Source organism: Sphingomonas sanguinis (assembly GCF_019297835.1).
In the GTDB taxonomy this organism is placed as follows: Bacteria; Pseudomonadota; Alphaproteobacteria; order Sphingomonadales; family Sphingomonadaceae; genus Sphingomonas; species Sphingomonas sanguinis_D.
This window is the reverse complement of the sequence record NZ_CP079203.1, coordinates 1,088,322-1,532,954: the sequence shown is the minus strand read 5'-3', so window position 1 is coordinate 1,532,954 and position 444,633 is coordinate 1,088,322. Positions and strand designations below refer to the sequence as shown.

Annotated in this window: 454 protein-coding genes, 3 tRNA genes, 2 other RNA genes, 3 pseudogenes and 2 riboswitches (2 of these 464 running past the window's edge); of the genes and pseudogenes, 248 read left to right on the top strand and 214 right to left on the bottom strand. The window is 66.2% G+C overall.

All coding sequences use genetic code 11. From position 1 onward, the window contains the following. Positions 1 to 284 carry the end of a cobyric acid synthase gene (locus KV697_RS07025; protein ID WP_219020685.1) on the top strand. The gene continues 1,171 nt to the left of window position 1, outside the view, so the window shows 284 of its 1,455 coding nt (coding positions 1,172–1,455); the start codon falls outside the window, past its left edge; the stop codon is at positions 282 to 284. Here KV697_RS07025 and cobS read toward each other — a convergent pair. Genes cobS through KV697_RS07005 form a run of 4 tightly spaced genes read right to left on the bottom strand, consistent with a single transcriptional unit; the run spans position 269 to position 2,950 of the window. After that, complete coding sequence (cobS, locus tag KV697_RS07020) at positions 269 to 985, bottom strand: adenosylcobinamide-GDP ribazoletransferase (RefSeq protein WP_219020684.1); 717 nt, start codon at positions 983 to 985, stop codon at positions 269 to 271. The two genes, KV697_RS07025 and cobS, sit on opposite strands and share 16 nt — an antisense overlap. Further along, positions 982 to 1,539 carry a histidine phosphatase family protein gene (locus KV697_RS07015; RefSeq protein ID WP_219020683.1) on the bottom strand — a complete coding sequence of 186 codons (558 nt, stop codon included), beginning with the start codon at positions 1,537 to 1,539 and terminating at the stop codon, positions 982 to 984. The genes cobS and KV697_RS07015 overlap by 4 nt, the downstream gene beginning before the upstream one ends. Continuing rightward, positions 1,536 to 2,546, bottom strand: coding sequence for a nicotinate-nucleotide--dimethylbenzimidazole phosphoribosyltransferase (cobT, locus tag KV697_RS07010; protein WP_219020682.1), 1,011 nt, complete (start codon positions 2,544 to 2,546; stop codon positions 1,536 to 1,538). The genes KV697_RS07015 and cobT overlap by 4 nt, the downstream gene beginning before the upstream one ends. Beyond that, positions 2,543 to 2,950 (bottom strand): DUF1636 domain-containing protein, encoded by a 408-nt coding sequence (locus tag KV697_RS07005; RefSeq protein WP_219020681.1) that lies wholly within the window; start codon positions 2,948 to 2,950, stop codon positions 2,543 to 2,545. The genes cobT and KV697_RS07005 overlap by 4 nt, the downstream gene beginning before the upstream one ends. A 90-nt stretch (positions 2,951 to 3,040) precedes the next feature. Beyond that, a riboswitch (cobalamin riboswitch) is annotated at positions 3,041 to 3,225 on the bottom strand. Positions 3,226 to 3,327: 102 nt separating this feature from the next. Between KV697_RS07005 and fumC the strand changes: the two genes are divergently transcribed. Continuing rightward, positions 3,328 to 4,728 carry a class II fumarate hydratase gene (gene fumC / locus KV697_RS07000; protein ID WP_219020680.1) on the top strand — a complete coding sequence of 467 codons (1,401 nt, stop codon included), beginning with the start codon at positions 3,328 to 3,330 and terminating at the stop codon, positions 4,726 to 4,728. Between the two features lie 103 nt (positions 4,729 to 4,831). Here fumC and KV697_RS06995 read toward each other — a convergent pair whose 3' ends face one another. Continuing rightward, complete coding sequence (locus KV697_RS06995; protein ID WP_257575660.1) at positions 4,832 to 5,470, bottom strand: trimeric intracellular cation channel family protein; 639 nt, start codon at positions 5,468 to 5,470, stop codon at positions 4,832 to 4,834. A 136-nt stretch (positions 5,471 to 5,606) separates the two neighbouring features. On the opposite strand from KV697_RS06995, the gene KV697_RS06990 reads away from it, so the two are divergent. After that, positions 5,607 to 5,915, top strand: coding sequence for a glycine zipper 2TM domain-containing protein (locus KV697_RS06990; protein ID WP_042484532.1), 309 nt, complete (start codon positions 5,607 to 5,609; stop codon positions 5,913 to 5,915). A gap of 176 nt (positions 5,916 to 6,091) precedes the next feature. Next, positions 6,092 to 6,655: a glycine zipper 2TM domain-containing protein gene (locus KV697_RS06985; RefSeq protein WP_219020679.1), complete on the top strand. Its 564-nt coding sequence runs from the start codon at positions 6,092 to 6,094 to the stop codon at positions 6,653 to 6,655. Between the two features lie 57 nt (positions 6,656 to 6,712). Here KV697_RS06985 and KV697_RS06980 read toward each other — a convergent pair whose 3' ends face one another. Beyond that, positions 6,713 to 6,934, bottom strand: coding sequence for a hypothetical protein (locus tag KV697_RS06980; RefSeq protein WP_058746007.1), 222 nt, complete (start codon positions 6,932 to 6,934; stop codon positions 6,713 to 6,715). A 278-nt stretch (positions 6,935 to 7,212) separates the two neighbouring features. Here KV697_RS06980 and KV697_RS06975 point away from each other — a divergent pair, with 278 nt between their 5' ends. The 3 genes from KV697_RS06975 (at position 7,213) to KV697_RS06965 (ending at position 9,474) form a co-directional block, all read left to right on the top strand. Beyond that, positions 7,213 to 7,947: a hypothetical protein gene (locus KV697_RS06975; RefSeq protein WP_219020678.1), complete on the top strand. Its 735-nt coding sequence runs from the start codon at positions 7,213 to 7,215 to the stop codon at positions 7,945 to 7,947. A 61-nt stretch (positions 7,948 to 8,008) separates the two neighbouring features. After that, the gene (crcB, locus tag KV697_RS06970) at positions 8,009 to 8,383 is read left to right on the top strand and encodes a fluoride efflux transporter CrcB (protein ID WP_219020677.1); all 375 of its coding nucleotides are present in this window, start codon (positions 8,009 to 8,011) and stop codon (positions 8,381 to 8,383) included. After that, positions 8,380 to 9,474, top strand: coding sequence for an RluA family pseudouridine synthase (locus KV697_RS06965; protein WP_219020676.1), 1,095 nt, complete (start codon positions 8,380 to 8,382; stop codon positions 9,472 to 9,474). Before crcB ends, KV697_RS06965 begins: the two co-directional genes overlap by 4 nt. 222 nt (positions 9,475 to 9,696) lie before the next feature. Here KV697_RS06965 and KV697_RS06960 read toward each other — a convergent pair whose 3' ends face one another. Further along, positions 9,697 to 10,092 (bottom strand): glycine zipper 2TM domain-containing protein, encoded by a 396-nt coding sequence (locus KV697_RS06960; RefSeq protein WP_042484542.1) that lies wholly within the window; start codon positions 10,090 to 10,092, stop codon positions 9,697 to 9,699. Between the two features lie 166 nt (positions 10,093 to 10,258). On the opposite strand from KV697_RS06960, the gene KV697_RS06955 reads away from it, so the two are divergent. The 3 genes from KV697_RS06955 to KV697_RS06945 are packed head-to-tail and all read left to right on the top strand — an operon-like array spanning position 10,259 to position 11,816. Then, positions 10,259 to 10,924, top strand: a complete 666-nt coding sequence (locus tag KV697_RS06955; RefSeq protein WP_219020675.1) for an HAD-IA family hydrolase — start codon at positions 10,259 to 10,261, stop codon at positions 10,922 to 10,924. Beyond that, entirely contained in the window at positions 10,921 to 11,136 is a 216-nt protein-coding gene (locus KV697_RS06950; protein ID WP_056433321.1) for a hypothetical protein, read from the top strand. Before KV697_RS06955 ends, KV697_RS06950 begins: the two co-directional genes overlap by 4 nt. Beyond that, positions 11,133 to 11,816 (top strand): ATP12 family chaperone protein, encoded by a 684-nt coding sequence (locus tag KV697_RS06945; protein ID WP_219020674.1) that lies wholly within the window; start codon positions 11,133 to 11,135, stop codon positions 11,814 to 11,816. Before KV697_RS06950 ends, KV697_RS06945 begins: the two co-directional genes overlap by 4 nt. 298 nt (positions 11,817 to 12,114) lie before the next feature. On the opposite strand, the gene gmk is transcribed toward KV697_RS06945, so the two are convergent. From gmk to rsmI, 7 genes are all read right to left on the bottom strand, one after another. Further along, positions 12,115 to 12,774, bottom strand: a complete 660-nt coding sequence (gene gmk / locus KV697_RS06940; RefSeq protein WP_219020673.1) for a guanylate kinase — start codon at positions 12,772 to 12,774, stop codon at positions 12,115 to 12,117. Between the two features lie 81 nt (positions 12,775 to 12,855). Next, the gene (locus KV697_RS06935; RefSeq protein ID WP_219020672.1) at positions 12,856 to 13,065 is read right to left on the bottom strand and encodes a hypothetical protein; all 210 of its coding nucleotides are present in this window, start codon (positions 13,063 to 13,065) and stop codon (positions 12,856 to 12,858) included. Next, complete coding sequence (locus KV697_RS06930) at positions 13,062 to 13,271, bottom strand: hypothetical protein (protein ID WP_219020671.1); 210 nt, start codon at positions 13,269 to 13,271, stop codon at positions 13,062 to 13,064. The genes KV697_RS06935 and KV697_RS06930 overlap by 4 nt, the downstream gene beginning before the upstream one ends. A gap of 201 nt (positions 13,272 to 13,472) precedes the next feature. Further along, complete coding sequence (gene gshB / locus KV697_RS06925) at positions 13,473 to 14,435, bottom strand: glutathione synthase (protein WP_219020670.1); 963 nt, start codon at positions 14,433 to 14,435, stop codon at positions 13,473 to 13,475. A gap of 72 nt (positions 14,436 to 14,507) precedes the next feature. Next, the gene (locus KV697_RS06920; protein WP_219020669.1) at positions 14,508 to 14,885 is read right to left on the bottom strand and encodes a YraN family protein; all 378 of its coding nucleotides are present in this window, start codon (positions 14,883 to 14,885) and stop codon (positions 14,508 to 14,510) included. A gap of 28 nt (positions 14,886 to 14,913) precedes the next feature. Next, positions 14,914 to 15,282 carry an STAS/SEC14 domain-containing protein gene (locus tag KV697_RS06915; protein WP_219020668.1) on the bottom strand — a complete coding sequence of 123 codons (369 nt, stop codon included), beginning with the start codon at positions 15,280 to 15,282 and terminating at the stop codon, positions 14,914 to 14,916. A 65-nt stretch (positions 15,283 to 15,347) separates the two neighbouring features. Next, complete coding sequence (gene rsmI / locus KV697_RS06910; RefSeq protein WP_219020667.1) at positions 15,348 to 16,217, bottom strand: 16S rRNA (cytidine(1402)-2'-O)-methyltransferase; 870 nt, start codon at positions 16,215 to 16,217, stop codon at positions 15,348 to 15,350. Here rsmI and KV697_RS06905 point away from each other — a divergent pair. Then, positions 16,216 to 17,463, top strand: coding sequence for a penicillin-binding protein activator (locus tag KV697_RS06905; RefSeq protein WP_219020666.1), 1,248 nt, complete (start codon positions 16,216 to 16,218; stop codon positions 17,461 to 17,463). The genes rsmI and KV697_RS06905 overlap by 2 nt on opposite strands. Positions 17,464 to 17,583: 120 nt before the next feature. On the opposite strand, the gene KV697_RS06900 is transcribed toward KV697_RS06905, so the two are convergent. Together KV697_RS06900 and hemW are read right to left on the bottom strand one after the other, a co-directional pair. Beyond that, entirely contained in the window at positions 17,584 to 20,664 is a 3,081-nt protein-coding gene (locus tag KV697_RS06900; RefSeq protein WP_219020665.1) for a TonB-dependent receptor, read from the bottom strand. Between the two features lie 364 nt (positions 20,665 to 21,028). Further along, the gene (gene hemW / locus KV697_RS06895) at positions 21,029 to 22,183 is read right to left on the bottom strand and encodes a radical SAM family heme chaperone HemW (protein ID WP_219020664.1); all 1,155 of its coding nucleotides are present in this window, start codon (positions 22,181 to 22,183) and stop codon (positions 21,029 to 21,031) included. Here hemW and KV697_RS06890 point away from each other — a divergent pair. Then, on the top strand, positions 22,182 to 22,802 hold the full coding sequence (locus KV697_RS06890; RefSeq protein WP_257575655.1) for a CAP domain-containing protein: 621 nt from the start codon (positions 22,182 to 22,184) through the stop codon (positions 22,800 to 22,802). The two genes, hemW and KV697_RS06890, sit on opposite strands and share 2 nt — an antisense overlap. Positions 22,803 to 22,835: 33 nt before the next feature. Then, positions 22,836 to 23,222 (top strand): hypothetical protein, encoded by a 387-nt coding sequence (locus KV697_RS06885; RefSeq protein ID WP_219020663.1) that lies wholly within the window; start codon positions 22,836 to 22,838, stop codon positions 23,220 to 23,222. A gap of 189 nt (positions 23,223 to 23,411) precedes the next feature. Here the strand turns inward: KV697_RS06885 and rdgB are convergent, their stop codons facing one another. Both rdgB and rph read right to left on the bottom strand, forming a co-directional pair. After that, entirely contained in the window at positions 23,412 to 24,038 is a 627-nt protein-coding gene (gene rdgB / locus KV697_RS06880; RefSeq protein WP_219020662.1) for an RdgB/HAM1 family non-canonical purine NTP pyrophosphatase, read from the bottom strand. Further along, positions 24,035 to 24,751: a ribonuclease PH gene (rph, locus tag KV697_RS06875; RefSeq protein ID WP_219020661.1), complete on the bottom strand. Its 717-nt coding sequence runs from the start codon at positions 24,749 to 24,751 to the stop codon at positions 24,035 to 24,037. The genes rdgB and rph overlap by 4 nt, the downstream gene beginning before the upstream one ends. 292 nt (positions 24,752 to 25,043) lie before the next feature. Here rph and hrcA point away from each other — a divergent pair, with 292 nt between their 5' ends. Both hrcA and grpE read left to right on the top strand, forming a co-directional pair. Then, positions 25,044 to 26,084, top strand: a complete 1,041-nt coding sequence (hrcA, locus tag KV697_RS06870; RefSeq protein WP_219020660.1) for a heat-inducible transcriptional repressor HrcA — start codon at positions 25,044 to 25,046, stop codon at positions 26,082 to 26,084. Positions 26,085 to 26,096: 12 nt separating this feature from the next. After that, entirely contained in the window at positions 26,097 to 26,642 is a 546-nt protein-coding gene (gene grpE / locus KV697_RS06865; RefSeq protein ID WP_219020659.1) for a nucleotide exchange factor GrpE, read from the top strand. 54 nt (positions 26,643 to 26,696) lie between these two features. On the opposite strand, the gene KV697_RS20090 is transcribed toward grpE, so the two are convergent. Beyond that, complete coding sequence (locus KV697_RS20090; RefSeq protein ID WP_257575654.1) at positions 26,697 to 27,818, bottom strand: flagellin N-terminal helical domain-containing protein; 1,122 nt, start codon at positions 27,816 to 27,818, stop codon at positions 26,697 to 26,699. A 281-nt stretch (positions 27,819 to 28,099) separates the two neighbouring features. Then, positions 28,100 to 28,324, bottom strand: a pseudogene (locus KV697_RS06850) (vgr related protein); the annotation flags it as partial. 62 nt (positions 28,325 to 28,386) lie between these two features. Here KV697_RS06850 and KV697_RS06845 point away from each other — a divergent pair. Then, positions 28,387 to 30,246, top strand: a complete 1,860-nt coding sequence (locus tag KV697_RS06845; protein ID WP_219020658.1) for a recombinase family protein — start codon at positions 28,387 to 28,389, stop codon at positions 30,244 to 30,246. Between the two features lie 353 nt (positions 30,247 to 30,599). Here KV697_RS06845 and KV697_RS06840 read toward each other — a convergent pair whose 3' ends face one another. From KV697_RS06840 to KV697_RS06820, 5 genes are all read right to left on the bottom strand, one after another. After that, a complete protein-coding gene (locus tag KV697_RS06840) occupies positions 30,600 to 31,136 on the bottom strand; it encodes a hypothetical protein (RefSeq protein ID WP_219020657.1) in 537 nt (178 codons plus the stop codon). Between the two features lie 52 nt (positions 31,137 to 31,188). Then, positions 31,189 to 31,368 (bottom strand): hypothetical protein, encoded by a 180-nt coding sequence (locus tag KV697_RS06835; protein WP_219020656.1) that lies wholly within the window; start codon positions 31,366 to 31,368, stop codon positions 31,189 to 31,191. After that, positions 31,368 to 31,706: a DUF3768 domain-containing protein gene (locus KV697_RS06830; protein WP_219020655.1), complete on the bottom strand. Its 339-nt coding sequence runs from the start codon at positions 31,704 to 31,706 to the stop codon at positions 31,368 to 31,370. Before KV697_RS06830 ends, KV697_RS06835 begins: the two co-directional genes overlap by 1 nt. Beyond that, on the bottom strand, positions 31,706 to 32,164 hold the full coding sequence (locus KV697_RS06825; RefSeq protein WP_219020654.1) for a hypothetical protein: 459 nt from the start codon (positions 32,162 to 32,164) through the stop codon (positions 31,706 to 31,708). Before KV697_RS06825 ends, KV697_RS06830 begins: the two co-directional genes overlap by 1 nt. Positions 32,165 to 32,503: 339 nt before the next feature. Then, complete coding sequence (locus KV697_RS06820) at positions 32,504 to 32,920, bottom strand: hypothetical protein (RefSeq protein WP_219020653.1); 417 nt, start codon at positions 32,918 to 32,920, stop codon at positions 32,504 to 32,506. A 188-nt stretch (positions 32,921 to 33,108) separates the two neighbouring features. Here KV697_RS06820 and KV697_RS06815 point away from each other — a divergent pair, with 188 nt between their 5' ends. The 7 genes from KV697_RS06815 (at position 33,109) to KV697_RS06785 (ending at position 42,323) form a co-directional block, all read left to right on the top strand. Further along, the gene (locus tag KV697_RS06815) at positions 33,109 to 33,375 is read left to right on the top strand and encodes a DUF6626 family protein (protein ID WP_219020652.1); all 267 of its coding nucleotides are present in this window, start codon (positions 33,109 to 33,111) and stop codon (positions 33,373 to 33,375) included. 102 nt (positions 33,376 to 33,477) lie between these two features. Next, a complete protein-coding gene (locus tag KV697_RS06810) occupies positions 33,478 to 36,012 on the top strand; it encodes a DEAD/DEAH box helicase family protein (RefSeq protein WP_219020651.1) in 2,535 nt (844 codons plus the stop codon). Positions 36,013 to 36,022: 10 nt separating this feature from the next. Next, positions 36,023 to 38,596 (top strand): N-6 DNA methylase, encoded by a 2,574-nt coding sequence (locus KV697_RS06805; protein ID WP_219020650.1) that lies wholly within the window; start codon positions 36,023 to 36,025, stop codon positions 38,594 to 38,596. Beyond that, on the top strand, positions 38,593 to 39,336 hold the full coding sequence (locus tag KV697_RS06800) for a hypothetical protein (RefSeq protein ID WP_219020649.1): 744 nt from the start codon (positions 38,593 to 38,595) through the stop codon (positions 39,334 to 39,336). Before KV697_RS06805 ends, KV697_RS06800 begins: the two co-directional genes overlap by 4 nt. Beyond that, complete coding sequence (locus KV697_RS06795) at positions 39,336 to 40,538, top strand: hypothetical protein (RefSeq protein ID WP_219020648.1); 1,203 nt, start codon at positions 39,336 to 39,338, stop codon at positions 40,536 to 40,538. Before KV697_RS06800 ends, KV697_RS06795 begins: the two co-directional genes overlap by 1 nt. 89 nt (positions 40,539 to 40,627) lie before the next feature. Continuing rightward, positions 40,628 to 41,629, top strand: a complete 1,002-nt coding sequence (locus KV697_RS06790) for a hypothetical protein (protein WP_219020647.1) — start codon at positions 40,628 to 40,630, stop codon at positions 41,627 to 41,629. 139 nt (positions 41,630 to 41,768) lie between these two features. Beyond that, complete coding sequence (locus tag KV697_RS06785) at positions 41,769 to 42,323, top strand: recombinase family protein (protein ID WP_219020646.1); 555 nt, start codon at positions 41,769 to 41,771, stop codon at positions 42,321 to 42,323. Positions 42,324 to 42,326: 3 nt separating this feature from the next. Here KV697_RS06785 and KV697_RS06780 read toward each other — a convergent pair whose 3' ends face one another. Together KV697_RS06780 and KV697_RS06775 are read right to left on the bottom strand one after the other, a co-directional pair. Further along, a complete protein-coding gene (locus KV697_RS06780) occupies positions 42,327 to 43,583 on the bottom strand; it encodes a hypothetical protein (protein ID WP_219020645.1) in 1,257 nt (418 codons plus the stop codon). A 61-nt stretch (positions 43,584 to 43,644) separates the two neighbouring features. Then, positions 43,645 to 45,384: a hypothetical protein gene (locus KV697_RS06775; protein WP_219020644.1), complete on the bottom strand. Its 1,740-nt coding sequence runs from the start codon at positions 45,382 to 45,384 to the stop codon at positions 43,645 to 43,647. A 208-nt stretch (positions 45,385 to 45,592) separates the two neighbouring features. On the opposite strand from KV697_RS06775, the gene KV697_RS06770 reads away from it, so the two are divergent. After that, positions 45,593 to 46,066: a vgr related protein gene (locus tag KV697_RS06770; protein WP_219020643.1), complete on the top strand. Its 474-nt coding sequence runs from the start codon at positions 45,593 to 45,595 to the stop codon at positions 46,064 to 46,066. 30 nt (positions 46,067 to 46,096) lie between these two features. Here the strand turns inward: KV697_RS06770 and KV697_RS06765 are convergent, their stop codons facing one another. From KV697_RS06765 to KV697_RS06755, 3 genes are all read right to left on the bottom strand, one after another. Next, positions 46,097 to 46,345, bottom strand: a complete 249-nt coding sequence (locus KV697_RS06765) for a hypothetical protein (RefSeq protein ID WP_374011395.1) — start codon at positions 46,343 to 46,345, stop codon at positions 46,097 to 46,099. A gap of 69 nt (positions 46,346 to 46,414) precedes the next feature. Further along, a complete protein-coding gene (locus KV697_RS06760; RefSeq protein ID WP_219020642.1) occupies positions 46,415 to 48,508 on the bottom strand; it encodes a LamG-like jellyroll fold domain-containing protein in 2,094 nt (697 codons plus the stop codon). 187 nt (positions 48,509 to 48,695) lie between these two features. After that, positions 48,696 to 49,133: a copper chaperone PCu(A)C gene (locus tag KV697_RS06755; RefSeq protein ID WP_219020641.1), complete on the bottom strand. Its 438-nt coding sequence runs from the start codon at positions 49,131 to 49,133 to the stop codon at positions 48,696 to 48,698. A 179-nt stretch (positions 49,134 to 49,312) separates the two neighbouring features. Between KV697_RS06755 and dnaK the strand changes: the two genes are divergently transcribed. The 4 genes from dnaK (at position 49,313) to KV697_RS06735 (ending at position 54,066) form a co-directional block, all read left to right on the top strand. After that, positions 49,313 to 51,211, top strand: coding sequence for a molecular chaperone DnaK (dnaK, locus tag KV697_RS06750; RefSeq protein WP_058718261.1), 1,899 nt, complete (start codon positions 49,313 to 49,315; stop codon positions 51,209 to 51,211). Positions 51,212 to 51,384: 173 nt separating this feature from the next. Further along, entirely contained in the window at positions 51,385 to 52,515 is a 1,131-nt protein-coding gene (gene dnaJ / locus KV697_RS06745) for a molecular chaperone DnaJ (RefSeq protein ID WP_219020640.1), read from the top strand. A 94-nt stretch (positions 52,516 to 52,609) separates the two neighbouring features. Further along, positions 52,610 to 53,467, top strand: a complete 858-nt coding sequence (locus KV697_RS06740; protein WP_219020639.1) for a hypothetical protein — start codon at positions 52,610 to 52,612, stop codon at positions 53,465 to 53,467. A gap of 86 nt (positions 53,468 to 53,553) precedes the next feature. After that, positions 53,554 to 54,066, top strand: a complete 513-nt coding sequence (locus tag KV697_RS06735) for a thioredoxin family protein (protein ID WP_219020638.1) — start codon at positions 53,554 to 53,556, stop codon at positions 54,064 to 54,066. Positions 54,067 to 54,250: 184 nt separating this feature from the next. Here the strand turns inward: KV697_RS06735 and purB are convergent, their stop codons facing one another. Continuing rightward, positions 54,251 to 55,567 (bottom strand): adenylosuccinate lyase, encoded by a 1,317-nt coding sequence (purB, locus tag KV697_RS06730; protein WP_219020637.1) that lies wholly within the window; start codon positions 55,565 to 55,567, stop codon positions 54,251 to 54,253. A 215-nt stretch (positions 55,568 to 55,782) separates the two neighbouring features. Between purB and KV697_RS06725 the strand changes: the two genes are divergently transcribed. Further along, positions 55,783 to 56,226: an EF-hand domain-containing protein gene (locus KV697_RS06725; protein WP_219020636.1), complete on the top strand. Its 444-nt coding sequence runs from the start codon at positions 55,783 to 55,785 to the stop codon at positions 56,224 to 56,226. A gap of 144 nt (positions 56,227 to 56,370) precedes the next feature. On the opposite strand, the gene KV697_RS20085 is transcribed toward KV697_RS06725, so the two are convergent. From KV697_RS20085 to KV697_RS06690, 7 genes are all read right to left on the bottom strand, one after another. After that, positions 56,371 to 56,691 (bottom strand): HIT family protein, encoded by a 321-nt coding sequence (locus tag KV697_RS20085; protein WP_257575653.1) that lies wholly within the window; start codon positions 56,689 to 56,691, stop codon positions 56,371 to 56,373. Between the two features lie 362 nt (positions 56,692 to 57,053). Beyond that, positions 57,054 to 57,668: a 50S ribosomal protein L25/general stress protein Ctc gene (locus tag KV697_RS06715; protein WP_219020634.1), complete on the bottom strand. Its 615-nt coding sequence runs from the start codon at positions 57,666 to 57,668 to the stop codon at positions 57,054 to 57,056. Between the two features lie 133 nt (positions 57,669 to 57,801). Then, complete coding sequence (locus tag KV697_RS06710) at positions 57,802 to 58,701, bottom strand: TraB/GumN family protein (protein ID WP_219020633.1); 900 nt, start codon at positions 58,699 to 58,701, stop codon at positions 57,802 to 57,804. A 41-nt stretch (positions 58,702 to 58,742) separates the two neighbouring features. Continuing rightward, positions 58,743 to 59,186, bottom strand: coding sequence for a hypothetical protein (locus KV697_RS06705; RefSeq protein WP_219020632.1), 444 nt, complete (start codon positions 59,184 to 59,186; stop codon positions 58,743 to 58,745). Beyond that, positions 59,183 to 59,374, bottom strand: a complete 192-nt coding sequence (locus KV697_RS06700) for a hypothetical protein (RefSeq protein ID WP_219020631.1) — start codon at positions 59,372 to 59,374, stop codon at positions 59,183 to 59,185. Before KV697_RS06700 ends, KV697_RS06705 begins: the two co-directional genes overlap by 4 nt. Continuing rightward, positions 59,371 to 59,817 (bottom strand): hypothetical protein, encoded by a 447-nt coding sequence (locus KV697_RS06695; RefSeq protein ID WP_219020630.1) that lies wholly within the window; start codon positions 59,815 to 59,817, stop codon positions 59,371 to 59,373. Before KV697_RS06695 ends, KV697_RS06700 begins: the two co-directional genes overlap by 4 nt. After that, on the bottom strand, positions 59,795 to 59,998 hold the full coding sequence (locus KV697_RS06690) for a helix-turn-helix transcriptional regulator (RefSeq protein WP_175312786.1): 204 nt from the start codon (positions 59,996 to 59,998) through the stop codon (positions 59,795 to 59,797). Before KV697_RS06690 ends, KV697_RS06695 begins: the two co-directional genes overlap by 23 nt. A 344-nt stretch (positions 59,999 to 60,342) precedes the next feature. Between KV697_RS06690 and KV697_RS06685 the strand changes: the two genes are divergently transcribed. The 3 genes from KV697_RS06685 to ppdK all read left to right on the top strand — a co-directional run bounded on the left by KV697_RS06685 (position 60,343) and on the right by ppdK (position 66,174). Further along, the gene (locus tag KV697_RS06685; RefSeq protein ID WP_056434449.1) at positions 60,343 to 61,182 is read left to right on the top strand and encodes a glycine--tRNA ligase subunit alpha; all 840 of its coding nucleotides are present in this window, start codon (positions 60,343 to 60,345) and stop codon (positions 61,180 to 61,182) included. Beyond that, a complete protein-coding gene (gene glyS / locus KV697_RS06680) occupies positions 61,182 to 63,389 on the top strand; it encodes a glycine--tRNA ligase subunit beta (protein ID WP_219020629.1) in 2,208 nt (735 codons plus the stop codon). Before KV697_RS06685 ends, glyS begins: the two co-directional genes overlap by 1 nt. Before the next feature lie 124 nt (positions 63,390 to 63,513). Beyond that, on the top strand, positions 63,514 to 66,174 hold the full coding sequence (ppdK, locus tag KV697_RS06675; protein WP_219020628.1) for a pyruvate, phosphate dikinase: 2,661 nt from the start codon (positions 63,514 to 63,516) through the stop codon (positions 66,172 to 66,174). 230 nt (positions 66,175 to 66,404) lie between these two features. Here ppdK and KV697_RS06670 read toward each other — a convergent pair whose 3' ends face one another. The 8 genes from KV697_RS06670 to KV697_RS06635 all read right to left on the bottom strand — a co-directional run bounded on the left by KV697_RS06670 (position 66,405) and on the right by KV697_RS06635 (position 73,912). After that, entirely contained in the window at positions 66,405 to 66,779 is a 375-nt protein-coding gene (locus KV697_RS06670) for a hypothetical protein (RefSeq protein ID WP_219020627.1), read from the bottom strand. Positions 66,780 to 66,858: 79 nt separating this feature from the next. Next, on the bottom strand, positions 66,859 to 67,851 hold the full coding sequence (locus KV697_RS06665) for a type II secretion system F family protein (RefSeq protein ID WP_219020626.1): 993 nt from the start codon (positions 67,849 to 67,851) through the stop codon (positions 66,859 to 66,861). Beyond that, on the bottom strand, positions 67,852 to 68,832 hold the full coding sequence (locus tag KV697_RS06660) for a type II secretion system F family protein (RefSeq protein WP_219020625.1): 981 nt from the start codon (positions 68,830 to 68,832) through the stop codon (positions 67,852 to 67,854). Positions 68,833 to 68,837: 5 nt separating this feature from the next. Next, positions 68,838 to 70,100 carry a pilus assembly protein CpaE gene (locus KV697_RS06655; protein ID WP_219020624.1) on the bottom strand — a complete coding sequence of 421 codons (1,263 nt, stop codon included), beginning with the start codon at positions 70,098 to 70,100 and terminating at the stop codon, positions 68,838 to 68,840. After that, entirely contained in the window at positions 70,097 to 70,777 is a 681-nt protein-coding gene (locus KV697_RS06650) for a CpaD family pilus assembly lipoprotein (protein WP_219020623.1), read from the bottom strand. The genes KV697_RS06655 and KV697_RS06650 overlap by 4 nt, the downstream gene beginning before the upstream one ends. Positions 70,778 to 70,803: 26 nt before the next feature. After that, positions 70,804 to 72,294: a type II and III secretion system protein family protein gene (locus tag KV697_RS06645; protein ID WP_374011394.1), complete on the bottom strand. Its 1,491-nt coding sequence runs from the start codon at positions 72,292 to 72,294 to the stop codon at positions 70,804 to 70,806. A gap of 47 nt (positions 72,295 to 72,341) precedes the next feature. After that, positions 72,342 to 73,367 carry a Flp pilus assembly protein CpaB gene (gene cpaB, locus KV697_RS06640; protein ID WP_219020621.1) on the bottom strand — a complete coding sequence of 342 codons (1,026 nt, stop codon included), beginning with the start codon at positions 73,365 to 73,367 and terminating at the stop codon, positions 72,342 to 72,344. A 50-nt stretch (positions 73,368 to 73,417) separates the two neighbouring features. Then, complete coding sequence (locus KV697_RS06635) at positions 73,418 to 73,912, bottom strand: A24 family peptidase (protein WP_257575651.1); 495 nt, start codon at positions 73,910 to 73,912, stop codon at positions 73,418 to 73,420. Positions 73,913 to 73,962: 50 nt separating this feature from the next. On the opposite strand from KV697_RS06635, the gene KV697_RS06630 reads away from it, so the two are divergent. Then, positions 73,963 to 74,901: an alpha/beta fold hydrolase gene (locus KV697_RS06630; protein WP_219020620.1), complete on the top strand. Its 939-nt coding sequence runs from the start codon at positions 73,963 to 73,965 to the stop codon at positions 74,899 to 74,901. 29 nt (positions 74,902 to 74,930) lie between these two features. Continuing rightward, positions 74,931 to 75,986, top strand: coding sequence for an NAD(P)/FAD-dependent oxidoreductase (locus tag KV697_RS06625; RefSeq protein WP_374011409.1), 1,056 nt, complete (start codon positions 74,931 to 74,933; stop codon positions 75,984 to 75,986). Positions 75,987 to 76,064: 78 nt separating this feature from the next. On the opposite strand, the gene KV697_RS06620 is transcribed toward KV697_RS06625, so the two are convergent. From KV697_RS06620 to ispH, 4 genes are all read right to left on the bottom strand, one after another. Further along, the gene (locus tag KV697_RS06620; protein ID WP_219020618.1) at positions 76,065 to 76,565 is read right to left on the bottom strand and encodes a hypothetical protein; all 501 of its coding nucleotides are present in this window, start codon (positions 76,563 to 76,565) and stop codon (positions 76,065 to 76,067) included. A 364-nt stretch (positions 76,566 to 76,929) separates the two neighbouring features. Beyond that, a complete protein-coding gene (gene rnhA / locus KV697_RS06615) occupies positions 76,930 to 77,370 on the bottom strand; it encodes a ribonuclease HI (protein WP_219020617.1) in 441 nt (146 codons plus the stop codon). Further along, positions 77,367 to 78,320, bottom strand: coding sequence for a homoserine kinase (gene thrB, locus KV697_RS06610; protein ID WP_219020616.1), 954 nt, complete (start codon positions 78,318 to 78,320; stop codon positions 77,367 to 77,369). Before thrB ends, rnhA begins: the two co-directional genes overlap by 4 nt. Before the next feature lie 3 nt (positions 78,321 to 78,323). After that, complete coding sequence (gene ispH / locus KV697_RS06605) at positions 78,324 to 79,280, bottom strand: 4-hydroxy-3-methylbut-2-enyl diphosphate reductase (protein ID WP_219020615.1); 957 nt, start codon at positions 79,278 to 79,280, stop codon at positions 78,324 to 78,326. A 102-nt stretch (positions 79,281 to 79,382) separates the two neighbouring features. Here ispH and KV697_RS06600 point away from each other — a divergent pair, with 102 nt between their 5' ends. The 5 genes from KV697_RS06600 (at position 79,383) to gcvPB (ending at position 85,153) form a co-directional block, all read left to right on the top strand. Beyond that, positions 79,383 to 80,021, top strand: a complete 639-nt coding sequence (locus KV697_RS06600; RefSeq protein WP_219020614.1) for a hypothetical protein — start codon at positions 79,383 to 79,385, stop codon at positions 80,019 to 80,021. A 208-nt stretch (positions 80,022 to 80,229) separates the two neighbouring features. Continuing rightward, positions 80,230 to 80,338: riboswitch (glycine riboswitch) on the top strand. A 163-nt stretch (positions 80,339 to 80,501) separates the two neighbouring features. Further along, positions 80,502 to 81,677, top strand: coding sequence for a glycine cleavage system aminomethyltransferase GcvT (gene gcvT, locus KV697_RS06595; RefSeq protein WP_219020613.1), 1,176 nt, complete (start codon positions 80,502 to 80,504; stop codon positions 81,675 to 81,677). Positions 81,678 to 81,679: 2 nt separating this feature from the next. Continuing rightward, a complete protein-coding gene (gene gcvH / locus KV697_RS06590) occupies positions 81,680 to 82,051 on the top strand; it encodes a glycine cleavage system protein GcvH (protein WP_219020612.1) in 372 nt (123 codons plus the stop codon). 190 nt (positions 82,052 to 82,241) lie between these two features. Further along, on the top strand, positions 82,242 to 83,600 hold the full coding sequence (gcvPA, locus tag KV697_RS06585) for an aminomethyl-transferring glycine dehydrogenase subunit GcvPA (RefSeq protein ID WP_219020611.1): 1,359 nt from the start codon (positions 82,242 to 82,244) through the stop codon (positions 83,598 to 83,600). After that, positions 83,597 to 85,153: an aminomethyl-transferring glycine dehydrogenase subunit GcvPB gene (gene gcvPB, locus KV697_RS06580; RefSeq protein WP_219020610.1), complete on the top strand. Its 1,557-nt coding sequence runs from the start codon at positions 83,597 to 83,599 to the stop codon at positions 85,151 to 85,153. The genes gcvPA and gcvPB overlap by 4 nt, the downstream gene beginning before the upstream one ends. Positions 85,154 to 85,264: 111 nt before the next feature. On the opposite strand, the gene KV697_RS06575 is transcribed toward gcvPB, so the two are convergent. Further along, on the bottom strand, positions 85,265 to 85,504 hold the full coding sequence (locus tag KV697_RS06575; protein ID WP_042484722.1) for a SemiSWEET family transporter: 240 nt from the start codon (positions 85,502 to 85,504) through the stop codon (positions 85,265 to 85,267). 110 nt (positions 85,505 to 85,614) lie between these two features. Between KV697_RS06575 and bluB the strand changes: the two genes are divergently transcribed. Next, the gene (gene bluB, locus KV697_RS06570) at positions 85,615 to 86,238 is read left to right on the top strand and encodes a 5,6-dimethylbenzimidazole synthase (RefSeq protein ID WP_219020609.1); all 624 of its coding nucleotides are present in this window, start codon (positions 85,615 to 85,617) and stop codon (positions 86,236 to 86,238) included. A 24-nt stretch (positions 86,239 to 86,262) separates the two neighbouring features. On the opposite strand, the gene KV697_RS06565 is transcribed toward bluB, so the two are convergent. Further along, positions 86,263 to 87,159 carry a DMT family transporter gene (locus tag KV697_RS06565; protein ID WP_219020608.1) on the bottom strand — a complete coding sequence of 299 codons (897 nt, stop codon included), beginning with the start codon at positions 87,157 to 87,159 and terminating at the stop codon, positions 86,263 to 86,265. Between the two features lie 92 nt (positions 87,160 to 87,251). Here KV697_RS06565 and proS point away from each other — a divergent pair, with 92 nt between their 5' ends. Then, a complete protein-coding gene (gene proS, locus KV697_RS06560; protein ID WP_219020607.1) occupies positions 87,252 to 88,784 on the top strand; it encodes a proline--tRNA ligase in 1,533 nt (510 codons plus the stop codon). 122 nt (positions 88,785 to 88,906) lie between these two features. Here the strand turns inward: proS and KV697_RS06555 are convergent, their stop codons facing one another. After that, complete coding sequence (locus tag KV697_RS06555; protein ID WP_219020606.1) at positions 88,907 to 89,875, bottom strand: glutathione S-transferase family protein; 969 nt, start codon at positions 89,873 to 89,875, stop codon at positions 88,907 to 88,909. A gap of 180 nt (positions 89,876 to 90,055) precedes the next feature. After that, positions 90,056 to 92,254 (bottom strand): ribonuclease R, encoded by a 2,199-nt coding sequence (rnr, locus tag KV697_RS06550; RefSeq protein ID WP_219020605.1) that lies wholly within the window; start codon positions 92,252 to 92,254, stop codon positions 90,056 to 90,058. A 239-nt stretch (positions 92,255 to 92,493) separates the two neighbouring features. Here rnr and KV697_RS06545 point away from each other — a divergent pair, with 239 nt between their 5' ends. Beyond that, a complete protein-coding gene (locus tag KV697_RS06545) occupies positions 92,494 to 94,989 on the top strand; it encodes a family 20 glycosylhydrolase (protein WP_219020604.1) in 2,496 nt (831 codons plus the stop codon). On the opposite strand, the gene KV697_RS06540 is transcribed toward KV697_RS06545, so the two are convergent. Beyond that, the gene (locus KV697_RS06540) at positions 94,973 to 96,898 is read right to left on the bottom strand and encodes a beta-N-acetylglucosaminidase domain-containing protein (RefSeq protein ID WP_257575650.1); all 1,926 of its coding nucleotides are present in this window, start codon (positions 96,896 to 96,898) and stop codon (positions 94,973 to 94,975) included. The genes KV697_RS06545 and KV697_RS06540 overlap by 17 nt on opposite strands. Before the next feature lie 246 nt (positions 96,899 to 97,144). Continuing rightward, positions 97,145 to 98,938, bottom strand: coding sequence for an ABC transporter transmembrane domain-containing protein (locus tag KV697_RS06535; RefSeq protein ID WP_219020602.1), 1,794 nt, complete (start codon positions 98,936 to 98,938; stop codon positions 97,145 to 97,147). Between the two features lie 229 nt (positions 98,939 to 99,167). Here KV697_RS06535 and KV697_RS06530 point away from each other — a divergent pair, with 229 nt between their 5' ends. Further along, entirely contained in the window at positions 99,168 to 100,385 is a 1,218-nt protein-coding gene (locus KV697_RS06530; protein ID WP_219020601.1) for a polyhydroxyalkanoate depolymerase, read from the top strand. A 181-nt stretch (positions 100,386 to 100,566) separates the two neighbouring features. Here the strand turns inward: KV697_RS06530 and KV697_RS06525 are convergent, their stop codons facing one another. After that, complete coding sequence (locus tag KV697_RS06525; RefSeq protein WP_058744684.1) at positions 100,567 to 101,046, bottom strand: pyridoxamine 5'-phosphate oxidase family protein; 480 nt, start codon at positions 101,044 to 101,046, stop codon at positions 100,567 to 100,569. 574 nt (positions 101,047 to 101,620) lie between these two features. Between KV697_RS06525 and KV697_RS06520 the strand changes: the two genes are divergently transcribed. Both KV697_RS06520 and KV697_RS06515 read left to right on the top strand, forming a co-directional pair. Then, positions 101,621 to 104,551, top strand: coding sequence for an L-glutamate gamma-semialdehyde dehydrogenase (locus KV697_RS06520; protein WP_374011408.1), 2,931 nt, complete (start codon positions 101,621 to 101,623; stop codon positions 104,549 to 104,551). A gap of 254 nt (positions 104,552 to 104,805) precedes the next feature. Continuing rightward, positions 104,806 to 105,324 (top strand): hypothetical protein, encoded by a 519-nt coding sequence (locus tag KV697_RS06515; protein WP_219020599.1) that lies wholly within the window; start codon positions 104,806 to 104,808, stop codon positions 105,322 to 105,324. Positions 105,325 to 105,361: 37 nt separating this feature from the next. Here KV697_RS06515 and KV697_RS06510 read toward each other — a convergent pair whose 3' ends face one another. Beyond that, on the bottom strand, positions 105,362 to 106,507 hold the full coding sequence (locus KV697_RS06510) for a mechanosensitive ion channel family protein (RefSeq protein WP_219020598.1): 1,146 nt from the start codon (positions 106,505 to 106,507) through the stop codon (positions 105,362 to 105,364). Positions 106,508 to 106,534: 27 nt separating this feature from the next. Beyond that, positions 106,535 to 107,536 (bottom strand): DNA topoisomerase IB, encoded by a 1,002-nt coding sequence (locus KV697_RS06505; RefSeq protein WP_219020597.1) that lies wholly within the window; start codon positions 107,534 to 107,536, stop codon positions 106,535 to 106,537. A gap of 122 nt (positions 107,537 to 107,658) precedes the next feature. On the opposite strand from KV697_RS06505, the gene KV697_RS06500 reads away from it, so the two are divergent. After that, positions 107,659 to 108,231: a type 1 glutamine amidotransferase domain-containing protein gene (locus KV697_RS06500; RefSeq protein ID WP_219020596.1), complete on the top strand. Its 573-nt coding sequence runs from the start codon at positions 107,659 to 107,661 to the stop codon at positions 108,229 to 108,231. Positions 108,232 to 108,477: 246 nt separating this feature from the next. Continuing rightward, the gene (locus tag KV697_RS06495; RefSeq protein WP_219020595.1) at positions 108,478 to 109,404 is read left to right on the top strand and encodes a right-handed parallel beta-helix repeat-containing protein; all 927 of its coding nucleotides are present in this window, start codon (positions 108,478 to 108,480) and stop codon (positions 109,402 to 109,404) included. Here KV697_RS06495 and KV697_RS06490 read toward each other — a convergent pair. Then, positions 109,379 to 110,764, bottom strand: coding sequence for a putative O-glycosylation ligase, exosortase A system-associated (locus KV697_RS06490; protein ID WP_219020594.1), 1,386 nt, complete (start codon positions 110,762 to 110,764; stop codon positions 109,379 to 109,381). The genes KV697_RS06495 and KV697_RS06490 overlap by 26 nt on opposite strands. Next, positions 110,757 to 110,906, bottom strand: a complete 150-nt coding sequence (locus KV697_RS06485; protein WP_219020593.1) for a hypothetical protein — start codon at positions 110,904 to 110,906, stop codon at positions 110,757 to 110,759. The genes KV697_RS06490 and KV697_RS06485 overlap by 8 nt, the downstream gene beginning before the upstream one ends. A 97-nt stretch (positions 110,907 to 111,003) precedes the next feature. Between KV697_RS06485 and KV697_RS06480 the strand changes: the two genes are divergently transcribed. Both KV697_RS06480 and KV697_RS06475 read left to right on the top strand, forming a co-directional pair. Next, positions 111,004 to 112,218, top strand: coding sequence for a TIGR04063 family PEP-CTERM/XrtA system glycosyltransferase (locus KV697_RS06480; RefSeq protein WP_219020592.1), 1,215 nt, complete (start codon positions 111,004 to 111,006; stop codon positions 112,216 to 112,218). A gap of 4 nt (positions 112,219 to 112,222) precedes the next feature. Beyond that, positions 112,223 to 112,900, top strand: a complete 678-nt coding sequence (locus tag KV697_RS06475) for a hypothetical protein (protein WP_219020591.1) — start codon at positions 112,223 to 112,225, stop codon at positions 112,898 to 112,900. A 243-nt stretch (positions 112,901 to 113,143) separates the two neighbouring features. On the opposite strand, the gene acnA is transcribed toward KV697_RS06475, so the two are convergent. After that, a complete protein-coding gene (gene acnA, locus KV697_RS06470; protein WP_219020590.1) occupies positions 113,144 to 115,831 on the bottom strand; it encodes an aconitate hydratase AcnA in 2,688 nt (895 codons plus the stop codon). A 391-nt stretch (positions 115,832 to 116,222) separates the two neighbouring features. On the opposite strand from acnA, the gene KV697_RS06465 reads away from it, so the two are divergent. The 6 genes from KV697_RS06465 (at position 116,223) to phaP (ending at position 118,984) form a co-directional block, all read left to right on the top strand. After that, complete coding sequence (locus KV697_RS06465; protein ID WP_219020589.1) at positions 116,223 to 116,423, top strand: hypothetical protein; 201 nt, start codon at positions 116,223 to 116,225, stop codon at positions 116,421 to 116,423. Positions 116,424 to 116,600: 177 nt separating this feature from the next. After that, the gene (locus KV697_RS06460; RefSeq protein ID WP_219020588.1) at positions 116,601 to 117,161 is read left to right on the top strand and encodes a LuxR C-terminal-related transcriptional regulator; all 561 of its coding nucleotides are present in this window, start codon (positions 116,601 to 116,603) and stop codon (positions 117,159 to 117,161) included. Between the two features lie 52 nt (positions 117,162 to 117,213). Next, entirely contained in the window at positions 117,214 to 117,561 is a 348-nt protein-coding gene (locus KV697_RS06455; RefSeq protein WP_257575649.1) for a hypothetical protein, read from the top strand. A gap of 52 nt (positions 117,562 to 117,613) precedes the next feature. Further along, positions 117,614 to 118,072, top strand: coding sequence for a hypothetical protein (locus KV697_RS06450; protein WP_219020586.1), 459 nt, complete (start codon positions 117,614 to 117,616; stop codon positions 118,070 to 118,072). Then, positions 118,069 to 118,527, top strand: a complete 459-nt coding sequence (locus KV697_RS06445; protein WP_219020585.1) for a hypothetical protein — start codon at positions 118,069 to 118,071, stop codon at positions 118,525 to 118,527. The genes KV697_RS06450 and KV697_RS06445 overlap by 4 nt, the downstream gene beginning before the upstream one ends. Positions 118,528 to 118,615: 88 nt before the next feature. Continuing rightward, a complete protein-coding gene (gene phaP / locus KV697_RS06440; protein ID WP_306822690.1) occupies positions 118,616 to 118,984 on the top strand; it encodes a phasin family protein in 369 nt (122 codons plus the stop codon). Positions 118,985 to 119,163: 179 nt separating this feature from the next. Here phaP and KV697_RS06435 read toward each other — a convergent pair whose 3' ends face one another. Genes KV697_RS06435 through KV697_RS06425 form a run of 3 tightly spaced genes read right to left on the bottom strand, consistent with a single transcriptional unit; the run spans position 119,164 to position 125,199 of the window. Further along, a complete protein-coding gene (locus KV697_RS06435) occupies positions 119,164 to 120,765 on the bottom strand; it encodes an efflux transporter outer membrane subunit (protein WP_219020583.1) in 1,602 nt (533 codons plus the stop codon). After that, positions 120,765 to 123,992 (bottom strand): multidrug efflux RND transporter permease subunit, encoded by a 3,228-nt coding sequence (locus KV697_RS06430; protein WP_219020582.1) that lies wholly within the window; start codon positions 123,990 to 123,992, stop codon positions 120,765 to 120,767. The genes KV697_RS06435 and KV697_RS06430 overlap by 1 nt, the downstream gene beginning before the upstream one ends. 7 nt (positions 123,993 to 123,999) lie before the next feature. Further along, entirely contained in the window at positions 124,000 to 125,199 is a 1,200-nt protein-coding gene (locus tag KV697_RS06425) for an efflux RND transporter periplasmic adaptor subunit (RefSeq protein WP_219021279.1), read from the bottom strand. Between the two features lie 250 nt (positions 125,200 to 125,449). On the opposite strand from KV697_RS06425, the gene rpiA reads away from it, so the two are divergent. The 8 genes from rpiA to KV697_RS06385 all read left to right on the top strand — a co-directional run bounded on the left by rpiA (position 125,450) and on the right by KV697_RS06385 (position 133,826). After that, positions 125,450 to 126,121 carry a ribose-5-phosphate isomerase RpiA gene (gene rpiA / locus KV697_RS06420; RefSeq protein WP_219020581.1) on the top strand — a complete coding sequence of 224 codons (672 nt, stop codon included), beginning with the start codon at positions 125,450 to 125,452 and terminating at the stop codon, positions 126,119 to 126,121. A 74-nt stretch (positions 126,122 to 126,195) separates the two neighbouring features. Further along, positions 126,196 to 128,283: a transketolase gene (gene tkt, locus KV697_RS06415; RefSeq protein WP_219020580.1), complete on the top strand. Its 2,088-nt coding sequence runs from the start codon at positions 126,196 to 126,198 to the stop codon at positions 128,281 to 128,283. Continuing rightward, positions 128,283 to 129,404: a transaldolase gene (gene tal / locus KV697_RS06410; RefSeq protein WP_219020579.1), complete on the top strand. Its 1,122-nt coding sequence runs from the start codon at positions 128,283 to 128,285 to the stop codon at positions 129,402 to 129,404. The genes tkt and tal overlap by 1 nt, the downstream gene beginning before the upstream one ends. A 73-nt stretch (positions 129,405 to 129,477) precedes the next feature. Next, the gene (gnd, locus tag KV697_RS06405) at positions 129,478 to 130,461 is read left to right on the top strand and encodes a phosphogluconate dehydrogenase (NAD(+)-dependent, decarboxylating) (RefSeq protein ID WP_219020578.1); all 984 of its coding nucleotides are present in this window, start codon (positions 129,478 to 129,480) and stop codon (positions 130,459 to 130,461) included. Continuing rightward, a complete protein-coding gene (locus KV697_RS06400; protein ID WP_219020577.1) occupies positions 130,458 to 131,279 on the top strand; it encodes a Cof-type HAD-IIB family hydrolase in 822 nt (273 codons plus the stop codon). Before gnd ends, KV697_RS06400 begins: the two co-directional genes overlap by 4 nt. Continuing rightward, the gene (locus KV697_RS06395; RefSeq protein ID WP_219020576.1) at positions 131,276 to 132,022 is read left to right on the top strand and encodes an HAD-IIB family hydrolase; all 747 of its coding nucleotides are present in this window, start codon (positions 131,276 to 131,278) and stop codon (positions 132,020 to 132,022) included. Before KV697_RS06400 ends, KV697_RS06395 begins: the two co-directional genes overlap by 4 nt. A gap of 53 nt (positions 132,023 to 132,075) precedes the next feature. After that, entirely contained in the window at positions 132,076 to 132,528 is a 453-nt protein-coding gene (locus KV697_RS06390; RefSeq protein WP_257575648.1) for a biliverdin-producing heme oxygenase, read from the top strand. Next, positions 132,465 to 133,826, top strand: a complete 1,362-nt coding sequence (locus tag KV697_RS06385; protein ID WP_219020575.1) for an acyltransferase family protein — start codon at positions 132,465 to 132,467, stop codon at positions 133,824 to 133,826. The genes KV697_RS06390 and KV697_RS06385 overlap by 64 nt, the downstream gene beginning before the upstream one ends. Before the next feature lie 3 nt (positions 133,827 to 133,829). Here KV697_RS06385 and KV697_RS06380 read toward each other — a convergent pair whose 3' ends face one another. Next, positions 133,830 to 135,992, bottom strand: a complete 2,163-nt coding sequence (locus KV697_RS06380) for a histidine kinase dimerization/phosphoacceptor domain -containing protein (RefSeq protein WP_219020574.1) — start codon at positions 135,990 to 135,992, stop codon at positions 133,830 to 133,832. A 179-nt stretch (positions 135,993 to 136,171) separates the two neighbouring features. On the opposite strand from KV697_RS06380, the gene KV697_RS06375 reads away from it, so the two are divergent. From KV697_RS06375 to KV697_RS06355, 5 genes are read left to right on the top strand one after another with little or no spacing between them, the layout of a single operon-like run. Next, complete coding sequence (locus KV697_RS06375; RefSeq protein ID WP_219020573.1) at positions 136,172 to 137,338, top strand: acyl-CoA dehydrogenase family protein; 1,167 nt, start codon at positions 136,172 to 136,174, stop codon at positions 137,336 to 137,338. A gap of 16 nt (positions 137,339 to 137,354) precedes the next feature. Beyond that, the gene (locus KV697_RS06370) at positions 137,355 to 138,953 is read left to right on the top strand and encodes a carboxyl transferase domain-containing protein (protein ID WP_374011393.1); all 1,599 of its coding nucleotides are present in this window, start codon (positions 137,355 to 137,357) and stop codon (positions 138,951 to 138,953) included. 5 nt (positions 138,954 to 138,958) lie between these two features. Next, positions 138,959 to 139,231: a barstar family protein gene (locus KV697_RS06365; protein WP_219020572.1), complete on the top strand. Its 273-nt coding sequence runs from the start codon at positions 138,959 to 138,961 to the stop codon at positions 139,229 to 139,231. Beyond that, positions 139,231 to 141,084 carry an acetyl/propionyl/methylcrotonyl-CoA carboxylase subunit alpha gene (locus KV697_RS06360; protein WP_219020571.1) on the top strand — a complete coding sequence of 618 codons (1,854 nt, stop codon included), beginning with the start codon at positions 139,231 to 139,233 and terminating at the stop codon, positions 141,082 to 141,084. The genes KV697_RS06365 and KV697_RS06360 overlap by 1 nt, the downstream gene beginning before the upstream one ends. After that, a complete protein-coding gene (locus tag KV697_RS06355; protein ID WP_219020570.1) occupies positions 141,081 to 141,530 on the top strand; it encodes a MaoC family dehydratase in 450 nt (149 codons plus the stop codon). The genes KV697_RS06360 and KV697_RS06355 overlap by 4 nt, the downstream gene beginning before the upstream one ends. A gap of 90 nt (positions 141,531 to 141,620) precedes the next feature. On the opposite strand, the gene KV697_RS06350 is transcribed toward KV697_RS06355, so the two are convergent. Beyond that, positions 141,621 to 143,684: a TonB-dependent receptor gene (locus KV697_RS06350; protein WP_219020569.1), complete on the bottom strand. Its 2,064-nt coding sequence runs from the start codon at positions 143,682 to 143,684 to the stop codon at positions 141,621 to 141,623. A 292-nt stretch (positions 143,685 to 143,976) separates the two neighbouring features. On the opposite strand from KV697_RS06350, the gene ccmC reads away from it, so the two are divergent. The 6 genes from ccmC (at position 143,977) to KV697_RS06320 (ending at position 148,689) form a co-directional block, all read left to right on the top strand. After that, entirely contained in the window at positions 143,977 to 144,702 is a 726-nt protein-coding gene (ccmC, locus tag KV697_RS06345) for a heme ABC transporter permease CcmC (protein ID WP_219020568.1), read from the top strand. Positions 144,703 to 144,799: 97 nt separating this feature from the next. After that, complete coding sequence (ccmE, locus tag KV697_RS06340) at positions 144,800 to 145,234, top strand: cytochrome c maturation protein CcmE (RefSeq protein ID WP_219020567.1); 435 nt, start codon at positions 144,800 to 144,802, stop codon at positions 145,232 to 145,234. Next, complete coding sequence (locus KV697_RS06335) at positions 145,231 to 147,165, top strand: heme lyase CcmF/NrfE family subunit (RefSeq protein ID WP_219020566.1); 1,935 nt, start codon at positions 145,231 to 145,233, stop codon at positions 147,163 to 147,165. Before ccmE ends, KV697_RS06335 begins: the two co-directional genes overlap by 4 nt. After that, entirely contained in the window at positions 147,162 to 147,689 is a 528-nt protein-coding gene (locus KV697_RS06330) for a redoxin family protein (RefSeq protein ID WP_219020565.1), read from the top strand. The genes KV697_RS06335 and KV697_RS06330 overlap by 4 nt, the downstream gene beginning before the upstream one ends. Next, positions 147,686 to 148,063, top strand: coding sequence for a cytochrome c-type biogenesis protein (locus tag KV697_RS06325; RefSeq protein ID WP_219020564.1), 378 nt, complete (start codon positions 147,686 to 147,688; stop codon positions 148,061 to 148,063). The genes KV697_RS06330 and KV697_RS06325 overlap by 4 nt, the downstream gene beginning before the upstream one ends. After that, a complete protein-coding gene (locus KV697_RS06320) occupies positions 148,027 to 148,689 on the top strand; it encodes a tetratricopeptide repeat protein (RefSeq protein WP_219020563.1) in 663 nt (220 codons plus the stop codon). The genes KV697_RS06325 and KV697_RS06320 overlap by 37 nt, the downstream gene beginning before the upstream one ends. A 4-nt stretch (positions 148,690 to 148,693) precedes the next feature. On the opposite strand, the gene KV697_RS06315 is transcribed toward KV697_RS06320, so the two are convergent. Next, the gene (locus KV697_RS06315) at positions 148,694 to 148,906 is read right to left on the bottom strand and encodes a DUF3072 domain-containing protein (protein ID WP_219020562.1); all 213 of its coding nucleotides are present in this window, start codon (positions 148,904 to 148,906) and stop codon (positions 148,694 to 148,696) included. A 219-nt stretch (positions 148,907 to 149,125) separates the two neighbouring features. Beyond that, positions 149,126 to 150,232: an alanine dehydrogenase gene (gene ald, locus KV697_RS06310; RefSeq protein WP_219020561.1), complete on the bottom strand. Its 1,107-nt coding sequence runs from the start codon at positions 150,230 to 150,232 to the stop codon at positions 149,126 to 149,128. A 129-nt stretch (positions 150,233 to 150,361) separates the two neighbouring features. Between ald and KV697_RS06305 the strand changes: the two genes are divergently transcribed. Further along, positions 150,362 to 150,805, top strand: coding sequence for an Lrp/AsnC family transcriptional regulator (locus tag KV697_RS06305; RefSeq protein WP_058734030.1), 444 nt, complete (start codon positions 150,362 to 150,364; stop codon positions 150,803 to 150,805). Between the two features lie 118 nt (positions 150,806 to 150,923). On the opposite strand, the gene arfB is transcribed toward KV697_RS06305, so the two are convergent. Both arfB and KV697_RS06295 read right to left on the bottom strand, forming a co-directional pair. Further along, positions 150,924 to 151,349, bottom strand: coding sequence for an alternative ribosome rescue aminoacyl-tRNA hydrolase ArfB (gene arfB / locus KV697_RS06300; RefSeq protein WP_219020560.1), 426 nt, complete (start codon positions 151,347 to 151,349; stop codon positions 150,924 to 150,926). Between the two features lie 11 nt (positions 151,350 to 151,360). Further along, positions 151,361 to 152,002, bottom strand: coding sequence for an RluA family pseudouridine synthase (locus KV697_RS06295; protein WP_219021276.1), 642 nt, complete (start codon positions 152,000 to 152,002; stop codon positions 151,361 to 151,363). 49 nt (positions 152,003 to 152,051) lie between these two features. On the opposite strand from KV697_RS06295, the gene KV697_RS06290 reads away from it, so the two are divergent. Further along, on the top strand, positions 152,052 to 152,834 hold the full coding sequence (locus KV697_RS06290) for a M15 family metallopeptidase (protein WP_219020559.1): 783 nt from the start codon (positions 152,052 to 152,054) through the stop codon (positions 152,832 to 152,834). A gap of 148 nt (positions 152,835 to 152,982) precedes the next feature. Here KV697_RS06290 and wrbA read toward each other — a convergent pair whose 3' ends face one another. Together wrbA and KV697_RS06280 are read right to left on the bottom strand one after the other, a co-directional pair. Further along, entirely contained in the window at positions 152,983 to 153,585 is a 603-nt protein-coding gene (gene wrbA, locus KV697_RS06285) for an NAD(P)H:quinone oxidoreductase (protein ID WP_219020558.1), read from the bottom strand. A 29-nt stretch (positions 153,586 to 153,614) separates the two neighbouring features. After that, positions 153,615 to 154,337 (bottom strand): pirin family protein, encoded by a 723-nt coding sequence (locus KV697_RS06280; protein ID WP_219020557.1) that lies wholly within the window; start codon positions 154,335 to 154,337, stop codon positions 153,615 to 153,617. A gap of 141 nt (positions 154,338 to 154,478) precedes the next feature. On the opposite strand from KV697_RS06280, the gene KV697_RS06275 reads away from it, so the two are divergent. From KV697_RS06275 to ctrA, 3 genes are all read left to right on the top strand, one after another. Then, entirely contained in the window at positions 154,479 to 155,402 is a 924-nt protein-coding gene (locus tag KV697_RS06275) for a LysR family transcriptional regulator (RefSeq protein WP_219020556.1), read from the top strand. Continuing rightward, the gene (locus KV697_RS06270; RefSeq protein WP_219020555.1) at positions 155,399 to 156,493 is read left to right on the top strand and encodes an AI-2E family transporter; all 1,095 of its coding nucleotides are present in this window, start codon (positions 155,399 to 155,401) and stop codon (positions 156,491 to 156,493) included. The genes KV697_RS06275 and KV697_RS06270 overlap by 4 nt, the downstream gene beginning before the upstream one ends. Before the next feature lie 100 nt (positions 156,494 to 156,593). Further along, positions 156,594 to 157,295: a response regulator transcription factor CtrA gene (ctrA, locus tag KV697_RS06265; protein WP_219020554.1), complete on the top strand. Its 702-nt coding sequence runs from the start codon at positions 156,594 to 156,596 to the stop codon at positions 157,293 to 157,295. Positions 157,296 to 157,484: 189 nt separating this feature from the next. Here ctrA and KV697_RS06260 read toward each other — a convergent pair whose 3' ends face one another. The 3 genes from KV697_RS06260 to KV697_RS06250 all read right to left on the bottom strand — a co-directional run bounded on the left by KV697_RS06260 (position 157,485) and on the right by KV697_RS06250 (position 160,842). Beyond that, on the bottom strand, positions 157,485 to 158,558 hold the full coding sequence (locus tag KV697_RS06260) for a choice-of-anchor A family protein (RefSeq protein WP_219020553.1): 1,074 nt from the start codon (positions 158,556 to 158,558) through the stop codon (positions 157,485 to 157,487). A 96-nt stretch (positions 158,559 to 158,654) separates the two neighbouring features. Continuing rightward, a complete protein-coding gene (locus KV697_RS06255; RefSeq protein WP_219020552.1) occupies positions 158,655 to 160,328 on the bottom strand; it encodes an amidohydrolase in 1,674 nt (557 codons plus the stop codon). A gap of 136 nt (positions 160,329 to 160,464) precedes the next feature. Further along, positions 160,465 to 160,842 (bottom strand): hypothetical protein, encoded by a 378-nt coding sequence (locus tag KV697_RS06250; protein ID WP_257575647.1) that lies wholly within the window; start codon positions 160,840 to 160,842, stop codon positions 160,465 to 160,467. A 125-nt stretch (positions 160,843 to 160,967) separates the two neighbouring features. Here KV697_RS06250 and KV697_RS06245 point away from each other — a divergent pair, with 125 nt between their 5' ends. From KV697_RS06245 to KV697_RS06215, 7 genes are all read left to right on the top strand, one after another. Next, on the top strand, positions 160,968 to 161,930 hold the full coding sequence (locus KV697_RS06245) for an ArsR/SmtB family transcription factor (protein WP_219020551.1): 963 nt from the start codon (positions 160,968 to 160,970) through the stop codon (positions 161,928 to 161,930). After that, positions 161,927 to 162,868, top strand: a complete 942-nt coding sequence (metF, locus tag KV697_RS06240) for a methylenetetrahydrofolate reductase (RefSeq protein ID WP_219020550.1) — start codon at positions 161,927 to 161,929, stop codon at positions 162,866 to 162,868. Before KV697_RS06245 ends, metF begins: the two co-directional genes overlap by 4 nt. Before the next feature lie 256 nt (positions 162,869 to 163,124). Beyond that, the gene (locus KV697_RS06235; protein WP_219020549.1) at positions 163,125 to 164,171 is read left to right on the top strand and encodes a homocysteine S-methyltransferase family protein; all 1,047 of its coding nucleotides are present in this window, start codon (positions 163,125 to 163,127) and stop codon (positions 164,169 to 164,171) included. A gap of 144 nt (positions 164,172 to 164,315) precedes the next feature. Continuing rightward, positions 164,316 to 166,916 carry a methionine synthase gene (gene metH / locus KV697_RS06230; protein ID WP_219020548.1) on the top strand — a complete coding sequence of 867 codons (2,601 nt, stop codon included), beginning with the start codon at positions 164,316 to 164,318 and terminating at the stop codon, positions 166,914 to 166,916. Positions 166,917 to 167,103: 187 nt separating this feature from the next. Then, on the top strand, positions 167,104 to 168,261 hold the full coding sequence (locus KV697_RS06225) for an EAL domain-containing protein (protein WP_219020547.1): 1,158 nt from the start codon (positions 167,104 to 167,106) through the stop codon (positions 168,259 to 168,261). 182 nt (positions 168,262 to 168,443) lie between these two features. Beyond that, positions 168,444 to 169,100: a guanitoxin biosynthesis heme-dependent pre-guanitoxin N-hydroxylase GntA gene (gene gntA, locus KV697_RS06220; RefSeq protein ID WP_257575646.1), complete on the top strand. Its 657-nt coding sequence runs from the start codon at positions 168,444 to 168,446 to the stop codon at positions 169,098 to 169,100. Then, positions 169,097 to 169,693 carry a DUF1989 domain-containing protein gene (locus KV697_RS06215; RefSeq protein ID WP_219020545.1) on the top strand — a complete coding sequence of 199 codons (597 nt, stop codon included), beginning with the start codon at positions 169,097 to 169,099 and terminating at the stop codon, positions 169,691 to 169,693. Before gntA ends, KV697_RS06215 begins: the two co-directional genes overlap by 4 nt. Positions 169,694 to 169,828: 135 nt before the next feature. Here KV697_RS06215 and KV697_RS06210 read toward each other — a convergent pair whose 3' ends face one another. Next, entirely contained in the window at positions 169,829 to 171,538 is a 1,710-nt protein-coding gene (locus KV697_RS06210) for an alkaline phosphatase family protein (RefSeq protein ID WP_219020544.1), read from the bottom strand. Between the two features lie 67 nt (positions 171,539 to 171,605). Between KV697_RS06210 and KV697_RS06205 the strand changes: the two genes are divergently transcribed. From KV697_RS06205 to KV697_RS06190, 4 genes are all read left to right on the top strand, one after another. After that, complete coding sequence (locus KV697_RS06205) at positions 171,606 to 173,630, top strand: protein-disulfide reductase DsbD family protein (protein ID WP_219020543.1); 2,025 nt, start codon at positions 171,606 to 171,608, stop codon at positions 173,628 to 173,630. A 204-nt stretch (positions 173,631 to 173,834) separates the two neighbouring features. After that, positions 173,835 to 175,328 (top strand): circularly permuted type 2 ATP-grasp protein, encoded by a 1,494-nt coding sequence (locus tag KV697_RS06200; RefSeq protein WP_219020542.1) that lies wholly within the window; start codon positions 173,835 to 173,837, stop codon positions 175,326 to 175,328. Further along, a complete protein-coding gene (locus KV697_RS06195) occupies positions 175,328 to 176,263 on the top strand; it encodes an alpha-E domain-containing protein (protein ID WP_056434280.1) in 936 nt (311 codons plus the stop codon). The genes KV697_RS06200 and KV697_RS06195 overlap by 1 nt, the downstream gene beginning before the upstream one ends. After that, positions 176,263 to 177,042 (top strand): transglutaminase family protein, encoded by a 780-nt coding sequence (locus KV697_RS06190; protein ID WP_219020541.1) that lies wholly within the window; start codon positions 176,263 to 176,265, stop codon positions 177,040 to 177,042. The genes KV697_RS06195 and KV697_RS06190 overlap by 1 nt, the downstream gene beginning before the upstream one ends. Positions 177,043 to 177,205: 163 nt before the next feature. Here the strand turns inward: KV697_RS06190 and KV697_RS06185 are convergent, their stop codons facing one another. Continuing rightward, positions 177,206 to 178,003 (bottom strand): arginyltransferase, encoded by a 798-nt coding sequence (locus KV697_RS06185; protein WP_219020540.1) that lies wholly within the window; start codon positions 178,001 to 178,003, stop codon positions 177,206 to 177,208. Positions 178,004 to 178,119: 116 nt separating this feature from the next. Next, entirely contained in the window at positions 178,120 to 179,376 is a 1,257-nt protein-coding gene (locus KV697_RS06180) for a threonine ammonia-lyase (RefSeq protein WP_219020539.1), read from the bottom strand. A gap of 485 nt (positions 179,377 to 179,861) precedes the next feature. Between KV697_RS06180 and KV697_RS06175 the strand changes: the two genes are divergently transcribed. The 3 genes from KV697_RS06175 to KV697_RS06165 all read left to right on the top strand — a co-directional run bounded on the left by KV697_RS06175 (position 179,862) and on the right by KV697_RS06165 (position 182,365). Next, on the top strand, positions 179,862 to 181,712 hold the full coding sequence (locus tag KV697_RS06175; RefSeq protein ID WP_374011407.1) for a potassium transporter Kup: 1,851 nt from the start codon (positions 179,862 to 179,864) through the stop codon (positions 181,710 to 181,712). Between the two features lie 17 nt (positions 181,713 to 181,729). Beyond that, complete coding sequence (locus KV697_RS06170; RefSeq protein WP_219021274.1) at positions 181,730 to 182,233, top strand: 2'-5' RNA ligase family protein; 504 nt, start codon at positions 181,730 to 181,732, stop codon at positions 182,231 to 182,233. A gap of 55 nt (positions 182,234 to 182,288) precedes the next feature. Further along, positions 182,289 to 182,365, top strand: a tRNA-Met gene (locus KV697_RS06165). Between the two features lie 115 nt (positions 182,366 to 182,480). Here the strand turns inward: KV697_RS06165 and KV697_RS06160 are convergent. The 16 genes from KV697_RS06160 to KV697_RS06085 form a co-directional block, all read right to left on the bottom strand. Further along, on the bottom strand, positions 182,481 to 183,560 hold the full coding sequence (locus tag KV697_RS06160) for a tyrosine-type recombinase/integrase (RefSeq protein WP_219020537.1): 1,080 nt from the start codon (positions 183,558 to 183,560) through the stop codon (positions 182,481 to 182,483). Then, complete coding sequence (locus tag KV697_RS06155) at positions 183,550 to 183,747, bottom strand: hypothetical protein (protein WP_219020536.1); 198 nt, start codon at positions 183,745 to 183,747, stop codon at positions 183,550 to 183,552. Before KV697_RS06155 ends, KV697_RS06160 begins: the two co-directional genes overlap by 11 nt. Continuing rightward, a complete protein-coding gene (locus tag KV697_RS06150; protein ID WP_257575645.1) occupies positions 183,740 to 183,988 on the bottom strand; it encodes a hypothetical protein in 249 nt (82 codons plus the stop codon). Before KV697_RS06150 ends, KV697_RS06155 begins: the two co-directional genes overlap by 8 nt. An 8-nt stretch (positions 183,989 to 183,996) precedes the next feature. Further along, positions 183,997 to 184,239, bottom strand: a complete 243-nt coding sequence (locus KV697_RS06145) for a hypothetical protein (protein WP_219020535.1) — start codon at positions 184,237 to 184,239, stop codon at positions 183,997 to 183,999. Continuing rightward, a complete protein-coding gene (locus tag KV697_RS06140; protein WP_219020534.1) occupies positions 184,233 to 184,715 on the bottom strand; it encodes a hypothetical protein in 483 nt (160 codons plus the stop codon). Before KV697_RS06140 ends, KV697_RS06145 begins: the two co-directional genes overlap by 7 nt. Continuing rightward, positions 184,712 to 185,338, bottom strand: coding sequence for a hypothetical protein (locus KV697_RS06135; protein ID WP_219020533.1), 627 nt, complete (start codon positions 185,336 to 185,338; stop codon positions 184,712 to 184,714). The genes KV697_RS06140 and KV697_RS06135 overlap by 4 nt, the downstream gene beginning before the upstream one ends. Before the next feature lie 26 nt (positions 185,339 to 185,364). Continuing rightward, positions 185,365 to 185,625, bottom strand: coding sequence for a DUF2312 domain-containing protein (locus tag KV697_RS06130; RefSeq protein ID WP_219020532.1), 261 nt, complete (start codon positions 185,623 to 185,625; stop codon positions 185,365 to 185,367). Between the two features lie 93 nt (positions 185,626 to 185,718). Continuing rightward, positions 185,719 to 185,910: a hypothetical protein gene (locus tag KV697_RS06125; RefSeq protein WP_219020531.1), complete on the bottom strand. Its 192-nt coding sequence runs from the start codon at positions 185,908 to 185,910 to the stop codon at positions 185,719 to 185,721. 123 nt (positions 185,911 to 186,033) lie between these two features. Further along, positions 186,034 to 186,444 carry a hypothetical protein gene (locus tag KV697_RS06120; protein ID WP_219020530.1) on the bottom strand — a complete coding sequence of 137 codons (411 nt, stop codon included), beginning with the start codon at positions 186,442 to 186,444 and terminating at the stop codon, positions 186,034 to 186,036. Positions 186,445 to 186,549: 105 nt separating this feature from the next. Further along, positions 186,550 to 186,882 (bottom strand): ogr/Delta-like zinc finger family protein, encoded by a 333-nt coding sequence (locus KV697_RS06115; protein WP_219020529.1) that lies wholly within the window; start codon positions 186,880 to 186,882, stop codon positions 186,550 to 186,552. Then, positions 186,879 to 187,373 carry a hypothetical protein gene (locus tag KV697_RS06110; protein WP_219020528.1) on the bottom strand — a complete coding sequence of 165 codons (495 nt, stop codon included), beginning with the start codon at positions 187,371 to 187,373 and terminating at the stop codon, positions 186,879 to 186,881. The genes KV697_RS06115 and KV697_RS06110 overlap by 4 nt, the downstream gene beginning before the upstream one ends. Then, positions 187,370 to 187,630, bottom strand: a complete 261-nt coding sequence (locus KV697_RS06105; RefSeq protein ID WP_219020527.1) for a hypothetical protein — start codon at positions 187,628 to 187,630, stop codon at positions 187,370 to 187,372. Before KV697_RS06105 ends, KV697_RS06110 begins: the two co-directional genes overlap by 4 nt. Continuing rightward, positions 187,627 to 187,926, bottom strand: a complete 300-nt coding sequence (locus KV697_RS06100; protein WP_219020526.1) for a hypothetical protein — start codon at positions 187,924 to 187,926, stop codon at positions 187,627 to 187,629. Before KV697_RS06100 ends, KV697_RS06105 begins: the two co-directional genes overlap by 4 nt. 80 nt (positions 187,927 to 188,006) lie before the next feature. Then, positions 188,007 to 188,306 carry a hypothetical protein gene (locus KV697_RS06095; RefSeq protein WP_219020525.1) on the bottom strand — a complete coding sequence of 100 codons (300 nt, stop codon included), beginning with the start codon at positions 188,304 to 188,306 and terminating at the stop codon, positions 188,007 to 188,009. Further along, complete coding sequence (locus KV697_RS06090) at positions 188,303 to 188,542, bottom strand: hypothetical protein (RefSeq protein WP_219020524.1); 240 nt, start codon at positions 188,540 to 188,542, stop codon at positions 188,303 to 188,305. Before KV697_RS06090 ends, KV697_RS06095 begins: the two co-directional genes overlap by 4 nt. Next, positions 188,539 to 189,240: a hypothetical protein gene (locus KV697_RS06085; RefSeq protein ID WP_219020523.1), complete on the bottom strand. Its 702-nt coding sequence runs from the start codon at positions 189,238 to 189,240 to the stop codon at positions 188,539 to 188,541. The genes KV697_RS06090 and KV697_RS06085 overlap by 4 nt, the downstream gene beginning before the upstream one ends. A gap of 415 nt (positions 189,241 to 189,655) precedes the next feature. On the opposite strand from KV697_RS06085, the gene KV697_RS06075 reads away from it, so the two are divergent. From KV697_RS06075 to KV697_RS06040, 8 genes are all read left to right on the top strand, one after another. Continuing rightward, entirely contained in the window at positions 189,656 to 190,147 is a 492-nt protein-coding gene (locus tag KV697_RS06075) for a helix-turn-helix domain-containing protein (RefSeq protein ID WP_219020521.1), read from the top strand. A gap of 100 nt (positions 190,148 to 190,247) precedes the next feature. After that, on the top strand, positions 190,248 to 190,763 hold the full coding sequence (locus KV697_RS06070; protein ID WP_219020520.1) for a helix-turn-helix domain-containing protein: 516 nt from the start codon (positions 190,248 to 190,250) through the stop codon (positions 190,761 to 190,763). A gap of 32 nt (positions 190,764 to 190,795) precedes the next feature. Continuing rightward, the gene (locus KV697_RS06065) at positions 190,796 to 191,179 is read left to right on the top strand and encodes a hypothetical protein (protein WP_219020519.1); all 384 of its coding nucleotides are present in this window, start codon (positions 190,796 to 190,798) and stop codon (positions 191,177 to 191,179) included. Positions 191,180 to 191,223: 44 nt separating this feature from the next. Next, a complete protein-coding gene (locus tag KV697_RS06060; RefSeq protein ID WP_219020518.1) occupies positions 191,224 to 191,688 on the top strand; it encodes a hypothetical protein in 465 nt (154 codons plus the stop codon). Positions 191,689 to 191,725: 37 nt separating this feature from the next. Beyond that, positions 191,726 to 192,058, top strand: a complete 333-nt coding sequence (locus KV697_RS06055) for a hypothetical protein (RefSeq protein ID WP_219020517.1) — start codon at positions 191,726 to 191,728, stop codon at positions 192,056 to 192,058. A gap of 147 nt (positions 192,059 to 192,205) precedes the next feature. Then, positions 192,206 to 192,823, top strand: coding sequence for a hypothetical protein (locus KV697_RS06050; protein ID WP_219020516.1), 618 nt, complete (start codon positions 192,206 to 192,208; stop codon positions 192,821 to 192,823). 14 nt (positions 192,824 to 192,837) lie between these two features. After that, complete coding sequence (locus KV697_RS06045) at positions 192,838 to 193,026, top strand: DUF2158 domain-containing protein (protein ID WP_219020515.1); 189 nt, start codon at positions 192,838 to 192,840, stop codon at positions 193,024 to 193,026. After that, positions 193,023 to 193,286: a DUF6953 family protein gene (locus KV697_RS06040; RefSeq protein WP_219020514.1), complete on the top strand. Its 264-nt coding sequence runs from the start codon at positions 193,023 to 193,025 to the stop codon at positions 193,284 to 193,286. Before KV697_RS06045 ends, KV697_RS06040 begins: the two co-directional genes overlap by 4 nt. Positions 193,287 to 193,297: 11 nt before the next feature. Here KV697_RS06040 and KV697_RS06035 read toward each other — a convergent pair whose 3' ends face one another. The 10 genes from KV697_RS06035 to KV697_RS05990 all read right to left on the bottom strand — a co-directional run bounded on the left by KV697_RS06035 (position 193,298) and on the right by KV697_RS05990 (position 200,851). Then, complete coding sequence (locus KV697_RS06035; protein WP_219020513.1) at positions 193,298 to 193,702, bottom strand: hypothetical protein; 405 nt, start codon at positions 193,700 to 193,702, stop codon at positions 193,298 to 193,300. Between the two features lie 40 nt (positions 193,703 to 193,742). Continuing rightward, a complete protein-coding gene (locus tag KV697_RS06030) occupies positions 193,743 to 194,783 on the bottom strand; it encodes a contractile injection system protein, VgrG/Pvc8 family (protein ID WP_219020512.1) in 1,041 nt (346 codons plus the stop codon). Further along, positions 194,780 to 195,166, bottom strand: a complete 387-nt coding sequence (locus KV697_RS06025; RefSeq protein WP_219020511.1) for a phage tail protein — start codon at positions 195,164 to 195,166, stop codon at positions 194,780 to 194,782. Before KV697_RS06025 ends, KV697_RS06030 begins: the two co-directional genes overlap by 4 nt. A 3-nt stretch (positions 195,167 to 195,169) precedes the next feature. After that, positions 195,170 to 197,731 (bottom strand): phage tail tape measure protein, encoded by a 2,562-nt coding sequence (locus KV697_RS06020; protein WP_219020510.1) that lies wholly within the window; start codon positions 197,729 to 197,731, stop codon positions 195,170 to 195,172. Continuing rightward, on the bottom strand, positions 197,721 to 197,804 hold the full coding sequence (locus KV697_RS06015; protein ID WP_257575835.1) for a GpE family phage tail protein: 84 nt from the start codon (positions 197,802 to 197,804) through the stop codon (positions 197,721 to 197,723). Before KV697_RS06015 ends, KV697_RS06020 begins: the two co-directional genes overlap by 11 nt. Positions 197,805 to 197,854: 50 nt before the next feature. Then, positions 197,855 to 198,175: a phage tail assembly protein gene (locus tag KV697_RS06010; RefSeq protein WP_219020508.1), complete on the bottom strand. Its 321-nt coding sequence runs from the start codon at positions 198,173 to 198,175 to the stop codon at positions 197,855 to 197,857. A 62-nt stretch (positions 198,176 to 198,237) separates the two neighbouring features. Then, positions 198,238 to 198,753 (bottom strand): phage major tail tube protein, encoded by a 516-nt coding sequence (locus tag KV697_RS06005; RefSeq protein ID WP_219020507.1) that lies wholly within the window; start codon positions 198,751 to 198,753, stop codon positions 198,238 to 198,240. A 33-nt stretch (positions 198,754 to 198,786) separates the two neighbouring features. Next, the gene (locus KV697_RS06000) at positions 198,787 to 199,959 is read right to left on the bottom strand and encodes a phage tail sheath subtilisin-like domain-containing protein (RefSeq protein WP_219020506.1); all 1,173 of its coding nucleotides are present in this window, start codon (positions 199,957 to 199,959) and stop codon (positions 198,787 to 198,789) included. Continuing rightward, positions 199,956 to 200,321, bottom strand: coding sequence for an oxidoreductase (locus KV697_RS05995; protein WP_257575644.1), 366 nt, complete (start codon positions 200,319 to 200,321; stop codon positions 199,956 to 199,958). Before KV697_RS05995 ends, KV697_RS06000 begins: the two co-directional genes overlap by 4 nt. 5 nt (positions 200,322 to 200,326) lie before the next feature. Next, positions 200,327 to 200,851: a phage baseplate assembly protein V gene (locus KV697_RS05990; protein ID WP_257575834.1), complete on the bottom strand. Its 525-nt coding sequence runs from the start codon at positions 200,849 to 200,851 to the stop codon at positions 200,327 to 200,329. Here KV697_RS05990 and KV697_RS20080 point away from each other — a divergent pair. Beyond that, positions 200,807 to 200,932, top strand: a complete 126-nt coding sequence (locus KV697_RS20080; protein WP_257575904.1) for a hypothetical protein — start codon at positions 200,807 to 200,809, stop codon at positions 200,930 to 200,932. The genes KV697_RS05990 and KV697_RS20080 overlap by 45 nt on opposite strands. 45 nt (positions 200,933 to 200,977) lie before the next feature. Here the strand turns inward: KV697_RS20080 and KV697_RS05985 are convergent, their stop codons facing one another. From KV697_RS05985 to KV697_RS05890, 20 genes are all read right to left on the bottom strand, one after another. Beyond that, positions 200,978 to 201,913, bottom strand: a complete 936-nt coding sequence (locus KV697_RS05985; protein ID WP_219020504.1) for a hypothetical protein — start codon at positions 201,911 to 201,913, stop codon at positions 200,978 to 200,980. 14 nt (positions 201,914 to 201,927) lie between these two features. After that, positions 201,928 to 203,883 (bottom strand): hypothetical protein, encoded by a 1,956-nt coding sequence (locus tag KV697_RS05980; RefSeq protein ID WP_219020503.1) that lies wholly within the window; start codon positions 203,881 to 203,883, stop codon positions 201,928 to 201,930. Between the two features lie 9 nt (positions 203,884 to 203,892). Next, positions 203,893 to 204,909: a gp53-like domain-containing protein gene (locus KV697_RS05975; RefSeq protein ID WP_219020502.1), complete on the bottom strand. Its 1,017-nt coding sequence runs from the start codon at positions 204,907 to 204,909 to the stop codon at positions 203,893 to 203,895. Then, positions 204,906 to 205,562 carry a phage tail protein I gene (locus KV697_RS05970; RefSeq protein ID WP_257575643.1) on the bottom strand — a complete coding sequence of 219 codons (657 nt, stop codon included), beginning with the start codon at positions 205,560 to 205,562 and terminating at the stop codon, positions 204,906 to 204,908. Before KV697_RS05970 ends, KV697_RS05975 begins: the two co-directional genes overlap by 4 nt. Continuing rightward, a complete protein-coding gene (locus tag KV697_RS05965) occupies positions 205,555 to 206,451 on the bottom strand; it encodes a baseplate assembly protein (protein ID WP_219020500.1) in 897 nt (298 codons plus the stop codon). Before KV697_RS05965 ends, KV697_RS05970 begins: the two co-directional genes overlap by 8 nt. Before the next feature lie 73 nt (positions 206,452 to 206,524). Then, positions 206,525 to 207,190 carry a phage virion morphogenesis protein gene (locus KV697_RS05960; RefSeq protein ID WP_219020499.1) on the bottom strand — a complete coding sequence of 222 codons (666 nt, stop codon included), beginning with the start codon at positions 207,188 to 207,190 and terminating at the stop codon, positions 206,525 to 206,527. Continuing rightward, positions 207,187 to 207,672 carry a phage tail protein gene (locus tag KV697_RS05955; RefSeq protein ID WP_219020498.1) on the bottom strand — a complete coding sequence of 162 codons (486 nt, stop codon included), beginning with the start codon at positions 207,670 to 207,672 and terminating at the stop codon, positions 207,187 to 207,189. The genes KV697_RS05960 and KV697_RS05955 overlap by 4 nt, the downstream gene beginning before the upstream one ends. Beyond that, on the bottom strand, positions 207,669 to 209,021 hold the full coding sequence (locus KV697_RS05950) for an SGNH/GDSL hydrolase family protein (RefSeq protein ID WP_219020497.1): 1,353 nt from the start codon (positions 209,019 to 209,021) through the stop codon (positions 207,669 to 207,671). Before KV697_RS05950 ends, KV697_RS05955 begins: the two co-directional genes overlap by 4 nt. Beyond that, complete coding sequence (locus KV697_RS05945) at positions 209,021 to 209,356, bottom strand: hypothetical protein (RefSeq protein ID WP_219020496.1); 336 nt, start codon at positions 209,354 to 209,356, stop codon at positions 209,021 to 209,023. Before KV697_RS05945 ends, KV697_RS05950 begins: the two co-directional genes overlap by 1 nt. A gap of 2 nt (positions 209,357 to 209,358) precedes the next feature. After that, a complete protein-coding gene (locus KV697_RS05940; protein ID WP_219020495.1) occupies positions 209,359 to 209,625 on the bottom strand; it encodes a hypothetical protein in 267 nt (88 codons plus the stop codon). Next, complete coding sequence (locus KV697_RS05935) at positions 209,597 to 210,070, bottom strand: hypothetical protein (protein ID WP_219020494.1); 474 nt, start codon at positions 210,068 to 210,070, stop codon at positions 209,597 to 209,599. The genes KV697_RS05940 and KV697_RS05935 overlap by 29 nt, the downstream gene beginning before the upstream one ends. Beyond that, positions 210,067 to 210,585 carry a glycoside hydrolase family protein gene (locus tag KV697_RS05930; RefSeq protein ID WP_219020493.1) on the bottom strand — a complete coding sequence of 173 codons (519 nt, stop codon included), beginning with the start codon at positions 210,583 to 210,585 and terminating at the stop codon, positions 210,067 to 210,069. Before KV697_RS05930 ends, KV697_RS05935 begins: the two co-directional genes overlap by 4 nt. Beyond that, entirely contained in the window at positions 210,582 to 210,923 is a 342-nt protein-coding gene (locus tag KV697_RS05925) for a hypothetical protein (RefSeq protein WP_219020492.1), read from the bottom strand. The genes KV697_RS05930 and KV697_RS05925 overlap by 4 nt, the downstream gene beginning before the upstream one ends. A gap of 3 nt (positions 210,924 to 210,926) precedes the next feature. Beyond that, positions 210,927 to 211,136: a tail protein X gene (locus KV697_RS05920; RefSeq protein ID WP_219020491.1), complete on the bottom strand. Its 210-nt coding sequence runs from the start codon at positions 211,134 to 211,136 to the stop codon at positions 210,927 to 210,929. Beyond that, positions 211,136 to 211,627, bottom strand: coding sequence for a head completion/stabilization protein (locus KV697_RS05915; RefSeq protein ID WP_219020490.1), 492 nt, complete (start codon positions 211,625 to 211,627; stop codon positions 211,136 to 211,138). The genes KV697_RS05920 and KV697_RS05915 overlap by 1 nt, the downstream gene beginning before the upstream one ends. Beyond that, on the bottom strand, positions 211,624 to 211,857 hold the full coding sequence (locus KV697_RS05910) for a hypothetical protein (RefSeq protein ID WP_219020489.1): 234 nt from the start codon (positions 211,855 to 211,857) through the stop codon (positions 211,624 to 211,626). The genes KV697_RS05915 and KV697_RS05910 overlap by 4 nt, the downstream gene beginning before the upstream one ends. Positions 211,858 to 211,969: 112 nt before the next feature. After that, on the bottom strand, positions 211,970 to 212,356 hold the full coding sequence (locus tag KV697_RS05905; RefSeq protein ID WP_219020488.1) for a hypothetical protein: 387 nt from the start codon (positions 212,354 to 212,356) through the stop codon (positions 211,970 to 211,972). Between the two features lie 22 nt (positions 212,357 to 212,378). Beyond that, a complete protein-coding gene (gpM, locus tag KV697_RS05900; protein ID WP_219020487.1) occupies positions 212,379 to 213,341 on the bottom strand; it encodes a phage terminase small subunit in 963 nt (320 codons plus the stop codon). Between the two features lie 46 nt (positions 213,342 to 213,387). After that, on the bottom strand, positions 213,388 to 214,485 hold the full coding sequence (locus tag KV697_RS05895; RefSeq protein ID WP_219020486.1) for a phage major capsid protein, P2 family: 1,098 nt from the start codon (positions 214,483 to 214,485) through the stop codon (positions 213,388 to 213,390). Between the two features lie 46 nt (positions 214,486 to 214,531). Beyond that, positions 214,532 to 215,368, bottom strand: a complete 837-nt coding sequence (locus KV697_RS05890) for a GPO family capsid scaffolding protein (protein ID WP_219020485.1) — start codon at positions 215,366 to 215,368, stop codon at positions 214,532 to 214,534. 159 nt (positions 215,369 to 215,527) lie between these two features. On the opposite strand from KV697_RS05890, the gene KV697_RS05885 reads away from it, so the two are divergent. The 4 genes from KV697_RS05885 to KV697_RS05870 all read left to right on the top strand — a co-directional run bounded on the left by KV697_RS05885 (position 215,528) and on the right by KV697_RS05870 (position 219,066). Next, positions 215,528 to 217,657: a terminase large subunit domain-containing protein gene (locus KV697_RS05885; RefSeq protein ID WP_445190558.1), complete on the top strand. Its 2,130-nt coding sequence runs from the start codon at positions 215,528 to 215,530 to the stop codon at positions 217,655 to 217,657. Next, entirely contained in the window at positions 217,578 to 218,447 is an 870-nt protein-coding gene (locus KV697_RS05880) for a phage portal protein (protein WP_306822689.1), read from the top strand. The genes KV697_RS05885 and KV697_RS05880 overlap by 80 nt, the downstream gene beginning before the upstream one ends. 95 nt (positions 218,448 to 218,542) lie before the next feature. Next, a complete protein-coding gene (locus KV697_RS05875; RefSeq protein ID WP_257575641.1) occupies positions 218,543 to 218,782 on the top strand; it encodes a hypothetical protein in 240 nt (79 codons plus the stop codon). Continuing rightward, positions 218,782 to 219,066 carry a hypothetical protein gene (locus KV697_RS05870; RefSeq protein WP_219020483.1) on the top strand — a complete coding sequence of 95 codons (285 nt, stop codon included), beginning with the start codon at positions 218,782 to 218,784 and terminating at the stop codon, positions 219,064 to 219,066. Before KV697_RS05875 ends, KV697_RS05870 begins: the two co-directional genes overlap by 1 nt. A 446-nt stretch (positions 219,067 to 219,512) precedes the next feature. On the opposite strand, the gene KV697_RS05865 is transcribed toward KV697_RS05870, so the two are convergent. Further along, positions 219,513 to 220,253 (bottom strand): helix-turn-helix domain-containing protein, encoded by a 741-nt coding sequence (locus KV697_RS05865; RefSeq protein ID WP_219020482.1) that lies wholly within the window; start codon positions 220,251 to 220,253, stop codon positions 219,513 to 219,515. A 512-nt stretch (positions 220,254 to 220,765) separates the two neighbouring features. On the opposite strand from KV697_RS05865, the gene KV697_RS05860 reads away from it, so the two are divergent. After that, on the top strand, positions 220,766 to 221,944 hold the full coding sequence (locus KV697_RS05860) for a GGDEF domain-containing protein (RefSeq protein ID WP_219020481.1): 1,179 nt from the start codon (positions 220,766 to 220,768) through the stop codon (positions 221,942 to 221,944). 4 nt (positions 221,945 to 221,948) lie between these two features. Here KV697_RS05860 and fdhD read toward each other — a convergent pair whose 3' ends face one another. From fdhD to KV697_RS05845, 3 genes are all read right to left on the bottom strand, one after another. Continuing rightward, positions 221,949 to 222,755, bottom strand: coding sequence for a formate dehydrogenase accessory sulfurtransferase FdhD (fdhD, locus tag KV697_RS05855; protein WP_257575640.1), 807 nt, complete (start codon positions 222,753 to 222,755; stop codon positions 221,949 to 221,951). A gap of 199 nt (positions 222,756 to 222,954) precedes the next feature. After that, a complete protein-coding gene (gene mobA, locus KV697_RS05850) occupies positions 222,955 to 223,461 on the bottom strand; it encodes a molybdenum cofactor guanylyltransferase (RefSeq protein WP_219020479.1) in 507 nt (168 codons plus the stop codon). Beyond that, the gene (locus KV697_RS05845) at positions 223,458 to 225,746 is read right to left on the bottom strand and encodes an FdhF/YdeP family oxidoreductase (protein ID WP_219020478.1); all 2,289 of its coding nucleotides are present in this window, start codon (positions 225,744 to 225,746) and stop codon (positions 223,458 to 223,460) included. Before KV697_RS05845 ends, mobA begins: the two co-directional genes overlap by 4 nt. 119 nt (positions 225,747 to 225,865) lie before the next feature. On the opposite strand from KV697_RS05845, the gene trxB reads away from it, so the two are divergent. Then, positions 225,866 to 226,834 (top strand): thioredoxin-disulfide reductase, encoded by a 969-nt coding sequence (trxB, locus tag KV697_RS05840; protein ID WP_219020477.1) that lies wholly within the window; start codon positions 225,866 to 225,868, stop codon positions 226,832 to 226,834. Between the two features lie 138 nt (positions 226,835 to 226,972). Here the strand turns inward: trxB and KV697_RS05835 are convergent, their stop codons facing one another. After that, positions 226,973 to 227,428 carry a universal stress protein gene (locus tag KV697_RS05835; protein WP_219020476.1) on the bottom strand — a complete coding sequence of 152 codons (456 nt, stop codon included), beginning with the start codon at positions 227,426 to 227,428 and terminating at the stop codon, positions 226,973 to 226,975. Positions 227,429 to 227,557: 129 nt separating this feature from the next. Between KV697_RS05835 and KV697_RS05830 the strand changes: the two genes are divergently transcribed. The 4 genes from KV697_RS05830 to lpdA all read left to right on the top strand — a co-directional run bounded on the left by KV697_RS05830 (position 227,558) and on the right by lpdA (position 230,987). Beyond that, positions 227,558 to 228,889: a pyruvate dehydrogenase complex dihydrolipoamide acetyltransferase gene (locus tag KV697_RS05830; RefSeq protein ID WP_219020475.1), complete on the top strand. Its 1,332-nt coding sequence runs from the start codon at positions 227,558 to 227,560 to the stop codon at positions 228,887 to 228,889. Positions 228,890 to 228,907: 18 nt separating this feature from the next. Continuing rightward, a complete protein-coding gene (locus KV697_RS05825; RefSeq protein ID WP_058743830.1) occupies positions 228,908 to 229,120 on the top strand; it encodes a hypothetical protein in 213 nt (70 codons plus the stop codon). After that, positions 229,117 to 229,512 carry an acyl-CoA thioesterase gene (locus tag KV697_RS05820; protein WP_219020474.1) on the top strand — a complete coding sequence of 132 codons (396 nt, stop codon included), beginning with the start codon at positions 229,117 to 229,119 and terminating at the stop codon, positions 229,510 to 229,512. Before KV697_RS05825 ends, KV697_RS05820 begins: the two co-directional genes overlap by 4 nt. Before the next feature lie 62 nt (positions 229,513 to 229,574). Further along, complete coding sequence (gene lpdA / locus KV697_RS05815) at positions 229,575 to 230,987, top strand: dihydrolipoyl dehydrogenase (protein WP_219020473.1); 1,413 nt, start codon at positions 229,575 to 229,577, stop codon at positions 230,985 to 230,987. A 164-nt stretch (positions 230,988 to 231,151) separates the two neighbouring features. Here lpdA and KV697_RS05810 read toward each other — a convergent pair whose 3' ends face one another. Then, positions 231,152 to 231,700, bottom strand: coding sequence for an isochorismatase family protein (locus tag KV697_RS05810; protein ID WP_219020472.1), 549 nt, complete (start codon positions 231,698 to 231,700; stop codon positions 231,152 to 231,154). Positions 231,701 to 231,846: 146 nt separating this feature from the next. Here KV697_RS05810 and KV697_RS05805 point away from each other — a divergent pair, with 146 nt between their 5' ends. After that, positions 231,847 to 233,229: a hypothetical protein gene (locus tag KV697_RS05805; protein ID WP_219020471.1), complete on the top strand. Its 1,383-nt coding sequence runs from the start codon at positions 231,847 to 231,849 to the stop codon at positions 233,227 to 233,229. Positions 233,230 to 233,276: 47 nt separating this feature from the next. Beyond that, the gene (locus KV697_RS05800) at positions 233,277 to 233,615 is read left to right on the top strand and encodes a DUF3140 domain-containing protein (protein WP_219020470.1); all 339 of its coding nucleotides are present in this window, start codon (positions 233,277 to 233,279) and stop codon (positions 233,613 to 233,615) included. A gap of 18 nt (positions 233,616 to 233,633) precedes the next feature. On the opposite strand, the gene KV697_RS05795 is transcribed toward KV697_RS05800, so the two are convergent. Further along, complete coding sequence (locus tag KV697_RS05795; protein WP_257575639.1) at positions 233,634 to 233,942, bottom strand: hypothetical protein; 309 nt, start codon at positions 233,940 to 233,942, stop codon at positions 233,634 to 233,636. Between the two features lie 107 nt (positions 233,943 to 234,049). Further along, on the bottom strand, positions 234,050 to 235,804 hold the full coding sequence (locus tag KV697_RS05790; protein WP_219020469.1) for a fatty acyl-AMP ligase: 1,755 nt from the start codon (positions 235,802 to 235,804) through the stop codon (positions 234,050 to 234,052). 171 nt (positions 235,805 to 235,975) lie between these two features. Here KV697_RS05790 and KV697_RS05785 point away from each other — a divergent pair, with 171 nt between their 5' ends. The 5 genes and pseudogenes from KV697_RS05785 to KV697_RS05765 all read left to right on the top strand — a co-directional run. Next, positions 235,976 to 236,464, top strand: coding sequence for a regulatory protein RecX (locus KV697_RS05785; protein WP_257575638.1), 489 nt, complete (start codon positions 235,976 to 235,978; stop codon positions 236,462 to 236,464). A gap of 132 nt (positions 236,465 to 236,596) precedes the next feature. Then, complete coding sequence (locus KV697_RS05780) at positions 236,597 to 237,166, top strand: cold-shock protein (RefSeq protein ID WP_219021269.1); 570 nt, start codon at positions 236,597 to 236,599, stop codon at positions 237,164 to 237,166. Further along, positions 237,163 to 237,654: a DUF192 domain-containing protein gene (locus KV697_RS05775; protein ID WP_257575636.1), complete on the top strand. Its 492-nt coding sequence runs from the start codon at positions 237,163 to 237,165 to the stop codon at positions 237,652 to 237,654. Before KV697_RS05780 ends, KV697_RS05775 begins: the two co-directional genes overlap by 4 nt. A 473-nt stretch (positions 237,655 to 238,127) precedes the next feature. Beyond that, entirely contained in the window at positions 238,128 to 238,520 is a 393-nt protein-coding gene (locus KV697_RS05770; protein ID WP_219020467.1) for an NADH:ubiquinone oxidoreductase subunit NDUFA12, read from the top strand. 203 nt (positions 238,521 to 238,723) lie between these two features. Beyond that, a pseudogene (locus tag KV697_RS05765) lies at positions 238,724 to 238,957 on the top strand (DUF2155 domain-containing protein); the annotation flags it as partial. A 35-nt stretch (positions 238,958 to 238,992) separates the two neighbouring features. On the opposite strand, the gene aat reads toward KV697_RS05765, so the two are convergent. From aat to KV697_RS05750, 3 genes are all read right to left on the bottom strand, one after another. Continuing rightward, the gene (gene aat / locus KV697_RS05760) at positions 238,993 to 239,751 is read right to left on the bottom strand and encodes a leucyl/phenylalanyl-tRNA--protein transferase (RefSeq protein ID WP_219020466.1); all 759 of its coding nucleotides are present in this window, start codon (positions 239,749 to 239,751) and stop codon (positions 238,993 to 238,995) included. Further along, positions 239,748 to 240,461: a ParA family protein gene (locus KV697_RS05755; protein WP_219020465.1), complete on the bottom strand. Its 714-nt coding sequence runs from the start codon at positions 240,459 to 240,461 to the stop codon at positions 239,748 to 239,750. The genes aat and KV697_RS05755 overlap by 4 nt, the downstream gene beginning before the upstream one ends. 123 nt (positions 240,462 to 240,584) lie before the next feature. Continuing rightward, complete coding sequence (locus KV697_RS05750) at positions 240,585 to 240,971, bottom strand: hypothetical protein (protein ID WP_219020464.1); 387 nt, start codon at positions 240,969 to 240,971, stop codon at positions 240,585 to 240,587. 173 nt (positions 240,972 to 241,144) lie between these two features. On the opposite strand from KV697_RS05750, the gene KV697_RS05745 reads away from it, so the two are divergent. From KV697_RS05745 to KV697_RS05645, 22 genes are all read left to right on the top strand, one after another. Further along, positions 241,145 to 242,110, top strand: a complete 966-nt coding sequence (locus KV697_RS05745; protein WP_219020463.1) for a cysteine synthase A — start codon at positions 241,145 to 241,147, stop codon at positions 242,108 to 242,110. Between the two features lie 90 nt (positions 242,111 to 242,200). Then, positions 242,201 to 242,452 carry a hypothetical protein gene (locus tag KV697_RS05740; RefSeq protein WP_219020462.1) on the top strand — a complete coding sequence of 84 codons (252 nt, stop codon included), beginning with the start codon at positions 242,201 to 242,203 and terminating at the stop codon, positions 242,450 to 242,452. A gap of 410 nt (positions 242,453 to 242,862) precedes the next feature. Next, a complete protein-coding gene (locus KV697_RS05735; protein ID WP_084787596.1) occupies positions 242,863 to 243,378 on the top strand; it encodes a division/cell wall cluster transcriptional repressor MraZ in 516 nt (171 codons plus the stop codon). Continuing rightward, entirely contained in the window at positions 243,375 to 244,361 is a 987-nt protein-coding gene (gene rsmH, locus KV697_RS05730; protein WP_219020461.1) for a 16S rRNA (cytosine(1402)-N(4))-methyltransferase RsmH, read from the top strand. The genes KV697_RS05735 and rsmH overlap by 4 nt, the downstream gene beginning before the upstream one ends. Continuing rightward, positions 244,358 to 245,023, top strand: a complete 666-nt coding sequence (locus KV697_RS05725; RefSeq protein ID WP_219020460.1) for a hypothetical protein — start codon at positions 244,358 to 244,360, stop codon at positions 245,021 to 245,023. Before rsmH ends, KV697_RS05725 begins: the two co-directional genes overlap by 4 nt. Next, positions 245,020 to 246,738, top strand: coding sequence for a peptidoglycan D,D-transpeptidase FtsI family protein (locus KV697_RS05720; RefSeq protein ID WP_219020459.1), 1,719 nt, complete (start codon positions 245,020 to 245,022; stop codon positions 246,736 to 246,738). Before KV697_RS05725 ends, KV697_RS05720 begins: the two co-directional genes overlap by 4 nt. Positions 246,739 to 246,748: 10 nt before the next feature. Continuing rightward, complete coding sequence (locus KV697_RS05715; RefSeq protein ID WP_219020458.1) at positions 246,749 to 248,179, top strand: UDP-N-acetylmuramoyl-L-alanyl-D-glutamate--2,6-diaminopimelate ligase; 1,431 nt, start codon at positions 246,749 to 246,751, stop codon at positions 248,177 to 248,179. Further along, on the top strand, positions 248,176 to 248,307 hold the full coding sequence (locus KV697_RS20075; protein WP_257575634.1) for a hypothetical protein: 132 nt from the start codon (positions 248,176 to 248,178) through the stop codon (positions 248,305 to 248,307). Before KV697_RS05715 ends, KV697_RS20075 begins: the two co-directional genes overlap by 4 nt. Further along, positions 248,304 to 249,677, top strand: a complete 1,374-nt coding sequence (locus KV697_RS05710) for a UDP-N-acetylmuramoyl-tripeptide--D-alanyl-D-alanine ligase (protein WP_219020457.1) — start codon at positions 248,304 to 248,306, stop codon at positions 249,675 to 249,677. The genes KV697_RS20075 and KV697_RS05710 overlap by 4 nt, the downstream gene beginning before the upstream one ends. Before the next feature lie 5 nt (positions 249,678 to 249,682). Continuing rightward, positions 249,683 to 250,753 (top strand): phospho-N-acetylmuramoyl-pentapeptide-transferase, encoded by a 1,071-nt coding sequence (gene mraY / locus KV697_RS05705; protein ID WP_061780014.1) that lies wholly within the window; start codon positions 249,683 to 249,685, stop codon positions 250,751 to 250,753. Then, positions 250,750 to 252,051 carry a UDP-N-acetylmuramoyl-L-alanine--D-glutamate ligase gene (gene murD, locus KV697_RS05700; RefSeq protein ID WP_219020456.1) on the top strand — a complete coding sequence of 434 codons (1,302 nt, stop codon included), beginning with the start codon at positions 250,750 to 250,752 and terminating at the stop codon, positions 252,049 to 252,051. Before mraY ends, murD begins: the two co-directional genes overlap by 4 nt. Further along, positions 252,048 to 253,280, top strand: a complete 1,233-nt coding sequence (locus KV697_RS05695; protein ID WP_219020455.1) for an FtsW/RodA/SpoVE family cell cycle protein — start codon at positions 252,048 to 252,050, stop codon at positions 253,278 to 253,280. The genes murD and KV697_RS05695 overlap by 4 nt, the downstream gene beginning before the upstream one ends. Beyond that, a complete protein-coding gene (gene murG, locus KV697_RS05690; RefSeq protein WP_219020454.1) occupies positions 253,277 to 254,428 on the top strand; it encodes an undecaprenyldiphospho-muramoylpentapeptide beta-N-acetylglucosaminyltransferase in 1,152 nt (383 codons plus the stop codon). Before KV697_RS05695 ends, murG begins: the two co-directional genes overlap by 4 nt. Continuing rightward, on the top strand, positions 254,425 to 255,840 hold the full coding sequence (gene murC, locus KV697_RS05685) for a UDP-N-acetylmuramate--L-alanine ligase (RefSeq protein WP_219020453.1): 1,416 nt from the start codon (positions 254,425 to 254,427) through the stop codon (positions 255,838 to 255,840). Before murG ends, murC begins: the two co-directional genes overlap by 4 nt. Further along, complete coding sequence (gene murB / locus KV697_RS05680) at positions 255,837 to 256,724, top strand: UDP-N-acetylmuramate dehydrogenase (RefSeq protein ID WP_219020452.1); 888 nt, start codon at positions 255,837 to 255,839, stop codon at positions 256,722 to 256,724. The genes murC and murB overlap by 4 nt, the downstream gene beginning before the upstream one ends. Beyond that, positions 256,721 to 257,665, top strand: a complete 945-nt coding sequence (locus KV697_RS05675; RefSeq protein WP_257575633.1) for a D-alanine--D-alanine ligase — start codon at positions 256,721 to 256,723, stop codon at positions 257,663 to 257,665. The genes murB and KV697_RS05675 overlap by 4 nt, the downstream gene beginning before the upstream one ends. After that, positions 257,662 to 258,645 carry a cell division protein FtsQ/DivIB gene (locus tag KV697_RS05670; protein ID WP_219020450.1) on the top strand — a complete coding sequence of 328 codons (984 nt, stop codon included), beginning with the start codon at positions 257,662 to 257,664 and terminating at the stop codon, positions 258,643 to 258,645. The genes KV697_RS05675 and KV697_RS05670 overlap by 4 nt, the downstream gene beginning before the upstream one ends. A 7-nt stretch (positions 258,646 to 258,652) precedes the next feature. Then, positions 258,653 to 259,912, top strand: a complete 1,260-nt coding sequence (gene ftsA, locus KV697_RS05665; RefSeq protein ID WP_056434587.1) for a cell division protein FtsA — start codon at positions 258,653 to 258,655, stop codon at positions 259,910 to 259,912. 119 nt (positions 259,913 to 260,031) lie between these two features. Further along, positions 260,032 to 261,561: a cell division protein FtsZ gene (gene ftsZ / locus KV697_RS05660; RefSeq protein WP_219020449.1), complete on the top strand. Its 1,530-nt coding sequence runs from the start codon at positions 260,032 to 260,034 to the stop codon at positions 261,559 to 261,561. A gap of 210 nt (positions 261,562 to 261,771) precedes the next feature. After that, positions 261,772 to 262,242, top strand: coding sequence for a hypothetical protein (locus tag KV697_RS05655; RefSeq protein ID WP_219020448.1), 471 nt, complete (start codon positions 261,772 to 261,774; stop codon positions 262,240 to 262,242). A 131-nt stretch (positions 262,243 to 262,373) separates the two neighbouring features. Further along, positions 262,374 to 264,404 (top strand): SPOR domain-containing protein, encoded by a 2,031-nt coding sequence (locus KV697_RS05650; protein WP_219020447.1) that lies wholly within the window; start codon positions 262,374 to 262,376, stop codon positions 264,402 to 264,404. Further along, a complete protein-coding gene (locus tag KV697_RS05645; protein WP_219020446.1) occupies positions 264,401 to 265,567 on the top strand; it encodes a deoxyguanosinetriphosphate triphosphohydrolase in 1,167 nt (388 codons plus the stop codon). Before KV697_RS05650 ends, KV697_RS05645 begins: the two co-directional genes overlap by 4 nt. 8 nt (positions 265,568 to 265,575) lie before the next feature. Here the strand turns inward: KV697_RS05645 and KV697_RS05640 are convergent, their stop codons facing one another. Together KV697_RS05640 and KV697_RS05635 are read right to left on the bottom strand one after the other, a co-directional pair. Beyond that, positions 265,576 to 266,163 (bottom strand): hypothetical protein, encoded by a 588-nt coding sequence (locus tag KV697_RS05640; RefSeq protein WP_257575632.1) that lies wholly within the window; start codon positions 266,161 to 266,163, stop codon positions 265,576 to 265,578. Positions 266,164 to 266,324: 161 nt separating this feature from the next. Next, positions 266,325 to 266,624: a hypothetical protein gene (locus KV697_RS05635; protein ID WP_219020445.1), complete on the bottom strand. Its 300-nt coding sequence runs from the start codon at positions 266,622 to 266,624 to the stop codon at positions 266,325 to 266,327. Between the two features lie 228 nt (positions 266,625 to 266,852). On the opposite strand from KV697_RS05635, the gene argS reads away from it, so the two are divergent. From argS to KV697_RS05590, 9 genes are all read left to right on the top strand, one after another. Continuing rightward, the gene (argS, locus tag KV697_RS05630) at positions 266,853 to 268,577 is read left to right on the top strand and encodes an arginine--tRNA ligase (protein WP_219020444.1); all 1,725 of its coding nucleotides are present in this window, start codon (positions 266,853 to 266,855) and stop codon (positions 268,575 to 268,577) included. Then, complete coding sequence (locus tag KV697_RS05625) at positions 268,577 to 269,317, top strand: SPOR domain-containing protein (RefSeq protein ID WP_219020443.1); 741 nt, start codon at positions 268,577 to 268,579, stop codon at positions 269,315 to 269,317. Before argS ends, KV697_RS05625 begins: the two co-directional genes overlap by 1 nt. Before the next feature lie 10 nt (positions 269,318 to 269,327). Next, positions 269,328 to 270,332, top strand: coding sequence for a glycoside hydrolase family 3 N-terminal domain-containing protein (locus KV697_RS05620; RefSeq protein ID WP_219020442.1), 1,005 nt, complete (start codon positions 269,328 to 269,330; stop codon positions 270,330 to 270,332). A 128-nt stretch (positions 270,333 to 270,460) separates the two neighbouring features. Then, positions 270,461 to 271,186, top strand: coding sequence for a segregation and condensation protein A (locus tag KV697_RS05615; RefSeq protein WP_219020441.1), 726 nt, complete (start codon positions 270,461 to 270,463; stop codon positions 271,184 to 271,186). Next, positions 271,183 to 271,797, top strand: coding sequence for an SMC-Scp complex subunit ScpB (scpB, locus tag KV697_RS05610; RefSeq protein ID WP_219020440.1), 615 nt, complete (start codon positions 271,183 to 271,185; stop codon positions 271,795 to 271,797). Before KV697_RS05615 ends, scpB begins: the two co-directional genes overlap by 4 nt. A 154-nt stretch (positions 271,798 to 271,951) precedes the next feature. Further along, positions 271,952 to 272,188, top strand: a complete 237-nt coding sequence (locus KV697_RS05605; protein WP_219020439.1) for a Sec-independent protein translocase subunit TatA — start codon at positions 271,952 to 271,954, stop codon at positions 272,186 to 272,188. Between the two features lie 32 nt (positions 272,189 to 272,220). Next, complete coding sequence (tatB, locus tag KV697_RS05600) at positions 272,221 to 272,697, top strand: Sec-independent protein translocase protein TatB (RefSeq protein WP_219020438.1); 477 nt, start codon at positions 272,221 to 272,223, stop codon at positions 272,695 to 272,697. Then, positions 272,694 to 273,482 carry a twin-arginine translocase subunit TatC gene (gene tatC, locus KV697_RS05595; RefSeq protein WP_219020437.1) on the top strand — a complete coding sequence of 263 codons (789 nt, stop codon included), beginning with the start codon at positions 272,694 to 272,696 and terminating at the stop codon, positions 273,480 to 273,482. Before tatB ends, tatC begins: the two co-directional genes overlap by 4 nt. A 257-nt stretch (positions 273,483 to 273,739) precedes the next feature. After that, the gene (locus KV697_RS05590) at positions 273,740 to 274,099 is read left to right on the top strand and encodes a hypothetical protein (RefSeq protein ID WP_219020436.1); all 360 of its coding nucleotides are present in this window, start codon (positions 273,740 to 273,742) and stop codon (positions 274,097 to 274,099) included. A 126-nt stretch (positions 274,100 to 274,225) separates the two neighbouring features. Here the strand turns inward: KV697_RS05590 and KV697_RS05585 are convergent, their stop codons facing one another. The 3 genes from KV697_RS05585 to KV697_RS05575 all read right to left on the bottom strand — a co-directional run bounded on the left by KV697_RS05585 (position 274,226) and on the right by KV697_RS05575 (position 276,413). Then, on the bottom strand, positions 274,226 to 274,360 hold the full coding sequence (locus tag KV697_RS05585) for an entericidin A/B family lipoprotein (protein ID WP_058715861.1): 135 nt from the start codon (positions 274,358 to 274,360) through the stop codon (positions 274,226 to 274,228). Positions 274,361 to 274,643: 283 nt separating this feature from the next. After that, complete coding sequence (locus KV697_RS05580; RefSeq protein ID WP_219020435.1) at positions 274,644 to 276,230, bottom strand: sensor histidine kinase; 1,587 nt, start codon at positions 276,228 to 276,230, stop codon at positions 274,644 to 274,646. A gap of 12 nt (positions 276,231 to 276,242) precedes the next feature. After that, complete coding sequence (locus KV697_RS05575) at positions 276,243 to 276,413, bottom strand: NepR family anti-sigma factor (protein WP_257575631.1); 171 nt, start codon at positions 276,411 to 276,413, stop codon at positions 276,243 to 276,245. Between the two features lie 247 nt (positions 276,414 to 276,660). Here KV697_RS05575 and KV697_RS05570 point away from each other — a divergent pair, with 247 nt between their 5' ends. The 4 genes from KV697_RS05570 (at position 276,661) to KV697_RS05555 (ending at position 279,526) form a co-directional block, all read left to right on the top strand. Continuing rightward, positions 276,661 to 277,461, top strand: coding sequence for a response regulator (locus KV697_RS05570; protein WP_219020434.1), 801 nt, complete (start codon positions 276,661 to 276,663; stop codon positions 277,459 to 277,461). A gap of 51 nt (positions 277,462 to 277,512) precedes the next feature. Further along, entirely contained in the window at positions 277,513 to 277,650 is a 138-nt protein-coding gene (locus tag KV697_RS05565) for a hypothetical protein (RefSeq protein WP_042489965.1), read from the top strand. A gap of 106 nt (positions 277,651 to 277,756) precedes the next feature. Next, the gene (locus KV697_RS05560; protein WP_219020433.1) at positions 277,757 to 278,404 is read left to right on the top strand and encodes a sigma-70 family RNA polymerase sigma factor; all 648 of its coding nucleotides are present in this window, start codon (positions 277,757 to 277,759) and stop codon (positions 278,402 to 278,404) included. Between the two features lie 114 nt (positions 278,405 to 278,518). Further along, positions 278,519 to 279,526, top strand: a complete 1,008-nt coding sequence (locus KV697_RS05555) for a DUF6624 domain-containing protein (RefSeq protein WP_219020432.1) — start codon at positions 278,519 to 278,521, stop codon at positions 279,524 to 279,526. 4 nt (positions 279,527 to 279,530) lie between these two features. On the opposite strand, the gene KV697_RS05550 is transcribed toward KV697_RS05555, so the two are convergent. Then, positions 279,531 to 279,689, bottom strand: coding sequence for a hypothetical protein (locus KV697_RS05550; protein WP_219020431.1), 159 nt, complete (start codon positions 279,687 to 279,689; stop codon positions 279,531 to 279,533). Between the two features lie 109 nt (positions 279,690 to 279,798). Between KV697_RS05550 and KV697_RS05545 the strand changes: the two genes are divergently transcribed. The 7 genes from KV697_RS05545 to KV697_RS05515 all read left to right on the top strand — a co-directional run bounded on the left by KV697_RS05545 (position 279,799) and on the right by KV697_RS05515 (position 286,431). Next, positions 279,799 to 282,474: a bifunctional [glutamine synthetase] adenylyltransferase/[glutamine synthetase]-adenylyl-L-tyrosine phosphorylase gene (locus tag KV697_RS05545; protein WP_219020430.1), complete on the top strand. Its 2,676-nt coding sequence runs from the start codon at positions 279,799 to 279,801 to the stop codon at positions 282,472 to 282,474. Then, on the top strand, positions 282,461 to 282,916 hold the full coding sequence (locus tag KV697_RS05540; RefSeq protein ID WP_374011392.1) for a peroxiredoxin: 456 nt from the start codon (positions 282,461 to 282,463) through the stop codon (positions 282,914 to 282,916). The genes KV697_RS05545 and KV697_RS05540 overlap by 14 nt, the downstream gene beginning before the upstream one ends. Next, positions 282,913 to 283,737, top strand: coding sequence for a ferritin-like domain-containing protein (locus tag KV697_RS05535; RefSeq protein WP_219020428.1), 825 nt, complete (start codon positions 282,913 to 282,915; stop codon positions 283,735 to 283,737). Before KV697_RS05540 ends, KV697_RS05535 begins: the two co-directional genes overlap by 4 nt. A gap of 87 nt (positions 283,738 to 283,824) precedes the next feature. Then, positions 283,825 to 284,574 (top strand): M23 family metallopeptidase, encoded by a 750-nt coding sequence (locus tag KV697_RS05530; protein ID WP_219020427.1) that lies wholly within the window; start codon positions 283,825 to 283,827, stop codon positions 284,572 to 284,574. Positions 284,575 to 284,750: 176 nt separating this feature from the next. After that, positions 284,751 to 285,089: an iron-sulfur cluster insertion protein ErpA gene (erpA, locus tag KV697_RS05525; RefSeq protein WP_219020426.1), complete on the top strand. Its 339-nt coding sequence runs from the start codon at positions 284,751 to 284,753 to the stop codon at positions 285,087 to 285,089. A 1-nt stretch (position 285,090) separates the two neighbouring features. Next, positions 285,091 to 285,864, top strand: coding sequence for an exodeoxyribonuclease III (gene xth / locus KV697_RS05520; protein WP_219020425.1), 774 nt, complete (start codon positions 285,091 to 285,093; stop codon positions 285,862 to 285,864). A gap of 150 nt (positions 285,865 to 286,014) precedes the next feature. Continuing rightward, entirely contained in the window at positions 286,015 to 286,431 is a 417-nt protein-coding gene (locus tag KV697_RS05515; protein ID WP_219020424.1) for a hypothetical protein, read from the top strand. Positions 286,432 to 286,489: 58 nt separating this feature from the next. Here KV697_RS05515 and KV697_RS05510 read toward each other — a convergent pair whose 3' ends face one another. Next, a complete protein-coding gene (locus tag KV697_RS05510) occupies positions 286,490 to 286,750 on the bottom strand; it encodes an SWIB/MDM2 domain-containing protein (RefSeq protein ID WP_007405135.1) in 261 nt (86 codons plus the stop codon). 56 nt (positions 286,751 to 286,806) lie between these two features. Then, positions 286,807 to 287,010, bottom strand: coding sequence for a hypervirulence associated TUDOR domain-containing protein (locus KV697_RS05505; RefSeq protein ID WP_219020423.1), 204 nt, complete (start codon positions 287,008 to 287,010; stop codon positions 286,807 to 286,809). Between the two features lie 107 nt (positions 287,011 to 287,117). Here KV697_RS05505 and KV697_RS05500 point away from each other — a divergent pair, with 107 nt between their 5' ends. From KV697_RS05500 to KV697_RS05460, 9 genes are all read left to right on the top strand, one after another. Next, positions 287,118 to 288,230: an S-(hydroxymethyl)glutathione dehydrogenase/class III alcohol dehydrogenase gene (locus KV697_RS05500; RefSeq protein WP_219020422.1), complete on the top strand. Its 1,113-nt coding sequence runs from the start codon at positions 287,118 to 287,120 to the stop codon at positions 288,228 to 288,230. Next, entirely contained in the window at positions 288,230 to 288,616 is a 387-nt protein-coding gene (locus KV697_RS05495) for a VOC family protein (protein WP_219020421.1), read from the top strand. The genes KV697_RS05500 and KV697_RS05495 overlap by 1 nt, the downstream gene beginning before the upstream one ends. Beyond that, positions 288,616 to 289,005 carry a VOC family protein gene (locus KV697_RS05490; RefSeq protein WP_219020420.1) on the top strand — a complete coding sequence of 130 codons (390 nt, stop codon included), beginning with the start codon at positions 288,616 to 288,618 and terminating at the stop codon, positions 289,003 to 289,005. Before KV697_RS05495 ends, KV697_RS05490 begins: the two co-directional genes overlap by 1 nt. Then, complete coding sequence (gene purU, locus KV697_RS05485; RefSeq protein WP_219020419.1) at positions 289,002 to 289,859, top strand: formyltetrahydrofolate deformylase; 858 nt, start codon at positions 289,002 to 289,004, stop codon at positions 289,857 to 289,859. Before KV697_RS05490 ends, purU begins: the two co-directional genes overlap by 4 nt. Continuing rightward, entirely contained in the window at positions 289,856 to 290,698 is an 843-nt protein-coding gene (fghA, locus tag KV697_RS05480) for an S-formylglutathione hydrolase (RefSeq protein WP_219020418.1), read from the top strand. The genes purU and fghA overlap by 4 nt, the downstream gene beginning before the upstream one ends. Before the next feature lie 208 nt (positions 290,699 to 290,906). Further along, entirely contained in the window at positions 290,907 to 291,533 is a 627-nt protein-coding gene (gene folE, locus KV697_RS05475; protein ID WP_219020417.1) for a GTP cyclohydrolase I FolE, read from the top strand. Next, a complete protein-coding gene (locus KV697_RS05470; RefSeq protein ID WP_219020416.1) occupies positions 291,530 to 292,276 on the top strand; it encodes an SDR family oxidoreductase in 747 nt (248 codons plus the stop codon). Before folE ends, KV697_RS05470 begins: the two co-directional genes overlap by 4 nt. After that, positions 292,273 to 292,626, top strand: a complete 354-nt coding sequence (locus KV697_RS05465) for a dihydroneopterin aldolase (protein WP_219020415.1) — start codon at positions 292,273 to 292,275, stop codon at positions 292,624 to 292,626. The genes KV697_RS05470 and KV697_RS05465 overlap by 4 nt, the downstream gene beginning before the upstream one ends. 102 nt (positions 292,627 to 292,728) lie before the next feature. Beyond that, positions 292,729 to 294,171: a porin gene (locus tag KV697_RS05460; protein ID WP_219020414.1), complete on the top strand. Its 1,443-nt coding sequence runs from the start codon at positions 292,729 to 292,731 to the stop codon at positions 294,169 to 294,171. A gap of 3 nt (positions 294,172 to 294,174) precedes the next feature. Here the strand turns inward: KV697_RS05460 and KV697_RS05455 are convergent, their stop codons facing one another. The 7 genes from KV697_RS05455 to miaA form a co-directional block, all read right to left on the bottom strand. Next, on the bottom strand, positions 294,175 to 294,975 hold the full coding sequence (locus tag KV697_RS05455) for a hypothetical protein (RefSeq protein WP_219020413.1): 801 nt from the start codon (positions 294,973 to 294,975) through the stop codon (positions 294,175 to 294,177). A 105-nt stretch (positions 294,976 to 295,080) separates the two neighbouring features. Further along, positions 295,081 to 296,739 (bottom strand): 2-isopropylmalate synthase, encoded by a 1,659-nt coding sequence (gene leuA / locus KV697_RS05450; protein ID WP_219020412.1) that lies wholly within the window; start codon positions 296,737 to 296,739, stop codon positions 295,081 to 295,083. Between the two features lie 315 nt (positions 296,740 to 297,054). After that, positions 297,055 to 297,663 (bottom strand): YceI family protein, encoded by a 609-nt coding sequence (locus tag KV697_RS05445; RefSeq protein WP_219020411.1) that lies wholly within the window; start codon positions 297,661 to 297,663, stop codon positions 297,055 to 297,057. Between the two features lie 296 nt (positions 297,664 to 297,959). After that, positions 297,960 to 298,979 (bottom strand): ketol-acid reductoisomerase, encoded by a 1,020-nt coding sequence (gene ilvC / locus KV697_RS05440; RefSeq protein ID WP_056434154.1) that lies wholly within the window; start codon positions 298,977 to 298,979, stop codon positions 297,960 to 297,962. A gap of 72 nt (positions 298,980 to 299,051) precedes the next feature. Next, positions 299,052 to 299,567: an acetolactate synthase small subunit gene (gene ilvN, locus KV697_RS05435; protein ID WP_056434153.1), complete on the bottom strand. Its 516-nt coding sequence runs from the start codon at positions 299,565 to 299,567 to the stop codon at positions 299,052 to 299,054. A 150-nt stretch (positions 299,568 to 299,717) separates the two neighbouring features. Further along, positions 299,718 to 301,463: an acetolactate synthase 3 large subunit gene (locus KV697_RS05430; protein WP_219020410.1), complete on the bottom strand. Its 1,746-nt coding sequence runs from the start codon at positions 301,461 to 301,463 to the stop codon at positions 299,718 to 299,720. An 85-nt stretch (positions 301,464 to 301,548) separates the two neighbouring features. Next, a complete protein-coding gene (gene miaA, locus KV697_RS05425; RefSeq protein WP_219020409.1) occupies positions 301,549 to 302,478 on the bottom strand; it encodes a tRNA (adenosine(37)-N6)-dimethylallyltransferase MiaA in 930 nt (309 codons plus the stop codon). Between miaA and serB the strand changes: the two genes are divergently transcribed. Beyond that, entirely contained in the window at positions 302,471 to 303,412 is a 942-nt protein-coding gene (serB, locus tag KV697_RS05420; protein ID WP_374011391.1) for a phosphoserine phosphatase SerB, read from the top strand. The genes miaA and serB overlap by 8 nt on opposite strands. Positions 303,413 to 303,555: 143 nt before the next feature. Here serB and KV697_RS05415 read toward each other — a convergent pair whose 3' ends face one another. Continuing rightward, entirely contained in the window at positions 303,556 to 304,665 is a 1,110-nt protein-coding gene (locus KV697_RS05415) for an SPOR domain-containing protein (RefSeq protein ID WP_219021264.1), read from the bottom strand. Positions 304,666 to 304,847: 182 nt separating this feature from the next. On the opposite strand from KV697_RS05415, the gene KV697_RS05410 reads away from it, so the two are divergent. Continuing rightward, entirely contained in the window at positions 304,848 to 306,149 is a 1,302-nt protein-coding gene (locus tag KV697_RS05410; protein WP_219020408.1) for an SPOR domain-containing protein, read from the top strand. Between the two features lie 13 nt (positions 306,150 to 306,162). Here KV697_RS05410 and KV697_RS05405 read toward each other — a convergent pair whose 3' ends face one another. Together KV697_RS05405 and KV697_RS05400 are read right to left on the bottom strand one after the other, a co-directional pair. After that, positions 306,163 to 307,350: an NAD(P)/FAD-dependent oxidoreductase gene (locus KV697_RS05405; RefSeq protein WP_219020407.1), complete on the bottom strand. Its 1,188-nt coding sequence runs from the start codon at positions 307,348 to 307,350 to the stop codon at positions 306,163 to 306,165. Between the two features lie 186 nt (positions 307,351 to 307,536). Continuing rightward, positions 307,537 to 307,992, bottom strand: a complete 456-nt coding sequence (locus KV697_RS05400; protein ID WP_219020406.1) for a GreA/GreB family elongation factor — start codon at positions 307,990 to 307,992, stop codon at positions 307,537 to 307,539. 210 nt (positions 307,993 to 308,202) lie between these two features. On the opposite strand from KV697_RS05400, the gene KV697_RS05395 reads away from it, so the two are divergent. Then, complete coding sequence (locus KV697_RS05395) at positions 308,203 to 309,945, top strand: DEAD/DEAH box helicase (protein WP_219020405.1); 1,743 nt, start codon at positions 308,203 to 308,205, stop codon at positions 309,943 to 309,945. A gap of 203 nt (positions 309,946 to 310,148) precedes the next feature. Here the strand turns inward: KV697_RS05395 and KV697_RS05390 are convergent, their stop codons facing one another. From KV697_RS05390 to KV697_RS05370, 5 genes are all read right to left on the bottom strand, one after another. Next, on the bottom strand, positions 310,149 to 311,366 hold the full coding sequence (locus KV697_RS05390; protein ID WP_219020404.1) for a dihydroorotase: 1,218 nt from the start codon (positions 311,364 to 311,366) through the stop codon (positions 310,149 to 310,151). Beyond that, the gene (locus KV697_RS05385) at positions 311,363 to 312,346 is read right to left on the bottom strand and encodes an aspartate carbamoyltransferase catalytic subunit (protein ID WP_007405051.1); all 984 of its coding nucleotides are present in this window, start codon (positions 312,344 to 312,346) and stop codon (positions 311,363 to 311,365) included. The genes KV697_RS05390 and KV697_RS05385 overlap by 4 nt, the downstream gene beginning before the upstream one ends. Positions 312,347 to 312,401: 55 nt before the next feature. Continuing rightward, positions 312,402 to 313,925 (bottom strand): hypothetical protein, encoded by a 1,524-nt coding sequence (locus KV697_RS05380; protein WP_219020403.1) that lies wholly within the window; start codon positions 313,923 to 313,925, stop codon positions 312,402 to 312,404. Positions 313,926 to 314,030: 105 nt separating this feature from the next. Continuing rightward, the gene (gene ruvX / locus KV697_RS05375) at positions 314,031 to 314,495 is read right to left on the bottom strand and encodes a Holliday junction resolvase RuvX (RefSeq protein ID WP_219020402.1); all 465 of its coding nucleotides are present in this window, start codon (positions 314,493 to 314,495) and stop codon (positions 314,031 to 314,033) included. Next, positions 314,492 to 315,598: a DUF3089 domain-containing protein gene (locus tag KV697_RS05370; RefSeq protein WP_219020401.1), complete on the bottom strand. Its 1,107-nt coding sequence runs from the start codon at positions 315,596 to 315,598 to the stop codon at positions 314,492 to 314,494. The genes ruvX and KV697_RS05370 overlap by 4 nt, the downstream gene beginning before the upstream one ends. A gap of 138 nt (positions 315,599 to 315,736) precedes the next feature. Here KV697_RS05370 and gatC point away from each other — a divergent pair, with 138 nt between their 5' ends. From gatC to gatB, 4 genes are read left to right on the top strand one after another with little or no spacing between them, the layout of a single operon-like run. Continuing rightward, on the top strand, positions 315,737 to 316,024 hold the full coding sequence (gene gatC, locus KV697_RS05365) for an Asp-tRNA(Asn)/Glu-tRNA(Gln) amidotransferase subunit GatC (protein WP_037568622.1): 288 nt from the start codon (positions 315,737 to 315,739) through the stop codon (positions 316,022 to 316,024). Beyond that, entirely contained in the window at positions 316,024 to 317,505 is a 1,482-nt protein-coding gene (gene gatA / locus KV697_RS05360) for an Asp-tRNA(Asn)/Glu-tRNA(Gln) amidotransferase subunit GatA (RefSeq protein ID WP_219020400.1), read from the top strand. Before gatC ends, gatA begins: the two co-directional genes overlap by 1 nt. Continuing rightward, positions 317,499 to 317,915, top strand: coding sequence for a hypothetical protein (locus KV697_RS05355; RefSeq protein WP_219020399.1), 417 nt, complete (start codon positions 317,499 to 317,501; stop codon positions 317,913 to 317,915). Before gatA ends, KV697_RS05355 begins: the two co-directional genes overlap by 7 nt. Further along, positions 317,912 to 319,393, top strand: coding sequence for an Asp-tRNA(Asn)/Glu-tRNA(Gln) amidotransferase subunit GatB (gatB, locus tag KV697_RS05350; RefSeq protein WP_219020398.1), 1,482 nt, complete (start codon positions 317,912 to 317,914; stop codon positions 319,391 to 319,393). The genes KV697_RS05355 and gatB overlap by 4 nt, the downstream gene beginning before the upstream one ends. 280 nt (positions 319,394 to 319,673) lie before the next feature. On the opposite strand, the gene KV697_RS05345 is transcribed toward gatB, so the two are convergent. Further along, positions 319,674 to 319,916 carry a hypothetical protein gene (locus KV697_RS05345; protein WP_219020397.1) on the bottom strand — a complete coding sequence of 81 codons (243 nt, stop codon included), beginning with the start codon at positions 319,914 to 319,916 and terminating at the stop codon, positions 319,674 to 319,676. Positions 319,917 to 319,928: 12 nt separating this feature from the next. Then, on the bottom strand, positions 319,929 to 320,087 hold the full coding sequence (locus tag KV697_RS05340; protein ID WP_168371512.1) for a hypothetical protein: 159 nt from the start codon (positions 320,085 to 320,087) through the stop codon (positions 319,929 to 319,931). A 135-nt stretch (positions 320,088 to 320,222) separates the two neighbouring features. Here KV697_RS05340 and KV697_RS05335 point away from each other — a divergent pair. The 3 genes from KV697_RS05335 to KV697_RS05325 all read left to right on the top strand — a co-directional run bounded on the left by KV697_RS05335 (position 320,223) and on the right by KV697_RS05325 (position 323,137). Next, a tRNA-Leu gene (locus tag KV697_RS05335) sits at positions 320,223 to 320,307 on the top strand. A gap of 59 nt (positions 320,308 to 320,366) precedes the next feature. Further along, the gene (gene tig, locus KV697_RS05330; RefSeq protein WP_219020396.1) at positions 320,367 to 322,019 is read left to right on the top strand and encodes a trigger factor; all 1,653 of its coding nucleotides are present in this window, start codon (positions 320,367 to 320,369) and stop codon (positions 322,017 to 322,019) included. A gap of 185 nt (positions 322,020 to 322,204) precedes the next feature. Then, the gene (locus KV697_RS05325; RefSeq protein ID WP_219020395.1) at positions 322,205 to 323,137 is read left to right on the top strand and encodes a glycosyltransferase family 2 protein; all 933 of its coding nucleotides are present in this window, start codon (positions 322,205 to 322,207) and stop codon (positions 323,135 to 323,137) included. Here the strand turns inward: KV697_RS05325 and KV697_RS05320 are convergent. Next, the gene (locus KV697_RS05320; protein WP_219020394.1) at positions 323,101 to 324,519 is read right to left on the bottom strand and encodes a hypothetical protein; all 1,419 of its coding nucleotides are present in this window, start codon (positions 324,517 to 324,519) and stop codon (positions 323,101 to 323,103) included. The genes KV697_RS05325 and KV697_RS05320 overlap by 37 nt on opposite strands. A gap of 164 nt (positions 324,520 to 324,683) precedes the next feature. Here KV697_RS05320 and clpP point away from each other — a divergent pair, with 164 nt between their 5' ends. From clpP to KV697_RS05295, 5 genes are all read left to right on the top strand, one after another. After that, entirely contained in the window at positions 324,684 to 325,373 is a 690-nt protein-coding gene (gene clpP / locus KV697_RS05315) for an ATP-dependent Clp endopeptidase proteolytic subunit ClpP (protein WP_257575627.1), read from the top strand. Between the two features lie 112 nt (positions 325,374 to 325,485). Beyond that, complete coding sequence (gene clpX / locus KV697_RS05310) at positions 325,486 to 326,757, top strand: ATP-dependent Clp protease ATP-binding subunit ClpX (protein ID WP_219020393.1); 1,272 nt, start codon at positions 325,486 to 325,488, stop codon at positions 326,755 to 326,757. A gap of 91 nt (positions 326,758 to 326,848) precedes the next feature. Beyond that, positions 326,849 to 327,442 (top strand): GNAT family N-acetyltransferase, encoded by a 594-nt coding sequence (locus KV697_RS05305; RefSeq protein WP_219020392.1) that lies wholly within the window; start codon positions 326,849 to 326,851, stop codon positions 327,440 to 327,442. Between the two features lie 72 nt (positions 327,443 to 327,514). Continuing rightward, positions 327,515 to 328,216, top strand: coding sequence for a RibD family protein (locus KV697_RS05300; protein ID WP_219020391.1), 702 nt, complete (start codon positions 327,515 to 327,517; stop codon positions 328,214 to 328,216). 177 nt (positions 328,217 to 328,393) lie between these two features. Continuing rightward, complete coding sequence (locus KV697_RS05295; protein ID WP_257575626.1) at positions 328,394 to 329,521, top strand: calcium:proton antiporter; 1,128 nt, start codon at positions 328,394 to 328,396, stop codon at positions 329,519 to 329,521. A 159-nt stretch (positions 329,522 to 329,680) separates the two neighbouring features. On the opposite strand, the gene KV697_RS05290 is transcribed toward KV697_RS05295, so the two are convergent. Then, positions 329,681 to 331,435, bottom strand: a complete 1,755-nt coding sequence (locus KV697_RS05290; RefSeq protein WP_219020390.1) for a M1 family metallopeptidase — start codon at positions 331,433 to 331,435, stop codon at positions 329,681 to 329,683. Between the two features lie 135 nt (positions 331,436 to 331,570). On the opposite strand from KV697_RS05290, the gene lon reads away from it, so the two are divergent. From lon to KV697_RS05270, 4 genes are all read left to right on the top strand, one after another. Further along, positions 331,571 to 333,997, top strand: coding sequence for an endopeptidase La (lon, locus tag KV697_RS05285; protein ID WP_219020389.1), 2,427 nt, complete (start codon positions 331,571 to 331,573; stop codon positions 333,995 to 333,997). Between the two features lie 209 nt (positions 333,998 to 334,206). Continuing rightward, complete coding sequence (locus KV697_RS05280; protein ID WP_042489856.1) at positions 334,207 to 334,479, top strand: HU family DNA-binding protein; 273 nt, start codon at positions 334,207 to 334,209, stop codon at positions 334,477 to 334,479. A gap of 61 nt (positions 334,480 to 334,540) precedes the next feature. Further along, positions 334,541 to 334,615: transfer RNA gene (locus KV697_RS05275), tRNA-Val, on the top strand. A gap of 149 nt (positions 334,616 to 334,764) precedes the next feature. Then, positions 334,765 to 335,535, top strand: a complete 771-nt coding sequence (locus KV697_RS05270) for an EAL domain-containing protein (protein WP_257575625.1) — start codon at positions 334,765 to 334,767, stop codon at positions 335,533 to 335,535. A gap of 138 nt (positions 335,536 to 335,673) precedes the next feature. On the opposite strand, the gene KV697_RS05265 is transcribed toward KV697_RS05270, so the two are convergent. The 9 genes from KV697_RS05265 to KV697_RS05225 form a co-directional block, all read right to left on the bottom strand. Continuing rightward, positions 335,674 to 336,711: a c-type cytochrome gene (locus tag KV697_RS05265; RefSeq protein ID WP_219020388.1), complete on the bottom strand. Its 1,038-nt coding sequence runs from the start codon at positions 336,709 to 336,711 to the stop codon at positions 335,674 to 335,676. Beyond that, entirely contained in the window at positions 336,708 to 337,286 is a 579-nt protein-coding gene (locus tag KV697_RS05260; RefSeq protein WP_219020387.1) for a cytochrome c oxidase assembly protein, read from the bottom strand. The genes KV697_RS05265 and KV697_RS05260 overlap by 4 nt, the downstream gene beginning before the upstream one ends. Beyond that, positions 337,283 to 337,660, bottom strand: a complete 378-nt coding sequence (locus KV697_RS05255) for a hypothetical protein (RefSeq protein WP_219020386.1) — start codon at positions 337,658 to 337,660, stop codon at positions 337,283 to 337,285. Before KV697_RS05255 ends, KV697_RS05260 begins: the two co-directional genes overlap by 4 nt. Further along, entirely contained in the window at positions 337,657 to 340,167 is a 2,511-nt protein-coding gene (ctaD, locus tag KV697_RS05250; protein ID WP_219020385.1) for a cytochrome c oxidase subunit I, read from the bottom strand. The genes KV697_RS05255 and ctaD overlap by 4 nt, the downstream gene beginning before the upstream one ends. Then, positions 340,164 to 341,132: a cytochrome c oxidase subunit II gene (coxB, locus tag KV697_RS05245; protein ID WP_219020384.1), complete on the bottom strand. Its 969-nt coding sequence runs from the start codon at positions 341,130 to 341,132 to the stop codon at positions 340,164 to 340,166. Before coxB ends, ctaD begins: the two co-directional genes overlap by 4 nt. 72 nt (positions 341,133 to 341,204) lie before the next feature. After that, positions 341,205 to 341,708, bottom strand: coding sequence for a TspO/MBR family protein (locus KV697_RS05240; protein WP_219020383.1), 504 nt, complete (start codon positions 341,706 to 341,708; stop codon positions 341,205 to 341,207). A gap of 44 nt (positions 341,709 to 341,752) precedes the next feature. After that, entirely contained in the window at positions 341,753 to 343,153 is a 1,401-nt protein-coding gene (locus KV697_RS05235) for a PepSY-associated TM helix domain-containing protein (protein WP_257575624.1), read from the bottom strand. An 11-nt stretch (positions 343,154 to 343,164) separates the two neighbouring features. Continuing rightward, a complete protein-coding gene (locus tag KV697_RS05230) occupies positions 343,165 to 345,309 on the bottom strand; it encodes a TonB-dependent receptor (protein WP_219020381.1) in 2,145 nt (714 codons plus the stop codon). Positions 345,310 to 345,416: 107 nt separating this feature from the next. Continuing rightward, complete coding sequence (locus KV697_RS05225; RefSeq protein WP_257575623.1) at positions 345,417 to 345,863, bottom strand: hypothetical protein; 447 nt, start codon at positions 345,861 to 345,863, stop codon at positions 345,417 to 345,419. A 170-nt stretch (positions 345,864 to 346,033) separates the two neighbouring features. Between KV697_RS05225 and KV697_RS05220 the strand changes: the two genes are divergently transcribed. The 3 genes from KV697_RS05220 to KV697_RS05210 all read left to right on the top strand — a co-directional run bounded on the left by KV697_RS05220 (position 346,034) and on the right by KV697_RS05210 (position 350,134). Next, a complete protein-coding gene (locus tag KV697_RS05220) occupies positions 346,034 to 348,634 on the top strand; it encodes a PAS domain-containing protein (RefSeq protein ID WP_219020380.1) in 2,601 nt (866 codons plus the stop codon). 61 nt (positions 348,635 to 348,695) lie between these two features. Further along, positions 348,696 to 349,406, top strand: coding sequence for a hypothetical protein (locus KV697_RS05215; protein ID WP_257575622.1), 711 nt, complete (start codon positions 348,696 to 348,698; stop codon positions 349,404 to 349,406). A 32-nt stretch (positions 349,407 to 349,438) separates the two neighbouring features. Next, positions 349,439 to 350,134, top strand: a complete 696-nt coding sequence (locus tag KV697_RS05210) for an HAD family hydrolase (protein ID WP_219020379.1) — start codon at positions 349,439 to 349,441, stop codon at positions 350,132 to 350,134. 158 nt (positions 350,135 to 350,292) lie between these two features. Here the strand turns inward: KV697_RS05210 and KV697_RS20275 are convergent, their stop codons facing one another. Together KV697_RS20275 and KV697_RS05200 are read right to left on the bottom strand one after the other, a co-directional pair. Further along, a complete protein-coding gene (locus KV697_RS20275) occupies positions 350,293 to 351,231 on the bottom strand; it encodes a cell wall hydrolase (RefSeq protein ID WP_306822687.1) in 939 nt (312 codons plus the stop codon). A gap of 71 nt (positions 351,232 to 351,302) precedes the next feature. After that, positions 351,303 to 353,726 (bottom strand): TonB-dependent receptor, encoded by a 2,424-nt coding sequence (locus KV697_RS05200; protein ID WP_219020378.1) that lies wholly within the window; start codon positions 353,724 to 353,726, stop codon positions 351,303 to 351,305. A 172-nt stretch (positions 353,727 to 353,898) separates the two neighbouring features. Between KV697_RS05200 and KV697_RS05195 the strand changes: the two genes are divergently transcribed. Further along, positions 353,899 to 355,569 (top strand): alkaline phosphatase D family protein, encoded by a 1,671-nt coding sequence (locus tag KV697_RS05195; RefSeq protein ID WP_257575621.1) that lies wholly within the window; start codon positions 353,899 to 353,901, stop codon positions 355,567 to 355,569. Between the two features lie 21 nt (positions 355,570 to 355,590). Here the strand turns inward: KV697_RS05195 and KV697_RS05190 are convergent, their stop codons facing one another. Next, positions 355,591 to 356,334 carry a virulence factor gene (locus tag KV697_RS05190; RefSeq protein WP_219020377.1) on the bottom strand — a complete coding sequence of 248 codons (744 nt, stop codon included), beginning with the start codon at positions 356,332 to 356,334 and terminating at the stop codon, positions 355,591 to 355,593. A gap of 204 nt (positions 356,335 to 356,538) precedes the next feature. On the opposite strand from KV697_RS05190, the gene KV697_RS05185 reads away from it, so the two are divergent. Beyond that, the gene (locus tag KV697_RS05185; protein ID WP_219020376.1) at positions 356,539 to 359,841 is read left to right on the top strand and encodes a glycosyltransferase; all 3,303 of its coding nucleotides are present in this window, start codon (positions 356,539 to 356,541) and stop codon (positions 359,839 to 359,841) included. A 198-nt stretch (positions 359,842 to 360,039) separates the two neighbouring features. On the opposite strand, the gene KV697_RS05180 is transcribed toward KV697_RS05185, so the two are convergent. The 3 genes from KV697_RS05180 to KV697_RS05170 all read right to left on the bottom strand — a co-directional run bounded on the left by KV697_RS05180 (position 360,040) and on the right by KV697_RS05170 (position 362,478). Beyond that, positions 360,040 to 361,305 carry a sensor histidine kinase gene (locus KV697_RS05180; protein WP_257575620.1) on the bottom strand — a complete coding sequence of 422 codons (1,266 nt, stop codon included), beginning with the start codon at positions 361,303 to 361,305 and terminating at the stop codon, positions 360,040 to 360,042. Between the two features lie 86 nt (positions 361,306 to 361,391). Further along, positions 361,392 to 362,081 (bottom strand): winged helix-turn-helix domain-containing protein, encoded by a 690-nt coding sequence (locus KV697_RS05175; RefSeq protein ID WP_056434085.1) that lies wholly within the window; start codon positions 362,079 to 362,081, stop codon positions 361,392 to 361,394. Beyond that, positions 362,050 to 362,478 carry a PDZ domain-containing protein gene (locus KV697_RS05170; RefSeq protein WP_219020374.1) on the bottom strand — a complete coding sequence of 143 codons (429 nt, stop codon included), beginning with the start codon at positions 362,476 to 362,478 and terminating at the stop codon, positions 362,050 to 362,052. The genes KV697_RS05175 and KV697_RS05170 overlap by 32 nt, the downstream gene beginning before the upstream one ends. A gap of 350 nt (positions 362,479 to 362,828) precedes the next feature. Here KV697_RS05170 and mprF point away from each other — a divergent pair, with 350 nt between their 5' ends. Next, positions 362,829 to 365,384 (top strand): bifunctional lysylphosphatidylglycerol flippase/synthetase MprF, encoded by a 2,556-nt coding sequence (gene mprF, locus KV697_RS05165; protein WP_219021256.1) that lies wholly within the window; start codon positions 362,829 to 362,831, stop codon positions 365,382 to 365,384. Between the two features lie 193 nt (positions 365,385 to 365,577). On the opposite strand, the gene KV697_RS05160 is transcribed toward mprF, so the two are convergent. Further along, positions 365,578 to 366,633 (bottom strand): N(4)-(beta-N-acetylglucosaminyl)-L-asparaginase, encoded by a 1,056-nt coding sequence (locus tag KV697_RS05160; protein WP_257575619.1) that lies wholly within the window; start codon positions 366,631 to 366,633, stop codon positions 365,578 to 365,580. Between the two features lie 404 nt (positions 366,634 to 367,037). Here KV697_RS05160 and KV697_RS05155 point away from each other — a divergent pair, with 404 nt between their 5' ends. After that, complete coding sequence (locus tag KV697_RS05155; RefSeq protein ID WP_257575618.1) at positions 367,038 to 370,079, top strand: TonB-dependent receptor plug domain-containing protein; 3,042 nt, start codon at positions 367,038 to 367,040, stop codon at positions 370,077 to 370,079. A 203-nt stretch (positions 370,080 to 370,282) separates the two neighbouring features. On the opposite strand, the gene KV697_RS05150 is transcribed toward KV697_RS05155, so the two are convergent. The 3 genes from KV697_RS05150 to KV697_RS05140 are packed head-to-tail and all read right to left on the bottom strand — an operon-like array spanning position 370,283 to position 372,746. Further along, a complete protein-coding gene (locus KV697_RS05150; RefSeq protein ID WP_219020371.1) occupies positions 370,283 to 371,224 on the bottom strand; it encodes a Gfo/Idh/MocA family protein in 942 nt (313 codons plus the stop codon). Between the two features lie 5 nt (positions 371,225 to 371,229). Beyond that, positions 371,230 to 371,859 (bottom strand): 2-dehydro-3-deoxy-6-phosphogalactonate aldolase, encoded by a 630-nt coding sequence (locus tag KV697_RS05145; RefSeq protein WP_219020370.1) that lies wholly within the window; start codon positions 371,857 to 371,859, stop codon positions 371,230 to 371,232. Continuing rightward, positions 371,856 to 372,746 carry a 2-dehydro-3-deoxygalactonokinase gene (locus KV697_RS05140; protein WP_219021255.1) on the bottom strand — a complete coding sequence of 297 codons (891 nt, stop codon included), beginning with the start codon at positions 372,744 to 372,746 and terminating at the stop codon, positions 371,856 to 371,858. The genes KV697_RS05145 and KV697_RS05140 overlap by 4 nt, the downstream gene beginning before the upstream one ends. 435 nt (positions 372,747 to 373,181) lie before the next feature. Between KV697_RS05140 and mqo the strand changes: the two genes are divergently transcribed. The 3 genes from mqo to KV697_RS05125 all read left to right on the top strand — a co-directional run bounded on the left by mqo (position 373,182) and on the right by KV697_RS05125 (position 376,818). Beyond that, a complete protein-coding gene (gene mqo / locus KV697_RS05135) occupies positions 373,182 to 374,933 on the top strand; it encodes a malate dehydrogenase (quinone) (RefSeq protein ID WP_219020369.1) in 1,752 nt (583 codons plus the stop codon). Between the two features lie 312 nt (positions 374,934 to 375,245). Next, positions 375,246 to 375,740: a GAF domain-containing protein gene (locus tag KV697_RS05130; protein WP_042483616.1), complete on the top strand. Its 495-nt coding sequence runs from the start codon at positions 375,246 to 375,248 to the stop codon at positions 375,738 to 375,740. A 115-nt stretch (positions 375,741 to 375,855) separates the two neighbouring features. After that, complete coding sequence (locus KV697_RS05125) at positions 375,856 to 376,818, top strand: RcnB family protein (protein ID WP_219020368.1); 963 nt, start codon at positions 375,856 to 375,858, stop codon at positions 376,816 to 376,818. A 373-nt stretch (positions 376,819 to 377,191) separates the two neighbouring features. Here the strand turns inward: KV697_RS05125 and KV697_RS05120 are convergent, their stop codons facing one another. Then, on the bottom strand, positions 377,192 to 378,454 hold the full coding sequence (locus KV697_RS05120) for a M20/M25/M40 family metallo-hydrolase (protein ID WP_219020367.1): 1,263 nt from the start codon (positions 378,452 to 378,454) through the stop codon (positions 377,192 to 377,194). A gap of 161 nt (positions 378,455 to 378,615) precedes the next feature. Here KV697_RS05120 and KV697_RS05115 point away from each other — a divergent pair, with 161 nt between their 5' ends. The 19 genes from KV697_RS05115 (at position 378,616) to KV697_RS05025 (ending at position 398,935) form a co-directional block, all read left to right on the top strand. Then, on the top strand, positions 378,616 to 378,993 hold the full coding sequence (locus KV697_RS05115; protein ID WP_219020366.1) for a hypothetical protein: 378 nt from the start codon (positions 378,616 to 378,618) through the stop codon (positions 378,991 to 378,993). A 120-nt stretch (positions 378,994 to 379,113) separates the two neighbouring features. Further along, positions 379,114 to 379,386 carry an acyl carrier protein gene (locus tag KV697_RS05110; protein WP_219020365.1) on the top strand — a complete coding sequence of 91 codons (273 nt, stop codon included), beginning with the start codon at positions 379,114 to 379,116 and terminating at the stop codon, positions 379,384 to 379,386. Beyond that, positions 379,383 to 380,078: a hypothetical protein gene (locus KV697_RS05105; RefSeq protein ID WP_257575617.1), complete on the top strand. Its 696-nt coding sequence runs from the start codon at positions 379,383 to 379,385 to the stop codon at positions 380,076 to 380,078. The genes KV697_RS05110 and KV697_RS05105 overlap by 4 nt, the downstream gene beginning before the upstream one ends. After that, a complete protein-coding gene (locus KV697_RS05100) occupies positions 380,054 to 380,887 on the top strand; it encodes a hydrolase 1, exosortase A system-associated (protein WP_306822685.1) in 834 nt (277 codons plus the stop codon). Before KV697_RS05105 ends, KV697_RS05100 begins: the two co-directional genes overlap by 25 nt. A 75-nt stretch (positions 380,888 to 380,962) precedes the next feature. Then, positions 380,963 to 381,820, top strand: a complete 858-nt coding sequence (locus KV697_RS05095; RefSeq protein WP_219020364.1) for an SDR family oxidoreductase — start codon at positions 380,963 to 380,965, stop codon at positions 381,818 to 381,820. Positions 381,821 to 381,846: 26 nt separating this feature from the next. Then, entirely contained in the window at positions 381,847 to 382,368 is a 522-nt protein-coding gene (locus KV697_RS05090; RefSeq protein WP_219020363.1) for a ferritin-like domain-containing protein, read from the top strand. Positions 382,369 to 382,400: 32 nt separating this feature from the next. Next, the gene (locus tag KV697_RS05085; protein ID WP_219020362.1) at positions 382,401 to 383,267 is read left to right on the top strand and encodes a manganese catalase family protein; all 867 of its coding nucleotides are present in this window, start codon (positions 382,401 to 382,403) and stop codon (positions 383,265 to 383,267) included. A gap of 112 nt (positions 383,268 to 383,379) precedes the next feature. Next, positions 383,380 to 384,870 (top strand): AMP-binding protein, encoded by a 1,491-nt coding sequence (locus KV697_RS05080; RefSeq protein ID WP_219020361.1) that lies wholly within the window; start codon positions 383,380 to 383,382, stop codon positions 384,868 to 384,870. After that, a complete protein-coding gene (locus tag KV697_RS05075) occupies positions 384,867 to 386,087 on the top strand; it encodes a pyridoxal-dependent decarboxylase, exosortase A system-associated (protein WP_219020360.1) in 1,221 nt (406 codons plus the stop codon). The genes KV697_RS05080 and KV697_RS05075 overlap by 4 nt, the downstream gene beginning before the upstream one ends. Positions 386,088 to 386,182: 95 nt before the next feature. Next, positions 386,183 to 386,821 carry an XrtA/PEP-CTERM system exopolysaccharide export protein gene (locus KV697_RS05070; RefSeq protein ID WP_219020359.1) on the top strand — a complete coding sequence of 213 codons (639 nt, stop codon included), beginning with the start codon at positions 386,183 to 386,185 and terminating at the stop codon, positions 386,819 to 386,821. Positions 386,822 to 386,833: 12 nt separating this feature from the next. Then, on the top strand, positions 386,834 to 388,345 hold the full coding sequence (locus KV697_RS05065) for an XrtA system polysaccharide chain length determinant (protein ID WP_219020358.1): 1,512 nt from the start codon (positions 386,834 to 386,836) through the stop codon (positions 388,343 to 388,345). A 62-nt stretch (positions 388,346 to 388,407) separates the two neighbouring features. Further along, positions 388,408 to 389,421, top strand: a complete 1,014-nt coding sequence (locus KV697_RS05060) for an AAA family ATPase (protein ID WP_257575616.1) — start codon at positions 388,408 to 388,410, stop codon at positions 389,419 to 389,421. After that, positions 389,418 to 391,130 carry a hypothetical protein gene (locus tag KV697_RS05055; protein WP_219020356.1) on the top strand — a complete coding sequence of 571 codons (1,713 nt, stop codon included), beginning with the start codon at positions 389,418 to 389,420 and terminating at the stop codon, positions 391,128 to 391,130. Before KV697_RS05060 ends, KV697_RS05055 begins: the two co-directional genes overlap by 4 nt. Positions 391,131 to 391,149: 19 nt before the next feature. Then, positions 391,150 to 392,460 carry an ExeA family protein gene (locus tag KV697_RS05050; protein ID WP_219021252.1) on the top strand — a complete coding sequence of 437 codons (1,311 nt, stop codon included), beginning with the start codon at positions 391,150 to 391,152 and terminating at the stop codon, positions 392,458 to 392,460. Positions 392,461 to 392,503: 43 nt separating this feature from the next. After that, positions 392,504 to 393,331, top strand: a complete 828-nt coding sequence (locus KV697_RS05045; protein ID WP_219020355.1) for an XrtA system polysaccharide deacetylase — start codon at positions 392,504 to 392,506, stop codon at positions 393,329 to 393,331. Continuing rightward, positions 393,328 to 394,365: a FemAB family XrtA/PEP-CTERM system-associated protein gene (locus tag KV697_RS05040; RefSeq protein WP_219020354.1), complete on the top strand. Its 1,038-nt coding sequence runs from the start codon at positions 393,328 to 393,330 to the stop codon at positions 394,363 to 394,365. Before KV697_RS05045 ends, KV697_RS05040 begins: the two co-directional genes overlap by 4 nt. After that, positions 394,362 to 395,522: a TIGR03087 family PEP-CTERM/XrtA system glycosyltransferase gene (locus KV697_RS05035; protein WP_219020353.1), complete on the top strand. Its 1,161-nt coding sequence runs from the start codon at positions 394,362 to 394,364 to the stop codon at positions 395,520 to 395,522. The genes KV697_RS05040 and KV697_RS05035 overlap by 4 nt, the downstream gene beginning before the upstream one ends. A gap of 11 nt (positions 395,523 to 395,533) precedes the next feature. Next, on the top strand, positions 395,534 to 397,042 hold the full coding sequence (xrtA, locus tag KV697_RS05030) for an exosortase A (protein WP_219020352.1): 1,509 nt from the start codon (positions 395,534 to 395,536) through the stop codon (positions 397,040 to 397,042). A gap of 6 nt (positions 397,043 to 397,048) precedes the next feature. Then, entirely contained in the window at positions 397,049 to 398,935 is a 1,887-nt protein-coding gene (locus tag KV697_RS05025) for an XrtA/PEP-CTERM system amidotransferase (RefSeq protein WP_219020351.1), read from the top strand. 135 nt (positions 398,936 to 399,070) lie between these two features. Here KV697_RS05025 and KV697_RS05020 read toward each other — a convergent pair whose 3' ends face one another. Together KV697_RS05020 and KV697_RS05015 are read right to left on the bottom strand one after the other, a co-directional pair. Beyond that, the gene (locus tag KV697_RS05020) at positions 399,071 to 399,235 is read right to left on the bottom strand and encodes a hypothetical protein (RefSeq protein ID WP_219020350.1); all 165 of its coding nucleotides are present in this window, start codon (positions 399,233 to 399,235) and stop codon (positions 399,071 to 399,073) included. Then, positions 399,235 to 400,143, bottom strand: coding sequence for a threonine ammonia-lyase (locus KV697_RS05015; RefSeq protein WP_257575832.1), 909 nt, complete (start codon positions 400,141 to 400,143; stop codon positions 399,235 to 399,237). The genes KV697_RS05020 and KV697_RS05015 overlap by 1 nt, the downstream gene beginning before the upstream one ends. Before the next feature lie 195 nt (positions 400,144 to 400,338). Between KV697_RS05015 and KV697_RS05010 the strand changes: the two genes are divergently transcribed. The 6 genes from KV697_RS05010 to KV697_RS04985 all read left to right on the top strand — a co-directional run bounded on the left by KV697_RS05010 (position 400,339) and on the right by KV697_RS04985 (position 405,465). Next, positions 400,339 to 401,574 (top strand): type III PLP-dependent enzyme, encoded by a 1,236-nt coding sequence (locus KV697_RS05010; RefSeq protein ID WP_219020348.1) that lies wholly within the window; start codon positions 400,339 to 400,341, stop codon positions 401,572 to 401,574. Between the two features lie 186 nt (positions 401,575 to 401,760). After that, entirely contained in the window at positions 401,761 to 402,810 is a 1,050-nt protein-coding gene (locus tag KV697_RS05005; RefSeq protein WP_219020347.1) for a 1,9-bis(guanidino)-5-aza-nonane synthase, read from the top strand. Then, positions 402,810 to 402,956: a hypothetical protein gene (locus KV697_RS05000; RefSeq protein WP_219020346.1), complete on the top strand. Its 147-nt coding sequence runs from the start codon at positions 402,810 to 402,812 to the stop codon at positions 402,954 to 402,956. Before KV697_RS05005 ends, KV697_RS05000 begins: the two co-directional genes overlap by 1 nt. A gap of 129 nt (positions 402,957 to 403,085) precedes the next feature. Further along, positions 403,086 to 404,063, top strand: a complete 978-nt coding sequence (locus tag KV697_RS04995) for an alpha/beta hydrolase (protein ID WP_219020345.1) — start codon at positions 403,086 to 403,088, stop codon at positions 404,061 to 404,063. A 59-nt stretch (positions 404,064 to 404,122) separates the two neighbouring features. Further along, a complete protein-coding gene (gene mtgA, locus KV697_RS04990) occupies positions 404,123 to 404,797 on the top strand; it encodes a monofunctional biosynthetic peptidoglycan transglycosylase (protein ID WP_219020344.1) in 675 nt (224 codons plus the stop codon). Positions 404,798 to 405,060: 263 nt separating this feature from the next. After that, positions 405,061 to 405,465, top strand: coding sequence for a hypothetical protein (locus tag KV697_RS04985; protein ID WP_219020343.1), 405 nt, complete (start codon positions 405,061 to 405,063; stop codon positions 405,463 to 405,465). A gap of 8 nt (positions 405,466 to 405,473) precedes the next feature. On the opposite strand, the gene KV697_RS04980 is transcribed toward KV697_RS04985, so the two are convergent. The 8 genes from KV697_RS04980 to KV697_RS04945 form a co-directional block, all read right to left on the bottom strand. Then, positions 405,474 to 405,728 carry a hypothetical protein gene (locus KV697_RS04980; RefSeq protein WP_219020342.1) on the bottom strand — a complete coding sequence of 85 codons (255 nt, stop codon included), beginning with the start codon at positions 405,726 to 405,728 and terminating at the stop codon, positions 405,474 to 405,476. A gap of 74 nt (positions 405,729 to 405,802) precedes the next feature. Next, entirely contained in the window at positions 405,803 to 406,126 is a 324-nt protein-coding gene (locus tag KV697_RS04975) for a YbaB/EbfC family nucleoid-associated protein (RefSeq protein ID WP_042483574.1), read from the bottom strand. 1 nt (position 406,127) lies between these two features. Continuing rightward, positions 406,128 to 407,819: a DNA polymerase III subunit gamma/tau gene (locus KV697_RS04970; protein WP_219020341.1), complete on the bottom strand. Its 1,692-nt coding sequence runs from the start codon at positions 407,817 to 407,819 to the stop codon at positions 406,128 to 406,130. Between the two features lie 121 nt (positions 407,820 to 407,940). Beyond that, positions 407,941 to 408,038, bottom strand: an RNA gene (gene ffs / locus KV697_RS04965) — signal recognition particle sRNA small type. A 72-nt stretch (positions 408,039 to 408,110) separates the two neighbouring features. Then, positions 408,111 to 408,419 (bottom strand): hypothetical protein, encoded by a 309-nt coding sequence (locus KV697_RS04960; protein WP_219020340.1) that lies wholly within the window; start codon positions 408,417 to 408,419, stop codon positions 408,111 to 408,113. 96 nt (positions 408,420 to 408,515) lie between these two features. Beyond that, complete coding sequence (locus KV697_RS04955) at positions 408,516 to 408,821, bottom strand: 2Fe-2S iron-sulfur cluster-binding protein (protein ID WP_219020339.1); 306 nt, start codon at positions 408,819 to 408,821, stop codon at positions 408,516 to 408,518. Beyond that, the gene (locus KV697_RS04950) at positions 408,818 to 409,879 is read right to left on the bottom strand and encodes a cysteine desulfurase family protein (protein ID WP_219021251.1); all 1,062 of its coding nucleotides are present in this window, start codon (positions 409,877 to 409,879) and stop codon (positions 408,818 to 408,820) included. The genes KV697_RS04955 and KV697_RS04950 overlap by 4 nt, the downstream gene beginning before the upstream one ends. Beyond that, positions 409,876 to 410,922 (bottom strand): cysteine desulfurase family protein, encoded by a 1,047-nt coding sequence (locus tag KV697_RS04945; protein ID WP_219020338.1) that lies wholly within the window; start codon positions 410,920 to 410,922, stop codon positions 409,876 to 409,878. Before KV697_RS04945 ends, KV697_RS04950 begins: the two co-directional genes overlap by 4 nt. Before the next feature lie 122 nt (positions 410,923 to 411,044). Here KV697_RS04945 and KV697_RS04940 point away from each other — a divergent pair, with 122 nt between their 5' ends. Further along, positions 411,045 to 411,701: an alpha/beta hydrolase gene (locus KV697_RS04940; RefSeq protein WP_042483786.1), complete on the top strand. Its 657-nt coding sequence runs from the start codon at positions 411,045 to 411,047 to the stop codon at positions 411,699 to 411,701. A 257-nt stretch (positions 411,702 to 411,958) separates the two neighbouring features. After that, on the top strand, positions 411,959 to 412,669 hold the full coding sequence (locus KV697_RS04935) for a DUF4253 domain-containing protein (RefSeq protein ID WP_219020337.1): 711 nt from the start codon (positions 411,959 to 411,961) through the stop codon (positions 412,667 to 412,669). On the opposite strand, the gene KV697_RS04930 is transcribed toward KV697_RS04935, so the two are convergent. The 3 genes from KV697_RS04930 to KV697_RS04920 form a co-directional block, all read right to left on the bottom strand. Beyond that, positions 412,666 to 413,895: a flavin monoamine oxidase family protein gene (locus tag KV697_RS04930; RefSeq protein ID WP_219020336.1), complete on the bottom strand. Its 1,230-nt coding sequence runs from the start codon at positions 413,893 to 413,895 to the stop codon at positions 412,666 to 412,668. The two genes, KV697_RS04935 and KV697_RS04930, sit on opposite strands and share 4 nt — an antisense overlap. Before the next feature lie 2 nt (positions 413,896 to 413,897). Then, entirely contained in the window at positions 413,898 to 414,803 is a 906-nt protein-coding gene (gene rpoH / locus KV697_RS04925; RefSeq protein ID WP_007404166.1) for an RNA polymerase sigma factor RpoH, read from the bottom strand. A 67-nt stretch (positions 414,804 to 414,870) separates the two neighbouring features. Further along, the gene (locus KV697_RS04920) at positions 414,871 to 415,818 is read right to left on the bottom strand and encodes an RluA family pseudouridine synthase (protein WP_219020335.1); all 948 of its coding nucleotides are present in this window, start codon (positions 415,816 to 415,818) and stop codon (positions 414,871 to 414,873) included. Positions 415,819 to 415,836: 18 nt separating this feature from the next. On the opposite strand from KV697_RS04920, the gene KV697_RS04915 reads away from it, so the two are divergent. From KV697_RS04915 to rnpB, 9 genes are all read left to right on the top strand, one after another. Continuing rightward, the gene (locus KV697_RS04915) at positions 415,837 to 416,289 is read left to right on the top strand and encodes a M67 family metallopeptidase (RefSeq protein WP_219020334.1); all 453 of its coding nucleotides are present in this window, start codon (positions 415,837 to 415,839) and stop codon (positions 416,287 to 416,289) included. Next, positions 416,286 to 416,930, top strand: coding sequence for a histidine phosphotransferase family protein (locus KV697_RS04910; RefSeq protein WP_219020333.1), 645 nt, complete (start codon positions 416,286 to 416,288; stop codon positions 416,928 to 416,930). The genes KV697_RS04915 and KV697_RS04910 overlap by 4 nt, the downstream gene beginning before the upstream one ends. A 59-nt stretch (positions 416,931 to 416,989) precedes the next feature. Further along, complete coding sequence (locus tag KV697_RS04905) at positions 416,990 to 419,314, top strand: chemotaxis protein CheA (protein ID WP_219020332.1); 2,325 nt, start codon at positions 416,990 to 416,992, stop codon at positions 419,312 to 419,314. Next, entirely contained in the window at positions 419,314 to 419,742 is a 429-nt protein-coding gene (locus KV697_RS04900) for a chemotaxis protein CheW (protein ID WP_219020331.1), read from the top strand. The genes KV697_RS04905 and KV697_RS04900 overlap by 1 nt, the downstream gene beginning before the upstream one ends. An 83-nt stretch (positions 419,743 to 419,825) precedes the next feature. Next, positions 419,826 to 420,191, top strand: coding sequence for a response regulator (locus KV697_RS04895; RefSeq protein ID WP_056433970.1), 366 nt, complete (start codon positions 419,826 to 419,828; stop codon positions 420,189 to 420,191). Between the two features lie 31 nt (positions 420,192 to 420,222). Next, positions 420,223 to 421,311 carry a chemotaxis-specific protein-glutamate methyltransferase CheB gene (cheB, locus tag KV697_RS04890; protein ID WP_219020330.1) on the top strand — a complete coding sequence of 363 codons (1,089 nt, stop codon included), beginning with the start codon at positions 420,223 to 420,225 and terminating at the stop codon, positions 421,309 to 421,311. A gap of 56 nt (positions 421,312 to 421,367) precedes the next feature. Beyond that, positions 421,368 to 422,210 carry a CheR family methyltransferase gene (locus tag KV697_RS04885; RefSeq protein WP_306822684.1) on the top strand — a complete coding sequence of 281 codons (843 nt, stop codon included), beginning with the start codon at positions 421,368 to 421,370 and terminating at the stop codon, positions 422,208 to 422,210. Positions 422,211 to 422,277: 67 nt separating this feature from the next. After that, positions 422,278 to 422,967 (top strand): N-acetylmuramoyl-L-alanine amidase, encoded by a 690-nt coding sequence (locus KV697_RS04880; protein ID WP_219020328.1) that lies wholly within the window; start codon positions 422,278 to 422,280, stop codon positions 422,965 to 422,967. A 161-nt stretch (positions 422,968 to 423,128) separates the two neighbouring features. Beyond that, an RNA gene (gene rnpB, locus KV697_RS04875) (RNase P RNA component class A) lies at positions 423,129 to 423,510 on the top strand. A gap of 34 nt (positions 423,511 to 423,544) precedes the next feature. Here rnpB and KV697_RS04870 read toward each other — a convergent pair. The 3 genes from KV697_RS04870 to KV697_RS04860 all read right to left on the bottom strand — a co-directional run bounded on the left by KV697_RS04870 (position 423,545) and on the right by KV697_RS04860 (position 426,863). Continuing rightward, on the bottom strand, positions 423,545 to 424,624 hold the full coding sequence (locus tag KV697_RS04870; protein ID WP_219020327.1) for a hypothetical protein: 1,080 nt from the start codon (positions 424,622 to 424,624) through the stop codon (positions 423,545 to 423,547). A 65-nt stretch (positions 424,625 to 424,689) separates the two neighbouring features. Next, on the bottom strand, positions 424,690 to 425,328 hold the full coding sequence (locus KV697_RS04865) for a carbonic anhydrase (RefSeq protein WP_219020326.1): 639 nt from the start codon (positions 425,326 to 425,328) through the stop codon (positions 424,690 to 424,692). Continuing rightward, on the bottom strand, positions 425,325 to 426,863 hold the full coding sequence (locus tag KV697_RS04860; protein ID WP_257575614.1) for a SulP family inorganic anion transporter: 1,539 nt from the start codon (positions 426,861 to 426,863) through the stop codon (positions 425,325 to 425,327). Before KV697_RS04860 ends, KV697_RS04865 begins: the two co-directional genes overlap by 4 nt. Positions 426,864 to 427,090: 227 nt before the next feature. On the opposite strand from KV697_RS04860, the gene KV697_RS04855 reads away from it, so the two are divergent. Next, positions 427,091 to 427,630, top strand: a complete 540-nt coding sequence (locus KV697_RS04855; protein ID WP_056434533.1) for a J domain-containing protein — start codon at positions 427,091 to 427,093, stop codon at positions 427,628 to 427,630. Then, positions 427,627 to 427,923 carry a (2Fe-2S) ferredoxin domain-containing protein gene (locus KV697_RS04850; protein ID WP_219020324.1) on the top strand — a complete coding sequence of 99 codons (297 nt, stop codon included), beginning with the start codon at positions 427,627 to 427,629 and terminating at the stop codon, positions 427,921 to 427,923. The genes KV697_RS04855 and KV697_RS04850 overlap by 4 nt, the downstream gene beginning before the upstream one ends. A gap of 219 nt (positions 427,924 to 428,142) precedes the next feature. On the opposite strand, the gene KV697_RS04845 is transcribed toward KV697_RS04850, so the two are convergent. The 9 genes from KV697_RS04845 to KV697_RS04805 form a co-directional block, all read right to left on the bottom strand. After that, on the bottom strand, positions 428,143 to 428,544 hold the full coding sequence (locus tag KV697_RS04845; protein ID WP_219020323.1) for a SufE family protein: 402 nt from the start codon (positions 428,542 to 428,544) through the stop codon (positions 428,143 to 428,145). Between the two features lie 99 nt (positions 428,545 to 428,643). Beyond that, the gene (locus tag KV697_RS04840) at positions 428,644 to 428,883 is read right to left on the bottom strand and encodes a hypothetical protein (RefSeq protein ID WP_219020322.1); all 240 of its coding nucleotides are present in this window, start codon (positions 428,881 to 428,883) and stop codon (positions 428,644 to 428,646) included. A 33-nt stretch (positions 428,884 to 428,916) separates the two neighbouring features. Further along, positions 428,917 to 429,156 carry a hypothetical protein gene (locus KV697_RS04835; protein ID WP_056434531.1) on the bottom strand — a complete coding sequence of 80 codons (240 nt, stop codon included), beginning with the start codon at positions 429,154 to 429,156 and terminating at the stop codon, positions 428,917 to 428,919. Positions 429,157 to 429,202: 46 nt separating this feature from the next. Further along, positions 429,203 to 429,490, bottom strand: coding sequence for a hypothetical protein (locus tag KV697_RS04830; protein ID WP_219020321.1), 288 nt, complete (start codon positions 429,488 to 429,490; stop codon positions 429,203 to 429,205). Positions 429,491 to 429,502: 12 nt separating this feature from the next. Then, a complete protein-coding gene (locus KV697_RS04825) occupies positions 429,503 to 429,799 on the bottom strand; it encodes a hypothetical protein (protein ID WP_219020320.1) in 297 nt (98 codons plus the stop codon). A gap of 41 nt (positions 429,800 to 429,840) precedes the next feature. Further along, positions 429,841 to 430,224, bottom strand: coding sequence for an envelope stress response membrane protein PspC (pspC, locus tag KV697_RS04820; RefSeq protein WP_056433939.1), 384 nt, complete (start codon positions 430,222 to 430,224; stop codon positions 429,841 to 429,843). Between the two features lies 1 nt (position 430,225). Then, positions 430,226 to 430,516 carry an envelope stress response membrane protein PspB gene (gene pspB, locus KV697_RS04815; RefSeq protein ID WP_219020319.1) on the bottom strand — a complete coding sequence of 97 codons (291 nt, stop codon included), beginning with the start codon at positions 430,514 to 430,516 and terminating at the stop codon, positions 430,226 to 430,228. A gap of 1 nt (position 430,517) precedes the next feature. Beyond that, a complete protein-coding gene (gene pspA / locus KV697_RS04810) occupies positions 430,518 to 431,186 on the bottom strand; it encodes a phage shock protein PspA (RefSeq protein WP_007404037.1) in 669 nt (222 codons plus the stop codon). Between the two features lie 31 nt (positions 431,187 to 431,217). Next, entirely contained in the window at positions 431,218 to 431,364 is a 147-nt protein-coding gene (locus KV697_RS04805) for a hypothetical protein (protein ID WP_219020318.1), read from the bottom strand. Positions 431,365 to 431,540: 176 nt separating this feature from the next. On the opposite strand from KV697_RS04805, the gene pspF reads away from it, so the two are divergent. Beyond that, on the top strand, positions 431,541 to 432,587 hold the full coding sequence (gene pspF / locus KV697_RS04800) for a phage shock protein operon transcriptional activator (protein WP_219020317.1): 1,047 nt from the start codon (positions 431,541 to 431,543) through the stop codon (positions 432,585 to 432,587). Positions 432,588 to 432,653: 66 nt separating this feature from the next. Next, positions 432,654 to 433,265, top strand: coding sequence for a superoxide dismutase (locus KV697_RS04795; RefSeq protein ID WP_219020316.1), 612 nt, complete (start codon positions 432,654 to 432,656; stop codon positions 433,263 to 433,265). Between the two features lie 191 nt (positions 433,266 to 433,456). On the opposite strand, the gene KV697_RS04790 is transcribed toward KV697_RS04795, so the two are convergent. The 3 genes from KV697_RS04790 to mtaB are packed head-to-tail and all read right to left on the bottom strand — an operon-like array spanning position 433,457 to position 436,247. After that, positions 433,457 to 434,074: a septation protein A gene (locus tag KV697_RS04790; protein WP_219020315.1), complete on the bottom strand. Its 618-nt coding sequence runs from the start codon at positions 434,072 to 434,074 to the stop codon at positions 433,457 to 433,459. Further along, complete coding sequence (gene ftsY, locus KV697_RS04785) at positions 434,071 to 435,006, bottom strand: signal recognition particle-docking protein FtsY (protein ID WP_219020314.1); 936 nt, start codon at positions 435,004 to 435,006, stop codon at positions 434,071 to 434,073. The genes KV697_RS04790 and ftsY overlap by 4 nt, the downstream gene beginning before the upstream one ends. Beyond that, positions 435,003 to 436,247, bottom strand: a complete 1,245-nt coding sequence (gene mtaB, locus KV697_RS04780; protein WP_219020313.1) for a tRNA (N(6)-L-threonylcarbamoyladenosine(37)-C(2))-methylthiotransferase MtaB — start codon at positions 436,245 to 436,247, stop codon at positions 435,003 to 435,005. The genes ftsY and mtaB overlap by 4 nt, the downstream gene beginning before the upstream one ends. Between mtaB and KV697_RS04775 the strand changes: the two genes are divergently transcribed. Beyond that, positions 436,246 to 436,821 carry a DUF924 family protein gene (locus KV697_RS04775; RefSeq protein WP_219020312.1) on the top strand — a complete coding sequence of 192 codons (576 nt, stop codon included), beginning with the start codon at positions 436,246 to 436,248 and terminating at the stop codon, positions 436,819 to 436,821. The genes mtaB and KV697_RS04775 overlap by 2 nt on opposite strands. Here the strand turns inward: KV697_RS04775 and KV697_RS04770 are convergent. Further along, on the bottom strand, positions 436,796 to 438,337 hold the full coding sequence (locus KV697_RS04770; RefSeq protein ID WP_219020311.1) for a putative bifunctional diguanylate cyclase/phosphodiesterase: 1,542 nt from the start codon (positions 438,335 to 438,337) through the stop codon (positions 436,796 to 436,798). The genes KV697_RS04775 and KV697_RS04770 overlap by 26 nt on opposite strands. Before the next feature lie 252 nt (positions 438,338 to 438,589). On the opposite strand from KV697_RS04770, the gene ffh reads away from it, so the two are divergent. The 4 genes from ffh to rimM all read left to right on the top strand — a co-directional run bounded on the left by ffh (position 438,590) and on the right by rimM (position 441,272). Beyond that, a complete protein-coding gene (gene ffh, locus KV697_RS04765) occupies positions 438,590 to 440,113 on the top strand; it encodes a signal recognition particle protein (RefSeq protein ID WP_219020310.1) in 1,524 nt (507 codons plus the stop codon). Positions 440,114 to 440,170: 57 nt separating this feature from the next. Further along, the gene (gene rpsP, locus KV697_RS04760; protein ID WP_007404083.1) at positions 440,171 to 440,557 is read left to right on the top strand and encodes a 30S ribosomal protein S16; all 387 of its coding nucleotides are present in this window, start codon (positions 440,171 to 440,173) and stop codon (positions 440,555 to 440,557) included. Positions 440,558 to 440,665: 108 nt separating this feature from the next. After that, the gene (locus KV697_RS04755) at positions 440,666 to 440,806 is read left to right on the top strand and encodes a hypothetical protein (RefSeq protein ID WP_219020309.1); all 141 of its coding nucleotides are present in this window, start codon (positions 440,666 to 440,668) and stop codon (positions 440,804 to 440,806) included. Further along, positions 440,778 to 441,272 carry a ribosome maturation factor RimM gene (gene rimM, locus KV697_RS04750; protein ID WP_219020308.1) on the top strand — a complete coding sequence of 165 codons (495 nt, stop codon included), beginning with the start codon at positions 440,778 to 440,780 and terminating at the stop codon, positions 441,270 to 441,272. The genes KV697_RS04755 and rimM overlap by 29 nt, the downstream gene beginning before the upstream one ends. On the opposite strand, the gene KV697_RS04745 is transcribed toward rimM, so the two are convergent. Continuing rightward, entirely contained in the window at positions 441,262 to 442,170 is a 909-nt protein-coding gene (locus KV697_RS04745) for an NAD(P)/FAD-dependent oxidoreductase (protein WP_219020307.1), read from the bottom strand. The genes rimM and KV697_RS04745 overlap by 11 nt on opposite strands. Before the next feature lie 86 nt (positions 442,171 to 442,256). Here KV697_RS04745 and KV697_RS04740 point away from each other — a divergent pair, with 86 nt between their 5' ends. From KV697_RS04740 to rplS, 4 genes and pseudogenes are all read left to right on the top strand, one after another. Then, entirely contained in the window at positions 442,257 to 442,523 is a 267-nt protein-coding gene (locus tag KV697_RS04740) for an AbrB/MazE/SpoVT family DNA-binding domain-containing protein (RefSeq protein WP_219020306.1), read from the top strand. Between the two features lie 4 nt (positions 442,524 to 442,527). Continuing rightward, the gene (locus tag KV697_RS04735) at positions 442,528 to 442,902 is read left to right on the top strand and encodes a type II toxin-antitoxin system VapC family toxin (protein ID WP_257575613.1); all 375 of its coding nucleotides are present in this window, start codon (positions 442,528 to 442,530) and stop codon (positions 442,900 to 442,902) included. Next, positions 442,899 to 443,614: pseudogene (gene trmD / locus KV697_RS04730) on the top strand (tRNA (guanosine(37)-N1)-methyltransferase TrmD); the annotation flags it as partial. The gene KV697_RS04735 and the pseudogene trmD, both read left to right, overlap by 4 nt. A gap of 15 nt (positions 443,615 to 443,629) precedes the next feature. After that, positions 443,630 to 444,022 carry a 50S ribosomal protein L19 gene (rplS, locus tag KV697_RS04725; protein ID WP_219020303.1) on the top strand — a complete coding sequence of 131 codons (393 nt, stop codon included), beginning with the start codon at positions 443,630 to 443,632 and terminating at the stop codon, positions 444,020 to 444,022. A 244-nt stretch (positions 444,023 to 444,266) separates the two neighbouring features. On the opposite strand, the gene KV697_RS04720 is transcribed toward rplS, so the two are convergent. Further along, positions 444,267 to 444,633, bottom strand: partial view of a peptidylprolyl isomerase gene (locus KV697_RS04720; RefSeq protein ID WP_219020302.1) — the 3' portion only. 275 nt of this gene lie beyond the right edge of the window; the window shows 367 of its 642 coding nt (coding positions 276–642); its start codon lies beyond the right edge, outside the window — the gene reads right to left on this strand; it ends in the stop codon at positions 444,267 to 444,269.

The window sequence follows — 444,633 nt, the reverse complement described above, 5'->3', positions numbered from 1 at the left end:
TCGGGCGCACCAGTGGCCCCGATACGGTGCGGCCGGTCGGCCATCTCGCCGATGGCCGGGCGGAGGGGGCGATCCGCGCCGATGGGCTGGTCGCGGGCAGCTATGTCCATGGCCTGCTTGGGCAGGCGGAGCAGCGTGCCGCGTGGCTGGCGCGGATCGGCGTGGCGGGACAGGGGCCGGATCACCGCGCCGATGTCGATGCCGCGCTCGACGCCATCGCCGCCGTGCTGGAGGCGCATGTCGATTGCGATGCGCTGCTGCGGATCGCTCAGGGCAGGGCGTAAAGGACGGCGGCGAGGAGCAATGCGGTTTCGGTCAGCTCGATCCCTGCGCCATGCACATCGCCCGTCACCCCGCCCAGCTTGCACCGGAACCAGAGCGACAGCGCCAGGATGATGAGCGGCGCGGTCGCGACCGGCGGATAGAACAGGCCCAGCGCAAGGGCTGCGAGTATCCAGCCGATCATGTCGACCGGCCGCACCGCCCGTGCGACCATCGCGCCCAGCCCTCCGGGACGAAGCGGCGTCAACAGTCGCGCCCAGACCAGCGGCCCGACCCGCGCCGCCGCCGGGATCAGCGCGACGATCGGCCATGCCTTGGGGGGCAAGGCATGGAGCAGCACCAGCTTGGCGATCAACTGCATCGCCAGCGCCGTAACGCCGAAGCTGCCGATATGCGGATCGGCCATTACCGCCAGCAATCGCGAGCAATCGCCATGCGCCGCGCCCAGCCCGTCGGACAGGTCGGCCAGCCCGTCCAGATGCAGCGCCCCCGTCGCCCAGACCCAGGCGACCAGTGCCGCCAGCGCGCCCGTCCACGGATCGATGCGCGCGCCCAGCCAGCCTGCGCCCGCGACGATGATTCCGATGACCAGCCCCGCCACCGGGTAGAGCCGGATGGCCCGTGCGAAATCCCCTTCGTCCGCCTCGACGCGCGGCATGGGCAGGCGGGTCAGGAAGCCCAGCGCGACGATCAGTGCCTTCATGCGGTCGCCAGCCCCGTCACCTGCGCGCTGCGCGGCGTGCCGTCCCACACCTCCAACGTGACCAGCGCGGCATAGGGCAGCGCGAACGACCATGTCGCGCGCAGGTCGAACCCGCACAGGACATGCAGCGCCGCGCGGATCGCGCCGCCATGGGTGACGACCAGGGTCGGCTCGGGCGGCAAAGCGGCGATGGCGCTTCGCACGCGGGCGACCAGATCGGACCAACGCTCGCCACCCGGTGGCGGGGCGGCATCGGGATCGTCCCAGAAGCGGGCCAGCGCTTCCGGCTCGATGTCCCTAGCCGCCAGCCCGTCCCAGTCCCCGAAATCCAGTTCCCGCCAGCGCGAATCGATCTCGGCCTGGCCGATCGCCTCGGCACAGGCGCGCGCGCGCGACAGGTCGGAGGCGATGCGGCGGGTGACGTCCAGCCCATCCGCCCGCGCGACACAGGCCGCGATGCCCCCGGCCGTGGCCGGGCTGTCGGTTCGCCCCAGCATCCGCCCCGACAACTCGGGCTCGCCGTGACGGAGCAGATGCAGGCGAAAGCCGGTCACGCGCCCGCGATGCCCGCCTCGGCAAAGGTCGCCATGCCGTCATGCGCCGCGATCGCGGAACGGATGACCTGCACCGCGACCGCCGCGCCGCTCGCCTCGCCCAGCCGCATGTTCAGCGAGAGGATCGGCTCCAACCCCAGCCGGGCGAGCAGAAGGACATGGCCCGGCTCGGCAGAGCAATGGCCCGACAGGCAATGCGCGCTGATTGCCGGGTTGGCATGGGCCAGCGGCGCGACGGCGGCGGTGCCGATAAAGCCGTCGAGCACCACCGGAATGCGCTTGTGCCGCGCCGCCAGCACCGCGCCCGCCATTGCCGCGATCTCGCGCCCGCCCAGTCGGCGCAGGATCTCGAAGGCGCTGGTCAGATGTTCGCGGTGTAGCGCAAGGCCCTCGGCCACCACCGCCGCCTTGCGCTGAACGCCCTGCGCATCGACCCCCGTGCCCGGCCCGACCCACAGGGCCGGGCCGCCCCCGAAACTGGCGGCGGCGAGCGCGGCGGCGGCGGTGCTGTTGCCGATCCCCATCTCGCCCAGCACGAGCAGGTCGGCATCGCCCACCGCCTCGGCCCCGGCGGACAGCGCGCTCAGGCACTCTTCCTCGGTCATCGCGGGGGCGGCCGTGAAGTCGGCGGTCGGTCGGTCGAGCTCGAGCGGCACCACCGCCAGTTCCAACCCCGCCGCCGCCGCCAGCGCGTTGATCGCGGCCCCTCCGGCGGCGAAATTGGCGACCATCTGGACCGTCACCTCGGCCGGAAAGGCGCTGACCCCGCGCGCGGTGACGCCGTGATTGCCGGCGAAGATGACTGCGCGGCCGCGCTCGATCCGGGGCCGCTCGACGCCCTGCCATCCGGCGAGGAAGATCGCGATATCCTCCAGACGGCCGAGCGAGCCCGGCGGCTTGGTCAACTGGCCTTGTCGCGCGGCGGCGGCGGCGCGGGCCTGGTCGTCGGGCCGGGGCAGGGTGGCGAGCGCCGTCTCGAACGCGGCGATGTCGGGAAAAGCGGTCATTCGACAACATATCCTTCGGGGGGCGTGCGGGTCAGGAAATGGCCTTTCACCCCTTGCGGCCATTGCTTGTAGGGCACCTGTCCCCAGTCGCTGTCGGCATAGGCGCGGGCATAGTCCAATATGGCGCGCGCGGCGTCGTCATCGGGGGCGAACTTGCCCATGACGTATCCGACCTTGCCGGGGCAGCGCAGATGGACGGTGCAGAAGGACTGGCAGGCAAAGAGACAGGGCATCTCTTCGACCGCGACCTCGGCATAAGCGGGGTCGGACGCCTGTACCCGGCGCAACGCCTCGACCAGCAGCGCGCCGCCGCGCTGGCCCTGGTCGTTTTCGCGCGCCTCGTCGGACAGGCGGCAGGTGTTGCAGGCGACCACGGCGGGGCCGTTCGCGGCGGGCTTCAGCATGAAAAGGGCTCGTACATCGGGCAAGTCTCCAAAGGCGCTGTCGCCGCGCGAGGGGAAAGCCCCGTTCCGTCCGGTACACCCTGACCAGCCGAAGGACGACCACGACGGGCAGGTCTCCTGGCTCGCGGGTCGGGGCCTGTCCGCCGCCTTCTCGGGGATTACCCCAATGGCGTCGTGGCGGGCGGCTCGCCGCTTACAGTTGCAGGGGCAGCCGGGGTGTCGCACCCCATTCCCTTTTCATCCTCTTTCGAGGAACCTGTCGTGAGGGCGGCGATAGGCGGGCAGGGGCCGGGTGGCAAGCACTGTGCCCTCGTCCGTCGGCGTCGCGGTGACTATATGGGTGGGAACCCCTGACCCCATCGGTGAGTCCCTGTCGCATGACCCAGAACGCCACCACCCGCACCGAAACCGACTCGATCGGCCCCATCGAAGTCCCCGCCAGCGCCTATTGGGGCGCGCAGACCGAGCGCAGCCTGGAGAATTTCCCCTTCGGCGCGCGCGAGCAGATGCCGATCGGCATCGTCCATGCACTCGCCATCGTGAAGAAGGCGGCAGCGCGGATCAATCGCGCCCATGGCCTGGCAGCGGACAAGGCCGATGCGATCGAGGCGGCGGCGCAGGAGGTGATCGACGGGCGGCACGACGACCAGTTCCCGCTCGTCATCTGGCAGACCGGCTCGGGCACCCAGTCCAACATGAACGCGAACGAGGTGATTGCGGGCCGCGCCAACGAGACGCTGACCGGTACGCGCGGCGGTAAGTCGCCGGTCCATCCCAATGACGATGTGAATCGCGGCCAGTCCTCCAACGACACTTTCCCGACCGCGCTGCATGTCGCCGCCGCGATTGCCGTGACGAAGCAGCTTTTCCCCGCACTCGACCGGCTCCATGCCGCGCTGGAGGCCAAGGCGAAGGACTGGGATTCGATCGTCAAGATCGGCCGCACCCATTTGCAGGACGCGACCCCGCTGACCCTGGGCCAGGAGTTTTCGGGCTATGTGCAGCAACTCGCCAATGCCCGCGACCGGATCGAGGGGACGCTCCACCGCAACATCCTGCCGCTGGCGCAGGGAGGGACGGCGGTCGGCACCGGGCTGAACGCGCCGAACGGCTTTGCCGAGGCGATCGCGGCGGAGATCGCCGAGGCGACCGGTCTCGATTTCGTGACCGCGCCCAACAAGTTCGAGGCGCTGGCCAGCAATGACGGGCTGGTCGACCTGCATGGGACGCTGAATGTCCTGGCGGTGGCGCTGACCAAGATCGCCAACGACATCCGTTTGCTGGGCTCCGGCCCGCGCTCGGGGCTGGGCGAGCTGGAACTGCCGGCCAACGAGCCGGGCAGTTCGATCATGCCGGGCAAGGTCAATCCGACCCAGTGCGAGATGCTGACCATGGTTGCCGCGCAGGTGATCGGCAACAATGCCGCCGTCACGGTCGGCGGGCTTCAGGGGCATCTGGAGCTGAACGTCTTCAAGCCGCTGATCGGGGCGAACGTGCTGCGCTCGATCCACTTGCTGTCGGTCGGCATGGAGAGTTTCGCCGAGCGGACGGTCGAGGGGATGACGGTCAATCGCGACCGGATCACCGAGCTGCTCGACCGTTCGCTGATGCTGGTGACGGCGCTGGCGCCCGAGATCGGTTACGACAACGCCGCCAAGATCGCCAAGCACGCGCACCAGAAGGGACAGACGTTGAAGGAGGCCGGGCTGGAGCTGGGGCTGGTCGACGAGGCGACGTTCGACCGGGTGGTGCGGCCGGAGTTGATGCTGGGGCGGTGAGGGGATTCCCTTGGGCTTCGACTTCGCTCAGCCTGAACGGCGGTTGGGACGGGATACAAACATCCGTTCAGCCTGAGCGAAGTCGAAGGCCACGCCTTAACGCCTACCCCCTATCCCACCCCTTCGCCGGATAGGCGGGCAGCGCGATCCGATACCGGATCGCCGCCCCGCGCAGCACGAACCCGGCCAGCGCCGCGATCGGCCCGGCGCCCGGCACCCCGAGCTGCATCAGGATGACATAGCTGGTCGAGGACAGCGCCGCCGCCGTCACATACAGCTCCGGCCGCATCAGGATCGACGGTTCGCCCGCGATCACGTCGCGGATGATGCCGCCGACACAGGCCGACACCACGCCCAGCATCGCCGCCGGGATGGGGGTGATGCCATAGCCGCTCGCCTTGGCCGCGCCGTACACGGCATAGGCCGCCAGCCCCACCGCGTCGAACCAGTCGAGCGCGCTGCCCCGCCACCAGCGCGCAGGCGTCGCCCATACCGCGACCGCCGCGATCAGGCAGACCAGAGGCACCTGCGAGTCATGCACCCAGAAGACCGGCGCATCGATCAGCAGGTCGCGCAGCGTGCCGCCGCCGACCCCGGTGATGAGTGCGAAGAAGACGAGCGTGACCATCGTCTGGCGATGCTTGGCCGCGACCAGCGCGCCCGACACCGCGAACACGGCCAGCCCCGCCAGATCGAGCCAGGGCATCACGGCGGGCAGCATGGCGGTGGGTTGGGGCAGCATCGCGGGCAACCCTAGAGCGGGGATCAGCCCTCGGAAAGGGCGACGCTTCGATGAACGCGACGTTATCTCCCGTTCATGCAACGGACAGTAGAATTGGGACGTTACGGCGTCAGATCAATTCGAAAGGAAGTTTGTCATGCGGAAATTGATGCTTGCCCTGGGTTGCACCGCGATGGTCGTCCCCACGCTGGTCCTGCCGGTGACCGCCGCCGATGCGCAGCGCCGTTACAAGTATCGCGAATGGCGCGATGACCGTGGCCGCGTCCGCTGCCGCAAGCCGGACGGCACCACGGGCCTGGTCGTCGGTGGCGTCGCGGGTGCGCTGCTGGGCCGCACGATCGATACGCGCGGCGACCGCACGCTGGGCACGCTGGGCGGTGCCGCCGTCGGTGCGCTCGCCGGTCGTGAGATCGAGCGCGGCACGAGCAACCGCCGCTGCCGCTAAGACCGGCTCTCCTCGTCACGCAGGGGCAAGGGGCGTCACCTCCGGGTGGCGCCCCTTTTGTTTGGAAAATCAAACAGATGATTCTGTCTCGATAGTGAACGCCAAGTAGTTTTCGGTTCACGCAACAAGCGGGATAAGCGCGGGTTCTTACTCCCATCATCAACGGGAGTTTGAGTATGCGTATTGCTCTGTTGACGGCGACGATGGCCGCCACCGCCTTTTCCGCCATTCCTGCCGAGGCGCAGCGTAACGGCTATGAAGCCCGCCAGGAATATCGCGAAGACGTTCGCGATGCCCGCCGCGACTATAACCGCGACGTCCGCCGCGCCGATTCGCCGCGCGACATCCGTGAGGCGCGCCGGGAATATCGCGAGGACATCCGCGATGCGCGCAAGGATTATCGCAAGGACATGCGCAACGTCCGCTGGCGCAATTACGACTATAACCGCTTCGAGCCGGGTCAGCGCGGTTACTATCCCGAGCGCTATTATCGCGACGGCCGCTATTACCAGCCGCGCGCGCTCGGTCGGAACGATCGCATCTATCGCGGCATGAACGGCCGTTATTACTGCCGCCGCAATGACGGCACCACCGGACTGGTGATCGGTGGTCTGGCGGGCGGCGCGCTGGGCAATGTGATCGCGGGCGGCGGTTCGCGCCTGCTCGGCACGGTGATCGGGGCTGGCGGCGGCGCGCTGCTCGGCCAGCAGATCGACCGCGGCCAGGTTCGCTGCCGCTAATCGGCGGACGGCGTAAAGGACGGCCCGGCGGGGAGACTCGCCGGGCCGTTCGCCGTTTTAGATGAAGCCGCCACCCAGCATGAGGCGAAGGCCGAAGATCAGGATGAGGATCAGGTTCAGATTGCGCCCTGTATCGCGCGACGACAAGGCACCCACCGCCGCGCCGACGATCGCGATGGGGATCACGAACCAGTAGCCCCAGGCGAAAAAGGGCAGAAACGGCACGATCCCGAGCAGAAGCGCGACCAGGCCGATGACGATCGAGAACAGGTTCAGCATGAATCTCAAGATGGCGAGGGGGCACCCTCTGCACAAGCGTTAGGCCTGTGACTGATCGACATTCTTCCATTCCTCCCCTGCAAGGGGAGGGGAACCAGCGAAGCTGGTGGAGGGGTATCGCCCTCTCGATAGCAGGACACCCCTCCGTCAGGCCTTCGGCCTGCCACCTCCCCTTGCAGGGGAGGAATGGGTGTTCGCCTCCGTTATCCCGCACTGGGCCATGACGAAGGTAAGAACCGTTAAGGATCGTATTGCTTAGCCGTGCTAGACGAAGCCCCATGATGGCGAAGTCGCACTATATCCTGATCCCGCTGGGCTGCCTGTTGCTGGCGGCATGCGGCGGCAAGTCTGATGACGATGCGCAGCTCCATGCGCTCGACAACGAACTGGCATCGATGAACGACGGCAGCCCCGCCCGCGATCCGCAGCTCCGCGAGGCGCTGGCCGGACAGATCATGGTCGATCCCGGCCTGACCCAGACGTCCAACGCCAATGCGGTGCGACCGCCCAACCGGCCCGCCAGCGATCAGCTGCCCTCGATGCCGCCGCCCGCCGATCCGGTCGATGCGCGCACGTTGAAGTCGGCCCCGGTCGCCGCGCGCGACTGCCCCGAATGCCGCGCCTCGGCGGGGGCCTTCACGCTGGCGGCCAAGGCGGGGCAGCAGGCGGGCAATGCCGCTTGCCTGTCGGGCCTGCGCTACTCGGCGACATGGGCGAACCGGATGCCGGGAGCGTTGGCACCCTATCCGGGTTCGCGCGTCGCGGAGGCGGCGGGCAATGACGCGAATGGCTGCGCCTTCCGCATCGTCAGCCTGCGCACCGCCGCACCCGCCGCCAAGGTCATCGACTATTATTATACCCGCGCCAGCGGAGCCGGCTACAGCGCTGAGCACAAGCTGGATGGTGCGCAGCATGTGCTGGGCGGCACGCGGGGGCAGGCGGCCTATATGGTCTATGCGACTGCCCGGCCGGAGGGGGGGACCGACATCGATTTGGTGGTCCGGGGCCGCTGATAATGCCCCGACGCGCTTGTCCTTTGCGCGGGTGACGGGCTTGCGCTAAGGGGAGCGGATCATGTCACCGCTTCTTCTCGTGATGCTGGGCGGCGCATTGGGCTCGGGGGCCCGGTATTTGACCGGCCGCTACATGCTCGATGCGTTCGGCCCGAACTTTCCCTATGGCACGCTGACCGTCAACTGGGTCGGTGGTCTGTTGATGGGATTGCTGGCGGGCGTCCTCGCCCGGACCGGCGGCACGGAGGGGTGGCGGCTGTTCATCGGCGTTGGGATATTGGGGGGCTTCACCACCTTTTCGTCCTTCTCGCTCGATACTATCACCTTGGTCGAACGCGGCCAGATGACGGCCGCGCTCGGTTACATCGCCTTGTCGTTGCTGGGTTCGCTGGCCGCGTTGTGGGCCGGACTTTCGCTTACAAGGATTTTCGCATGACGGACTCTGTCCGCCAATTTACGGTCGGCTATGACGATGACGGCATCCGGCTGGACCGCTGGTTCAAGCGGCATATGCCCGACACCAGCTTCACCACCGTCGCCAAATGGGCACGTACCGGCCAGTTGCGCGTCGATGGCTTGCGCGCGACGCCCGGCGACCGGATCGCGGCGGGCCAAGTGCTGCGCGTCCCCCCGGCTGAGCCCGCGCTCGCCGAAAGCAGCAAGCCGACGATGCGGCCGCGCCACATCCTGTCCGAGGATGAGGAGTCGTTCGCGCGCGAGATGGTGATCCACAAGGATCGCGACGCGCTGGTCCTCAACAAGCCGCCGGGTCTGGCGACGCAGGGCGGGACCAAGACGACCACCCATGTCGATGGCCTGCTCGACGCACTGCAGTTCGAGGCGGAGGGGCGGCCTAAGCTGGTCCACCGGTTGGACAAGGATACGTCGGGCGCGCTGCTGGTCGCGCGCAATGCCCGCGCGGCGGCGTTCTTCGCCAAGGCCTTTTCGGGGCGCACCGCCAAGAAGATCTATTGGGCGCTGGTCGTCGGCGTGCCCTCGATTGACGATGGCACGATCGAGCTGCCCATCGCCAAGCAGCCGGGCACCGGCGGCGAGAAGATGCATGTCGACGAGGAAAACGGCCAGTCGGCGCGCTCGCGCTACCGCGTGATCGAACGCGCGGGCAACAGCTGCTGCTGGGTCGAGTTGCAGCCCTTTACCGGCCGCACGCACCAGCTGCGCGTGCATATGGCGGCGATCGGCCATCCCATCGTCGGCGATGGCAAATATGGCGGCGCGGCGGCGTTCCTGACCGGCGGGATCAGCCGTAAGATGCACCTGCACGCGCGGCGTATCCGGGTCGATCATCCCGATGGCGGCCGCATCGACCAGACCGCCGAGCTGCCGACCCATTTCGCCGAATCGATGAACCAGCTCGGATTCGACGAGATTCGTGGCGACGTCCTGCCCCAGGACGAGGATCGCGGCCCGCCGCCCAAGGAAGTCCTGAAGCAGCGCGCCAAGGCCCATGCCAAGCAGTATCGCAAGGAACGCCGCGGCGAACGGCGGGGCCGGGGGGCGCGCTAATATAATCCTCCCCGGAACGGGGAGGGGGACCATCCGAAGGATGGTGGAGGGGGCGTGCGGCAAAGGATGTGCTGTGTGGCAAGGCCCACTCCGTCAGGGCGGACGCCCTGACACCTCCCCGTGCCGGGGAGGATCAAGCATGGCAAAAAGCCCCGCCGACCTCGGTCGACGGGGCTTTCGTTTATCTTAGGGTGAGGGGGGCATCCCCCTCAGCCCCGAGGATTACCGGCAATAGCCGGGGTTGTTCGACTTCTCGATCGCATGACCGGCCAGCGCACCGGCACCGCCGCCGAGGATCGTGCCGAGGGTACGGTCGCCCCGCGTGTCGATCGTGCGGCCCAGCAGCCCGCCCGCGATCGCGCCGACGATGGTGCCCGTCGTGCCGTTGTTGCAGCGCTGCGGCCCACGATTGTAATAGCCGCGATTGTAGCCGCCACGGTCGTAGTAGCCGCGATCATAACGCGGGCCGCGATTGTAACCGTCCGAATAGGCATCGCCATAGGCGCGGTCGTAGCCGTAGCCGCGATCATAATAACGCTGTGCCGAAGCAGCGGTCGGAACCATGGCCGTGGCGCCGACGGCAAGGGCGGCGGCAGCGAGCGAAAGCTTCTTGAACATCACGATCTCCCTTGATCTTCAAACCGGCGGCGGCGGGGTGATTCCCGTCGTCGTTGAAGCCCTTATGGGTGATTCGCCATGTTCGGATGCTGAATGCGGTTGTTAGCTGTTGTTCATCCGAAACGTCATGCTTCCCCCGCCGCAGCCTTGCCGATAGGAGGGAGCGATGACGCGCCCGCGCCTTGCCCTGTTCGATTGTGACGGCACTCTGGTCGATAGCCAGGCCAATATCTGTCTCGCCGCTGTCGAGGCGTTCACCATGGCGGACCTCACGCCGCCGCCCGCCCCTGCGATTCGTCGGATCGTCGGGTTGAGCCTGGTCGAGGCGATGCGGGTGCTGGCCCCCGACCAGCCGGACGCTCTGCACCACCAGCTGGCCAGCGACTATAAGGCCGCATTCTTCCGCCTGCGCACGGCGGGCGCGATGGAGCCGGAGCCGCTGTTCGACGGCATTCCCGCTTTGCTTGACCATCTGGCGGGGGAGGGCTGGTTGATGGGCGTGGCGACGGGCAAGTCCGATCGCGGTCTGAAGCGGGTGTTGGCGGAACATGGTCTGTCTCATCATTTCGTCACGTTGCAGACCGCCGACCGGCATCCCTCCAAGCCCGATCCGTCGATGGTGCTCGCCGCCATGGCCGAGACCGGCGTCGCGGCGCAGGATGTCGCGATGATCGGCGATACGAGCTTCGACATGGCGATGGGCAAGGCGGCGGGCGCCTTCGCGGTCGGCGTCGCCTGGGGGTATCATGACGTGAAAGAGTTGGTGAACGCGGGCGCCGAGGTCGTGGCGCAAGAGGTCGCGGATCTGCCCGCCCTGCTGGTGCGGCCATGAGCGGCGACACGCGCGCGCGGCGGCACTGGTTCATCATCATGGGGGTGCGCCTGATCGGCGTGGCGGGCGCACTGTTCGGCGTGGTGCTGGCTTCGCGCGGGGTGGCATGGCCGCACAAGGCGCTGGGTGTCGCCATCATCCTGTCGGCGCTGGCGATGATCGCCATCGTGCCCGCCGGTCTGGCGCATCGCTGGCGGAGCGGAGGCGAATGAAGCGGTTCTGGAAAGAGGTCTCGGTCGATGCCGATCGGGTGGTGCGGCTCGACGACCGGCCGGTGCGCACGCCAGGGCGGGTGCCGCTGGCACTGCCGACGACGGCGCTGGCCGAGGCGGTTGCGGACGAGTGGCGCAGTGTCGAGGAAACGGTCGATCCGCGCGCCATGCCGCTGACCGGCCTTGCGAATGCGGCGATCGACCGCATCGGTGCGGACCCGGCGCCCTTCGCGGACGGGCTCGCACGCTATGCCGAGAGCGACCTGCTCTGTTACCGGGCCGACACGCCGCTCGAACTGGTGGCGCGGCAGGATGCAGTGTGGAATCCGCTGTTCGACTGGGCGCGCGACCGTTACGACGTGCATTTCACGCTGGTCGCAGGGATCATGCACCAGCCCCAGCCATCCGCGACCGTCGAGCGCTTGGCGCAGGCGGTGGCGGTGCTCGATCCGTTCCGTCTGGCCGCGCTGTCGCCGGTGGTGACGATCACCGGCTCGCTGGTGCTGGCGCTCGCATTGCTGGAGGGCGCGGCGGACGCCGACACGATCTGGACCGCCGCGCATGTCGACGAGGATTTCCAAGCCGAGATTTGGGGCGAGGATTACCTAGCCGTCGAAGCTCGCGAGGCCAAGCGGAACGAGTTCGACGCGGCGGTGCGGTTCCTGAAGGCGCTGGGGTAAGCGCTTTCGTCCGTGGAGAGGGCGGGGCATGGGCTTCGACCACGCTCAGCCTGAACGGGAGTTGGGAATGGGACAGCCGCCCCGCGCCGGTTGCCGCCTATCCCGCACCCCGTTCACACTGAGCGAAGTCGAAGTGCACGGGATGCGCGTGCGGCGAGGCCTTCCCTTGGGCTTCGACTACACTCAGCCTGAACGGCGGTTGGGAATGTGGACGGCGTCCCGAGCGCCGGTGGCGGCCAACCCCACACCCCGTTCGCACTGAGCGAAGTCGAAGTGCACGCCCCGACCGTCCCCGCGCTTACTTCGTCGTCAGCTTCCGGATGAACCCGATCAACCCCGTCTGGCGCGAGCGCTTCAGCCGCTCGGCCTGAAGGATCGTCTTCACCCCCTGAAAACACTGCTCCACATCGTCATTGACCAAGACATAGTCATAGCCGTCCCAGTGGCTGACCTCGTTGGTCGCGCGGGCCATGCGCGCGTCGATCACCGCGACCGAGTCGGTCGCGCGGCGCTCGAGTCGGTGGCGCAGTTCCTCCATCGAGGGGGGGAAGATGAACACGCGGACCACGTCGCCGCCCGCGATCTGGAACAGCTGCTGCGCGCCCTGCCAGTCGATGTCGAACAGCACGTCCTTGCCCGCGGCCAGCATTGCCTCGACCTGCGCGCGCGGGGTGCCGTAGCGATTGTCGAAGACGTGCGCCCATTCGAGGAACTCGTCATTCGCCACCATGCGGCGAAATTCTTCCAGGTCGACGAAATGATAGTCCTTGCCGTCAACCTCACCCGGCCGCATCCCGCGCGTCGTCGCCGAGACCGACATTTGCAGGCCGTCGTCATCGGCGAGCAGCTTGCGCGCGATCGTCGACTTGCCCGCGCCCGAGGGCGAGGACAGCACGAACAACATGCCGCGGCGCTTCAGCTTGTGGGGATCGTCGGAATGGGCGGGCGAGTTGGGCATGTCTGCCTTTGACGCACGCAGTTGCAGCGCGTCAAGACATGCTTGACGCGCTGCGGTATCGCTTTGTCCGTAAGCGGCGTTTTAGAAGCGGTTGGCTGCGACCTTGCCGGCCTTGTGTCGGTCATAGGCCTTCTTGGCCGCATAGCCGCCACCGAGCAGCAGGCCGAGCGGACCCAAACGGCGCATGCCGCCGACCGCCAACGCGCCAAGTGCCGCGCCCTTGAAGCCGTCGCTGCCTTCGCGACGGCTGATTTCACGCCCGACGAGCGCGCCGATGATACGTCCGATCATACTGCTTCTCCGAAAACCCGGTCCTTGATCTCACCAGCACCGCGCAGCACCGCCCAGCCCACCGCATAGGTGATGGCGAGCGGCAGCACGACTTTCAGGACATTGGCGGTCACCGCACCGATGATCGCGCCGTCCGCGACGCCGTCGTCACCCGACATGCCGTCGATGGCGGCGCCCACCATGGCGCCGATGGTCGTTGCACCCATTGCCTATGCCCTTCGTTGCTCGACGCGAACAAAGCATGGGAGGGGGGATGGGTTCCGTAAGGGTTAGTACGGACCAGTTCTTCCTCCCCTGCAAGGGGAGGGGGACCAGCGAAGCTGGTGGAGGGGTGTCCCGCTATCGAGAGGGCGACACCCCTCCGTCGCGCTATGCGCGCCACCTCCCCTTCCAGGGGAGGAATTTGATTAGCCCTTCGCCGCGACCTTCGCTTCGATCGCGTCCCAGATCAGGCCCGCGACATCGGTCCCGTCGAATTTCTCGATCGCGACGATGCCGGTCGGCGAGGTCACGTTGATCTCGGTCAGCCATTCGCCGCCGATCACGTCGATGCCGACGAACAACAGCCCGCGCCGCTTCAACTCCGGCCCCAGCACCGCGCAAATCTCGCGTTCGCGCTCCGTCAGCTCGGTCTTCTGCGCCGAGCCGCCGACCGCCAGGTTGGAGCGGATCTCGCCCTCGCCCGGCAGGCGGTTGATCGCGCCCGCGACCTCGCCGTCGATCAGGACGATGCGCTTGTCGCCCTGGGCCACGGCCGGAAGGAAGGCTTGCACCATATGCGGTTCGCGGTACGCGGTGTTGAACACCTCGATCAGCGCGGACAGGTTCGCGCCGTCGCGCCCGACCTTGAAGATCGCTTTACCGCCATTGCCGTGCAGCGGCTTGATCACGATCTCGCCATGCTGAGCCAGGAACGCGCGCGCCTCGTCCAGCGAGCGGGTGACGAGCGTCGGCGGCATGAACTGTGGATAGTCGAGGACGAAGACCTTTTCTGGCGCGTTGCGCACGCTGCGCGGATTGTTCACGACCAGTGTCTTCTCGGCGACCCGCTCCAGCAGATGGGTGGCGGTGATATAGCCTAAGTCGAAGGGCGGGTCCTGCCGCATCAGCACGACGTCGGCCTCATCGCCGAGGTCGAGCTTTACCGGCTCGCCAAAGCTGTAATGATCCCCCGCGACCCGCTGCACGGTGACGGGATGCGCGCGGGTCCAGAGATGTCCGTCCGACCAGTTGAGGTCCCCCGCGTCATAGTGGAACAGCGTGTGCCCACGTGCCTGCGCCGAGAGCATCAGCGCGAAGGTCGAGTCCCCGGCGATGTTGATCTGGTCCATCGGGTCCATCTGGACGGCGACGGTCAGCGGCTTGGACATGGAATGTTCCTTCGTTCGGACGGGTCTTTGGCAGGGGAGGTAATCCTTCGTCCTGCCCCTGTCACCCGCGCGTCACCCGCACCAGGCATTTTCGATGTGTCGCGGCCGCATGCCCGGAGCAAGCAGGATGACGTCGACGCGAATGTCGTCGTCCGGTCCCGCATAGGTCGCCATCAGCACCTCCGCCGCCGCCGCCACCCTTGCCAGCCGCCGCTCATCGATCGCGAAGTCGAGTTCGACGACGGTCTTGCGCGTCTTCACCTCGACGAACGCCACCAGCGATCCCCGCCGCGCGATCAGGTCGACCTCCCCCGCAGGTGTGCGGACCCGGCGATCGAGAATGGTCCAGCCCTTCAGCCGCAGCCACCATGCCGCAAGGCGCTCGCCACGTCGGCCCGCCTCTTCGGCGGCACGGCGATCCCGGCGGGGGCGAGGCGGAACGAGCGACATGCACCCCTGCTACCCCATGACCACACCGTCAGGCGAGGGCTTCTTCCGGCGACAAGAGCCATTCCAGCGCAAGCTCGCGCGTATCGAAGATGCGCAGATAGGGTTGCTTCATCAGGCGCAAAATCTGCTGCCGCGCGATCGCGCTATTGGTCACCATGCCGATGCGGCTGGCACGCGGGAAATTGCGCATATTGTTATGCACGACCATGACGGAATCGGACGGCTGGACCCGAATGCCGCTCATGTCTACGCGCAGAAGATAGCCGGGGACAAAGCCGCTGCGCCAGAAGGCGTTGTTCAACTCATGGGCATAGCGCGCGGCGATCTCGGGCGTGAACAGCCCGGTCCAGCGTATGTCCAGCAGGTTGATGTCGTGACGAAAGTCGAAGGCGTACATGAGGGGAGCGGCTCCTATCCTCCAGAATACGTCTTCGATCCTTGCCGAATCGCTAACGCAGGGACTCAATCGCTGGAATCGTTGCCCTTCATCGCAAGCGCGCGGGCATAGAGCGCCTTGCGGTCCATCCCCAGCGCCTTGGCCACCTCACTCGCCGCGCGGCCGACGGGCAGGCGGGTGAGCGCTTCGGCCAGTGCGGCGTCGGCGTCCTGTTCGGTGGCGGGCGGGGCTTCGCCGGGCGGAGCGACGACGATCGCGATTTCGCCCTTTGGGCCGCCCTCCGCATAGCGCGCGGCGAGGGTGGAGAGGGTGCCAGTCACCGCCTCCTCGAACTTCTTGGTGATTTCGCGAGTCACCGCCGCCTCGCGATCGCCGAGGCCTTGCGCCAGCGCGGTCAGCGTCGCGGCCAGGCGCGGGCCCGATTCGTAGAGGACGAGGGTCGCGCGGATCGAGGCGATCTCGGCAATGGCATCGGCCCGCGCCTTTTCCTTGGGCGGCAGGAAGCCCGCGAACAAGAAGCGGTCGGTCGGCAGCCCGGCCAGCGTCAGCGCGGCGATCGCGGCGCAGGGGCCGGGGATCGTCACCACCGCATGGCCCGCCGCGCGGGCATCGCGGACGAGCTTGTAACCGGGATCGGAGATCAGCGGGGTGCCCGCATCGGAGACCAGCGCCACTGCCTGCGTCGCCATGCGCGCGATCAGGCCGGGGCGGACATGCTCGGCATTGTGGTCGTGATAGGGCTGCATGGGCCGCTTCACCCCGATATGGCGGAGCAGCCCGGCCGTCACGCGACTGTCCTCGACCGCGATGATATCGGCGTTTGTCAAAATGTTGGCCGCGCGCGGGGACAGATCGCCGAGATTGCCGATGGGGGTCGCGACGATGTACAGGCCGGGTTCGAGAGTATGTTCGGATTGGGTCACGGGGATCGTCATGACAGAGGCAGGGCTGTTCGTACAACCGGGGGCCGTCGTTCGGGGCCGCTTCCACCACATTGTGCGCGGGCATGGCGCCGGGCGGCTGGGCCGTACCGTCGCGCTGGCGACGACGTTGGCGCTGGCCGCCTGTCAGACGATCGTGCCGCGCGGTCCCGTCGACCAGCCCGAGACGCGGCCGGTGCCGACCACCCCGCGCCCCTCGACCGAGCCGGAAGCCGGGCTGCCCCGCGACACCGCGCGCCACCGCATCGCGTTGCTGGTGCCCCTGTCGGGTAGCAATGCCGGGGTGGGGCAGTCGATCGCCAATGCGACGATGATGGCGCTGCTCGATGCGCAGGCCGACACGATCCGCATCACCAATTACGACACCGCGAACGGCGCGGGCGCAGCGGCGCAAAAGGCGATCGCCGAGGGCGCGCAACTGATCCTGGGGCCGCTCTTGTCCGAGGATGTCCGCGCCGTCGCCCCGGTGGCGCACGCGGCGCGCGTGCCGGTCATCAGCTTTTCCAACGACGTGGGCGTGGCGGGGAACGGCACCTACCTGATGGGCTATACGCCCGCCCAGTCGATCGACCGGGTCGTCACCTATGCCCGTGGGCGCGGCGTCACGACCTTTGCCGGGCTGGTTCCCAACGGCCTGTACGGCGAACGCGCCTCGACCGCCTTCCTGCGCGCGGTCGAAGGGGCGGGGGGGCAGGTCGTCTCGCTCCAGCCCTATGGCCGGGTCGCGGGCGGCATCGGCGCGGCGGCCCAGCGGCTGAACGCCAAGGCCCCTTATGACGCGGTGCTGATCGCCGATGGCGGTGCGACCGCGGCGGTGGCAGCGCCCATCCTCAAGCGCGGATCGGGTGCGACGACACGGCTGCTGGGCACCGAGTTGTGGAATTCCGAATCGGGCATCGCCTCGCGCGCCGCACTAAACGGCGCATGGTTCGCCAGCGTTTCCAACACCCTCTACCGCCAATATGCGACCAAATATCGCGCGCGGTTCAAGGCGGCGCCCTACCGCCTATCGAGCCTGGGTTACGATTCGGTCCTGCTGACCGTGCGCATCGCGCGCGACTGGAAGATGAACGCGCCCTTCCCCGAAGCGCGACTGCGCGCCTCGGATGGTTTCGCGGGGATCGACGGCGCCTTCCGCTTCGGCCGCGACGGGGTCGCCGAACGCGCGCTGGAGGTGCAGGAACTGCGCGATGGAACCGCTGTGACGGTCAGCCCTGCGCCGACCGGGTTCGGGGGGTAACGCTGCCAGACGCTGGCAAAAAGACCATAGAACAAAAATGGGGCCCGGCCGATCGCTCGGCCCGGCCCCAGGTCCAGGGTTGCCCGGACCATCGGTCCGGACAACCCCTGGGGGTAAGGGTCAGAAGGCGTACTGGAACTGGAATCGGGCGTTGCGGCCGCCCTGATATCCCGTGATCGTCCGGTAGAAAATCGACGCCGTACCGGCATTGTTTGTACCGAACTCGTTGAAGTTGCTCGGCGTCTTCAGGTTCAGGAAGTTGAACACGGTCAGACGGATCGTCGCGGTGGACCGGCCGATCGGCAGCTTGGTCGAGATGTCGAGATTGTCGGTGAACAGCCAACGCCCGTCGAACGCGGTGCCGCGACGAACAAGTTGGGTCGGAAAGGCGGTGTTCGGATCCGTGTTGATCGAGCCGTCCGGCTTGACTTGGCAATAGGCACCCGCCGCACCATAAGCCCGCGCATAGGGGTCGACGTTGAGCGGCACGCGACCGATACACCCATATTTGCGCGGTGCGGTCGCCGAGAAGCTGGCGCCGAAGTTGAAGAGACCCAGCTGATAGCTGCCGAACAGCTTGAAGACGTGGCGACGATCGTTCGGCGTATAACCGTACATGCCGCGCGTCAGGCCGGGCTGGTCGAAGTCCTGGGTCAGGCCGGTATCGCTCTGGCCGTTGTCGCTCTTCACGCCGCCTTCGTAATTGCCATAGGTCTTGCCGTAGACATACGACCCTTCGAGGCTCCAGACCCCGTCAAATTCGCGCCAGGCGCGGAAGGTCATCGAGCGGTGGAAACGCTCCGCCTTGGGATAGCCCAGCTGCTCTGCGGTGAAGTTCACGGTCCTTGGCGTTGTCTCGCCGTTGACGGGATCGGAAAGCGTAATCGCGCCGCCACGACCCGGATTGATCAGAACATATTGGTGGAAGCCGTTCCAAACATTACCGCAGCCCGAAATATTCTGCGCCTTGCAATAATTATTGACGGCCAAATCGATCGCCGCATCCTCCAGCACTTCGTTGAGCTGTGTGATGGTCAGGTAAGCATTGAACCGCCAACGATCGACCCGCTTTTCGTAGCCGATGATGATTTCATCGGCAGATTGCGGCTTGAGGCCCTGGGCGACCACGCTGCGCGTATCGGGCGCACGGCCGGTTCCGGTGACGTCGCAGTTGCGGATGCCCGTGTCAGGGCAGGCCGCCGCACCCGCATAGAGCACCGGCGCGCCCAGGATCGGTACGTTGTTGCCATCCAGGCCGTTGAATACGTTGGTACGCCAGTAGAAGGTTTCTCCACCCGCCAGGCGGATGTTGGTGTTGGCAGCGACCGGAATGAACAAGCGGCTGAAGCTACCGTAGATCTTGTCGGTCTGGTTGCCGATCGGGTCGAAGGTTATGCCAAGGCGCGGCCCCCACTGGTTGCCCGACTTGTAGAAGGTGGCACCGTCACCATTCTTGTTCTCGAACCTGTCGAGGCGCATGCCGAGGTTGAGGTTCAGCCGGTTGTCGATCAGCGACCAGCTGTCCTGTGCGTAGAAGGCATCGTTGCGCGAGGCGAAACCGCCGCCAACGGAATAGGTTGACTGACGCACATAGTCGGTGCCGATCGGCAGGCCATATTGGTCGCCCGCACGGGTGCGGAAAATCGTATAGCCGATACCGCCGCCATTGCCGAGCGTCTGAACCTGTGAGGCGAGATCCTCACGGTCATAGCCGAAGCGGATATGGTGCGTGCCCAGCGCCTTAAAATACACGTCGACGTCGGTGCGATAGAATTTGCGGACGTCTTCGGCCGAGTCCAGCGAACCGCCCGGAATCGTCAGGCTGATCGGGGAGTCGGTTCGTGCATCGCTGACCGGGGGCAGGTTGGTGCCGAAGCGGTTGATCGACTGGCCGAACTGAACGTTTTCATTGCGACCATAGGCAGCCGACACCGTCAGCCACTTGCTCATAACACCGGTATAGCGGCCGACATAGTTCTTGCCGCCATAGCGCGAGTAATACTGGCCCTGATAAGGACCATCGACGCCGGTCACGGGGTTCCAGCGATTGGCCACCGAGCTGGTATTGCCATAGGTCCGTGTCGTGCCCTCACCCGAGGTGTCGAAATAGGTGAACTCGAGACGCTGGCCGTTGGTGATGACCGCGTCGATCTTGCCACCGAAGAAAGGCGAAGTCGTACGGTAGAAGCTGCGCGAGGTGCCCAGGAAGGTGTTCGTCGCTGGGAACCACTGGCGACCTGCACTGACCGAGCTGATGTTGCGCGACTGATACAGGCCATAGAAGAACAGATGGTCCTTCCACAGCGGACCCGACAGTTCCGCCGTCATCGACGTCGCGTCGTAGCGGCCGTTCTTGTTGTCCGAATAGAGGGTGTCCTTGGTGGCGCTCATCAATTCGTTCGGGCTGGCGGTGAAGATGATGCCGCCATGGAATTCATTCGAGCCCGACTTGGTCGTGGCGTTGATGAAGCCGCCGGTCGAACGACCGAACTCGGCTGCATAGCCGCCCGTCTTGGTTTCCACCGTCTGATAGAAGTCGAACGGCACCGTTACCGCGCCGAGGCTTTTGCGGAAGTCGGTAATGTTCAAGCCGTTGATGAAGAAGGCGTTCTCGGACACCGCCGCGCCGTTGATCGACGGCAGACCGCCGAATGCGCCGGCGCCTGCATTGGCGCCGGGTGCAAGCAGCACGACCGATTGCAGGTCGCGGCCGACGGGCAGGCGGGTCGCGATGTCCGCTACGTCGATGACTGCGCCGGTGGTGGTGCTGTCGAAATCGGAGGTACGAATGCGCTTGCCCGACACGGTGATTTCACCCGACGTGCTTTCGGCGCCCAGCGCAAAGCGGTTCGACGACGAACCGGCCCGGAGGGACACATTGTCCTCACGGTAGGTGGCATAGCCCGGTGCGGTGATCGTGAAGCTGTAGCTGCCCGGCGGCAATTCCGGGATCTGATAGCTGCCGTCCTTGTCAGTGGTCGCGCTGCGGGTGAAGCCCTGCGCGTCGGACGTCACCGTAACCGTTGCCCCCGCAATCGGCTGGCCCGCAGCATCGGTGACCGAGCCGCCGGCAATGACGTTCACATAGCCTTGGGCGGCTGCCGGCGTCGCAACGACGGTGAGTCCGGAAGCGGCGACGATCGCGGCTGCCGCGGACAAGAGTATGCCTTTGCGGCGACGCCGCATTGTTACCATGCTCATCAATGATATCCCCCTCATATGCCCGCCCGATATCGGACGTGGCATTTGGCAAGGCCCCAAATTTATTGGTGTGGCCTTGGGATCAACTTAGGCAGAGCATCGAAGGGGGGTCAATATAGTATAATATATTGTATTACTGATCTATATCACCGATTAAATGACTGATTTTTTACGAGAAACCTAACCTAGGTGATAAATGTATCAAAAAATACCAAACCTGACCTGAAATTTCATTCATTTCGCGTTCACATGTTGCTTTGCTGCAACAGCGAGGGTCAAGGCTATGCCGATATTGCGCAATTCGACCCGTCCGTGGCGGAAGTGACATTGCCAGCCGCGAAACATGCGCGCCTGAAAAGGCTACCTACATCACTACTTCGCGCAGGATCGCGTCCAGCAACAGCGCGCCAGCATCGGTGACGATCAGCCGCTCTCCGTCCAGGCGGACCAGTCCCTGCTGTGCCAGGGTGGCGACGGCGGCGTGGTTCACCATTTCGCGTCCTTCGGCCAGGGCGGAAACGCGGGGCAGGTCGACGCCTTCGGCCAGGCGCAGGCCCATGACCAGTGCCTCGGTGGCGCGGGTGATCGGAGGGAGGGTTTCCTCCAGCTCGATGCCATGGCCGTTGCGGTCGACGGCGGCCATCCAGTTTTCCGGCTTCTTGCGCCGCGCGGTGGCGACGCCTTCGCGGCGGCCATGGGCGCCGGGGCCGACCCCGGCATAGTCGCCGTAGCGCCAATAGGTCAGGTTGTGGCGGCTCTCCGCGCCGATCCGGGCGTGGTTGGAGGTTTCGTAGGCCGGCAACCCGGCGGCGGCGGTGATCGCGCGGGTCGTCTCGAACAGGTCGGCGGCGGCATCGCCATCGGGGATGACCAGCCGTCCGGCCGCAGCCTCGGTGTGGAAGCGCGTGCCCGGCTCGATAGTCAGCTGATAGAGCGACAGATGCTCGGTGCCGTAGCCGATGGCGCGGGTCAGCTCGGCTTCCCAATCCTCCAGCGGCTGGCCGGGACGGGCGTAGATCAGGTCGAAGCTGACGCGGCCGAACTGCTCTTGCGCAGTCTGGAGCGCGCGCAGCGCCTCGTCCACGCCGTGCGCGCGGCCGAGAAAGAGCAGCGCGTCGTGATCCAGCGCCTGCACGCCCAGCGAGGCGCGATTGACCCCGGCGGCGGCGAGGTCGGCGAAGCGCGCCGCCTCGACCGAGGAGGGGTTGGCCTCCAGCGTGATCTCGATCCCCTCGGCAAAGCCCCAATGGCGCTCGGCGGCGTTCAGGATCGCGGCGACGGTCGCGGGCGGCATCAGCGAGGGCGTGCCGCCGCCGAAGAAGATCGAAGTCAGCCGCCGTCCCGGCAGCATCGCCGCTTCATAAGCCAGATCGGCGAGCAGCGCCTCGGCCCAGGCGGCCTGGTCCACCGACTCGCGGACATGGCTGTTGAAGTCGCAATAGGGGCATTTGGAGACGCAGAAAGGCCAGTGGACATAAAGCGCGAGCGGGGCGGGGGACGGCGATATTGCGGAGGACATGATGCGCCCCGATATGGCGGCGATGCGCACGCTTCGCCATCTCTTATCGTTATCGGCCGCCGCGATCCTGCTGACGGGATGCGGACCGATGATCCCTTCGCAGAACGGCGGGGTGGAGCGGCCGCCGCCCCGCATCGTCGAGCAGCGGACCTCGGACGCGCCTGCGCCGCGTGGGGCGGGGCTGTTGCGCTGGGCGATGCTCGACGGCCACCGGGCGGCGCGGGCGGAGGTTGGTTTGCCGCCATTGGTTTGGGACGATGGGCTGGCGGCGAGCGCGCTGGCCTATGCGCAGGAAATGGCGCGCACTGGCCGTTTCAAACATGCCGAACAGCCGCAGGGGCCGACGCGGCTGGGCGAGAATCTGTGGACCGGCACGCGCGGCGCCTATCGCTATGACGAGATGATGGGGCATTGGGTTGCCGAAAAGCGCGACTTCGTGAATCTGCCCGTGCCGCAGGCCAGCCGGACCGGCCAGTTCGGCGATGTCGCGCATTACACGCAGATCGTCTGGGCGCGTTCCACGGCAGTCGGTTGTGCGATGGCGAGCAATGCGCGCGACGATTTCCTCGTTTGCCGCTATAGCCCGACCGGCAACGTCTTTGGCGAGCGGGCTTTCTGACTCGGCCGAGCATGACGGGAAGGTAGTGACACGATGGCGAATCCTTATGATCCGATGGCGTGGATCACCTTCTGGAGCGCGCCCGCGCGATTCGCGGTGATGGCGGGCGAGGCGATGCTGAGTGCGCAGAGCGTCATCGCCTCGCGCATGGGGGCAATGGCGACGGGCACGTTCTCGATGGCGGAAATGACCCTTATGGTCAGCGAGAAGGTGAAGGCATTCGACCAGTCGGCCAAGGTCTGGAACCGCGATCAGGCGGCTTTGTCGCGGCTGTCGCGGCACAATCCGCACGGTGGCATGTTCGATGCCTGGGAGTCGATGGCGCAGGCCATGCTGATCGGTGCGTCCATGCCGGTCCAGGCTATGGCGCCGGTGCACCGTACGGTGACGGCGAACCAGAAGCGCTTGGCCAAGCGGTAAGCGTATTCCTCCCCTTGCAGGGGAGGTGGCAGCGCGTAGCGCTGACGGAGGGGTGTCCCGCTCTCGATAGGGGGACACCCCTCCACCAGCTTCGTGTTCGAGCGGGATTGTGCCCCCGGCACAATCTTGGTCTGCCGGGGGCAGGCCAAAGCTCGATCACCCCCTCCCCTTACAGGGGAGGAATATGTTTCAGAACACCGCTTTTACCAGCTGGCCGAACGCATCGGCGCGGTGGCTGATGCGGTTCTTCTCGTCCTGGTCCATCTCGGCGAAGGTTTCGGTCTTGCCGATCGGCTGGAAGATCGGGTCATAGCCATGGCCTTTGTCCCCGCGCGGCGGCCAGACGATCGTGCCGTCGACGCGCCCCTCGAACCATTCGACATGACCGTCGGGCCAGCCGACCGCCAGCGCGCAGACGAAGTGTGCCGCGCGCGCCATGTCGGGTTCTTCGTTCAGCCGGTCCTCGACCGCGCGCATCGCCATGGCGAAGTCCTTCTCCGGCCCCGCCCAGCGTGCCGAGAACAGTCCCGGATCGCCGCCCAGCGCCTCGACGCACAGGCCGCTGTCGTCGGCCAGTGCGGGCAGGCCCGACAGGTCGGCGGCGGCGAGTGCCTTAAGCTCGGCATTCGCGACGAAGGTCGTGCCGGTTTCCTCCGGCTCGGGAAGGTCGAGATCGCCCGCTGCGATCACCTCGACGCCGTAAGGCGCGAGCAGTTCGCGGAATTCGACGATCTTGCCCTTGTTGTGGCTGGCGAGGACCAGCTTGCCGGGTTCGAGCTTGCGGATCGCCTGGCGGCCATTGCCTTCGCCGCTCATGCGCGGATCGCCCGGTCCTGCGCCGCGAAGATTTCGGTGCAGCCCATGCGCGCCAGGCGGAGCAGACGCAGCAGCGCCTCTTCGTCATAGGTGGCGTGCTCGGCGGTCGCCTGAACCTCGGCGATGTGGCCGTTCTCGATCAGCACGAAATTGGCGTCGGCATCGGCGTTCGAATCCTCGATATAGTCGAGGTCGAGGACCGGCGTGCCCTGATGGATGCCGCAGGAGACGGCGGCGACCTTGTTGCGGATCGGGTCGCTGGTCAGCTTGCCCTCGGCCATCAGCTTGTTGATCGCCATGCGCAGCGCGACCCACGCGCCCGAAATGGCGGCGGTGCGGGTGCCGCCATCGGCCTGGATCACGTCGCAGTCGATGGTGATCTGCCGCTCGCCCAGCGCCTTCAGGTCGCAGACGGCGCGAAGTGAGCGGCCGATCAGCCGCTGGATTTCCTGGGTGCGGCCCGTCTGCTTGCCCTTGGCGGCCTCACGGCTGCCGCGTGTGTGGGTGGCGCGGGGGAGCATGCCATATTCGGCCGTCACCCAGCCTTCGCCCTTGCCGCGCAGGAAGGGGGGGACGCGCTCTTCGACGCTGGCGGTGACGAGCACCTTGGTATCGCCGAACCCGATCAACACCGAACCTTCGGCGTGGCGGGTGAAATTCGGCTCGATGGTGATGGGACGCATCTGGTCGGGCATCCGGCCGGACGGGCGCATAGTCTTCTCCTTGTTCCTTGGAGACAGCCCTAACGGGCCCCCGCCCAATGCGCCAGAGACCAAGGTAGTGATCGGAAGACACTCTTCTTCTCTGCGTCCTCTGCCCCTCTGCGCGACAAAATGGTTCACGCGAAGCCGCGACGCCGCGAAGAGCGAACTGGAAATCTTCGCGCCTTCGCGGCTTCGCGTGATCAATCTTCCTTTTGCGCGCAGAGGCGCAGAGGACGCAAAGAGGAAGAGGGGTCTTCCGATCGCGGTTGAGTGGCGCGGTGCCAATGCCTACATTTCCGTCATGGTCACCCCACCGATCACCGAGTTGACCGACCGGGCACGCGATATTTTTCGTGTGGTGGTCGACAGCTACCTGACGAGCGGCCAGCCCGTGGGGTCGAAGACCATCGCCCTGTCGGGGATCAACCTGTCGCCCGCCTCCATCCGCAACGTGTTGCAGGAACTGGAGGAGCGCGGATTGCTGGCGGCACCGCATACCAGCGCGGGGCGGATGCCGACCGATATCGGTTTGCGGCTGTTTGTCGACGGCATGATGCATGCCATGGAGCCCAGCATCGAGGAACGCGCCGCGATCGAGGCGCGCGCCGCCCGCTCCGGCCCGGTCGAGGAGGCGCTGGCGGCGACGACGGCGGTGCTGTCGGGGCTGTCGGCCTGTGCGGGACTGGTGATGGTGCCCAAGCGCGAGATGAAGCTGCGCTCGATCGGCTTCGTGCCCTTGTCGATGACCCAGGCGCTGGCGGTGCTGGTCGCCGAGGATGGCGCGGTCGAGAATCGCGTGCTGGAACTGCCGCCGGGCATGACCGGCTCTGCGTTGATCGAGGCGGGCAATTATCTCTCCGCTACGCTCGCCGGCCTCACGCTGGGACAGGCGCGAGAGCGGTTGGAGCGTGAACTGGCGGCGGGGCGCGCGGCGCTGGACGGCGCGGCGCGGGCGCTGGTCGAACAGGGGCTGATCGTCTGGAGCGAGGATGGCGCGCGGCGGCCGATCCTGATCGTGCGCGGGCAGGGGCGGTTGATCGACGCCGCCGCCGCCGCCGATCTGGAGCGGGTCCGCGACCTGCTTGACGATCTGGAGGGCAAGCAGGAAATTGCCAGCCTGCTCGATTCGGCGCGCGCCGGGGATTCGACGCGTATCTTCATCGGCGCGGAGAACAAGTTGTTCGCGCTGTCGGGGTCTTCGGTGATCGCCCGGCCTTTTCGCGGACTGGACGGCCAAGTGGTCGGTGTGGTCGGCGTAATCGGGCCCACGCGGTTGAACTATGCCCGCGTCGTGCCCATGGTGGATTTCACGGCGGCAACGCTCGCCCGGATGATGGGCTGAACAGGGATTATGATGAGCGATAACACGACCAACAAGACCCAGAACGACCTGCGCGAAGAGACGGCCGAGGCCGCGCCCGAAGTGGCCGTGCAGGACCGCGTCGCCGAGCTGGAGAACCAGCTGGCCGAGGCCAAGCAGCAATATCTCTACGCCCAGGCCGAGAACCAGAATGTCCGCCGCCGCGCCGAGAAGGAAGCGGTCGACGCGCGCAACTATGCCGCGACCGCGTTCGCGCGCGACGTCCTGTCGGTCGCGGACAATCTCCAGCGCGCGCTTCAGGCGATTCCGGCCGACCTGCGCACCGACGATAAGTGGAAGGGGCTGGTGACCGGCCTGGACGCCACCGGCCGCGAACTGGACAGCGTGCTCGGCCGTCACGGCATCACCAAGATCGAGGCGATGGGCCAGCCGCTCGACCCCAACAAGCATCAGGCGATGATCGAAATGCCCTCCGACCAGGAGCCGGGCACGATCGTGCAGGAAATGCAGTCGGGCTATATGATCAAGGACCGCCTGCTGCGCCCCGCGCTGGTCGCGGTGGCCAAGAAGCCCGACTGATCGGGCTTTCCGGACGGATGAGGAAAGGGCGGTCCTTCGGGGCCGCCCTTTTCGTTATTGGCCGAGCAGCTTCAGCACGTCCTTCTGGCTCTGATTGGCCTGGGCGAGCATCGCGGTCGAAGCCTGTGCGAGAATCTGGGCGCGGGCGAGCTTGACCGATTCTTCGGAATAATCGGTATCGGCTATCCGCGAGCGGGCCTCGGACAGGTTGGTGGTGCCGCTGGTCAGCGTGCTGACCGCCGATTGCAGCCGGTTGGCCGTGGCGCCGAGTTGTCCCTGTGCGTTCGCCACCGTGCCGAGCAACTCGTCGACGCGTTTCAGCGTGTGGTCTGTCCGGTAGCGGTTGGTGACGTTCAGTTCGTCGGTCAGTGCGAATTGGCGGCGTTGGACATATGTATCGTAATTGAAATCTGGAACCCGAGGTCCGTCGGGATCATACCACTGGTCGCCATTTTGCGGATAGGTGATCCGCCCGATGTCCTCGCGATTGATCGATGCGCCCCCGATCTTTCCCCCGGCCATATAGTCATCGAAAGTTACCAGGTGGGATGAAGGGCCTGTATAGGGAATGGTTATGTTAAGCGGCTCGGTCAGACGCCCGCCATAGTTATACCAGTAATTTACATCGTCCCGGAGAAAGGCCGTCGGGATAGGCGGAATCGATATCGGAATCGTGTCGCTGATGTTTGGTCCAGCCTGTACGTTCAATTTGACATTGGCGTCGACCAAATCTCCATTGCTGTCGTAAACCGGCGGATTGGCGTTGAACAATGCGACGCCATTGAACGACGCGTTACGGATCGTCTGGTCGATCTGCGTCGACAGCGCGGTGACCTCCAGCTGAAGCGCGGCGCGGTCGCTCATGCTGTACGTCCCCGATCCCGCCTGCACCGCCAGTTCGCGGATCCGTTGCAGCATGTTGGATACTTCGGTCAGCGCGCCGTCGGCGGTCTGGACCAGCGAGACGCCGTCCATTGCGTTGCGGATGCCCTGCGTCATGCCGCGAATTTGTGCCGTCATCGAGCTGCTGATCGCCAGCCCGGCGGCGTCGTCCTTGGCCGAATTGATCCGCTGGCCCGAGGACATCCGCGCCATGGATTGCGCCAGATCGGTATTGGCGCGCTGCGTGGCCGCCATCGCTCGAAGCGCGGCGCCATTGGTGTTGATGACCGTCATGGTAACTCCCATCCCCTGACGAGCGCGGGAGGCCCCGCGCGCGAGAAAGATGGTTGACGAAATTAACCATGATCCAACAATCCGGGCTTTTCCCGGATATTAGTTTGCCTGGTGCTGGCTTTGGGTTCGGGATTTTCCCCCCCATCCCCTCCCGCCTGCGGGAGGGGCGTGCTTGTGGTTGCCGCAGGCGCCATCGCATCGTTGGTCTCCGAGGCTGCCGCGCATCGCACCCCTCCGCAGGCGGGAGGGGATGGGGGAGGGCCATTGCCTCAAACGAGACCTCAGCGAGTCCCCCTAAACGGCACCAACGTCTCATACTGCGCCAGCGGCGGCGCCCCCGCGACCACCGCCCCACGCTTTAACAGAAAGGCATGACGGACGATCTCCGCCTGCTGCTCGATTCCATACCGCGTAAAGGACTGCCCCGGCTTCAGCGCATAGGTGTAGCGGCAGAAGGGATGGCGTTTCAGCGGCAGGAAGATACCCCGCTGATGCTGCCAGATATGCACCGTTTAGCCAAAAGTAACACAGAAGGCCGAAACATAGGCGTCATCGCCGGAGGATAGGCTTGCCCGACGCCGTTATCTATATTCGCTTCTCAACCAAGCGGCAGGAAAAGGGCTTCTCGAAAGAGCGGCAGCTTGAGGAGTGCGAGGAATTTTGCCGCCGCAAGGGCTGGAACGTGGTCGAGGTGGTGGAAGACCTTGGACGATCGGCCTGGAAGGGCCATCACCTGAGCGTCGGCAATCTCGGCAAATGGCGCAAGCGTGTCGATGCCGGTGATGTCCCGCCCGGCACCACACTCGTCATTCACAAGCTCGACCGACTGAGCCGTCTCGAGCCGCGGGTGACGCAGCGATGGATGGAGGACCTATGCGACAAGGGCATCAGGATCGCGACCGTCGATGGCGAGCGCATCTTCGATGAGGCCTATCTGAAAGGGCCGACGGCGCTCATGGGGATCATGGAGATCGTCATGAATGCGACGGTCAGCCACAAGGAGAGCGAGAAGAAAAGCGAATTGGTCGCCGACGCTTGGCGCCGAAAGCAGCAACTGACCCGGCAGGGCAAGGTTCTGTCCGCCAAGCCGCCGGCATGGCTGCGGGTGGTGGGCGAGCGGATCGACAAGGATCAGGATTACCGCCGATACGAATTGATCCCCGAGCGCGTGGCGGTGCTGAAGCAGATTTACGAATGGGCGGCCGATGGCATTGGCTATTGGGGCATCGCGAAGCGCCTGAATGAACAAGGCGTGCCAAGCTGGGGCAAGGCGCGTAGCACCACGACCAATAAAGGCTGGGGCTGGAGTTATGTCGGCATCCTGCTGAAGCATCCGGCTATCGACGGCGAATATCATCCCGCCGGCATGACGGAGAGCGGCAAACGCAAGAAAACCGGCGAGCGGATCGAAAATGTTTTCCCGCGCGCCGTCGACGCCGACCTCGTCGCACGGGCCAGAGCCAGCGCGTCGAAACGCTGGCAGACCCGATCGGGCCGCTATGCGGCGTATGCCCGCAACCTGTTTTCGACCCTCGCAAGATGCCGGCATTGCGGCGGACTGATGACGATGCGTGGGCGTGCCGAGGTCGATGCCCGCTATCGCTACCTGCAATGCGACAGCGCCGCCCGGCATACTGGCTGCGATCGTCCCGAGTTTTTCAACTACCGCATTTTCGAGAAAGCCGCGCTTGATGCGATGCTCCACCTCGCGCTCGATGGTCGTTTCTTCCAACGCGATGACCTGTCCGGCCCGTTGGCGATCCGGCTGGCGGAGATCGAACGGGCCATCGAGAACAAGAAGGCTGAGGCCAAGCGGCTTGTTCGGAAAATGGCGCAGTTCGATGACGAAGACCGCGACGAGTTTGACGATGTGCTTCGTGCCGTGAAGCAGGAACAACGCGCGTTGGAAGCAGAATGCGCCAAGGTGGCGGAGGAGCTTCAGGCCGCACGCGGACATCTGCCGCCGAACGTCCACCTTCAGCGTGTTCTAGAAGTCCGCGAGGCGATCAACGACCCGAGTGATCCTGAGGCGATGCGCGACGCTCGGCTGAAGGTGCGCGAGGCGATCCGCAATGTGGTCGATGTCGTGTGGTGCGATCCTGTCGAAATGATCGGCGGCATTCCGACCCGGACCCTGACGTTGCTGATGGCGGGCAATGCCGCCGGCATCAAGTTCGACAATCAGGGTAACACGATCGGGACTTTCAATTTTCTTCCCGAACTGGCGGCCGGCGGCGCATCCTATACTCTGCGGGACGGCACGACAGTCAGCACGAACGCAAATGCGTTGCGAGACGCGCTACTGAACCGACCGGTGCGCCTATCGGCCTCGGAAGAGGAAGTCGCCGCCGCCGCGAGTGAAAAGCGGGACGCGGCTACCCGGCTCGACACCGCGTTGAAGCGAGGGCGCTCCCGTCGCACGGCATAGCCCCTGCGAGGGGTCACGCAGGGTCATTCGCACTGCCGGGCGTCCCATGTGCCCCCGTAGTGCCGTTCGTCCCTCAGCGGGGCGCATTGGCCCTGCAGCCGGGGAGCTTGACCTTTCGCCAGTCTGGCGTTCGATCGGAAAGCCTCGACAGTTGGGAGGCACCATATGCGACAGGAATTACGAGATCGGCTTGGCTACCCGCTGGGCTGGCTGGATAGTCGCGGGGACAGGATTGAAGGTCGCGATCGGCTGGGCCGGCTTGTCGGATGGTATAGCTACCGCGAAGATCAGACCCGCGATCGGCTTGGCCGCATTGTCGGACGGGGCAACCTGTTGTCCGCGTTGATCTTGCCTTAGCCGTTTTCGACAACGACTGGCGCCTGCCCAGCCGGTAGCGGCCCGAACAGCGTCTCCAACATGGCGTCGATAGTGTCGATGCGCCGGAAGTATCGAGCAGGCACCTTTCGATGATTTGCCCGCAGGGGCCGCTCACCTTCCATGTTTCTGCCGATGCGTTTGGGACTGGCGAAATCGGAAAGATCAGGAAGTGGCTCGCCTGGCTCGCCGCCGAACCACCAGAATGGTCCCATGTCCAGTTCGAGCGTCACGGAAATCCAGATCACGCAACCGCTCGGCTTTTCCGCGAGCGCGCTGCCGACTGATACGGGCGACGGCTTGTTCCGCACGCCGGTCTTGAACTGAATATGCCTGACGATCTGGCCCCGACCCATCACCAAGTCGTAGCCGTGAGCATCAAACTCCGACCGCAGGACTTCGACATCGGTGATGCCGCGCCGCCAAAGCGCGCGGAGGGCTTCGCCCACGAAAACATGCTCCACGATCCGCTCGCGTAGCGCGGAATGCGTGGAGTGAATGTCGATGCTCGCCATAGCGTTGACCATAGGCGCTACCGTCAATGCGATCGATCGATCTTCCGGTAGATCAGTTGATCGCGTCGCCAATCGCCGGTTCTTGCCACTGGCGTGGTCGGGTCTGGATCGGGATCGGCCAAGCATAGTTCGTTCTGACGACGATATGCGCTGCCGCACGCTCCATCCGAACCAGCATCCGCAGCCGGCGGAGGTCGTCATCGGTGAGGTCGGCGATGTTGTAGCGCCGCATCAATATTCCTCCGCCAACATGATCGTCATGATCCGCCGCACGCTGCGCGGATCGGCAACATCTAGATCGACGTCCTGGCGCCCACCCTGAGGGTGATAGTCGATCTTCCAGATAATCCGATGCTTCCCGACGGTTAGGGCCGCGCAATCATGTTCGCCGCAAGGATCGTTATCGGGCGTAAAATCGCGAAACAGCCGCACCGCGCGGATGATCGCATCCTTGGTTGAAATCGGAAGGGCGGCGACGCCGGCAGACAGGAAGGTCCATCCGCCCTCTCCAGTGCCGCGAAAGTGATCGTTGAGGCGGGCAATCTCCGCCCGCCTCATGATTGTCGCCATCAGGCAGCGGCCTTCTTCGCGCGTGGCTTGAAGTTTGCCTTCCGATCGCTGATCGCCGCCTGAAGTTGGGTGTCCAGTTCCCCTGCATTCACCGCCTCGATGATCGATCCGATCACGGCCGGCAGTGCCGCGAGGTTCTGGACCTCGACCGCGTTCATGCCCTTCGCCAGTTCGATCGGCTTCGCACCGTAACGAACCTGCATGAACATCTTGCCGGCGATGTCGGTGAACCACCCCTTGCGGACATGGCGCGGCGCTTCGACGCGAACCTTCTCGCCGACATCGTTGGTGCGCGTTACGCGCCGCGTCGCGGTGAAGGGCTCGCCTTTGATTTCCGCCTCCGCCATCGCCTTCTGCTCGGCGAGCCAACCCAACAGCTTGGCGCGAAAGCCATATTCGGTGTTGGAGGGAAGAGCCGGCGCAGCGGCAGCCAGCTTCAAGGACTTGAGGATCGACATGGAGGGCTCCTATCTGGTTTCGGACAGATCGAGCCGTAGTGTCGAGGATCAAAAGAGCGACCGATGATTGGAGGCTAGATACGGGAATTCAATCAAAAATAATTCCGTCACCATCACCACGGTTCTTGAGCCGTTGGGGTTGGTAACGGAATATCTATTGGTGGCTTAATCGTTCTTCTAATCTACCTATATCCAGCGTTATTGGATTTCAATCGTTCCTTGAACTTCTTTATGTTCAATATCATTTGGTGATAGGTATCACTGCGGGTCCGTCGCCGGCACCCGCTTGAACAGGATGGCTTCGTCAGCCGTGGACCTCGCGTTGCGGCAGTCCTCCCGTTAGGCAGCAATCTTTGTCGTCGTCTCCATGTGCGGTGGGGTCAGCAAGCGGTCGCTGGTTTCAGGGCGCAACGCCTTCGTGACATAGCGCGCCGCCCCTTCGGTATGACGGACCGGCTGAATGTCGAGGTTTCCAGCCGCTACCAGTTTCGTCCAGATGCCGGGTGCGACATCTCCAAAACGCGCAGCCTGCTCCGTTGTCATGCGGAATAGCGCGTGGACGTGAATGTTTGTGTCCGGCTTCTCGATGGCGGCAATATAGACGGTGCGGTCGTCTGGACGGTCGAAATATGAACGGCCAAGCAGCTTGCGATCGAGCCGCTGGTGAAATTCCTCGAATGTTCGTTGCGCCTCGTCCATGCTGACCCAGCGATTGATCGCGAAGGTGACGAACATGTTCGGCTCGAAATCAGTCATCCATCGGACGCATTCCGCCCGGTATTTCTCTGCCCTTGTAAGGGCTATTGATGTGGCTTGTGCCATCTTGTTCTCCTTGCGGCCGGGTATGTTAGAGAGCCCGTATTTTTTATTTATCATCTGGCATCTCTGTTCTGATCTAAGCGTCGAAAATAAATACAAAAAAGCTTGTAACGGAGGCCGGGCCCATGATCCTCGATGAAGTCTATCTATTCCTAAAGAATGCTGGCCGCGCGCCTACGCACGCTACCTTTTCAACCGATTATCTTGGACACTCGGCGCGCTATTATGATTATCTGCGCTGCTCGGGCGCAGCGCCCAGTCTTCGTGCTTTGCTGCGTTTGGCGATGCGACTGACGGATATTTCTAACGCGACGGACGATGGCCTGAAAGAAAATGTCGCCGGTCAGCTGGCAAAACGGATTATGGAGAAGGCGCTATCTCAATGTCGGTGATCAAGTTTGGCTTACTCGATCGATTGGACGCCCCCTCTCACTGCTTGTCGCCCGACAAAAGTCGCCGTAGGATATCGTTGTAGATAATACTCTGGGGGCACGGTGAGGGCGAAAGAGGCGACAGCCCGGATCAAAATTAATCGGCTTCTTGAGGAGGCCGGTTGGCGATTTTTTGACGACCTGAGTGGACCTGCAAACATCGTCCTCGAGCCCAATACGAAGATTACCGAAACGGAAATCGATGAGTTTGGGGAAGACTTCGAGGCGACGTCGAAGGGCTATATTGATTTCCTGCTACTCGATCACGACGGTCGTCCGCTGATCGTACTGGAGGCTAAGTCCGAGACCAAGAACCCCCTCGTCGGCAAAGAACAGGCACGGCGCTATGCGCGCGAGCAAAATGCGCGCTTCGTCATCCTGTCGAATGGCAACATCCATTATCTATGGGATCTGAAGCAGGGCAATCCGAGCGTCATCACCAGATTCCCTAGCCCGGGACAAATCAAAGATCACCACGCCTTCAAGCCAGACGCCGATCGTCTGGCGAGCGAGGTCGTGGAGCGCGATTATATTGCTCTGACGCAGATGCCTGCCTACGCAGCAGAAGCAGGGTGGAGGAATGAAGGCGAACGCCCCGCCTTTGTCGAGAAGGCAAAGCTGCGCTTTCTTCGCGATTACCAGAAAAATGCGGTTCACGCTGTTCAACGCGCGGCCAAGCGTGGCGCAGTCCGATTTCTGTTCGAAATGGCGACCGGGACGGGTAAAACGCTTACGTCAGCGGCAATCATCAAGCTTTTCCTGAAGACTGGTAACGCTCGCCGCGTCCTGTTTCTTGTCGACCGCATTGAATTGGAGGTGCAGGCGGAGAAAGCCTTCAAGGGTCTGCTCCGAAACGACTACACCTGCGTCATCTACAAGGATCAGCGTGACGATTGGCGAAAGGCCGACATCGTGGTGACCACTGTCCAGTCGCTGCTCTTCAACGACAACTTTCGCAAGTTTTTTGCACCTACCGATTTTGACCTGGTGATCTCCGATGAGGCTCATAGGTCAATCGGAGGCAACGCTCGTGCCGTTTTCGAATATTTCGTAGGGTATAAGCTAGGCCTGACCGCGACGCCCAAAGATTATCTGAAGCAATCCAGAAGCCCTACCAGTCCACGCGACCCACGTGATACGGAACGGCGCATAATGCTCGACACTTATCGCATTTTTGGGTGTGAGGGCGGCGAGCCAACATTTCGGTATTCGTTGCTGGACGGGGTTCGGGACAAGTTCCTCATCAATCCGTACGTCATTGATGCCAGGAGCGAAATTACTACCCAGTTACTGTCCGACGAGGGATTCGTTGTAGAGACAACCGACGAAAACGGCAATGAAGTGAAGGAGGCGTTTGGCGGACGCGATTTCGAGAAAAATTTCTTCGCCGACGCCACGAACAACGTGTTTTGCGAGACTTTTTTGAAGCACGGTCTCCGCGACCCCGTGACAGGCGAGTTCGGAAAAGCCATCATATTCGCCGTCAGTCAAAATCATGCGGCAAAGATCACGCAGATCCTGAATGATATGGCCGACCCGCTTTGGCCGGGCAAGTATCAGTCCGATTTTGCGCTGCAGGTAACCAGCGAGGTTCCGACCGCCCAGAACATGACGGTTCAGTTCGCCAACAACAATCTTGGCGGACGGAGCACGTTTGACGAGAGCTACGCCACTAGCAAGGCGCGCGTATGCGTAACTGTCGGCATGATGACGACGGGATATGATTGCCCGGACATCCTCAACCTCGCAATGATGCGGCCGATCTTCAGCCCTTCTGACTTCGTACAGATGAAGGGTCGCGGCACCCGCAAACATCGCTTCGCCGATGAAATGCGCGACCAAGGCCGCAAGGCGCAGATGGCCGACCTCGAGAAGAGCGAGTTTCGGCTTTTTGACTTTTTCGCGAATTGCGAATTTTTCGAAGAGAAATTCGACTACAACGAAGAGTTGCCCCTGCCCAAGATCAGCGCTCAGCCTTTCGCGTTTGTCGTTCAGTCGCCAATAATTACCTTCGGCGGCTTCGAGACTTCGCAGCCAGACAGCATCACCAGCCACAAGGAGCAGCAGATCGGGCCGGAAGGCATGCGTGTTGATCGCGAGCTGTTTCAGAAGTTTGAAGATATGGCGCGTGCCGATGCGGCCCTTGCCGCCATGGTTGAGCAGCAAAATTGGGAAGCAGCCACGCGCCGGGTAATCGAGCATCTGTTCGACAAGCCAGACGAGTTTTTCACCCTCGACAAGCTTCGCCGCGCTGCCGGGTTAGACCGCCGCCTCACCGTGCGCGAGATCGTAGAAAAGGCGTTCGGCCACATTCCACGCTTCAAAAATCGGGATGAGCTGATCGACGACGAGTTCCAAAAATTCCTGCTCGACCAGAAGCCGGAGCAGGCGGACCGGATCGCGCAAATGCGCTATTTTTTCGACGCCTACATCAAGGATGCGGGCCTTCGGAAAAGCATTGATGACGGCCGGCTCAGCGACCTGAACGTCAATCCGGTCTTCGGGATGAAGGACCTAAAGGAAGTGCCGGCGGAGTGGCGAAAGGGCATCCCGGAGTACATCAAGGACTATGTGGCCCTGAACCGCTTCCTCCCTTAAGGGCGGCCCCATGTTAGACAGTGACACCAAGCGCCGCATCAACACGTGCCGAGACATTCTGGTGGGCAAAGTGCCCGACCCCAAGAGCCAGGTCGAGCAGATCACCATCGCCCTGATCTACAAGTTCATGGACGACATGGACCTCGAGTCCGAGGAGATGGGCGGCACCCGCAGCTTCTTCGCTGGTGAATACGAGCGGTATGGCTGGGCCAAGCTCGTTGCGCCGGGCGTGGGTGGGCAGGAGATGCTCAACACCTATACCGAGGCGCTCATCAAGATGGTCGAGAACCCCGGCATTCCGGAGCTGTTCCGGTCGATCTTTCGAAACGCCTATCTGCCCTACCGCGACCCCGAAACGCTGCGCAGCTTCCTGCGTGAAATCAATGGCTTCACCTATGATCACAGCGAGCGGCTGGGGGATGCCTTCGAGTATCTGTTGTCGGTGCTGGGCAGCCAGGGGGACGCCGGCCAGTTCCGCACCCCTCGCCACATCATCGATTTTATGGTGGAGATCATCGACCCGAAGAAGGGGGAGGTGATCCTCGATCCCGCCTGCGGCACCGCTGGGTTCCTGATTTCAAGCTACAAGCATATCTTGAAGGCAAACTCGACCGACGCGGGCAGCAATGGCACGGGCGTAGAAGTGGACGCAGCCGAGGCAACGCTCGACAGCCCCCTGCGCTACTCCGGAAACCTGCTGACACCCGACGACCGCCAACGGCTGGCCAGCAACATCAAGGGGTACGACATCTCGCCCGACATGGTGCGACTCAGCCTCGTCAACCTCTACCTGCACGGCTTTGCCGATCCCAGGGTGGAGGAATACGACACGCTGACCAGCGATGACAAATGGGGCGAGACGGCGGACGTGATCCTCGCCAACCCGCCGTTCATGTCGCCAAAGGGCGGGATCAAGCCACACAACCGGTTCGGCGTGCCGTCGAAGCGGAGCGAAGTGCTGTTCGTCGACTATATCGCCGAGCACCTGAACCCGAAGGGCCGAGCCGCCATCGTCGTGCCCGAAGGGATCATCTTCCAGAGCCAGAGCGCCTATTGTGAGCTGCGTCGAATGCTGGTGGACAAGTATCTCGCCGCCGTCGTCTCGCTGCCCGCCGGTGTGTTCAATCCCTATTCGGGTGTGAAGACCTCGATCCTGATCCTCGACCGCGCGGTAGCAAAGGCCAGCGACAGCATCGCCTTTTTCAAGATTGAGAATGACGGCTTTGGCCTTGGTGCGCAGCGTCGTGCAGTGAAGGGCAGCCAGTTACCGCAGGTCAAGGTCGAGCTTCGCGCCTGGCTTGATGCTGCGCGTGGCGCTGGCGCGACTGCACTCGGATCGCTCTTAGGGTTCACCATCGAGAAAGCGCGCATTGCCGAGGGTGGTGAATACAACCTCAGTGTCGAACGTTATCGAGAAACCTCCGAACGCTGTTCAATTTGGCCGTTCGCAAGGGTTGGCGAAGCGTTCAGCAAATCCGCCGAGACCGTCCTCCCGGAAAACCTTCCTGGACCAGTCACCTATGTCGGCTTGGAGAATATCGCGTCCAACCTCGGGACCCTGACTGGAGAAACGGTCATTGCTGATCCATCCGAGATCAAGAGCCTCAAGAATTGCTTCCAACCCGGCGACATTCTTTATGGAAAGCTTCGGCCGAATTTGAACAAGGTGTGGCTCGCTGATCGTGAAGGCATCTGCTCTACAGACATTTTCGTCATTCGCGCGAAGCCAGAAAGCGCCGATGCTCGGCTTTACGCTCACCTTTTCCGGCATGGGCATTTCAACCAAATGGTCTTGACAGGAATAAAGGGAGCGCAATTGCCGCGCGTCGGATGGCAGACGTTCGGTGAAATCGAGATCCCCCTCCCTCCGCTTGAAGTACAGCGAGAGATAGTAGCAGAAATTGAGGGCTATCAGAAGGTCATCGACGGTGCCCGCGCCGTCCTTGAAAAATACCGCCCCCACATCCCCGTCGATCCTGCTTGGCCAACCAAACCTCTTGCTGAAGTGGCGCGGGTAAATCCCAAAAAGAGCGATGTGAAAGATTTACCAGGCGAAACTTTGGTGTCGTTTGTCCCTATGGCGGTGCTCCAAGAGAACCGGGATAGCTTCCATCCGGCTGAGGTTAAACATCTTGGAGACGTGGTTGGTAGCTATACCTACTTCCGAGACGATGACGTTCTTGTCGCCAAGGTAACGCCGTGCTTTGAAAACGGAAAGGCAGGCATTGCGAGAGGTCTAGAAGGTGGCATCGGTTTTGGATCGAGCGAATTTTATGTTGTCCGCGCCGGAGACCAGACAATCCCCCGCTGGCTGTATCACTGGCTTACGACACCAGACTTCAGGGCACGCGCTTCGGCCAAGATGACGGGCACTGGTGGACTACAACGGGTTCCCCGAAGCGTAGTCGAAGAGGAGCCAATTCCTCTTCCTTCCATAGAAATCCAGCAATTCATCATCGCCGAGATCGAAGCCGAGCAGGCGCTAGTCGAGGCTAACCGCGAGCTCATCGTCCGCTTCGAAAAGAAGATCGAAGCCGCCATTGCTCGCATGTGGGGCGGTGCCGGGGAGGCCGCTGAGGCATGATCGAAGAGGCCGGCCAGTTGGAGGACTTTCTGCCCATTTCCTATCGCACGGCGAAGGAGGAGGAATATGTCCGCTTCCTGTGGGAGGCGTTCAACGACAATTGCGCCAGCGGAAAATACCAGTTTGCCTTTCTCGCCTACCACATGCTGACCATGTGCTTCGTCTATTTCAACATCTGGCAGATCAAGCAGATCAGGCCGGACCAGTTCGCCACGGCCCTGATCGGCTTCAACAAGGACATGGAGCGGGACCTGCTGGCAGCGACCAGCCCCTTCACCTTTCACGTCGTGAACGAAAGCAACGTGATGCGCTTCCTGAAGATCATCCAGTGCGACAACGGCAAGATCGGTACCTATACCAAGCTGGTGAAGGAGCGGAACGACACCGCGCACTCAAACGGCAACATCTTTTTCAGCACTGAGGCGGAACTCTCCAGTAAAATTCACGAGACCATCCGTATCGTCAGCGAAATTCAAGATCACAGCGAAACCATCATCGTTGAAGGCTACATCAAATTTTTGTGCGGGTCCGCCGATCCCGAGGAGCGTGAGCATCTGGATGTGAAGGATCAGGTGCGAGAGGTTCTCGTTCATGAAGGCTATATGTCTTTATGCGACCTACGGTTCTGTAGTCGGATCGACATCTCGGCATTCGCCGATCACCAACATTTTGTGGAAATCGAGGCGCTACACGCAGAGGTAAGAGCTTGGGTTGAAAGTGAAGAGGCGCTTGGGGGGTGATGGAAGTCGTACTCACGCAACACCCGGTCGGCCAAGGCGGGATGACGAGCGGCTTGCTTGAGATCCCCGGTGGTCGATTTCACTGGGTCTATGATTGTGGGTCCAACCACACTGAGGCCTTGAACAGGGAAATCGCTATCGTCTCCGCGCGCGGGGAGATTGGTTGCCTGTTCCTGTCGCACCTCGACAGCGATTACGTAAATGGCGTCGATCGGTTGCTGATGGCTGCGCCGGTGAAGGAAGTCGTTCTTCCTTATCTCAACGATCTCGACCGGCTGATCGCCGCCGCGCATGATGATGCGGCAGGCGCGCTTTCCGGCGCATTCCTGACGTTCCTTGGGGACATTGACGGCTGGTTCGCCGCGCGGGGTGTTGAGCGCGTGACCTACATAACGCCCCGCGATGACGATGATGGAGACGAGGGCGGAGGACCTGAATTTCCGACCTCGGATGGCGGCGGCGAGGGGGAGATTCAGGCAAAATGGTGGAGCCGTGTTGAGGTATCCGGTTCGTCGTTTGATCGAGGCGCTACGGGCAAGTCTGGGCCAGCCGTTCAACGGCTCGATCTGATGGCATCGCTGCACTTGCGCGCAGCCACTGGCATGATCGACTGGCTGTTGCTGCCCTATGCTCATCGACCCGCAGACGCGAAACTCTATGCTTTCAAGAGGGCGATGTTCCGTAGATTCGGTCCGAAATACCGTTCACGACTGAAATCGATGCTCAACGATCCACAAACTCGGGCTAAGGTCAAAGAATGCTATGATTTAATCTATTCGGACCACAACTTGGTCTCGATGGCCTTATACGCGGGGCCATCAAATTCTGGTTCATGGGGAGGGGAGTGTCTCCATCCCCCCGGCTGGTGGCGTGACGGGTCCGGTCGAGCAGTCGGCTGGCTAGGAACGGGCGACATGCATCTGAACGGCGTGCGTCGAAGAGAAGCGATGATCCACCACTATCGCAGCGTTCTCGATCAGGTAAACGTGTTCGCATTGCCGCATCACGGATCCCATCATAACTTTCACCCGTCGCTTCCTGCAACGATGCCGAACATGACGCAGTGCGTCGCGGCTGCGGGACCGAATGGCTACGGACATCCTAGTACCGGGGTACGACAAGCAGTCCAGTCATCGGGCCGTGAATTCCTTCAGGTGAGCGATAAGGGACAATCCGTCCTACAGTGGAGGCACAGGCGGTAATGCCCATACGTAATGCGATTTGGACTGTGGGCGCCGACCCCCAGCCGCTTGCTGAAACGCGTCTGCCCAGCGAACGGTCTCTGGAAGACATGATCGTTGCCGCGCCGAGCATCCTCTCTGACGAGTGGATGCTGATTGGCCGGCAAGAACGCACGGGCAACGGCGGAGTCATCGATCTGCTAGCGATCGCTCCCGATGGCGCGCTCGTGCTTATCGAGTTGAAACGCGACCGCACTCCGCGTGAGGTGGTCGCACAGGCGATCGACTATGCCTGCTGGGTCGAAGGCTTGGAAGCGGACGAGATTGCGGCTGTCTATGCGCGCTTCGCACCGGGCCGAAACCTTGCCGCTGATTTCGAAAGCCATTTCGGCCAGCCTCTCGATGAAGATCAGCTCAACCAAAATCACGAAATCGTGATCGTGGCCACGCACCTCGACACCAGCAGCGAACGGATCGTCGAGTATCTGAACGAGCGTGGTATCCCGATCAACGTTCTGTGCTTCCAAGTTTTCGAGCATGGCGCCCAGCAACTGCTTAGCCGGGCTTGGCTGCTCGATCCGGTCGAGACACAGGTTGCCGTCGCCACCCAGGCAAAGCGGGGAACGCGAGAACGCGAACCATGGAATGGGGAATTCTACGCATGCTTCGGCCACGGCAGCACCCGCAATTGGGATGAGGGCCGCCGATACGGCTTCATTTCCGCTGGGGGCGGAGGCTGGTACAGCAACACTCTCAACCTGCTCACCATCGGCGACCGTGTATGGGTAAAGGCGCCGGGATACGGATTTGTCGGAGTTGGCGAAGTAACCGGGCCGCGCGAGCCGATCACGGAGTTCAAGATTGCGGGGGACGGACGAGAACGCCTCGCGATAGATGCCCTGAGCGCGGCCACCTATTATAGGGAAGTCGCAAGCGATGAGGATCGCCGCGAGTATCTCGTACCCGTGCGTTGGCTTCACAGCGTGCCGCTCGAAGCAGCGGTCAACGATATCGGGTTGTTCGGTAATCAAAACACGGTTTGTAGGCCGACGACCCCGAAATGGCGGACTACCGTGGAGCGCCTCAAAGAACGCTGGGGTCTAGATTTTTGATCGAAGCTCCGACTCTCCTTCAGGTTTACCTGCCCGAGACACCGCGGTGAGACGCTGGCGCGCGTCTTGTTTCGGTTGACGCAGTGCTTCCGAGACACTTGGCGATGAGGGTCTGAACCCATCCAAGACAGGAGGTGCCATGATCGTCGGTTACGCGCGCGTCAGTTCCAGCAGCCAAAGCCTTGAGGTCCAGCACGAGCAGCTTGATGCGGCTGGCTGCGAGAAGGTGTTCGCCGAAAAGCGCAGCGGGCGAACAACCGAAGGCCGCGACGCGCTGGCGGACGCGATCGACTTCGTGCGCGAGGGCGACGTTCTGGCTGTGACGCGGCTCGACCGGCTCGCGCGATCTGTTGTGGACCTGCATCGGCTGATCGAGCGCCTCACCGTGAAGGGCTGCGGCTTCCGCGTCCTCCAGCAGTCCGGCATCGACACCACTACCAGCGCCGGCAAGCTCACTCTCTCTATCCTTGGCGCGGTGGCGGAGTTTGAGGCTGATATCCGCCGCGACCGCCAGCGTGACGGGATCGAGCGCGCGAAGGCTAAAGGCGTGTATCGAGGACGCCGCCATAGCATCGACACTGCCCGAATCGAAACGCTGATGGCGACGGGGATGACCCCGGCCGCCATCGCGCGCAACATGGGCATCGGCCGCGCCAGCGTATATCGCCTCATGGGCAAGGCTGGCGCGGCATAGATGTTACTGCTCTTCCTTCGCTTTCGACCTCCTAATTGTCACGAAATGCGCGCTTTGCCGGCGGACATGGGCGAGCGGGTCCGGGTAGTTGAACATCGTCCGCAATGCGCGATGCGCCTTGATGATGTGGTCCGGCGCAAGCGCGCTCGACCATGCGCTTGGCATCTCCACAATCGAATTCGCGTCATCAATGCCGCGCAGCAGGCTTTCGTGATTGTGGTTGACCACAATTTCATGCCCCAGTGCGTCCCAGCCCGATTGGCGTGTGATCGCGGGCACGCATAGGTCGCCGACCAGCAACCGCTCCGCGATCCGGCTGCTTGTCACCGGAAAGGGCGTCAGCCAATCCCGATGGGCCGGATCGGCCGGCGGCTTCAGCATCGACATAGCGAAGGACGTGGGCGTGATGTTTGGATAGCCGAAGATCAGGCCGTTGGTCGCGAGATGCGACGGCGAACTGGTGTCGAACGTGATGAGCAGGTCGTCGTCGCCAATATGCTCGCGCAACGCTTGCTGGATCGCACTCAACATGACGGCATGGGTCAGCGTGCCGACGCCGAGGAAATGGAGCCGATTTCGCTCCGGGGTCAGCAGGCCATCCGCGATCAGACGCAACAGCATCGCGACAACGTGAACGTAATCGACACGAAGGGAGCCGCCGAAGGCCCAGCCCTCGAACGGATGGACCTTCACCGTGTTATACCACGCAACGGCATCAGTGCTTGTCTCCCCCTGCAGTACAGACAGGAACCGCACTCCGCCAGACCGATGGCGAGCGAAATAGCGGTTGTTGTCCACGGTCGTCGCCAGCGCCGTGTCGAAGCTGTCGAAGGGAGGCATGCCCGGCGTAATGACGCGCGTAGGCACGTCGAGCGTGATTGCCTCATCCGCATGGGCTTGAAGGAAGCTCAACGCCCATTCCCGCGACGCATTCCCCTCCCACTTCGTCGCGTCGCGCCCGAATTGAAGGCCGCCGCTGTCGAACAGGACGGTGTTGCCGGCTCGCCGCGAGAAGGTGCCAGTGCCGAGCGGTTTGGCCTGGCCAATATATTGGCCGGCGGAATGAAGCGCCCGGTCATTGAAGAAGAACGGGTTGGCGGCGTCCATGTAGTCGAGATCGGCAGGCCTGTTCAGCCATGCCGGCAAACCAGCCGTCCGCAGCGCGCCCGGGGCGCGATAGGGGGTCCGGTGTGTCGAGGTCTGACCAGCAAAAAGGTAGCGCGCGCGGTTCGTGCCGCGCGACGAGAAGTCACGTGTCATCGAGAATGATCCTCAGCAGGATCACGCCCATGTGATTTACCACATGGGCGTGATTATCATATCAGGCAGCGGCGGCCATGTCGGCGGGCACCGCTTCCATGACGGGCAGGCTCTCTACGCGCTCACGTAGCGCGCGCGATCGCGTTGGCTGCTCGCGGTTCGGTTCAAGCGTCTGAAGGAAGACGCGATAGGTCGCCACGTCCGTTGCCGCCTCGACAAGCAACAGGCCATTCGGATCGAGGTGCCATGTCAGGCCGCCGATGCGGGGCAATGCCATGAGCCCTACCATCGCCCGCCGCAGATCATAAAGCATGACCTGAACCTTGGCGGTGCCCTTCACCGTGGCGGCGAACGGCGCTGCCCGCGCCTTGTCGTTGGCGAAGCTGATGCCGTTGCGCCCGACCGCGATCGTGACCGGCCGGTCCTTCTGCTTTTTCAGCAGCACCGGCATAAACGTCGTGTCCAACGCCTCAACCTCGTTGGCCGTCATCACCGCCGAAGCTGAAGCCGCGAAATCGGCACTGACCCGATAGGTCCAGATTGAGCCGATGCGTCGCTCCTTGATGATGAGGTTGACGGACTTGTCGTCCGCTCCGTCCGTGAACGTCAGCGTCTTGGTGCGGCCGGCAATGCTCAACTGGGCCGCCATGCCGTCTACCGGCGTTTGCCCGAACCGGGCAGCATCCGCCTCGCCGAGCAGCCTTTCACCGACCCGGCGCCGCGTCAGATTGTCGATGAAGCAGTCGCCCTTCATCGAATAGCCGAGGTCGATGCTAGGAGCCACTTCCACAATCAGGCCATCGTCGCGGCGCGCATGTGCGATGCTGAACAGATCGCGCTCCACCAGATACATCGCGGACGCCGGCAGCATGTCATAACTGCCGTTGGCAACATCGCCTTCCGGCACCTGTTCGATAGGAATATTACTCATCTCGTCGGGCACGAAGGCGACGCCGGCGAGCAGCATCTGACGGTAGAAGCGCAGATCGGACGGCATCGCCGCGAACGGACAGGGCGCATGACCCGATAGGCTGATGATGGTGGTCGCGTCCGCTTCGAGCGGGATCAGCCGGATCGTCTGGCCTTCCTGCCGATACGCGAAAAGGCCTTCTTTGCCGGACGTGATCGTAGCCACGGCGCTGATGTCGAACCCGGCCGGGTTGGCGAACATCTCGTCCACCTGTTCGGCCGGTGTCTTCGGGGCCGGGCCGTTGGCCTTACCGCCGTTCACCATGGACGGTTTCTCCACCCGCTTGCTTGCGAGATGCTTTTTAGCCAGCCCGGTGATCCGGCCTTGCTCCCGATACCATGCGACAAACTCGTCGTCGCTCAGCGTGTCGTGCTCCTTTGCCCGGTCATGGAGATCGGCAAGCGCGCGGGCCAGTTGCGACACTTCGTTTTGACAGGCGTCGCGCGCATCGTCGGCGACGTCCTGCATGTTGATGTTGAGCAGCAGTTGTGCCGCAAGGTGATGGACCAGCGACACCGCCGTCAGCACGAAGCCTTGCGTTTCGGCATAGGCGTTGATGGAGGCGGTGCCATATTTGGCGACGAACCGATGCTGGTCCCGCAGGAGCATCGCGCGCCGGTGAACGGCGTTCCCTTCCAGTCGCGTTACACTGCCGTGGCGCGTTTGGAGATGCCGAAGAGCAATCTCGTCCGCCGGCATGAACGGGCGAGGCGTTTCCGGCCCGGACGAAACTCGCACCAGCGCCGAAGACGTCAGATTTTCAGGATTAACGAGCATTCTATCGACCTTTCTTGTCGTCAGGCCGACCCAGCCAAATGTCGCGATACGCATCGAACACAGCTTTCCTGTGTCGTGAGGTGCGTATTCGCGGGGTCGATCTGCCGACGAGCAAGGTGATGCGAAAAACCGCTTCGGCTCGTGGTGGCGCAGCGTTTAGGCGCCTCTCGCTGGCAGCGCAAGCAAAAAATGAGCAGTTCTGAATTGCTGTTAGCCGGTGGCGGTCCGTGCGGTATTCACCCGGATCACCTATCTCCGAGGCATGACCGCAATCGACCCGATCAGCCGCCCGCTAACCCAAGCCGAGATCACGCTGGCTCAGGGCGTTTTCGGCGCCGCCATAGATTATGCGTCGGTGCGGATCGTTCGGCGCAAATGGGCCTTCTTCCAGCCGCGCAACGTGACGATGGCCCCACGCGGCAACATACATTTTCATCCGAAAGGCGACAGCTATCGCGACTGCTTCGCCAGCGGTTCGATCGGGTGGCAGGGGCACCTGATCCACGAGCTGGTTCACGTCTGGCAATATCAGCGCGGGATCAACCTCGTGCTGCGCCGGCACCCATTCTGCCGTTATCACTATACGATTAAACCCGGATGGACGCTTGATCGCTACGGCCTGGAGCAGCAGGCCGAGATCGTCCGGCATACCTTTTTGCTGCGTCACGGCGTCGTCGTGCCCGGTGCACCGCCGCTGCCTACGATGGAAAGCATCCTGCCATTTCACCCCGCATAAAAGTCGCGCCATCGGCGAGGGTGCGTTACTTTATGATAGACGCACCATCTCATGAATGAACAGCCCCTGCTCATGCAGCGGACACGTCCCGAAATCCTCCCGCCACAAATCGCCCTTGGGGTGGAAGTGGATGCACCCCGTCGGCGCCATCACCGTGTCGCGCGGCTGGAAAAACGCCCATTTGGACGCCGACAGCCGCACCTGCGCATAGTCGATCGCATCGCCGAAGACGGATCGGGCCAGCGTTTCTTCCGCCGGGGTGAGGGGGCGCTTGGTCATGGCGCCCAGATGGGGCGCATGGCGTGGGTAGGAAAGGGGCGGGCCGGTCTCACGGCCCGCCCCCATTCATCAGCTCCGCCGGGCGGTCAGCCACTGGGTGTTGGCCAGCGGCTTGGCGACGATACGGACCTCGCCGATATGGCCGAAATAGCCGTCCTTGCGCGCGCCGTCCCACCAGGCGGCGCCCAGCACCCAGGGCATGTCGGCGGCAAGCGTCGCGATGCCGACCTGGCCCGCGCTGTTGCGCAGTACGGGCGCGCCATCGACATAGAGGATGGTCTCGTTCGCCACCGGATCGTTGACGATCGCGATGTGATACCAGGTGTCGACCATCACCTCGCCCGACCAGTTGGCCTGCGGATAGGCGGTGTTGGAGGCGGGCACGACCTCCCACTGGACTTCGCGCAGCGACGAGATCGCGAACAGGATCGGCGGCGCTTCCCTGTCGCCGCCCGCAAAGCCCGGCAGCTTGCCGCGATTGCCGTTGCGGGTCAGGATGTTGCCCCAGCGGTGGTTGGTCACCGTCCAATTCGCGTCGATCTTGATGAACGCCTCGACCGTATAGCCTGCACCGAAGGTCGCCGCATTGATCGGCGCGTTGGTGGCGGTGGCGAAGGCGCTGCTGCGCGCGGTCACCTTGTCGGTGTTGCGGAAGCGGACGCTGCCCGGCGCGGAGGACAGGCGGTGGCGGTCGGTCGACCAGACCACGTCCTCGACCATTGCCGGGCCTGACAGCGGCACGCGCGTCATCGGGTTGCGGCCGGACGCATCGGGCAGCGTCTCGCCGACCTGGACGATCTTGCCGTCGACGATGCCGCTGGCCACGCGCCAGTGCGCGGCGGTCTCGGCGATCTTGGGATAGTCGTCGGCATCGCGCGGCAGCACCTCGGCCGGGGCGGCGGGCTCGGTATAGCCCGACAGCAGCGCGGTACGAACGCGCGGCAGGATCGGAACGCCCGCCGTCATCTCGGTATAGGCGAAGCCCGGCAGGAAGCGAGCGAAGCGCTTCTTGAAGTCGATGCTGATGGTGAAGCGGTTGTTCGCATCCTCCAGCACCGCGCGGTCGAACTGGTTCAGCGTTTCCTTCGGCTTCTGCACGACCCAGGGCGAGAAGCTCATGACGTCGATCTTGTTGGCCGAGAAGTCGATCTCGTACAGCCGCATCAGCGCGTTGCCGCCCTGATAGGCCATCTGGTAATCGACGACCATCTCATGGACCGGATTGCCGAAGTCGTTGGTCTTGGTCAGCAGCGCGGCACCATGGTGATGGCCGTTCAGCGTCATGAAGATCTGGTCGTTGTCGCGGATCAGGGTGTTCCACAACATCAGGCCGTAATCGGTCTCCAGCGGGCTCTTGCCGTCCTTGTCGATGTTGAGCAACTGGTGGTTGGCCAGGATCACCGGCAGCGTCGGGTTACGACGGATCGCGTCCCGCGCCCACAAAATCCCCGCGTCCGAGATGCGCCAGGACAGCGACAGCACCATGAACTTCACGCCGTACATCTCGAAGATGTGATATTCGTGGAAGCCGGTGCGGTCGCGCTCGCGGAAGGTCGACTGGTTCTGCGCACGCGAGGTCGGGAACCAGGTCAGATAGGGCTCGGACGACAAGGTGCGCTGGCTGTCGGTGCCTGCCTGCTGGTCGGCCGGGACGTGGTAATCGACATCGTACAGGACGTCGTGATTGCCCGCCAAAATCGAATAGGGGATGCGCGCCGTCTCCAGTTGCTTCATCGCGGCATCGGCCACCGCCCATTGCGCAGGCTTGCGCACCTGATCCACCACGTCGCCCAGATGAATAACGAAGGGGATCGCATAGGCCTGGGCGTTGTCGACGATCCACTGGGTCTGCGCCGCGAACGGCTCCGAGCCATATTTGCGCTGGAACTGGCGGTTCTCGTCGACAGTCGCGTAGCGCGAATAGAATTGGGTGTCGGGCAGCACCGCGATCGAGAAGCTGGTGGTGCCGACCGGTGTGGCGGCGGCCGTGCTGGCGGCCGTTCCCGTGGCGGTCGTCGGCTTGGCGTTCAGCATCGCATCGTCGTCGCACGCCGCCAGCGCCCCCGTCAGCGGCAGCATCGACAGACCCGCCGCCCCGCGCAGCAACTGCCGCCGGTCGGCGATCCTTCGCAAGGTGAACTGGGTTTCGGTCGTATCGGACATGGTCAAAATTCCCCCACTTTTCGCTCCATCGAGCAAGCGGGATGCGCTGTATGGCGCGACTTTGACACATGAGGGACCAATATATTACCGATTTCGGTCTGACGTGAAAAAAGCGCACGATACCCCGTCATCTATGCGACAGGATCGGTACGTGCGCATCGGCGAGGATCAGTCCGTCTTCAAACGCTTATTGCCCCGGTGCCGGATCGCCCGCCGCGATCACTCGCGCCCCCTGACGCAGGCGGGTGCCGTCCGAAAAGGTCAGGAGCAGCGACAGGATGCGCCCCGGCTTGACGCCCTGGTTCATGTCGTAAAGCATCACATGCCGCCCGCCCGGTTCGAAGGCGATGGTGGCCCCGGCCGGGATGGGCACGGAATCGACCCTCTTCATCGCCATGCCGCCCTCGTGCATCTCGCTGGTGATCGCGACGTCGCTGCTGACGCCGATCAGGTTCAGCGGTTTGGGGCCGCCATGTACGATGAAATAGGCCGCTGCGGGGCGCCCCGGCACGGCGGCCAGGCGGACCCAGCCTTCTTCGGCATAAAGCTCGGGCTTGGTGGAACATCCGCCCAGCGTCGCCGCCCCGGCGAGTGCCCAAAGGCCCAGAAAAGTGGCGCGACGCATGACAAACCCTCCCGTTTCGGCAAATCCTGACGCGACACTAGGTTCCATCCAATCTTGCGGCAACAAAACGCCCACCTATATCCGCCTCGTGAACGGGGTTTTCGGGTTGCCGCTTTCGGGACCGGCGAACCCCGGCATTGGACTTCCAGACTATGTTCTTGAGGGGCATTTAGAGACTTATGGCAAAAGTGATCGGCATCGACCTCGGCACCACCAACAGCTGTGTCGCTGTCATGGAGGGCGGCAAGCCCAAGGTTATCGAAAACGCGGAAGGTGCGCGCACCACGCCGTCGATCGTCGCCTTCGCCAAGGATGGCGAGCGCCTGATCGGCCAGCCTGCCAAGCGCCAGGCGGTGACCAACCCCGACAACACCATCTTCGCGGTGAAGCGCCTGATCGGCCGTCGTTTCGACGATCCCGTCACCAAGAAGGACACCGAGCTGGTTCCGTACGCGATCGCGCGCGGTCCGAACGGCGACGCCTGGGTGAATGCGGGCGGCAAGGATTACAGCCCGTCGCAGATCTCGGCCTTCACGCTGCAGAAGATGAAGGAAACCGCCGAGAGCTATCTCGGCGAGACGGTGACCCAGGCGGTCATCACGGTTCCGGCCTATTTCAACGACGCCCAGCGCCAGGCGACCAAGGACGCCGGCCAGATCGCCGGCCTCGAAGTGCTGCGCATCATCAACGAGCCGACCGCGGCGGCGCTGGCGTACGGCTTGGAGAAGCAGGACGGCAAGACGATCGCGGTCTATGACCTTGGCGGCGGCACCTTCGACATCTCGATCCTCGAAATCGGCGACGGCGTGTTCGAGGTGAAGGCGACCAACGGCGACACCTTCCTGGGCGGCGAGGACTTCGACAACAAGATCGTCGATTTCCTGGCGTCGGGCTTCCAGAAGGAAGAGGGCATCGACCTCACCAAGGACAAGCTGGCGCTCCAGCGTCTGAAGGAAGCGGCCGAAAAGGCGAAGATCGAGCTGTCCTCGGCCCAGTCGACCGAGGTCAACCTGCCCTTCATCACCGCCGACCAGAACGGCCCGAAGCACCTCGTCAAGTCGATCACCCGCGCCGATCTGGAGCGTCTGGTCGAGGACCTGATCCAGCGCACGCTGGAGCCGTGCAAGAAGGCGCTGGCCGATGCGGGCATGAAGGCCGACGAGATCGCCGACGTGGTGCTGGTGGGCGGCATGACCCGCATGCCGCGCGTCCGTGAGGTCGTGAAGAACTTCTTCGGCAAGGAACCGCATACCGGCGTGAACCCCGACGAAGTCGTCGCCATGGGTGCGGCGATCCAGGCGGGCGTGCTGCAGGGCGACGTCAAGGACGTGCTGCTGCTCGACGTGACCCCGCTGTCGCTGGGTATCGAGACGCTGGGCGGCATCATGACCAAGATGATCGACCGCAACACGACGATCCCGACCAAGAAGAGCCAGGTCTATTCGACCGCCGACGACAACCAGAACGCGGTGACGATCCGGGTCTTCCAGGGCGAGCGCGAGATGGCGCAGGACAACAAGCTGCTGGGTCAGTTCGACCTGGTCGGCATCCCGCCTGCACCGCGCGGCGTGCCGCAGATCGAGGTCACGTTCGACATCGACGCCAACGGCATCGTCAACGTCTCGGCCAAGGACAAGGGCACCGGCAAGGAGCAGCAGATCCGCATCCAGGCGTCGGGCGGCCTGTCGGACAACGACATCGACCAGATGGTCCGTGACGCGGAGAAGTTCGCCGAAGAGGACAAGAAGCGTCGTGCCGAGGCCGAGGCCAAGAACAACGCCGAATCGCTGATCCACACCACCGAGCGTCAGCTGGCCGATAATGGCGACAAGGTCGACGCGTCGCTGAAGTCGGAAATCGAGGCGGCGATCGCCGAGACCAAGACGGCGGTCGAGGGTGGCAACCCCGACACCATGAACGAGAAGGCGCAGGCCCTCGCTCAGGTGGCGATGAAGCTGGGCCAGGCCATCTACGAAAAGCAGCAGCAGGCCGAAGCCTCGCCGTCTGCCGACGCGGGTGCGGCCAAGCAGGACGATGTGGTCGACGCCGAATTCTCGGAAGTCGACGACACCAAGTAAGACCATCGGCCCGGCCTGCCACTCGGCGGGCCGGGCCATGGCTTTCGGGTTTTGGAATACCGTCCCGGCGACATGGCCGGGGCTGATGATGAAGCGCTTCGCGGTGTCGCTCCGTCCGGCCTGAGGGCACGGTCGGCCAGCGAGGCGCACGGGCGGACGGGGCGAGACCGGGCATGAGCACGACGATCGACTATTATGAACTGCTCGAATGCGAGCGCACGGCGGACGATGCGACGATCAAGTCGCGTTATCGCAAGCTGGCCATGCAGTACCATCCGGACCGCAATGCGGGCTGCAAGGACTCCGAGGCCAAGTTCAAGGCGATCAGCGAAGCCTATGACTGTCTGAAGGACCCCCAGAAGCGGGCGGCCTATGACCGCTATGGCCATGCCGCGTTCCAGCAGGGCATGGGCGGCGGCGGCGGTGGTGGCGCGCAGGATTTCGGCGCCTTTTCCGACATTTTCGAAAGCGTCTTCGGCGAATTCATGGGCGGTGGACGCGGCGGCGGGCGGCAACAGCCCCGGCGCGGCGCGGACCTGCGCTACGACATGGAAATCTCGCTTGAGGAGGCGTTCCACGGCAAGCAGACCGAGATCACGGTCGATGTCTCGGCGGCGTGCGACACCTGCGACGGCACGGGCGCGAAGGCCGGGACCAGCGCCAAGACCTGCCAGCAGTGCGGCGGCCATGGCAAGGTGCGGGCGCAGCAGGGCTTTTTCGTGGTCGAGCGGACCTGCCCGGTTTGCCAGGGCGCAGGCCAGATCATCGCCGATCCGTGCCCCGATTGTCGCGGCGACGGGCGCGTCGAAAAGACCAAGACGCTGGCCGTCAACATTCCGGCTGGCGTCGACGAAGGCACCCGCATCCGCCTGACCGGCGAAGGCGAGGCGGGCGCGCGCGGGGCACCGGCGGGTGACCTCTACATCTTCCTGCATGTCAAGCGGCACGCCCTTTTCGAGCGTGAGGGCACGACCCTGTTCGCGCGTGCGCCGATCAGCTTCACGACGGCGGCGCTCGGCGGATCGCTGTCCATCCCCGGCCTCGATGGACGTAGCCATGAGATCAAGATTCCGGCGGGCATCCAGTCGGGCAAGCAACTCCGCCAGCGCGGGGCAGGGATGCCCGTGCTGCAAGGACGCGGCACCGGCGATCTGGTCATCCAGATCGAAGTCGAAACCCCGACCAAGCTGTCGACCCGCCAGCGCGAACTGCTCGAACTCTTCCGTGAGACCGAGACGGGCGACGAATGTCCTGAAAGTCAGGGCTTTTTCGCTAAGTTGAAGAGTGTCTTTGCGGGCGAGTAAGCAGGTTTTTCGTCTTTTCCTATTATTGTTCAACACTATAGGCCGGAGGAGGTGTTTCCTCCGGCTTTGTTGACTTGCGACCATCATCGGAGTCATGATCGTATTGCGACTTTTGGGAGAAGGTCTTGCGATGCGTCAGCTATTCGGATGTCTGCTCGCCTTGGGTGCGATCCTTGCCGACCCCCTGTCGGCGCAGGGCACGAAGTCACGCAACGTCGAACAGGGCGCTTTGCCTGACGGCGGCTCCTCCGACGAGATCATCGTTAAGGCGCTGAGCCTTCCGCGTGATAAACTCCCGGTGAATGTCCGTTGGGCACCCGTGGACAATACGCAGATCAACATCGCCTATGAGCGCGCAGACATGTTCCTGGGCTGCGCCTTTGCCAAGGCCAGCCGTAATTGGCTGCGCAAGGCGGTGGAAGGGCCTCCAAACTTCGCCAGCACCCAATATGCACAGGGCATGGTCATCTCGACGAACTGGGGGTGTTATCCGCCGCCAGGTTACAGTCCGCCGTGGAACCCGGCTATGATAGGGACCGATTTTCTAGATCGTGGTATCCTGATCGAGCGAACATTGCGTCAATTTGTGCCGGACGTTGCGCTGGACGCTTCGCAGACCTTCGACCCGGCGGTCCGCGCACGATTTCGCAAAGTGGAAACGCAGCAAAATCGCTATCGGCAGAATCCCGAAATGTCCGGCTTCATAGTGGCGGCGTGCCTGGTCCAGACCCAGCCGGTCCTGACCACGCGGCTGTTCCATGCGCAACAGGGTAGCGATCTCGTTCGCGGACTGGAGCAGGCGATCATTGTCAACTCGCCCGAATGCCTTGAGGGGGTGAAGAAGCTCAGCATTGAGCCAACGACGCTGCGGGTCTATCTGATCGACGCCTTTTATCGCTGGGTGTTGGCGGCGCGCAATGTCTCGACCTTGATCCCGGAGCAGGGGGTATAGCCGACGCGGCACCGGTCCCAAGCAAAGCCATATTGCATTGCGGTGACGGGCACGCTCCAATGGCCGGACGAATGAGGGAGATTGTCATGTCGCCGTGGAAAGCCGCCTTGCCCCTGCTCGCCGCGTGTACGCTGCTCCCGGCCGCCGCGCCGGTCGCCGCCCCGCGCGTCGGGATCGCCAGTTTCGAGGCGCTGCCCAAGCCCTTGCCGCTGCCCTATCATGCGGGCGATGCCAAGGCGGCGATCGCGGCGGCGCGGGCTCGGGCAGTCAAGGCGCATAAGCGGGTGCTGATCGACCTGGGCGGCAACTGGTGTCTCGACTGCCGCCTGCTGGCAGGGGTGATGGAAACGCCGCAGATGCGGCCCTTCGTCGCGAAGCATTTCGAGGTGGTGACGGTCGATGTTGGCCGGTTCGACCAGAATATGGATATTCCGGCCTCCTATGGGATCACGGGGCGGCTTCAGGGCGTGCCCGCGGTGCTGATCGTCGATCCCAAGACCAACAGGCTGGTCAATGCGGGGCGTGAGACGGCGCTGTCCGATGCGCGGGCGATGACGCCGCAGGCGGTAGCGGATTGGCTGGCCGGTTGGGTGATTTGAGACCCATAGGCCGGTCGCTCGGATAACGACTGGCGTTCCCTCCCCCAGCCCCTCCCGCCTGCGGGAGGGGAGTTATTTGGGGAAGCGGCTGCCTCCAGCCTCTCCCCTCCCGCAGGCGGGAGGGGCTGGGGGGAGGGGAGTCCGGTTCGGCAAGCTATGTCGCCGATGGGACTCCCCCCAAACATCACGCCTCGCCGAACACCCGCGCAAAGATCGTGTCGACATTCTTATAGTGATAATCGAGGTCGAACCGCGCCTCGATCTCTTCCGGCGACAGCGCCGCCGTCACATCGGCATCGGCTTTGAGCAGTTCCATCAGCGACAGCTCGCCATCGGACTCCCAGACCTTCATCGCGTTGCGCTGGACGAGGCGGTAGCTGTCCTCGCGGCTCACGCCCGCCTGGGTCAGCGCCAGCAGGACGCGCTGCGAATGGACCAGGCCGCCCATTTTGTTGAGATTCTTCTCCATCCGCGCCGGATAGACGACCAGCTTGTCGATCACGCCGGTCAAACGGGCCAGCGCGAAGTCCAGGGTGATGGTCGCGTCGGGGCCGATATAGCGCTCGACCGACGAATGGCTGATGTCGCGCTCATGCCACAGCGCGACATTTTCCAGCGCAGGCGTCACGTAACCGCGCACCATGCGGGCGAGGCCGGTCAGGTTCTCGGTCAGCACCGGGTTGCGCTTGTGCGGCATCGCCGACGAGCCCTTCTGGCCGGGCGAGAAATATTCCTCGGCTTCCAGAACCTCGGTGCGCTGCAGATGGCGGACTTCGGTCGCGAGACGCTCGATCGAGCTGGCGATGACGCCCAGCGTGGCGAAGAACATCGCGTGACGGTCGCGCGGGATGACCTGGGTCGAGACGGGCTCGACGGTCAGGCCCATCTTCTCGGCGACATGCGCCTCGACGCTGGGGTCGATGTTCGCGAAGGTGCCGACCGCGCCCGAGATGGCGCAGGTGGCGATATCGGCACGCGCCGCGACCAGGCGGGCGCGGTTGCGGTCGAACTCGGCATAGGCTTGCGCGAGCTTCAGGCCGAAGGTCACGGGTTCGGCATGGATGCCGTGGCTGCGACCGATGGTCGGGGTCAGCTTATGTTCCAGCGCGCGGCGCTTGATGACCGCCAGCAGCGCGTCCAGATCCTCGATCAGGATGTCCGAGGCACGCGCCAGCTGCACCGCCAGACAGGTGTCGAGCACGTCGGACGAGGTCATACCCTGGTGCAGGAAGCGCGCCTCCGGCCCGGTCCGCTCGGCGACATGGGTCAGGAAGGCGATGACGTCGTGCTTGGTCTCCGCCTCGATCGAATCGATGCGGTCGATGTCGAAATCCCCGGCCGCCTTGTCGGCTTCCCAGATGCGCGCGGCGGCCTCCTTGGGAACGACGCCCAGTTCGGCGAGCGCGTCGGTGGCATGGGCCTCGATCTCGAACCAGATGCGGAAGCGGGTCTGGGGGTCCCAGATCCGGGACATGGGGGCACGGGAATAGCGCGGAATCATCGGGGCACCTTCAGGTCGTGGAAACGGCACGGCTCACCGTGCACTCCCTCTCGGAATCACGGCGTACCGTGCCGTTAGCAGGGACGAGCCGAGCCTTCAAATCCCAAGGATGGATCCCCATCTGGTATAATGGAGTTTAGGGACGTATCACTAATGATGAAGATGCGTTCTTGATCTTCATAGTCATCGTTCGACCAACGTAAGGGAGAGACGAGATGATGAAATATGCTTTTCTTGGCGCCGCGATGATGGCGTCTGCCCCCGTTCTGGCCCAGGTCACGCCTGCGCCAGCCCAGACCACGCCTGCCGCGCCGCAGGAGACACCCGCAACCACGGCGGACCCGGCTCAGACTGCCCAGCCTACAGCCGATGCATCGGCATCGACCCAGGGTCAGGTGCAGGCGAACGGCAGCCAGATCGCCCAGGTCGTCGACGCGCAGTTCCCGACCTATGACAAGGACGGCGACGGCAAGCTGAACAAGGCCGAATTTGCCCAGTGGATGGTCGCGCTGAAGTCTCAGACCGACCCGTCGACCAAGGCCGATGCGCCCGCCACCAAGAAGTGGGTCGGCAGCGCTTTCGCCCAGGCCGACACCGATAAGGACAAGACGGTGTCCAAGACCGAATTGACCGGCTTTCTGAGCCAGGGTCAGGGCTAAAATCGGAACACCCCCTCCGTTCCGACAATTCCCCGAGCGGGGATGAGCGGGGCCGTCGGACCTTCGGGTTCGGCGGCCCTTTGCATGCGGGACCGGATGGTCGACGCGAGCGACGCTGTTATTCGCCGACCGGTTCGATCCACCTCAGCGCGGTGGAAGGGCGGCGCGCAATCGCTCCGCCATGGCATCCATTTCGCTGCGTGTATGGCGTGTCCGCGGGACGGGAGGCGTATCGGGGATGACATGGACGTGAAAGTGGCAGACGTCCTGTCGACTCGCATTGTTCTGCTGAAGCGAATAGCCGGTGCTGCCCAGGGCGCGCTGTTGCGCTACGGCTATGCGCTTGACCATGTGCAACACCGCAAGGGCATCGCGATCGCTCAGGTCGTCCAGGTTGCGCACGGGGGCTTTGGGAATGACCAGCGCATGGCCCGGATGTTCCCAGTCCAAGGGAATGATCGCCATGACGCGCCTGTCCTGGGCGATGATCGAGGCCGGAATCTCCCCCCGGATGATTCGCGCGAAGGGATTGTCGGTTCGATAGGAGGCTGACAGCGGACAGGGTGGCGTGGCGATTTGCGCGTCCGCGACAGTCGCGCTTCCGCCGGAAAGACCGGTCGCGAGTGCGACGATCAGGGCCGAGAATCGACTGATGCTTGAATGTCTCATGCGACGTTCCCCCCTTCGATCCGCCCGAATGGCCCGGTCGTCGGTCCCGGATACTCGTAACCGATGTCCCCATCGATCCGACACGAAAAAGGGCAGGGGCGTCGCCGCCACCTGCCCTGTTTTTCGTTCGCTGACCCGACAGGGAAAGCGAAGCCGGATCAGGCCTCTTCCGAACCTTCGGCCTGCGCCTCGGCGTCGGCCGCCTCGTCCGCGGCGGTCGGGACCGTCGGCGGGACGATGGTGGCGATCGCGAAGTCGCGGTCGTCGATGGCGGGTTCGGCGCCCTTGGGCAGCTTCACGTCCGAGATGTGGATCGAGTCGCCGATCGCCAGACCCTTCAGCGAGACGCTGACTTCGGTCGGGATGTTGGCGGCGTCGACGACCAGCTCGATCTCGTGGCGGGTGACGTTCAGGACGCCGCCCTGCTTCACGCCGCTCTCGTCTTCGTCGGTGAACACGACGGGCACGGCGACCGTGACGGTCTCATGCTCGCCGATGCGCAGGAAGTCGACGTGCAGCGGGCGGTCGGTGACCGGATGGAACGCGACGTCCTTCGCCAGCGTGCGCTGGCCGTCCACCATGATGACCGAGGTGAAGAAATGACCGGTCATCAGAGCCTTGACGAGGGCCTTCTCTTCGAGATGGATCGACGCGGCGGCCTGGTTGCGGCCATAGATCACGGCGGGGACGCGGCCTTCACGACGCAGCGAACGGGAGGCTCCCTTGCCAACCTGATCGCGCGTCTCGGCGGCGAGCGTAAGGGTGTCGCTCATTCCAGTAACTCCGAAACAAAATGGATATAGGCTTCCGACCACGCCTCCAGGGATGACCATGACCGGAAGTGGCGGCGCATAGCGGCAATGGTGCCAAAAGGCAAGGTCGATGCCGCCGCGCCGCTGCGCCGGATCAATAGGCGATACGCTGCGCCTTGATCCCCTGCTTGGCGAGCTGCGCCTGGACGCTGTCGGGCCCCGCCAGATGGCCTGCGCCCACCGCGATGAAGAGGGTGCCGGGCTTGGCCATGCGCTGCTTGATCCACGTCGCCCAGCGGGCGTTGCGGTCGGTCAGCAGGGTCTTGGCGACCTCGGGCGAGTCCTTCAGGCTGTCGTTCATCGTCTTGGCCAGCGCGTCGGGATCGCCCTTGGCCCATTCGTCGACCATTTCGGCCATTTCCTCACCCGCCTTGGGCAGGTCGTCGACGGTCGAGGTCAGGAAGTCGATTTGCGCCTTTTGCGACAGGCCGTTGAAGAAGCCGATCTGCTGCTCGGCGGTTTCCAGCCCGGCGACCGGCTTGCCCGCCGCCTTGGCCGCGTCGGCCAGCACCTTTTCCGGTCCGTTTTCCGGGTTGTAGCCGAGCTTCTGGATCGGCGCGAGCGACAGGGTGACGCCTGCGAGCCACGGCTTCATCCGGTCGAACGCCTGGGGCGGCAGGCCCATATCGGTTACCGCCTTCAGATAGGCACCGCGCTTGTCGGCGGGCAGTTGCTCGGTCAGCGTCGGGCCGGTGGTGACGATGCCGTTCTTCATCACGATCTGCTGCATCGTCGCCTGATCGGGCTGCACCATTTCGAGGACGAGCTGGTCGGACTTGTCGAAGGCCGTCTTCACCGCCTCGTCGAACCAGGACAGGCCGGGCTTCAGGACATGGATGGTGCCGAACAGATAGATGGTGGTGTCGGCGTCCTTGACCACCCACAAAGCGGGATCGGCGTCATTAGGATTGGGCGCAGGCTTGCTCTGTGCGCAGGCGGGCAGCGCCAGCATCAGGGCGAGCGAGGTGAGGGCGGCTTTCATGATCGTCTTCATGGGATCGGACTTTCGGAAAAGAAAGGGGAAGGGGGGCGGGATCAGGCGTATTTGCGCCACATCCAGACGATGCCGCAGCTCAGGATCAGGGCACCGTAGACCCAATCGACCCGCACGGGCGGCAGCACGCCGCCACGCCACAGGAACCACCATGCCGGTACGCCGAGGCTGACGACATAGAAGGCCACCAGCGCGCCGTCGCGATAGGCGCGGTTCTCGTGCTCGTCGGCCACGCGGTGCCAGCGCCAGGAAATCAGCGGCACAACGACGAGGCAGATCAGCGCCATCAACACCGCGAACCAGGTCGGCAGGGGGATCGTCCACATGTCGATGGCATGGGTCTTCATCCCGGCGGGTGCGGAGCCGATCGCCATCAGCGACATCGCAATCCCCATGATTCCGCCCACCGCTCCCGAAATCGCAAGCAGGCGGTGGTTCGCACGTTCGCTGGGGCCGCGATCGTCACGCTTGGATGAATCGGTCATGGTCGCACCTCGATGGACAGATGGACGGAGAATTTGGGCATCGGCGCGGTCTGCGCGGTCGCAGCGACAATCCGACTATCAGGGCGGAGTGCGGCAAGCGTTACCTCTCCTATCCGTCCTGCACCCCAGCCCAGCAGCGAAAGCGCGATTCCCGTTCCGATGACCGCGCGGGTCAGGCGGCGGCTCATGACCGCACCCGCCGGATGAAGTAGAAGCCCAGGCCGAACGCTGCCGAGATCAGCCATGCGACATAGCCCGGATTGGACAGCGGCACGTACTTCGCCGCGATCGTCACGATGGCCTGTAGTAGAAAACTGCTGAACCCTATCACCGCCCATGTCTGCACCGCCAGCAGCCGCTGAACCTCGTCGGCATCGCGCCAATTGCGCCACGCGACGAGGACCGCCAGCAGCAGGACCGGGGCCAGCATCGCATCAAGGACCCATTCGGGGGTCGGCTGGGGGGCGCCGCCCCGCACGCCATCGATGAAGCCGTCGATAAAGGGAAAGCCCAGCACGACCGCTGTCGTTACGATCGCGAGCGCCGCCCGCCGCCGGTTCGTCCGCGCCCGTTTTTCGGCCACGCGCGCCTCGCCCCATCCGGCGGGCTTATTCACCGTGATGCTCGTCATCGAAAATCTCCTCGATGGGCAGTTCGAACAGCCGTCCGATACGGAAGGCGAGCGGCAGCGAGGGGTCGTACTTCCCCGTCTCGATGGCGTTGACGGCCTGGCGCGACACATCCAGCCGCCCGGCGAGTTCCGCCTGGCTCCAGTTGCGTTCGGCGCGCAGCACCTTGAGGCGATTTTTCATGTCCACCTCCTCTTGCATGGCCAACCTCCCTTTGTCACCCATGCATGACGTAATGTCAGGTGACCATGACAAAGTGACAGTGAGTCGCGACATTGTCAACAAGACATGACAAAATATCACGTTTGGCTGACTTTTGGTTCGATCCGCTCGCGCGGATGCGGCACCGGCCCGCTTCCCCACCCGACCGCCCACAGCGTATTCTGAATGGGCGGTCGGGGGGGGGGCGGGCCGGTGCGGTTACGAAAAGCCCGCTCGCCTTGACCGCACAAGGGCCATCCGCCAAAGCCTGCGCCATTATGCAGACCCGAAACGGCTCCCCGGAAGGACCACTTTCCTTCCAGCGCATGATCCTCACCCTCCATGATTATTGGAGCGAGCGGGGATGCGTGATCCTGCAACCCTATGACATGGAGATGGGGGCGGGCACCTTTCACCCCGCGACCACGCTGCGCGCGCTGGGGCCGGACTCGTGGAACGCCGCCTTTGTCCAGCCCTGCCGCCGTCCGACCGACGGCCGCTATGGCGAGAACCCCAACCGGCTTCAGCATTATTACCAGTATCAGGTGATCCTGAAGCCTTCGCCCGCCGATCTGCAGGACCTGTATCTGGGTAGCCTGGCGGCGATCGGCGTCGACATGACCAAGCACGACATCCGCTTCGTCGAGGATGATTGGGAAAGCCCGACCCTGGGTGCCTGGGGGCTGGGCTGGGAAGTCTGGTGCGACGGGATGGAGGTGACGCAGTTCACCTATTTCCAGCAGATGGGCGGATACGACATGAAGCCGGTCGCGGGCGAGCTGACCTATGGGCTCGAGCGTCTGGCCATGTACATCCAGGACGTCGACAATGTGTACGACCTGCGCTTCAACGATGCGGGCGTGAGTTACGGCGACGTGTTTCTCGAAAACGAGAAGCAGATGTCGACCTGGAACTTCGAGGTCGCCGACACCGACACGCTGTTCGACGCCTTCAAGAAGGCTGCGGCCGAGTGCGAGCGCTGTCTGGAGGCCAAGCTGCCCATCCCCGCCTATGAACAGGCGATCAAGGCCAGCCACACCTTCAACCTGCTGCAGGCGCGCGGCGTGATCTCGGTGGCGGAGCGCCAAGCCTATATGGGCCGGGTCCGCGATCTGGCGAAGGGCGCGTGCGGCGCCTGGATGGATAAGAACGGCTGGGCCGCGTGATGACCGATTTTCTGCTCGAACTCCGCTCCGAAGAAATCCCCGCCCGGATGCAGGCGGGGGCGCGGGAGAATCTGGCCAAGCTCTTCACTGCCGAACTGGCGAAAGCCGGTCTGTCGGCGGGCGAGATCGTCACCTATGCGGGGCCTCGCCGTCTGGCGCTGATCGCTAAGGACCTTCCGTCCGCGACCGAGGCAGTGTCCGAGGAAGTGAAGGGGCCGCGTGCCTCCGCCCCGCCGCAGGCGCTGGAGGGCTTCCTGCGCAAGACCGGGCTGACGCGCGAGCAACTGACCGAGCGCGACGGCGTGCTGTTCGCGATCACCGAAAAGCCCGGTCGCGCGACGGCGGAAGTGCTGGCCGAGGCGATCCCCGCGATCGTTCGTGCCTTCCCCTGGCCCAAGTCGATGCGCTGGGGCGCCGAGTCCGCCTCGACCGAGTCGATGCGCTGGGTTCGTCCGCTGCACGCCATCGTCGCGCTGTTTGGCGGCGAGGTGGTGCCGTTCGCAATCGCCGGGATCACCAGCGGCAATACGACGCGCGGTCACCGTTTCCACGCGCCCGCCGAGATCGTGCTGACCGGCGCGGACACCTATGTCGAGCAACTGCGCGCCGCCAAGGTGCTGGTCGACCAGGACGAGCGCGCCGCGATCATCCGTCAGCGCGCCTCCGCGCTCGCCGCCGAGGCCGGGCTGGAGCTGGTCGAGGACGAAGGGCTGGTCGCCGAGAATGCCGGGCTGACCGAATGGCCGGTGCCGCTGCTCGGCCGCTTCGACCAAGCCTATCTCGACGTGCCGCCGGAGGTCATCCAGCTGACCGCGCGGGTGAACCAGAAGTACTTCGTCTGCCGTTCGGGCGACGGCAAGCTGGCGAACGCGTTCGTCTGCACTGCCAATATCGAGGCGACCGATGGCGGCGCGAAGATCGTCGAGGGCAATGGCAAGGTGCTCGCCGCCCGCCTGTCCGACGCGCGTTTCTTCTACGAGACGGACCTGAAGACCAGGCTCGACGAGCTGCGGCCCAAGCTGGAAAAGATCGTCTTCCACGAAAAGCTCGGCACCGTCGCCGACAAGGTCGAGCGCGTGGCCAAACTGGCCCGTTGGCTGGTCGAAGAGGGTATCGTGACCGAATCCCCCTCCCGCAGGCGGGAGGGGCTAGGGGAGGGCAGTGCCCCAAGCGACGTCGCCAGCGGCACCGTCCCCCCCCCATCCCAGTTTCAGGTGAACGATGCCCCGCATCGTTCAGGTCATGCCGGGGGCATGACCGACCTGAAACTCGCAAGCGGAGGGGGCGAGCTTGCCGATCTGGCAGAGCGCGCCGCGTACCTTGCGAAGGCCGATCTCGTCACCGGCATGGTCGGCGAGTTTCCCGAATTGCAGGGCCTGATGGGTGGCTATTACGCCGCCGCGCAGGGCGAAGACCCGCGCGTCGCCGAGGCGGTTCGCGATCATTACAAGCCGGTCGGGCAGGGGGATGACGTCCCCACCGCGCCGGTGACGGTGGCCGTGGCGCTGGCGGATAAGCTGGATAGCGTCGCACAATTCTTCATGGTCGGTTTGAAGCCCAGCGGTTCGAAAGATCCGTTCGCTTTGCGCCGGGCGGCGTTGGGTATCGCCAGCACAATCCAGCAGAACGGCCTGCGTTTGCCCTTCTACGCGGCTAGCATCCGAGCCATGGGCAATGTCGACCACGGATCGACGGAGATGATGGACTTCATCATCGACCGCCTGAAAGTCCAGCAACGCGAAGCGGGCGTCCGTCACGACCTGATCGACGCGGTGTTCGCGCTCGGCGGCGAGGACGACCTCGTCCGCCTGCTCGCCCGCGTCCGTGCGCTGCAAGCCTTCGTCACCACCGACGACGGCACCAACCTGCTCGCCGGCTATAAGCGCGCCGCGAACATCCTGAAGAAGGAAGGCGTCGAGGGCGACCAGGTCTGGACCGCGCCGACCTACACGCTCGAACCCGCCGAGGCCGATCTGATCGCCGCGCTCGACGCGGCCGAGCCGAAGGCGGCGCAAGCGGTGAAGGCCGAGGATTTCGAGGCCGCGATGGCCGCGCTCGCCTCGCTTCGCGCGCCGATCGACCGGTTCTTCGACGATGTGACCGTCAACGATGCCGATCCGGCCAAGCGGACCGCGCGCCTCGCGCTGCTCGCGCGGGTCCGGGCCGCCGTGCATACGGTCGCGGATTTCTCGCGGATCGAGGGATGAGTTGAGCCGGATCGGGAGACGGGGGCGAACGTTCCTGTCTTCCCCTCCGGCAATATCGCCTTATTAACACCGACGCCTGTGTCCCCAGGGCGTCGGACGTGACGACCAGTAAAGGATCGAACCGATGACCTATGTGTACCGTTTCGGCGGCGGCGTTTCGGACGGCGGTAAGGGGGACAAGAACCTGCTTGGGGGCAAGGGCGCGAACCTGGCCGAGATGGCGTCGATCGGGCTGCCGGTGCCGCCGGGCTTCACCATCTCGACCGCGATGTGCACCCGATATTATGACGATGGCGAACAGTTCCCGCAGGAACTGCGCGATGAGGTGGCCGACGGCATCGCGCATATCGAGGCGGTGACGGAGAAGCGCTTCGGCGATGCGCAAAACCCGCTTCTGGTCTCGGTCCGCTCGGGCGCGCGGGTGTCGATGCCGGGCATGATGGACACGGTGCTGAACCTGGGTCTCAACGACGAAACCGTCGAGGGGCTGGCGAAGAAGGCGGGCGATGAGCGTTTCGCCTGGGACAGCTATCGCCGCTTCATCCAGATGTATGCCGATGTCGTCCTGGAGCTGGATCACGGTGCTTTCGAGGAAGCGCTGGAGATCGCCAAGGAGGACAATGGTTTCACGCTTGATACCGAGCTGACCGCAACCGACCTGAAAAAGTTGGTCGCCGAATATAAGGGCCTCGTCGAAGCGGAATGGGGCAAGCCCTTCCCGCAGGACGTGCACGACCAGCTCTGGGGCGCGGTCGGCGCAGTGTTCGGATCGTGGCAGTCGGAGCGCGCGAAGGTCTATCGCCGCCTGAACGACATTCCCGCCGACTGGGGCACCGCCGTCAATGTGCAGGCGATGGTCTTCGGCAATATGGGCGACACCTCGGCAACGGGCGTGGCCTTCACGCGCGATCCGTCCAAGGGCGACCGCGCCTATTATGGCGAGTTCCTGATCAACGCGCAGGGCGAGGACGTAGTCGCGGGCATCCGCACGCCGCAGTACCTGACCAAGGCCGCGCGCGAGGAGGCGAACGCCAAGCCCGCCTCGATGGAAGAGGCGATGCCCGAGGTCTATGCCGAGCTGGCCGCCGTCTTCGACCAGCTTGAGACGCATTACCGCGACATGCAGGACATCGAGTTCACGGTCGAACAGGCCAAGCTCTGGATGCTCCAGACCCGCTCGGGCAAGCGTACCGCCAAGGCGGCGCTGAAGATCGCGGTCGACATGGCCAATGAGGGCCTCATCACCCGCGAGGAAGCGATCGCGCGGGTCGATCCGGCGGCGCTCGACCAGTTGCTCCACCCGACGCTCGATCCCGATGCCAAGCGCGACGTGCTGACCAAGGGACTTCCCGCCTCGCCGGGTGCGGCCTCGGGCAAGGTGGTGTTCGACGCCGATGCCGCCGAGCGTGCGGCGGCGGCGGGTGAGGCGGTGATCCTCGTCCGTGTCGAAACCTCGCCGGAGGACATTCACGGCATGCACGCGGCCAAGGGCATCCTGACCGCGCGCGGCGGCATGACCAGCCATGCGGCGGTCGTGGCGCGCGGCATGGGGCGTCCCTGCGTCTCGGGCGCGGGTTCGCTGGCCATCGACAACAAAGCCAAGCTGCTGCGCGTCGGTAGCCGTGAGGTGCGCGAGGGCGACATCCTGACGCTCGACGGTTCGACCGGCGAGGTGATGGTCGGCGCGGTCGCGACCGTGCAGCCCGAACTGGCGGGCGACTTCGGCACGCTGATGGAATGGGCCGACCAGGTCCGCCGCCTGAAGGTCCGCGCCAATGCCGAAACCCCGCTCGACTGCCGCACCGCGCGCGAGTTCGGTGCGGAGGGCGTCGGCCTGTGCCGCACCGAGCATATGTTCTTCGACGCCGCGCGGATCACGGCGGTGCGCCAGATGATCCTCGCCTCGGACGAAGCGGGCCGCCGCGCCGCGCTCGCCAAGCTGCTGCCTGAACAGCGCGCCGACTTCACCGCGATCTTCGAGGTGATGGCGGGCCTGCCGGTGACGGTGCGCCTGCTCGACCCGCCGCTGCACGAATTCCTGCCGCAGCAGGAGGCCGAGTTCGCGGAGGTCGCGACGGCGGCGGGCGTCGACGTCGATACGCTGAAGCGCCGGGCGAACGAGCTGCACGAGTTCAACCCGATGCTCGGCCATCGCGGGTGCCGCCTGGGCGTGACCTATCCGGAAATCTACGAGATCCAGGCGCGCGCCATCTTCGAGGCGGCGCTGGACGTGGCGGAGAAGTCGGGCGAGGCGCCGATCCCCGAGGTCATGATCCCGCTGGTCGCCACGCGCCGCGAGTTGGAGCTGATGAAGGCGGTGGTCGACAAGGCGGCGCAGGCGGTCTTCGCCGAACGCGGCAAGACAGTCGAATATCTGGTCGGCACCATGATCGAGCTGCCGCGCGCCGCGCTGAAGGCGGGCGAGATCGCCGAGGTCGGGGAGTTCTTCTCCTTCGGCACCAACGACCTGACCCAGACGACGCTGGGCGTCAGCCGCGACGATGCGGCGCGCTTCCTGAGCGCCTATGTCGAGAAGGGCATCTACGCCAAGGACCCGTTCGTCAGCCTGGATGTAGAGGGTGTGGGCGAACTGGTCAGCCTGGCCGCCGAGCGAGGTCGCGCGACGCGGCCGGGGATCAAGCTCGGCATCTGCGGCGAGCATGGCGGCGATCCGGCGTCGATCGCCTTCTGCGAGTCGGTTGGGTTGGATTATGTCTCGGCCAGCCCGTACCGCGTGCCGATCGCGCGGCTCGCGGCGGCGCAGGCGGCGTTGAAGGCGCGGTGATGTCGGGGTGAGGAGGTTTCGGCGGGTTTATCGCCCGGAAACTTCCCTCCCCCTCCCCCATCCCCTCCCGCTTGCGGGAGGGGGGCGTTTCCGGGCAGCGGTTTCGTGTCTCTCGAAAACGATGGACCGATTGAAGCGCTAGACGTTTCCGCTTCGCACACCCCTCCCGCAAGCGGGAGGGGATGGGGGAGGGCAGGGTGTCTCACCGAGCCCTAACCCCACAAAACCAATCACCCGTGGGTCGTCACCCGGTTGCCGAAGTCGAACCACCCGCGACGCTCACCCGCAGGATAGGCCGGACGCGCCGCGCTCGCCGCGACCGGGCGATAGGTCGACGCCGGGGCGGCCCGCTCCACCACCGGCGCGGCCGCGACCGGCTGGGCACTCGCCAGGCGGCGGTTTTCCTTTTCCAGTTCGGCGATGCGGGCCTGTGCCGCCGACAGCTTGGCTTCGGTATCCTTGACCTGCGCGGCATGGGCGTCGCGCTCGGTGGAGTAGCGGGTGCGCCATTTGCGGCCGCCCGGATGGCTCGCCAGCCCGAAGAACCAACCCGCGATGAGGACCAGCCCCAGCACGGCGAACTGCGTCGTCGAAGTGAACAGCATCGCGTCGATCCCATCCTGTTGAATTAGGTCTGTTACGACCGATCAACGACTGGAACGGATGCTGGTTGCGAAGCCGGGCTTATTGCCCCGCGATCAGCGTATCCTTGATCGAACAGGCGGCGGGGCCGAGGATGACGACGAACAGCACCGGCAGGATGAACAGGATCAGCGGCACCGTCATGATCGCGGGCAGACGGGCGGCCTTTTCCTCGGCGCGCATCATGCGTTCGTGGCGGAACTCGGCCGACAGGACGCGTAGCGCGCTGGCCAGCGGCGTACCGTATTTCTCGGTCTGGATCATCGTGGTGACGACGCCGCGCAGCGAGTCCAGATTGACCCGCATGGCGAGATTCTCCAGCGCCTGCCGCCGGTCGGTCAGGAAGCCCAACTCGACCGAGGTCAGCTGGAACTCGTCGCCCAGCTCGGGATAGGCGCGGCGCAGCTCCCGCGCGACTCGGGCGAAGGCGGCATCGACGGTCAGCCCCGCCTCGGCACAGATGACCATCAGGTCGAGCGCGTCGGGCAATCCCTTGCGGATCGCGGCGGTGCGCTTGTCGATCTGGTTCTTCAGCGCCAGGTCGGGCGCCTTGTAAGACAGGATCAGCGTACCCGCGACCAGCATGTAGCAGCTGAACCCGCTCCAGTCGGCGAAATCCTCGGTGCCATAGACCCAAAGCGCCATCGTGCCGCCCAGCACGATCGGCAGGGCCAGGCGCCCGAAAATGACCGCGACCGCCATGTCCTTCGATCGGATACCCGCCTGCAGCAGCTTGATCTGAACCGCCTTGACCTGTTCGTCCTGCAAGACCTTGAGCATGCTCAGGACCGTGCGCATCCGGTCCAGCAGGGTGGCGCGGTCGATCAGCTGGGCGCGCCGCTTGGGGCCGCTCTCGCCACCGATCTTGAGCGAGTCGCGCCGTTCGTTGAGCGCGCGGACCCGGCGCGTCATCGGGTCGCGGCTGCCGATCAGCATATAGCCCGCGCACAGCAGCGCAAAGACGCAGATGCCCCAGAGCAGCGCGGTCAGCGATGCCGGGTCGAGGCCAAAAAAGGCGGGCGCGGGACGGGTCATTCAGATCTCGAAGCTGATCATGCGGGACATGATGAACGCGCCCAGGCCCATCCAGAGAAAGCCTGCCGCCCCGACCAGCATCAGGCGCGGATCGACGAAGAAGCGCGCCATATAGGGCTGGTTGATCATCCAGATCATGCCGAACACGGCAAAGGGCAGGCAGCCGATGATATAGGCGGACGCCTTGGACTCGGACGACATCGCCTTGATCTTCAGCTTCATCTGCGCACGCTTGCGCAGCACCTCGGCCAGGTTGGACAGCGTCTCGGCCAGGTTGCCGCCGGTCTCGCGCTGGATGGCGATGGCGATGACGAAGAAGCGGAATTCGGGAATGTCGAGCCGATCGGCAGTGTCCTGAAGCGCGGCGTCCATCGTCCGGCCGATCCGCATCCGGTCGGTGACGGCGCGAAACTCCTCGCCCACCGGGCCGGGCAGCTCCAGCGCGACGACCGCCATCGTCTCCGAGATGGGCAGGCCCGAACGCAGGCCACGCACCAACAGCTCGATGGCATCGGGAAAGCGGATGACGAACTTGTTCCGGCGCTTCGTAATCATCCGCCCGATGACCATGTGCGGCACCCATAGCCCGAGCAGCAGCCCGACCAGCAAGGCGGTGAAGAAGGACCAGCCGAGGATCATCAGCAGGATCATCAAGCCGAACGCCAGCCCCGCGCTCGCCATGCCATATTGGCCGACGGTCCAGTCGCGCCCGGTGCGGTCCAGCCGCGTGGCGAGCGTTGCGGAATTGGGGAGCAGACGGCCGAACGCCTTGTCCATCCGTGTGTCGCCCGCCAGCGCGATCCCGCGCGACGCGGCCACCGCCTCCAGCGGCTTGCCGAGGTCGAGCGCGACCCGACCGCGTAATGCGGCCAGCCGCCGGTTCTGGCTGCGCGAGCCAACCGGGGCCGAAAAGGCCGCCATCGCCAGCGCGAGCGTCAGGAAGACGCCCATGGCCAGGATCAGGGTCGCCGACATCGACATGGCCGTCAGTCGGCCCGCGTCCGCTTGTTGAGCAGCGACTTCAGGTCGAACCGGTCGAGCAGCCCGCGTTTCGCGGGCATGTCCGCGTTGCCCTCGGCCGAGGTGCAGAGGCGCTGCGTCAGCTCGACCAGCGGGGCGATGGTGCGCGACGTGCGGCCCAGTTCGGCGATGGGCTTGCCGACTTTGGCGGCCTGGACGATCAGCTTGGGGTCATAGGGCATGACGAAATCGATCGGACGTTCGATCGATCCCTCGAAATCGCTCTGCGCGATCTCGCTCTGCGCGGCGGGCTGCACCCGGTTGGCGATGGTCAGGACGGTGGCCTGCGGGGCGTGCATCTTGGCCCAGGACAACAGGCGGATCGTGTCGCGCGCGGCGGCCAGGGTCAGTTCGGTGACCAGCACGATGGTCTGCGCCGTCGCGACCAGCATCGGCTGCTGGATCATCAACCCGCGCGGCAGGTCGACGATGGTCGATTCGAAATTGAGCCGCATCTCGTCCTGCAGCTGCGCGAAGGCGAGGCCGTCGGTCAGGATAGGCGCGCTGATCGGGGCTTCGGCCGACAGGATCGCCAGCTTTTCCGACGCCTTGACCATGGCGCGTTCCAGGAACAGCCCGTCGATGCGGCTGGGATTGTCGATCGCATCGACCAGCCCGCGCCCCGGCTCCAGGTCCAGCGCCAGCGCGGCGGTGCCGAAATGCACGTCCAGGTCGAGTAGCGCGGTCGTCCGGTCCAGCCGCTCCGCCATCAGCCAGCCGAGCGAGGTGGCGATGGTCGATGCGCCCACGCCGCCGCGAACGCCGACCACCGCGACGCTGCACGGTGCCTTTTCGGGCTCCATGTCGAGGGGGCGGGGCGCATGAAGCTGGCTGCGCGCCTGGCCGATCGTGTCGCGCAAATGGTCGGCGTTGATCGGCTTCAGCAGATAATCGTGCAGGCCGCTCGCCATCAGCGAACGGTATAGCCGCACGTCGTTGACCGGGCCGATCGCGATCACGATCGTACCGGGCTCGCACACCTCGGCCAGATTGTTGATCTCGCTGGCGGGATCGACGGTCTCGGTCAGGTCGACCAGCAGGATTTGGGGGCTGGCCGATACCGACAGCGACTGGATCGCGCCGGACAGGCCACCCTTCATCACCTTGTCGACCGACCATCCCTGTTCGGCGGCCAGCGGCCGGATCGCCTCCGCCGTCCATTCGTCGCTGACAAAGGCCAGGAAGGGATCGCGCGTGGTCAGCATGGCGGGTTTCCAGGGGGCGTTCATTGCGCGCCTCCCGCGCTCGGCGCCGGGAGGCCGCCGCCGCCGCTCTGGATCGTGTTCGGATCGCGCAACGTGGTGCCGCCATTGCCGCTCGGCGGCGCGACACGCAGCGCCCGGACCGCGCGGGTCGCAGTGGCGGGATCGGTGGCCGCGGGGGCGCCCACGCCCTGAACCAGGTCGGTGGGGTTGGCGACCATCGCGGCCAGGTTGCGGTTGATCGCGCAACCATGGTTGGACGAGGTCCGCCCCTCCAGATCGGGTGCGGTGTCGCTCCGCAAGTCGGGACAGCCGGGCACGGTCGCCACGCTGCGCGTCACCACCACGCGAATGGTCGCGGGCGCCACCGGGCTGCGCGTGATCGGCGAGGCCTGGCCGAGCAGCAAGCCATAGCGGCCGATGACGTTCGCGACCTCGCGATAGGCGACGGGACCTTCGCCCGCCGGGTCCTCCACCGCGACGCGGTCGCCATAGCCCAGATGGAGGTTGCGCGCCCAGCCGTCGAGCCGCCGATCCTCGTCCGTCGCCAGCCGTCCGCCGGACAAGGCAAGATCGAGCGCATAGTCGGTCTGCGACACGACCGGCTGATGGGCGGACTCCAGACCCGGCTGACCGGCACCCATGCAGCCGCCGGTCATCAGCGCGAGGCCGAGCGGCGTCAGGAGAAGCGGGAAACGACGCATGGGGCGCTTGATCCTTGGACGGGCGGTCATTCGGAAAAGCCGGGAGTCGGCACGGTCTTGCGAACGGGCAGGGCGGCCGCGGCGGGGGGCGTGGTGGAGATCCCGGCGGCCACCGGGCGACCCTGTACCGGCGGGGCCATGGTCGGCACGGGACGCGGCGTCCGATCGATGCTCCCCATACGCCCCAGCAGCACCCGCTCGGCATCGTTCGGGGAACGCATCCCGTCGGTGGGCAGTGCGATGTCGGAGGGCGCGTTGACCGGCTTCACCAGATAGGGGGTGATGATGATGACCAGTTCGGTCTCGTTACGCTTGAAGGCGTTGGAGCGGAACAGCGAACCGATCAGCGGCAGGTCGCCCAGCCACGGCGTCTTTTCGATCGAATTGTCGCGCGAGTTGGACAGCAGTCCGCCGATCATCATGCTCTGCCCCGACCCCAGCTCCAGGGTCGTCTCGGCCCGCCGGGTGGTCAGCGCGGGGATCGAGGTGCCGCTGATCGTGACCGCGCCCAGCGAGGAAAGCTGCGACACTTCCGGCCGGACGCGCAGGGAGATGCGGCCATCGGACAAAACCGTCGGCGTGTAGGACAGGCTGACGCCATATTGCTTATATTCGACCGACACCGCGCCGAAACCGCTGGAAAGCGGAATGGGGATTTCGCCACCCGCCAGGAAGGTCGCGGTTTCGCCGGACAGCGCGGTCAGATTGGGATTGGCCAGCGTCGACACCTGACCCAGCGTCTCGCCCAGATCGATCGCGCTCAGCAGGTCCATACCCAGCACGCGCCCGCCCAGGCCCAGCGTCGTGCGCTGCGCACCGGGATTGAAGGTATATTGCGTGCCGGTCACCCGACCGGTGGCATCGGTGACGTCGGTGATCGAGCCGGGATTACGCCCTGAGGCGACGCCGAACACGAAGCCGCTGGAATTGGCGTCCCGGTTCAACAGGTTGACGCCGATCTGCTTGACGAAGCTGCGGTTCACCTCGGCGATACGGACTTGAAGATTGACCTGAAGCGGGGTCGCGGTCTTCAGCCGGCTGATGACGCGCGTGTCCTTGCCGACATAGGCCTGGACGAGCCGCTCGGCCTCGGCCGCGTCGTCGGGCGAGGCGATGGTGCCGGTCAGCAGGATCAGGCCGTTCATCGGCGTGGGCACGATCTGCGCCTCGGGCATGGCCAGCTTCAGCATCCGCCCGATCGAATCGAGATTGTTGCCGACCCGGACCGTCGCGGCATAGACGACCGCGCCGCCGCGCGCGGTCGCCGATACCGTCGTCTCGCCGGGTTTCTTGCCGAAGATATAGAGCTGGGTGGGCGAGCGGACCTGGACATCGGCGATGCTGTCGTCGGCGACGAACAGGTCGGTCATTGGCCGGGGCAACGTAATCAGCCGCGCCCGCCCGGTATTGATCTCCAGCGCGCCCGAGCCGTCGCTGGCCGGGGTCGAATCGCCCGGATCGGGCAGGGCGGAGCGGGCAGGGGCGGGCGCAAGGAGCAGCGGGGCCAGTATCAGCACGAAGGCCGATGCGCGGGGTGCGCGCGAAAGCATCGATCGAAGCGACATCAATTTCCACCCCCCATCGGCATGGCGCTCGGCGCTGCCCCGGAGCCGGAGGCGCTGCCCCGTGCGACGCGGACGCCCGCATTGTCGGCCACGCCGCGCATCGCCTGGGCGGCGGTGCCGATCCCGGCGGTCATCCCGGACGCACCGTTCGCCATGGCGATCGTCCCGTGATCGGGGGCATCGCTATTCTGGCGACCCGGCACGGTGCGCCGCTGATAGCGGGACACGTCGGCCCCGGTGACATAGGAGGCGCGGTCGGCCATCGGCTGCGCGACGGCACCCGGATCGCCCTTGGCATTCAGGTCGGCGGGCCGCTCGGCCAGCGCGCGCAGCGACAGCGACAGCGTGCCGACGGTCTGCGCGACCGCGAGCTGTTCGGCCATCTTCGGCGTCGCCTCGACCGTCACGGTGGTAAAGGTCTGGACCGGCGTCTTGCCGTCGCCGGAGGCCTGATTGTCGGTGCGCTGGTCGGTCGCCAACACGCGGATGTTGCGCAGGATCGTCTCCGACACCTTGAGCGGAGGGCCGTCGCCGCCGCCCGCGACATCCTGGGTCAGGACCATGTCGATCCGGTCGCCGGGAAAGACGAAGCCCGCCACCGCCGTCTGCGCCGACACCGGCACGGTCACGGCGCGCATGCCGGGCGTCAGCGCGGCGGCCAGGAATCCGCGATCGCCGGGGCTGACGACCGCGCCCTGGGTCAGCGGCTGGCCCGCGGTGATCGCGTAGCGCAGCACGGTGCCCTGCAATTTGGCGATGTCGGCCTGACCCTTCACATAATAGGCACCGGCCAGCATGTCCTTGGGCCAGGGTTGGAATTTCAGTGCGGTGGGCTCGATGATCGTGCCGACCGGCAGGGTGCGGGTGGCGACCAGAATCTCGGTTCCGGGCGCAGGCGCCGCGATCGCCACGACCGCCTCGGCGGCGGGAACGCTGCTACCCGATGTGACGGTTCGGGCGAATAGGGCCGTGATCCCCGCGATCAGCAGGGCCCCGACCAGCAGTAACACTTTGCGACTGTCCATCCTGCGTTCTTTGGCCTTGGCCGAGCCCGGTGCCCGGTTCATTGGATCGGTTAAATAGACGGAAAGGGGTTAAATAACGGTTCCTGAAGGGTAACGAGCGCGGCGATCGCGATGGCGACGCCGTAGGGAACCTCGATCGCCGGAGCCGCATCGCCCTGTTTTCGGACGCGCAGACGGTGGTCGACCAGCATCGCAATCGTGACCGCCCCGCCCGCGATCGACATGACCAGCACCATGCGGAACAGCGACGACAGCGGCAGCCACAGCGCGATGGCTGCGATCATCTTCACGTCGCCGCCGCCCATCATGCCGATGCGAAACGCCTGGGCGAACAGCAGGAACACGGCCAGCGCGATGCCGATCTGCACGGCCATGTCGGGCCATACCGCCAGGCCGCTTGTCCACCACCAGAGCGGCGCGAGCAGCGCGATGGCGATATTCTTGGCGTCGGCGATCTCGCGGGTGCGCGCATCCTCGATCCCCGCCGACACCAGCAGCAGGACGAGCGCCACCAGCAGCGCGATACGCATTATGGTCCATTCCATGCCATCAAGCCCTAGACGGCAGGGCTTTCAAAACCGTAACCGGGACATGGATGACCGATAGCCTGTCCCTTCGTCGGAGTTTTCCGGCCGCCGCCACGCTGTCGCGCTGGCACGCGCCCGATGGATGGGAGCATCGGCGCTTCGACTGGGTGGCGGAGGCGCCGCGCGGGCGGCTGTTGTTCCAGACCGGCCGGGCCGATGTGATCGAGAAATATCTGGAGGTCTTCGCCCATCTCGTCGCTCGGGGGTGGAGCGTCACCGCCTTCGACTGGCGCGGGCAGGGCGGATCGGGGCGGCTGCTCGCCGATCCCCATGTCGGTCATGGGGTCAATTTTTCGATCCTGGTAGAGGATCTGCGCGCGTTCTGGGCCGGGTGGCGCGCCGAGGATTCGGCGCGCGGCCTGCCCCATATCCTGTCGGGCCATTCGATGGGCGGGCATCTCGCCCTGCGCGCGGTGGTGGAGGGGGCGGTCGACCCGGATGCGCTCCTTCTCGTGGCGCCGATGCTGGGCCTGCGCCTGCCGACCGGCGCGCTGCTGGGGGCGGGGATCATCGGCCTGATGAACGCGCTGGGCCGGGCCGAGCGCGCCATCTGGGAAGCCAAAGACGGGCCGGGTCATCATACCCGCCAGCGCAACCTGACCCATGATGCCGAGCGGTTCGAGGATGAGGGCTATTGGTATGCGCAAGCGCCCGAACTGGCGCTGGGACCGCCGAGCTGGGGCTGGCTCGCCTCCGCGATGCGCTCGATCCGGGCGCTGAGCCGCGATCCCCGGCTGGACCGTGTGAGCGTCCGCTCGCTGATGCTGGTCGCCGAAGCCGACCGCCTGGTCGATCCCAAGGCCGCCACCGCCATCGCGGCCCGGATCGGCGCGCGGGTCGAGCGGTTCGGGCCAGAGGCGGCGCATGAGTTGCTGCGCGAAGTCGATCCGGTGCGGCTGCGCGCCTTGGCGGCGATCGATGCTTTTCTGGACGGGGTGGCGGGGTGATCCACGAGGTCGCGATCGTGGGTGCGGGCATGGCCGGGGCGAGTCTCGCCGCCGCGATCGGCCGGCGCGCGCGCGTTCTGCTGCTGGAGGCGGAGGACATGCCCGGCCGCCATGCGACGGGGCGTTCGGCGGCTTTCTGGTCGGAAACATATGGCGGCCCGGCAGTGCAACCACTGACCACCGCCTCGGGCCCTGCCCTGCGCGAAGGCGGCTATCTAACCCCGCTCGGCTCGCTGCACGTCGGCCGCGAGGAGGACGAGGCGCGGGTCGAGCGACTGCTCACGGATTTCGATGGGAGCGGGGTGGACCTGTCGCGCGTCGATCCGGCGGCGCGTATCCCCGGCCTTCGCCCCGAATGGGTACACGGCGTCTGGGAGCCGAGCTGCGCCTATATCGACGTCGCCGCGCTGCATGCGGATTATCTGGCGGCGGCAAAGGCGTCTGGCACGGAAATCCGGACCCGCGGGGCTTTGCTGGCGGCCGAGCGGCGCGATGGCGTCTGGCATCTGGAAACCCGCGCGGGATCGTTTTCGGCCAAATTACTGGTCAATGCAGCCGGTGCCTGGGCCGATGCCGTGGCAAAGCTCGCGGGTGTCGCGCCGATCGGCATCACCCCCTATCGCCGGACCATGGTGCAACTCCGCACCGATCCGCCCGTGCCGGATGGCCTCCCCCATGTCGTCGACATAGCGGGTCGTTTCTACTTCAAGCCCGAGGCGGGCGGGCGGCTCTGGCTGACCCCGCATGACGAGACGCCGAGCGTGCCCTGCGACATCGCGCCCGAGGAATGGGACGTGGCCGTTGCCATCGACCGGCTGGAAAAGGTCGTCGACTGGCGCGTCGAGGCGGTCGAGCGCCGCTGGGCAGGGCTGCGCAGCTTCGCCCCCGACCGCGCGCCGGTATACGGCTTCGATGCACGCATGCCGGGCTTTTTCTGGTGCGCGGGGCAGGGCGGCTTCGGCATCCAGACCGCGCCTGCCGCGTCGGCCTTGGCGGCGGCGCTGCTGCTGGGCGAGGGGCCGATGCCGGACGGTGTGGACCCGGAATGCTATTGCGTGAGACGTTTTTTAACGAAAAGCAACTGAGTTTGAAGAGGCAGAATTGATGCCGGGCGATGTTTCGATGCCGATTTAGGCGGGCATCGAAACATCGTAATTCTAAAATCAGACCGCAGGTGGTAGTACAGGAAAAACACCTCCTGATCTTACAGGTATATCATGATATTTTCTAAATTTCTCAATCCGAATTTCTGATTCTTTTGATAGTGTTAATGCTGCATCAAGTTCGTAATAGATCGTTGCGGCGCTCATGAGCTGATTTATAGCGTTAGAATTGCCTAGGGCGGCTGGATTGGTTGTAGTGAACTTAAGTGTTGCTGTGCGAAGTGCGTCCCCTGCACGGGTTACAGCAAGGAGGGCCTGTCGAACGGTCATCGCCGCGACTATCGGTCCGTCAGTCAATCCTGGGTGATTCACAAGTAGTGGTAGCGTTTCGGCCAAGCCAGCGGCCTTGGCTGAAGCCTTGTGGAGTGCATTGGCATCCGATTGGCTGCGTGCCTCAACTGCCGAGATTATAACATCCAGGGCATTATATGTAGCTGATGCAATTTCATGCTGTCGGATTCGGAGCGCTTTTTTGGCTTCTTTTTCCGCAGCGTCCTTCATCCTGAAGGGTACATATAGCGCAATGATTGCTGCAATGGCGGCGACGACCGCTGCGCTAAGGGAGCCGACTGCAGACAGCGCTGTCCACTCATTATTCGTGTGTGTGATCCAGAGGACTTTTGTGAAGCTATCCATATCTATACTTACAACGCTGCCGAGGAGATTGTCGCCAAGGTGCTAGTTGTCAAGTATAAAGTAAAGGTTAGGAAATCCTGTAGATAGGTGCGTGTCGAGTGAAAAATTCTGATAATTGCTAACCAGAATGACATATGACTATCAGAACTTATAAATTATTCAGCCTAAAAGATTAAAAATCCAAAAAAATCTTTTTGGGATATTTTTTAAATTTTGTGGATTAAGAAAATTACTTGTCTCGAAACGTCTCCGCAGCATCACTCGCCAGCTTGTCGGCACGTTCGTTATCGGGGTGGCCCGCATGGCCCTTCACCCATTTCCACTCGATCTGGTGGCGCTCGGCGGCGGCGAGCAGGGCCTGCCAGAGTTCGGCGTTCTTGACCGGCTTCTTGTCCGCGGTGCGCCAGCCGTTGCGCTTCCAGCCGTGAATCCACTTGGTCAGGCCGTCCATCACATAGCGGCTGTCGGTCGACAGCGTGACGGCGCAGGGGCGCTTGAGCGCGTTCAGCGCCTCGATCGCGGCCATCAGTTCCATGCGGTTGTTGGTGGTCAGCGCCTCGCCGCCGGACAATTCCTTTTCATGCGTGCCTGCGCGGATCAGCGCGCCCCAGCCGCCTGGACCGGGATTGCCCTTGCATGCGCCGTCGGTGGCGATCTCGACGGGGGTCACAGTCCGGCCTTTCCGTCGCGATAGGCGATATAGCGCCGCCAATAGGCGAGCGGGTCCTTGCGCGTCACCAGCGCGTCGGCGGGGGTGTTGAGCCAGTCCCACGCCCGCGACAGGGCGAAACGCAGGCATGCCCCCATCGCCAGCTTCGCGAATGCCGCGCGCTCCGCCTCGGTCAGCGGGAAGTGGCGCTGATAGCCCTCGACCAGCGCCTCGCCGATCTCGGGCGCGTACACGTCGCCGCTGGCGTCGAAACTCCAGGCGGAGTGCATGACGGCTAGGTCATAGACGCGAAAATCGGTGCAGGCGAAATAGAAGTCGATCAGCCCGGTGACCTTGTCGCCCAGCACCAGGACATTATCGGGGAACAGGTCGGCATGGATGACGCATGTATCGAGGCCCTGCGCCTCCCAGCCGCCCAGCACGGCGTCGAGCGCCTCGCCCATAGCGTCGTGCAGACCCGGCTCGATGCGGTCGAGATCGCGCCCGCATTGCGCGAACAGCGGCCGCCAGCTGGCATGGCCCATCGAATTGGCGCGGTTCTGCGGAAAGTCCTGCACCGCCCGGTGCATCGCCCCCAGCGCATCCGCCGCCGCCAGCGCCTGGGCCGGGGTGGGGTGCGACAGCGACACGCCGGTCAGGAACTGGATCAGGCAGGCGGGGCGGCCAGCCAGCTCCTGTATCTCCACGCCGTCCCGGTCCTTGATCGCGGGTGGCACTGGCAGCCCCTTGGCCGCCAGATGGTCGAGCAGCGCCAGGAAGAAGGGCAGGTCGCCTGCCGCCACGCGCTTTTCGTACAGCGTCAAGATGAACCGGGCGGTCGTGGTGTCGACCAGATAATTGCTGTTCTCGACGCCCTCGGCGATCCCCTTGGCGGAGATCAGCGCACCCACGTCATAGCGTGTCAGAAACGCGGAGAGCGCCTCGGCCGAAACCTGCGTATAGACGGCCATGGTTCAGGCGGCCGCTTCCAGCCCGCGCGGCAGCTTGAAGGCGATCGTCTCGCGGGTCGTCTCTTCCTCGCGCTCGCTGACGGTGAAACGCTCCGACAGGCGATCGACCAGTTCGCGCACCAGCAGTTCGGGCGCGGAGGCCCCGGCGGTCAGGCCCAAAGTCGTCACCCCGTCCAGGAACGCCCAGTCAAGATCGGCGGCGCGCTGGATCAGCATCGCGCGCTTGCCCGCCCGCTCGGCCACTTCGACCAGACGCAGCGAGTTGGAGGAGTTGGGCGCGCCGATCACCAGCACCGCGTCGCACTCGGCGGCGATCGCCTTGACGGCGGCCTGACGGTTGGACGTGGCGTAGCAGATATCCTCGCCGCGCGGCCCCTGGATCGAGGGGAAGCGGCGCTGCAACGCCGCGATGGTCGCGGCGGTGTCGTCGACCGACAAGGTGGTCTGGGTCAGGAATGCGAGATTGTCGGGGTCGGCGGGTGCGAAGGCCTCGACATCCACGACCGTCTCGACCAGCGACATCGAGCCTTGCGGCACCTGGCCGAAGGTGCCGATGACCTCGGGGTGTCCGGCATGGCCGATGAAGACGATGTGGCGGCCCATTTCGACCAGCCGCTCGGCCTGGCGATGGACCTTGGAGACGAGCGGGCAGGTGGCGTCGAAATATTCCAGGCCACGGCTCTCGGCATCGGCGGGAACCGACTTCGGGACGCCATGCGCGGAGAAGACGACGTGCGCGTGGGGCGGCACCTCGTCCAGTTCCTCGACGAAGATCGCGCCCTTGGCCTTCAGGCTGTCCACGACGAACTTGTTGTGGACGATCTCGTGCCGGACATAGACGGGCGCGCCGTGCTTTTCGAGCGCCAACTCGACGATGCGGATGGCGCGGTCGACGCCTGCACAGAAACCGCGCGGGGCGGCGATCAACAGGTCGAGCGGCGGCTTCGGGGCGTCAGTCATGGGAACGGCTCTACGCCATTGCTTGCGCGCGTCCAACCCGGTTCCTATGCTGGCGACCAAACCGGCATCATGCTTCGGCATCCAGAATAGGCGTTTCGACCTGTGAAAGCATCGTTTCTCGCTCCCGTCGCCCTTGCGCTCGTTCTCGGCGGCTGCGCCCGTACGGGTGAGATCGATGCCTCGGGCGGCATCACCGCCGTCCGCTCGGCCTGCCCGGTGGTCGGCGTCGCGGCGGGGACCGGCGACATCACGCTGTTCAAGACGCTGGGCGCGACCGACGAGCGGTCGATCGATCTGGTCGCCAACCTGACCAATGTGCGCGGCAACTGCGCCGATGCGGGGGCCGACATCGTGACGACGGTCAATTTCGACATCGAGGCGCGGCGTACCGACACGGCGGCGGCGCGGGACGTGGTGCTGCCTTACTACATCGCGATCGTGCGCGGCGGGACCAACGTCGTCGCCAAGCGCGTCGGCCGGGTGAACGTGCATTTCGATGCGGGCCAGGCGCGCGGCCAGGTGGCGGGCGAGGCCTCGACCACCATCTCGCGGGCGGCGGCGACCTTGCCCGACGACGTCCGCGAAAAGCTGACCCGTCGCCGCAAGGCCGGGGACGAGGATGCGGCGGTCGATCCGCTGACCAATCCGGAGGTGCGCCAGGCGGTGGCGAGCGCCAGCTTCGAGGCGCTGGTCGGGTTCCAACTGACCGACGCGCAGCTGCGGTACAACGCGACTCGGTAATCCGATCCTGCCCGACACGGGGAGCGGGGCCTGGGGAAACGGTGGTGGTGGCCCTTCTGCCGGGCACCTCCGCCTGCCGGGTTCTCTGGCAGGGAAGAAGATTCGCGACGCTATCCACAATAATCGCGCATGGCCTTCGCCATCCCCGATTGACTTGGAACCACCTGCCCGGCAGAGGGCGCGGCGTCGATGTCGGACATGTCCGACATAGGCGCGCGCGGGAGAGCGCCGGGTTCGCCTTTCAGGTGACGAAAACCCGGCCGCCGAAGGAGCAACCACCCCGGAATCTCTCAGGCAAATGGGACCGCGTGATCGCCATCGACACTCTGGAAAGCGCGCCTCGGCCTTGGGTCGTCGTGCCACCGAAGGGGTAAGCCGGAATTTCCGGCGAAAGCTCTCAGGTTCCGTGACAGAGGGGGATCGGATCGGGTAAGGACATTTGCGTCCCTAGCCGACACCCTTTTGACGGAGACCGGCCCCGTGAGCGACACCGCAGACCTGAACGTAGAAGACGCCCCCGAGGGTCAGGAGATCATCCAGACGCTGCCGCTGGACGCATGGCATCGTGCGCGCGGTGGCCGTATGGTTCCGTTCGCCGGGTATGAAATGCCGGTCCAGTATGAAGGCATCATGGCCGAGCATCTCTGGACCCGTGAGTCGGCGGGCCTGTTCGACGTCAGCCATATGGGCCAGGTGGTCTTCACCGGCGAGAACGGTCTGGGCCCGGTCATCACCGCGCTGGAAAAGGTCCTGCCGGGCGACATTACGGGTCTGGGCGATCGTAAGAATCGCTATTCGCTGCTGCTGAACGAAGAGGGCGGCATCCTCGACGACCTGATGGTGACGAAGCGCACCCTAGATGGTGCCGAGGAACTCTACATGGTCGTCAACGGCGCGACCAAATATGACGACATTGCCTATCTGCTCGACTTCATCCCCGACGATGCGACGCTGAACCTGCTCGACGAGCAGGCACTGCTGGCGCTCCAGGGTCCCAAGGCGGTCGATGCGCTGTCGCGGATCGTGCCGGGCGTCGAGGCTTTGGTGTTCATGACCGCCGCCGACTTCACCTGGAACGACGTGCCGCTGTGGATCAGCCGCTCGGGCTATACCGGCGAGGACGGCTACGAGATTTCGATCCCGGCCGAGCATGCCGCCGCGTTCGCCGACCGCTTGTGCGAACAGGCGGAAGTGAAGCCGATTGGTCTGGGCGCCCGCGACTCGCTGCGTCTGGAGGCGGGACTGCCGCTCTACGGCCATGACCTCGACCCCGAGACGACGCCGGTGATGGCCGATCTGGGCTTCGCGCTCGCCAAGAAGCGTCGCGAGGCGGCCGACTTCCTGGGGGCCGAGCGCATCCTGGCCGAGCGCGAGAACGGCCCCGCCGTCAAGCGCGTCGGCCTGACCGTCGCGGGCCGCCAGCCGGTGCGCGAAGGCGCGTCGGTGGTCGCCGAGGACGGATCGGTCATCGGTCGCGTGACCAGCGGCGGCTTTGCCCCCTCGATGGGCGCGCCGATCGCCATGGCCTATGTTCCGACCGCGCTGGCGACGCCCGGCACGGCCCTCAAACTGCTTCAACGCGGCAAGACCCATGACGCCACCGTCACAGGCATGCCGTTCGTCCCCCATCGTTACGTTCGTTCAGGAGCCAAGTGACCATGAGCCGCTATTTCACCGAAGATCATGAGTGGATCGACGTCGACGGTGATGTCGGCACGGTCGGCATCTCCGATTATGCGCAAGGAGCCCTGGGCGACATCGTGTTCGTCGACGTCCCCGAGGAAGGCCGCGAGCTGTCCAAGGGCGACGAGGCCGCCGTGGTCGAGTCGGTCAAGGCCGCCTCGGACGTCTATGCGCCGGTGTCGGGCACCGTGGTCGAGGGCAATGCCCAGCTGGCCGACGAGCCTGCGTTGGTGAACAGCGATCCGGAAGGCGAGGGCTGGTTCTTCAAGATCACGCTTTCGGACGCGTCTGAGCTGGACGGCCTCATGGACGAAGCCGCCTACGCCGCGTTCGTCGCCAAGCTCTAAACTATTTTCTCCCCTCCCGCAGGCGGGAGGGGCTGGGGGAGGGGACTCGCTCTCCCCCGGACCATCAGGCTTGTTGAAGCCGACTGCCCTCCCCCGACCCCTCCCGCCTGCGGGAGGGGAGAAGAAGGGGATGGGCGATGACCCCTCGATCCGCGAGGTTTTCGGGGTGAGGGGCGGAGAAATGGAACGCATGCGCTACCTGCCCCTTACCTCTTCCGACCGGGCCGAGATGCTCTCGGTCATCGGTGCTGGATCGGTCGACGACCTGTTCGTCGACGTCCCTGAATCCGCCCGCCTGTCCGGCCCCATCGCGGGGTTGCCCAACCACGCGTCCGAACTGGCGGTCGAGCGGCACATGACCGCGCTGGCCCGCAAGAACATGGTCGCGGGCGACGTGCCCTTCTTCCTGGGCTGCGGCGCGTATCGCCATCATGTCCCCGCCAGCGTCGATCATCTAATCCAGCGTGGCGAGTTCCTGACCGCCTACACGCCCTATCAGCCGGAAATCGCGCAGGGCACGCTGCAGATGCTGTTCGAGTTCCAGACGCAGGTCGCGCGTCTGCTCGGCACCGATGTCGCCAACGCCTCCATGTATGACGGCTCGACCGCCTGCTGGGAAGCGATCGGCATGGCGCGGCGCATCACCAAGAAGTCCAAGGCGATCCTGTCGTCGGGCCTGCACCCTCATTATGTCTCGGTCGCCAAGACGATGGCGAAGTACACCGGCGACACGTTGGAGACCGGCACGCCCGTCCTGACCGCCGAGACCGATATCGACCAGATGATCGCGGCGATCGACGCCGACACGTCCTGCGTCGTCGTCCAGTATCCGGACATTCTCGGCCGCATCGCCGACCTGACCCCGCTGGCCGAGGCCTGCCACGCCAAGAAGGCGCTGCTGATCGCCGTCGTGACCGAGCCGGTCGCGCTGGGCGCTGTCCGTTCGCCGGGCGAGATGGACGCCGATATCGTCGTGGGCGAAGGCCAGTCGCTGGGCGTCGGGCTTCAGTTCGGTGGTCCTTACGTGGGCCTGATGGGCTGCAAGGACAAGTATATCCGCCAGATGCCGGGCCGCTTCTGTGGCGAGACGGTGGACGCGGACGGCAAGCGCGGGTTCGTGCTGACGCTGTCGACCCGCGAGCAGCATATCCGCCGCGAAAAGGCGACGTCGAACATCTGCACCAATTCGGGGCTGTGTGCGCTCGCCTTCTCGATCCACATGACGCTGCTGGGCGAGGCGGGTCTGCGTCGCATGGCGGGGATCAACCATGCGAACGCCTGCCGCGCGGCGGACCGTCTGGCCAAGGTGCCCGGCGTCAAGCTGGTCAACGATGTGTTCTTCAACGAGTTCACGCTGGACCTGGGCCGCGAGGCGCGTCCGATCGTGCGGACGCTCGCCGATCGCGGCGTGCTGGCGGGCGTGTCGCTCGGACGGCTCTATCCGGGTGAGGACGCCCTCGCGAACGGATTGGTTGTGGCGGTCACCGAGACGGTGACGGCGGAGGATATCGAGACGCTTGCCAAGGCTCTCGAGGAGGTGCTGGCATGACGATCAACCAGAGCGGCTGGAAGCCCACGAGCCCCCAAGCCAACGAAGCGTCGGTCCCGGCGACCTTCACCGGCAACCGTGCGCTGATGCTGGAAGAAAAGCTGATCTTCGAGATCGGCGACAGCGAGACGACCGGCGTCGACTTCGCCGAGGGCGATGTCGCCGGTTCGCGTCTGGGCGACCTGTCTCGCAAGGACCCGATCGGCCTGCCCGGCCTGTCGGAGCCGGAGACGGTGCGCCACTATACCCGTCTGTCGCGTCAGAATTACGCGATCGACCTGGGCCTGTTCCCGCTGGGTTCGTGCACGATGAAGCACAATCCGCGCCTGAACGAGAAGATGGCGCGTCTGCCGGGGTTCAGCGACGTTCACCCGCTCGCCCCCGTCGACACGGTGCAGGGCGCGCTGGAGGTGATCCACCAACTGGCGCACTGGCTGGTCACGCTGACCGGCATGACCTCGGTCGCGATGAGCCCGAAGGCGGGCGCGCATGGCGAGCTGTGCGGCATCCTGGCGATCAAGGCGGCGTTGGAAAAGCGTGGCGAGGGCCACCGCAAGATCATCCTGGTGCCGGAGTCGGCGCACGGGACCAACCCGGCGACGGCGGCGTTTGCGGGCTTCTCGGTCGAGGACATCCCCGCGACCGCGGACGGCCGTGTCGACACCGATGCGCTGAAGGCGCGGCTGGGACCGGACGTGGCGGGTGTGATGATCACCAACCCGAACACCTGCGGCCTGTTCGAGCGTGACCTGAAGGACATTTCCGACGCGGTCCATGCCGCTGGCGGCTACGTCTATTGCGACGGCGCGAACTTCAACGCCATCGTCGGGCGCGTGCGTCCGGGCGATCTGGGCGTCGATGCGATGCACATCAACCTGCACAAGACCTTCTCGACTCCGCATGGCGGCGGCGGGCCGGGTTCGGGGCCGGTGGTGTTCTCGGAGGCGCTGACGCCGTTCGCACCGCTCCCCTTTGTCGAGAAGACGGGTGAGGGCTTCCGGCTGGTCGAGGAGGAAAATGCCGACGACCATCACGCCGACAGCTTCGGCCGCATGGTCGCCTTCCACGGCCAGATGGGCATGTTCACCCGCGCGCTGACCTATATCCTCAGCCACGGTGCGGACGGCCTGCGGCAGGTCGCCGAGGATGCCGTGCTCAACGCGAACTACGTCCTGCGCTCGCTGGAGAACACGCTCGACGCCCCCTTCGCCAAGAGCGGCCCGTGCATGCACGAAGCCATCTTCTCGGACGAAGGCCTGGCCGAGGGCTTCTCGACGATCGACGTCGCCAAGGCGCTGATCGACGAGGGTTTCCACCCGATGACCATGTATTTCCCGTTGGTCGTCCACGGCGCGATGCTGGTCGAGCCGACCGAAACCGAGTCCAAGGCCGCGCTCGATCAGTTCATCGGCGCGCTGGCATCGGTGGCGGAGCGGGCCAAGGCGGGCGATGCGTCGCTCAAGACTGCGCCGCACTTCGCGCCGCGCGCGCGCCTCGACGAAACGCTCGCCGCGCGCAAGCCCGTGTTGGTGTGGAAGGACAAGGCCGCCTGATCGCATAGTTGCCCTCACCCTTCCGGCGCGCTGCGCCTCCCTCCCTCTCCCAATGGGAGAGGGAAGGGGCCCGCCCGCATCGCGGGTGGGAAGGGTGAGGGTAGATTGCTATTAAAGCGCGGTGAACAAACAAATCCCACCCAGGATCACCCCCGGCGCATTGGCGAAGACGATCGGCCAGTCCCGCTTCTCGCGCAAGAACCCGTACGCGACCCAGAGCGAGCAGTTCACCATCGTCGCCAGCGGTTGAATCACCGAACCCTTCTGTCCCGCCAGATTGAGCTGTATCTGGTCGATATAGGACAGGTACATGGCCACCGCCGTCGCAGTGGCGATCCAGCCGAGCAGCATTAATTTCCGTTCGCTCACAGGTGATTGATCCCCCTTGGTAAATCGATTGAACCTCGTGGAAGCGGACGCGCGAGCGCCGTGGGATGTTCCGAACAGGAAGGGGTTGGGCGATGCGCTTTGACGAAGCCCAGGCCGGGGCGCTGGAGGCGATCCTGCGCTGGCGGCGCGATGTCCGACACTTCCGGCGCGATCCCGTAGACGAAGCGGTGCTGGCCCACCTGGCCGAGACGATGGCGCTGGCCCCCTCGGTCGGCAATGCCCGGCCGTGGCGGGTGATCCGGGTCGAGGACCCCGGTTTGCGCGCCGCCGTCCGCGCCGATTTCCAGCGCTGCGACGAGGCGGCGGCGGCGGACTATGCCGACGAACGGGCCAGCGCCTACCGGGCGCTCAAGCTCGCCGGACTGGACGCCGCGCCGGTGCAGCTGGCAGTCTTCACCCATATCGACCCGGTCGAGGGGTACGGCCTGGGCCGCCGCACCATGCCGGAGACGTTGCGCCAGTCGACCGCGATGGCGATCCATACGCTATGGCTGGCGGCGCGGGCAGCCAATCTGGGGATGGGGATGGTGTCGATCCTGGACCCCGCCGCGATGGAGCTGATCTTCGCGGTGCCGGAGGACTGGGCGTTCACGGCCTATCTTTGCCTTGGCCACGCCGAATGGGACGACGATACGCCGCTGCTCCATCGGGCCGGCTGGCAGGAGAATGCGCCAACGACATGGGAAATGCGCTGAAAATCTTCCCCATATCGGGGAGTATCAATCTTCCGGCGCCGCGGTGATCGTCTGCTGCTTGCCGAGTTGCTGCTCGCGCCAGACGATGAACAACCCGCTGGCGATGATGACCGGCGCACCAGCCCATGTGCCGGTCGTCGGCAGCACGCCGAAGATCAGCCAGCCATAGACGGTCGCCCAGATCAGCCCGGAATAATCCATCGGCACGACGGCCGCGACCGGCGCCAGCCGTGAAGCGCCGGTCAGCGCCAATTGTCCCAGACCGCCGACCAACCCGATCGAGGCGAGTATCGCCCAAGTCAGCGGATCATGCGCCTTGAGGTGGAAGGCATAAGGCACGGCGATGAAGGGCAGGGTCAGGATGGTGAAGTAGAAGACGGTCGTGGTCGCCGGCTCGTCACGCAACTGGCGCAGCACAATGGCGACGATCGCGACGAACATCGCCGCCAACAGCCCGACGCCCGCGCCGAACAGCGACATGTCGTTGGCACCCGGCCGCACGACGATCAGCACGCCGATAAAGCCGACCAGCACCGCACTCCAGCGCTGGAGTCCCGTCTTCTCGCCCAGCACCAGCGCGCCCAGCAGCGTGGCGAAGATCGGCACGGTGAATTGGAACGTCGTCGCCTCGGCCAGCGGGAGGAGCAACACCGCGCCGAAGGTGAAGACCATGCCGACCAGCCCGATCATCGCGCGCGTGGCATGTCCCTTCAACCGCGTGGTGCGCAGTGACGCCAGGCCCGGCCCCGCCATGACGAAGGCCAGCACGACCGGCAGCGCGCAAAGCTGTCGAAAGAACATGGTTTCGGACAAGCTCGCCCCACGCGACTCGGCCAGCTTCACGAACGCCGACATGGTCGACAAAAAGAAAATGGCGATCAGGCGCAGGCCGATGCCTTTCAGCACGCGGTCATCGGACATGAGGGCGGCTCTAGCCCGTGCCGGCCCGTGACGAAAGGCCACAAGCAGCCGCCCTATTGGCGAACCGCCCCCTTTGCCGCTATCGGGCGGGCATGAAGCACGCTCTGTCCGTCACCCGCGACGCGGATTTCTCCGCCTGGTATCAGTCCGTCATCGCCGAGGGCGATCTGGCCGAGGAATCGGGCGTCCGTGGTTGCATGGTCATCCGCCCCTGGGGCTATGGCATCTGGGAGCGCATCCAGCGCCTGCTCGACGATCGCATCAAGGCGACGGGGCATGAGAATTGCTATTTCCCGCTGTTCATCCCGCTCAGCTATTTCGAGAAGGAGGCCGAGCATGTCGACGGCTTCGCCAAGGAAATGGCGGTCGTCACGCATCACCGGCTGATCGCCGATGGCAAGGGTGGGCTGGTGCCCGATCCCGAGGCTAAGCTGGAGGAACCGCTGGTCGTGCGGCCGACGTCGGAAACGGTGATCGGCACCGCCTTTGCCCGCTGGGTCCAGTCGTGGCGCGACCTGCCGGTGCTGATCAACCAATGGGCCAATGTCGTCCGCTGGGAAATGCGCACCCGCATGTTCCTGCGCACCGCCGAATTCCTGTGGCAGGAGGGGCATACCGCCCATGCCACGGTCGACGAAGCACGCGCCGAGACGCTCCAGATGCTCGAAGTCTATCGCAGCTTCGCCGAGGATTGCCTGGGCGTCCACGTCATCGCCGGTGAGAAGCCCGAGAATGAGCGCTTCCCCGGTGCGGTTGCGACCTATTCGATCGAGGCAATGATGCAGGACGGCAAGGCCCTGCAAACGGCAACCAGCCACTTCCTGGGCGACAATTTCGCCAAGGCGCAGAATATCCGCTTCCAGAATGCCGAGGGCGGGCTGGACTTCGCGCAGACGACCAGCTGGGGCATGACCACGCGCACCATCGGCGCGATGATCATGGTGCACGGCGACGATGACGGCATGCGCGTGCCGCCCAAGGTCGCACCGTGGCAGGTGGTGATCGTACCCATGCTGCGCGACCAGCCCGAGGACGAGGCGCTGCTGGCCTATTGCCGCGACCTGCAAAAGGAACTGGTCGGGCAGTCGGCGCTGGGCGAACCGATCCGCGCGATGGTCGATGGCCGCGCGCAAAAGGCCGCCAACAAGCGCTGGGGCTGGGTCAAGAAGGGCGCGCCGGTCATCATCGAGGTCGGCGGTCGCGACATGGCGGGCGGCAACGTCTCGGTCATCCGCCGCGACCGGCTGTACCGCGAGGACGGCAAGCTCGATTCGGTCGTGCAGCCGCGTGGTGATTTCGTAAGCGGCGTCGCCGACCTGCTGGCCGACATCCAGGGCGAGCTCCACCGCCAGTCGGCCGAGCGGTTGAAGGCGCAGATCGTGCCCGTCGACGACTGGGCAGGCGTCGAGGCGCATTTCGCGGACGGCGTGAAGAACCCCGGCTGGGTCGATGTCCGCTGGGCCAAGCCCACGGGGGCGGAACTGGAGCAGGTGGTCGAGAAGCTCAAGGGGCTGAAGCTGACCATCCGCAACGCGCCGATGGGCCAGACGGGTTGCGATGACGGCCCCTGCATCTTCACCGGCCGCGAGGCGGTGGAGCGGGTACTGATCGGCCGGGCTTACTGATCTTGGCACGCCCCTCCCGCAAGCGGGAGGGGATGGGGGAGGGAAAGCCACGAGCGACGGTCTCGGTGAGACCCCATGCCCTCCCCAAACCCCTCCCGCCTGCGGGAGGGGCTTAAGAAGTGCTACGCGTGGACCAAACCCGCCCACGGCAAGGCCGGCCCGGCCGGCACGATCCCGGTCGGGTTCAGCTCCAAATGACTGGCATAATAATGCGTCTTGATGTGATCGAGATGCACCGCCGCCGCGATCTCCGGGATCGCCAGCATCCGTTCCAGCAAGGCTTCCAGCGCCGGATAGTCCTGCACCCGCCGGATATTGCATTTGAAATGCCCGTGATAGACCGCATCGAAGCGGACCAGCGTGGTGAACAGCCGGATATCCGCCTCGGTCATTCGATCACCGACCAGCCATTCCCGGCCCGTCAACCGCTCTTCCAACGAATCCAGCTCGGCGAATAATGGACCGACCGCTTCGTCATAGGCCGCTTGGGTCTTGGCGAAGCCGCATTTGTAGACGCCGTTGTTCACCCGGTCATAGACGGCGGCGTTGACCGCATCGATCTCGGCGCGGAGGTCCGCAGGATAGTAATTCCCCTCCCGCGCGCCCAGCCCGTCGAACGCGGTGTTGAACATGCGGATAATCTCGGCCGACTCGTTGCTGACGATCGTATCGCGCTGTTTGTCCCACAGGACCGGCACCGTGACCTTGCCGCTGTAGCCGTCGCGGGCACGAGCATAGAGTTGCCACAGATAGTCCGCGCCGTGGATCGGGTCGCCGGTGCCGCCGCGCGTCGTCGCGAAGGTCCAGCCATTGTCGCGCATCAGCGGATCAACCACCGACAGGCCAATCATGTCCTCCAGCCCTTTGAGCGCGCGGATGATCATCGTGCGATGCGCCCAGGGGCAGGCATAGGAGACATAGAGGTGATAGCGCCCCGCCTCGGCGCGGTGGCCGGTCTGGCCATCGGGGCCGGGTTCTCCGTCCGCCGTCACCCAATCGCGGAAACCCGAGTCGGGGCGTTTGAAGCTGCCCTTCTCGTCCGATTTGAACAGCCCGTCGGCGTGCCAGACGCCGTCCACCATATTGCCCATGCGTGTGTCTCCTTGGGGGAGGGTACGCATGGGGCGGCAGGGCGATCCCGATCCTCCCCGGCACGGGGAGGGGGACCGCCGCGAAGCGGTGGTGGAGGGGGCGTGCCGCAAGGTGGGGCCTGTGTGGAAGCCCCCATCCGTCAGCGCCGGCGCGCTGCCACCTCCCCGTGCCGGAGAGGATCAGCGTCGTTTGCCGTTGTGGCGGATGTTGGCGGGCCTTCCGCGCCGTTTCAGCACCCGGCGCGGTTCGGGGGCCGCACCCTTGCCGTCGGGCAGCTCGAAGCGAAGCGCCCCCGATACCGGGTTCGCCTCGGCCAGGCGCAGCGGCAGGCGCTGGCCCAGCTTGTAGATTTCGCGGCTCTTCTCGCCGAGCAGTTGCTGCGACGACTCGTCGTAATGGAAATAGTCACCGCCCAGGTCGCGGATCGGCATCAGCCCGTCGCCGCCCACGCCGTCGACGGTGGCGAAGAAGCCGAAATTGGTGACGCCGGTGATCCGCGTCTCGACCACCTGGCCGACATGCTCGGACAGATAGGCCGCGACATAGCGATCGATCGTCTCGCGCTCCGCCTCCATCGCGCGGCGTTCATATTGGCTGATCGAGGTGCCGAGCCGCTCCATCTCCTCGCCCTCGGGCAGCAGGCCTCCGTCACCCAGCTTATACGCCCCCACCAGCGCACGGTGGACGACGAGGTCGGCATAGCGCCGGATCGGCGAGGTGAAGTGCGCGTAGGACCCCAGCGACAGGCCGAAATGCCCCTGATTGACCGGCGCGTAATAGGCCTGGGTCTGCGAGCGGAGGATCTGCTCCATCACCTGCGGCTTGAAGTCCGCGTCGCCGATCTTGTCGATGATCCGGTTGAACGTCGCCGGGCGGATCACCTGTCCCATCGCAAATGGGACGTCGAAGGTTTCCAGATACTCCTTCAGCGCGACCAGCTTGGTGCGGCTGGGCACCTCATGGACGCGGTACATGACGGGGGCTTTCTTGGCCTCCAGCGCCTTGGCGGCGGCGACGTTGGCCGCGATCATGTAATCTTCGATCAGCCGGTGCGCATCCAGCCGCGCCCGCGGCGCGACCGACAGGATGCGGCCATTCTGGTCGAGCACCACCCGCCGTTCGGGCAGGTCGAGGTCGAGCGGCTCGCGATCGTCGCGCGCCTTGGCCAGTGCTGCCCAACAGTCCCAGAGCGGGCGCAGCGCCGTCTCTGTCAGCGGGTGCGACAACTCGCCATCGATCGCGGCCTGCGCATCCTCATAGGCAATATTCGCCGCCAGCCGCACGACCGCGCGGGTGAAGCGGAAGCCCTTGAGCTTGCCGTCCTTCGTCACCTGAAGATGACAGGCGAGCGCGGCGCGGTCCTCACCCTGTTTCAGCGAACAGACATCGGCCGACAGGATTTCGGGCAGCATCGGCACCACCCGGTCGGGGAAATAGACCGAATTGCCCCGCCGCCGCGCATCCTTGTCGATCGCCGAGCCGGGGCGGACATAGAAGCTGACGTCCGCGATGGCGACGATAGCGCGCCAGCCCTCCGGGTTCGCGGGATCGTCGTCGGGCGCAGCCCAGACCGCGTCGTCATGGTCGCGCGCATCGACCGGGTCGATCGCGACGATGGGCAGATCGCGCAGGTCTTCGCGGTCGTCGCCCAGCGGCTGGCGCGCGACCCGCTCCGCTTCCTCCAGCGTCTCGGGCTGGAAGCGGTCGGGGATCTCGAACTTGTGGATCGCGATCAGCGAGAAGCTGCGCGGGGCGAAGGGATCGCCCAGCCGCTCGACCACCTTTGCGGTGATGCGCGGCGGACGGCCCGCCTTTTCGGCCAGCACCAGGTCGCCCGCTTCCGCGCCACCGGTGTCCGACACCATCATCTCGCGCCGGTCCTTCTTGTCGACGCTGGTCAGCCAGAAGCGCCCCGCCTCCTCGCGCAGCACGCCCAGCACCTGTTCGGAGGCGGGCGCGATGGTCTTCATGACATGCGCGATCCAGCCGCCGCCCGCTTCCTCGGTACGCGCCAGCACCCGCTGGCCGATGCCCAGGCTCCCGCGCTTGCGCTCGCGGATGCGCAGGCGAGGGATGGGGACGCCGTCCGCTTCCCAACGCTCGGGCTGGCCCCAGACATTGCCGCCGTCATCGACATCGACGACGCGCAACACCGTCACCTTGGGCAGCCCGCCCATCTTGTGGAACGCGCGGCCCGGCGCGCTGTCGATCAGCCCTTCATCGGCCATATCCTTGAGCAGCGCCTTCAGCCCGATCTTCTCCTGCGCGGAGAGACCGAAAGCACGTGCGATCTCGCGCTTGCCAGCGGGCTGGTCCGACTGTTCGATGAAGGCGAGGATTTGCTCACGGGTCGGCAGACCCGGCTGGGGTTTTTTCATGGGGTGGAGATAGGGGGTAGGGAAGGCGGCGTCACCCCCAGCATTCCAATCCTCCCCTGCAAGGGGAGGGGGACCAGCGAAGCTGGTGGAGGGGTGTCGCCCGTGGGAAGGGTAGGCCAAGCTCGCCGAGCGGAACACCCCTCCGTCAGGCCTTCGGCCTGCCACCTCCCCTTGCAGGGGAGGAATATCATGGTCATGATCCAATGTAATACCAGTATGGCGTAGCGGGACCGACGATTATGATGACATTATGGGCTTCGGCCGCGATCCTGGCAGCGGCTCCGGCGGCGCAGGCCGATCTCGACCGGCTCGCGGCGACGCTCGGCTATCGCTACACCATCCTGACCAACCGTCCCGCATCCTGCCCGACCGGCACGCCGCGCTGTTTCGAGGCGGACATCGCCATCGCCGTGCCGGAGGGCGCGCCGAGCCTGCCGGTCGAAATCCGCTACAGCCTGGTCAACCCGGTGCTGAAGATCGACAGTGACACCTTCGACAACCGCACGATCAATGGCGATCTGAACGTCCTGACGCTGAAGCCCGGCCAGCAGTTGAAGCCGGGTCAGACCTATCATGTGAAGCTGACCGGCCTGGGCGCGTTCTTCTCGCGCAATCACATGATGCCCAACGCGATGCTGGCGGTCGAGGGCCTTACCCCGCGCGTGATCGCCGCGACCCGGACGGGGACCGACGCCGAGACCGGGCTGGAGACCCTGCCCTTCGTCGCACCGATGACCGACGAAGCCGCGCTCGCCCGCAGCGCCCCCGACGACCAGACTGTCTGGCGCACGCCCGAGCGCGCCTTTGCGCTCTATGCCGAGCGGGGGGGCGCGACGCCGGTCGATGTCGCAATCCTGCCCCGACCTGCAAAGGCAGAGCGCCCTGCCGGTGCGCCGGTCGATCTGTCCAAGGGAATGCGCGTCACGACGCAAGGCTTCACCCGCGCCGCCATCGCGCCCGCGCTGGCGGGATTGCCGGTGGGAACGGTGCCGCTGACCATCCGCAAGCAGGCGGGGATCGCACCTGAGGGCTATCGCCTGAGCATCGGGCAGGGTGGCGTAACCGTCGCGGCTGCGGATGCGGCGGGGGCATCCTATGCGCTTCGTTCGCTGGCGCAGCAGATGGCGGCGGAGGGGACGACGCTCCGCCCGCTGATCGTCGAGGATGCGCCGCGCTACGGCTTTCGCGGGCTGCATATCGATCTGGCGCGCAACTTCCACAGCAAGGTCGAGATTCTGAAGCTGATCGAGCAGATGGCGGTGTACAAGCTGAACACGCTGCACCTGCATCTGGGCGATGACGAGGGCTGGCGGTTGCAGATCGCAGGCTTGCCCGAACTCACCGAGATCGGCGCCTATCGCTGCACCGACCTGGCCGAGAAGACGTGCCTGTCGCCACAGCTGGGCGCGGACCCCGCGAGGGACGCCGCCACCAACGGTTATCTGACCGCCGCCGACTATACCGAAATCCTGCGCGCCGCCGCCGCGCGGCAGATCGACGTCATCCCGTCCTTCGACATGCCCGGCCACTCGCGCGCGGCGATCCGGTCGATGGAGGTGCGCTACCAGCGGCTGATGGCCAAGGGCGACCGCGCCGGGGCCGAGCGTTTCCGGCTGGTCGAGCCGGGCGACACCACCCGCTATTCCAGCGTCCAGCATTATGACGACAATACGCTGAACGTCTGTATTCCGAGCACCTATCGCTTCATCGACGCAGTGATCGACGACATCGCCGCCCTGCATAAAGCGGCAGGCGTGCCGCTGACCACCTATCATATCGGCGCGGACGAGACGGCGGGGGCCTGGGTTCAGTCGCCCGCCTGCAAGGTGATGATGGGCCAGACGGGCATGCAGCCCAAGCAACTGGGCGCCTATTTCATCGAGCGCATTTCCGCCGACCTCGCCCAGCGCGGCATCGCGGTCGCCGGGTGGAGCGATGGCCTGGGCCATACCGACCCCGCCAAGATGCCGCCCAAGGTCCAGACCAACATCTGGAGCAACCTGCACGCGGGCGGCGTGGCCGAGGCGCATGGCCAGGCCAATCGCGGGTGGAAGACGGTGCTGTCGATCCCCGATCTCGGCTATTTCGACATGCCCTATGCCGCCGATCCGAACGAGACGGGCTATGATTGGGCATCGCGCGGGGTGGACAGTTTCCAGGTGTTCGGTTTCATGCCGGGCAATCTGGCCGCCAACGCCGCGCTGATCCCCAATATCCTGGCCCAGCCCAAGGCGATTGCTGACACCGTGCCGCTCCAGCCGGGCCGCAGCATCGCCGGGCTCCAGGCGCAGTTGTGGAGCGAGACGGTGCGGCGCGACAGCCAGGTGGATTACATGCTTTTCCCGCGCCTGTTGGCGCTGGCCGAGCGGGCGTGGAGCAAGCCGGATTGGGAGCCCGCTTATGTCGCAGGCACCGGCTATCAGTCGAACGACCCCCGTATCGACCGGACGAAGCTGTTGGCAGGATGGCAGGATTTTGCAGGCCGGATGGGTGCGCAGATGCGACTGCTCGACCGGGCGGGCGTGACCTATCGCCTCGCCCCGCCGGGCGCGCGGATCGCGAACGGCAGGCTGGAGGCGAACACCGAGTTCGCCGGAACGCCGATCGAGTATCGCACCGGCGGCTCGGCCTGGACCCGCTATAACGGGCCGGTGGCGGTGACGGGGGTGGTCGAGCTTCGCACCCGCACCCCCGATGGCCGCCGCGCCAGCCGGACGGTTACGGTTTCGCCGTAACCGCTATCAGGCCGGGCGCATCGGCGATGAAGCGGTCGAGCACGCCGTCGGCGATCTTGATCGGCCCGTCGAAGCGCACCGCGCCCTTGATGCTCTGCACGGCGGCGGCCTGAGCGGCGATCCGCTTGGCATCGGCGAAGTAGCGGGTCGCCGCCGCATTGCCCTGCTCGGCGGCGTCCAGTCCGGCGGCGGTCTGCCCCAGCGCGCGGCCCCAGAGCTGCATCGCCTCCAGCCAGGGGGCGGCCTGTTCGGCAAAGGCCGGATCGACCACGCCCGCGCGGATCGTGTCGGGCGCATCGGACAGCGCATCGGCCTTGGCATGGAGTTCGGCCAGCGCCTCCCGACGCTCGCTCGCGTCATCGTTCGCCAGCGCCTCGCGCACATGGTCGAGCAGCGCCTTCAGCTTGGGTGCCTGTTCCTGCCAGGGCTGGCTGCCGAAGGTGGGGGCGAGATGCTGGGTGTCGAACAGTTCCAGCAGCGCCGCCGTTGCGCGGGCATCTCCCCCGGCCAGATCCCGCGCGGCGTAATGCCAGGTGCGGTCGGCGTCATAGCCCTTGTCGTTCCAGCCGAACGCCAGCACCCCCGTCACTGCCACGCGGCTGGGCGCTTCCTGGTTCATCGGGTTGGACAGGATGCCGGTCAGCTCGGACGACAGCCCCGCCTCGCGCTTGGCATAGGGGGCGAGCAGCAGCCGCCCGGCCGAACTCGCATAGTCGTTGACCGGATAATTGTCCCACAGCAGCGTCTTGCGCCCGAACGCCTTGGTCGCGGCCTTGGCATCGGGGATGGAGATGGCGGGCGGCACGACATCGGTGCCGGTCCATTGCACGACGATGCGCGGGTTCAGATTGGCGCGGAGGGCCGCCTTATAGGGGCTTTCCTTCGCATCATAATATTCGGTCGGCACCATGATGAGCGGACGCGAGGCAGGGTCCTGTTTCAGCAGATCGGCCTGGACCGCGTTCAGCAGCTTGGACTGGGCGACCCCGGCGGCTTGCGCGCCCGACGGGCCGAATGCGGCCTTGTCCGCCTCACAATTCCACTTCTGATATTCGATGTCGTCCAGCGCGACATAGAAGCTGTGTACGCCGATCCCGCGCAACGCCGCGAACTTGCGCAGCAGCGCCTGCTCGTCCGCCGGGTCGGAGAAGCAGATGCTCGGCCCCGGTGAGATGGCATAGACGAAATCGACATGGTTCGCCCTGGCGCGCGCCGCGAGCGTACCCAGAGCGTTCAAAGTCGCGGCGGGATAGGGATCGCGCCACTTGTCGCGCGCGAAGGGATCGTCCTTCGGGCTGTAGACATAGGTGTTGGCCTTCATCTGGCCGAGGAAGTCGAGATGCTTGGTCCGGTCGGTCATCGACCAGGGCTTGCCGTAGAAACCTTCGATCGTGCCCCGGATCGGCATGGCGGGATGATCGCGGATGGTCAGCGCCGGGATGGTCTGACGGGCCAGCAACTGGCGCAGCGTCTGGGCGGCGTGGAACAGTCCGTCCGCGTCATGCCCGGCCAGCGTGATGAGCCCGCTGCGACCGGAGGGGAGGACGGTCAGCGTATAGCCTTCGCGGACATCGTCGGCGCTGGTGTTGCTGCGTGACAGGGCCTCACGCACCGGGGCGGCGCTGTCCGGGCCGATCACGATGGTCGGGCGGTCGGGCGAGGTGGGCAAGCGCGTGGCCGTGGCGATCTCGGTGACACCGGCCTTTGCCAGCAGGTCGCGGACCAGCGCGGCGGTTTCCGGCTCGGTGCCGGGTGCGACGATCAGCAAGACCGTGCGGCCCAGCGTCACCGTGCCGTCGCCCAGTGTCATCGCGGCGGGGGCGGGGAAGATCGCGGGCAGGGTGGCGGGGCTCGCCTGTGCTGCCGGGGTCAGCGTCGCCAGCGCGATCGCCGCCAGGGCCGCACCCATTCCTCTGTTTGCCGCCCGCGTCATCCTCAATCTCCGGTATTGAACTGGTATTGTCGGAGCCTAGGGGAGTGGGGGGCGGGCTGCAAGCGCGATTACGTGTTGGATTTCAATGGGTTGGGGCGTGGCCTTCGACTTCGCTCAGGCTGAACGGAGCGGGGAAGTAGGGTCCTGCCAAACCCCCGTTCAGCCTGAGCGAAGTCGAAGGCCAAGGGCATCCCCTCGCCAAGTGGTATTAGACCGGCCCCATCAATCGTGAAATTGCAGGCTCGCCAATCGTGCGTAGAGCCCGCCGCCCGCGATCAACTCCCCATGCCGCCCCTGTTCGACGATCCGTCCGCCATCCATCACCACGATCCGCTCGGCCGCACGGACCGTCGCCAGCCGGTGCGCGATGACCAGCGTCGTCCGGTTCGCCATCAACCGTTCGAGCGCCTGTTGGACCAGTTGCTCGCTCTCGGCATCCAGCGCGCTCGTCGCCTCGTCCAGCAACAGGATCGGCGCATCGCGGAGCAGCGCGCGCGCGATGGTGATCCGCTGGCGCTGACCGCCCGACAGCCGCGCGCCGCCTTCGCCCAGGAAGGTGTCCAGCCCCTGCGGCAGCGCGCGCAGGAACTCGGCGGCGTTGGCGGCCTCGGCGGCGGCCCAGAGTTCGTCGTCGCTGGCGTCCCATCGGCCGTAGCGGAGGTTGTCGCGCGCCGAGGCGCCGAAGATCACCGTCTCCTGCGGCACCATCGCGATGCGCGCCCGGATCGCCGCCGGATCGGCATCGCGCAAGCTCACGCCGTCGAGCGAGATATTGCCGCCCTGCGGATCGTAGAATCGCTCGGCCAGCTGGAACAGGGTGGATTTGCCCGCGCCCGAGGGGCCGACCACCGCCACCGTCTCGCCCGGCCGGATGTCGAGGGAGAAGTCGTTCAGCGCGGCGACCTCAGGCCGGGTCGGATAGTGGAACTCGACATTCTCGAAACGCAGCGCACCCATCGGGATGACCGGCAGGACGGCGGGGGCGGGGGGCGGCGCGATCTCGGGTTCCTCGGCCAGCAGCTCGGCCAGACGCTGTGCCGCGCCCGATGCGCGCAATATGTCGCCCCATACTTCGGTCAGCGCCTGGAAAGAGCCCGCAACCAGCATGCCCGTCACGACGAACGCGGTCAGCGACCCGCCCGACAGCCGCCCGCTGGCCACATCGGCAACCGCTTCCCACAGCAGCAGCGTCAGCCCGCCGAAGAACAGGCCTATGACCATTGCCGTCATGATGGCGCGGAGCAGGAAGCGTTTGCGCGAGGTGGCGAAGCCGTTGCTGACTGCCAGCTCGAACCGCTCGGCCTCGCGGCGTTCCTGGCCGAACGCCTGGACGACCTTCATCGCGCCCAGCGTCTCCACGGCGGTCGCGCCGATATCGGCCAGCCGGTCCTGGCTGTCGCGCGAATAGCTGCGGACCTTCTTGCCGAGCACGACGATGGGCAGGACGATCAGCGGGATGCACACCAGCAGCGACAGGGTCAGCTTGGGCGACAGCGCGAACAGATAGATGGTGCCTCCGATCCCGATCACCGTGTTGCGCAGCGCGATCGAGACGGTCGAGCCCACCACCTGCTCGATGATCGCGGTGTCGGCGGTCAACCGGCTGGCAATCTCGGACGGGCGGTTCTCTTCGAAATAGCGGGGTGCGAGGCGCAGCAGGTTGGCCTGCACCGCGATGCGGATGTCCGCCACCGTCCGCTCGCCCAGCCAGGACACGAAATAGAAGCGGAACGCCGTCGCGATCGCCAGCACCACGACGACCGCCAGCAGGCCCTGGAAATAGGGCGCGATATCGCCGGTGTCGGCGATGTTGCCGAAACCGTGGTCGATCACCTTCTGAAAGGTGCGCGGGATGAACAGCGTGGCCAGCGCTGCGACCGCCAGCGACACCGCCGCCGCCGCCAGATGCCATGGATAGCGAAGCGTATAGCGCCAGACCATCTTGAGGTTGCTCAAGCGGCGGCTGGCCGGAACGGGGGACTCGGCGGATTTGCGGGACGCGGCGGATCTGGCCATGATGCCTGCGGGCCTAGCAGCGTGGGCGCACCGGCTCAACGGCGGGTGAGGGGCGCGACGCATCGTTTGGGCGCTTTGGTGCGTTCTGTCCGTGTAATGGAGATCATGAACCTGTCATCGGTTCGGCACTATGACCGATCGGCCATATTCTGGTCATCATGCGCAAACGGTTTCGTGATAGATAGATGCCAATCACGGCTCCGTCCGGCGGAGCGCAGGGGAATCGACGATGTTGTACGACGCCTACGAAATGCAGCGCTCGATGCTGGCCGGCGCGAGCGCGCTGGCCAATTTCGGCGCGGGGCTGCTCCAGAATCCGGCCAATCCGTTCGCCTATCTGGGCGGCGGCGCGATCATGGGATCGGCGCTGGAGGTCTTCGCCCATGCCGCCGCCCCGCGCGGCAAGCCCGCTTTCGGCCTGACCAAGACAGAGATCGACGGGCGCGAGGTTGCGGTCCACGAAGAGATCGTGCTCCGCAAGCCGTTCGGCCAACTCAAGCGCTTCCGCCGCGAAGGTGTGGAGGACAGCCCCAAGCTGCTGATCGTGGCGCCCATGTCGGGCCATTACGCCACGCTTCTGCGCGGGACGGTCGAGCGGATGCTGCCGACCTGCGAGGTGTATATCACCGACTGGCGCGATGCGAAGCTGGTGCCGCTGTCGGACGGGCGGTTCGATTTCGACGATTATGTCGATTACATCATCGATTTCCTGACCGAAATCGGGCCGGGCGCGCATGCGCTGGCGGTGTGCCAGCCCTCGGTACCCTGCTATGTCGCGGCCTGTGTGATGAGCGCGGACAAGCATCCCTGCACGCCGCGCACCCTGACTCTGATGGGCGGCCCGGTCGACACGCGCGAAGCCCCGACCGCCGTGAACCTGCTGGCGACCGAGCGGCCGCATGCTTGGTTCGAGCAGAATGTCATCGCCACCGTGCCGATGACCTATCCGGGCGCCGGGCGGCGGGTCTATCCGGGCTTTCTGCAACTCGCCGGGTTCATGTCGATGAATCTCGGCAACCACATGATTTCGCACTGGGAGATGTTCAAGCATCTGGTCCAGGGCGACGGCGAGAGCGCCGATTCCACCAAGCGCTTCTATGACGAATATCGCGCGGTGTGCGACATGACCGCGGAATTCTACCTCCAGACCGTCGAACTGGTGTTCCAGCGTCATGCGCTGCCCAAGGGCGAGATGCTGCACCATGGCAAGCGCGTCGATGCGGGCGCGATCACCGATATCGGCATCCTGGCGATCGAGGGCGAGCGTGACGACATTTCCGGCGTCGGCCAGACGCGCGCCGCGCTGACGCTGGCGACCAATCTGCCGGAGGAGAAGAAGCGCTATTACATGGCCGAGAAGGTCGGTCATTACGGCATCTTCAACGGCTCGAAATGGCGCAACCGCATCGCGCCGGTGGTCGAGGAGTGGATCAAGGCGAACGGGTGAGGGGCCGGTAACCCCCAATCCCACCCTCCGTTCAGCCTTTGCCACGCGCCCCTTTGGCGACCGAATTCCCTTGGCCTTCGACTTCGCTCAGGCTGAACGGGGCGGGGGGTGCTGGGCCCGGACATAGAAAAACGCCCGGAAGCCTTGGCCTCCGGGCGTTTCGCATTTCGGCAATTGCGAATTATGCGACCGAGCCGACCACCGCATGGCTGGACGATTCGTCCGAGCGGATCGTGCCGCCGAACAGCATTTTCACCCGGCCCGACAGCGAGATGTCGGTTTCCCACAGCTCGGCCGAGTTGATGTCGAAGCGCAGCAGCGTCAGGTTCGGGTCCGACTTTCCTTGCGGGAACCAGGCCTCGACCTGATTGCTCCAGAGCTTGTCGATCTGAGCCGGGTCATTGTCCTTCGACACATGGCCCGCCAGGCACGCAAAGAAGTCGTGACCCTTGCCGACGAACTGCGCCATCGCCTCGCCACCGCTCGCGATGCGGTTGTCGCGACCGGCGAAGAAGAACAGCGTGTTCGGCTGATCGTCATCGATCTGCGCGGTCATCGGTTCGGAATGCTGGCCGTCGTTCAGGCCGATCATGACGAACGGGCTGCTCTTCAACTTGTCGAGGAACTTGGCGGCGATTTCCTGGGGGCTGTCGTCGGCCATCATGGCTCTCCTTTCAGGGGTTTGGCGGGAGAACGATGCGGGGGCGGGGATGGTTGCGGCGGAATCCCGCTGTTCTCTTCGACTATCAGACAGGATTCCGCCAACTGATGCTGATATGACGCTCGGGACGGCACTTCCGCCGTCAATCACAGAAAGGACCACGGATGTCCGTTGCCGATCTGTGCCTGATCCTGGGCGTCGTCATCGCTTTCGCGACCTTGGTCGTGAAGATCATCGACGTTCGCAACAGGTAAGGTGCCCGGCGGGGCTCGGGCTGCAACCCGGGCCCCAAAGGATTTGAGCCCCGGTCGCTGCAACGACCGGGGCTCTACAGAAAGGCGGATGTCCTCGCCTGGGATACATATAGCCTGAATATATTGAGACTTCAATTTTGGAGTGAATTGCCTCCGAATTTGATGTCGTATCAAACGATACCCAATCCCCATATTTCCCGCTAAGCGCTGGTCCATCACAGCATAGCCATGCGACCCGCCAAGCGCTTCGATGCGCGCCGGGCCGCCCGACCGGACGAAGACCTATGACCTCTGCCGTTACCGCTGACGCGCGCAAGACCATGAAATCGCTGTATCGTGCGCCCGAACCCGATGTCCTGAAGCCGCTGCTCGACCGCGCCGCCGCGACGCCGGAAATGCGCGAGCGGATCATGGGCCATGCCTCGGGCCTGCTGGCCGACCTACGAGCGGCGCAGAATCGCGGCTGGGTGAACCAGTTCCTCCAGGAATATCGTCTCAACTCGTCCGAGGGCGTCGCGCTGCTCAGTCTCGCCGAGGCCTTCCTGCGCGTGCCCGATCCCGAAACCGCCGATCTCCTGATCGCCGACAAGCTGGGCGAGGCGGACTGGCGCGCGCATACCGGGCGGTCGGCGTCGAAGCTGGTCAACTCGGCCACCTGGGGTCTGGTCGTCGGCCGCGCGCTGGTGGGCGAGGGCGAGGCGGGGCCGCTCAAGCGCCTGCTGTCACGCGCGGGCGAGCCCTTCGTGCGGCAGGCGGTCGGCGCTGCGATGCGGATGATGGGCGAGATCTTCGTGATGGGCCGCACCATCGAGGAAGCGATGCGCCGCATGAAGAAGCCCGAAAACAAGGGCTTCACCGCCAGCTTCGACATGCTGGGCGAGGCCGCCCGCACGCATGAGGATGCCGAGCGCTATTTCCAGGCCTATGTGAAGGCGATCGACGCGGTGGGCTCCGACCCGGCGGCGGGCCATTCGGTGTCGGTCAAGCTGTCGGCGCTCCACCCGCGCTACGAACTGCCGCGCGCCTATGAGTGCGTGCCCGCGCTGACCGACATGCTGGCGCAGCTGGCGCGGCAGGCGGCGGACAAGGGTATCGCGCTGACCGTCGACGCCGAGGAGTCCGAGCGGCTGGAAATGAGCCTCGACATCATCGGCGGCGTCGCGGCGATGCCAGCGTTGAAGGGCTGGGATGGGTTCGGCATGGCGGTGCAGGCTTATGGCAAGCGCGCTCGCGCGGTCATTGCCTGGGCCAATGGCCTCGACCGGATCATGAACGTCCGCCTCGTCAAGGGCGCCTATTGGGACAGCGAAATCAAGCGCACCCAGGTCGAGGGGCTCAACGACTATCCGCTGTTCACCCGCAAGGCGGCGACCGACGTCTCCTATCTGGCGGTCGCCAAGGACATGCTGGCGGCCGAGAATATCCGCCCTGCTTTCGCCAGCCACAATGCGCTGACCGTCGCGACCATCCTGGAATGGGCGGGCAACTCCCACGACTTCGAGTTCCAGCGGCTGCACGGCATGGGCGACGGCCTGTACGAGCGGCTGGTGCGCGAGCATGGCCATAAGTGCCGCATCTATGCGCCGGTCGGCGGGCATCGCGACCTGCTGGCGTATCTGGTCCGGCGTCTGCTAGAGAATGGCGCGAATTCCAGCTTCGTGCATCAGCTCGCCGATGCGCGTCTGACCGAGGCGGAGATTCTCGCCGATCCGGTCGCCAAGATCGCCGCCGTCGGTGGTGCGCGTCACCCGAGCATCCCGCTGCCCATCGACCTGTTCGCGCCGGGCCATCGCAACTCGACCGGCATCGACCTGAGCGATATCGCAACGCTCGACGCGACAGTGAAGGCGGTCAACACGCCCGCCGTGAAGCCGGTCGCCGCAACCGCCGATGTGGCCTCACTGGTCGGACGCGCCCATGCGGCCTTCCCGGCGTGGAACACGACGCCGCTCGATACCCGGGCGGGCGTGCTGGAAAAGCTCGCCGATCTGCTGGAGCAGGACCGCGAGCGGCTGATGGCGATCCTGGTGCAGGAAGCGTTCAAGACCATTCCCGACGCGATTGGCGAGGTTCGTGAGGCCGCCGATTTCTGTCGCTATTATGCGCAGCAGGCGCGCGCGCGGCTCGGTTCGGTCGAACTGCCGGGGCCGACGGGCGAGCGCAACACGCTGCACCTCGAAGGGCGCGGCGTCTGGGCGACGGTCGCGCCGTGGAACTTCCCGCTGGCGATCTTCCTCGGCCAGACGGTCGCGGCGCTCGTCACCGGGAACACCGTGGTCGCCAAGCCCGCGCCGCAGACGCCCGCGATTGCGCAGGCCGCCGTCGAGCTGGCCTATCGCGCAGGCGTGCCGCGCGATGCGCTGCTGCTCGCGGTCGGCGGCCCGGACGTCGGCCAGAAACTGACCGAGGATCACCGGATCGCGGGCGTCGCCTTTACCGGCTCGACCGCCACCGCCAAGCGGATTGCGCGGACGCTGGTGGCGGATGACGACCGCCCGATCGTGCCGCTGATCGCCGAAACCGGCGGCATCAACGCGATGATCGTCGACTCGACCGCGCTACCCGAACAGGTGGTGGCGGACGTCATCACATCGTCCTTCCGCTCGGCGGGGCAGCGTTGCTCGGCACTCCGGCTGCTGCTGGTGCAGGCGGATGTCGCCGACAATGTCATCGCCATGCTGAAGGGCGCGATGGAGACGCTGGTGCTTGGCGCGACCGGCAATCCCGCGACCGATGTCGGCCCGGTGATCGACCGGGCGGCCTATGACAAGCTGATGGCCTATCGCGCCGACATGGTGACGCAGACGATCAAGACGCTCGACGCGCCCGCCGAAGGGCTGTTCGTGCCGCCGACGCTGATCCGGCTCGATCGCGTCGAGGACCTGACCCAGGAATGGTTCGGCCCGATCCTCCATGTCGCCACCTGGGAAGCAGGCACCCTGTCCGAGACGATCGCGAAGGTGAACGCCAAGGGGTACGGCCTGACCATGGGCCTGCACAGCCGCATCGCGCGTGCGGGCGAAGTGATCGAGGCGGAAGCGGCGGTCGGCAACCTCTATATCAACCGCTCGATGATCGGTGCGGTGGTCGGCAGCCAGCCCTTTGGCGGCGAGGGCCTGTCGGGCACGGGGCCGAAGGCGGGGGGGCCGCATTACCTGTACCGCTTCTGCGCGGAGCGGGCGGTGTCGGTCGACACGACCTCGGCGGGCGGCAACGCCACGCTGTTGTCGCTGGACGAAGGGGGGATTTAACGCTGTTGGTACGGGACGATCATCAAATGGTCGTCCCACAAAAGAACTAAGGAGAGGTGGGTCTCCGTTTCTCTGCGCTCATGCCGGTTCTTCGAGCAAAATCTTTCCCTGATATACCAACGGCACACGGTTCGTTGCGTTCACATACGTGACGCTTTCGTATCGGCGGACGCTATTGTTTCTGCAGTTAATCATTTTCGTTTATCGCGTGGTACTAAACATTGGATAATCGGCAACGTCGGTAGCGAGGTTCTATGTCTAAATTTATTGTCTTGCTGGCCTCTGTCGCGGCCACGATATCTTCGAACATTTTAGCAGCCGACCGAGAGGGCGCGGACCCAGAGACCTACATTTCCGCGTTCAACGACGTCTGCCGAACGCACTTCCCCGACTTAGATGCCGTTGCGCGCGACGCAGTTGCCAAAGGTTGGCAGAGTAGCAAGATGCGACTGATTGAGGGCGCGACCGACTTGCCCAAGAACCTGCCCCAAGCTTTCCACAAGGACAGTATGATGCTGTTTCTTACCCGGCCGGAAAGCGGTGATTTCAGTGAAGTCTGCCAGATATCGGGTAGCGAGGCGACCAAGCTGACCGGCGCTGACATTGCGGCCATGATGGCACCCAGCGTTGACGCCGCCGCATCAATGGTCGACAAAGGCGCAGATCACGAAACCACGACGTGGAGGACCGGCCCAGGCATATCGGTGCAGGCTGGCATTTCGATCTACCGCAAGTTCCGGACGATCAGCCTGTCGGCGCGACATACGCGTTGACGATCTCATCAGCCTATTGCTGTAGTCACAGGCTCCCCTATTGAGTCGATACGGCATAGGGCATGACCAACGTCCCGTCCGGCGCGGCGGTATAGGTCGTCTGGGTCGGGTAGGGGATCACGATGCCCTCGGCGGCGAACCGCTTCATCAGCGTCACCAGCACCCGGTTGCGCAGGTCGTGCGCGGTGGCCCAGTCGTCGCCGGGAACGTCAAACTGCAGCGCGAAGTCCAGGCTCGACGCGCCGAAGCTCTCGAACCCGGCGCGTGCGACCGTGCCGCCTTCGCCCTCGACGATCTCGGTCAGCAAGGCGGGGACGCGCGCCAGCGTTTCGGGCGGGGTTTCGTAGGCGACGCCGATCATGAACGACAGGCGGACATGGTCGCGGACCGTCGTATTCTGGATTTCCTTGTCGAGCAGGTTGCGGTTGGAGATGATGCGCAATTCGCCGGTAAAGGCGCGGATACGGGTGGATTTCAGGCCGATCGCCTCGATCACGCCACTGGTATTGTCATAGGCGATCTTGTCCCCGCGCCGGAACGGCCGGTCGAAGATGATGGCGAGCGCGGCGAACAGGTCGCCGAAAATCCCCTGCGCGGCCAGGCCGATGGCGATGCCGCCGACGCCCAGACCCGCCACCAGGCCGGTGACATTGACACCCAGATTGTCGAGCACGACGACCAGCGCCACGGCGAACAGCACCGCCGTCACCAGCAACCGGATCAGCCCCATGGCCGAGAGCAGCGCCTCGCCCGAATAATGTTCGGACTGGGTACGATGCTCGATCGTGCCGAGGACGAGTTCGCGCGCCCAGATCGCCGCCTGGAACGCGCTGGCGATGGTGAAGAAGAAGCCGATCGTCTTGGCGACTTCGCCCGGCGCACCGGCATAGCCGGCCACCAGCTGCGCGGCGAGCGTCACGATGAAGAACATGTTGGTGCGCGCGATCGCGTGGCCCAGGATCACGCCCCATCCGCCCGCGAAACCGGGACGGCTGCATAGTTTGTCGCCGAGCCTGCGAACCCAGAGCAGCGCCAGCACGATGACCGCGCCGAAGCCGATCGCGATCAGTACCTTCAGCCAGTAATGCTGTACCCACCAGGAGGTGGCGTCGATGATGCTACCGACCTGATCGGGGATGCGGGAGCCGTCGAAGATCGGCGCCTTGGGCGAGGATTTCGCCATGGGGACTCCTTGAAAAATCGGGGGCGGTCAGGCCGCCTTGCTGGCCGGGGTTCCGGCCTCCAGAAATGCGATCAGCCCGCACTCGACGCGGGACAGTCCGGCGCGGGCGCGGGGCAGGCGCAGCGTCTTGCGAAACGCCGCCTGGCCCTCCTTGACGAGCGCGATCAGCGAGGGGTGGACATAGGATTTGCGTGCGATGGCGGGGGTGTTGCCCAGCTTTTCGACCACCGGTTCCAGCATCGCCTTCAGGCTCAGATCCGCCTCGGCCAGCGCCAGCGCCTCGAACGCGGCGACGCTGGCGGCCCAGGTGCGGAAATGCTTGGCGGTGAAGTCGTGAGCGGTCGCTTCGCGGATATAGGCGTTCACGTCCGATGAGGTGACGGGATTGGCCTCACCCTCCTCGTCCACCCAGGCGAAGAGATGCTGCTCGTCCAGATCCTGACACCGTTTCACGAAGCTGGCGAGCGATCGGTCGGTCAGCGTCATGTCGCGCATCTTGCCCGACTTGCCCCGATAGCGCAGTCGCAGGGTTGTGCCCTTCACCTGGCCGTGCCGCTTGCGCAGGGTCGTCGCGCCGAAACTCTTGTTGGTCGCGGCATAGGCTTCGTTGCCGACGCGGATATGGCCGTTGTCGAGCAGCCGCACGACGGCGGCAACCGCGCGCTCCTTGCACAGGCCGCGTTTCTTGAGGTCCGCTTCGACCCGCTTGCGCAAGGTGGGGAGCGCATGGCCGAACGCGGCGCAACGTTCATATTTGGCGGCTTCCTGCGCTTCGCGGAAATCGGCATGATAGCGATATTGCTTGCGCCCTTTCTCGTCCCAGCCGACGGCCTGGATATGGCCGTTGGCGCGCGGGCAGAACCAAGCGTTCCTATAAGCGGGGGGCAGGCCGATACGGTTCAGCCGGTCGATTTCATCCGCATCGGTAATCCGCTCGCCCCTGGCGGTCCAATAGGCCCATTTGCCGCGAACCTTGGTCCGGGTGATGCCGGGTTTGCTGTCATCGCAATAGACTAATCGGGTGGCCATCGCTCTCTCTCGGGTCATCTCTGCAAATGCGCCGCCGGTCGCTTCGTTCCGGAACGGCCGATGCGGTCGCGGGTTCTGGTGCTGGCTCCCCCAAGCCATTTCCCCGACAGGAGTTTTTCATCATGGCCGATCTTTCCCAGGCACGCGTCCTGATGCTCGCCGCCGACGGTTTCGAGACCGTCGAGCTGTTCAAGCCCCGCCAGGCGCTGGAGGAAGCGGGCGCGAAGGTGACGCTCGCCTCGCTCAAGTCCGACCCGATCCAGGGCATGGAAGGCGACATCAACAAGGCGGAGACCGCGACGCCGGACCTGACCGTCGATGAGGTCGACACCGACGATTACGATGCGCTGGTCATCCCGGGCGGCACCTGCAACCCAGACAAGCTGCGTCTCAACGAGCGTGCGGTCGAGATCGTCACCGAGTTCATGGAAGACGACAAGATCGTCGCCGCCATCTGCCATGGCCCCTGGCTGCTCGCCGAGGCGGACGTGATCGACGGTCGCCGTCTGACCAGCTACCCCTCGATCCGCACCGACCTGTCCAATGCGGGCGCGGATGTGGTGGACGAAGAGGTCGTGGTCGACGGTAACCTCATCACCAGCCGCAAGCCGGACGATATTCCCGCTTTCAACAAGGCGATCCTGACCGCGCTGGAAGAGGAACTGGCCGACGAGGAAGAGAGCGAAGAGGCGTAAGCGCCCAATCCTCCCCATCGTCAGATGAGGAGGGACCGCGCCCGCAGGGCGTGGTGGAGGGGCATGATCTGTCCGTCTTGCCCCTCCATCGCTGGCGTAATGTTCCCCTCCCCAAGCGAACTCGGGGAGGAATGGGACGGCATCCCGCCACGGGACGATCACGGGCGTCGCATCCTTGCTCCATGCGTGGCAGGATGCGGCGCCCCTTCGGTTTTCTGGCGTTCGCTTTTTTCCTAGGATAACCCCATGCGTCTGGTTCCGCTTCTTCTCCTCGGCATGACGTCGGCCGCCGCCCTTGCGCAGGGAAGCGGGCAGCCCTTCATGGTCGGCGGACGCGGCTTCGGGACGCTTCAGGACGCGGTGAACGCGATCGGTGATGGCGAGGGTACGATCCGCATCGCACCCGGCACCTACCGCGAATGCGCGGTGCAGGCGGCGGGGCGCATCGCCTATGTCGCAACCGAGCCGGGCAAGGTGATCTTCACCCGCATCGCCTGCGAGGGCAAGGCGGCTTTCGTGCTGCGCGGGCGGGGCGCCTCGGTACAGGGTATCGTCTTCAGCCATATCGAGGTCGGCGACGGCAACGGCGCGGGCATCCGCATCGAAAAGGGCCCGCTGGCGGTCAGCAACGCGATGTTCCTCGACAGCCAGTCGGGCATCCTGTCGGCCGAAGACCCCAACGGCACCGTGACCGTCGACCACTCGACCTTTTCCGGCCTGGGCCATGACCCGACCGGCAATGGCGCGCATGGCATCTATATGGGCCGCTACAAGTCCTTACGCGTCACCGCCTGCCGTTTCGAGCGGGGGCAGGGCGGCCATTACGTCAAGACGCGGGCTCCTCAAGTCGAAATCCTCGACAGCAGCTTCGACGACAGCCACGGCCATATGAGCAATTATATGATCGACCTGTCCAACGGCGCGAAGGGGCGGATCGCGGGCAACGAATTCGTCTTCGGCCGCGACAAGGACAATCACTCGACGCTCATCACCGTCGCGCCGGAGGGAGCGAAGAACGATTCCTCGGGTCTGGTGGTCGAGAACAACCGCGCCCGTCTGGCGCCCGGCGTCGATTTCAAGCCGGTCTTCGTCGGCAACTGGTCGGGCGAGCCTCTGGTGATCCGGGGAAATATCCTGGGCACCGGGATCACGCCGACGGCGCGGAAGTTCTGACGCTGCCGGATATGGGCGGCGGCTGACGACCCGCCACCGGTTTCAGCCGCGCCTCGCGGGACTTGCGCGACAGATAGGTATCCAGACCGATCTGCGCGGCGATCAGCTGGTAAAGGAAGGGGTTGTAGGCGATCCCGACAAAGGCCCCGCCGAGTAGATAGATCAGATGGGCGTGCTGAAGCGCGCCCGCCAGCTGGCCGCCCCAGTGCAGCGGGTCGTCGGCGTTGCGATAGCGTCGCCGGAGCGCCTCCATCCGCAACAGTCCCGAGATGTTGATGCCGAGCCAAAGGAACAGCCCCGGCCAGCCCTGCTCCCCCAGCATCTCGAAATAGCTGGAGTGATAGGCGCGTGCGCGGTCGGTCGTCACCTTTTGCTGGATCGTCTTGTCCTGGGCCGACCCCTCCACCATGGTCAGGTCGTAGCGGAAGCTGTTCTGGAGATAGGCGTTGAACCCGCCGCCGAACGGGTTGGAGGCGACATAGCCCAGCGTCCATTTCCACACCGCCAGCCGGGTCGAGGCGGACTCGTCGCCCTGATAGCCGCGGATCGTATTCATCCGCTGGGTATAGGAAGAGGGGAGCAGCGGCACGACCGCCATGCCCGCCGCCGCCAGCAGCCCAATATAAAGCAGCCGCCGCTTCACGTCGCGTAGCATCAGCACCGCAAGCAATACGACGCACAGCAACCCCGTCCGCGCCGAGGTGCCGACCGGGATCAGCAGGCAGGCGAAGATCAGTCCCGCCCCGAACGCCCGCACCCGCCAGTCGGGCGGATAGATCGTGCCCCGGCGCATGAACCACAGGATGATCGGCACCACCGCGACCGCGACGGTGGAGATGATGCTGCCCTCGTACAGGCCGGTATTGTTGCTGACGATCAGGTTCAGCTCGCCATAGCCGCCACCCGAGAACAGGGTCTTGATCCCGCCGATGATGACGATCGAGGAGATCGACAATATCATGAACAGCAGCAGCGCTTCGATCCGCAATCGCGTGCGCAGCGTCAGCGGCAGGAATACGGCAAATGCCAGCGCTTTCCATACCCAGTCCCATTTGTCCTTGGCCTGGGCGGGGAAGTCCGCGCCGAAAAAGGTGGTGAGCGCGCAATAGGCCAGCAGCAGCAGGATCGCGCCCTGCCGCACCGTGAACCGGCTGTCTCGCTTGTCGTCGACCAGCGCCCAGCCACCGACCGCGGCGATCACTGCGATCAGCGAGATCGGCACCGTGTTGAGCAGATAATAGGTCAGCCGCTGCGGCGCGACGATGTCGATATAGATATAGACAAGCACCATCAGAAATGGCCGCCGCAGCCCCATCGCGAACAGGCTGAACAGAAAGCCGATCAGGAAAAGGTCACGCATCGTCGACGCGCCGCCTGGTGCCGGGTTTGATGGGGAAGGGGCGGCCATCCCCCTCGTCGTCCAGCTCGCGCCGGCCCAGCAGGCGCCATGCCGCGATCAGCATCAGGCCATGGCTGAGGAGCAGGGTAAAGCTGTCGATCATCGCCCTTTTCCTCAAACCCTTAACGCCAACGCCGTGCCCTGCTTATAAACCGGCGGTTGACGCGGCGTTAAGGGCTGGCATGACAGGTGCTTAACCGATGCGTATCCTGCATATCCTCGATCACGGGCTGCCCCTGCAAAGCGGCTATACCTTCCGCACCCGCGCCATCATGAAGGCGCAAGGCGCGCAGGGGCATGACGTCGCGGCGGTGACCGGCCCCCGGCAGGGTGTCGGGGAGGCCGATGTCGAGACGGTCGACGGCCTGACCTTCTATCGCACGCCCGTCTCGGCGCGGATGCCGGTGCGGCAGGGGCTGGTCGGCGAGGCCGCCGGACTCGTCGCGCAGATCCGGGCGGTCGACCGGGCGGTGAGGGCCTTCCGGCCCGACATTCTGCACGCCCACTCCCCGGTGCTCGACGCGCTGGCGGGCCTCGCCATCGCGCGGCGGCGGCAATTGCCGCTGGTCTATGAGATTCGTGCCTTTTGGGAGGATGCGGCGGTCGGCAACGGCACCGGCACGGTGGGGAGCGCCCGCTACCGCGCAACGCGGGCGGTGGAAAGCTGGGCGTGTCGGCGCGCCGATGCGATCGCGGTCATCTGCGAAGGCTTGCGCGGCGACCTGATCGCGCGGGGCCTGCCGCAGGACAAGATCATCGTCTCGCCCAACGGCGTCGACCTGGGGCTGTTCGGCCAGCCGCTCGCCCGCGATGCAGCGCTGGCCGAGGAACTGGGGCTGACGGAGGCCGAGGTGATCGGCTTTATCGGCAGCTTCTATGATTATGAAGGGCTGGACGACCTGATCGCCGCGATGCCGCAGCTCGTTGCTGCCCAGCCCAAGGCGCGGTTGCTGATGGTCGGCGGTGGCCCGATGGAGGCCGCGCTCCGCGCACAGGCGGAAAGCTCGCCCGTGGCGGCGGCGATCCGCTTCGTGGGGCGGGTGCCGCATCAGCAGGTCGAGCGTTATTACAGCATGGTCGATATCCTGGCCTATCCGCGCAAGAAGATGCGGCTGACCGATCTGGTCACGCCGCTGAAACCTTTGGAGGCGATGGCGCAGGGCAAGCTGGTCGCCGCGTCCGATGTCGGCGGGCACCGCGAACTGATCGAGGACGGGCGGACCGGCACGCTGTTCGCGCCCGACGATCCGGCCGCGATCTCCGATGCGCTGGCCGGTTTGCTGGCCGATCGCGGCGGCTGGGAGGCGCGGCGGGCGGCGGGACGAGATTTCGTTGAAAAAGAACGCAATTGGGCGTCGAACATCCGACGTTACGAACCTGTTTACCACCGATTGCTAGATCGGGCCCAGACATAGAGCCATGACCTTCACCGCCACGCCCTCCCATCGACGTTTCGGACCCGCCTGGATCGGCGGGGCTGCCGGGCTGTTCCTGGCGTTTCTGGTCATCATCGTGCCCGACTGGCGGCTGGAGTCGCTGGTCGCCAGTTTGAGCCTGGGGGATATCCTGTCCGCCGCCCGCCCGCCGCTGGGACTGAAGGCGCGGTTTTTGCTCGCGCTAGTCGCGGGGCTGGGGGCCGGGGCCGTGACTTGGGCGACCGTCTATCTGCTCTGGGGGCCGGGTGGCCTGCTTCGCCGCCGTGCCAAATCGGTGCCCAAGGACGACGAGGATTATGTGCCGGTGGTCCGTCGGTCCGACCGCCACCCCGATGCGCCGCCACGTCGACCGCTGAACGCCGCCGAGCTGGGCGCTCCGCCGCCGCCGGTGGAGGAGGATGTCGTCGAGCGGACGCTGCCCGCCGATCTCGATCAGCCGCTATCGGCTTACGATCCCGACGCGATCCTGTCGGTGCCGCGCGAGCCGGTGCGTCCGACGCCGCCGCAACCCATGCCGATCCCGCCGATGCGCGAACCCGCGCCCGAGGAACTGGGGGCGGCGCTGCCGCTTCCCGATCGACAGGATGAATCGATCGAGATGCTGCTCGACCGGCTGGAGCGTGAGACCGCCCTGCGCAAGGCTCAGCAGCGCAAGATTTGACGGGAAGGGGACTTGCCCCTCCACCACCGCTTCGCGGCGGTGCCCCCCCAAGCAAGCTTGGGGAGGATTTGGCGCATCTCGTTCCTCCCAGTGCGGAGCACGGGGAGGGGGACCGCTAGCGATAGCGATTCGGGGAGGAGCAAGGCGCCGCCGTGCAAATAAAAAGGCCCGTCCGGATCGCTCCGGACGGGCCTTTTTGCGTAACCGCAAGGGCGGACCTTGCGGCCCGCCCCCATGGGCGACTTACGCCGCCAGGTTGCGCAGCACGTACTGCAGGATGCCGCCGTTCAGGAAATATTCCAGCTCGTTGACGGTATCGATGCGGCACTTCGTCAGGAAGGTCTCGGTCGTGCCGTCCTTGCGGGCCAGGATCACTTCGACATCCTGACGCGGACGCAGGCCCGCGACGTTCTGGATGGTGAAGCTCTCGGAGCCGTCCAGCTTCAGCGTCTCGCGGGTCACGCCCTCGGCGAACTGCAGCGGCAGGACGCCCATGCCGACCAGGTTCGAACGGTGGATACGCTCGAAGCTCTCGGTGATGACCGCACGCACGCCGAGCAGGTTGGTGCCCTTCGCCGCCCAGTCGCGCGACGAGCCGGTGCCATATTCCTTGCCCGCGACGATGACGAGCGGCGTGCCGTCGGCCTTGTGACGCATGGCGGCGTCATAGATCGGCATCACTTCGCCTTCGTAACGGGTCATGCCGCCTTCGACGCCGGGCACCATCTCGTTCTTGATGCGGATATTGGCGAAGGTGCCGCGCATCATCACGTCATGGTTGCCGCGACGCGCGCCGTAGGAGTTGAAGTCCTTCTTGGCGACCTGATGCTCCTGCAGGAAGGTGCCTGCGGGGCTGTCGGCCTTGATCGAACCGGCCGGGCTGATGTGGTCGGTGGTGATCGAGTCGCCCAGGATGGCGAGCGGCTTGGCCTCGATGATGTCGGTGACGGGCTTCGGCGTCATCTCCATGCCCTCGAAATAGGGCGGGTTGGCGACATAGGTCGAAGCGGCGGGCCAGGCATAGGTGTCCGAACCGGTCACCTCGATCGCCGACCACTTGGCGTCGCCCGCATAGACGTTGCCGTAGCGCGAGCGGAACATCTCGTCGTCGATGTTCGCATCCATCAGGCTGCGGACTTCGTCGTTCGAGGGCCAGATGTCCTTGAGGTAGACGTCCTGGCCATCCTTGCCCTGGCCGATCGGCGTCTCACGCATGTCCTGCGTGACCGTGCCCTTCAACGCGTACGCGACGACGAGCGGCGGCGAGGCGAGGAAGTTGGCGCGCACGTCGGGCGACACGCGGCCCTCGAAGTTGCGGTTGCCCGACAGGACCGAGGCCGCGACGATGTCGTTGCCGTTGATCGCCTTCGAGATCGGCTCGGCGAGCGGACCCGAATTGCCGATGCAGGTGGTGCAGCCATAGCCGACCAGGTTGAAGCCGATCGCGTCGAGATCGGCGGTCAGGCCCGCCTTGTCGAGGTAATCGGTGACGACCTGCGAACCGGGGGCGAGCGAGGTCTTGACCCAGGGCTTGGGCTTCAGGCCCAGCGCGTTCGCCTTGCGGGCGACCAGGCCGGCGGCGACCAGCACCGACGGGTTCGAGGTGTTGGTGCAGCTGGTGATCGCGGCGATCACGACGTCGCCGTCGCCGATGTCATGGCCACGATCGTCGACCGAGACGCGCGCGGGGGCGTCCTTCTTGTACACCTTGGCGAGGTCGGCATTGAACACGTCGTCGACTTCGGTGAGGACGACCTTGTCCTGCGGACGCTTCGGACCCGCCAGCGACGGCACGACCGTCGACATGTCGAGTTCCAGCGTGTCGGTGAAGACGGGGTCGGCGGCATCGTCATGACGCCAGAAACCGTTCGCCTTGGCATAGGCCTCGACCAGAGCGACATTATCGTCCGAACGCGCGGTCAGGCGCATATAGTCGAGCGTCTTGTCGTCGATCGGGAAGAAGCCGCAGGTCGCGCCGTATTCGGGCGCCATGTTGGCGATCGTCGCACGGTCGGCGAGCGTCATCGACGACAGGCCGGGGCCGTAGAACTCGACGAAGCGGCCGACCACGCCCTTGGCGCGCAGCATCTGGGTGATGGTCAGCACCAGATCGGTGGCGGTGATGCCTTCCTGCAGCTTGCCGGTCAGCTTGAAGCCGACGACTTCGGGGATCAGCATCGACACGGGCTGGCCCAGCATCGCGGCTTCCGCCTCGATCCCGCCGACGCCCCAGCCGAGCACGCCCAGGCCGTTGATCATCGTGGTGTGGCTGTCGGTGCCGACCAGCGTGTCCGGGTAGGCGATGGTCGCGCCGCCCTTGGCGTGCTCGCCGCTTTCGGTCGAGGACCAGATGGCCTGGCCGATATATTCCAGGTTCACCTGGTGGCAGATGCCGGTGCCCGGCGGAACCACCGAGAAATTGTCGAGCGCCTTGGAGCCCCACTTCAGGAACTCGTAGCGTTCCATGTTGCGCTGATATTCGAGGTCGACGTTATCCTCGAACGCCTGCGGCGTGCCGAACTCGTCGACCATGACCGAGTGGTCGATGACGAGGTGGACGGGCACCTGCGGATTGATCTTGGCCGCATCGCCGCCCAGCTTGGTGATCGCGTCGCGCATCGCGGCGAGGTCGACCACGCAAGGCACGCCGGTAAAGTCCTGCATCAGCACGCGGGCCGGGCGATACTGGATCTCGCGGTCCGAACGCTGGGTCTTCTGCCAGTCGACGATCGCCTGGATATCCTCGCGCGTGACGGTCTTGCCGTCTTCGAAACGCAGCAGGTTCTCCAGCAGCACCTTCATCGAGAAGGGCAGGCGGCTGATATCGCCGAGCTGCTCGGAAGCCTTGGCGAGGCTGTAATAATCATAGCTCTTGCCGTCGACGTCGAGGGTCGAGCGGGTGTTCAGGCTGTCCTGGCCTATCGCAGTCATGGGCGTCCCTTCATGGTCGAGCCGGGCACGCCCAGTGGGACACGGCAGCATGCAGCCGCGAGCAGGCGCGCCGGGGAAATCTCCGGTTGACGCCAGCGGCCTTAGCAAGGGGTTGGCCGACAGGGAAGGGTGTCGCGCAGTGAAAGCCATTCGCAACTTCGGGCCGCGCCGATCCATGACCGTCCGGCCAGAGCGACGGCAGGCGGCTGGTCGCAAGCGTGGAAAAAGCGTGGAACAGCCATGGTCGATAGCGGGTTCAGATGGACATGAATGGAGTTCGGACCATGCGTGCCCTGAAGAATGATCGGTCGGCCCCCCAATATGCCTGTTCGGGGCGGGCGGGATCGGCTGCCGGGCGTGGTTTCGCCGTGCCGCGCCGGCGGTGGCGGCGATGACCGGGACTCCGCCGCGCAAGGACGGCCGCCGTCCCGATGCGATCGTCGCGGTCGGCCTGTTGACCCAGCGCGACCTGGACGTACTGGGGTCCGGCTTCCGGCGCTCCTTTCCGGTCCATGAGGATACGGCGTTCGACGATCTGCTTCAGGCCCTTGATTCGATCGAGGCGATTCATGTGCCGCAGCGCCGGGATTAACCGGGTGCCGCAGCGGCCCGATTAACCGGGCGGAAATTATCGCCAGGATCGATTAACCTTGATTATTAATGCCTCATCGCCCCCGCATTGGAGACGGAACGTCTTGGCGAGGCCCCACCGACCCGGCTAGGGCAGGGGGCATGGCTGGACCGATCTCCGGCGCGACCGGAAAATGAGATGACGCCCGAACGCTTCGCCCTGCTCACCCGCCGTCATCGCGAATGTCTTCGCGGCGTCAAGGCACTCAAGGGCTCGAAGGAAATCGCCACCGAACTCGGCTTGGGAAAGTCGACCGTCGACAGCTATCTGGCCGAGGCGGTGCGGCTGCTCGGTGCGCGCAATCGGCGCGAGGCCGCGATGGCGCTGGACGAGTATGAGGCCCAAACAGGCACCCAGTCAAATGACCAAGTCGTTGAAGAACAAGAAGAAGCTACCCCGCATAAAATCATACCCGATTTTACGGGGCTAGCTCCCGAACCATCGCCCATGCCACTTCCGATGGCACCGGATGGGAGTACGGTCGGCGGGGCGGTGCAGGACGGCCATGTCCAGGCATCGCCCCGCTTGTCTCTCCCGGTCCGGCGGCAAGGGCAGACCCGCAACGATATGAGCATGGCCGAGAGGCTGCTCTGGGTTCCCACGATCGCTGTCGCACTGGCCATCGGCTTCGGCATGCTGGCAACGGGACTCGACGTGATGACCCGCGTGATCGGACGATTGTCGCACCTTGCCGGTTGACCAACCTCCATGCCGCCGGGCGCGCATGGATCGAAATCAGGGGGCACAGGCGATGACGACGGAACATGAAGCGGCTCTTCAGGTGACTCAGCTCCTGTGGAAGCTCGAGAACGAACTCGACACGGCCTTCGCCACGGCAGGCGAGCTGGCGATGGCGCTGCCCCGTGCACGGGCCGAGGCGCGACTGTCGGCGGTGGTCGGCCAGCACGCCTTCGAGATGCTGGGGCAGGCGATGATGGCGATCGGCCAGGCGCGCGGCCATGCGGTGCAGAGCCACCGTATCCTGGAAAAGGTCGGCCAGACGATCGGCTTCGACGCGGACGGCTATGGCGACAACCATCCGAAGCCGCCTGAAGTGACCGGTGCGATCACGGCGACGCCGCTGCGCGTGGCGGCCTGATCGAGAGCGGGCGCGGCGTGTCTTACCGGATTTCCATGCTGCGAGGCACGCCGTGACGCATATCTATGTCTTCAACATCGTCCAGGGGCTGATCTGCCTCTACGCCCTGACGATGGGCGGTTGGCCGGAACGGTGCGGGGCGATGTTGCTGCTGGCGGCCACGGGGGCGACGCTGTTCCTGGCGTTCGAGCCGTCGACCCATTTCCGGACGACGGATATCCGGGAAGTGGCGATCGACATCGCGCTGATGGGTGGCCTCATCACCATCGCCATGTTGGCGAACCGGTTCTGGCCGCTCTGGCTCGCGGCGTTGCATCTTCTGGGCATCGGTATTCACGGCGTCCGGGGATTCGATGCGAATTTGATGCCGTGGATGTACGGTATGGCGGAAGGCAAGATCGCCTACCCGATGCTCACCATCTTGGGAATCGGCGTCCTGCGACACCAGTTGCGGGTCGCACGCTATGGCCGCGATCCCGACTGGACCTTCTCCTGGCGGGACATACGATGAGCTCCGACTTGCGACTGCTGCACTGGCCAGCGGCGGACCATGCCAGTTTCGTGCGCTTCACCAGCGTCATGGCGGATGTGCAGGCGCGCATCCATGCGATCTCTGGCGAGGCGGGGGGTGTTCCCGTGCCGCGTCCACCGCGCGTGCCGACGCCCCGCGAATGCGCGGCGATGATCCTGCGGCACCGCCGCGACGTGCGCGCGCTGGCCGGGAGCGATGGCGACATGTTCGGCGACCCCGCCTGGGAAATCGCGCTCGCCGTCTTCCAGGCCGAGGGGCCGCAGAGCGACGCCGCGCTGCTCGAAACGGCGGGCCTGTCGCCGACCGGCGTAGTCGGCGAGCGCTGGATCAAGCTGTTGCTGGCCCGCGACTGGGTCGAGCGGTGCGAGGAGGGCCATCTGCGCGCGACTGACAAGATGGTCACGATCCTGAACGGCTATTTTACCCGGCTGTGACCTTTGATGTCACGGCGGGAACGCCGTGCAACTCCTGAAGCCGCCGGGGGTTCAATCGAAACGGGCATAACCACAGGAGATGACGGACATGGCCGAGGATATCGGAACGGGCGGCGGCGCGGGTGCGATCGGTGGCGACATGGGCGCGGGCGCCTTCGCCGACCGCGTGAAGGGCGCGGGCGAGGCGATGCAGGCATCGGGCCAGAAGATCGCCGAGGGCGGCTCTCAGGTCACGCTAAAGATGCTCGAACAGGCCGAGACCAACACGCGTGAGGCCTTCGCCGCGATGCGCTCTGCCGCGTCGGCCAAGGATCTGGGCGACGTGATGCGTATCCAGACCGAGTTCCTGCGCGAACAGGGCAACCGATCGATGTCGCAGGCGCGCGAGATCGGCGAGATGATCGTCCAGTTCGGCCGCGACGCGGTCGGCGCGGCGCGTGGTCCGAAGCAGGACTGACGAGTCTTTCTTTCTTAAGCTACCCTCACCCTCCCGGCGCTACGCGCCTCCCTCCCTCTCCCAATGGGAGAGGAGTGATGGGTCGTCCATGCCCCCGGCATGGACTGAACAGCGCGGGGCGCTGTTCACCCGGCACTGGGCCCGCCCGCTGCAGGCGGGTGGGAAGGGTGAGGGCAGGCTTATTGCCCCGGTCTGACCGCCACTGGACCGTTGGGCGTCGCCTCCAGCAGCGAGTCGCCACCCAGCACGCGGTAGAGCGTCACCCGGTTGGTCGCGGCGGTCAGCTGCGTCGCGATCACGGTCCGCTGCGCCGAATAGAGCGAGCGCTGTGCATCCAGCGTGTTCAGGAACGGCGTGACCCCACCGCGATAGCTGGCCTCGGTCAGGCGATAGGTATCGGTGGCGGCGTTCAGGAAGCGGCGATTGGCGCCGAGCTGATCGGCGATCGTGCCCTGCCGCGCCAGCGCATCGGCGGTTTCCTGGAACGCGGTCTGGATCGTCTTTTCATAGGTCGCGAGCGCCGCGTCGCGCTGGGCCTTGGAATATTCGACGTTCGCCACGCCCGCCCCCGCCTGGAAGATCGGATAGCTGACCGACGGCGCGACCGAATAGTTGAAGCTGCCGCCCGAGAAGAGCGAGGACAGCGCGGTGCTGGCGAAACCGACCAGCCCGGTCAGCGAGATGCGCGGGAACAAAGCCGCCCGTGCTGCGCCGATCTGGCCATTGGCGGCGCGGAGCAGATATTCAGCCTGCACCACGTCCGGGCGACGCAGCAGGATGCCCGAGTCTAGCCCGGCGGGCAGCGTCGCGACGGTAGGCGCGGCTTCCTCGATCGAGCGTGGGAGCAGCGCCGTGTCGATGGGTGCACCGACCAGCAGTTGCAGCGCGTTGACGTCCTGCGCGACCGCCGTCTTCTGTTGCGCGAGATCGGCCTGCGCGGTGGCCAGCACCTGTTCGGCCTGACGCAGATCGGTACGCGGCGAAATCCCGCCCTGTAGCCGGGCACGGGTCAGGGTGACGCTGCGCTCGGCATTGGCGGCGGTCTGCTGCGCGATGGCGAGCAGGCTCTGGTCCGCGCCGTAGGTAAGCCAGGCCTCGGCAATGTCGCCGACCAGCGTCAGCCGCGTGGCACGCGCCGCCGCCTCGGTGGCGAAATAACGGTCGAGCGCCGAGCCGGTCAGCGAGCGGATGCGCCCGAACAGGTCCAGCTCGAACGCGTTGACGCCCAGATTGACCGACCAGGCGCTGCCGCTGCCATTGGCGCCCGTAACGATGCCGCCGCCGGTATCGACGCCGCCATTGCCCACGCCCGTACCCGTGCCGCCACCAACGGTGCCGGTGCCGGTGCCGGTGCCGGTGCCCGTGCCGCCATTGTTGCCGGTATTGGTGCCCGTTCCACCGCCGCCGACCGCGCTAGATCCAGCACCGCCCGATCCGCGATCGGTATAGCTGTACCGGCCGGTCGCGCTGACATTGGGGAGCAGGTTGGCGCGCTGGATGCGATATTGCGCGCGGGTGGAGGCGATGTTCGCCGCCGCCACACGCAGGTCGCGGTTATTGGCCAGCGCCTGCACGATCAGCTGCTGCAACCGCGCATCGCGGAAGATGTCGCTATAGCGCACCGTGGGCAGCGCCGCTTCCGACTGGCGGAGATAGGCGTCGCCGACCGGCCAGGAGGGCGGCACCGGGGTCGCGGGCCGCTCGTATTTGGGGTTCATCGAACAAGCCGACAGCGCGGTCGCGCCCAGCAGCAGGGCGAGGAAAGGGGACGGGATACGCATCAGGCCTTCTCCGCTCCGCCTTCGGGGGCGGGACGATGCCCCGCGCCATGCTCGCTCATCGGCTTGCCCCGCAACCGGGCCAGCCCGTTGCGCACCGAACGGCGCACCAGCACGAAGAACAGCGGGATGTAGAAGATCGCCAGCACCGTCGCGGTCAGCATCCCGCCGATGACGGCGGTGCCGATCGCGATGCGGCTATTGGCACCCGCGCCGGTCGAGATGGCGAGGGGCAGCACGCCGAAGATGAAGGCGAAGCTGGTCATCAGGATCGGCCGCAAACGGATCTTGGCGGCCTCCAGTGCGGCGTCGATGACGCGCTTGCCCTGTTTCTCCGCCTGTTCGGCGAACTCGATCATCAGGATCGCGTTCTTCGCCGCCAATCCCATCGTCGTCAGCAGGCCGATCTGCAGATAGACGTCGTTGGTCAGCCCGCGCAGTGTCACGAAGGCGACCGCTCCGATCAGGCCCAGCGGAATGACCAGCAGCACCGCGAACGGGATCGACCAGCTTTCATACAGCGCGGCGAGACACAGGAAGACGACCAGGATCGACAGACCGTAAAGAAGCGGCGCCTGTCCGCCCGACAGCCGTTCCTGATAGGACAGCCCCGCCCAAGCGACCGACGTGCCCGGAATTTGCGCCGCCAGCTCGGTCATCCGCTGCATCGCATCGCCCGAGCTGTAGCCCGGTGCCGCCGATCCCTGGAATTCATAGGACGGGATGCCATTGAAGCGCGACAGGGTGGTCGGCGCGACGCCCCAGTTGATCGTCGAGAAGGACGAGAAGGGCGCCATCTGGCCGCTCGACCCGCGCACGAACCACTGCTTCAGGTCCTCCGGCTCTGCGCGGTACGGCGCGTCGCCCTGCACGAAGACGCGCTTCACACGCCCCCGGTCGATGAAGTCGTTGACATACTGCCCGCCCCAGGCGGTCGACAGGGTCGAGTTCACCTGCTGCTGGGTCAGGCCCAGCGTGGACAGCTTCTGCTGATCCAGGTCGACGCGCAGCGTGGCGATGTCGGGCAGTTCGGTCAGGCGGACCGAGGCTAGCATGGGATCGGCGTTGGCCTTGGCGAGCAGCTGGTCGCGCACCGCCTCGAACTTCTCCAGCGGCATGCCGGAGATGTTCTGCAGCTCCATGGTGAAGCCGTCCGACTGGCCCAGGCCGCGAATGGCGGGCGGCACCAGTGCGAAGACCTGCGCGTCGCGAAGCCCCCGGAACGCAGCGGAGGCGCGGCCGGTAATGGCGTCGGCGCTGTTCTCCTTGCCCTTGCGATCCTTCCAGTCGACGAAGTTGATGAAGCCCTGGCCGGTATTCTGGCCGCTGGTGCCGCCCCCGCCGCCGCCCGCGACCGAGAAGAGGACCGAGACGTTCTTGCCCTCGTGCTGGGCGAAATATTGCTCGACGCTGCGCTGCACCTCCATGGTGCGGCCCTGCGTGGCGCCGGCGGGAAGACGGAACTGGATCAGGGCCGATCCCTGGTCCTCGGTCGGCAGGAAGCCGGTCGGCAGGCGCAGGAACAGCACCGCCAACAGCGCGATGACGCCCGCATAAATCAGCAGGAACAGCCATTTGCGGTCGACGACGGTGCGCACGCCCGAGACGTACTTGTCGACCGTCCATTCGAAGCGCCTGTTGAAACCGTCCTTGGCGCGTTGCAGCCCGTGCGCGACGCGCGGGAATTTGCGGTCGAGCCAGGCGCCTTCCTCCCCTTCCTTGGCCTTCTGCTTCAGGAGGGTCGCGGTCAGCGCGGGGCTGAGGATGATCGCCACCGCCACCGACAGGATCATCGCCGAGACGATGGTGATCGAGAACTGGCGATAGATGACGCCGGTCGATCCGCCGAAGAACGCCATCGGCAGGAACACCGCCGACAGGACCAGCGCGATGGCGATCAGCGCGACGCTGATCTCCTTCATCGACTCGATCGTCGCCTCGCGCGGCGTCATGTCGGGATTTTCCTCGAGCAGACGCTCGACATTCTCGACCACGACGATCGCGTCGTCGACCAGCAGGCCGATGGCCAGCACCAGCCCGAACAGGGTCAGCGTGTTGATCGAGAAGCCCGCCATATAGAAGATGGCGAAGGTGCCGAGCAGCACGACCGGCACGGCGATCGTCGGGATCAGGGTCGCGCGCCAGCTTTGCAGGAAGACGAACATGACGATGACGACGAGGATGATCGCCTCGATCAGCGTCTTGACCACCTCGTCGATCGACAGCTTGATGAAGGCGGTGGTGTCGTTGGCATAGGCGACCTTCAACCCCGCCGGGAAGCCCTTGGCGACGCGGTTTACTTCGGCCTTGACCAACTCGGCGGTCTTCAGCGCGTCGGCGCCCGGTGCCATCAGGACCGCGATACCGGCTCCCGGATGCTGGTTGATCCGGCTGACCGCGGCATAGCTTTCCGCGCCCAGCTCGATGCGCGCCACGTCGGACAGCTTGACCGTCGCGCCGTTGTTCAGCGTCTTGACGATGATCTCGCGGAACTGCTCGGGCGTTTGAAGCCGCGACATCGAGGTCACGGTGGCGTTGAGCATCTGCGTCGTCGGCGAGGGCGTGCCGCCGACTTCACCGGCCGCGACCTCGGTATTCTGGTTCTGGATCGCGGTCGTCACGTCCGACGGCATCAGCTGGTAGGAGGCCAGCTTCTCCGGGTTCAGCCAGATGCGCATCGCATATTGCGAGCCGAAGACGTTGGTGTCGCCGACGCCCTGGATACGGCCCAGCGGGTCCTGGAGATTGGAGACCAGATAGTCGGCGACGTCCTGGTTCGTCATCCGGTTCGTCTCGTCATAGACGCCCGCGATGAGAAGGAAGTCGGGGTTCGACTTGCGGACGACCAGACCCTGTTGCTGTACCTGTTGCGGCAGGCGCGCGACCGATTGCTGGACCTGGTTCTGGACCTGCACCTGCGCGATGTCGGGATCGGTGCCCTTGGCGAAGGTGGCGGTGATCGTCACTGAGCCGCGGCTGGACGAGGACGACTGGAAATAGAGCAGGCCGTCGATGCCGGTCAGCTGCTGTTCGATAACCTGCGTGACCGAGTTCTGCAGCGTCTGGGCGGACGCGCCGGGGAAGGTGGCGCGGATCGACACCTGGGGCGGCGCGACATCCGGATATTGCGCGATGGGCAGGCCCATGATCGCGCCGATGCCCGCCAGCATGACGATGATGGCAAGGACCCAGGCGAAGATGGGACGATCGATGAAGACGCGGCTGAGCATGATCCGGTCAGCCCGCCTTGCCCTTGGCGGCCTGCATCTTCTTCAACTGTTCGGGCGAGGGGGGCTGGACCTTTTGCGGGCTGTTGGCGGGCACCGCGCGCACGCTCTGGCCGGGGCGCAGATTGGCGAGGCCCTGGGTCACGATCTTGTCGCCGGGTTTCAGGCCGTCGGTGACGACCCAATAGGTGCCTTGCGTCCGCTCGGTCTTGACCGTCCGCTGCTGGACCTTGTCGTTCGGACCTACGACGAACAGCGTCGCATTGCCCTTCGGATCGCGCGCGATCGCCTGTTGCGGGACCAGGAAGGCGCTGGTGTCGATCGCCTGCGCGAAACGCGCGCGGACGAACATGCCGGGCAACAGCAGCCCTTGTGGATTGGGGAAGCGGGCGCGCAGCGTCACGGTACCGGTCTGCGGGTCGACCACCGCCTCGGCGAACTCGACCGTGCCGGTCTGGCCGTAATCGGTGCCGTCCTCCAGCCGCAGCGTGACGCGGGCGCTGGCCGGGATCAGCCCGTCGCGCGCCGACAGGCTGCGGCGCAGCGACAGCAGATCGGTGGCCGATTGCTGGATGTCGACGAAGATCGGGTCGAGCCGCTGGATCTGCGCCAGCGCATCGGTCTGGCTGGCACTGACGAGCGCGCCGACGGTGAACAGCGAACGGCCGATGCGCCCGGTGATGGGGGCGGGTACGGTGGTGAATTGCAGGTTGACGCGCGCCGTCTCCAGCGCGGCGCGGGTCTGCGCCACCTGGGCGGCGGCCTGGCGCGCGCTGGCCTGCGCGTTGGTATAATCCTGCTTCGAGATCGCCTCGATCTGCGCCAGTGGGCGATAGCGTTCGGCCAGCGTGCGCGTCGCCTCGGCATTGGCCTGCGCGCTTTGCAGATTGGCGGCGGCCTGGTTGACCGACGCGCGATAGAGGCGCGGATCGATCTCGTAGAGCGGCTGGCCGCGCTTCACGAGGCTACCTTCGGTGAACAGGCGGCGGCGGATGACGCCCGTTACCTGCGGGCGGACGTCGGAGCTTTCGAAGGCGCTGGTGCGGGCGGCGAGTTCGGTCACGATCGGCGCGTCGGTCGGCTGGACGGTCACGAAGCCGACGGTCGGCGTCGCTTGCGCGCCGCCGCGCCCCTTGGCCGCGCCGCCCTTCTCACCGCCGCATCCCGAAAGGGTCGCGAGCGCCAGGACCATGGCCGTACCGGCGAGCATGCCGCGCCCGCGAAAGCCTGCAAAATTCAATTCGTTCACCTGCCTGAGATGCCAGCCGCGCGCCAAGCCCGCACGTAAATGCCCGAGCATGACGAAACGTTGCCGTTCGACAACAAATTGCACGATGCGGCTTTGAAAAGGCAAGCGATCATGGCCTAATCGGGCGGCTTTATTTGTCGCAAATTGTCGCGCTGCGACAAAATCCGGGAGCACGGGAGCCTTTGAGGTTTTGAAGCATTTTCAAAGGGACATGACCGATCGGGACGCCGATAAACGCCTCGCCGCCGCGGCTGCGGTAGAAGAGGCTTGCGACGATATGCTGGTGGGGCTGGGGACCGGTTCGACCGCCACCCATGCCATTGCCGCGCTGGCGGCGCGCAAGCTGAAGATTCAGGCCGTGGCGACGTCGCGGGCCAGTGCCGAGATGGCCCGGTCGCTGGGCATTACGGTGCGCGATTTCGCCGAGGTGGCGCGTGTCGATCTGGCGATCGACGGGGCGGACGCCATCGACGCCGGTCTGCGCGCGGTGAAGGGCGCGGGCGGGGCGATGCTGCGGGAGAAGATCGTTGCGGCCTCTGCCGACCGGATGATCGTGATCGCCGACGCCTCCAAGCGGGTGGAGCGACTGGGCGGTGCCAAGCTGCCGGTCGAAATCCTGCCCTTCGCGCGTGCCTTCGCGACGGCCCGGCTTTCCGCGTTGTTCGAACGGCTTGAGGAGCGCGCCGACTACCGGACCGACAACGGCAACATCGTCGTCGACGGCCATGGCTGGGACGATGCCGATCTCCCTGCGCTGGCGGAGGCGTTGATGGCGATTCCGGGCGTCGTCGGACATGGGCTGTTCCTGAACGAGATAGACGCCGCCTATATTGCCGGGGACGGGGTCGTTACCCGGCTGGAACGGGGGCGTCAGGCGCGCTAAGGCCGCCCACACATGGCAACCAGAGCGAGCGCGGACGCGTTCGAGCGCACATTGTAAGGATAAGGCCAGAACCCATGACCGATGCCACCATCAACGCCCCGTCCGATACCCATCTGCACGAGGACGGTTCGATCGAGCGCCTGACCATCGACACCATCCGCACCCTGTCGATGGACGCGGTGCAGCAGGCCAATTCGGGTCACCCCGGCACGCCGATGGCGCTGGCCCCGGTCGGTCACACCGTCTGGTCGAAGTTTCTGCGCTATGACCCCGCCCATGCCGACTGGCCCAATCGCGACCGCTTCGTTCTATCGGTCGGCCATGCCTCGATGCTGCTCTACTCGCTGATCCACCTGGCGGGGATCGAGGAGATCGACGCGGACGGCAAGAAGTCGGGCAAGCCCGCGCTGAGCCTGGAGGACCTGAAGGGCTTCCGCCAGCTCAACTCCAAGACGCCGGGCCACCCCGAATATCGCCACACCACCGGTGTCGAGACCACGACCGGCCCGCTCGGCGCAGGCTGCGGCAATTCGGTCGGCATGGCGATCGCCGAACGCTGGCTGGCCGCGCATTTCAACCGCGAGGGTTTCCCGATCTTCGACCATGACGTTTACGTCGTGTGCGGTGACGGCGACATGATGGAGGGCGTCGCGTCGGAAGCGGCCTCGACCGCCGGGCATCTGAAGCTGTCGAACCTCTGCTGGATCTACGACTCGAATCATATCTCGATCGAGGGCGGCACCGACCTGGCGTTCGACGAGGATGTGGGCAAGCGCTTCGAGGCTTATGGCTGGAACGTCCTGCATGTCGACGACGCCAATGACGTGGCCGCGCTGACCGCCGCGCTCGATACGTTCAAGGCGACCACCGACAAGCCGACCTTCATCGTCGTGAAGTCGGTCATCGGCTATGGCAGCCCCAAGGCGGGCAGCGAAAAGGCGCATGGCGAGCCGCTGGGCGACGATGCGATCCGCGCCACCAAGAAGGCCTATGGCTGGCCCGAGGACGCCAAGTTCCTGGTCCCTGACGGCGTGCGCGAAGCCTTCCAGGGCGCGATCGAGAAGCGCGGCAAGCCGCTGCGCGACGAATGGGTCGCGATGGTCGAGAAGTACCGCGCCGAATATCCGGACCTCGCCGCACAGCTCGACGCGATGCTGTCCGACACCCTGCCCGAAGGCTGGGACAGCGAGATCCCGACCTTCGAGGCGGATGCCAAGGGCGTCGCCAGCCGCGACTCGGGCGGCAAGGTGCAGAACGCCATCGCCGCCAAGGTGCCGTGGCTGATCGGCGGTTCCGCCGACCTGGCGCCGTCGACCAAGACGTTGATCAAGGACGGCGGCTCGTTCCAGGCGGGCAGCTATGACGGCCGCAACATGCACTTCGGCGTGCGTGAGCATTCGATGGGCGCGATCGTCGACGGCATGGCGCTGTCGCACCTGCGCTCCTACGGCGCGACCTTCCTGGTCTTCTCCGACTATATGCGTGCGCCGATCCGCCTCGCCGCAATCATGGAGCTGGGCGCGGTGTTCGTCTTCACGCACGATTCGATCGGCGTGGGCGAGGACGGCCCGACCCACCAGCCGATCGAGCATCTGGCGACGCTGCGCGCGATCCCCGGCCTCGACACCATCCGCCCCGGCGATGCGAACGAGGTTGCCGAGGCGTGGCGCTGCGCCGCCGAGTCGGCCAGCCACCCGACCGCGCTGATCTTCTCGCGTCAGGCGCTGCCGACGCTCGACCGCAGCAAGTACGCACCGGCGGCGGGCGTAAAGAAGGGCGGCTACGTCCTTGCGGATTGCGACGGCACACCCGACATCATCCTCATCGCAACGGGTTCCGAGTTGTCGCTGGTCGCCGATGCCTATGAGACGTTGAAGGCGGACGGCGTGAAGGTTCGCGTCGTCTCGCTGCCCAGCTGGTATCGGTTCGAGATGCAGGACGCCGCCTATAAGGACAGCGTGCTGCCCAAGACCGTGACCAAGCGTCTGGCGGTCGAGCAGGCCGGGTCGATCGGCTGGGACCGCTATGTCGGGTTCGACGGTCGCACGATCACCATGTCGACCTTCGGGGCCTCGGCCCCGCTCGCCAAGTTGCAGGACAAGTATGGCTTCACCCACGACAATGTCGTGAAGGTGGCCCGCGAAATGCTGGAGACCAAGTGATGAGCAAGCTGTCGGAACTGGGCGCCAAGGGCTGCGCCCCCTGGCTCGATTTCGTCGATCGCAAGTTCCTGGAGGCGAAGGGCTTGGAAAAGCTCGTCGCTGAGGACGGGCTGACCGGCGTCACCTCCAACCCGTCGATCTTCGAAAAGGCGATGGGGCATGGCGATGCCTATGACGCCACGCTCGCCGCCTTCGACAAGGAAAACCCCGGCGCGGCGACCATCGACCGTTACGAGCATCTGGCGATCCAGGACATCAAGGCGGCGGCGGAGACGCTGAAGCCGGTCTATGACAAGCTCGACGCCAAGGACGGCTATGTCAGCCTGGAGGTGTCGCCCTACATCGCCGACGACACCGACGCGACGATCGCCGAAGCCGAAAAGCTGTGGCACGCGGTAGACCGCCAGAACCTGATGATCAAGATTCCGGGCACCGATGCGGGCGCCCCGGCGATCTCGGCGACCATCGCCAAGGGGATCAACGTCAACGTGACGCTGCTCTTCTCGGTCGACGCCTATATCAAGGTGGCCGAGGCTTATGCGGCGGGTCTGGAAGAGCGGGTGAAAGCCGGGCAGCCGATCGACCGGATCGCCAGCGTCGCCAGCTTCTTCATCAGCCGCATCGACTCGGCGATCGACAAGAAGATCGACGAGCGCACCGCGGCCGGTGACGCGGAAGCCGAGGCGTTGAAGGCCGTGCGCGGCAAGGTCGCCATCGCCAACGCCAAGATGGCGTATCAATGGTATCTCGACTTCCTGAAGTCCGACCGCTGGCAGGCGCTGGCCGCCAAGGGTGCGCAGCCGCAGCGTCTGCTCTGGGCGTCGACGGGGACCAAGGACCCGTCCTTCCCCGACACGCTCTACATCGACACGCTGATCGGGCCGGACACGGTCAACACCATGCCGCCCAAGACCGTGGACGCCTTCCGTGACCATGGCACGGTGGCCGAGACGCTGACCGCCGATATCGACGAAGCCAAGCACGTCCTGGCCGAGGCCGAGCGGCTGGGCCTGGAACTGAACGGCGTGACCGACACGCTGGTGGCCGAGGGGGTCGCCTCCTTCGTCAAGGCGTTCGACGATCTGCTCGGCGCGATCGGGCAAAAGCAGCCGGCGGCCTGAGGCCCCGGCGGCCCCCTCCCCAAAGCGGGGAGGGGGCCTTTTCATTTCTCATGTCAGTTAATGGAGTTCCCGCATGAAGATCGGTCTGGTCGGCCTTGGCCGCATGGGTGGCAATATCGCACGCCGCCTGATGCAGGCTGGGCATCAGGTGGTGGCTTGGGATCGCAGCGACGAGGCGGTACAGACGCTCGCCAAGGACGGTGCGGAGGCCGCCACGGGCTTGTCGGACATGGCCACCAAGCTCGCCGACAAGGCCATCTGGTGGGTCATGCTGCCCGCCGGCGGCCCGACCGAGGACACGATCGCGGAGATCGCCAAGCTGGCCAAGGACGGCGACGTCGTGATCGACGGCGGCAACAGCTTCTACAAGGACGATATTCGCCGCGCCAAGATGCTGGCCGAGCAGGGTATCCATTATGTCGATGTCGGCACCTCGGGCGGCGTCTGGGGCCTGGAGCGCGGTTATTGCATGATGATCGGCGGCGGCAAGGAAACCGTCGACCATCTCGACCCGATCTTCGACGCGCTGGCGCCAGGCCTGGGCACCATCGTCCGCACGCCGGGTCGCGTCGCCGACAAGGTCGATCAGCGCGCCGAAAAGGGCTATATCCATGCGGGTCCGGCGGGCGCGGGTCACTTCGTCAAGATGATCCACAATGGCATCGAGTATGGCCTGATGCAGGCCTATGCCGAAGGCTTCGATATCCTGAAGTCGAAGAACAGCGACAAGCTGCCCGAGGATGAGCGCTTCGACCTGAACCTGACCGACATTGCCGAAGTCTGGCGTCGCGGCAGCGTGATCTCGTCCTGGCTGCTCGACCTGACCGCGATCGCGCTGGCCAAGGACGAGATGCTGGAACAGTTCTCCGGCCATGTCGCGGACTCGGGCGAGGGCCAGTGGACGATCGACGCGGCCATGGAGGAGAAGGTTCCGGCCAACGTCCTGACCGCCTCGCTGTTCGCGCGCTATCGCAGCCGTATCGAGCATACGTACGGCGATAAGGTCCTGTCGGCGATGCGCTTCGGTTTCGGCGGCCACACCGAAATCCCGCAATGAGCAAGCCCATTCGGCTTGTCGTGTCGGACGTCGACGGCACGCTCGTCGACCCCGACAAGAAGCTGCGCGCCGCCACCATCGCCGCCGTCAAGCGGCTGGAGGCGGCGGGTGTCGGCTTCACCATCATCAGCGCCCGGCCGCGATCGGGGCTGGGCTGGCTGGCCGACGAGCTGGCGATCGACGCACCGATCGGGGCGTTCAACGGCGGGACGGTGTTCCGCCGCGACGGCTCGGTCGACGCGCAGTTCCGGGTGCCGGTAGAGGTCGTCAACGACGTGCTGGCGATGGCGGCGGACAATCCCGTCGCCATCTGGGTCTTTGCCGACGATCGCTGGTACGCCAGCAGCGGCGAGGGCACGCATGTCGACCATGAGCGCAAGGCGTCCTCGCAGGAGCCGGTCATCACGCAGGACTTCACCGCGCTGGTCGACAAGGTCGACAAGATCACCTTGGTCAGCGACGATGCCGACCTGCTGCACCGCCTGCATGACAAGGCGAATGCGGCGCATGGGCAAGCCGCTACGATCGCCCAGTCGCAAACCTATTATCTCGACGTGACGGCGCTGAAGGCCAACAAGGGCGACGGCGTGGCGACGCTGGCCAAGGCGTTCGGCGTGTCGCTGGAGGAGGTGGCGGTACTGGGCGACCAGGCCAACGACCTTCCCATGTTGACACGCGCCGGCCTGCCAATCGTGATGGCGAATGCGCCGGAGGCTGTTAGGGAACAGATATCGGTACACACCCGTTCCAACGCGGACGACGGCGTGGCCTATGCCATCGACACCCTAATCATGCCCAGAATCGGAGTGCCTTCATGAAGCAACTGGTTGCGTTCGACCTCGACGGTACGCTGGCCGAAAGCAAACAGCCCTTGGGCGAGCCGATGGGGGAGGCGCTGGCCGACCTGCTCGACGTCGCGCATGTCGCGGTGATCTCGGGCGGCGACTGGCCGCAGTTCGACAAGCAGGTGGCCAGCCGCCTGCCCGAGCGTGCCGACCGCACCAAGCTGTGGCTGATGCCGACCACTGGCACCAAGCTTTATACCTATCAGGACGGCCAGTGGACCCCGGTCTATGCCGAGCTGTTCGACGACGTGACCAAGGCGAAAATCCTCGAGGCGTTCGACGCCTCGCTGGAGGCGACCGGCTTCGTGCCCGAGCAGACCTGGGGCGAGCGGATCGAGGATCGCGGCAGCCAGATCACCTTCTCGGCGCTCGGCCAGCTGGCGCCGATCGACGCCAAGGAGCATTGGGACCCCAAGTTCGAGAAGCGCAAGGTCATCCAGGCCGATCTGAAGCAGCGCCTGCCGGGCCTGTCGATCAACATGGGCGGTGCGACCTCGATCGACATCACGCGGGAAGGCGTCGACAAGGCATACGGCCTGAAGAAGCTGCGCGACGCCAGCGGCATCCCGCTCGACGCGATGATGTTCATCGGCGACGCGATCTTCCCCGGCGGCAACGACTATCCCGCCAAGGAACTGGGTCTCGATACGGTGCGCGTGCGCGATCCGGAGGAGACGCTGGCGGTGATCGCGGGGATCGTCGCCTGCCTGAAGTAAAGGACAGCGCGTCCGCCATCCTGCGCGCCCGCACGCAGCGGGCGCATGAGGCGGTGGACGCCGCTTATGGCGCCTATCGACTGGACGATCGGGAAAGCTACACGGACTTCCTGATCGCCCATGCCCGCGCCTTGCCTGCGGTCGAGGCCTGGCTAAGTGCGCGTTCGATCGCTTTTCCCTGGCGGCCCCGGCGCGCCTCACTCGCGGCGGACCTGGCGGCCTTGGGGCGGGACATGCCCGAACCTTTTGCCGTCGACTTCGCCGATAGCGAGGCAGCCCGTTGGGGCGCGCTGTACGTGACCGAAGGCTCGCGTCTGGGCGGCGTGATGCTCGCGCGTCAGGTGGGCGAAGGTCTGCCCCGTGCCTATCTTGAATCCGGGTTCGGCGCAGGGGAATGGCGTGACTTTCGCCAGGCGCTGGATGCGGCGGCGGGCGATGCGGCATGGATCGATCGGGCGGTGGTCGCGGCCGACCATGTGTTCGCCTTGTACCGACGGGTCGCATAGCCCCGGCCGGGTACCGCATTGATATCACCCGAATAACAGGAATTGGATCACGCTGGTACGCCAGCGGTCCCATAGCCGTACCCAAAGGCTATTGTGCCATTCGCTATCCCCCTAAGCCGCTGATGAAGAATGATATACTGGAGGGGGCGGGCATGACGCCTTTGAACATCACAAAGAGTGGGCAAAGGCCGAACTTCGACACCGATCTGCAGATTCTCCGCGCGATCGCGGCGCTTCTGGTTGTCATGGACCATTCCATCCAATGGATGCTGATCGGCATGGGCGCTACGCGCGCCGACAATGCGCTGGGTTTCTTCGCGGATGAAATGGGGGCGATTGGTGTCGGGGCGTTTTTCGCGCTCAGCGGCTATATCATGCTGGAAACGAACAAGCGTGGACTGGGAAGCTGGTCCGGGGCGTTGCGGTTCCTGATCCGGCGCATGCTTCGGATCGCGCCGATTTATTATGTCGGCAGCCTGGCGGCATTCCTGCTGTTGACCCGGACGGTTGGTATCCGCGTCACGGAAATGGAATTGCTGACGTCCCTTGGCTTTGTCCCCTATTATTCCGCAATCGAGAACCCTGGATTCTTTCCCGTGCTGGGTGTCGGCTGGACGTTGAACCTGGAGATGTTCTTCTATCTGCTGTTCGCAGGCTGTCTGGCGCTCTTTCCGCCGCAAAAGGGGGCGCTGTTGCTGGTCGCCGTGATCTGCGGTGTCGTCGTAATGGGCCGGGGGCTAGCCGCGATCGGCATGGTCGGACAGCATTCGATCCTCTATTTCTATTCCATGCATGTCATGCTGCTGTTTGCGGCTGGCGTGCTGGTCAGTCGGTTCAAGAACAAAATCGTCGCATGGGCCCAGCCGCTGGCAAGATTCCTGAATTTCTACCTGATCCTGGCCGCGATGCTGGCGATATGTCTGTTCTTCGGTTTCACCGTGGGAAAGCCGGACAGTCTGAGAAAGGCCTTCGAGCTTTCCGCTATCGTCCTGCTCGTGCACGCCGCCTGTTTCGGTATCCCCATGTCCGGGGCGGCGCGACGGCTCTTCGTCTATCTGGGCGATGCGTCCTACGCGCTATACGTCTTCCACTCGCTGTTCCTGATGATGATTCACCACGTCTGGATGCGCTTCGGCAATGGCGGCCACTGGGTGCATTTCCTGCTCAACGTGACCATCGCCATCATCGGCGGCGTGGCGTGTTATCGCCTGATCGAAGTCCCCCTCCGGCGCGGCGTGGAATATCCTGTCAGGCGATGGCTGGAGAAGCGTCTGCCGGTCAGATCGCTGGAGACGTAAGCCTCAATCCGCGATCGGCGCAATCACGATCGCCCGCAGCCCCGGCTGGTTGTCGTCATAGGCGATCGACCCCGACAGCCGCTGCATCATCGCGGCCATCATGCGGCTGCCGAAGCCCCGGCCGTCGCCCGGTGCTTCGCCGTCCCCGGCCCGGCCACGGCCCTCGTCCGCGACGATCAGGCGCAGGCGGTTGCCATATTGCTCCAGCGTGATCGTCACCGGGCCGACCGCGCCGTCATAGGCATATTTGGTGGCGTTGATGATGAGCTCGGTCGTCACCAGCCCCAGGTTGATCGCCCGGTCGGTCGGCATCAGCACCGGCGCCAGATCGAGCCGCATCATCGCGGCCCAGTCGCGGCCCAGTGACTGTTTCATGTCGCCGACCAGATCCTCCAGATAGCGGGCCAGGTCGACCGTCTGAATCTGGTCGTCGCGGTAGAGGCGCCGGTGCACCAATGCCACCGCCGACAGCCGCGCCTGCGCCTCGCCCAGCTGCTCGCGCACGCGGGGATCGTCGGCCGCCTTGGCCTGAAGCGCCAGGAAGGACGAGACGAGCTGGAGGCTGTTCTGGACCCGGTGGTCGACCTCCTTCATCAGCACGTCCTTCTGGAGGAGCAGCGCCTCCTTGTCGTCGAGGGTGCGCTGCAAGGCGGTGTTCAGCCCGCGCAGCCGGTGGTTCTGCGCCGCGTCGTGCAGCGCCCGGCGCAGGCGATGCCCGGCCTCCACCTCTTCCATCGTCCACCGGCGCGACCGGCCGCGCACGGTCTCGCGCCAGCTTTCGAACGAGGTGCGCGGGTTGAGCGTGGCGTCCGGGGTTAGCGCGACGGACTTGTGCGGATTGCCCGCCCATTCGACCTCTTCGACATGCTCGGCGCGGAACCAGAGCAGGGTGACGCCGCCATCGACCAGCGGCAGCGCCAGCACGCCCGCCGCCGTGGCGGCCAGCGCCGCCGCGTCGGGCATCAGCGCGGGCAGTTCATGGGTGAAGAACAGGTCGCCGCCGCCCCGGATTATGGCCCAGCTCGCAATCTCAGGGATGGCGAGGTCGTGCGGGCAGGTGCCGTGCGTCTGCACCTTGCCCTGGTCGACCACGGCAAAGCCGGTCGCGCCCATCATCGCCATCATCTCGGGCATCAGGCGGCGGATGGCGGGCACCGGATCGCCCATGCCGATGATGCGCGGCAACAGGCTGTCCTCCGCCGCGCGCAGCCGCAGCCGCTCGCGATACAGCTCGGCCTCTTCCCTCGCACGGATCTGTCGCGCCAGCGCGCTGGCCAGACCGGCGGCGGCGGCGCGCAGTTCCGGCGACAGGCGGCGGGGCGCGTAATGGTGGCAGGCGATCATGCCCCAAAGCAGACCGTCCTTGACGATCGAGATCGACGCCGACGCCGCCACGCCCATATTCTTCAAATAGCGGACATGGATCGGCGACACGCTGCGCAGGCCGACATCGCTCAGGTCCAGCGTCTCGAACCCCTCGGGGCGGATCGGGGCGGGGACGTAATCGACGTCCGGGATGCTGCGTGTCCGGTTGCGGACGTAGAGCGCACGCGCCTGTTTCGGAATGTCGGAGGCGGGGAAATGGTGATGGAGGAAGGACGGCAGATCGGCCGACCGAGCCTCGGCCACGACGCGTCCGGCGTCCTCGTCCAGAAAGCGGTAGAGCATCACCCGGTCGAACCCGGTCAACATCTGGAAGGTCGTGGCGGCGCGCTCGAACAGCATCGGCAGGTCGGCGGTGCGCTCGAAGCTGGTGACGGCGGCATCGATCCAGCTGAGCGGGCTGCCCTTGCCCCAGGGGGCGTCAGTCATTCCCGCTTCCAGCTCGATCAGCACGCGTTCGCCCGCGATCCGGTGGGCCGTGACCGAAAACCGTTCGGAAATCCCGTCGACCGGCACCGCGGCGACCGCGGTCCCCGGCCCGATCGGCATGTCGGCGACCATCTGCGCGACTTCGCTGCCCAGCAACGTGGCGAGCGGCAGGCCCAGCCATTCGGAAGCGAGCCGATCCTCGATAGGTCCGGCGCCAGCAACGACGTCCAGCGTCGTGGTATCCACCACCAGCAAAAGCCCATGGGGCTGGATCGCACCGGGGATATGGATCGGTTCCCGGTCGCAAGCCGTAATGTCCTGGCCTGGATCGGTTGCGATGGGGCGGGTAGCCATCAGGTTCGGAATTCCTCTCTGCCCGCCACATGCCGGGTTTTGCACCCGGTTGCAAATACATGGATCGTACAATCGATCCGATATGGGAGGAGGTATCGGCGCGACGGAACGAAGATTGCGCGTTTGGGTAATTTACGGTTAAAGCGGCCTACGGACTCAAAGAGCCGTTTGGAGAGGACATGATCGACGATTTCGACTTCGCGCTGGGCGAAAGCGCGGACATGATCCGTGAGGCGACGCGCCGTTTCGCGACCGACCGGATCGCGCCGCTCGCCGCGCGGATAGACGCGGAAGACTGGTTTCCCCGTGACATATGGCCCGAGATGGGCGCGCTGGGCCTGCACGGCATCACCGTCGCCGAGGCCGATGGCGGGCTGGGCCTGGGCTATCTGGAGCATGTCGTCGCGATCGAGGAAGTGTCGCGGGCCTCGGCCTCGCTCGGCCTGTCCTATGGCGCGCACTCCAACCTCTGCGTCAACCAGATCAGCCGCTGGGGCTCGCCTGAGCAGAAGGCGAAATATCTGCCCGGCCTGATCTCCGGCGAGCATGTCGGCAGCCTGGCGATGTCGGAAGTGTCGGCGGGTTCGGACGTCGTGTCGATGAAGCTGCGCGCCACGAAGGTCGAGGGCGGCTGGGTGCTGAACGGCACCAAATTCTGGATCACCAACGCACCCTATGCCGAGACGCTCGTCGTCTATGCCAAGACGGGCGAGGGGAGCCGGGGGATCACGGCCTTCCTGATCGAGAAGGACATGGCGGGCTTCGCGATCGGCCAGAAGATCGACAAGATGGGCATGCGCGGCAGCCCGACTGCCGAGTTGGTCTTCAACGACTGTTTCGTCGGTGATGCGCAGGTGATGGGGCCGGTGAACGGCGGCGTCGGCGTGCTGATGAGCGGGCTCGACTATGAGCGTGCGGTGCTGGCGGGCATCCAGCTGGGCATCATGCAGGCGTGCCTCGACGTGGTGGTGCCTTATGTCCGCGAGCGTCGCCAGTTCGGCCGCGCGATCGGCGAGTTCCAGCTGATCCAGGCCAAGATCGCCGACATGTATGTCGCGCTCAATTCGGCGCGTGCGTACGTCTATGCGGTCGCGCGTTCGTGTGATGCGGGCCGGACGACCCGGTTCGATGCGGCGGGCGCGATCCTGCTCGCCAGCGAGAATGCCGTGAAGGTTTCGCTGGAGGCGATCCAGGCATTGGGCGGGGCGGGCTATACCAAGGACTGGCCGGTCGAACGCTTCGCGCGCGATGCCAAGCTGCTCGACATCGGGGCCGGGACTAACGAAATCCGTCGGATGCTGATCGGCCGTGAGCTGATCGGCAAGCTCGAAAAGGTGGCGCAATGAGCCTTGGGGTGAACTGATGGGTGCCGTCCTTCCCACGCGCATCGGACGCGATGATGCGGCGTTCCGTACCAATGCCGACCATAACCGCGCCCTGGCCGATCGGCTGCGCGCCGACGTTGCCAAGGCCGGTCTCGGCGGCAGCGAAGCGTCACGCGACCGCCATGTGTCGCGCGGCAAGCTGCTCCCCCGCGATCGAGTGGAGCAGTTGCTGGACGCCGGTTCGCCCTTCCTCGAAATCGGTCAGTTGGCGGCGAATGGTCTGTACGACGATGCGGTCCCCGGTGCCGGGGTGATCGCGGGGATCGGCCGGGTGCATGGCCGTCAGGTGATGATCGTCGCCAATGATGCGACGGTGAAGGGCGGCACCTATTTCCCGCTGACCGTCAAGAAGCACCTCCGCGCGCAAGAGATCGCGCTCGAGAACCGGCTGCCCTGCATCTATCTGGTCGATAGCGGTGGCGCGAACCTGCCGCATCAGGCGGAGGTCTTTCCCGACCGCGATCATTTCGGCCGCATCTTCTTCAATCAGGCGCAGATGTCGGCGGCGGGCATCCCGCAGATCGCCTGCGTCATGGGCAGCTGTACGGCGGGCGGCGCCTATGTCCCCGCCATGTCCGACGAGACGGTGATCGTGCGCGGGCAAGGCACGATCTTCCTCGCCGGGCCGCCGCTGGTGAAGGCGGCGACGGGCGAGGTCATCTCGGCTGAGGAACTGGGCGGTGCGGACACCCATGGCCGTAAGTCTGGCGTCGTCGATCATGTTGCCGAGAATGACGATCATGCACTGTCGATCGTCCGCGATATCGTGGAAACCCTGCCGCCGCAGATCCTGCCCGATGTGAACCTCGCTGAGCCGGATGAACCGCTCTATCCAGCGGAGGAACTCTACGGCCTGATCCCGCAGGATGTGCGCGCGCCCTATGACGTGCACGAGGTCATCGCCCGGCTGGTCGACGGATCGCGCTTTCACGAGTTCAAGGCGCTGTACGGTTCGTCGCTGGTCTGCGGCTTCGCGCATATCCATGGCAAGCCGGTCGCAATCCTAGCGAACAACGGCGTGTTGTTTTCCGAGAGCGCGCAGAAGGGCGCCCACTTCATCGAGCTGGCGTGTCAGCGACGTATCCCGCTGCTGTTCCTCCAGAATATTTCCGGCTTCATGGTCGGCGGTCGTTATGAGGCCGAAGGGATCGCCAAGCATGGCGCCAAGTTGGTGACGGCGGTGGCGACCGCGCAGGTGCCCAAGATCACCGTGCTGATCGGCGGCAGCTTCGGCGCGGGCAATTACGGCATGTGCGGGCGCGCCTATTCCCCGCGCTTCCTGTTCACCTGGCCCAATGCGCGGATTAGCGTGATGGGCGGCGAGCAGGCGGCGAGCGTGCTGGCGACCGTCCACCGCGACGCGGACAGCTGGACGCCGGACGAGACCGAGGCGTTCAAGGCACCGATCCGCCAGCGTTACGAGGATGAGGGGAACCCCTGGTACGCGACCGCGCGGTTGTGGGACGACGGGATCGTCGATCCGGCGCAGACGCGGGATGTGCTGGGCCTGGCGCTGGATGCCTGCCTCAATGCTCCCATCGCGGAGGCACCCCGGTTCGGGGTGTTCCGCATGTAATGGTGATGGACCTGACCATCGACGGTGCGACCGTCACGGACGAGGCCGATTTCCATGCCCGTATCCGCGAAGCCTCTGGCGTCGAATGGTATGGCGGTAGTCTGGATGCGCTGTTCGACCTGCTGATTGCGGTCGTCGAGCCGCCGATCACGCTGACCCTCACCAATGCCGCCGCTGCGCGCACGGTGATCGGCGAGCGGTTCGATCGCATCCTGACCGTCATCCTCGACGCCATCACCGAACGCCCGGACGCCATCACGTTAAAGCTGGAATCCTGATGATGAAGAGCCTCCTCATCGCCAATCGCGGCGAGATCGCCTGCCGCATCATCCGCACCGCGCGCGAGATGGGTTTGCGCACGATCGCGGTCTATTCCGAGGCCGATGCCCAGGCGTTGCACGTTCGGATGGCCGACGAGGCCATCCTCATCGGTCCTGCCCCGGCGCGCGAAAGCTATCTCGACGCCGCTCGCATTCTCGATGCCGCGCGGGAGAGCGGAGCGGAGGCGATCCATCCTGGCTATGGTTTCCTATCCGAAAATGCCGCGTTTGCGGAAAGCGTGATCGCCACCGGGCTGGTCTGGGTCGGCCCCGACCCCGACAGCATCCGCGCCATGGGCCTGAAGGACGCCGCCAAAGCGCGGATGATCGCCGCCGGTGTGCCCGTCACGCCCGGCTATCTGGGCGAAGACCAGTCCCTCGACCGTCTTGCCGTTGAAGCCGATGCGGTCGGCTATCCCGTGCTCATCAAGGCGGTAGCGGGCGGCGGTGGCAAGGGGATGCGCCGCGTCGACGACCCCGCCGGTTTCGCCGAGGCGCTGGCGTCCTGCCGTCGCGAGGCGGCGTCCTCGTTCGGCGACGACCGTGTGCTGATCGAGAAATACATCCTCTCGCCACGGCATATCGAGGTGCAGGTCTTCGGCGACCGCCATGGGCAGGTCGTTCACCTGTTCGAACGCGACTGCTCGCTGCAACGCCGTCACCAGAAGGTGATCGAGGAAGCCCCCGCGCCCGGCATGGACGAAGCGACCCGCGAAGCCGTGTGCGGCGCCGCCGTTCGTGCCGCGCAGGCGGTGGACTATGTCGGGGCGGGCACGATCGAGTTCATCGCCGACGCCTCCGAAGGGCTGCGCGCAGACCGCGTGTGGTTCATGGAGATGAACACCCGGCTCCAGGTCGAGCATCCCGTGACCGAAGCGATCACCGGCGTCGATCTGGTCGAATGGCAGCTGCGCGTCGCGGCGGGCGAGCCTTTGCCGATGGCGCAAGAAGACCTCGCTATCCAAGGCCACGCCATCGAGGCGAGGCTTTATGCCGAGGACCCGGCCAAGGGTTTCCTGCCCGCGATCGGCACGCTCGACGTGTTCGACCTAGGCGACGATCCCGCGATCCGCATCGACACCGGGGTCGAGGAAGGGGCGGAGATCACCCTCTGGTACGATCCGATGATCGCGAAAGTCATCGCGCATGGCGACACCCGCGACGAAGCGCGCGAAGCGCTGGCGGATGCGCTGGACGAGGCGGTGATCTGGCCGGTGCGCACCAATGCCGGGTTCCTCGTCGAGGCGCTCGACCATCCCGACTTTGCGAGCGGCCAGGTCGATACCGGCCTGATCGCGCGCGAGGGCGAGGCGCTGATGCCGCCGACCGAACCGTCCGAAGAGGCATTGGCCGAGGCTGCCGCCGCGCTGATCGGGCAGGACGAATTGTCGGGCTTCCGCCTGAATGCTGCACCCCGACGGAGCGCCCGCTTCCTGCTCGACGGGCGCGCCATCACCGTGGACTTCAGCGAGGCGGGCGACGTCCCCCCGGCACCAACCGATGAGGTGCTGATTTCCGAAGGTGGGCAGAGCTGGTCCTTCACCCGCTGGCGCGCCGATGGGCTGGCGGCGGGCGGGGCGGGGGACGGCGCGATCCTGTCGCCAATGCCCGGCCGGATCATCGCGGTTGCGGTGACCGAGGGGCAGGCGGTGAGTGCGGGCCAGCCGCTCGTCACGCTGGAGGCGATGAAGATGGAACATGTCCTGACTGCCCCGTTCGACGGTATCGTGACCGACCTGAAGGCCGAAACCGGCGGTCAGGTGGCCGAAGGCGTCGCGCTGGTCCGTATCGTCGAGGAGGACGCGGCATGAGCGGGCGCTATTTCGACGACTGGACGATCGGCGACCGGATCGAGCATCCGATTCGCCGTACGGTGACCGAGACGGACAATCTGCTCTTCTCGACCATGACCCACAATCCGCAGCCGCTGCACATTGATGCGGAAGCGGCGAAGGCGAGCGAGTTCGGGCAAATCCTCGTCAACGGCACCTTCACCTTCTCGCTGATGGTCGGGCTGTCGGTGGGGGAGACGACGCTGGGGACGCTGGTGGCGAATTTGGGTTACGACGAACTGGTCATGCCTGCGCCGGTCTTCCTGGGCGACACGCTGCGCGCGACGAGCGAGGTGACGGCCTTGCGTGAAAGCAAGTCGCGGCCGGGGGCGGGGCTGGTGACGTTCCGGCACGAGGCGCTGAACCAGCGGGACGAGGTGGTGTGCCGGTGCCTGCGGACGGCGTTGGTCAAGAAGCGGGGGTAGGGGCGTGGCCTTCGACTTCGCTCAGGCTGAACGGAGGTTGGGATTAGCACCTCACTCCGTTCAGCCTGAGCGAAGTCGAAGGCCAAGGGATTACAACCGCGTCCGAACCCCGATCCACACGGTTCGCGGTGTCGCCCGCTCGATCAATCCCGAGCCGCTATACGCCGCCTCAACCCGTGCATCCGCAAGGTTCTCCGCCCGCGCCTCGATCAGCCAGCCGCGCACCACCGGCACCGCCGCATAGGCATCGACCGTCGTCGCGGGGGCAAGCAAGCGGATATTCTGGTCGTCCTCGAATTGTCGCCCGACATGGCGCAGCGTTCCGCTCAACACCGCCCCGCGTTGCTCCACCGCCAGAGTCCCCGAAAACTGGTCGCGTGGTGTCTGGGCCGGGCGCAGGCCATCGAGCGGGGCGGCATTGCCCGACGCTTCCACCCGCGCATCGACATGCGACCAGGACCCGCGCGCGCTGAGCGGGCCATAGGTCCAGTTCGCCTCCAGCTCGAACCCGGCCGAGCGGATCGCGTCGAGGTTCTGCCGCATCCGGTACACGCCATTGCCTGCGACGAAGCCGACCCCCGGAAACGTCCCCGGCCCGCGACCCATCGTCACATTGGCGATCGCATCGGTCAGCCGGTTGACGAAGTACGTGCCCGATAGCCGCACCCCCGCCGCCGGGGTCAGGTCGAACCCGCCCTCGACACCCTCGACCCGTTCGGGGTTCAGCGCGGCATTGGCGGCGGTGGCGTCGGCCCCGGCGCGGAACGGCCGGTAGAGTTCGTTGAGCGTCGGCAGCCGCCAACCCCGATAGCCCGCCGCACGCAGGGTCAAGGGCTGGGCGACGCGCAGCGCTGCCCCCAGCCGTCCGGTAAATTCCTGGCCTGAGCGATTTGGAAAGTCGGTGTCGGTCAGCACCCCGCCGGTCGCCAGCAGGCTCTCGTCCAGCCGCCCGTTTCGGATTTGCCAATCGTCCACCCGCGCGGCGGCGGTGACGGTGAGCGCGCGTGTCTCAACGCTGCCATCGGCGAACAGCCCCATGGTCCGCGTCGCACCACCCGCCTCGCGCCGTCGTGTGGGAAGTCCCGCGACATAGGTATAGAGTTCCTGCGTCCGCCCGCTGGTATCGCGAATGTCGCCGCCCAGCCGCAGCTTCACCGCGTCACCCAGCGGCGGGGAAACCTCGACCCGCCCGCCCAGCCCGGTGGCCGGGACATTATATTGGTCGAGCGTCAGCGTGGCCGCCGTTCGCGCTGCATTTACGCTGGCATAGCGCGACGCGAATTGCCGCGTCTGGACATAGGCCAGCGCCGACCAGCCCCATGCTCCTCGCCCGACCAGCCGGACGCTGGCATCCGCGCCGTCCGAGCGATTGTCGGTGAAGTCCGTCCCCCGGTCGCGCGCGTCGTGGAAGGCGGCGAGGGTCATCTGCAACTCGGTGGCGGGGGCGATGCCGACGACCCCGCGCGCGGCGCCCGAATATTGCTCATAAGGTGCGGGGCGGTCGGCGGGGCCGCGTTGGCCCGCGACGATGGGGATGAAGCCGTCGCCGCGCGCATAGGCGCCCGACACGGTCAGGAACCCGCCGTCCCGGACCAGCGACGCCGACCCTTGCGCATCGACCGAATCGCGGCTGCCATAGGACAAAGCGAGGTCGAGCGGGGAAAGCTGGTCGGGCGTGGCGCTGTCCATCTCGATCGTGCCCGCCAGCGCGCCCGGTCCCCAAAAGCCCGAGCCGCCCCCGCGCGTCACCCGGATGCGTCCCAGTCGCCCGGTCGCATAAGCGGGGAAGACCACCCAGCCGCCGAACGGATCGGCCTGCGGCACACCGTCCAGCACCAGCAGCGCGCGGCTCGATGCATTGCCGCCCAGCCCGCGCAGGGTGATCCCCTGTGAAGTAGGATGGGCGGAACGGCTGTCCGAGCGGCGGAATTGCTGGAGTCCTGCGACATCGGCGAGGACGCTTTCCGGCCGCTGCGAGGCGTTCTGCGTGATCCGGTCGCGGTCGATCGTCACCACGTCCAGCGCGCGGTCTCCCGGCTGGTCGGTCAGGCCCCGGCCGGTGACGATGATGGTGTCGGGTTCGTTGGTTTGGGCGGAGAGGGTGGTGGGGATGAGCGCGAGAACGAGCAGCGGCAGGCGGTGGAATGCGGACATGGTGATGAGATGGTCCCCTTTGCTCCCCTGACAGGGATGTCATGATGGAAGACGAATTAGGTTAGAAACAGGTCCCATCGCCCGTGAGTCTCACGCCCCTCCCGTAAAGGGGAGGGGATGGGGGAGGGCAAGCCACAAGCGATGGCCTCGGTGAGACACCATGCCCTCCCCAAACCCCTCCCGTTTACGGGAGGGGCTTAAAGAAGAATGAGGGGAGGGGCTTAAGAAGAGGTGCGTGCGGACCGGAAACACGGATGACGCGCCCGAAAAAGCCCCTTACAGTCCTGTCATCGTGGCCACCCTGCACACCCTTGCGAACCCTGCGCGTTTCCTGAAGATCGCTCGTCCGCTGACCGGAATTTTCCTGGGGTTGGGCGGCGTCCTGATCGCGGTCGCGGTCTGGGCCGGGCTGGTCGTGACGCCGCCCGATTATCTGCAGGGCGAGACGGTGCGTATCCTCTACATCCATGTTCCCGCCGCCTGGCTGGGCATGGGGGGATGGAGCGGCATCGCCATCGCCAGCCTGTCGCTGATCGTGTGGCGGCATCCGCTGGCACAGGTCGCGGGCCGCGCCATTGCGTGGCCGGGGGCGGTGTTTACGGCCCTCTGCCTTGCCACCGGATCGATTTGGGGGCGGCCGACTTGGGGGACGTGGTGGCAGTGGGATGGGCGGCTGACCTCGATGCTGCTGCTGCTCTTCGTCTATCTCGGCTATATCGCACTTGCGCGCGCCGATGCTGATCGCGGCGGGGATGGGCGAATTCCGGCGCTCTACGGGCTGGCGGGGACGGCATTGCTGCCGGTGATCCGTTACTCGGTCGTCTGGTGGAATACGCTGCACCAGGGCCAGTCGATCGGACTGACCGGCTCCAGCATCGACAAATCCCTGCTCTGGCCGTTGCCCATCGCGCTGGGCGGCTTCACCTTTCTGTTCGCGGCCATCGTGCTGATGCGGATGCGCACCCTGTTGGCGCAGGCCAAGGCCGAGGCGCGGATGCGGCGGATGGCGCGCGCATGAACCAGATGAGTTTCGTGGCGGCGGCCTATGCGGTCATGCTGGGGGGCGCGGGCGTGCTGACGCTCATCAGCTATCTGGCGATGAAGCGCGCCGAGAAATGACGCCCAAATCCCAACGTCTGACGCTGGCGCTGCTGGCGCTGGCCGCGATCGTCGCGGCGGTGCTGCTTGCCATGTCGGCGATGAAGGACCAGGCGGCGTTCTTCTACACGCCGTCCGACGCGAAAGCACAGGGCCTGCCGCTGGGCCGCGCGGTGCGGCTGGGCGGAATGGTCGAGGCTGGATCGGTCCACCGCGCGCCCGACGGGGTGACGGTGCGCTTCGTCGTCACTGACGGCAAGGCGACGACGCCCGTCACCTTTGCCGGGATCACCCCCGACCTGTTCCGCGAGAAATCGGGCGTGGTGGCCGAGGGGCAGTTCCAGCCCGATGGCCGCTTTGTCGCGACCAACCTGCTCGCCAAGCATGACGAGAAATACATGCCCCCCGAAATGGCGGGTAATATGCACGAGAGCCGGAGCCTGGAGCCGTGATCGCCGAAGCGGGCTTGGCCGCTCTGTGGTTCGCCGCGATGCTGGCGGGGTTGCAGCTGCTGCTCGGCGTGCTCGCCTTGCGCCGCAAGGATGTGGCGGGCGAGCAGGCGATGGCGGCGATCGGTCCGGTCGCGATCGTGCAGGGCGCGCTGGTCGCCATCGCCATGGCGGCACTGATCGCGGTGTTCCTGAATACCGATCTGTCGGTCAAGCTGGTCGCCGAGAACAGCCATTCGGCCAAGCCTTGGATCTACAAATTCGCCGGAGCCTGGGGCAATCACGAAGGGTCGATGCTGCTCTGGGTCACGATCCTGGGCGCGGGCGGCGCGCTGGTCGCGTGGAAGGAGCGGACGCTCGACCGGGCGACCCATGTCGCGACGCTGGCCGCGCAGGGGGCGATCGCGCTCGGTTTCTATGCCTTCCTGCTGTTCGCCTCCAACCCGTTCGCGCGGCTCAATCCGGCGCCGATCGAGGGGCAGGGGCTGAATCCGCTGTTGCAGGACCCCGGCCTCGCCTTCCATCCGCCGACGCTTTACGCGGGCTATGTCGGGCTGTCGGTCGCCTTTTCCTTCGCGGTCGGCGCGCTGGTGACGGGGCAGGTCGGTCCGGCCTTTGCCCGCGCGATGCGGCTCTGGGTTCTGGGCGCCTGGGTGCTGCTGACCATCGGCATCACGGCGGGCTCCTATTGGGCCTATTATGAACTGGGCTGGGGCGGCTGGTGGTTCTGGGACCCGGTCGAGAATGCCTCGTTGATGCCGTGGCTGGCGGCGACGGCGTTGCTCCATTCGGTCAACGTGCTGGCGGCGCGGGACGGCTTGCGGGCGTGGACCGTCATGCTGGCGGTGGTCGCTTTCTCCATGTCGATGATCGGCACCTTCCTGGTGCGGTCGGGCATTTTGACCAGCGTCCATGCCTTTGCCGTCGATCCCCGGCGCGGGGCGTTCATCCTGGCGCTGCTGGGCATCTATATCGGTGGTGCGCTGGCGCTGTTCGGCGCGCGGATCGGGCAGGTGCGGGCGGGGCGCAGCTTCGCGTTCGTCAGCCGCGAGGGCGGGCTGGTCGTCAACAACCTGCTGCTGTCGGTGATCCTGGGCATCGTGCTGATCGGCACGCTCTATCCACTGGTCGCCGCCGGGTTCGGCGTGCGGCTGTCGGTCGGGCCCCCTTTCTTCCATGCTGCCGCCGGACCGATTGCGCTGGCGCTGGTCGCGGTGATGGCGGTCGGGCCAGCCTTGCGCTGGCGCAGCGATGACGCGGAGGCGGTGCTGATCCGGATGCTTTGGCCGATGGTCGCGGCGGCGGGGACCTTTGCACTGATGCTGACCCTGACCGGGGGCATGGGCGTGTTGTCGCTGCTCGGCCTGTCCTTCGGCGTGGGGCTGATCGTCGCCAGCGTCCTGCCGATCACCCGGCGCAATTGGCGGCGCACGCCCTTGCCGATCTGGGGCATGGTCGTCGCACATGTCGGCTTAGGCGTCAGCATGATCGGTATGGCATGCGACAGTGCCTTCACCGCCGAGCGGCTGGTCGCGCTCTATCCGGGGCAGGCGACCATCGTCGGGCCGTGGCGGGTGAAGCTGGACCGCATCTATCCCAATGTCGGTGCGAACTGGTCGGCGCTGGAGGCGCGGCTGACAGCGACGCGGGACGGCGACGGCGCTACCTTGCGCCCGCAACAGCGATTCTTCACCGATCCGCCGACCACGACCAGCGAGAGCGCGATCGCCACCCGCTGGGACGGGCAGCTCTATACGGTCCTGGGGCAACAGGATGCAGCGACCGGCCGCTGGCAGCTACGGCTGTGGTGGAAGCCGTTTGTGACGCTGATCTGGCTCGGCGGCGCGCTGGTTGCGCTGGGCGGCGTGCTGGCGCTGGTCGGGCGGTGGTTCAAGGCGTGGCAGCAACGACGGCGGGAGGCTCTGTGGGGATGAAGCGTTCGCTGATCTGGTTGCCGCTGGGCCTGTTCGGGGTGCTGTTCGTGGTGGTCGCGGCCGGGTTGATGCGGCCTGCCGACACGGCGGTTCATTCGACCCTGGTCGACAAGCCGTTGCCGACATTCAAGCTGGAGCCGATGGTGCCGGGCAAGCCGGGGCTGGCGAGCAGCGACTTCGGAACGGGTCGCCCGCGGCTGCTCAACGTCTTTGCCAGCTGGTGCATCCCCTGCATCGCCGAAGCGCCGCAGCTGATGGCGTTGAAGGCGCGAGGCCTGCCGATCGACGCCATCGCGATCCATGACAAAGGCCCCGCCATCGCCGCCTTCCTTCGCCGCAATGGCGATCCCTATGCCGCGATCGGCGACGATAGCCGTAGCCAAGTCCAGATGGCGCTCGGCTCGTCGGGGGTGCCCGAGACCTTCCTGATCGACGGACGCGGCCGGATCGTTCGGCAATATATCGGCGACATCCGCGCCGACCAAGTCGAGCAGATCGTGCGCGATTGGGTCGCCGCCCGATGAGCTTGGCGCTCGCCCTGCTGCTGGCCGCCGGGACGTCCGCGCCCGATTACGGCAATACCCAATTGCCCGATCCCCGAGCCGAGGCGCAGGCGCGGGCCCTGATGGGCGAGCTGCGCTGCGTGGTGTGTCAGGGCCAGTCGATCGCCGACAGCGATGCCGACATGGCCGCAGACATGCGCGCGCTGGTCCGCCAGCGTATCGCGCGCGGCGAGCGGCCCGAGGCGATCCGCCACTGGCTGATCGAGCGTTACGGCGATTATGTCAGCTATGACCCGCCGCTGTCGGGCGCGACCGCCTTGCTCTGGGCGACGCCGGTCCTGCTGCTGGCGCTGGGCGCGTGGATCGCGCGGTTCAGCTTTCGGAAGCGGCGCTGATGGGCTGGCTGATCCTGTTGCTGATCGCGGCCGGAGCGATGGGCGGGGCGCTGTGGCTGCGTTTTCCGCGACCGCTCTGGACCATGCTGGGCGCCGCACTGGCGCTGGGCGGGGTCGGTTATGCGTGGCAGGGGCGGCCGACTTTGGCGGCGAGCGCGCCTGCGCCGCGTCCCGATGCGCTGCTCGACAATGACGCCATTTCCGAGCTGCGCGGGCAATTGATCGGGCGTTATGGCGGCGAAGCGGCGATGTTCACCGCCGCCGATGCGCTGTCGCGTTCGGGCAACAAGCGGACGGCGGTGCAGATCATGCTGGGCGCGGTCGGCGGCAATCGCGGCAGCGTTCCCTATTGGACCGAGCTGGGCAATGTCCTGTTCGCGCATGACGGCTATCAGATGTCGCCCGCCGCCCAATTCGCCTTTCGCCGCGCCCGCACGCTGGGGCCGAGGGACCCCGCGCCCTTCTTCTTCGAGGGGCTGGCCTGGATGCGGGCGGGCGATTTCCGCAAGGCACGGACTTTCTGGAGCCGGGCATTGCAGTTGTCGCCCGCCAATGCCGCCTATCGCCCGGCAATCGAGCAGCGGGTGATGCTGCTCGATCAGGCCATTCGGATGATGGGGGAATAGGGGCTTACTGGCCCCGGCCGGTCTTGGCCTGAAGCGCGTCGATCCGCTTGGAGGCATCGGCCTTGGTCAACGTGTCGTCGAATGGCTCGCCCGCTTCTTCGGACAGCGTCTTCAGATAGCTGGCCTGCGCACCGGTCATCTTCTCGTCGCCGGTGGTCCAGTCATCGGGGTCCTTCTCGGCGTTGGAGAAGGGTTCGGTCTTGGGATTGTCGGTCATCGGTGATCCTTTCGGGGGATCAACGGCGATGTTCTGTTTGTGTTCCGGATAGTCTCGGCGTTCGTGTTAGAGGGCGGAACGTGCGCTTCGACGACGCTCAGCGTGAACGGAGGTGGGGATTAAATCTTGGAAGCCGTTCAGCCTGAGCGAAGTCGAAGGCCACGGGCCTGACGCCCGAACATGCACTTCGACTTCGCCCAGTGCGAACGGAGCTAGGGTTTAGCCCGCCCAGGCCTCGAACGGCAGGTCGAGCGCTTCGGCAACCGCTGCGTGGCGGATCTTGCCGCCCGAGACGTTCAGGCCGTTCGCCAGATGCGCATCAGCCTTCATCGCGGCCTCGGCGCCCATGTTGGCCAGCTTCACCGCGAAGGGCAGCGTCGCGTTGTTCAGCGCGAAGGTCGAGGTGCGGGCGACCGCGCCGGGCATGTTGGCGACGCAGTAATGGATCACGCCGTCGACCTCGAACACCGGGTCCTGGTGGGTGGTGGCATGGCTGGTCTCGAAGCAGCCGCCTTGGTCGATCGCGATGTCGACCATCACCGAGCCGCGCTTCATCGTCTTCAGCATGTCGCGGGTGACGAGCTTGGGCGCGGCCGCACCGGGAACCAGCACTGCGCCGATGACGAGGTGCGCATTCTTCACCGCCGCCGCGATCGCCGCCTTCGACGCATAGGCGGTCTTGATCTGGCTGGAGAAGAACATGTCCAGCTCGGCCAGACGGTCGTTGTTGATGTCATAGATGGTGACGTCGGCGCGCAGGCCGACCGCCATCTGCGCCGCGTTCACGCCCGAGACGCCGCCGCCCAGGATCGCGACCTTGGCAGGCGCCACGCCGGGCACGCCGCCGAGCAGGATGCCACGGCCGCCCTGCTGCTTTTCGAGATAGTGCGCGCCGACCTGTACCGCCATGCGGCCAGCGACTTCCGACATCGGCTTGAGCAGCGGCACGCCGCCACGGGGGCTGGTGACGGTCTCATAAGCGATGCAGGTCGCACCCGACTTCATCAGGCCCTCGGCCTGCGGCTTGTCGGCGGCAAGGTGGAGATAGGTGAACAGGACGTGGTGCGGGCGCAGCATCGCGACCTCGACCGCCTGCGGCTCCTTGACCTTCACGATCATCTCGGCCTGGTCGAAGACCTCGGCGGCGGTGGCGACGATGCGCGCGCCCGCGTCGACATAGTCCTGATCCTCGAAATCGATGCCGCTGCCGGCCTTGGTCTCGACGATGACCTCATGGCCTGCGGCAACCAACTCGGCGACCGACGGCGGGGTCAGGCCGACGCGATATTCGTGGTTCTTGATTTCCTTGGGAACACCGACGCGCATGATGAACTCTCCTGAAAAGCGTTGCCCCGATAATAGCGCCGATGGGGTGGGAGAGGTGTGCAAAGCGGTCCCACCGCATCGTATAATTCGGGATATTCTTGCGCCTTTGCTCGGTGTATCGGGACAGGAATGTCCGACGCGATCGACCGCCGCATCCTGGCCCAGCTGGCCCGCGATTCCGACCTGACCAGCGCCGCGCTGGGTGAGAAGGTCGGCCTGTCCGCCAGCGCCGCGCATCGCCGCGTGGCACAGTTGCGCGAGAGTGGGGTCATCACCGGCTATCGCGCGATCCTGAGCCACGAGGCGCGGGGACGGCCCTCGACGGTGATGGTCAACGTCACGTTGAAGGACCAGCGGCAGGACACGATGGCGGCGTTCGAGCGCGAAATCCTGCGCTGTCCCGAGATCGTCGAATGCTTCCTGATGAGCGGCGAGGCGGATTACATGATTCAGGTCGAGGTGCGCCGCGACGACAGTTACGAGCGCATCCACCGCGAGACGCTGGCGCGGCTGCCGGGGGTGACGCGGCTGGCGTCGCATTTCGTAATTCGCGAGGTAGTGCGGCGGTCTTGAAAGCGGGGGGCAGGGGCGTGGCCTTCGACTTCGCTCAGGCTGAACGGGGTGTGGAATCAGGGGACAAGCCCCGCGCTCCGTTCGGCCTGAGCGAAGTCGAAGGCCACGCTCCGACGCTTCAGTCGAACCGAACCTTCCCCCGTCCGGCCTTGACCTGGGCGCGCCCCTTCTTGGCATCCACCCGCCGGGTCTGCGACGCGCGGGTCGGCTTGGTCGGCCGCCGCTTCTTCGGCACGATCGTCGCCTCGCGGATCAGGTCGATCAGCCGCTCGCGCACCTCGCGCCGGTTCATCTCCTGTGACCGGCTGGCGTCGGCGCGCAGGGTCAGGACGCCGTCCTTGCTCAACCGCTGCCCGGCCAGCACCGCCAGGCGCATCTTCACCGCCTCGGGCAAACTCGGCGAGCCGCCCACGTCGAAGCGCAGCAGCACCGCGCTGTCGGTCGTGTTGACATGCTGCCCGCCCGGCCCGGAGGCACGGGTGAAGCTCTCGGCGATCTCGCGCTCGTCGATGGCGATGGCGCGGGTGACGGGGATCAGCGCCATCGCACGTCCGCCTAGTTCTGGAAGATGCCGAAGCGTTCGGGGATCGGCGCCTCGGCGGTGATCGGGTCTTTCTCGCCGCGCGGTACGGTCAGGCTGGCGGCGTGGAGCAACATGCCCCCCGGCTCGCCTGCGCCGTAAACCGGATCGCCGATGACCGGCGCCTCAAGACCCGTGGCGGCGTGGACGCGAATCTGGTGCGTGCGCCCGGTTTCGGGGCGGAATTCGACCAGCGTGCGCCCATCCTCACGGCGCAGCGCACGCCAGCCGGTCCGCGCGGACTTGCCCGCCGGATCGGCGACCATCCGCCAGCCTTCCTCGATCGTCGAGACCTTGGCGAGGGGCAGGTCGATCATGCCCTCTCCCTCGACCAGACCGTTCAGCACCGCGAGGTATCGCTTCTCGACCAGCCCGGCCTCGAACGCCTGCTGAAAACGGGCATGGGCCTTGGGATTGCGCGACAGGAGCAGGCAGCCGCTGGTGTCCCGGTCGAGCCGATGGACCGCATGGGGCCAGCGTTTGAAGCCGAACTTCAGCGATTCCAGATGGTTTTCGAGGCTGATCGACCCGTTGCGGGGCCGATCCACGGGCAAGCCCGCCGGTTTGTCGATTACCAGCGCTTCGCCGTCGATGAATAGAACGCGATCTCCGTGCATCACGCTCCCTTGCCACCGCGCGCGCCGACATGCCAGAGCCGCGCGCGTCATGTCGACCGCTCCTGCCGCTTTCCTGCGCTTTCTGGCGCTGCTGATGTTCGCCGTGCTGCCGGTGGCGGTCCAGGCGCAGTCCTGCGACGGCGCGCTGCCGCCGCCCGGCCCCGATGGCCGCGTGGCGGGCCATTTCCCCTATGGCGACGCCTCGCCCCAGGACATCGTGCCCGCGCCCGCCGGGTTCGGGCTCAAGCCCTATTGCCGGGTTCACCGGGCGATGCTGGGGGATCTGCAACGCCTGCTTGATGCGGCGAGGGCCGATCCCTCGGTCGGCGGCGAGCCACGCGGGCTATCCTGCCACCGCGAGGTCGCCCGCCAGCGCAACATCTTCTGCCGTGATCGTGGTGTCTCCGCCGCCGAGCGCGCCATATCGGTGGCGCCTGCGGGGCATAGCGAGCACGCGACCGGCTATGCGATCGACTTCGCGGTGCGCCCCGCGCATAGCTGCCCGGATGCCGAGGCGTGCATGGCGGCCTCTCCGGCGGCGCGCTGGCTGATCGCCAATGCGCGGCGCTTCGGCTTCGAGATGAGTTTTCCGGCGGGTAACAAGCAGCGGGTGAAGTGGGAGCCGTGGCACTGGCGTTGGGTCGGGACTAGCCTTGCCGAGCCGGGCGCGATGCAGGCGCGGGCGATCTTCGCCAAGGCGCGCGCGCAGTTTCCGGCCGAGCCGGGGATACGCGATCCGTTGAAGGTCGTGGTGACGAGCCAGCCGCCTTTGCCGGTGGTTCCGGTGGCGGCTCCGCCTGCGCCGGTGAAGAAGAAGGGGCGGCGGCGATAGGGATTTCCTTGGCCTTCGACTTCGCTCAGGCTGAACGGCTGTTGGGAGGTACCCTAATCCCTAACCTCCGTTCAGCCTGAGCGAAGTCGAAGGCCACGCCCAGCGCCCGCGAAAAACGGGGGCACCCATCGGCGCCCCCGTCCTCCGATCACCCGAACAGCTTGGCGGCCGTCTCGGCGATGCGCTTGCCCTGATAGCGGGCACCGTCCAGATCGACCTGGCTCGGCTGGCGGCTGCCGTCGCCGTCCGCCAGCGTCGACGCGCCATAGGGCGTGCCGCCATGGACTTCCTTGACGCCCATCTGGCCCTGAAAGCCGTAATCCAGCCCGACGATGGTCATGCCATGGTGGATCAGGTTGGTCAGCACCGAGAACAGGGTCGTTTCCTGCCCGCCATGCTGGCTGGCGGTCGAGGTGAAGGCGCCGCCGACCTTGCCGACCAGACCCCCGCGCATCCAGACGCCGCCGGTGGTGTCCCAGAAGGCCGCCATCTGGCTGGCCATCCGGCCATAGCGGGTCGGCGTGCCGACGATGATCGCGTCATAGTTGGTCAGCGCGTCGGGACCCTCGATCTCGGGGTGCGCGGTGTCGGTCTTGAAGTGCGCGGCGGCGACCACCTCGGGCGGGGCGGTTTCGGCGACGCGACGGATGTCCACCTCGGCGCCACCGGCACGCGCGCCCTCGGCGATGGCGTCGGCCATCTGCTCGATATGGCCGTAGGACGAATAATAAAGGACCAGAACCTTGGCCATGTCAGTTACTCCCTTCGAGAAAAACGAACTTATTCGGAATCGACCAGAACGATCTCGGCATCCTCGATCGCCGTGATCGTCACGGTCCGACCACCAGACAGCGCCGCACCGTCCCGAGCCGCGAACGGCACACCGTCGATTTCGATCCGCCCGGTGGCGGGGACGAGATAGGCGTGACGACCCTCGCCGACTGTGTGCTCCAGGCTTTCCCCGGCACGCAGCGTCGCGCCCAGCACCCGCGCATCGGCACGGATGCGGAGCGTATCGCCATCCTCGTCGAAGCCGCTCGCCAGCGTCACGAACTTGCCCGAGCGTTCGCCCTTGGGGAAAGGCTTGGCGCCCCAGCTCGGCTGGCCGCCCCGGCTGCGCGGCTCGATCCAAATCTGGAACAACGTCGTCGGCTCGGACTCGAGATTATATTCGGCGTGGCGCACGCCCGAGCCAGCGCTCATCACCTGCACGTCGCCCGCCGCGGTGCGGCCGACATTGCCCATCGAGTCCTGATGGGTGATCGCGCCGGTGCGGACATAGGTGATGATCTCCATGTCGGCATGGGGGTGGGGCGGAAAACCTGCGTTCGGGGCGATGACGTCGTCATTCCACACCCGGATCGCGCCCCAGCCCATTCGGGCCGGATCGTAATAATTGGCGAACGAGAAATGGTGCCGCGCGTCCAGCCAGCCATGATTGGCGTGACCCAGGCTTTCGAAGCTGCGGCGGTCGATGCCCTTCTCAATAGTAGTGGCAGTCATGGAATTTCTCCCTTGGTTGCCCACAAGATAGGGCCGATCGGGAGCACGTAAACGGAAACGCTGGAAACCGATCGTTTCCACGTTCATTGTAGCGCGAAGCCGAACCGCTTCCGGGTCGCGCGAGTGGCATGAGGGGTGTCGATGCGTCTGCCGGATCTGGAAGCCTGGGCGATTTTCGCCGCCGTGGTCGAGCATCGATCGTTCAGCGCCGCCGCCGATGCGATCGGTCTGTCCAAGGCCACCGTCTCCAAGGCGATCACCCGGCTGGAGGCGCAGCTCAACCAGTCGCTGTTCCACCGCACCTCGCGCCGTCTGGCGCTGACCGAGGCGGGCAAGCCGCTCGCCGAGCATGCCGCACGCATCCTGGCCGAAGCCCGCGCCGCCGAGGAAGCCGCGCGCGACGCCGCCAGTGCGCCTGCGGGTCGCATCCGGCTGGCCGCGCCCATGTCGTTCGGGGTCGCCAATATCGCGCCGGTCATCGCCGACTTCCTGGCCGCGCATCCGGGGATCGAGATCGAGCTGAGCCTGTCCGACGCACGCGTCGATATCGTCGCGGAAGGCTATGACATCGCGCTGCGCATCGCCGATCTGCCCGACAGCTCGCTGCGCGCGCGGCGGCTGTGCGGCATTTCGACGCATATCATCGCCTCACCCGCCTATCTGGCCGAGCATGGCACGCCGACCCATCCCAACGAACTGGGCGAGCACCGGCTGCTGGGCTATTCCAACATCACCGGCCCCTGGCGCTTCCGCCACCCCGGCGGCGCGGAAGTCTCCGTCCGGCCACAGGGGCCGCTGACCGCGAATAGCGGCGACGCGCTGGTCCCCGCCGTGGTCGCGGGGCTGGGCATCGCGCGGCTGCCGGGCTTCATCATCGGGCCTCATCTCGCCTCGGGCCGCGCGGTCGCGATCCTGGAGGACTGGACGCCGCCACCGGTCGGGCTGCACCTGCTGACCCCGCCAAGCCCGTTGCGCCCCGCCCGTGTCGAGGCGCTGATCGCCTGGCTGGCTGATCGGGTGCGCGATCCTTGCATGGCGGCGCGGGCAGGGGAGGGTGCGCGATGAACCGGCTGCGTCCCGACGAAAGCGATGCGCGTTTCATCCGCCGCATCATCCTGACCCTGCTGATCCTGGCCGTCACCGCCGCGCTGTTCCGCGCGGGCGACCTGTTGATCCTGGCCTTCGGGTCGATCCTGGGCGCGATCGTCATCCATGCCATTGCCGACCTCTATGCCGATCACCTGCCGATCGGGCCGAAGCGTTCGCTGACCCTGTCGATCGCGACCGTGCTGGCGGTGCTGGGCTTCCTCGCCTGGCTGTTCGGCGTCGCCTTTCGCCAGCAATTGAACACGCTGGTCACGCAATTGCCGCTGCTGATCGACCAACTGGCCGCCTGGGCGTCGCAATCGCCGGTCGGTGCCAAGGTGGTTGACGCGGTGCGTGCCGCCTTTGCGGGCAGCCGCGTGGCGCGCGACATCGGCGGTCTCGTTTCCGGGGCGGGCGAGTTCGTGCTCAACTGCCTGTTGCTGCTGGTCGGTGCGCTGTTCTTCGCTGCCGATCCGAAAATCTATGAGCGCGGTTTCCTGCTGTTGATCCCCCGGTCGATGCGCCCCGCCATGGAGGATGCGCTGTTCGATACCGGATCGACGCTACGGCTGTGGCTGCGGGCGCAGCTGATCCAGATGACGACGATGGGCGTGCTGGTCGGGGTCGGGCTGGCGATCGCGGGCGTTCCATCGGCCGCCGCGCTGGGGCTGCTGACGGGGTTGAGTGAGTTCGTGCCCTATGTCGGGCCGATCGCCGCGATGCTGCCCGCGCTCGGTCTGGCGGCGCAGGGTGGGAACGGTGCGATCATCGGCACGCTCATCACCTTCGCGGTCGTCCGTCTGGTCCAGACCAATGCGATCACCCCCTTCGTCACCAGCCGAGTCGTCGCGATCCCGCCCGCCGTCACCCTGTTCGCCATTATCGGCATCGGCACGATCTTCGGTCTGTTCGGACTATTCTTCTCAGCCGCGTTGTTGATCGTCATGTTTACGCTGATCCGCAGCCTGTATCTGCGCGAAGTTCTGGGCGAAAATATTCCGGCCGTGGAACATCAAAGTCTGCTCGGTCCCGGCGCCCGCATGAAACAAGAGAATCATGATCCGGGTTAGGGACGAATTAACCTTTTACGTTCACATCCACATTGGTTAATGATTGGAGTGTCAGGTCGCCGGGGCAAGGGGGGCGATCACTCGCAAATGGGGACTGTCGATGCGCGTATTGCTGATCGAGGATGAACCGACGACGGCCAAGGCGATCGAGCTGATGCTCGGCAGCGAAGGTTTCAACGTCTACACGACCGACCTGGGTGAAGAAGGTCTCGATCTGGGCAAGCTGTATGATTACGATATCATCCTGCTCGACCTGAACCTGCCCGACATGCACGGTTACGACGTGCTCAAGCGCCTGCGCGTCGCGCGCGTCTCGACCCCGGTGCTGATCCTGTCAGGGATCAACGAGATGGATTCCAAGGTGCGCAGCTTCGGCTTCGGCGCCGACGATTACGTCACCAAGCCCTTCCACCGCGAGGAACTGATCGCGCGCATCCACGCCGTCGTCCGCCGGTCCAAGGGCCATTCGCAGTCGATCATCCGCACCGGCAAGCTGGCGGTCAACTTGGACGCCAAGACGGTCGAGGTCGACAATGCTCGCGTCCACCTGACCGGCAAGGAATATGCCATGCTGGAGCTGCTCTCGCTCCGCAAGGGCACGACGCTGACCAAGGAAATGTTCCTGAACCATCTCTATGGCGGGATGGACGAGCCGGAATTGAAGATCATCGACGTCTTCATCTGCAAGCTGCGCAAGAAGCTCAGCCTAGCCTGTGACGGCGAGAATTATATCGAGACGGTCTGGGGCCGCGGTTATGTGCTGCGCGAGCCCGACGAGGTGGAGCAGGCCGAAGTCGCCTGATCTGTCGTCGATCGTCAGGGAATAGGCCGGTTCGCGGGGGCGCGGATCGGCCTTTTTTCTTGGGCGATTCCCTTGGCCTTCGACGTCGCTCAGGCTGAACGGAGCGAGGGACAAGAACCAGAACACAACATCCGTTCAGCCTGAGCGAAGTCGAAGGCCAAGCCCCAAACCCGCCCCGGCCAAACCAACTCAGGCCACCACCCGCCGCCGCCGCAACGCCAGGACCAAAAGCGCCAAGCCCCCCGCCATCAGCGCCATGCTGGCAGGCTCCGGCACCGGCTTGGGGGTCCCCCCGCTGCTCCCCGTCCCGCCCGACGACCCGCCCGAGCTGGTCGGCGGCGTGGAGGTGCCCGGCGTGTAGGTGCCGATATAGGTCCCCAGGTGGAACTCTCCATTCTGCTTCAAGCTGCCAAACACGGCCGAGCCCTCGATATAATTGCCCGTCGTCGCCGATGCCTTCGGCGCCAGGACCGATCCCTTCCAGGCGGTGGTCAGTTCCAGATTGGTCGCGTCGGGGAAATTCCAGATGACATGCTGGCCCAGCCCCGTCGCATCGCCGAGGAAATTGTCGTCCAGCCGGATATTGGTGCCGCTGACGTTCACGATCACCGTGTCCGCGCCATTGGCGTTGAAGGCGATCTCGCCGAACCGCGACAGGTCGGCGGCGGTCAGGTTGAACACCCCGACGCCGTTGGCCCCCGCGACCGCGTTGAACGTCGCGCGATTGCCGCTGATCGAAACCTGTGACGTGGCCGACAGCGCGGCATAGCTGTTCGACAGGTCGGTCATGCTGCTCACCAGCATCGCCTTTTGCTGGTTCAGCCCGGTGACGAAGCCCGGATCGGTCAGCCCCAGACCCGACTGCACGACATTCTGATTGATGTTGGTGTTGGACAGCAGCCCGCCGACCTTCACCGTCTGCAATCCGTTCAGGTTGAAGCCGCTGGCGACATTGCCGCCGACCAGCGCACCAGAACCATTGTTGAGGTTCTTCGTACCGCCCAGCACATCTCCGACCACCGTCAGGCCGGGTACCGAATAGGTCGAACTCGGCACGGAGCGGATTTGATAGTTGGAGGAATTACCGGTCAGGTTGCCGCCGACAAAGGTCCGCCCCTCCACCTCCGAACTGGAGTCGAGATTGCCCAGCACGATGAGGTTCCATTCCTTCAGCGCATCGATCCCCACCACCACGGGGGAGGCAATGGCCAGCGAAGGGATGGCGGCCGCGATCAGGCCGAGCGTGAGGAGATGGCGTTTCATGACCGCAACGATAGGCAGAGAAAGCTGCCAAATCATTAGCCTGTCCGTCGCCCACTGTCCCGAACCGTGACGATCCGGGCGACCCGATCGCTCCGGTCAGCGGCGCTCCCACACCTTCTGCCCACCGATCCAGGTTTCCTCGACCTGGGTGGCGCGCAGCTCGCTGGGGTTGATGTCGAGGGGATTGCGGTCGACGATGATGAAGTCCGCTTGCTGGCCCTGGCCCAGTCGTCCGAACAGATCCTCCGCGAACCCGGCATAGGCGCCGTCCATGGTGAAGGCGCGCCACGCCGCCTCGCGCCCGATAATCTCCTGCGGCTGCCATCCGCCATAGGGCTGGCCGTCCGGGCCTTGCCGGGTGATCGCCGCCGCCCAGCCCGCAAAGGGATCGGGGCTTTCGACCGGATAGTCCGATCCGAACACCAGCTTCGCGCCGTTCTTCAGCATCGAGTTCCAGGCATAGGCGCCCGCCAGCCGCGCCGGGCCCAGCCGCGCCTCGGCCATCTGGCGGTCGCTGGTTTCATGCACCGGCTGCATCGAGGCGATGATGCCATGCTTGCCGAAGCGCCGCAGGTCGGCGGGATCGACGATCTGCGCATGTTCGATCCGCCAGCGCCGGTCGCCCTTATAGGTCTCGGCCAGCTCGTCGATCGCGTCGAGCACCTGCGCATTGGCCTTGTCGCCGATCGCGTGGACGGCGATCTGGTACTTGTCCATCGCCGCGCGGCTCATCAGGTTGCGGATCACGTCGTCCGACATGAAGCCCAGGCCGGTCTGGCCGGGGGCATCGGCATAAGGCTGCTTCAGCCAGGCGCCGCGCGATCCGAGCGCGCCGTCGCCGTACAGCTTCACCCCGACCAGCCGCAGCTTGTTGTTATACAGCCACGGCGTCGGTCCGGTGCCGCCGATGCGCACGGTGTCGTCGACGCCACCGCCATAGCTCATGATCCGCACGCGCAGATTTCCGGCGTCGCCCATCCGACGATAGGTCATCCACTCGTCCAGCGTCGTGCCCATATCGGCGGTCGCGGTGATGCCGTGGCTCAGCAATTCGTTCTGTGCCTTGAGGAACGCGGCGTTGCGATCCTTGGCCAGCGGTTGCGGGATCGCCTTCTGGATCAGCTGCATCGCCGCATCGACGAACACGCCCGAGGGCTGGCCGCCAACCTTCTCGATCCGGCCACCGGCGGGGGAGACGGTCTTGGCGCTGATCCCGGCCGCCTTCATCGCGGCGCTGTTCGCCCAGAGCGCATGGCCATCGGCGCGCTCCATCACGACCGGGCGGTCGGAGACGGCGGCGTCCATGTCGGCAGCGGTCGGGAAGCGGCCCAGCGCCCAGCTTTCCTGATTCCAGCCGCCGCCCAATATCCATTTCCGCTCCGGATTGGCCGCGACATAGGCCGCGATCCGGCTGCGCGCTTCGTCCAGCGACTTGGTGGTCGCCAGGTCCAGCTCGATCTGACGGAACCCTAGGGCCATCACATGCCCGTGCGAATCGACGAAGCCGGGCAGCATGACCCGCCCCTTCATGTCCGCGCGCCAGTCGAGCTTTTCGGGCCGCTTGTCCTTGGTGCCCAGCAGGCGCACGACCTTGCCGTCCGGGGTCAGCAACAGACCGGTGAAGCGGACGACCTTGCCATCCTTGTCCAGCGTCAGCCCCGTCACATTGTCGACCAGCGCATCGGCGAAGGCGGCGGCGGGGGTCAGCGCGATCGCCAGTGCGGCGAGGGCGGAGCGGAAGACACGGGAGGAGGAAGCCTGCTTTACCATGGCCGTTCCCTATCGGCAGAATGGGGGAGGGGGAAGCGGGCGACGTCATCATTCGCCGCTTGTCACGCGAGGAACGAAAAACGGGCCGACGAAGCCTCGCCGACCCGCTTTTTGAAATCCCTCGGGATTCGTACCCTTAGCGGCGAACGTCCTCGCCCGCGCGGACCAGCGCGTTGCCGGTCGCTTCGCGCGCCTTGGCCGTGCCGTTCTCGATCTTGTCGCCCGCGCGGTCCAAGCCACGGTCGATATTGTCGCCGGCACGATCCGCCTGGGCGGCGGCGCGGTCGCCGGCGCGGTCCAGCTTGTCGCCCGCCTTGTCCATCGCGTTCTCGGCCGAGTTCAGCGCCTTGGCGGTCGCGGCTTCGACATCGTCCGAGGCGTTCTGCGTCGTCGCCTTCACGTCCGAGCCGATTGCGTCGGCCGCCTGCTGGGTCTGTTCGCGGCTGTTCTGGCTGCATGCGGCCAGCGACATCGCGGCGGCACCGGTCAGGGCGAGGATCAGGGCCTTCTTCATGGCATTCACTCCCGTTTCAAACATATGATCCGCGTGCCAACGCAGATTATCCGTTTCGGGTCCGTGCCAGCTGAAATCTGTTCCCTCCGTTGACCGCATATAAAGATATCTTTATATCGTGATCCATGGCCAACGCGCTCGAAATCTTTCGCGCCCTCAGCGATCCAACGCGGCTGCGCATCCTGGCGCTCCTCCGCTCGATGGAGCTGTCGGTGGGCGAACTGGCGCAGGTTCTGGGCCAGAGCCAGCCGCGCGTCAGCCGCCATGTGAAGATTCTGGTCGATGCCGAACTGGCCGAGCGGCGCAAGGAAGGCAGCTGGGTCTTCGTGGCGCTGGGCGACCGCGAGGCGGTGGAGCCGATGACGGCGGCGCTCGATCGCTGGACGGCGGAGACGCCCGACCCCTGGGTGGTGGCGGACGTGGCACGGCTGGCGGCGGTGCGCGCCGACCGGGCGGCGAGCGCGGCCGCCTGGTTCGAGGATCATGCCGGCGAGTGGGACGCGATCCGTTCGCTCCATGTCGCCGACAGCGAGATCGAAGAGGCGATGGCGGGCCTGATCGGCGCGGGCGATCTGGGCGCGCTGATCGATATCGGCACCGGCACCGGGCGGATGCTGGAGCTGTTCGGCGACCGGGCGGATTCGGCGTTGGGCATCGACCGCTCGTCGGAGATGCTGCGGCTGGCCCGCGCCAAGCTGCATGGCCGCGCCAATACCGAATTGCGACAGGCGGACCTCTATGCGCTTCCCATGGGCGACGGCGCGGCGGACATTGCCATCCTGCACCATGTCCTGCACTTCGCGCAGCAGCCGGGGGCGGCGATTGCCGAGGCGGCGCGGGTGCTGGGGCCGGGCGGACGGTTGCTGATCGCGGACTTCGCGCCGCATGATCGCGAGGAATTGCGGCAAAAGGCGGCGCATAGCCGTCTGGGCTTTGCCGATGAGCAGATGACCAGCTGGTTCGGCCCCGCCGGGCTGACGCTGGCTGAAACCAGGACGCTGGAGGGTGGCGAACTGACCGTCAAACTCTGGCTGGGTGTGAAGAAGGGGCTTCGGCCCGTCGAGACGAATAGGGTGAAGGCGGCATGACGAACACGATCCTGACGCAGGCCGAGGCCGCGCTGGCGCATGACGAACCGCTCTTCGCCGATGTCGGCGGCGATATCGCGGTCAGCTTTGAGTTCTTCCCGCCCAAGACGGAGAAGATGGACGCGCAGCTCTGGGATGCGATCCGCACGCTGGAGCCGCTCGACCCGCGCTTCGTCTCGGTGACCTATGGTGCGGGCGGCTCGACCCGCGAGCGGACCCATGCGACCGTCGCGCGCATCCAACGCGAGACGACGATGGACGCCGCCGCGCACCTTACCTGTGTCGAGGCGACCCGCGAGGAGATCGATCAGGTCGCGCAGGCATATTGGGCGGCGGGCGTGCGGCATATCGTGGCGCTGCGCGGCGATCCGCCCGCCGAGGGGGCGCGTTTCGTCAGCCATCCGGGCGGGTATGAGAATGCGGCGGATCTGGTCGCGGGCCTCAAGAAGCTGCACCCGTTCGAGATTTCGGTCGCGGCCTATCCCGAATGCCATCCGGACTCGGTGGACAAGCAGGCCGATATCGACAATCTGAAGCGCAAGATCGATGCGGGCGCGACCCGCGCGATCACGCAATTCTTCTTCTCGCCCGAAGCCTATTTCCGTTTCCGCGATGCGGCGGCGGCGGCGGGGATCACCGCCGAGATCGTGCCGGGTATCCTGCCGGTGTCGAACGTGGCGCAGACCCGCAAGTTCGCGGCGATGTGCGGGGCGTGCATTCCCGACTGGATGGACCGGTTGTTCGAAGGGCTGGACGACCATCCCGCCGCGCGCCAGCTGGTCGCCGCGACCATCTCGGCCGAGATGTGCCGTCGGCTTTATGCGGGCGGGGTGAAGGGTTTCCACTTCTACACCTTGAACCGCGCCGAGCTGGCCTATGCGATCAGCCATTTGCTGGGCGTGCGGGGGAAGAGGGCCGAGGCGGTCGCGGCGGCGTGATGTTAATGCTTCGGGGGTAGGGCGGAGGCGATACGGCAGGCTGTGTCGCTTGTGGCTTTCCCTCCCCCGGCCCCTCCCGCTTGCGGGAGGGGAGTGACGAAACTGAGGAACGGGGTCGGCGATAGCACACGACCGACGATCCAAGCACGCCCCTCCCGCAGGCGGGAGGGGATGGGGGAGGGCAGGGCCGCAGGCAAATCGTCTGAGGTTCCTCGCCCCCAACGGAACAACCGCTCGCCAGAGCAGGAGCAAGACGATGACGACCCGCGACACCTTCCTGGCCGAAGCCGCCAAGCGCATCCTGATCACCGACGGCGCGTTCGGTACCGAGATCCAGAACTGGAAGCTCGACGAGGCGGCCTATGCGGGCACGCTGGGCCTGACCCATGACCAGAAGGGCAATAACGACATCCTGGCGCTGACCAAGCCGGAGGTGCCCGAGGCGATCCACCGCGCCTATTTCGAGGCGGGGGCGGACATCGCCGAGACCAACACTTTCTCCGCCAACCGGATCAGCCAGGCCGATTACGGCGCCGAACATCTGGTGCGCGAGATCAATGTCGAGAGCGCGAAGCTCGCTCGCCGTCTGGCCGACGAATATCAGGCCAGGGATGGCCGCCCCCGCTTCGTGGCAGGGGCGATCGGGCCGACCAACAAGACGTTGTCGCTGTCGCCGGACGTCAACGATCCGGGTTATCGCGAGATCGACTTCGATTACCTCAAGGACGTCTACCGCGAACAGATCGACGCGTTGGTCGAGGGCGGGGCGGACTTCATCCTAATCGAGACGGTGTTCGATACGCTGAACGCCAAGGCCGGGATCATGGCGACGATCGAGGCGGGCGAGGCGCTGGGCCGCGAGATCCCGATCATGCTGTCGATGACGCTGACCGACCTGTCGGGCCGTAACCTGTCGGGCCATACGGTCGAGGCCTTCTGGCACGCAGTGCGCCATGCCAAGCCCCTGACCATCGGGCTGAACTGCTCGTTCGGCGCGGAACAGCTGCGGCCGCATGTGAAGACGCTGAGCGAGATTTGCGACACGCTGATCATGATCTACCCCAATGCCGGGCTGCCCAACGAACTGGGCGCCTATGACGAGGCACCCGTCACCACTGCCGGGCTGGTCGGCGAATGGGCGGTCGAAGGGCAGGTCAATGTGCTGGGCGGCTGCTGCGGCTCGACCCCGGCGCATATCAAGGCGATCGCCGACAAGGTGCGGGGGATGCAGCCCCGCACCATCCCGACCCCGCCGGTCGTCACCCGCCTTGCCGGGCTGGAGCCGTTCACCATGGCGGCCTAAGCAATCCTCCCCGCTCGCGGGGAGGGGGACCGGCCGAAGGCTGGTGGAGGGGGGTATCCACCAGCGACGCAATGTGAGGAGACCCCCCTCCACCAGCTGCGCTGGTCCCCCTCCCCGCGAGCGGGGAGGATTTGAGAAGACACCATGACCCAGACCGCCTCTTCCACCAATTTCGTCAATGTCGGCGAGCGGACCAATGTCACCGGCTCGGCGGCGTTCAAGAAGATGATCCTGGCGGGCGACTATACCCGCGCGGTGGAGGTGGCGCGCAGCCAGGTCGAGAATGGCGCGCAGGTGGTCGACGTCAACATGGACGAAGGGCTGCTCGACGCCGAATTCGCCATGACCACCTTCCTCAAGCTGATCGCGGCCGAGCCGGACATCGCGCGCGTGCCGATCATGATCGACAGCTCGAAATGGAGCGTGATCGAGGCGGGGCTGAAGTGCGTGTCGGGCAAGCCGATCGTCAACTCGATCAGCATGAAGGAAGGCGAGGAGGCGTTCCTCCATTATGCCCGCCGCTGCATGGCGTACGGCGCGGCGGTGGTCGTCATGGCGTTCGACGAGGTCGGCCAGGCCGACACCAAGGACCGCAAGGTCGAAATCTGCGCGCGCGCATACGACCTGCTGATGGGGATCGGCTTCCCGCCCGAGGACATTATCTTCGACCCCAATGTCTTCGCGGTCGCGACCGGCATCGAAGAGCATAACAATTACGGCGTCGACTTCATCGAGGCGTGTCGTGAGATCAAGGCGCGCTGCCCGCACGTCCATATCTCGGGCGGCCTGTCGAACCTGTCGTTCAGCTTCCGCGGCAACGAGCCGGTGCGCCGCGCGATGCACTCGGTGTTCCTCTACCACGCCATCCCGGCGGGCATGGACATGGCGATCGTCAATGCGGGTCAGCTCGACGTGTACGACACGATCGACCCCGAGCTGCGCACGGCCTGCGAGGATGTCGTGCTCAACCGCGATCCCGAAGCGGGCGAACGGCTGGTCGCGCTGGCCGAGCGCTATCGCGGCACCGATGCCGTGGCGGAGAGGCAGGCGGCAGAATGGCGCAGCCTGCCCGTCACCAAGCGGCTGGAATATGCGCTGGTCAAGGGCATCGACGCGCACGTCGTCGACGATACCGAGGAATGCCGGCAAGCCTTCGCGCGGCCCATCGAGGTGATCGAAGGCCCGCTGATGGACGGCATGAACGTCGTCGGCGACCTGTTCGGCTCGGGCAAGATGTTCCTGCCGCAGGTGGTGAAGTCGGCCCGCGTCATGAAGAAGGCGGTGGCGCACCTGTTGCCCTTCATCGAGGCGGCGAAGGAACCCGGCGCCAAGGGCAAGGGCAAGATCGTGCTCGCCACCGTCAAGGGCGACGTCCATGATATCGGCAAGAACATCGTCGGCGTCGTGCTCCAGTGCAACGGCTTCGAGGTGGTCGATCTGGGCGTCATGGTGCCGTGGTCGAAGATCATCGCCTCGGCGGTCGAGAACGATGCCGACATGATCGGCCTGTCGGGCCTCATCACCCCGTCGCTCGATGAGATGGTGACGGTGGGCGAGGAGATGCAGCGCGCGGGCATGACCATGCCGCTGCTGATCGGCGGCGCCACGACCTCCAAGGTCCATACCGCGCTGCGCATCGCGCCCGCCTATTCGGGGCCGGTGGTCCATGTCCTCGACGCGAGCCGCGCGGTCGGCGTGGCGACGACGCTGGTGTCCGATACCCAGCGCGACCCTTATGTCGCGCAGGTCGCGGCCGATTACGAAGCCGTCCGCAAGGCGCGCGAGGGCAAGGGGGCGAACGCGCTCCTGTCGCTGGAAGAGGCCCGCGCGCGCGGCTTCGTCGCGGACATGGCGTTGAAGGCGGGCGAGCCCAAGCAGCCGGGCGTGCATGTCTATCAGGACTGGGACCTGTCCGACCTGCGCGACTATATCGACTGGACGCCGTTCTTCCGCGCCTGGGAACTGGCGGGCAATTTCCCCGCCATCCTGACAGACGAAGTGGTGGGCGAGAGTGCCAGCGGGCTCTATGCCGATGCGCAGGCCATGCTCGACACGATCATTGCCGAGAAGTGGCTGACGGCGCGCGGTGTCGCTGCGCTCTGGCCGTGCCGCCGCGATGGCGACGACGTGATCCTGACTGCCGAGGGCGAGGAAACGCGCATCCCCTTCCTGCGCCAGCAGATCGCCAAGCGCGAGGGGCGCGCCAATATGTGCCTGACCGACTTCATCGATCCCGCAGGCGACTGGATCGGCGGCTTCGCGGTCGGCATCCACGGTATCGACGCGCACATCGAACGCTTTCGTGCCGGCCATGACGATTATAACGACATTCTGCTGAAGGCCCTGGCCGACCGTCTGGCCGAAGCCTTTGCCGAGCGGCTGCACGCGCATGTCCGCACCGACCTGTGGGGCTATGCAGCGGGCGAGCAGCTGACCAACGAGGCGCTGATCCGCGAGCAGTATCGCGGCATCCGCCCGGCGCCCGGCTATCCGGCCTGCCCGGAACACAGCATCAAGCGCACCCTGTTCGACCTGCTGGGGGCCGAGCAGGCCGTCGGGCTGGAGCTGACCGACAGCTTCGCGATGCTGCCGACGGCGGCGGTCAGCGGCTTCTACTTCGGCCATGGTCAGGCGGAGTATTTTGGCGTGGCACGGATCGGCGAAGATCAGGTGGCAGACTATGCCGTCCGGCGCGGGGTTGACATGGCCCAGGCTACGCGCTGGCTGCGCCCTAATCTGGATTGATAACACTTGATCGATTGCGTGCCAGTCGGGGTCTCAAGTCCTTATAAATACGGAAAATGATGGTTAACGACGTCCTTCTTCGGCTTTGCAAGCCGATGGAGGGCGGTTATCCCTTTGCCCTGATCAGGAGCATCGCCAGGTTGGCCGGGAGCCATGGCGGAGCCTTTGCGGGGGGGACGGGGGCCAGGTGCCGAGCAGGGCGTTTGAGATCGAGATCAGCAATCTCGAATTGATTGCGGCCTGTTGGGGGCCGGACGTGGCGGAGCATGTCGCTCGCCGGATCGCGAGCCGCCTGAAAGAGGCGGGGTTGCAGATCGAGCAGGACGCGACCTGCCGGCGTTTTCGTATCCTGTGCGATGCGGGGAGCGCCCGGCCTGTCGGCTGGGACCGTCTGGCCGATCTGTCCTATCGCCTGACCGCCGAGCCGATCTGTATCGAGGCGATCACCGGCGAGGCCGGGGCGGGGGTCCATGCCGTCATGACCTGGCAGAATGACGAGCCGCCGCGCTATCGCGGGCCGCGCGACGTTCGCCGCGATCATGGCGATGGCTGGTTCGCGCTCTACAAGAACGACATGCAGGCCGTCGCCCAGGCCTTTCACTGCGCCGGCGAAGGGCGGATGGCGGCGCATTGGCAACCGGTCCGTCATTATGCCGACTCGTCGCGTATTCTCTATCATGAGGGGCTGGCCCGTTTCGACGATCCCGGTGCGATGCTGTCGCCCGCGACGATCTTTCCGGCGCTGGAGCGGACGGGGACGGCAGCGACCTTCGACTGGGTGATGGTACGGCATGTGCTGGACGAGCTGCGCGCGCATCCGCAGGCCGTGCTGGCGGTCAACATCTCGGCCAATTCCGCGCATCTCAATGGCTGGTGGCGCGGGGTGCTGGACACGCTGACGGCACAGCCCGACCTCGCCGCGCGGTTGGTGGTCGAGATTACCGAGACCGAGGCGATCGCGCATATCCATGACGCGGTCGCCTTTGCCCAGGCGTTGCGCGCGACGGGGGCGACGCTGGCGCTCGACGATTTCGGGGCGGGTTTTACATCGATCCGCCAGTTGATGGACCTGGTGCCCGCGCTGGTGAAGATCGACGGATTGTTCCTTCAGCGGGCGACGCGGGATCGGGATCCGTGTCACGGCCTGCCGCACCTGATCGGCCTGATTCGCGAACTGGGCGGCACGGTCATCGTCGAGGGGGTGGAGACCCAGGCCATGGCCGACCTCGCCTATGTCAGCGGGGCGGTGTGGCAGCAGGGCTATCATCACGGCCGCCCCTCGGCCGCGCGGCTCGGTGCCGAGAGGACGGAGCCGCTGGCACGGATCGTTGTCGGAAAGGGTTGATAGACGTCGATCAAGAGCCAAGTTGATCTCCGTCAATATATCTAAGAAATGATCTGCAATTAGTTGGTATTGTGTCATCTTTCGGAACGTCCCGCGTTTGAGCCGCGTTGGGGCATCCCATGTCAGAAACTGCCAGCAGTCTATTTCCCGCTCACGATCCCAGCGAGCCGGAATCCGCCGCGATGCTTCGCTCCCATATCGCGGAGGCCGATTTTCCCTGTGTCGGGGCCAAGGCGGCGATGGCGCGAGGGACCCTCGAAATCCTCGGTGCGCGCGACATCGCCAGCGCCTGGGACGATCTGCGCATCCATGATTTCTTGCGGCGGTTCGCCGAGCGCTACCGGGCCGAGCCGCAACTATTCCGCAGCCTGGCGGTGGTGTTCGCGGGGCCGGACGATCTGGACGAAGCCAGGTTCGAGCAGGCGGTGTGGTCGCGTATCCAGTCGCTCTCCGACAAGGATGTCTGGCTGGGCCAGGATTGGGATACGCGGGTCAGTGCCGATCCAAACGACCCGCATTTCTCGCTATCCTTCGGCGGCGAGGCGTTTTTCGTCGTTGGGCTTCACCCCAACGCCAGCCGCCCGGCGCGTCGCTTTCCGCGTCCGGCGATGATCTTCAACCTGCACGACCAGTTCGAGATTCTGCGCGCGCAGGGGAAATACGAGACGATGCGCGAGAAGATTCTGATGCGCGACGAGGCGTTGGCCGGTTCACGCAACCCGATGCTCGCGCGCCACGGCGAGATGAGCGAGGCGCGCCAATATAGCGGTCGCGCGGTCGAGGAGGGCTGGCGCTGCCCCTTCCATTATGCGGGCGGCGTGAGCGAGGCCAAGCCATGAGTCATCAGACCATCGAAATCCCGCCGCGCAGCGGTGATGCGTTCCGCATGGCCAGGGGCGACAGCCTGACCGTGATCGATCCGCGCGGGCGGCAGGTGGCCGATCTGCTCGCCTTCAACGCCGACGATCTGGACGAGGTGATCTCCTCGGGCCGCACGCTCGACTATGCGGAGACGATCCGGCTGACCAAGGGGCATAGCCTCTATTCCAATCGCTCGCGGGTGATGCTGGAGATCGTCGAGGATACGGTCGGGATGCACGACTTCCTGCTGACGCCGTGTTCGGTCGATACGTTCGACCATTTCTACCCCGACCTGCCGCGCCACCGGGGGTGCTTCGGCAATCTTGCGGCGGCGCTGGAGCCTTACGGCGTGACGCCGGATCGAATCCCGGTGGCGTTCAACTGCTTCATGAACGTGCCGGTTGATGGAAAGACCGGCAAGCTGGAGGTTCTGCCGCCGCTCAGCGGGCCAGGCGACCATATCCGCTTCGTGGCGCATATGGATCTGGTGATCGGGCTGACGGCTTGTTCGGCGCCTGCGTCCAATGGGGGGAGTTTCAAGCCGATCGAATACCGGGTGGAGCGGGCCTAAAATCCTCCCCGGCACGGGGAGGGGGACCGCCGCGAAGCGGTGGTGGAGGGGGGTCTCCGCACGGCACGTCCTGTGTGGAAGCCCCCCTCCGTCAGCGCTTCGCGCTGCCACCTCTTCGCGCCGGGGACGAAATTCTTACCTCTTACACGTATCCGCCGCGCCTGGATCGAGGTCCAGGCAACGTCCGTCCACGCCCGGCATCGGCAACCCGATCGTCGCCGCCAGCGTCGGGGCGATGTCGACCGTCTCCACCGACAGCGGCTGCTCGAACCCGGCCATGCCCTTGCGCCAGAATAGGATCGGCACGCGGCGGTCATAGTCCCAGGGCGAGCCATGCGTCTCGACATAGCCCGGGCCCGGCTCTTCGATCGTCGTCACCCGCGGCTTCAGCAGAATCAGCAGATCGCCGGAACGGCTCGGGTCATAGGAGGAGCGCGCCTTTTCCTTCAGCGTCCAGGTTTCGGGCGGCGTGGTCGGCCAGGGCGTCGCCGCGATCTCGTCGCGGGTCAGCGCGGCGGCGACCTGCGGCAGCGCTTCGTAGCGGCGCTTGGCCTCCGCCAGCACCTTCGCGCGGGTCGCGGGCGGCAGAGCGGCGTTGATGTAGATATCGCCCTCCGCGCTCATCATGAGCGGCGGATCATTGGGCAGGCCCATCGCCTTGGCGATCGCGGCCGACATCGCCTTGGTCTTGGCCTCGGGCGCGATATGGCTTTCCATCGGCATGGCGCGGATCTGCTGGCGCTCGGTCATGTCGTGCGCGCCGTGATCGGCGGTCAGCATCACCTCATAATCCACGCCGGTCGCGTCGAGCACGTCGAAGAAGCCCGCCAGCGAACGGTCCAGCTCGGCCATCTGGATGCACATCTCGGCGCCCTGGGTGCCCAGCGCATGGCCGATATAGTCGGTCGCCGACAGGCCGACCGACAGGATGTCGGTCTGCGGCCCCTGGCCCAGCTTCATGTCCTGGACGAAGCCCGCCGCCATTGCCAGCACCGCCGCATCGGCGGCGGGCGAGACGCGGAACGCCTTCAGGTCGCCCGCCGCGCGCTGGAACCGGCCGGTGCCTAGCGTCTGGCTGCCGACGGTGATCGGCCGGTCGAGCGGCTTGCAGAAACCGGGCAGCGGCATGGCGTTCTGCGGCCGGGCGATCAGGTCGGCCACCGCCTTGCGGGTACGTTCGACCACCGGCGGTACGGCGCGTCCGGCATAGGAGACATAGGTCTTGCCGTCCCACCACCAGATCTCGTCCATCTTATGGCCGCCCATCATCACGGCAGCGCGGTCCTTCCCCGCGACTGAGACGGTGCGCACGCGGGGATCGGCGGTCTTCATCCGCTCGCCCAGCGTGGGGACCTTCAGATGCTTGTCCGAGACGATATAGTTGTTGTGGTCCATGCCCGCGACGCTTTCGTCTTCCGAGCAATAGACGATCTTGTCCGGGCGGTTCACCGACTGATCGACCCAGTTGTTGGCGATGATCCCGGTGTGCGCGGGACGATAGCCGGTCAGGATGGTCGAGTGGCCGGGGCAGGTCTCGGTCGCGGCATGGCTCTGATAGCCCGAGGGGAAGACCGCGCCAGTCAGCAGGCGCGCCATGCCGCCGGTGAAGTGGTTGCGATATTGCTGGAATAGGTCGGCCGAGAACTGGTCGACCGAGATCGCCACGATCAGCTTGGGCGGCGTTGCGGGAAAGGGTGGCTGCGGCGTGCCCGGCAGCGTGACGACCGGCGCAGGCGCGGCACCGGGGGCGGGGCTGGCGGTCTGGGCATGGGCGGCGGGCGCGGCGAACGCTGAGCTGGAAATCAGGGCGACGGAGGCCAGGAGCGCGGCAGTCAGGGAGTTCATGGGCAACCTTGGTGCAAAGCAGGGACAGGGGCGCTATGGAACGCGAAAGCGGGTTAGGGCAAGGTCGATGCGCGGTTGGTTTTACATCCTGATGACGGCTCTGTTCATGCTGGTGGCGACAGGCCCCGGCATGGCGGAGAGCGCGCCCGCGCCCGGCGCCATCCATCTGGCGATGCGGCTGGTCGCCGAAAGCGAAACCCCGGCGGCGGGCGGTCGCACCACGCTGGCCATCGTGGCGACGCCGGACAAGGGCTGGCACGGATATTGGAAGAATGGTGGCGATGCGGGCCTGCCGACCGAGGCGCACTGGACGCTGCCCGGCGGCGCGAGCGCGGGGGAGTTGCGCTATCCGGTGCCGGGACGACTGAAGATCGCCGGGCTGATGAACTATGTCTATGAGCGGCCCTTCACGCTGCTCGTCGATCTGTCGGTGCCCGCCGGGATGGCCAAGGGTACGCCGCTGCCGATCACGGTGAAGCTCGACTATCTGGTCTGCACCGACACCATCTGCGTTCCCGAGAGCCAGACGCTGTCGACGAAGCTGACGGTCGGTGACGGCGCGATCGACCCCACCACGCGGACCGAGTTCGACCGGTGGCGCGCCGCCCTGCCCAAGCCGCTTGGCGGCGACGGGGTGATCGAGACGCAAGCCAAGCAGGTGCGGATCGCGGTGCCCTTGCCCGCGTCAGTCGCGGTCAAGGACGCCTATTTCTACCCTGAGCGCAGCGGCATCATCGACCATGCCGCGCCGCAGGTCATGACGCGCAACGGCGACCAGTTGATCCTGACCATGCCCGTCGCCGCCGTGCCGACGCCGGGCCCGGTGTCGGGCGTACTGTCCATTGGCGAGGGGCAGGGGCTGTCCTTTGCCGCCAAGCCGGGCGCCATCGCCGGAACGGCAAGCGGCGGGACGGATCGCGGTTTCGCCGCAATTGCGCTGGCGTTTCTGGGCGCGGTGCTGGGCGGGCTGTTGCTCAATATCATGCCCTGTGTCTTCCCGATCCTGAGCCTGAAGGCGCTGAGCCTCGCCAAGGGTGGCGGGGACGAGCGCAACGCCCGGACCGAGGCGCTGGCCTATACGGCGGGCGTCGTGCTGGTGTGCGTCGGCTTGGGCGTCGTGCTGCTGGCGTTGCGCGCGGGCGGGCAGAGCGCGGGCTGGGCATTCCAGCTTCAGGACCCGCGGGTGATCGGCATCCTGCTGCTGCTGGTTGCGGGCATCGCATTCAATCTGGCCGGGCTGTTCGAGCTGCCGACGCCCGCTTTCGCCGGACGCTCGGGGGCGATGGGATCATTCGCGACCGGCGCGCTGGCGGCGTTCGTGGCGACACCCTGTTCGGGGCCGTTCATGGCCGGGGCGCTGGGGGCGGCACTGGTCCTGCCCGCCGCCGCCGCGCTGGCGGTTTTCGCGGGACTGGGCATCGGCATCGCCTTGCCCTTCCTCGCGATCGGTTTCGTGCCCGCCCTGCGGCGACGTCTGCCCAAGCCGGGCATGTGGATGGTGCGGCTTCGTCATATCCTGTCGGTGCCGATGTTCCTGACCGCACTCGCGCTGGCGTGGATCCTGGGGCAGGAGGCGGGGGTGACCGGCATGACGCTGGGCCTGGCCGCCGCGCTGATCGCCTCGCTCGGTTTCTGGTGGACGGGCCTTCGCCAGCATGGCGGCAAGGGACGGGCGGGGTGGCCCGCTGTCGTGGCGCTGGTGCTGGCGGTGGCAATCGTCGTGACGGTCAAGCCCGCCGCTGCGGTGGCCAAGACAAGCGCCGACACCGCCTTCACCGAGGCGAAGCTGGACGAGCTGCGCAAGCAGAACCGCCCGGTCTTCGCCTATTTCACCGCCGACTGGTGCCTGAGCTGCAAGGTCAATGAGGCCGCCGCGATCGAGCGGTCGTCGGTGCGCGACGCGTTCCAGCGCAACAAGGTGGCGGTGCTGGTCGGCGACTGGACCGATGGCGATCCGGTTTTGGGACGCTTTATCGAGCGGCATAACCGCGCCGGGGTGCCGCTGTACCTCTATTACGCGCCCGGCGCGAAGGAACCGCAAGTCCTGCCGCAGGTGCTGACCCCGTCGATGCTGGAAAAGCTGGGGGCGTAAAATCCTCCCCGGCACGGGGAGGGGGACCAGCGAAGCTGGTGGAGGGGGCTATCCACACAGCGAGTCATGTGTGGCAATCCCCCTCCGCCCCCGCTTCGCGGCGGTCCACCTCCCCGTGCCGGGGAGGATCGTGTTTCCCCCTTGCGCGCCCCCTTCCTGCGGTGCAGCATGGAACCCAGGTGCAAGGGGGAGCGTAACGACCGGATGGGGACTATCGCCGCGTTCGACGAAATCATGGGGGCCGCTGGCAAGGATATGCCGCGTCCCGAACTATCCGCGCTTCAACGTTGGCTCGATCACACCCCCGATAGCGAACTCCGCCGCCGCCAGCAGTCGGCCGAGGCGACCTTTCGCCAGCTGGGCATCACCTTTGCCGTCTATGGCGAAAGCGACGCGGCCGAGCGGATCATTCCGTTCGATATCGTACCGCGCGTCTTCCTGCCCGACGAATGGGCGCGCCTGTCCGAAGGGCTGGTCCAGCGGGTCGAGGCGATCAACGCCTTCCTCGACGATATTTACGGCGAGCGAAAGATCCTGCGCGACGGCATCCTGCCGCCCGACCTGATCTTCGGCAATCCGCAGTTCCGGCCCGAGATCGCCGGCATACGACCCCCGCACGGCGTCTGGGCGCATATCTGCGGCATCGACCTGGTCCGCACCGGGCCGGACGATTTCTTCGTGCTGGAGGACAATGCCCGCACCCCCTCGGGTGTCAGCTATATGCTGGAGAACAGGGAGGCGATGCTGCGTCTCTGCCCCGAGTTGTTCCGCCAGTTCCGGGTGGCGGCGGTCGACAGCTATCCCGACCGGCTACTCGCCACGATGAAGTCGGTCGCGCCGCATGGCGTGGCCGAGCCGACCTGCGTCGTGCTGACGCCGGGTCATTTCAACTCGGCCTATTACGAACACAGCTTCCTGGCCGATTCGATGGGGATCGAGCTGGTCGAGGCGGCCGATCTGGTGGTCGACGACGACATCGTTTGGATGCGCACCATCGCGGGGCGGGTGAAGGTCGATGTCATCTATCGCCGGGTCGATGACGATTTCCTCGATCCCCTGGTCTTCCGCCCCGATTCGATGCTGGGCGTGCCCGGCCTGATCGCGGCCTATGCGGCGGGCAATGTCGCCATCCTCAACGCGCCGGGCAACGGCATCGCCGACGACAAGGCGATCTACTCCTATATGCCCGATATCGTCCGTTACTATTCGGGTGCCGAGCCCAAGCTGAAGAATGTCGAGACCTGGCGCTGCCGCGAGCCCGAGGCGCTGGCCTATGTGCTCGACCATCTGGACGAACTGGTGGTCAAGCTAGTCGACGGCTCGGGGGGCTATGGCATGCTGGTCGGCCCCACCGCGACCAAGGCGCAGATCGAGCATTTCCGTGCCGCACTGATCGCCGAGCCGCATCGCTACATCGCCCAGCCGACGTTGGCTTTGTCCACCGTGCCGACCCTGGTCGAAAGCGGCGTCGCGCCGCGCCATGTCGATTTCCGCCCCTTCGTCCTGACAGGCCGCAACGGCGTGGAAGTGACCCCCGGCGGCCTGACCCGCGTCGCGCTGCGTGAGGGCTCGTTGGTCGTCAATTCCAGCCAGGGCGGCGGCACCAAGGACAGTTTCGTCCTCCTTCATCCCGAACCCGAAAGCTGGGTACAGGTGCAGGGCCAGCAGTCGCAGATCCAGACGCAGGGAGTACGCTGATGCTCTCGCGGACCGCATCCTCACTCTATTGGCTGGGCCGCTATTTCGAGCGGGCCGACTTCATCGCCCGGCTGGTCGAGGCGACCGTTCGGCTCGACGTGCTGTCGCCGCGCTCGGCGGGGCTGGCGGCCTGGGGCTCGGCCTTGGCCGTCACCGATACCGCCAGCGCCTTTGCCGAGGGCGGGCGTGAGTTGCGCCGTCGCGAGGTCGCGCGCTTCCTGACGGTCGAGACCTGCCATCCCGGCTCGATCGTGCGCTGTGTCGACATGGCGCGGACCAACGCCCGGGCGGTGCGCACCGCGCTGACCCGCGAGGCGTGGAGCGCGATCAACCGCGCCTGGCTGCATTTCGAGGCCAAGCCCGCCGCCGATGATCCGACCGCTGTCCTGGGCCTAGTCGAGGCGGTGAAGAACGAGACACGCGGTTTCGAGGGCGCGGTCCACCGGATGCTGCGCAACCAGACGACCTGGTTCATCCGGCTGGGCCAGGCGGTCGAGCGCGCGGACAATACCGCGCGGCTGCTCGACGTGAAATATCACATCCTGCTGCCCGCGGGCGAGCGGATCGGCGGCGTCGTCGATCGCGACCAGTGGACGACGATCCTCCAGACCGTGTCCGCCGTCACCGCCTATCGCTGGCTCTATTCCGACGGGTTGAAGCCCGCCAACGTCATCGACCTGCTGATCGCGCGCACGGAATTGCCGCGCAGTCTGGCGGCGTCGGTCGAGGAAACGGTGGACGTGCTGGGGCAGCTTGCCCGGCGAACGGGGCAGCATGGGGAGGCGGATCGCATGGCGAGATTGCGGGCAAACCGGATGACGAAGACGCGGTCGGGGGATGTGATCGCAGGCGGGCTTCACCAGTTCCTCGAAGCCTTTATCCAGGAGAATGCCCAGCTGCACGGCGCCATCGGCCGTCAGTTCAAGTTCGCCTGATGCGCATTGCGATCGAGCACCAGATCGTCCACCGCCCGAAGCCGGGTCGGCCGACGATGGTCCAGATGCTGCGCCTGACGCCGGAGAATTACGACGATCAGACGGTGGCCAACTGGCATATCGACGTGGACTGCGACGCGCGGCTACGACGCGGGCAGGACGGGTTCGGCAATGCCGTCACCATGCTCTACATCCAGGACGCGCCCGAGACGGTGACGATCACCGCGACCGGCGAAGTGCTGACCAGCGACGCGCATGGCCTGGTGCGCGGGACCACCGAGACGTTGCCGCCCGCGCTTTTCCTGCGCGCGACCCCGGCGACGCCCGCCGATGCGGCGATCGCGGCCTTTGCCGAAGAGGCGATAACCGGCGCGGACAGCAGCCTGGCGGCGCTTCATGCGGTCAACGCCGCGCTCCACCGCCGTTTTGCCGGTGACGCGCGAAGCTCCGCGACGGACGCGGCGGCGGCTTTCGCCTCGGAGGCGGTGGGGGCGTGCGATCTCGCGCATATCTTCTGCGTGGCGGCCCGGTCGCTGGGCGTCCCCGCGCGGTTCGTTTCGGGCTTTGCGGCGCTGCGCGATGTGGCGAACGCCACGGCGCATTGCTGGGCGGAGGCCTATGTCGAGGGGCTGGGCTGGATCGGTTTCGACCCCAGCATTGGCCTCAGCCCACAGGAACGTCACGTCCGGATCGCGGTCGCCTTGGATGCTGCCGGGGCGACGGCAGTGTCGGGCGAGGCGTGGCGGGATGTGGCGGTGGTGGACGAGGCGGCGCAATAGACCCAGTATGTGTGACGTCCCTCCTTCCTCCCCTGCAAGGGGAGGTGGCGCGCGTAGCGCGTCGGAGGGGTGTCCCGCTATCGATAGGGCGACACCCCTCCGTCAGGCCTGAGGACTGACACCTCCCCTTACAGGGGAGGAATGGGAAAGCATCAATCCTCGGTCAGGCTTCCCCGGCCTCGATCGCGGTTTCGACCGGCGGCGGCGCGATGGGGGCGGGGCTGTCGCCGGTAAAGGGGGCCCAGCCACGCACGGTCAGCGCCTCCAGCGGCTGGTAGCGCGTCTTATACGCCATGCGCGGCGAGCCCTTCACCCAATAGCCGAGATAGACGAAGGGCAGTTCGGCCGCGCGGGCGCGCAGGATATGGTCCATGATGATGAAGTTGCCGAGACCGGGGCGACTTTCGTCCTGCGTCTCGAAAAAGCTATAGATCATCGACAGGCCGTCGCCCTGCCGGTCGGTCAGGCAGCAGCCGACCAGCCGCCCGCGCGTTCCTTCCGCCGCCGTCGGCTCGCGATATTCGACCAGCACCGACTGGACGGGGGACAGTTCGACCATGTCGGCATAGTCGCTCTCGTCCATCGCCGCCATGCCGCCGCCGGGATGCCGCTCGCCCAGATAGCGGCGGAGCAGCGCGAACTGCTCGGCGGTCGCCCAGGGTTGGCAGGCGGTGACTTCTAGGTCGGCGTGGCGGCGCAGCAGCTTGCGCTGGGTCCCGTTAGGGCGAAAGCCGCCCGCCACGACGCGCACCGACACGCAGGCGCTGCACCCGGCGCAGGAGGGGCGATAGGCGACCCCCTGGCTGCGGCGAAAGCCGATGCGGCTCAGCGCTTCGTTCAGTTCGTCGGCATGGTCGCCGTTCAGCTCGGTGAACACCTTGCGCTCGTCACGCCCCGGCAAATAGGGGCAGGGAGCGGGGCTGGTGACGAAGAAGCGCGGGAAACGAAAAGGCGCGGTCACCGCCGGGCAGTTCCTTCGAGTGGGAGACGATAACCCTCTTTAACGATCTTCCCGTCCGAAGCGATGGGGCAGCATCGTTCGGAAACGGGACGGTCGGCCGAAAAACGGCCTTGTGGTCAGGCGAGTTCGACCTGGGTCGTCTCATACCCCGCCGCGCGCAGCGCCTCGATCAGCCGGTGCAGGTGGAGCGCATCGCGCGTCTCGCACTCGATATCGGTGATCAGGCCCTTGGCGGGCAGGGTGGTGAAGACGCGCTGGTGATAGACCTCGATGATGTTCACCCGCTCGCGGTCGAAGATGCGCGCGACATTGAACAGCGCGCCCGGCTGGTCCTGCAACCGGATGCGCAGGCGCGCCAGGCGACCCGAGCGGGCGAGGTCGCGCAGCAGGACGTTGGCGAGCAGGCGCGTGTCGATATTGCCGCCGCACAGCACGATGCCGACCGTCTTCCCCCGGAAGCGTTCCGGGTGCGACATCAGCGCGGCAAGGCCCGCCGCGCCCGCGCCCTCGACCACGGTCTTTTCGATCTGGAGCAGCGCGCTGACCGATTCCTCCAGATGGCGTTCGTCGACCAGCACGATCTCGCGCACCAGTTGCGCCACCATCTGCGAGGTCAGGCCGCCCGGGACCTTCACCGCGATACCCTCGGCCAGCGTATCACCGGCGCAGGGGAGGTCGGTGCCGTTCAGCTTGTTGTACATGCTGGGGAACAGCTCGGCCTGGACACCGACGACCTCGACCGGCTTGTCCGCCGCCGCTGCGACCGTGGCGATGCCCGAGATCAGGCCGCCGCCGCCGATTGGCACGATCAGCGTGTCGATGTCGGGCGCGTCCTCCAGCATTTCGAGCGCGACCGTGCCTTGCCCGGCGATCACCCGCGCATCGTCGAACGGATGGACGAAGGTATAGCCGCGCTCGGCCTCCAGTTCGCGGGCATGGGCATAGGCGGCGTCGAAATTGTCGCCCTCCAGCACCACGGTCGCGCCGTGGCCTTCGGTCTGGACGACCTTCACGATCGGCGTGGTGCGCGGCATCACGATGGTCGCGGGGATGCCCAGCCGGTTGGCGTGATAGGCGAGGCCCTGCGCATGATTGCCCGCCGAGGCGGCGATCACGCCCTTGGACCGCGCTTCCTCGGAGAGCTGGAGCAGGGTGTTGAGCGCGCCGCGTTCCTTATAGGCGGCGGTGAATTGCAGGTTCTCGAACTTCAGATACACGGTCGCCCCGGTCAGTTGCGACAGCGTCCGGCTGATCAGCGTCGGCGTACGGATGATCCGGTCCGAAATGCGCGCATGGGCGGCACGAACATCGTCGATGGTGACGATCGGGGACGGGATTTCCGAAGCGGCCTGAACGGCGGTGCGACTAACCATGGGGATGCCGTAGCCGATCGGAGGCGGGAGGTGAACCGTTTCGGAGGGGGGGTGTCGAGGGGCTACGAATCCTTCCTGTCAGCGACCTGCTTTCTTCTTCTCCCCTCCCGCAGGCGGGAGGGGTTGGGGAGGGCATGGGGTCTCGCAGAGCGCCGCGCTCGTGGCTTTCCCTCCCCCATCCCCTCCCGCCTGCGGGAGGGGCGTGCTTTTGCAGAAGGTAGGAACTTCACTTAGGCGCTACCTCCCCACTGTTGCATTGCGGCATCGCCCGGCACCCGAAATCGTGCGCGGATGCAACAAGCATCCTGCAGTCGCGTTGCTGGTCTTTTGGGGCCATGCTAGGGCGTCGCGATGATCACAGGGTTGCCACGGATGTCGCCGATGATCCTTTCCATCACCGGCCCGATCCCCCAGTCATGAGCGTCTCGCCCACCGGGGTCGCCACCACCGCCAGCAAGGACACCTATCCCCATCCGCCCCAGGGCATGGCGCGGCTGGCGCTGGGGGCGATCGGCGTCGTGTTCGGCGATATCGGCACCAGTCCGATCTATGCGTTCCGCGAGACCTTCGCCAACCCGCACCATCCGCTGCCGCTCGACAATGCGCATATTCTGGGCGTCATCAGCCTGATCTTCTGGTCGATGATGATCGTCGTCTCGATCAAATATGTCGCGATCATCATGCGCGCCGACAACAAGGGGGAGGGGGGCAGCCTGGCCCTCCTGGCGCTCGTGTCGGGACAGACCAAGACGCGGCGGTGGTCGCGCGGGATCGTGCTGCTCGGCGTTTTCGCCACCGCGCTTTTTTACGGCGACAGCATGATTACGCCCGCCGTCACCGTGCTCAGCGCGGTCGAGGGTCTGGCAGTGGCCGCGCCCGCCTTCGGGGGCTTCGTCCTGCCGATCGCGATCACCATTCTGATCGTGCTGTTCAAGATCCAGCGTTCGGGTACCGAGCGGGTCGGCCTGTTCTTCGGTCCCGTCATGCTCGTCTATTTCGCGGTGATCGCGGTGCTGGGCATCATGAGCTTTGTCCAGACGCCAGAGATATTGCAGGCGCTGTCGCCGCATCATGCGGTGCGGTTCTTCTTCATCGATCCGCTGCGCGGCTTCCTGGCGCTCGGCTCGGTGGTGCTGGCGGTGACGGGGGCAGAGGCGCTCTATGCCGATATGGGCCATTTCGGGCGGCGGCCGATCGGCCTGTCCTGGTTGGTCTTCGTGCTGCCGGCGCTGATGCTGAACTATATGGGGCAGGGCGCGCTGCTGTTCCGCGAGGGTGCCGCCGCGCTGGAGAGCCCCTTCTACATGCTGGCGCCCGAGGGGTTGCAGCTGCCGCTCGTCATCCTGGCGACGGCGGCGGCGGTCATCGCCAGCCAAGCGGTCATCACCGGCGCCTTCTCGGTCACGCAACAGGCGATCCAGCTAGGCTTCATGCCACGCCTGCGGATCGAGCATACGTCGGCGGCGACCGCGGGGCAGATCTACATCCCGCTCATCAACTGGCTGTTGATGGTGATGGTGATCCTGCTGGTCCTGTTCTTCCGCTCGTCGTCAAACCTGACCTCGGCTTACGGCATCGCGGTGACGGGGGCGATGCTGATCGACACCTGCCTGCTGGGCGTCGCGCTGACCCGGTTGTGGAAGTGGCCGCTCTATGCCGCTCTGCCCCTGCTCGCGCTGTTCTTCCTGGTCGATGGCGCCTATTTCCTCGCCAACCTGACCAAGGTGCCGTCGGGCGGCTGGTTCCCGCTGCTGGTCGGCTTCATCATCTTCACCTTCCTCACCACCTGGTCGACGGGGCGCAAGCTGATGATCGAGCGGTTGCGCGAAGGCACGATGCCGATCCACATCTTCATCGATTCGGCGGCGGGCGCGGCGAGCCGGGTGTCCGGCACCGCGATCTTCATGACCTCCTCGCCCGAGGGGGTCCCGCACGCGCTGCTCCACAATCTGAAGCACAACAAGGTGCTGCATGAGCGGATCATCCTGCTGACCGTCAAGATCATGAGCCAGCCCTATTGGCCCGAGGGCGACCGCGCCAAGCTCGACGATCTGGGCCATGGCTTTCACCGGCTGGTGCTGCGCTTCGGTTTCATGGAGGAAGCGGACGTGCCCGCCGCGCTGAAGCGGGTCAAGATGGCGGGCGGTGCGTTCAAGATGATGGACACCAGCTTCTTCCTGTCGCGCCAGACGCTGCTCGCCGCCGAGCGGCCGGGCATGTCGATGTGGCGGGAAAAGCTGTTCTCCTGGATGCTGCGCAACGCCGAAAGCGCGATGGAGTTTTTCCGCCTGCCGACCAACCGCGTGGTCGAGCTGGGCAGTCAGGTGGAAATCTGACCGACCAGCCCGCCCCCATTGCCGCGCCCATCATCGTCACCGCGCTGTTCGGCCGAGCCGACCAGGGCTGGTTCGATGGCTTGCGTCGCCAGCATTTTCCGCCCGAGCGTAACGTCCTCGATGCGCATTGCACGCTTTTCCACCATCTGCCGCCCTCGGCCGAGGCGGAGCTGAAGCATCGCCTGAACGGCCTGACGCGCGGGGTTCGTGCCCCCGAGGCGCGAGCGGGCGGACTGATGTCGCTGGGGCGCGGCGTGGCGATCCGCATCGAATCACCCGGCCTCGTCGCCATTCGCCGCGAGCTGGTCGACGCCTTTGCCGGAATGCTGACCCCGCAGGATGCGGGCGGATGGCGTCCGCATGTGACGATCCAGAACAAGGTGACGCCCGCCACCGCCAAGCTGCTCCTGCAGCAAATGGAGCGCGATTTTCGGCCCCGCGCCGTCGAGCTGATGGGGCTGGGCGCCTGGTGGTATCGCGGTGGCCCATGGGAAATGCTTTCGCGTCATTTGTTCGCTTGACGCCCGAAAAACCCCTGTCTATAGGCGCGCCTCCACCGGGTGGAACGCCTAGCATGGCGAAGTAGCTCAGCTGGTTAGAGCAGCGGAATCATAATCCGCGTGTCGGGGGTTCAAGTCCCTCCTTCGCTACCACCCGGTGTATTTTCCCCTAAACCCTCGCAAAAGCTAGGTTTTCTGGCGTCTTTTGGTTCGGCTTTTTTCGGCTTTTTATGTCGATTTTTCGGAAGCGTGGCGGCCGGTTGGGCCGTCAGTTGGGAGGATCAGGCGTTTTGCGCGTCGCGATCTGGCTTTCGAGCTTGCGGATCGCCGATTCGCCGAGGCGCGGATCTCGATTGAGATAGTGGGCATCCAAGATCTCATTCACGTCCTTCAGCGAATGGCCGGTGACGGTCGCGATCTCGGGTGGTGTGGCGCCAGCCAGGGCCAGGCGGGTGACCGCCGTGCCGCGCAGGTCGTGGAAGGTGACACCCGCAATGCCTGCCTCGGCGCGGGCCGTATTCCAGGAAGCGCGAAAGCCATTTTCCGTCCACGGCGTGCCGCGTGAAGTGAGGAGGATGGTCTGGCGCACGGGGCCGGGCGGGCAGGCGTCGAGCCGCGCCTTCAGCGGCGCACCGACCGGGATCAGGATGCGCTTGCCCGAGGAATTGCGGACCCTCGACACAGTCTTCGACTGGATCAGTCGGACATGCGTGCCGTCATACTGACCCCAGGTCAGGCGGATCAGGTCGCCCTGGCGCTGGCCGGTCCAGAGCGCCAGGCAAAGGGCGAGGTGCAGATGCTCGGGCGCCTTGGCGTAGAAGGCGGCTTCATCCTCGGCGGTCCAGACATTGGTCGAGCGGCTGGCGCGATAGGTGCGGCCGCCTGCGCGGGCCGGGTGCGCGGTAATGAGCCCGCGATCGAGCGCCCATGAGAATACTCGCGCCAGCACGGCCCAGGCGTAATCGGCCTGGCGCGCCGACGTGACGGCGAGACGATCACGCCAGGCCAGCATTTCCGGCCGGGTGCGGCGATCGTCGAGCGCCGCCAGGGGGAAGTCGCCATATTCCTTGTCGATGATGGCGATCATCTTCTTGTAGTCGGCGCGCGTGCGGGGGGCCAAGTGCAGGAATTCTGTCGAATCCTGAAAGGCGTCGAGCAATCCGCGGATCTTGTCCTTGGACGGCGCGTCGCGGTTGCGCGTCGCTTCCTGGTAGCTGTCCAGAAATTCACGACTGCCAGGCTCGCCGATCAGGCGTGGGCCGCCCTTCCATGCGTAAAAATAGGTGGCCTTGGTGCCATCGCGCAGGCGCTTCGTCGTGCGATTGATGCCCTTGAGCTTAATGTCCACTGCGTGCGGCTTTCCATGCGTCGAAGGGGCTGGCGGGGGGCGGGGTCACGGCGTCGTCGCCGTGGAAAAGCTTGATCGTGCCGTCGGGCGCGATCTCGGTGCGGGTGACCGGGTGATCTGCATTTTTCGCGGCCTTCAGCGCGCGGGTCAGCTCGCTCTGGAGCCAATTCGAGCGGGTGCTACCCATGATCGGCCTCCCGGATCGCGTCCTCGATGTCGATCTGGCGGGCGTCGAGCTGGGCATTGCCGTAGCGGACGGACAGGTGCGTATCGCACCAGGTCGCATGTCCGGTCGCGTCGTGATGGCGCGCGGCCAAAGCCAGCGCATTGGCGCCCGTCCAGCCGGTGCCCTGGCCATGGCAGGTGACGCAGCCTGCCGTCGCCGTGTGGGTCGACACGGTCGGGCGCTTGGTCACGGTGACAGTCACTCCACGTCTCATGGCATCACCTCCATTTCATCCAGGCGCAGGGCCGCGACCGCCGCGATGGCGGGGGCGGTGTCGCCTTGGGCGGCGGCTTTCACGGCCGCCGCCAGTTGCAGGGTCACGCCGATCGCGTGGGTGATGATTGCCGCGCGGGCGGTCGCTTCGCGCAGGGCGAGGGGATCGGCGCGGCGGACATCGCCGTCGCGGACCACCTCCAGCGCGCGCAGGCTTTGGGTCAGGGTCGCGGTCAGCATGAGGCGTCTTTGAGATTGAGGCGGGTGACGATGCCGCTGACTAGGGACTGGGCGTGGATCTCCACGGCCTCCAGGATTGGGGCGGGCACGTCTTCAGAAAGGATGCTGGTCGGATCGGCGCGCAGATGGTCGCGGATCATCACGACGTTTTGCAGCAGTGCGCCAGTGAGGGCGTCGATCGCGCGCTTGCGATCCTCGATCGTCAGCTCCGGGCGGCGGGGCGCGGGCGGGGTGGCGATCGGGGCCGGGGGCGCGGCGGGCTTGGGCGCCACCTGGCAGAACCAGGCGCCGAGCAGATCCTCGGCGCAGGGCGGGCAGAGATCGTCGGGACGGCCATCGGCGCCGAGGCGGGGGCCACCACCGACACGCCAAGCCACGACCGAGCCCCAGCCATCGGGACGCTCCTGACCATTGGTCAGAAGCGTCTCATGGCCGCAGCGGTCACAGCGGAGGGTGAGGGTGGTGGCGATGCTCACGCGTGGCCGCCTTCGCGGACCACCGCATAAGCCGCAAATGCGCCCTCGCCGATCTGGGCAGCGCGATTCGCACCGGCGATCTGGGGGCCGCGATCGGCCTGCAAACCGACGGTACGCCCGATCTCGCCCGGCTCCCATTCGACAATGGCGAGGAAAGACAGCCCATGGGCAAAGCATCGCTGGCTCAGATCGGCCAAGACCGGCGCGATCTGGCCATCATAATAGGCCTCGCGCTCGGCCGGAGAGCCGGGGGCAGGCTGATCTGTCTTGATCGCGGCGCAATCGGGCAAGCCCGGCGGGCCATAGTATAGACCCGGATTGGTCCCGCCGTGCCGCTTTATGAGTGCGCGCATGTCGCCCTGGGCGTCCCGCAGGATGGACTTGATTTCGCCGGGGTCGGCGGAGGTCCAGTCGATCGCGGCCTCGATCTCCGACGCCGCGCGGATCACCTCGGTCAGATCGGCGGTGATCGCGCAAATGCTCCATCCGGTCGCCAGATGCGTCAGCACATAGGCCATCGGTTCCGGGGCATTCTCCGCGCCAGGCCGCCAGTCGATGCCGAAAAGGCCGTTCGTCCAGCCGGGTATGTAGCAGAAATTGCCGCCCTGGTGGGCGCAGCGCACAGCGCCAAATGTCCAATGGTGTGCCATCAGATCATCCCCAGGGCCCGCATATAGACCTCCAGGATGGCTTCCTCTTCCTGATACTCCTCGCGCTTCTTTTTGCGGATCTGTAGGATCTTGCGGACGGCCTTCTTGTCGAACCCGCGCGCCTTGGCCTCGGCGAAGACATCCATGATGTCGTCGGAAATGCCCTTTTTCTCTTCCTCCAGCCGCTCGGCGCGCTCGATCAGCAGGCGCAGTTCGTCTGCGGTCTGCTGGTCGATCTTGGACAGGTCGGGATCGGTCATCGTGTCAGGCTCCGGTGGTGGGTGGTGGAGAGGGAAAGCGGCGCTGCGCCAGTGCTCGGCGGTGTAGAATGCGATTGAACACAAGCGCGGGACCTAGAAGTCGGGCGGCGGACGGCGCGGGATCGGGTGGCAATCCTTGGCGAGCGCCAGGCAGGCATAGCCGGTGTCGAAGCGGATCGAGGCGTGGACGCCCCGCACCGCCAGCACGTCGCAATGCTTGCCGCGCGCCTGGCCGAGGCCGAGATAGACGGCGCGGTCGCCGTGACAGAGGCCGGTGCCGACCACGCCATCACCGCCGCGTGTCTTTCGCCTGGGCGGCGATCGTCACGATGACGAAGGGAATGGCGATGATGGCGACGACGATCACGCCGAGCAGCCGCACCCAGGCGGGCATATCCTCCCGGCGCATCAACGGCGGCCCGTCGCGTGTGGGGCGCAGGCGAAGCAGGTGGCGTCATCGTGCCAGCCGCCCGCATCCACGCCCGGCGCCGTCTCCATATCCCAGGCGCTGACCCCGCATCCCCGACAGATGCGGGGATGGGTGTGGGCGGGGGCATTATAGAGCTGGTGATACACGTCCTGGTCGAAGGGGAAGATCGTGCGGAGCTGGTCCAGCGTGGCGCGCAGGCGGGCGCGAACGCCGGGTGTCTCCAGCGAGCGGACCAGCTGTGCGGCGATGCCGACATTCCCGCTCGTCCGTGCCAGGCGGTGGGCCACATCGTCCCGCGACAGGCCCGCCGCGATACGGCGCAGCTGGAGATAGGCGTCGGGCGTCAGGGGCGTGCAGGCGGCGATGGAGGGGAGCGCGACATGCAGCATGGTGGCGGTCCTTTCAGGCAAAGCGGGGGGCGATCCCGGCGACGGGGTGGTCGCCGGGCAGGGAAAGACGGGTCGGGACGGTGAAACGCGGCGAGGCCGCGCCGATCAGCTGGGCACGGGCAGACCTTCGACCGCCGCAGGCAGGCGGTCGTCATTCATCGGGGTCGGCTCATCGTCATTGGCGGGCTTGCGCTGCGGCACCCACTGGCCCAGCGGAAGCTGGCGTGCGATCTCGGCGCGCGGGGCCATGCTTTCGCGCAGGGTGCGATAGATCGCGATCTGCGCCACGAAGATATGGGCGCAGTCGGGATTCTTGCACATCAGGCGGATGTTGCGCGTCAGCGGGTCGAGCTGACTGCTGGTGCGCGCGATGGCATCGGAATCGCAATGCGGGCAGGCGATGCCCGGCAAGCGCGATGGATATTGGGCCTTCTTCACTTGGTGTTACCCCCGTCTTTCCCCGCGTCGGTGGTCTGGGACGGGAGGAAGCTGGACAGGCGGCGCATCAGCGCGTCGATCGCGCGCTGGGCCTCCACGACCTCGGCGAACGCGCGGTGTGCGCTCAGCGGCGAGGCATTAGATGATACGACACCCAGGGCGGCGGACATGGCGTCGCCGCATTCCTTGGTGGCGATGGCGATCTCAGTCAGCAGCTCGCGGGTGCAGGCCTCTTGCCGCTGCAATTGCTGGCCGAGCTGGAATTCAAAGGCGTCGAGAAAGGGCGACCCCGGCCCGCCCTCGGCGATATAGGCGGCGTCGAGCGCCTGCGCCTGGGCGATGGTGGGCACGGTCGGGCAATTCGGCTGCGACCAATAGCGCGCCGAGCGCAGCGCCCGGCCAGTGAGCTGGCAAATCCGATCCCAGCCGATCACGCCCGCAATGCGGGTGATGGCCTCGTCATAGGTACGGGGCGCGCGAAGCTGGGTCATTGGATACCGCCCGCCGTGTGGCGGTAATCCGCGATTGAGCGAGTGCCTTGCCGAAAATCGAGGTCGAGCGGATGATAGATTTGGCACTGGTCACACCAGCGCACCTCCATCTGACACCAGCCCACGCCATCGAAAAACCGGGCGTTGTGATCGCCGGAGGTCCGGCACCGGATGCCGCTATCCCTCCAGGGGAAGGGGCCGTCACCGTTCCAGCGTGACACCAGCCTTGGCTTTTCAAAGAAATCGAGCTGGGTCATGCTGCCACGCCCACATATTGCGCAATGGCGTCGGCCTCGGGGATGGCGATCTCGTAGGGATTGGACTCGGTCTGCCATCCACCGCCGCGACGGCTGGCGATGGTGAGGGCAGCTGCGCGGGTGTAGCGACCGGCGTGCTCGATGACCCGGGTATAGCCGCGCTCTTCCGCGCCCCACCAGGCGCGGTGTTCATTCGACCAGACCAGATAGAGGGGCTCGGCGGGAGCTGCTTGCTTAGGGTGCGCAAGCCCCTCCAGAGCGCGGGCCGCGTCGCGCAGGAGCACGACGATGCCCAAGCCGTCGCCGAATAGATCGGCACGCGACCGGAGCCGCTTAGCCAGCCGTAGGGCAACGGAGGGGGAGGGCACGCGCCGGGTCATGCCGTCAGCGTCCCTTGCTCGGCGCTGATCGACAGGAAACGTTCGAATTTTTCGCGCTTCCGCCGAAGTCGGGCGAGGTCGGGGATGAGGTGGTCGAGGGGCATCACCCCTTCGGTCGACATCAGCGTCAGCATCGCGAAAAGGTCGTGGAATTCGTCCAGGACACGCTCCGCGTTGGTCATTTCCTGACCAGGCTGCACCTCATGGACGCCGAAGCGCATCGCCTTAATGATGCGGTGACCCACCTCCATCGCCTCTTCGGCAGCGGTGGCCATCATGTGCTCGGCCCGGTTCACGCCGCGTCCCTCATCTTCGTGCTTTCGGGTATTATGGCCGTGACCGGGCGGGGGCGCGGGCGGAAGGGCTGGGGCGGGGCGAGGGGCAGGCCCGTCTGGCCGCGCAGGGCGGCGGTGATGCGGGGCCAATATTCGTCCAGCGTGCCGATGATGGTGGCGACGGAGAACGCCGCAGCGCCCCCGATCACGGTCAGGCTCAGCAGGCCGAGGCCGTGCATGAATGCGTCCTGCGTCATGCGGCATCTCCAGATTTCGGGGCAGCAAAGGGCGGATAGACGGGATCGGCGCCGTCGCGGACGACGCGGGCGACGTGGCGGACCTGCTCGGGCGAGGCGGCCTTCACTTCGTCATCCGTCCAGTCGGCGATGCGATTGACCAGCTTGAGGAAGCGCCGGGCCGGTGCCTCGTCGCGCTCATTCTGGAGATCGGACACGATCTCCGAAGGGCAATTTATGTAGTGATAGCCCTCGGGCAGCGCCTCCAGCAGCGCCCGGCCGACATTGGCCATGTCGCGGACCTCGGCCAGCGCGGTGGCATAGCCCATGGCTTGCCAGTCATCGGCCGCGTTCTGGATCGTCTCCAGAATGTCGGCCTGGTCGGGCGACGCGGGGCACTTTGCATCGACAGCGAGCGCTTTTGTGCCATTCAGGATGGCAAGTACGTCTTTCCGTTCGATGCCGCCCGTTCCACGCGCAAAGCAGAACGCGATTCTTGGGAAATGCGGCTTTAAAGCTTCGAGCACATCGAAGATGAAAGCCTGGTGTTTCTGCCCATCCTCCGCATCGCCCGCGCGGCTGTCGAGGGCGGCGACGATATTCCTTGCTTCAAGGATATAGGCTTTCAGGTGGCCCTTGGCGAAGACGGGGTCCCGCTCCGCCTGCTGACGGACATAGTCGACAGCCAGCCGGACAGCATCGGGTGTCGGTGTGCTCATGACTTAACACACTGCATTTTGGCGCGCCGATCGCCGGGGACAATCGGCGCGCCACCCTCTACCACCTCGGAGCCTGGGAGTACGGAGGAGGTGGGGTCGGGATAGATGTCGGGGCGGATGCGCGAAGCGGGGATACCCGTCGCGTCAGCCAGCTTCCGAGCATGAGTCGGTGATGGGAGTGATCCAGCCTTGAGTAACTGGGAGATATTGCCCTGCGTACACCCACAGATTTCAGCAGTAGGTGTCTGACCGCCCAGATAGGCAATCGCTTCGTGGAATGCGTTTATCGCATCCTCGTATAGCGAGTCGGCAAGGTCATATCGGTTGCTCATGAACGTAACGTATTAGCAATCTAATGTTCCTGCAATAGCTAAATCATATTAGGGGGCTAATTTTTTGCGGTATCAGCGGAAGGATGAGCGTGCAGGGCATCCGCGTTAAGCAAGCGATGATCGAGGCTGGCCTCGATCAGGAGCAGCTGGCGCATGAAGTCGGGTGCACGCAGGGCGCGATCAGCCAGATTATCAATGGGCGCAGCCTTCGATCGCGCTTTCTACCAGACATCGCCCGTCGGCTTGGTGTTACGGAGGATTACCTCCGTGGATTGTCGGACGATCCGGGTGCAAGTGCGCCACTACCTGCGCTGCCGGTGATCCTTTCAGCGCGTTTGGAGGTCACGCTTGGATCGGAGGAGGCGCTGACCCAGATGTTCGAGGGCCTGCTCGCCGGTCTGGATCGGGACGCGCCTCGGGCATCGCAAGCTCGGCTGCTCGCACGAAAGCTGCCCATTGCGCTGTCATCTCTGCGAGATCTGCGGAGCGTGTCGGAGATGCCTTCGGACCCTCCCTCGGCGTTGTCAGAAGCCGACGCAGATCTCGCCATAGCGAATCCCGCACCGCGACCGTGACCGAGCAATCGATCTCGCACGGTGCGCAGCCCTGCTCGCACGCCGGGGTGGCGCGGACCAGCCGCTCGGCCATCAGCGTGCGCCCTTTTGAGCAGTGGGCATGAGCGAGGGCCAACCCGCGCTGTCGCCACGCCAGCGCGAATGCCTGCGCCTGGTCTGGTCGCGACGTGCCACGTCGAAGGAGATCGGCGCCGAGCTGGGGATCAGCAAGTCGACGGTGGACGCATATATCGCCCAGGCGGTCGAGCTGCTCGGCGCGCGCGATCGGCGCCATGCCGCCGCGATCGTCTTCGGCGAGACGCCCATCGCCGAGGGCAGGGACGAAATCATACCCGCCGAAGCACCCCCTGCCGAATACCAGTATGATTCTGCTCGGGTATCCGAGCCGAGCCCGGCGACCCTACCGATGACGACGTCGATCGAAGGGGTCCCGTTCTGGCCCGCTTTGGGAGGAGAACGGCGTCTTAATAGCTTATCGCTGGGACAGACGCTGGGTCGGATCGGACTGATTGCGGTGGCATCGCTTGCTGCCCTGGCGCTGGCTATGGCGGTGGGCAGCGGGCTCCCCCCAGTCGCAAAGCCGATGCTGCGCGCCTTCGATCGACTCACGGGATAATCGCGGGGGCCTCCCCCGCTGGGGAGGTCGAAATGGCGGATCTGAATACGAAAATCGCGGTGGCGCAGGCGGTCGGCTTTCCGCTGATGAAGGCCGAGAAGCTGCTCGACGAAGCCTTCCTCCTGCTGGCGCAGGCCTCGGCCGCTGCGGTCGAGGGACGCCGCACGGCGCGCCTGCCGCTGCACGCCGGGCATGACGCGATCGAGCAGGTGGTCACCGCCCAGGCGACGCTGCACGCGGCCCGCAAGGCGGTCCACACGGCGCATTACGGCTTTCGCGACATTGCCGACGGCATGAATGTCCCGGCGCGCGCTTATGGCGACCATGGCGACACGCCGCGCGAAAATGTCATTCCCGTCATGCCGGGCAATACGGGCGCGCACCTGGCGGCCGTCCCCACGGCCACTGCGGCCTGATCGCCGATTGACGCGGTGCATGTCGGAGCGCGATGGGGTGGGCCATGAGCCTCTATCTCTTCCTCGGGCTGCTGGCCCTGTGCAGTGCGTATGCGCTGGCACGGGGCGGCGCGCCGGAGCGGGCCTCGGCGCTGCTTCAGCTCGGCGCCTTCGCGGCGGACGAGCTGGTGCACCGGCTGATCGACGGCAGCGCGTACACGGCGCTGGCGACGGGATCGCTGCTGGTCGACCTGGTGCTCCTGCTGGCGCTGATGGTGCTGGCGTCGCGGTGCACGCGGCATTGGCCTTTGTGGGTCGCGGGGTGGCAGCTCGCCGCGATCGTGGCGCATCTGGCCAAGCTGCTGGATCCGGGGATGCAGGCGACCGGCTATGCGATCCAGCTTCAGATCTGGGCGTATCCGATGCTGCTGGCGACGGCGGTGGGCACGTACCGCTATCGCACGCGGCGCGCGGCCGGGCTGATCGAGCCGGACTGGAAGACGCTGGACGGGCGACCCATCGCGGCCTGACGGGTGTCAGGCCATGATGCGCGGCGAGAGGGCGCGTATGGCCGCCGATATCTACGCCAGTCGCCGGGACCGGGACAGGATCTTCGTCAGTGTCGACGGGGGCTTTGGCGAACCCGCCTGGGACATGCTGCTGATCTTGTACATCATGGATGCAGGCGGCCGGGCGGCGACAACCAACGAGCTGCTCGCCGCGCCCAATGTGCCGCGTGACATCGCCGAGCCTTTCATCGGCTGGCTGGTGTCCCAGGGGCTGGCGGGCTTCGGCGAGGTGCAGGGCACGGTGCGGCTGCTGGAGGCGGGTCGGGAGATGATGGACGCGTATCTCGATAAGCGATCGAGGCGCGGCCATGACAAGAAATTCATGCATTAACCGCGACTTGTCCAGCGGCTGGCAGCGCGCCAGCCCTATTAATCTAGGTATGATTTTGCAGGGGTGGCGGATTTCCGCCGTTTTCGGGTCATCGCCGTCGCGATGTGTCCAAAATGGTGGAAATTCGTGTCATTACGGGGGGATAGTATGGATCAGGGTGCAAAGCCGAAGCGCAAGCTCGGCCGGATCGGATGCGGCGTGGTGATCGCGTCGCTGATCCTACTGGGCGTGATCGGCGCGGTCGCTGATGGAGGTCAGGATAAAAGAACAAAGCCCGGCGCCGGGCCAGCGCCTGGCCCGTCGGCCTCCGCGAGCGGAGACGGGCAGGCCGCCGCGCGGGCGACCTTCGTCGCGAATTATCGCGCCGTGCTGGCAGCAGCCAAGCCGTGCGATGCGATGGTCGGGGGATTGGAGGCAGCGGCCAAGTCGGGATCGCCGCTGACCATGTACCAGGCTGCGAAGGCCGGGCAGGAAGCGTGCGAGACGGCGTGGTCGGACATCCGCAAGATCGAGCCCGCCCCGCTGGAGGGCGCCGCAGCGGACAAGGAAAAAGACGCGCTGAAGACCTGCGGCACCGCCTATTTCCTGCGCCAGCGGGCTATGGAGACGGCGATGAAGGTGGCGGATGGCGATGCCAAGCCGTCGATGCTGTCGAGCTTCCAGGAGGACATGCAGAGCGGGCAGGCTGCCGTGCTGATGTGCGTCGGCGAGTATATGCAGGCGGCCGAGCCCGCCGGGGTCAAGCTGGATAAGATGAAAATCTGAAGGAGGGATCTGTCGTGGCAAATATTGATTTCAAGGCGGGCGACTTAGTAGAATTGATTTCCGGCAGTCCGATCATGACTGTCGAGCAAAGCGTGTTCATGTCCGATGGATTGAAATATCGCTGCACGTGGTTCGCTGGTGCAAAGCACAATCGAGAATTGTTTGTGGGAGCCGCGTTACGTCCGGCGACCCCCAAATCATGACGCCGCAGCAGGGGGCGGATTGGATGCTCAAAGAGCTTCAATCAAAAGGATGGTTGGACCAGGAAGCCGCAGCCTATGCCCTACACCGACAGGATAAGGCTCTGACCTATACGAATGACAGTGGCAATCTGGCGATCAGCAAGGATGTTTTGAAGATTTTCAACAAGATTGCTCCGACGGCTTCATATGTGTGGTCAAGGTCCGATCGCCAATGGCGCAAGCGCGCGCCGCGCGATGCGCCGGGCCGCGCGCAATATTGAGCCCTGCTTCACTAGGCGGGCGTCCGAGACCGTATAGCCGCCGCGACGATCGCCTGCGGGGCGCTCGGCGCCGAGGCCCCGACCATTCGCCCCTGCGCGCCGAGCCCCGCCGTCCATTCCGATCCCATGCCCGCCAAGACCAGGCGCCAGCCGGGCAGGATCAGGCCACAGGCCCTATCCCAGGATGACAGATATTCGGGGGCTGGCCGGTCCCCCCGGAATTCCCCGTTCCCTTCACCCCACCACCAGTGACCGTTGTGAGCATGATGCCAGTGCGGATGATCGGGCCGCCCCACATAGCGCCAGACCGCCGAGTTGACCTGCCACCAGGTCATATCGTCGTCATTGGTGGGCGGGATCAGCGTCTCGACACGATCGGCGAGCTGGGCGAGTGCATGAGGGGCTTCGAAAATCATGGGCCCTACACCGCCCTTGGCCGGGGCGGTGTCAAGTCCTTCAGGCCTGTTCCAGCTTCACCGCGCTGGTGAAGCCCCGATCGCCCAGGCTGTGGGTCACCTCGGTGATGAGCCAGTCGACCGCGTCGATCTGACGCTTGAAGCCGGTGACGGTCGCTTTCTGCTCGGGGCCGAGATCGGCGCGGCCAAGGGCGAGGGTGATCGAAAAGCTGACCGGATCGCGGGCGGCGCGGCTGGTGGCGGCGGTCGCGGCCTGGCGGGCGGCTTCCTCGGTGGGGTAGACGCGGGACAGGCGGCGGGCCTTGGCGCCGTCACCCTTGGCCTTGCCGGTGGTGAAGGTCTCCCGCTTGCCGGTGGCGCGATTGTGCCACTGCGCCTCCACCCCCTCGGCATCGTCGCGCTTCTGGCGGCCATATTGGTGGGCGTCGCCGCTGCGCTTGGTGATGGTGACGGTCGGCAGGGCGGCGCCGGAGGGCGATTTGCCGTCGCCGACCGGCTTGAAGATCAGCGTGCCCGCCTTCACCGTCGCCACCGCGTCAAATTCGCGCCCCAGGCGGCGCAGGAAGGCGAGATCGCTTTCGCGGCTCTGTGCCTTGGTAGCAACTGCGATCGATGCCAGGGCGCTTGCGCAGCGGGGATTGAGGCCATGGCGCTGCGCCACCTCGGCCACTATCGCGCCCAGGGTGGTGCCGTGATAGCCCTTTTCGCGGCGCTGCTTCAGCCCGGCGGTAAAGTCCGCCGCCTTGGCGCGGATGGTCAGGGCGGGGGGCGAGCCGCCATGGTCGATCGACTCGACATGGAATTCGCCCTTGTCGACCAGGCCGGGCGTCACGCCTGTCCCACGCGCCCAGCCGAGCGACACGCGGATCTTCGCGCCGGTCGGGGGCAGATCGAGCGCATCGTCGCTGTCGTCGAGCACCAGGTCGAAGGTGTCGGCTTCCTCGCCGCGCTTTTCGGAGATGCCCATGGAGATGAGGCGAGGGCGGGTGCGACCGCCAGAAAGCGCCACCTGGCCGCGAATGATCTGGGTGATGTCGCTCCCGTCGACGGTGACGCGGTAATCGGGAATGGGCTGGGTCATGCGGTATCCTGGTCGACGCAAAGCAGATCGATGGTGAAATCGATCTGGCGCGGACTGCCATCGGGCCAGAGGTGCTTGAGTGTCTCGGTCAGGCCGGTGATGACATAGGCGCCGTAGACATAGCCGCGCCCATCGACCAGCGGCCAGGCGTCGCCAGTATTGGCCATGCGGCGAATCTCGTCGAGCGAGACCTTGCCATCCGCGATCTCGGTGAAGACCGAGCCGGGGAGAGAGATCGTCTCGTCACCCGGCCCGGTATATTGGCTGGCGTCGCGGGCGCCGATGCGGATGGCGGTGGCGTGCCGCCAGCTCGACTTGCGCTGGATCTCGTCAAAGGCCAGCGTGTCGATGCCGAAGGCGAAGAGGCCGAGGGCGAGCAGCATGTCTTACTCCCAATCCGGCCGGTCGGCGAAGCTGGGCGAGTCGGGGCCGGGTCCGCCGATGCCCAGCTCGCGCAGCTTGCGGGCGACCATCTCGGCGATAGCATCCTCGCTTTGGCCCGGTGCGCCATTGATGACGATCGTGATGGGGGCAGGGACTGAAGCGACCGGGGCAGGACCGCGACCGCCTGCGCCAGGTGCGGCCATCGCCATGCCGGGCAGCGCGGATCCGGTGACGATCGCGGCGGTAAGGCGGCGGGACAAGCTGTCCATGCGCTGGACCGGCTCCGATTCCTGGGCTGCGAGCCCCATGGTCAGGCCGTCGATCACATGGCCGCCGAGCTCCATAAAGACGCGGCTCGGCGACCGGATCTTATTGGCGGCGCGGAAGCCGCCCGACAAGGCATGGGCCATGCGGATGCCCGCGTCCCACAGCCGACCCGGCGCGCTCTTGATGCCATTCCAGAGCCCTTGGATGACCATCGCGCCGAGGTCGTAGAAGATCGCGGGAAGGGTGATGAAGGCGGCATGGATCGCGGTCTTGAAGCCCGACCAGGCCATGGACCACCCGGCGCTCAGGATGCCTGGCAAGCGGCCGGTCAGGAAGGCCAGGGCCTTCGACCCGAAATCGTAGAGCGATCCGATTGCGTAGCCGACGAAATAGCCGATGCTCGCGCCGATATCGCCGATGCTCATCGTGAAGATCGATTTGACGCCAGCCCAGAGGCCGCCGAAGAATGCCGCGATGCCGCCCCAATTCGAATAGACCAGATAGGCCGCACCGCCGAGCGCGGCGACCCCCGCCACCACGGCGGCTGCGATCCCGATGACGGGGAGCAGCCCGATGCCCAGCGCCCCGGCCGCGAAGCTGAGTGCGGCGAATGGCGCCATGAGGCCCGCCATGACGATCGCGCCGCCACCCAGCACCAGGAAGAGGGTCGCGAAGGCGGCCGCGCCGATCGCCAGCGCCTTCGCCAGCGTCGGATGGCGCTTGGCCGCATCGCCGATCGACGTGGCAAAGCCATTCACTGCGACCAGCCCGGCATTGACGGTCGGCAGCAGCTGCGCGCCCAGCGTGATGGCCAGAGTGGCAGCATTGGTCGACAAGGCTTTCGACTGCTCCGCCGAGTCCTTCATCCGCTCGGCGAAATCGCGGTCGGTGGTGCCGTCCGATTTCATCGCGTCCGCGCGGATCTTGCGGAACAGCTCCATATTCTGGATCAGCGGGCGCAGGCCCTGCTGCACCTGGCTGTCCTCGAAAAGATAACCGAGCTTGGACAGATCGCCCTTCAGCGTCTTGTTGGTGATCTCGGCAATCGCCTCCAGGGGTGTCTTGCCCTCCCTATAGGCTTTTTTCAGTGCATTGGGCAGATTGACGCCCATCTTGTCGAAGGCCTTGACGGTCGCGGGCGAGCTGATCTTTTGCAGGACATTGGCCAGATTGGTCCCGGCGCTGGCGCTGTCGCCCGCGCCTTTCCGAGCAATCTGGAGCCCGGCCGCCAGATCTGCGACGGCGCCGGTGCCCTTCTGCCCCAGCGCCTGATAGGCGGCGGTCAGCGAGGGGAAGACGCCCGCCATGTCCTTGATCTCGAAAGCCCCCGCCTTGCCAGCGGCGGCCATGATGTCGATCACCTTCTGCGTCTGGCCGATCGGCACCTTCAGATTGTCGGTGGCGGCGAAGCTGGCATTGGACAGGTCGGCGATCTCGGCCTTGTATGCTGTGGCGGCGCGGCCGATCGGCGTCATCATCGCCACCGCATCGGGCACGCTGGCGCCCAGACCCGCCAGCGCATCCACCCCGGCCTGCATATCGGCGGGCATCTGATTGGCGGCGCGGGCGGCAATCAGCAGGCCTTTGCCCAGCGCCTCGGTCTTGGGTCGCGACAGATCGGCCTTCTGACCGATATCGGTCATGGTCGACTCATATTCCTGGGCGGCGTGGATCCCGGCGATGATCGGTGCGGCCATCGCCATGCCGGTGCCGATCCCGGCCGCGCCGCTGGCGGCCATGCCAGTGGCGATGCCCTGGGCCCGGCCGAAGCGGGCGCGGCCCGACGCCATGCGCCGTTCGCGATCGGCGGTGCGCGCCAGGCGGCGCTCCTGCTCGGTCAGCTCCTGATTGGCGCCCTCCACCTGGCGACGCAATTCGCGCTCATGGCGGGCGAGATCGGTGGTGGCGATCCCGGCCTGGCCGAGGCGGGTGCGCAGGTCGCCGAGCCGGCGCGTCTCCTGCGCGTGCTGGCGTTCCAGCCGCTCGGCTTCCTGCTTGGCGCGCTGGAAATCGCGGGTCATGGCGCGGGTGGGATTGCTGGTCTGGCCCATGGCGCGGCCCAGCTCGGTCACGCGCTGGCGGGCGGCCTGCAATTCGCCCTCGGTCGAACGCAGGCCCATCTTCAGCGCGCGAAAGCCCGCGATATCGCCCTGGGCGCGTTCCAGATCCTTCAGCCGGTCGCGGGTGCCCGCCAGGGCCTGTGACGCGGCACGCGACCCACCCGCGATATCGCGCAGCGGGCGGGTGGCGCGATCACCGGCCTGGATGATGAGGCTGAGGCGGAGATTACGATCCATGACGCTCCGGGTCGTGACGGCGGGCGGCCTGGCTTCGCCAGGACATCAGCTCGGCGACGGAGAGAGGGTCCATCGCCTGGGGCGGCCAGTGAAAGACGAATGCGACATCCGCCATCGCGTCCTCTACGTGGACGGGAAGAGCGCCTCCCGCGCCGCATTCGTCAGACAGAAATTTGCCAGCTCGCCCGCGACCTGGGTCACGTCCGACGTGGCGAGCACCTCGAAAATGTCGGGGAGCAGTGGCGGGGTCGATACGCGCGGCGCCACCAGCGCGACCTGGTCGTAATCCATGCGGACCAGGCCGCCGAGATTGACGCCGCGCAGCGCCCCGCCAAGGGGGCGGCGCAGGAGGATCTGAGTGCCCTTGGGCATCAGGACTTGACCGCTTTCGGTCACGGCGTCTTCATCGAGCGTGATGGTGACGGCTTTCTTGACATCGGTCATGGCGTGGGTCCGGTCATGGTGGGGGCGGGCGCCGCAGCGCCCGGCCGGGAAGGGTCAGGGGATCAGGCAAGGCCCAGGGCGTCGCGGTGACCGGCCATCAAATCGACACCGCCCACGATCTCGATCATGCCGAGCACGTCGATCTCGACATCGGTGACGCCGTCCCACTCCTCCTTGTAGTAGACGCACTCCGACTTGACCTTGAAGCTGCCCGCCTCGCCGACTTTCTGCTCGCCCCGATCGATCTCCTGGTGGCGGCCGCGCAGGGTGATGATGCAGCTGTGGATCTGGCCGGTGCTATCGTCCTGGTAGGAACCCGCGAAGCGGATCTGCACGTCGCTCATGCCCGGCGCGCCGAATTGGCGGATCAGGGCACGGACCGGGCCGCCATAGCTGTGTTCGACGGTGAGATCGTCGCCACCGCCAAGGTCGATATTGGCGGGGCGGCCGAGGCCACCGCCGCGCCATTTCTCCAGCTTGCGCTCCAGCTTGGGCAAGGTGACGCTTTCGGTATCGGCGGCATAGCCGACGCCGTCGACGAAAATCATCATCTGCTTCAGCTTACGGGGGAAAGACATGGGCTATCCTTCTAAAGGGGGATGGTCAGGCGATCAGGCCGCGACCGAGAGGGCGGCGAAATCGAGCAGGAATTCGCCGGTGATCTCCTGCTCGATCCCTAGATTTTCGAGCGGGGGGACGGGCGTGTAGCTGAAGCCGAGCAGCAGCTTGCCCGCCTTCAGCGAGGCGGTGGGATTCTTGGCGGGATCGAAGCTCGCCACGGCACCGAAGATGCGCCCGGCACGCTTCTCGACACGGAAGAGCTCATTCACCTGCTCGACGATGTCCTTGACCAGGCTGGGCAGCAGCGGCTTGTCGAGCGCCCAGGCGAGGCCGAGGGCGACGCTGTCGGCGAGGATCTGGGCGGTGCGCACCGCGCTTTCGAAGGCGAAATCGCTGCCCTGCACCGCGCAGGTGCGGTTGCCCCAGAAGCGCAGCTCACCGGCCAGGCGCACCACCGTCACCAGCTCGGAGGCATTCAGGACATTGGCGTCGCACGTCTCGTCCTGAAGGTCGAAGGTCACGTCATCGGTCAGGCCGTCGAGATCCGCCAGGGGCACATTGGACAGGGTCTTGTGCCAGCCCTGCGTCGCATCGATCGCGGCGCGCGCGCCCATGGCGATGGCTGCGACGGGCACGGCGATCGACGCGCCATTCGGGCCATAGGGCGCGGTGACGCCCGGCCAGAGCAGCGTCAGCTCGCGCGCGTCGGGGAAAAGCGCGCGGTGGGCGATAGCCTGCCCGCGATCGAGGCCGATCGCCTTGGCATAAACGCGGGCGCGCAGTTTCTTGGCGACCGTCACCAGCGCCTTGGTCACCGCCTCAGATTCGAGGCCCGGCGCGCCGAGGATGCGCGGCTGGAGATTGAGCTGGGCCGGGGCGGTCAGCAGGGCCTGCATTCCGGTCTTGGCGCCTGCGACATCGGCGCCGATGATCGCCGAGGTAGTCAGTGCATCGGTTCCGCCCGGCTGAACGCGCACCACGACGATGGTGGTGTCGACCTGGCCCGCGATGGCGCGCAGCGCGGGCAGCAGCGTGCCGGTATTCCCGGCCTTCGCCATCGCATCCTGGATATTGGTGATCTTCACCGCCGTATCGAGCGGGAAGGCGGCGGCATCGGCAGCGGGCGCGGTCGCGACCAGGCCGATGACGGCGGTCGCGACGGTGGCGATCCCGCGCGGCTGGCGCGTGACCTCTCGGACATTGATGCCGTGGAGAAAGCTCATGGGGTGGCCCTTTGCGAAAGCGCGGACAGCGCGCGGATGGTGGAGGTGGCGGTGAAGCCGGGGCGCCCGGCGATATCGGTGCGGGTGCCGCTGACGGTCAGCACGACGCTCTGCGCGTCGGGCCCGGCGGCCAGGGTGATGCGGCGTACCCGCGCGCGGGGTTCGGTCATCAGCGCCAGCGCGGCCGCCGCGATCACGCGCAGGCGACCCAGCGCATTATTGGGCTGGTCGAGCTGCTCGGGAACCAGGCTGCCATAGTCGCGGCGTCCGATGCGCGTGCCGAGCGGGGTGGACAGGCGATCGTCGATCGACTGGATCAGGTGATCGGCCCCGCCGAGCGAACGTCCGGTGTGGCGGTCCATGCCGATCATACCGGCTTGCCCGACACGCCCTGTCCGGGCTGGACCTTGTCGTGGATATGACCCTTCAGGCTCTTGCCGCCGCCCACGACATCGTCACTGGCGGTCAGTTTGCCTGTGATGTCCACCGCGCCTTCGACGGACAGCGGACCCTTCAGCGACAGGCCGCCATCGGCGACGATCGCGGCGGTGCCGCCAGCGGGGAGGGTGATGGTCAGGCCATGGGTCTGGGGATCATAGGCCAGGCGTGCGCCATCGCCGAATTCGATCGCGGCGCCGGGGCCGCGCCCAACCTGGGGGCGCGCATCGCTGGCCAAGCCGCCGATGACGATCCCACGCGCCGTATCGCCCTCGGGCGCCAGCACCAGGACCTGCTCCCCGATCGCGGGGGGAAGCCAGACGCGGACATTACCCATGCGCGGCGACAGGAAGGGGACAGGGCCGGTGGTCAGATCATCGGACAAGTCGACAGTACAGGTACCCGCGTCATGGTCGACGGACGCGACCAGCCCTTCGCGCAGGAGATCGCCCACAAGGCGCTGGATATCGGCGGGATCGGCCATAACCGCGACCATGCGCGCTCGCGCAAGCGTGACGAGGGGGCGCTTGTGTAGAATGGGCTTCTACACAAGCTTTCGGCTAATGGGTGACTATGCGGGTCAGAAGGGCCCGCGCCGCGCGCGCAGCTCCAGCGTCAGGCGCTCGAATTCGTCGTCGCCGATGAAGCGGTTCGTGCGGCCCAGCGCCCCCAGCTTGCGAAGGGTGGCGTTTCCGGCACCAGGGCCTTGGCTTCCCCAATGGGGCACCGGCCCCGCCAGTCCATCCCATTTGATGGCGCCCGCAAAGCTGAAGCTTTTGTCGATCACCGTCCCGCCCGTCACCACGCGGATGCGACCGTCATGCGTCCCGGCCGGCGTGCGACGTGCGGTGACGATGAAAAGCATCGGCCGATCGTCGGCGACCGGGCAATCGACGATGACGCGATCAGATGCCGCCGCGCTATGCTGATAAAGCAGGCGACCGGGCTCGCTGAAGCCCAGGCGCATTCCGCAAGTCGCATCCGTATGGGCCGCATCGGCACTGCCGGTGCTGAAGATGCCGCCCACCGCGACCGCCTTCATGCTGGCGATGGCGACCAGGGTGTAGCTGTCGGTCAGCAGCTGGGCCAGACCTGGTTTCCAATCCGGCCAAAGCCCGAATTCCTGGGGCACGAATAGCCCGGTCTGGGTCCGGTCGATCAGCAGGGCCGGTCGACCATTGATCCCCGCCAATGCAGTGGAAAGCTGCGGGATGAAAAGCTGATTCTTCACGGGGTTATAATAGGTGGCGATGCCCTGCCGCACGCCCGCCGCGTCGAGCCATGCCAGGCGTCGGGATTGATCGATCAGCCTGCCGGAGAAATTTCCTGCGGCGTCCGGCCCCACCACCGCATAGGGGGGCGTCGCCACCCCGGCATAGCTGGACGGCTCCAGCCAGAATTGCAGGCCGTGCCACATGCCATCGGGGATGTCCGTGGTCATCGGCGTCATGTCGATCATCGGGTGACCGGGCACCAGGGCCATGGACGGCGTCGAGGTGATGGACAGAAAGGTCATAGGTATCGCGTCCTTCAGAGGTAGCGCTGGAAGGTGAGCAATCGGTGGTGCAGTCGATTGGGCTGGCCATCGCGCCAGTTCCACAGGGCGGCGGGCGCACCGGTGGTGACCACCGATCCCGCGCGCGATCCGATATTGTAGCCGAAGCGATCACCCGGAGCCCAACCGGCGGGCAGCTTGATGAGGATGCGTCGTCCGTCCGTGGTGACATCCGATTGCGCCAGCGGCTTGAACGTCCAGCCGCCCGCCCCGTCCTGGGCCCAATATTCGAAGCCGTAAGGCATCCCGGCGCGGATCATGTGGGTGCCGGTGCTGGTCGGCACCTCGAACGCGATCGGCTCGCCGAGCGGCGTCTCGACATGCAGCGCCAAGTGCTGGCCGATCACCTCATGGCGAACGACGCGGAACCCTTGCGTACGGGGGCGCTGGCGGAAGGCGACATCGGCGACAAGCTCGGCGGTGTACTCGCCCTGCTCGCGCATGGTGAAAGGCTCGGAATGGATCCTGTTTTCCCGGAACGACCGGCTATAGCCGATATAGGCCCAGGGGCGACGGGCGATGGCGTCGGTGCCCTTGATGACGCGGCTGGCGACGTCGTTCTTTCGAAGCGACTCATCCTCGATATAGGCACTGTTCGCGCCGCCATAGGCATAGGAGGCGGCGAAGCCGCTGGCCTTCCACGCGGCCCACCCGGCCTGTTCGTGGTAATCGGACACTCCGGGGATCGAGACGACGAAGACGGGGTCGACCGACTGGCGGGTGATCGCCTTCACCGCGTCGCGAAGATTGTCGAGGTAGCGCCCATAGGCGTCCTGATAGGTCGCCTCCTGGGTCGCGTCCTCCATATGGCTGACGATCACGGTGGCGACGATCGCGAGCAGCCGCATGTCCCGCCAGGCGGTGTTGCAGATGGCGGCAAGCGCCCGCGCGCCCTTGTAGAAGCGGGTAGCGCAGTCGAAATGGCTATAGCGCCAGATTTCCGACAGCGGCTGTCCGGCGATCAGCATCCGATATTCCGCCGACGACTTGGGGATCGTGACGTTGCCCAGGACCGAAGTCGTTTCCATCACCCCGGCGAGGATTTGGGCCTCGCTGGGCCGGTCGAGGAAGTTGAGCGGCTGTCCGCCCTCGGCAAAGGCCTGGCTCAGCGCCCATGCCAAGTCGGGATAGAGGCGGCGCATCCGCAGCGCGAAGCCGCGCAGCTTCGACTCCGTACCCTGATAGGTCTCCCAGATGCCATATTGGGCCTGCCCATCGGGGGAGCCGATCTGAACCAGCCGATCCTGTGACGGATCGAAGCCGAATTGACTGAAGACCCTGGCGTCGGTGGTACGGGTGACGGTGGCTGCATCCAATTCACCGTTATAGCCGGTGGGATATTCCCCGAAGGGTGCGGGCTGGCGATGGAGCTGGCCATAATCGAGCGCATCGGCGCCGTTGGACTGACCGGCGGTCAGGGCGACGGCGATCGTGCGGTAACTGGTGGCTTTGCGGATATTGTCCATCCCCCGTGCCTGCCAGTCGCGAAAGTCGCTCTGGGGCGTGAAGAACCCGCGCGTCGCGTGAACGCCCCAGACCAGCGCGCCGGTCGCCTCATCCACCTCCCCGTCGACCAGGCCGTCCAGCTCCGCGGGGATCGCGAAGGGCCGCTTGCCCGATCGTCCGTCGAGCAGGGGAATGCGAACGCGACCGTCGCGCCCCACGCCCACGACCACCCGACCTGTGGCGTCGACCATCGTGCCCGGCGCAAAGTCGCCGGGGTCCACGTCGCGTCGGGCACCCAGCATCTGATCGGCGGCCTGCGTCGCCTGCATAGCGGCCGCCTCGGCCTTGACGACGGCGGGTGTGACGGCGGCATCGACGAGGCCGCCGATGGGTGCCTTGACGGTCCGCCCGCCTGCGTCGATCGCGGGCACCAGCTCGGTCCCGAGGGGATTGGCGAGGGTCGGCAGCTCGGAAATCTTGGCCATGATACGTCCTTACCAGCCGATGGCGATCCAGCGGATCGCGTCGATGCTGACGCTGTCCGCCGCTTGCTTTTGGATGAATGCGGTGAAGGTGGTCCGTGTCAGATCGCGCTCTTGCCCATAGCTGTCGCAGCGAATGTCACCGGCGGCATTTCGCACGATCGGCACCGCAATCAGGCAGGCATTGGGGAAGGGTGTGACGAAATTGATCGGGACGGCACCCTCGCCATGTGGCCCCGGCAGATAGCCGATCTTGCAATAGACGCCGGGGGCAAGCTGGAATTCGCCCGTCGTGCCGATGGATGCCGCCAGCGCCGCCAGCCCGGCCGGGGTGATCGCCACATCGCCGCGCGTGCCCGCCAACACCTCGGCTGCGCTGGCGGCGTCGACCGTCAGGGTGCGATTGGCGGTCAGATCGCCGCCTCCCTTGACCAGACCCGATCCGAAGATGGTGCGCGACGTGATTCCGGCCAGCGCTTGGGATACGGCATCGATCGCGGCGGCAATCATCGCCTTCACCACGGATCCAGTGGTCACACGGGTCGTATCGCCTGCATTCGCCTCGGCCAGCGTCGCCAGCTCGACCACCCCCTTGCGCTCTTCGGACCCCGGCGGGTTGAGGAAGTTGGTCGATCCGAAGGTGATGTTTTCCACGCCCGCGACCGGGAAGGCGATGTCGATCGCCAGCGCCAGCATCGCGCCGATCGACTTCTCGGCGATGGGCGTGGACTGGCCATAGACGGCGAACAGCGTTCCATCGGCGAGGAACAGGCCGAAGCCGCGAACCGTGTAGGTCGCCGCGTCGTCGTCGGTGATCGTCATATGGACGATGTTCTGCGCTTCGACCGAACCCGACACGGTCGCGAGCCGTTTGAATTCGCCAGGCAGCGCGGTGAGCGTGGGCGCGGCGACGAAGCCGCTGGCGGTCAAGCCGACCCGTGCGATGGTTAGGTCGATATCGTCGCCGCCTTGTGCGGCGGTGAAGCGGCCCAGCCCGGCGGTGGTCATGGTCAGTTTGAGCGCGGTCATAGGCGGGTGTCCAGAAAGGTGCCGTCGTTCGACTGGAGGGGCTCGCCATCCTCGGTCTGGAGGTAAGCGGCCCAATCGGGCGACTGGTCGATGACGACATCGGCATCGGCACGGGTGTAAGTGACCGCGCGGGCGACGCCGGTGATGCCGATCGCGCCCGCCACGGCAATTTCCTGGACCAGGCGCATATGTTCGCGCAGCGGCTTGACCCGCGCGATCTCGCGGATGATCGCATCGGCGAATGCCGCCGACGATCGGCGCCCGCCGGGGGCGGTGCCATCGGGCAGGACCATCGGCACGATCACGTCAAAGGTGTGGGCGGGGCGGTGCGGCGACGCCTGATGCCATTCGACCAGGCGGGCAAGCTGGTCGAAACGGGCGAGCACCATTTCAACCGAGGCGCGGGTGCCCTTGATCCGGTGTTGCGCGATCGACGCGGCGATCGTGGCGCGCTTGTCCGCCTCCGACCAGTCGGCGTCCCATGTATCCACCGACTCGCCCCAGGCCAGCCAGGGGAGCAGAAAAGCCGGTGCGGTCATCGGGTTGGCGACCACATCGGCCAGGGCGGCCGCGTCGATTTCGGCAGGCAGACACACGCCCGCCTCCAGTGCCCGTTCCAGACGGGTGGCATTGGGGGGGAGCAGGCTATTCATCATAGCCCGCATGGGTGACGGTGATGGCGATACAGCGGGCCGCCTGGGTGGCGTCACAGACGATCTCGGCAACCGGCGCGTCCAGCACGACGCGCTGGACCCCTTCGACGGTCAGCGCGGCGCACAGGCCAGACAGGGTGATATTGCGACCGAGCTTGCGGGAGCGGGCGAGATAAGCGTCGAGGCTGGCGCGGGCGGTGGCCACGACCAGGGCGGCATCGGGTCCGGCGAAGGTCCAGAGCCGTGCGGTCACCGTGAAGGGGATCAGAGTGGCAGTGGCGACGCTGACCAGGTCGCCGAGCGGCCGGATGGCGGGATCGGCGACGATCGCGCGCACCGCCGCCAGCAGATCCGCCGAGGCGGTGCCGTCACCTTGCCGCGACAGGACGGTGATCCGGACCTCGCCCGGCGCCGGGGACGTGGCGCTGGCGTCGAGCACCTGGGCGCTGGCGTCCTTGGCATGAGCGACATAGGCCAGCTCGGGCCCGGCCGCCGCGAATTTTTCGGGGCCCAGGACGATGCGGGCGCGAAAGCTCTCGTCATCCTCCATGACGGCGGGGATGCCGTTGGCGGGATTGGCCGGGGTCAGGGTCAGACGGGCGACGCCGATCGCGGCGCCGATATGGTCGAGCGTCGCGCCCGTCGCATAGGCGACCAGGCGCGATACCAGGCGCTCGTTGAAATCCTGCTGATCCAGGATCTGAACATAGGCGGCGACCTGAAGGACCTTCACCGCAGGGTCGCTGTCGACCGTCGCGTCGAAGCTGGGCAGGATCGCCTTCACCCGTGCGATCATGCGAGCCAGCGTCGCCTCATAATCGACCGGCGCCACGATGGTCGGGCGATCGAGACGCGACAGATCGACGGTGGTGGAGGGATTGGCGGCCATCGCCGCCCATGTCGATCGGGGTGCGATAGGGTGGCCAGCGTGTGCTTGTGTAGAATGGCCTTCTACACAAGCTTTAGCGGCTGGCGACGTGATCGAGCAGCATGTCGATCGCCAGCCCGCGTTCCCGCTCGGTCAGGCCGAGCAGCCCGCGCTGGGCATAGCGGATCTGGCGACCGCCCAGCTTCGGCGCATCCATCTTGCCGTCCTGGTGGATAGACGCAATCATGGAGGCGCGGCCGGTGAAGCCGATCCAGGCCTCGCTGTCCGTGGCACCGGAGCGCAGGAAGCGGCCGGAGCGCAGTTTGCGGAACATCGCCTGGCGGCGGATATTGCCGCGACGGCGAAGCTTTCCCGCCGCCTTATTCTGATCCTCGGGCTCGACGGGCAGGAAGCGGTCGACCTTGTCCCAGAAAAAGGAGCGGATCGCGCCCGCCTCAGCGTCGAAGCCGGTCAGGAGCGGTCCTTGGCGCACCCATGATTTCATGAAGACCAGGCGGGCATTGGCATCGCCCTTGGGGTACAGGAATTTCACCGCAAAATTGCCCGGCTTTAGCTCGCGGCGGGGACGGCGGGCGACATAGGCCGATCCGTCGGGATTGTGCTGCCGACCGATCCGCTCCGACTGGGTGGCGCGTAACGCGCGGGCCAACTTGCGGAGCAGGGACCGGCGCTCCGGCGCCGACAGGCTTTGCAGCAGATTGCCCGCCAGTTGCTCGATGGGGGCGAAATCCTCGCTCATCGGGCTGCGACGATCGCCGTCTCGCCTGCGGCCAGATCCTCGGCAAGGCCCTGCCAGAGCCGGGCATCCTCGGCGCCGGGGAAGATGTCGGGGGGCAGGGTGTCTGCAAGGTGTTCGATGGTGACGCCGCCTGCCACCCGCTGGACCGCCACCCGCTCGGTCAGGTCGATCGTGATCGACAGGTCCTGCTTGTCCTGGGCGAGCCATTCGCTTTCGAAGCCGAAGGGCTCGCTGTCCTGGCGCTGGAGCAGTTCAGGCTGATGCTCGGCGATCCAGGCGATGATCGGCACGATCACCGCATCCTGGTCGCCCGCATAATCCAGGAGCACCAGATTGACGCTGTAGCGATATTCGAAAGAGAGATTGCCCAGCCGCGCGCCGACCCGTCCGCGATCGACGAAGATCGCCAGCTTGGACGGATCGGCCGTCAGTGCGGGGACGGAGCGGACCAGCAGCGCGCGGAGGGCGTCGACCTTCTTCACAGGCCGTACTTCGCTTTCAGGGTGCCGATTATCGCATTGGCCTCCCGTTGTGCATAGAAGCGCATCCCCGCGTCCGTGGGGTGGACGCCATCCTGGCCAATATACTGTGCGTTCGCAGCCGTATCAGCGTAGACAGCGTAGCCCGCAGGGCTGATATCGACCCAGACGCAACGGGGGTCGCTTCCGATCGCCGCCAGGAAGCCGTCGCGACAGGCATCATATCGCGCCTGGGTCGGATTGGTCCCCGTCGTGCCGTTGTAGGCACGCTGCGGCCCCATCCCGATGATCAATGCGTTTGGCTGCTTTGCCATGGCCGCCTGCGTTGCGAGGCGAGTTTCCTCGCGCTCTTCGGCATCGGTCGGCTTGTTGGTATTGCCCGACTGCTCGTTGTCGTTGAGGCTGTTGCGGATGATGATCGCATCGCGCGCGCCGACAAGCGACACGTCGATATCACCGACCGCCGCGACGGTGGGGTTAACACGGTCGCGGTAGCCGCCCGCCGTGGCTCCACTTGTTCCTCGAAAGGCGGGCGATCCGAAAAGGTGTCCCGTACCGCCGGTCGAGGAAATCCAGGCGTTTTCGTCACCCAGATAGGCACCAAGCATCGAACCTACGCCGATCTTGACGCCGGTGTCCGCAATAGACTGGCCAGAGGGAGCGGAGAGCGTTCCGGCATACCAGCTGTCACCGATCAGGACGATGGAGGGCTTGCTGGGTCGTGCAGGCGGAAGGGTGAAATCATACCCACTTTCCGGTACGAACCCACGCCAGACATTAGACCCGGACTGAGCCACCTCAATAATGCGGTCAGCATAACTGCCGAGGTCGACCATGACGAAGACGTTCGTGCCCGTCGTGAAATCGAGCGAGCGACCGCGCTCCCGGACGCCGGTAGCCGGGTTGGTCAGGTACACGATGGCCTTCCCCGAACCGCTGCTGAAAAACTCGAACCTCTTCCCGGCATAGCGGAAGCGGACGCCATTCCCGAAGGTCGAGCCGCGCGTCCCGGTCGTGACGTTGCTGATACGCCCCTGACCGGTGCGCGTGTTGCCGCTGGAGATAGCCAGCAACCCAGCGATCTGCTCGAAGCGTGTCGCGTCCTGGACGTTGTACTTTCCGTCAGAGCCGAAGGTTATGCTTGGATCAAGCAGCGAATTTCCAGCCGACGCCCCCGGCGTCACGGTGATCGGGATGGCTGCCACCTGATCGATTGGAGTGATAGTGCCCGCAGTAGAAATGATCCGTTGCGCCCTCGCCAGGACAGCGGCCGGGAAAGTCGGGATCGGGGGCGGGACGAAGCCGGGAACCTGACCACCGCCGACCGCCTGGGTGCCGAGAAAGCGGACCATCAGGCGGGCACCCGCGACAGGCTGGCATAGCAGCCGATCGTGCCCGCGACGGTCACGCGGAGCACCGCATTGGCGGCAAGCGTGACGCCAGTCCCCGACCCGGCGTCGGACGCGCTTTTCGTCACCAGGGTCAGCCATGTATTCCCATCGGGACCGAGCACCTGAAGCGTCACCGTCCCATAGGTCGCGCCAGTCTGTGCGAATACGTAATCCCCGCCCGCGACCTTCACTTGTCCGGCGGAGACATTGGCATTGACCAGCTGGAAAGCCTCGCCGGAGCGGTCGGCGGTACGCTCATAGATCGCGCGGCGCTGCATGATGGTAGATGCGGTCATGGTCACTCCTGTGCCGGGCAGCTGCCCGGCGCGATCCAATTGGTCAGGCGGTCGAGGCGATCGGCGTTGACGCCAGCGGCCCGCGCCAGGCCGATCAGGCCCTTGCGCCAGGCGGCGGGGATCTTCGCCATCAGCGCTGGATCCTCGGGGAGGGCGGGTGCGCGATCGGCGCAGGCGAGCAGCTCGGCGGGCGGGCGCGGCGGCTCGACCGCGACCGCCACCGGCGCGGGTGGGGTCAGATCAGCGCGGCGCGTGGCGCAGCCCGGCAAGGCCGTTAAGAGCAGCGATCCAGTCAGCGCGGACATGGTCGGTCGCATCAGCTTGGGCATTGGCATTCTCCATTTTCCGCTCGGCGGCCTGGGCACGGGCAAGGGCGGTGCGGGCTGCCTGGGCATCGGATGCGGACAGGGCATTGCCGCGCGCCATGGCGGCGGACAGCAGGCGTGCCGTCTCCCGATCGGTCGCTTCGCGATCGGCGCGCAGCTGGGCGGCGCGATCGGCACAGGCGGTGCCGGGGCCGCGCGGGTGCTTTTCGCGCCAGTCGACCCCGATCTTGGCGCAGACCAGTTCGGCGCGGCGGGTGACATCGTCACGATCCCGTTCGGCATGGCGGGCCTGGACGTAGAGCCAGGCGCCGACCGCGCCGACGATCAGCAGGATGATGAACGGCAGCTCGGTGCGCAGGCCACCCCAGAGTTTCCGAATCCAGATCATCGGGGGTCCTTTCCGGTCAGCATCATCGCCTCCAGCCGCTCGGCGCGGTCACCGACCTGGCGGTGCCAGAGCGATGCGCGCATCCCGGCGACCGCGCGCGGCCAATCGCCACGTTCGATCGCGGGCAAGGTATTGACGAAGGCGCGCAGGCCTACCCCTTTGCGGGTCCGGGTCGGCGGATAGCCAATGCCCAGATTGAAGCACATATTGAGCATCACCCGCTGGCGAACGGGATCCAGCTGGCGCCACCAGGGCATGTGGCGATCGAGATCCGCTTCCGTGCGGGCGATGTCATTGCCAAAAAGGGCATCGCTCTGGGCCTGGGTGATACCGCGTGCGAGGCAGCTCGCCACGGTGAGGCCCAGCGCGGCCGTCTCAGCGGGCGAGATCCCGACCGTGTCGAGGTTGCGGCCCTTGCCGATCGTACGGAAGCCTTGGGTGCAGCGGTAGACGGTCAGCTTGTCGCCTTCGTCACGCGCGATCTCGCGCGCCAGGCGGGCGCGGTCGTAAGTCATTTCGCTTCCTTTTTGCCCAGGACGCGGTCGACCAGCGTGAGGACGAGTGGCGTGCGCTCCACCAGTCCGGCGATCAGCGCCGGGGTGGCCTTGAACGCGGTCATGCCGACGACGAAGCCCACCGCCTGGAGCAGGTAATCGTCCCAGCCGGTCAGGCTATGGGCGAGATTGCGCGCGAAATAGCTGACGGTGATACCGACCATCATCTGGGTCACGCGTTTCGACCAGCTCAGGCCCTGCTCATAGACCAAGCTGACCGCCGCGCCCGCCGCACCGGGGACCAGGGTGATGAGAAAGGCGAGCAGCGCGTCGCCGACATCGTGGATGATTTTCTGCATAGGTCAGGTCCAAAGCTGGACGACATCGCGCTGCCGTGTGGCGGGCGGGGCGTCGGGAAGGGTCACGGGGGTGCCGATCGGCAGCACGGGCCCGAGCGCGGCGAGGCCGGGATTGAGGGCAAGCACGGCGGGCAGATCGTCGGGGCCGAGGCCGCGTGCGCGCCAGATCAGCGCGTCGAGCGTGTCACCGGCGCGGGCGCGCAGCTGGTCCATCAGATCAGGTCCACGGTCATGCGCCCGACGCCGAGGATTTCGCGCACGGCATGGACCGAGTCGCGCCTCAGCTCGGCGACGGTGGGATCGAGCTGGCTGGCCTCACGCTCGCCACGCCCGGTTAGGTCCACGTCGACGAAGCGCTCGACGATCTCAGCCTTGGCGGCGGTGAAGACGGCGCGGCGGTATAGGATCGCCAGTTCGGACTGGTCATCGATCCGCAGCGCTGGCACCTGATCGAGTGTGGCGAAGCCCGCCGTCACTTGGGTCAGCCGCCAATCCTCCAAGTCGCGACCCACCCGGATGATCGCCGAGATCAGCGCCTGGCGGACGCGGGCGTCAGTGATCGCATTGGCGTCGACGCGCTGCTCATCGCGGAAAAGCGCGGGGTCGATGGGCGGGAACCACCCGCCCGTGACGATCGGCGCGGGCGGGGTGACCACGGGCGCGGGATCGCCGGGCAGTACGGTAGGGATGAAGGTCGCGCTCATGCCGGTGCGCCGATGACCTGGGCGGCGAGCCCCGCGCCCACGATCGTCAGGGCGATGCCGATCGCGAAGACCAGCGCCCAGAGCGCGCAGCGTGCGTGGGTGCGGTGGATGGCGGGCAGGCCGATGGTGGCGGGGTCGAATTGACAGGCCAGCGCCAGCGCACCGGCCAGTGCCGCCCATGCTCCGAGCCCCTGGCAGATCGCGGCGATGAGGATCAGGAGGCTGGGCATGGGCGGGTCCTTCAGGAGATCCAGGGGTGGGGATCGGGTCCGTGGCGGCCCTCAGGTCCGAAGACCCCTCCCGCCACGCGCGATCCGCCCCCGGCGCCGGGGGGCGAGCTGGTCAGCGACGCGAGCGGAAGCTCGATCGATAGCTGGTGGTGGTGCGCGTGACCGAGCCACCGCCGAAAAGACCTCGGCGGGTGGTGGTCGTGACCGTCCGGGTGTGGATCGGCGCTTGATAGGCGGTGCGGGGATAGTAGGTGGCGGGCGCGTGATGGTGGATCACGGTCGGGCGAGCCGATCCGCCGGAAAGCTGCGATGCCAGCGCGGCACCCGCCAGGCCGCCGACCAGATAGTCCTTCACGTCGCCGCCCGAGCTGGCGACGGCCATGCAGGTCACGGCGTCCTTCGCGCCCGTGCATCGCTCCTGGGCGGTCGGGCCGCAGGCGGCGAGTGGCAGGGCGGCGAGGGAGGCGGCGCAGATCAGGGCGAGCTTGGAGAGGCGCATTGTCAGTCCGTTCTTTCGAGGATCAGGAATTGCCGCCCTGGGCAGCGGCCTTGAGGGCATCGATCACGCTGTCGGCCTTGCCGTCGGCGATCAGGTCGATCGGGCGGCTATCGGTCGCGGCGTCGACCGTCTGGAGCCAGATCGCGAAGTCCGCGTCCGATACGCCCAGGGCAAGCGCTTCGATGCGGATGCGATCCAGATCGGTCTGGAGCGCGTCAGGCGCGGTCTTGGCGATGACCTTTTCCAGCCGTTGGATGACGGTCTTGACGCCGATGCGCGGGTCGAGCGCGAAGGCCTGGCGCAGCGGCTCGATCGCCTGGGCGGCGGCCTGGGCGCGATCGGCGGTGCCCTCGGCGTGGATCTCGCTGGCGCGGATCAGCTCGGTGCCGATCGCCTTCAGCATCTTGGCGCGCGGCTGGTCGTGCATGTCGATGCCGTCGACCAGAGCCTCGACCTCTTGCAGCACGTCGAGCGGGAAGCTCTGGCCCGCATTCTGGGCGCGCAGCGCCGCCTCGGCGACTTCCTCCAGGATGAGGGTGGCGGCGTCGCGCTCGTAGCGGGCGGGAAGGGGTACGTCGTGGCGCAGGACATGGGCGGCCAGGCGCAGGACCAGCGGCCAATTGTCGGTGTCGATCGCCCAGACCATGACGGTCGGCAGGACCTCGATCGCGGGCGAGGCCGCGATCTGGCCGCGCTCGACGGCTTCCCCGGCGGCCAGCTCGCCATCGATCCAGGCGCGATATTCGGGGATCATCTCGCGCTTGGCGGCGATCTTCAGCGGGCGGGACTTGATGTCCTTCAGGCGGCGCAGGTCGTGGGTCAGGCGCAAGCTGATCTGCTTGGCTGCAATTTCGATGGCCGGGGTGTAGAGGGGCTGTTCTTCGCGGTGCAGGGCGGGGGTGAGCCCGCCACCAGCAGGAGCGGACGCACTGGCGGCAGCGATAAGCGACAACACATGGTCGCGGGTCTGACGAGCGAGGCTCATTTGCGTGTCCTGGGTGACGGGCTACAGGGTGACAGCGAGCGGCCGCTTAGGCCTTCTTGCTCTGCTGAATATTCTCGATGAGGACGGCGCAGCCGTAATCCTCGACGACATAGGACTCGTTGACCGACTGATAGTCGGCGACCTGGTCGTATTCCGGCTCTTCGCGGATGGTGCGTCGGCGGGAACCGTTCTGGACATAGATCGACAGATTATCGAGCTTCGTCACGAGGATGGCATTGGCGGGGAAGAAGGGCACGAGCACGGCCGTCTTGCCGCCGACCTGCTTCGGCAGCGTCAGGATGCGATTGCGCGCCTCCATCTCGGTCGCCTTGTCGCCCGCCGCATTGATGACATTGAGGAAGCGGTCGGACACCAGATCGCGACCGACGATCACGACCAGGTCGGTATCGTCGCGATGCCATTCATCCATGACCTCGATCGCGTCGGTGACCAGCGCGTCGATATTGACGAAATCGACATCGGTGCCGGGCGTGCCCTGGGCGACGTAGATTTTGCCCGCGACCGTGACGCGGCCGGTCGTGGCATCGCGGGTGGCCGGGGTCAGGGCACCGCCCGCCATGTGGCGCGCAGGCGCGTAATAGCGGATCTTGTAGAGCCAGCCGAAATTGACGTCCTGAAGCAGCGGGAAGGCGACGATGTCGGTGGTGTCGGCGCGGGCGACGCCGTTCCAGCCGATCATGATGCGGTCGCGGCCCTGCTGGGCGACGATCGTGTTGCGATAGAGGGTCTGGAACTCGGGCTTGTGCGCCCACATGTCCAACTTGCCGTACTTGATCGCCGTGTCCGAGTTGGTCTGGGCGCAGAAGTAGCGACCCCGGTCGCTGGTGTCGGTGGGGTCGATGGGCTTGCGGCGCACGCCGGTGGCGGCATTGGTCAGGGTGCGGCTGGCGATCGGGCGGGTGACGCCCATGCCGACCTTCGCACCTTCCTGCGCATCCACGGGGATGATATTGATCTTGCCGAGGAATTCGCTCGACTGCTGGATCACCTCCTCCAGCTTCTGCTCGACGGCGGGAGCGACCGAGAATTGCTTTTCGCCGCGCACGACATCGGACTCGACGCCATTGATGGTGGCGATCTGGCCGAGCATCGCATTGAAGGCGGTGCGGGTATTATTCTTCATGGTAGGGGGCGGTCCTGTGCTTGCGGGCGGGGGCGGGCGGGGCCGATCAGCAGTCGGTGAGGACGGCGGTGCTGCCTCCGGTGGCGGGCGGGCGGCTGAAGGTGTCGACCGGGGCCTTTTCCAGCTTCGCCTGGAGTGCCGAGAAATCCTCGGCCAGCTTGGCATGGGCGTCGGTGACCGGCTTCATGGCTGCGGCGATCGACTGGGCGACGGTCTTGCCGACCTCGGTGGCGAAATTGCCCGCGTCGAAGGCATTGTCGTTCGCGGGCTGGGGCTTCGGCTTCGGCTCTTCCTTGGGCTTTTCCTCTACGGGGCGGCCGAATTTCGACGCCAGCGTATTGAAGAAATTGGCGATGGCGCCGTCGGGCTTGGTGACGTCGATCGGCGCGGCGTCGAATTCCAGGGCGACCGCCTCGGCGCCGTGCGCGTGGAAGGTGCCCGGCGCCGAGCGCGAAAATTGCAGGCGCTGGGTCGCGATCGAGGCGGGATTGTCGGTGAAGGCCAGCCCGACGATGCCCGTCTTGCCACAGCCCGCATAGGACGGGGTCAGCTCGACCGAGGGATAGGGCTTCTGGTCGGTCGCGGCGAGATTGAGCAGCTGGTCATTGGCGTCGACCTGGACATAGAGAGCGCGGCGCTTTTCGGTCTTGCCCGCGACCGTGATGTCATCGTCCTGTGCCTTCACCGCATAGACGTCGCCATAGCCGTTGAAGGGCGGCTCGGGGCTGTAGCCCGCGATATGCTCGACATTGATGCGTGGGCTGTAGGTGTCGCGGTTGAAGGTGGCGACGATCTCATCGATCATGGCGGCGGTGATGGTGCGGCCGTCGCTGATCGTGTTGCCTTCGACGAAGGCGCGGAAAAATTTGCTCTTGGTGCCCATCGCTGTAGCGATCCCTGATTGGCGCCCTGGACGGGCCGATTTGCAGGCCAGAACAGGGGCTAAGGGCCGCTTGGGCGCAACGCGGTGCTTGTGTAGAACAGCGTTCTACACAAGCGGGACGGCGCGGGCGGCGGGGGGCGGTGGCTACCGTCCCTGGCGATGGACAAGCTCCCGCCCGATCATGACATGCCGCTGCCCGCGTCGACGATGCCGATCCCGGTCGACGCGAAGCGCCAGGCGCGCAGCCTGTATTGGCGTGGGTGGGGCGTCACCCAGGTCGCCAACGAGCTGGGGCTGAAGCGGGCGACGGTCGAAAGCTGGAAGCAGCGCGATCGATGGGACGAGGCGCCGTCGCTGTCCAAGATCGAGGACGCGCTGGAATGCCGCCTCAACACGCTGATCGCCAAGGACAATAAGACAGGCGGCGATTTCAAGGAAATCGACCTGCTGATGCGCCAGGTCGTGGCGGGTGCGCGTGTCCGGCGATATCAGGCGCCGGGCGGGCATGAGGGCGACCTGAACGAGAAGGTCGCCAATCGCAATGCGGGCGAGCGCAAGGACAGGGCCCCGGCCAATCACTTCACCGCCGATCAGATCGCGCGGCTGGAGGAAATCTTCCACGAAGAGAATTTCGAATATAATGAGTTGTGGTGGGAGAACAGGCACCAGCGCACGCGCATGGTGCTCAAGTCGCGCCAGATCGGTGCGACCTTCTATTTCGCGCGCGAAGCACTGCTCGACGCGTTAAAGGGCGGTGGCAACCAGATATTCCTGTCCGCGTCAAAAAATCAGGCGCATGTCTTCAAGAATTACATCATCGAATTTGCGGCGCGGGTCGGCGTCAAGCTGAAGGGCGATCCGATCGTCGTCTCGGCCGAGGGTCTGCCCGAGGATAAGCCGACCGCCAAGCTGATCTTCCTGGGCACCAATGCGCGCACCGCGCAGGGGTATACCGGCAATTTCTATTTCGACGAATTTTTCTGGACGTTCGGGTTCGAGGAGCTGAACAAGGTCGCCAAGGCGATGGCCAGCCACAAGCATTGGCGGAAGACGTATCTGTCGACCCCGTCGACGGTGGCGCACCAGGCCTATTCGCTGTGGACCGGCGCGGCCTATAACCGGCGCCGGAAAAAGGCGGACCAAGTCGCGATCGATGTCAGCTATGACGCGCTGAAGGCGGGGCAGCTCGGCGCCGATCGGATCTGGCGCCACATGCTGACGCTGGAGGATGCGGCCGCGCAGGGGTGCGACCTTTTCGACCTGGCCGAGGTGCGGGACGAAAATGCGCCCGACGAATATGCCAATCTGTACGGGTGCCAATTCGTCGACGACTCCTTGAGCGCCTTCAAATTCAATGAGCTACAGCGCTGCACGGTCGATGCCGATGTCGACTGGCGCGATATCAATCTGCTCGCCGATCGGCCGGTCGGCGAGCGGGAGGTCTGGGCGGGCTATGATCCGCAGGAAAGCACGGACGGCGACAATGCCGCTCTGGTCATCGCCCTGCCCCCGGACGGGCCGAATGAAAAATTCCGCCTGATCGAAAAGCACCAACTGCGCGGCGCGGACTTCCAGGAGCAGGTCGAATTCATCCTGGCCCGCCTGAAGCGCTACAATTGCACCTATGTCGGGGTCGACGCCTCGGGCGTCGGTGCTGGCGTCTATCAGATCCTGAAGGATCGGCATCGCGGCGTCGTCAAGATCCAGTATTCGCTGGAGAGCAAGACGCAGATGGTCATGAAGGCGCAGCACACGATCTCGCGCGGTCGCGTCGAATTCGACGGCGGGTGGACCGACCTGCAATCCGCATTCCTGTCGATCAAAAAGGCGCTGACCCAGTCTGGCAAGGCGATCACCTTCAAGGCCAGCCGCGCCGACGATACCGGCCATGCCGACATGGCGTGGGCGGCGATGCATATTTTCATCAATGAGCCGCTCGACGGTCAGACCCGACCCAAGACGCGCATGGAGATCCTCGGTGACGAAGAAGACCAAGATCCGTCGCATGACGTCGGCGGAGAAGATTTCGACGGCGAATATGGCTATCTCCGACGGCACGAACGGGCAGGCGGTCGCCGATCGGGCGGGCATGGATGCCTTTACCTTCGGGGACCCGGAGTCGGTGCTCGACCGGCGCACCCTGCTCGATACGGTCATGCAGGTGTATCGCAACGACCGCTGGTACGAACCGCCCATCTCCCGCGACGGCTTGGCGCGGTCGTTCAATGCGTCGCCGCACCACAGCAGCGCCATCCTGCTCAAGCGCAATATCGTCGTCAGCGAGCTTAGGGCGTCGCCCTATCTGGCCAGCGCGGTGGCCGAGCGGGCGATCCAGGACTTTCTGGTCTTCGGCGAATGCTATCTGTTGAAGATCGTCAATCGCTTCGGTGGCCTGGTGCGGCTCGACTATCTTCCCGCCAAATATATGCGGCGCGGGGTCGTGCCTGGCGTCTTCTGGTATGTGCCGGGCGGTGCGCCGGAGGTTGAGTATCCGGCCGGGGCGGTGGTGCAGATCATGCAGCCCGACATCAACCAGGAGATCTATGGGTCGCCGGAATATCTCTCGGCGATCCAGTCGGCGCTGCTGAATGAAGCCGCGACGCTATTCCGGCGTCGCTATTACCTCAATGGGAGCCACGCCGGATATATCCTCTATGCCACCGGCGATATCGACGAGCGGGACACGACGAAGCTGCGCGCCGCCCTCCGCGCGTCGAAGGGGCCCGGCAATTTCCGCAACCTCTTCGTCCACGCTCCGGCCGGGAAAGAGGGGAGCCTAAAGATTATCCCCGTCGCCGAGCAGGGGGCGAAGGACGTCTTCCTGGAAATCAAGAATGCGACGCGGGATGATGTCCTGGCGGCGCACCGGGTGCCGCCTCAGCTCCTGGGTATCGTGCCCGCCCAGGGCTCGGCTTTTGGCAATCCCCGCGACGCCACGGGGATGTTCTGGATGCTGGAGATCATCCCGCTGCTGTCACGCTTCCTGCGCATCAACGAGGTGGTCGGCGCGCTGGCGGTCCAGCCGAGGCAGGCGATCGAGGATATGCCGATACAGCTGTTGGCGGCACCGGCGGCCTGATCGGTACGCCTGGCTAACATAGGTCGGGCGCGCATCGGCACGTCGCCGATTGGAACATAATAAGAACACTGATATTATCTACCTCTGTCGAGTCGATGGAGGTGATGATGCTCGCTGAGTATGGACAGGCCCAGGAGCCCTTTGGCGCCTGGCTAATGGCGCAAAAGGATCGCGGCGACTGGATCGACCCGATCGCGGCGGCCGCGCGCGCTGATCGCGGCTTTCCTCGCACTGGGACGCCGGACCAGGTCCGCCAGCGCCTGCGCGACATGGGAGCCGATGGCGATGCCTTCGCGGCGCTCGATGATGCGGAGCTTGATTGGATGTCGTTCTAATGGACCGGGTGTCGCGCGATCACCTGCGCCTTACGCTGCGCATAGCGCTTGGGCTGTATAAGCGGACCGAAAAGAAGAGGTTCGGGATCGAGGTCGACACGCAACTCGATCGGATGGTCGAGGACATATTGACGCGCGTCATGGGCACACCGTTCAACGAGGCGGTGATCCTTCGGCCTAGTGCGATTCGGGACCGCATAGGCAACCGAGAGGGGCGCTGGGGTCAGGACGAACCTCACTTGTTCGACGTGCTGCCACCCGGCACAATCAAAGAAATCGTATAACAAATCCGGGCAATATTGTTTCAAAATCATTGTAATTTTATTATATGTAATAATATTACACAAAATCGCTCGAAAAAGTCGCGACCCCGATTTCCGCGCAAGACCCCCCGCCTCGCCCGCCTGCTTTTTTGGTCGCTTTTGATGCATTGTCGAGATTTGATGCAGCTCGGTTTTCCGGGGCGTACAGAGGCGAAAAGAGGCATCAGGGCGTGATGCATCCTGATGCACCCAGATGCGCTAGGCGGGCGTCCTGTGGGAAGAGCGTGCAAAAGCCGCTTGCTGCTCCCCAGGCAGCACCGCGTCGGCATAGCCGACGCTCCCATCCGCCAGGGCTTGGCGATCGGGTACGGTAAAATCCGGTCGGTTTAGGAGAAGGGTTGCCATCTAACTGCGCAACGCGAAGCGTTTCCTTTTTATATTAAATCTTCCACCGGGTAGCGGGCAAATTATGTCTTTGCGCTAGGTATGACAACATCGCGGCGATCGAGCCCATCGCGGACCCCGGCGAGGGCGGCCGAGAGGGCGGGGTCAGTGGGCCAGGAGGGCTTGGCGATGCCCGTGGCAGCGCGGAGCTTCTTCAGGCCGATCGTCAACAGATTCTGGAATGCGCCCTTGGCCTCCTGGACGAGCTTCTCGCCCCAGGCGAAATAATAGGCGTTGGAGGTCTGCTCCAGCTGCGGACCGGCCTGCCCCTCGGAGCCCTCCTTGGTCTTGGTGCGGCGCACCCAGCAGAGGAAGCCGAAATCGCGAAGCCGCGCCAGCGCTGCCTTTACATAGCCCTCGCTCTTACCGACCGCGTCGACGATGGTGTCGATCCGGGGGAAAAGCTCGCCGGTCATGTGATTGAAGCGATCGAGCATATAGGCGAGGACCGCGCGATCGTCGCCGTGCAACCGCTTGCGTGGATCGATCACGTCGTCGCGCTTTCCTGCACGGCGATCGGCACGCTCCTGGCGCAGCTGGAGACAGTGCGCCTTGTACAGCTTGTCGAAGGCGCCGAGCGCTGCGCCCTTGAAGACATTCCACTTCCGCCTGTCGCCATCGCCGTGTCGGCGCCAAGGCTTTGCTTGGCGGCTATCTTCGTGGAAGCTTCCCCGGCGCACCGGATCGGTCGCATCGCCTTCCTTGCGGTGGCCTGGCGTGGTCGAAAGAATGGAAGCGGCGAGATCCCCGAATCGCGCGGTCATGCGGCGTATCCGGTTGGAAGGCGGCTGCTAACCCATTGATTTTGCACGGGTGGTTTTTCCCTGATTTGGGAAAAAAGCCGAGTTTATTCAACGCCTTCTTGGGGAATCATAATCCGCGTGTCGGGGGTTCAAGTCCCTCCTTCGCTACCACCCGGTGTATTTTCCCCTATTATGATAGTGGCCCCCGTCGCCCCGCAATCGTCCGATTTGCGCGCGGATGGGAGGCTTTACGCCTCGCGTCGCATACGCCTTGGCGCGATCTTTCCGTCAGGAAAATGATCTGGATTGATCACATTTCGTGGATTCGGCCCCTGGCCCGCATGGCATATCGCTCCCGACTCCTATATCCTCCCACCTGTTTGGAGAGGGACAAGGCCTGGGGGCCCGGGGCGTGTGCTGCGCCTTAACCTCTCCTTTCCCTCTGCCGAATAGGTCTGCGTCACGATTTCCCAGGGGAGCGTTGGTCAAAGATCGTGAATGCCGCTGTCTACGCCTTGATAGCCAATAGCTGCATGGCGGCGCTTTTCGTCGTGACCTACGGCGTGATCGCGCTGTCCTATGCGCGGCAGCGGGCGACGGTCTGGTTCATGGTCAGTTACCTGTTCGGGTTCCTGACGCCCATCTGCCACCTGTTGGTTCTCTATACCGATCAGGTCGCGCTATTTTCGATCCTTGGCTACGGCGTATTCCTGGGCGGCATCCTGATGATGGCGGTGGGTATCCAGGCCTTTGTCGGACATCGGCCGCCCTGGCGGTTTGCGCTGTTGCTATGGGGCGCCGGGATGGCGCTGCGGCTGGCGATCTGGGGCGGACCGCGCAACACCATGCCCTATGAGCTGCTGTTCCAGCTTCCCTTCGCCATCGGCTCCGCGGTGGTCATGCTGGCGGCGTGCCGGATCGAGCAGACCGGGCCAATCCGCGCCATGCTGATCGGCATATTCGGGGCCATCGGCGCGCATTTCCTGATCAAGCCGTTCCTGGTCCTGTCGCTGGGGTCGGGGGCCACGCCCAAGGTCTATCTGGGCAGTGTCTATGCCGCCATCTCGCAGATTTCGACCGGCGTGCTGCTGGTCGGGGCGGGCCTGTGCCTGCTGCTGCTGGTGATCCAGAAGGCGCTGGAGGAGACCATTCTCGATGCCGAGACCGATCCGCTGACCGGCCTTGCCAACCGGCGGGGGCTGCACCGCGTCGGGCCGCGCATGATGGCCGAGGCGATGCTGCGTGGAGAGGGGTTGCACGCCCTGGTCCTGGACCTCGATCACTTCAAGGCGATCAACGACCGTCATGGCCATGCGATGGGCGACACGGTGCTGGTCGCCTTCGCCCGTGTCCTGCGGGATATTGCCGCGCGCGACATGCTGGCGGTGCGTATGGGTGGCGAGGAATTCGCCATCCTCATCCCCGACGCTCACAGCAACGGAACGGACAATCGCGCGATGCGGCTGGGCGATGCGCTTCGCGACGCCCTCCACCTCTTCGCCGCACAGGGGCTGCCCGCTCTCACGGTCAGCGGTGGCATCGTGCATCACCGGGCAGGCGAGACGCTGGAGGGCATGATCGCCCGCGGCGACCAACTCGCCTACCGCGCCAAGCGGGCCGGGCGTGACCGGATCTTACAGGAGCCCATCGACCGCTCCGCCGAGCGCGAAGGCATCGACTGGACAGAGATGCCGAGGCTCGCCACGGGCTGATCCGTCAGGCGAAACAGCCGTGCGGATCGTGCGCGACCAGCATCGCATCGGGTCGGGCGAGCGCGATCAGGCTCAGACCATGCGCGCGGGCATGATCGATTGCCAAGCTCGTCGGCGCGGATATTCCGACCAGCAGGCCGACCCCGGCCACCAGCGCCTTGTCGACCATTTCATAGCTGATCCGCGAGGTGACGAGGATGAAGTCGGGGCGCAGCGCCGCCTCGCGCGCCAGCGTGCCGACCAGCTTGTCGAGGGCATTGTGCCGCCCGACATCCTCCGCCGCCGCCAGCACCATACCGACCCCGTCGCAGGCGATGGCGGCATGAACCGCGCCCGTCCGGGCATTGAGCGGCTGATGCGCCCGAATCGTGCCCAGCGTCCGGAACAGAGCCTCGACGCCCACCTGGGGTCGGGGAGGGCGCTTGGTGACGGGACGGGCGATCTGCTCCAGCCCCGACAGCCCGCATAGCCCGCAACTGGTGTCGCTGGTGCGGTGGCGGACCCGGTCCTGCATCCGCCCGCGCAGATGCTCGGCCAGCGTCACGCGAACGATCCAGCCGCTCTCCGCCGCAAAGGGTTCGATGGCCAGAATGTCGCCGGGCGCGTCGACCAGCCTTTCGGTCAGGAGGAAGCCGGTGGCGAAATCCTCCAGCCGCTCGGGCGTCATCATCATCACCGCATAGCCGAACCCGTCCACTTCGATCGCGACCGGGCACTCGACGGCAACCTCGCGTTCGATCGAAGCTGTGGCGCCATCCGAGGACAGGCGGATCAGCGTCAGCGGGCGAGCGGGATCATGGGTAACGCTCAACGAAGAACGCCCGATCCTGTCGCGGCCGAGGCCATTCCTCCCCTTGCAGGGGAGGGGGACGATGCGAAGCATGGTGGAGGGGTATCCCCGCTCGCGAGGGCGGTCTGCGCTCTCTGACCGCGACATCCCTCCGTCAGGGCTTCGCCCTGCCACCTCCCCTGCAAGGGGAGGAAAGCGGTCAAGAACCTTGGCTTCCGCCTCACAGCGCGGCGAGATCAGCGGGTGTGTTTATATTGGCGATCGGCTCGGGCGAGGCGATGGGGATGGCCCCGATCGCGCGGACCCAGCCGCGCACCGAACGATCCTGTCCCAGCGAGAGATGCGCCATCAGATGCGCGCCCAGCGCGGCGGGCCACAGCCCCAGCACCGGCGCATCCCGGCAATAGCTCGGCTCCCGCCACAGTATCGCCTCGATTAGCCCTTCGGGCAGGCGCGGCATGTCGCATCCGATGGTCAGGACGCAGCGAAAGCCATGGCTCGCCGCATAATCCAGCGCCCCCGCGATCCCGCCGAGCGGCCCCAGGCCGGGGGCGGGCATGTCCGGCACCCCATCGGCGCCACCGACCTGGATCACACGCGCGCAGTGCGGGGCGATCGTCGCGCGGGCATGGGCCACCAGCGTCCGGTCGCCCAGCACTGCGACCGCCTTGTTCGACCCGAAGCGCGACGAACGCCCTCCCGTCAGGACCGCACCCAATATGCTCATGCGGGGATGCGGACCTTCACCGGCACCGACTTGCCTGCCGGGACATGGCTTTCCAGCGCATGATGCTCCAGCGGGATCAGATAGTTGAGCTCGGGATAATAGCCGCCGATACAACCTTCGGGGATGTTGTATTCGACCACCCGCAGCCCCTCGACCACGCGCTCCTCACCGTCATCGGCGTCGCCCTCCAGCGCGATGGTCTGGCCATCGGTCAGGCCCAGCCGCGCGATATCGGCCTTGTTCATCATCGCGACCATCCGTGTCCCGCTGATCCCCCGGAAGCGATCGTCATAGCCATAGATGGTCGTGTTGAACTGGTCGTTGGAGCGCAGCGTGATGAGCCGCATCCGTCCCTCGGCGGGGGTGATGCCCGAGGCGTCCATCGCGCGCGGCACGTTGAACTCGGCCTTGCCGCTCTCCGTCTCCCACTTCCGGTGCGAGGCGGGATTGCCCTTCCAGAAGCCGCCCGGCTCGAACAACCGTTCGTTGAAGTTGGCGAACTTGTCAGGATAGACATTCTCGATCGCGTCGCGGACCAGGCCATAGTCGCCGACCCACTCGTCCCACGGCACGTTCGGGTTGGGTTCCAGCACCGCCTTGGCGATCCCAGCGACGATGGCGGGTTCGGACAGCAAGGTATCGGCGGCGGGCGTCGCCTTGCCGACCGAGCCATAGATATGGCTGAACGAATCCTCCATCGATACGGCTTGGCGACCGCCCTTCTGCATGTCCGTCTCCAACCGGCCGAGGCAGGGGAGGATATAGCTCTCTTCGCCGGGCACCAGATGGCTCTTGTTGAGCTTGGTGGCGATGTGGACGGTGATGGGCAGCTTGCTCCACGCCGCCTTCATCTTGGCATGTTCCGGCGTCGCGCGCAGGAAGTTGCCGCCGAGCTGGACGAAGCCCTGCGCCGTCCCCGCGATGATCTGGCGGCAGGCCTCGACCGTGTCCCAGCCATTTTCGGTCGGCGGCTCGAATTCGAACAGCTCCTTCAGCCGCTCGACGGGGGCGAGTTCGGTCTTCTCGGTGATGCCGACCGTGCGCTGACCCTGAACGTTGCTGTGCCCGCGTACCGGGCCCGGTCCGGCCCCCTCGCGCCCGATATTGCCGCGCAGCAGGAGCAGGTTCACGATCATGTGAAGCGCGTCGATGCCATAGCGGTGCTGGGTGATGCCCATGCCGTACACCGCGATCACGCGTTCCGACTTCATATAGACGCGCGCCGACTGTTCGATCGCGTCGCGGGTCAGACCTGAATCGCGGATAATGTCGCTCCACGCGGCGTTGCGGCAGTAGTTCGCGAAATCCTCGAACCGGGTCGTGTGCTGCTCGATGAAATGATGGTCGAGGATGCGCTTGGTGCCCTTCGCCACCGCGCGGTCGTCCTCCTCGATCACCAGCTTGCAGATGCCGGTCAGCGCGGCGATGTCGCCGCCCGCCTTCACCTGATGATACTGCGTCGAGATGTCGGTCGAGCTACCCGTGAGCATCTGGACGGGGTTCTGCGGCGAGGCGAAGCGCTCCCAACCGCGCTCACGCAGCGGATTGAAGGTCACGATCTCCACCCCGCGCTTGGCGCAGGCTTGCAGGTTGTGGAGCATCCGGGGCGCGTTGGTCGCAACATTCTGCCCGAAGGAGAAGATCGCGTCGCATTTGTCGTAATCCTCCATCTGGATCGTCGCGACGGGCGATCCGATGGCGGACTTGAGGCCGACCGAGGTCGTCTCGTGGCACATGTTCGAGCTGTCGGGCAGGTTCTGCTGCCCCCACATCCGCGCGAACAGCGAATACATGAACGAGGTTTCCAGGCTGGCGCGGCCCGAGGCGTAGAGCACCACCTTGGTCGGATCGCAGGCCTTCAGCTTGGCGCCGATGGCGGCGAACGCCTCGTCCCAGCTGACCGCGACATATTTGTCCGACGCGCGGTCGTACCGCATCGGATGGGTCAGGCGGCCGGCCTGTTCCAGGTCATGGTCGGGCCATGCCTCCAACTCCGTGACACTATGCTTGGCGAAGAAATCCGGCGTGACGCGCAGGCTGCTGAGTTCCCATGCGGTCGCCTTGGCGCCGTTCTCACAGAACTCGGCAATATGCGGCTTGGCCGGTTTGCCCCAGGCACAACTCACGCACATCACGCCGCCGGGCTTGTTCTGACGACGCAGCGTGTCGAGCGTCTCCGGGCCGAGCCCCTCCTTGGGAAGGATCTTGGCCATGCCCTTCATCGAACCCCAACCGCCGGCGGGGGCGGTATATTCAGTGATCTTCACATCGTCGTCGTCGCGCATCGGGCAAATCTCCACTTGCAACGATGAACGAAGCTAGCGCCGATTGGCCGCATGGGAAGCGGTTCATTTTTGGACGAGCAGCGCCTATCTGGAGGCAAATCGTTTCACAGGACTCGGACATGACCACCCACACCACGCGTATGCTCATCCTCGGCTCGGGCCCCGCCGGGCTCTCCGCCGCCATTTATGGCGCGCGTGCGGGCATGCAGCCGATCGTGGTGCAGGGCATCCAGCCGGGCGGCCAGCTGACCACCACCACCGATGTCGAGAATTATCCCGGTTTCGCCGACGTCATCCAGGGGCCCTGGCTGATGGAGCAGATGCAACGCCAAGCCGAGCATGTCGGCGCGCGGATGATGTGGGACACGATCACGGAAGTGGACCTGACGAACCGCCCGTTCCGCCTGATCGGCGATGGCGGCGATGTCTATGAGGGCGAGGTTCTGGTCATCGCGACGGGTGCTCAGGCCAAGTGGCTGGGCCTCGACAGCGAAGAGGCGATGAAGGGCAAGGGCGTGTCGGCCTGCGCGACCTGCGACGGCTTCTTCTATCGTGGCAAGAAGGTCGCGGTGATCGGCGGCGGCAACACCGCCGTCGAAGAGGCGCTCTACCTGACCAACCATAGCGACGACGTGACGCTGATCCACCGCCGCGATTCGCTGCGGGCCGAGCGTATCCTGCAGGAGCGGCTGTTCGCGCACCCGAACGTGAAGGTGCTGTGGAATAAGGAAGTCCGCGAGTTCGTCGACGGCGGCGGCAATGCAGGGCTCGTCGCGCTCGACCTGCTCGACACGGTGACGGGCGAGCATAGTCGCCTGGATGTCGAGGGCGGCTTCGTCGCGATCGGCCACCATCCGGCAACCGAGCTGTTCCGGGGGCATCTGGAGCTGGATTCGGACGGCTATATCGCGGTCGAGACGGGCTCGACCCGGACCAGCGTGCCGGGCGTCTTCGCCTGCGGCGACGTGGCGGATAAGGTGTACCGCCAGGCGGTGACGGCGGCGGGCACCGGCTGCATGGCTGCACTGGATGCCGAACGCTTCCTGGCAGCGGCCGAGTTCGAGGAATTGGCCAAGGCGGCGGAGTAAAAAATCCTCCCCTGCAAGGGGAGGGGGACCATGCGCAGCATGGTGGAGGGGGATCGCCGCAAGGTGCGACCTATGTGGAAGCCCCCCTCCATCAGCCCTGCGGGCTGCCACCTCCCCGTGCCGGGGAGGATTTTAAGATCAACTCAGCCGGTCGATCGCTTCGGGCGTCAGCGACCCCGGCACGATCATGATCGGCACGGGCAGGGCGCCTGCGTCGGTGCCGGAAAAGTGGCTGACCAGCTTGCCCGGCGCGCCGCTCGCCGCCGCGCCCAGCACCAGCGCGGCGATATCCGGATTGGCCGCGATGATCTCGCGGATCACCTTCGGCCCGTCGCCCTCGCGCACGGTGATCGAAGGGCGCAGGCCCGATTCGTCCAGGATCGTGCCCGCCGCGCTGGCAAGCAGCGCCTCGGCTTGCTGGCGAGCTTCGTCCTCGATCGTCGCCTGTACGCCGCCGAACGCGATGAACTCCTGCGGCGGCAACACGGTCAAGATTTCGACCCCGCCGCCGGTCTTCACCGCACGCCGCGCGGCGAAGCGCAATGCGATTTTCGATTCCGGACTGTCGTCGATCACGACCAGATAGATACGCATGGCGGCCCCCAAATTGTGTACCACGGATGCCGTTACTTAGTATTTCGTGCAAGGCCATGACTTGACCGAGCGCAATTCGGGCGCAAGAGACGGGCCGCTACGGAATTCGTTTTCCCCGAGAGGACCTCCATGTCGATCGAGATTAAGATGCCCGCGCTGTCGCCGACCATGGAGGAAGGCACGCTGGCCAAATGGCTGGTGAAGGAAGGGGACACGGTGAAGTCCGGCGATATCATGGCCGAGATTGAAACCGACAAGGCCACCATGGAATTTGAGGCGGTGGACGAAGGCGTCATCGCCAAGATCCTCGTCTCCGAGGGCTCCGACAATGTGAAGGTCGGCACCGTCATCGCGATCCTGGCCGAAGAGGGCGAGGATGCCTCGTCGGTCCAGGCGCCCACCAAGTCGGAAACCCCGGCTCCGGCCAACCCCATGCCGACCGACCCGACCGATCCCAACAAGACCGGCAGCGAAGCCAAGCCCGCCGAGCGCACGCTCGAGCAGGCCGAGGATCACGGCAAGCCCGCCGATTCGGGCAGCAAGGCCGGAAACGGCCGCGCGATCGCCAGCCCGCTGGCGCGCCGCATCGCCTCGCAAAAGGGCCTGGACCTGTCGGCGCTGACCGGCTCGGGCCCGAACGGCCGTATCGTGAAGGTCGATGTCGAGAACGCGCAGCCGGGCCAGGCCAAGGCCGCTGCTCCTGCCGCATCGGCTCCGGCGGAAACCGCTTCGGCTCCCGCCGCTGCGCCCAAGCCCGCGCAGGTGCCGGACATCCCGCACGAAGCGTCGAAGCTGTCGAACATGCGCAAGACGATCGCGCGTCGCCTGACCGAATCGAAGCAGCAGGTTCCGCACATCTACCTGACGGTGGATATCCGTCTCGATGCGCTGCTCAAGCTGCGTGGCGAGCTGAACGCCGGTCTCGAATCGCGCGGCGTGAAGCTGTCGGTCAACGACATGCTGATCAAGGCGCTGGGCGTGTCGCTGATGGCGGTGCCGAAGTGCAACGTCATGTTCACGCCGGACCAGCTCATCAGCTTCAAGCGCGCCGACATCTCGGTCGCGGTGTCGACCCCGGCGGGCCTGATCACTCCGATCGTGTCGGAGGCGGATACGCGTTCGCTGTCGTCCATCTCCACCACGATGAAGGACCTCGCCACCCGCGCCCGCGACAACAAGCTGCAGCCGCATGAATTCCAGGGCGGCACGGCCTCGATCTCGAACATGGGCATGTTCGGCATCAAGCAGTTCGAGGCGGTCATCAATCCGCCGCAGGGCATGATCCTGGCGATCGGCGCGGGCGAGAAGCGTCCGTACATCGTCGACGACCAGCTGGGCGTGGCGACCGTCATGTCGGCGACCGGCAGCTTTGACCACCGTGCCATCGACGGGGCCGACGGCGCCGAGTTGATGAAGGTGTTCAAGGAACTGGTCGAGCGTCCGCTCGCCATGCTGGCCTGATAGGATAGGGCGGGGGCCATGCGGGTCGGGATCGAGCTGTTTTATATCGGCCTGGGGCTGGTGGCGGCGCTGGTCATGACCTGGGCCGCCGCCTGGGCCTATCCGCTCGCGCGCACCGAAATCTGGTGGTGCGGCGCGGGCGCGGCGCTTGCGACGGTGGCGATGGGCATCGGCCCGCTCCACCGCGCGCGCATCGCCGACCGCATGGCCCGCAGGCATAGCGAACAATGAGCACGCTTCCCGATCAGCACCCCACCATCCGCGTCACCGCCATGCCGTCGGACGCCAATCCGTACGGCGACATCTTCGGCGGCTGGCTGATGGGCCAGATGGATCTGGCGGCGGGTTCGGTGGCGTCGCGCCACTCCGGCGGTCGTGCGGTCACGATCGCGGCGGAGGGGATGAAGTTCCACGCCCCCGTGCTCGTCGGCGACGAGGTGTCGGTCTATGCCACCCTCGTCCGCGTCGGCAACACGTCGATGACCATCGAGGTCGAAGCCTGGCGCCGCGCCCGCCACATGGAGGACGCGACCAAGGTGACCCAGGCGCGCTTCGTCTTCGTCGCTACCGACAAGGACCGCAAGCCGCGCACCGTTCCGCCGATGGACCCGGCGAAAAACTGACATTTACTCGGGGGTCGCACCCCCACGCACCGCCAAGGCGCGCGTTCAGAAGGAAGATCAAAGTGGCTGACACTTACGACCTTATCGTCCTCGGCTCGGGTCCCGGCGGCTATGTCGCGGCGATCCGCGCGAGCCAGCTCGGCCTGAAGGTCGCGATCGTCGAGCGCGAGCGGCTGGGCGGCATCTGCCTCAACTGGGGCTGTATCCCGACCAAGGCGCTGCTGCGCTCGGCCGAGGTCTATCACTACATGACCCATGCCGCGCAATACGGCCTGTCGGTCGAAAAGCCCTCGTTCAGCCTCGACAAGGTGGTCGACCGCAGCCGCAAGGTGGCGGGCCAGCTCAACGCGGGCGTCAAGGGCCTGATGAAGAAGAACAAGGTCGCCGTCCATGAGGGTGTCGGCACCATCACCGGAAAGGGCAAGCTGTCGGTCGTCCAGGGTGACAAGACCACCGAGCTGACCGCCAAGCACATCATCGTCGCGACCGGCGCGCGTGCGCGCGACCTGCCCTTCGCCAAGGCGGATGGCGAGCGCATCTGGACCTATCGCCACGCGATGGTCCCGCCTGCCATGCCGACCAAGCTGCTGGTCATCGGCTCGGGCGCGATCGGCGTCGAGTTCGCCAGCTTCTACAACGACATGGGCGCGGAAGTGACCATCGTCGAGATGCTCGACCGGATCATGCCGGTCGAGGACGCCGAAGTCAGCGAGTTCATGACCAAGCAGCTGACCAAGTTCGGCATGACCATCAAGACCAAGACCGGCCTTGAGAAGCTGGAAGCGACGGCCTCGGGCGTGAAGGCCGCGATGAAGGGTCCGGACGGCAAGGTCGAAACCGCCGAATTCAGCCACGCGATCGTCGCCATCGGCATCGTCCCCAACACCGAGAATATCGGCCTGGAAAAGCTGGGCATCGCCACCGATCGCGGTCACATCAAGACCGACGGCTTCTGCCGCACGAACGTCGAAGGCATCTGGGCGATCGGCGACGTGACCGGCGCGCCGTGGCTTGCGCACAAGGCGAGCCATGAGGGCGTGATCGCCGCCGAGGCCATCGCGCAGGCGCTGGGCAACAAGGACGTCCACCCGCACGCGATGGACAAGGGCAACATTCCGGGCTGCACCTATTCGCGCCCGCAGGTCGCCAGCGTCGGCTTCACCGAGGCGAAGGCCAAGGAAGCCGGTTATCAGGTGAAGGTCGGCAAGTTCCCCTTCATCGGCAACGGCAAGGCGATTGCGCTGGGCGAGGCGGAAGGCTTTGTGAAGACCGTGTTCGACGCCAAGACCGGCGAATTGCTGGGCGCGCACATGGTCGGCGCGGAAGTGACCGAGATGATCCAGGGCTATGTCGTCGCCCGCCAGCTGGAGACGACCGAGGCCGAGCTGATGGAAACGGTGTTCGCGCACCCGACCATTTCCGAATCGATGCACGAGTCGGTGCTGGCCGCCTATGGGCGTGCGCTGCACATCTGATTTTCGGGATTGAGGTTATGGGGAAGGGGTTCGCTGTGGCGGGCCCCTTTTTCTTTGGGGGGTAGCGTGGCCTTCGACTTCGCTCAGGCTGAACGGCGTTTGGGAGTCAGCCCGATTCCCTCGCTCCGTTCAGCCTGAGCGAAGTCGAAGGCCAAGGGAAACCCTCACAACCGAGCCAAGACCGCCTCACTCCCCGCCACCGCGACGAAATCCGCCGCGAGCAACCCCATGGTGACGTCGAAGATCACCCCGGCCTCCAACCCGGCAGAGGGCAGGTCGAACCCGATCACCGCGTCGCGCACCACCGTCACGCGAAACCCCAGGTCCGAGGCGGCACGCACCGTGGAGTTGACGCAGAACCCCGCCACGGCCCCCACGACATGGATATGCGCAATCCCCCGTTCGCGCAGATGCGCTTCCAGCCCGGTGGTCGCAAAGGCCGAGGAACTGCACTTTACGAACACCGCCTCGCCGGGCCGCTCGCGCGCGCATTCCATGGGCGGATAGCCTGGTGCATCGGGATGCAGGGGCGAGGTCGAATCCCCCTCGGCATGGCGGACATGGATGACGGGATGCCCGGCGTCACGAAACGCCGCCGCCAGCGCCGCTATGGCCGCGGGGGCATGCGGGTTGATATGGGGCTGCCCGGCATCGATCCGGTGCTGCATCTCCATCTGCATGTCGATGATGACCAGTGCGGTGTCGGTGTCCATACGTTTTCCCCCGTTGCGAGCATGTCGGTTAGGCGCCTCCAGGGCCATCGACAACCGGATCGGCCCTCCGATGACGCCGACAGGATGCGACCTAGCGCATTCCGCTTGCGAAACATCAAGCTTTGGCCGCATCGGTCGCATCCGTCATGACCCGAGCCCATAGCCATCGTTTGCGCATCATTGTCTCGGCCCTGATCCTGTTCGGGCTGAGCGTCGCCATCTTCGCGCCGGGCTTCGTCCAATATGACAGCGTCGGCCAATATGAGCAGGCGCTGACCGGGCATTACAACGATTGGCACCCGCCGATCATGGCGCGACTGTGGTCGTTGTTCGTGCCAAACGGCGCAGGGCCGATGCTGGTGTTGCAACTGGCCGGCTGGTGGCTGGGGCTGGGCGCGCTGGCGGCGGCGATCGTCGACCGGCGGCCGCGTGCGGCGTTGATGGTGCTGGCGGTCGGACTGGTCCCGCCCTGGCTCGGCTGGCAGGTGGCGATCCTGAAGGATGCGCAGATGACCGGCGCGACGCTGGGTGCGGTTGGGATCATCGGCTGGTGGCGGTTGCGCGGGCAGGCGGTGCCGCGCGGAGCCTGGGTCGCGGCGGGGCTGCTGCTCGCCTATGCCGCGCTGGTGCGCGCCAATGCGATCTTCGCGATCGCACCGCTCGTCGCGCTGCTGGTGACGGAGCGCTGGCCGCGCCGCATCGCGATCACCGTCGCATTGACCCTCGCGACGCTGGCGGTGGCGCCATTCATCAACCACCGGCTGCTGGGCGCGGCGGACAGCGGCGTCGCGCGGACCCAGGCGCTGTACGATCTGGCGGGGATCGCGGTGCGGCTGCCCTATGATCCCCGGATGGGGCTGTCGCCCGCCGAGGTCGCCGAGATACGCGCCCGGCATTGCGTGAAGCCCTTCTTCTGGGACCCGCTGGGCGAGCCTGCCCGCTGCGGCACCGTGCTTCAGCGGTTCGAGACGACCCCGCCGGGGCAGATCTATGCCAAGCTCGTGCCCGCCATCCTGCATCATCCGCTGGCCTATGCGGAACAGCGGCTAGCGCATCTGAACTCAACCTGGCGCTTCTGGGTACCTGCGCGCTGGATCAACGCCGCGCCGCCGCAGGGCAGCGAGCCGAACGACGATCATCTGGGCCTGCCGGGCCGGACAGCGCTCGCCTGGCAGAAGATGGCAAGTCCCTGGGTCGACACGCCGATCATGTGGCCGATCGTCTGGCTGGTGGTGGCCGCCGGAGGATTGGCGGTGACACGCGGGGATGGCTTTGCGGGGGCGCTGTTCGGCTCGGCGCTGGGGCTGGAGGTGAGCTTCCTTGTCATCAGCGTGGCGTCGGACTTTCGCTATCATCTCTGGCCGATCGTCGCCTGCGCGCTGGGGCTGATTATCGCCAAGCCCTGGCATGGCGATAGGCGGATCGTCCGGGTAACGGGGGCGGTGCTGGTGGTGGTGCTGATCGTCGGCGGGATCGCGCGCGCCACCCTGCCGCTGCCGCCGCAAAGCTATGACGCTATGCTGATCTGAACCCCAAAGCCCGTGCCCGACGTTGAGCGCCCCGAAAGGAGCCGCATATGGCCGAGGATCACGAGCAGGTTTATGCCGATTTCAAGGAGGCCGTGAACATGGCCCCGGCCGAGCTGGAGAAATTTCTCGACACCGACGAGTCGCAGGACGTCGGCCAGAAGAAGGGCGGGTCAAGCGAGAGCGTCGGGCATGAATCGGGTCGCCGGATCGTGGAGATCAAGCGCAAGAAGAAGGCCGATCTGACCGACGACGACTATGCCCATATGAAGAAGGTCGTCGGCTATGTTCACCGGCATCTGAAACAGGGCGGACCGGACAAGGATGTCGAACATTCGCCCTGGCGCTATTCGCTGATGAACTGGGGCCATGATCCGCTGAAGGATTGAGCGAGGCCGGTCGGTCGCTCAGTTGGGGCGGCTGCGCTCGTTCGTGCTGGTCATGTTCAGCGCCCGGCGAAACTCACCCACGCCCTGCTGGCCGATGCCGTCGAACTTCTGCCATTCCGCCTCAGTATTGCAGACACGGGTGGGCAGGAGCGAGCCGGTCGGTGTCAGCGAGCGACAAGTCTTCTTGACCTTGGGCTTCTCCGCCGCCTGTTCCGATTGCGCGAGGGCCGGGGCGGCGGTCGCCATGACGGCCAGGGTCATCATCATTGCGCGGGCGTAGTTCATGCCGGTCGTCTCCCCTTGGATCGCGGCAGGATGCGTCAGCATTGCAGACGTATCAAGCGTCCATGGGTGCGCGAACGGACTTTTGTAACTCTATGAAAAAGGCCCGGTCTTTCGACCGAGCCTTCTCTTTCCCATTCGGATCGGCAGGATCAGGCCGCGACGTCGTAGGGCTTGATCTCGCCCGCCAGATACAGGTTGCGCGCCTTGGCCCGGCTCAGCTTGCCCGAGCTGGTGCGCGGCAGGGTGCGCGGCGGGATCAGTTCGATCACGCAGTTCATGCCCGTCACCGCGCGCACGCGCTCGCGGATTTCGTCGCGCAGGCGCAGGCGCTCCTCATCGTCCGAGCTGCGGCACTGGACCAGCACGGCGGGGGTTTCCTCGCCGCCCGGCGTGGTGATGGCGAAGGCGGCGATGTCGCCCGCCTTGAAGCCCGGCAGCTGCTCGACCGCCCATTCGATGTCCTGCGGCCAGTGGTTGCGGCCATTGACGATGATCATGTCCTTGGCGCGGCCGACGATGTAGATATAGCCCTTGGACATATAGCCCATGTCGCCGGTGTCGAGCCAGCCGTCGACCATGCAGGCATCGGTCGCGGCCTGGTCGCGGAAATAGCCGACCATGACCGACGGGCCCTTGCACCATACCTTGCCGATGGCGCCGTCGGGCAGGGGGGTGCCGTCCTCTTCGCGGATCTCGATCACCATGTCGCGCGCGGGCTTGCCGCAATTGACGATGGCGCGGAAACGTTGCGGCCGGTCGGTGCCTTGCGCGCCACCCGAAAGCTGCGTCTCTTCGACCAGCTCGACGCGAATGCCTTCGCCCGGCGGCATGATCGACACAGCCAGCGTCGCCTCGGCCAGGCCATAGGAGGGCAGGAAGGCGGTCGCCTGGAAGCCCGCATCGGCGAACGCGTCGACGAAGGACTGCATGACGTCGGGGCGGATCATGTCCGCGCCATTGCCCGCCAGACGCCAGCGCGACAGGTCGAAACGGTCCGACGCCTTGGTCTGCGACGAGATGCGGCGCGCGCAAATGTCATAGCCGAAGGTCGGCGAATAGCTGACCGAGGTACCAGGATTACGGCTGATCATGTCCAGCCATGCCAGCGGACGCCGCGCGAAATCCTCGGTCTTCAGATAATCGGTCGAGACCTGGTTGGCGATCGGCGACAGGAAGCAACCGACCAGACCCATGTCGTGATACCAGGGCAGCCATGAGATGCAGCGATCGCTTTCCTGGATCTTCATGCCATGGCTGTGGGCGGCCAGATTGTTCAGGAGCGCATGATGGGTGATCGCCACGCCATGCGGGAAACGGGTCGAGCCGCTGGAATATTGCAGATAAGCGATCGCGTCCGACTTGGCCTCGGGCAGCGTCGCCTCGGGCGCCTCGCGGGTGGCGAAGCTGTCCCAGTCGATCCCCTCGACGCCCGCGGCCTCGGCGGCGGCACCCGCCATCTGGGCCAGTTCGGGCGGGAAGATCAGCATCTTGGGGTCGCAGCTGGCCAGCTGGACGCGAAGCTGTTCGATATAGCTGTCGCGCCCGCCGAACGAGGTCGGCAGCGGCAGCGGCACCGGCCACGCACCCGCATAGACCACGCCGAAGAACAGGGCGGCGAATTCCGGCCCCGTCTCGGCGACCAGCGCGACCCGCTCTTCCGGCTTCACGCCGCTGGCGATCAGGCGACGCGCGCAGGTCAGCGCATCCTCGCGCAGCTCGGCGAAGGGATAGGGGCGGGTCAGCGTTCCGCGTGCATCGTGGAAGTTCAGGCCGCGCGTGCCCGAGGCAGCATAGTCCAGCGCTTCGCCCAGCGTATCGAAGTCGGCGAAGCGGCGCGGCAGCGCATCCTCGGTCGGCGTCGCGATGATGGCGCGCGCGTCGTCCTGATGGTGCTCGATCGTCATGGCCTTGCCTTCGTTCCTTATGCTTTTGCGCCGCCGCCAATGAACGCGCGGGGGCGAGTGATTCTTTTCCACCAAGAAATGGCGGCTTCCCGCGTTCTAAATCCGGTGTCAGTGTGGCACAAACAAGGCGTGTCCGCCGATCGTCGCCCGCCCAAACCCCTTGACCCCAGAATGCTGGAAAATCTTGCGCTACGCTATGTGGAGCGATTTGCCACTACCGAAGGCAAGCTGGTCGATTATCTGACGCGCAAGCTGCGAGAACGCGGTTGGGCGGGGGAGGGCGCGCCGGACCCGCGCGGGCTGGCGGCGCGCATGGTGGAACTCGGCTATATCGACGACCGCGCCTATGCGGAGGCCAAGGCCGCCTCGCTCGCCCGGCGGGGCATGGGCGCGCGCCGCGTGGCGCAGGCGCTGCACGCCGCGCGGGTCGGGGCGGAGGATCATGAGGCGATCGCGCCCCAGGTGGCCGGGGCGGCGCGCGAGGCCGCGCTCGCCTTTGCCCGGCGGCGGCGAATCGGGCCTTACGGGACCGAGGAGGTCGATCGTCCGACCCGCGAAAAGCAGTTCGCGGCGATGATGCGCGCCGGACATGCCATGGATGTGTCGCGCCGGATCGTATCGGCGGCGCCCGGCGAGATGCTGGGCGACGAGGATTTCTGATCCAGCGCAACGATATACGGCGCCAGCCTCAATTTTCCGGGCATCGTCCCACTCCGGACCAGCAAAAAAGCGAACGTCATTGCATTGCGAGTGCGAACAATGATGCTAGCGTTCGGGCACAAGGGTGCGATGATGCTGGAAGAAACGCCAAATCAAGGGGGCGGCATCGACAGTGAAACGGCGGAAACGGCCGTAAGGCTGGCGGGGGTCGTGAAATGGTTCGACGTGACGCGGGGCTTCGGCTTCGTGGTGGCGGACGATCCGATCTACGGGGATGTGCTGGTGCACTTCTCTGTGTTGCAGGCGCATGGGCGGCGCAGTCTGCCCGAGGGCGCGCGCGTCGAGCTGCTCGGTGCGCGCGGCGGTCGCGGCTATCAGGCGCGCGAGGTGCTGACCATCGACCTGACCCATGCGGTGCCGGAACTACCCAAGCGGCCCCGCTCGCCCGACCGGATCGATCCGGTGGCGCTGGTCGGTGAAGCGGGGGACCCCGAACAGGTCGCGGTCAAATGGTTCAATCGGCTGAAAGGCTATGGCTTTCTGCTGCGAGACCGTGACGGCGCGGACGTCTTCGTCCATATGGAGACGCTGCGTCGCGGCGGAATCCTGGACGTCGAACCGGGTCAGCCGCTGGCGGCGCGCGTGGTCGAGGGGCCGAAAGGTCCCCTGGCGGTCGTCGTGACGCCGAGAGGAGCCGGATGATACGGATGAGTGTGATGGCGCTGGCCTTGGCCGGTGCCGGGTTGGCGGGGTGTTCGGCGGAGAAATCGTCTTCCGAAGCGGCGGGGCAGGCGGGGCGCCAGGTCGCGACGGTGCCCGTCACCATCAGGACGGCGCAGGGCGAGCACCGGTTCCAGGTCGAGGCCGCGCGCACCGCCGCCGAGCAGGCGCAGGGGCTGATGTACCGCACCGACCTGAAACCCGATGGCGGCATGTTGTTCGCGCCCTATCCGCCCGAAGGCGGCGGGCCGCGCGCGGCGAGCTTTTGGATGAAGAACACGCCGACGCCGCTCGACATCCTGTTCATCCGCGCCGACGGCACGATCGCGCGGATCGCGGAAAATACCGTGCCGTTCAGCGAGGCGCAGATCCCCTCGGGCGAGCCGATCGCGGCGGTGCTGGAGCTGGTCGGCGGGCGCTCGGCGGAACTGGGGATATCGGAGGGCGATTCGGTTTCCTGGTCGAAGTGATCGCCTGAGGTAGACCGTTTAAACCAAGCCGCTGCCTTTTCGCAGGTGGGGGGCATGCGAAGGTGCCTTGCCCCGCACTTCTCCCCTCCCGCAGGCGAGTTTCAGGTCGGTCATGCCTCCGGCATGGCCTAAACGATGCGGGGCATCGTTTACCTTAAACTGGGGCGGGGGAGGGCCGGTGTCTCACCGAGACTGTCGCTTGCGGCATGCCCCCACCCCAAACCCCTCCCCCCTGCCGGGAGGAGGGGCTTAATGAGACGTCTTAGTGCCAAGCGCTTCTCCCCTCCCGCAGGCGGGAGGGGTTGGGGGTGGGCAAGGTGTCTCACCGAGCGTGTCGCCTACCGCCATGCGCCCCGGCCCCGTCTTTCCGGTCGAAAAGAGGGCACCTCAGGTGGAGGAATGACCAAGCCCCCAAGCCTCGCCAGACACGAACGCAGTTGAAGGGCGGCGAGAGCCGGGCTACACGGCGCGTCATGGGCATCAACCTCAACCCCTTCACCTGGTGGAACGGCGCCACCATCGGCACCTGGTTCGGTCTGCGCGGCAAGGCGCAGGTTGGCGAGGACGCGCATGGCAACGTCTATTACGAGGGCGGCAGCGACACCGCCGGTCGCCCGCGCCGCTGGGTGATCTATAGCGGCTCGAACGATGCCAGCCGGGTTCCGGCGGAATGGTTCAGCTGGCTGCATCATCAGGTCGACGATGTGCCCGACCGTTCGCTGCCGCCGCGCCGCGCGTGGCAGAAGCCCGCCATGCCGAACATGACTGGCACGGCCATGGCCTATCGTCCGTCGGGTGCGCTCGAAAAGGGTGGCCAGCGTCAGGCTGCGACCGGCGACTACGAAGCCTGGACCCCCGAGGGGTGAAGACGTCGCGCTGGCTGGCCAGCGGTGCGCTGGTCGCCTTGCTGGGGGTCGGTGGCTGGTTCGGCTATCAGGCGCTGACCGATCGCGGCGGTGATTCCACCGAATCGGCGGTCAGCCAGATTTTGCCCGACAGCCCCGGCGCTGCATCGGGGATCGAATCGGTCGACGGCGCGCAGGCGAACCTGCCCAGCGGCGGCACCCCGATGGCCGAGCGCGTCGCGGTGATCGGCCTGCTCAACAAGCGCAACGGCATCTCGCGCGACCTGACGCTGAAACCCGGCCAGGCGGTTCGCGTTGGCGATGTCGTCGTGCGCCTCCGTGCCTGCGAGAAGACGGCGTCGTGGGAGCCGGAGCAGTTGACCGGCGCCTTCGTCCAACTCGACGTGCGTGGTGCGGATCAACGGTGGCAGCGGGTATTTTCAGGCTGGCTCTACAAGGAGCGGCCTGCGCTCAACGTCGTGCTCCACCCGGTCTATGACGTCTGGGCCAAGAGCTGCACGATGTCCTGGCCCGAAACGGGGCCGGAGACGGTTCCCGCCTCGCTGCCCGGCGCCGCTCCCAAGCGGTCGAGCGCCGCGAAATCGCCCGAGGCCGATACGCCCGCGGCGGACGCGCCCGGCGCGACCACGCCCGCCAACGCGTCGGACAGCAGCGCGACATAATCCTCACGCCCGATCTCGACCGCGCCCATGGTCGACAAATGGCTGGTCTGGAACTGGCAGTCGAGCAGGCTGTATCCCCCGGCGCGTAAGCGGGCGACCAGCCAGACCAGGGCGACCTTCGACGCATCGGTGCGACGGCTGACCATCGACTCGCCGAAAAAGGCGCGGCCCAGCGACAGGCCGTACAGCCCGCCGACCAGCTCGTCACCGTCCCAGCATTCGATCGAATGGGCAAAGCCCATGTCGAACAGGTCGATGAACACCCGCTCGATGGCGTAGTTGATCCACGTCTCGGGTCGGTCCGGGACGCTTTCGGCACACAAGCGGATGATCGATTCGAAGGCGGTGTCGGCGGTCACGCGGAACCGGTCCTTCGCCACCGTCTTGCGCAGCGAGCGCGACAGATGAAAACCGTCGAGCGGCAGGACGGCACGCTTGCGCGGCTCGACCCAATAGACATGATCGGTGTCGCGCGTGTCCGCCATGGGAAACACCCCGACCGCATAGGCGCCCAGCACCAGATGCGGGGTCAGCCGTTCGACGGCGCCGGGGGCGTCGCGGCGGCTCATCCCCCGGCCAGTCGCCGCTCGACGCTGCGCCACAGATCGGCATAGGCCCTGGCGGCGCTGCTGCGCGGGGCGAAGGCGCCGACGGGGGCGCGATGTTCACCCATCGCCTCGACCAGGCTGGCCATCGGGATGACCGGCCAGTCGGGATGCGCGGCCAGCGCCTCGGCATGGAGGCGGCGGCGGCGGTCGACCATGACGTGTACGGGGAGCAGCGGCACGCGGCCCCGGACATGGCCGTCCACCACCTCGAGCGCGCGGGTGGCGAGCGCGGAGGGCACGACCGGCACCACGATCAGGTCGACCGCGCGCAGCACCTGCTCCGTCGTCTCGGTCAGGCCGGGCGGGCAGTCCAGGATCACGCTGTCATAATCGTCCAGCCCGTCGATCAGCTTGCCCAGCCGCTTCTTCTTGTCGATCGTATGGAAGAGCAGGTCAAGGCCGCGCAGCGAATCGTCCGCGCCGATCAGCGACAGGCGCGGGATGTCGGTCTGGCGGACCAGCCGCTCGACGGGAATGTCGCGGGAGAAGGCGGCCTGCGCCCGGTCGCTATGCGCCGGCCCGCCCAGCAGCCAGGTCGAGGCGGCCTGCGGGTCGAGATCCCATAACAGGGTCCGGCGCGCGCACAGGCTGGCGGCGCACCAGGCCAGATTGACCGCCATGCTGGTCTTTCCGACGCCCCCCTTCAGGCTGTAGATCGCGATCGCGGCCACGGCTTGGTTTCCGACCTCCCATTTGGCCCATAAAAAAAGGCCGACGGAGATATCCCCGCCGGCCGGTTTTCGATCAAGTCCTTATCGTCGATCAAGCGACGCCAAGGACGGATTGGACGCAGATCAGATGTGGCAGACCTGCGCGGCCTTCTTCGGCGTGGTCAGGGTGACGGCCTTTTCGTCGCCGGTCATCTTCCAGCCGCCCTCGGCGGTCAGCGGTTCACCGGCGGCCGGTGCCTTCAGCACGACCGGGGTTTCGCCTTCCTTCAGGCGAACATTGGCCTGCTTGTCGCCCTGGAAGAAGGTGACGAAGACGAGGCTGTTGTCCTTGCAGCGGAAGCTCTTGTCCGCCTTGATCGCGGGCGGCAGTTCGACCGGGGCGCGATTGGCGAGGATGTTGGCCATGGGGTCGGGATTGGTGTCGACGACCTCGGGCTGGCTGGGCTTGGAATTGCACGCTGCCAGGGCGAGCAGCGGTGCGGCGACGATGAGGGGGAGGAGGCTCTTCATAGCGAGGCGGTGCTTCGCAAATGCAGCAACCCGGCGTCAAGCGTGACCTGCGCGTCATGTGTCCGAATGTCCCACATTTCGCGCGCCCGCGCCCGCCCGACCCTCCTTATGCTTGGCGGCGCACAAGCAAGGCTTGGCTTGCCCGACGGCGGAGCAGGGGCCATCTAGGCGGCATGGAAGTGATCTCCGACACGCTGGCCCTGATCGGCAACACCCCGCTCGTCCGCCTGAAAGGGCCGAGCGAGGCCACGGGCTGCGACATTTACGGCAAGTGCGAATTCGCCAATCCGGGCGCCAGCGTGAAGGACCGCGCGGCGCTGTTCATCGTCGAGGATGCCGAGGCGCGCGGACTGCTGCGTCCTGGCGGCACGATCGTCGAGGGGACGGCGGGCAATACCGGCATCGGCCTGGCGCTGGTCGCCAACGCCAAGGGCTATCGCACGATCATCGTGATGCCCGAGACGCAGAGCCGCGAGAAGATGGACACGCTGCGCGCGCTGGGGGCCGAGCTGGTGCTGGTGCCCGCCGCGCCCTATTCCAGCCCCTGTCATTTCGTCCACACCTCGCGCCGGATCGCCGAGGAGACGGACAATGCCGTCTGGGCCAACCAGTTCGACAATATCGCCAATCGCCGCGCGCACATCGTCGGCACCGCTGAGGAAATCTGGAACCAGATGGGCGGGCGGGTTGACGGCTTCACCTGCGCGGCCGGGACCGGCGGTACGCTGGCGGGTGTCGGGCTTGGGCTGAAGGCCCATGACGAATCGGTGACGATCGCGCTCAGCGATCCGCATGGCGCCGCGCTGTACGATTATTACGCGCATGGCGAACTGAAGTCCGAAGGCTCCTCGGTCGCCGAGGGCATCGGGCAAGGGCGGATCACCGCCAATCTGGAAGGTGCGCCGATCGATACCCAATTTCGGATTTCGGACGCGGAGGGCTGGTATTGGGTGCAGCGGTTGCTGAGCGAGGAGGGGTTGTGCCTGGGCCTGTCCTCCGGCATCAACGTCGCGGGCGCGGTGGCGCTGGCACGGGCGCTGGGGCCTGATAAGCGCATCGCAACCATTTTGTGCGATACCGGGTTTCGCTACCTCTCCACGCTCCACAACCCGGCGTGGCGGGCTGAGAAGGGGCTATAGCCGCCACCCTTTCGCGCCGGAGGTCGACAGAACGCGGCGTACGAGATACTATTACCGAATTCCATGAAGTCACCCGACCATCATCATATCATGCAGCGCGTGAAAGTCGGCATGATCGGCCTGGCCGCCGTCATCCTGCTGATCGCGATTGCCAGTACGATCCTGGGCTCGCTGAAACATGACGAGCCGCCGGTCGTGGCGGCCGGTGCGGCGCAGTCCAACATGGTTGCCGACATGACGATGGCCAACGCCGCCACTCCGTCGAGCAGCGAGCCGCTGGCCGAACTGGGCGTCGCTCCCGCACCCGTCAATACCCAGGCCCCGGCCGAAGCGGCGCACTGAGCGTCGTCGTCGGCGGCGGCCTGACGAGCGCCCTTTCCCCCGATCGAGTCCCGACCAGCGACCCGCCATTCGCGGCCGGACCGGACTTTTTGCTTAATAAAAGTTAAGCTCACAGTGATCGTCTTCCTGCGTCGATCGGACCGGGGAAAATCGGGGAAATCGCCCCGATCGGCGGAATTCCAACACTTTCCTTCACCGGGGCGATGCGGCTGATCCCGCATATCGACCAGCCGTTGGTCGCATAACCCCGCTTCCAGACCTGATTTCCCCGCTTCTCCCCAAAAATCCCGTTGCCTCCCGGTTCTGCTATAGGTAAACCAAATCTCAACAGAGGGGCAGGCTCACTGTGAACCAGAAATGGTCGGAATGCGGCGGTGGCCGTGTTCCGAAGCAGCGAGGCCGTGCGCGCCATGTGCGAGGTTGGCGTGTCCGAAAGGGGTTTGTATCAGGGAAGTGGCATTGGCCTTGTCGACGACAAGGGTCGCGTTGCCATCCCTAATGCGCTCCGCTCTACGCTGGCTCAAAATGCGCCGCGCCCCGACGGAAAGGATGGCGGGACCATCATCATTGCGGTCCATGAAACCGAGCGTTGTCTGATCGCCTATGATCCGGGTTATGTTGCCGTGCTGAAAAAGGAACTGGACGCGCGGACTGAGATGTCGCGCGGGCCGGACGGCCGCATCGATTACAATATCAAGCGCGACCTGGCGAATGGCGAGGCGGTGCCCTTCGACGGGTCGGGACGTTTCATCATGCCGGGCTTTCCCCGCTTCCATGCCGGGATCACTGGCCATGCCTTTTTCTGGGGCACGTTCGACTATATCGAAATCTGGGACCCCAAGACGCTGGTCGAGACGCCGGGCCTGCCCGCCAAGATGATCTCCGCTGCACGCTTCCATTGCCAGGAAAAGGGGATCGCGCTGTGAGCACAGCCGACGCCCCGCACATCCCCGTCCTGCTCGACGAGGTTCTCGACGCGCTCGCCATCGCCCCCGGTGAGACGCATGTCGACGGCACGTTCGGCGCCGGCGGCTATACCCGCGCGATGCTGGGGCGCGGCGCGAAGGTCGTGGCCTTCGACCGCGATCCTGATGCCATCGCCAATGGCCAGGCGCTGGTCGCCGCCGAGCCGGGCCTGACCCTGATCCACCGCGAATTTTCCAATCTGGATCAGGAGCTGTCGGCCCGCGTTGATGGTGTGGTGCTGGATATCGGGGTATCCTCGATGCAACTCGACCAGGCAGAGCGCGGATTTTCGTTCCAGGGTGACGGCCCGCTCGACATGCGCATGGCGCAGGCGGGCGAGTCGGCGGCCGATTTCCTCAACACTGCCGATGAAGCCGCCATCGCCGATGTCCTCTATCATTATGGCGAGGAGCCGCGTTCGCGCCGCGTCGCGCAGGCGATCGTCGCCGCGCGCCCGCTGACCCGCACCGGCGAGCTGGCCGCCGTGGTCCGCCGGGCGCTGGGCTATCGCCCGCATGACAAGAAGGACCCGGCGACGCGGACCTTCCAGGCGATCCGCATCCATGTGAACCGCGAACTGGACGAACTAGCAGAGGGGCTTGCAGCGGCCGAGCGCGCGCTGAAGCCGGGTGGTCGCCTGGCGGTGGTCACGTTCCACAGTCTGGAAGATCGCATGGTCAAGCGCTTCTTCCGTGAGCGTGCCGGGCAGATGCCGGGCGGGTCGCGCCACCTGCCGGAACAGGCGGCGGCGCGGGCACCCAGCTTTGCCCAGGTCGGCAAGGCGGTGCGCGCGGGCGAGGCTGAACTGGCTCGCAATCCGCGCGCGCGTTCGGCGACGCTACGTTTTGCGACGCGTACGGAAGCGCCCGCCTGGTCGGCGGGTCATGACGGGTTACGGGGAAGGGCGCCGGGGGGCGAGTTGAGTCAGGAGTTTGGCGTATGACGGCGGCGTATCGGTTGAAGGGGATAGGGTGGTTCGGGAGCTGCGTGGCGGTCGTCCTGGGATTCTACCTGGTCTCCTTGCAGGTGGCGGCGGAGCGCAAGAAGCTCGACGACGTCAACGGCCGCATCGCCGCTGCGCAGCGGGACATCCGCGCGCTGGAGACCGAGTTCGACACCCGCGCCAATCTGGTCCAGCTGGAAAAGTGGAATGGCGATACGCTGGCGCTGACCGCGCCGGTCGCGGGCCAGTTCGTCGGTGACGAGGCGCAGCTCGCCTCGCTCGACGTGACCCGTGGTCCGGCCGAGGGCGCGATCCAGACCGCCGCGCTGCTCGTCCCCTCGCAGCCCGCGCCCGTGATCGTCCAGCCGGAAGCCGTGGCCGCCGCCGCGCCTGCCGCCCCGGCCAAGCCCAACGCGCCTGCTCCCGTCGTCCGTCTCGCCAAGGTCGACCTGCCCAAGCCCCAGATTGTCCAGGCCGTGTCGGAGCATGTCGTCAGCGCCAAGAAGGCCAAGACTGCGCCGATCGCGACCGTCCGCACCGCCGCCGCCGTTGCGAAGGTTCGGCCGGAAGCCGTGGCGATGCTCGACCGCCAGCTGCTCTCCGACACGACGCTGGGTGACATTCTGAAGGGCGCCAAGACCGAATCGCGGCGGCGGCGTTGAGCGTTCTGGTCGCGCGTCCCGCCGGAACGCAGCGTACCGCCGGCCAGCGCCACGCGCTGGTCGCGACGACGCATATGCGTCTGATGATGCTGATGATGCTGTTCGGCGCGGCGGTGCTCGTCGTGATCGGGCGGCTGATGCTGCTGGCGGTGTTCGCCGGACCTGCCGATGCGGCGGCGCGGACCGCCACGCTGGCGGCGCGCGGCGACATCGTCGACCGCAACGGCGCGCCGCTTGCCCGCACCATCGACAGCTGGACGATCGCGGTCCATCCGAAGAAGCTGATCGGCGACCCGATGGAGATCGCCGCGCGGCTCGCCGCGCTGATGCCCGATCGCGGCGATCAGGCGTGGTTCTATAACCAGCTGACCCGCAAGGCCAATTTCGTCTATCTGCAACGCCGCGCCAGCCCGACGCTGGTCGAGCAGGTCAACGCCATCGGCGAACCCGGCCTCGTCTTCGACCGTGAGACGCAGCGCCTCTATCCGCAATCCTCGCTCGCCGCCCATGCGCTGGGCTTCCTGTCGACCGACGGGCACGGAATGAGCGGTATGGAGCGCGTGCTCGACGAGCGGCTGCTCAACCCGGCGCAGACGGGCAAGCCCGTCGCCCTGTCGATCGACACCCGCGCCCAGGCTGCGCTGGAAAGCGAACTCGGCCGCGCGATGAACACCTTCTCCGCGCGGGGCGGCGGCGGCATCATCCTGGACGTGCATACCGGCGAAGTGATCGCGATGGTCTCGCTGCCCACCTTCAACCCCAACCGGGTCGGCATGGCGGGCACCGAGGAACTGCGCAACATCACGACGCAGAGCGTGTTCGAGCTGGGTTCGACCTTCAAGCCGATCACCATGGCGACCGCGATGGAGAATGGCGTCGTCACCTCGATGCAGCGGCGCTTCGACGCGACCCATCCGCTCAAGGTCGGCGGCTATACCATCCATGACGAAGCGGGCGATCCGAAGCGCTGGCTGAACATGGCCGAGACTTTGATCTATTCGTCCAACATCGCCACCGCGCGCATCGCCGACGAGATCGGGCCGCAGCGGATGCAGACCATGTTCAAGAAGCTGGGCTTCGATACCAAGCCCGATATCGAGCTTCGCGAAAAGGGACGTCCGCTGCTGCCGACCTATTGGGCGCGCACGACGACGATGACCACCGCTTATGGTCACGGCATCGCGGTGACGCCGCTGCATCTGGCCTCGGCCTATGCGGCGCTGGTCAATGGCGGCATCTGGCGCCCCGCGACGCTGATGAAGGTCGCGCCGGGCCATGCCGCGGCCGGCCGGCGGGTAATCAGCGAGACGACCAGCTACAAGATGCGGCAGATGCTGCGCCTGATCGTGATGCGCGGCACGGGGCGCAAGGGCGATGCGCCCGGCTACCGCGTCGGCGGCAAGACCGGCACTGCCGAGGCGGCGGTCGCGGGCGGCTATGATCGGTCGCGCAACGTCGCTACCTTCGCGGCGGCCTTCCCGATGGATGCGCCGCGCTATGTGGTGCTGGCGATGCTCGACTCGCCAAAGGGGACGAAGGAGACCGGAGGGTGGAAGACCGCAGCCTGGAACGCCGCGCCGGTCGTCGGGCGGACGATTACGCGGGTCGGCGCGATGCTGGGCGTGGTGCCCGACGCCACCAAGGATATCGACGAGTCGGACATCCTGCCGACCCTGTGGCAGGATCCGAAATCGCCGCCGGTGGATGGACGATGAGGGGCGCGGCATGAAGCTGAACCAGTTGGACCATGGCATCACGGGCGAGGGCGGCGACGCCCTCGTCTCCGGTTTCGCGATCGATCACCGCAAGGTCGCGCCCGGCACGATCTTCGGCGCGTTCCAGGGCGCGCGGGTGAATGGCGAGGACTTCATCGCCGATGCGGTGCGCAGCGGTGCGGTGGCGGTCGTCGCGCGACCGGGCGTGACGGTCGAGGGCGCGGTCCACATCGCCTCCGACGAGCCGCGCGCGACCTTTGCCCGGCTGGCGGCGGCGTTCTTTGCGCCGTTCCCGGCGACGGCGGTGGCAGTGACCGGCACCAACGGCAAGACCTCCACGGTCGAAATGACGCGCCAGCTCTGGCGTATGGCGGGGCATCACGCCGCCTCGATCGGGACGCTCGGCGTCACCACCGCCGACGAGCGGACCTATACCGGGCTGACCACGCCCGATGTCGTGACCTTCCTGTCCAACGTCGCTGGGCTCGCACGCGAGGGCGTGACCCATTTGGCGTTTGAGGCGTCGAGCCACGGCCTGACCCAGTATCGGACCGAAGGGCTGGAGGTGTCGGCGGCGGCCTTCACCAACCTGTCGCGCGATCATCTCGACTATCATGGCGACATGGGCGCCTATCTCGCGGCGAAGATGCGGCTTTTCTCCGAAGTGCTGTCGCCCGAGGGCACGGCGGTCGTCTGGGCCGATGACGTTCAGAGCGGCCGGGTGATCGACCTGGCACGGGCGCGCGGCAACAAGCTGGTCACGGTGGGGACGCGCGGATCGACGCTGAAACTGGTCGAGCGGCATCCGACCCTGCTGGGCCAGGGGCTGGTGATCGAGGACGAGCATGGGCAGGCGTACAAGGTGCAACTGCCGCTGATCGGCGCCTATCAGGCCGCCAATGCGCTGGTCGCGGCGGGACTGGTGCTGGCGACGGGCGGCGATCTGGTCACGACCATCGCGAACCTCGCCCGGTTGCAGCCGGTGCGCGGGCGGTTGGAGCGCGCCGCCATCGCGCGCAGCGGTGCGCCGGTCTATGTCGACTATGCGCATACCCCCGATGCGATCGAGGCGGCGATCGCTGCGCTGAAGCCCCATGCGGGCGGACGCCTGATCGTCGTGATCGGCGCGGGCGGCGACCGCGATCCGGGCAAGCGCGAGGCGATGGGGCAGGTTGCTTCGATGCATGCCGACCGGGTGATCGTGACCGACGACAACCCCCGCACCGAAGACCCCGCCGCGATCCGCGCACAGGTGATGCGCGGTGCGACCGGGGCGATCGAGATCGGCGACCGTCGCGAAGCCATCGCCGCCGCCATCGCCGAGGCGGGGGAGCAGGACATTGTGCTGATCGCGGGCAAGGGGCATGAGCAGGGCCAGATCGTCGGCGACCTCGTCCTGCCCTTCGACGATGTCACCGTCGCGCGGGAGTGTGCGGCATGACGGCGCAGGCTCCGACCAAGACGCCCCCGGTGGACAAGGCCGATGCCGCACAGCCGGACGCGCCCGCACGGGTGCGGCCCAAGCTGTCGCTGCATTATGGGGCGAAAACGGCCGAGGAACGCAAATGAACTTGTGGACCGCGCAGGAGATCGCGGCGGCGACCGGCGGCACGGCCTCCGCCGACTTCGCCGTTTCGGGCGTTGCCTTCGACAGCCGTGAGGTCGGCCCCGGCGACCTGTTCGTCGCCATGTCGGGCGAGGCGACCGATGGTCATCGCTTCCTCGATCAGGCGTTCGCGCAAGGTGCGGCGGGGGCTCTGGTCAGCAACCCGACCGACCATCCGCATGTTCGGGTCGCCGACAGCTTCCACGCACTGGAGGATCTGGCCCGTGCCAGCCGGGCGCGGACTCCGGCGACGATCATCGGTGTCACTGGTTCGGTCGGCAAGACCAGCGCGAAGGAGGCGCTCTACGCGGCGCTCGAACGTGGCTGGCGCGGCGCGGTGCACCGCTCGGTCAAAAGCTACAACAACCATACCGGCGTGCCGCTGAGCCTTGCGCGGATGCCGCGCGACGTTCGCGCTGGCGTGTTCGAGATGGGGATGAACCATGCGGGCGAACTGTCCGCGCTGACCGCGATGGTGCGCCCGCATATCGCGATCGTCACCGCCATCGCGCCTGCGCATACCGAATTCTTCCCCGACGAATCCGCCATCGCCGACGCCAAGGGCGAGATTTTCCAGGGTCTCCAACCCGGCGGCACGGCGATCATCCCTTATGACAGCCCGCACCGCGACCGGCTGATCGCCGCCGCCAAACCCCATGCCGACCGGATCGTGACCTTCGGCTTTGATCCCGCCGCCGATGTCCGCGCGGTCGAGGCGATGCGCGGCGCGACCGGGGGCAGCTTCGTGACCGCCAAGCTGGGCGACAAGGAACTGAACTTCACTTTGTCCCAGCCGGGGCGGCATTGGGTGTCGAATGCACTGGCGGTGCTCGCCGCCATCGACGCGGCAGGCGGCGATCTGGGGCTGGCGGGCCTCGCGCTGGCCGAACTGGGTGGCCTGGCAGGGCGGGGCGCGCGGTTCCGGGCGGCCAATGGCGCACTGGTCATCGACGAGAGCTATAACGCCAATCCCGCCTCGATGCGCGCGACGCTGGCCGTGCTGGCCGAGGAGCCGGGGCAGCATGTCGCGGTGCTGGGCGAGATGCGCGAACTGGGCGAGGACTCGGCCGATTATCACGCCGGGCTGGCCGAACCGATCATTGCGGCGCGCGTCGAACGGGCGCTGCTGGTCGGCGAATCGATGGCGCCGCTGGCGGCCGCGCTTGAGGGGCGGGTCGATTTCGTCCATGTGGCGGATGCGAAGGCCGCGCGCGAGGCGATGGCCGCTATCATCGCACCGGATGACGTGGTGCTGATCAAGGGGTCGAACGGGGTTGGGCTGTCGCGTGTCGTGGCGGCCCTGCGCGGCGATACCCCAACGGGCGGGGCGTGAGTTAGATGCTGTACTGGATCGCGGAGCATCTCGGGTTTCCGGGGCTTCTCAACCTCATCCGTTACCAGTCGTTCCGCACTGGCGCGACGGTGGCGACCGCGCTGTTCATCGGCCTGATCATCGGGCCGCGCTTCATCGGCTGGCTGCGCGTCCGCCAGGGCAAGGGGCAGCCGATCCGCGCCGACGGGCCGCAGACCCACCTCGCCAAGCGCGGCACGCCGACCATGGGCGGGCTGATGATCCTGACCAGCATGACGCTATCCATCCTGATCTGGATGAACGTCTTCAACCCGTTCGTCTGGGCGTGCCTGTTCGTGACGCTCGGGTTCGGCGCGATCGGCTTCCTCGACGATTACGACAAGGTGCGGAAGGCCTCGACGGCGGGTGTGTCTGGCAAGACCCGGCTGCTGCTGGAGTTCGCCATTGCGGGCGTCGCGGCATGGATCATCATGGGGCAGAACGGGCCGCATCTGTACCTGCCCTTCACCTCGCGCATGTATATCGACCTGGGCTATTTCTATCCGCTGTTCGCCGCCTTCACGATCGTCGCGTTCGGCAATGCGGTGAACCTGACCGACGGGCTGGACGGCCTGGCGACCATGCCGGTCATCATCGCCAGCGTCGCGTTCATGGTCATCGTGTATCTGGCCGGTAACGTGAAGTTCGCCGATTATCTGGGCATCCCGCATGTGCCGGGCGCAGGCGAGTTGGCGATCTTCTGCGGCGCGGTGGTCGGGGCGGGCCTTGCCTTCCTCTGGTTCAATGCCCCACCGGCGGCGGTATTCATGGGCGACACCGGCAGCCTGGCCTTGGGCGGCGCGCTCGGCACCATCGCAGTGGTCGCGCATCACGAGATCGTGCTGGGCATCATCGGCGGCCTGTTCGTGGTCGAGGCGATGTCGGTCATCATCCAGGTCTTCTTCTACAAGCGGACAGGCAAGCGCGTGTTCCGCATGGCGCCGATCCACCATCACTTCGAACAGCTCGGCTGGTCGGAGCCGACCGTGGTGATCCGTTTCTGGATCATCGCCTTCGTGCTGGCGCTGGCGGGCTTGTCGACGTTGAAGCTGCGATGATCGTCGCCAGCGACTGGGCGGGGAAACGTTACGCGGTGCTGGGGCTCGCACGCTCCGGCGCCGCGACCGTTTCGGCGCTGTTGCAGGGCGGGGCGAGCGTAGTGGCGTGGGACAGCGATCCCGCCAAGCGCGGGGCCTTTGCCGCGCATGACCGGCTGAGCATCGCGCCGCTCGACGACCTGTCGGGCTTCGACGCGCTGGTCGTGTCGCCGGGTGTGCCGCTCAACACGCACCCGCTGGCCGCCGCCGCGCGGGCGGCGGGCGTGCCGGTGATCGGCGATATCGAGCTGTTTGCACAAGCCCGCAAAGACCTGCCGCCGCACAAGGTTGTCGGCATCACCGGCACCAACGGCAAGTCGACCACGACCGCGCTGGTCCACCACATCCTGAAGACGGCGGGCGTGCCGACCCTGATGGGCGGCAATATCGGCCTGCCGATCCTGGGCCAGGAGCCTCTGCCCGAGGGTGGCGTCTATGTGCTGGAGCTGTCCAGCTATCAGATCGACCTGACGCAGAGCCTGGATTGCGACGTTGCGGTGCTGCTCAACATCACGCCCGACCATCTCGACCGCTATGACGGGTTCGAGGGGTACGCAGCTTCCAAGGCGCGGCTGTTTTCGATGCAGTCGGCCGGGCGTAATGCGGTGGTCGATGTCGTCTCTGCAGCCGATCATGATGCTTTGGGCGGCTCAAAGGGCTTAGTCGCGAGCTTTATTGAGGATGCTTTCGACTTCAAGCCTATCGACGATCGCGAACAGCGCGAGTGGCCTGCTTTGCAGGGACCACATAACCGGCATAACGCCCGTGCCGCCGTCGAGGTATGCGATATTCTGGGCCTTGATGTGGAGACTATTCGGACGGGTCTGCGCACCTATGCCAGCCTGCCGCACCGGATGCAGTATGTCGCGACCCGGAACGGCGTGGCGTTCGTCAACGACTCCAAGGCGACCAACCCCGAATCCACCGCGCCCGCACTGGCGGCGTTCTCCCGCGTCCACTGGATCGTCGGCGGCAAGCGCAAGGGCGACGATCTTGACGCCTGCGCCGCCCATCTGGACCATGTCGTCGCGGCCTATACCATCGGCGAGGCCGCGCCGCTGTTCTTCGACCTGTTGAAGGACAAGGTGCCCGTGGTCGAGCGGTCGGGCACGCTGGAGACAGCGGTTGCCCATGCGGCTGCCGCAGCGCAGCCCGGCGACACGGTGTTGCTGTCCCCGGCCTGCGCCAGCTTCGACCAGTTTCGCGATTACGAAGCGCGGGGCGACGCCTTCCGCGCGGCGGTGGAGGCTCTGGCATGAAAGAGCGTGCATCCAAAGCCACCCCGCGCCCCGGCCTGATCGGATCGATCAAGGGCCGGGGCGGGCGTGGCGACCGCTCGCCGCTGGGTACCTGGTTCTGGGATATCGACCGGGTGTTGCTGCTGCTCACCCTGTTCCTGATCGCGATTGGCCTGATCGCAGTCGCGGCCGCCAGCCCGGCCACGGCGATGCGCTATTCGGGCGAGCATCGGAAGTTCGCGCCGCTTTATTATTTCTGGCGACAGGTGATGTGGGTCGGCGTCTCGCTGCCCGTGCTGTTCGCCGTGTCGATGCTGCCCGTCGTGACCGCGCGGCGCATGGCGGTGCTGGGGACGGGCGTGCTGATCGCGATCCTGGCGGTCACGCCCTTTATCGGGGTGGAGATCAACGGCGCGCGGCGCTGGATAGGCTTCGGTTTCGCGCAGTTCCAGCCGTCCGAATTCCTGAAGCCGATGTTCGTCGTGACGACCGCCTGGCTCCTGTCGCTCAAGGCCAGGGAGCGCGATCTGCCCGCCACGCTGATCACCATGGGGCTGACCGGGTTGGTCGCCGGACTGTTGATGATGCAGCCGGATTTCGGCCAGACCATCGTCTTCTGCGTGATCTGGGCGGCGCTGCTGATGATCTCCGGCACCCCGATGCGGATCATGCTGGGGCTCGCCGCCATGGTGCCGGTCGGGCTGACGGCGGCCTATATGTTCTACAGCGTGGCGCGGAACCGCATCAACGCATTCCTCTTCCCCGATGTCGACGGCGAGGGCGCGGCCGACCACTTCCAGGTCAATGCCGCCCACAACACCCTGACCGCGGGGGGCTGGACCGGGACCGGGCCGGGCGGGGGCACCGCCAAGTTCGGCCTGCCGGAGGCGCATACCGACTATATCTTCTCGGTGATCGGCGAGGAGTTCGGGCTGATCGCCTGCTCGATCATCGCGCTCGTCTTCCTGGCGATCGTGGTGCGCGTGTTCGTGAAGCTGCTTGACGAACAGGACGAGTTCAAGCTCTACGCGGCCTCCGGGCTGGCGGTGCAGTTCGGCGCGCAGGCGCTGATTTCGATGGCGGTGAATACGGGGCTGGCCCCGTCCAAGGGGATGACCCTGCCGTTCATCAGCTATGGCGGCTCGTCGATGATCGCGCTGTCGATCGGGATGGGGTTGTTGCTGGCATTCACCCGGCGCAATCCGTTCCTGACGCGCAGCCCCTATGTAGTCAGGTGGAGCGGGCAATGAGCCGTCACTTCGTCCTCGCCGCCGGGGGTACCGGCGGCCATATGGTTCCCGCCGCCGCGCTGGCGGCCGAGCTGACCCGGCGCGGCCACCGCGTCGCCTTGGTATCCGACGCGCGCGGCGTGCGCTTCCCGGGACTGTTCGAGGATATCCAGACCCACGTCCTGCCCGCCGGGCGCTTTTCGGGCGGGCCGGTCGGCTGGGCCAAGGCACTGCGCGAAATGTGGCGCGGCCGGGCCATGGCGCGCGAACTCTACAAGACGTTCCGCCCGGCGGCGGTGATCGGTTTCGGCGGCTATCCGGCGATGCCCGCTTTGCTGGCGGCGTTTGCGGAAGGGATTCCGACCGCCATCCACGAGCAGAACGCCGTGCTCGGCCGGGTCAACCGGCTGGTCGCGGGCAAGGTCGATGCGATCGCCCTATCCTATGAGGATACGCAGCGGCTGAGCGCCAAGCATGCGGCCAAGACCCGGCTGATCGGCAATCCGGTCCGCGATCAGGTGCTGGCGCTGCGCTCGCGCCCCTATCCACTGTTGGAAGAGGACGGTATCTTCCGCGTCCTCGTCACCGGCGGCAGCCAGGGGGCGAGCATCCTCAGCCAGGTCGTGCCCGATGGCCTCGCCATGCTGCCCGTCACCTTCCGGCGGCGCTTGCAGGTGACGCATCAGGCGCGGATCGAGGATATCGACGCGGTGCGCGCCAAATATGCCGAGCATGAGATTCCGGCCGAACTCGCCACCTATCTGCCCGACCTGCCCGAGCAGCTCGCCTGGGCGCATCTGGTGATCGCGCGGGCAGGGGCCTCGACCCTGGCCGAGCTGACGGTCGCGGGCCGCCCAGCGATCCTGGTGCCGCTGCCCTCGGCGACCGACGATCACCAGACGGTGAACGCGCGAGAGATGACGAAGGCGGGCGGCGCGCGGACCATCGCGCAGGGCGACTTCACGCCCGTGGAACTGGCGAAGCAGATGCAGAAGCTGGGCCTCGACCCGGCGGCGCTGGAGAATGCGGCGGGCCGCGCACGCGCCTGCGGACGGCCCGAGGCGGCGAGCGACCTCGCCGATCTAGTCGAAAGCCTCGACGCGCCGCGCATGGTCTTGCCGGTGGGCAAATCGCAAAGGACACGGAATTTGGCGGGAGCAGGCGCATGAAGGGCGTCGCCACGGATATCGGCACGATCCATTTCGTCGGCATCGGCGGCATCGGCATGTCGGGTATTGCCGAGGTGATGAAGAATCTCGGCTACCGGGTGCAGGGCTCCGACGTGGCCGAGGGTTATGTGGTGCAAGGGCTGCGCGACAAGGGCATTCCGGTTGCGATCGGCCATGCCGCCGACAATCTGGGCGATGCGGCGGTGGTCGTCACCTCGACCGCGATCACCCGATCGAACCCCGAAGTCGAAGCGGCCCTGGAACGTCGCATCCCCGTGGTGCGCCGTGCCGAGATGCTGGCCGAACTGATGCGGTTGAAGTCCACCGTCGCGGTGGCGGGTACGCATGGCAAGACCACGACCACCTCGATGGTCGCGGCGCTGCTGGATGCGGGCGGGGTGGATCCGACCGTCATCAATGGCGGCATCATCAACAGCTATGGCTCGAACGCGCGCCTGGGCGCCAGCGACTGGATGGTCGTCGAGGCGGACGAGAGCGACGGCAGCTTCCTGCGCCTCGACGGCACGATCGCGGTCGTGACCAATATCGATCCCGAGCATCTCGACCATTATGGCTCGTTCGACCGGGTGAAGGACGCGTTCGTCGAGTTCGTCGAGAATGTCCCCTTCTACGGCGCGGCCTTGCTCTGCCTCGACCACCCGGAGGTGCAGAACATCCTGCCGCGCGTGCGCGACCGGCGCGTCGTGACCTATGGCTTTTCGGCGCAGGCGGACGTGCGCGGCGTCAATGTCACGCCGATTCCCGGCGGCAACCGGTTCGAGGCGATCATCCGCAACCGCGACGGCTCCAGCCGTTCGATCGAGGGGATCGAGCTGCCCATGCCCGGCCGTCACAATGTCCAGAACGCGCTGGCTGCGATCGGCGTGGCGCTGGAACTGGGCATCGACGATGCGACCATCCAACAGGGCTTCAGCCAGTTCGGCGGCGTCAAGCGCCGCTTCACCAAGGTCGGCGAGATCGCGGTCGATGGCGGCACGGCGACCGTGATCGACGATTACGGCCATCACCCGGTCGAGATCCGTGCCGTGCTGGCCGCCGCGCGTGAAGGCGCACGTGGTCGTGTGATCGCGGTGGTGCAGCCGCACCGCTTCACCCGGCTCGGCAATCTGATGGAGGAGTTCCAGACCGCCTTCAACGATGCCGATCGCGTGCTGGTGACGCCGGTCTTCGCGGCGGGAGAGCAGCCGATCGAGGGCGTCGACGCGCAGGCGCTGGTCGAGGGGCTGAAGCGGCGCGGGCATCGCTCGACCGCGACGGTCGCCGACGCCGATGCGCTGGCCGAGGAACTGGCAGGCTCGATCCGCGCGGACGACATGATCGTCTGCCTGGGCGCGGGCGACATCACCAAATGGGCGGCGGGCCTGGCGAGCGCCATCGAGGCGCGCCGATGAACCTGCCCGACACCGCCGGTCGATTGACGCACGCCGCGCCGCTGGCGCCGCTCGTGTGGTTCAAGGCGGGCGGAGCGGCCGAATATCTGCTGGAGCCCAAGGACACGGATGACCTGTCGGCGTTCCTGCGGGCGCTCGGGGCCGACACGCCCGTCATGGCGCTGGGCCTCGGTTCCAATCTGATCGTGCGCGACGGCGGCGTGCCGGGCGTCGTGATCCGGCTCGGCAAGCCGTTCAGCTATGCGCGGGCCGGGGAGGGGCACCTCATCACCTGTGGCGGCGGCACCTCGGGCATCCTGGTCTCGTCCAACGCGCGCGATGCGGGCATTGGCGGGTTGGAGTTTCTGCGCTCGATCCCCGGCACGGTCGGCGGCTTCGTGCGGATGAACGGCGGCGCCTATGGCCGCGAGGTGGCGGACGTGCTGGTCTCCGCCACGGTTGTGCGTCGCGACGGCACGGTCGAGACGGTGGGGATCGTCGATCTGGAATATACCTATCGCCACTCCAACCTGACCGACGGCACGGTGGTGGTCGAGGCGACCTTTCGGGGCCATGCCGCCGAACCTGCCGACATCCAGGCCGAGATGGACCGCATCGCCGCTGCGCGTGAGGCGTCGCAGCCGCTGCGGTCCAAGACCGGCGGCTCGACCTTCAAGAATCCGGACGGGCACAAGGCTTGGGCGCTGGTCGATGCGGCGGGCTGTCGCGGGCTGACGCTGGGCGACGCGCAGGTGTCGGAAAAGCATTGCAATTTCCTGCTCAACCTCGGCAACGCCACGGCGGCGGAGATCGAGGCGCTGGGCGAGGATGTGCGCGCCCGCGTGAAGGCGCAGTCGGGCGTTTGCCTCGAATGGGAAATACAAAGAGTGGGAATCGCGAAGTGACCGACAATCTGCATATCGCGGTTCTGATGGGCGGCTGGTCGGCGGAGCGGCCGGTGTCGCTGATGTCCGGGGCGGGCGTCGCCGACGCGCTGGAGCGAAACGGCCACCGCGTTACCCGGATCGACATGGACCGCGACCTTGCGGCCAGGCTGACGCAAGCCAAGCCCGATATCGTCTTCAACGCACTGCACGGTTCACCCGGCGAGGACGGCACGGTGCAGGGCATGCTCGACCTGATGGGCATTCCGTACACCCATTCGGGCCTCGCCACCTCGGTCATCGCGATCGACAAGGTGCTGACCAAGCAGGCGCTCGTGCCGCACGGCATTCCGATGCCCGGCGGCCGCATCGTGAAGTCGGAGGATCTGTTCGCCGCCGATCCGCTGCCGCGCCCCTATGTGCTCAAGCCCGTGAACGAGGGTTCCTCGGTCGGCGTCGCGATCGTCACCGACACCAGCAACCATGGCCAGCCCATTGCGCGCGATGCCGCCGGTCCCTGGGGCGAGTTTGAGGAATTGCTGGCCGAGCCCTATATCCGGGGCCGCGAGCTGACCACCGCCGTGCTGGGCAACCGTGCGCTGGGCGTGACCGAGTTGAAGCCCAAGAATGGCTGGTACGACTTCGACGCGAAGTACACCGACGGCCTTACCGAGCATGTCTGCCCCGCGCAGATTCCCGACGAGATCGCCGAGGCGTGCAAGTCGCTGGCGCTGGAGGCGCATCGCATCCTGGGCTGTCGCGGTGCCTCGCGCTCCGACTTCCGCTGGGATGACGAGCGCGGGGTCGACGGGCTGTTCCTGCTGGAGGTCAACACCCAGCCGGGTATGACCCCGCTCAGCCTGGTGCCCGAACAGGGCCGCCATGTCGGCATGGATTACGACACGCTGGTTCAGGCGATCGTGGACGAGGCGATCGCTTGGTACAAGGATCAGGCGGGATGAGCCGGACGATCAAGCGCGGCCCCCCCCCGCGCCGTCCGGCGCCCCGCCGCCGCCAGCCGGTCAAGCGCGTCACGCTGGCGCAGCGCCTGCTGGCCAAGGTGCCGGTCAGCGAGGAGACGATCAAGAAGGCCGTCACCTGGACGATCCTGGGCGGCGCGGGCGCGGCGGTGCTGGCGGTCGCGACCTATGTCGGCGTGCCCGGCATGATCGGTACCGCGATCGCCGAACAGGCGGGCCATGCCGGGTTCCGCGTCCAGCAGATCGAGGTGACGGGCCTGAAGCGCATGGACCGGATGACCGTCTATGCCGTCGCGCTCGACCAGCAGAGCCGGGCGATGCCGCTGGTCAATCTGGAAGACGTGCGTGCCAAGCTGCTCCGCTATGGCTGGATCAAGGACGCGCATGTCTCGCGCCGTCTGCCCGACACGCTGCTCGTCGATATCGAGGAGCGGACCCCGGCGGCAGTGTGGCAGGATAACGGCCAGCTGACCCTGATCGACGCGGGCGGCGTGCTGCTGGAGCCGGTACGGGCCGAGGCGATGCCCGACCTGCCGCTGATCATCGGGCCGGGCGCCAATCTGCAGGAACCGGCCTATCAGGCGTTGCTGTCCGCTGCGCCCGCGCTGAAACCCCGTGTCAAGGCAGCGACCTGGATCGGCAATCGCCGCTGGGACATCACCTTCGACAGCGGCGAGACGCTGGCGCTGCCCGAGGACGGGGCGGGGGCGGCGTTGATGAAGTTCGCCGCGATGGACGGCTCGCGGCCGCTGCTCGGGCGCGGCTGGCTGCGCTTTGACATGCGCGACCCCGCAAAGCTGGTTGCGCGAAAGCCCGGTTTGAATCAGAATCATGCGCTTGCCGATCCGGCCAAGGCCGGGGATGTGGCAGGCGATCCCGCGTCCGGGAATGACGCGGATGGTAATGACGCGGGCGGGGCGGCGTCCGAAGGGGCGGCGGCTCCGGGGGCAGTACAGGGGTAGCAAGGTCATGGCAAAGATTGCGCCCGAAGGGTTGATTACCGCACTCGACATCGGGTCGTCCAAGGTCTCCGCGCTGATCGCGCGCAAGGGCGATGGCGGCGAGCTGATCGTCTTGGGAACGGGCCAGCGCGAGAGCCGGGGCGTCAAGCGCGGCTATATCGCCGATATGGGCGCGACCGAGGCGGCGGTGCGCGAGGCGGTCGAACAGGCCGAGCGGATCGCGGGCCTGAATATCGAAAATGTGTGGGTCGGCTTTTCGGCCGGTGGCCTGGTGTCCGACGTGGCCGAGGTCGAGTTCGAGCTGGGCGGCCATCAGGTCGAGCAGGGCGATATCGACGCATTGCTGGCGGCCGGGCGCAACTCGATCGACCCGCAGGGGCGCATGGTGCTGCACGCGCAGCCCGCGCTCTACACGCTCGACGGGTTGACCGGCGTGAAGAAGCCGTTGGGGCTGCACGCCGACCGGCTGGGCGTGCATATCCATGTCGTCGCGGCCGATGGCTCGCCGGTGCGCAACCTCGACCTGTGCGTCCGCTCGGCGCATCTGGAGGTAAAGTCGATCATCGCCGCCCCCGTCGCGACCGGTCTTGCCTGCCTGTCCGACGAGGAGCGCGAGCTGGGCGTCGCGCTGGTCGAGATGGGGGCGGGGATCACCAATGTCTCGCTGTTCGCAGGCGGGATGCTGGTCGGGTTGTGCTCGCTGCCGATGGGCGCGGCCGACATCACCGACGATGTGGCCTCCGCTTTCGGGACGCGGCGGCAGATGGCCGAGCGGATGAAGTGCTTTCACGGCTCGGCCAATGCCTCCCCGCGCGACAATCACGACATGATCCAGGTGACGCCCATCTCGGCCGAGGATGGCGGCGACACGATGCAGATCACCAAGGCGCAGCTGATCGGCGTGATCCGCCAGCGGCTGGAGCATCAGATGGGCGAGATCCGCAAGGCGCTCCAGCATCTGAAGTTCGAGGGGCCGGTCGGGCGTCAGGTGGTGCTGACCGGCGGCGGCGCAGAGCTGAAGGGCATCGCGGATTACGCGCAGCAGGCGCTGGGCCGCTCGGTCCGCATCGGCCGACCGCGTGGGCTGACCGGACTGCCCGATGCGCATGGCGGACCGGCTTTCGCGACGCTCGCGGGGCTGGCTTTCTATGCCGCGACCGACCCGATCGACCTGCGCAGCATCCCCGCGGTGAACCAGACGGTACACCGGCCGAGCGGCATGGGGCTGTTCCGACGGCTGATTCAGGCGGCGAAGGCAAATTATTAAGTCAATCTGCCATAAACTCGGCAGTTTTGGGTTGGCACCGGGCCGGTCGCTGGTGCACTAACAGTTATTCAGGGGCCTGGTCTTAGCGTATCGACCGGGAACGGCGGAGTAGAATTGGGATGAGCATCGAATTCATCGCACCCGAGGTCGACGAGCTGACGCCGCGTATCGCGGTCATCGGCGTCGGCGGTGCCGGCGGCAACGCGATCGCGAACATGATGCGCGCCGAGGTACAGGGCGTGGATTTCCTCGTCGCCAATACCGATGCGCAGGCGCTGAAGCAGTCGATCGCGCCGCAGCGGATCCAGCTGGGTGCCAAGATCACGCAAGGGCTGGGTGCGGGCAGCCGTCCCGAGATCGGTCGCGCGGCGGCCGAAGAGACGATCGACGACCTGTCGCGTCTGCTCGAGGGTAGCCATATGTGCTTCATCGCGGCGGGCATGGGCGGCGGCACCGGCACCGGTGCGGCCCCGGTCATCGCCAAGGCGGCGCGCGACATGGGCATCCTGACGGTCGGCGTCGTGACCAAGCCCTTCGCCTTCGAGGGCAATCGTCGCGCCAAGTCGGCCGATGGCGGCATCGAAGAGCTTCAGAAGTACGTTGATACCCTCATCGTCATCCCCAACCAGAACCTGTTCCTGATCGCCAACGCCAACACGACCTTCAAGGAAGCGTTCGCGATGGCGGACGAGGTGCTGCAGCAGGGCGTGCGCGGCATCACCGATCTGATGGTCATGCCGGGTCTCATCAACCTCGACTTCGCCGACGTCCGCTCGGTGATGCAGGAGATGGGCAAGGCGATGATGGGCACCGGTGAAGCCACCGGCGACAATCGCGCGATCGAGGCGGCGCAGAAGGCGATCGCCAACCCGCTGCTCGACGGCGTGTCGATGCAGGGCGCCAAGGGCGTCATCATCTCGATCACCGGCGGCGACGACATGCGCCTGCTCGAGGTCGACGAGGCCGCCAACCATATCCGCGAGCTGGTCGATCCGGACGCGAACATCATCTGGGGTTCGGCGTTCAACCCCGAGCTGGAAGGTCGCATCCGCGTGTCGGTCGTCGCGACCGGCATCGACGCCGATCTGAAGGTCGCGCCGTCGCCGTCGGAAGCGAACCGCAGCAGCTTCAGCATGGGCGGCATGGCCCGCAAGTCGGACGAGACGCCCAGCTATCGCCCGAGTGAACCCGCCGCCGCCGCACCTGCGCCGCAGGCCAGCGTGGCTCCGGCCGCCCCGGTCGAGCAGCCGGTCGCCACGCCCGCACCCGCCCCGGTGGCGGCACCCGTCGCGTCGAGCATCGCTGCGCCGGTGGCCAAGCCCGCGCCCGCCCCGGCCCCCGCTCCGGCGGCCGATGACGAGCTGGTGCTGGGCGCCGACACGATCGTTCCCGCCCCTGCGGCACCGTCGCATCCCGCCGCCGTCGAGCCCGCACCGGGCAGCGACGAAGCCCGCCGCCGCTGGCTGGCCCCCGGCAGCGAGGCAGGCGAAGCCCCAGCACAGCCCGCCCCGCGCGTGAAGCTGGGTGGTACGCTGTTCGAGCGCATGTCGAACGCGGCGCGTGGTGCGCCGCGTGACGAGAATGCGCAGGGCGGATCGGACTCGTCGCTCGACATTCCGCGCTTCCTGCATCGCCAGAACAACCAGTAATTTCCGGCCCGCCCGGCGGGCATACCGGACCGATATCAGGCCCGTGCGACAGGATCGCACGGGCCTTTTTCGTGCGCTCGGCGGTGGGGAGGGGCCTCGTCGAAGCGGTCATCTTACAGGAATTTCACTCGTCTGTGGCGGCCCCCGATGCGATCCGTCCCGCTTGAAAGCCCGCCCCTCGCGCGGCGATAGCCAGACACGGAGAACGCAATGCGCTTCAACCCACTGAAATCCTGCGCCATCGCCGCCAGTTCGGCGCTGGCTGTTGCGCTGGCGACAAGCGTCGCCACGGCCCAGCCTGCGCCCGGCCATAGCCGCATCCATGCCTTCCGCCTGTTCACCGGCCCGGACGGCAACTCGCATGTCGAGGAGGGCAGCGTGACGCCCGGTGTGCCGAGCGCAGTCGAAAAAATCCATTTCAAGACGACCGCACCGCATTCGCATTTCGACTGGCACAATGATCCCGAGCCGCAATATGTGCTGACCTTGGCGGGCACCCTGAAGTTCGTGACCAGGACGGGCGAGAGCTTTACCCTGCATCCCGGCGACGTGCTGGTCGCGGAGGACCATACCGGCACCGGCCATGCTTGGACCATGCTGGGCGACCAGCCATGGAACCGTGCCTATGTGGTGCTGGCCAAGGGCGCGAAGACCTCGTTCGTGGCCGATCCGCGCCGCTGACCGCCAGGGCCGAGAAGGATGTGGGCGCGGAGTTATCGCCTGTTGGTCGACGGTCCGGAGCGCTCGGGCGCGCCAGTGATGGGTTAACCATTGCCGCGCGCCGGAAAACGCGCTTTATGGGCGACAGTCCCATGACGTTCGCAATTTTTCCCCGCGCCTCGCTCGCGCTCGCGTTGGCCCTCGCCGCCGCGCCCGTGCCCCTTCTCGCACAGGAAGTGGTTCAGCCGCTTCCCGGCACCACCGATGCCGACAAGCTGGGGGACGTGATGCGCCGCGTCGCGCAGAACCCGCGCGATGTCGATGCGCTGGTCGAGGCGGCGGAACTGTCCATCCATCTCGACGATCTGTCGGGTGCCGCCTCGCTGCTGGCACGCGCCGAAAAGGTCGATGCCCGCGACCCGCGTATCAAGGCGGGCATGGGGTCAATCCTGGTCCGCTCGGAACGGCCGGGCGAGGCGCTGCGCTATTTCACCCAAGCCGAGGCAGCGGGGATGCCGCCCGCGCGGTTCGCGGGCGATCGCGGTCTGGCCTATGACCTGATCGGCGATCAGGCGCGGGCGCAGCGCGACTACCGGCTGGCGCTGGCGAGCGCCCCGACCGACGAGATCGTCCGCCGTTATGCCCTGTCGCTCGGCATTTCGGGGCAGCGCGAACAGGCGCTCGAACAGCTCGATCCGCTGCTGCGCAAGACCGACCGGGCGGCGTGGCGGGCGCGGGCCTTCATCCTGGCAATGGGTGGCGACCTGCCCGAGGCGACCCGGATCGCCTCGACCATGATGCCGCCGCAGCTGGCGCAGGGGCTGCAACCCTTTTTCCAGCGGCTGCCGAGCCTGCCCGCCGTCGATCGCGCCTTTGCCGTCCATTTCGGCGAGACCCGCCCGACGCCCGAGCGGCTGGCGGATGCAAAGCTCGCCCCGAACCTGCCGCCGCTGACGCCGGAAGCGCCGGTGGCGCTGGCCTCCGCTCCGGTCGCCACGGCCGTTCCGGTATCGGCGCGTGAAGAGCGGCGACGGGGCGGGCGCAATGCGCGCGGCGTCGCGATGGCCGCCAATACCACCCCGGCCACGCCCGCACCGACGCAAATGGCATCGGCGACCAGCCCGCGCGTCGCCGCCGCCCCAATGCGGATGGTCCAGCCCTTGCCCCAGACTCAGGCGCCCACCCAGCCGCAACCGCAGCCGGGCTTCACCAGCGCGTTGCCGAGCGCGACGGAGGCCCGTGCGCCGGTCCAGATGGCGTCGAACACCACGCGGCCGATGATCCAGCCGCTGCCCGCTGCGCCGGTCGCGACTCCGGCGGCATCCAGCCCGACGGCGACCGCCATGGTCCAGCCTTTGCCCGCGACGCCTGCGTCGGCGCCTCCGCTCCAGATGGTGCAGACCGTGCCCGCGCCGGACCCCGTGCCCGTCAAGCCCACACCGGTGGCCACCGCGATGGTCCAGCCGCTGCCGAGCAAGGTCGAGGACGATAGCCCGGCAACCCGCCCGACGCGGGTAGCCGCTCGCCGCACGCCACCGACGCCCGCCCGCTCGGCGCGTGAGGACTCGGTGCTGGCGCGGATCGTCGCCAATCTCTCGATCCCCGCCTCCGAACTGGGCGTCGAAGGCCCCGAGCGCCCCGCCGCCATCGCCGCCACGACCCCGGTGAGCAACGGCGCGCAGCGTGTCGTTGCGGAGGCGCGCGCCAAGACCGAGCGCGACCGTCAGGCGCGCGAAAAGACCGAAGAAGCGGAGGCCGCGCCCCGCGCGCCCACGGCGGCCGAGAAAAAGGCCGCCGCCGCCAAGGCCGCCGCCGAGAAGAAGGCGGCGGCCGCCAAAAAGGCCGAGGCCGAGAAAAAGGCGCTCGCCGCCAAGGAAGAGGCGGAGGAAAAGAAGCGTGCGCGCGCCAACCCCGAGCGGATCTGGGTCCAGGTCGCGGGCGGCGCGAACGAGGACGATCTGCCCAAGGCATGGGCCGCGACTAAGGCGAAGGCGCCGGAGCTGTTCGCCGCGCGCAAGGGCTACAAGACGCCGATCCGCGCGACCCACCGCGTCCTGACCGGCCCGTTCAAGACCGATGCGGAGGCTCGCGCCTTCGTCAACCAGCTCGCCAGGAAGGGGGTTTCGGCCTTCCCCGTGACCAGCGACGCAGGGCAGGCGGTGACGCGGCTCGACGCCAAGTGAGCCGCTTCGCCCCCTGGGCTTCCTATCCCGAATACAGCCGGGGTCGCCGTCATGACGAGGCCACGCCGCTGGCGCGCGGCCCCCGCGATGCGTTTCAGCGCGACCGCGACCGGATCATCCATTCGATCAGCTTCCGGCGGCTGCGTCACAAGACGCAGGTCTTCATGGCGCCCGACGGCGACCATTTCCGCGTCCGCCTGACCCACAGCCTGGAGGTCGCGCAGATCGGCCGCACGATCGCGCGCACGCTGGGGCTGAACGAGGATCTGACCGAGGCGCTGTGCCTGGCGCACGACATCGGCCATCCGCCCTTCGGCCATGCGGGCGAGGATGCGCTCAAGGCCGCACTCGCCGAGCAGGGCGGGTTCGATCATAACGGCCATACGCTACGCACCCTGACCGAGATCGAGCGGCCCTATCCGCGCTGGGACGGTCTGAACCTCAGCTGGGAGACGCTGGAGGGGCTGGCCAAGCATAACGGGCCCGTGCGTCATCCCGGCTGGGCGTTGAAGGAGGCTGATGCGGGCTTTCCGCTCGATCTGGACAGCCATGCCTCGCTGGAGGCGCAGGTCGCGGCGCTGGCCGACGACATCGCGTACGACAATCACGATATCGATGACGGCCTGCGCGCCGGGCTGCTGACGCTCGACCAGCTGCTGGCCGTGCCGCTGGTCGCGCGCGGCTGGGACGCGGCGCGGGCGCAGTTCCCCGATGTCGCGCCCAAGCGGCTGGCGAGCGAACTCATCCGCTCGCAGATCGGGGTGATGGTCAACGATCTGGTCGCGGAAACCCGGACCCGCATCGCCGAGAGCGGTGTGGAGAACGTGGCCGACGTCCGCGCGGCGGGCCGGGCACTGGTCGGCTTTTCCAACGCGATGCGGATCGAGGAGCGCGACTTGAAACGCTTCATGTACGCCAATCTCTACCACCACCCGCTTCAATTGGCAGCGGCGAATGCGGCACATGGCATCGTGAAGGGCCTGTTCGCGGCCTATCGCGCCGACCCTGCGCAACTGCCCGACGAATGGCGCGAGCGGTTGCCGGTCGAGGAACCGGCGCGCAGCCGGCACATCGTGGACTTCATCGCTGGGATGACCGACCGCTATGCGGTGCGGTGTTATCGGGAAGTGGTGGGCGGGATCGATCTGCCGGAGGGATTTTAGTCCGCGTGCTACCGGCCCAGCGTGCCGCTCGACTTCATCTTTTCCAGTCGGTCTTGCTGCTTGGCTTGCGATGGCACACCGAGTGTCTCGCGTAGGGTATCGGGCACAAGCGTCCGGTCATAAGGCTCCATCGTCGGTCCGGTTTCCCGGCTGTTGAGATATTGCGTGCCGTAAATCTGCTTTTGTCCGATGGTTTGCAGATAGCGATCCAAGGTGGCAGCAGCGATCCAGGGAGCATCCTTGTTTCCCCTCGCCGTCGCAGCCAAGGCAAGGCTGTGAGCAAGAAGATAATCGTTCGCCGTGTTGCCGTGCTGGAAGATGAAGGCCGCGCGATAGAAATCGTCGGCGGTCTTTAGTTTGCCTTCCTCTAGCAGAGCGTGCGCTCGATCTCGACGGATGCGATCGTTGGCAATCATCTGCGTCACGAACGCCCTGTCCTTGAACTGCTCGGGCTTTATATTTTCGCGAACAGATTGGTCGGCTTTGAAGAGTGCGGATATTTCCGCATTATCGTCCGATGGATTGCCTTGACCATAGGCCGGAAGCGGCGAAAGCGCCAAGCAGGCAAAAGTCAGCAAGCTGGCCACATACTTCATGAGCGCCTCCAAATTGCGAAGATGCACAGGAGGTTTGCATGGAAGGTGATCGAAGTAAAATCACTTGGTCGTGGTCTTGCCCATAGCCGCCCCCTTCGTACGAAAAAAGCCCCGCCCATATCGAAATGGGCGGGGCTCTCCTTCAAGCCGTCAGGCCGGGATTAGCGAGCGCTGCTCTCCACACCCACGCCGCGCGCGCCGCGTGCTTCGTCGGTGGTGAAGGCGACCTGGGTGGTGCCGGTCGTGCCGGTGACGCGGTGGCCCTTGACGACGAAGCGGAACGGCTCGCCGCCCGGATAGCGATGGCCCTGGATCACCGACTGGCCGTTCTCGTTCGAACGGGTGTAGACATAGGTGCTGCCCTCGTGAACGAAACGCTGCTCGCCCTCGGCGGCGATCGCGCCGATGGTGGGGACGGCGGCGGCGACGGTGGCGGCCAGGATCAGAATGGTCTTGCGCATGATCGAAACTCCCGCATTTGCGTTGAGCCGGATCAGGTCCTCTCGCGCGTTGTCCGCGCTTTACTTTCGTATACCGAAATACTGCGATGCAGCATTTGCAGCAACTGCAAAGGGATTCTGCCTGATTGCACTCGTTGCAATCGTCCAGCGCGCACGCACGCCATGATTTGAAGCGGGCGCCCGTTTTCGCTAGAGCGCAACGCTTTGCTACCCCGATCGGACGATGTGATGACCCTCTACACCCGCTTTGCCGCGCATATCGACGCGGCGCTGGACACGCTGGTCGCCGCCGGCACGCTGCCCGGCGGGCTGGATCGCCGCAACGTGACGGTCGAGCCGCCGCGCGATGCGAGCCATGGCGATCTCGCCACCAACGCCGCCATGGTGCTGGCCAAGCCCGCAGGCACCAATCCGCGCGCGCTGGCCGAGGCGATCGCGGCCGAGCTGGGCAAGCTGGACGAGGTGGACAGCGTGTCGGTCGCAGGGCCGGGCTTCCTGAACATGCGGCTGACCGATGCGGCCTGGCGCGACGAGCTGGCCGCGATCCCGGCGGCGGGTGGCGATTATGGCCGTTCGGTCCGCGGCCAGGGCGTGACCGTCAATATCGAATATGTCTCGGCCAACCCGACCGGGCCGATGCATATGGGCCATTGCCGCGGCGCGGTGGTGGGCGATGCGCTCGCCACGCTGCTGGAGTTTGCGGGCCACAAGGTCATCCGCGAATATTATGTCAACGATGCGGGCGGTCAGGTCGATGTCCTCGCCCGCTCGGCGCATCTGCGCTACCGCGAGGCGCTGGGCGCGACGATCGAAATCCCCGAAGGCCTGTATCCGGGCGAATATCTAAAGCCGATCGGCGCGGAACTCGCGGCCGAGTATGGCGACAAGTATGTCGATGCGCCCGAGAGCGAATGGCTGGTCCTGTTCCGCACCCGCGCGGTCGCGGCGATGATGGCGATGATCCGCGAGGATCTGGCGCTGCTCGGCATCCATCACGACATTTTCTCGTCCGAGGCGGAGTTGCAGGCGGCGGGCAAGCCCGAGGCCGCCGAGGCCGAGCTGCGGTCGCGCGGCCTCGTCTATGACGGCGTGCTGGAAGCACCGAAGGGCGAAACCCCCGAGGATTGGGAGCCGGTCGAGCTGCCGCTGTTCCGCTCCAGCCAGTTCGGCGACGATCAGGATCGCCCGATCAAGAAGTCGAACGGCGCCTGGACCTATTTCGGCGCAGACCTCGCCTATCATTATCAGAAGGCGCAGTCCGCCGACCAGCTGATCGATATCTGGGGCGCCGACCATGCGGGCACCGTCAAGCGCATCGTCGCGGCGGTCGAGGCGCTGACCGGTGGCAAGACCAAGTTCGACGTGAAGCTGGTCCAGATGGTCCGCCTGCTGCGCGGCGGCGAGCCGGTGAAGATGTCGAAGCGTGCAGGCAATTTCGTCACGCTTGCCGATGTCGTGCGCGAGGTCGGCAAGGACGTGGTGCGCTTCACCATGCTGACCCGCCGGGCCGACGCGCAGATGGACTTCGACTTCGCCAAGGTGGTCGAGGCGTCGAAGGACAATCCGGTCTTCTATGTCCAATATGCCCATGCGCGCATCGCCTCGCTGAAGCGGCGCGCGGCCGAAGCGGGCATCGAGGGCGGCACCGCCGACCTGGCGCTGCTCGACGCCGAGGATCTGGCGCTGGTCAAGCTGGCCGCCCAGTTCCCCCGCATCGTCGAGACGGCGGCGACCGCGCGCGAGCCGCATCGCGTCGCCTTCTACCTCTATGACTTGGCCGCCGCCTTCCATGCGGCGTGGAATGTCGGGAACGATCGCGTCGATCGCCGCTTCCTGATCGCGGAAGACGCCGAACTGACCCGCGCGCGTCTTTTCCTCAGCGACGGGATCGGGCAGATTATTCGCAACGGTCTGGCGCTGATGGGCGTCGAAGCCGTGTCGGAGATGAAGTGATGGCGAACGAGACGGACGGCCGTACCTTTGACCTGGACGACGCGGATCGCCTGCCCTGGCTGGAAACCGTCGAGGCCGACGAACCGGAAGGCGTCGGCATCGGCAAGGTCGTGGCGCTGGTCATCCTGGGCCTCGCCATTCTGGCGGCGATCGGCTTCGGCTTCTACAAATGGCAGGCGCATCAGGCGGCGGCGGACGGCGACGGCGCGGTGATCGCCGCACCCGAGGGCGACTATAAGGTCCGTCCGGCCGATCCCGGCGGCCTGAAGATCAAGGGCGAGGGCAATACAGCCATCGCCACCAGCGCGGGCAAGCCCGGCGGCACCGGCGCTATCGATCTGCGCGCCGTGCCCGAGGCGCCGATGAACGGCACCCGCGTCGTTCAGAAGCCCGCCGAGCCGAATGGCGGCCGTAACGCGGTGGCGCAGGTGCCGGAATCGGGCGGCAAGCTCGTCGCCCCCGCGCCAGTAGCGGCGGCGAGGGCGCCCGTTGCTGCTCCGACCGGCGGTGCGATGGTCCAGCTGGGTGCCTATCCCAGCGAGGCCTCCGCCAATGCTGCCTGGGATCGCTTTTCCAAGCGGTTTTCCTATGTCGCCGCGCTCGGCAAGGTGGTCCAGCCCGTCGCGTCGAACGGTAAGACCCTTTATCGCCTGCGCGTGAATGCCGGTTCGGCCAACCAGGCCGCCGATATTTGCGGGCGCCTGCGCGTGGCGGGCGAGAGCTGCTTCGTCGCCAGCTGATCGTTCAAACATGATCCCCGTCATTTTCGGCCTGTCCGGCCCGGTGCTGACCCCCGACGAGCGGGCGTTCTTCGCCTCGGTCGAACCGGCGGGCTATATCCTATTCAAGCGCAATATCGTCGACCGGGCGCAGGTCCGCGCGCTGACCGACAGCTTGCGGGAACTGACGGGGCGGGACGATCTGGCGATCCTGATCGATCAGGAGGGCGGCCGCGTCGCGCGCATGGGGCCGCCCGAATGGCCCGCTTTCCCCGCCGGGCCGGTCTTTGCCCGGCTGTATGACAAGGCGCCGATGTCGGCGATCCAGGCGATGCGCGCCAACGGCCAGTCGCTGGGCGTGATGCTGCGCGAGGTGGGGATCACCGTCGACTGCGCGCCGCTTCTGGATGTGGCGCAAGCCGACACGACCGAGGCGATCGCCTGCCGCGCCTATGGCTCCGCGCCGATGCCGGTCGCCGCGCTGGGTCGTGCCATGCTGGAAGGGCTGGCGGCGGCGGGCGTGGTCGGGGTGGTCAAGCACATGCCCGGCCATGGCCGTGCGCTGGTCGACTCGCACCATCTGCTGCCCACCGTCACCGCCAGCGAGGCGGAGCTGGAGGTCGATCTCGAACCCTTTATCACCCTGTCGGGCGCGCCGATGGGCATGACCAGCCATATCGTGTTCGAGGCTTGGGATGCCGAGCGCCCCGCGACCCTGTCTCCGACCGTTATCGAACGGATCATCCGGGGGAGGATCGGCTTCGACGGGCTGTTGATGACCGACGATATCGACATGAAGGCATTGTCGGGGACCGCAGGCGAAAAGGCGGCGGGCGCGTTGGCCGCCGGATGCGATCTGGTGCTCGATTGCTGGGCGCGGATGGACGAGATGGTCGAGATCGCCGGACGGGTACCCCCGATCACCGAGGCAGCGCGCACCCGTCTCGACCGGGCGATGGCGAGCGTCGGCGCGGGGGAGGGCGACTTCGCCGAGCTGATCGCCCGCCGCGACGCGTTGCTCGCGATCGCGGACTAGGTAGCACCCTATTCCTCCCCATCGCCGGATGGAGAGGATTGGAGGGGCGGACCTCGATTCTCCATCGGTTCGGCGCCCGTCATGCGCCATCTCGCCATCCCGCATCATCGCGGCTAGGGTCGCGCATCATGACGGGGGAACAGCTGACGCTTGATCTGGAGGGGTGGGAAGGGCCGCTCGATCTGCTGCTGTCGCTCGCCCGCTCGCAAAAGGTCGATCTGCGCCAGATTTCGATCCTGGCGCTGGTGGAGCAATATCTGCGCTTCGTCGACAAGGCCGGGCGGATGCAGTTGGAGCTGGCGGCCGATTATCTGGTGATGGCCGCCTGGCTCGCCTATCTCAAATCCTCGCTGCTGCTCCCCCGCCCGCCCGAGGAGGAGCCCGACCCCGAGGAAATGGCGCTGCGCCTGCAACTCCGGCTGGAGCGGCTGGCCGCGATGCGCGAGTGCGGCGCGCGGCTGATGGCGCGCGACCGGCTGGGCCGCGACGTCTTCATGCGCGGCGCGCCCGAGGGACTGGCGGTGCAGCGCAAGGCGATGTGGCAGGCCGAACTGTACGACCTCATCTCCGCCTATGGCCGGATCAACGCGCGCACCCGCCCGGTCATGCATGTCGTCGCCGACCGGCAGGTGATGACGCTGGAGGCCGCGCTGGAGCGGGTGTCGATGCTGGTCGGCAGCCGCATCGACTGGTCGGCGATCGAGACGTTTCTGCCCGAGGGCAGCGAAAGGCTGCGGCGGTCGGCGCTGGCATCCAGCTTCCTCGCGGTGCTGGAACTGGCGCGACAGGGCAAGGTCGAACTGCGTCAGGCGGCACCCTTCGCCCCGCTGCTCATCCGTCAGCCCGCCCCATGACCGATATCGACCCGACCGTCCGCGCCGTCGAGGCGGTGCTGTTCGCCTCGCCCGAACCGATGAGCGTGGATTCGATCCGCGCGCATGTCGGGGTGGGCAAGGGCGGCGGCGACATCCGCGGTGCGTTGGAGCAGCTGGAGACGCAATATCGCGGGCGGGGCATCACGCTCGTCCGGCGCGGCGACCGCTGGCATTTCCAGACGGCACCCGATCTCGCCCATCTGCTCCGCCGCGACCGCGAGGAAGCACGCCGCCTGTCGCGCGCCGCGATCGAGACGCTGGCGATCATCGCCTATCAGGAACCCGTCAGCCGCGCGGAGATCGAGGCGATTCGCGGTGTCGCCATCTCCAAGGGCACGCTCGACGTGTTGATGGAGGCGGGTTGGGTGCGCCCCGCCGGGCGGCGCGAGGTGCCGGGGCGGCCGCTGATCTATGCGACGACGCCTGCCTTCCTCCAGCATTTCGGGCTGACGACCCGGCGCGATCTTCCGGGTTTGGAAGACTTGCGCGCCGCCGGGCTGCTCGATCCCGTCGATCTGGCGCTGGAGCGGATGGGCGACGAGGATACGCCCGATGCCGCCCCGGATTCAGATGGGGGTGAGGGCGATTGAGCGCTTTCCTTTACGTCATGGCCACGTCACAATGGATTGTCACGGCTCCTGCATCCCCGGATCGGGGGCCATGTCATCGCTCGACCATTGCCGCTGGCCCATTGCCGCTGGCGATGCCAGAGCCTAGATAGATATAAATTCCAGGAGACGTGCCATGGGCGGCCTTAGCCCGATTCACCTCATCGTCCTCGCGATCGTCGCCATCCTTCTGCTCGGCGGCGGGCGTTTCTCCAACCTGATGGGCGACGTCGCCAAGGGTGTGAAGAACTTCAAGAAGGGCATGGCCGAGGAAGACGAGACGCCCGCGAAGCCGTCGGCCCGGATCGAGGCGCAGAAGTCGGCCGAGCCCGCCTTCGATCGCGACGGCGAGCGCGTGCGCGACGATCGCTGATCCCGGTCCGTTAGAGCCAGCAGCGGACTTTCATGTTCAACATCGATTCCAGCGAGTTCCTGCTGGTCGCTATCGTCGCGCTCGTCGTGATCGGTCCCAAGGACCTGCCCAAGGCGATGCGCGTCGTCGGCTATTGGGTGGGCAAGGCGCGCGGCGTGACGCGCCAGTTCCGCCAGGGCTTCGACAATATGGTCCGCGAGGCCGAGCTGGAGGAAATGGAAAAGCGCTGGGCCGCCGAGAATGAGCGGATCATGCGCGAACACGCCGCCGAGACGCCGCCGCATGTCGATACCGAAGCTGCCGCATCGACGCCTCCGGCGGCGCTGCCGGATGCGACGCAACACGCGATGGCGCCCGATGCGCCCAACCGCGATGCCCATGCGCACGACACGCATGGCTCCCCCCATACGGATCATAGCGATCAGCCGGTGATGGTGGAAAAGCCCGCCGTCACGCCCGCACCCGCCAGCGAGCATCCGCCGCGCGGCACCGAGGGGGCGGCATCATGAGCGATCATGACGAGATCGACGCCAGCCGCGCTCCCCTGCTCGAGCATCTGATCGAGCTGCGGCGACGGCTGCTCTACTGCATCATCGCCATCGGCCTGGCCTTTTTCGTGTCGATGTATTTTTCGGAGTCGATCTTCGGCTTCCTGGCCAAGCCGCTGCTCCGCGCCGGGCAGGGGACCCTGGTCTATACCCAGATTTTCGAGGCGTTCTTTGTTCAGGTGAAGGTATCCTTCTTCGCCGCGATGATGATCTCCTTCCCCGTGATCGCCAACCAGCTGTGGCAGTTCGTCGCGCCGGGGCTGTACCGCAAGGAAAAGAAGGCGCTGCTGCCCTTCCTGCTGGCGACGCCGGTGCTGTTCCTGATGGGGGCGGCGATGGCCTATTACATCGCCATTCCGATGGCACTGCACTTCCTGCTGGGCTTTGACGGCATGGTAGGCGGCGTGAAGCGCGAGGCGCTGCCCGCGATCGGCAATTACCTGTCCTTCGTGATGCAGTTCCTGTTCGCCTTCGGCCTGGCCTTCCTGCTGCCGGTGCTGCTGATGTTGCTGGAGCGGGCGGGGATCGTGACCCGCAAACAACTGATCGGCGCGCGGCGCTACGCCATCGTCGCGGCGACCGCGATCGCCGCCGTGCTGACTCCGCCGGACCTGATGTCGCAGGTGCTGCTCGCGGTACCGCTGATCATTCTCTACGAACTGGCGATCATCGGCATCTGGTTTACCGAAAGGGCGCGCTCGAAGCAGGCGGCGGCCGTGGAAGAGGATGCCGACGCGGTTGCGTGATCCAGTTGGGTCTGGAGTGCGAAGGGGTCTCGGTGAAAGCCGGGGCCCTTTTTTGTTGGGCGGAGGATGGGGGCGTGGCCTTCGACTTCGCTCAGGCTGAACAAATTGAGGAAAATGGATCAAACCCAATCCGCCGTTCAGCCTGAGCGAAGTCGAAGGCCACGGGTGAATCACCGACATGGGTGGTCATTGCGTCTGCTAGGGGTGGAGTGCGGTCATGGCCGTGATAGACCTGTGCTGGAAGCGCAGGGGTTAGCATGAACGACTTTGTGTTAGTGTCGGCAGCGTGGATGCTGAACCAAATTGTGACCACCTATGACGCTGCGGGAAACGTCATTCCTGACAATGGCGAATATCAACGACGTGGCGCCGAAGTCGTCTATGTGTTCGCTGAATTCATGAAGGACAAAGGACTTCTACAGCCCAATGTAAATGTGTCGAGAACGCCTAATATGGAGTTGCGCTTTTCACAACTTACGTTGACAGGGCAGCAATTCGCGAAGGCGGAATTAGGGAAGTGGATGCAGTCGCTTGACCGCGCAGGTCCGGCGGAAAAGCTCGATGCGAGCGGCCTAGAACGAAGATGGGCCAAGTTTGCTGACAGCCAATCTCGGTAGTGATGTCCGATATCGGGCGAAAGCCGATGGTCCACTTACCGCGAAAAGAACCGCCCGCCCCAAGAAGAAAAGGACCCCGACGGAAACCCGCCGGAGCCCTTTCGCTAAGTCAGCCGGGTGAAAGGCTTACTTGGACTTGTCGGCCGTCTTGGCGACGGTATTGCCCGCCGAGCTGACGTCCTTGCCCATGCCTTCCACGGTGTTGCAGGCGCTGACCAGCAGTGCACCGGCGACGATCGCCAGACCCATGAGCTTACGCATTCTCTGTCTCCTCGATGAATTCCGTCGCGGATCAATGCGTCACGCCAGCAATCGTTCCGCATCTGTCACGGAACATGCGTCGAATGGCGGAAAACGGAGGAAATGCCCCGAAAAAGATTAAGGCCTGGAAGCGTCACCGGGGGGGGGAGGGTGGACGCTTCCAGGCCTATGGCTTGGACAGCGAGAGCGGGGGGGCATAAGTTCGCTATCCGAAGAGCAGAACACACTGCCGAGGCAGGGGTTCCCGTTTTTATGGCCTACGCGAATCTTTTTTTGAAAAAATTCAGTCGCGTCCGACGATGGGGATAGCGATCTCATAGGCGCCGACCAGCGGGTCATGGTGCAGCGGTGCGCGAAGCTGGCGCGCCAGCCCTTCCATCACCCGGCCATAACGCTTGCCGATCAGGTGGCGAAGCTCGTCCGTCTCGACCAGCGCGCGGGTGACGACGCGGACGACCGCGCGGCCCTCCTGTTCGGCAGGCTTGATCGCGACGCGGATCTGCGCAGCGGGGTCGCAGTTCATCGCCAGCTCGATCGTCTCGGTAACGAGGAAGGCGACGGCGACCGCCACGTCCTGATTGACCAGCAGGGGCGCGACGTCGAGCGAGATGCCGATCCCGGCCGCATTCTCCGGCGCGGTGGCGCGGATATTGGCGGCCAGCTCGCCGATCATGGTGCGCAGGTTCAGCCCGCGATTTTCCTCCAGCTCGGCGAAATGGTGGCGGTGTACGACCGCCAGCGCATCGACGCGCCGCTGGATCGACGAATAGGCCGCCATCGCCTCCGGCCCCGTCGCGCCGCGCGCGTGGAAGTTGATGAGGCTGGAGATGACCTGAAGGTTGTTCTTGACCCGGTGATGCACCTCGCGGGTCAGCTTGGTCTGGCGCACCAGCCCCTCGGCCAGCCCGGCCTCGTGCGTGGCGACGGTGCGGGTGATCGCCTCGAACGTGTCGGCCAGATCGCGGATTTCCTGCGCGGGCGCGGCCTCGACCTCCGAAATATCGAGCACTTCGCCCGGCTGATAGGTGGCGACGATGGTGCGCAACCGGCGAAGCGGGCGGATCAACAGCCGGTCGACGATGAACCAGCCGAGCACCACCGCGGCCAGCCACATGAGCAGCGGCAGCGCGAGCGCGACGATCAGCGAGGAGGTGATCGGCGCGCTGGGCGTGGAGGTGCGCAGGACCAGCCCGGCAATGCCCAGCTCGGTCCGCATCGACTTCATCCGCTCCAACGCGCTCTGACGCGAAAGCTGATGGATGGGGAGCAACTCGCCGTCCAGCTCCAGCACGGATTCGATCGGGCTCGTCGGATTGCTCTGGTCGACCAGCGACTGGAGGAAGGGCAGGGGGAAGAAGGCGCGCGCCTGGGCGCGGCCGTCCTGGCTCGCGACCGACAGGACCAGCCCCTTGCCGGGCAGGATGTCAGCGCCGATCGGCGAGCCATCGACCGGAACGGGCAGCGCGGCGGGCAGCGGATCGCCGCACAGCGTCTTGCCCGAGCGATCCGTGATGAGGAAACGCGCGCCCGTCATCGACTGTTGCGCGAAGACCCCCTGGGCGCGCGCGCAGCTCGGCATGTCGAGCGGGTCCTGGCCCATGGCGCGCACGGCGACGCGCAACGCGGTCATGTCGCCCATCAACTCGGCGGCGATGGCGCGCGCGTCTTCGTTGGCGGCTATGCGCAGCCGCCCGCTCGCCTCGCTATCGGCCAGCCGCGTCGTCTGCAGCGTCGCGAACACCGCGATCGCGGCCAGGATGAACAGGGTGCAGCCCAGCACGAGCACGAGCTTGGCGCCCGTGGCGAGACGGGGCGGGGCAGGGCGGAGGCGTTCGAGAGCCTCGATGTCTTGGGGAGGTGCGCTGGCCATTCAGCCGGACGTTCAGTCCAGCTTGCTGAGAAGGTCAAGCATCTCGTCGGGGATCCGCTCGTCCACGGTCTTCTGATACGCCTGGCGAAGTGCCGAGCCCGCATCTTTCTGACCGCCCTTTTCGGGCGTGGAGGACGGCGTCTTCTTCGTCTTGTTGCCCAAACTCAAAATATCCCCCTGCACGACCCACTAGCGGGGCAACCGACGCGATGGCGGCCCGTGGCGCCGCCGGTTGGCGTCATGCCAGGGCCATAGTTGATGTGGCGATGAAACCAAATTCGATCTGGTTGGTTCCCGATGCGATACGAAAAATCCGAACGGCGCGTCCATAGGCTGTGTCAGACGGGGATTTCGGGAAACGGCATTGAAAACATGCGCGGGGGTCAGCACATCAGGCGTCCGCGAATACCTCAGGGAGTGATTATTACCCATGTCGCTTGGACAGCAGCTTGCGCCCCATCTTCCCTTCCTGCGGCGCTATGGCCGGGCCCTGACCGGCAGCCAGATGCACGGCGACAAATATGTTCGCGCGACGCTGGAGGCGATCGTCGCGGCCCCGGACCAGTTTCCGCGCGACGTCGATCCGCGCCTGGGCCTGTACCGCATGTTCCAGGGCATCTGGTCGTCGGCCAATTATGACGAGCTGGACAATGACGGTGTCGATGCCGACGGCAACGAAGGTCTGGCCCGCGCTCGCCTCGCCCGGATGACGCCGCTGTCGCGCCAGGCGCTGCTGCTGACCGCGATGGAGGGCTTCACGCCCGAGGACGCGGCCTATCTGATCGACGTGGAGCCGAGCGAGGTCGAGAACCTCGTCTCCGAGGCGCTGGCAGAGATCGAAAAGCAGACCCGCGCCCGCGTGCTGATCATCGAGGACGAGCCGATCATCGCGATGGATATCGAGACGATCGTGCGCGACCTGGGCCATGAAGTCACGGGCGTCGCCGTGACCCGCGACGAGGCCGTGGCGCTGGCCATGGAGGACCGTCCGGGCCTGGTTCTGGCGGACATCCAGCTGGCCGATGACAGCTCGGGCATTGATGCGGTCAAGGACATCCTGGCCGAGTTCGAGGTTCCGGTCATCTTCATCACCGCCTTCCCCGAGCGTCTGCTGACCGGCGAGCGTCCGGAGCCGACCTTCCTGATCACCAAGCCGTTCCAGCGGTCGACCGTGAAGGCCGCGATCAGCCAGGCGCTGTTCTTCGACCAGAGCACCGTCCCGGCGGAATAAGAAAGACTGACAGTTACGGACCCGAAACGGTTGAGAGGCGTTGAGGCAGACATGGCTGATTCCAATGAACCCATTCATGTCGCCAAAGAGGATGCCAGGGCAGGGTCGACGCCGCATGTGACGCGTTACATCCTGCCCATCTCGCTGGTGCTCGTGATCGCGATCTTCGCCTTTTTGGTGTTGCGCTGACACGAGCCCCCTCGATTAGCCCTTTGGGACGGCTGGCTATTTCAGGGTTGGCCCCTTATGTTTCGAAATGGTCGCGAGGGCGGCCGTTTCCGATGATCGGATTTTCATGACGCAGCCACTGACGCGGGACGAATTCGAGGACGACGCACCCGATACGCCCGTCGAGCACGTCGCGCTCCCCGACTCCGAGTTCAAGGCGGAACTGGCGCGCGTCATCCCCCATCTTCGCGCCTTCGGCCGCTCGCTCTCGGGCAGCCGCGATCTGGCCGATGATCTGGTGCAGGAAACGCTGTTGAAGGCATGGGCCGCGCGCAAGCGGTTCCAGGCGGGCACGAACATGCGTGCCTGGACCTTCATCATCCTGCGCAACCTGTATCTGTCGCAGATGCGTCGCGCGCGCTTCAAGGGCGAATGGGACGATCTGGTCGCCGATCGCATTCTGGCGGCTCCGGCCAGCCAGGATCGCCATGTCGAACTGGGCGACATGCAGCGCGCCCTGATGCACCTGCCGCAGCCGCAGCGCGAGGCGTTGATCCTGGTCGGTGCCGGTGGTTTCGCTTATGAGGAAGCGGCCGAAATCTGCAACGTCGCGGTGGGTACGATCAAGAGCCGCGTGGCGCGCGGCCGCGTCGCGCTGGAGACGATCCTAAACGAAGGCTCGCTGCCCTCGCGCCGCCTGCATGAAACCGACAGCAGCAAGACGGCGCTCGACACGATCATGGGCGATGTCGATCAGTTGAGCGGCGGGAGGTAAGCGCCTTTACTTACGAGTTTTAATAGACGGCCGTCCCGGTTATGATCGGGGCGGCTTTTTTGTGTCGGAATGGGTCGGCTTGACAGTGATTGCGAGACCTTGTCCGATCCGGCCATGCGCATGCTGTCCCTGATCTTCTCCGTCTTTCTGTTGACAGCGGCCACGCCGCCGATCCCGGACGTCCTCAAGCCGTATATCAAGGGTGATCGTTTCGATCCGGGCGATTATAAATGGATGAAGGGCCGCTTCCCGGATGCGACGCCGGAGGAAAAGGCGCAGGACAAGCAGGTTCGGGATTGGTTGAAGGCGTCTTACATGGCGGCTCTCGACGATACGCGGGCGGAACTTCTCGTTCTTGGCGTCACCGATCCGCAATTAAAGGGGGCGCCTGTCGGCGGCCTGCTGTACTCTCAGGTCAGCTCATTCATCGACACCTCGCTCTGGTCGAGTTTCGCCGCGTTCCAGCAGTCCCTCGAAACGGCTCGACCGATTGCGGACACCTATCTGCTGGCGGTAAAAACGGCCAAGCAAATCAGCGAGTCCGATACGTCCAAGCTTCATGATCAGTTGATGGCGCGCCCGATGGGCGAACAGATGCTGCGTTACTCCAGCAGTTGGGGGTCGGGCGACATGGCCGACGCGCCGGCAGTAACCGAGCCGGTAAAGGCCATTATCCTGTCGCGTCTGATGACGGCGTTAAGGGTGGAGGATCGGGAAAATACCGAGTGGCTCAAGCAGATAGTCGCAAAGCAGGGTTGGCCAAAGCGGTCAGAAGTCGGGGACGACGCGGCGCGTCAGGCTTGGCTACTCGTTCAGCACGCCGATGCCGATCCTGCGTTCCAGCTCGCCATATTGCGCGCCATGGAGTCGCTCGTTCCGCACGGCGAAGTGTCGAAGAAGGACTATGCCTATCTTTACGATCGTGTGATGCTGAAGATCAGCGGCAAGCAGCGTTATGGTACTCAGGCGATGTGCAATAACGGCACGCGCGTGTCGCAGCCTCTGGAGGATGACAAAGCGGTCGATCGTCTTCGTACGGAGGTCGGCCTCGCGCCGGTGGCGGAATATCTCGGTGGGATGGACAAGAGTTTCGGCCGCTGCCCGCCGGGCACCCGGCCATAACCGATCAGGAACGCCTGTCCAGTCGCGCCAGCAGCCGCACCCAATGATCCGGTAACCGCACCGGCCGGGAATAGGCCGAGCGGAGCGCACAGCCGATATCGTCCGTGCGCTGCGGCGCGCGGACGATGCGGATGTCGCTGGTCCCGGTTTCGGTGCTCATCATGGCAACATAACCGATCGCGGCTTGACAAGTTGCAAATCATCTGATGCGCATTTGTTAACGGGATCGAAAGTGTTTCTTTCGCCACACCCCGCGGGGTAGAAGCGGGGCCATGAGCAGCCTGCCCTCGTCCACCTTGCCCGATGCCATCGCCCGTGCCCGCCGGCATTCGTCTTTTCTGGCGATGCTGCTCGACCGGGAGCCGGAGATCGAGGTGGCGGCACTGGCGGGGGAGTTGCTCGCGCCACCCGTCGTGGCGGAGGACTTGCCGGTCGGCACCCGATTGCGTCGCGAGCGGCGCGCGCTGGCGCTCACCGTCGCGCTCGGCGATCTATCCGGACTGTACGACCTGACCGAGGTGACGCACCGGTTGACCGATTTCGCCGACCGGTCCCTCGACTGTGCGATCCGCGCCGCGATCGAGGAACGCACGCCGGGCGCGGAGCCGGTCGGTTTCGCCGCCATCGCGCTGGGCAAGCAGGGCAGTCGCGAACTCAACTATTCCTCCGATATCGATCCCATCCTGATCTTTGATCCCCAGACGCTGCCCCGCCGTCCGCGCGAGGAACCGGAGGATGCGGCGGTGCGCATCGGCAAGCGGGTCGTCGAATTGCTCCAGGCGCGCGACGGCGAGGGCTATGTCCTGCGCGTCGACTTGCGGCTGCGGCCCTCGCCCGAAGCGACGCCGATCGCGATTCCCGTGGAGGGGGCAATCGCCTATTACGAGAGCCAGGCGCTGACCTGGGAACGGGCAGCGTTCATCCGCGCGCGAGCGGCGGCGGGCGATCTGGCGCTGGGCCAGCGTTTCCTCGATGCGATCCGCCCGTTCGTGTGGCGGCGTGCGCTCGATTTCGGCGCGGTCGGCGAAATCCGCGATCTGACCCGGCGCATCCGCGACCATCATGCGCAGGGGCAGGCGATGGGGCCCGGCTATGACCTGAAGCGCGGGCGCGGCGGTATCCGTGAGATTGAATTCTTCGCGCAGATTCACCAGCTGATCCATGGCGGCCGCGACCCCGTGCTACGGGCGCCCGCCACCCGCGACGCGCTGGCGATGCTGGCCGAGGCGGGGCGGATCGATGCCGGGCAGGCGGCGGCGCTGAGCGACGCCTATGTTCTACTGCGCACGATCGAGCATCGAGTCCAGATGATCGACGACCGCCAGACCCATCAGCTGCCGTTGGGGGAGGGGCTGGGCCGGGTCGCGCAGATCCACGGACTGGCGGATGGCGATGCGCTGATCGCCATGCTGGCACCCGTCACCGAACGGGTCGGGCGCTTCTACGACGCGCTCGACGCCGATGAGCGACCCCGACTGCCGCATGACCCGGTCCTGCTGAACGCGCGACTGGCGGCGGCGGGGCTGCACGATATCGAGGCGGCGGCGCGTCGGATTGCGGCGTGGCGTGGCGGCGACTATGCCGCGCTGCGCAGCCCGGCGGCGCGCGAGGCGCTGGACGCGGTGCTGCCCACGCTGGTCGAGGCGCTGGCCGAGGCGCCCGATCCCGATGCCGCGATCCTGAAGCTCGATTCGCTGTTCGAGCGGATGACGAGCGCGATCAACATCTTCCGCCTGCTGGAGGCGCGGCCGGGGCTGGCCAGCCTGACCGTCGCGATTCTCAGCCATGCCGCACCGCTCGCGGCCGAGCTGGCGCGGCGGCCTGCGCTCCTCGATGGGCTGATCGATGCCTCTGCCTTCGAGCCGTTGCCCGCCGTGAAGTTCCTCGAACGCGCGATGCGCGGCGGCGAGAGCGGACAGGATTATCAGGATCGGCTCGACCATGTCCGCCGCGTGGTCGGCGAGTTGCGGTTCGCTCTGGGGGCGCAGATTGTTGCGGGGCGGGCCGATCCGCTCGAGGTGGCGGGCGGCTATGCGCGTGTCGCCGAGGCGGCGGTCGGCGTGCTGGCGCAAGCAACGGTCGATGAATTCGTCGCGGCGCATGGCCGGGTGCCGAATAGCGAACTCGTTATCCTTGCGCTCGGGAGAATGGGGGGCGCGGCGCTGACCCACGCCTCCGACCTCGATCTCGTCTATCTGTTCACCGGCGATTTCGCGGGCGAGTCCGATGGGCCGAAGCCGCTGGGCGCGACGCTTTATTACAATCGGCTGGCGCAGCGGGTGACGGCGGCGCTATCGGTGCCGACCCAGGCGGGGCCGCTCTATCCGGTCGACACGCGGCTGCGGCCATCGGGCACGCAGGGGCCGCTGGTGGTCTCGGTCGAGAGTTTCGCGCGATATCAACGCGAAGACGCCTGGACCTGGGAGCATATGGCCTTGACCCGTGCCCGGCCGATCTTCGGCTCGGCAGAGGCGCGGGCGGAGGTGGCGGCGATCGTTGCCGATGTGCTGAACGGCAACCGCCCCGCCCGTGACGTGGCGACCGAGGCGGGCGAGATGCGGGCCGAGATGGCGCGGCACAAACCGCCGCAGGGGCCGCTCGACATCAAGCTGCTGCCCGGCGGGCTGGTCGACCTGGAGTTCGCGGTACACCGCGCGCAGCTGGTCCATCGCACCGGCTTCGATCCCGATCTGGGCCGGGCGATCGCGGCGCTCGTAGCGGCGGGGCTGATGCCGGAATGGGTGACGCGGGCGCATGACGTGCTGACCCGTGCGCTGGTGTCCTTCCGCCTGCTCGTGCCGGACGGGCAGGAGCCGCCCGAGCCGACCCGCCCGCTGATCGCGCGGGCGATGGGCCTGCCCGACTGGGCGACGGTGGTTGCCACGCTGGAGGCGACGCGGCAGGAGGTCCTGCAGGTCTGGCAAGGAGGCAATGATGCAGCAGGGTGACGCAATTCCGGCGGTGACGGTCATGACCGCGACCGACCAGCCGCTGGCGCTGGGCGATCTGGGCGGGCCGCTGGTCGTCTATTTCTACCCCAAGGACGACACCAGCGGCTGCACGCGCGAGGCACAGGACTTCACCGCGCTGGCCGGGGATTTCGCGGGCGCGGGCGTGCGCGTGATCGGCATCTCCAAGGACAGCCCGGCCAAGCATCGCAAGTTCGCCGAAAAATACGCGCTGGCCGTCGAGCTGGTCAGCGACGAGGACGGCGCGGCCTGCGAGGCGTTCGGCGTCTGGGGCGAGAAGAAGCTCTACGGCAAGACCTATATGGGTATCGAGCGCTCGACCTTCCTGTTCGGTCGCGACGGCAAGCTCGCCCAGAGCTGGCGCAAGGTGAAGGTGCCCGGCCATGCCGAGGCCGTGCTGGAGGCGGCGCGCGTACTTTGACGACGATTGCCCAAGCCTGCGCAGCCGTCCTGCGCGAAAGCGATCCGCTGGCCAAGGTTCGGTTGGCGCGGGCGGTGGCGCGCGGCTGGCGTCGCGGCGCTCTGGCGCATGACTTCGACGTGGCGATGCCCGATGCGCCGGGGCGGCCCGACCGGCCCGAATTGCTGCCGCCCAATCGCATGCCCAAGCGCGGGCGGGGTGGTTCGGAAAAGGGGCGGATCGCGCTGCTCCACGCGCTGGCGCATATCGAGTTCGCGGCGATCGACCTGGCCTTCGACGCGGCGGGCCGGTTCGGCGGGCAGTTCCCGCGCACCTTCGTCGACGACTGGATTTCGGTCGGCGCGGATGAGGCGATGCACTTCGCCGTCCTGCATCGCCGGTTGAAGACCTTGGGGTCGGGTTACGGCGAATTGGCTGCCCATGCGGGCCTCTGGGAAGCGGCGGAGGAGACCGCGCATGACGCCATGGCACGGCTGGCCGTCGTGCCGATGGTGCTGGAGGCGAGGGGACTCGACGTCACCCCGGAGACGATCGCGCGCTTTCGGGCGGGGGGCGACGAGGCGTCGGCGCGCATCCTCAACCGCATCTATACCGACGAGATTCGCCATGTCGGATTCGGCGCGAAATGGTTCGGTTATCTGGCCGCCGGGCATGACATCGCGCCCGCCGAGCATTGGCGAATGCTGATCCGTCGCCATTTCCGGGGGGCGGTTAAGCCACCGTTCAACGTTTCGGCGCGCGATACAGCCGGTTTGACGCGCGATTTCTATGCGCCTCTTGCGGACGAGGAACCCATAAAGGCACAAGCTGACCGTCTGTAACGCGGTGGGGCTGCGACACAGCATAGGATGAACGAAGCCGGGCTTTTCCGACTGCGGGATCGTTCGGCGACAAGGGTTCGGGGTTCGATGAATCAACTGGCACTCTCGGGTAAATCGATTGCATCGCGCGTCCGCTCTGTTTTCCTTGCTACCCTGATCGTCGGTTTTTCGGGCGGTCTGTCCGGCCAGATGGCGATGGCCCACTCGGCACCCGCCGCTCCGGTCGCCAAGGCCAATGCCGCCGTCGGGGGTGAGTTCATCCCCGCCAACAGCGCCGAAGCCTCGGCCGACCTTCGCACCGACCAGCAGTTCCGCACCCTGTTCCAGACCTGGAAGAAGATGGACGCCCGCCCGAACGGCGTCATCGCGATCCCCTCGGTCCATCCGGTCGAAAAGCTTCAGTTCACCAGCAATTTCGGCATCCGCTCCGACCCCTTCCGTGGCACCGCCGCGATGCATGCCGGGGTCGATATCCCGGGTCCGGTCGGCACGCCGATCTATGCCACCGCCGACGGCATCGTCGATCATGCCAGCTGGCAGGGCGGTTACGGCAATCTGGTCGAGATCAACCATGGCAAGGGCATCGCGACCCGCTATGGCCATTTGTCGAAGATCCTCGTCGCCGACGGTGCCCGCGTGACGCGCGGCCAGCTGATCGCGCTGATGGGGTCGACCGGCCGTTCGACCGGCCCGCACCTCCATTACGAGGTCCGCATGGACGGCCATGCCGTCAACCCGATCCCCTTCCTGACCACCGGCGATTATCTGACCGCGTCGCAGGATCACGCGATCCACCAGATTCCCGTCTCGACCGACGGCCCCGCCGCGCAGGACTAAAAGTTTCCTCCCCGGAACGGGGAGGGGGACCGCTCGCAGAGCGGTGGAGGGGGATGGCGGCTAGAGGCGCCCTTTGCGGAAGCCCCCCTCCGTCAGACCTTCGGTCTGCCACCTCCCCGTGCCGGGGAGGATTTAGTGGGATTGCCCCACTCGCCCCTCGCGCCTATCTCATCCCCATGGCCACCAGCATTTCCGAAATCGCGCTGACCTCGGCCGCCGCGGCGCGTGTCGCGACGATCGCCGAGCGGCAGAACAAGCCCGCCATCCTGCGTCTGTCGGTCGAAGGCGGCGGCTGTTCGGGCTTCCAGTACAAGTTCGGCCTGGCCGATGCGCCTGCCGAGGATGATGCGGTGGCGCAGACCGATGGCGTGACACTGGTCGTCGACAGCATCAGCCTGGATCTCGTCCGGGGGGCGCAGGTCGATTATGTCGAGTCCCTCGGCGGCGCGGCGTTTCAGGTGAAGAACCCCAACGCGGCCTCGGGCTGCGGCTGCGGCACCAGCTTCTCGGTCTGACGTGAAGATCACTACCTACAACGTCAACGGGATCAAGGCCCGTCTGCCCCGCCTGCTCGAATATCTGGCCGAGGCGGACGCGGATATCGTTTGTCTTCAGGAACTGAAGGCCAGCGACGATACCTTTCCGATCAAGGACATAGAGGCCGCCGGATATGGGGCGGTCTGGCACGGGCAGAAGAGCTGGAACGGCGTTGCGGTCCTCGCGCGCGGTGCCCAGCCGGTCGAGCGGCAGCGCGGGCTGGCGGGCGAAGATGAGGACGAACATAGCCGCTACCTCGAATGCGAGGTGAACGGCCTGGTCGTCGCCTCGCTCTATCTGCCCAACGGCAATCCCCAGCCGGGGCCGAAATTCGATTACAAGCTGCGCTGGATGGAACGGCTGGCGAGCCGCGCGCGGGCGTTGCTGGCGGAGGAAGTGTCCGCCGTGCTCGCCGGGGATTACAACGTCATTCCCAATGACGACGACACCTTCTCCGTCCCCGCCATGGCGAGCGATGCGTTGATGCAGCCGGAGAGCCGTCAGGCCTATCGCCGGTTGCTCGCGCAGGGCTGGACGGATTCGCTGCGGACGCGCGCGCCCAAGGGCGGGGTGTGGACCTTCTGGGACTATCAGGCCGGATCGTGGCAGCGCGATGCGGGATTCCGCATCGACCATCTGCTGCTCAGCCCGCAGGCCGCCGACCGGCTGGTCGATGCGGGCGTCGACAAGAGCTATCGCGGGCGGGAAAAGGCCAGCGACCATGCCCCGACCTGGGTAAAGCTGCGCGACTGAAATCCTCCCCGGTACGGGGAGGGGGACCATCCGAAGGATGGTGGAGGGGGATTGCCACATGGTCTATCCTATGAGGAAGCCCCTCTCCGTCAGGCCTTTGGCCTGCCACCTCCCCCTGCCGGGGAGGATTTTTGAGACTCGAGACCGCCGATGCGCCGTGCCGCTCCCCTGTTGATCCTCACCCTGTCGCTGGCCGCTTGCCAGCAGAATAGCCGTGCCGACGATCGTCTTGCCGACGCCGACGCGCAGGAACGGGCGCGGCAGGAGAAGGCCGCGAAGGACATGGTCGCGCAGACCGAGGATCAGGTTCGGGTAAAGATGCTCGAACAGCGGGTCGCTGTGCTAGAGGCGCAGGTCGCGGCGATGCAGGGGGATCGCAAGCTGCTGGATGCGCAACTGGTCGAGCAGCGGCTGAACCAGATTGAGGCGGGGCGTGTGGGGGCGGGCGATCCGGCCCCTGCTGCAACGCCGTCGGCATCGGGACCCGTGGGTCGCGCGCCGTCTCCGGCCCAAAAACCGGCCGCGACACCGCCCGCGCGCAAGCCGCTGGTCCTGGACCTGCGGTAACTGGCGGCGCGAGCGGGGAAGGGTGTGCCCCGGCATGGCGGCCGGGGCGGAAGAAGGCTTACTTCTTCAGATGCGCCGAGATGAACTTGTTCATCTCGAACATGGTGCACTTGTCCTTGCCGAACACCTTCTTCAGCTTGTCGTCGGCCAGGATTTCCCGCTTGTTCTCGGGGTTCTGCAGGTTGTTGGCCTTGATATAGTCCCACACCTTGCTGATGACCTGGCTGCGCGGCAGCTTCTCGTTGCCGACGATCGCGCCCAGTTCCTCGGACGGCTGGACCGGGGCGTGGATGCCGGTGCCCGTGGTTGCGGTGGCCATGATGTTCCTTCCTATAATCCTTCAGCGTCCCAGCCCTTTGGCGGGACGCGCGTGAATCACGCTTTCTTCAGCGCGTCCGCCTTGTGCGCTGCCTTTCCGCCATTGTCACTCTCTACTATGTATTGCGGCTCGTCCTTCGACGCACGGACGGTATGGCCCTTGATGGTCGTATCGCTGGTCTGCTTCTTGACGACCTTGCCCTCGGCGGTGCCGCCATGGCTGTTCCAAGTGACGCGATCGTCCTTTTTAAATCCGCTCATCTCTGCTCTCCAGGGGTCGATCCGCATCAATCCCCCGTCGTGTTCATTGGTTGCACCAGCGCGCGCCTCGGGGCATCAGGGCGGCAAGCCAAGGAGACAGGAACCCCATGAAGACCCGCGCAGCCGTCGCCTTCGAAGCCAAGAAGCCGCTCGAAATCGTCGAACTCGATCTGGAAGGCCCCAAGGCTGGCGAGGTCCTGGTCGAAATCATGGCGACCGGCATCTGCCACACCGACGCCTATACGCTCGACGGGTTCGACAGCGAGGGTATCTTCCCCAGCGTACTTGGCCATGAAGGCTGCGGCATCGTGCGCGAGGTCGGTGCGGGCGTCACGTCCGTGGTGCCGGGCGACCATGTCATCCCGCTCTACACCCCCGAATGCCGCCAGTGTAAGTCGTGCCTGTCGGGCAAGACCAACCTGTGCACCGCGATCCGCGCCACGCAAGGCAAGGGGCTGATGCCCGACGGTACGACGCGGTTCAGCTACAAGGGCCAGCCGATCTTCCATTATATGGGCTGCTCGACCTTCTCGAACTTCACCGTCCTGCCGGAGATCGCGGTGGCGAAGATCCGCGAGGACGCGCCGTTCGACACCAGCTGCTATATCGGCTGCGGCGTGACGACGGGCGTGGGCGCGGTAGTCAACACCGCCAAGGTGCAGCCGGGCGAGAATATCGTCGTCTTCGGCTTGGGCGGCATCGGCCTGAACGTCATCCAGGGTGCCAAGCTGGCGGGCGCGGGCCGCATCATCGGCGTCGACATCAATCCCGACCGTGAGGGATGGGGCCGCCGCTTCGGCATGACCCATTTCCTCAACTCCAAGGGGCTGAGCCGCGAAGAGACGATCGCCAAGGTGCTCGAGCTGACCGATGGCGGCGCGGACTACAGCTTCGATGCGACCGGCAATACCGAGGTGATGCGCACTGCGCTGGAATCCTGTCATCGCGGCTGGGGCACCTCGATCATCATCGGCGTGGCCGAGGCGGGCAAGGAGATCAGCACGCGGCCGTTCCAGCTGGTGACGGGGCGCAACTGGCGCGGCACGGCATTCGGCGGCGCGCGGGGGCGGACCGACACGCCCAAGATCGTCGACTGGTATATGAACGGCATGATCGAGATCGACCCGATGATCACCCACCGCCTGACGCTGGAGGAGATCAACAAGGGCTTCGACCTGATGCATGCGGGTGAGAGCATCCGCAGCGTGGTGATCTTCTGATGTTCAGCCATGTCATGCTGGGGGCCGACGACATTGCGGCGGCCAAGCGCTTCTACGACGCGACGCTGGGCGTGCTGGGCGCGGCCGAGGGTGTGGTCGATCCGCTCGGGCGGCTGGTCTACAGCCATAAGGGCGCGCGGTTCCTCATTTCGAAGCCGATCAATGGCGAGCCTGCGACCTATGCCAATGGCGCGACGCTGGGCTTTGCGATGGACTCGCCGGAACAGGCGGATGCCTGGTATGCAGCGGGTCTGGCGAACGGCGGCACCGCGATCGAGAACCCGCCGGGCGTCCGCCAAGTGCCGGTAGGCAAGGTCTATCTGGCTTATTTGCGTGATCCGACCGGCAACAAGCTGTGCGCCCGGCATCTGGTGGAGGCGGCCTGATGTACACGCATATCATGGTCGGATCGAACGACATCGCGCGTTCCAAGACCTTCTATGACGCGCTGTTCACCGCGCTGGGCGGCAAGCCGGGGCGGCAGGACCCGAATGTCGAGCGTGTCATGTACCTGCACAATGGCGCGGTCTTCATCGTGACCCGACCGATCGACGGCCAGCCCGCGACCCATGCCAATGGCGGCACGATCGGGCTGGGCGCGGCCGACCCGGCACAGGTTGCTGCGGCGCATGCGGCGGGCGTCGCGAATGGCGGCACGGCGATCGAAGGGCCGGTCGGTGAGCGCGATACCGGCATGGGCAAGGCGCATCTCGGCTATCTGCGCGACCCGGACGGCAACAAGCTCTGCCTGGCCTGTCGCCTGCCCGCTGCATGAGCGACTATATCCTGACGCTGGCGTGCCAGGACCGGGTCGGCATCGTCGCCGCCGTGTCGGGCGCGCTGGCGGGGATCGACGGGTTCATCCTCGACAGCCAGCAATATGCCGATCTGGAAACGGGCCGCTTCTTCCTGCGCATCGTCTTCACCGGGCAGGGGGAGCGTTTTCCCGTCTCGGTCGAGGGGGTGCGGGCGGCGTTGGCGGAACCGGCGGCGCGCTTCGGCTTCGACTGGCATGTCGCGCCAGCGACCGAGCGCCCCCGGATGCTGATCGCGGTGTCGAAGGGCTCGCACTGCCTGAACGACCTGCTCCATCGCTGGCGGACCAACACGCTGCCGGTGGAGATCGTCGGGGTCGTATCCAATCACGATAGCTTGCGGCCGCTGGTCGAATGGCATGGCCTGCCCTGGCATCACCTGCCGGTCGACAACGGCAATCGCGCCGAACAGGAAGCGGCGATGCTCGCGCTGATGGACGAGAGCGCCGCCGATTATCTGGTCCTCGCCCGCTATATGCAGGTGCTGGGCGAGCGGCTGGTTGCCGCGCTGCCGGGGCGGTGCATCAACATCCATCACAGCTTTCTGCCCGGCTTCAAGGGCGCGCAACCCTATCACCGCGCCCATGCGCGCGGCGTGAAGCTGATCGGCGCGACCGCGCATTTCGTGACGGCGGATCTCGATGAAGGGCCGATCATCGAACAGGCGGTCGAGCGGGTCGATCACCGCGCCAGCGTCGACGACCTGATCCGCATCGGCCGCGATATCGAGGCGCAGGTGCTGGCCCGCGCCGTCGCCTGGGTGGGCGAGCGGCGCGTCTTCCTCAATGACAACCGGACGGTGGTGTTCCGATGACGATCGAGACGATTTCGACCTCCAAGGCGCATGGCGGCGTGCAGGGTGTGTACGCGCATGACAGCGAAGCGACGGGCACGCGCATGACCTTCTCGGTCTTCGTGCCCGAGCATGAGGAAGGAGAGAAGCTCCCCGTCCTCTGGTATCTGTCTGGGCTGACGTGCACGCACGCCAATGTCACCGACAAGGGCGAGTATCGGGCCGCTTGCGCCCAGCACCGCGTGATCTTCATCGCGCCCGATACGTCACCGCGCGGGCAAGGCGTGGCCGATGACAACGGTTATGACATGGGACAGGGGGCCGGCTTCTACGTCGATGCGACGGAAGAGCCTTGGGCGAAGCATTTCCGGATGCGGACCTATATCGAGCAGGAACTGCCCGCACTGATCGCCGAGCATTTCGCCATGGCCGACATGGGCGCGCAAGGGATTACCGGTCACTCGATGGGCGGCCACGGTGCACTGACCATCGGGCTCCGCAACCCGGACCGTTTCCGCAGCGTGTCGGCCTTTGCCCCCATCGTCGCGCCGTCTCAGGTGCCATGGGGCGAGAAGGCTCTGAGCGGCTATCTAGGGCAGGACCGCGCCGCGTGGCGACACGCGGATGCCGTCGCACTGATCGAGGACGGCGCGCAGGTGCCCGACCTGCTGGTCGACCAGGGCGATGCCGACCAGTTCCTGGCCGAGCAGCTCCGCCCCGAGTTGCTGGCCGGGGCCTGCGAAAGGGCCGGGATCGCGCTGACCCTGCGGATGCAGCCGGGCTATGACCATAGCTACAACTTCATCTCCACCTTCATGGCCGACCACGTCGCCTGGGCGGCGGAGCGGTTGCGCGGGTAATTCCTTCCCGCTGAGTCAAGCATCCCCCCTTCCGTTCAGCCTGAGCGTAGTCGAAGGCAAGGGAATACGCCCAGATCCAGGTGGCATGGCGTGGCCTTCGACTTCGCTCAGGCTGAACGGAGTTGTGTGACATGGGTTAAGGGGATGCGAGTTTTGCACCCCGGCAATCGATCCGCTATCGCACCGGCTTTGATGTGAGGGACATGATATGAGCTGCGCGCATGGCGACCCGGAGGACGGCGACCTGATCGGTCAGGACGGCAAGATCGTCGTGCCCGATCATGTCGCCGACGCCATCCGCACGCTGATCGCCTGGGCGGGGGACGACCCCATGCGCGAGGGGCTGGTCGACACGCCCAAGCGCGTCGCGCGCGCCTGGGCCGAATATTGCGCAGGCTATGGCGACGACCCTGCCGTCCACCTGTCGCGGGTGTTCGAGGAAGTGGGCGGCTATGACGAGATCGTGCTGCTGAAGGACATTCCGTTCCAGTCCCACTGCGAGCATCACATGGCCCCGATCATCGGGCGCGCGCATATCGCGTACCTGCCGCGCAACCATGTCGTCGGCATCTCCAAGCTCGCGCGCGTGCTGCATGGCTTTGCCCGCCGGTTGCAGGTGCAGGAGCGACTGACCGCCGAGGTGGCTGACTGTATCTGGGAAAACCTGAAGCCGCTGGGCGTCGCGGTGGTGATCGAGGCGACGCATGGCTGCATGACCTCGCGCGGGGTGCGCACGCCGGGCGTGTCGATGGTGACGAGCCGGATGATGGGCGTGTTCCGCGACGACGATCGCAGCCGCAAGGAAGTCCTGTCGCTGATGGGCCTGGGCGGATGACACGCCGCACCGTGCTGGTGACCGGAGCGGCCAAAAGGCTGGGCGCGAGCATCGCCCGGCGGCTGGCGGCGGACGGGCATCAGTCGGTGATCCATTATAACGGCTCGGGCGAGGCGGCGGCGGCGCTGGCAGCGGAGCTGGGCGCGCCGATGGTGCAGGGTGACCTTTCGCGGATCGACGAGATCGACGCCCTGTTCGCCCAGGCACGGGCGGCGGTGGGTGGGCCCATCGACGGGCTGGTCAACAGCGCCTCGGCCTTCGAGTTCGACCGGCCGCCGGACACGGATGCGGGTCTGATGGCGAAGCTCTACGCGATCAACGCCGCCGCACCCGCCTTGCTCGCTTCGGCGCTGGCGCGGCAGGATGACGTGACGGATGGCGCGGTGGTCGATATCCTCGACCAGAAGCTGGCGAACCCGAATCCCGATTTCTTCGCCTATAGCTGCGCCAAATTCGCGCTGGCGGGGGCGAACACAATGCTGGCGCAAGGACTGGGGCCCCGCATCGCGGTGAACGCGGTCGCACCGGGCCTGACCCTGCAAAGCGGCGACCAGAGCGACGAAGAGTTCGTGGCGGCGGCGACCAAGAACCTGCTCGCCCGCCCGATCCGCGCGGAGGCGGTGGCGGAGGCAGTGTCCTTCCTGCTGACCGCGCGCGGGATCAGGGGACAGACGCTCTATGTCGATTGCGGCCAGCGCTTCTGCCGCCGCGACGGCGATGTGATGTTCGAGGGACGAGGATGAGCGCGACCTATACCATCCTGCTCGACGATATGAGCGTGGCGATGCGGCTGGGCATCCATCCGCACGAAACCGAGCCGCAGCCGGTCAGCCTGTCCGTCGCGATGACCATAACCTACCCATCCGCCCCCCGCGCCGACCGGATCGAGGAGGTGCTGGACTATGATTTCCTGCGAGAGGGGCTTTTGGCGATGGCGGGCGGTCCCGGCTTCGCACTTCAGGAGAGCCTTTGCGAGGCGGTGGCGGCCTTGTGTCTGGCTGATCCCCGTGTGGTCTCGGTGAAGGTGCGCTCGACCAAGACCGGCATCTATCCTGATGCGCGCGTGGGCTGCGAGATCGAACGGTCGCGCTGAGCCGGGCGTCGATGTCACGATAATATCACGCGACTGTCATCAATCTGTTGCGGAAGGGACCGCACCCGTCCTAAGTCGCCGCCGCAAACAGGGCGGAACATCATGGCGATCAAGTCGATACCCCAGCGGGCCGGTACCGGGATCGCCGCCGCGATGATGCTGGCAAGCTGCCCGGCACCCGCCGCCGCCCAGACCGTACAGGAATTGCAGCGTCAGATCGACGAGCTGAAGGCGCAGATTAAGGCGCTGACCGATGCGCAGAAGGGAGCGCCCGCCGCCACGGTGCCGATGGCCGCCGTGCCCCAGCTTGCTGCCTCGACCGCCACCCCGTCTTCGCCCCCGCCGCCGACCGCACCCCAGCGCGTCGCGGCGGTCGCCAAGCCGCCCTCGGCCCGCGCCCCCTGGTATGAGCGGATGCGCCTGCGCGGCTATACGCAGTTGCGTTACAATGGGGTGCTCGACGCCCAGGATGCGCCGGGAGAGACCGGATCGCGGCTGCGCTCGGTCCATGACGCCTCGATCAACGACGATGGCGGCTTCCTGCTGCGGCGTGTCCGGCTGGTGTTGCAGGGGGATATCACCGATCGGCTGCAGCTCTATTTCCAGCATGATTTCGGCGCGGCGGTGAACAATCAGTCGAGCACCGAGCGGCGCGAGAATTTCGGGCAGCTGCGCGACGTCTATGTCGACTGGTTCCTCGACCCCGAGCGCCGCCTGCGTCTGCGCTTCGGCCAGTCCAAGGTGCCGTTCGGCTGGGAGAATCTGCAAAGCTCGTCCAACCGCCTGCCGCTCGACCGGTCCGATGCGATCAACAGCGGCGTGCCCGGCGAGCGCGATGTCGGGGTTAACGTCTATTACACCCCGGCGCCGGTCCAGGCGATCTGGGACCGGCTGACCAAGAACAAGCAGAAGCTGTTCGGCAATTACGGCGCGTTCGGGCTGGCCGTCTATAACGGCCAGGGCACCAACCGGACCGAGCGCAACGACAGCCTGATGAAGGTCGCCATGGCCACCTGGCCCTTCGCGCTCGACGGGCTGGGGCCGGTGTTCGAGGGGCAGGTGCTGGAGCTGGGTGGATCGATGATCCTCAACCGTTTCCGCCCCGAATTGCGTAGCGGCATCAGCCCGGTCGAATATCGCGACGACCGGGTCGGCTTCCACGCGATCCTCTATCCGCAGCCCTTCGGTATCCAGACCGAATGGACGACCGGCTGGGGACCGCAATATGACATGGCCTTGCGTTCGGTCCGCAGCCAGCGGCTTGGCGGCGGCTATGTCCAGCTGATGACCGACCTCGGCCGGACCCCGATCGGCCGCGCCATCCCTTATGCGCGGTGGCAGCGCTATCGCGGCGGCTGGAAGGCCAATGTCGATGCGCCCCGCCTGGAAACCGACGAGTGGGAACTGGGCACGGAAATTCAGCTGGTCGACGCACTGGAACTGACGCTGGCCTATGCTCGGATGGAGCGGCGCGAGGCGGATTCGCGGCGAACGGGCCGGGCCACGGGCGATTTGATCCGAACCCAGCTGCAATTCACTTACTGAGGCCTAATCGCCACGCTTGGTGGTGGAGAAGTCGATCCGGATACGGACCCATTCGCCGATCATTTCCTTGCCGTTGATGCGCGGCGCGCGGACGCGGAATTGCCATGCGGCCTCGCGCATCGCGCGACCCAGCCCGGAGCCGACAGGGGACTCGCCCAGGATCTGGCAATTTTCGACGCGGTAGTCGGGAATGGTACGACACGCGATCAACGCCCAGCCGCCATCGGGGGCGGGGCCGCGCAGATAGCCGCTCAACTCGGCATTGCTCGGGCGGCGCGGGAACCATTCGGCATTGTAGAGCCGCCGACCGCCCGGCCCTTCGCCGGGGCCATAGGCGGATGCGCTGTCCTCGCCCCGGTCGTCGCCCTTGCTCGACCCGACGCCCTTGCCTTCGCCCTTGGGTAACGCGGCGATGTCGCCTGCGTCGAACAGCGACTTGTCCCCCCATTGCCACGGCGTCGGCGTGGAGGTGTCGGCCTTCTTCTCGGGCTGCGGGACAGGAGTGTCCGCGCGCTTCTCCGAGACCGGGGCCTTGGAGCCGCCGGCCGCCGCGGGCTTGCGCGTCGCGGTGCGGGTCTTGGGCACCGGCGCACCCGACTCCTTGTCGTCCGGCGACACGGAGAAGGTGTTGAGCGCCGAAGATTTCTCCGGGTCGATCAGCTTGGGCGCCAGATGGAACAGCAGCCATGCCAGCAACAGGTGCGCCAGCACGGTGAGCGTGATCGACGCCCCCCGCTCGCGCAGCTTTTCGCGGTAGCGTTCGGGAATGAACGCCCAGCGTGACGGAGGGGCGGCGACGCTCATGATGCCGACGCCCCTCCATCTGCGACCTCGCCCTTCCGGGTCAGAAAAAACGACGCTCCGATGACCCGCATGGCGCGTCGTCTTAGCCGAGAAGGACGGGGCGCATCACGCCCGATTGGCGGCGGAGAGCACCGCCCGGACGCTGGCGGTGGCGATGTCGGTGTCCAGCCCCACGCCAAACACGATCCGGCCATCCGGGGTGCGCGCCTCGACATAGGCGGCGGCCTGGGCGTCGGCACCGTGACCGATGGCATGTTCGTTATAGTCAATCACTTCGAGGTTCGGACCTGTCGTGTCGGCCAGCGCTGCGATCACGCTGGAGATCAGGCCGTTGCCACGGCCCGAGATCGAACGCTCCTCGCCATCCACCTGCACGCGGCCGATAAAGGTCCGCTGCCCCGTTGAGCCGCTTTCCTCATAGTCGCGCAGCACGAAACGGTCGCCCTCGCGCGGCAGATAGGTCGCCTCGAACCCGCCCCAGATATCGGCGGCGTTCAACTCGCGGCTGGTGGCGTCGGCCATCGCCTGGACATGGCGGCTGAAATCGGCCTGGAGCCGCTTGGGCAGCTTCAGCCCCTTGTCCTGCTCGATCACCCAGGCGACGCCGCCCTTGCCCGACTGCGAATTGACGCGGATCACGGCTTCGTAGGAACGGCCCAGATCGGCGGGGTCGATGGGGAGGTATGGAACTTCCCACAGATCGTCGTTGCGCGCCGCTTGTGCCGCAAAACCCTTCTTGATCGCATCCTGATGGCTGCCTGAAAAGGCGGTGAAGACCAGATCGCCCGCATAGGGCGTGCGCGGGTGGACGGGCAAGTTGGTGCAGTAATTGACCGTGTTCACCACCTCGTCGATGTCCGACAGGTCGAGCTTGGGGTCGACCCCTTGCGTGTACATGTTGAGCGCGACGGTCACGAGATCGCAATTGCCGGTCCGCTCGCCATTGCCCAGCAGGCAGCCCTCGACCCGGTCTGCCCCCGCCATCACGCCCAGTTCGGCGGCGGCGACACCGGTCCCCCGGTCGTTATGCGTGTGCAGCGAGATCACCACCGAGTCGCGGTTCGGGATGTTGCGGCCGAACCATTCGATCTGGTCGGCATAGACATTAGGCGTCGCGCACTCGACCGTGGCGGGCAGGTTCAGGATCAGCGGATGGTCGGGCGTGGGCTTGAGCACGTCCATGACGGCGGCGCAGACCTCGACCGAGAAATCCAGTTCGGCGGTCGAGAAGGTCTCGGGGCTGTATTCGAAGAACCAGTCGGTGTTGGGACGCTTGGCCGCTTCGTCGCGCAGGATCTTCGCGCCCTCGACCGCGATCTTGCGGACCTCGTCACGGGTCATGCCGAACACGATCTTGCGCCAGGCCGGGCTGACCGCGTTGTAGAGATGGACGATCGCGGTGCGTGCGCCCTCCAGGCTTTCGAAGCTGCGCTCGATCAGGTCGCGGCGCGACTGGGTCAGGACCTGGATCGTCACGTCGTCGGGGATGCGATCGTCCCGGATCAGGCCGGAGATGAAATCGAACTCGGTCGCGCCCGCGCTGGGGAAGCCGACCTCGATCTCCTTCAGCCCGACCTTGACCAGCAGGTCGAACATCCGCGTCTTCTTTTCCGCATCCATCGGGTCGATCAGCGCCTGATTGCCGTCGCGAAGATCGGTCGACAGCCAGCGCGGCGCCTTCGTGATTGTGCGGTTCGGCCATTGCCGGTCGGGCAGGGCGATGGTCGGGAAGGGGCGGTACTTGGTCGAAGGATCGCGGAGCATGATCGTCGGTCTTCCAATAGTCTCGGCCGCGTCTGGCCTGTCACGCGGCGGGGATAAGGCTTATCGGTTCATTCAGCCCTTAGGGAAGTCGCGCATGGCCACGCCGATCCTCCCCTAAGGGCGGATAAGTCGAAGCGAACGAAGCAGCAGCGCGGCGATCATGATGGACGGGTTCATGCCGCGTCGGCGGGGCCTTGTCCATATCGAGATTGATGACGGCCGGTGGCTTGGCGCCGTCATGAAGCTGCGCCGACGAAAAAAGGCGGGGCCGCGCGGACGACCCCGCCTTTCGCGGATGGGAGAGGATAAGGGACGTTACTGCGCGGTGAAGGCGGCGTTGATGGTCAGGTCGACCTCGTCACCCACCACCGGGACATAGGCGCCGACGCCGAAGTCCGAACGCTTGATCTTGCCGGTCGCGCGGAAGCCGATGTTCAGCTTCTTCGACATCGGGTTGGTCCCTGCGCCGAAGAAGGTCGCGTTCAGCGTCACCGGCTTGGTCTGGTCCTTGATGGTCAGGTTGCCGGTGATGACGGCCTTTGTGCCCATGACCTTCACGCCGGTCGAGACGAAGCGCGCGGTCGGATAGGTGGCGGCGTCGAAAAAGTCCTTCGACTTCAGATGGTTGGCGAAGGGGGCGGCGGTGACCGAGAGATCGTTGATTTTGAAGGTCACGTCGACCTTGGCGGCCTGAGGGCGGGCGGGATCGATGGTCAGCGTGCCTTCCGATGCGCCGAACTGCCCCTCGAGCATCGAGAAGCCCATATGGTTGAGCGACCAAGTGACCTGGGTGTGGGCGGGGTCGACGGCATAAGTGCCCGCGACGACGCGCGAGGCGACGGCGGCACCGGGCGTGCCGGTCTGCGCGATGGCGGGCGCGGCGATGGTGGCGAGCGCCAGAGCGGCGGGAAGGACGAAACGCATGGGTAGACTCCCTGTTGAACGGTGGCCTTTTTGAGCCGTGCGGTTAACGCGCGTCAAAGGCCAAGGTCGCAACGATGCGTTTCTAGGTTGGTCTCTGCGAGGCCTCTTTCCCTCCCCCATCCCCTCCCGCCTGCGGGAGGGGCGTGCTTGCGGCTGCGGCAAGGGTTTAACTAACTTTGCAACTCGGTGATAGGTTGCGATTGTGCGTATGGGCAGCCCAGCAACGCACCCCTCCCGCAAGCGGGAGGGGATGGGGGAGGGCAAGGTGTCTCACCGAGCCCACCCCTAGCGATAATTCAGTTTTTCGCCTTATCCACCAGCTTGTTCGCCCCGATCCACGGCATCATCGCGCGCAGTTCGCTGCCGACCTGTTCGATCGGGTGGCGCTTGGCGGCGATGCGGCTGGCCTTCAGTTCGGGCTGGCCGGCGCGGTTGTCGAGCACGAAGTCCTTCACGAAGCGGCCCGACTGGATGTCGGCGAGCACGCGCTTCATTTCCTTCTTGGTCTCTTCGGTGATGATGCGCGGGCCGGTCTTGATGTCGCCATATTCGGCGGTGTTCGAGATCGAGTAGCGCATGTTGGCGATGCCGCCCTCATACATCAGGTCGACGATCAGCTTCAGTTCGTGAAGGCACTCGAAATAGGCCATTTCGGGGGCGTAGCCCGCCTCGACCAGCGTCTCGAAGCCCGCCTGGACCAGCGCGGTCGCGCCGCCGCACAGCACGGCCTGCTCGCCGAACAGATCGGTTTCGCACTCTTCACGGAAGTTCGTCTCGATGATGCCCGAGCGACCGCCGCCGACGCCGCTGGCATAGGCCAGCGCGACGTCATGCGCGTTACCGCTGGCGTCCTGATGGATCGCGATCAGGCAGGGCACGCCGCCGCCGCGCACATATTCGCTGCGCACGGTATGGCCGGGGCCCTTGGGGGCGATCATGATGACGTCGATGTCCGCGGGCGGCTCGATCAGGCCGAAATGCACGTTCAGGCCGTGGGCGAAGGCGAGCGCTGCGCCGGGCTTCATATTGCCCTTCAGATCGGCGTCATAGATCGCGGCCTGATGCTCGTCGGGGGCCAGGATCATCAGGATGTCGGCCCAGCCGGCCGCTTCCTTGTTCGACAGGACCTTGAAGCCCGCCGCTTCCGCCTTGGCGGCCGAGGCCGAACCGGGGCGCAGCGCGATCGCGACATTCTTGACGCCCGAATCGCGCAGGTTCTGCGCATGGGCGTGGCCCTGCGAGCCGTAACCCAGGATGGCGATGTTCTTCTCGGAGATCAGGTTCAGATCGGCGTCGCGATCGTAATACACACGCATTTCAACTTCCCTTTCGAAATGGCTGGGCCGCTTGGGGCCTCATGAAAGACTGAAAAACTGGAGGGGGTGGCCTCAGGCCGCTTCAGCGCCGCGCGAGATGGCGGCGATGCCGGTGCGGGCGACCTCGACGAGGCCGACTTCGCCCATCAGTTCGACGAACTTGTCGATCTTGGCGATGCCGCCGGTGACTTCGAACACGAAGCTGGAGATCGTCGCGTCGACCACGCGGGCGCGGTAGACTTCGGCGAGGCGCAGCGCCTCGATCCGGCGGTCGCCGGTGCCCGACACCTTCACCAGCGCCAGCTCGCGTTCGACATGGTCGCCCAGCACGGTCAGGTCGGCGACCTTGTGGACGGGGACCAGCCGGTCGAGCTGGGCGATGATCTGCTCCATCACCGGCGGCGAGGCGCTGGTGACGATGGTGATGCGGCTGACGGCCTTGTCGGCGGTGATCTCCGACACGGTCAGGCTTTCGATGTTATAGCCGCGCGCGGTGAACAGACCCGCGATCCGCGCGAGAATGCCCGGTTCGTTGTCGACGATCACCGCCAGCGTGTGGCGTTCCACCTGTTCGGTCTTGATGTGCATTCCAAAATTCCTCCCCGGTACGGGGAGGGGGACCATGCGGAGCATGGTGGAGGGGGTTCTCCACTCATGCTGTCCTACGCGGTGATCCCCCTCCACCGTGCCGCTTCGCGTCACGGTCCCCCTCCCCGCGGGCGGGGAGGAGCTTCAAGGTCAAACCAGCGCCTTTGCCTCGTCGTCCATGGTGCCCGATACCTCATTGGCCTGCAGGATCATGTCGGTATGCGCCGCGCCGCTCGGGATCATCGGGAAGCAGTTGGCCAGCTTGGCCACGCGGCAGTCGACGATCACCGGCCCGTCATGGTCCAGCATCGCGGCGATGCCGTCCTCCAGCTCGTGCCGATGTTCGATCAATATGCCCTTCCAGCCATAGGCTTCACCCAGCTTCACGAAATCGGGCAAGCTGTCCGAATAGCTCTCGGCATAGCGGCTCTCATAGGTCAGTTCCTGCCACTGGCGGACCATGCCCATATATTCGTTGTTCAGGATAAAGATCTTGACCGGCAGGCGATATTGGGTCGCCGTCGCCAGTTCCTGGATGTTCATCTGGATCGAGGCTTCACCGGCGATGTCGATGACCAGCGCACCCGGATTGCCCAGCTGCGCACCGATCGCGGCGGGCAGGCCGTAACCCATGGTGCCCAGACCACCCGACGTCAGCCACTTATTGGGCTTTTCGAAGCCGAAATGCTGGGCGGCCCACATCTGGTGCTGGCCGACCTCGGTGGTGATGATCGGCTGGCGTGCCTTGGTCGCGTCGTAGAGCGCGCGGATCGCGCGTTGCGGCATGATCACGTCGCCCGCCTCGGGGAAGGAGAGACAGCCGACCGCACGCCAGCCCGCGATGCGGCGCTGCCATTCGGTCGTGTCGGGCTTGGGATGCTGGCGCGACTTCCAGATGCGCACCGCATCCTCCAGCGCGTGGCCGACATCGGCGATGATGGCCAGGTCGACGCGGACATTCTTGTTCACGCTCGACCGGTCGATATCGACATGGACCTTGCGGCTGTTCGGGCTGAACGCGTCCAAGCGCCCGGTCACACGGTCGTCGAAGCGACTGCCCAGCGCGACCACGAGGTCGGCCTGGTTCATCGCCATATTGGCTTCGTAGGTGCCGTGCATCCCCAGCATGCCCAGCCATTGCGGGTCGCTGGCCGGGAAGGCGCCCAGGCCCATCAGGGTCGAGGTCACGGGCGCGCCGGTGATGCGGGCCAGTTCGCGCAGCAGTTGCGACGCGGCCGGACCCGAATTGATGATGCCGCCGCCGGTATAGAGGATCGGGCGTTCCGCCGCCGCCAGCATGTCGACCAGCTGTTCGATCTGGCTCTGGTCGGCCTTCACCTGCGGGCGATAGGTCTTGTGACGGATCGGGCCCGGCTTTTGATAGCGGGCGGTGGCGACCTGCACGTCCTTGGGAATGTCGATCACAACCGGGCCGGGGCGGCCCGAGGTCGCGATATGGAACGCCTCATGCACCACCTCGCCCAGGCGCGCGGGGTCCTTCACCAGGTAATTGTGCTTGGAGCAGTGGCGCGTGATGCCGACGGTATCGGCTTCCTGGAACGCGTCGGTGCCGATCAGCGCGGTCGGAACCTGGCCGGTGATGACCACCATCGGGATCGAATCGAGCAGCGCATCGGTGATGCCGGTGACCGCATTGGTCGCACCGGGGCCGGAGGTGACGAGCACCACGCCGGGCTTGCCGGTCGAGCGGGCATAGCCCTCCGCCGCATGGGTCGCCGCCTGTTCGTGGCGGACGAGAATGTGGCGGATGCGCTTCGATCGGAACATGGCGTCATAGATCGGCAGCACCGCACCACCCGGATAGCCGAAGACGACCTCCACGCCGAGATCGCACAGCGCCTCGACCAGGATATCGGCTCCGCTCTTCTCGGTCATCGTCTTCGTCCTTCTGCGTCCGTGCCCGCTGACGGGGCGTGTCGGGAATGGCGCGGCTACAAGTTTAAAAAGTGCGCGTCAACCGTCAATTGCGCAATAAAGTTTCTATTATGTTGCGTCGCACATTGGGAGCCGTGTCGGAAATCGCGGTCCAGCCGGGGCCGGGCTGGTGACGGAACCAGGTAAATTGCCTTTTGGCATAACGCCTTGTCGCGAGCGCGCCCGCAGCCTCCGCCTCGGCGCGGGTCATGGTGCCCGCCAGCAGCGCGGCGGCCTCCGGCACGCCGATCGCGCGGCGGATGGGGGCGTCGGCGGGCAGGTCGGGACGGGCGAGGAGTGCGGCGGCTTCGTCCAGTCCTTCATCCAGCATCTCGCCGAAACGCCGGTCGATCCGTGCGTTCAGCCAGTCGCGGTCGGGCAGCAGGATGACGGCGGAGAGGGCGATGCGGTTGCCGATGCCGCCCTCCTTGCGCGCCTGCCATTCGTGCAGCGGGCGGCCGGTCGAACGCACCACCTCCAGCGCGCGGGCAACGCGGGTGGTGTCGGCGGGGTTGAGCCGGGCGGCGGCGATGGGGTCCTCGTGCGATAGGGCATCATGCGCGTCCGAGACGGGCAGGGCACGAACCTCCGCGCGAATATCGGGATCGATCTCCGGCACCGGAGCGATCCCGTCGAGCAGAGTGCGCATATACAGGCCGGTGCCACCGACCAGGATGGGCAGCGATCCTGCTGCCACACTGTCGTCTATCGCTGCACTGGCCTCGGCGGCCCAGCGCGCCGCCGAATAGCCGGTGTCGGCGCCGTCGACATGGCCGAACAGCCGGTGCGGCGCCTGCGTCACTTCGTCGCACGAGGGGCGGGCGGTCAGGATCGACAGGTCCCGGTACACCTGCGCCGAATCGGCATTGATGATCGTGCCGCCAGTCGCCTTCGCCAGATCGAGCGCCAATGCGGACTTGCCGCTGGCGGTCGGCCCTGCGATGAGCGCGACATTCGGGAGAGCCATTGTGTTCATTGCGACCTACATAGCCGATCAGACCTTCGACGCCGCGATGCTTTCTGACGTCGCCTATGAATTCGATGGCGAATCGAGGGCGGGACGGCTGGTTTCGGGGGAGTGGCTGGACGAAGGCCGCGCGTTCGATCTGACGTTCCAACCCGCTGACGGCTTTTCGGCGAGCGTCTGCGCGGAACTCGCAAACGGCTTGAAGCAACGCGCCTGTGCGATCGCCAAGGGCGGATACGGACAGGACCTGACGCTTGATGTCATCGTCCAGCCTGCCGCCAATCGGGAAAAGCGCCTTCTGGTCGCCGACATGGATTCGACCATGATCACCGTCGAATGCATCGACGAACTGGCCGATTATGCCGGGATCAAGGAGCAGGTGGCCGAGGTCACCGAACGCGCCATGCGCGGCGAACTGGACTTCGCCGCTGCCCTCGACGCGCGGGTCGCGCTGCTCGAAGGGCTGGACGAGCACGTCATCGAACAATGCCTGGCCGAGCGGGTCAAACTGATGGCCGGGGCTCGCGCGCTGGTCCGCACGATGAAGGCGCGCGGCGGCCATGCGATCTTGGTGTCGGGCGGCTTCACCCGCTTCGCCGAGCCGGTCGCGGCCGAGATCGGTTTCGACCGTGCCATCGCCAATTACCTCGAGATCGCGCACGGCAAGCTGACCGGTACGGTGCGCAAGCCCATCGTCGGGTCGGACACCAAGGAAAAGACGCTGCTCGCCGCGCTGGACGAACTGGGCATCGATGCGGCGGACAGCATGGCGGTGGGCGACGGGGCCAACGATCTGGCGATGATCCGCCGGGCAGGCCTGGGCGTCGCATACCGCGCCAAGCCGATCGTCGCGGGCGCGGCGGCGGCGCGGATCGACCATGGCGACCTGACCACGCTGCTTTATGCGCAGGGCATTCCGAGCGCGGAGTGGGTGGTCGGTTAAAGGGCAGTCCAGTCATTCCTCCCCTTGTAAGGGAGGTGGCGCGCGTTAGCGCGTCGGAGGGGTGTCCCCCTCTCGATAGCGCGACCCCCCTCCGTCAGGCCTTCGGCCTGCCACCTCCCCTTACAGGGGAGGAATAGGCTCTATTACGGCGCGACCACCACGCAAGGCTGGCCCGAGCGGCTGCACGCGGTTTGCGCGGCGGCACGATTGGCATAGCCGCCTGCCTGAAGCCGGGTGACGCCGCCCGCCGTCACGAAATAGGGCTGCGCACCGCTGAGGCGCCCCCGCACTCGTTGCCAGAGCGCGTCGGCATTGCCGCGATCGCGGAAGGCGCCGAGTTGGATACGCCAGGGCCCGCTGGTTGAGCGAGCCGGGGTCGGCTTGGCGGGGCGCGGTGCGGGCGGCGGCGCAACGGGCTTGCGCCGGTCGATCAGGTCGGCCGCCTCCTCGCGAACCGGCGGCGTCTGGCTCGCGGGCGTGCCGGGTGCAGGATAGCTCGCGCCATAGCCCGACGTCGCCGGGCGTGACGGCGTGATCGGCACCGGCTGCACCGTCGGGCGGGGCTGCGCAGCGGTACGGACCGGCGTATCGGCGGCCTTGACCGGCGACGGTTCGGTGCCCACCGTCACCCGCTTCGGCGCGCTGGCGGCGGGAGCGGGCAGGGCGGCCAGGCGGGCGCGATATTGCTGGGCCAGCTCGACGCCGTGCTGGCGGTCGGGCGGAGTGATATACTGGTCCATCTGCGCCAGCGTCTGCGACGCGGCTTGCAGCCCCGCCTGCGACGCCAGCGTCATCAGCGCATAGGCGCGCGGATAGTCGCGGGGCACGCCGTCGCCGTTGAACAGCATCGTGCCCAGCACCAGCTGCGCGCGTGGTTCGCCATGCGCGACGGACTTTTCCAGCCAGGGGGCGGCCTCGGCCTTCTTGCCTGATTGAAACAGCGCGAGGCCGTAATTGTCGGCCGCCTGGACATGGCCCTGGACGGCGGCCTTGCGGAACCAGCTTTCGGCGAGCGCGGGGTCAAGCGGCACGCCGCGACCCAGCTTATAGGCCTGGGCCAGGTTGAACTGCGCATCGGCATCGCCCGCCACGGCGGGACCGCGCCATTCCTCGACTGCCTTGCGATAATCGCCCTGCGCCCAGGCATCGACCCCGGCCTTCACATCCGGGGCCGCCATGGCGGGCGTGGCGATCAGAGCGGCGGTGAGAAGCGTGGCGGGTAAGACCATGCTGCCGATCGGGAATCTGCGCATCATGTTTCGTCCTTCCGCCCTTGTTGCACGCGCCATCATCCATGCCGCGCGACTGGCTGCGGGTAAAGCTGACAGTGAGGGGTTAACCGTTCCTTATGGGCTGGGGGCCTAGCACGGGGGCCGATCGGGGAATGGGGTCGTGCGCCGGGCGTATCGATGGCCTTCCTCTTGGGCTGGACCGGATGACCAAGATGACCACGTTCCGCACTCTTTTGTCCTGCAGCGTCGGCATGTTGATTCTGGCGGGCTGCACCGCGACCGGCCCGCGTACCGCCCGGCTGAAGCAGGAGGTCAGCCCAGCCAGGGCCACCGCAGCCCTTGCCGACCAGACCCGCCGGGTCCTGGCGCAGCGCGACGGCACCGCCGCCGTGGCGCTGGCCGAACGGCTGGTCGCCGCCGATCCCAGGGATGCGGGCTATCGTTCGCTGCTGGGGCAAAGCTATCTTCAGGCGGGGCGCTTCGCCTCGGCGCGACAGGCCTTTACCGACGCGTTGCAGCTCGACCCGGCGGATGGCCGCGCCGCGCTGAACCTCGCACTGGCGATGATCGCGGGCGGCAATGGCGAGGGGGCCAGAACGTTGCTCGATAGCCATGCCTCGGTCATTCCGGCCGCCGATCTGGGGCTTGCTCTGGCGCTGGCCGGAGCGCCGGGCGAGGGCGTCCGTTTGCTGACCGCCGCCGCGCGTGAGCCGGGGGCGAGCGTCAAGGCGCGACAGAATCTCGCGCTCGCGCTGGCGCTGTCGGGGCAATGGGATATGGCGCGCATGGCCGCGTCGGCGGACATGGCGCCTGCCGATGTCGAGGTGCGGATGCGCGAATGGGCCGACTTCGCCGCCAATACCAGCCCGGCCGACAGGGTCTCCTCGCTGCTGGGCGTGAAGCAGACGGTCGATACCGGCCAGCCGATCACGCTGGCGCTGAACGGCGCACCGTCTGCGGCGGTGGTGCAGGACATGGTTCAGGCCTTGCCCCAGCCCGATCCTAAGCCCGCCGCTGCCGAACCGGCGGCGCCGGGGATCCTCTTCGCCGCGCGTCAGGACGTCGTTCAACCGCTGCCCATGAGCGCCACACGCTCGGCCCAGCGCGACGACCAGCCCCAGCCGTCGATGGAGCGTATCGCGGCAGGCCCCGTCACCGCGCCCGCCCTGCTGCGTCGCGCGGAGGAGCGGCGGGTCGTCGCCCATCGTCGCGGCGACTGGAATGTCCAGATCGGCGCTTTCGGCAAGGCGGACGGTGCACAGAAGGCCTGGGGCCAGCTGACCCGCCGCTTCGACGGCCTGTCGGGCTATACCCCACAAAGCGGCACGGTGCGCCTGTCGGGCGAGCAACTTTACCGCCTGTCGGTCGGCGGTCTCAGCCGCGCCGATGCCGACTCACTCTGCCATCGCTACCGCGCGGCGGGTGGGGCCTGCTTCGTCCGGCGTCAGGCCGACGACCATATGGCGCAATGGGCACGGCCGGGGATCGGCATCGCCTCGCTCTGAGCGTTTTTCCAAATCAAACCGCCTCGCCCGCTGCGCGGCCGCTCGCCCAGGCCCATTGGAAATTGTACCCGCCCAGCCAGCCGGTGACGTCCACCGCCTCGCCGACGAAGTGCAGCCCGGGCACCGCCTTGGCCTCCATCGTCCGTGACGACAGCCCGGCGGTGGAGACACCGCCGACCGTCACCTCGGCCTTGGCATAACCCTCGCTGCCATTGGGGTGGAAGGTCCAGTCGGCGAGCCGTCCCTGTGCCGCCGCCAGCAGCTTGTCGGTCGCCGCGCCCAGTTCGTTCGGCAGCGCCAGTCGCTCCGCCAGCGTCTCCGCCAGCCGGTCGGGCAGATGCTGGCCGAGTGCCCGGCGTGGGCTGGTGCGGGGCTGGCTGCGCTTGAGTGCGACCAGCCAGTCGGGCGCACAATCGGGCAGGAAGTCGATGCCTATGGCCTCGCCGTGCCGCCAATAGGACGAGACTTGCAGGATCGCCGGGCCGGACAGGCCGCGATGGGTGAACAACGCCGCCTCGCGGAACCGCGTCTTGCCCGCGCGCGCGACGACCTCCGACGCGACGCCCGAGAGCGAGCGGAACAGCGTCTCCTCGCCGCCAAGCGTCAGGGGTACGAGGGCAGGGCGCGGCTCGACCACCTTCAACCCGAACTGGCGGGCAAGATCATAGGCATAGCCGGTCGCACCCATCTTCGGGATGCTCGGCCCGCCGGTCGCGACGATCAGGCGGGGGGCGGTTGCGGCCTTGCTGCCGTGCGTCACGTGGAACTGCATGCCGTCATGCGCGACCGCTTCGATCGACTGACCGAGCGCGATGTCGACCACGCCGCCGGACCGCGCCGCCCGGTCGCATTCGTCGAGCAGCATCGCCACGATCTGCCGCGCCGATCCGTCGCAGAACAACTGGCCCAGCGTCTTTTCATGCCAAGCGATGCCATGCGCCTCGACCAGCGCCAGGAAGTCTGCGGGCGTGTAGCGGCCCAGCGCCGACTTAGCGAAATGCGGGTTGGCCGACAGGAAACGGTCGGGCACGGTGCCGATATTGGTGAAGTTGCACCGTCCGCCGCCCGAAATCAGGATCTTCTTGCCCGGCGCCTCGGCATGGTCGACGACCAGTACCCGCCGCCCCCGCTGCCCGGCGGTGGCGGCAGCCATAAGCCCCGCCGCTCCCGCGCCGAGGATGATCGCGTCATAGTGTTGCATGGCGGGGGTTTAGAAGGGATCGGGCGCTAGAGATAGCGTTTACGGTAGCCGCTTGGCACGCCCCTCCCGCAGGCGGGAGGGGATGGGGGAGGGCCGCGCCACGGGCGATGGTCTCCGTGAGACCCCTTGCCCTCCCCTCGGTCCCCTCCCGCCTGCGGGAGGGGATGCAGAAGGAAGAGGAGGGGGCTACTCGACCTCCACCACCTCCACCGCGTCCGCCTTCCCCCCGAACGCCACCATTTCCCCCGCCATCGCCCCCATCAGCGCGCGTGCCAGCGGCGCGGCATAGGCGATGCGGTCGTGTGCGGGATCGGCCTCGTCATGGCCGACGATGGTCAGCGTCTTGGTCTGGCCGTTGAGCCGGATCGTCACCATGCTGCCGATCCCCACTTCATCCTCGGCGGGAGCGGGCGCCAGCTCCGCAGTGGCGGCGCGGGTGTTCCAATAGCGCAGTTCGCGCTGGAGCCGGGTGCGTTCCTCGTCGTCGGTCGCGGCGGCAACGGCGGCCTCGACTTCCGTCACCTTGGCGCGAGTCAGTTCTAGCCCGCGCGGCGTGACCAGATTGGGGCCGGGCGGAATGGGCAGCTCGAATTTGGGTTCGAGATGTTCCTCATCGGATTCGCGGCGAAAGGCGACACTCATTGGGGATCAACGCACAGGGTCATGGCGCGGCTCCATGGCGGGCCGATCGGTTCACCGCAAGCACGGCTTGAGTTTTCCGCGCAATAGTGTAAAGGGCCACGCTTTCACGGAACGCAAACATTCACCCGTGCCGCATGGGTGTATCCGCCAACTAAGAGGGATGGGTCCCTTGGTTCGGCGGTACGCGCTCCTTTTTCTGTTGGAGTCCCCATGCCTTTTTCTGCCTTGCCGCCGGTATTGTCGGCTGCCCTTTCCGCGCGTGGCTATACCGCGCCGACCCCGGTCCAAGCCGCCGTCATCGAGGATGACGCCCAGGGTCGCGACCTGATCGTGTCCGCCCAGACCGGTTCGGGCAAGACCGTCGCCTTCGGCCTCGCCATGGCGAGCGAGTTGCTGAACGGCGGCGATCACCTGCCCCAGCCGGGCGCGCCGATGGCGCTGGTCATCGCGCCGACGCGCGAGCTGGCGCTGCAGGTCAGCCGCGAGCTGGAATGGCTTTATGCCGGTGCCCGCGCGCGCATCGCAACCTGCGTCGGCGGCATGGACGCCTCGCGCGAACGTCGCGCGCTCAGCCATGGCACCCACATCGTCGTCGGCACGCCGGGCCGTCTACGTGACCATCTGGAGCGCGGTGCGCTCGACCTGTCGTCGCTGAAGTTCGTCGTCCTCGACGAGGCGGACGAGATGCTCGACATGGGCTTCCGCGAAGATTTGGAGCAGATCCTCGACGGCACGCCGTCCGAGCGCCGCACGCTGCTCTTCTCGGCGACCATGCCGCGCCCGATCGTGCAGCTCGCCAAGCGCTACCAGACCAATGCCAAGCGGATCGAGACGATCAGCGAGGACAAGGGCCATGCCGACATCGCCTATCAGGCGGTAACGGTCGCCCCCGCCGATATCGAGGCGGCGGTGGTCAACCTGCTGCGCCTGCACGAGGCCGAGGTCGCGATCCTGTTCTGCGCCACGCGCGACAATGTCCGCCATCTGCACGCCAGCCTGGTCGAGCGCGGTTTCTCGGCGGTGGCGCTGTCGGGCGAGCATTCGCAGAACGAGCGCAACCATGCGCTGCAGGCGCTGCGTGATGGGCGCGCCCGCGTCTGCGTCGCGACCGACGTCGCGGCGCGCGGTATCGACCTGCCCGGCCTGACTTTGGTCATCCACGTCGAAATCCCTCGCGATGCCGAGGCGTTGCAGCACCGTTCGGGTCGCACCGGCCGCGCCGGTCGCAAGGGCACCGCGATCCTGATCGTGCCGTACCCGCGCCGTCGCCGGGTCGAGGGGATGCTGCGCGGCGCCCGCATCGATGCCGAGTGGCGTCGTGCGCCGACGCTGGAGGAAATCCGCGCGCAGGACCGCGAGCGTCTGCTTGCCGCGCTGCTCGCGCCGGTCGAAGTGGACGAGGGTGATCGCGAACTGGCGACCCGCCTGCTCGCCGAAAAGTCGCCCGAGGACATCGCCGCCGCGCTGGTCCGCGCGCATCGCGCAGCACTTCCCCAGGCCGAGGAACTGGTCGAGGGTGACGCCCCGGCCCCGCGCGAGCGTCGCGAAGGGTTCGACGACACCGCCTGGTTCCGCATGAGCGTCGGCCGCAGCCAGAATGCCGATCCGCGCTGGCTGCTGCCGCTGATCTGCCGTCGCGGGCACATCACCCGCAACGAGATCGGCGCGATCCGCATCCAGCCCAACGAGACGCTGTTCGAGATCCCGTCCGCGCTGGCATCGCGCTTCATCGCCGCGCTGAAGCGGACCGAGGCGGACCATGCCGAGGACGATATCGCGATCGAGCAGGCCGATGGCCCGCCCGCCGGTGGGTCGGGTCATGGCGGCGGTCCGCGTCGTGGTCCGGGCGGCAACCGTCCGATGGGCGGTCGTCCGGCCGGTGGCCCCGGCGGCCCGCGCCGCTACGCGCCGCGTCCCACCCAGGGCGGCCCGCGCGGTCCGCGTCGCGGCTAAACCCCTCGCGGTTCCAGTAAAAAGCCCTCCCCGAGGCGTCTCGGGGAGGGCTTTTTTATTCCTCCCCAAGCTCGCTTGGGGAGGGGACCGCCGGGCGTCAGCCCTGTGGTGGAGGGGCAGGGGCCTCTCGCTGGCGTTGTCGGCTCCACCACCACTCGCTGACGCGAGCGTTCCCCCTCCCCATCGGAGATGGGGAGGATTTTTCAGGCGATCTCCCGCCCGGCCTTCCACAGCCGCAGCGCGCGGCCCTGGACCGGGAAGCCGTCGAACGGCGTATTCCCTGCCGAGGTGAAGGTGTCGCCCGACACCATCCATGGCGTCTCGGCATCGAACAGCATCAGGTCGGCGGGCTTGCCAGGCTCCAGCGTGCCGGTGTCGAGGCCCAGTATCTTGGCCGGATTGCTCGCCAGCAGCGTGAACAGCCGGGGCAGGGTGATCCGCTCGTCGCGGACCAGCATCAGCGCCAGCGGGAGGAGCGTCTCCGCCCCCGCCATGCCCGCTTCAGCGTCGACGAAAGGCAGGCGCTTCGACTCCGGCCCGTGCGGGTCGTGGCCCGAGCCGATCACATCGACCGTGCCGTCGGCGATCGCCGCTAGCGCGGCCTGCCGGTCGCTCTCGTCGCGCAGCGGCGGCGAGAGGCGGGCGAAGGTGCGGAAGTCTGTGATCGCGATGTCGGAAAGGTGGAGATGCGCGGGCGTGATGCCGCACGTAACCTTTACGCCCCGCCGCTTGGCCGCGCGGATCAGGTCGAAGCCAGCCGCCGTCGTCACCTGACGGATATGCAACTTCGCACCCGTCTCTTCCGCCAGCATCAGGTCGCGTGCGATGGCGAGCGACTCGGCGATGGCGGGGGCGGAGGGCAGCCCCAGACGGCTGGCCGTCTCGCCCTCGGTTGCGACCGCATCGGCGGCCAGGCCGCCGTCTTCGGCATGGGAAATGACGGTCAGCCCCAGGTCGCCCGCATAAGCGAGCACCCGGTGCATCACCCCCGTATCGGCGATCCAGCCCCGCCCGGTCCCGACCGCTTTCGCGCCCGCCGAGACGCACACCGCCATCTCGGCCAGGTCGGTGCCCGCCAGAGAGCGGGTCGCCGCCGCGATGGGGTGAATCCACAAATCGGGCCGCCCGATCAGCGCGGCGCGCTGCACCACGCCCGGATCGTCGAGCACCGGCGACTGGTCGGGCATCAGGCCGATGCGCACGATGCCGCCCGCGCGACAGGCGGCGCGGTCGACCTTGAACACGCCCAGATCGACGATGCCGGGGGCGAGCATCTTGCCGCCGCAGTCGACGACCGTCGCGCGCCCCGGCACGTCACCGGTGCCCGTGATGACGCCGTCCTCGACCAGCAGGGTCTGGCCCGTGATCTCGCCGCCGATCGGGCAGATCAAAGTGGCGTTGGTAAAGGCGGTGACGCTCATGCCCAGCCCTCCAGCTTGCGGGCGCGGCGGGTCAGCACGTCCAGGCACGCCATGCGCACCGCGACGCCCATCGCCACCTGCTCGGTGATCGCCGATTGCGGGCCGTCCGCCACCTCCGAGTCGATCTCGACCCCCCGGTTCATCGGGCCGGGATGCATGACCAGCGCACCCGGCTTGGCGCGTTTCAGGCGCTCGGCGGTCAGGCCGTAGCGCATCCGATATTCGCGGGTGGAGGGGATGTACCCGCCCGCCATCCGCTCGTTCTGGACACGCAGCATCATGACGACATCGGCATCCTCGATCGCTTCGTCGAAATCGGTGAAGGGGGTGACGAACATCCGCTCGATCCCCTTGGGCATCAGCGTCGAGGGCGCGCAGACCCGCACCTCGGCGGCCAGCGCGGTCAGTGCGAGAATGTCCGAGCGCGCGACGCGGCTGTGCAGGATATCGCCACAGATCACGACCTTCTGTCCCGCGACGCTCCCCCGGCGGCGGCGGATGGTCAGCATGTCGAGCAAGGCTTGCGTCGGATGCTCGTGCCGCCCGTCACCCGCGTTCAGGACGGGGCAGTCGACCTTGTCGGCGATCAGGCGCACCGCACCGCTCGCCATGTGGCGGATCACGATGACATCGGCGCGCATCGCGTTCAGCGTCATCGCCGTGTCGATCAGCGTCTCGCCCTTCTTCACGCTCGATTGCGCGGCGTGCATGTTGACCACGTCCGCGCCCAGCCGCTTTCCCGCGATCTCGAAGGACAGCAAAGTCCGGGTTGAATTCTCGAAAAAGGCGTTGATCTGGGTCAGGCCCGCCAGCCTTGTGTCGGGCGTATCGGTCGCGCCGCGATCGAGCCAGTGTTCCGCCTCGTCGAGCAGGAACATGATCTCATGCGGTTGAAGGCCGTCGATTCCGGTCAGATGCCGGTGCGGGAAAACGGCGCCACCCTGAATGAGCGTGCCGGGGCGATGATCCGAGGTCTGCATTAAAGCCGCCGGGTAGCGGGCGGGACGGCATTCGGCAAGGCTTCAGTCACGGCTGTCAGCGCATCGGCCGCGTGACCAGCACATAACCATCGCCGACCCGAACCAGACGGGCGCTTCCGATGGGAAAGCCCTGCGCCCTCAGCGCCGCCGTCAGGCCCTGCGCCGTGCCTGCATGGGCGGGCACATGCTCGCTCCAGAACAGGGTGGGGCAGTCGGGCGACAGGGTGCGGTCGCTGTCGAGCGCGAGCGGAAAGCCGAAATGGTCTGCGACGATATGATAGGCGAAGGGGAAGACGTAGCGATTCTCGGTCGGCGGCGCGTTCATGACGCTGCGATTGCCATTGGCGTCGACATGAACGCGGGTCGTTGGGCAGCTGCGCCGGATCGCGGCGATGGTCCGGCCCGTGCCATACCAGCTCGTCTGCGCCACCGTCCGGCCCGCATTGACGTAGATCGCCGTCAGCGCCGCAAGGCTCATCAGGAACGCGAAGATGATCGCGAACAGCGGTCGCACGCGCTCCAGTAGCGCCGCGACCCCCAGCGCCAGGATCATCGCCATCGGCGGGTGCAGCGTGACCAGATAGCGGTCGATGATGAAGGGCCGCCACAGATGGATCGCAATCATCACGACGCAACCGAGCACCAGCCCGACCGCCAGCGTCACCGCCAGATCGATCGCCGGGGCAAGGCGGCGGTTCTGCCAGCTTCGATAGGCCAGCAACGCGAAGCCGGTCATCGCCAGGATGGTGATCGGCGGATTGGACAGCAGGTTGCGCTCGACCTCGGTCTGGATCGCCCAGCGGGCCGCCATGAAGCCGCCCTTGATCCAGAAGTCGCGGGTATTGGCCTCGATCCGCCCGAACGAGCAGGCGATATGGACGATCATCGGAAGGGCAGCCACGGTCGCTGCGGCGAACAGCCGAGCGGTCCCCGGCAGATCGCGGGCGAGCAGGCGGCGCAGGATCATCGCGGCGGCGAGCGAGCCGACCACCATGCTGGCCGCCAGATGGATGTTGAACGCGACCAGCAGCGCAAAGGTCAGCATCGCCCATTCGACCCGCCGATGCGCGCGATACCCCCGGCCGAAGCCGACGAGCGCGGCGACCGCCACGGCGGCGGCGGCGAAGGCGAGATAGTTGGAGCGGAGTTCGGCCGCCCGGTCGATCGCGGGCCACGCACCGGCCAGCGCCACCGCGAACACCCAGCCGATCCGCCGCAACCCTTGCGGGGTCAGCCACCAGGCGATCTGGACCGTCGCGCCGACCAGCACGAACAGGTTGACGACCCGCCGCGCCTCCACCGTGGACCCCAGCCACGCGGTCGCGCGCACCAGCGCATAGAATAGCGGCGGATGATTGTCCGCCAGCCAGCGGTCAAAGGCATAGGGCAGGGGAATACCCGGCCGCGCGACGTAGAGCGTGTAGAACTCGTCATACCATGGCCCGCGCAGCCGCATGGCCATGACCATCGCGCAGACCAGCGTGACGAAAATTACGCCGAGCATCCCGCCCGTCCAGACGGAGGGCAGGCGCCAGCTGCGGCTGGACGACGGCGGTGCGGCGGGATGATCCGGGCTCATGCGGCTCAGGGTCTGCCCAAACGGCCGCGATACGACAAGCGAGGAGGCGCGGTGCTATCCCGATCCGACACAGAGGCTGGTTAACGGAGGCGGGAAGCTACGCTCTCAGGCCATGACCAGCGCATCGATCGCGGCCTGCAGGATATGCGCGGCGGCGAGGTTGTCGATCCGCTCGGCACGCTTGGCGCGGCTCATATCCTGTTCGATCATCGTGCGTTCGACCGCGACCGTCGACCAGCGCTCGTCCCAGAGCAGGACGGGGCCCAGATCGGCGCAGTTGCGGGCGAAGCTGCGCGTCGATTGCGAGCGCGGACTCTCGCTACCGTCCAGGTTCAGCGGCAGGCCGATGACCAGACCCTGCACGCCCTGCTGCGCGATCATCGCGATCAGCTGTTCCTTGTCCTTGGTGAACTTGGTCCGGCGGATCAGGGTGGCGGGGCTGGCGAAGCTCCATCCGGCATCGCACAGCGCGGTGCCGACCGTCTTGGTGCCGACGTCTAGCCCGATAAGCCGCCCGCCGGAGGGCAGGGCGGCGCGGAACTCGCTACGGTCTGTGGTAATCAGGCTCATCGAAAGGCTTTCAAACGGCGCTCCGCATCGGCGCGGACATTCGCCCAGAACAGGCTGTAGTCATAGACATGGTAATTGTTGCCCGGCAGCACATAGGGGCCGACGCTCGGTCCCTCGCCGATGGTCAGGATGCCGCGCCCCTCGCACTTGGCCGGCACCTTGCCCGCGGCGATGGCGGCGGTCTTGAGGTCGGCGGACGGATAGAGGGTGCCCAGATTGGCGGTGGCGGGCGCGGCGACGCCGGGTGTGCCGGTCAGCGGGTTGGTGCACAGCATCTGCGTGCCCTTGCGCGGCGCGCCGGTATAGCCGTTGGTCTGGTCGAACACGTCGAGGATCAACGACGGATCGGCAGGCTCGCCGAAGCTCTGCCAGCTTAGGATGCAGCCGGTCTGGTCGGGCGTCGCACAAGCGGGCAACCCCATGGCGGGCAGGTCGGCGGTCATCGAAATCGGCCAGCCGACCACATAGGCCGCAACGATCCGCCGCTTGAGGGCAGGAGTCTTCGCCACCCGGTCGGTCAGCAGCCGCGACAGGTGCAGCGCGCCCTGGCTATGCCCCGCCAGGATCAGCGGGCGCTTGGGATCGACGTCCGCCAGGAAGGCGGTGAAGGCGGCGTCCACATCCCTGTAGGCGAGGTCGAGCGCGCGCTCGGCATCCGCCATGCTGGTCAGGAACGCGCCGAAGGTCGCCTGGCGATAGCGCGGCGCCCAGATGTCGCCCGCTCCGTTGAAGGCGCTGGCCTGTCCGCGCAGGAACAGCTCGGCGCGGCCATTGGTCTCGGGATCGTCGAGCGGCGCGTTCCAGTGCGCCTTGCTGATATAGGAGGTCGGGTGGATGAAGAAGATTGCCGCGCCCTGGCCCGGTTGGCCCGGGGTATAGCCGGTCGGCACCCAGAGCGCCGGATTGCCCGGCAGGTCGGGCCGCGCCAGCCACATCTTGCGGTCGCGATATTCCTCGGCGCGCGTCACCGCCTGGGTCTGGAACGACTCGGACGGCACCGTCGACCAGCGGAGCAGCTGGTTGCCGAACAGGCGGTAAGCAAAGGCGGCGGCGATCGTCAGCACGATGAGTGCCGCCACGACATAGAGGAATTTGCGCGCCAAATCATCACTCCGTTGTGCGGCGCAACAAAATCGGACGGCCCGCAATTGCTATCCATGATGCCCCACTTGCCCCCATTGCAATCGCCGAGGCGGCAAAAGCGTTGCGCGAAGCCGCGCGGCGATGCTAGCCGCAAATCCATGTCCGTAGATACCGCAACCGTGAAGAAGATCGCGAGCCTCGCCCGCATCGCGATCACCGAGGAGGACGCGACGCGCCTCGCCCCCGAGCTTGGGAATATCCTGGGCTGGATCGAGCAACTGGGCGAGGTCGATACCCAAGGGGTCGAGCCGATGACCGCGGTGATCCCGAACCAGCTTCGCCTGCGCGACGACGTCGTCAATGACGGCGGCATCCGCGACCTCCTCATGCAGAATGCGCCGCAGGCCGAACACGGCTTCTTCACGGTGCCCAAGGTGATCGAATAATGACTGATCTCACCACACTCGGCATCGCCGCCATCCGCGACGGCGTGCGCGACGGCCTGTTCAAGGCGCGCGAAGTCGCCGAGGCGTTCAATGCCAAGGTCGCGGGGGCCGACGCGCTCAACGCCTTCCTGGTCAAGACCCCGGAGCATGCGCTCGCCGCCGCCGATGCGGCCGACGCGGCGCGTGCCGCTGGCGAGACGCTCAAGCCGCTCGCGGGTGTGCCGATCGGCATGAAGGATCTGTTCGCGACCAAGGGCGTCGCGACCACCGCCGCCAGCAAGATCCTCGAAGGCTTCGTGCCGCCTTATGAATCGACGGTTTCGCAGAATCTGTGGAACGCGGGCGCAGGCATGCTGGGCAAGCTGAACCTCGACCAGTTCGCCATGGGTTCGTCCAACGAGACCAGCGCGTTCGGCAACGTCATCTCGCCCTGGCGTCGCCCGAACGACACCGCGCCGCTCGCCCCCGGCGGGTCGTCGGGTGGGTCGTCGACGGCGGTGTCGGCGGGGCTGGCGCCGGGCGCGACCGGCACCGACACCGGCGGCTCGATCCGCCAGCCCGCCGCCTTTACCGGCATTTCCGGCATCAAGCCGACCTATGGCCGCTGCTCGCGCTGGGGCACGATCGCCTTCGCCTCCTCGCTCGACCAGGCTGGGCCGATGGCGCGCGACGTGCGCGACTGCGCGATCATGCTGGAGGCGATGGCGGGCTTCGACGCCAAGGACGCGACGTCGCTCAAGCTCGACGTCCCCAACTGGGAAGCCGCGCTGTCGACCGACCTGAAGGGCAAGAAGGTCGGCGTGCCCAAGGAATATCGCGTCGACGGCATGCCCGGCGAGATCGAAGCCTTGTGGCAGCAGGGCATCGACTGGCTGCGCGATGCAGGTGCGGAGATCGTCGAGGTCTCGCTGCCGCACACCAAATACGCGCTGCCCGCCTATTACATCATCGCGCCGGCCGAGGCGTCGTCCAACCTCGCGCGCTATGACGGCGTGCGCTACGGCCTGCGCGACCTGCCCGAAGGGGCGGGGTTGCAGGACATGTACGCCGCCACCCGCGCCGCCGGTTTCGGCGACGAGGTGAAACGCCGTATCCTGATCGGCACCTATGTGCTGTCGGCGGGCTTCTACGATGCCTATTATACGCAGGCGCAGAAGGTCCGCACGCTGATCGCCCGCGATTTCGAGCGTGCGTTCGAGCAATGCGACGTGCTCCTCACCCCGACCGCGCCCTCGGCGGCGTTCGCGCTGGGTGAGAAGCAGGCCGATCCGCTGGCCATGTACCTCAACGACGTGTTCACGGTGCCCGCCTCGCTGGCCGGGCTGCCCGCCATGTCGGTGCCGGGCGGGTTGGACAAGGACGGGCTGCCGCTCGGCCTTCAGATCATCGGCAAGCCGCTGGACGAGCAGGGCGTGCTGAACGCTGGCCTCGCCATCGAGCAGCGCGCGGGCTTTACCGCCCGTCCGCAGGCCTGGTGGTAAGCGACCGAGCCTTTTCGGCCCGCAACATCGCCGTGTTGCGGGAGGCGCAGGGCGCCCTGAACGTTGCGTTCGGGGCGATCCTCAGCGCCTATGTCGGCGTGTCGCTGAGCCATATGGAAGCCCAGCCCTTCGACCATCACACGCTGGCGCGCTTCTTTCTGGGCGTGGCGGGCTTCATCCTGTGCCTGTGCGTGGGCAACAGCGTGATCCTGCGCGGTGAGGTACGGCTGGGCATCCTGTTCCTGCTGCTGGGCGCGGGCGCGGCCTATATCGGGTTGCGGGAGGCGCGGAACCTCGGCTTCGAGACGTCCGTCCTGCGCATCCTGTCGACCTGCTGGATCGTCGCCCTGCTGGGCAGCAACGCCGTCCTGACGGCGATCAACTATCTTCATCATCGAGATCGAACATGAGCGAATATCGCATCCAGGGCGCGAGCGGAGAATGGGAGGTCGTGATCGGCCTGGAAGTCCATGCCCAGGTCACGACCAACGCCAAGCTGTTCTCCGGCGCGGCGACCGCGTTCGGCGCAGAGCCCAACACCCAGGTCTCACTGGTCGACGCCGCGATGCCCGGCATGCTGCCCGTGCCCAACATGGAGTGCATCCGCCAGGCGGTGCGAACCGGCATGGCGATCGATGCGCAGATCAACAAATGGTCGCGCTTCGACCGGAAGAACTACTTCTACGCCGATCTGCCGCAGGGCTATCAGATCAGCCAGCTCTACCACCCGCTGGTGGGTGAGGGCGCGATCGAGATCAGCCTGGACGAGAAGAACCCCGACGGCCCGACCAAGTCGATCGGCGTCGAGCGTATCCATGTCGAGCAGGATGCGGGCAAGCTGATGCACGACCAGCATCCGACGCGCTCCTATGTCGACCTCAACCGCTCGGGCGTGGCGCTGATGGAAATCGTCAGCCGCCCCGATATGCGTTCGCCCGCCGAAGCAGGGGCTTATCTCCGTAAGCTGCGCGCCATTCTCCGCTATGTCGGGTCGTGCGACGGCAATATGGAAGAAGGCTCGATGCGCGCCGACGTGAACGTGTCGGTGCGCAAGGTGGGCGACGAGTTCGGCACGCGCACCGAGACGAAGAACGTCAACTCGGTTCGCTTCGTCATGGCCTCGATCGAATATGAGGCCAAGCGGCAGGTCGCGGTGCTGGAGGACGGCGGCAAGATCGTCCAGGAAACCCGCCTGTTCAACGTCGAGAGCGGCACCACCCGCTCGATGCGGTCGAAGGAAGATGCGCATGATTATCGCTACTTCCCCGATCCCGACCTGTTGCCGCTGGAACTGACCGACGCGTTCCTCGAGGAATGCCGCGCCAGCCTGCCCGAACTGCCCGACGCCAAGCGTCGCCGGTATGAGGCGCTGGGCCTCACCGCGTATAACGCGGGCGTGCTGACCGCCGAGGTCGAGACGGCGCGCTGGTTCGACGGGTTGCTGGACGCGCTGGAAGGCACGAGCGCCAAGCCCGCGCAGGCGGCCAACTGGGTCGCAGCCGAGCTGTTCGGCGCGCTCAACCGGCTGGGCAAGGACATCACCCAGAGCCCGGTTTCGCCTGCGCAGGCGGCGGAATTGCTGGCGCTGGTCGCCGACGGCACGCTGTCGGGCAGCCTGTCGAAGCAGGTGTTCGAGATCATGCTGGAAACCGGCGATGGCCCGTCCAAGATCGTCGAGGAGCGGGGCCTCAAGCAGACCAGCGACACCGGCGCGATCGAGGCGGTGATCGCCGAGGTTCTGGAGAAGAATCCGAACCAGCTGGGCCAGTACCGTGGTGGTAAGGAAGCGCTGTTTGGGTTCTTCGTCGGTCAGACGATGAAGGCGATGGGCGGCAAGGCCAACCCGGCGGTGGTGAATGATTTGTTGAAGAAGGCGCTGGCGGGGTAAGGGCTCCCGCAAGAACTTCCCCTCCCGCAGGCGGGAGGGGGTTGGGGGGAGGGTAGGGAGCCTCGCAGAGCCCATCGCCTGTGGCTTTCCCTCCCCCATCCCCTCCCGCCTGCGGGAGGGGCGTGCTCTGGGCGTGTGGTACGCGCGCTCGCAAGTGGCGTGCCTATCCGACGGCCTGCGATAATCTTCCCGCTCAACCACAAGCCTCTCCCCTCCCGCAGGCGGGAGGGGATGGGGGAGGGCAACGGTGTCTCACCGAGCCCATCCCCAAAATCAGGACCTACTGCGCATCCAGATCCTGGTTCCGCACCACGCCGCCTGTCCCACCGACGCCGTCATGCTCGCCGGTATCGGTAAACGTCACCGGCTCTTCACCGCCTTCGCCACGCGCGACCGCATCCGAACGCGCCTCGACCGCCTGTTCGATGTCGCTGCGTGGGTCCTCGCGCGGCAGGCTGTCGGGGTTGTTCTCGGGCGCCTCGCTGGGCGGGCTGTCGGGATGGTTTTCGGGGTTGGTCGCCATGATCGGTTCCTTTCAAATCTGGGGCGGCTGGGCGGTACCGGGATCGCCGGGGCCGACGCCGGGGGCGGGCTGGTCGATGTCCGGGCCGGGCGGCACGATTTCGGGCGGCGGCGTATCGGGCTGGGCCGGTTGGGTCGGCGTCGGGCTTTCGGGCGGGGGCTGGGTTGCCATTCTCGCTCTCCGTAAATGGGCCGTTTTTCCGGCTGGGGAAGGCATAAACGCATCGGACACGCCGATGTTGCCTGTTGTCCCTTGCCGAAGCCGCCCAGGGTGATATAGACGCGCGCCCATCGGCGGTGTCCTCGTGCGGGCGTGGCGGAACTGGTAGACGCGCTGGATTTAGGTTCCAGTATCGTAAGATGTGGGGGTTCGAGTCCCTTCGCCCGCACCAGTCCCCGGTCACAACGGGGCGACAGCCACACGGAATTTCTCCAGATTGAAGGCCTTTAGATGCAGACTGTCGAGACGCTGAACGAGGGGCTGAAGCGCGCCTACACGCTCACCATCACTGCCAAGGACATCGAGGGTAAGGTCGATGCCGAGCTGAAGCGGATCGCTCCGCAGATGAAGATGCCCGGCTTCCGCCCCGGCAAGGTGCCGACGAACCTGGTTCGCAAGATGCACGGCCCGGCGCTGCTTCAGGATGCGCTGAACACCGCGCTGCAGGAAGGCGTGCAGTCGCTGATCGCCGAGAAGAACCTGCGTCCCGCGATGCAGCCCCAGGTCGAACTGGTCGGTGAGTATGAGCAGGGCCAGGACGCCACGCTGAGCGTCACGCTCGAAGTCCTGCCGCAGGTCCCGACCCCGGCGATCGACGCCCTGAAGCTCGACCGCCTGACCGTGCCAGTCGCCGACGAGGCGGTGGACGAGCAGCTCCAGAAGTTTGCCGACCAGCAGAAGCGCTGGGACGACGCGGGCGACAAGGCCGCCGAGCAGGGCGACCAGGTCACCGTCGACTTCGTCGGCAAGACCCTGGACGGCGTCGCCTTCGAGGGCGGCTCGGGCGAGGACATGGCCGTCGAGATCGGCGGCGGTCGCCTGATCCCCGGTTTCGAGGACCAGCTGGTCGGCGTGAAGGCCGGTGAAGAGAAGCAGATCTCGGTCACCTTCCCCGAGGACTATCCCGCCAAGGACCTGGCCGGTCAGCCCGCGACCTTCGACCTGACGATCAAGTCGGTGAAGACCGCCGGTGAAGCCAAGATCGACGACGAGATGGCGAAGAATCTGGGCCTCGAAAGCCTGGAGCAGCTGCGCGGTCTGCTGAAGGGGCAGATCGAGCAGGAGCATAACGGCCTGACCCGCACGTACATGAAGCGCAAGCTGCTCGACCAGCTGGCCGATGGCCACGACTTCGAAGTGCCGCCGTCGATGGTCGAGGCCGAGTTCTCGCAGATCTGGGCGCAGCTCGAGCATGAAGCCACGCACGAGGAAGACCCCGAGGCCGCCAAGGCCGAGATGGAGAAGGAGCGCGACGATTATAAGAAGATCGCCGAGCGCCGCGTCCGTTTGGGCCTGCTCCTCTCGGAGATCGGTCAGGCCAACGGCGTCGAAGTGACCGCGCAGGAGATGAACCGCCTGATCGCGCAGGCCGCGCAGCAGTACGGCCCGGAAGATCGCCAGCGCTTCATCCAGTATGTCCAGCAGGAGCCGATGGCCGCCGCCCAGCTGCGCGCCCCGCTCTATGAGGACAAGGTCGTCGACTTCCTGTTCGGCAAGGCCGAGATCACCGACCGCGAAACCACCCGTGAGGAACTGGAAGCCGCGATCGAGAGCGAAGACGGTTTCGCGACCGGCACGCACATCCACAACCATGATCACGACCACGATCATGACCATGGTGCGAAGAAGTCGAAGGCGAAGGCCAAGAAGGCCGACGTGACCGAGGACGCCGCTTCCGACGAAGCGACCGCCGAGGACGCGCCGAAGAAGGCCACCCGCGCCAAGAAGGCCGCTCCGGCCGAGGGCGAGGCGGAAGCGACCGAGGAAGCCGCCGCCAAGAAGCCGCGCGCCAAGAAGGCCGCCGCTCCGGCGGAAGGCGAAGCGGACGCCGCCGAGGCGCCTGCGAAGAAGCCGCGCGCCAAGAAGGCCGCGCCGACCGAATAAGGTCGGTTTCGGACTTCGGTTCGTGACGAACAGGGAAGGGCGGCCGCGTAAGCGGTCGCCCTTCCTGCGTTGAGGTCCTCCCCTCGCCGGGGAGGATAGGGCTACCCCGTGGGCCTGACTTCGCGCATAGAAAGCATGGGACGTGACGGGGGGCCGGATCGCCCGCCTTATGACGAGGATATGGTGTGAACGAACCCCGGATCGCGGTTTTGCTGCCCTGCTATAACGAAGAGGCGGCGATCGCGCAGACCATTGCGGGCTTTCGCGAGGCGCTCCCGTCCGCGACCATCTATGTCTATGACAACAACAGCAGGGATCGCACGGTCGAGGTCGCCCGTGCGGCGGGCGCGGTCGTGCGGTCGGAGCGCATTCAGGGCAAGGGCGCGGTTGTGCGGCGCATGTTCGCCGATGTCGATGCCGACATCTATGTCATGGCGGACGGGGACGCGACCTATGACGCGGCCTCCGCCCCCGATCTCGTCGCGCGCATGGTCGAGGAACAGCTCGACATGGTCGTCGGCCAGCGGGTGAGCGAGGCCGAACTGGCCTATCGGCGCGGGCACCGCTTCGGCAATGCCATGTTGACGGGGATGCTCGCCAAGCTGTTCGGGCGCAGCTTCACCGACATCCTGTCGGGCTACCGCGTGTTTTCGCGCCGGTTCGTGAAGAGCTTTCCCGTGCTCTCGGTCGGTTTCGAGATCGAGACCGAGATCAGCGTCCATGCGCTGGAGCTGAAAATGCCCTGCGCCGAGATCGCCACGCCCTATTATGCCCGGCCCGAGGGGTCGGCGTCGAAGCTCAGCACCTATTCGGATGGCTGGCGGATTCTGCGCACCATCATCAAGCTCTATCGGATCGAGCGGCCGATGTGGTTCTTCGGCGCGGTCGCCGCGCTGTTCGCCGCGCTCGCCGTGCTGCTCGCGATACCGCTCATCCTGACCTATCTCGATACGCATCAGGTGCCGCGCTTCCCGACCGCGATCCTGTCGACCGGCCTGATGCTGCTCGCCGGGCTGAACCTGTTTACCGGCCTGATCCTCGACACCGTCGTCCGGGGGCGACAGGAAGTGCGGCGGCTCGCCTATCTGGCGCTGCCCGCGCCGGGTTCGGTGGGATAGTCGCGCAGCGCGAGGAGGAAGAGCGCAAAGCCGCTGGCGATCGTCCAAGCCAGGGTGCGCTCCATGAACCAGGCATGGACCAGCGTATGCTGCCAGAAACCCAGCAGCATGGCGGCGATGGCGGCATTGGAGAGGATGAGCGCGATCGTCCGCGCCCGCATCGCCGGTGACCCGGTGGCGATCAGGCGCCGTGCGCCCCATTGCCCGATGAATAGCGCGATCAGCACGAACCCCGCGGCCATCAGCGGCATCCCCGCCGCCAGCGCCTCGATCCCCTTGGCAAGCTGCTTTGCCATATGGAACAGGCCCAGATCGGCCTGCTCGCTATGCGCGATGTTCAGACCCATGCGGACCTGGAGCTGATCCGAATATTCGCCGATCGTCGCCCATCCGAAGACCTGCGCCACCAGCAGGATCTTCAGTGCCGCCGTACCGATGACCGCAGTGCAAAAGGCCATGAGCGGGGCGACCGGAACGGGCTGAGGCGCCGCGTCCCATCGCGGCCCCCAGGCAAAGGCGAGGCCGCCGATCACCGCCGCAAGGCCCAGCGGGATGCCGCCGGTGAGGAACTCGAACGTCATGGTCATCGCACCGAACAGCGCGGCGGACAGGATCGCGGTGCGCGATCCGATCCCGTTGCGCACCCCAGAAACCGCTAGGAACAGGAGATAGGCGAGCAGAACGATATCCGCTGGTCCATGGCTCAGCGACTGGCCGAAGCTCTCCAGCCCGAACCACCGGGCGAAAGTCAGAAAGACGACCAGCCAGAACAGCCCCTGCACCGGCCGTCGCCGTCGCACCACCGCCACCAGCCCGGTCACGATCCCGGCCAGCACTAACAGGGTCAGCGTCGCGTGATAGCGGGTACGGATGGCCAATACCGACAGCCTGGGCAGCAGCATCCGCACGAGCAGCGTATGGCCATGGATATAGCGGTGGTAGAAATCGGCCTTTTGCGTCCGCGCGCCTCCTAGCAACTGGTGCAGGATGGCGCACTGGGTTTGGGGCGGGGTCGGCGCGCGGGCCAGCGGGCTGACCGTCAGCGCGTCGATCCCGGCGCGCTGTTGCAGGGCCAGGTGCAGGATCAGGCAATCATTATATTGATGCCAGCCAAGGTCCGTATCGCCCTTCAGATAGTCGCGGTCCTGAAGATTCCCCTCGACAAAGGCCTGGGCGACATGGGCACGCGCTGCGGGCAGATCGCGGTGCAGCGCGGCACGGTTGGCCAGGCAGAACAGCGCGAAGACGACCGCCGCGACGAACACCCCGACCAGCATCCCGACGATGATCGCGCGCGGTTGCCATACGCTCCGCAGTGCCGACCGGACCAGGGTGAAGCGCTGCGAGGCAGGCGGCGTGGGTGATGTCGAAAGTGTAGTCATCGGTTTTGTACGCTTCCGCCGGAATCATGACGGTTCCGTCATAACCGATGCGCGGGAAAAAAGGGTAAACGCCGCGTCCCGGCACGCGGGGTCGGCTGACGGGGCTTGAATATGCGCGGCCACCACGCGACATAGGGGCTCTTCTGGGCATAAGAGAGAATTCCATGCACAATCCGTTCGAGACCGGCGATTTCGCGAGCCCGCTGGCCCATGCTGGCGTCGGGCTGCAGCAGACGCAGGCCGGGCTGGTTCCGATCGTCATCGAACAGTCGAACCGCGGCGAACGGTCGTTCGATATCTTCAGCCGCCTGCTGCGCGAGCGCATCATCTTCGTCACCGGTGGTGTCGAGGACGGCATGGCCTCGCTGATCTGCGCGCAGCTGCTGTTCCTTGAGTCGGAAAATCCGAAGAAGGATATCTACATGTACATCAACTCGCCGGGCGGTGTCGTCACGGCGGGCATGGCCATCCATGACACGATGCAGTATATCCGTCCGCGCGTCGGCACGCTCTGCATCGGCCAGGCCGCTTCGATGGGCAGCTTCCTGCTGTCGGCCGGTGAGCCGGGCATGCGCGTGGCGACCACGAACAGCCGCATCATGATCCACCAGCCTTCGGGCGGGGCGCAGGGCATGGCGGCCGATATCGAGATCCAGGCGCGCGAGATCCTGCGCATGCGGCACTTCCTGAACACGCTGTACGCCAAGTACACCGGCAAGCCGCTGGAGGAAATCGAGCGTGCGATGGACCGCGACAAGTTCATGAGCGCCGAGGAGGCCAAGGAATTCGGCCTGATCGACCAGGTGTTCGACAAGCGTCCGACCCCGGCGGACGACGCGTCGACCGCGGCGTAAGACGGGTCGTTCAGCGTGAACGTTTTATTTCGATTGTGACTTTATCGGGGTGCGGTACGATGCGCACCCCGGCAACGGTAGCGCACCGCTTCATAGGTGCGAGAGGTGATTGATGGACAAGGTGAGCGGTGGCAACTCGAAAAGCACCCTCTATTGCTCGTTCTGCGGCAAGTCGCAGCACGAGGTACGCAAGCTGATCGCGGGGCCGACCGTCTTCATTTGCGACGAGTGCGTGGAGCTGTGCAACGACATCATCCGTGAGGAGACCAAGTCCGCGCTTGTCTCCAAGAAGGATGGTGGCGTGCCGACGCCGCAGGAAATCTGCAACGTGCTCGACGACTATGTCATCGGGCAGAAGCAGGCCAAGCGTGTCCTGTCGGTCGCGGTGCACAACCACTATAAGCGCCTGAACCACGGTGCGAAGGGCGCCGATGTCGAACTCGCCAAGTCGAACATCCTGCTCGTCGGCCCGACCGGTTGCGGCAAGACGTTGCTGGCGCAGACGCTGGCGCGTATCCTCGACGTGCCGTTCACCATGGCGGACGCGACGACGCTGACCGAGGCCGGTTATGTCGGCGAGGATGTCGAGAACATCATCCTGAAGCTGCTCCAGGCATCGGATTACAATGTCGAGCGGGCGCAGCGCGGCATCGTCTATATCGACGAGATCGACAAGATCAGCCGCAAGGCCGAGAACCCCTCGATCACCCGCGACGTGTCGGGCGAGGGCGTTCAGCAGGCGCTGCTCAAGCTGATGGAAGGCACGACCGCCAGCGTTCCGCCCCAGGGCGGGCGTAAGCATCCGCAGCAGGAATTCCTGCAAGTCGACACGACGAACATCCTGTTCATCTGCGGCGGTGCGTTTGCGGGTCTGGAAAAGATCATTGGTGATCGTCTGCAGGGCAAGTCGATCGGCTTCGGCGCCTATGTCGCGGCGCCTGAGGAAAAGCGGACGGGCGAATATCTGCGCCAGACCGAGCCGGAGGATCTCCTCAAGTTCGGCCTGATCCCCGAATTCGTCGGCCGTCTGCCGGTCATCGCGACGCTCGAGGACCTTGACATCGCGGCCTTGGTCAAGATCCTGTCCGAGCCGAAGAATGCGCTGGTCAAGCAGTATCAGAAACTGTTTGAGATGGAGAGCGTCGAGCTCGACTTCACCGACGATGCGCTGACCACGGTCGCCAAGAAGGCGATCGAGCGCAAGACCGGCGCACGCGGGCTTCGCTCGATCCTGGAGGGCATTCTGCTCGATACCATGTTCGACCTGCCCGGCATGGACGGCGTCGACGAGGTGATGGTCGACAAGGACGTGGTCGAGGGCCGCAAGGAACCGATCCGCGTCTATGCTGAAAAGGCGAAGAAGAAGGACGACGCGGCCGCCTGATCGGGCATGTGACGTCTGGAATTTGATGGCGGGCGCTTCCCCATGGGAAGCGCCCGTTTTCGTGTGAGGCCCGTTTCGTATGAGGAATGCGATGGTGACGATGCGTGAGGCGGGAGCCGGCGACCGGGCGGCGGTGGCGATGATGCTGGGCCGCGCCTTTGCCGACGATCCAGCCATGTCCTATATCTTTCCCGATGCGGCCGACCGGGCGAAGCGCTTGCCGCGCCTGTTTGCGCTACTGTTCGACAGTGACGCGGTGGGGATGCGGTTGGTCAGCGACGCGGCGGATGCCGGGACCTTCTGGCGACCGCCGGGGCAGGCGCATGTGCCGACCATGGCCTTTGTCCGGCGGCTGATCCCGGTGCTGCACGCGCTGGGGGCGTCACTGCCCCGCGCGATGCGGCTGGGCGATGCGATCGAGGCACATTTCCCGAGCGGGCCTTTCTGGTATCTGCATATCGCGGGCGTCGATCCGGCGCGGCAGGGACGGGGGTTGGGCGGTGCATCGATCCGGGCCGGGCTGGCCCGGTGCGATGCCGATGGCGTGCCCGCCTATCTGGAGACGGCGACCGAGAGCAATGTCGGGCTTTATGCGCGGCTGGGCTTCCAACTGACCGGGGAATGGTCGGTGCCCAAGGGCGGTCCACGCTTCTGGTCGATGATCCGGCCGGTCGGCGGGCTATAAACATTCCTCCCCTTACAGGGGAGGATATTGGGCTCTGTCGACGCGTTGCCGCTCCGAACAGGAGATGCCGCGATGAAACCCCATATGATCTGCCACATGATTTGCAGCCTCGACGGGCGCATCCTGCAAAGCCGTTGGCGGCCCGAGAGCTACAAGCCCGGTGAACTCTTCGAGGACCTGCACGACCGGATCGGCGGCGACGCGTGGATCGTCGGACGGGTAACGGGGCAGGAATTCGCCAAGGGCGACCGTTATCCTGATACGGACGAGAGCTTCCCGCGTCAAAACTGGTTCGCGACCCGTGAGGCCGACGCGTTCGGCGTCGTGCTGGACGAACAGGGCAAGATCGTCTGGGGCCGAAGCGATATTGGTGGCGATCCGATCGTCGTCATCCTGACCGAGGCGGTGTCGGATGCGCATCTGGCCGGGCTGCGTGGCGACGGGGTGTCCTATATGTTTGCGGGCGCGGAGACGATCGACCTGCGCGCGGTTCCCGAAATTCTGAACCGGGAACTAGGTGTAAAGACCCTGCTGGTCGAGGGCGGGGGTACGGCGAATGGCGAATTCTTGCGCGCCGGGCTGATCGATGAGATCAGCATGGCGCTCTGCCCCGCGATCGACGGTGCGGCGGGCGCGCCCAGCCTGTTCCATTCGGCGGATCAGGACGCGGATACGCCCGCACCGCTGACCGGGCTGATGCTGACCCATCACGAGGTGCTGCCGGATGGTGAGGTCTGGCTGCGTTACAGGGTGGAGAATGCGGCGTTGGCCTAGCGACCCTCACCCTTCCGGCGCTTTGCGCCTCCCTCTCCCAGCGGGAGAGGGAAGGGTGAGGGCAGTTGTTGTCCTATCGCAACGAATCTGTTCGCGTCGGGACCCAACAGGGCGGTTGGCGCATTGGCATGACAGGGATGTCATTATCCCCGTCACGTTGAGGAGAAGAAACCAGCCATGAGCGAACCCGACGCCATCGTCACCGCCGGACAGAAGCGCGCGCTGCTCCAGCGTTTGCTGATGCCCTGGTGGACCCTGGTGTTCCCAATCCTGGGCCTGCTCGCTATCGCGGTGTCGCTCTACACAATGGGGACGGTCGGGGTGGTCGTAGCCGCCGTGATCCTGTTCGGCTGCGTGTTGTCGGCGGTCCATCAGGCGGAGGTCGTGGCGCACCGGGTCGGCGAGCCGTTCGGAACGCTGGTCCTGGCGGTCGCGGTGACGGTGATCGAGGTGTCGCTGATCGTCAGCCTGATGCTGTCCGATGCGGGCGACGCGTCCAGCCTGGCGCGCGACACGGTGTTCGCGGCGATCATGATTATCCTGAACGGTATCGTCGGGCTGTGCCTGCTCGCCGGGGGATTCCAACATGGCGAGCAGCGCTTTTCGCTGCGGGGGGCCAGTTCGTCGCTCAACGTGCTGACGGCGATGGTGGTGCTGTCGCTGGTCCTGCCCAACTACGTTTCGTCCGCGCCGGGGCCGACCTATGCGACGTCGCAACTGGTCTTCGTCGCGATCGTCAGCGTCATCCTCTATGGCACCTTCGTGATGGTGCAGACGGTGCGGCACCGCGATTACTTCCTGCCCGCCGACGAGGACATGCCCGCCGATGCCCATGCCGAGCCGCCGACCAATGCGGCGGCTTGGGCGGCGCTCGGCATGCTGCTGGTCGCGCTTGTTGGGGTGGTCCTGCTGGCCAAGGGGCTGTCGGGCATCGTCGAGGCGGCGATCTTGGGGGCGGGCCTGCCGCTGGCCATCGTCGGCGTGGTGATCGCGGCGCTGGTGCTGGCGCCCGAGAGCCTGGCGGCGTACCGGGCGGCCAAGCGGAACCGGCTTCAGACCAGCCTGAACCTCGCGCTGGGCTCGGCACTGGCGACCATCGGGCTGACCATTCCGGCGGTGGCGATCGTGTCGCTGATGCTGGGCCTGCCGCTGGCACTGGGGATCGGGGCCAAGCAGATGATCCTGCTGGTCCTGTCGCTGTTCACCATCACGCTGACGCTGGGCAATGGGCGGACGACCGTGCTGGGCGGCGCGGTGCATCTGGTGATCTTTGCGGCGTATCTCTTCGTGACGGTCGTGCCGTAAACTCGACCTCCGTTCCGTAGATGCCAACTCCCTGGACCCACCCTCCGTTCAGCCTGAGCGAAGTCAAAGGCCGCGGGATGAACGCCGCCAAGAACATTGGCTCGGGGCGTGCACTTCGACTTCGCTCAGTGCGAACGGAGGTGGGTAATGGGATGGCCGTTAATTGGCCTTCTTCCTCGCCGCCTGTTCCGCCTTCCACGCCCGGAACTGCTCGATCGCGACGGAGCGCTTCAGCACCTTCGCCCAGGGATCGACCACCACATGCGCGTCCGCAGGCACTGTCAGCGTGCCGGTGCCGTCCGTCATCGGCAGCGTTTCGACCTTGTCGCCGACCTGCACCTCGACCGGCAGCGGGAAAGGCCCGCCACCCGGCACCTTCCACGTCAGCGTCAGCTGGCCCCCACTGCGCGTCTCGACGATCTCGGGCAGCGCCGCCTGACGGAGATAGACGTCGAAGAACCAGCCATAATCCTTGCCCGTCACCTGCCGGACGAAGCCTTCATATTCCTTGGTCGAGCCATAGCGCGGCGTGAAATTTCCCGGCTTGGGATCGGTGCGGCCATAGACGGCCAGCCGCGTCACGTCCCAGAACGCCTTGTCCCCGATCAGGTTGTGGAGCGTGTGCAGCATCCACGACCCCTTCATATAGATGTCCAGGCCGGGGCCGCCCTTGGCCTCTTCATAGACATCCTGTTCGGTCATGCTGCGGTCGTGGACGATGGGCGACTTGTTCGCGATCTGCCCGCGCTGCGCGTCCATCATCACCGCATAGCGCGCCTCGCCCTCGCGCCAGCGGCCATAGGAGGGCTGCATATAGCTGCCATAGCCCTCGTGCAGCCAGAAATCGTCCCAGTCGACATTGGTCAGCTGGTTGCCGAACCACTCATGGCTGAACTCATGCTGGAACAGCCAGTCAAAGCCCTCGGGCGCCTTGGCATATTCATTGCCGTACGCGTTGATGGTCTGGTGCTCCATCCCCTTGTGCGGGGTCTCGACCACACCCAGCTTCTCGTCGCCGAAGGGGAAGGGGCCGACCGTCGACTCGAAGAAATCCAGCGTCGGCGCGAATTCGGCGAACAGCCCTTCCGCCTTCTCCTTCTCGCCCGGCAGATACCAGTAGAACATCGGGATCGTGTTGCCGAAGCGGCTCTTATACTTGCCCTCGACCACCTCATAGGGACCGACGGTCAGCGAGATGGCATAGGTGTTCGGATGCTTCGTCCGCCAGTTCCACCGGGTCCGCCCATCGGGCAGCGTATCGACGCCCAGCAACACGCCGTTGGATGGGGCCTTCAACCCCTTGGGCACCGTGATGTGGAGCGTGACGAGCCCCGGCTCGCCCATCGGATAGTCGAGGCACGGCCAGAGCAGGTCGCAGCCATAGCCCTGATCGGTGGTCGCGAACCATGGCCGCCCGTCGGGCGTCTTGGCCCAGACGACGCCGGTATCCCAGGGCGCTCGCACCGCGACATGGGGCGTGCCGCCATAGGTGATTTTCGCGCTGACCTTCTGCCCGGCCTTGAGCGGGCGGGGCAGGGTGATGACCAACTGACCCTCCGGGTTGGACCAGGCGCCGGCTTTCAGCGGCTTGCCGTCGATCACGATCGCCTTGACCGGCAGATTTCTGTCCAGATCGACCACCAGCCGGGCCAGCGGCGACTTTGCGGTAAAGTCCAGCACCGCAATGCCGTTCAACTCTTCGGTATCGGGCAGCACCTCGAACGACAGGTCGGCGCGGTCGAAGCGGACGGCGAGCTGTTCGGGCGGGCGGACGCCGCCGGAGATCATGGTCTGCGCGGTCAGCGGCGGCTCTCCCTTGCCCGGCAAGGCCTTAGGCGTCTGGGCGCCGGACGGCGCGGCACAGAGAAACGTGGAGGCGAGCAGCGCTAGAGCGGCATTCCGTATACGATCCATGTCGAAGGTTTTTGCGTAAGCCGCCGGGCTTGGCAAGCCATCCTTTCGCGGCTTGTCGCACCGGGAATTGATGGATCGGCAACCCTCCCCATATATAGATGCGAAGAGGCCCCGATCAGGGCCACCGGAGTTTGCATGAACCAGACCTATCCCGTCCTCCCGCTGCGTGACATCGTCGTCTTCCCGCACATGATCGTGCCCCTGTTCGTCGGCCGCGACAAATCGGTTGCGGCCCTGGAAGCGGCGATGGCGGCGGACAAGGAAATTTTCCTGGTCGCCCAGCTCGATCCGGCCGAGGACGATCCCTCGCGCGAGGATTTATACGAGATCGGCGTGACCGCCAGTGTCCTGCAACTGCTCAAGCTGCCCGACGGCACGGTCCGCGTGCTGGTCGAGGGCAAGACGCGCGGCCGCCTGGTCGAGCTGGTCGAATCGGGCACCCATCTGACCGCGACCATCGACGCGACGCCGGTAGAGGCCGACGAAGCCGCGCTCGAAGAGCAGGAGCATGACGTCAAGGCACAGATCGCCGCGCTGATGCGCTCGGTGGTCGACCAGTTCGAGAATTACGCCAAGCTCAACCGCAAGCTGCCCGCCGAAACGGCGGTCCAGCTGGCGGAGATCGAGGATGCCTCGCAGCTGGCCGATGCGGTCGCCGCGAACATCTCGGTCAAGGTCGCCGACAAGCAGGCATTGCTGGTGGAAACCGATCCGGCCAAGCGGCTGGAGATGGCCTATGCCCTGATGGAGGGCGAACTCGGCGTCCTGCAGGTCGAGAAGAAGATCAAGAGCCGCGTCAAGCGTCAGATGGAGAAGACGCAGCGCGAATATTATCTCAACGAGCAACTCAAGGCGATCCAGCGCGAGCTGGGCAATGAGGGTGAGGACGGCGACGGCGACGAGATCGCCGAGCTGACTCAGAAGATCGCGACGCTGAAGCTGTCGAAGGAAGCGCGCACCAAGGCGACCGCCGAGCTGAAGAAGCTGAAGACCATGGCGCCCATGAGCGCCGAGGCGACGGTCGTGCGCAATTACCTGGACGTCCTGCTCGGCCTGCCCTGGGGCAAGAAGTCCAAGGTCAAGAAAGACATTGCGGCGGCGCAGGCGATCCTTGATCAGGATCACTATGCGCTGGAAAAGGTGAAGGACCGGATCGTCGAATATCTCGGCGTTCAGGCGCGCACCAACAAGCTGAAGGGACCGATCCTGTGCCTCGTCGGCCCGCCGGGCGTCGGCAAGACCTCGCTGGGCCAGTCGATCGCCAAGGCGTGCGGACGCGAGTTCATCCGCCAGTCGCTGGGCGGTGTGCGCGACGAGGCCGAGATTCGCGGCCACCGCCGCACCTATATCGGCTCGCTGCCGGGCAAGATCGTGACCAATCTGAAAAAGGCTGGCACCGGCAACCCGTTGTTCCTGCTCGACGAGATCGACAAGCTGGGCCAGGATTTCCGTGGTGACCCCGCCTCGGCACTGCTGGAGGTGCTCGACCCCGAACAGAACGCCAAGTTCAACGATCACTATCTGGAGATCGACATCGATCTGTCGGACGTGATGTTCGTGTGCACCGCGAACACGCTGAACCTGCCGCAGCCTTTGCTCGACCGCATGGAGATCATCCGGCTGGAGGGCTATACCGAGGACGAAAAGGTCGAGATCGCCGAGCGGCATCTGGTCGCCAAGCAGGTCGAGACGCACGGTCTGAAGGACGGCGAGTTCACCCTGACCCAGGAGGGCCTGCGCGCCCTGATCCAGCGCTACACCCGCGAGGCGGGCGTGCGTACCCTGGAGCGTGAGATTGCGCGCCTCGCCCGCAAGGCGCTGCGCCAGATCCTGGAGGGCAAGGCGACGTCGGTGACGATCACGCCGGAAAACCTGCACGAGTTCGCAGGCATCCAGAAGTATCGCCACGGCCTGTCCGAGCAGGAGGATCAGATCGGCGCGGTCACGGGCCTCGCCTGGACCGAGGTGGGCGGCGAATTGCTGACCATCGAATCGGTGACGGTGCCGGGCAAGGGCCAGGTGAAGACCACTGGCAAGCTGGGCGATGTGATGAAGGAATCGGTCCAGGCCGCCTTCAGCTTCGTCCAGGCGCGCAGCCCCAGCTTCGGGATCAAGCCGTCGCTGTTCCACCGCAAGGACATCCATATCCATCTGCCCGAGGGCGCGGTGCCCAAGGATGGTCCGTCGGCGGGCATCGGCCTCGTCACATCGATCGTGTCGACGCTGACCGGCATCGCGGTGCGCAAGGATGTGGCGATGACCGGCGAGGTCACGCTGCGCGGCCGCGTGCTGCCGATCGGTGGCCTGAAGGAAAAGCTGCTCGCGGCGCTGCGGGGGGGGATCACCACTGTTCTGATCCCGCAGGAGAATGAGAAGGATCTGGCGGATATCCCGGCCAACATCCTGAACGGGCTGAAGATCGTGCCCGTCGCCCATGTCGACGAGGTGCTTCGCCTGACCTTGGTCGAGCCTTTAGAGGCGATCGACTGGACCGATGCGGACGAACTGGCGGCGCTGCCGCCCGCCGCGATCCCGGCAGTGGGAGGCGAACGCCACCACTGATCGTCGCAAGCGAAGGGCCGCCGGTCGAGGGATCGGCGGCCTTTTTCGTCCTTGTCGTGATAATGACACGCACTTCTGTTTGCGCCATCGTTCGCTTTGGGTAATGACGGGGTTTGACAGCACCGCCTGCCGCGTCATTATCGGTCCTTTAATATTTGGGCGGCACCGAGTCCGTCTGGTTATTCGTCGAGATCATAGGGGGTTATGGAATGAACAAGCAGGAGCTGATCGCCACCGTCGCCGACTCCTCGGGCCTGGCTCGCGGCGATGCGGTCAAGGCGGTCGACGCCGTGTTCGAGTCGATCACCGCCGCGCTGAAAAAGGGCGATGAAGTCCGTCTGGTCGGTTTCGGTACCTTCTCGGTCTCCAAGCGCAAGGCCTCGACCGGCCGTAACCCGCGCACCGGCGAGCCGATGACCATCAAGGCGTCGTCGCAGCCCAAGTTCAAGCCGGGCAAGCTGCTGAAGGACTCGGTCAACTAAATCCGAATTTTCGGGCTGGACAGGCGGCGAGTCGCCGCCTAAAGGCCCGTCTCCCGGTTACGGGCGCGTAGCTCAGCGGTAGAGCACACCCTTCACACGGGTGGGGTCACAGGTTCAATCCCTGTCGCGCCCACCATTCTTTCCAACGGCCTAGGGGTCGGGAAGGAATGGTGAACTGTATGATCGGCATGCCTTTTCTCCTTTCGGCAATTATTTGCCGAATGCCTGACAATTTAACGGGCCTTTAGCCGCCTCTCCTTATGCTCATCGGCAAAGGAGACTGTCATGCAGCCTGGGTATCGCAGCTTTTGTCCCGATCATCCGGCCTTCGCCATCGCGATGGCGTTTCAGCCGATCATGGATGTCGAGACGGGACGACCCATCGCCTATGAAGCGCTGGTCCGGGGCAGCAAGGGCGAGGGCGCCGGCGATATCCTGACGCGGATCAGGCCCGAGGAACGCTACGACTTCGACCAGCAATGCCGGGTCGCCGCGATCGAGGGCGCGGTGGCGGCGGGGCTGCTCGACGGCGGTGCGCGGCTGTCGATCAATTTCTTGCCCGACACCGTCTATTCCCCGCTCGCCTGTCTGGTGCTGACGCTGGACGCCATAAGGCGGCTGAACGTGCCCCATGAGCGGCTGATCTTCGAGTTTTCCGAACAGGCCGATATGGGCGACGGCGAACATTTGAAGACCATCCTAGACACCTATCACCATATGGGCTTCGGCACCGCGATCGACGATTTCGGCGCGGGCCATGCCGGGTTGACGCTGCTGGGCCAGGTCCGGACGGATTACATCAAGCTCGACATGGCGCTGATCCGGGGCATCGACCAGGCCATGCCCCGCCGCATGATCATTGAGGGCGTGATGCGGATCGCGGAGAAGATGGGCATCGCGATCATCGCCGAAGGGGTCGAGACGATCGGCGAATATGACGCGCTGCGGGCGCTGGGCGTGCGGTACATGCAGGGCTATCTGATCGCACGGCCGGGCTTCCGCTGCCTGCCGCCGGGGCATTTGCCGGAGGAACCGGCCTGGGCGGCGAGTGCCTGAGGGGCGCAAGACCTTCTGTTACTGATAAGGGCTACCCTCACCCTTCCGGCGCTTTCGCGCCTCCCCCCTCTCCCAATGGGAGAGGGAAGGGGCCCGCCCGCGTTAGCGAGTGGGAAGGGTAGGGGTGGCCTGGCTTTGTTAGCGCCCCCCCGCCCCATCCCCCGCCAGATAACGCGCGATCGGATCGATCATGTCCTTCGGGATACGCCGCGCGATGACGGGCATGGTCGCGTGGCTCTTGCGCGCGTCGACGATGTTCTTGTCGCCCTGCCAATGGCGCAGGCGCGCGGCGATATAGCTGGCCCGCTGTCCGGCGATCACGGGATAGGGTTTGCCGGGCGTGTGGCAGCTGACACAGGCGGGAAGTTGCTTGTCGGGCAACCCGCGCTCGACGATCTGCGCCGCTGCCGGATCGCCCGCAGGCTTCGCACCCAGCCCCGGCATCGCGGCGAAACGGCGGGCGGCGGCCTCCATGTCGGCGGGCGCCATGCGCATCGCAACCTGCTGCATCACCGCGCTCGACCGGGTGCCATTGGCATAGCCCTTGAGTGCGGCGAGCAGATATTCGGGGCGCTGGCCGCCCAGGACCGGAATGTCGGGCGCGCCGCGACCCCGACCATCGGTGCCATGGCATCCGGTGCACTTGTCGGGATCGATAGCGGGCGAAGCCTCGGCGACCAGCGCACGATATTGGGCGGGCGTCATGTCGGGCAGGCGGCGGACGAAGGCGACCATGCGGCGCACCTCGTCCTTGCGGTCCTGCACGGCCCAGGCGGGCATGCCGGTATATTTGACGCCGTGCTGGAGGATCCAGAACAGCTGCTTGTCGGTCCATTCGCGGGCATTGACCGACAGGTCGGGCGCGGGCGGGGTCGCAGCCTGCATCACGGGGGCGGGCTTCTGGCCCGGTGCTCCGTGACAGACCGCACAGCTATTGGCGAAATGCCCGGCCGCGCTCACCAGCCCGCTTGCGTCGGCGGGGTCCTTCGGCGCGGTGAAGGCGGCATGGGTGCGCACCGAATTGCGCATCGCCCAGTGGAGGAACCAGTCGGTGATCGCCCAATGCCCGCTGGAGGCGGCCAGGTTGATGACGCCCGACCAGGCGAGGCCCATGCCGAGCAGTGCCAGACCGAGTAGGGCCGCAATAGCCCGCTTCCAGGTGATGCGGATCGTCATGCGTGCGCCTCCTCTTTGGCCTGGAGCAGGTGCGCCAGCATCGCCAGCCCGCCGCACAGATAGGCGATACCGCCGACGAGCAGCATGACGACTCCCGCCATTTGCTGATCTGCCAGCGCCCCCATATCGTGGTGGCTGTAGAGCGGGCGCGGGGCGAGGCCGATCAGCGCGCCGAGCAGGGTCATGTGCATCGACGTCACGAGCAAAGCGGCAACGCCGGCGGCCCGGTGCCGCGGCGCGAGCACGGCGGCCCAGAGCAACAGGCCGACCGCCAGGAAACTCGCCTGCTCGGTGATCAGCCAGGGTAGCCCATGGTCGGCCAGCCGCCGCAGCGCCGGGACGTGCCAGCCCCAGACCACCACTGCCTCGACCAGCGCGGCGGTCAGCGGGGTGGCGAGCCGGGGTAGGCGGACCGCCGGATCGAAACGCGCGCCCTGAAGCCCCAGCGCGATCGGCGGTGCGGCGACCGCGACCGCAATCATATGCGCGACCATATGCCCGGTCATGCCCCAGCTGCTGAACGCCCAGCCGACCGACAACAGCGCCAGCCCCAGCATCAACCAGCTGCGCTTCACCGGCAATCGCCCAGCATGAGGACCGGCATCGCGGTGAAGATCACCGCAACGAAGCTCAAGGCCGCCAGCAACATCGTCGAATAGGCCAGGAAGCGCAGCCGATCGATGTCGGTGCCCTCGTTATGCGGCGGCGGGTCGCCCGGCGTGCGCGACTGCTGCCACGCGATCAGCCCCGAGGCGAGGATGACGATCAGCGCGACGACCGTCCCGATCGCAAAGGCGGTGGGGAACAGCGCCCACACGCCGATCCGCTCGCAACTGATCGCGACCCAGAGATAGGAGAAGAGGAAATGCACCGCCCAGGTCGTCGGCGGCACGATCAGCGTCCAGAGGGTGACGCGCAGGCGATGCGCGCGCTTCAGCCAGCGCTTCATAACCCCGTCTCCGGAAACAGGCCGATGGTCAGATAGGTGACGATCGCGGTCAGCGCGAAGAAATGCATGTAGACGGTGATGTTGCGGACGTCCGCGTCATGCGTCGGCGTCATCTTGCTCGCGATGCTGCGCGCCAGCGTATAGAGCTGCATGATCGCGGCGACGGCGGCATGGACGACGGTCCAGACGACCAGCACCCAGACGATGGCCGGATAGACATTAGCCTCCGGGTCCAGACCTTCCAGGCAGCGCAGGCCCGCAAACAGGCTCGCGATCGCGGTGACGGCGCCCGCGACCAGCATCCCGCGCGCGGCATTCACCGAACCCCAGCCATGAAGCTCGCGTGCGCTCAGCGTTGCAGCCCAACTCGCCAGCGACAGGGCCAGTGCCATCAGCGGCCCGCCGCTACCCGGCCCGTCGAACCCCGCGCCGAAATCGGGATGGATCGTCCAATAGAAATAATAGCCGAAGACCAGCCCCGAAAAGGCGGTGGCGTCGGCCATCATGGTAATGAACATCGCCCACCAGCCGGGCGCGGCGGGGCCGGAGATATAGAGCGGCAGCTTCATGCCGTGGCCAATCGGCTTTTCGGGCTTTTCCGGAATTTCGGCGGTGTCCCACAGCCACCACAAGATGCAGCCCAGCGTCACCACGCCGCCCAGCGCCGCGACCAGATAGAGGTGATAGGTGGTCAGGATGAACACGCTGCCCAGCGCGACGGCGGTCAGCATCGGCTTGACGCTGGGCGTGCCCAACCGGATCACCGAGACGGGCTTGGCGTCGAGGACCGAGGTGATGATCGTCTCGCGGCGGCCTTCCTCGGCATCGGGCAGGAAGAAGCGGCCTTCATCGACCTTGGCGACGAAGTTCTTCTGGTCCCAGATCGGATAGCGGCTCTCGACCAAGGGCACCGAGCGGATGCCCCAATCCTCGTCATCCGGGTGCGCCAGCCATTCCAGCGTGCCCGCGTTCCACGGATTGCGCGGCGACTTGGGCCGCGTCGGCGAGAGCATCAGGTCGACGACCAGCACTGCGACCCCGGCCGCGAACATATAGGAACCGGCGGTCGAGGCGAGGTTGAGCCAGCCGATGCCCAGTTCTTCCGGATAGGTGAAGACGCGACGCGGCATCCCCTCCAGCCCCGAAAGATGCATCGGGAAGAAGGTCAGGTTGATGCCGACGAACATGATCCAGAAGGCGATGCGCCCCAGCCGGTCGGACAGTTTCTTGCCGGTGATCAGCGGCCAGTAATAATAAAGGCCGCCGAACAGCGGCAGCAGCGTGCCACCGATCAGCACGTAGTGCAGGTGCGCAACGATGAAATAGGTATCGTGGGCCTGCCAGTCGAAGGGGGCCACCGCCACCATCACCCCGGTCAGCCCGCCGATGACGAACACGGCCAGGCTTCCGCTCGCATAAAGGAGCGGCGTCGACCACTTCACCTTGCCCGCCCAGAGCGTGGCGATGAAGGCGAAGATCTGAACGCCGGTCGGGATGGCGACGGCTTCGGAGGCGGCGGAGAAAAAGGCCAGGCTGATCTTCGGCAGGCCGGTCGCGAACATGTGGTGCACCCACAGGCCGAACGACAGGAAGGCGGTACCGACGGCGGCCAGCACGATCCACGGATAGCCGAGCAGGTGGCGCTGCGCGAAGGTCGGGATCATCATCGCGAACAGCGCGATGGAGGGCAGGAAGACGATATAGACTTCCGGGTGGCCGAAGATCCAGAACAGGTGCTGCCACAGCAGCGGATCGCCGCCCCGCGCCGCGTCGAAGAACGGCCAGTTGAGCAGCCGCTCCATCTCGAACAACAGGTCGCCCGCGATCAGCGGCGGGAAAGCGAACAGGATCATCACCGCCACGACCAGGATATACCAGGCATAGAGCGGCATCAGGTTCAGCCGCATGCCGGGCGGGCGGCATTTCAGCACGCCGACGATCAGCTCGACGGCGGCGGCCACCGACGACACCTCGATGAAGGAAAGGCCCAGCATCCAGATATCCGCGCCCAGTCCCGACAGGTCGGTTCGGGTGGTCAGCGGCGGATACATGAACCAGCCGCCATCCGGCGCGGCGTTGAAGAAGATCGAGCCGCCGACGAACACGCCGCCGATCAGGAAGCTCCAGTAACCAAAGGCCGACAGGCGCGGAAAGGGCAGGTCGCGCGCGCCGAGCAGCTGGGGCAGGAGGATGATCGACACCGCCTCGAACATCGGGACGGCGAACAGGAACATCATCATCGAGCCGTGCAGCGTGAACAGCTGGTTGAAGGTATTCGCCGAGACGAGATCGTTGTCGGGCACCGCCAGCTGGGTGCGCATGATCAGCGCCAGCACGCCCGCGAACAGCATGAAGCCGAACGCGGTCAGCGTGTACCAGACGCCGACCCGGTTATTGTTGGTGTCGGTCCAACGCAGGAACAGGCCGCTGGGTGGTTTCCACACCGCGCGCAGCCGCTCTTCCTGGGCGGCGCGAAGCTGGGGATCGTCCTGTGCGTGGAGGCTCATTTCAGGCCCTGAAGATAGCGGGCGAGGGCGATCGCCTCATCATCCGACAATTGGGGGAAGGACGGCATTCGGACGCCGGGCTTGGTCTTTTCGGGGTGGCGGATGAAGGCGGCGACGTTCGCCTCCGTGATCGGCAGGATGCCCGCCGCCAGCGTCCGGCGCGATCCGAAATGGGTCAGGTCGGGGCCGATCCGGCTGGGCGCGTTGACACCCCCAATGCCATGGCAGCCGCCGCATCCGTTCGCGGCGAACAGGCGTGCCCCGGCATCGTCGCCCGGCCGGGCGGGACGGGCCTGCTCGGCCAGCCACGCGTCGAAGGCGGCGGGCGGCATGGCGATGACGTCGAACGCCATCAGCGCATGGGACAGCCCGCAAAATTCGGCGCATTGCCCGCGATAGCGGCCGGACTTGTCGGCGCGCACGACCAGGCTGTTGATGCGGCCGGGGATCATGTCCATCTTGCCCGCCAGCCCCGGTATCCAGAAGCTGTGCACCACATCGCCGCCGCTCAGGCGAAAGGCGACGGTGCGGCCGGTGGGGATGCGGATTTCATTGGCGCTCAGCACGGGCGCTCGGCCCGGCGGCGCATAGGCGACGCGCCACCAGAATTGCTCGCCATCGACCGCGATGGTCAGGTCGGCGGGCGAGGCCGGGCGAGGACGCATATAGGGCAGCGAATAGGCGAGCAGGCCGAGCAGCACGACGGTCGGGATGATACCGCCCAGCCACAGGACGATCCGCATCCCCTTGCGATGGTCGATCGATCCCTCAGGCGCTCGGACGGCATGGCGCATCAGCAGCGCGACACCGCCCGCGATCAGCACCGCGCCGACTAGCATGATGATGAAAAGATGCCGAATATCGGCCGCATCCGCCCCGAACGGCGCCAGCGTGGATTGATGCGTGTTGCATCCCGCCAGGAAACCGGCTGTCAGAATCGAGATGGCGCTGCTTTTCCCCCGCATCGCCTCCGAACGTTTCCTAGGCGGAATAGTTCATGCCGGCTTCATCTAAAGTTCATGTTTGGGGCGTTTCTGCTATCGATTGTCGTTGCGACGCCACACTTCCCCCGCCAGCAGGGTCGCAAAGCCCAGCCACGCCGCCAGCGGCATCACGCTGACCGAAGCGGGGCTATCGACTTTCCAGGCGGTGGCGGCGAGCGCGGTGGTACTAAGCGCCATCGCTCCGGCGGCGGCGGTGCTGGCGCCGGTGCGCCGTTCGCGGAAAAACAGCTCGGTCCAGCCGCCGATCATCGCGCTGTTGCCCAGCCACAGTGCGACCGACGTATTGCGCGCGGGCGAGGGGGCCGCGCGCAGCAGGCGATAGCCGCCGACCGCCGCCAGGGTCTCCAGCACGGGCCAGACCGCACCGAACACCGTGTCGGGCGGGGTGAAGCCCGGCTTGTCGAGCCGCGCATACCAGCGGCGGATGCGCGGGTGCGACGGATCGGGGGCGTTACGCCGCCCGATCAGCGCGCTCAGCCCGAGCACACCCGTCGCGATACCGCCCGCCACCAATGGCGATAATCCTTTGTTCTTCATGGCCGTCATCCCTTTGCGAAGGTCGGTGGGATAACGGCTTTCGTTCAAGCCTGTTCAATCGCGAGACGGCGGCGGCTCCAGAGCAAGGCCCGGTCGAGCAGGCCGATGACGACCAGCGACGCGCCGAACAGCGGCAGGGCGATCCCCGCCACCACCAGCGATAGAAGCAGCCCGCCGACCCGCGCGCCCGACAGCGCAGGCGGCGCGCCGACCCGCCCGGCCGGGCGACGTTTCCACCACATCGCCACGCCGCTGATCGTCAGGACCCAGATGGCGATGCAGGGGATCAGCATCAGCAACTGGTTCGCGCGGCCGAAATAATTGCCCATGTGAAGCTGGACACCCGATTCCACCGCGCGGCCGACGATGCCATAATCGGCATAGCGCACCTCCGGCCCGATGGGCCTGAAGCTGTAGCGGTCGATATAGAGCGTCTTCTGCCCCACCGGCCGGTCGGGATAGGTGAAGACGGTATAGACTCCATCCGCGCCCTTGGGCAGGAACAGGCGGTAGCTGCCCGACCAGCCATGCGCGTGCAGGATCGCCGTCACCCGGTCGGTGCCGCCAATGACGGCGGGGTCGTGGGTGGCGCCGGGCATCTCCGGGCCGTGATCGGCATGTTCGCCGCCCATGGCGGCCATCGCCGAACGGGGCATGGGAGCATCCTCCAGCGTCCAGGGCGCATCCCCCAAGGCGGTCTTCATCGGCACGCTATGGGGTATGTTGTACTGCCGGAAGGAAGGTGGATAACCGATGCCCAGCGCCGCCCCGACCCGGTGGATCAGCGGCCCGCTGACCCCCGCCCAGGGCAGGCCGGTGACGATCAGGAAGCCGATCAGCGCGATGCTCCACACGCCGACCGGCCCGTGCAGATCGCGCCAGAAGCGTCGCCCGCGCCCCCGCCATCGCGGCCAGAGCGTCCCCGCCGCCGTGAACCGCCCGCGCGGCCACCACAGGATGACGCCGGTGACGAGCAGGACCAGCGCCCAGCTGACGGCCAGCTCGACCAGCCGCTCGCCGAACACCCCCATCAATATGGAACGGTGCATGGCATCCGCCCAGCCGACCAGCGTGCGGTCATAGTCCACGCTGCCCAGCACCCGTCCCGTGCCGGGATCGACCGAGACGCGGCGTGGCGGTCCTTCGTTCGGCTGGACGAAGACCACTGCCGAGCGGTCGTTGGTCTGCGGCATGTCGACGCGCGACGCACTGCCCGGATAGGCAGCAAGAGCGGCCTCGATCATAAGCGACATCGGCACATCGGTGCGGTGCGGAGCGACGAAACGCAGCTCTGGATAGATCGCGTCGTTCAGCTCGTCGTTAAACAGATAGATGGCGCCGGTCAGGCTGAGCATCAGCAGGATCGGCGCGATCAGCAGCCCGGCCCAGAAATGCCAGCGCCAGATGGTCCGGTGAAAGGCGGCGTGGCGGGAAGCGGGTGTCATCGGCATGTTCCTCACAACCGGGCCGTCAGCGCGATGTCGAAGGATCGCGGCGCGCCGATATAGACGTTGGTGCTTGGGTAGCCCGAATACTCACCGTAGAAGCGGTTGGTCAGGTTGCGTCCGCGCAGCGTCACGCTGGTGTGCGGACCGACCGGCACCGACAGGCTGGCATCGAGCAGCGTGTGACCCGCGACATGGATACTGTTCGCCGTGTCGGTATAGAAGCCGCCCGCCTGTCGCAGGATACCGCCCAAGGTGACGTCGTGCGGCAGCGTATAGAAAGCGGAGGCGAACAGCGTCGTGTCCGGCACGTTGATCGGCCGGTTGCCGCTACGGTCGACCCGCACGCCGCCGACCAGTTCCGACAGCTGGTCATAGCGCGCATCGGTCCAGGATGCGCCCACCGTCAGCCGCAACGGGGGCGAGGGGCGAAGCTCGCCGGTGAGCTCGATCCCGCGCGAGGATTGCCGCCCGCCCTGAACGCTCAACGCCGGGTTGGTCGGGTCGCGGGTCAGGATGTCCGACTGGACGATGCGATAGACCGCGCCGGTCAGCGTCGCGCGGTTGCCCCAGCCGCTTGCTTTGAACCCCGCCTCGACCGCATGGCCCTTGGTCAGTCGAAAGCGGCTATTGGCGATCGAGGCGAGCAGGATGGTCGACACCGGCGAGACGGCGGTAGTGTATTGCGCATAGAGCGTCACACCCCGCACCGCGTCCCAGGTCGTGCCCGCGCGCCACGACACCGGATCGAAGCGCGGCGCATGGCGGTCGGTCGCGCCTCCGACATTCTGGATCGTCGCCCGGTCGAGCGCGATATGGTCCCAGCGCACCCCGCCGACGAGCAACCAGCGCGCGGTCAGGTTGACCGCATCCTCGGCAAAGAGTGCTGCCTGTTTCAGCCGCGAGCGGAAGGTCACATTGCCGCTCGTAAAGACGCTCGGCGAGGTCGGCGCGACGATCAGCGCGGGGTTGCTCAGATCGACATCGGGCAGGATGCCGAGCGGGGCCTGCTGCCGAAGGCTGGTGAAGTCCGTCGCGTTATACTCGGCACCCAGGCTGAAACGGTGGCGCAACCCTGCGATCCGTCCGTCGCGTCCGATGACCCCACGCACATTCCAGAAATGATGGTCGTGGCGGAAATCCTGATAGCTTTGCCGGATGCTGCCACCCGGAAAACGGGCGTTCGGTGCGACGAAGCTCTGCGTATCGGCGAGCAGGAAGGCACGGTCGGCGGTATAGCCGGTCAGGTCCAGCGTGGCGGTACAGCCGTCGCCGATCGTCCAGTCGAGCCTTGAGCGAACCGTCGTCTCGTTCGCGCCCGACCATGCGCCCTGCGGGTTGTAGTTGCGCTGCCGCAGGCTGCGGTCGGCGACCAGCCCGGCGCTGCTGCGCACCGCATCGCTGGGGTCAAGCGCATAGCGGGCGGGGATCAGCGGCAGGCCCTGATAGGTCGCGTCATAGCGATCCTCGAAATGATCGATCGCGACCAGCAGCGACAGGCGATCGCTCGGAAGAAAGAGCGCGCTGGCGGTCAGCCCGGTCGACACGCTGGCATTATGATCGACATCGTACAGGCTGTCGGATCGCTGGTAACTGGCGTCTGCCCGCACCGCGATGGTGGGCGACACGGGCAAGTTGACGCCGCCGCCCGCAAACACCGTGTCGAAACTGCCGCCCGAGAGCATCAGGTCGAGCGTGCGCTCGCCGAGCACCGGCTTGCGCGTGACCTTGTTGATGACGCCCGCCAGCGCGCCTTCGCCATAGAGGACGGAGGCGGGGCCTTTCAGCACCTCGATCCGGTCGTAATGCCAGATATTGCTGTCGCGCTGGGTGATGGTGGAGGCAGCGATCCGCACCCCGTCCTGCAGGATGGAGACGGTGTTGCCCGAAAAGCCGCGCATCGCGACGACCGCCGGATTGCCCGGCACATTGCCCGAAATCGCACCGACCACCTGGTCGAACGCCTCGCGCGCCGTGCGGACGCCGCGCCTCTGGAGTTCGTCCTGGGTCAGGACTTCGATACTGGCGGGGGTTTCACGGATCGACAGGGGCAGGCGGCTGGCCGCCCCGGCACTCGTGTCGAGCGAGCGTTCGGCGGTGACGACGATGGTAGGCGACGCGGGTGGCGCCGTCTGGGCGGACAGATTGTCCGGCATCGGAAGGAATAAAGGCATGAACAGGCTTTCGACCGACCCCCGCCGGAACGGGGGCGAACATCATGAAGGCACCGCCGCCCAAGGGTAGCGATGCCGGATGAGACGGGTCAGGAAAGCGCGGGCGGTCCTCGCAAGGGTGGCCGCAGATAAAGCGCGGCGGCGGGTCGGGGCAGGACCGGCATGGCCCGACCGACGCTCATGACGAAGATGACGAGCAGGACGAGCTGGATCGGATCGGTCGCCGCCAGACCGGGCGCGGTCAGCCCGGCAAAGGCGCAGGGCATGTCGCGGCCGTGATCCTTGTCGGAATGGCCTTGGCCATGTCCGCCCCGGTCGTGCGCCATGGTGGCATGGCCCATCGCCATGGCCCCGCCATGTGCCATCGGGGCCGTGTCCGGTACGGGCGCGCTGCCTGGGCACAGGATGATCGCCGCCTGCCCCTCGACCTGCCCGATCATGTACCCCGCCGGGATCAGCAGCTTCAACAGCAGCGCCGCCGCGCAGAGGAGCACGGCCAGATGGCGTTGCGCGAACAGGCTGCGGATCGCCGTCACGGGGCGAGGCGGTAGTCGAGCCGATCGGCCCTGTCACTCGGACAGATCAGCCCATGGACAAAATGGCCCGATCCCGTGTCCGAGCCAATTTCCTGATCCAGATTGAGGGGCGCCAGAGGGACCGCCAACCGACGCTGGCGCCGGGCCGCGCTCTGATGCAGGGTCGCATCATGGTGCATTCTCCCGCCTTTGCTTTTCTCGACGGTGTATCGGGTCGGGTCGTGGACGAGATGATCGCGTTCGATTGGGCGGCGACCAGCCTGGGCCGCCCAGAAGCATGGCCCGCGGCGCTCAAGGCGCAGATCGCGACGATGCTGGCCTGTCCGGTGCCGATGTATCTGGTCTGGGGGCCGGATCTCATCTCCTTCTACAATGACGCCTATCGCCCGATCCTGGGCTATCGCGCCGACACTGCCATGGGCACGCCCTTCCGCGTGCTGTGGGGCAGCATCTGGGACGACATCGCGCCGCTGGTCGACAAGGCATTGTCAGGACAGGTCGCGCAGATGACCGACATGCGGCTCGATCTGGCGCGCGAGGGGCGACCGGAGGAGAGCTTCTGGACCTTTTCCTACTCGCCGGTCTTCGACGACCGCGGCACGATCGCAGGCATGGTCTGCGTCACCGGTGAGACGACGGCGCGCGTCCTGGCCGAGCGGCGCCAGCGCGAGGCGGACGAGCGGCTGGAGCTGGCGCTGAGTTCGGGTGCGCATGTGGGTATGTGGGACTGGGACGTGGTGAACGATTCGATCCGTTCCGACCCACGTTTCGCGACGATGTACGGGGTTGATCCGGCCGCAGCCGAGACGGGCCTGCCGATCGCGGAGTTCTTCAAGGGCATCCACCCCGAGGACCGCGACAGGGTCCAGCGCGAGGTCATGGAGGCGATGGCCGGACTGGAGGCGAAGAGCGGCGGTGGCGAGACGGCGGGGCGCTTCGTCTCAGAATATCGGCTGGTCCAGCCGGGTGGCACGATCCATTGGGTATCGGCGCGGGGCCGCTGTATCGCCGATGAGAGCGGCCGCTGCGTGCGCTTTCCCGGCGTCAGCTTCGACATCACCGATCGGATCTTCACGGAGCAGCAGCTCCGCGAAAGCGAGGCGCGGGCACGGCTGAACGCCGAACGGGTGCAACTGGCCCAGGAGGCCGGTGCGATCATCGGCACCTGGTTCTGGGATCTGCGGTCCAATCGCTTCACCTGCGACGAGCCGTTCGCGCGGCATTTCGGAATCGATCCCGCGCTCGGCCATGAGGGATTGGAAGTCGAGAAGGTGGTCGAGCTGGTCCATCCCGACGACCGGGCGGGGCTTTCGGAGGCGGTGCAGGAGGCCATTGCGCGGGGCGGTCCCTATGCCCACCAATATCGCGTTCGACGCCATGACGATCATTACCACTGGCTGGAGGCCATTGGCCGGGTCGATCATGCCCCCGATGGTACGCCCAGCCAGTTTCCCGGCGTGTTGATCGATGTCGGCGCCCGTCGTGCGCTGGAGGTCGAACGCGACACCGCCATCGCCGAACTGCGTGCGCTGACCGACCAGCTGGAGCAGCGTGTCGCCGACCGCACCGCCGAACTGATGCGTGCTGAGGAGGCCCTGCGCCAGAGCCAGAAGATGGAGGCGGTGGGTCAGCTGACCGGCGGGCTGGCACATGATTTCAACAATCTGCTCGCCGGGATTTCGGGGTCGCTGGAGCTGATGGCGCTGCGGCTCTCGCAGGGGCGGGTGAACGATCTCGACCGCTATATGGACGCGGCGCAGGGGGCGACGCGGCGCGCGGCGGCGCTGACCCACCGGCTGCTCGCCTTTTCGCGGCGGCAGACGCTGGCGCCCAAGCCGACCGATATCGCCGCGCTGGTCGCGGGGATGGCCGATCTCATCCGCCGTACCGTCGGGCCGGGCATCGCGCTGGAGACGCATGGCGCGGCCGATCTGTGGACCGTGCTGGTCGACGCGCCGCAGCTGGAGAATGCGCTGCTGAACCTGTGCATCAACGCGCGCGACGCGATGCCGGGCGGCGGGCGGATCACGATCGAGATGGTCAATCGCCGTCTGAACGAGGACAATGCCCGCTTCGCCGACATACCGGACGGCGAGTATTTGGCGCTGTGCGTCACCGATACCGGCACCGGCATGACCCCGGACGTGATGGAAAAGGCGTTCGACCCCTTCTTCACCACCAAGCCACTGGGCCAGGGGACCGGGCTGGGGCTGAGCATGATCTATGGCTTTGCCCAGCAATCGGGCGGGCAGGTGCGCATCCGCTCCGCACCGGGCGAGGGGACGACGGTGTTCCTCTATCTGCCGCGTCATCACGGCCCGGCCGAGCAGGACGGCGAGAATGCCACGGGCGTCCCGACCAGTGCGTCGGGGGCGGGCGAGACGGTGCTGGTCGTCGATGACGAGGCGACGGTGCGGATGATGATCGCCGATGTCCTTCGCGACATGGGGTATCGGGTGATCGAGGCGGTCGACAGCGTCGAGGGGCTGGCCGTGCTGCGATCGGACGAGCGCATCGATCTGCTCGTCACCGATGTCGGCTTGCCCGGTGGCATGAACGGGCGGCAGCTGGCCGAGGCGGCACGCGAATTACGACATGAATTGAATGTCATGTTCGTCACGGGCTATGCGGAGAATGCGGTGCTGAACAGCGGGCATCTGTCGCCGGGTATGCAATTGCTGACCAAGCCCTTCACGGTGGATGCGCTGGTCATGGGGATTCAGGCGGCGATGGGCGCGGGTGCGCGGCGGTACGAACCCCACGCGCCCTGACACGCCCGGCGGCGATGGCTCTCCGGCACCGCGGTACTGCGCAATGCCTGGGAGTTTCACGATGTTCATGACCAGCCGACTGGCCTTTTCCACCTTGGGGCTTCTGCTCTTCGGTGCTCCGGCCGCCGCCCAGTCCGGCCCCGACATCCCGGAGCCGATGGTCTTCGACATGATCCGGCCGCTGACCGCCAAGGCGGGGGAGATCGAGGTCAACACACTGGCGCAGCGCGACCTGACCGGCCCGCGCGGTGAGCTGGAATGGGCACCCGAGGTCGAGATCGCGGTGGCGGGCGGTTTTGCCGTCGAGCTGGAACTGCCGCTCATCAATGCCCGCGTCGTCCAGTACAAGATGGGCCTTCAGAAGCGGCTGGGCACCTTCCGGGGCGGGCGCAGCGTGCACGGCGTCCAGTATCTGGGCCTGCACGACCGGGAGGAGGGCGGCTGGACCTCCACCCTGTTATGGCTGCTCGGCAACCGTTTCGGCGAGCGGTGGAGCACGATGACGATGCTCGGCGTCGGCGACGTTACCTTGCGCGAGGGCAACGAGACGGGGACGATCATCAACCATTCGACCTTTTACGACGTGAACCCCGACACGGTGCTGGGCCTGGAGCTGAACCGGCAGAATGGGCAGGGCGCCTATTGGCTACTGATGCCCCAGGTCCACCGTAGCTTCGGCAAGCTGGGAGTGCAGGGCGGTGTCGGCGCCGAAAAGGCGCGAGCGGAGCGGTTTCGGCCACGTTTGGGCTTGCGCCTCATCCGCGAGCTGTGATGGAAACGCCGCCGCCAAATGGGAGACACTGCATGACCATCGCGCTGATCTGCCTCGATGCGGATGACACGCTCTGGCACAATATGCGCCATTTCGCGGCGACCGAGGAAGCCCTGGTCGGCTTGCTCGCCCCCTTTGCCGAGGCGCGGGTGGCGCGGGCCACTTTGGAGGCGTGCGAGGCGCGCAACCTGCGGCTATACGGCTACGGCGCCAAGGGCTTCACCCTGTCGATGATCGAGACGGCGGTGGAATTGGCGGGGCCGACCCTGCCCACCGACCTGATCGCGCGGGTGCTGGAGGCGGGGCGGCAGCTGCTGGCGCATCCGGTCGAGCTGCTCGACGGCATCGCCGACACGATCGAGGCTTTGCGCGAGCGGGGCAGGCTGGTGCTCGTGACGAAGGGCGACCTGCTGCACCAGGAGGCGAAGCTGGCCGCGTCGGGGCTGGGGTCGCATTTCGATGACGTGGCGATCGTCAGCGACAAGACGCCCGATACCTTCGCCCGCATCTTCGAGCGCCACGGCGTCGCCCCCGAGGCGGCGGTGATGGCGGGGGATTCGATGCGCTCGGACATACTGCCCGCGCTGAAGGCAGGGGCTTGGGCCGCCTATATCCCGCAGCCGCTGGCGTGGAGCCATGAGGCGGGCGAAACGCCGGTCGATCACCCGCGCTTCCGCCAGCTGGAGCGGCTGGGCGACTTGCCCGAATGGATCGACGCGATCGGGTGATCGCTTTCGAGCGGGAAGGGTGGCCTCTTCTTCCTTCCCCCGCCACCTCGGCAAAGGCCGGGGTCCAGTTACGAGCTGGTCCAGCAAGACTTACTGCCGTTGACCCAACTGGATCCCGGCTTTCGCCGGGATGGTGTGTGAGGTTCTAACGGACCCGATCAGCCCGGATCGCTTTCCTCACCGACGATCACGCCCGAGGGGGCATCTCCGCCGCCATGGGCAAAGCCGTTGCGGTGGATACGCACACCCGCCGTCGACACGGGTGTCGGCTTCGCATCGGGCCCCACCCCCGTCGCGTCCGCCCGCTGCTCGCCGCGATGTATGATGACGCCGTGCATCGCCTCGGCCATCGGCGCGGCGGGGGGAGTCAGGACGGGGGCGGGGACGGGAATGTTCGGCTCCACCCCCGCATAATCCTGGCGGAAAGACAGGTCGCGCTCCAGCGCCCCGCGCCAGCGATAGAAGATATGCGTGCCCACCGAGCCGATCCGGCTGAGGCTGGAAGCCCACCAGGGCAGCACGTAATTGGCATGGTAGAAGGTCGCCGCCCCGACCGGTGCATAGACAAACCCGGCCAGCGCGGCTTGCGCGACGGCGGCGGCGCGGTTCCAGGCGGTGGGGTCGCGGGGTTGCAGCATCGATCCGTCGCAGGTGAAGCTGAACTGGCAGCCGGTCGAGCGTCCCGATCCCTGATAAACGACGCCGCAGATGCTCTTGGGGAAAGCGCGGTCGCGGACGCGGTTGAGCACCACCTGGGCGACGGCACGCTGGCCCTCGACCGGCTCGGAGCGGGCCTCGTAATAGATGGCGGCGGTCAGGCACTCGGCGGCGCGTGCGGCGTCGGTCGCGGTGCGGGCAATGCCGCTGAAGGCGGGGGCGGCGGCCATTTCGATGGGGGTATTGCCGCTGATCGCCTCGGGCAGGTCGGTGTCGGGCACGTCCAGCGCGAGCTGGCGCAGCAGCGTCCGCGCGGTTGGCGGCGGCACATCCAGCGTCAGATGTGCCGGTGCGTGAAGGGCGGGGGTGCAGGAGGTGGCGATCGCCAGGCTCGCCATCAACATCAACCAGCGCAGCACGACATCCGCTTCCCAACCCATGGCCCCATGCACCGCCTGTAGCGGGCCGGGGTTAGGAAGCGGTTAAGTGCCGATAACCAAGGCGTTCGGGATCAGAAACGCGCGCCCAGCTCCACGCCGTAGAAGCGCGGCTCGCCCGCTATATAGGTCGGGGCGTCGAACGTGCCGCCGGTATTGCCCGCGTCGATCAGATAGCGCTTGTTGGTCAGGTTGCGCGCGAAGGCACCGACATGGAAACGGCCGTGATCGCCGAACTCGACGCCCGCGCGCAGATTGACCAGCGTATAACCGCCTTGCGAGATGGCTTCGCTATTGGGCAGCTCGAAATACACTTTCGAGCGATAGGTGGCACTCGGGGTCGCATAGAAGGTCGCCGACGAACCGATCGGAATACGGACATTGGCGCCGCCGGATGCCGAGGTGTCGGGTTGCAGGCGGAAGCGGTTGCCCGCGAACACGCCGTTCGAAGGGGCATTGCCGATCCCGCCATCGATATAGGCGAAGGTGCCGAACAGGCTGAGCCAGCGATGGAGCGCGACATTACCCTCCAGCTCGACGCCCAGATTGTTGGCCGACCCGGCACTGCGCGTCACGGTCAGGCCGTTCTCGAACACCGTGACCTGAAAGCCCTTGTAACGCTGATAGAAGACGGAAGCCGCACCCGAAAAGGGACCGACCCGCCCCTTGATACCGCCCTCGTAATTCCAGACATTTTCGGCCGGAATGATCTGAAGCCGCGGGATCGCGCCCGAATTGGCGACGCTCAGCGGGACGATGCGCTGCGCGTCGAGCTGCACCACCGGCGAGCGGCGGCCCTTGCTGATCGTCGCATAGACGTTCACGTCGTCGCTCAGCCGATAGAGCGCATTGAAGCGCGGCAGGATCGCGGCATAGCTGCGCTCTGCGGTGAATTCCTGCCCCTTGGTATTGGCGGCGGCGAGCAGGCTGGTGAAGATACCCGCACCCGCCAGTAACCGGCTGTCGGGCATGACAGAGCTATAGCCCGACTGGCGATCCTCGATCAGGATGCGGGCGCCCGCCGTCAGCTCCAGCGCGGTTACCGGGATCCAGGTGGCGTCGGCAAAGACCGAATAGGTGTCGGTATTGCCGTAATTGGCGAAACTGGCGCTGTAGGGGACGACGGTCGCCGTACCGCGCGACAGGATGGCGGTGGCCCTCGCGCCCGGTATGGTGCCGTTGGGCGCGACGCAGGCCGTGCCGGTCGGCACGCCCGCCGAATTCAGCAGCTGGCGGATCGGCGCGAAGTCGCGGGCCACCGAGCAGGCCAGATAGGTCCCTTCCTCGGTCGAGAAGGGCACACGCTGCTGCCCGTTCTCGAAGAAGGCGTTCCAGCCGAAGGACGCGCGATAATGCGCGCCGTCGAAGGAGAAGCGGCCTTCATGGCTCCACTGCTCGCCCTTGGCATCCTCGGCGAACTCCAGATACCAGGCGGGGCCGCCATCCGCGTCGAAGATTTCCAGCGCGTCGAACCGGCGATAGCCATTGACCGTGGTGAAGGTGATGCCCGGCGCGACATCGACCGCGACCGTCAGGTTCGCGTCATAGACGTTGCGGGTCAGCCCCAGCTTGCGCTTGCCCAGCACCTCGGCCGAGAAGGGCGAGCCGGACAGCTCGGCATAGCCATAGTCGCCGGTCTGGCCGCCGGTGGGGGCGAAGACGCGGCTCTTGAATGCGGTGCCCGGATTGCGCTGTCCGTCATAGGTGAGGACCAGATCGGCGGTGAGGGACGAATTGGGCGTCCAGCGCAGCGACCCGCGAACCCCGCGCTGGTCCTGACCGTTCAGATCGTCCTGATCGACGCGGCCTTGATTCTGATTGGGGACGTTCGGATCGCCCGCGATGTTGCGGACATAGCCGTCGCGATATTTATACGCGAAGGCGATCCGCCCGGCGAGCGTGTCGTTGCCCGCGTTCAGATAACCCGACACCTGCGTCCGGTCGAAATTGCCGTAGGAGGCCAGGATGCCGCCCTCGGTCCCGGCGCGGGGCTTGGCGGAGACGATGTTGATCGCGCCGACCGCGGCGGCGGTGCCGAACAGCGTCGCCTGCGGCCCCTTCACCACCTCGATCCGCTCGATATCGTACAGGTCCTGATAAGCGCCCTGCTTCCGGCTGATGTCGACGCCATTGTAATAAACAGTGACGCGCGCGCCCTGCTGGGCCGAGCCGGAGTCCGACGTGATGCCTCGGATCACGAAGCCGGGGCTGTTCGGGCTCTGCTCCTGGATCTGAAGGCCGGGGATATATTGCGCGACCTCGGACAGCGAGTTGACGCCCAGATCGGCCATGCGCGCGCCGGTAACGGCGGTGACGGTGACGGGTACGTCGGTGATCCTCTGCTCGCGCTTCTGGGCGGTCACGATGACATCGGCATTTTCCGCCGCATCGTCCTGCGGCTGGATCATCGCCTGCGCCGCCGCCGACTGGATGAACGCGGCCTGCGACAGGCCAGCCAGCAGCACGGCCATGGTGGCGCGGCCGATCGTCGAATTCATGATGCCCCCGATATTACCCCGTTTGCGGCGTCCCTTACGGATAGGGGATTACCAGTCGGTGTCCACCATGTTGCATTTCGATGACAATGGGGGCTGTCGCCAAACCGTCACGGCTCCGCCATCGCGCTGTCGCGTGGCGGGCCTAGCCGTCCGGGCCGAAAGGACCGACACGATGACGATGATGAACCGACGCCGCGCGATCGCGCTGATGGGGAGCGGGGCGAGCCTGGCCCTGCCGACGACGCTGGCGCAGGCGGCGGCTCCGGCGGTTCGCTTCGACCATGGGGTCGCCAGTGGCGATCCGTCGCCGGTCGGCGCGATCCTGTGGACCCGCGCGACACCGCCCGAGGGGCAGGGCGGCGATATCGCCCTGACCTGGCATGTCGCGCCGATCGGCGGCGGCGATGCGGTCGGGCTGCACACCGGCCGGGTCACGGCGCGCGGCGCCCGCGACTTTACCGCCAAGGTCGAGGTGGCGGGCCTGCAACCGGGCCGCGACTATCGCTACTGGTTCGAGACGGCGGGCGGCCAGCGCTCGCCCGAGGGCCGCTTCCGCACCCTGCCGCGCGGGCGGCTCGAGGAACTGGCGCTGGCGGTGGTGTCGTGCCAGCTTTATCCGGGCGGCCTGTTCAACGCCTATGACGCGATTGCGAAGACCGAGCGGCTCGACGCGGTGGTCCATCTGGGCGACTATATCTATGAATATGGCGCGGACGGTTATGGTACGAAGACCGGCCATCAGCTGAACCGCCTGCCCGAGCCTGCGCACGAAATCGTGACGCTCGCCGATTATCGCCAGCGCCATGCCCAGGTGAAGCGCGATCCCGACATGCAGGCCGCCCATGCCCGCGCCGCCTTCATCTGCGTGTGGGACGATCATGAGGTCGCCAATGACGACTGGATCGGCGGCGCGGAGAATCACCAGCCCGCGACCGAGGGCGACTGGGGCAAGCGCAAGGCGGCGGCGATGCAGGCCTATTTCGAATGGATGCCGATTCGCGATCCCCGGCCCGGCCAGCCATGGGAGGCGATCAACCGCAGCTTCGATTTCGGCGATCTCGCGACGCTGGTGATGCTGGAAACGCGGCTGCTCGCCCGTTCGAAGCAGGTGCGCGCCAGGGGTGAGGCGCCCGAACCCGGTGAATATGCCGCGATGATGGCCGAGCGGGCGCGGCCTGACCGCGAATTGCTGGGGGCGGGGCAGCTCGGCTGGATCGAGCGGACGCTAAGCGCCTCGGTCAAGGCGGGGACGCCGTGGCAGGTCATCGGCAATCAGGTGGTGATGGCGCGGATCGACGGCCCCGACCTAGAAAAGCAGATGGGGCCAGAGGGCTATGCGAAGCTGACCGCCCGCCTTTCCGAAGGCGAGCGACTGCAACTGGGCGAGGCGCAGGCTTCGTATCGCGCGGGCCTGCCGCTGAATTTCGACAGCTGGGACGGGTATCCGGCGGCGCGCGAACGGCTCTATGCCGCGTTCCAGCGCGCAGGATCGCGGCCGGTCGTCGTCTCGGGCGACAGCCATGCCGCCTGGGCCAACGACCTGTATGACGCCAACGGCAAGCTGGTCGCGGCGGAGTTCGCGGGCACGTCCGTCACCAGCCCGTCCTGGGGCGACCTGATGCCCGGCATCGGACGCGAGATCGCGGCGGCCAATCCGAAGGTCGTCCGTTTCTGCGATCAGGACGACAAGGGCTATCTGTACCTGACGCTGACCCGCGATACCGCCACCGCGCGCTACATGACGGTGTCGACGGTGCTGGCCAAACCCTATGCGGTGGACTGTGCCGCCGTGTGGCGGACGCGCAAGGGCAGCGATACGCCGATCGAGGCGATCACCGCCTGATCGCCACGAACCCCTCCGCCGTCATGTGGCGGGGGAGGGGGCGCGGCGCACCGCGGCCTCAACATGCGCGACCAGCGCGGCGTCGTCATGGTCCAGATAATGGCCGCCGGGCAGGGCGACGACGCGGACATTGGGCTGCTTCAACAGCGGACACAGGCTGTCCGGTTCGCGCACGCCGTAGATGCAGGTTATCGGCACCCAGTCGATCTGCCGCGCGGTCGTGATCGCGACGCTGTCGGGCTTGCCCATATAAGCCAGCCCCGAGGGATCGGAGCGGAAAAAGGCCGTCTCGCCCGGAACCACCAGCACGACCGCCGAAATGGCCGCGCGTAGATCGGCGGGCAGGTGCGCCAGCCCCGTCTGAAGCATGTCCGAGCCATAGGACTGGCCGAGCAGCACGAGCTTGCGGTCGCCGCGTTCCGCCTCGGCGCGGCGGATCAGGTCGGCGATCACCGCATTCACCTGCGCGGCGGTGCGGCGCTTGCGGAACAGCACCGGCGAGTTGACGCCCATCACCTCGATCCCGTCGGCGCTCAGCGCGCGCGCGATCACCCCGCCCATACCGTAGCGCAGGCCCATGTCGCCCGACAGCGACAGCACGAGGATCGGCTGGACCCTGCCCTGCGCCGAAAAGCGGGTGAACGGATCCTTGTCGAAATAACTGCCCGAATAGAGAACGATAGCGGCAATTGCAGCAAGCAGCACCAGCGCACCGCCAAGCATAAGGCGCCATCTGGAGCGCAGGCGGGCGAGAAGTTCGACCATGACGTGTCCTAATATCCGTCGGCAATCCTTGTCACGGATTGGATGAAGGAGAAGCGGGGGTGTCATGAAAAATCTGTAATGTTGCGATCACCCGCTCTATGTCCGTGATCTGCCATCGGCTGTCCGATGGAAACGCGGGCTTAAGCGGTCGGGGGTAAGTGGGACCGCCACGCCGTTTGCGTATTTGACCAAGGATCGACACCGTTGAGCAACCCGATCTTCTTTGACCCGACGGGCCGTCGGGGCACCTGGGCACGACGCGCCGTCGCGGTGACGATCCTGGCGGTGGTGGTCGCCGCCATCGCCTTTGCCACGACCCTGGTGGCGGTGCCCAATTCGGGCGTGCTGCCTCTGCCCTTCGCCCGGCGGCAGGCGATGACGCTGGAGCCGACCGCGCAGCTGAAGGGGCGGCGCGGCGAGTGGCTGCCGCGCAAGTCGGTGGCGCAGGGGCATACGCCGCTGACCATTGCCTTCTACACGCCGGGCAACGACTCCGCGCTGGCCTCGCTCCATGCGCATATGGGCCAGATCGACTGGCTGGTGCCGTCGTTGATGAACGTGTCGGGTCCGAAGGGACAGCTGGCGATCAACAACGATCCCAAGCTCGCCACGCTGTTGTCGCGTGCCGCCAAGCCGCCGCGCCTGTTGCCGATGGTGCAGAACCTGTCCGACGACGAATGGGACGGCCAGACCATCGCGCGGATGATCGCCAGCCCGGCGGCCTCCGAGAAGCTGGCGACCCAGCTCGGCCAGTCGGTGACGGTCAACCGCCAGTCGGGCCTGGTCATCGACTTCGAGAATCTGCCCGCCAGCGCGATGGCGGGCTATCCACGGCTGCTCCAGCGGATCAAGGCGCATCTGCCCAAGGGCACCGTCCTGGCCGTCACCGTCCCCGCCGAGGACGAGGCGTGGCAGTTGCAGCGGCTGGCCAAGGTCGTCGATCGCATCATCCTGATGGCTTACGACCAGCATTGGCAGACGGGCACGCCCGGCCCGATCGCGGCGCAGCCCTGGTTCCTGCAATCCTCGGAAAAGGCGCTGCGCGAGGTCGGTCGCGACAAGCTGATCGTGGCGTTGGGCAGCTATGGCTATGACTGGCCCGCCAAGGGGCCGGCCGAAGCCCGCTCGATCGAAGAGGCTTGGCTGATCGCGCATGACAGCCAGGCGAAGGTGACGTTCGACCAGGCCAGCGGCAATGCCGGTTTCGCCTATGACGAGAATGGCGAGCACCACACCGTCTGGATGCTCGACGCCGCGACCAGCTGGAACCAGCTTCAGGCGCTGAAGCGGCTGGGTATCGATGACGTCGCCTTCTGGCAGCTGGGATCGGAAGACCCCGGTCTCTGGGCCGACTTCGCCGCTTTTCGTAGCACCGCGCGCGGCGTCATCCCCCGGCTGGGCGCCATCGCCTCGCCGCTGAACGTCGACGTCGAGGGGACGGGGGAGATCCTGCGCATCACCGCCCAGCCGACCCAGGGCGAGCGCGGGCTGAAATACGACAAGGACGGTGTCATCCGGAACGAGGTCTATCGCACCTATCCCACGCCCTATGTCGTGCAGCGGGCGGGTGCGGTCCCGAAGACGATCGCGTTGACCTTCGATGACGGGCCCGATCCGGAATGGACGCCCAAGATACTGGACGTGCTGGAGCGCGAGCATGTGCCCGCCACATTCTTCGTGATCGGCGAGAATGCCCTGCAACACCCGCAGCTGCTCCGCCGGATCGTTGCGGACGGCAGCGAGCTGGGCAATCACAGCTACACCCATCCCAACATGGCGACGACCGGCGAGCGGACGATCAAGCTGGAGTTGAACGCGACCAAGCGGCTGATCCAGGCCTATACCGGCCGTTCGACCACATTGTTCCGTGCGCCCTATTTCGGCGACGCCGAGCCGACCACGGCGGACGAGATTGATCCCGCCCTGATCGCGCAGAATCTGGGCTATACGGTCGTCGGCCTTCACGTCGATCCGAACGACTGGCAGCGGCCCGGCACCGACGCGATCGTCCAGCAGACGATCGATCAGGTGCACGGCGCGACGCCCGACAATTCGGCCAATGTCGTCCTGCTGCACGATGGCGGCGGCGACCGCGAGCAGACGGTCGAGGCGCTGCCCCGCATCATCGATACGCTGCGCGCCGAGGGCTACAAGTTCGTCCCCGCCTCGCAACTGGTCGGCGTCAGCCGCGATCAGGCGATGCCGCTGGTCGAGGGGCATGACCTGCTGGCGGTGCGCACCGACGTCGCGATCTTCGTCGTGCTGGCCTTCCTGTCGGCCTCGCTCGCCTGGCTCTTCTATCTCGCCATCGCGCTCGGCATCGCGCGCGCGGTAGTTATGGCGGGGCTCGCCTGGTTCCAGGGGCGCAAATCCAAGCCGGTCCCGCCCGCCTTCACCCCCAGCGTCTCGGTCATCATCCCCGCCTATAACGAGGAGCGGGTGATCGTCCGGTCGGTCGAGCGGGTGCTGGCCAGCGACTATCCGGGTCTGCAGGTGATCGTCGCCGATGACGGGTCGAAGGACGGGACGAGCGCAGTGGTGCGCCAGGCATTCGCCGACGAACCACGCGTCCGCCTGCTGACGCTCGTTAACGGCGGCAAGGCGGCGGCGCTGAACCGCGCGCTTCAGGATGCGACCGGCGAGGTGCTGATCGCGCTCGATGCCGATACCCAGTTCGAGCCGCAGACGATCGCCAAGCTCGCGCGCTGGTTCGCCGATCCCAAGCTGGGCGCGGTGGCGGGCGATGCGCGGGTGGGCAACCGGGTCAACCTCGTCACCCGCTGGCAGGCGGTCGAATATATCACCGCGCAGAATCTGGAACGCCGCGCGCTTGCCGGGTTCGACGCGATGACGGTGGTGCCGGGCGCGGTCGGGGCGTGGCGTCGCGCCGCACTTGATGCGGTGGGCGGCTATCCGGAGGATACGCTGGCCGAGGATCAGGACCTGACCATCGCGATCCAGCGGGCGGGCTGGCGCGTGACCTATGACCCGCGCGCCGTCGCGTGGACCGAAGCGCCCGAAAGCTTCCGCGCGCTCGCCAAGCAGCGCTATCGCTGGGCGTTCGGCACGCTGCAATGCCTGTGGAAGCACCGCAGCGTGTTGCGCACCGGCAAGCCCGCCGGGCAGGCACGGATCGGCCTGCCGCAGGCCTGGCTGTTCCAGATCCTGTTTGCCGCCATCTCGCCGCTGATCGACCTGGCGCTGGTCCTGTCCGTCATCGGGACGGCGGTGCGCGTCGGCCAGCATGGCTGGGCGCAGACGCAGACCGACGTGTTCCAGATGGCGGCCTATTGGACCGTCTTTACCTCGGTCGATGTGCTGTGCGGCTGGCTCGCCTATCGCCTGGACGGCAACCGGGTCCGCTATCCGGCTCATCTGCTGGTCGCGCAGCGGCTGGTCTATCGCCAGATCATGTACTGGGTCGTGCTGCGCGCGATCAGCTCGGCGATCGGCGGATGGATCGTTGGCTGGGGCAAGCTGGAGCGGACGGGGAATGTGGGGGCGTAGGGGCATTGCTCCTCCACCACCCGGCTCCGTCGGGCGGGCCCCCTCCCCAAATAGAGCTTGGGGAGGAATGGTATCCTACCTCCGTTCGTGCTGAGCGAAGTCGAAGCACACGTCCCGCCGCTATGATCTGGCGTGGCCTTCGACTTCGCTCAGGCTGAACGGAGGTTGGGGGGTAGGTTAGGCGGAGGGCGGGGAAGTTCAGGCGGAACGTACGTCGGGGGCGAGCGTCAAGCGTACCCGCAACCCCGGCGCATTATCCTCCAGCGCTACGGTGCCGCCATGCAGATGCGCCACCGCGCTGGCGAGCGACAGGCCCAGGCCCGCACCGCTCTCCGTCCGCGCGGCGTCCAGTCTCCCGAACCGCTTCAGCGCCTCGTCTCGGCGCTCTTCCGGGATGCCCGGCCCGTCATCGGCGACGATCAGCACCGGCCCCGGCTCCACCCGGACGACGACTCCGCCCGCGCCATATTTCAGCGCATTGTCGATCAGATTGGCGATCGCCTGACCCAGCAATTCGCGGTGGACCCGTGCTACCAAAGTCTCCGGCCCCTCGGCGCGGATGGTCATGCCGCGATCCTCGGCCAGCGGCTCGAACATGTCGGCCACGTCGCGGATCATCGCGCCCAGATCGGCATCGACAAAGGCGTCGCGGCCCAGCCCCGCCTCGGCCCGGCTGATCCGGAGCGCGGTGTCGAGCATGGCGAGCAGACGGTCGCCTTCTTCCAGCGCCCGGCCGACCGCCACGCGCGCATTCTCGTCCCGGCTTTCCGCCAGCGCGCGGTCCAGCGTCGAACGCAGTCGGGTCAGCGGCGAACGCAGATCATGCGCCAGCCCGTCGGTCGCGACCTTCAGCTCGGTCATCAGCAGGGCGATCCGGTCGAGCATCGCATTGACCGCCTGCGCCAGCGCGTCGAAGGCATCGTCACCGCCATTGGGTGCGACACGGCGCGACAAGTCCCCTGCGGCGACCGCATGGGCGGTGGCGACCGTATCCTCCAGCCGTCGCTCGATCATCCGCGCGGCGATCCAGGCGGCGAGCGCGGCCAGCACGATCGCCGCCGCCATGCCGACCGCCATCGCCTCTTCCATGGCCAGCGCGACGCGCAACTCGCTCTCGACGACATGGCCCGCCAGCATCCGCGAGCCATCGGGCAGGCGGGTCGCCATCACCCGCATCCTTTCGGGCAGCGAATGGCCGATGCGGAAAATCTCGATCGTCGCGGCGCCCGGCGCAGGAACGTTGGGCGGCCATTCGGCGATATTGCCCGCCACGAAGCGCCCCTGCGCATCGGTCAGCAGGATGACCGACAAGGGCAGCCGGTCGGTGGTCAGCCGCCGGTCGACCGCCGCACGCACGGCCTTTTGCCCGCCCGACAGCCACATGCCCGACAGCTCGTCGCGCAGGTCGCTGGCGGCATCCTCGGCCTGCGCCGTGATCTCGCTGCGGGTCAGGTGGCGAACCATGACCACCATCGCCCCTGCGCCGATCAGTTGCAGCGCGAAGACCAGCAGCGCGAACCGCAGCGTGGTCGAGCGGAGGACCGCCGGTGCTATTTCTCGACCCCCAGCTTATAGCCCGAACCGCGCACCGTATGGAGCAGTGGACGGGCAAAGCCCTCGTCGATCTTTTTGCGCAACCGGCTGATATGCACGTCGGTGACATTGGTGTTGGGGTCGAAATGGAAATCCCACACCCCCTCCAGCAACATGGTGCGGGTCACGACCTGGTCGACATGCTGGAGTAGATATTCGAGCAGCCGGTATTCGCGCGGTTGCAGGTCGATCGGCTTGCCCGCGCGACGGACGCGATGGGCGAGCAGGTCCATCTCCAGATCGTCGCACACCAGCTTGGTCTGGGGTGCATTGCCGGTGGTCCCGCCGCGCCGGATCAGCAGGCGGACGCGTGCGAGCAGTTCGGCGAAGACGAAGGGCTTGGTCAGGTAATCGTCCGAGCCCGACGTCAGGCCCGCCACCCGGTCCTCGGGCGAGGACAGGGCCGACAGGATCAGGACCGGCGATTCGATCCCCGCCGCACGGATCGCGGCCAGCACCGACATGCCGTCCATGCCGGGCAGCATCCGGTCGAGAATGATGCAGTCGTAAGTGCCGTCGGTGGCGTGGAAAAGGCCGTCGCGGCCATTGGCCGCATGGTCGATCAGAAAACCCTCTTCCCGCAAGCCGTTGGCGATGTAATCCGCCGTCGAGCGGTCATCTTCGATCAGCAAAATCCTGTTGGCCACGCTGTCCTCCCGAGCCGCTCCTTAGCAGCGTGATCGTGAGGAGGCCATGGTCGCGCGCGACCTGAAGGCGCAAAGGCGTGTCGCTGGACAGCGTGGCTTCGTCGCGCAGCATCGCGAAGGAGGTTGCCGGGCGGCCATCGACCGACAGGACCATGTCGCCGACATGCAGCGGCGGCTTGACCAACGCGGCGGCATCGTCGTCGACATCGCTGCGCAGGCTGGTGACGACCAGGCCCGGGCGTCCCTCCGCCACCGGGGCGAAGGTCGCGCCGTACAGCGTCGAGGGACGGTGTGGTCCGGCATGAAGCGGCATATGCCCGACCAGCAGCGCAAAGGCCGCTCCGCCGATCAGCGCCGCCATTCCGGCGCTCCAGCCGACGATCCGCAAGCTCTTCATCGCGGCCCCCGATCGCGCACGCGCCGTCCCGGCACGGCGACGGCCATCTTGCCACATGCAGCGGGGAGCAGCGATCCTTTCACGCCACCGTCCTACCCCACATGATCTGAGGGGAGAGTGGGCGAAGCATGACGCTTCTGTCATGAAGAGCGGGATGAGTGGATGACGAACTTGTCATGGCCCCGTAAGGCGGCGGGGGCGGCAACGCTTCTATGCCGCTGTCCGGCCGGGGTATCTGGGGGCCGAAAAGCAAGTGAGATGGACGCGAGTGGGGCGGATATGACAGGCGGTCGGATCATGACGATCGCGAGATGGGCGGCCCGGTGACGACGCATTCCAAGCTGGCGTCGATGGTCGACCGGGCCCTTGCTTATGCCAAGGCACGGCGCGGTTATCTGGCGGCAGGGGCGGTCCTGCTGCTCGTCGCGCTGGGCCTGTCGGCGTTGCATCACCTGACCCGGACGGTTCGCCTGAGCGACGTCCGCGCCGCTTTCTATGCGATCGACCCACGCCAGATCATGGTGTCGATCGGCTTCACCGTCGCCAGCTATATCGCGCTGACCTTCTACGACGTGATCGCGCTGCGAGTCATCGGGCGGCCTTTGCGCTGGCGGACGGCGGCGTTGGCGTCCTTCACCAGCTATACGCTCAGCCACAATCTGGGGCTGGGGCTGCTGACCGGGGGATCGGCGCGCTACCGCGTCTATGCCGCCGCCGGGCTGGATGGGCCGGACATCGCGCGGGTCATCGCCATCGCCAGCGCGACCTTCTGGTTCGGGGTTTTCACCGTCACCGGCTTGGGGCTGTTGTTCCATGAGGGGCCGATCACCGTCGAGCATTTCGTATTGGGCCAAGGCATCATCCGCTGGCTGGGCGGTGCGGTGGTGGCGGGGGCGCTGGGGCTGATCCTGCTCTGCGCTCTGCGGCCCGGACAGCGGATCGGCTGGCGCGCCTGGAGCGTGCCGCTGCCTACGCCTGCGCAAGCCGTGGCGCAGATCGGGATCGCCTCGCTGGACCTCGCCTGTGCCAGTTCGGCGCTGTTCGTCCTGCTGCCGGGTGCGTCGATCGACCTGCTGCCCGCCTTCCTGCTCGCTTATGCTCTGGCGATCATCGTCGCGCTGGTCAGCCATGTGCCGGGCGGCATCGGCGTGTTCGAGGCGGTGGTGCTGGCGACGGTACCGGTCGACCGGACCGCGCTGTTTGCCGCGCTGATCGCCTATCGCGTACTTTACTACCTCGCCCCGCTGGCGCTGGGTATCGCGCTGCTCGCCTGGGACGAGGTGCGGCGGCGACCGATCCGGGCGTTGCGAGACCTGCGCCGGGTGCTGCTGGGCATCGCGCCGACCGTGCTGAGCGCGGCCTGTTTCGGCGGCGGGGCGATCCTGCTGCTATCCGGGTCGCTGCCCGCCATTCCGCAGCGCGTGCACCAGCTAGTCCATATCGTGCCGCTGCCTTTTATCGAGGCATCGCACTTCGCCGCCAGCCTGGTCGGCACCGGCCTGTTGCTGCTGGCGCCGGGGCTCTACCGGCGGCTCGACGGGGCTAGCCTGGCGGCGCGCGCGCTGCTGGTCGCGGGTGCGGTCTTCTCGCTGGCCAAGGGTATCGATTATGAGGAAGCGGCGGTCTGCCTGAGCATCGCGCTGCTCCTCCAGATGAGCCGTAAGGCCTTTTACCGGCGCACCTCGCTCGTCGCACGCCCCCTGTCGCCCGCCTGGCTGCTCAGTGTCGCGGTGGTTATCGTCGGAACCGGGTGGATCGGCTTTTTCGCCTATAAGCATGTCGATTATCAGGAAGCGCTGTGGTGGCGGTTCGCGCTGTCGGACGACGCGTCGCGTTTCCTGCGTGCGGGGCTGGGCGTGGCGGTGATGCTGGCGGGGGCGGGGCTGTGGCGGCTGTTCCTGGCCGCGCCGCCGGGGGAAGCGGACCATCCGGCGATGGAGCAGGTGCTCGGCATCGTCGAACAGGCCGAGCGGACCGACGCCGCGCTGGCGCTGCTGGGCGACAAGCGCTTCCTGTTCTCGCCCGAGGGCGACGCCTTTGTGATGTATCAGGTGCGCGGCACCAGCTGGATCGCGATGGGCGATCCCGTCGGCCCGCGTGCCGCCTGGGCCGATCTGTTGTGGCAGCTGCGGACGATGGCGGACGCGGCGCAAGGCAGGCTGCTCCTCTATCAGATCACCCCCGACGGCCTCGAAATCGCGATCGAGATGGGGTTGCAGATCATCAAATATGGCGAAGAGGCGCTGATCGATCTCAGCAGTTTTGCGCTGGAGGGCGGGCGGATGCGTGGTCTTCGCCAGACGCTCAACAGGTTCCGCACGCGCGAGAACGCCAGCTTTGCGATCCTGCCTGCCGCCGACGTGCCGGCGATCCTTTCCGAACTGAAGACCGTGTCCGACGACTGGCTGCTGGAAAAGGGGCATGGCGAAAAGGGGTTCAGCCTGGGGCGGTTCGATCCGGCCTATCTGGCGCTGACCGATTGTGCGGTGGTGCGGGTCGAGGGGCGGATCGTCGCCTTTGCCAATATCTGGAAGTCCGGGGATCGGCGCGAGCTGTCGGTCGACCTGATGCGCCATGTCGAGGACGCGCCCGGCGGGGTGATGGACTATCTGTTCGTCGAGCTGATGCTGTGGGGGCAGCGGCAAGGCTATGGCCGCTTCGCGCTGGGGCTGGCCCCGCTATCGGGTGTGGACGGACGGCGGCTGGGGCCGACCTGGGCGAAGATCGCGGCTCTGGTCTTCCGGCACGGCGAGCGTTTCTACGGCTTCCGGGGCCTGCGGGCGTATAAGGAGAAGTTCCAGCCGGAATGGGCACCGCGCTATATCGCGGGGCCGCGCGGGCTGGGGCTGGTCAAGGCGCTGCGCGATCTGAACGCACTGATTGCGGATGGGGGTGAGGCCAACTGATCCTCCCCGGCACGGGGAGGGGGTGTGGGGACTTTGCCTTGCCCCCGGCAAGGCAAGATTGTGCCGGGGGCACAATATCGTCCCTACACCGCGGAGCGGTGGTGGAGGGGGCGTGCGGCAAAGACCATCCCTTGCGGAAGCCCCCCTCCGTCAGCGCTCTGCGCTGCCACCTCCCCGTGCCGGGGAAGATCGTTTACGCCTTGAACAGCGACGGGGCCTTTTCCACCCGCGTCTTTCCGGCCGCATCCGTCACCGCATAGGTAAAGCCGGGTAACAGGCAGAACGCCCCGATCCGTCCGCGCGTATCCATCGCCAGGAAGCCGACCTGCACGCCCTTGATCGCATCGCCGCGTAGCGAGGCGATATGCCTGGCGGCTTCCTCACACGCCGCCTGTGGGCTCATGCCGTGGCGCATCGAGGCGACGACGCGCGCGGTGCCGACGGTGCGGGTCACTTCTTCGCCAAGCCCCGTGGAGGTCGCACCGCCCACGCCGCGCTCGACATAGAGGCCCGAGCCGACCTGCGGCGAGTCCCCGACGCGCCCGCGCATCTTGAATGCCATTCCGGACGTGGTGCAGGCGCCCGCCATCCGCCCGCTGGCATCGCGCGCGAGCATCCCGATCGTGTCATGGTCCAGCGCACCGCCCGGCGTGCCGGGCCGCCCCGCGCCGTATGTGCCGGTCTCGCTATTGGCGACGGGCTTGTAGTTCTGCGTCTTCAGCCAGTCGCGCCACGCCTTTTCCGCTTCCGGGGTCAGCAGGTTGACGCGCGGAAAGCCCCGGTCGCGGGCGAAGCGCGTCGCGCCTTCGCCGACCAGGAAGGTGTGGGGGGTATGCTCCATCACCGCGCGCGCGACCGAGATGGCGTGAACCGTATCCTCCAGCGCGGCGACCGCGCCGACGCCGCCTGCATCGTCCATGATGACCGCGTCCAGCGTGACATGCCCGTCGCGATCGGGATAGCCGCCATAACCGACCGAATGATTGTTCGGGTCGGCCTCGGGCACCATAACCCCTGTCTCGACCATATCGATCAGCGATCCGCCGCTGCGGCCCTTGGCAAAGGCGGCGTCATTGGCGGGGGCACCGAAGTCCCAGGTCGACACAATGACGGCATTGGACCCGGTGCCTGTCGTTGCCGCCGTCTTGGCCAGCGCGCGTACTGGCGCGGCGAGGCCCGCCCCGATCCCGGCCCCAATTCCAGCCAACGAGGCGATGCCGCCCAGAAAAGCGCGCCGTTCGTCCTGCATGATATGCTCCATCCCCGACGGGCCGTCTGGACCCCGTTCTCGGGGCGGATACTGCGGGGGGAAAGCGAAAGCCGCAAGGGGTGGGGCAACCGATATGGAACCACTTAATCGAATCAATGGGAGAGAGCGCTGGTTCGGCCCAGCAAACGTGTCCCGAAACTGTGTCGAAACATTTCTGCGGATTAACCCAAGGCATTGAAATCGTTTTAATTTGTGTCTTTCGGGTGACACCTGCGCTCGAATGTAGCGATGGGTGATGCATAGGTATTCATTAGGTATTGACCCTAAGCGGCAAAAACATTGTCCTTTTCCTCTACCCGGCGTCCCATCGGCCGGGATGAAGGGGAGACCTCATGAAAATCCAGCAGTCCGCATCGTGGTTGGCGCTTTCCGCCGCCTCCCTGATGCTCGTCGCACCCGCCGCCGCGCAGCAGGTCGGATCGACCGCCGCGCAGGACGGCACCACCCAGAACGATAACAACGATGCGTCGATCAGCGCGGACGCCGCACAGACCCGCTCCGCCGCGATCAGCGGCACGCCGCAGGCGTCGAGCGGGGGCGAGGTCATCGTCACCGGCACGCGCATCGTCCGCCCCAATCTCGCCTCCGCCGCGCCGATCACCTCGGTCACGCGCCAGGACATTCAGGCGCAGGCGCCGCTGAACGTCGAGGAAGTGCTGAACCGCCTGCCGCAGGTCGCCCCCGACGCGCAGTCCAACTATGCGGACTCGGACGGTCGCCAGCGGATCAAGCTGCGCAGCCTGGGCTTCGAGCGGACGCTGGTGCTGGTCGACGGCAAGCGTCTGGGCACCCAGAACGGCCAGGACACCGGCATCATCCCGGCCAGCCTGCTCGAGCGTGTCGACGTCCTGTCGGGCGGCGCCTCGTCGGTCTATGGTTCGGACGCGATCTCGGGCGTGGTCAACTTCGTCCTGCGCAAGGATTTCGAGGGGCTTCGCCTCGACGGCAATTACAATTTCTACAACCACAACAACACCAGCAACATCGTCACCCCGATCGCCAGCGCGGCCGGGTTCGGCAGCCCGCGCGGGCTGACCAATGACGGCGGGCGTTCCGACATCACGGTGACGGCGGGCAAGAAGCTGCTCGACGACCGGCTGAACGTGTCGGGCTTCTTCAACTATCGCCAGGCCGACCTGGTCCAGAACGGCGCGCGCTCCTATGCCGCCTGCCCGGTCGCGCAGCTGACCAAGGACTCTGCGCTGTCCTGCTCGCCGCTGTCCACCTATTCGCGCAGCGGCTTCGTCTCGCCCACCTCGGGGCCGAACGCCAACGCGCAATATGTGAACAATCCCGATGGCACGCGCAGCTTCGTGCCCTGGGGCCCGGGGGCGGGCAATGCCGCCAACCCCTATGACGACGTGTCCTTCCAGCGCGCCAATGAGCGCTACACGGCGGGCGGCTTCGTCAACCTGAAGATCGCGCCCGAGGTGGAGATCTACGGCGACGGCATCTGGTTCCGCGACACCTCCGAGAACCCGACGCCGCGCCGGGTCTATTCCTACACCGTGGCGGGCACCACGCCCTATCAGGTGAATTGCGACAACCCCTTCCTGTCGGCAGGACAGGCGGGTGCGCTGGGCTGCACCGGCACCACCGGCTATGTGCCGCTGGACGTGCGCTATCGCTTCGACGGACAGCCCGCCCAGGCGGACCGCTTCGTCAATATGGGCTTCCGTGCGACCGGCGGCGTCCGGGGCAAGATCGGCGAGGCCTGGTCCTATGATGTGGGCGGCGTCTATGCCCGCAACCAGCAGGACTGGTATCTCGGCCCGACGTCGCAAAACGACCGGGTCAACCGGGCGCTCGACGTCGTCAACGTCAATGGCACCCCGACCTGTCGCTCGGTGGTCAACGGCACCGATCCGTCCTGCGTCCCCTTCGACGCGTTCCGGGCGGGGTCGGGCAGCAATGCGCTGACCAACTATCTGTTCTCCAGCGGCGCGACCGGCCAGCGGCGGACGATCACCCAGCTGTTCGACGCGATCGCGGTCGTGAACGGCGACCTGACCACCTATGGCATCAAGAGCCCCTGGGCCGAGGATGGCCTGGCCGTGTCGCTGGGCACCGAATATCGCAAGGACCGGCTGATCTCGACCGCTGATGCGGGCTTTGTCGACCAGTTCGGCGATCAGGACGCCCGGCTAAGCCAGGACGTCTGGGAGTCGAATATCGAGCTTCAGGCACCGTTGATCCAGAACAAGCCGTTCGCCCATCTGTTGCAGACCAATGGCGGCTTCCGCGTGTCGAAGTACAGCTCCAACCCCAAGAGCTTCTCGACCTGGAAGATCGAGGGTCTGTACGCGCCGGTCGCCGACATCACCTTCCGCGCCTCGTACAACAAGGCGCAGCGCGCGCCGACGGTGATCGAGATCCGCCAGGCGACCCAGGTCAATTTTGGCCGCAACGGCACGTTGACCGACTTCTGCGCGCCCGTATCGCGCACGCTGCCCGATGGCACCGTGACGACTACGCCGCTCGCCTCGCGCGAGCTGTGCAGCAAGACCGGGCTGGCCGATAACCTCTATGGCAGCGCCTCGCTGCTCTGCCCGACGGAAGGGTGCACGACGCGTTCGGGTGGCTTCACCGCCGATCCCGAAACCGCCTATACCCTGACCTATGGCCTCGTCGTGAAGCCCAGCTTCATTCCGGGCCTGGTCTTCTCGGTCGACCGCTATCAGGTGCGGATCGTCAACTCGCTGGGCTATAACGGCGCGGATTATTATCTGCAGGGCTGTCTGGCGTCGAACGGCGATCCGTTCTTCTGCAACGGCATCGTCCGCGATCCGGTGACGGGTTCGATCGGCAATGCACCGGCGGGCAATCCCTCGACCGGTTTCGTGCGGCAGGGTACGACCAACTATTACCGCACGCTCGCCAACGGCTGGGACTTCCAGGGCCAGTATTCGCTGGACCTGAACGGCGCGGGCCGCCTGGACTGGGGCTTCAACGGCTCGCTGTCGACGCTGGCCGGTGGTCAGGACTCGCCGCTGCGCAGCCAGTATAACTGTGCCGGTTACTTCTCGAACGGCATCTCGTGCGGGCAGCTGGTTCCGAAATGGGCGCACACGCTGCGCACGACCTGGACGACGCCGGACCGGACGTTCAATGCCTCGTTCAACTGGCGCTATACCGGCTCGCTGACCACCGCGAACAATTCGGGCAATGCGGACATCGGCGGCACGCCGGAGCGGTTCCAGAACACGTTCGCCCGCATCGCGCCGCAGAGCTTCTTCGACTTGGCGCTGACCTGGAACATCGCGCGCAAGTTCGCTTTCCGGATCATCGCGAACAACCTGTTCGACAAGACGCCGCCGATCATCCCGAACTCGTACCAGGTCGCCCTGTCGCGCAGCAACACCGCGCCGCAGCGTTACGACGCGCTGGGTCGCCAGCTCGCGATCGGGACGACGATCACTTTCTGACCTTCCCCCCGGCGAGGTGTTTCGGCACCTCGCCAACCCTGAACTGAAAAGGCCGGTCGTCCATGCGGACAACCGGCCTTATTTTTTGCAAAGCGTTCACGTGGCCTTCGACTTCGCTCAGGCTGAACGGAGGTTGGGATCAATCCACCACCGCCGTTCGCACTGAGCGAAGTCGAAGTGCAAGGGACAGACCTAAACCCGGGTCACTCCACGAAGTCTTCGACCTCACGCCGCTTGCCGCGCATGAAGGCATCGGCGACGTGGCGCAGCGGTGCGATGTCCACATCGGACCGACCACCGTGCACCAGTTCGGCGAAGCGCGCGTACAGTCCCGGATATTCGCCGTGCAGCCCTTCTTCCTGATGCGGGGTCGAGCCGTCGGACAGGGTCAGCACCGCGCCGCCCTCGGCCAGCTTCAGCGTGCCGTCGGTCGTCTCGACCACGATGTCCCAGCTCTGATGGCCTTCCTGACGCCAGTCGAGGTCGAGCGTGACGGGCGTGCCGTCCGTGGTGCGGAAGGCGACATCGGCGGCGATCGGCGCGTCGCGATTGGCGGGGAAGTCCAGCGTCGCGCGCTCGATGAAGAAGGGCTGCGGCATGATGTGCGTCGCGATCGACAGCGCATTGATGCCGGGATCGAACACGCCGAAGCCGCCCGCTTCCCAGATCCAGGCCTGGCCCGGATGCCATTGGCGCACATCCTCGCGCCAGGTGATCGCGGCGGACGTCACCTTGCGGCTCGACAGCCATTCGCGCGCAGGCTCGACGCCCAGCGCGTAACGCGAGTGCCAGCTCGCGAACAGGGTGACGTTGGCCTTGGCCGCCAGTTCCTCCAGCACCGCCACTTCGGCGAGCGTCGCACCCGGCGGCTTTTCCAGGAAGACGTGCCAGTTGTTCTCCAGCGCGGCGGCGGCGATAGCGTGGCGGACCTGGGGCGGGGTGCACAGCGCCACCGCATCGACCTTCACGTCGCTGTGTGCGAGTTCGTCGATGTCGTGAAAGTGCGGCACGCCCTCGACCCCGTTGGGCGAGCGGCTGACGGTCGCGACCAGTTCGAAGGCCGGGTTGCCTGCGATGGCGGGGACATGCTGGTCATGGGCGATCTTGCCCATGCCGACCAGGGCGAGACGGATCGTGTCGGTCATCGGTATCAGCGTGCCTTTTCGACATAAGCGCGCGCCGACACGGCGACATCCGCCGCCGGCTTGCCCGCGCGATAGAGGTTGGAGCCCAGGCCGAATCCGTCTGCGCCATGGGCGCGCCATTCGGCCATGTTGTCGGGGGTGATGCCGCCCACCGCCAGCACCGCGACATCGCGCGGCAGGACGGCGCGCTGTGCCTTGAGGAAGGTGGGCGAGGCGCCTTCGGCCGGGAACAGCTTCAGGCCGTGGGCACCGGCTTTGAGGGCAGCAAAGGCCTCGGACGGGGTGAAATAGCCGGGCAGCGAGATCAGCCCTTGCGCGACGCTGTGCGCGATGACCTCGACATCGGTGTTGGGTGAGACGATCAGCGTGCCGCCCGCCGCCTTGACCCGGTCGACCTGTTCGGTGGTCAGCACGGTGCCCGCACCGACGATCGCCTTGTCGCCGACATGCGCCGCGATCGCCGCGATGCTGTCATAGGGATCGGGCGAGTTGAGCGGCACCTCGATCAGGGTGAAGCCTGCCTCGACCAGCGCGTCGGCGACGGGGATCGCCTCTGCGGGCGTTAGGCCGCGCAAGATGGCGACCAGCGGGCAGGCTGCGAACGCCTTGGCGAAACTCTGGGCGGGGTCGGTCATGACAAATGCTCCCGAATGGCGTGAAGTCCGGCAAGGAAACCGGCATGGCTGTCGAGCGCGACGACGGTGCCGCCGCGCGCCTCAATCCCGATGGTGTAGAGGTCGGCGAGCAACCCGCTGGACAAGAGATGGACGGTTTGGCCCTCCATGTCCGGTACCGCGCCGACATCGCTGCCGATCAGCAGGCCGCTGGCATAGGCTGCCGCGTCCTCCGCAGCTATTCGGCCCAGCAGCACCGAGGCGCGCACCCCGAACAGCGCCGCCGTCAGGTCGCACGCGCCGCTCCCCCGAGCCAAGCCGTCACGAAAGGCCGGGCCGTCCGCTACGGGGCCGTCGAGCATCCCCGCGAGGATGCCATGCCCCTTGACCAGCGCGAACAGCTCGCCGGTCATGGTCGTGGCGAAGTCGGTGATCCGGCTCCCTGCGACATGCACCCATTTGTTATGGGTGCCGGGCTGCGCGAACAGCGCATCGGCAGGGGCGAGGCCCGCCGCGACCGCGCCCAGCACCTGAACCTCTTCGCCGCGCATCACATCGGCGCGCGTATCGGTCAGCAGCGAGACGCCGGGGACGATGGTCACGTCCAGGTCGTCGATCCGTGTCGCGGCCTGCGCCAGGCTGGTCAGATCGGCGGGGGCAGGGACATAGGCCGCCTCACGCCAGCCGCGCGTCGAGCCGACCATGCCGGCCGCGATCACCGGCAAGTCGCCGAAGCGCGCCCGGATCGCCGCGATGTCGGAAGGATAGTCCTCCGCTTTCACCGCCAGGACGCCGCGATCGTCGCGCACCGTGTCCAGCATGGTACCGTCAGCGGCTATAGCGTAGCAGCGCCGGTTGGTCGTCCCCCAATCGATCGCGATATAGGCGGGCGTCACGTCTGTTGGCAAAGCGGGCACGCCCCCTCCTGAACTTTTTTCTCGGACAATTTGTAGGACAAGACGAGTGGCGGTGCAAGCGGGGCACTTATGGCTTTTTGGGCGGCTTCATGGACAATCCGGGAAAGAGGTGAGCGGGAATCGGCACAAACCTAATTTCGTGATATATATTGAGACGCATTATTGATAAAAGGGTATCGTAGGGCGGATGCTGGTCCTGACGATTGCCCTGACAAAGCGGCCGAACGGCGTATCCGGCCAAGATGGACAGGCGATAAGACTCGGCTATGCGGAGAACAGGTAACCAGAATGAATGTTTGGGTGAGGATCGGAAGGCCGGTTGCGGCCGCTTTTCTGCCTGCGCGATCGCCGCTGCGGAAGGGTGACGCCCGATTTGGACATCGTGGCCATGCCGTTCGTCGCGACCATGGATCGCCGACAGCGCGGATGACCCCTATCGAGAAGGCGTCGAACATGCACAGTGACGATCGAAACCAGCGTAGCCGGGCGCGCGCTTCCGAAGCAGCCGCGCAGGGCGGGATTTCCCGGCGCGCGATGATGGGCTCCGCGCTGGCCGCGAGCACGGCGGCGGTCGCGCCCTTCGCGGCAGAAGCGGCGGGTTCGGAGCATAAGGTCGACGTCCTGCTGATCGGCGGCGGCATCATGAGCGCGACGCTGGGCGTGCTCCTGCGCGAACTGGAGCCAAGCTGGACGATCGAGCTGGTCGAGCGGCTGGACAAGGTGGCGGAGGAAAGCTCCAACGGCTGGAACAACGCGGGCACCGGCCACTCGGCGCTGTGCGAGCTGAACTATACGCCGGTCAACGAGGCAGACGGCAAGGTCGAGATCAAAAAGGCGATCGAGATCAACGAGCAGTTCCAGGTCACGCGCCAGTTCCTCAGCCACCAGCTGCGTACCGGCGTCCTGAAGAACCCGCGCAGCTTCATCAACTCGACCCCGCACATGAACCTGGTCTGGGGCGACGAGAATGTCGCCTTCCTCCAGAAGCGTCATGCCGCGCTGCTTGCCAGCCCGCTCTTCTCGGGCATGGAATTCACCACCGATCCGCGCCAGATCGCCCAGTGGGTGCCGCTGATGATCGAGGGGCGCAAGGCGGGCCAGAAGATCGCCGCGACCCGATCGGTGCTGGGCACCGATTGCGAATGGGGCGAGGTGACGCGTCAATATATCCGTGCGCTTCAGGGGCAGCCGGGCGTGACGCTGACCACCGGCCATGAGGTTCGCTCGCTGGAGCGCAACGCCGATGGTACGTGGCGCGTGACCGCGCGCGATCGCAAGACCGACGAGAAGCGGATCATCACCGCCCGCTTCGTATTTGCGGGTGCGGGCGGCGGCGCGCTGCCGATCCTGCAGAAGTCGGGCATTCCGGAGGGCGACGACTATGCCGGTTTCCCGGTCGGCGGCTCGTTCCTTGTCACCGAGAATCCCGCCATCGCCAAGCGCCACATGGCCAAGGTCTATGGCAAGGCCTCGACCGGCTCGCCGCCCATGTCGGTGCCGCATCTCGACACCCGCTATCTGAACGGCAAGCAGGTGCTGTTGTTCGGCCCCTTTGCCACCTTCTCGACCAAGTTCCTGAAGGAAGGGTCCTATTTCGACCTGCCCAAGTCGGTGACACTCGACAATTTCCGCCCGATGCTGGCGGTCGGCTGGGACGAATTCTCGCTGGTCGAATATCTGGCGGGTCAGCTGATGATGAGCCAGGAAGATCGGATGAACGCGCTGCGGGAATATTTCCCGAACGCCAAGGACGGCGACTGGCGCCTGTGGCAGGCGGGACAGCGGGTCCAGATCATCAAGCGCGATCCCAAGAAGGGCGGCGTTCTGAAGCTGGGCACCGAGATCGTCGCGTCGAAGGACGGCTCGATCGCGGCGCTGCTGGGCGCGTCGCCGGGCGCCTCGACCGCGCCGTCGATCATGCTCAACCTGATCAAGAAGGTGTTCCCCGATCGCCTCGCGACCCCGGCCTGGCAGGCCAAGATCCGCGAAATCGTGCCCAGCTATGGCACTGCACTGAACGAGGATCGCGATCTGCTGGCGCACGAATGGGCCGCGACCGCCGAGACGCTGCAACTCGCGTTCGCCCCGCCGCCGGTCAGCGCACCTTCGACCACGGAAGCGCCGCGCCCCGAAGCGACACGGGTCAGCCCGAACCGCCATCCCGATCTGGCGCTCTGATCGGTCGAGCCATAGCGCCACGTTTTTCCCTCGCCCCTCTTTGAGGGGAGAGGGTTGCGCAGACTTGGTCTTTGCAGAAGCAAAGGCCTAGTCGGAGCTGGGTGAGGGGTGAATGCTCGCGGTAGCGAGCGCGAGCCAAAGGCTCGCTCAACCCCTCACCCAAGCTGCGCTAGCCAGCAAGACTGGCAAGCTCCGCTAACCCTCTCCCCTGTGCAAGGGAGAGCAAAAGAGTGTCGATAGGCTCGGGAAACCGCTAACAAAACCAATCGCCCGGGGATGACGCAGGGCGCACATCGTCCTACATCCGGCACCATGTACCAGTTCGATATCGCCGCCGGATCGAAGGCGGAGCTTTACCGCGATCTCCACGCCGCGCTCGACGCGCTCACCGCGGGGGAGGGGGATGCGGTCGCCAACATGGCCAATGCCGCTTCGCTCATCTGGCAATATCTGCCCGATCTCAACTGGGCCGGGTTCTACCGTATGGTCGGTGGCGAGCTGGTGCTCGGGCCGTTCCAGGGCAAGGCGGCGTGCATCCGCATCCCGGTCGGCAAGGGCGTGTGCGGTACCGCCGTCGCCGAGGCGCGGACGCAGCGTGTGGCCGATGTCCATGCTTTCCCCGGCCATATCGCCTGTGATGCCGCCAGCCGGTCCGAACTGGTCGTGCCGGTCCTGCTCGACGGCACGGTGATCGGCGTGCTCGACCTGGACAGCCCCGAGCCGGGCCGGTTCGACGAAGAGGATCAGGCGGGCTGCGAGGCGCTGATGACGCTGCTCGCGCCGCGTCTCGCCGCCATGGCGGGCTGACCCGTTTCGGGACGGGCGGCGCTGCTATCGATACGGGCAGGGCACTGGTATCAAACCTTGTTTCGGCTGCGGCGTTGTGGGGGGCGTCGTCATTGAACAGGGGAATTTGTCCGCCATGCGCAGCGCGCCGCATCTGATCGTCCTGACCCTTGGCCTGGTCGCCGCCACGCCCGCCATGGCGCAGGCCGGGGCCAGCTATCCTCGCCCCGATTTCCAGCCCGAGCCGTCGCCCGCGCCGATGCGGGCGCAGGATCCGGTGGTCGTCCGCACGACCTCGGTCGGTGTGCCGCCCGCGCGCGCGAACCGCTGGGGCAGCCGGGTCGGCGGGCGCTGGTGGGGCGGAGCGAACGCGCCGGGGGGCTGGCGCGCCTATCGCCGTCCGATGCGCGGCATGACGGTGCCGTCCTATTGGACCGACCGCCGCTTCGGCGTGGACGACTGGGCGGTCTACACCCTGCCGCAGCCGCCGGTCGGCTATCACTGGTCGCGCTATTATGACGATGCGGTGCTGATCGACGATCGCGGATCGGTATATGACAGCGTGTACGGCGTGAACTGGGACGGCACGCCCGACTATACGGGCGCGCCCTATGCGCCCCCGCCGCCCCGTCGCGATGACGGGTTGGGCGGCGCGGCGATCGGTGCGGTCGCAGGCGGCGTGGCGGGCAATCTGGTCGGCGGGCGCGGCAACCGGCTGGGCGGTACGTTGATCGGCGCGGGCGTCGGCGCGGCGGCGGGCTATGCCATCGACCGGGCGGAGGATCGCGGACGGCGCATGGAGCCGGGCTATGACGATTACAGCTATCGAAGCGATGCGCCGCCCCCGCCGCCGCCCGCCATGGGACGGCGCGTGGTGACGCGTGACGGCACGACCGTCACCACGACGACGACGGTGGGGACGATGGACTCGCCGCAGGCAGGCTATTATGCCGATGGATATTATTATCCGGCTCCCCGCGTGACCACCGTTGTGGTACAGGGTGCCCCTGTCATTTCCACGACGACCACCACCACGACCGAAATGGTGCGCTCCGGCCCAAGCCGCGCACGGGTTCGCGGCAAGCTGGTTCGTCGCTGACGCCTTCCCCCAGGGGGGGATTTCAGCCCGAGAGACGCCGGGCTGGAAAACGGGATGCCGCTCCGACTCTCCCGCGGGGCGGCATCCTTTTCACTTCGCAATCGATCCTAGGGGCGATCGACATTCAGCCACACCTATCCTTCCCTCGCCCCTCATAGAGGGGAGAGGGTTGCGTAGACTTGGTCTTTGCATCGCAAAGACTTAGTTGGAGCTGGGTGAGGGGTGATTGCTCGCAAAGCGAGCGCGAGCCGGAGGCTCGCTCAACCCCTCACCCAAGCTGCGCTAGCCAGCAGGCTGGCAAGCTCCGCTAACCCTCTCCCCTGTCCAGGGGAGAGGGAAGAAAGGGCCATTATGAATGTCGATCCGGCCTAGGTCAGCGCCCGCCAAAGGTGACGAGGCTCTCCGCGCCGTCCGCAGCGATCGCGGAGACGCCGACGAAATGGTCGTCGACCGGCACCTGGGTCAGCACCGTCTTCGTCTCGGTCACGTCGCGCGCGTCGGTCCATCCGGCCACGTCGTTGCGCCGCCAGTGGACGCGGTAGCGGACCGCGCCCGGCACCGCTGCCCATTCGACCTGGGTATCGCGCGACAATGCGCCGCTGATTGTCACCTTGTCGGGCGCGGCCGGGGCGGCGGCAAGGCGGGCAAGCGTAGCGATGTTGATCGCCGTCACCTTCGCCAGATAGGAGAAGTCCATCTTGTCGATCGTGTCACCGAAGGCGACATTGCCTTGCCTACGCAGATCCTGGTGCTGCGCGTCCCAATCCTCATTGGCGACCGAGAAGCGGACGGCGGGATAGCCGAGCTTGAGGAAGGGCTCATGGTCGCCGCCGCGCCCGAAGCGGTCGGGCCGCCGGTCGAGGAACACGTCCAGCCCGCCGAGCCTGTCGGCGACGCCGTCGATCGCCTTGGCCAGTGCGCGGCTGGGCCCGTCATCCTCGCCGCCATTGCCGCGCCGCTGCATCTGCTGGGGCTGGTCTTCGGAGGCGCGGATGCCCTCGGAGAAGACGCGCACCCAGCGAGCCTCGCGCACGCCGCCCTGGCCGACGGTGTTGCCGACGATATCGTTGTTCAGCATCGCCGAGACGCGCCAGTTGCGCGCCTTCGCGGTATCGGCGAGCAGGGTGGCGCCCCACAAGCCCTGCTCCTCGCCCGAGAAGACGGCATAGACGATGGTGGCGTCGAACTGCTGCTTCGAGAGATGGCGTGCGGCCTCCAGCACCAGCGCCACGCCCGAGGCATCGTCATTGGCGCCTGGCGCGTCCGAGGTGGCGTCCATCACATCGGTCACGCGGCTGTCGATATGCGCGCCGACGATGACCACACGGCTGGGATCGCGCCCGCGCTGGATGCCCAGCACGTCCTCGACCATCACACCGTTCGGCGCGCGCGGGCCGGTGAAGCGACGGTTGATCCGCTCGACGGTGATGCAGCCGTTACAGCCTTGCCCGATCGTCTCGAACTGCCTGGCGGCCCAGTCGCGCGCCGCGCCGATGCCGCGCTTGGGATCAGTGGTGGTGGAGGCGGTATGGCGCGTGCCGAAGCCGACCAGAGCCTCGACATCGGCCTTCAGCCGGGCAGGGGAGGGAGCGGCGGCGGGCGTCGCGGCGGCGGCGAGCAGAAGCGGCAGGATCATCGCGCCAGACTGGCCGAGTGGGGAGGGGGAGGCAAGTGGCGGATTTTAGGAGCGAAGCCATCCCGGCATATTGGTGAACTGTCTGATCTATATGAAATTATGGACCGCCATCGGCGCCCTCACGTTGCCCTGCCATCCATGACAGCGATCGAGGAAGCATCATGAACGCCAAATCCGTCAGCCTGGGCCTCGGCCTGTTTTCGCTTGCCCTGGGAGCCGCCGAGCTGTTGGCGTCCCGCCGTATCGCCGAGCGTCTTTCGGTGCCGGGCGGGGCGGGGACCGTCAAGGCCTATGGCGTCCGCGAAGTCGTCGCCGGGGTCGGGCTGGTCCAGGCACCGGCGCATTCGGCGCGGGTGTGGAACCGGGTGGTGGGTGATCTGCTCGACCTGGGGACGCTGGCGGTATCGGCGCGTCGGTCGCCGCGCGAGCGGGCGGTCTGGGGCGCGATCGGCTTCGTGGCGCTTGCCACCACGCTCGATCTGCTGACCGCACGGGCGCTGGACCGGAGCACGGGCAAGACGGTGCCGGTCGGGGCCTGACGCGACACCGAGGCCGACCGGGCGTCGAAACCCAACACCCGTTGCCCAACGCCCGCCGCCGCACTAACGCTGTCGCCGACAAGACCAACGACATCATGACAGATAACAGGGCGACAGGGTTTGGAACTCCAGGCAAACGGGCAAGTGGAAGCGGCGGTGCGCGGCGTGCTGGCCGATGTGCTGGGCCTGTCGGCCGAGCGCGTGGCGGGCTTCGACGCGGACACACCCTTGTTCGGGGCGTTGCCCGAACTGGACTCGATGGCGGTGGCGGGCGTGCTGACCGAGCTGGAGGACCGTCTGGGCATCCTGATCGAGGATGACGAGGTCGATGGCGAGATGCTGGAGACCTTCGGCCAGTTGGTCGCCTTCGCGAACGCCAAGGCGCACGCTTGATCGACTATTATGACTGGCCCGGCGGGCGCGAAGCGATGGTGCGCTTCGGCCCCGCGCAGGGGCCGGTCGTGCTGGTCACGCTGCCCTTTTGGGAGGAAGCGAACCGGATGCGCAGCGTGGCGGTGGCGATGCTGCGGCGGCTGGCCGATCACGGCATCGGTGGCGCACTGCCCGACTGGCCGGGTACGGGCGAGAGCCTGATCGACACTGAAAAGGCCAACCTCCTGCAATGGCGCGATGCGCATCAGGCGGCGGCCGAGGCGCTGGGCGACCGACGCTGTTACGCCGTGTCGATCCGGGGCGGCGCGCTGGTCGACGGGTTCGCGCTGCTGGCCGGACGCTGGCACCTGACGCCGATGACGGGCGAAGCGGTGCTGCGCGACGTGATCCGGGTGCGCGCGGCGGCGGGGCTGCGGGGCGACGAGCATGGCGTGTTCGGCGCGGAGTCGCCCGTGCGGGTCGCGGGCAACCGGGTCTCACCGCATTTCCTTGCCAGTCTGGCGGGGGCGGAACCGTTCGATCAGCCGGGTGTGCCGCGCCGCGTTGTGCGGCTGGGCCATGACCGCGCGCCCGCCGACCGCCTGATCGACGCCGTGCCGCCCTGGCGCCGCGCCGAGCCGCAGGAAGACCCCGAACTCGCCGCGCTGCTGGCCGAGGATATTGCGCAGTGGATCGCATCATGCGAAGGCTGATCTCCTTCCCCTGCGAGGGTGCGACGCTGGTCGGCACGCTGGACGAGGCAGACCGCGACACCGGCCTGATGATCGTCTCCGGCGGTAACGAGCCGCGCATGGGCGCGCATCGGGGACAGGCGATGCTGGCGGCGCGGATCGCTGCCCACGGCTTTCCGGTGTTCCGCTTCGACCGGCGCGGGGTCGGCGACAGCGAAGGCGTCAATGGCGGTTGGGCGTCGAGCGGCCCCGACATCGCCGCCGCGATCGATGCCTTTGCCGAGGCGGCGAACCTGACCCGCGTCATCGGCTTCGGCAATTGCGACGCCGCCGCCGCGCTGGCGATGTTCGGCGCGGAGGCCGGGTTCGCCAGGGTGCTGCTGTCCAACCCATGGCTGTCGGACGAACCCGACGCTTTGCCCCCCGCCGCCGCGATCCGGCGCCATTATGCCCGCAAGCTGGTCAATCCGGCCGAGTGGCTGCGGCTGGCGCGCGGCGCGGTCGATCTGGGCAAGCTGCGCCAGGGATTGACCAAGATCGCCGCGCCTCCTTCGCCGCTGGACGAAACCGCCGCGCCGCTGATCCGCGCCATCCATGGCTGGGCCGAGGATGCCGCGATCATCGTGGCGCAGGGGGACGCGACCGGCGTCGCCTTTCGCGCCGCAGCGCGCGGGTGCGGTTTCGCGATCGAGACGCTGGCGACGGACTCGCACAGCTATGCCGATGCGATGGATGCGCTGGAGCGAGTGATCCTGACCCATCTGGCGGCTGCATCGGACGGAGCGAAGCCTTTGCGCGACGGGGGCGGGGAACTTGAAAATACAGCTTAATACGTTTTAAGATCAGGATTTTTTCCGGAACGCCTCTCTCTGCCGCCCATTGGACCGGGCGAGGAGAGACGGTCAATGAACGAACGCCCTACCCCACCCCAGCCCGAACAGCAGCAGGACATGCCCGGCCAGACCGAGGCGATGGACCCGCGTCCCGATCATGGCGAACATAGCTATGTCGGCCATGGCAAGCTGACCGACAAGAAAGCGATCATCACCGGCGCCGACAGCGGTATCGGCCGCGCCGTCGCCATCGCCTTTGCCCGCGAAGGTGCGGACGTGGTGATCTCCTATCTGTCCGAGGACGAAGACGCCGCCGAAACCCAGCGGCTGGTCGAGCAGGCCGGTCGCAAGGCACTGCTGATCCCCGGCGATGTCAGCGATTCCGCGCATTGCCGCACCATCGTCGAGCGCGCCGTCCAGACCTTCGGCCGGGTCGATATCCTCGTCAACAACGCCGCGCATCAGGCGAGCTTCCAGGCGGTCGAGGACATCAGTGACGAGGAATGGGAAGTCACCTTCGCCACCAACATCCACGCGATGTTCTATCTGGTGAAGGCCGCGCTGCCACACATGGGTGAGGGGGCGTCGATCATCAACACGACCTCGATCAACGCCGACAAGCCCAACCAGCAACTGCTCGCCTATGCGACGACGAAGGGCGCGATCCACAATTTCACCGCGGGCCTCGCGCAGATGCTCGCCGAGCGGAACATCCGCGTCAACGCGGTCGCGCCGGGGCCGGTCTGGACCCCGCTGATCCCGTCGACCATGCCGCCCGAGGCGGTGAAGAGCTTCGGCGAGCAGACGCCGATGGGCCGTGCCGCGCAGCCCGCCGAACTCGCGCCGCCTTACGTCCTGCTGGCGAGCGGCGAGGCCAGCTACATCAGCGGTGCGACCATCCCCGTCACTGGCGGCACCCCCTTCCTCTGATCCTCAACCCAAAGGAGCGATGATCCATGGCATCCCTACCCAATGACGTCGTCGCGGCGGTCTTTATCGCCGGGCTGAAGAACGCCCATGCCGTCGAGCATCAGGCACTCGCCCTGATCGACCGGCAACTCGATCACCTGTCCAACTATCCGGACGTCGCCGATCATCTGCGGATGCACCGGGGCGAGACCGAGCAGCAGATCGTCCGGCTGGAGGACATATTGGACGGCTTCAACGAGAGCCGATCGATGCTGAAGGACGCGGCGCTCAGCTTCTCGGGCAACATGGCGGCGCTGGGCCACATTTTCGCGCCCGACGAGATCCTGAAGAACAGCTTTGCCAATTTCGCCTTCGAGAATTTCGAGGCGGCCAGTTACAAATCGCTCATCACCATCGCCGATGTCGGCGGCTTCGGCAGCGCCACGCCGCTGCTCACCCAGTCGCTGAACGAGGAACTGTCGATGGCGGCCTGGGTCGATGAAAACAACGCCGCGCTGACCCGCCGCTATCTCGAACGCCGCGCGGCGGGCGAAACCGCCAGCCACTGATTTCCCCCATCACCGACGAAGCGAGGCCGATCATGTATTATCACGACAAACGCCTGCAATATCCCGTCCGTTGTGAAAGCCCAGACCCCTTGTTCGCGCGCATGCTGCAACAGGCGATCGGCGGCGTGGAGGGCGAGATCCGCGTCTGCATGCAATATTTCTTCCAGGCCTGGGGCAACCGTGCCCCGACGCCCAAGTACCGTGACATGCTGCTCCATACCGCCACCGAGGAGATCGGGCATATCGAGATGCTGGCGACCGCCGTCGCGCTCAACTTGGACAAGGCGCCCGCCTCGCTTCAGGAAGAGGGCGCGGCGGACGGCATCGTCGGCGCGGTGATGGGCGGCGGCAGCGCGCGCCACGCGATCGAAGGTGCGCTTCACAAGCATATCCTGTCGACCGGTTTGGCCGCGCAGCCGGTGGATTCCGACGGAATCCCGTTCAACATGAGCCATATCTATGCCAGCGGGAACATCGCCGCCGACATGTATTGCAACGTCGCCGCCGAAAGCACCGGGCGTGTGCTGGCGACCCGACTCTACAACGCCGCGCACGATCAGGGCATGAAGGACATGCTCCACTTCATGATCGCGCGCGACACCATGCACCAGGAGCAATGGCTGGCCGTGATCGAGGAACTGGGCGAACAGGCGTCGCTGCCCATCCCCAACTCCTTCCCGCAGGCCAAGGAGAGCCAAGACCACAATTACGATTTCTTCGTCACCTCGGTCGACGGCACCTATCCCGAGGGCCGCTGGACGCAGGGACCGAGCGTCGACGGCCGGGGCGAGTTCACCGTGTTCCGCAACGAACCCATGGGCGAGGAGCCCGTACTGGGCCCGGCGCGCCCCGACAGCAGCGCCCAGGCCGAACAGATCGGCGAGAAACCGGCGGTTTAAATCGGAGGATCGCCCTGAAGGAGGGTGTTGCGCCACCGGGCGCGGCACCCTTCGTGCCATCCTGTCCACCCGCCCGCTCGACTTTGCCTCGCTCGCTCTAGTAGATGGCGCGATGATCCTCGATCCGTCTGCGTATCCGATCGACCATGTCTTGCGCGGAGCGGGCGACGCGCCCGCGCTGCTCGACCGCGAGGGCGGTTTGAGCTTTGCCGCGGCGGAGGAGGCGGTCGCACGGCTGGCCGGATGGCTGGCGGCGCAGGGTTTCGGCTCCGGCGCGCGAGTGGCGACATGGCTGCCCAAGACGCGCACCGCCGCGCTGATGCCGCTCGCCGCCCCGCGCGCAGGGCTGGTCCATGTGCCAATCAACCCACTGCTCAAGCGGGCGCAGGTCGCGCATATCCTGGCCGATAGCGGCGCGGCGATGCTGCTGACCCACGCCCCCCGTGCTGCGACGCTGGAAGAAGGCGATGTGCCCGGCGGCGTGCGAGTGACGACCGAGGCGGGGGAGGGCGATGCGCTGCCCTGCTCGGCGGCGGATACCGATGCGCTGGCGGCGATTCTCTACACCTCCGGCTCGACGGGGCGGCCTAAGGGCGTGATGCTGAGCCACGCCAATCTCTGGTATGGCGCGGTGTCGGTCGCTCATTACCTGAAGTTGACGCCAGAGGATCGGGTGCTCGGCGTCCTGCCCTTCAGCTTCGATTATGGCCAGAACCAGCTTCTCTCGACCTGGGTGGTGGGGGGCGCGGTGGCGCCGCTCGACTATCTGACTCCGCGTGACGTGGTGAAGGCGGTAGTACGCCACGGCGCGACGACGCTGGCGGGGGTGCCGCCGCTCTGGACGCAGTTGCTGGGCATCGACTGGCCGGACGAGGCGATCGCCTCGATCCGGCGGCTGACCAATTCGGGCGGCGCTTTGACCCCGCGACTGGTGCGGGGGTTGCGGGCGCTGTTCCCGGCGGCGGACCTCTATGCGATGTACGGCCTGACCGAGGCGTTCCGCTCGACCTATCTGGACCCTGCGCTGATCGACGCGCACCCGGATGCGATCGGCCGCGCCATCCCCTTTGCCGAGGTGATGGTGCTGCGCCCCGATGGCAGCCGCACCGAACCGGGCGAGCCGGGTGAGCTGGTCCATGCCGGGCCGCTGGTCGCGCAAGGATATTGGCGCGATGCCGAGCGGACGGCGCAGCGCTTCCGCCCGACGCCGGACCATGCGCGCGCGGTCTGGTCGGGCGACACGGTGGTCGAGGGCGAGGACGGGCTGCTGCGCTTCGTCGGTCGTGATGACGAGATGATCAAGGTCGCGGGCAACCGGATCAGCCCGCAGGAGGTCGAGGAGGCCGCGCTGTCCGGTGGCGAGGCACGCGAGGCCGTGGCCTTCGGCATCGCCGACGAAGCGCAGGGGCAGGCGATCGTGCTGGTGTTGGGCGGCGATCCGGCGCAGGAGCCAGCACTTCGCGCCCGGTTGAAGCGCGACCTTCCCAACTTCATGCAGCCGTCGCACATCGCTTGGACGAACGCGCTGCCCCGCAACGCCAATGGCAAGCTGGACCGCGCCGCGCTGCGCCGGGACTGGGCCGATAAGGATATGATTTCATGAAGCCGATGGGGCCGATCCCCCCCGAATATGCCGGGCAGACGGGGGCGCTGACCATCGCCGGGCGGAGTGCCGAGGCGTGGAAGGCGGACAAGGACGGGCCGGTCTTCGTCTATGACCCGGCCATCGTCGCGGCCCGCGTCGCGCGGTTTCGTGCGTCATTCCCGTCGATCGACCTTCATTATGCGATCAAGGCCAACCCCTTTGTCCCGCTGCTGCAGGCGATGGCGGCGATGGTCGACGGGTTCGACGTCGCCTCGGCGGGCGAACTGGCCAAGGTCATGCCGCTGGGCAAGCCGGTCAGCTTCGCGGGCCCCGGCAAGCGCGATGCTGAACTGACCGCCGCTATCCGCGCGGGCGTGACACTCAATCTGGAGTCGGAGGGCGAGGCGAAGCGCGCGCTGACAATCGCGGACGATCTGGGCGTGCGCCCGCGTCTGGCGGTGCGCGTGAACCCGGATGTCGAATTGCGCGGGTCGGGCATGAAGATGGGCGGGCGACCTTCGCCTTTCGGCATCGATGCCGGGCGGGTGCCGACGCTGGTCCGCGATCTGATCGCGGCCGGAGCCGATTGGCGCGGTTTCCATATCTATGCGGGCAGCCAGGCGCTCGATCCGCAGGCGATCATCGACACGCAGGGCGCGACCATCGCGCTGGCGGCCCGGCTGGCCGACGCGGCGGGGGCATCGCCGCCGCTGGTCAATCTGGGCGGCGGGTTCGGCGTGCCCTATTTCTCCGGGGACAAGCCATTGCCGGTAGAGACGGTCGGCCAGGCGCTGGAGCAGGCGCTGGCCGCACGACCCGCGATCCTGGCGGAGAGCCGCTTCGCGATCGAACTCGGGCGCTGGCTGGTCGCCGAGGCCGGAGTCTATCTGGCGCGGGTCGTCGACCGGAAGGATAGCGGGGGAGAGACCTTCCTGATCCTCGACGGTGGTCTGCATCACCAACTGGCGGCCAGCGGCAATTTCGGCACCGTCGTCCGGCGCAACTATCCGCTGGCGGTGGCCCATGCGATGGGCGCCGAGGCGGTGGAGACGGTTTCGGTCGTCGGCCCGCTCTGCACGCCGCTCGACCGGCTGGGCGATCGGGTCGCGCTGCCGATGGCGCGGGTCGGCGACATCGTCGCGGTGTTTCTGGCCGGGGCCTATGGAGCGACGGCCAGCCCTTCGGCGTTTCTGGGGCATCCGCCCGCCGACGAGATTTTGGGCGGAACTGCATAACGCTCTGTTCACCTCTTGGGTGGCATAGCGAAATTGCGCAATTTGCCTTTCGTCTCCGTACCCTGGGAGGCGAGGGGTCCAGGAGAAACGCTCGCATGGCACCGTTCGCCCGCCCCCTCTTGCTCGCTGGCCTCTGTGCCTCGACGCTGACCGCCTGTACGACGGCCCGGCCCAAGACCGAGCTGCCGTCGGCTGGTTATGTCGCGCGCAAGGAGCAGCCGGGCGAAGAATATGTCATCGGCCCGCTCGACTCGCTGAACATCTTCGTCTGGCGAAACCCGGATCTGTCGGCCAAGGTACAGGTGCGCCCCGACGGCCGGATCACCACGCCGCTGGTCAACGACATGCCCGCCGTCGGCAAGACGCCCGCGATGCTGGCCGACGACATGAAGAAGGCGCTGTCGGAATATGTCTCCAACCCGATCGTGTCGGTGATCGTCGAGAATTTCTCCGGCACCTATAGCCAGCAGGTCCGCATCGTCGGCGCGACCGAGCGACCCGCCTCCATCCCCTACCGCGCCAACATGACGCTGCTCGACGCGATGATCGCGGTGGGCGGGCTGAACCAGTTCGCGGCGGGCAACAAGGCCAAGCTGGTGCGCACCGACCGCGATACCGGCAAGCAGCGCGAATATGCGCTTCAGATCAATGACCTGCTACGCAAGGGCGACTCCAGCGCCAATGTCCGGCTGGAACCGGGTGACGTCATCATCATCCCCGAATCGATGTTCTGAGGCAGCGCGCGCGTGTCGAGTATTCAGGACGAGATCAGGATCGCGATCCACGCGATATGGATACGCCGCTGGCTGGCGCTGGCGGTGGCGTGGACCGTGTGCATCCTGGGGTGGCTGTTCGTCGCCCAGATTCCCAGCAAATATGAATCCCGCGCGCGCATCGCGGTTCAGAACTCCCAGCTTCTGCCCGACGGCATGGCGACCGGGCCGAACAGCCAGATGGATTCGGTCGATCAGGTCCGTCAGACGCTGATCTCGGCGATCAACCTGCAGAAGGTGGTGCGCGGCACCGATCTGGCCAGCACCGTGTCGAGCGACGCCGATGTCGCGGCACGCGTCGCGCAGCTGGCGCAGGCGATCAAGATCGAGAACCAGCAGGATACGATCTTCCAGCTGACCGTGACCCAGTCCAGCCCCAAGCTGGCCCAGCAGGTCGCGCAGAAACTGATCGACATCTTCGTCGAATCCAACCTGCTCGGCGATCGCAACAATACCAGCCAGAGCCTGGCCTTTCTCGACAAGCAGTTGAACGAGCGCCAGAAACAGCTCCAGATGGCCGAGGCGAAGCGCGCCCAGTATCTGAATCAGTTCGCCGGCGGCCTGCCGGGCAGCGGATCGGTCGCCGACCGTATCGGTCTGGCCCGCTCGCAAATGGCGCAGGTCGACAGCGATCTGGCGGCGGCGCAGTCCAGCTTCGCGGCGGTGCAGGGCCAGCTCGCGGGCACCCCGCGTACGGTCAGCGAAGGCGGCGGCGTCGCGGTCAGCCCGGCGCGCGCGCGGCTGGCGGCGATCCAGGGCCAGCTCGCCGATGCCCGTGCGCGCGGCTATACCGAAAACCACCCCGATGTGATCGCGCTGAAGAACCAGCTCGGCGCCGCCCAGGCGGCCGTCCGGGCCGAGCCTGCCGGGGGCGGGCCGGGCGGGCAGCCCAATCCGCTCTATATGTCGCTCCAGTCCATGGCGGCGGAAAAGCAGTCGCAGCTTGCCAGCCTGAAGATCCGCAAGAGCCAGTTGCAGAACGACCTCGACCGGCTGAACGCCAGCCTGGCGACTGATCCCGAGGCAGCGGCGGCGCAGGGGGCGATCGACCGCGATTATCAGGTGCTCAAGGATAGTTACGACCAGCTGCTAAGACAGCGTGAGCAGGTCGCGCTGCGGGGGCAGGCACAGAACCAGACCGACTCGATGCGGTTCAGCGTCATCGATCCGCCCACCTATCCGCGCGCACCGACCGCGCCCAATCGCCTGCTGTTGCTCAGCGTGGTGTTCGCCGCCGGGCTGGGGCTAGGCGTCGGTGCGGCCTTCGCCCTGTCAAAGCTGCGCCAGACCTTCACCACGCCGCAGTCGCTCCAGCGGTCGCTGGGGATGCCGGTGATCGGCGCGATCGGTGAAGTCGTCACGCGCGGCCAGGCCAAGGCGCGGGCGCAGCGGATGAAACTGTTCCTCGGCGGGACGGCGGCGCTGGGCGGGGCCTATGGGCTGGTCCTGGCAATCGAGCTATTGCAGCGGGGAATGGCCGCGTGAACGAAACGGTGAAACCTTCCAGACCCCGTCGGGAACCCTCGCTGCTCGAAAGGGCGGCGAATGTGTACGACTTCCAGTCCTATGTTCGCGTGCCCGAGGCTCACGATGCGCCTGCGCCTGAACCGGCGCCGGTGCGCGAGGAGCCGGAATGGGCGCCGCCGCCTCCGCCAGTCGAGGCCGCCCCGCCGGTCGTCCAGCCGCAGGCCGATCCCGAGCCTATAGTCTCCGATTCCGCCCCGATCGATACCTCGCTCAGCGCCATTCCGGCCGAATTCCTCGCCCAGCCGGGCGACGAGGAATTTCTGGCGACGGAATATGATCCGGGCCTTTCCGATGTTGCGATGGTCGATCGCGCGATGCTGGCGGAAAACGGGATGATCGTGCCCGGTGCGCCGATCGGGCCGCTGGCCGAGGAGTTCCGGCTGGTCAAGCGCCAGCTCATCATCACCAGCCAGCGTCTGGTCGAGGGTGGCGATGAGGACAAGGCGCGGGTCGTGCTGGTCTGTTCGGCGCGGCCGCAGGACGGCAAGACCTTCTGCTCGGTCAACCTCGCTCTGTCGCTGGCGGCTGAGCGCGATACCGAGGTGCTGCTGATCGACGCCGATGTCGCCAAGCCCGACGTTCTCGGGCGGCTGGGCCTGAGCGAGGGGCCGGGGCTGCTCGATGCGCTGGTCGATACCAGCATCGACGTCGAGTCGCTGGTGATGCGCACCGACGTTCCGCATCTGGCGGTGCTGCCTTGCGGCACGCGGACGGCCAATGATACCGAACTGCTCGCCTCTGCCCGGACGCGCGCGGCGGTGCAGCGGCTGTTATCAGCCAATCCGCGCCGTCTGGTGATCTTCGACTCGCCGCCCGCGCTGGCGGCGTCGCCCGCCTCGGTGCTGGCGATGCTGGCCGGGCAGGTGATGATGGTGGTCCGCGCTGACCGTACGCCCGAAAGCGAAGTGACCGCCGCGATCGCGCTGCTGGATGCCTGCGAGCATATCCAGCTGGTGCTGAACAGCGTCGCCTTCGTGCCGGGCAGCCGCCGGTTCGGCTATTATGGCAGATATGGTCAGGACGCCGCGCGGTGAGCCTGACGCGGCCCGTCCTGACCGGTCTGACATGCGCGCTGGCCGCCTGGCCGGGCGCGCTTGTCGCGCAGGGGCAGGCCATGCCGCCGATGGCGGGGGGGACTCCCCCGGCGACGCAGGATAGCGCGTCGTCGGACCAGACCGGGCAGGCCCCGTCCCATGCCGCGCCGCAACGCCGCCGCGCGCAGCTGGCCCCCTATGTCGAGCTGGGGCAGGTGCTGATCGCCGATCTGAACGGTGGCGACAGCGTGACCTATACGACGCTGGCGGCGGGCGTGAACGCGCAGGTGCAGACCGCGCGGGCGCAGGGGCAGGTCAGCTATCGTTACGAACACCGGATCGGCTGGGGCGACCGTGCCGGTGACGGCGATATCCATAGCGGGCTGGCGCGGGGATCCTATGCGGTCACGCGCGATCTGCGTCTGGAGGCGGGTGCGCTGGCGACGCGGACGCGGGCCGATATCCGGGGCGCGGCTCCGGGCGTGTTGGTCGGCGATGTCGCCAACATCTCGCAAATCTATTCGCTTTATGCCGGGCCGTCGCTGACGACGCTTGCGGGGCCGGTGCAGATCGGCGCGAATTACCGGCTGGGCTATAGCCGGGCCGACACCCCCAGCATCGGCGGCCTCGCGCCGGGCCAGCCCCGTATCGATTATTTCAGCGACAGCTGGAACCAGATGGCGAGCGTCGGGGCGACCGTGCGACCGGGGGCGATCGCCCCGGTCGGCCTGTCGTTCAACGCCTCCTACGACCGCGACGATGCCGGACAGCTCGCCCAGCGTTACGAGGGCTGGTTCGCGCGCGGCGACGTGCTGAAGCCGATTTCACCCTATGTCGCGCTGACCGCCGGGATCGGGTACGAGCGGATCGAGTCGAGCCAGCGCGACCCCGAAGTCGATGCCGCCGGACGCCCGCTGGTGGACAGCCGGGGCCGGTTCATCACCAACCCAGACGGCCCGCGCCGCATCGCCTATCGCACTGACGGGGTTTATTACGATGCAGGCGTGATCTGGCGGCCCGACCGGCGGACCTCGGTGGAGGGGCATGTCGGGCAGCGTTACGGCTCGCTCAGCGTTACGGGGCAGGCGCGCTATCAGGCGTCGCGCGACGTCGTGTTCCAGGCGGCGGTCTATGACGGCATCCAGACCTTCGGACGCCAGCTTCGCAACGGGCTGTCCAGCCTGCCCACCGATTTCGTCGAGACGCGCGACGCCTTTGCGCAGCAGTTCAACGGATGCGTCTTTTCGGCGGGCGGGACGTCGCCGGGCGGATGCCTGAACGATGCGCTGCAATCGGTGCAGACCGCCGTGTACCGGGCGCGCGGGATCGATGCGATCATGTCCTACCGGCGGGGGCGATCCACGCTGGGCTTCGGGCTGGGCTATACCAGCCGCCGACTGTTCGCGCCCGATGGCGCGCCGGGCCTGATCGTCGCGGGCGCGCAGGACGACAGCTATTACGGCCATATCTTCCTCGGCCGCGCCTTTGGTCCCAATTCGGGGCTTAACGTGAATGGCTTCGTTAACTATTACGTCTCTAGGCTGGCGGGGGCCGAGGACGTGGTATCGCTGGGGTCGACCGCCAGCTATTACCGCAACTTCGGTCGGCTCGGAACAACCGCGTCGGTTGGATTGTACCACTTCCAGGTCGGCGACCTGTCCAGTGCCTTGTCGGCACAGGCCATGATCGCCGCGCGGTATCAATTCTGACCGGCCGAAAGGCACGATGATGTACGAGACCCATTTCGGTCTGGGCGAACGCCCGTTTCAACTGACGCCGGACCCGCGTTTCTGGTTCCAGACGGCGACCCATGGCAAGGCGATGGCCTATCTCGGCTATGGGCTGGCGCAGGGTGAGGGCTTTATCGTCATCACCGGCGATGTCGGTGCGGGCAAGACCACGCTGGTCGGCCATCTGGTCGAGACGCTAGACACCAAGCGGCTGCGCGTCCTTCATATCGTGTCCACGGCGGTCGAGCCGCAGGATCTGCTGCGGGTTCTGGCCGGTCAACTGGGCGTCGATGCGCAGGGGCTGACCAAGGCCGCGCTGCTGGCCGCGATCGAACGCGCGCTGAACGGCGTGGCGCGTGAGGGGCGTCGTATCCTGCTGATCGTCGACGAGGCGCAGGCGCTGCCGCTCGCCTCGCTCGAAGAATTGCGCATGTTGTCCAACTTTCAGGCGGGTGGCCATGCGCTGCTCCAGATTCTGCTGGTCGGGCAGCCCGAGTTCCGCGAGCGCCTGCTGGGCTCGGCCGCCGTCGAGCAGCTGCGCCAGCGCGTCATCGCCATCCATCACCTCGACCCGATGGAACCGGAGGAAGTCCCCGACTACATCGCGCATCGCCTGGCGGTCGCGGGCTGGACGGGACGCCCCGATTTCGCCGCCGATGCCTTCGACGCGCTGTACGACGCGTCGGGCGGTGTGCCGCGCCGGTTGAACGTGCTGGCGGGCCGCGTCCTGCTGCAGGCCGCGATCGAGGGTGTCGAGCTGATCGGCCGCCAGACGGTCGAGAGCGTCGCCGCCGATATGGCCGCCGATATGGGCGCGGGTCGCGAGCCGCCGATGCCCATCGCGGCGGAGCCTGAACCCGTCGCGCCGATCTTCAACACCTCCGCCCGGATGGGCGATCCGCTGTTTTCGGCGGGCACGCTGCGCAGCGGACTGGGGCTGAACGGCCATGCCGCCGATCCGATCACCCGCGTCATGCCCGAACGCCAGGAGGCTCCGCGCAGCACGCACCGCGTCGTCGCTCCGCCGCCCGCGCCCGAGCCGGTGTCGCTGCGGCCGATGCCCGAGCCTGCCGCGCCGCCATCGCCCGTTGCGGAGGAAAAGCCCGCGCCTGCCGCCGAAGCATCGCCGGTCGCCGCGCTAGAAACCCGTGTCGCGCAACTCGAAGCACGGCTGGAGCAGCAGGAAGCCGCGCTGCGCCGTGTCCTGACCCTGCTGGTCGACTGGTCCGAGATCGACAATCGCGGCGGCGAGGCGCGCCGCGATGCCGGTGCCACGATCCGACCGGGAGCCTGGGGCCATGCCGCCTGAGTCTGGGGCAAAGTCCCCGGCAAAATCCTTGCCGCTCAACGGCATGTCGGTCGATGTCGAGGAATGGTTTCAGGTCGGCGCGTTCGAGCGGACGATCGACAAGGGCGACTGGGACCGGCTGGACAGCCGGGTCGAGGCCAATACCGATGCCGTCCTGTCGCTGTTCGCCGAGACGGGAACCCGCGCGACCTTCTTCACGCTCGGCTGGGTAGCGCATCGCCATCCGGGTCTGATCCGCCGGATCGTCGATGCGGGGCATGAGATGGCGAGCCATGGCTGGGACCATCAGCGCGTCTTCACCATGACCGCCGACCAGTTCCGCGCCGATCTGGCCCGCGCCCAGGCAGCGATTGAGGATGCGGGCGGGCAGGCCGTGACCGGATATCGCGCGCCGAGCTTCTCGATCGATACGCGCACCCCCTGGGCACATCCGGTGCTGGCGGAGGCGGGTTATCGCTATTCCTCCAGCGTCGCGCCGCTGCGCCACGACCATTATGGCTGGGCGGAGTCGCCACGTTACGCGTGGCGGCCGCTGACGGACTCCGGTCTGGTCGAGCTGCCGGTGACGGTGGCGCAGTGGGGCAGCCGGCGGCTGGCGACCGGCGGCGGCTTTTTTCGGATGCTGCCCGCCAAGCTGACCGATATCGCGGTAGGGCAGGTCAATCGCGACCGCCACGGTGCAATCTTCTATTTCCACCCCTGGGAGGTCGATCCCGACCAGCCGCGCGTCACCCACGCGCCGCTCCGCTCGCGTGTGCGGCATTACAGCCGATTGGGCGCGATGGCGGGCAAGCTGCGCGGGCTGCTCGGCCGTCATGATTGGGGCCGGGTCGATCAGGTCGCGGCCGAGGAAGCGGCGCGGCTGGCATGACCGCGCTTCCGCCGACGATCCGCATCGCCGATCTGGCGAGCGAGGCCGAGTGCGCGCGGATCGATGCTTTTGTCGGCGCACAGGCGGAGGGGACGCCCTTTCACCTGACCGGCTGGCTGAAGGCGGGGGCGAATGGCTGCGGCCAGACGGCGCATTATCTGGTGGCCGAAGGGGCTGACGGTGCGATTGTCGGCGTTTTGCCGCTTAGCGAAATCCGCTCGCCTCTCTTCGGTGCGGCGATGGTGTCTACCGGCTTCGGCGTCGATGGCGGCGTGCTGGGCGAGGGGGGCGATGCGCTGGCGGAAGCGGCGTGGGGCCTGGCGGGCGAGAAGGGCATCCATTCGGTCGAACTGCGCGGTGGTCCGGTGCCCGACGGCTGGACGGCGGATGTGGAGAGCTATCTGGGTTTCGTCCGCCCTATCGCGGTGGATGACGAGACCGAGATGAAGGCCATTCCCCGCAAGCAGCGCGCCGAACTTCGCAAGGCGCTGGCGCAGGATCTGAAGGTGGTCACCGGCCGTGATTCCCGAATGCTGGCCGAGCATTACCGCGTCTATGCCGAGTCGGTCCGCAATCTCGGCACACCGGTCTTTCCGGCCAAGCTGTTCCGCGAGGCGGTGGCGCGGCTCGATGCCGATGTGCTGACCGTGCGCCATGAAGGGCGGGCGGTGGCGAGCGTGCTCAACCTCTATCACGGCGGCACCGTCTATCCCTATTGGGGTGGGGGCACGCAGGCTGCGCGGGGGCTGCGCGCCAATGACCTGATGTATTTCGCGCTGATGCGCCATGCCCGCCAGCGCGGCTGCCACCGCTTCGATTTCGGCCGGTCGAAGGTCGGGACGGGGGCGGCGGCGTTCAAGAAGAATTGGGGGTTCGAGGGGCAACCGCTGGTCTATGCCAGCCGCAGCGTCCATGGCCCGCGCGCGATCAACCCGCTCAACCCCAAATATGCGCTGATGATCGCGGTGTGGAAGCGCCTGCCGGTCCGTGTCGCGCGGATCGTCGGCCCGCCGATCGCGCGGGGCCTGGGTTGAGAGACCTGCTGTTCCTTGCGCACCGTGCGCCCTTTCCACCCGATCGCGGCGACAAGATCCGCAGCTATCATGTGCTGCGCCATCTGGCACGCGACTGGCGCGTCCATCTCTGCGCCTTTGCCGAGCAGGCGGGAGAAGAGGAGCTGCCGCCAGAGCTGAAAGCCGAGCTCGCCAGCGATCACATCCTGCGCCGGACCAAGCCGATGCCGGTGGCGGCGATGCAGGCGCTGGCGACGGGCAAGCCTATCTCGCTGACCGCCTTCGCCCATCCCGGCATGGCGCGCGCGGTCGCGGACGTGCGAGCACGGCACCCCATCGCCGCGACCTATATCTTCTCCGGCCAGATGGCGCAGTATCGCGGGGCCGAGCCGACGATCATGGACATGGTCGATGTCGACTCCGCCAAATTCGCCAGCCTGTCGCAGACCGCCGGGCCGGGAATGCGGTCGGTCCTGAAGCGCGAGGCCCGTCTGCTCGGCCGCTATGAACGCGAGGTGGCGCAGTCCGTCACCGCGACCCTGTTCGTCAGCGAGGCGGAGGCAGCCCTGTTCCGCTCCGGTGGCGGGCAGGGGAATGTGCTCGCAATCGAGAACGGCATCGACGCCGCCCGCTATGATCCCGCCACGGTCGAATCCGGTCCCCATGAAGCTCCGCTGATCGTCTTCACCGGCCAGATGGACTACCGCCCCAATATCGACGCGGTGACGCGCTTTGCCGAGCATATCCTGCCGCTGGTCCGCAAGGCCTGCCCGGCGGCGCGTTTCGCCATTGTCGGCCGCGCGCCGGCTCCGGCGGTGCGGCGGCTGGTGAGCGACGCGGTGATCGTGACCGGCGAAGTGCCTGACACCCGCCTCTGGCTGGCCCGTGCCGCCGTCTGTGTCGCCCCGCTCGATCTGGCGCGGGGTATCCAGAACAAGCTGCTGGAGGCGATGGCGATGGCGCGGCCGATCGTGGCGTCGATTGCCGCGGCGGAAGGGATCGACCATGGCGGTACCATCGCGGTCGCAGGCGACGACCGTGACTTCGCCGATCGGGTCATCGCCGCGCTGAACGGCCCGGCGGACAATCCGGCGGCGCGAGCGCGGGTGCTGGAACGCTATGACTGGACGGCGCGGCTGGCGCCGCTCGATCGATTGCTGGGGGACATCGCATCGTGAGCGCAGGGGATATGACGCGCGTCGGCGCAGGCGCGAAGCCGGGACGCTGGACCTATCACCTCGCGTTGCTGGCCGGGGCGGCGCTGCTCCTTCTGCTACTGTTCCGCACCGATGTCGCGCATCTGGTCGATATCTGGTGGACTAGCACCACCTATGGGCATTGCCTGTTCATCGGGCCGGTCGTCGGCTGGCTGATCTGGCAACGGCGGGCGGAACTGACGCAGTTGACCCCGACCGCCTGGTGGCCGGGACTGGTCGTCGTGGGCGGCGGGGGGCTGCTCTGGCTGCTCGGCGAGTCCGCGACGGTCGCGCTGATCCGCCAGATGGGGCTGATCGCGATGCTGGAGGGCGCGGTCCTGACGCTGCTCGGCCCGATGGTCGCGCGGGGCATATTGTTCCCGCTCGCCTATGCCTGGTTCCTGGTGCCGTTCGGCGCCGAGCTGGAAAAGCCGCTGCAACAGATCACCGTGTCGATCGTCATGCCGCTGCTCGACTGGAGCGGCATCCCCGCCTCCGCAGACGGCGTGCTGATCCATGCAGGGCGCTATTGGTTCGAGGTGGCGGAGGCCTGTTCGGGGTCGAAATTCGTCCTCGCCATGGTCGCCTTCGCAGCGCTGGTCGCCAATCTATGTTTCCGCTCACCCTGGCGGCGGGCGATCTTCATGATCGTCTCGCTGATCGTGCCGGTGCTCGCCAATGGCGTACGCGCCTGGGGGACGATCTTCGCCGCCGACAAGACCTCGATCGAGGTGGCGGGCGGGGTCGATCACATCATCTTCGGCTGGGTGTTCTTCGCCATCGTCATGGCGGCGGTGTTGGCGATCGGGTGGCAATTCTTCGACCGTTCGCCGGACGATCTCGCTTTCGATCCGGCACGGCTCTCGGCCATGCCGCGCCGTCGGATCGATCCGTTGCTCGCCGCGCTGCTCGCGGTCGCGATCGCGGCCGTCTTCCCCAGCTGGAGCGCCTTTGCCGGATCGCGCGCGGCGGAGCTGCCCGCCGGCACGACCTTGCCCGACGTGCCCGGCTGGACCCCGGCGCAGCAGATGACGGCGTGGAGCCCCAATTATCCGGGCGCCGATGCGGTGCTCTTGCGCAGCTATCGCGACGGGCAGGGGCATCAGGTCGATCTGGCGGTCGGCATCTTTTCCCGTCAGCGGGAGGGCGGCAAGCTGGGCGCGTTCGGGACCGGCGTGCTGCACGAGGACGACCGCTGGATTCGGGTCGCCGATCTGGGCCGGGTCGCGGGCGGCGACGCCATGCGGCTGACGACGACGGGGCCGAGCGGCCAGCCGGTCGAGCGCGACGTTGCGACATGGTACCGGATCGGCGATACGCTGACCCCGGATATGCGTCGCGTGAAACTGGAAACGATGAAGGCCCGGCTACTGGGGCAGCGTCAGACGGCGGTGGCGGTGCATGTGTCGAGCGAGGGCGACGACCCTCACGCGATCGAGGCGTTCGTCCGCGCGTTGGGGCCGATCGACGCCTTTGCCGACCGTCTGACGGGGCAGCGCTGAACCCCCATGTGCGGCATCGCCGGTCTTTTCCATCCCGCTACGCCCAAGCCGGTCGATCCTGCCCGACTGCGCGCGATGATCGGCGCGCAGGCGCATCGCGGGCCGGACGGGCAGGGGATCTGGACCGCGCCCGGCGTCGGCTTCGCCCATGCCCGGTTGTCGATCATCGACGTGGCGGGCTCGCCCCAGCCGATGGTCGATGGCGAGGTCGCGGTCTGCTTCAACGGCGAAATCTATAATTACCGCGAGCTGCGCGAGGAATTGCGCGCCAGGGGCGCGGTTTTCCACACCGATGGCGATACCGAGGTGCTGCTGCACGGCTGGCGGCACTGGGGGCCGTCGATGCTCGACCGGCTGGTCGGCATGTTCGCCTTTGCCGTGCACGACGCAAAGGCGGGAGCGCTGTTCCTCGCGCGCGACCGGCTGGGGGTGAAGCCGCTCCACTGGGCCGAACTGCCCGATGGCGCGGTCGCCTTCGCCTCGGAGATGAAGGGAGTGCTGGCGCATCCGCTGTTCCGCCGTCGTCCCGATATCCGCGCGGTCGAGGATTATCTGGCCTTCGGCTATGTGCCCGACGATGCCAGCATGGTGGCAGGCGTTCACAAGCTGCCCGCCGGGCATTTCCTGCTGATCGAGCGGGGCCGCGCCATTCCCCGGCCGCGCCAATGGTGGGATGTCGACTTCTCCAACCGGGAAAGCGGCTCGGCCGCGCAGCTGGGCGAAGGGCTGCTTGCCCGGATGCGCGAGGGCGTCGTCAGCCGCATGGTCGCCGATGTGCCGCTGGGCGCCTTCCTGTCGGGCGGCGTCGACAGCTCGGGTGTGGTCGCGCTGATGGCGGAAGCGTCCCCGCGCGCCGTGCGGACCTGCACCATCGGCTTCGACGAGGCGGGCCTGGACGAGCGCAGCCATGCCCGCATCATCGCCCAGCGTTTTGCGACCGACCATGCCGAGCGGGTCGTCCAGCCGGATGATTTCGCGCTGATCGACAGGCTGGTCGCGCAGTTCGACGAGCCCTTTGCCGATGCCTCGGCACTGGCCACCTATCGGCTGTGCGAGATGGCGCGCGAGCATGTCACGGTCGCGCTGGCGGGGGACGGCGCGGATGAAATCCTGATGGGTTATCGCCGCCACATCTTCCACGCGGGCGAGGAGCGGGTGCGCGGCCTGTTCCCGGCGGAGTTTCGCCGCAGCGTGTTCGGGACGCTGGGCCGGCTCTATCCCAAGGCCGACTGGGCGCCGCGCCCCTTGCGCGCCAAGACGACATTGCAGGCGCTGGGGATGGACGGCGCGGAGGCCTATGCCCGTGCGGTCGGCGTGACGGGGCCGGAGGCGCGCGGGCGGCTGTTCTCGGCCGAGGCTAAGGCGGCGCTGGGCGGGCACCGAGCGGAGGATCGCTATATCGCCGCGATGCGCGATGCGCCCGCCCGCGACGCGATGGACCGGGTGCAATATGCGGATATGAAGATCTGGCTGCCCGGAGATATCCTGACTAAGACCGATCGCATGTCGATGGCCGTTGGTCTGGAAGCGCGCGAGCCGCTGCTCGATCACCGGCTGGTCGAATATGCCGCGCGCCTGCCCGTCTCGATGCGGTTGCGGGGCGGCCAGGGCAAATGGCTGATGAAGAAGGCGCTCGAGCCTTATCTGCCGCGCGACATCTTGTATCGCCTCAAAATGGGGTTCGTCACGCCGATCAGCGCTTGGTTCCGGGGGGCGCTGGCGGATGAGGCGGGGCGGCTGGAGAAGTCGGGGCTGCTCCGAGAAACCGGCTGGTTCGACCTGACGGAATTGGGGCGGCTGGCCGCCGATCACCGCGCCGGTCGCGCCGAACATGGCCGGACCCTGTGGCAGATGCTGATGCTGGAGCGGAGTCTGGCACGGCTGTTCGCCTAAATCCTCCCCGGTACGGGGAGGGGGACCATGCGAAGCATGGTGGAGGGGGGATCGCCACAAGGGGCGTCCGATGAGGAAGTCCCCCCTCCGTCAGGTCTTCGGCCTGCCACCTCCCCGTACCGGGGGGGGGGATCGTCAGATCGTCGAGATAAGGACATTCCCGACCAACACCACCGCCATCACCAGCATCAGCGCGCCTTTACGGCGATCCCCGCGCCGGATCGTGACGGCACCGCCCGCGACACAGGCAAAGGCGGCCAGCATCGCCAGCCCCGGCGCGGCGTTCGCGATCCCCTGCATCAGCCCGCCAGCACCCGTGCATAGGCCGCGCGATCAACATTGCCGCCCGACAGCAGGATCAGCATGCCCTCCGCCGCCGCGACCTTGCCCGCCAGCAGCGCCGCCAGCGCCACCGCGCCGCCGGGTTCGACCACCAGACGCAGCCGCTCCGCCGCGAAACGTTGTGCCGCGGCCACTTCGGCCTCGCTGACCGCAACGCCCTCCGCCCCGCGCCGCGCCAGCACGTCGAAGGTCAGCGGCGATACCCGCGTCGTCTGGAGCGAGTCGCACGCGGTCGGCGGCGGATTGTCGCCCACCGGCTCGATCCACCCCGCCTCCAGCGAGCGACGCATATCGTCCCAGCCCACCGGCTCGACCACCGTGATCCGCGCTTCGGGCAGGGCCAGCGTCAGCCCCGCCGCCAGCCCGCCGCCGCCACAGGGCGACACGACATGCGTGGGCGCGGGCAGGCCCAGCGCGGCCATCTGCGCCGCCGCCTCGATGCCTGCGGAACCCTGTCCCTCGATCACCCAGGGGTCATCGAAACTGGGCACCAGCGTCGCGCCCCGTGCCTCGGCCAGGCGACGGGCGATCAACTCGCGGCTTTCGGTCGCGCGGTCGTAATCGACGATCTCCGCGCCTAGCGCCAAGGTGCCTTCGCGCTTCGATGGTGGCGCGTCGGCAGGCATCACGATCGTCGCCGCGATTCCCAATCGCCGCGCGGCCCAGGCGATTCCCTGGGCATGGTTGCCGGACGAGAAAGCGACCACGCCGCGTCCTCGCGAATCCGCGTCCAAAGCGGTTAATCGGTGCCATGCGCCGCGCAGTTTGAACGCGCCCACGGGTTGCAGATTTTCCGCCTTGAAAACCACAGTCTTCCCATTGATTTTCAAAGGGAATATTGGGGATGGCGGCAGGATGCGGGCGATCTTTTCGGCGGCGTCGCGGACCCCTGCTTTTGTCGGCTGTCTTAAGATTGTCACTTTTTATCTCCGACGGGCTTTCTACCGCTTTACATTCGAAAACGCCGACCCTATTTCGCGCCTCCGCTGCCCCATGGGACTTCCAACCGCAAGGCAGCTTTTTGTCACCGTATGCCGTCAGGCAATTGGAGGTCCCTTGAGTTGCACCAGAATCATCGCGCGCTGGGGCTAGCTGCCCACTCGACCGCCGTCCCCTCCAATCTGGAGCGCGGCATCGACATCGCCAAGCGTCGTCCGGCTGATCCGGTCACGCTGCTTCGCCCGCATGCCGCTGCGCGCGCCGCCCGATTCTTCGTCGAGAAGTTTCCGGGTCGGCCGATGTATGCGGTGAAGGCGAATCCGTCTGCGGATCTGATCCAGATCCTGTGGGACAATGGCATCACCCATTTCGACACCGCCTCGATCGCGGAAGTTCGTATGGTGAAGTCGGTCGCCCCGCAGGCCGTCTGCTGCTTCATGCATCCGGTGAAGTCGGAAGAGGCGATTGCCGAGGCCTATTTCACGCACGGCGTCCGCACCTATTCGCTCGACAGCATGGAAGAGCTGGAGAAGATCGTCCGCGCCACGAACGGCGCGACCGACCTGACCCTGTGCGTCCGCATCCGCGTGTCGTCCGAATACGCCAAGCTGAGCTTGGGGTCGAAGTTCGGCGTCAGCGTGGAAGAGTCGAAGGACCTGCTGATCGCGACCCGCCAGGTCGCCGACGCGCTGGGCATCTGCTTCCATGTCGGCAGCCAGACCATGACCCCCGACGCCTATTCGGCGGCGATGGAGCGTGTGCGGGCGGTGATCGTCGGCGCGGCGGTGACCGTTGATGTGATCGATGTCGGCGGCGGTTTCCCCTCGGCCTATCCGGGCATGACCCCGCCGCCGCTGGAGTGTTTCTTCGAGACGATCCACCGCGCGTTCGAGAGCCTGCCGGTGTCCTACTCGGCCGAGCTCTGGGCCGAGCCGGGCCGGGCGCTGTGTGCGGAATATTCGTCCGTCGTGGTGCGCGTCGAGCGTCGTCGCGGCAACGAGCTGTACATCAACGACGGCGCGTACGGCGCGCTGTTCGATGCGGCGCATATCGGTTGGAAGTATCCGGTCCAGCTGCTGCGTGAGCCGGCTTCCGACGCGCGCGACATGGACTTCAGCTTCTGGGGCCCGACCTGTGACGATCTCGACTTCATGCAGGGTCCGTTCCCGCTGCCCGCGGACACGAACACCGGCGATTATTTCGAGATCGGTATGCTCGGCGCCTACGGCCAGGCGATGCGGACGCAGTTCAACGGCTTCACCTGCCACGAATTCGTCGTCACAGACGATGAACCGATGTTCTCGGTCTATCGCGACGAGATCGAGCCTGCGCTGCCCGCCAACGTCGTCAAGCTGTAACCCAGCCCGACTAGCAATCTTCATAACCCTCCCGCTCCGGCGGGAGGGGAATGGGGTGGCATTGCGGTTTCGACCGCGATAAGGCCCTTTCCCATACCCGTTCCAGCGCTTGGCCGCAGGACCGGGCCAGCCGGGTTACCGCGTCCCCAATAACGACGACGGCTTCTCGATGATGATGGAACCATCATGACCGACACGATCAACGACACCCGCAAGGCCGAGCTGCTCTCCAGCGTGGTCGAGCATATCGACATCACCTCGTTCGACGCCCGTCCTATCATCGATTCGATGGGCAAGATGAGCTTCACCAGCCGCGACCTGGCGCGCGCGACCGGCATCTACAACCAGATGCTGGCCGACAAGGACTGCTCGATCTTCCTCGTCATCGCCGGTTCGACCTCGGCGGGCGGCTGCATGGACCTGTATGCCGAGCTGCTGCGCTCGAACATGATCGACGGCATCGTCGCGACCGGCGCGTCGATCGTCGACATGGATTTCTTCGAGGGCCTGGGCCACAAGCATTATCAGGCGCTGGAAATCCCGGACGATAACACGCTGCGTTCGCTGTATATCGACCGCATCTACGACACCTATATCGACGAAGAGCAGCTGCAGGACTGCGACCACACGATCGGCAAGATCGCCGACTCGTTGGAGCCCAAGCCCTATTCGAGCCGCGCCTTCATCCGCGAGATGGGCAAGTATCTGGTCGAGCATGGCAAGAAGGAAAACAGCCTCGTCAAGCTCGCCTATGAGCATGACGTGCCGATCTTCTGCCCGGCGTTCGTTGATTCGTCGGCCGGTTTCGGTCTGGTGAAGCATCAGGTCGAGCGCGCCAAGGAAGGCAAGCCCTACATGGTGCTCGACGCCATCGCTGATTTCCGCGAACTGACCGACATCAAGATCAAGGCAGGCACCACCGGCCTGCTGATGATCGGCGGCGGCGTTCCGAAGAATTTCATTCAGGACACGGTTGTCTGCGCGGAAATCCTGGGCCATGACGACGTCGAAATGCACAAGTACGCGGTGCAGATCACGGTGGCCGATGTTCGTGACGGCGCCTGCTCGTCCTCGACGCTCAAGGAAGCGGCGAGCTGGGGCAAGGTCGACACCGCGCTCGAACAGATGGTGTTCGCGGAAGCAGGCTCGGTGATGCCGCTGCTCGCGTCGGACGCCTATCATCGCGGTCACTGGCGTGAGCGCGTGAAGCGTCGTTGGGGAGCGATTTTCGACTAATGCTGGATTTTCTCGAACGCGAACAGCTGGCCTATGTGATCATCGGCGTGGTTCTGATTGCCGGGTTGGCTTTCGCGATCCCGTATAGCCGTCGCCGCAAGCGCGAGAAGCTGCGGCGACGCGGGATCAAGAAATACGGTCATTGAGACGAGGGGCGGGACTGAGAGGTTTCCGCCCCTTTTCCTTGTGCGGCCTTTTCACTTGATCGGCGCGCGCCGCATCGGCACCCTTGTTCCGGAATAGCGCTATCAGGTGCTGAGGATGAGGGGATGCCAATGATCGACCGACGCTCTCTGATCGGGGCCATGGCCACCGTTCCGTTGGCTGGCCGCGCGGCGGCGCAGGCCGCTTCCGCCGCGACGATGACGCCCTGGCCGCCCGCCGAACATTTTTCGCTCTGGCCCGGCCGTCCGCCCGGCGCGCGCGCGATCCTGCCCAAGCCCAATCCGTCGATGAACGGCCCCGCCGGTCGGCAGGAATTGTGGCTGCGCGGCACCGCCGATCCGATCGTTGCGGTCTTCCGCCCCGAACGCCCCGATGGCCGCGCCGTGCTGACCATTCCGGGCGGCGGCTATGGCTTCGTGTCGATCCAGAACGAGGGGATCGACGTTGCCAAGACGCTGAACCCGCATGGCATCACCGTTTTCGCGCTGTCCTATCGCCTCCCGTCCGAGGGTTGGGACAATCAGGCGAATGTGCCGCTACAGGATGCGCAGCGCGCGATGCGGCTGATCCGCACCAATGCGGCGCGCTATGGCATCGACCCGACCAAGCTCGGCATCGTCGGCTTTTCGGCGGGCGGACATCTCGCCGCGTCGTTGACCGTGGGTTATGACGACAAGGTCTATAACGCCGTCGATGCCGCCGATCGCCAGTCAGCCAAACCGCGCTTTTCGGGCCTCGTCTATCCGGTGGCGAGCCTGTCGACGCCGAACACCCATCCGGGATCGCGCGATAATCTGCTTGGCCCCAATCCCGATCCGGCGACCAAGGCGCGCTACGACACGCCGCGCCGGATCAATGCGAGCACGCCGCCGCTTTTCCTCGTTCACGCGGTCGATGACGGTCTGGTCCCGCTCGACCAGTCGATCGACGTGCTGACCCAGGCACGGGCGGCCAAGGTGCCGATCGAGGCGCATTTCTTCGAGAAGGGCGGGCACGGCTTCGGCGCGATGAGTGCCCCGGAAGGCGCGCCGGCCCGCCTCTGGCCCGACCTGTTCGACCGCTGGATCGCGCAGACCCTGCAACCCTGAACCGGCGCGGGGTGCGGAGCGAGTGACGCGTGCGCCAAACCCCGCTAAGGACCGCGCCCATGTTCCGCATCGCTCGCTGGGCCCTGAAGGCCGTGCTCGCCTTTGTGATCCTCAGTGTCGTCTGGGTCGGCATCTATCGCTTCGTGCCGCCGCCGATCACCTTCACCATGTTGGGGGACGTGATCGGCGGCCATGGCGTGACCAAGGACTGGATGCCACTGTCCGAGATGGACCCGAACATGGCGCGCGCCGCGATCGCGGGTGAGGATGCGCGTTTCTGTTCGCATAACGGCTTCGACTTCAAGGCGATGGCGAGCGCGGCCTATCGCAACGCCAAGGGCGGCCGCATCCGCGGCGGCTCGACGATCAGCCAGCAGACCGCGAAGAACGCCTTCCTGTTCCAGAATGGGGGGTACGTCCGCAAGGCGTTCGAGGCGTGGTTCACCTTCCTGATCGAGACGCTGTGGGGCAAGCGGCGGATCATGGAGGTGTATCTCAACATCGCAGAGACGGGCATCGGGACGTACGGCGCCAATGCCGGGGCGATGCGCTATTTCGGGCATGACGCCTCGCATCTCTCACCGACCGAGGCCGCACGGATCGCCGCCGTCCTGCCGCTGCCGAAAAAGCGTGCGGCGGTGGCGCCGACCGGATTCGTGCGCAAGCATGGCAATGTGATCGCGCGCTATGTGGGTGTGGTTCGGCGGCAGGGGCTGGATAGCTGTATTTCATGAGGGTGGGAGTCTCGGTGAGACACCTTTCCCTCCCCCATCCCCTCCCGCTTGCGGGAGGGGCGTGCACGGGGCCGCCCGCCCATCCCACAACGTCTTTGATAGTTTGTGTCGCCTGATAGGAACACGCCCCTCCCGCAGGCGGGAGGGGATGGGGGAGGGCAGCCGCCACGCACGATGCCCTTCGAAAAGATTGCCTCTCAAAAGCCACGATCCCGCAACACCCTTCAATCATGGGAGGCGAGAACCCGGGGATGAGTGCAGCCATGGTCCTGATCATGATGGTGCAAGCCGCGCCACCGGACTTGTCGCTACCGCGCATCACCCCACGAGCAGACTGTTCGATGAGCCGGGACGAGGTGGTCGTATGCGGACGTCGTGGTGCGTCCGATCGTTATCGCATACCGCCATCGGTCCGCCGCATGGACAAGGAAGCAGGTGGCGCAGGCAATGGCTTGAGCGGCACCCAAGTCCTCGGAGGGGCTGGGCCTTGCGGCATATTTGCCGGTCAGAGGCGCTGTTCGTATAGCGAGGCGCGTGAGGCTGGTTATGGCGGCGGTCGTGATCCGCTGACTTTGGGGACAAAAATCCTCAAGCGCTTGGTCGATCCGGATGCCGAGATCGATCCGCTGTCCCATTCACCGGCCGAGCCAAAGCAGCCCGGCCGGTAGGGATAATATTACTTGGCGTCGCCGGAAATAGCATCACCGGCCTTCTTGGCCGTGTCGCCGACGCTCTTGGCGGCCGAGGTCACGGCGGCGTCGCGGCGGTTTTCCGCGCCGCCCCGGCTGAACAGATAGAAGCCGCCGACCAGCACCGCGATCAGCAGGACGATGGCGATCGCCATGCCACCGCCGCCGCCGCTGCGGCGCTCGATCACCGTGGTATGCGGCTGTTGCGTGCCATAGGTTTCGGTAACGCGTTCGTCGGCCATGACATTCCCTCCTATTTCGATGGAGGAAGCAACGCCAAGGCCGACATACCGTTCCCGAAACGAACGAGACCGGATCAGAAGGGCAGCTTGAAGCCCGGCGGCAGCGGCAGGCCGCTGGTCATCTTGGACATTTCGCTGCCCGAGGCGGCATCGGCCTTGGTCCGCGCATCGTTGATCGCGGCGGCGAGCAGGTCTTCCAGCATGCCCTTTTCCGACGGCTGCATCAGCGAGTCGTCGATGGCGATGCCGATGATCCGGCCTTTCGCGGACGCCTTCACCTTGACCAGACCGCCGCCGGAGACGCCCTCGACCTCGATATTGTCGAGATTGGCCTGCGCCTTTTCCAGCTCGTTCTGGACGTTCTGGGCCATTGCCAGGATTTCGTCGAGATTCTTCACATCATGCTCCGTTCACACTGCGTTTGCCGGGCCATTCCATCAATTCGGCCTCGGGGAAAGCCTCTCGCGCGGCGCGGACCATGTCCGATTCCCACGCGGCGGTCTTGATTGCTTCCTCGGCGGCGACCTGCTGCTCGTGCAGGGTCGGCGCGCCGGGGACATCCTCCAGCGTAACGCGCCAGTTCTGGCCCGTCGCCGTCTTCAGCGCTGCGATCAGTTCGCTCAGCGTATCGGCCGCGATCGGACGCGATCCGCTGAACACCATCTCCGGCGGGGCATAACGCACGAGACGCGCACCGTGGCGCATCCGCGCCGCAAGCGCGAGCTGCCCCATATCGTCCAGCCGGTCGATCATCGCGACGAAGCTGTCGGGTAGCTTGGGTGGTTCCGGCTCGACGGGCGGAGGGGGCGGGGCGATGGCGACCGGGGCCGCTGCGGGGGCCGCCTGATGCGTCACCGCCGGGGCGCCGGGTGCCGACACGCTGCCGTCGCGGATCTGCCGCGCCAACTCGCCCGGATCGGGCAGGCTAGAGGCATGGATCGCGCGGAGCAGCGCCATTTCGGCCGCCTCGATGGGCAAGGCGGCGCGGGCGACTTCGTCATGGCCCTTCAGGAACAGCTGCCACAGCCGGTGCAGCGCCGGGAAACTAAGCGAACCCGCCCATTCCTCGCGCGCGGCGCGCTCCTCCAGCGGCTGGGCGGCATCGGGCGGCGTGCCGACCTTGGTCAGGGTGATGCCGTGCACCGTCTCCAGCAGCGAGCGGAGCACTGATTGCGGATCGACACCATAATCATATTGCCGCCGCAGCGACGTCAGTGCGCCCGCACCGTCGCCGTTGAGCACCAGTCCCAGCAGGTCACGCACCGCGCCGCGATCCGACAGGCCGAGCATCTCGCGCACCGCCGCCGCCGTGACGCCGCTGCCCTCCAGATCGGCATGGGCGATCGCCTGGTCCAGGATCGACAGGCCGTCGCGCGCCGAGCCTTCCGCCGCGCGGGCGACCAGCATCAGCGCCTCGTCCTCGGCGGTGACGTTCTCCAGCTTGCATATCTTCGCAAAATGGTCGGCCAGCTTGTCCGCCGTGATCCGCCGCAGGTCGAAACGCTGGCAGCGGGACAGGACGGTGATCGGGACCTTGTTCACTTCCGTAGTGGCGAACAGGAACTTCACATGGGCAGGCGGTTCCTCCAGCGTCTTCAACAGCGCGTTGAAGGCGTTCTTGGAAAGCATGTGCACTTCGTCGACGATATAGATTTTGAAACGCGCCGAAACGGCGGCATAGCGCGACGCTTCGATGATCTCGCGCACGTCGTCGACGCCGGTATGGCTGGCGGCGTCCATCTCGATCACGTCGATATGGCGGCCCTCCGCGATGGCGCGGCACGGCTCGCACTGGCCGCAAGGGCTGATCGTCGGGCCGCCATTACCGTCCGGGCCGACACAGTTCAGCGCCTTGGCGATCAGCCGCGCGGTCGAGGTCTTGCCGACCCCGCGCACGCCGGTCATCAGAAAGGCATGGGCCAGCCGGTCGCGCTTGATCGCGTTGCCCAGCGTCTGGACCATCGCATCCTGCCCGATCAGCGCCTCGAAGGTCTGCGGCCGGTATTTGCGCGCAAGGACGCGATAGGCTTCGGCCTTGGAGGGCGCCTGCGTGGGCTGGGGCGGTTCGCCCAGGTCGAACGAATCAGCCATGACGGGTCTGGATGGTCGGGGTGTCGGAAAGCATCGCTGACCAACATAGGCGCTCGGGCGCGCGGCGTCACCCACGGATACGCCGACGGCGTATCAAGCCAAAGGCGACCAAAAATGTGCGGAGGGTGGGAGCCGGAACGACCCGCAGCGAAATCGTTACGGCTGCTTCCGTCAGGACCTGACCGGGTTGGCGACGACTACGTCCGCCCGACTCCCGCCGCGCATATGGCGAAACGGGGCCGGGGGATCAAGTCCTTATCCTACCGGCCCCATCCGTGACGAACTTTTGGCTCAACGATAGGTGTTGAAGCATTGGCGCTGCGGCCCGTTCCAAGTGCGCACCCAGCGGCAGGTCACGCGCGGACGGTTATAGGCATAGCGCGGACCGCGCCAGCCGGGGCCGCGATCCCAACGGGGGCCACCGCGGCGATGCCAGCCGGGACCACGATCCCAGCCCGGACCACGATGATGCCAGCCCGGCCCGCGATCCCAACCCGGACCCCGGCCCCAGCGGTCGTGCGGGGCGGCATCGGCAGGGGTGGCGGCGGCGACGCCGGACACCGCGATCAGACCGGCGCCCAAGACAGCAAGAAGTTTCATAACGCTTACTCCCGATAATCCCGCCTGACGGCGAGCATGGGAGAAGAATGGCGAATCGCCGATGATCGATCCCTGAACCCCTTTGTTATCAAAGGTTCATGGAAGGCGGACGACCATATCGGCCAGCCGCTCGGTCATCACGATCTGGCAGGCGAGGCGGCTGGAGCGGGTGGCGTCGGGGACTAGGTCGAGCATGTCCTCCTCCTCTGCCGAGGGCGTGGGAAGATGGCCGAGATAGTTCGGATCGATCAGGACATGGCAGGTCGCACAGGCCATCTGGCCGCCGCAGGTGCCCTCCAGCGGTTGCCCGGCCCGCTGCCCGACGCGGAGCAGCGTTTCACCGGGTTGGGCTTCGGCGCTGGTCTTCTTTCCGTCGGGTGTCTGAAAGGTCAGCGCGATCATAGGCCCTGCGCCCTGGCTGCTGCGTTGATCCGGTCGATCGCTTCGACCAGCTCGACCTCGCTGGTGTAACGGCCAAAGCCGATGCGGATCGAGGATTTGGCTTCACGGTCGCTCAGCCCCAGTGCGGTGAGCACATGGCTGGGTCGCCCCGATCCGCTGGCGCAGGCGCTCCCGGCCGAAAAGGCAATGTCGCGACAATCGGACATCAGCCGCGCGACGTCCAGTCCGTCGCGGCGGACATTGAGGTTGCCGTGATAGCGCTGCTCCACCGATCCGTTGATCGTCCATCCGCTGCCCAGCCGTTCGACCGCCAACGACCAGAGCCGTTCGACGTGCGCGGAATCCTCCTCGGCCCGCATTGCCATCAGCCGCGCCGCTGCACCGAACCCGGCGCAGAGCGCGGGGCTGAGCGTACCCGAACGCCCGCCCTCCTGATCCCCGCCATGCAGCAGCGGGGGCAGGGTGATGCCGTCGCGTATCCAGAGCGCGCCGATCCCCTTGGGGCCGTGGATCTTGTGCGCGGAGATTGCGACCAGATCGACCGACGCGGGAATGGCGATCCGGCCGTAACCCTGCACCGCATCGCACAGCATGAGCGCGCCTGCATGGTGGGCGTGTTCGGCCAGAGCGGCGACCGGCTGGATGGTGCCGACCTCATTGTTGAGCAGCATCGCGGCGACCAGTCTGGTGTCCGTCGGGATCGGGGCAGGCGTCACCAATCCCTCACTAACGACCGGCAATATGGTCAGGGGTCGCCCCGTTGCGGCGGTGGTGTCGAGCACGGCGGCGTGTTCGATCGCGGTCGTGACGATCCCGCCGCTGACGCCCTTGATCGCCCAGTTCAGCGCCTCGGTCGCGCCGCTGGTGAAGACCACCCGGCCGCCAGCGGGGAGCAAGGCCGCGACCTGATCGCGCGCGACCTCGACGGCGGCGCGCGCCTGTCGCCCGGCGCGGTGGGGGGAATGGGGGTTGGCATGGCCCTGCTCCAGCCAGGGGAGCATCGCTTTCAAAGCCTCGGGCGCGAGCGGGGTCGTCGCCTGATAGTCGAGATAGATCATGCGACCCGCCGCCCCCGCGCGATCGCCCGCCAAGCGGTGACGAAGCGGTCGACATCCTCGCGCGTCGTCGTCCGGCCGAAACTGACCCGCACCACCTCGCGGCCCGCCTCCAAGTCCCAGCCGAGCGCGGCGAGCACATGGCTGGGCTTCAGGCTACCGCTGGCGCAGGCGCTGCCCGCCGACACCGAAATCTGCGCGAGGTCGAACTGGATCAGCTGCGCGGCGGAGGGCTTGCCGGGCATGTGGTAGCTGGCGATGGCCGGGTGGCGGCGGCTTTCGTCCGCCACCACCGTCCCGCCCGAGCGGCGGATCGCATCGTCCAGATGCGCGCGAAGCTCTTCGTGGTCCGGTTCCGGTTCCGCCAGCGCGGCGGCATAGGCGAGCACGCCCGGCATATTCTCGGTGCCGGGGCGATAGCCGCGCTCCTGCCCGCCGGTCGGCTCCAGCAGTGCGAGATCGCGGACCAGCAGCGCACCGATCCCCGGCGGCCCGCCGCGCTTATGCGCCGACAGGGCGACCAGATCGGCATGCTCGATCACCTCCGGATCGGCGCCAGCGGGCATCTGCGCCGCGTCGACCAGCATGATATGTCCGGCGGCATGAATGGCCTCGGCCATTTGCGCGATGGGCTGGCGGACGCCCGTTTCGCTGTTCGCCCATTGCACCGTCACGATCGCGCGGTCGCCGCTCAGGTCGGGAAGGCGCAACACGCCGTCCGGCCCGACCGGCATCACGATGGCGTCGGGTGCCGCGCGCAGCACCGCGTCATGGTCGATGGCCCCGACCAAGCATCGTTCGGTCATGGCGCGGGTCAGTGCGATCGCCAGCGATTCGCTGGCCCCACTGGTGAACAGGATCTCGTGGCTCCAGCCGAGCGACCGGGCGACGGCGGCGCGGGCATCCTCCAGCGCGCGCCTGGCGGCGCGTCCCTCGGCATGCGGGGAAGAGGGGTTGGCCCAGATCGCGCAACCCTGGGTCAGCGCCGCGCGTGCCGCCTGGGTCATCGGGGTCGTGGCGGCGTGGTCCAGATAGAGGCGTTGCATAAGCGGGGGCAGGGTTTGTTCCGTCGCTGAAATGATCGAACAATTGCGAAAATGGCGTGTCGGCCTATATAGCGCAACGTTCCCGGCGCTCCACCAGCGCGCATCCAGATCGGCGAGTTTTGATGCCTGAAGTCATTTTTCCTGGCCCCGAAGGCCGCCTCGAAGGCCGTTTCGCTCCCGCTCCGCGTCCGCGCGCGCCCGTCGCCATGATCCTGCACCCGCACCCGAATGCGGGCGGCACGATGAACAACCGCATCGTGCAGGAACTCTACAAGACCTTTCAGCGGCGCGGCTTCGCCACGCTGCGCTTCAACTTCCGCGGCGTGGGCAAGAGCCAGGGCGTGTTCGACAACGGCATCGGCGAACTGTCCGACGCCGCCTCGGCGCTCGACTGGGTGCAGAGCTTCCACCCCGAAGCCTCGACCACCTGGATCGCGGGCGTCAGCTTCGGCGCGTGGATCGGGATGCAGCTGCTGATGCGCCGCCCCGAAATTCGCGGCTTCATCTCGGTCGCGCCGCCCGCCAACATGTACGACTTCACCTTCCTGGCGCCGTGCCCCTCCTCGGGCATCATCATCCAGGGTGAGGCCGACGAGGTCGCGACCCCGGCGGCGACCCAGAAGCTGGTCGACAAGCTGCGCACCCAGAAGCACATCACCATCCATCACGATACGATCCCGAAGGCCAACCACTTCTTCGAGCATGAAATGCCCGAGCTGATGGGGTCGGTGGACCGGTATCTGGATATGCGCCTGGACCCGAACTCGCCGATCCGGTGAGTTTGACGGAATACGGAATGGAAAAGGGCCTCGGCGAAAGCCGGGGCCTTTTTCATATCTCTATCGCATAGCCGATGGCATGATGGCGGTCGGGGTATCGGGGGGACGATATGGAGCCGACGCGGCGTTTGTTGATCAGTGGACTGGCCGCTTTCGGTCTGGCCGGAAATGTCTGGAAGGATCAGCCTATGTCGCAGGACTTACCGCCGCCCCGTCCCGATTTAGAGGCAGCGGCGCAAGCCATGCGGGACCGGGCGATGGCGTTGCTCCGCTATGAAAAAGTCACGGTTCTGGGGACCAAGGCGCTGGCCGAATGGGAAAAGCTCCGGGCCGCGAAACGGGGATGGCCCGTCGTGATCGGAGATGATGCCGATCTGGAGCGCATCGCGGAGCAGCTCAGCCTGGACGATCCCGCCGTGTCCGGCTTACCTGCCGGGCGCATCGCGCTGCGTTCGACCGATCAGCTTTTGGCGGCGGCGGCAAAAGTGCAATTTCCCGCCGATCTCTACAAGGTGGCGGAGACGTCACCGCCCGGGGACGGCGAAGCGCTCCCGAACACTTGGCCTGTAACCTCGGACGACGCGCCACCGGGGCTGACGGTGGCAGAAGAGTTGCAGACGGGGCGGCCGCTTGAGAAGGTGCACATCCTGATCCTCCCGACCGAAAAGAGTTGGGAAGTGCCCGCCTATCTTCGTTGGGGCGGCTGGAATGCCTGCCCCGACCCCGAGCTTCATGTCGCGGCGTTACGATCCTGGCATGAGCGTTTCGGCGCGGAACTGGCCGGTCTCAACGGCGATACGATGAACGTTCGGATACGGAACCGTCCCAAGGACCGACGTCAGGCGTGGCAGCTGGCGCATGAGCTCCATGCCTATTGCCCCGATATCGTCGATCAGGGGCTGGGGTCGATGGCGGCGTTTGCCAGCGAGTTGATGCGGACTGACTGGTGGTTTTTCTGGTGGGATTAGAGCCGGGTGTGATCGGCCAATAGCAGCCGAGCCGCGTACACGCCGGTTTCATAGGCGCCATGCGCGGCCGAAAAATCGTCATGCGAGCAAGCCTCGCCCGCGAAGAACAGGCGGCCGTCAATCGGCTCGGCCAGCGTCTGCCGTGCCCCGGCATGGCCCACCTTGGCATGGCTGTAGCTGCCGCCGATCAACGGCACATGCCGCCAGCGCGTCGCGTCCAGTGGGGTAAAGCGCCGCCGCCAGTCACTTCCCAGCAACGCCACCAACTCGTCGATGGCGAAGGCCGCCGCCGCGCCGTCTTCCTCCAGTGCCTCGGCGCAGGGGCCGCCGAAGAAACTCTCGACGATCGGCCAGCCGAAGGGCGAGAGGCGGTGGCTGGCGGTGCAGCGCTTGTGCGGGTTGCCGGTCAGATGCGCATGGGCGGGCCAGGGCAGGGGGCCTTCGACCGACAAAAAGACCTTGTCGGCGATCCCGAGCGGAAGGGCGGCGGCGGCGTCCCGCTTGGCGGGGAGTGGCGGGTCGAAGGTCAGCTTGCCCTCAGCCAAGACCGGGGTCGGGACCGCGACGATGACGTGATCCGCCTCGATCGTACCCGCCGAGGTGTCGATGCGGATCGTCCGGTCGCGATGATCGATCCGCGTAGCGGCGACGCCGGTACGGACGGGCAGTCCGGCGGCGTGATGCGCGACGACGGTGCCATAGCCCTCGACCACCGCCCAATTGTCGTCGGTCGCGGCATTCTCATAAGCAGCCCAATCGTGCAGCGACACCTCGGCCAGCGACGCGCCATTGGCATAGCCCGAGATCGCGTCGATCATCGGCCGCCAGGGATCATGGGCGTCGACAAAGCCGGATAACGGTCGATCAGGCCCGTGGAGCGCGGCCATCGCCGCGTCCTCGAACCGGGCATAAGCCTCACCAGAGGCGCGCTTTTCATCAGGGGGAAAGCTTAGGTCATTCCACTGGACCTGCCAATTGGGCGAGCGGCGGTCGATGGTGAAGCCTGCCTGTTCGGCTATGGCGGTCCAGGGATTGCGCCCCGCCGAATGGAGCCACCCGCAGCCATGATCGACGACATGGCCGGTCGGCAAACGGACGCTGTGCGCCCGCCCACCCAGCCGGTCCGCCGCCTCGATCAGCAGGACCTCTCGCCCCGCGTCATGCAGCGTGCGCGCCGCCGCAATCCCGGCCGCGCCGCCGCCGATAACGACGGTGCGGCCGGTCATGTTCAGGCGGCCGCCAACAACCGCTTTTCACCGGCGATGCGCATCATCGCCTTTTGCAGCTTCTCGAACGCGCGCACCTCGATCTGGCGGACGCGTTCGCGGCTGACGCCGTAAACCTGGCTCAGCTCTTCCAGCGTCTTAGGATCGTCGGTCAGGCGACGCTCGGTCAGGATGTGTTTCTCGCGGTCGTTCAGATCGTCCATCGCGCTGACCAGCATGTCGTGGCGGACATCCGCCTCCTGCTGCTCGGCGACGACACTGTCCTGAAGCGGCGCATCATCGGCCAGCCAGTCCTGCCACTGGCCCTCGCCATCCTCGCGCATCGAGACGTTGAGCGACGTGTCGCCCCCCATCGCCATGCGGCGGTTCATGCTGATGACCTCGTCCTCGTTGACGCCCAGATCGGTGGCGATCTTGGTCACGTCCTCGGGCCGCAGGTCGCCGTCCTCGAACGCGTCGAGCTTCGACTTCATCCGGCGCAGGTTGAAGAACAGCTTCTTCTGGGCGGCGGTGGTGCCCATCTTCACCAGGCTCCACGAACGCAGAATATATTCCTGGATCGAGGCGCGGATCCACCACATCGCATAGGTCGCCAGGCGGAAGCCGCGATCCGGCTCGAACTTCTTCACGCCCTGCATCAGGCCGATATTGCCCTCCGAGATCAGTTCGGAGGTGGGCAGGCCATAGCCGCGATAACCCATCGCGATCTTCGCCACGAGACGCAGGTGCGAGGTGACGAGCTGCGCCGCCGCCTCCGGGTCGCCATGCTCTTGGAAGCGCTTGGCGAGCATATATTCCTGCTCCGGGGCAAGGATCGGGAATTTCTTGATCTCGGCGAGATAGCGGTTGAGCGACTGCTCCCCGCCCAGTGCAGGAATCGTCGCCGGGACGTTGCTGCCTTTTGCCATGATCCTTATCTCCCTTTCTGGAGCGTCATTCCGTCTGGCCCACCACTCGGGTCGAGGCGGTCTTCTGCTATACGTGAAGCCGACTGAACAGTTCCTGCATGTCGGGCGGCATCGGGCTCTCAAACGCCAAAGCGTTGCCGCTTATGGGATGAATAAAGCCCAGATGCGCCGCGTGCAGGGCTTGGCGCCGGAATTCGAGTTCATCGAGCAGGGCTTTTTGAGCACCCTTTGTTCTACCATAAACCGGGTCGCCCAGCAAGGCGTGACCCAGCGATTGCATATGCACGCGAACCTGATGCGTGCGGCCCGTCTCCAGGCGGCATTCGACCAGCGCGGCGTTGTTCAGCTTTTCGATGGTGCGGTAATGGGTCACGGCGCGCTTGCCGCCCTGCACGATCGCCACCTTCTTGCGGTTCTGCGGACTGCGCGCGAGCGGCGCGTCGACGGTGCCGTCGGCGGGGCGGGGGATGCCCCCGGTGATCGCGCGGTAGCGGCGGTCGATCGAGTGCGCCGCGAACTGCTTGGCCAGCCCCTCATGCGTCCGGTCGGTCTTGGCCGCGACCATCAGACCGGAAGTGTCCTTGTCGATCCGGTGGACGATACCCGGTCGCGCGACGCCGCCGATGCCCGACAGCGATCCGCCGCAATGGTGGAGCAGCGCGTTGACCAGGGTGCCGTCGAAATTACCAGCGGCGGGATGCACGACCAGCCCGGCGGGCTTGTCGATGACGATGAGATGTTCGTCCTCGTAAGCGATGACGAGCGGAATATCCTGCGCTTCGTTATGCGCCGGGGCCGGGGCAGGCACCGCGACCTGGAACAGATCGCCGCCCGCCGCCCGCTTGGCAGGGTCGCGCGCCATCACGCCGTCGCGCGTCACCGCGCCGCTGGCGATCAGCACCTTCAGCCGTTCGCGCGACAGGGTCGGCACCGCATCGGCCAGCGCGCGGTCCAACCGCCAGCCGTCCGCTGTGGGCGCGATCCGCGCATCGATGATGGAAACCCCCCGGTCCATAGAATAGGGTAATTGGGCATGACCGTAACGATTTCAAGCGATGCGCTGGACCTGATTTGCAAAAGCGCGGCCGCTTCACCCGATTATGAGGTGTGCGGATTGCTGCTGGGGGAGGGCGACCGCATCGCGCGGGCGGTGCCTTGCGCGAATGTCTCGGCCGAGCCGAGCCACCGTTTCGAGATCGATCCCGCCGCGCTGATCGCCGCGCACCGGGCCGCGCGGGGCGGTGGCCCGGCGGTGATCGGCCATTATCATTCGCACCCGACCGGGCGTGCCGAGCCTTCGCCGCGCGACGCCGCCGATGCCGCGCCCGATGGCAGTATCTGGCTGATCGCCGGGGGCGGGGTCGTCACCGCCTGGCGCGCGGTGGCGGCGGGTGAGCGTCATGGACGCTTCGATCCGCTCGCCCTTGCTTGCGCAGAGCGCATGCCCGCGTCAGAAAGGGCCAGTTTGTCGAGGGATTTTTCATGACCATCAGCCCGGTGGATTTCGCGAGCCTGTTGTGTTCGCGACTGTGCCACGATCTTTTGTCGCCGGTGGGGGCGCTCAACAACGGGCTGGAGCTGCTCGCCGACGAAACCGATCCGGCAATGCGCGAACGGTGCATGGAGCTGCTGGCGGACAGCGCGCGGGCCTCGGCCAACAAGCTGAAATTCTTCCGCCTGGCCTTCGGCGCGGGCGGCGGCTTTGCCGACCGGGTGGATACGGGCGAGGCCAAGGCGGCGATCGAGGGGCTGCTGGTCGACAATCGCCGCACCACGCTGGGCTGGCTGGTCGAATCGCCCGCCTTGCCCAAGCCCGCCGTGCGCATCCTGATGAACCTGGCGCTGATCGCGACGGAGGCGCTGGCGCGCGGCGGGACGATCGACATCGGCGCGGAGGTCGGCCGCGAGGCGATCGAGATCGCGATCCGTATCGAGGGGCCGCGCATCCTGCTCGACCCCGAAATCCGTCGCACCCTGATGGAAGGTCGCGGCGCCGAGCCGCTGGCGTCGCGCACCGCGCCCGCCTTCCTGGTCCATACGCTGACCACCGAACTGGGCGGCATGACGCTGGTGACGGAGCCGGCCCCCAACACGATGATCCTGGGCGCGGCGATCCGGGCGGGGTAAACGCCCTTTTAATCTTGTGGCGGCAAGAGGGTGGCGAAAGGACGTGCCCTCGGGGACTTATGGACGACCTGCTGCAGGAATTCATTGCCGAGACCCGCGAAACGCTGGAGGCGCTGTCCAGCGAGATCGTCGCGTGGGAGGCTGCGCCCGGTGACCGCGCGCGGCTGGATGCGATTTTCCGGTTCGTCCACACCGTCAAGGGAAGCTGCGGCTTTCTCGACCTGCCACGCCTGGCGCGGCTGAGCCATGCCGCCGAGGATGTGCTGGCCGATGCGCGGGACGGCAAGCGTATGCCCGATACGGCGCTGGTCGATGCCGTGCTGGCGATCGTCGACCGGATCGGTGCGGTGGTCGAGGGGATTGCGGCGGATGTGCCGCTGGACGATGCGGACGACGCGGCGCTGATCGCCGCGCTGACCCGCGTGGAAGAGGCGGTTCCGGCCGCTCCCGCCCCGCGCGTCGCGGCCGCACCGCGTATCGCGCCGCGCAGCATCCGGCTGAACGTCGATCTGCTCGACCGGATGATGAGCGGCATGTCCGACATGGTGCTGGCCCGCAACGAACTGGCCCGCCGCCTGCGCGACGATGTGCTCGACCCGCGTGTCGAGGCCGCGCTCGACCAGTTGTCGCTGACCGTCGCCGATATGCGCGACACGGTGACGCGCACCCGGATGCAGAAGGTCGAGGGCCTGTTCTCCGCGCTGCCCCGCATGGTCCGCGACACGGCGGCGGAGCTGGGCAAGGCGGTCAGTCTGCGTATCGAGGGATCGGACGTCGATCTCGACCGCGAGATGATCGAGATGATGCGCGACCCGCTGGTCCATATCATCCGCAACGCGATCGACCACGGCATCGAGGCACCCGCCCGGCGGCGCAGCCTGGGCAAGGCGCCGACCGGCCAGATCGGCGTCACCGCGCGCCAGTCGGGCAATCAGATCCTGATCGAGATCGAGGATGACGGCGCCGGGATCGACGTCGCCCGCATCGCCGCCAAGGCGGTCGAGAACGACGTCCGCTCCGCCGCCGAGGTTGCGGGGATGAGCCCGGCCGAAAAGCTGAAGCTGGTGTTCGAGCCGGGCCTGTCGAGCCGTGACACGGTGTCCGCGGTATCGGGGCGCGGCGTCGGCATGGACGTGGTGCGCGCCAATATCGAGCATGTCGGCGGCCGCATCGCGCTGGACAACCGTCCCGGTCGCGGGCTGACCATCACCATCCAGATTCCGCTGACCCTGTCGATCATGTCGACCCTGATCGTCGCTGTCGCCGACCAGCGTTTCGCCATTGCCCGCCAGGCGATCGAGGAGATCGTCAAGGTTCGCGGCGATCAGGTGCGGATCGATCCGGTCGGGGACATCCGGGTCGCGACCGTGCGCGGTCGTCGCCTGCCGATGCTGCCGCTCGGGTCCTTCCTGGAGATCGGGCAGGGGGATCCGTCCACGCTGGTGATCGTCTCGACGCGCGAGGGCGAATATGCACTGGGCGTCGACGACGTGCTCGACACCGAGGAGGTGGTGGTCAAGCCCGCCGCGCCTGCAGTGATGGGCAGCGGGCTTTATGCCGGGCAGACGCTGCCCGACAGTGGCCTGCCGATGCTGTTGCTGGATGGCGGCGGTCTGGCGCTGGCGGCGGGGCTGCGGTTCCAGCGGGACGTCATCGCCGCCGCCGAGGCTGCGACGCAGGAACCGGCCAATCCCGCGCTGCTGTTCGACGACCTGGACGGCGCCCGCCGCGCCATTCCGCTGGGGGCGATCGACCGTGTCGAGAAGGCCCGCGCGGAGGCCGTCCACCGTTCGGGCGGCCGGATGCGGTTGATCGTGGATGGTACGACCATGCCGCTTCATCATGTCGATCAGCTCGCCCTCGACGAGGCGCTGGCGCATGGCGAGATCGAGGTGTTGCGCCTGACCGATGGCGAGGCCGAATGCGCCTATGCGATCGGCGGCGCGCTGGAGATCATCCATCTCCCCGCCGAGATCGCGCCCGCCACCGGCGGCCCGGTTCTGGGCGTGGCCGTATGGGAAGGCCGGGCGCTGGAGATTCTGGACCCCTTGGCCTTCTTCCTCGATTCCGGCGTGGCCGATACGGGGTCCACCGCGCCGCTCTGCCTGCTCGATGGCGCGGGTGCGGCCTGGATGGACCGTTTCCTGCGCCCCGTTCTGGAGGCGCACGGCTATCGCTGCACGCTCCAGCCCGGTAGCGACGAAAGCCCCGCCGTCCGCCTGATGATGGAGGAGGATGCGGTCGCCGCTGCGCCATCGGACGCCCCCGTGGTACGCCTGCGCCGCGACCGGGAGGGGCCGGCCGATCCCGACAGCATCTATCGCTATGACCGTTCCGCGCTGATCGCCGCGCTGGCGGGTTATGCGCGCCGGGGAGGCCGCTGATGGCGCTCTTCCTGATCGCCACCATTGCCGGGCAGGGCGTGGTGTTCGACGCCGACCAGGTCGACTCGGTCGTCGATATCGGCGAGGTCGTCGCGGTGCCGCGCGCCGAGCCGTCGGTGCGCGGTCTGACCGCACTGCGCAGCCGGGTCATCACCGTCGTCGACACCCGCCGCGCGCTGGGGCTGGAGCCGACCGCCTCGCATGTCCGCCGCGCGGTCATCACCCAGCAGGACGGCCATTACTACGCCATGCTGGTCGATGCGCTGGACGATATCGAAACCTTCGAGATGAAGCCCATGCCGCATGTCGCGCCCAAGGAAGGCCGCTGGTCGCGCGCCGCCAACGGCATGGTCTTCCGCGATGGCGAGCCGTTGCTGGTCCTCGATTTGGCGAAACTGGTGCCGCAGCCCGTCGCCCTGGTGGCTTGACCGATTAACCCGGCCGTTACTTATCGTGGCTATTCCGAAGGGCAGGTCCCGTTGAGACCTCCGGTAGGAATAGGGCGTACCGCATGAAGACCTGTCTCGTCGTCGATGACTCCAAGGTGATCCGCAAGGTTGCGCGCCACATATTGGAAACGCTCGACCTGCAGGTGCGCGAGGCCGGGGACGGTCGCGAGGCGCTGGAAGCGTGCCTGGAAGAGGTTCCCGACGTCATCCTGCTCGACTGGAACATGCCCGTGATGAGCGGCATGGATTTCCTGCGCGCGTTGCGCGACGCCAATCTGGCGCGGCGGCCGCGAATCGTCTTCTGCACCACCGAAAACGGCATGGCACATATCCGTGCGGCGATCGATGCGGGGGCCGACGAATATATCATGAAGCCGTTCGACCGCGACACGCTGGAAAGCAAGCTCCAGCTCGTCGGCATGATCTGACCGGAACGGCATCCGTTCGGATCGTAGCGGCATGGCCTTCATCCCCCCGAGCGCCATCCAGGCATCGCCGCCCGCGATAGACCAAAGCGGGGTGACGCGGGTGCTGATCGTCGATGATTCGGCCGTCGCGCGCGCCCTGATCGCACGGCAGATCGAGCCCCATGCGCGGTTCCGCGTCGTCGGTGCCGTCAGCCATGTCGAGGCGGCGCTGGCCTTTCTTGGCGAACAGAGCGCCGACATCATCCTGCTCGACGTCGCCATGCCGGGCATGGACGGCATCACCGCGCTCCCCCGGCTGATCGCGGCCGGGGCGGGTGCACGAATCATCATCGTCTCGGCATCCACCCCGGCAGGTGGCGCGGCGGCGGTGCAGGCGCTGGCGCACGGTGCGGCCGACACGCTCGACAAACCCCGGCCGCAGGGGCTGGCCGAGTTCGGGGATGCGTTGCTCCAGAAGCTTGACGGGCTGGCCCATTCCGCCGCCCCGGCTGCCCCGACGCCTGTCCCGCCGGTCGGCAGGGCGCGCGGGCCGGTGCAGAGTGCGTTGCCCGAAGTCATCGGCATCGGCGCCTCGACCGGCGGTATCCATGCGCTGGCCAAGCTGCTCGCCCGCATTCCCGCGACGATGACGGTGCCGATCGTGGTGACGCAGCATCTGCCCGCCACCTTCATCCCCTTTTTCGCCGCTCAGTTGACCGCCGTGGCCGGCCGCCCGAGCGTGATGGCCGAGGACCGGATGCGCGTCCGGCCCGGCCAGATCCTGGTGGCCCCCGGCGATGCGCATGTCACCTTCGTTCGGCTGACCGATGGCAGCGCGGCGATCCGGCTGAAGCATGAGCGGGCGCGCAGCGGCTGCCTGCCTTCGGTCGATCCGATGTTCGCCTCGATGGCCGACCTATGGGGTGGGCGGGCCTGGGGTATCGTGCTGACGGGGATGGGGCGCGACGGACTGGAGGGAGCGCGGATGCTGAAGGCCGCAGGGGCGACGATCATCGCCCAGGATCGCGAAAGCGCGGTCGTCTGGGGTATGCCCGGTGCCGTCGTGACCGACGGCCTGGCCGATGCCGTGATGGCCCCGGATGCGATCGGCGCGATGATCGCGGCGGGAGGGCTCTGCTGATGGTCCTGGCCTCTAGCTGGACGCCCGCACACCCCTTGCGATCCGGGAGCATGGCGATGACGCAGTCCCCCCTGTCGGGCCAGTCGCTCGCCGTGCTGAGCGCGCTGCTGGAGGCGCGCACCGGCCAGCATATCGCCAGCCACCGCTCCACCCGCGTCGACACCGTGCTGCTGCCCCTGATGCGCGAGCGGCGGATCGAGACGCTGGACCAGCTTGTCTATGCCGTGCTCGACGGGCGCGATCCGCAACTGGCGGGCCGGGTCATCGACGCGCTGGTCAATTGCGAGACCTCCTTCTTCCGGGACCAGCATGTCTTCGACCATATCGTCGAGCTGGTGGCCGAGGTGGAACGCGACGGGCGGCGCGCCCGCATCTGGAGCGCGGGCTGCTCGACCGGCCAGGAGCCCTTGTCGCTGGCGATGATGTTCGCCGAGCGACACCAGGCGCAGGGGACGCCGATGCCCGAGATCGTCGCGACCGACGTGTCCGAAGCCGCCATCGCGCGGGCGCGAAGCGGCTGCTACACCCAGTTCGAGGTGCAGCGCGGCCTGCCGATCCGCCAGATGGTCCGCTGGTTCGAGGGGCGGCCCGGCAATGAATGGGTGGCCCGGCCCGAACTGGTCCGCCACATCTCCTTCCGTCAGATGAACCTGACGGTCGACCCGGCGCCCGGCGGATCCTTCGATCTGGTGCTGTGCCGCAACGTCATGCTCTATTTCGCGCCGGAACCCAAGAAACGCGCCTTTCGCGCCCTGGCCGGGGCGATGCGGCCCAACGGCCTGCTGATCCTGGGGGCGGGCGAGACGGTGATGGGGCAGACCGACCTGTTCCAGCTCGCCTCGGTCGGGCGCGGGGTGTACCAGAAAAGCGACAGGCCCGATCCCGCCGCCCATGCATGAAGCCATATCCTTGGCCCCGGCTTCCCGCTAACAGGGGCGGACGAACCGGGGTCGTTCAGGAGGTTGCATGACGATCGTCGACACGCCGTCACCCAATTTCGACGCGCGTAGCCTGCCCATCACGATGATCGTGTTGCACTATACGGGGATGCAGGACGCGGAGTCGGCCATCGCGCGACTGCGCGATCCGGAGGCGAAGGTGTCGTGCCATTACATCGTCGCCGAGGACGGCACCGTGCTGCGCATGGTCGACGAGGCGGAGCGGGCCTGGCACGCGGGCCGCTCGCACTGGCGCGCGATCGAGGATGTGAACTCGGCGAGCATCGGGATCGAGATCGTCAATCCCGGCCATGACTGGGGCTATCGCCCGTTCCCCGACGAACAGATCGCGGCGGTGATGGAACTGGTCGGCGACATCCAGAAGCGGCACGGCATCACGCGGGGCAACATCGTCGGCCACTCCGACATCGCCCCCGCCCGCAAGCGCGATCCGGGCGAGCTGTTCCCCTGGGGGGCGCTCGCCAAGCGGCGTCTGGCCCTGCCGCGCCCGACCAAGAACCTGATGGACCCGATGTGGACCGAAGCGGGCTTCTGTCTGGCGCTGGAGCGGTTCGGCTATGACGTGACCGACCGAATGGCGGCGATCATGGCGTTCCAGCGGCGGTTCCGCCCCGAGCTGATCGATGGTGAAATCGATGCAGAGTGCCGGATGATCCTGTTGGCATTGTTGTTGCCGCGTCCGCAGGGGGATGATTGAGGGGGATGGGCGTGGGCTTCAACTTCGCTCAGCCCGAACGGGGCGGGGGAAGGGCGGCTGTGTCTAACTTCCGTTCAGCCTGAGCGAAGTCGAAGGCCACGCGATACGGCTAACCACAAACCCCTTGCCCTCCGCCGCATTCCCGCTACATCCGCCCGCAGTCAGAGGGCCGGGCGGCCGCGGCCTCGGGAAACCGGGGGCGAGGAAAGTCCGGGCTCCACGGAATAACGGTGCCGGGTAACGCCCGGCGGGGGTGACCCCAGGGACAGTGCCACAGAGAGCAGACGGCCACGGCTTCGGCCAGGTCAGGGTGAAAGGGTGCGGTAAAAGCGCACCGCGGGTCCGGTAACGGAAACGGCATGGCAAACCCCACCGGGAGCAAGACCGAATAGGGATGGCATGGCGCGCAAGCGTCGGGGCGCGTTCCCGCCCGCTATCCGGGTTGGTTGCTTGAGGCGATGTGCAAGCATCGTCCTAGAAGAATGGTCGCCCATCCGGCCTCGCGCCGGTGGACAGAACCCGGCTTACAGGCCCTCTGGCTGTTATCCTTCCGCCGCCCCGACCGAGGCGGGCGGGTTCAGGACCCGCCCAGCGCGCTGGAATTGATGGTGATGTTTTTGCCCTGCGCCTTGGCCGTCGGCGTGCCTTTTGCGATCACGTCGAATACCTGTTCGGGCCGGGGCATGTTCATGAACGAGGGATAGCTGCTCGCGCTGCCGTCCACGTCGTTCAGGCGGATGGTGTACGACTTGGTCTTGCGATTTTCGACCTGGCTCATCAGGTCGGGAAAGATGTCGATCGTTCGCCCGGCATCGTAAAGCGCCATCATATAGCCATCGGTGTCGTCATTCTCCCAGCGGTAGACGCCGAACGGGGTAGCGCTGACCCCGTCGCGGCACAGTGGGGCGACGGGTTTTACAGGCTCGGCTTTCGGGTTCGACTTGTCTTTTTCGATCTGACTGGAAACCGCCGCGCTCATCAAAAGCGTGAACAGCGGATTGGACTGGCCCGACTTGTCCAGCTTGGCCTTGGGCAGATGCGCGAAATCGGTCTGTGTGGCGCATGGCCGGATCGGCACGGCGGGACCGGGATAGGCGGCGGTGGCCGCGATGGCGGGCCTCAGCGCGGCGATGATCTCGTTCATCTTCTGGTCGAGCGTATCGGCGGTCAGTTTCTCGGCGGTCAGACGGACGACCAGCATCCACTCGCCCATCGGCAAGACGGCCAGCGAGGTGCTGCGATACGGGCTGCTCAACAGCGACCAACTCTGCCGCAGGGCGACTTCGGGGCCGGTGCCGGTCGGTGCGAAGGCGATCGGATCGGCGCTGGCGGGCGCGCCCTTGTCGAAATTCTTGCGTTCCTCGATCGCGGTGCGCGAACGGTCGAACCATAAGGGAACACTCGGGACGGCGGGGTGGAAGAGGAACAGGGTGGCGAAGACCGACTTGTCGGCGCTCTCTAGCTTGATCGCCACGTCATGCTCGGTCGTCGTCGCATCGGTGATTGCGGTCCGGGTCAGCCCCGCGACGGTCGAGCGGACGATCAGCCGGGTTTGGGCGTGCATCCACCCCTTGTCGGCCGGTACCGGCAGATCGCGCGCCGACGCGGCCGTCGTCGCCAACAACGCGGCCGCCGCCGCCCAATAGCATTTGCGCATTCGATCCTCCCCCATGGACGAGGGGGAGGCTAGGCGGTCATCTAAGTGCGATCAAGCGGCCAGGATCAGACCAGCACCTTGTCTGGGCGCTCCATACCGTCGAGATCTGTGTTGGCGTCGATCTCCAGCAGGGTTTTGATATGCCCGTCGCGAATGTCATAGACCCAGCCGTGCAGCCATAGCTCGCGCTTATCGGCGAACGCCTTCTGGATGGTGTCCAGCCGGGCGAGGTGGCGCAGCTGCTCCATCACGTTCACCTCGACCAGACGGTTGACCCTGGCGGCCTGGTCCGGCTGGGCGTCGATCTCGTCCTGATGGCGGTGCAGCACCTCGCGGGCATTGGCCAGCCACCGGTCGACCGGCCCCTCCGTGCCGCCCTGCAGGGTCGCCTGCACGCCGCCGCAGCCATGATGGCCGCACAGGATGACATGGCGGACCTTCAGCACGTCGACGGCATATTGCACGACCGACAACAGGTTGAGGTCGTCGTCATGAACCAGGTTGGCGATGTTGCGATGCAGGAACATGCCGCCCGGCGGGGTCATGGTCATCTGCTCGGGCGTCACCCGGCTGTCGGAACAGCCGATCCACAAAAAGTCGGGCTTCTGCCCCACCGTCTGCCGCTGGAAGAAGTCAGTCTTCTCCTCGAGGAGTTCGGTGGCCCAGGCCTTATTGGCGAGCAGGAGCTGCTTATATTCCCTCATGCGTAGCGCACTCCCGTCGATGGGGCATTGATGAGCGGGGCGGTCCGCTCGGCGATGTCGCCGCGCACGATCACGCTGATCCCACGGAAGTCCGCGCCCTTGATGAAGGCGTTGATGATGTCGACATTGTCCAGGTCGACATAGGAGGTCGAGGACAGGTCGATCAGCAGGTTGGCGCCGTCCGGCACCTTGGCCAGCGACTTCTGCAATTCGTATTTGTGGATGAAGTACAGGTTGCGCCGAGCGCGGATCAGGCAATCCTCGTCATCGCACGCGAAGGTCAGCGCGGGGCGGAAATTGCGCGCCACGACGAAGACGAAGCCGACGACCAGCCCGACCAGAATGCCGATCAGCAGGTCGGTGCGCAGGATCGCCAGGATGGTGACGATGAAGGGGATGAACTGGCTCCAGCCCTGCTTGTACCGTTCGGTGAACAGCTTGGGCTTGCACAGCTTGTAGCCGGTGGCGATCAGCACGGCGGCGAGCGCGGCCAGAGGAATCTGGTTCAGCACGACCGGGATCAGCGCGACGGAGATCAGCAGCCAGGTGGCGTGCAGCATGGTCGACAGCTTGCTCTCCGCGCCCGCATCGACATTGGCTGAAGAGCGCACGATCACCGAGGTGACGGGCAGGCCGCCGAGCAGGCCGGAGACGATATTGCCGCCGCCCTGCGCCATCAGCTCCCAATTCTTGTCGGTGGTGCGGCGGCGCGGGTCCAGCTCGTCGACCGCCTTGACGCTGAGCAGCGACTCCAGGCTGGCGACGATCGCCAGCGTGATCGCGGTGGTCCACACCGCGCCCATGCCGATCGCGCCGAAATCCGGAAGCTGGAATTGGCCCAGGAACTGCGACGCGCTGCCCGCGACCGGCACGCGCACCAGATGCGCGCCCGCCAGCTGCCATTCGGGACGCGTCGCGCCCAGGATCATGTTGCCGACCACACCGATGACGACGACGACCAGCGGCCCCGGCAGCAGCCGCAGCGGGCCTTGCTTGGGCTTGGCGTGATCCCACCAGAACAGGAAGGCCAGCGAAACCGCGCCGATCAGCACCGCACCGGGCGCGATGTCGTTGCTGACGCTGGTCCACAGGTCGGTAAAGGTGTTGCCGCCCGCCCGGCTCGCATATTCGAAGCTGCCCTCGAAATCGCCGTCATAGCCGATGGCGTGGGGGATCTGCTTCAGGATCAGGATCAGGCCGATTGCCGCGAGCATTCCGGTGATGACGGAGGAGGGCACGAACTCCGCCAAGACGCCCGCGCGCGTGAAGGAGAAGGCGAGCTGGAGCACGCCCGCCAGCGTCACCGCCAGCAGGAAGACCTGAAAGCTGGGCAGCCGCTCGATCGCCTCGAACACGATGACCGTCAGACCGGCGGCAGGCCCGGCGACCGACAGCGGCGATTTGGAAAGGAAGCCGACGACCAGGCCGCCCACGATCCCGGCGATCATGCCCGCAAAGGGCGGCGCACCGGAGGCGACCGCGACGCCGAGACAGAGGGGCAGGGCGACCAGCGCCACCACGATGGAGGCCGGCACGTCCGCTCTTGCGGTGGCCAGGAAAGAACGACTTTGGGCCATGACGGCTCCTGTCAAAGCTGGGCGTCCGCATATGCCCGGTACGGACATGAATATATGATGACGTATATTTCATGAACGAGGGAACCATTGTCGGTCAAGCATTTCAAAGGGGTATTCGACGGCGCTCCCGCGTAAAGCGCGGCCTCCGCGCTTGCACCGGCGCGCAAGTTGCTTAAATCGACCGCGTGGCGCGTTCTTCTACCCGATCCAACGACTGGGGCTTCCCCCGCTGGCGCAGCTATGGCGCGTCGCGGGAGGCCAAGCCCGTGCGCATCTGCGACCGGCATGGCTGCGACCAACCAGGAAATTGCCCGGCCCCCAAGTCCCCCAACAGCCCCGACCGCTGGTATTTCTGCGAGGCGCATGCCGCCGAGTATAATCGTGGTTGGGACTATTTTCAGGGCCTCAGTGCTGAGGAAGCCGCCGCGCGCGAAGCCTCGGAACGGCAGACCAGCGCAGGCTATGCCCAGTCCAAGCACCAGGCCTGGGCCGGGCCGGGCGACGGCAGCCGATCGCGCGACGAGATGCGTGCACTGGACGCGCTGGGGCTGGAGCCGGATGCCGAGTTCGACCTGATCCGCGCGACCTGGCGCGGCCTCGCCAAGGCGAACCATCCCGATATCCGCCCCAACGACCCCGAGGCGGCGACCAAGTTCCAGCAGGTACAGGCAGCCTACGAAGTCCTGCGCGCCGCCGAGGAACGTCGCAGCTGGAAGCCCGAATGATCCGCCGCGCCAAGGCGGAATGGGAAGCGACGGTCCTGGTCTGCGGCAAGTGCTCGAAAAAGGTCGGCGGCGGTTTTGGGCCGAAGGGCAAGACCCCGCTCGCGAAGGCGCTCAAGCGGATTTTCGGCAAGGGGCGCAAGGCGTCGGTCGGGGTCGTGGAGACCAAGTGCCTGGGGCTGTGCCCGAAGAATGCGGTGACCCTGGTCGATGGGCGCAGGCCGGGCGAATGGCTGGTGGTGACGCCGGACGAGGATGTCGAGGCGATCGCGGCGCGGTTGGGGCGGGGGAGTTAGGGGTTTAGCGGGGGCTCGGTGAGACACCGTTGCCCTCCCCCATCCCCTCCCGCTTGCGGGAGGGGAGCGCTCAGAGGCGCGGGCAGGTTCCTTTATCGATCGTTAAAACCGGGACAGGCGCTTGTGGAGCGGGCTCAGGACTGCCACGTAACACGCCCCTCCCGCAGGCGGGAGGGGATGGGGGAGGGCAGGTGTCTCACCGAGCCCGCCGCCGCCCAATCAATACCGCCCAGCCGTCTCCCGGATCAGCGCGATCATGTTGGGAATCCCCTGCGTCCGGTTGGAACTCAACTGGTTCCGCAAATCGAACGGCGCCAGTTCGCCCTCGATATCCGTCGCGAGTATCTCGGCAGGCGTCTTGTCCTGCACCGTCTTGAGCACGAGCGCGATGATCCCCTTGGTGATCGCCGCGTTCGAATCCGCCAGAAAGTGCAGCCCCGCGCCGTCGCTTTTGGTCGGATAGACCCAGACCGAGGCCGAACACCCCCGCACCAGCGTCGCGTCGGTCTTCAGCGCCTCGGGCATTGGCTCCAACGCACGACCCAGATCGATCAGCAGGCGATAGCGATCGTCAGCGTCAAGAAATTCATATTCGTCGCGGATTTCGGCAAGGTCGGACATGGCTTGGTCCGCTACTCCGTGCATCGGCTCGCGACAAGCCGTGGGTCGGCCGTGATCGGGGCGGGGGAGGGCCATTCCCCCGTCATCCCCCGCAGGGCGTCAGAGATCGACGCCGGCGGCGATGGCTTCGAGCTTGCGGATGCGCTCCTTCAGGTCGGCCATCTCGATCCGCGACGCAGCTGAGGCGGCGGGCGGGTAGGGATTGTCGTGGCTACGCTCGAACTCGCGGTTCTTCAGCTGCAACCAGCCGCGCCAGCCTGCCAGACCGGCGGTGACGATCATCGCCAGACCCGCCAAGCCGGCGGTCGCGATCACGATGTAGAGATTGGTGTCGGTCATGATCCGGGCTCCCTGTCCGTATCAATGGTTGGCTTAACGGTCGCGCAGCCGCTCGATCTCGCGATCGAGATCGATGCTCTTGCGTTCGTCGGTGATGACGCGCTCCAGAACCTGGATACGCTCCTTGAGCTGCTGCACCTCGGCCCGCAGTGCCTGGGTGTCGCGGGAGGCATCTCCGCGCAGATGCTCGACCATGTCGAGGCCGGGCGAACGGCGATGCTTGGCCTTGAAGATGCTGGCGACCATCACGATCGCGACGATCAGAACGGTCATGAACTGTCCGCCGGACATAGCGGTAACTCCCCTCTAAAATCTTATGTCAGTGTTCGATGCGGGCGGGCGCTTCGCCGCCGATGCGCAGGGCATCGATCTCGTCGCTGAGCGCCAGGCCGCGATCGGTGATGATCCGCTCCAGCACCCGGACTCGCTGTTCCAGCTTTTCGGTCTGTGCCGCATATTGCGCGGCTTTTTCGGCAACCATCGAGGCTTCGGTGGCCAGCTGCTTTTCGCGAAGGGCGAACCAGGGCTTCAGAAAGACGCCACCGATAATGGCGACCAGGCCGCAACTGATGCCCATGATGGGGATCAGGATAGCGATATTGTTCATCTTGCCTCTCCCTCAGCGATCGCGCAGCGCGTCGATTTCGCGCGCGGTCCGCTCGGCGGGGTCGGTGGCGATCCGCTCCAGCACCGCGATCCGCTCTTCCAGTCGAGAGACCTGGCCGACCAGCTTGTGGTTCTCGGCGGTCAGCAGTTCGACCTTGCGGCCATCGGCGATGTCGCTCTTGTGCGTCATCCCGCCCCAGTCATTTTCCAGGCTGTAACCGTGCTTCGCACGGATCCAGGTCGTGACGACCCAACCGATCGTCGACATTGCGATGATCGCCAGGACGAAACCCGGTCCTCCCCAAGCCATAATCCATACTCCCATAGGATAGTTGATGTGTCAGCGCGGTCTCAGCGCAGGCTGTCGATCTCGTCGGCGAGCTGACGGTTGCGGCTGGTATAATGCAGTTCGATATCGGCCAGGCGACGGTCGAGATCGCGGAACTTCGAGCGGACCTCGGCGGTCGAGCGGCGCGGATTGCTGCGCACGCCCTGCCAGAACTTGGCATCCTCGTCCGACTGGTAGAGGCCGATCGGCTTGGCGGTCGCCATCCAGGCGATCAGCATATAGGCGAGCGGGACCCAGGGCATGCCGACCCCGGTCAGGGTAAGCAGGACCGCGGCGACGCGGACCCACATCACATCGACGCCGGTATAGTCGGCGATGCCGGAGCAGACGCCCTTGAACTTGGCATTCTGCTTGTCGAGGTAGAAATTGGTGCGGCTGGCGGTCATCTCAATTCCTCCGATCGAGGCTATAGTCGGTCTGGCCCAGGCGCGGTTCGGGGCGCCAATCGGACTGAAGACCGGGTTTGAAGTTGGGATTGTCGGCGGCGACGATCCGTTCGACGGTGTTGACCCGGTCCTCCAGGCGACGCGCGAGGAGGTGCAACTCGTCGAGCAGCTGCTCGTCCTCATGGGTGATCTTGGGCGCCTGCTTCCACTTCGTCATATAGTGCAGGATCAGCCAGGGCAGCGCGATGAAGATCGTGGTGATCGCGATGCCGGGAGTGACGATATCCTCCATCTCACTCCCCCTTGTTCAGGCGCGCCTTGAGCGCAGCGAGTTCGGCGTCGACCCGGTCCGAGGCGCGCAGTTCGGCGATCTCGTCCTCGAGCGTCTTGGGGTTCGCGCCCAAGCCCAGCGCTTCCGCGCGACCCTCGGCCTCGTCCACCTTGCGCTCCAGCACGTCGAAGCGGCTGAACGCGTCGTGCGTCTTCGGGCCGTTCCACATCTCGCGGAGGCGATAGCGGTTGTTGGCGCTTTCCAGACGGGTCTGGACCGCATTCTGCTTGGTCCGCGCCTCGCGCAGCTTGTTCTGCAGCTTGGCGATGTCCTCTTCCGACGCGCGCAGCGCATCGTCGAGCACCTGGACTTCGGCCTTCAGCTGGTCGGCCATGTCGGCGGCCTTCTGACGCTCGATCAGCGCGGCCTTGGCGAGGTCTTCGCGGTCCTTCGACAGCGCCAGCTCGGCCTTTTCGGTCCAGCTGTCCTGAAGCTGGTCCAGCTTCATGATGTGGCGGCGGATTTCCTTCTGATCGGCGATCGTGCGGGCGGCAGAGGCGCGCACCTCGACAAGCGTTTCCTCCATTTCGAGGATGATCATGCGGATCATCTTCGCGGGGTCTTCCGCCTTGTCCAGCAGGTCGGCGAAGTTGGCGGCGACGATGTCGCGGGTGCGGGAGAAAATGCCCATCGGATACTCCTTGATGGCGGCTATTCGGGGATTATGCGGTCGGTGCCTCGATCGCCGCAACCGAAGTCTGTGCAGGAGCGACATGCGCGGGGGCGAGGGCGCCCAGCAGGCAGGTGGCGCTCATGACGACGGTGCAGGCGATGGCGGCGATCTGGCGGGTGATGTCGGTGGCGAACATGGTGGAAACTCCCTGAATTCTTTTGTTTCGGTCCGCTCGTCGGCGGGATGCCAGAAGCATTGCAGGAGCCGTGCCAGTTTCAAAAATGGCGGAAATCCAAGGGTTTCTGTAATAGTTGCGGGAAAACAACGATTGCACTCTTGCCAAGCGTTGGGAAAATCCGCCACCTGTTGGGAATGGAGCGAACGAGTCAGGTCATTGGCCAGTCGGGGGCCTTTCTGGATGCGCTGGAACGGGCCAGTCGCGCCGCCGCGCTCGACCGTCCCGTGCTGGTCATCGGCGAACGCGGGACCGGCAAGGAGCTGGTCGCCGAACGCCTCCATCGCCTGAGCGGACGCTGGGACCAGCCTTTGGTCATCATGAACTGCGCCGCGTTGCCGGAGACGCTGATCGAGGCCGAACTCTTCGGGCATGAGGCTGGCGCCTTTACCGGGGCGACCAAGGCGCGGGCGGGGCGGTTCGAGGAGGCGAGCGGCGGTACGCTATTTCTCGACGAACTGGGCACGCTATCGATGGCGGCGCAGGACCGGCTGCTGCGCGCGGTCGAATATGGCGAGGTCACGCGGATCGGATCGTCACGGCCCCTGCGGGTCGATGTGCGTATCGTGGCGGCGACCAACGAGCATCTGCCCGACAAGGTCGCCGCGCATCAGTTTCGCGCCGATCTGCTCGACCGACTGTGCTTCGAGGTGGTCACACTGCCGCCGCTTCGCGCGCGCAAGAGCGATATCATGGTGCTGGCCAATCATTTCGGGCGGCGCATGGCCGCCGAGATCGGCTGGAACGAGTGGCCCGGTTTCGGGGCGGCGGCGACCGATGCGCTGATGGAGCATCGCTGGCCCGGCAATGTCCGCGAACTGCGCAACGTCGTCGAGCGTGCCGTCTATCGCTGGGATCGCGAGGGGCCGGTCGATGCGATCGAGATCGACCCGTTCCGCTCGCCCTATCGCCCGCAGGGTCAGTCGCCCGCCGCCGCGCGGAACGAGCAGGGGAGTGCGCCGGCCTCCGCCGAGCCGGTGAGCGACGGCGACGAGGTGGCGGCCTGCGATGTAGGCCCGTCCGACTTCAAATCGCGCGTCGCGCGCTTCGAGCGCGAGCTGCTGACCAAGGCGCTGGCTGACAACCGCTTCAACCAGCGGACCACGGCCGAGGCGCTAGGGCTTTCATACGACCAGCTTCGTCATGCGCTTCGTCGCCATGATCTGATCGGAACGGTTGCGTAACCGCGTTCGGGGAGCCATTTGAGGCGCCCGGCGTTGCCACAGGCAAACCCCAAAGGAGCAATCACGATGGCTTTCGAACTGCCGCCCCTTCCGTACGACTATGACGCGCTGGAGCCGGTCATCTCCAAGGAGACGATGACCTTCCACCACGACAAGCATCACGCCGCCTACACCAACAAGCTGAACGAGGCGGTTGCCGCGGACTCGTCGCTTCAGGGCAAGTCGATCGAGGACATCCTGGCGAACATCTCGTCGGCACCCGCCGCCGTCCGCAACAATGGCGGCGGCTTCTGGAACCATGACTTCTTCTGGAAGATCATGACCAAGCCCGGCACGACCCAGCCCTCGGGCAAGCTGGCCGAGGCGATCGAGGCGTTCGGTGGTCTCGACAAGCTGAAGGAAGAGTTCAACACCAAGGGCGCGGGCCAGTTCGGTTCGGGCTGGGCCTGGGTGATCGCGGATGCCGAGGGCAAGCTGAAGGTCACCTCGACCCCGAACCAGGACAACCCCCTGATGGACGTCGTCGCCGACAAGGGCACGCCGATCCTGGGCAACGACGTGTGGGAGCACGCCTATTACCTGACCTACATGAACGACCGCCCGGGCTATCTGAAGGCCTGGTGGGACGTCGTGAACTGGGACGAGGCCGGTCGCCGGTATGAGGCGGCGGTGGCGTAATTTCGCGATCCGTTTCGGATAAGGGAAAGGGCGGCTCCACTGGGGCCGTCCTTTTTTCGATCCTCCCCGGCACGGGGAGGTGGCAGGCCGAAGGCCTGACGGAGGGGGGCTTCAGCAAGGGATGACCTTTGCCGCACGCCCCCTCCACCACCGCTTCGCGGCGGTCCCCCTCCCCGTGCCGGGGAGGATTGTTATTCGACCGGCGGTTCGTCGACCTTGGCGGCATCCGCATTCAGCCCGTGCTTCAACAGCATCGGAATATTCGCGATCGCAAAGCCGATGGTCAGCGGCATCGCGCCCCACAGCTTGAAGCCGACCCAGAAATCCCAGGTCGAATTGCGCCACACCGCTTCGTTCAGCACCGCCATGAAGGCGAAGAAACAGGCCCAGTTGCGCGTCAGCTTGCGCCAGCCCAGCTCGGTCAGCCCCGGATAGACATTGCCCAGCACCATCTGGATCAGCGGCCGCCCGGTCGCCAGCCCGAAGAACAGCAGCGCCGAGAACATGGCATAGACGATGGTCGGCTTCATCTTGATGAAGCGTTCGTCGTGGAAATAGAGGGTCAGGCCGCCGAACACGACGACGAGGATGCCCGACATCCACAGCATCGGCGAGATGCGGCCCAGCTTCACCTTGCTGACGATCATCGCCACCACGGTCGCCGCCATGAACACACCCGTCGCCACCAGCACACGGGTCAGCGGGCCGATCGGGGCGAGGAAATTGACCGCGAAGAACAGGACCAGCGGGCCATATTCGATGCCCGCCTTCAGGCCGGGACCGGCTTCGGTCTTGGGGGCGGTGCTCACTTCCGGCCTCCCTCGATGCCCGCGATGATCCGGCTGACTTCGTTGGCGTCGAAGGGACGCAGGTCGGTCATGCCTTCGCCGACGCCGATGGCGTGGATGGGCAGGCCGTATTTCTCCGCCGCCGCGACCAGCACGCCGCCGCGCGCCGTGCCGTCCAGCTTGGTCATGACCAGCCCGGTGACACCCGCCACGTCCTTGAACACCTCGATCTGGTTGAGCGCGTTCTGGCCGGTGGTCGCGTCGAGGACCAGCAGGATGTCATGCGGCGCCTCGGGGTTCAGGCGGCCGAGGACGCGGCGGATCTTGGACAGTTCGTCCATCAGCTCGCGCTTGTTCTGGAGGCGCCCGGCGGTGTCGACGATCAGCACGTCGATGCCGGTCGCGGTCGCCTGCTTCACCGCCTCATAGACGATGCCTGCCGCGTCGCCGCCTTCCTTGCCCGACACGATCGGCACGCCGACCCGCTCGGCCCAGGTGGCGAGCTGGCCGATGGCGGCGGCGCGGAACGTGTCGCCCGCCGCCAGCATCACGCCGTAATCCTGCTCCATGAACAGATGCGCCAGCTTGGCGATGGTCGTCGTCTTACCCGATCCATTGACGCCGATGACCAGGATCACCTGCGGCCGGGGAAAGGCGTCGATCTCCAGCGGGGTCGCCACCTTGGCGAGCGCCTTCTCTACCTCCTCAGCGACGACCAGGCGGATGCCCAGCTCCTCCATGTTCCGCTCGAAGCTGCCCTCGGACAGCCGGGTGCGGATATGGCCCGCCGTCTCCGGGCCGAGGTCGGAGGCGATCAGCGCCTCCTCGATCTCGTCCAGCGTGCCCTCGTCGAGCCGCGCGGTGCCGAGCCCCGCCAGATTGCCGACCAGCCGGTCGGAGGTGCGACGGAAACCGCCGAGCAGCTTTTCGTGCCAGGAGGAGGAAGAACTCATGCCAAGTGTCCGATCAGATGGGTTTCGGTCGCCGCCGTGACCCGAACGCGGGCGATACGGCCCGGTTCGACGGCAGGGGAAAAATGAATGTCGGCAAAGTCGGGCGCATGGCCGCGCGTGCCGGGTCGCTCGACCAGCACGTCGCGGGTCTGGCCGATTTGTGCCGCCAGCCAGTCGCGACGGCGGCGCGCGGCGGCCTCGCGAAGCTTCGCTGCCCTCTCGCGGCGGAGGGGGTGGGGCACCTGCGGCATCCGGGCGGCGGGGGTGCCGTCGCGCGCCGAATAGGGAAAGATATGCGCGTGGACGATATGGGCGTCGTCGATCAGCGCCAGCGTGTCCGCCGCCATCGCCTCGTCTTCGGTCGGAAAGCCTGCGATCAGGTCCGCGCCGATCGCGATCTCGGGTCGGGCAGTCAACAAGCGCTCGACGATGGCGACCGACTGGGCGCGGCTATGGCGGCGCTTCATCCGCTTGAGGATCAGGTCGTTGCCCGCCTGGAGCGATAGGTGGAGGTGCGGCATCACCCGTGCCTCGCCCGTCACCAGTTCGAACAGTCTGTCGTCGATCTCGATCGAGTCGAGCGAGGATAGTCGCAGCCGGGGCAGGGCAGGGACATGGGTCAGGATACGCTCGACCAGCAGGCCCAGGCTGGGCTGGCCGGGCAGGTCGTGGCCATAGCTGGTCAGATCGACGCCGGTCAGCACCACTTCGCGGTGGCCCAGCTCGACCGCGCGCGCGATGCGTTCGATTACGAGACCGGCAGGCACCGAGCGGCTCGGCCCGCGCCCCGTGGGAATAATGCAGAAGGTGCAACTATGGTCGCAGCCATTCTGAACCTCGACGAACGCTCGTGCATGGCCCGCAAAGGCCGACGCCAGATGCGGCGCGGTCTCGACCACGCGCGACATATCGGTGACCAGCATCGGCTCGGCCGAGGCCCAGCTTTCGGGGCGCAGCTTGTCGACATTGCCCAGCACGCGCGCGACCTCGGGCATGGCGGCGAAGCTGGCCGGGTCGATCTGCGCGGCGCACCCCGTCACGACGATCTGCGCATCGGGGCGCGCCTTGGCCGCGCGGCGGATCGCGGCGCGGGTCTGTTTCACCGCCTCGTTGGTAACGGCGCAGCTGTTGACGACGACCATGTCCTCCCGCCCGGCGGCGAGCGCGCGGATCGTTTCGCTCTCGGCGATGTTGAGGCGACAGCCCAGACTGATAATCTCGGGGCCAGGGAGGGACGACATGACCGCCGATCTAGGGATGGATGAACGACGTGTCCACGCGGAGACGCAGGACATTCTAGACTTCTGGTTCGGTTTGCCGCCCGAAAAGCATTTCGCCAAGGACGATGCCCTGGATCGAGTGATCGCCGAGCGGTTCGGGACCTTGCGCGATCAGGTGCTGGCGACTGAGGCGATCGGGTGGCGCGACGATCCTTATACGCTGCTGGCGGCCGTCCTGCTGCTCGACCAGTTCTCACGCAACCTGCACCGGGGCTCGGCGCAAGCCTATGCCGCCGATCCGCTGGCGCTCGACCTCTGCCTGACCGCGATCGACGCGGGGTGGGAGGAGCATTATCCGCCCGAGCGCCTGGCCTTTGTCTATATGCCGTTGATGCATGCCGAGTCGCGCGCAATGCAGGATTTGAGCGTAGCCAAATTCGCCGAACTGGGGCGTGAGGAAAACCTCTCCTTCGCCCGCGACCATCGCGCGGTCATCCGGCTTTACGGCCGTTATCCCAGCCGCAATGCTGCACTGGGCCGCGCCTCGACCGAGGCGGAGCGCGACTATCTCAGCCAGCCAGACGCGGGGTGGTGACGGGGGCGGCGGTGATGCCCGCCAGCAGGCGCTTTTCGGCCAGCAACTGACGCACCTGCGCCAGATCGAGCGGCGGGCCGTAGAGCGAGCCTTGCCCGTGCGAGCAACCGATGTCGCGCAGCCGCGTCTCGATATCCAGGTCGCGCACGCCCTTGGCCGCGATCGGCAGGTGCAGGCTGTCGCCCAGATTGACGATCGCGGTGACGATCGCGCAGCAATCCGGGTCGGCGGCCATGTTCCGAATGAAGTTGGGATCGATCCGCACCCGGTCGAAGGGTAGGGCGCGCAAATGGGCGAGGCTGGAATAGCCGCGCCCGAACGCATCCAGCGCCAGTGCGATGCCCTGATTCTTCAAGCTGATGACGATCGACTGCGCCAGCGCCAGATTGGCGAACAGCGCATTCTCGGTAATTTCGATTTCCAGCCGATGCGCGGGAAAGCCGCATTCGGTCAGCGTCTTGATGACCTTCTGCGCCAGCCACGCATCCTGGAATTGCGACGCGGCCAGCGGGATCGACAGCGTGATCGACGGGTCCCAGTCGCGCGCTGCCGCCATCGCCTGCCGCATCAACGACAGCGAAACCTCGCCCGACAGGCCGCAGGCTTCGGCGACCGGCATGAAGCGCTCGGCGGTCATCGCGCCCAAGCTGGGATGGTCCCAATGGCCCGACACCTCGAACCCGGTCAGCCGCGCGGTGCCCAGATCGACCTGCGCCTCGAAGCGGGGCTGGATGTCGCCATGCGTCAGGGCGTGGCGCAGGTCGGTGATGATGGCATTGCGCTCGGCCATCGCCTCTTCCATCGCGGGGGCGAACCAGAGCGGCTTGCCGTCGCTGCGCGCCTTGGCGGCGATCAGCGCGAGGTCAGCCTGGCGGACCAGTCGGTCGATCGTCGCGCTGCCGTCGTCGATGCGGGTCAGCGCAATGGCGGCGCGCGGCGTCAGTTCCTGCTCGACCAGCCGCACCGGCTGGCCGAGTCGCACCGCCAGCCGTTCGGCCAGCCGCTCTACCCGGTCGCGTCCGCGCGGGTCGAAGGGGATGAGGCAGCCGAAGCAATCGCCCTCGAACCGCGCGACGATCGCCTCGGACGGGGCCTCGTCGCGGATGATCTTGGCGACATGACGCAGCAGCAGGTCGCCCGCCTCATGACCCAGCGATCCGGCGATGGCGCGGAAACGGTCGATATCGACCAGCATCAGCGCGATGCCGCGATGGCGGCGCTGCACACTCTCGATCATTTCCTGTCCCGCGTCATGGAAATAACGGCGGTTGGTCAGTCCGGTCAGCGGATCGATCTGCTCGGCATCCGGCGAACGGGCGTGCGACGCGGGCATCCGCCAATGGACGATGATCGCGGCGAGCGCGGTCGCGGAAAGTATGATCTTGGCGGGGAAATCCAGCCCGAGCTGGATCAGGACGATCGCGACCGCCAGCAGCAAAACGCCGCCCGTCACCGCCACGCCCGAAAAGCGAGCGGAAGCAGGGGTGTTGGCAGCAATGGGGCGCGACCCGGACATGGCATAGCGGTCGCATGTCAGGTGTGTACAATAAGTTAACGTGGGCCGCCGATCGGGTCCGATCGCGCATGACTTGCGCCGGTCCGCCTTTTCCCATAAGAGCGCACCCAAGTTCCGTTTCGGAATGTGAAAGTGAAGCGCCCAAGGGTGCACGCTGGCCGGCGAGGTTTCGCCCGCCGGCGCTTTTGCGTTTGGCGATGCGGCATGGTTTTGTGGCCGGGCTTTCGGGACCGGCGTTGACGAGGTGAGGCGATGTTCGACAGCTTGAGCGATCGGCTTGGCGGCGTATTCGACCGCCTTCGCGGCCGTGGCGCGCTGACCGAGGCGGATGTCCGCACCGCGATGCGCGAAGTGCGCGTGGCCCTGCTGGAAGCCGACGTCGCGCTGCCCGTCGCGCGCGATTTCGTCGACAAGGTCACCGAACAGGCGATCGGCCAGAACGTCCTGCGCTCGATCACGCCGGGCCAGCAGGTCGTCAAGATCGTCCACGACGCGCTGGTCGCGATGCTGGGCGCCGATGCCAGCGAGCTGCTGCTCGACGTCACGCCGCCTGCCGTCGTGATGATGGTCGGTCTTCAGGGCTCGGGTAAGACCACGACCACCGCCAAGATCGCCCGCCGCCTGTCGAGCGGGGCGATGGGCCGTGATCGCAAGAAGGTGCTGATGGCGTCGCTCGACGTCAATCGCCCTGCCGCACAGGAGCAGCTGGCGACGCTGGGTACCCAGGTCGAGGTTTCGACCCTGCCGATCATCGCCGGGCAGCAGCCGGTCGAGATCGCGCGCCGCGCGATGCAGGCCGCCAAGCTGCAGGGCTATGACGTCCTGATGCTCGACACCGCCGGTCGTCTGCACGTCGACCAGGCGCTGATGGACGAGATGAAGGCGGTGGCGGAGATCGCCCAGCCCCAGGAAATCCTCCTCGTCGTCGACTCGCTGACCGGACAGGACGCGGTGAACGTGGCGACCAGCTTCTCGGAGCAGGTGCCGCTGACCGGCGTGGTGCTGACCCGTATGGACGGCGATGCGCGCGGTGGTGCGGCGCTGTCGATGCGCGCCGTCACCGGCAAGCCCATCAAGTTCGCCGGTGTCGGCGAAAAGATGGACGCGCTGGAGGCCTTCCATCCGGAGCGTGTCGCGGGCCGCATCCTCGGCATGGGCGACGTCGTGTCGCTGGTCGAGCGCGCGGCCGAGACGATCCAGCAGGAAGATGCCGAGCGCATGGCCATGAAGATGGCCAAGGGTCAGTTCGATCTGAACGACCTGCGCGGCCAGTTGGCCCAGATGCGCCGCATGGGCGGGCTGGGCGCGCTGGCGGGCATGATGCCGGGCATGAAGAAGGCGCAGAACGCGCTGAACGATGCCGGTGGCGACAAGATCCTGCTCCGCATGGACGCGATCATCACGTCGATGACGGTCAAGGAGCGGGCCAAGCCCGAACTGGTCAACGCCAAGCGCAAGATCCGCATCGCCAAGGGTTCCGGCACCACGGTCCAGGACGTGAACAAGCTCCTGAAGATGCATCAGGAAATGGCCACGGCGATGAAGAAGATCAAGAAGATGGGCGGCATCAAGGGCATGATGTCGATGCTGGGCAAGGGCGGCCTCGGCGGCCTGGGCAACGCGCTGGGCGGTCCGCAGATGGGCGAGATGCTCAACAAGGCGGGCGGCGGTGGCGGCCTGCCGGGCATCGGCGGCATGGGTGCAGGCGGCGGCAAGCTGCCCGAGGGCATGCCGAAACTGCCCCCCGGCTTCGAAAATCTTCTGAAGAAGAAATAACCCCCGCGCCGGACGGAATGCCGGTGGATTTGAACGTTTTAACTCAAGGACTGAAATATGGCTCTCAGCATTCGTCTGTCGCGTGGTGGCTCGAAGAAGCGCCCTTACTACCGCATCGTGGTCGCCGACGCCCGTGCGCCGCGCGACGGCAAGTTCATCGAGAAGATCGGCAACTACAACCCGCTCCTCGCCAAGGACAATGACCAGCGCGTGCAGCTCGACGCCGAGCGCGCGAAGCACTGGCTCGCCAATGGCGCGCAGCCGACCGACCGCGTCGCCCGCTTCCTGGACGCCGCCGGCGTTCGTGAGCGCGCCGCTCGCAACAACCCGAACAAGGCGAAGCCCGGCGAAAAGGCCACCGAGCGCGCCGAAGAGCGTGCCGAGAAGCTGAAGGCCGCTCAGGAAGCTGCCAACGCTCCGGCCGAAGAGACCGCCGAAGCCTAATGGCTTTCGGCTTTGCGCTGCCTCGGTCGATCGCGATCGGGGCAGGGCAAGGCACCGGATACGGGGTCATGCGTTTCTTGAGGCCTCATGGCTTCAGGAGATATGCGCATGACCCCGCCGACCGAACCCGATCCCCGGACCGCCCCCGACGACCATGACGACGCGACCAACCAAGGCGTCTCCGCGCCAGACCCCGCCGAAGGCGGAGACGACGCCCCCGATGGGGACGGCAACTCGCCCAACGGGTGAGCCGCGCGTCACGCTGGCTGTGATCGTCGGCGCGCACGGCATTACGGGCGAGGTTCGGCTCAAGGTCTTTGCCGACGATCTGTCGGACTATCGCGCGTTCAATGACGGCGCGCTGACGCTGAAGTCGGCGCGTGACGGTTCGAACGGCGTCATCGCCCGCTTCGCCGAAGTCACCGACCGCAACGCTGCCGAGGCGCTTCGCGGCACGGAACTGACGGTGCCGCGCTCCGCTTTGCCTCCGTTGGAGGAAGGCGAATATTATCATGCCGACATTATTGGTCTGCCCGCCATCGCCAGCGATGGCGAGGAACTGGGTCATGTCGCGCTGATCGAGAATTTTGGCGCCGGTGACGTGCTCGAAATCGAACGTCCCGACGGTCGCCGCTTCATGGTGCCGATGAACGCGCAGGCCGTGCCCGAATGGGATCAGGACCGCCTGATCGTGGAGCGTGCCTTCATCGCCTGATCGGGCGTTGCTCGTTCAACAGGTTGCGGATCGTCGTGGCCGCGACGCCTGCCTCGCCCATTGCATGGCTGATCTGATCCAGCCCTTTCACCACGTCACCCGCCGCGAACAGGCCGGGGACCGAGGTCCGCTGGTGGTCGTCGACCTCTAGGCATCCGCTGGGGTCCGCCTTGGCGCCTGCCGATACCGCCAGCTCCGACCGGATGCGGGAGCCCATCGCTGGATAGACGCTGTCGAAGCGCATCCGGCCATTCGCGGTGTCGAGCGCGATCTGCTCGCCCTCGATCGCCCAGCCGCCACAGGGCCCATCCACGCGGGCCACGCCAGCTTCGTCCAGCGCTTTGGCACATGCCGGGTCGAGGTCATGCGCGGCATCGGGTGCGATTAGCGTCACGTCTTTGGTAAAACCGCGCAGGAACAGCGCCTCGCGCATGCCATGGTCGCTGGTGCCGATGACGCCGACACGCTTGTCGGTGACTTCATAGCCATCGCAAACCGGGCAATAGCGGATCAGCCCGCGCTCCAGCGCCGGGTCGTGAACGTCGGGCAGGAGCCTGCGGGGCCGATGATTGACGACGCCGGTGGCGAGCAGAACGGTTCGGGTGCGATATTCGATGTCGTCCGCGATGACCCGGAAATGGCCGTTTTCGGGGTGGATCGCCGTGACCCGGTGCGGCGTACAATGCGCGCCGTAGCGACGCGCCTGGTCATGCATCCGTCCCAGCAGCGCCTTGCCGCTAATCCCCTCGGGGAAACCGGCATGATTGTGCGTGCACGGGATCATCGCCGCACGGCTCGACCCGCTGTCGAACATATGGATGCGCAGATGATAGCGGGCCAGGTAGATGGCCGCCGTCAGCCCTGCCGGTCCCGCGCCGATGATGATGCAATCGTCCATGGCGTGGGCAAAGCGTGAGCGTTCGCAACGTTCCTTGGTATCGCCCATCGGATCGTGTATATACGTCGCGTATATACGGAGGTTGTATGGGCAAGGATTATCAAGCAAAGGTCTTCCGCTCGGGCAATTCGCTGGCATTGCGCCTGCCCGCGGCGCTGGGATTGGCCGAGGGAACGGAAATGACCCTGCGGGAAGAGCAGGGGCGCTATGTCTTCGAGCCCGTTCGCGAATTGCCCAAGACGATTGACCTGACCGGTATTGCGGGTTCGATGCCTTGGTTGAAGCCGATAGAGCGCGAGGATTTTGACGATCCCGAGCGGCCATGGCACCTTCTGAACGGCAAGGATGCCTGAGTGGGTGCGCTATCTGATCGACACCAACTGCTGCATCTTCCTGTTTGCAGGTGAATATCCGGCATTACTCAACCGAGTATCGGCGACGCCGGTGGGGGAGATCGGCCTTTCCAGCATCGTTTTTGCCGAGTTGGCTCTGGGTGTTCGCCACGGCAAACCGCCTCTGGAGCGCCAGTTGGAGCAACTCGCCAGGCAGATGCCTATCCTGCCGTTCGACGAAGCGGCAGCGCGCTGCTATGCGACCCTTCCGTTTCGACGGGGACGTTTCGACCGGCTGCTCGGTGCTCATGCCCTTAGCCTGGGCAGCATCGTCATTACCGATAATGAAGCCGACTTCGCCGACATCCCCGGCCTGACCATCGAGAACTGGACGCTGTGACCTTCCGCGCGACGATATTGACGCTCTATCCGGAGATGTTTCCCGGTCCTCTCGGCTATTCGCTGGCGGGGCGGGCGCTGCGGGAGGATCGCTGGGCGCTGGAGACGGTGCAGATCCGCGACTTCGCGACCGACAAGCATCGTTCGGTCGACGATACGCCTGCGGGGGGCGGCGCGGGCATGGTCCTGCGCGCCGATGTGCTGGCAGCGGCGGTGGATTCGGTCGCAGACGACCGACCCGTTCTGGCGATGACGCCGCGAGGGAAGCCGTTCACCCAGCCGCGCGTCCGCGAGCTGGCGGCGGGACCGGGCCTCACCGTGCTGTGCGGCCGGTTCGAGGGCTTTGACGAGCGTCTGTTCGAGGCGCGGGGCATCGAGCAGGTGTCGATCGGCGACTATATCCTGTCGGGTGGCGAGATGGGCGCGCTGGTGCTGCTCGACGCTTGCGTTCGGCTGCTTCCCGGCGTAATGGGCGCGGCTTCCAGTGGAGTCGAGGAAAGCTTCGAAAGTGGCCTTCTCGAATATCCGCAATATACCCGACCTGCGGAGTGGGAAGGGCGCACGATCCCTGAAGTGCTGCGATCGGGGGATCATGCGAAAATCGCAAAATGGCGTCATGCCAGGGCTTGCGAGGATACACGGTCAAGGCGGCCGGACCTTTGGGAACGTCATGAGGGCGTTCGGGTCGGTCGCCCTCTGGCGCGCGGCGACGATTGAGGAATAGTGTCATGAACGTGATCCAGCAGATCGAAGCTGAGCAGATCGCCAAGTTCAACGAGACGAAGAAGATCCCCGAATTCCGCCCCGGCGACACGCTGAAGGTCGGTGTGAAGGTCGTCGAAGGCGAGCGTACCCGCGTCCAGTTCTATGAGGGCGTCTGCATCGCCCGCTCGAACAAGGGCATGGGCTCGTCGTTCACCGTCCGCAAGATCTCCTTCGGTGAGGGCGTGGAGCGCGTCTTCCCGCTCTACTCGCCGAACGTCGACTCGATCGATGTCGTCCGCAAGGGCGCCGTGCGTCGCGCGAAGCTGTACTATCTGCGTGGCCGCACCGGTAAGTCGGCGCGTATCGCAGAGCGTCGCGATCCGCGTCCGGCCAAGGGCACTGCCGCCGCCGAGTAATCGGTGCGGCGGACCCTTTGTGGTTCGACAGGGAAGGGGCGGCGGCACCAAGCGGTGTCGCCGCCCTTTTTCTTTGCGCGGGCCCAATCTCTGTTCAGCCGCTACGACCGCATGCTCCGTTCAGCCTGAGCGAAGTCGAAGGCCACGCCCCGTCCTCTGCCGCATACGGATCCGGTGGCCCGTGGAGAGCGCATCCCTTGGCCTTCGACTTCGCTCGGGCTGAACGGAGGCGGAGTGGGGGGCCTTACCCCCCGAAATTATACAGCCACATGCGCGGTTCCTTGGTCGGCTGCGGCTTGCCGTCCAGCCGCTTGGCGGAGATCAGCGTGACGGGCTTCAGGATCATCTGGCCTTTCATCGCATCCTGTCCGCCGCCCGAAGGCTTGGCGAGGATCTTCTTCACCGTGTCCATCCCTGCGACGATACGCCCGAACGCGGCATAGCCGTCATAGCCCGGCCGTGCGTCCATGCCGGGCGTCGGGCCGACGGTGATGAAGAAATTGCCGCCCGCCGAGGACGGCGTCGTCCCGCGCGCCATGGATATGGTGGCGTCGAGATGCTTGATCCCGGTCTGCGTCGTCTTCTCCAGCGGGAAGGGCGGCAGGATACGG

Bases quoted from the DNA above. Each gene is read 5' to 3' on its own strand.
- cobS (WP_219020684.1), bottom strand. From the start codon at position 985: ATGAAGGCACTGATCGTCGCGCTGGGCTTCCTGACCCGCCTGCCCATG.
- cobT (WP_219020682.1), bottom strand. From the start codon at position 2,546: ATGACCGCTTTTCCCGACATCGCCGCGTTCGAGACGGCGCTCGCCACC.
- KV697_RS07005 (WP_219020681.1), bottom strand. From the start codon at position 2,950: ATGCTGAAGCCCGCCGCGAACGGCCCCGCCGTGGTCGCCTGCAACACC.
- fumC (WP_219020680.1), top strand. From the start codon at position 3,328: ATGACCCAGAACGCCACCACCCGCACCGAAACCGACTCGATCGGCCCC.
- KV697_RS06995 (WP_257575660.1), bottom strand. From the start codon at position 5,470: ATGCTGCCCCAACCCACCGCCATGCTGCCCGCCGTGATGCCCTGGCTC.
- KV697_RS06990 (WP_042484532.1), top strand. From the start codon at position 5,607: ATGCGGAAATTGATGCTTGCCCTGGGTTGCACCGCGATGGTCGTCCCC.
- KV697_RS06985 (WP_219020679.1), top strand. From the start codon at position 6,092: ATGCGTATTGCTCTGTTGACGGCGACGATGGCCGCCACCGCCTTTTCC.
- KV697_RS06980 (WP_058746007.1), bottom strand. From the start codon at position 6,934: ATGCTGAACCTGTTCTCGATCGTCATCGGCCTGGTCGCGCTTCTGCTC.
- KV697_RS06975 (WP_219020678.1), top strand. From the start codon at position 7,213: ATGATGGCGAAGTCGCACTATATCCTGATCCCGCTGGGCTGCCTGTTG.
- crcB (WP_219020677.1), top strand. From the start codon at position 8,009: ATGTCACCGCTTCTTCTCGTGATGCTGGGCGGCGCATTGGGCTCGGGG.
- KV697_RS06965 (WP_219020676.1), top strand. From the start codon at position 8,380: ATGACGGACTCTGTCCGCCAATTTACGGTCGGCTATGACGATGACGGC.
- KV697_RS06960 (WP_042484542.1), bottom strand. From the start codon at position 10,092: ATGTTCAAGAAGCTTTCGCTCGCTGCCGCCGCCCTTGCCGTCGGCGCC.
- KV697_RS06955 (WP_219020675.1), top strand. From the start codon at position 10,259: ATGACGCGCCCGCGCCTTGCCCTGTTCGATTGTGACGGCACTCTGGTC.
- KV697_RS06950 (WP_056433321.1), top strand. From the start codon at position 10,921: ATGAGCGGCGACACGCGCGCGCGGCGGCACTGGTTCATCATCATGGGG.
- KV697_RS06945 (WP_219020674.1), top strand. From the start codon at position 11,133: ATGAAGCGGTTCTGGAAAGAGGTCTCGGTCGATGCCGATCGGGTGGTG.
- gmk (WP_219020673.1), bottom strand. From the start codon at position 12,774: ATGCCCAACTCGCCCGCCCATTCCGACGATCCCCACAAGCTGAAGCGC.
- KV697_RS06935 (WP_219020672.1), bottom strand. From the start codon at position 13,065: ATGATCGGACGTATCATCGGCGCGCTCGTCGGGCGTGAAATCAGCCGT.
- KV697_RS06930 (WP_219020671.1), bottom strand. From the start codon at position 13,271: ATGGGTGCAACGACCATCGGCGCCATGGTGGGCGCCGCCATCGACGGC.
- gshB (WP_219020670.1), bottom strand. From the start codon at position 14,435: ATGTCCAAGCCGCTGACCGTCGCCGTCCAGATGGACCCGATGGACCAG.
- KV697_RS06920 (WP_219020669.1), bottom strand. From the start codon at position 14,885: ATGTCGCTCGTTCCGCCTCGCCCCCGCCGGGATCGCCGTGCCGCCGAA.
- KV697_RS06915 (WP_219020668.1), bottom strand. From the start codon at position 15,282: ATGTACGCCTTCGACTTTCGTCACGACATCAACCTGCTGGACATACGC.
- KV697_RS06905 (WP_219020666.1), top strand. From the start codon at position 16,216: ATGACAGAGGCAGGGCTGTTCGTACAACCGGGGGCCGTCGTTCGGGGC.
- rsmI (WP_219020667.1), bottom strand. From the start codon at position 16,217: ATGACGATCCCCGTGACCCAATCCGAACATACTCTCGAACCCGGCCTG.
- KV697_RS06900 (WP_219020665.1), bottom strand. From the start codon at position 20,664: ATGAGCATGGTAACAATGCGGCGTCGCCGCAAAGGCATACTCTTGTCC.
- KV697_RS06890 (WP_257575655.1), top strand. From the start codon at position 22,182: ATGATGCGCCCCGATATGGCGGCGATGCGCACGCTTCGCCATCTCTTA.
- hemW (WP_219020664.1), bottom strand. From the start codon at position 22,183: ATGTCCTCCGCAATATCGCCGTCCCCCGCCCCGCTCGCGCTTTATGTC.
- KV697_RS06885 (WP_219020663.1), top strand. From the start codon at position 22,836: ATGGCGAATCCTTATGATCCGATGGCGTGGATCACCTTCTGGAGCGCG.
- rdgB (WP_219020662.1), bottom strand. From the start codon at position 24,038: ATGAGCGGCGAAGGCAATGGCCGCCAGGCGATCCGCAAGCTCGAACCC.
- rph (WP_219020661.1), bottom strand. From the start codon at position 24,751: ATGCGCCCGTCCGGCCGGATGCCCGACCAGATGCGTCCCATCACCATC.
- hrcA (WP_219020660.1), top strand. From the start codon at position 25,044: ATGGTCACCCCACCGATCACCGAGTTGACCGACCGGGCACGCGATATT.
- grpE (WP_219020659.1), top strand. From the start codon at position 26,097: ATGAGCGATAACACGACCAACAAGACCCAGAACGACCTGCGCGAAGAG.
- KV697_RS20090 (WP_257575654.1), bottom strand. From the start codon at position 27,818: ATGACGGTCATCAACACCAATGGCGCCGCGCTTCGAGCGATGGCGGCC.
- KV697_RS06840 (WP_219020657.1), bottom strand. From the start codon at position 31,136: ATGGCGAGCATCGACATTCACTCCACGCATTCCGCGCTACGCGAGCGG.
- KV697_RS06835 (WP_219020656.1), bottom strand. From the start codon at position 31,368: ATGCGGCGCTACAACATCGCCGACCTCACCGATGACGACCTCCGCCGG.
- KV697_RS06830 (WP_219020655.1), bottom strand. From the start codon at position 31,706: ATGGCGACAATCATGAGGCGGGCGGAGATTGCCCGCCTCAACGATCAC.
- KV697_RS06825 (WP_219020654.1), bottom strand. From the start codon at position 32,164: ATGTCGATCCTCAAGTCCTTGAAGCTGGCTGCCGCTGCGCCGGCTCTT.
- KV697_RS06820 (WP_219020653.1), bottom strand. From the start codon at position 32,920: ATGACTGATTTCGAGCCGAACATGTTCGTCACCTTCGCGATCAATCGC.
- KV697_RS06815 (WP_219020652.1), top strand. From the start codon at position 33,109: ATGATCCTCGATGAAGTCTATCTATTCCTAAAGAATGCTGGCCGCGCG.
- KV697_RS06805 (WP_219020650.1), top strand. From the start codon at position 36,023: ATGTTAGACAGTGACACCAAGCGCCGCATCAACACGTGCCGAGACATT.
- KV697_RS06800 (WP_219020649.1), top strand. From the start codon at position 38,593: ATGATCGAAGAGGCCGGCCAGTTGGAGGACTTTCTGCCCATTTCCTAT.
- KV697_RS06795 (WP_219020648.1), top strand. From the start codon at position 39,336: ATGGAAGTCGTACTCACGCAACACCCGGTCGGCCAAGGCGGGATGACG.
- KV697_RS06790 (WP_219020647.1), top strand. From the start codon at position 40,628: ATGATCGTTGCCGCGCCGAGCATCCTCTCTGACGAGTGGATGCTGATT.
- KV697_RS06785 (WP_219020646.1), top strand. From the start codon at position 41,769: ATGATCGTCGGTTACGCGCGCGTCAGTTCCAGCAGCCAAAGCCTTGAG.
- KV697_RS06780 (WP_219020645.1), bottom strand. From the start codon at position 43,583: ATGACACGTGACTTCTCGTCGCGCGGCACGAACCGCGCGCGCTACCTT.
- KV697_RS06775 (WP_219020644.1), bottom strand. From the start codon at position 45,384: ATGCGTATCGCGACATTTGGCTGGGTCGGCCTGACGACAAGAAAGGTC.
- KV697_RS06770 (WP_219020643.1), top strand. From the start codon at position 45,593: ATGACCGCAATCGACCCGATCAGCCGCCCGCTAACCCAAGCCGAGATC.
- KV697_RS06765 (WP_374011395.1), bottom strand. From the start codon at position 46,345: ATGACCAAGCGCCCCCTCACCCCGGCGGAAGAAACGCTGGCCCGATCC.
- KV697_RS06760 (WP_219020642.1), bottom strand. From the start codon at position 48,508: ATGTCCGATACGACCGAAACCCAGTTCACCTTGCGAAGGATCGCCGAC.
- KV697_RS06755 (WP_219020641.1), bottom strand. From the start codon at position 49,133: ATGCGTCGCGCCACTTTTCTGGGCCTTTGGGCACTCGCCGGGGCGGCG.
- dnaK (WP_058718261.1), top strand. From the start codon at position 49,313: ATGGCAAAAGTGATCGGCATCGACCTCGGCACCACCAACAGCTGTGTC.
- dnaJ (WP_219020640.1), top strand. From the start codon at position 51,385: ATGAGCACGACGATCGACTATTATGAACTGCTCGAATGCGAGCGCACG.
- KV697_RS06740 (WP_219020639.1), top strand. From the start codon at position 52,610: ATGATCGTATTGCGACTTTTGGGAGAAGGTCTTGCGATGCGTCAGCTA.
- KV697_RS06735 (WP_219020638.1), top strand. From the start codon at position 53,554: ATGTCGCCGTGGAAAGCCGCCTTGCCCCTGCTCGCCGCGTGTACGCTG.
- purB (WP_219020637.1), bottom strand. From the start codon at position 55,567: ATGATTCCGCGCTATTCCCGTGCCCCCATGTCCCGGATCTGGGACCCC.
- KV697_RS06725 (WP_219020636.1), top strand. From the start codon at position 55,783: ATGATGAAATATGCTTTTCTTGGCGCCGCGATGATGGCGTCTGCCCCC.
- KV697_RS20085 (WP_257575653.1), bottom strand. From the start codon at position 56,691: ATGGCGATCATTCCCTTGGACTGGGAACATCCGGGCCATGCGCTGGTC.
- KV697_RS06715 (WP_219020634.1), bottom strand. From the start codon at position 57,668: ATGAGCGACACCCTTACGCTCGCCGCCGAGACGCGCGATCAGGTTGGC.
- KV697_RS06710 (WP_219020633.1), bottom strand. From the start codon at position 58,701: ATGAAGACGATCATGAAAGCCGCCCTCACCTCGCTCGCCCTGATGCTG.
- KV697_RS06705 (WP_219020632.1), bottom strand. From the start codon at position 59,186: ATGACCGATTCATCCAAGCGTGACGATCGCGGCCCCAGCGAACGTGCG.
- KV697_RS06700 (WP_219020631.1), bottom strand. From the start codon at position 59,374: ATGAGCCGCCGCCTGACCCGCGCGGTCATCGGAACGGGAATCGCGCTT.
- KV697_RS06695 (WP_219020630.1), bottom strand. From the start codon at position 59,817: ATGACGAGCATCACGGTGAATAAGCCCGCCGGATGGGGCGAGGCGCGC.
- KV697_RS06690 (WP_175312786.1), bottom strand. From the start codon at position 59,998: ATGAAAAATCGCCTCAAGGTGCTGCGCGCCGAACGCAACTGGAGCCAG.
- KV697_RS06685 (WP_056434449.1), top strand. From the start codon at position 60,343: ATGATCCTCACCCTCCATGATTATTGGAGCGAGCGGGGATGCGTGATC.
- glyS (WP_219020629.1), top strand. From the start codon at position 61,182: ATGACCGATTTTCTGCTCGAACTCCGCTCCGAAGAAATCCCCGCCCGG.
- ppdK (WP_219020628.1), top strand. From the start codon at position 63,514: ATGACCTATGTGTACCGTTTCGGCGGCGGCGTTTCGGACGGCGGTAAG.
- KV697_RS06670 (WP_219020627.1), bottom strand. From the start codon at position 66,779: ATGCTGTTCACTTCGACGACGCAGTTCGCCGTGCTGGGGCTGGTCCTC.
- KV697_RS06665 (WP_219020626.1), bottom strand. From the start codon at position 67,851: ATGACCCGTCCCGCGCCCGCCTTTTTTGGCCTCGACCCGGCATCGCTG.
- KV697_RS06660 (WP_219020625.1), bottom strand. From the start codon at position 68,832: ATGTCGATGTCGGCGACCCTGATCCTGGCCATGGGCGTCTTCCTGACG.
- KV697_RS06655 (WP_219020624.1), bottom strand. From the start codon at position 70,100: ATGAACGCCCCCTGGAAACCCGCCATGCTGACCACGCGCGATCCCTTC.
- KV697_RS06650 (WP_219020623.1), bottom strand. From the start codon at position 70,777: ATGCGTCGTTTCCCGCTTCTCCTGACGCCGCTCGGCCTCGCGCTGATG.
- cpaB (WP_219020621.1), bottom strand. From the start codon at position 73,367: ATGGACAGTCGCAAAGTGTTACTGCTGGTCGGGGCCCTGCTGATCGCG.
- KV697_RS06635 (WP_257575651.1), bottom strand. From the start codon at position 73,912: ATGGAATGGACCATAATGCGTATCGCGCTGCTGGTGGCGCTCGTCCTG.
- KV697_RS06630 (WP_219020620.1), top strand. From the start codon at position 73,963: ATGACCGATAGCCTGTCCCTTCGTCGGAGTTTTCCGGCCGCCGCCACG.
- KV697_RS06625 (WP_374011409.1), top strand. From the start codon at position 74,931: ATGGCCGGGGCGAGTCTCGCCGCCGCGATCGGCCGGCGCGCGCGCGTT.
- KV697_RS06620 (WP_219020618.1), bottom strand. From the start codon at position 76,565: ATGAAGGACGCTGCGGAAAAAGAAGCCAAAAAAGCGCTCCGAATCCGA.
- thrB (WP_219020616.1), bottom strand. From the start codon at position 78,320: ATGGCCGTCTATACGCAGGTTTCGGCCGAGGCGCTCTCCGCGTTTCTG.
- ispH (WP_219020615.1), bottom strand. From the start codon at position 79,280: ATGACTGACGCCCCGAAGCCGCCGCTCGACCTGTTGATCGCCGCCCCG.
- gcvH (WP_219020612.1), top strand. From the start codon at position 81,680: ATGAGCCGCTATTTCACCGAAGATCATGAGTGGATCGACGTCGACGGT.
- gcvPA (WP_219020611.1), top strand. From the start codon at position 82,242: ATGCGCTACCTGCCCCTTACCTCTTCCGACCGGGCCGAGATGCTCTCG.
- gcvPB (WP_219020610.1), top strand. From the start codon at position 83,597: ATGACGATCAACCAGAGCGGCTGGAAGCCCACGAGCCCCCAAGCCAAC.
- KV697_RS06575 (WP_042484722.1), bottom strand. From the start codon at position 85,504: ATGCTGCTCGGCTGGATCGCCACTGCGACGGCGGTGGCCATGTACCTG.
- bluB (WP_219020609.1), top strand. From the start codon at position 85,615: ATGCGCTTTGACGAAGCCCAGGCCGGGGCGCTGGAGGCGATCCTGCGC.
- KV697_RS06565 (WP_219020608.1), bottom strand. From the start codon at position 87,159: ATGTCCGATGACCGCGTGCTGAAAGGCATCGGCCTGCGCCTGATCGCC.
- proS (WP_219020607.1), top strand. From the start codon at position 87,252: ATGAAGCACGCTCTGTCCGTCACCCGCGACGCGGATTTCTCCGCCTGG.
- KV697_RS06555 (WP_219020606.1), bottom strand. From the start codon at position 89,875: ATGGGCAATATGGTGGACGGCGTCTGGCACGCCGACGGGCTGTTCAAA.
- rnr (WP_219020605.1), bottom strand. From the start codon at position 92,254: ATGAAAAAACCCCAGCCGGGTCTGCCGACCCGTGAGCAAATCCTCGCC.
- KV697_RS06545 (WP_219020604.1), top strand. From the start codon at position 92,494: ATGATGACATTATGGGCTTCGGCCGCGATCCTGGCAGCGGCTCCGGCG.
- KV697_RS06540 (WP_257575650.1), bottom strand. From the start codon at position 96,898: ATGGGTGCGGCCCTGGCGGCGATCGCGCTGGCGACGCTGACCCCGGCA.
- KV697_RS06535 (WP_219020602.1), bottom strand. From the start codon at position 98,938: ATGGCCAGATCCGCCGCGTCCCGCAAATCCGCCGAGTCCCCCGTTCCG.
- KV697_RS06530 (WP_219020601.1), top strand. From the start codon at position 99,168: ATGTTGTACGACGCCTACGAAATGCAGCGCTCGATGCTGGCCGGCGCG.
- KV697_RS06525 (WP_058744684.1), bottom strand. From the start codon at position 101,046: ATGGCCGACGACAGCCCCCAGGAAATCGCCGCCAAGTTCCTCGACAAG.
- KV697_RS06520 (WP_374011408.1), top strand. From the start codon at position 101,621: ATGAAATCGCTGTATCGTGCGCCCGAACCCGATGTCCTGAAGCCGCTG.
- KV697_RS06515 (WP_219020599.1), top strand. From the start codon at position 104,806: ATGTCTAAATTTATTGTCTTGCTGGCCTCTGTCGCGGCCACGATATCT.
- KV697_RS06510 (WP_219020598.1), bottom strand. From the start codon at position 106,507: ATGGCGAAATCCTCGCCCAAGGCGCCGATCTTCGACGGCTCCCGCATC.
- KV697_RS06505 (WP_219020597.1), bottom strand. From the start codon at position 107,536: ATGGCCACCCGATTAGTCTATTGCGATGACAGCAAACCCGGCATCACC.
- KV697_RS06500 (WP_219020596.1), top strand. From the start codon at position 107,659: ATGGCCGATCTTTCCCAGGCACGCGTCCTGATGCTCGCCGCCGACGGT.
- KV697_RS06495 (WP_219020595.1), top strand. From the start codon at position 108,478: ATGCGTCTGGTTCCGCTTCTTCTCCTCGGCATGACGTCGGCCGCCGCC.
- KV697_RS06490 (WP_219020594.1), bottom strand. From the start codon at position 110,764: ATGCGTGACCTTTTCCTGATCGGCTTTCTGTTCAGCCTGTTCGCGATG.
- KV697_RS06485 (WP_219020593.1), bottom strand. From the start codon at position 110,906: ATGATCGACAGCTTTACCCTGCTCCTCAGCCATGGCCTGATGCTGATC.
- KV697_RS06480 (WP_219020592.1), top strand. From the start codon at position 111,004: ATGCGTATCCTGCATATCCTCGATCACGGGCTGCCCCTGCAAAGCGGC.
- KV697_RS06475 (WP_219020591.1), top strand. From the start codon at position 112,223: ATGACCTTCACCGCCACGCCCTCCCATCGACGTTTCGGACCCGCCTGG.
- acnA (WP_219020590.1), bottom strand. From the start codon at position 115,831: ATGACTGCGATAGGCCAGGACAGCCTGAACACCCGCTCGACCCTCGAC.
- KV697_RS06465 (WP_219020589.1), top strand. From the start codon at position 116,223: ATGACCGGGACTCCGCCGCGCAAGGACGGCCGCCGTCCCGATGCGATC.
- KV697_RS06460 (WP_219020588.1), top strand. From the start codon at position 116,601: ATGACGCCCGAACGCTTCGCCCTGCTCACCCGCCGTCATCGCGAATGT.
- KV697_RS06455 (WP_257575649.1), top strand. From the start codon at position 117,214: ATGACGACGGAACATGAAGCGGCTCTTCAGGTGACTCAGCTCCTGTGG.
- KV697_RS06445 (WP_219020585.1), top strand. From the start codon at position 118,069: ATGAGCTCCGACTTGCGACTGCTGCACTGGCCAGCGGCGGACCATGCC.
- phaP (WP_306822690.1), top strand. From the start codon at position 118,616: ATGGCCGAGGATATCGGAACGGGCGGCGGCGCGGGTGCGATCGGTGGC.
- KV697_RS06435 (WP_219020583.1), bottom strand. From the start codon at position 120,765: ATGCGTATCCCGTCCCCTTTCCTCGCCCTGCTGCTGGGCGCGACCGCG.
- KV697_RS06430 (WP_219020582.1), bottom strand. From the start codon at position 123,992: ATGCTCAGCCGCGTCTTCATCGATCGTCCCATCTTCGCCTGGGTCCTT.
- KV697_RS06425 (WP_219021279.1), bottom strand. From the start codon at position 125,199: ATGCTCGCCGGTACGGCCATGGTCCTGGCGCTCGCGACCCTTTCGGGA.
- rpiA (WP_219020581.1), top strand. From the start codon at position 125,450: ATGACCGATCGGGACGCCGATAAACGCCTCGCCGCCGCGGCTGCGGTA.
- tkt (WP_219020580.1), top strand. From the start codon at position 126,196: ATGACCGATGCCACCATCAACGCCCCGTCCGATACCCATCTGCACGAG.
- tal (WP_219020579.1), top strand. From the start codon at position 128,283: ATGAGCAAGCTGTCGGAACTGGGCGCCAAGGGCTGCGCCCCCTGGCTC.
- gnd (WP_219020578.1), top strand. From the start codon at position 129,478: ATGAAGATCGGTCTGGTCGGCCTTGGCCGCATGGGTGGCAATATCGCA.
- KV697_RS06400 (WP_219020577.1), top strand. From the start codon at position 130,458: ATGAGCAAGCCCATTCGGCTTGTCGTGTCGGACGTCGACGGCACGCTC.
- KV697_RS06395 (WP_219020576.1), top strand. From the start codon at position 131,276: ATGAAGCAACTGGTTGCGTTCGACCTCGACGGTACGCTGGCCGAAAGC.
- KV697_RS06385 (WP_219020575.1), top strand. From the start codon at position 132,465: ATGGATCGATCGGGCGGTGGTCGCGGCCGACCATGTGTTCGCCTTGTA.
- KV697_RS06380 (WP_219020574.1), bottom strand. From the start codon at position 135,992: ATGGCTACCCGCCCCATCGCAACCGATCCAGGCCAGGACATTACGGCT.
- KV697_RS06375 (WP_219020573.1), top strand. From the start codon at position 136,172: ATGATCGACGATTTCGACTTCGCGCTGGGCGAAAGCGCGGACATGATC.
- KV697_RS06370 (WP_374011393.1), top strand. From the start codon at position 137,355: ATGGGTGCCGTCCTTCCCACGCGCATCGGACGCGATGATGCGGCGTTC.
- KV697_RS06365 (WP_219020572.1), top strand. From the start codon at position 138,959: ATGGACCTGACCATCGACGGTGCGACCGTCACGGACGAGGCCGATTTC.
- KV697_RS06360 (WP_219020571.1), top strand. From the start codon at position 139,231: ATGATGAAGAGCCTCCTCATCGCCAATCGCGGCGAGATCGCCTGCCGC.
- KV697_RS06355 (WP_219020570.1), top strand. From the start codon at position 141,081: ATGAGCGGGCGCTATTTCGACGACTGGACGATCGGCGACCGGATCGAG.
- KV697_RS06350 (WP_219020569.1), bottom strand. From the start codon at position 143,684: ATGTCCGCATTCCACCGCCTGCCGCTGCTCGTTCTCGCGCTCATCCCC.
- ccmE (WP_219020567.1), top strand. From the start codon at position 144,800: ATGACGCCCAAATCCCAACGTCTGACGCTGGCGCTGCTGGCGCTGGCC.
- KV697_RS06330 (WP_219020565.1), top strand. From the start codon at position 147,162: ATGAAGCGTTCGCTGATCTGGTTGCCGCTGGGCCTGTTCGGGGTGCTG.
- KV697_RS06325 (WP_219020564.1), top strand. From the start codon at position 147,686: ATGAGCTTGGCGCTCGCCCTGCTGCTGGCCGCCGGGACGTCCGCGCCC.
- KV697_RS06315 (WP_219020562.1), bottom strand. From the start codon at position 148,906: ATGACCGACAATCCCAAGACCGAACCCTTCTCCAACGCCGAGAAGGAC.
- ald (WP_219020561.1), bottom strand. From the start codon at position 150,232: ATGCGCGTCGGTGTTCCCAAGGAAATCAAGAACCACGAATATCGCGTC.
- KV697_RS06305 (WP_058734030.1), top strand. From the start codon at position 150,362: ATGTCCGACGCGATCGACCGCCGCATCCTGGCCCAGCTGGCCCGCGAT.
- arfB (WP_219020560.1), bottom strand. From the start codon at position 151,349: ATGGCGCTGATCCCCGTCACCCGCGCCATCGCCATCGACGAGCGCGAG.
- KV697_RS06295 (WP_219021276.1), bottom strand. From the start codon at position 152,002: ATGCACGGAGATCGCGTTCTATTCATCGACGGCGAAGCGCTGGTAATC.
- KV697_RS06290 (WP_219020559.1), top strand. From the start codon at position 152,052: ATGTCGACCGCTCCTGCCGCTTTCCTGCGCTTTCTGGCGCTGCTGATG.
- wrbA (WP_219020558.1), bottom strand. From the start codon at position 153,585: ATGGCCAAGGTTCTGGTCCTTTATTATTCGTCCTACGGCCATATCGAG.
- KV697_RS06280 (WP_219020557.1), bottom strand. From the start codon at position 154,337: ATGACTGCCACTACTATTGAGAAGGGCATCGACCGCCGCAGCTTCGAA.
- KV697_RS06275 (WP_219020556.1), top strand. From the start codon at position 154,479: ATGCGTCTGCCGGATCTGGAAGCCTGGGCGATTTTCGCCGCCGTGGTC.
- KV697_RS06270 (WP_219020555.1), top strand. From the start codon at position 155,399: ATGAACCGGCTGCGTCCCGACGAAAGCGATGCGCGTTTCATCCGCCGC.
- ctrA (WP_219020554.1), top strand. From the start codon at position 156,594: ATGCGCGTATTGCTGATCGAGGATGAACCGACGACGGCCAAGGCGATC.
- KV697_RS06260 (WP_219020553.1), bottom strand. From the start codon at position 158,558: ATGAAACGCCATCTCCTCACGCTCGGCCTGATCGCGGCCGCCATCCCT.
- KV697_RS06255 (WP_219020552.1), bottom strand. From the start codon at position 160,328: ATGGTAAAGCAGGCTTCCTCCTCCCGTGTCTTCCGCTCCGCCCTCGCC.
- KV697_RS06250 (WP_257575647.1), bottom strand. From the start codon at position 160,842: ATGAAGAAGGCCCTGATCCTCGCCCTGACCGGTGCCGCCGCGATGTCG.
- KV697_RS06245 (WP_219020551.1), top strand. From the start codon at position 160,968: ATGGCCAACGCGCTCGAAATCTTTCGCGCCCTCAGCGATCCAACGCGG.
- metF (WP_219020550.1), top strand. From the start codon at position 161,927: ATGACGAACACGATCCTGACGCAGGCCGAGGCCGCGCTGGCGCATGAC.
- KV697_RS06235 (WP_219020549.1), top strand. From the start codon at position 163,125: ATGACGACCCGCGACACCTTCCTGGCCGAAGCCGCCAAGCGCATCCTG.
- metH (WP_219020548.1), top strand. From the start codon at position 164,316: ATGACCCAGACCGCCTCTTCCACCAATTTCGTCAATGTCGGCGAGCGG.
- gntA (WP_257575646.1), top strand. From the start codon at position 168,444: ATGCTTCGCTCCCATATCGCGGAGGCCGATTTTCCCTGTGTCGGGGCC.
- KV697_RS06215 (WP_219020545.1), top strand. From the start codon at position 169,097: ATGAGTCATCAGACCATCGAAATCCCGCCGCGCAGCGGTGATGCGTTC.
- KV697_RS06210 (WP_219020544.1), bottom strand. From the start codon at position 171,538: ATGAACTCCCTGACTGCCGCGCTCCTGGCCTCCGTCGCCCTGATTTCC.
- KV697_RS06205 (WP_219020543.1), top strand. From the start codon at position 171,606: ATGCGCGGTTGGTTTTACATCCTGATGACGGCTCTGTTCATGCTGGTG.
- KV697_RS06200 (WP_219020542.1), top strand. From the start codon at position 173,835: ATGGGGACTATCGCCGCGTTCGACGAAATCATGGGGGCCGCTGGCAAG.
- KV697_RS06195 (WP_056434280.1), top strand. From the start codon at position 175,328: ATGCTCTCGCGGACCGCATCCTCACTCTATTGGCTGGGCCGCTATTTC.
- KV697_RS06190 (WP_219020541.1), top strand. From the start codon at position 176,263: ATGCGCATTGCGATCGAGCACCAGATCGTCCACCGCCCGAAGCCGGGT.
- KV697_RS06180 (WP_219020539.1), bottom strand. From the start codon at position 179,376: ATGGTTAGTCGCACCGCCGTTCAGGCCGCTTCGGAAATCCCGTCCCCG.
- KV697_RS06175 (WP_374011407.1), top strand. From the start codon at position 179,862: ATGGCGCGGCTGGCGCTGGGGGCGATCGGCGTCGTGTTCGGCGATATC.
- KV697_RS06155 (WP_219020536.1), bottom strand. From the start codon at position 183,747: ATGGGTAGCACCCGCTCGAATTGGCTCCAGAGCGAGCTGACCCGCGCG.
- KV697_RS06145 (WP_219020535.1), bottom strand. From the start codon at position 184,239: ATGCTGACCGCGACCCTGACCCAAAGCCTGCGCGCGCTGGAGGTGGTC.
- KV697_RS06130 (WP_219020532.1), bottom strand. From the start codon at position 185,625: ATGACCGATCCCGACCTGTCCAAGATCGACCAGCAGACCGCAGACGAA.
- KV697_RS06120 (WP_219020530.1), bottom strand. From the start codon at position 186,444: ATGCTGCATGTCGCGCTCCCCTCCATCGCCGCCTGCACGCCCCTGACG.
- KV697_RS06110 (WP_219020528.1), bottom strand. From the start codon at position 187,373: ATGACCCAGCTTCGCGCGCCCCGTACCTATGACGAGGCCATCACCCGC.
- KV697_RS06105 (WP_219020527.1), bottom strand. From the start codon at position 187,630: ATGACCCAGCTCGATTTCTTTGAAAAGCCAAGGCTGGTGTCACGCTGG.
- KV697_RS06090 (WP_219020524.1), bottom strand. From the start codon at position 188,542: ATGACGCAGGACGCATTCATGCACGGCCTCGGCCTGCTGAGCCTGACC.
- KV697_RS06085 (WP_219020523.1), bottom strand. From the start codon at position 189,240: ATGAGCACACCGACACCCGATGCTGTCCGGCTGGCTGTCGACTATGTC.
- KV697_RS06075 (WP_219020521.1), top strand. From the start codon at position 189,656: ATGAGCGTGCAGGGCATCCGCGTTAAGCAAGCGATGATCGAGGCTGGC.
- KV697_RS06070 (WP_219020520.1), top strand. From the start codon at position 190,248: ATGAGCGAGGGCCAACCCGCGCTGTCGCCACGCCAGCGCGAATGCCTG.
- KV697_RS06065 (WP_219020519.1), top strand. From the start codon at position 190,796: ATGGCGGATCTGAATACGAAAATCGCGGTGGCGCAGGCGGTCGGCTTT.
- KV697_RS06060 (WP_219020518.1), top strand. From the start codon at position 191,224: ATGAGCCTCTATCTCTTCCTCGGGCTGCTGGCCCTGTGCAGTGCGTAT.
- KV697_RS06055 (WP_219020517.1), top strand. From the start codon at position 191,726: ATGGCCGCCGATATCTACGCCAGTCGCCGGGACCGGGACAGGATCTTC.
- KV697_RS06050 (WP_219020516.1), top strand. From the start codon at position 192,206: ATGGATCAGGGTGCAAAGCCGAAGCGCAAGCTCGGCCGGATCGGATGC.
- KV697_RS06040 (WP_219020514.1), top strand. From the start codon at position 193,023: ATGACGCCGCAGCAGGGGGCGGATTGGATGCTCAAAGAGCTTCAATCA.
- KV697_RS06035 (WP_219020513.1), bottom strand. From the start codon at position 193,702: ATGATTTTCGAAGCCCCTCATGCACTCGCCCAGCTCGCCGATCGTGTC.
- KV697_RS06030 (WP_219020512.1), bottom strand. From the start codon at position 194,783: ATGACCCAGCCCATTCCCGATTACCGCGTCACCGTCGACGGGAGCGAC.
- KV697_RS06025 (WP_219020511.1), bottom strand. From the start codon at position 195,166: ATGCTGCTCGCCCTCGGCCTCTTCGCCTTCGGCATCGACACGCTGGCC.
- KV697_RS06020 (WP_219020510.1), bottom strand. From the start codon at position 197,731: ATGGATCGTAATCTCCGCCTCAGCCTCATCATCCAGGCCGGTGATCGC.
- KV697_RS06015 (WP_257575835.1), bottom strand. From the start codon at position 197,804: ATGGACCCTCTCTCCGTCGCCGAGCTGATGTCCTGGCGAAGCCAGGCC.
- KV697_RS06010 (WP_219020508.1), bottom strand. From the start codon at position 198,175: ATGACCGATGTCAAGAAAGCCGTCACCATCACGCTCGATGAAGACGCC.
- KV697_RS06005 (WP_219020507.1), bottom strand. From the start codon at position 198,753: ATGTCTTTCCCCCGTAAGCTGAAGCAGATGATGATTTTCGTCGACGGC.
- KV697_RS06000 (WP_219020506.1), bottom strand. From the start codon at position 199,959: ATGAGCTTTCTCCACGGCATCAATGTCCGAGAGGTCACGCGCCAGCCG.
- KV697_RS05995 (WP_257575644.1), bottom strand. From the start codon at position 200,321: ATGGACCGCCACACCGGACGTTCGCTCGGCGGGGCCGATCACCTGATC.
- KV697_RS20080 (WP_257575904.1), top strand. From the start codon at position 200,807: ATGGTCGACGGACGCGACCAGCCCTTCGCGCAGGAGATCGCCCACAAG.
- KV697_RS05985 (WP_219020504.1), bottom strand. From the start codon at position 201,913: ATGACCTTTCTGTCCATCACCTCGACGCCGTCCATGGCCCTGGTGCCC.
- KV697_RS05980 (WP_219020503.1), bottom strand. From the start codon at position 203,883: ATGGCCAAGATTTCCGAGCTGCCGACCCTCGCCAATCCCCTCGGGACC.
- KV697_RS05975 (WP_219020502.1), bottom strand. From the start codon at position 204,909: ATGACCGCGCTCAAACTGACCATGACCACCGCCGGGCTGGGCCGCTTC.
- KV697_RS05970 (WP_257575643.1), bottom strand. From the start codon at position 205,562: ATGAATAGCCTGCTCCCCCCCAATGCCACCCGTCTGGAACGGGCACTG.
- KV697_RS05965 (WP_219020500.1), bottom strand. From the start codon at position 206,451: ATGGCCGCCAATCCCTCCACCACCGTCGATCTGTCGCGTCTCGATCGC.
- KV697_RS05960 (WP_219020499.1), bottom strand. From the start codon at position 207,190: ATGAGCGAGGATTTCGCCCCCATCGAGCAACTGGCGGGCAATCTGCTG.
- KV697_RS05950 (WP_219020497.1), bottom strand. From the start codon at position 209,021: ATGGTCCGCTTTCTCGGCACCCAGGCGGTCGGCGGTGGTCAGGTTCCC.
- KV697_RS05945 (WP_219020496.1), bottom strand. From the start codon at position 209,356: ATGACCGCATCTACCATCATGCAGCGCCGCGCGATCTATGAGCGTACC.
- KV697_RS05935 (WP_219020494.1), bottom strand. From the start codon at position 210,070: ATGATCTGGATTCGGAAACTCTGGGGTGGCCTGCGCACCGAGCTGCCG.
- KV697_RS05930 (WP_219020493.1), bottom strand. From the start codon at position 210,585: ATGACTTACGACCGCGCCCGCCTGGCGCGCGAGATCGCGCGTGACGAA.
- KV697_RS05925 (WP_219020492.1), bottom strand. From the start codon at position 210,923: ATGCAGAAAATCATCCACGATGTCGGCGACGCGCTGCTCGCCTTTCTC.
- KV697_RS05920 (WP_219020491.1), bottom strand. From the start codon at position 211,136: ATGGACCAGCTGCGCGCCCGCGCCGGTGACACGCTCGACGCGCTGATC.
- KV697_RS05915 (WP_219020490.1), bottom strand. From the start codon at position 211,627: ATGAGCGCGACCTTCATCCCTACCGTACTGCCCGGCGATCCCGCGCCC.
- KV697_RS05910 (WP_219020489.1), bottom strand. From the start codon at position 211,857: ATGCCCAGCCTCCTGATCCTCATCGCCGCGATCTGCCAGGGGCTCGGA.
- KV697_RS05905 (WP_219020488.1), bottom strand. From the start codon at position 212,356: ATGCGCCTCTCCAAGCTCGCCCTGATCTGCGCCGCCTCCCTCGCCGCC.
- gpM (WP_219020487.1), bottom strand. From the start codon at position 213,341: ATGAGCCTCGCTCGTCAGACCCGCGACCATGTGTTGTCGCTTATCGCT.
- KV697_RS05895 (WP_219020486.1), bottom strand. From the start codon at position 214,485: ATGAAGAATAATACCCGCACCGCCTTCAATGCGATGCTCGGCCAGATC.
- KV697_RS05890 (WP_219020485.1), bottom strand. From the start codon at position 215,368: ATGGGCACCAAGAGCAAATTTTTCCGCGCCTTCGTCGAAGGCAACACG.
- KV697_RS05885 (WP_445190558.1), top strand. From the start codon at position 215,528: ATGGACAAGCTCCCGCCCGATCATGACATGCCGCTGCCCGCGTCGACG.
- KV697_RS05875 (WP_257575641.1), top strand. From the start codon at position 218,543: ATGGAGGTGATGATGCTCGCTGAGTATGGACAGGCCCAGGAGCCCTTT.
- KV697_RS05870 (WP_219020483.1), top strand. From the start codon at position 218,782: ATGGACCGGGTGTCGCGCGATCACCTGCGCCTTACGCTGCGCATAGCG.
- KV697_RS05865 (WP_219020482.1), bottom strand. From the start codon at position 220,253: ATGACCGCGCGATTCGGGGATCTCGCCGCTTCCATTCTTTCGACCACG.
- KV697_RS05860 (WP_219020481.1), top strand. From the start codon at position 220,766: ATGGCGGCGCTTTTCGTCGTGACCTACGGCGTGATCGCGCTGTCCTAT.
- mobA (WP_219020479.1), bottom strand. From the start codon at position 223,461: ATGAGCATATTGGGTGCGGTCCTGACGGGAGGGCGTTCGTCGCGCTTC.
- KV697_RS05845 (WP_219020478.1), bottom strand. From the start codon at position 225,746: ATGCGCGACGACGACGATGTGAAGATCACTGAATATACCGCCCCCGCC.
- trxB (WP_219020477.1), top strand. From the start codon at position 225,866: ATGACCACCCACACCACGCGTATGCTCATCCTCGGCTCGGGCCCCGCC.
- KV697_RS05835 (WP_219020476.1), bottom strand. From the start codon at position 227,428: ATGCGTATCTATCTGGTCGTGATCGACGACAGTCCGGAATCGAAAATC.
- KV697_RS05830 (WP_219020475.1), top strand. From the start codon at position 227,558: ATGTCGATCGAGATTAAGATGCCCGCGCTGTCGCCGACCATGGAGGAA.
- KV697_RS05825 (WP_058743830.1), top strand. From the start codon at position 228,908: ATGCGGGTCGGGATCGAGCTGTTTTATATCGGCCTGGGGCTGGTGGCG.
- KV697_RS05820 (WP_219020474.1), top strand. From the start codon at position 229,117: ATGAGCACGCTTCCCGATCAGCACCCCACCATCCGCGTCACCGCCATG.
- KV697_RS05810 (WP_219020472.1), bottom strand. From the start codon at position 231,700: ATGGACACCGACACCGCACTGGTCATCATCGACATGCAGATGGAGATG.
- KV697_RS05805 (WP_219020471.1), top strand. From the start codon at position 231,847: ATGACCCGAGCCCATAGCCATCGTTTGCGCATCATTGTCTCGGCCCTG.
- KV697_RS05800 (WP_219020470.1), top strand. From the start codon at position 233,277: ATGGCCGAGGATCACGAGCAGGTTTATGCCGATTTCAAGGAGGCCGTG.
- KV697_RS05795 (WP_257575639.1), bottom strand. From the start codon at position 233,942: ATGCTGACGCATCCTGCCGCGATCCAAGGGGAGACGACCGGCATGAAC.
- KV697_RS05790 (WP_219020469.1), bottom strand. From the start codon at position 235,804: ATGACGATCGAGCACCATCAGGACGACGCGCGCGCCATCATCGCGACG.
- KV697_RS05785 (WP_257575638.1), top strand. From the start codon at position 235,976: ATGCTGGAAAATCTTGCGCTACGCTATGTGGAGCGATTTGCCACTACC.
- KV697_RS05780 (WP_219021269.1), top strand. From the start codon at position 236,597: ATGCTGGAAGAAACGCCAAATCAAGGGGGCGGCATCGACAGTGAAACG.
- KV697_RS05775 (WP_257575636.1), top strand. From the start codon at position 237,163: ATGATACGGATGAGTGTGATGGCGCTGGCCTTGGCCGGTGCCGGGTTG.
- KV697_RS05770 (WP_219020467.1), top strand. From the start codon at position 238,128: ATGGGCATCAACCTCAACCCCTTCACCTGGTGGAACGGCGCCACCATC.
- aat (WP_219020466.1), bottom strand. From the start codon at position 239,751: ATGAGCCGCCGCGACGCCCCCGGCGCCGTCGAACGGCTGACCCCGCAT.
- KV697_RS05750 (WP_219020464.1), bottom strand. From the start codon at position 240,971: ATGAAGAGCCTCCTCCCCCTCATCGTCGCCGCACCGCTGCTCGCCCTG.
- KV697_RS05745 (WP_219020463.1), top strand. From the start codon at position 241,145: ATGGAAGTGATCTCCGACACGCTGGCCCTGATCGGCAACACCCCGCTC.
- KV697_RS05740 (WP_219020462.1), top strand. From the start codon at position 242,201: ATGCAGCGCGTGAAAGTCGGCATGATCGGCCTGGCCGCCGTCATCCTG.
- KV697_RS05735 (WP_084787596.1), top strand. From the start codon at position 242,863: ATGTGCGAGGTTGGCGTGTCCGAAAGGGGTTTGTATCAGGGAAGTGGC.
- KV697_RS05725 (WP_219020460.1), top strand. From the start codon at position 244,358: ATGACGGCGGCGTATCGGTTGAAGGGGATAGGGTGGTTCGGGAGCTGC.
- KV697_RS05715 (WP_219020458.1), top strand. From the start codon at position 246,749: ATGAAGCTGAACCAGTTGGACCATGGCATCACGGGCGAGGGCGGCGAC.
- KV697_RS20075 (WP_257575634.1), top strand. From the start codon at position 248,176: ATGACGGCGCAGGCTCCGACCAAGACGCCCCCGGTGGACAAGGCCGAT.
- KV697_RS05710 (WP_219020457.1), top strand. From the start codon at position 248,304: ATGAACTTGTGGACCGCGCAGGAGATCGCGGCGGCGACCGGCGGCACG.
- mraY (WP_061780014.1), top strand. From the start codon at position 249,683: ATGCTGTACTGGATCGCGGAGCATCTCGGGTTTCCGGGGCTTCTCAAC.
- murD (WP_219020456.1), top strand. From the start codon at position 250,750: ATGATCGTCGCCAGCGACTGGGCGGGGAAACGTTACGCGGTGCTGGGG.
- KV697_RS05695 (WP_219020455.1), top strand. From the start codon at position 252,048: ATGAAAGAGCGTGCATCCAAAGCCACCCCGCGCCCCGGCCTGATCGGA.
- murG (WP_219020454.1), top strand. From the start codon at position 253,277: ATGAGCCGTCACTTCGTCCTCGCCGCCGGGGGTACCGGCGGCCATATG.
- murC (WP_219020453.1), top strand. From the start codon at position 254,425: ATGAAGGGCGTCGCCACGGATATCGGCACGATCCATTTCGTCGGCATC.
- murB (WP_219020452.1), top strand. From the start codon at position 255,837: ATGAACCTGCCCGACACCGCCGGTCGATTGACGCACGCCGCGCCGCTG.
- KV697_RS05670 (WP_219020450.1), top strand. From the start codon at position 257,662: ATGAGCCGGACGATCAAGCGCGGCCCCCCCCCGCGCCGTCCGGCGCCC.
- ftsA (WP_056434587.1), top strand. From the start codon at position 258,653: ATGGCAAAGATTGCGCCCGAAGGGTTGATTACCGCACTCGACATCGGG.
- ftsZ (WP_219020449.1), top strand. From the start codon at position 260,032: ATGAGCATCGAATTCATCGCACCCGAGGTCGACGAGCTGACGCCGCGT.
- KV697_RS05655 (WP_219020448.1), top strand. From the start codon at position 261,772: ATGCGCTTCAACCCACTGAAATCCTGCGCCATCGCCGCCAGTTCGGCG.
- KV697_RS05650 (WP_219020447.1), top strand. From the start codon at position 262,374: ATGACGTTCGCAATTTTTCCCCGCGCCTCGCTCGCGCTCGCGTTGGCC.
- KV697_RS05640 (WP_257575632.1), bottom strand. From the start codon at position 266,163: ATGAAGTATGTGGCCAGCTTGCTGACTTTTGCCTGCTTGGCGCTTTCG.
- KV697_RS05635 (WP_219020445.1), bottom strand. From the start codon at position 266,624: ATGCGCAAGACCATTCTGATCCTGGCCGCCACCGTCGCCGCCGCCGTC.
- argS (WP_219020444.1), top strand. From the start codon at position 266,853: ATGACCCTCTACACCCGCTTTGCCGCGCATATCGACGCGGCGCTGGAC.
- KV697_RS05625 (WP_219020443.1), top strand. From the start codon at position 268,577: ATGGCGAACGAGACGGACGGCCGTACCTTTGACCTGGACGACGCGGAT.
- KV697_RS05620 (WP_219020442.1), top strand. From the start codon at position 269,328: ATGATCCCCGTCATTTTCGGCCTGTCCGGCCCGGTGCTGACCCCCGAC.
- KV697_RS05615 (WP_219020441.1), top strand. From the start codon at position 270,461: ATGACGGGGGAACAGCTGACGCTTGATCTGGAGGGGTGGGAAGGGCCG.
- scpB (WP_219020440.1), top strand. From the start codon at position 271,183: ATGACCGATATCGACCCGACCGTCCGCGCCGTCGAGGCGGTGCTGTTC.
- KV697_RS05605 (WP_219020439.1), top strand. From the start codon at position 271,952: ATGGGCGGCCTTAGCCCGATTCACCTCATCGTCCTCGCGATCGTCGCC.
- tatB (WP_219020438.1), top strand. From the start codon at position 272,221: ATGTTCAACATCGATTCCAGCGAGTTCCTGCTGGTCGCTATCGTCGCG.
- tatC (WP_219020437.1), top strand. From the start codon at position 272,694: ATGAGCGATCATGACGAGATCGACGCCAGCCGCGCTCCCCTGCTCGAG.
- KV697_RS05590 (WP_219020436.1), top strand. From the start codon at position 273,740: ATGAACGACTTTGTGTTAGTGTCGGCAGCGTGGATGCTGAACCAAATT.
- KV697_RS05585 (WP_058715861.1), bottom strand. From the start codon at position 274,360: ATGCGTAAGCTCATGGGTCTGGCGATCGTCGCCGGTGCACTGCTGGTC.
- KV697_RS05580 (WP_219020435.1), bottom strand. From the start codon at position 276,230: ATGGCCAGCGCACCTCCCCAAGACATCGAGGCTCTCGAACGCCTCCGC.
- KV697_RS05570 (WP_219020434.1), top strand. From the start codon at position 276,661: ATGTCGCTTGGACAGCAGCTTGCGCCCCATCTTCCCTTCCTGCGGCGC.
- KV697_RS05565 (WP_042489965.1), top strand. From the start codon at position 277,513: ATGGCTGATTCCAATGAACCCATTCATGTCGCCAAAGAGGATGCCAGG.
- KV697_RS05560 (WP_219020433.1), top strand. From the start codon at position 277,757: ATGACGCAGCCACTGACGCGGGACGAATTCGAGGACGACGCACCCGAT.
- KV697_RS05555 (WP_219020432.1), top strand. From the start codon at position 278,519: ATGCGCATGCTGTCCCTGATCTTCTCCGTCTTTCTGTTGACAGCGGCC.
- KV697_RS05550 (WP_219020431.1), bottom strand. From the start codon at position 279,689: ATGATGAGCACCGAAACCGGGACCAGCGACATCCGCATCGTCCGCGCG.
- KV697_RS05545 (WP_219020430.1), top strand. From the start codon at position 279,799: ATGAGCAGCCTGCCCTCGTCCACCTTGCCCGATGCCATCGCCCGTGCC.
- KV697_RS05540 (WP_374011392.1), top strand. From the start codon at position 282,461: ATGCAGCAGGGTGACGCAATTCCGGCGGTGACGGTCATGACCGCGACC.
- KV697_RS05530 (WP_219020427.1), top strand. From the start codon at position 283,825: ATGAATCAACTGGCACTCTCGGGTAAATCGATTGCATCGCGCGTCCGC.
- erpA (WP_219020426.1), top strand. From the start codon at position 284,751: ATGGCCACCAGCATTTCCGAAATCGCGCTGACCTCGGCCGCCGCGGCG.
- KV697_RS05515 (WP_219020424.1), top strand. From the start codon at position 286,015: ATGCGCCGTGCCGCTCCCCTGTTGATCCTCACCCTGTCGCTGGCCGCT.
- KV697_RS05510 (WP_007405135.1), bottom strand. From the start codon at position 286,750: ATGGCCACCGCAACCACGGGCACCGGCATCCACGCCCCGGTCCAGCCG.
- KV697_RS05505 (WP_219020423.1), bottom strand. From the start codon at position 287,010: ATGAGCGGATTTAAAAAGGACGATCGCGTCACTTGGAACAGCCATGGC.
- KV697_RS05500 (WP_219020422.1), top strand. From the start codon at position 287,118: ATGAAGACCCGCGCAGCCGTCGCCTTCGAAGCCAAGAAGCCGCTCGAA.
- KV697_RS05495 (WP_219020421.1), top strand. From the start codon at position 288,230: ATGTTCAGCCATGTCATGCTGGGGGCCGACGACATTGCGGCGGCCAAG.
- KV697_RS05490 (WP_219020420.1), top strand. From the start codon at position 288,616: ATGTACACGCATATCATGGTCGGATCGAACGACATCGCGCGTTCCAAG.
- purU (WP_219020419.1), top strand. From the start codon at position 289,002: ATGAGCGACTATATCCTGACGCTGGCGTGCCAGGACCGGGTCGGCATC.
- fghA (WP_219020418.1), top strand. From the start codon at position 289,856: ATGACGATCGAGACGATTTCGACCTCCAAGGCGCATGGCGGCGTGCAG.
- folE (WP_219020417.1), top strand. From the start codon at position 290,907: ATGAGCTGCGCGCATGGCGACCCGGAGGACGGCGACCTGATCGGTCAG.
- KV697_RS05470 (WP_219020416.1), top strand. From the start codon at position 291,530: ATGACACGCCGCACCGTGCTGGTGACCGGAGCGGCCAAAAGGCTGGGC.
- KV697_RS05465 (WP_219020415.1), top strand. From the start codon at position 292,273: ATGAGCGCGACCTATACCATCCTGCTCGACGATATGAGCGTGGCGATG.
- KV697_RS05460 (WP_219020414.1), top strand. From the start codon at position 292,729: ATGGCGATCAAGTCGATACCCCAGCGGGCCGGTACCGGGATCGCCGCC.
- KV697_RS05455 (WP_219020413.1), bottom strand. From the start codon at position 294,975: ATGAGCGTCGCCGCCCCTCCGTCACGCTGGGCGTTCATTCCCGAACGC.
- leuA (WP_219020412.1), bottom strand. From the start codon at position 296,739: ATGCTCCGCGATCCTTCGACCAAGTACCGCCCCTTCCCGACCATCGCC.
- KV697_RS05445 (WP_219020411.1), bottom strand. From the start codon at position 297,663: ATGCGTTTCGTCCTTCCCGCCGCTCTGGCGCTCGCCACCATCGCCGCG.
- ilvC (WP_056434154.1), bottom strand. From the start codon at position 298,979: ATGCGTGTGTATTACGATCGCGACGCCGATCTGAACCTGATCTCCGAG.
- ilvN (WP_056434153.1), bottom strand. From the start codon at position 299,567: ATGCACATCAAGACCGAACAGGTGGAACGCCACACGCTGGCGGTGATC.
- KV697_RS05430 (WP_219020410.1), bottom strand. From the start codon at position 301,463: ATGACCGAGAAGAGCGGAGCCGATATCCTGGTCGAGGCGCTGTGCGAT.
- miaA (WP_219020409.1), bottom strand. From the start codon at position 302,478: ATGAACACAATGGCTCTCCCGAATGTCGCGCTCATCGCAGGGCCGACC.
- KV697_RS05415 (WP_219021264.1), bottom strand. From the start codon at position 304,665: ATGCGCAGATTCCCGATCGGCAGCATGGTCTTACCCGCCACGCTTCTC.
- KV697_RS05410 (WP_219020408.1), top strand. From the start codon at position 304,848: ATGACCAAGATGACCACGTTCCGCACTCTTTTGTCCTGCAGCGTCGGC.
- KV697_RS05405 (WP_219020407.1), bottom strand. From the start codon at position 307,350: ATGCAACACTATGACGCGATCATCCTCGGCGCGGGAGCGGCGGGGCTT.
- KV697_RS05400 (WP_219020406.1), bottom strand. From the start codon at position 307,992: ATGAGTGTCGCCTTTCGCCGCGAATCCGATGAGGAACATCTCGAACCC.
- KV697_RS05395 (WP_219020405.1), top strand. From the start codon at position 308,203: ATGCCTTTTTCTGCCTTGCCGCCGGTATTGTCGGCTGCCCTTTCCGCG.
- KV697_RS05390 (WP_219020404.1), bottom strand. From the start codon at position 311,366: ATGAGCGTCACCGCCTTTACCAACGCCACTTTGATCTGCCCGATCGGC.
- KV697_RS05385 (WP_007405051.1), bottom strand. From the start codon at position 312,346: ATGCAGACCTCGGATCATCGCCCCGGCACGCTCATTCAGGGTGGCGCC.
- KV697_RS05380 (WP_219020403.1), bottom strand. From the start codon at position 313,925: ATGAGCCCGGATCATCCCGCCGCACCGCCGTCGTCCAGCCGCAGCTGG.
- ruvX (WP_219020402.1), bottom strand. From the start codon at position 314,495: ATGAGCCTGATTACCACAGACCGTAGCGAGTTCCGCGCCGCCCTGCCC.
- gatC (WP_037568622.1), top strand. From the start codon at position 315,737: ATGTCCGTAGATACCGCAACCGTGAAGAAGATCGCGAGCCTCGCCCGC.
- gatA (WP_219020400.1), top strand. From the start codon at position 316,024: ATGACTGATCTCACCACACTCGGCATCGCCGCCATCCGCGACGGCGTG.
- gatB (WP_219020398.1), top strand. From the start codon at position 317,912: ATGAGCGAATATCGCATCCAGGGCGCGAGCGGAGAATGGGAGGTCGTG.
- KV697_RS05345 (WP_219020397.1), bottom strand. From the start codon at position 319,916: ATGGCGACCAACCCCGAAAACCATCCCGACAGCCCGCCCAGCGAGGCG.
- KV697_RS05340 (WP_168371512.1), bottom strand. From the start codon at position 320,087: ATGGCAACCCAGCCCCCGCCCGAAAGCCCGACGCCGACCCAACCGGCC.
- tig (WP_219020396.1), top strand. From the start codon at position 320,367: ATGCAGACTGTCGAGACGCTGAACGAGGGGCTGAAGCGCGCCTACACG.
- KV697_RS05320 (WP_219020394.1), bottom strand. From the start codon at position 324,519: ATGACTACACTTTCGACATCACCCACGCCGCCTGCCTCGCAGCGCTTC.
- clpP (WP_257575627.1), top strand. From the start codon at position 324,684: ATGCACAATCCGTTCGAGACCGGCGATTTCGCGAGCCCGCTGGCCCAT.
- clpX (WP_219020393.1), top strand. From the start codon at position 325,486: ATGGACAAGGTGAGCGGTGGCAACTCGAAAAGCACCCTCTATTGCTCG.
- KV697_RS05305 (WP_219020392.1), top strand. From the start codon at position 326,849: ATGGTGACGATGCGTGAGGCGGGAGCCGGCGACCGGGCGGCGGTGGCG.
- KV697_RS05300 (WP_219020391.1), top strand. From the start codon at position 327,515: ATGAAACCCCATATGATCTGCCACATGATTTGCAGCCTCGACGGGCGC.
- KV697_RS05295 (WP_257575626.1), top strand. From the start codon at position 328,394: ATGAGCGAACCCGACGCCATCGTCACCGCCGGACAGAAGCGCGCGCTG.
- KV697_RS05290 (WP_219020390.1), bottom strand. From the start codon at position 331,435: ATGGATCGTATACGGAATGCCGCTCTAGCGCTGCTCGCCTCCACGTTT.
- lon (WP_219020389.1), top strand. From the start codon at position 331,571: ATGAACCAGACCTATCCCGTCCTCCCGCTGCGTGACATCGTCGTCTTC.
- KV697_RS05280 (WP_042489856.1), top strand. From the start codon at position 334,207: ATGAACAAGCAGGAGCTGATCGCCACCGTCGCCGACTCCTCGGGCCTG.
- KV697_RS05270 (WP_257575625.1), top strand. From the start codon at position 334,765: ATGCAGCCTGGGTATCGCAGCTTTTGTCCCGATCATCCGGCCTTCGCC.
- KV697_RS05265 (WP_219020388.1), bottom strand. From the start codon at position 336,711: ATGACGATCCGCATCACCTGGAAGCGGGCTATTGCGGCCCTACTCGGT.
- KV697_RS05255 (WP_219020386.1), bottom strand. From the start codon at position 337,660: ATGAAGCGCTGGCTGAAGCGCGCGCATCGCCTGCGCGTCACCCTCTGG.
- ctaD (WP_219020385.1), bottom strand. From the start codon at position 340,167: ATGAGCCTCCACGCACAGGACGATCCCCAGCTTCGCGCCGCCCAGGAA.
- coxB (WP_219020384.1), bottom strand. From the start codon at position 341,132: ATGCGGGGGAAAAGCAGCGCCATCTCGATTCTGACAGCCGGTTTCCTG.
- KV697_RS05240 (WP_219020383.1), bottom strand. From the start codon at position 341,708: ATGAAGAACAAAGGATTATCGCCATTGGTGGCGGGCGGTATCGCGACG.
- KV697_RS05235 (WP_257575624.1), bottom strand. From the start codon at position 343,153: ATGACACCCGCTTCCCGCCACGCCGCCTTTCACCGGACCATCTGGCGC.
- KV697_RS05230 (WP_219020381.1), bottom strand. From the start codon at position 345,309: ATGCCGGACAATCTGTCCGCCCAGACGGCGCCACCCGCGTCGCCTACC.
- KV697_RS05220 (WP_219020380.1), top strand. From the start codon at position 346,034: ATGGTGCATTCTCCCGCCTTTGCTTTTCTCGACGGTGTATCGGGTCGG.
- KV697_RS05215 (WP_257575622.1), top strand. From the start codon at position 348,696: ATGTTCATGACCAGCCGACTGGCCTTTTCCACCTTGGGGCTTCTGCTC.
- KV697_RS05210 (WP_219020379.1), top strand. From the start codon at position 349,439: ATGACCATCGCGCTGATCTGCCTCGATGCGGATGACACGCTCTGGCAC.
- KV697_RS20275 (WP_306822687.1), bottom strand. From the start codon at position 351,231: ATGGGTTGGGAAGCGGATGTCGTGCTGCGCTGGTTGATGTTGATGGCG.
- KV697_RS05200 (WP_219020378.1), bottom strand. From the start codon at position 353,726: ATGAATTCGACGATCGGCCGCGCCACCATGGCCGTGCTGCTGGCTGGC.
- KV697_RS05195 (WP_257575621.1), top strand. From the start codon at position 353,899: ATGACGATGATGAACCGACGCCGCGCGATCGCGCTGATGGGGAGCGGG.
- KV697_RS05190 (WP_219020377.1), bottom strand. From the start codon at position 356,334: ATGGTCGAACTTCTCGCCCGCCTGCGCTCCAGATGGCGCCTTATGCTT.
- KV697_RS05180 (WP_257575620.1), bottom strand. From the start codon at position 361,305: ATGGTTCGCCACCTGACCCGCAGCGAGATCACGGCGCAGGCCGAGGAT.
- KV697_RS05170 (WP_219020374.1), bottom strand. From the start codon at position 362,478: ATGAAGAGCTTGCGGATCGTCGGCTGGAGCGCCGGAATGGCGGCGCTG.
- mprF (WP_219021256.1), top strand. From the start codon at position 362,829: ATGGTCGACCGGGCCCTTGCTTATGCCAAGGCACGGCGCGGTTATCTG.
- KV697_RS05160 (WP_257575619.1), bottom strand. From the start codon at position 366,633: ATGCAGGACGAACGGCGCGCTTTTCTGGGCGGCATCGCCTCGTTGGCT.
- KV697_RS05155 (WP_257575618.1), top strand. From the start codon at position 367,038: ATGCTCGTCGCACCCGCCGCCGCGCAGCAGGTCGGATCGACCGCCGCG.
- KV697_RS05150 (WP_219020371.1), bottom strand. From the start codon at position 371,224: ATGACCGACACGATCCGTCTCGCCCTGGTCGGCATGGGCAAGATCGCC.
- KV697_RS05145 (WP_219020370.1), bottom strand. From the start codon at position 371,859: ATGACCGACCCCGCCCAGAGTTTCGCCAAGGCGTTCGCAGCCTGCCCG.
- mqo (WP_219020369.1), top strand. From the start codon at position 373,182: ATGACCCCTATCGAGAAGGCGTCGAACATGCACAGTGACGATCGAAAC.
- KV697_RS05130 (WP_042483616.1), top strand. From the start codon at position 375,246: ATGTACCAGTTCGATATCGCCGCCGGATCGAAGGCGGAGCTTTACCGC.
- KV697_RS05125 (WP_219020368.1), top strand. From the start codon at position 375,856: ATGCGCAGCGCGCCGCATCTGATCGTCCTGACCCTTGGCCTGGTCGCC.
- KV697_RS05120 (WP_219020367.1), bottom strand. From the start codon at position 378,454: ATGATCCTGCCGCTTCTGCTCGCCGCCGCCGCGACGCCCGCCGCCGCT.
- KV697_RS05115 (WP_219020366.1), top strand. From the start codon at position 378,616: ATGAACGCCAAATCCGTCAGCCTGGGCCTCGGCCTGTTTTCGCTTGCC.
- KV697_RS05095 (WP_219020364.1), top strand. From the start codon at position 380,963: ATGAACGAACGCCCTACCCCACCCCAGCCCGAACAGCAGCAGGACATG.
- KV697_RS05090 (WP_219020363.1), top strand. From the start codon at position 381,847: ATGGCATCCCTACCCAATGACGTCGTCGCGGCGGTCTTTATCGCCGGG.
- KV697_RS05085 (WP_219020362.1), top strand. From the start codon at position 382,401: ATGTATTATCACGACAAACGCCTGCAATATCCCGTCCGTTGTGAAAGC.
- KV697_RS05080 (WP_219020361.1), top strand. From the start codon at position 383,380: ATGATCCTCGATCCGTCTGCGTATCCGATCGACCATGTCTTGCGCGGA.
- KV697_RS05075 (WP_219020360.1), top strand. From the start codon at position 384,867: ATGAAGCCGATGGGGCCGATCCCCCCCGAATATGCCGGGCAGACGGGG.
- KV697_RS05070 (WP_219020359.1), top strand. From the start codon at position 386,183: ATGGCACCGTTCGCCCGCCCCCTCTTGCTCGCTGGCCTCTGTGCCTCG.
- KV697_RS05050 (WP_219021252.1), top strand. From the start codon at position 391,150: ATGTACGAGACCCATTTCGGTCTGGGCGAACGCCCGTTTCAACTGACG.
- KV697_RS05045 (WP_219020355.1), top strand. From the start codon at position 392,504: ATGTCGGTCGATGTCGAGGAATGGTTTCAGGTCGGCGCGTTCGAGCGG.
- KV697_RS05040 (WP_219020354.1), top strand. From the start codon at position 393,328: ATGACCGCGCTTCCGCCGACGATCCGCATCGCCGATCTGGCGAGCGAG.
- xrtA (WP_219020352.1), top strand. From the start codon at position 395,534: ATGACGCGCGTCGGCGCAGGCGCGAAGCCGGGACGCTGGACCTATCAC.
- KV697_RS05025 (WP_219020351.1), top strand. From the start codon at position 397,049: ATGTGCGGCATCGCCGGTCTTTTCCATCCCGCTACGCCCAAGCCGGTC.
- KV697_RS05020 (WP_219020350.1), bottom strand. From the start codon at position 399,235: ATGCAGGGGATCGCGAACGCCGCGCCGGGGCTGGCGATGCTGGCCGCC.
- KV697_RS05005 (WP_219020347.1), top strand. From the start codon at position 401,761: ATGACCGACACGATCAACGACACCCGCAAGGCCGAGCTGCTCTCCAGC.
- KV697_RS05000 (WP_219020346.1), top strand. From the start codon at position 402,810: ATGCTGGATTTTCTCGAACGCGAACAGCTGGCCTATGTGATCATCGGC.
- KV697_RS04995 (WP_219020345.1), top strand. From the start codon at position 403,086: ATGATCGACCGACGCTCTCTGATCGGGGCCATGGCCACCGTTCCGTTG.
- mtgA (WP_219020344.1), top strand. From the start codon at position 404,123: ATGTTCCGCATCGCTCGCTGGGCCCTGAAGGCCGTGCTCGCCTTTGTG.
- KV697_RS04985 (WP_219020343.1), top strand. From the start codon at position 405,061: ATGGTCCTGATCATGATGGTGCAAGCCGCGCCACCGGACTTGTCGCTA.
- KV697_RS04980 (WP_219020342.1), bottom strand. From the start codon at position 405,728: ATGGCCGACGAACGCGTTACCGAAACCTATGGCACGCAACAGCCGCAT.
- KV697_RS04970 (WP_219020341.1), bottom strand. From the start codon at position 407,819: ATGGCTGATTCGTTCGACCTGGGCGAACCGCCCCAGCCCACGCAGGCG.
- KV697_RS04960 (WP_219020340.1), bottom strand. From the start codon at position 408,419: ATGAAACTTCTTGCTGTCTTGGGCGCCGGTCTGATCGCGGTGTCCGGC.
- KV697_RS04955 (WP_219020339.1), bottom strand. From the start codon at position 408,821: ATGATCGCGCTGACCTTTCAGACACCCGACGGAAAGAAGACCAGCGCC.
- KV697_RS04950 (WP_219021251.1), bottom strand. From the start codon at position 409,879: ATGATCTATCTCGACTATCAGGCGACGACCCCGCTCGCGCCCGAGGCT.
- KV697_RS04945 (WP_219020338.1), bottom strand. From the start codon at position 410,922: ATGCAACGCCTCTATCTGGACCACGCCGCCACGACCCCGATGACCCAG.
- KV697_RS04940 (WP_042483786.1), top strand. From the start codon at position 411,045: ATGCCTGAAGTCATTTTTCCTGGCCCCGAAGGCCGCCTCGAAGGCCGT.
- KV697_RS04935 (WP_219020337.1), top strand. From the start codon at position 411,959: ATGGCGTTGCTCCGCTATGAAAAAGTCACGGTTCTGGGGACCAAGGCG.
- KV697_RS04930 (WP_219020336.1), bottom strand. From the start codon at position 413,895: ATGACCGGCCGCACCGTCGTTATCGGCGGCGGCGCGGCCGGGATTGCG.
- rpoH (WP_007404166.1), bottom strand. From the start codon at position 414,803: ATGGCAAAAGGCAGCAACGTCCCGGCGACGATTCCTGCACTGGGCGGG.
- KV697_RS04920 (WP_219020335.1), bottom strand. From the start codon at position 415,818: ATGGACCGGGGGGTTTCCATCATCGATGCGCGGATCGCGCCCACAGCG.
- KV697_RS04915 (WP_219020334.1), top strand. From the start codon at position 415,837: ATGACCGTAACGATTTCAAGCGATGCGCTGGACCTGATTTGCAAAAGC.
- KV697_RS04910 (WP_219020333.1), top strand. From the start codon at position 416,286: ATGACCATCAGCCCGGTGGATTTCGCGAGCCTGTTGTGTTCGCGACTG.
- KV697_RS04905 (WP_219020332.1), top strand. From the start codon at position 416,990: ATGGACGACCTGCTGCAGGAATTCATTGCCGAGACCCGCGAAACGCTG.
- KV697_RS04900 (WP_219020331.1), top strand. From the start codon at position 419,314: ATGGCGCTCTTCCTGATCGCCACCATTGCCGGGCAGGGCGTGGTGTTC.
- KV697_RS04895 (WP_056433970.1), top strand. From the start codon at position 419,826: ATGAAGACCTGTCTCGTCGTCGATGACTCCAAGGTGATCCGCAAGGTT.
- cheB (WP_219020330.1), top strand. From the start codon at position 420,223: ATGGCCTTCATCCCCCCGAGCGCCATCCAGGCATCGCCGCCCGCGATA.
- KV697_RS04885 (WP_306822684.1), top strand. From the start codon at position 421,368: ATGACGCAGTCCCCCCTGTCGGGCCAGTCGCTCGCCGTGCTGAGCGCG.
- KV697_RS04880 (WP_219020328.1), top strand. From the start codon at position 422,278: ATGACGATCGTCGACACGCCGTCACCCAATTTCGACGCGCGTAGCCTG.
- KV697_RS04870 (WP_219020327.1), bottom strand. From the start codon at position 424,624: ATGCGCAAATGCTATTGGGCGGCGGCGGCCGCGTTGTTGGCGACGACG.
- KV697_RS04865 (WP_219020326.1), bottom strand. From the start codon at position 425,328: ATGAGGGAATATAAGCAGCTCCTGCTCGCCAATAAGGCCTGGGCCACC.
- KV697_RS04850 (WP_219020324.1), top strand. From the start codon at position 427,627: ATGATCCGCCGCGCCAAGGCGGAATGGGAAGCGACGGTCCTGGTCTGC.
- KV697_RS04845 (WP_219020323.1), bottom strand. From the start codon at position 428,544: ATGTCCGACCTTGCCGAAATCCGCGACGAATATGAATTTCTTGACGCT.
- KV697_RS04840 (WP_219020322.1), bottom strand. From the start codon at position 428,883: ATGACCGACACCAATCTCTACATCGTGATCGCGACCGCCGGCTTGGCG.
- KV697_RS04835 (WP_056434531.1), bottom strand. From the start codon at position 429,156: ATGACCGTTCTGATCGTCGCGATCGTGATGGTCGCCAGCATCTTCAAG.
- KV697_RS04830 (WP_219020321.1), bottom strand. From the start codon at position 429,490: ATGAACAATATCGCTATCCTGATCCCCATCATGGGCATCAGTTGCGGC.
- KV697_RS04825 (WP_219020320.1), bottom strand. From the start codon at position 429,799: ATGGCTTGGGGAGGACCGGGTTTCGTCCTGGCGATCATCGCAATGTCG.
- pspC (WP_056433939.1), bottom strand. From the start codon at position 430,224: ATGACCGCCAGCCGCACCAATTTCTACCTCGACAAGCAGAATGCCAAG.
- pspB (WP_219020319.1), bottom strand. From the start codon at position 430,516: ATGGAGGATATCGTCACTCCCGGCATCGCGATCACCACGATCTTCATC.
- pspA (WP_007404037.1), bottom strand. From the start codon at position 431,186: ATGGGCATTTTCTCCCGCACCCGCGACATCGTCGCCGCCAACTTCGCC.
- KV697_RS04805 (WP_219020318.1), bottom strand. From the start codon at position 431,364: ATGTTCGCCACCGACATCACCCGCCAGATCGCCGCCATCGCCTGCACC.
- pspF (WP_219020317.1), top strand. From the start codon at position 431,541: ATGGAGCGAACGAGTCAGGTCATTGGCCAGTCGGGGGCCTTTCTGGAT.
- KV697_RS04795 (WP_219020316.1), top strand. From the start codon at position 432,654: ATGGCTTTCGAACTGCCGCCCCTTCCGTACGACTATGACGCGCTGGAG.
- ftsY (WP_219020314.1), bottom strand. From the start codon at position 435,006: ATGAGTTCTTCCTCCTCCTGGCACGAAAAGCTGCTCGGCGGTTTCCGT.
- KV697_RS04775 (WP_219020312.1), top strand. From the start codon at position 436,246: ATGACCGCCGATCTAGGGATGGATGAACGACGTGTCCACGCGGAGACG.
- mtaB (WP_219020313.1), bottom strand. From the start codon at position 436,247: ATGTCGTCCCTCCCTGGCCCCGAGATTATCAGTCTGGGCTGTCGCCTC.
- KV697_RS04770 (WP_219020311.1), bottom strand. From the start codon at position 438,337: ATGTCCGGGTCGCGCCCCATTGCTGCCAACACCCCTGCTTCCGCTCGC.
- ffh (WP_219020310.1), top strand. From the start codon at position 438,590: ATGTTCGACAGCTTGAGCGATCGGCTTGGCGGCGTATTCGACCGCCTT.
- rpsP (WP_007404083.1), top strand. From the start codon at position 440,171: ATGGCTCTCAGCATTCGTCTGTCGCGTGGTGGCTCGAAGAAGCGCCCT.
- KV697_RS04755 (WP_219020309.1), top strand. From the start codon at position 440,666: ATGACCCCGCCGACCGAACCCGATCCCCGGACCGCCCCCGACGACCAT.
- rimM (WP_219020308.1), top strand. From the start codon at position 440,778: ATGGGGACGGCAACTCGCCCAACGGGTGAGCCGCGCGTCACGCTGGCT.
- KV697_RS04745 (WP_219020307.1), bottom strand. From the start codon at position 442,170: ATGGACGATTGCATCATCATCGGCGCGGGACCGGCAGGGCTGACGGCG.
- KV697_RS04740 (WP_219020306.1), top strand. From the start codon at position 442,257: ATGGGCAAGGATTATCAAGCAAAGGTCTTCCGCTCGGGCAATTCGCTG.
- rplS (WP_219020303.1), top strand. From the start codon at position 443,630: ATGAACGTGATCCAGCAGATCGAAGCTGAGCAGATCGCCAAGTTCAAC.